Below are 461,373 nucleotides of genomic sequence, written 5' to 3'. Positions count from 1 at the left end.
ACCTTCGACCTTGGCCATGGCGTGCAGCCGCTGGCGGGCGAACCGCTCGGCCAGCAACGGCAGGAAGTTCGGGATCTTCCCACGGACGGCGAACTGGTCATAACTGGAGTGCAGGAACCGCTCGATGGTCTCCTCACCGAACGTTCCGGCGAAATCCTCGCGTAGCCGCCGGGCCGCGGTGGCCAAAGCGAGCTGCTGATCAACGCTCAGGTCGTCGCGCCGGTAGGTCTGAGGCATGTCTCTTACTCCTATGGGGGCGCTGGGGCCAGCCGGCCGATCGGGCCGGCGAGGTGGTGAAAGTCGCTTTCGAGGTGGTGGGCCATAGTGGCCCGCTGGTGCCGGCCGATGCTGCGGGCCCCGTGCTCTTGCGGGCCTAGAGGGCAGCGACCGGAGATCAGTCAACGTGAATTGAGTCAATATTCATTGATTCAAACTTCCGATGTCAAATGACGATCAGGGGAACGCCGCTGGTCGGCCAGGTGAACGCGTGCTCGTCAGCGGTAAGCCGGAATGCTGAAGGTCCTGCCTGTGCAGTAGGCAGGCTGTGTGCGCCACCCTGACCCGCCAGGCCGCGGAGATCGGCGGGGCCCAGCCGCACCACCGATCCGTTTATGAGGTAAGCGCTGCTCGAGTTCCGCGCACGGTGGCCAGAATCCGGATCAGGCTTGCCGGTACGGCTACCGCCATCGGCCACACCGGAGTCGACACCATGATCGCGATCGTGGTGAGTGCGAGCCCGTCGAGAACGATCAACCCCACGGCACTGCCGACCAGCGCCACTCGTGTACGCCTGTAAGCACGCTTCTCCCGAACCACTATGACCAGATCGAACGCAATCGTCCCGAGTGCCATGCCATAAAGGATCTTGACGGGAAGCGGCACCGTCCAGGTCCAGGCATGAGCGGCAAGGAGAGTCGCGCCCCAGGCGGCGGCCATGAACGGCCCGGTGGCGAGCAGGAGGAAGGCGGCGCGCCGCCACGGCGAGTGGTGGAAGAACGCGGCCGTGACCGTGTCCGCGTCACCGAACTCCGCGATGGCCGCCCGCGCGGCCTGCCCGGGATCGCCGCAGGCGTCGAGGTGCATCTCGTAGGCGTCCTGGAGTCCGTCGGCGAGTTCCCGCACCGCCTGGGCGGGGAGGCGGGCCGCCAGGATGTCCAGCTGTGCGGTGATCAGGTCGTGGCCGGCCATTGCCGCGCCCCTAGCGCCGCGGTCACTGTGGTCGCGAACTCCAGCCAGCCGGCGCGCTCACCGCTGAGCGCCGTGCGGCCGGCCTCGGTGAGCTCATAGGTGCGGCGGCGGCGCCCGCCGACGACCGACCAGCTTCCGGCGATCAGTTCGGCCCGCTCCAGCCGGTGCAGCGCCGGATACACCGTGCCGGTGGGCAGGTCGATGCGCCCCTCGGTCGCCTCGCGGAGGGACTCTTTCACCGCGTACCCGTGCAGCGGCCCCTGCTCCAAAGCGGCCAGCAAAAGCCCGTCCAGGTGTCCCTTGAGTGCTTCGGCCCTCATAGGTAGTAACGCTATATCGGGTCTTCTGCCGGAGCAATCCTTGGAGTAGCGTCGCTACATGTAGGGATGCTACGTATGGAGTCGGCATGGATGAGATCGATGTCTTAGGCGTCCCGGTGCCGAATGCGGGGCCGGTGTTCCTGGCGGCGCTGGCCGTCCATGTCACCGCCGGCCTGGTGTGCGTGGCCTGCGGTGCGGTGGCCGCGCTGTCGGCCAAGGGCTCCGCCCGGCACATGAGGTCCGGCCGGATCTACATCTTCGGCCTCGGAGTCGTGTTCGCCACGATGACGATCCTGGCGGTGATCCGCTGGCGGGAAAACGCCCACCTGTTCGCCGTCGGCTCCCTGGCCTTCGCGGCGGGACTGGTCGGCTACCGCAACCGCCGGCGCCGGCCCAACCTCCACATCGCCGGGATGGGGCTGTCCTACATCGCCTTGCTCACCGGGTTCTACATCGACAACAGCAAGAACCTGCCGATCTGGGACAGGCTCCCGACCTGGATCTCGTGGACGTTACCCAGCCTCATCGGCCTTCCGCTGATCGCACGCGCGATCAAGCACCGGCTTCCCGCGAAGAGGGGGACATCATGATCTGGAGCTTGACGAAGACGGATGGGACAGCACCGGGCCTTGATTGGCGGGAAGGCAGCCAACCTGGCCATGCTGGCCACAGGCGGCTTGCCGGTGCCGGACGGATTTATCGTCCCCACCGGCAGCGAGCCCGCAGTGGAGGACATCGGTCACGCCGTGAAGAGACTGGGCGGCGACAGGTGTGCGGTGCGATCCTCCGCCGCTGGTCCGGGCGCCCCGTTCAGATAGGTCTCGCACAAGCTGGCGTAGGAAGCGTCGGCCAAGTCCGCAAGAACTTCCGTTAGTAAATGACCGAGGAAACACCGCTGGTCGGCCGGTCAAACGCGCACCAGTCAGCGGCAGTTACCGCGACGCCGTAGAGGCAGGCCCGGACCCACCAAGCGGGACTACGGCGTCTGGGTCAGGCCGGTGATGGCGTGGCACAAGACCTCGACATCGCAGAGTGCCTGGCGGCACAACTGATCAGTGATGGTCAGCCGCTGGCCCAGTTCGACCGGGGCGCCGGGGTTCTTGTCGAGGTACCGCTGATCGACGATGCCGTCATTGTGGGTGAACAGGTGCCGGGCCGTCCATACCTCAATGAGGCGCTGCCAGACAGCAGGCGCCACGCTGGTACGCAGATCCCGATATCCGGCGTCTGCGAATAGAGCAGCGGTGTCATCAAGCCGCTGAAAGATGTTCCCCTTGCCGCGTAGGTTCTGCTCAGCGTTGGGGACTGCTGCCCGGTACGTCGCACCGGCCAAAGCCTCGACCAGGCCGACGAGGTTTTCCAGAGTGTCCACCCACAACCGCGTGAAAACTCCCTGCTCACGCAACGTCGCCACCACTCCGACCGGCAACTGGGCCAAAGCGTCGAGTCGGGCGGCCTCGGCCTGCAGGACATCTGCAGCAACGACGTCCGCAGACAACAGCCCGCACACCGGGCAGTATCGATGTTCCCCGAACACCGCATAGCGCAGGGCGCAGGAGACGCACTGCCGCACCCGGATCAGCCGCTCCTCGTCGATACCCGGCAGCGGCTCGGGGTAGAACGGCTTGGAGCGGTAGGAGACGCGTATCGACGACCCCCCGCCACGCGACTTCCGGGCCAACCGGCTAAAGGTGTCATCCAGCCCTTGCGCGACAAGTTGTACACCAAGATCATATGCGACTCTGGTCGCGCGATCGACCTGCTGATCAGTGATGAACTCCGAGTGCTCTTCTTCGTGGCCGCAATACACACACCATAACCGGATGTCCTCGGGCAGGGCCTCGTAGTCGTCGGCATTCACACGGAAAAGCTGACAGCAGCTCGGGCACTGGCGGCCGAAGAAACCGTCTGCATCACCAGGCATGTCGACGCGCAGCTGGTATTCATGGCCTTGCTGGCTCACCAGCCGCGAGCCATCAGGAAGACGAAAACTGTTCTGTCCTTGCATGGCACACATTGTGACCCATCCGTACGACAAAACATCCCAAATTTCGGACTGCCCAACGGTTTCTCAGGAGAGAGGCCGCGCTCTCATGGCAAAGTCATCGGATGATCTTTTCATGGATCGCGTCAAGGAGATGACCACGAGCCCATGCATGCCCGGCATAGAGGTCGAACAGATACAGCAGGTCAGCACACAGATTGAGCCACTGCCTCAACCATTGATTATCGATCGACGCTTGTACGGTCGCCCTTCTCATCGTCACGCGGTGTTCGTCTGACTCCCCTGACGCTCGGACACATGACGAGCGGCGGACACCGCGGTGAAATGCAGTGGCCTGAGGACGATCAGCCCGGTTGCAGCACGCCGCGTTACCGGCAGCGGGTTCGGCCGCTTGCGCGCGGTCAACGGCCGACACCTGGCCGCGCTCGTCCGAGCCGGCGCCACCCTCGTCTACGGCAAGCTGGTCAAGCGACCCGACGACTACTAGTGCGGTGGCCACGAACGTTCACCGGGTCGAGTTACGGGGCGTTGTAGGTGCGAGTTGCCGGGGTGATCGGTCACTCTCGATGGCAGGCAAGTTGTCGTCGCAGGGTGAGGTGGACGGGTGGCGGAGCCGGTCAGGGTACGGAGGCTGACTGAGGACGAGGGACGCCGGTTGCAGCACATCGTGCGCCGAGGCAAGCACAGCTCGGTTCGGGTGCGCCGGGCGGTGACAATTATGGCGTCGGCGTCGGGAACACCCGCTCCGGCGATCGCCCGGCTGGTCGCGGCGCATGAAGACACGGTGCGAGATGTGATCCACGCCTTCAACGAGCGAGGGCTGGCCGCGCTGGACCCTCAGTGGGCGGGAGGCCGTCCCCGCCTGATCAGTGATGACGACATCGCATTCGTCATCCAGACGGCCAAAACGCGTCCAGCCAGGCTGGGACGTCCCTTCACCCACTGGAGCGTGCGCAATGGAAGACCTCCAACGATCCGGACTTCGATGCCAAGCTCGACCGGATCGAGGAGGTCACCAGCCGCTTCCCCAACAGGTGCTTCGCCTTCGATCAATTCGGGCCGTTATCGATTCGGCCCTGCCAGGGCACCGGATGGGCCGAGCGCGGCAAGCCGGGCCGGCTGCCGACGACCTACACCCGCACCCACGGCGTTCGCTACTTCCACGGCTGCTACTCCCTGGGCGAGGACACCCTGTGGGGTGTTACCCGGCGCGGTAAGAGCGGCGCCAACACTCTGGCCGCCTTGAAGTCGATCCGCGCCGCACGCCCCGACGGCGCTCCGGTCTACGTCATCTTGGACAACCTGTCGGCCAACAAAACACCGGCGATCCGTGCCTGGGCGGCCAAGAACAAGGTCGAGCTGTGCTTCACCCCCACCTATGCCTCCTGGGCCAACCCGATCGAGCCGCAGTTCGGGCCACTGCGCACCTTCGTGATCGCGGGCTCGGACCATCCCAACCACGTCGTCCTCGCACGTGCACTGCAGGCCTATCTGCGCCGGCGCAACGCCAACGCTCGCCATCCCGACGTGCTGGCCGCCCAACGCCGCGAACGCGCCCGCATCCGCAGCGAACGCCAGCAACGCTGGGGCCGACCCCACCGCAACGCGGCGTGATCAAACCCGGTGAACGTATCTGGTCCTGGTCACCGCACTAGACAAAGGCCGTGACGCCCTCGTATTCCGCTACCGGGGCAGCGCCGACAGTCTCGTACTGGAGCAGCAGCAGGCCGTTCGCCGTCACCTCGTGGCGGAAGAGTTGAAGGCCGACGGGTCCGCTCGGGTGGTCGAGCAGTCGCCGCCCGGAACCGGTCACGGCCGGGGCGACGACGAGCCGGAGCGTGTCGACGAGGCCCGCCGCCAACAGGGCGTTGCCGAGTCGCGCACTCCCGTGGATCTGGAGTTCCCGTCCTGGCTGCGCCTTGAGTTCCCCGACGGTCTGGATCGGGTCACCGCGGAGCACGGTCGTCGGATGCCAACTCCCTTCGGTGAGGGTGTTGGTCACCACGTACTTCGGTAGTGAGTTCATCCGCTCGGTGTACGGGTCGTCCGGGTCGGTGATCTGCGGCCAGTCCCGAGCGAACGCTTCGTAGGTTCGCCGCCCGGGCAGCAGACCGTCGGCGAGGTCCAGCCAGTCGGAGGTACGCCGGACGAAGAGTTCGTCCAGGTGGGGCACGAGCCAGCCGCCCCGGGTGAAGCCGTCGCTCGTATCCTCGGTCGGCGAGCCGGGGCCCTGGCTGACCCCGTCGAGGGTGACGAACTCCGTGAGAGCGATCTTCACCGCGCGGCCTGGCTCTCCGCGACCACGGCGAGTTGCTTGGTGACCGAGCCCCAGCCTTCAAAGAAGCCGAGTTCCTCGTGGCGGGCGCGGGCGGCAGGATCGCCGTGCCGGACGATGATCCGGTAGTCCGTGCCGTCTGGATGATCGCTCAGCGTGATCTCGGCTGTCATGGGCACCGGCGCGGGATTCGCGGGGCGCCAGGCGCTGTCGATCGCGTTCGTGAACACAATCCGCTCGAGCTCGTCGACGACGAGGAAGCTCGCGTTGACGTGCGGGACGAAGTCCACCCCGTCGTCGCTCAGTCGCGTCACGAGCGCGCCGCCGGGCTGGACGTCGAGGCGGTCGACGCGGCACACGGTCGGCGCCGGGACCCACCACTTCTCAAAGCGGGATGGATCGGTCCACGCGCTCCACACGGCGGCGCGGGGGGCGCGGATGACCCGCTGCAGGGTCAGGTCAAGATCGGGGTTCATAGTTGTTTCTCCTTCGGATCGGTGACGAGGCGTTCGAGCCGGTCGGTGCGCTCTTCCCAGATCTGGCGCTGCTCCGCGAGCCAGCCGTCGACGAGAGCGAGCCGGTCGCGGTTGAGCACGCAGGTGCGCACCCGGCCGAGCTTTACCGTGCGGATCAGGCCGTTCGCCTCGAGCGTCCGCACGTGCTTCATAAAGGAGGGAAGGGTCATCGGGAACTCGCGGGCGAGATCGCCCACGCTCGTCGGGCCGCGGCCAAGGCGTCGGATGACGCCGCGCCGCGTCGGGTCGGCGAGGGCGACGAACACGCCGTCGAGCTCCGCCGAATACTGTGCCATGCGGCTAAGCATTGCCCGCCGAAACACTTAGCGCAAGAGCAAAGTATCTAGGTCGTCCCAGGTGCCCGGCCATGGCGGTGGCAGGCCGGGCACGAGGCGGCCAAGACCTTGATCGGCTTCAACAGCAGATCGGGACCCCTCCGGGTCGGTGATCCCCGCAGCGTCCCAGATCTTGATACGGAACGGCGGCACAACCTGCGGCAGCGGCAGATCGGCCGCTCATCCGAATCCTCCACGACAAAGCGACACTTGCCGGCATCACCGCGCCCCTGGTCGATGAGCGGGTGCGGGGAGTCCTCGCCCACACCGGCGAGGACTCACAACACCCACCGGAAACACGGTGCACGTTAAGGGACACCGAACTAGTGCCGGATCGGGCAACGTTTGCCCTGTTGCGGTGTGACGCGCCGTCCGGGTGCTGTGCCGAGCGGCGCGTGGCCGTCACCCTGGCTGGGTGGCGAAACGAGTACATGTACGCGAGATCGACGATGACGAGGGCAGACGGCTGCTACGGATCATCCGCAGGGGCACCGGGTCGGTGGTGACCTGGCGGCGGGCCCAGATGGTGCTGCTGTCCGCGCAGGGCATGCCGATGGCGAAGATCGCCGAGGTGTCGTTCACCAGCGACGACCGGGTCCGGGACGTGGTCCACAACTTCAACGCCGACGGCTTCGAGTCGCTGTATCCGAAGTACAAGGGCGGCCGGCCCAAGACGTTCACGCTGCCCGAGCGGCGCGAGATCAAGAAGATCGCCAAGTCGAAGCCGACCGAGCACGACCTGCCGTTCTCTACCTGGAGCCTGACCAAGCTGGCGGACTTCCTGGTCGCCGAGGGGGTGGTCGACGACATCAGCCACGAGGGCCTGCGCATCCTGCTCCGCGAGGAAGGCGTCTCGTTTCAACGCCTGAAGACCTGGAAGGCCTCCCGCGATCCGGACTACGCGGCCAAGAAGGCCCGCGTCGAACACCTCTACGCGATCGCCGACGGCGAGGTCATACCCGAGGAAGGCGAGCCTGAAGTCATCTTCTGCATGGACGAGTTCGGGCCGCTCAACCTGATGCCCCACCAGGGCCGGCAATGGGCCGAGCGCGGCGGCAGGCACAAGGACCCTGACCGCGAGCCCCGCCGCCGGCGCCGGGCGACCTACAACCGATACGGCGGGGTCCGCCACCTGTTCGCCGCCCTGGACCTCAAGCGTGACAGGCTCTACGGCCACATCAAACCGATCAAGAAGCGGACCCAGTTCCTGGAGTTCTGCCGCTACCTGCGCACCCTCTACCCGCCCGAGGTCCGCATCGCGATCGTGTGCGACAACTTCTCCCCGCACCTGGCCACGAAACGGTGCCAGCGGGTCGGCACCTGGGCGGTGGCCAGCAACGTCGAGATCGCCTACACCCCGACCAACTCCTCCTGGCTCAACCGCATCGAGGCCCAGTTCACCGCCCTGCGCTACTTCGCCCTGGACGGCACCGACCACGCCAGTCATAAAGAGCAGGGCAGCATGATCCGCCGCTACATGATCTGGCGGAACCGCCATGCCGACGATCGCCGCTTCCGAGCCGTCGTCGCCAAGGCAAACGTGGCCTGATACGGCATCAGTCGGCCTGAAGAACGAAGAACAGGAAGCACAGGAAGGCCCCCGAGGGCTTGTCCGCGAAGATGTCGGGGAACAATTCGCGGGCCCCCGGTGCGGGGGACGGTTCGCTGATGACGGCGATCCGGAAGCCGGCTGCGGTGAAGGCGTCGGTCATCGCGTGCAGTGGCCGGCGCCAGAAGCTCATCAGGGCGCTGTGCCCGCCGAGGGTCCATTCCTCGGAGTACTTGCGGGTCGCGAAGTAGCTGGCGCCGGGACCGGCCTGCAGGTAGTCGGCGAAAGGGTGATTAACGGACACGATCAGCCGGCCGCCGGGCGTCAGCACGCGCCGCAGTTCGGCCAGCGGTGCCGTCCAGTCCTCCAGGTAGTGCAGGACCAGGGACGCGACGACATCGTCGAACGCGGCGTCGGGGAACGGCAGCGGGCTGCCCAGATCGGCGAGGTGCAGGGCCGCGCCGTTGCCGAGCCGCTGCCGGGCCAGCTCCAGCATCTTGGTGCTGGAGTCGAAGCCGGTCACGATGGCGCCCCGGTCGCGCAGTGCCGCGGACAGGGGGCCAGAGCCGCAGCCGGCGTCGAGGATCCGCCGGCCGGCCACGTCACCGGCCAGATCCAGGATCGCGGGCCGCTCGTAGTAGGCGTTGATGAGGCTGGCCTCGTTTTCGGCCGAGTACGCCTCGGCGAAGCTGTCGTAGTCGTTGGGCACAGCCCGCTCTGTGGGCCCGGCAGAACCCTCGGGAACAGGACGGATCCACGGCGGCTGCGTGGGGGCTGCGGTGTCTGCTTGCCCGGCAGAACTCTTGCGAGCGACAGTCATACGGTCGATCCTGGCACGCTCGGCCTGTCCGGCATCGGGTGTTTCACGATCGTTCTGCGCCCCATGGGTGCCGATTAGCGCCACACAGGGCAAACGTTCCCTGACGCGGCACTAGCAACCGGAAGCCGCCTGAAAGACCTTCATCCACAGGTCACCGGCGCCCCGGACGCGTCCAAATTCAATGCCGACAAACCGGCTCGGACGCGAGTCCAAGATCGAATACTGACGTTCATGCCCTGCTGTACCGAGGAAAGACCTACCGCTGGGCGGCCAATGCTGTCCCACAGCGCCACCGTTGGTCGATGGTTGCTCCGGGTGTGATGCCGTATCGCCGTAGCCGGTTGGCAGCGTCACCGTGGCCCTTGGCCTGCAGCAACTCGACTGCCGTGGATAGCGCCTCCGGATCTCCCGCTTCGGCAGCACGCAGATAGAAGGTCAGCGCTGCGTCGCTCTCGCCTTCTTCTCCCAGCAGGTCACCGATCGCGGTAAGGGCGAAGTGGCCAGTTGCTGCTAAACGCTCACGCAACCAGTGAAGTACCTGCGGGACAGGAGTTGTGGCCTTCATCAGCTCAGCTGCCCTGGCTACGGCGAACCCTTCGCCGGCTTCGGCGCGAGCGCGTAGCCAATCAAGCGCCTCCTCCTGGCGGCCTTGCCGTTGAAGCATCTCGCTCACTCGATCGAGCGCAATGACGTTCCCGTCTTTGGCCGACCTTTGCAGCCAGGCGATTGCTGCATCGACGCCCTGTGTCTCTTTCAGCAGCCCAACGGCCCATGCCATGGCGAACAGGTCCCCTGACTCACTGAGGGAACTAGCTGTGACCAGTGCCTTCTCCAGCTGCCCGTGTCGGCGGCAAAGATCAACGAGCCGATCGAGGGCCATAGGTTCACCCGCCTGGGCGCACTCCTGCAGCCAGGCGATGGCATCCAGTACACGTCCTTCGTTGAGCAGCAAGGTCAGCCGTCGATGGGATGCAGTGGAATCCGTCGCCGCGGCGTGCCGGTAGACAGTGAGCGCCTCTTCGAGATGGCCCGTCTGTTGCAGAAGCTCGGCCAGTGGTTGTAACGCAAGGCGATCACCGGCCGCGGCAGCATGTTGGAAGTATTCCTGTGCGCTGTGGATATCGCCGGCTTGGCGCAGCAGTTCGCCCGCCAGCCGTGGTGCCAGCGGATCACCCGCTGTCGTACGAGCCTTCAGCCATTCGATGGCCTCATCGGTGCGCTGTTCCTTGCCTAGCAGCACTACGGCCCACTTCAGGGCCCGCACGTTCCCGGATTCAGCGCAGAATTGCAGCCAGCCGATCACCTCATCGTCTCGGCCGCTATCTCGTAGCAATTCAACCGCGTCACCCAATGGATCAGGCAGGATGGGGGCGTCCATGACCGCAAGACGCTGGTAGCAGCCCAGTGCCGTGTCGACGCGGCCCGCGTCCTTGAGCAGCCCAGCCGCCACCCATAACGCGTACACGTCACCGGCCTCTGCGACCCGCTGGTAGTAACCGAATGCCTCATCGATGCGCTCTTGCCGGCGGCACGCGCTGGCCATGAGCCGTAAGGCGAGCAAATCTCCTTCGGTATCCGCATGGATGCGCAGCCACGCCAGCGCATCGTCTCTCAAACATGTGGCCTGCGCAGGGTCGATTGATCGCCAGGGGGCAGCGGCGGGATCGGGCTGGATGGCGTACCGGTAGTAGGCCGCAGCATCGTCGATGCGGCCTGCCCGGCATAGCAGCTCGGCTACCAGCAACGCCGCGCCGGGAGCGCCGGCCTGGGCGCGCATCTGCGCCCATCCGATCGCCTCAGCGCCGTGATCGGCACGCATCAGCCGATCGACCGCAAGCCCTAACGCGACATGATTGCCTGCCTCGGCCAGACGCCGCAGCCAGGCGAGCGCTTCGGTGCCATGACCGTGATCATCCATCAGCTGGGCCGCACGGCCGACCGCGCTGTCATCCCCGGCGGTACTGCGTTCCTGCAGCCAGACGATCGCCTCATCAGTGCGGTCCAGCTTCCTCAGTAGGCTTATCGCCAGATCGAGCCCATCGGCATACCCGGCCTCAGCGGCAGCAACATACAAGCGAAAAGCGCAGTGATACAGGCTCCGTGTCTCCGCCTCTTGTCCGAGCGGTGCCAAGCTCGCACAGTCCGCGTGACCGATCAGCGCATCCCAGACCCCCGCAGGTATCGCGACGGCTTGACGTTCGGTGTACCCCATCTGATGGAGGTAGTCCGACACGGCATACAACACCTGCCCCTCATCGGCTCGCTGTGCAGTACGTCGACGCCGAGGGACAGTCAGCGGAGCCCGCGCTCCCCGGCACGGGTTGTGATCGGTGGCATAGGCGAAAGCGCGCTCCAACCAATGATCGGACAAGGTGTCGAGCTGCTGATCGCTCAGGTAACCTTCCGCTGCTTCTTCCAGCAAAACCCGTGGCAGCAGCCGACCGTGGCCCAAGCGGCGGGCGTCGATCGCGGCATCCAGCAGCGCCCGCTCGCCGACGTCGGCGGCCCTGTAGCGGTCCAGCACTGCCGGGCCGCCGGCCAGGTACTGGGTCAGATGTCCGTCGCCCGTACTGCGCTCGGCAGCCTCGGTCAACCGAGGATCACGGGCGATGATCGCCGGGTCGCGCGCTTCGGGGGTGAACGTCGCAGGCACGTCGATCATGTTGCCTTTCAGCAGCTCCCGAGCCTGCGCGTGCACATCAGCGTTGCCCGGCTCGGGCACCGAGGTCAACTCGTCCCAAAAGCGGGGCCACAACGTGCCCACGATAAGCACCGGGCCACGTTCCCCGGTACGCAATATGTCCCGCAAACCTGCGGCGATCTTCTCACCCGCATCTGCGGCGGTCAGCAGATAACGCTGGGTTTCGTTCAGCCACACCACGGTGTGCGGGCCGATCGCCGCCAGCCCTGCCAGGGCGGCCCGTGGCGGACCCGGATCGGTCGGGTGCCACAGTCGCCATGGCTCACCCAGCCTTTGGATCGCCTCCCAGCAGGCGCGGGTCTTACCCGTGGAGGATCCACCGACCAGTACCGCGATCGCGCTGTTACCGCCACGCACCCCATCGACGATCTCAGCCAGGCGCGCATCATGACGCCGTGGCAGATACAGCGGCAGCTCGCCCACCTCGTGCGCGGCCTCGCCGACCGTGATGGCCGGGTGCACCTCCAGATCCGCCGGTCGTAACTCCGCGATCGGCCATCCAAGCGGAGGAACCTCTTGAACTGGTTCTGGGCCGATCTCGTCTGTGCGTCGGCGAGCTGGTCGGCCACCGCGGTTGGGACGGCGCGCCCGCACGGCGGCCTCCCACCGCTGCTCCCACCACTTCGGCCCGCGCACAACGTAGCCCCGCTTACCAGCTCGAGCTTCCAAGAAGTCCACCAGGAAGCGCACCGCCTCCTGCGAAGAGGGGGCGGTGCGGCCGGCGAGCCAATCACTCAGTGAGGAATGAGTGAGCTTGATGGATGGCTGCTTGAGATTTGCCTGCCGAATAAGGATCTTGTAGAGCGGACGCTCAGCGGCCTCGTAGAGGCTGCGCAAGGCCACGGAAAACTCAAGGGCCGCGCCTGTGGCAGGGCTTGGGGTGTGGTCATCCACCTGTACCTTCCTCCAGCACGCACCATCAATGACTTATCCGGCTACCGGATCCGGATCGGATCCGGGCCGGAATACCCGCCGCCTGGTGCCGACCAGCCTAGACAGCTTCGGCTGACTACGAGGTGATCGCCGGAAAGCCGCCGGAGCGGTGCAGTCCTCCCTGTAGCGCCTCACACCCGATGCCGGGGCTGATCCCAGGGGAGATCTTCATGAACAGCACCAACCGTTCCATCCCATCCCGCCGCGGCCGCCTGGTCCGCCGCCTGGCTCGTACCGCGGCCTTCGCGCTAGTCCGCGGCGTCGCCGCGGCGGCCGGCTCCAGCGCGGTTGCCCTGGCGGTCTGGTGGCTGCAGGCTCGCTGAGCCGGAGACCACCACGACCGCACTGTGCTCGCTTCTCCTAATCGTCCGAGTGGCGAGCACAGCTCATACCCTGCTCCAAGCCAAGAACTCAACCAGCCACAGCCGCCAACACCGCTGAGGAATGCATGACTCCACGCGGAGCAATCCCGCACAAAGGCGCCCAAGTCAAGCAGCGTGAACAACGGGCTCTGCGGGCCAAACACGATGAGAAGTAGGGGCCAACCTGATTGAAAGCCTGCGCAAAGAACGCGGGTCAGCGTGCCGCTCGGGGCCAATCATCGTGAAAGGTCACAAGAGCTGTGACCTTTCACGACAGTTCGCCCTTCGCGTCCAGTCTGCCCGCGGCGCCGCACGGTAGGCCCGCACGGCCGAGGCGGCCCTCTACACGACGTAGTACTACCCGAGGTAGGCTTGTCGCGTGAAGGGTCTCGGCGAGCTTGAACGCAGCATCATGGACATCCTGTGGGCCCACGGGGCCCCCTTGACCGCCAGGGAGGTCGGCCGTCTGATCGCCGATCGCGACCTCGCCCCCACGACGGTCATGACGGTTCTCGACCGGCTGACCCGTAAAGGTTTCCTCAACCGCACCCGTGACGGGCGCGCGTGGCGCTATGAGCCCGGTGCGAGCCGCGACGCATACGTCGCTGAGCTTATGCTGGAAGCTCTCGACATGACCGGTGACCGTTCGGCGGCGCTCACGCGCTTCGCCCAGACGGTCTCGGGCTCCGAGGCCGAAATCCTGCGCAAAGCACTCACGGAGCTGGAAGAAGAGTGATCATGGCCGCTGTCCTTGCCGCGCTCGCCACGGCGTGCGCGGTAGGTGCATGGCGGCTCACGTCCGCCCGGTGGCCGTGGCGCGCCCCCCGGGCGGCCATCCTGCTCTGGCAGTCCCTCGGGGTGACGTGGGGTCTCGCCACCGTCGGCGCGATGCTCGCGTACGCGCTTGAGCCCTACGGCGGAGGCGTGCTCTACGGGCTGCGCTCGTTCGTCGAGTCGGCGATCTCCTTCAGCATGGGGTACGGCCTGATGAAGCCCTACGACCTGCCCCGCGTCGCCGCGCTCGCCGCCGGCCTGACGCTTCTCGCCGTGCTCGTCGTGGTGCTGCTCGCCGCGGGGGCCCAGACCCTGCGCGCCCGGCGCAGGCACCGCGTGCTGCTCTCCCTCATCGCCCGCGACGACCCCGGCGTGCCGGGCGTGCGCGTGGTCGACCATCCGGGCGCGGCGGCGTACTGCCTGCCGGGCCTCAGGTCGGAGGTCGTGGTCAGCGCCGGCACGCTGTCGCTTCTCGACGCCGACGAGCTCACCGCCGTCCTCGCCCACGAGGCCGCGCACGTGCGCGAGCGCCACGACCTGGTCCTGCTGCCGTTCACCGCGCTCAACTGGGCGCTGCCCTGGCTGAGCGTGGTGCGCAACGCCCACTCCTCGGTCGCCCTGCTGGTCGAGATGGCCGCCGACGACCGCGCCCGCCGCTACTGCTCGCCACGCCGCCTGGCGACCGCGCTGCTCCGGTTCGGTACGGCCGGGGCCGTGCCCGCGCCGAACGGGGCGCTGGGCGCGGCCGGCGAGCAGGTGATGGCGCGGGTCAACCGCTTGATCAAGCCCGGCGTCGCACTGCCGAGGCGGTTCAGGTACAGCCTTGTCACGTTCTCGGTGCTTCTGTCGGTCTCCGCGCCCCTTCTGTGGATCTATCCCGGCTGACATCCCCAGTGCTTGCTGGAGTTTGCCACCGTGTTTGCATTTGCAAGCACGGTGATGCAGACTAAAAGCATGGAACTACCGAAGGTCGGCTCAATCGGTGAGTACATCCGCGATCAGCGGAAGCAGGCGAAGATCTCCCTGCGCCAGCTCGCCACCCAGGCGGGGGTCTCGAACCCCTACCTGAGCCAGATTGAGCGCGGCCTGCGCAAGCCGAGCGCGGAGATCCTGAACCAGATCGCCAAAGGCCTGCGGATCTCGTCGCAGGCGCTCTACGTGCAGGCGGGCCTCATCGAGGACCGCGAGCCGGACAGCGACGTGCTGGCCGCAGTGCGGGCCGACGGCACTCTCACCGAGCGGCAACGTCAGGTGCTGATCGATATCTACGAGTCGTTTCGCAAGGAGAACCGAGCCGAGGCTCCGGCCGAGACCGAGCGGACCTCCCAGAACGCCCGGCCCGAGCCGGAGACCCCAGGGGTCGACGCGGTTCTCGCACAGGGGAGTGTGACCTCCTCGCCGAACGGCCGCATCAAACCGGAACCCAAGGAAGGTTAACCCATGCCTCTGAACGCCGAGGTCAAGAAGCTCGCCGAGTCCAAGCCGTTCTACGCCGTCGCCGGCGCGGGCGACTTCGCGGTCGAGAAGCTGCGCGAGCTGCCCGAGCAGCTCCAGCGCCTGCAGTCCCGCCGGGTGGAGTCGGGCGCCACGGCCCGCGACCTGCCGCACATCGCGCGGAAGTACGCCAGCACCGTGCAGGTCAAGGCCGAGGCGGTCGCCAAGGACCTGCCCGAGAAGGCCAAGGAGTACGCCGACACGATCAGCGCCAAGGCCGCGCTGCTGTACGACCAGTTCGCCAACCGTGGACGCAAGGTCGTCAGCAGGGTGACGGGCGAGGCCGCGCTTGAGCTGGAGGAGGTCTCCACCAGCGCCCAGCCGGCGACCGCCACCCGCACCACGCAGGCCCGCAAGAGCACCCGCGGTACCGGCCCCAAGGCCTGAACGCCACCGAACGCCAATGAGCGCGGCCCGTCCCGGAACCCGGGGCGGGCCGCGTCCGTTGTCGGGGTACGGCCCGTGCGCGTTGTGCGGGCACGGGCCGTCCAGCACGTTCAGACCAGGCCGTGACCACCCGTCGCGGGCCCCCGGGAGGTCTCCGTCCGGGCTAGGCTGAACCCGGCCAATCACATGACCCCTTGGAGAGGCGATGTTCGAGATTCACGGCTTCCTGGATCTCATTTTCTGGGTGCTCGCCATCGGGGCGTTCGGCCTGTGCGCATGGGCTCTGGTCCACGCGCTGAGGACCCCGGCCCGGGCCTTCGCCATGGCGGGCAAGCTCAACAAGCGTCTCTGGTTGCTGATCCTCGGCCTCGCGACCCTGTTCTCGTTCGCCGCCGCCGTGCAGTACCTCTCGGTGCTCAGCATCTTCACCGTCGCGTCGGTCATCGGGTCGGGCATCTACCTCGCCGATGTGAAGCCCGCCGTGGGCGAGATCGGCAAGGGCGGAGGGAACAGCGGCCCGTACGGGCCCTGGTAGCGGCACGCCGTCCCATTTGTTGGTGATTGATCAGCTATGAGGGTCTAGTCCCGGGGTCCCACGCCGACCGCTAGGCTGACGCTCCATGGTCAATCTCGTCCATCGGCTCACGCTCGCGCTCGCGCTGGCCGTCCTCATCGCGACCCCGGCCCACGCCTCGGCCGACGGCGTGACCAAAGCGGACGTCACCGCGGAGCTGCGCCCCGGCGGCGTGCTCCACATCAAGGAGCAGATCAGCTACACCGGACAGGTCCGGCGCACACTGCTCACGAGGACCAGGTACGACGACGCCGGCGACCGCGTCTACCGCGTCACGAACTTCAAGGGCGACGGCACCCTCACCGGCGACACCATCACGCTGGGCGGCAAGGGCACCGCGACGATCGAGTACGACGTGGCGGGCGCCGTCACGCCGGTCGGCGGCGGCGAGGAGCTGCGCTGGTACGTCGTCAGCGGCTGGTCGGCGCCCGTCAAGGACGCCGTCGTGAAGCTGAGCGGCCCTGCCCCCCTCCAGAGCCTCTCGTGCTTCGCCGGGGACCTCACCTCCGCCACCGGCTGCACCGCGGCCTCGATGGACGAGAGCGGTACGCGGGCGGAGTTCGAGCAGCAGGGGCTCGGCCCCTCCCAGGCGCTGACCGTCGTCGCCGGCTTCCCCCCGGGCGCCAGCGGCGGCCGGCCGATCCTCGAGCGGCGGTTCGAGCTCGCCAACGCCTTCACCGTCAGCCCGCTCACCGGCGGTGCGCTCGTCGCGCTCCTGGTGCTGCTGCTCGGCGGCGTCGCGCTGCTCTACTGGACCCGCGGCCGTGACGCCCGCATCCTCGACAGCGAGGCGGGCGGCACGGTCAACCCGCTGCTCGACGGCCGGTTCTCCCCGCCCGACGGCGTGCGCCCCGGGCAGATCGGCACGCTGATCGACGAGCAGGCCGACGTGATCGACGTCACGGCGACCATCGTCGACCTCGCGGTCCGCGGCTTCATCCACATCGAGGAGCAGCCCCGAGGCACCTACGACGCCCCCGACTGGCTGCTGGTGAAGGTGGCCAACGCGCCCGTGGAGACCCTTCTCGCCTACGAGCGCGCGCTGCACCTGGCGATCTTCGACGGGCGCGACTCTGTGCTGCTGTCCCAGCTTCACGGCTCCTTCGCGGCCGGGCTCGGCAAGGTGCGCGACGCGCTCTACCGCGACGTCGTCGCCCAGGGCTGGTTCGCCCGCCGTCCCGACTCGGTGCGCACCCGGTGGACCACGATCGGGGTGGTCGTCACCGGCCTCGGCGTGCTCGCCACCGTGCTGCTCGCCTGGCTGACGACGTACGGCCTGCTCGGCCTCGCGCTGATCATCGCGGGGGCCGCCCTGGCCGTCGGCGGGCAGTACATGCCGGCCAAGACCTCAAGGGGCTCCTCGGCCCTCGCCCACACCCTCGGCTTCCGCGACTACCTCGCCGCGGGCGAGATCGGCGAGGTGCCACCGGCCCAGCGCATCGAGCTGTTCTCCCGCTACCTGCCGTACGCCGTGGTCTTCGACAACGTCGACCGCTGGGCCCGCGTGGTGGCCTCGCTGAACGGCAACGGCGAGCAGGCCGACAACCTGTACTGGTACCACGGGCCCGCCGAGTGGGACCTGTCGAAGTTCGCCGACTCCATGCGCACCTTCACGCTGACCACCTCGGGCGCGATCTCCACGTCCCGCCAGTTCCGCCGCTCGATCTGAGCCCGCGAAAGGCGGCGGATCACACCTGGCCGCGTACGCGGACCTCCCCCACGGGACGGCCTCCGCCGAACTGCGGCGGGCTGGCGAGCGCGTCCAGCTCGGGAGCGTCCAGGCCGAGCCCGAGGGCGCGCAGGACGGCCACGGTCACCGGCACCCTGGCCCGCTGGCCGCCGTCCTCGATCTTGACGGTGGCCGCGCGGCCGTCCTCGAAGGCGAGCGCGTCGAAGGCCTCGGCCCCCGACTTGACCATGAGCCCCGGCACGGCGCGCATCAGCGCGGCCTCAGGGCGGGAGGTGCCCGAGGTCCACTCGGGGTGGGCGCGCATGGCGTCGGCGATCCGCCGCTCGTACGTGCCGGGCGCGGCCAGTGTGAGGGCACGGAAGGCCCGCGCGACCCCGGCCATGGAGGCGAAGAACAGCGGTGCGCCGCAGCCGTCGACTCCGGTGGCCGCGACCCGCTCGCCGGTCAGCTCCTCGGCGGTGGCGCGGATCGCCCGCTGCAGGGGGTGCCCCGGGTGCAGGTAGTCGCCGGTGGACCAGCCGTTGACCACGCAGGTGGCGAGCATCGCTGAGTGCTTCCCCGAGCAGTTCATGGTGATGCGGGCCGGTCCACCCCCGGCGCGCAGCACCTGGTGCGCCGTCGCGGTGTCAATGGGAAGGTCCTCGGGGCACATGAGGGCGGTGGGGTCGAGCCCCGCGGTCGCCAGGATCCTGGAGGCCCCCTCGACGTGGAAGTCCTCGCCGGAATGGCTGGCGCAGGCGAGCGCGAGAAGCTCACCGTCCAGGTCGAGCCCCGCGCGGAGCATGCCGAGCGCCTGCAACGGCTTCATCGACGAGCGCGGCGAGGCCGCCGCGGCGACGTCACCGTGCACGGCCATCGGCACCCCCTCGGCATCCAGGGCGAACACCCGGGCACGATGGACGGACTCCACGAACCCGGAACGGACGACTTCCACAATCAATGGCACAGCGGACACTTGGTCTCCTTTCGCCCCTGAGTGTACGGACGGCGCACGCGCGCCGTTCACGCCGTTCGCGCCCGCCGGGTGGCGGTGGAACAATCGTGGACCATGCGTGCCGTTGTTCAGCGGGTGAGCTCCGCGTCCGTGGTCGTCGACGGGCAGACCGTGGGGGCGATAGACGAGCCCGGCCTGCTCGTGCTGGTCGGCGTGACCCACACCGACGGCCCGGCGGAGGCCGCGAAGCTCGCCGCCAAGCTCTGGGGGCTGCGCATCCTGTCCGGAGAGAAGTCCTGCTCCGACATCGGCGCGCCCCTGCTGGTGGTCAGCCAGTTCACGCTCTACGGCGACGCCAGGAAGGGCCGCCGCCCCACCTGGCAGGCGGCGGCGCCCGGCCCGGTCGCCGAGCCCCTCGTGGACGCCGTGGTGGCCGAGCTGCGCTCGGCGGGCGCCCGCGTGGAGACCGGCGTGTTCGGGGCCGACATGAAGGTCGCGCTCGTCAACGACGGCCCCATCACGCTGATCATCGAGACCTGAGCCCCCGCGCCCGTACGACGGGCGGCGAGGTCAGCGGATGCGGCGGCGCAGGCCGGGGTCGATGGTGACGTTGCGCCCTGCGTCCGGCGGCACGATGACCTCCTGGCCGGCGGGGACGCCCCCGGCCAGCAGCGAGATGTCCACAGGAACGGTGCGCTTCACCACGGCCAGGGCGATGGGCCCGAGCTCGTGGTGGCGGGCCGAGGAGCCGACGAAGCCGACCTGGCCGGGCTCGGCACTGCCCTCCACCGCGGCCTCCGGGTCGGCCTCCCTCGGCGACCCCACGCCGAGGGTCACCGGCGCGCCGTGCGGCGGCAGGGTGTCGACGCTGCCGTCGAGGTGCAGGAAGACCAGGCGGCGCGGCGGGTGACCGAGATTGTGCACCCGGGCGACGGTCTCCTGGCCCCGGTAGCAGCCCTTGGTGAGATGGACGGCCGAGCCGATCCAGCCGACCTCGTGGGGGATGGTCTTGTGATCGGTGTCGAACCCCGCCCGGGGCAGGTGCGCCTCGATGCGCAGGGCCTCGTACGCCCACAGGCCGGCCGGGCGCAGGCCGAGCTCCTCGGCGAGCCCGCCGAGCCGCTCGCGCGGGACCAGGAGGTCGCCGCCGATCGCGATCGCACCCTCGGGCACGGGCCGCGCGGCGCCGTCGCCCGCGCCGGGGGCGAGGACGGTCACCACGGCGTAGGCGGCGGTCACGTCGGCGACCTCGACGCGGAGCATGAACCGCATCTTCTCCAGGAAGGCGACCATCGCGGCGGAGGTGCCGGGCTCGACGTGCGCCCAGACGGACTCGCCGTCGTCGACGAGCGTCAGGTGGTGCTCCAGCCTGCCCTGCGCGTCGAGGAGCAGCGTCTGCGTGGGCGTGCCCGGCGCCAGCGTGTCGAGCTTCTGCGAGCTGAGGTCGTTGAGCCACCTGAGCCGGTCGGGCCCGGAGATGCGGACGACCTCGCGGTTGCTCCGGTCGACCAGGGCCTGGCCCTCCGCGAGCGCGCGTTGCTCGGCGTACAGCTCGCCGTAGTGCGCGGCGACGGTGTCATCGGGTGACTCGGCGGCTACGGCTCCGGGCGTGTCCAGCAGAGGGCTTCGCATGCCTCCAGGCTATTGCGCTCAGGCGGATATCCGCGCACTCAGGGGCGGCAGTCGCGGCACCGGCCGAACACGGTCAGGTGGTGAACGTCGGTCTCGAAGCCGAGCTCGCTCTCGAGCTTGGACACCATGCCCGCGACGAGCTCGGGCCTGACCTCGGTGATCTGGTCGCAGCCCCGGCACACCAGGTGGACGTGGTCGGCCTTGCTCGCCAGGTGGTAGGTGGGGGCGCCGTGCCCGAGGTGGGTGTGGGTGACCATGCCCAGCTCTTCGAGGAGCTCCAGCGTGCGGTAGACGGTGGAGATGTTGACGCCTCTGGCGGTCTCCTGCACCTGGCCGCAGATGTCCTCGGGGGTCGCGTGGCCAAGCCGGGTGACCGCCTCCAGCACCAGCTGGCGTTGCGGAGTCACCCGGTATCCACGCGCGCGCAGCTCCTCGTGCCATGTCCCGGTCATGCACCGAGTCTACGAGCCCCGCGCGAGGGGCGAGGGCCGTACGCGGACCCGTGCGGGGACGGCGCGGGGATCACCCCGGCCGGCGCGCCCGGGGCCTGGCGAGACGCCGTTCAGGCAGGTTGGGGCCGGCCGGAAATATTCGCTTGCCTGCCTCGGAGGTGCTCGCATAGCGTACGAGGCACGCAGAAGGGAGGTGGTCCGAACAATGGTTAGTCATTATTGGGCTAGCGAGGTGGCTGTCCGCTAGGGCATCGCCAAGTCAGGACCTTCCGTCCAGACGTCGTGCCCTCCCGGGCACTGGTGGCGTCCAGGCGAATCCACGACAGACACCGGAACCCCGGGCGGCCGGCGGGGGGAGCTCTACTCCTCCCATGGTCCAGCCGGCCCGTCTCATCAGGAGACGGAGCACGCCCGGGGTTCTTTTCGCTTTCCAGGCCCGCTTCTCAGCCGGCCCTTCCAGCCCCGCTTCTCAGCCGGCCTTTCCAGCCCGCTTCTCAGCCGACCTTCTTCAGCTCGGCCGACAGGTGCGAGGTCAGCGGCTGGCCCTCGGCCGCCATGTCGTACGCGTACATGAGGTTGCCCTCGACCAGGCCGTACAGCCGGTGCCCCGCGGTGTACTCCTTGGCGGTGGAGGTGCGGGCGACGACGTCGGTGCGCATTTCGATCTTGTGGAACACCACCTCGCCGAGGTAGATCTCGACGATGCCGGTCGGGTGGGCCAGCACGATCTCCAGCTGCCGCTCGGGGAGCGCCCGCCAGTACCCGGACTCGGTGGCGAGGGGCCTGACCATGTTGCCTTCGTCGTCGAGCAGCCAGGTTCTGCTGGTGTAGCTCAGGAACGGCTTGCCGTTGTGCTCGAAGGTGATCTCCTGGCCGAACCGGAAGCTCTCGATCGTCGGGTAACCGCCCACCCCGGCGCCTTCCCACCTGCCCAGCAGGAAGGCGATCGGCTCAAGGGCGGGATGCAATGACTGGGACTCCATGGCACATGAGCCTAAATGCCCGCCCGCGCGGCTCGCGCCGCGACACCGAACGGGACATTCGCCTGGTGGATCCGCGTCGTCCGCGCATAGGCTCAGATCATGGCACGATCAATGGTGATAAAGGTGACGGCTGGTTCAGATGCCCCCGAGCGGTGCAATCAAGCCTTTACCGTGGCAGCCGCCGCCGTGGCCAGTGGCGTCCCCGTGTCGCTGTGGCTGACCGGGGAGTCGGCGTGGTTCGGCCTGCCCGGCCGGGCGAAGGAGTTCACCCTCGCAGAGGCGACTCCCCTGCAGGACCTGCTCGACATCGTTCTGGCCGCGGGCAAGGTGACCGTGTGCACGCAGTGCGCGGCGCGCCGGAAGATCGGCGTGGCGGACCTGATCGACGGCGTGCGCATCGCGGGCGCCCCGACGTTCGTGGAGGAGGCGCTCGGCGAGGGGGTCCAGGCGCTCGTCTACTGAGACCGGAACCCCCGCCGCGGGCGGCTCAGCGAGGCAGGACGGCCCTGAGCCGCTCCTCGCGCAGCCTGTCGTACCAGCTGTCGTCGATCGGGGTCAGCGGCCCGGTCGCCCAGCCCAGGAAGACGTCGGCGAGCCAGGGGTTGCGTGCGAGCGCCGGGCCGTGGAGGTACGTACCGACGATCTTGCCCGCGTGACACCCCTCGGTGCCGTCGCCGTTGCCCGTGCCGACCACCGTGCGCGACAGCGGGCGTACCCCGGGACCGAGGCGGGTGACGCCCATGTGGTTCTCGAAGCCCGTCAGCATGTGCCCGCCGAGCCCCGTGTCGACCTCGGCGGCCAGCTCGCCCACCGCGCGGGCGGGGCCTCGGGAGCTCTCGATGTCGAGCAGGCCGATGCCCGCCACGGGCTGGCCCTCCTCGCCGCCGAACACCGACCCCATGATCTGGTAGCCCGCGCAGACCGCCAGGAGCGACGCCCCGAGGTCGATCGCCCGCTTAAGGCCGCCGTCGCGCCGGAGCCGCTCGGCCGCGAGGATCTGCGGCCGGTCCTCTCCGCCGCCAATGAGGTAGATGTCGCCCGAGTCGGGCACAGGGTCGGCCGAGCGGACGTAGACGGTCTCGACGGGGATGCCCCGCTTGCGGGCCCGCTGCTCCAGGATCAGGACGTTGCCCTGGTCGCCGTACGTGCTCAGCAGGTCCGGGTAGATCCACACGATGCGCAGGGCGCTGTCAGACGGCACGGCCGAACTCCGCTCGAATCTGCTGGAAGGCTGTGTAGTTGGCGATCACGTCGACCCGGCCGGGCGCCTGGCGGGCGACGGCCTGCTCGAAGGTGTCGCAGAGCTCGAAGGGCACCCCGGCGACGTCGAGCCGCAGCGCCAGGTCGAGCCGCCGCTCGCCCGTCACGAAGACGGGCCGGCCGCTCAGGATGCGGTAGTCGACGTCCCAGAGCCAGGAGGTGTCGCGGCCGTCGGGCCCCTGGGCGTTCACCGACAGGACGATCGGCAGGGACGGGTCGGCGACCTCGAAGGCCTCCAGCCAGCCCGCGGGGTTCTTGGCGAGCAGCAGCCGCAGCGAGCGCCCGTCGCGCTCGACCGTCGTGTAGCGCCCGGCGACCGACCTGACCTCACGGAGCCTCGGAAGCGCGCGGTCGACGGACAGGCCGAACAGCTCGGCGGTCGCCAGCGCGATGACGGCGTTCGCGCGGTTGGCCCGGCCGGGGAGCTGGAGGTCGAGCACCCAGCGCTGCCGCCGGGGGTCGATCACCCCGTCGTCGTCGAGCACCCAGGTGGGCTCGGGACGGCGGAACGTGCACTCGCGGCAGGCCCAGTCGTTGCCCTTGCGGTCGAGAGGACCACCGCACTGGGGACAGCACCAGGAGTCCTCCTTCCAGGGCTGCCCGCAGGAGACCCAGGTGACCCGGGCGGCGGTCGAGGCGCCCCAGGTGACCAGCGGATCGTCGCAGTTGGCGATCACGTGGGTGTCCTTGCCGGCGAGGGCGCGCTGCCACTTCTGGGCGAGCAGCCAGATCTCGGCCGCGCGGTCCATCTGGTCGCGGCTGAGGTTCATCAGGCAGACGACGGTCGCGCCGGTCGTGTCGAGCACCTCGGGGAGGTACTTCTCGTCGACCTCCAGCACGGCGAAGGGCGCCTGCTTGGCCTGGGACAGCGCCGAAACGTGACCGGCCGGCATGTTCGCGCCGAAGGCGTTGGTGGCGACCTCGCCGAGCTCCTGGAGCTCCGAGGTGATCAGCCGGGTGGTGGTCGTCTTGCCGTTCGTGGCGCTGACCAGCACGAGCTTGCGGTCGGCGGCCAGCTTGCGCAGCAGGTCGGGCTCCAGGATCAGCCCGACGCGCCCGCCGATCACCGATCCGTCGCCGCGCCCGGTGACCCGGGAGAGGGTGGCGGCAGTACGCCCGAGGGCACTCGCTAGCTGAGCACGCAGCGGTAGCTGGGTCATGCCCGAGATCCTAGTGCGGGTCGCGCGAACAGTCCCCAACGAGGCTCACGAGCCGGCGCGCTAGTCGAGGAAGGAAAGCTCCGCCTGGTTCTCCGCGCCCCCCTCGAACGGCAGCACGAACCGCCTCGGCCACGCCAGGACGGTCTCCAGCCACCCGGCGCCCATCGTCTGGGCGATGTGACGTACCCGGTCACGCGGCTCGACGCCGATGGCGACGGTCATGAAGTCCCTCTGGATGCCCTCGTGCTCGTCGTCGCCGAGCAGGACCCGCCAGGCGAGCGCCCGGTTGCGGTCCATCTCCATCGACAGCGGGTGGTGGCGCAGGGCCTTGGCGCGGTGCCCGAGCAGCTCGGTGCGCCCCCCGGTGTCCACCGGCCCCGACCCGTTGACCCCGAGATGCGGGTACGGCCGTCCGGAGGGGTCGGTGCCGAACAGGGCGTACTCCATCGCGGGGGCGGGACTGCGGAGGTTCGGCGCCTGGTGGCCGTACGGGAAGAGCCTGTCGACCTCGTGGACCCAGCGGACCTGCGGGATCACCCACGCCGCGCCCGGGCGCTCGCCGGGGGCCGGCTTGGCGTCCCCCGACGGGTCGAGCAGCGCCGCCGCCACCTCGGCCGCCTTCACCGTGAGCAGGCTCGGGTCGTAGAACGTGCGCAGCGACCACGCCCGCCTCGCCACCGCGCGCTCCACGAGCGTGGCGAGCAGGCACTCGCGGCGCCTCGCGGGAAGCTCGGCCCAGATGTCGGCGAGCACGCGCGGGACGCCCGGCAGCGACCGGTTGGTGCAGAAGGCCAGCACCACCGTGTCGGTCCAGATGCGCAGCCACGCCCACTCGGGGGCGTCGGCGAGCAGGTCCGCCTCGCGCAGCTCGAACAGCGTGCAGGCCTTGCCGGTCGTGCACTCGTGCCCGCAGGCGGCGGACCTGCGCCCGCGGATGGGCGGGATCGGGCCGAGGAGGGTGTGCTCGCGGTCCTCTCCTAGCGGTACCTGGATGCGCAGCGGGCGGTCCATGCCGTCGGCGAAGACCGCGGCGGTGCCCGGCTGCAGCGAGACGACCTGGCGGGACTGCTCCTCGCTGAGGTTCATCGCCGCGCCGACGAGCCTGCGGTCGTCCTCGGCGGGGAGCCGGTGCACGACCTTCAGCGCGGTGTTCTTCACCACGTCGGCGATGAGCTTGGTGGGGATCTGCTCGGCCACGACGATGCCCTCGCCGTACGCGCGGATCTCGGCGAGCATCCCCGCCAGCAGCTCCACCGCGTGGGTGCTGGCCCGCTGGGAGCCCCTGTCGCGCAGCAGTCGGTGCGCCTCCTCGATGACGATGACGTGCTGGAGTCCGCGGGCCTTCTCCTCCCGGGCGCGCATCCGCAGGTGCTCGACGATGCGGATGATGAGCGTGCCCATCAGGAACGCCTTGTCCTCGTCGTTCGCGACGTCCTCGATCGCGAACACGACGTTGCGCTGCAGGAGGCCGCCGATGTCGGCGGGGTGGCCGCCCTCGAAGAACCGCCCCGCGGAGCCGACCCGGAGGCTACGCAGCCGCAGGCTGATGAAGCCCTCGACGTCGGCCTGGACCTCCCTGCCGTACCCGATCTCCTGGATGACCTCGAGGGCGTGGGTCTGTAACTGCTCCAGCGTGGGCACCGACGGCTGCACCGCGGCTCCCGGGATGCCGCCGCCGGTGACGACGTCCCAGCCGTTGGCCTCGTACACGCGCTGGAGCGCCAGCGACATGATCTGCGGGAACGGCTCCTCGGCGTCGAAGGCCGCCATGAACAGCGCCCTGACCATGTCGATGTGCGCCTGCACCGGATAGCCGGGCTCGGGGGCGAGCGGGTTGACGCTGAACGGTACGTTGTCCGGCGCCGATGGGTTGATCACCGTGAGCGGCGCCAGATGCTCCATGCGCCCGGCCATCGCGGCGTACTCGGACTTGGCGGGCTCGATCGCGAGCCACGGGATGCCGGCCTCGCTGAGCTGCTCCAGCAGGTGGCGCACGGTCTGCGACTTGCCGGACCCGGTCGCCCCTGTGACGAAGGCGTGCCGGTTGAGCGTCGCCAGCGGCACCCGGAACGACCCGACCGCGCGGTCCTGCCCGTCGATGATCGCGCCGAGGTCGAGCACGGGCTCCCCGGTGTTGCGGACGTCGGCCTCGCTGGTCACGTCGAAGAAGCCCGCGTCGAGCACCCGGACGCCGGGGACCTCGCGGCGGGGCAGCCCGGCGAGGGCGGCGAGCGCTCCCGCGGTGGCCGCGAAGGGCGACGCCGCGCCGTCGGCGGAGTCCTGGAGGGTCACGCCCAGCGCCTCGGCGAAGCCGTACACCGGCTCGACGGCGGTGGCCCGGCCGAAACCGGCGAGGATCGGCAGCGACAGCGCGCTGCGCAGCCGGTAGGGATGGTGGCTCATCTCGACCGAGCCGACGAGGACCGGCGCGATCTGCCGCAGCTCGTCGGGGCCCGCCGCGCCGGCCAGCACCCGGACGTTCCACAGCCCGGCCTCGCGGAAGGCGTCGAGCTCCTGCATCCGCCGCTCGGCCCGCTCGGCGTCGAACCTGCTGCGCTCGGAGGCGTCGCCGTACTGCCGCAGCACATTGAGCTGGGTGCGCAGGTGGGCGACCTCGGCGTCCAGCAGGTCGGTGGGCTCGGCCACGACGAGCCAGGCGAACGGGCGCGACATCAGCGTGACCAGCGTGGACTCGAACAGCGTGGGACGCAGCAGCTCGTCGGGGCTCGGCTCCCTGCGCCCGTTGAGCGGCGGGGCCTGGCGGCCGGGGCAGGGTGTCCAGGCGAGGTCGGCGAGGTCGGCGAGCCAGTCGTCGCCGATCTCCACGCCCCGCGCGCCGCCGGGGAACAGCAGCGGCTGCGGCCCCTGGGGTGCCTCCTCCACGGTGGCGCTGGACGCGCGCCGGGGCGGGCGCGGTGGCGTGAGCGGGCCCGCGTTGGTGATCAGCTCCAGGGGCGCGCCGGATCCGCGGGAGAGCCATCCGATGACGAAGGGCCGGTTGCGCTGGGCGGCGGACAGCACGGCGGGCAGGACGGTGACGAAATCCCACTCGGCCGACGAGCTACGCGAGGGGGCCGTGATCGCCTGGATGCGATACCACGGACCACTCAGCGGGAACGGCGCGCTGGGCGCTGCGGAGGACACGCTTGCCTGCATATCAAGCTCAAATCCCTTATGCCACTGTCGTTTGCCAGGGGATTACCTGTTCAATGCCGTGTCCTCCAGTCCAGCCGCTCGGGCGGCGGGCCCAGATTGGGCGGGAAAGGGTCCTCCTCTGGCACGGGCTCGGGCTCCGGCGGGGTCAGCATGACCCGGCGAACCTCCTCGAACTCCCCCAAAGTGGTCTTGGGGAAGGTGAGGATGGCCGGGTTGGCGTCGGCGAGCCGCACCTGCCGCCCCTCGGCCGTCGCATGGGTGACGATCACCGAGGTCGTGGGGAGTTGCTGGAGCTGGTGCGGCTCGACCAGGAACTCCCTGCTGCGGTGGAGCACGCGCTCCTCCCCCATCGCCTTGGTGGCGCTGCGCCCCCACTCGGTGGACTCGGTGATGCCCTCCTTGAGGTCGCCCTCGCCCTTCTCCTCCTCGCCGGGGCCGGTGCGACCGGCGTCGTCGCCGACCGTGGAGGTGTAGGAGCCGTTCACCCCGTCGACGGCCGGGCTGATGGTCTCGGTGAGCTGGGCCAGCTCCAGGCGGTGCTCGGTGCCCATGTGCTCGCTGGCCACCCGGGCGTCCTCGGCGTTGCCGAGACGCATGAACGCGACGGCCGCGTGCCCCCGGCCGAGGCGCTCCCTGACGGTGGGGGTGAGCGAGCGGTACGTCAGCACGAGGCCCGTCTGCGAGGTCTCGCAGGCGTCCATCAGCCGGTCGAGCACGTCGCCCCTGAGCTTGTCCGCGCCCGCGACGATGATCGTGTGGTACCAGGGACGCTCGGAGGCCGGTGACTGCCGCAGGATGTGCGTCAGCGCGGTGGCGACGTACGTGCCGAGCACGCGGTTGCCGAAGACCCCGGCCTGGCGGTCCATGGAGACCACGCGCAGCCGCGCGGGCGGCAGCTTCACCGCCTCGGAGCCGAGCGTCTCCAGCTTGCGGAGCTGGGACTCAAGGGCCCAGGCGCGCTCGATCACCACGCGGTCGGTCACGCCCCTGCCGAACAGCGTGCCGATGCGTTCGAGCTGGGTGGCGGTGAGCAGGCCGTACCGCAGGTCGTCGCGCGGGTCGCCCACCTGGGCGAGGGCACGCAGCGCGGCCGTGACCTGGTTGATCGTGGCGTTCTCGCCCAGCACCTCGAGCACGCGTTCGAGGATGGCGTTGTCGAAGCTCAGGTCTCGGGTGGTGCGGTGCTCCTCGCTGACGCTGACGACGTGGGCGAGCACGTCGGCGAACGCCTCGGGCGGCAGCGTCGCGCCGAGGTCGAGCCTCGGCAGGTCGACGGGGAGCACCCACACCAAGGGGTCGTCGCCGCCGCGCCTGGCCAGCTCGATGAGATCCTTGGCGATGGCGCCCTCGGACAGGTCGAGCACGGTGAGGTGGCCGCCGCTGTACAGCCGGGTCGCGCCGAGCAGGGTGATCAGCGCGGACCAGCCGGGCAGCGTGCCGCCCGCGACGTCGATGCGGTCGATCTCGTCGGGCACGGCCACGGCGTACCAGGTGAGCTGCCTGTCGTACTGCTCCTTCTTGGCGGCCCACTCGCGGTAGCGCTCCGCGTGCTCCTCCTGGGCGTCGAACAGCTCGCGCTCACGGCGTTCGCGGCGCTCGTCGGCCCGCGACTCCTGCTCCCTGATGCGGGAACGGAGCGCCCGCTCGCCCTGGTGGACGGCGTAGCCGCAGATCGTCGCCACGCCGCCCGTGGCGACCAGCCCGATGACGACGAACGGCCAGCCGATCATCTCGCTGACGCCGAGGCCGAGGATGAGGACCGCGAGGATGCCCATGAAGATGCCGACGATCTTCACGGGGCGGTTGAGCAGGTCTTCCTGGAGGCGCTCCCTGCGGACCCAGGCCGGGTCGACCGGGGCGGGCTCCTCGGAGATCTCTCCGGGCGAGGGGCGCCTCGGCGGCGGGCCCGGATCGGGGTACAGCATCGCGTACTGCCAGCCCAGGTAGATCCGGTCAGCCTGCAACTGCGCATGCTCTGGGTGCACGTCCGCCACCGGACCTCCACCTGTCAATGGTCGCGCTTGCTGGGGAGCTTGCCGGCCCCATGCCCGTGAACTAGCTCTCCGACTGTGACAGCGTATGAGTTGGACCCCCCATTGGGGCAGGGTTCTCGCCATTCGGACCAGATTCCTGGCATCCCGCCCGGCTAACGGGACGAACGAGTCAGATGGGAAACCGTTCACGATTACGATCGTGTGGCATGACGTCCTCCGTCCCCCGCGGCAGCCGTCGCCGGCGACCGGTCCTGGTGCCGGCCGCCGTCCTGCTGGCCGCGGCGAGCATCGGCGCCGTCGCCGCGCTCGGCGGCCTGCGGGAGGCCCCTCCCGAGAAGCCTCCACAGCGGCGGGCGGGCCAGGAGATCGACCAGGACGTGTTCCGTACGAAGATCGAGGACGCGTTAGTGCACCAGGTGACCTTCGACGGCGATGATCCCTCCGCGCCGAGGCACACCGTCCTGGACCTGAGCCTGAGGATCTACAACGACGCGGAGGTGAGCGTGCCTCTGGCGTACCTGGAGAACTCCCTGCTGCGGGTGGTGTCGCGCGACGGCGAGAAGCTGATGGTCCCGGGGAGCATGCCCGGCACCGGGGACACCTGGCTGTACGACACGACCGTGCCAGGCGACGGCGCCCCCAGCAGGCTCCTGCCGCCGAAACGGACCTCGTCGGTGATCATCCGGCTCCGCAAGCGCAGCTCATCGGGAGTCGATTCGGGAAGCGCGAAGTACCCGGACCTCCTGGAAATCGACGTCGGCAAGTACGAGAACCACGAGGATGCTCTGACCGGGCGTCGCATCGCCCAACTGGTCACCGGTGACGACAACAAGCCGATCGTCGCCGCACATGTCACTGTTCCCGTACGGAAGGTGGTGTGATGGCCGAGCACCTTGAAGGCTCCGGAAGGAGCACCAGGGGCAGGCGGTTCTGGCGGAGCATGCGCAACGGCGCCATCGCACTGGCCATCGGTGCCGCGGCCGTGTACGCCCACACGTTCACCATGGACAAGGGCGATCTCGACGCGCCGTTGACCACTCAGGCGGCGGCGGGTGCGGTGGCCGAGACCGGCAGGTTCAGCGCACGGCTCGAAAAGGTGGTCGTCGCCAGATCCTTGAGACTCCTGACTACGGAGACCAGCCCGGACACCCGTAGCACCACGATCAGGAAATCCACCTCCGTGGGCACCAAAGACGTCTTCGTCGTCACCACGATCAGCGCGACCTCACGCGGAGACCCGACATGGCTGAACCAGGCGTGGCTCCGGACGGCGGACGGCGTCGAGTACGCGGCCACCGACCGCGTCGATCCGACGTTCACGCTAGCCCAGCGACCGGTGCAGAACGGCTGGTGGGTCAACCTGGTCTTCGTCTTCGAAGTGCCGCCGAAGGCGCTGCGCGGGGCCTCGGTCGTGGTCTCCGCACCGTCCTCGAACGCGATCTACGACCAGATCTACCCCAACCGCTACAACCAGCTTCTCCCCGAGGCCGCCCTAGCGCTCACCGCCGACGACGCGGCGACCAGGCGCCTGCTCGACAACGTGAAGCCCTCGTGGCAAATGACAGAGGGGCAGTGAGCGCATGAGCGAGAAGCACCGGGGCACGCCCAGGTTGGAGCCGGACTGGGACGCCTTCACCCCGATCGCGCGCCCCACACCCCCTTCAGGCGAGGGCGCGGCTTCCTCCACGGGCTCGTGGACGGCTGCCTCCATCCCCTTTCCGGACGCCTCGTCACGATCTTCCGCTGGTGGTGCTTCGCCGGAGGCTACCGCGGCAGCCTCCACGCCTGCTTCCTCGGACCGGCCAGGGCGGAGGCTTCCTCGGGCCGTACGCGCGGTCCTCCTCCTCGTGGCGGCCGTCGCGGCGGTCACCGTCACGGTCGGGGCGCAGTGGTGGGACCGGTCGGCATGGGTGGCCGACCGGTATCCGGCCGAAGTCATCAAGGATGTCGGGCGCGGGCAGAGCGCCACCCTTCACGGGATGAGCTGGCAGCTCAGCGTGGCGGTCCGCCCACGATCCGCCGGCGACAACCCCAAGGCCACGACCCTCGTCGCGGCCGTCCAGGTGACCCCGGTGTCCGCCGAGGAAATCACCCGCTTCTCCATGCCGACCTTCGAGGCACGCGACCGGGCCGGGCGTACCTGGGACGCCCTGCCGGCCACGACGCTGAGCTCCTTCGACCTCCACGCCGGCAAGGTCGCGCGTCTCACCGTGGTCGCGGCCGTGCCCAACGAGCTCAAGGACACGGCTGAGCTGGTGCTGTCCTACTCGAACCGAGAGATGCTGCGCTTCGCCCGCTGACGCGTCGCCGAGATGTCGAAAGTGGCGGCGAACAGGCACAGCGTCAGCGTCGTGAAGATCAGCTCCCGGCCGAAGTGGACGGGGATCTGGTAGATCTCCCACACGAGCTGGCGGTGCGCCGTGCCGATCAGGTAGTACACCCCTCGCTCCGCGTAGTCCATGCCGATGCTGAGCAGCATGTAGCAGAGGCACATCACGGCGAAAAGCGGGGCGCCGCCCCGGAGGGTGAGCCGCAAGGCGTTGAGCACAGGGGGCCACCTGTCCAGCCCGAGCCTCTTGAGCAGCATGCCCGCGCCGCGCCGCGTCAGCCGGTGGGTTCGTCTTTCGATCGAGTCGGCGGCTTCCTCCAGCGAGGTGCCATTGATAAGCGCGCGGCCGTCCTCCGAGTAGGCCCCGTAGACGAGGATGGCGAGGGTCAGCCAGGTAAGTGGGACCACCACGGCTTCCATGATGTGGGGGCGCACGCCGGCCAGCCACTCCATGGCGGTCCGCCAGCCCGGGACCGACTGTTCGAGCGCGGCCCAGTGGTCGTTCCACCACGCGGTGGCGACCCGCTCCTTTATCCAGGTCGACCGTCCGTCGGCGACGGTCAACACGAGCACCACGCCGTAGAAGGTGTACGCCAGCTCGCAGAACGCGACGCCGAGACCGAGCTTAGCCCCACCTCTGCGCTCGTGGATCGTCGACAGCACGTAGCGTGCGACCACGGCGAGGGCTGTGAAGACGACCGCGACCTTGAGATCAAGCACGAGGTTGGTCCCGGCGTCCGGGGGAACGGGCTTGACCGGAGCCACGCCGTGTGTCGAAGCGACGATGTTGTTCAGAAGTGCGGCCGTGTAGGTGTCGTATTGGTCGGCATAGCGCTCCATGTCCGCGTCGGTGAACTCACGCCAGTCGGCGGTCTGCCAGCCCCACGCCAGGTAGATGGCCACGAAGACGATGGTCGCCCGGCCGAGCCCGGTGAGCAGCGGCTCGTCCTCGCCCCCTTCGGAGCGCCGGGCACGCGTCTCGGTCAGCACGCCGCGCAGGGAGTGCAGCATGCCCACGGTGACGATCATGCCGAGCATCACCATGACGATGAAGACCAGCATGACGCCCGCCAGGCGCCACTGCCGGAAGGAGCCGTGCGACAGCTCGGACCCTGCCACGAGGAGCCCGAAGCGCCCCAGCTCGCCGAGGGTGAACCACAGCACGAGCGGGACCAGGCGGCGTCCCCAGATGGCCAGGGTGTAGAGCGGGAGCCCGTACGGCGAGCGCCTCCACCATCTGACGGCGGAGGACGCCTGCGGTGACCCAGCCCCCAAGGCCAGCGATTCGGACATCCTGGGCATGTTATCGATCACGTCTCGGGGTCCGCAGGGCATCTCCACAACCCGCGGTCAGGTTTCGCCACACCCGGGTTTCCTCGAAGCTGTGCCGGGTTCCTGCATAGTTGCGGACTTGTAGCGCTCATTCCTGGGACGAACGAGGCGGAAGGGGAACAAGCAACGACTACCATCCTGTGGCATGACGTCCACCCCTACTGGCGGCGGTTCACGACGACGGCGACCGGTTCTCCTACCGGTCCTGGCCGTTCTGGCGGCCGCGACCGTGGGTGTGAGCACGGCCTTCGGCGGTCTGGAGGACGCCCCCGACGAGAAGCCCGACCGGTTCGGCAAGGGCGCGGAGGTCAACCAGGGCCGGATGACCACCCTCTTCGAGGACGCCGTCGTCCGCCCAGGCGGCAAGGACGGACTCGGCATCTCCGACAAGCGCTACCTGCAGATCACCATGAAGGTCACCAACACGTCGGCAGAGACGATCTCCGCCCAGACGATGGACCACGCGCTCGTCGCGGTCAGGGCCGACGGGAAGGTCATCAAGGAGGCCGACCCGTCGAGCACGACCGACGGCCCCCGCTTCGTGACGATCGCCGACGGCCAGACGTACTCCCAGCTGCATCCCGGGGTGCCCGCGACCGTGGTCATGGCCTTCGAGCTGCGAGCGGGCGAGCCGGCCCCCAAAAACGTCCAGATCGACGTGGGTGTCTTCGAGTGGCACGAGAACTTCTTCCAGCGGACCCACTACTGGCAGATGACACAGAAGGAAGTGCCGCTGACAGCGGAGGATCGCAAGAAGGGCAGAACCGTCCGTTTCGCCTCCACGGTCGCCGCCCAGGTCGACCTGCCGGTCCGTGTGGAGGAGGTGTGATGGTCACCTCCCGCAGCCTGGTACCGGACGCGCCTCCCGCGGCGCCCGCCCGTCCTGAGCCGCCGCGCCGCCGCGTTCCGCTGTGGCGCAGGACGGTGAGCGCGGTCGTCGGGCTAGCGCTGGTGTGCGCCGCGGTCTACGTCCAGACGCACGTGCTGACGACCGACCAGAGGAGGGAGCCGCTGACCGTGTCGGGCGGCATGCACCAGGAGCTGCGCACCTCGCACTTCTCCGCCCGCCTGGAGCGCGTCGAGTTCGCGCGGTCCGTACGGGTCAAGAAGAAGTACGGGACCGAAGACGCCACGCCCGACGAGGTCTTCCTGATCGCGAAGGTGGGGCTCACCGCACCCCGGCGGCCGCTCCGGCTCACCGCGCACCTGGTCACCGCCGACGGCCTGAGCTTCGAGCCCACGGACCGGGTGGATCTCAGCGCGACGCTCGGGGACAAGGACATCCAGCCGGGATGGTGGCGCTCCGGCTTCTACTTCTTCGACATCCCCGCGGACAAGGTGGCGGGGGCCCGGGTGGTCGTGGCCGAGCCCGCGACGCTGTTCGGCACCGACTTCATGCCGGAAACCGCCATGGATCTCGGGCTAGACCAGGCGAAGGCCCGCCAGATGATCGATGCCGCGAAGGACGTCTACGAGGTGAGCGGCTGATGCGCGACCAGAATCCCGACGACACCGGCGTCTGGAGCCCTCCCGCCGCCGAGCCGTCCTGGTTCACCCCGTCCAAGCGCCTGCCCCGCCCCGACGCAAGGGTCTGGCCACCTCCTGAGCCGGAGCCCAGAGGCAGCTCCACGGTGCCGATCCCCGTGATCCAGGACGGGCCGGCCCCCCGCCGCCAGCCGTGGCCGCCTCCGCCGGCGGCCCCGGCCGCGCCGCCTTATGCGGGCCCGCCGCCCGTCGCGTCCCCCATGCCGCCCGTCCAGGCAGCGGCGCCCGCGCAGCTCTCGCGGCGGCGCAGGCGCCCGATGCCGAAGGGGGCGAAGATCGCGCTGCAGCTCGCCGGAGCCGTCGGGCTGACCGCCGCGTTCCTCGCCGTACGGGGGTACGACGCGCTGAGCCGGTTCGAGAAGAGCGTCCCTCAAGCGCAGGTCCAGCAGGTGGCGCCCGGCCAGGAGGTGTCGCTGGCGGACGCGAAGTGGCGGCTCCTCGGCATCGCCGTCGTGCCGGACCAGCAGCCGGACCTGCCCGACCGCACCGTGCTCCAGATCGACGTGCAGACCACCCCGCTGAACGCCGACGGCACGAAGTACTGGTACAGCCTGCCCGGCTTCTACCTGGCCGACAAGACGGGCCGCAAGTGGACGGCCGAGGCGTGGAAGACGCCCGACACGCTCTCACCCGGCGTGCCCGGACGCTTCACCCTGCTGAGCGTGGTCCCGAAGGAACTGGTCGACCAGGTCGAGCTGATGATGTGGCCGAACGTCTACGCGGGAGAGCAGGAGTCGGGGCAGGCTCTGCGGTTCGCTCGCTGATCGCCGAGGCCCCGCGTCGCCGCCGTTCGGCGGAGGCGGCGACGTCGAAAGTCGCCGCCAGCAGGCAGGTCGTGAGCACGGTGACCGCGAGGTCCACCGCGAAGCTGATCGGCACCGAGACGACGTTCCAGTAGAGCACCGGGAAGTCGTTGCCCGCCAGGTACTCGAGGCCGCGAGCCGCGTACCCCTCGCCGACCTTGATCGCCGCGAAGCAGAGGGCGAACATCCCGAACAGCGGCGCGCCGCCCCGCACGACCAGGCGCAGGGTGTGCGCGAGCGCCACCCAGTGCGCCCAGCGGCCGAAGAACCGCGCCAGCGTCTGGCGGGTGAGCGAGTGGGTCCGCGCGGTGATCGCCTCTCCGGCCTGCGCGGCCGTGGATTCCAGCTTCGTGCCCTTGATCACGGTGCCGGCGTCCTCGGCGTACGCGCCGTACATCAGGATCGCGACGGTCAGCCAGGCGGCGGGCAGCACCAGCGCGTCCCACGCGTACGGCTTGACCGCGCCGACCGCGCTCCAGAACGCCTCCCAGCCGGGGACGTTGAGGGCCAGATCGGCGATGAGGTCGTTCCACCAGGACACGGCGGCCCGGCTGCCCACCCAGTCACCGCGCGAGGCGACGACCTGCAGGCCGTAGTAGAAGAAGGAGAGCTCGCAGAACGCGACGGCGACGGCCGCCGAGCGGCTGCCCCGCCTCTCGTGCCAGATCGTGAAGAGGTAGCGCCCCAGGAAGGCGGCGAGCATGATCGCCAGCGTCACGTTGAAGTTCAGCCCGATGAGCCCGAGGCCCGTGTCCTGGGTCTCTCCGGTGGTGGGGTTGTAGAAGGCGCCGAGATAGCCCTTCTCGCCGCTCTGCCGTGCGATGTCGGTGGTGATGAAGGCCCGCACGTCGTCGAGATTCCAGCCCCAGCTCAGATAGAGGGCGACGAACGGCACGATGACCCTGCTGAGGCTGCCGACGAAGCCCTCGTCCTCCTCGCCGTCCCCCCGCCTGGCGCGCATCTCCGTCAGCGCCCCGCGAAGCGTGTAGAACATCCCCACGCTGACGATCATGTTCGTCAGGACCATGACGATGAAGATCAGCATCGTGAAGACGAGCCGCAGGTCGCGCATGGAGCCGTGCGAGAGGTCGGTACCGGCGGCGAGCAGGCCGAACCGCAGCAACTGCCCCGCCGAGAACCACATGACGAGCGGCAGCAGGCATCGCCCGGCCAGGCTCAGGGTGTGCCATGGCAGCGACCAGGCGGCGGGGGCGCGGGTGGATTCGGACATCCGGTGCATCCTATCGACGGCGCACCACGCGTCGCAGCAGCATCAGGGGAAGAGATCCGCATTTGGGGATTCCTTCACCGGCTCCGGGAACGCGAAAGGGCCGGCGTCCCCGTGATGGGAACGCCGGCCCTTTCGAGATGCACATGTGCGGTCTCGCCGCCTGGGCGGCGAGACTACCTGTCGATCGTCAGACGGCGACCTGGAGCTGGGAGACCTCGCCGAGGCGGGCCTCCACGGCGACGTCCTTGGTGACGCCGCCGCTCGCGATGATGCGGACGGTCCAGGAACCGGGTGCGGCGAAGAAGCGGAAGACGCCCTCGTCGGAGACCACGACCTCACCGGTGAACTCGCCGGAGTGGTCGAGGAGGCGGGCGTATGCCGTGCCGGTGCCGGTGACGACACCCTGGATCACGGACTGGGTGGACAGATCGATGCCTGCCGGAAGCGCGACGGTCTGCTCCGGCGCGGCGCAACCCTGAACGGTCATCAGCGGGCCTCCCCCAACTCGATCGGCACGCCAATCAGCGAGCCGTACTCGGTCCACGAGCCGTCGTAGTTCTTCACGTTCGCCTGGCCGAGGATCTCGTGCAGCACGAACCAGGAGTGGGCGGAACGCTCGCCGATGCGGCAGTAGGCGATCGTGTCCTTGTCGAAGTCGACACCCGCGCCCGCGTAGAGCGTGCGGAGCTCCTCGTCGGACCTGAAGGTGCCGTCGTCGTTGGCCGCCTTGGACCACGGGATGTTGCGGGCGGTCGGGATGTGGCCACCCCGCTGCGCGGCTTCCTGCGGCAGGTGGGCCGGCGCGAGAAGCTTGCCGGTGAACTCGTCGGGCGAGCGGACGTCGACGAGGTTGAGCTTGCCGATCGCGGCGACGACCTCGTCGCGGAAGGCCCGGAGCGAGAGGTCCTGGTCCTTGGCGGCGTACTGCGTCTCGGGACGCGACGGCACCTCGGTGACCAGCTCGCGCGAGTCGAGCTCCCACTTCTTGCGGCCGCCGTCGAGGAGACGGACGTTCTCGTGGCCGTAGAGCTTGAAGTACCAGTACGCGTAGGCGGCGAACCAGTTGTTGTTGCCACCGTAGAGGACCACGGTGTCGTCGTTGCCGATGCCCCGAGCCGACAGGAGGGCCTGGAAGCCCTCACGGTCCACGAAGTCGCGGCGGACCGGGTCCTGCAGATCCTTCTTCCAGTCGATCTTCACGGCACCACGGATGTGGCCCTTGTCAAAGGCGCTGGCGTCCTCGTCGACTTCGACGAGCACGACACCAGGAGAGTCGAGGTTGGCCTCGACCCAGTCGGCGTCCACCAGTACGGCGGAGCGGCTCATTAGGGAACCTCCCGTTATCGGGTTGCGGCGGGCATTAGACGGCGGACGATCAAGTACATTTCGCAGCCCAGGCAGAAGCCGAAGGCGGCGTTCAGGAACGCGGCCAGCAGGGCCGCGGCTGTCGCGCCGAGCGCGAGTGGTGTGATCTGCGCGGTGAACCCGATCACCCCGACGAGCGCGAAGACCAGGCCCACACCCTGCGCGAAGCGGGGTGGGGCGGCGTCCTCCATCTGCGCCGGCGGACCGAGTCTCGGCCGCACCAACCGTCTGAATATCGACCCGTACGGCGAGACTCCGGCGACCCCCAGGGCGAAGACCACACCCTGAGCGAGGAGCAGCCAGGCGTTGCCCGTGAGCAGAACCAGCGCCAGGATGAGCGTCGTGATGGCCGCGGAAAACCGCGTGCTTCTTGGATCGACCTGCATGGCGGAAAGCTCCTGAAGGGATCGTGCCGGAAACGCATGGATCGGGCACTATTCAGAGCGGTGCGGTGGTGAAAACCGCGAGATCGCCCTCAGGCCATACGACAGAGCGCGGTGGCTACGCGGCAGAAGTCAACCGCGCGCCGCTTCGTCAGCAGCTCTGTCGAGGGTGTCATGTCCACGACAGTACTCGCCGTCTTGCCATCTGTCACGTCGCGTCCGATTCATGAGATGCCGCGAACCCGAGGGCCGCGATCACATCCACCTTGCGCGGTTGGCCGGAGGCCTTTTTGATCACTTTTCCGGCCCCGTCCAGCACCAGGACCGTCGGCGTGCGCATCACGTCGAACCGCCGCACCAGGTCGAGCCGGGACTCCGCGTCGATCTCCACGTGCCGCACGCCGGGCACCATGCCGGACACCTCCGACAGGATGCGCCGGGTCGCCCGGCAGGGCTGGCAGAAGGCCGTGGAGAACTGCACCAGCGTGGCGCGCTCGCCCAGCTCCTCGCCGAGGTCACCGGCGGCCACGACGTCCATCTCACTCCTCACGGCGCGAACGGCGCGCACGGCTCCGTCGCGCCGCCTCATCGCCAGCCCGGCGACGAGACCGGCGGCCAGCGTCACGCAGAGCACCACCAGGCCTGTCATCGCCAGCGACAACAGCCGCCGCCCGGCCGCCATTCCCGTGGGCGCCTACGGCTTCTTGACCCACAGCAGTCGCTTGCCCGAGGAGGCGCGGATGTCGACCCCCCGGATCCGGTCCATCGTCAGGTCGGTGTGCCCGGTGAACGTGGCGGGCCCTTTCCGGTAGTCGGCGGCGTCGACCGCCCAACTGCCGGCCGGGGACTGGGTGCCGTCGGTCCCGACCGCGGTCACCCGGCAGGACGTACCGGCCGGGACGCCGGACAGGACGATCTCGACGGTCGTGCCCTCGCCCGCCGGAGTCAGGGTCAGCTCGGCGCGAACCCGGCCGTTGCTGTTCGACGCGACCACGGGGGACCGCGACGGCAGCGGTTCGTCCTTGAGCATGGCCGACGCCTGCGGGTTCGCGGCGAAGGGATCGGTGCGCTGGGAGTCCTCCGCCCGCTGGGCGGCGCTCCCTTGTGCGCTGCTCGCGGCCGGAGCGCCCGCGGCCGTCGTGTCGGCGGCCGGCGAGTGCCCCACCGCCAGCCAGGCAGAACCGCCGAGGACGACCGCCACCAGGGACGCCGCGAGGCCGAACACCACCCTGTTCACCCGGTGGCGCCTGGCCGAAGCCGAGATCAGGCGGTCGAGGACGGCGTGCGGCGGGCCGGCCACCTGCTCGATGTCCTCCTCGGAGACCCGGGCGAGCAGCGCGGTGAGCCCGCTCAGCTCGTCCAGCTCGGCGCGGCATTCCGGACAGGTCGCGAGATGCGCCTCGACCTGGACCGCCTCGTCCGCATCCAGCGCGCCCAGCATGTACGCGCCGAGCGACATCCGTACGTCCTCACAGGCACTCATGGCGCGAGCCCCCGCTCCTCCAGTGCGAGCTTCAGCGCGCGAAGCGCGTAGTACGTGCGCGACTTGACCGTGCCCGCCGGGATGCCCAGCACCTCGGCGGCCTCCTTGACCGACCGGCCGCGGTAGTAGGTCTCCAGTAAGACCGCGCGGTGCTCCGGCCGCAGGTCCGCGATGGCGTCGGCGACCCCCCAGGACTCCACCGCGCGCTCCAGCTCGTCGTCGGCGGGGATCACGGCGAGGGCCTCGTCCGTGGTCTCCTGCGGCCGGGACCTGCGCGCGCGGTGGTGGTCGACGACCAGGTTGCGGGCGACGGTGAACAGCCACGCCCGTACGGGGCGGTCGGCCAGCACGTCGGGGTGCTTCCACGCCCGCAACAGCGTCTCCTGTACCACGTCCTCCGCCTTGCCCGGATCGCCCGTCAGTCGCAACACGTAACCGTAGAGTGACCCCGCGTGCTCGTCGAAGAGGGTGCGTATCAGCTGCTCGTCGGCGGTTCCGGCGGGGCTCACATTCTCATGACGTACGGCGGCGCGGTCCGGTTCAGCCACGCAACGGCACGTCCGTCGCCGTGCCGTCGATGGCCAGGCCCTCGGGGGTGGAACGCACTTTCTCGATCTTGAGGTTGAGCGGCAGGTCCTTGACTGGCACGGTGAAGCTGAGTGCCTGGGTGGCGTTCGGCACCTGGATGCCGTTGACGTTCTCGGGCGTCAGCCGCACGCCGCCCTTGACGACCTCGATCTTCATCTTCGCCGTGACGGGGATGGAGATGCCTGCCACCGTGAGCTTGCCCGTGACGTTCAGGGTGTCGTCGCCGTTGCCCTGCACCTTGAGCCCGCGCGGCGCGCGGGCGTCCAGGGTCTGCCGCGAGATCACCACCGTGCCGGTGACCCGCTCGGCGCGGATGTCGGCCTTGGCGGAGTCCTGGATGAGGTCCATGAGCGGGGCGTTCACGCCGTGCAGGACCGCGTCGATGCGCGAGATCTTCGCACCGTCGGGCGTCGTCATCGGCCCCATCGCGACGGCGATCTCCTCGTAGCGGCCGGAGATCGCCTGGGTGAGGAAGGGGATGCCGCGCACCTCGACCTTGGGGGGCGTGTCGAGGTCGTACTGCGCCGCCACCTGGCGGGAGACCTCGCTCTGCACGCCGGCCACGGCCACGCGGTCGACGACGACCAGAAGGACGCCGAGCAAGATGAGGAACACGATCAGCTTGCGCATCCGACTCCTTCGGGGGGTACGCCTGTGATGACAGTATCCGCGTCGCCCTACTCCCCTGGGCGAAACCCCCGAAACGCGTATCAAGCAGGCATTCCCCCGCAAGCCGGGAAGATCCCGCTCAGCCCCCTGCGAAGGGCGGGAGCACCTCCACGGTGGCGCCCTCCGGTATCTCGACCGTGTGGGGGTCACGGGTGCCCGCCGGATTCCCGTTCACCAGAAATGAAGAACGTCCCAGAACGCGCTCTAGATCGGGATTTTCATATTTTAGTGTGATTTTCGCCACGAGGTCACCAAGCGTGCCCGCCTCGAACGGCTCCTCGGCGACGCCGGCCGCCTCCTTGGCCGCCGCCCAGTAGCGCACCGTACCCCTTGCCATCAGCCGCCTCCGTCGTCTACTCATGAGTACCGCACAAAGTGTCAATCACTCACCGCGAGGGAATGGTTACGGTTATTTCCCGCGTGATGGACCGTTCACCTGAATGACGCGCTATGGACGCGCCTTTCCTGTGGGCTATCCTCACGTACTGACGGGACCTGGGCGACGTAGCCCCCGGGTCCTTTACGTGTTTGTACGGCTGGCGCCGTCACAACGCGGGGAGGAGGCGGATGCGGTGCGTGAGCGATGCTGTGTCGCCTCACCCCCCGGTCAGCCTCTGGATTAGGAGGTGCTGTGAGTAACCTGCTCCTGCTCACCAATGCTCTGGAGCCCTCAGCGGAGGTGCTGCCCGCACTCGGGCTGCTGCTCCACTCGGTTCGGGTCGCTCCCGCGGAGGCGTCCGCGCTTATCGACGCACCACCGGCCGACGCAGTCCTGGTGGACGCGCGAAGGGAGCTCGTGCACGCCAAGAGCCTCTGCCGCCTCCTTCGCACCACGGGCATCGACTGCCCGCTCATGGTGATCGTCACCGAAGGCGGCCTCGCCGCGATGACCGCCGAGTGGGGAGCCGACGACGTTCTCCTCGACACGGCGGGTCCCGCGGAGGTCGAGGCACGGCTCAGGCTCGCCGTCGGCAGGCTCTCGATCGCCGCCACCGAGGAGGTGCCGGACGAGATCCGCAGCGGCGATCTCTCGATCGACGAGGCCACCTACACCGCCCGGCTCCGCACTCGCGCCCTTGACCTGACCTTCAAGGAGTTCGAGCTCCTCAAGTACCTCGCGCAGCACCCGGGACGGGTCTTCACCCGCGCCCAGCTGCTGCAGGAGGTCTGGGGATACGACTACTTCGGCGGCACCCGCACCGTCGACGTGCACGTGCGCCGGCTGCGCGCCAAGCTGGGCGCCGAGTACGAGTCCCTGATCGGCACCGTCCGCAACGTCGGGTACCGCTTCGTGCCCGACCGCGGCGGCGAGCAGGTCGAGGACCGCGAACCGGCACCCGCCCACCACTGAGACCCGGTGAGAAAGGGGCTCGCTCCCCCGACCAGCGCGGAGGAGCGAGCCCTGTTTCTCAGGTGATGACGCCTAGCCGGCGACGGTGATGCGGTTGACGGCCGGCGGGGCGATCGGCGAGTGCGCGCCCAGGTAGGCCACGAACGCGTCGATGTCCAGCGGCCCGCTCCACAGGTCGGTGCCGTCCTTGAAGACGCTGAAGCCGTCTCCGCCGCCGACGAGGAAGTTGTTGGCGGCGACCCTGATCGACTGGGTGTCCGTGACCGCGGTTCCGTTGATCTTGATGTCGGAGACCCGCGAGCCGATCGGCTGCGACAGGTTCACCGTGTAGGTCAGGGACGCCGACGGCTGCAGGATGCGCACGACCGAGCCGCCGCTCTGCCACTGCTGCTCGAGCAGCGCGTCGAGCTTGGCCCCGGTCAGCGTCACGACCTGCATGAGGTTGTTGAACGGCTGCACGGTGAACGCCTCGCCGTACGTCACGACGCCGTCGCCCTCGGAGCCGCTCTGGGCGTAGGACAGGTCGGCGCGGACGCCGCCCGGGTTCATCAGCGCGATCTCGGCGTTGCCGCCGGTCTTCGTGCTCTCGAGCTGCGCGTCGGCGATCAGGTCGCCGAGGGCGGTCTCGCCGGAGGGCCCGGCCGCCCGGCCGATGTCAGCCGTGATCTTGCCGATCGGCTTGTTGGCGACCGTCGAGACCCGGTCCTTCCAGGTCTGGACGAACGTCGTGATCGCCGGGTCGGGCGTGACGTCGCGGGTGACGACGTGGTTGTCGGCGACGACCGAGGAGCGGACGACCTCGCCCGTCTTCTTGTCCACCTGGAAGTCGACCGTCGTCAGCACGCGGCCGAACGACGAGCCCTGGGTGTAGAAGCGGTCCTGGCCGGACGGGTCCTTGGTCTTGCAGATGTAGGCCTGGTGCGAGTGGCCCATGATGACCAGGTCGACGTCCGAGCTGAGGCCCTGGGCGATCCGGCTGCCCGCGCCCGGGGTGACCGGGCAGGCGTCCGGGCTCTGGTTCGGGGTGATCTGGTCACCCTCGTGGACGAGGGCCACGATGGCCTTGACGCCCGCCCGCCGCAGGAGGTTGGCCGCCCGGTTGCCCGAGGCGACCTCCTCGTCGAACTTCAGCCCGGCGATGCCGGCGGCGGTCACGATCGTGGGCGTGGTCTGCGTGACCAGGCCGATGAAGCCGACCTTGACGCCGTTGATCTTCTTGATGGCGACCGGCGGGAGCGCGTACTTGTCGCTCTTCTCCTTGAGGACGTTGGCCGCGAGGTACTCGTACTTGGCGCCCTTCCACTTGCCGGCCGGGGAGCAGCCGTCGGTGGGGTGGCAGCCGCCGTTCTGGATGCGCTTGAGCTCGGTGAGGCCCTCGTCGAACTCGTGGTTGCCGACGGAGGAGACGTCAAGGCCGAGCTTGCCGAGCAGCTCGACGGTCGGCTCGTCGTGGTACGCGGCCGAGATCAGCGGCGAGGCGCCGATCAGGTCGCCTGCCGCCACGACGGCGGAGTTCTTGTTGACCAGCGACTTGAGGTGGGTCGCCAGGTAGGCGGCGCCGCCCGCGAACACGGACGTACCGCTCTCGTTGACGATCGAGCCACTCGAACCGGTCGGGGGCTCCAGGTTGCCGTGGAAGTCGTTGATGGAGACGAGCCGCACGGGCACCGTCACGGGAGGCTTCGGAGATTTCGGGTGCGCGGACGCGGGGCCGGCGGCGATGGCGAGGCCGGTGGCCGCCACTATGCCGGCGACCGCGATCCGCGTGAACGATCGTGAGGTCATAACCATCGAGGTTAGAGACGTAACACCAGCATAAAACGAACCAGAGGTAACGATATGCCCCACGACTTGATGGCGTTTTCTGCCAGATTAGAGTTCGAGCATGACCATCCGTGTGGACATCCGGCAACGACTCGGCGACCAGGAGATGGCGGCGGTCGCCGCGCTGGTCGACGCCGCCACCGTAGCCGACTCGGTGCGGCCCCTCAACGAACATGTCATGCTCACCCTGCGCCACGGCGGCGACCCGGATGCGAAGGCCATCCTGCTCTACGAGGATGACACGCTGGCGGGCCTCGCGCACGTCGACCCGGCCGACGAGGCCGAGGGTCCGAGCGGCGAGCTGGTCGTGCGTCCGTCCCACCGCCGGCGGGGCCTCGGGCGGCGGCTGGCCGAGGCGGCGCTGGCCGAGAGCGGCGGACGGCTGCGCCTGTGGGCGCACGGCGACCACCCGGAGGCCGCCCGGCTGGCCGCCTCCACGGGCTTCACCCGGGTGCGGTCCCTCTGGCGGATGCGCCGCTCGCTGCTCGAACCGCTTCCCGCCGCGAAGCTGCCCGAGGGGGTACGGCTGCGCGCGTTCGAGCCCGGCGCGGACGAGGAGGCGTGGCTGGCGCTGAACGCGCGCGCCTTCGCCCACCATCCGGAGCAGGGCTCATGGACCACGGACGACCTGGCGCTCCGCGAGCGGGAGCCGTGGTTCGACCCGGACGGCTTCTTCCTGGCCGTCCGCCCGGGCGAGCCGCCGAGCGGTCCGAGGCTCGCGGGCTTCCACTGGACCAAGGTGCACGACGGCGACGAAGGGCCCGGCGGGCACGAGGCGATCGGCGAGGTGTACGTCGTGGGGGTCGACCCCGCGGAGCAGGGCAGCGGCCTCGGCCGGGCGCTCACCCTGGCCGGGCTCGAGCACCTGCGGTCACGCGGGCTCGACCAGGTCATGCTCTACGTCGACGAGGACAACCCCTCGGCCATCCGCCTCTACGAGTCCCTCGGCTTCACCCGGTGGGACGTGGACGTGATGTACCGCCACGGGTGAGGCCGCCGTCGTGTGTCAATTGACACAGCCCGCCGCCGAGGGGACCGTCACGCTGTAAGCACGCGCATACCCCGGCGCGTGCCCGCCCCGCCGCCGACAAGCACAGCGAGGCACTACGTGACCAACTTCAACCCCGGCGGACCTGGCACGTTCTGGTCCCTTCTCGGCCACATCGAACGCGAGTCGCTGCACGCCATCGGCTGGGTCAGGGAGTTCGCCGCCCGCGAGACCCTCGGCGACCGCGACGCCCTGCCCGACAGCGTCACCGTCCTGCTCGACGGATACGCCAAGGAGGTGTACGGCTCGGCCGACGGCGACGAGTCCCTCATCGAGATCTTCGGCCCCGGTCACCTGGAGGGCGAGCTCGCCCTCTGGGACTGGCCGCACCGGGGGCGCATCGAGACCATGACCGCCGTGCGGGCCCTGCAGGTGCCCAAGGACAGGTTCGTGAACTTCCTGGCCGAGGAGCTGTCCGCGGGGGCCGCGCTGATGAAGAGCCTCGGCCACCGCCGCGTGCTCGTCGCCCGGCGGCGCGCCCCCGGTCCCGGCGTGCGCGCGCCGGCCAGGATCGCCCTCCATCTGATCGAGCTGGCCCTGCGCTTCGGACGCCCCTCGGGCACCGGCGTGGTGATCGGCCCGCCGCTCACGCAGACCGACCTCGCGAGCTTCGCCGGGGTCGACCGCGTCGCCGTGGCCCGCGCGTTCCACGTGTGGCGGCCCAAGGGGTCCCGCGCCACCTGCGCCCACTCGCACACCGACCTCATCGAGCAGCACGGGTCGACGATCCGGGTGAAGGACATGGACGCCCTCCGCGCGGTCGCCGGGCCGTGGGCGGCCGAATGGGACTCGGCCCCGTTGATCGCCAACGGGACCCTCGGCAGGACGGCCGCCAAGCGGCAGGTTCCCGCGATCAGGATCCCCGCCACCGGCACGGGCCCGGCGCAGCTTCCCCCGGTGGTGCCGTGCTTCACCGGCAGGGGCGCCGCGATCCAGACCCTGGACACCATGGTCACGGCGGCGAACCGTCCGCGCGCGGTGATCGTCGAGGGCATGGCGGGGGTCGGCAAGTCCGCCCTCGCGACGTACTGGGGCCAGTCGGTGAAGGACGAGCACTTCAGCGGCGGCCAGCTCTACCTGGACCTGCACGGCGCCCCCAACCGGCCGCTGACGACCGCCGAGGCCATCGGGCAGCTGCTGCGCGGCCTCGGCGTCAGCGGGCACCAGATGCCGGTGGACGAGCACGAGCTCGTGTCCGCCTACCAGCGCCGGCTCGCCGACCGGCGGCTGCTGATCGTGGTGGAGAACGCGGGCGAGAACCCCGAGCTGATCAGACCGCTCATTCCGCCCTCCAACCGGTGCCTCCTGCTCGTCACCACCCAGGCGAGGCTGGCCGGGCAGCCCGGGCTCACCCGCGCCGACGGCGTCGAGCCGCTGCCGCTGGACGTCATGGCCGAGGAGGAGGCCGTCCAGCTGATGGCCGCCGTCCTCGGCCCCGGCGACTCACGGGTCCGCGAGAACCCGTCGGACGCCACCCGGCTCGTACGGCAGTGCGCCATGCTGCCGCTCGCCCTGCGGATCACCGCCGCCAAGCTGGTGGAGAACCCCGCGGAGCAGATCGCCGACACCGTGCGCGACCTGGACGGCCAGGACCGGCTGTCCAAGCTCGCGCAGGACGACGAGCCACGCGCGGCCGTACGGCCGGCCTTCGAGGTGTCCTACCGGGCGCTGCCCCCGGACCTGCGCCGCACCTTCCGCTACCTCGGCCTGATGACCGGCCCGGACGTCGGCGCCGAGTCCTGCGCGGCGCTGCTTGACGAAGCGGTGCCCGACACCCTGCGCCGCCTGCGGGCCCTCGACCGCCTGCACCTGGTCGCCGGCAAGGAGGATCCGGGCGACGGCAGGGCCGAGCGGTTCATGGTGCACGACCTGCTCCTGGTCTTCGCCAAGGAGCGCGTGCTGCTGGAGGACAGCGAGTCCGAGCGGACGGGGGCCGTCCGGCGCCTGCTGACGCACTACCTCGCCACCGCGATGCGGGCCGGGGACGCGCTCGGACGTCCGAGGCGCGTCCTGCACGACCGCGCCGTCTCGCCGCCCGCCACCTCCGACGCCGAGCGCGAGCGGCACTTCACCTGGTTCGAGAGCGAGCGCAGGAACGTGGTCGCCGCCGCGCACCAGGCGGCCAGGCACGGGCTGCACTCCTACGCCTTCAACCTGGCCGACGCGGTGTACGACTTCATGACCTCGCGCGGCTACATGAGGGACGTCATCGACGTGCACAAGGCCGGGCTGGCGTCGGCACAGGCCGTGGACGAGTGGCCCGCGACCGCCCAGATGCTGCACCACCTCGCGATCGCCCACCGCAGCATCGGCCAGAACGTCAAGGCGCTCAGCTACGGCGAGGACGCGCGATGGGGCTTCCGGCGGCTCGGCGACAGCCTCGGGGAGGCCAACGCCCTGGACAACCTGGCCGACGTGCGCGGCGTGCTCGGCCGCTACCGCCTGGCCATCGAGCACTCGGAGGAGTCGCTGCGCCTGCACCGGCTGGCCGACAACAAGGCGGGCGAGGCCGAGGCGCTCGACACGATCTCGCAGAACCTGCGCAGGCTCGGCGAGTACGTCAGCGCCGAGGACCACGCGCTGCGGGCGCTGAGCATCCGCAGGGCGATCAAGGACGGCGCCGGCGAGGCGGAGACGCTGCTCAACCTGGCACGCCTGCACTACTTCTGGGGCGCGCCCCGCGAGGCCGTCGTCCGGGGGCTGCAGGCGTTGTCGCTCCGCATCGACCTGGCCATGCGCCTCGACCTCGGTGACGAGCCGCAGTCCGCCGACCCGTACCGCGAGCTGGCCCGCATCCACCGGCAGCTCGGGCTGCGCGACCTGGCCCGCCGCGACGCCGAGCACGCCCTGCGCGTCTCCCGGGCCAGCGGCGACCGGCACGGCGAGGGCGAGACCCTCATCATCCTCGGCAAGCTGCTGCGCGACGAGGGCGCGCACGCCGAGGCCCTGTCCCGCCTCTGGCGCGCCGTACGGCTCGCGCACGAGATCGGCCACAAGCGGGGCGAGGCGGAGGCGCGGGCGGCCATCGGCGTCGTGTACTTCAAGCTCGGGCGGTACGCCGAGTCGCGCGAGCACCTCAACCTCGCGCTGGAGATCCGCAGGGAGATCGCCGACCGGGCCGGGGAGGCGCAGGACCTGGAGAACCTCTCCAGGACCCTGCGGCGCCTGGCCCGCTACGAGGACGCCCTCCAGCACGGCTTACAGGCCCTCAAGCTGTGGAGGGAGCTGGACGTGCCGACCGGCGAGGCGCGCACCCTCGGCGGCCTCGCACGCACGTACGCGCGGCTCGGGCTCCAGCAGGACGCGCTCCGGGCCGCCGAGACGTCGCTGTCCATCCGGGAACGGCACGGGGACGGCATGGGCGTCGGCCTGGACACCATGGCGCGCATCATGCTGCGCATGGGCAGGCCCGAGCAGGCCCTGGACAAGGCCGTGCAGGCCATCCGGGCGATCCGCGAGACGGGCGACCGGCAGTACGAGGGGTCCGCCGTCAACAACCTGGCGCGGATCTTCCTCGCCCTCGACCGCCCCGACGAGGCCGAGAAGTACGCGAGGGAAGCGCTGGAGATCGTCAAGGAGGCGGGTGACCTGCGGGAGCAGGCGGCGTGCCGGCACACGCTGGGGTTGATCTCGCAGCACCGCGGCGACCACGCGGGGGCGCTGCGCGACCTGGACGAGAACCTGCGGCTCCACCGCGAGACCGGGAACCACTCAGGCCAGATGGAGGCGCTGCGCGCGCTGCGCCTGTCGCACGAGGCCATCGGCAACGTACGCGAGGTGCAGGAATGCGAGCAGCGCATCCACAACATCGAGCGCTGGCTGGGTGGCTCCTGAGGCTTACCCGTTCGAGGCCGGGGGCTTACTCCACGATCCAGTGGAGGATGAAGTAGGACAGCGCGGCCACGAGCGCCGCCGCCGGGATGGTGAGGACCCACGCCGTGATGATGTTCCCCGCGACGCCCCACCGGACCGCCGACAGGCGCTTGGTCGCGCCGACGCCCATGATGGCGCTGGTGATCGTGTGGGTGGTGGAGATCGGCGCCTTGGCGGCGATGGCCATCGTGTACAGCACGATGGAGGCCGCCGTCTCGGCCGCGAACCCCTGCGCGGGGGTCAGGTGGATGATCCTGCGCCCCAGCGTCCGCATGATGCGCCAGCCGCCCGAGTAGGTGCCCAGCGAGATCGCGGCGGCCGCTGCGAGAATGACCCACTGCGGGATCGGGTCCTTGGCGGCGACGTAGCCGCCGGTGTAGAGCGCGAGGAAGATGACGCCCATCGTCTTCTGGGCGTCCTGGAGGCCGTGGCCGAGCGCCATGGCCGCGGCGGAGACGGTCTGGGCGTACCGGAAGTTCTTGCCCGCCTTGTGGGGGTTCGCCCGCCGGAAGATCCAGAGAATGGCGATCATGATGAGGGCTCCCAGCAGGAAGCCGACGATCGGGGAGAGGACCATCGGGATGACGACCTTCTCCACCACACCGCTCCAGTGGATCGTGCTGGAGGCGGCGAGAGCGGACCCAACCAGGCCGCCGATCAGCCCGTGACTGCTCGACGAGGGCAGTCCGAAGTACCACGTGATGAGGTTCCACGTGATCGCGCCGATCAGACCGGCACCCACGATGACCAGGCCGTGCGAGCCCGTCGGCGGCTCGATGATGCCCGTGCCGACGGTCCTGGCCACCTCAGTGCTGATGTGCGCGCCGACGAAGTTCATGGCGGCGGCCATGAAGAGCGCGGCACGGGGAGTGAGAGCGCGGGTCGAGACCGAGGTCGCGATCGCGTTCGCGGCGTCGTGGAAGCCGTTGGTGTAGTCGAATACCAGGGCTATGACGATGACGCCGATGACAAGTGCGAGCTCCACTTAGCTTTCCTTGACCGCGATCGACTCGATCGTGTTCGCCACGTGCTCGAAGGCGTCGGCGGCCATCTCAAGCTGGTCGATGACCTCCTTCATCTTCATGACGGTGAGAGCGTCGTACTCACCGCCGAAGAGCTTGGCGAGCAGGCGTCGGTAGACCTGGTCGGCCTGGTTCTCCAGGCGGTTGATCTCGATCCAGTACTCGTTGAGGTTGCTCATCGACCGGAGCCGGGGCATGGCCTCGGCGGTCAGCTCCGCCGCCCGCTCCAGCACCTCGACCTGGCGTACGACCTCCTTCGGGAGGTGGTCGATCTGGTAGAGGCCGATGAGATCGGCGGCGGCCTCCATGTAGTCCATGACGTCGTCGAGATTCGACGCGAGACGATAGATGTCCTCGCGGTCGAACGGCGTGATGAAGCTCTCGTTGAGGCGGTTCATGATCGCATGAGTACGCTCGTCGCCCGCGTGCTCGCAGGCACGCATCTTCTCGGCCAGGGCTTCCCTGTCCGAGCCGTCGCTGATGATCTCCACCAGTAGACGGGATGCGGTGACGAGGTTGTTCGCCGAGTCGGCGAACAAGTCGTAATAGCTGTCCTCACGAGGCGTGAGACGCAGGCGCACGTCGTTCTCCAGATGTGCGGGGACGGTCCGCAGAGAAGAGTAAGGGGTACCGGCTGAAATGCGAAGTTCGTAACATGCACTCCCGCTTGTAACCTTCTCTTCTCCTAGGCGCTGCCCTCCGTTCGTACGTTGACACCGAGACATCGCAAAATGCGCGACGCATGTTCCCGGTCTGACGGATGCGCGGCCCGAACCCGGACGGCTTCCGAACCACGCACCTCACATACGAGCACCGGCCGGCCCCTGGCCGGCCCGCGCTCGAACCAAGCATCACCCACAGACGGCACCCGCGACCACCCGGCCACGCCTCTCCCCGAAGACGCACGCGCCACCACAGACCTCAGCATCACCCACTGGGCGCACCGGTGACCACCGAATCGCGGGTCGTCCACCGGACCACGCCCCCGACCAGCGACCCCGCAGAGGCCTTTGGCGCGGCTTGATGCCCTTCTTGCCTTGGGGGCTTTGGGGGCTCTTGGGGCTCTTGCGGGTATCGCTCACCGTACGCCCTCGTCAAAGACCCACCAGCGACAGGGCCCACCCGAGAGCCCGACCGGGCCCGAGGAGCATCCCCAGCGACCGCCCGGCAATGGCGGCGGTCGGCGAGCAGGCGCGTGAAGATGCATGTCGACAAGCGAACTGGCGTGGCGACCGCCGCGGCCGTTCAAGCCAGTAGTACTGAGGCGAACCGCCGGCGATCACATCCGGGTGCGGTGGAAGTTGAGGAAAGACCGGCTCGGGGTCGGCCCACGCTGCCCTTGGTACCGCGACCCGTACTTCAGGCTCCCGTACGGATGCTCGGCCGGAGAGCTGAGCCGGAACATGCACAGCTGCCCGATCTTCATCCCCGGCCACAGCTTGATCGGCAGCGTGGCGACATTGGAGAGCTCAAGGGTGACGTGCCCCTCGAAGCCCGGATCGATGAAGCCGGCCGTCGAGTGCGTGAGCAGCCCGAGCCGCCCGAGGCTCGACTTGCCTTCCAGCCTGCCGGCGATGTCGTCAGGAAGTCCGATCACCTCGTACGTGGAGGCCAGGACGAACTCCCCCGGGTGCAGAATGAACGGCTCGTCCCCATCGGGCTCCACCAGCCGCGTCAGCTCGGGCTGCTCCACCGCCGGATCGATGTGGGGGTACCGGTGGTTCTCGAACACCCGGAAGTACCGATCGAGCCTCACGTCGACGCTCGACGGCTGGATCATCTCTACGTCAAACGGGTCAATCTTGACCCTCTCCAACTCGATCTCGGCGCAGATGTCACGATCGGATAGCAGCACCTAAGCAACCTACCAACGCAACACGAACGACGAAGGGCCTCTCCCTCCAGGCGGCCACCCATCTCCAGGCGGCCACCCGTCTCACCAGGCGGCCACGCATCTCTCCAGACGGCCGCCCACCCCTCCCCTCACCGCCCCGACGCCGATCACACGTGGACTTCACCGGGAGGAGGTGACACGCCCGAAGTTCCGCTAGAGTAGGTGCGTCGTCAGTCACCTGATCGACGCGGGTGTAGTTCAATGGCAGAACATCAGCTTCCCAAGCTGACAGCGCGGGTTCGATTCCCGTCACCCGCTCACAAGCGTCAGGGCCCAGGTAGTACGGAATCCCCGGACCCTGGGCCTTGATCATTTTAGAGCTGATTCTCACTCGCGTGCCAGATTCGTGCCAGATCAGTTGATCTTGGCTCCGACGAGGGGCGGATCTCTGCGGCCTGGGGGCCGGTCGCAGCGCGGGCGCCACGCGGGGCGTCGCCGTAGGTGCACCGCGCCGTGCCGGACCAACTCGCCGACCACCGGCACACCGCCGCCAGATCGCGCAATCGCTGCACGATGCTTCCGGCGTCCTTCGGATTGGCACCGGCCACTCCGCTCCCGCGCATCAGCGGCCCTCGTGCTGGGGCACGGGTTTAAGCTACGACTTCGTCCGCGAGAAAACTGAATACCAGCAGATCGTGCAGACCGTCGTCTTCGCGCTGCGCCTGTCGCAACGTGCCCTCATAGGTGAATCCAGCCTTGGCCGCCACACGCCGCGACGCCTCATTCTCCGGGATGGTGCGTAGTTCCACCCGATGGAGGCCCAGTGAGAAAGCCCAACGTGTAACCGCGCGAACCGCCTCGGGCGCGATGCCCTGTCCGCGAAACATGGGACCCACGCCGTAGCCCACTTCAGTGATCCCGGTTTCCCAATCGGTTCCATGCAGACTGATCCCGCCGACCAGTTCGCCGTCCTTGGTGACGATCGCCAGGTGCACGCCCGCGCCAGAGCGCCGCAATCCGTGAACACCCTCGGTCAGCCACTCCATGACTTCTTCGACAGCAGAGGGACGGCCCGGCGGAAGGGCAGTAGACGCATCCCCGGTCGTAACGAGCGTGGCTACCTGGTCATGATCGACTGGTTCGTGTGGCCGCACTATAAGGCGCTCGGTCTCCAACCGAACGGGAATATCGAAGGTGGTCACGCACACTCCTCACTGGGCAAACGCGCCCTTGTGACGCTTGCCGCGAGACCATACACGGGATCACACCATCGATGGCAAGGCGTTTATCCTGCACCCGCCGCCCCGGTGTCCCCGCTCCAATCTTCAAGGCCCAGGTCAGGGATGGATTTCACGACTCGCGCCTGGGCGGCGCAGGCGCCCCATCGCTCGCTTGCCGTGCCCGATAACTCGCGGGCTGTGCACTTGGCAGGATCACGCCTGCAGCCAACGGTCATCTTCGAACTCGGCGGGAACATCATCTCCTCCTGGTTCGATCCCGCGCCGGTCCAACTCCTCGAACCAACGATCGCGCTGAGAATCAGGCAGCCGGCTTCCGCACCACGGGCAGAAGGCGATGCCGATGACGGAGGTCCCGCCGTCGTGGACGATCAGGCCGTACTCCTGGAATTTGGGAATGAATTCGACGAGGGCGCCCGGGCAGTCGAACGGATCTTCATGAAGATCGCAATGCCAGGTCAAGTGGAACGCCATCGACTCACAGCATTGATCGCTCATGAGGACAGGCTCGCAGAAGGCAACCGGTCAGCGGGTACCCGGGTTCTCGCCCCCTCCTGTGCCGTGACCTGTTTGGCTCGCAGACCGCCCTGCAGGTAGGCGGCCGAGCAATGCGCCGCCGTACCTCTGGGCATAGATACCTTCGGGCCATTAGCGGGCCATTAATTAGGGTGACGAGGGGTCAACCACGGTCACTCAGGACTGCCCCGAGGCCCAGGTCAGCGGTCCTACGTGATGTGATCGATGTACTTCCCAAGCTGACAGCGCGGGTTCGATTCCCGTCACCCGCTCCAATGACGAAGGCCCAGGTCAGAGGATAATTCCTGACCCGGGCCTTGATCTTTTCTAGCGCTAATCGATCTTCCGTGCCCGCTGCGTGCCCGATCCACTCGGATCTTGCTTCTTGAGAGCTTCCTCGGCGAGCTTCCCGAGCGCGTCAGCGATGGCCCGGTCCCGCTCCATCGCGGTGTGCTGATAGATCAAGGCGGCCCTAACCGGGCCGCACGCGCCGCCGTCACGGCGCACGCCGCCGCCTCCCGCTGGCGCTCCCGGCGGACAGCGCGCAAAGAACGCCGGACGGCTGGCGCGGACGAGTGGAAGGGCCGCCAGGCGACAGTACGAGTCCCGCTCACAGGGGTGTCGGGCTGAGCTGGAAGTGCCCGCCAGGCACGCGTGGTGATGCCTCCCACGGTGTGAGTCCAGGGTGGACTGGGGTCTGACAGCAAGGCGTGTGAACTCATCGTTCGGACTCTTGAGCGCAAGGCCAGGCCTGACGCCTCGGCAGGTCGGAGCAGTGCCGATCGCTTGTCCGTCTTACGAACATCGCTGTCCGCTGTGAGACTGTCGCGGCGAGCACCGGCTTCCTAGTGTCGATGTCGACCACGAAGTGTCGATATCGATCACGACAGGAGGACGCGATGACCGTGACCACGATCGATCTGCGAACCCTCGCCGGCCACTACGCCGAGCACGGGTACGTTCTGGTGAAGGGCCTGCTGACCAGGGATGAGGCGGCGGCGTACCGCCGGGTCGCCCATGACCTGCTCGGGCAGCCGGACCGAGACGAGGACCCGACCTGGGGTTCGGCCGCTGAGCTCTCGGCCGGTGTGCCGACGCGGCTGCAGCACCTGCATGACGCGCAGTTCTACGCGGCGGCGTTCTCCCGGTTGCTGGTGGATGAGCGGTTCACCTCCGTCGCCGCGGCCGTGCTGGGGGTGCCGAACGTACAGCTGCACCACACCAAACTGTTCGTGAAACCACCGGAGAACGGCTCGCCGTTCCCGCTGCACCAGGACCACCCGTTCTTCCCCCACACCCATCATCGGGTCGGCGCCGCGATATTCCACCTGGACGACGCGCCGGAGCACAAGGGCTGCGTCCGCGTCGTGCCGGGCAGCCACCTCCAGGGGCCGCGGGAGCACGACCCCGAGGGTGGCCATCACCTCACCGACGTACCGTTCGAGGCTGCGGTGCCACTGCCCGCGGAGGCGGGGGACGTGCTGTTCTTCTCCTACCTGACCGTTCACGGCTCGGGTGTGAACGTCAGCGACGAGGCCAGGACCACCTGGCTGGTGCAGTTCCGCGACCCGGCCGACCCGCTGGCGATCCAGGCGCACGACTCGTCGCTGGGGCAGGGCATGATGCTGTCGGGAGTGGACCCGACAGGCAGGAGACAGGCTTGAGCTTGGCGGACGTGGCCGGTGCCGGTCAGCTGCCCGACCTGACCGGCCTGCTGGACACCTGCCAGGTCGGAGGGTTCAGGGCTGACTTCGTCAGCTGGGGGTTCTACACCAAGCCCGCCTGGCGCAACTACTGGCACCGGCACTCCTTTCACGAGGTTTGCCTGGCCTACACCGGTGCAGGCCGGTTCAGCGTCGGCGGGGAACACCATGACGTCGGAACCGGTGAGGTGTTCCTGGCCAGGCCGGGTGATGTGCACGAGATCGAGTCGAGCCGGGAGGACCCGCTCGGCATCGCCTTCTGGGGCTTCACCCTGCGGGGCGGCCGGGAGGCTCCGGGTCCGGACGAGCGTGGCTGGTGGTCCGGCCTCACCGACCTCGCCGGTCCCGTGGTGTCGCGCCGTACCGGCTCGCTGGCCGAGGTCGTCACCGCACTCGCCGGGTACGCTGACCCGGTGCGGTCCGGGTACGACGCCGGCCTGGCCGGTCTCGGCGCCGCCCTGGTGGTGGACACCGCCAGGGCGTTCGCGAACGAGGACGACCTGCAGGTCGAGCCGCCTCCCAGGGACCGGCCGTCCCAGGTGGTGGTGGCGGCGATGCGGCGGCACCTCGCCGACAACCTGTGCCGGCCGGTCAGGGTCAGGGATGTGGCCGCCACCGTCCACCTGTCCGAACGGCACGCCGAGCGGCTGTTTCGCGAGCAGACAGGCGCGTCCCTGATGGCGACCCTGCGCAGGATGCGGCTCGAGCTGGCCGCCGCCCTGCTGCTGGACACGGGTCCCACGGTGACGGAGGTGGCCAGGGCGTGCGGCTACCCCGACGTCCGCGCCTTCAGCACGGCTTTCCGCCGCCTGCACGGACACTCACCGCTTGAGCACCGCGCCCGCAGCGGAACCCTGCACCTGTAGCGATCTCCAACGCGGGCCAGCGCCTACCCACGGGGTGCCGACGGATCATTGGGGTCGGGGGTGGACCTGCAACGGAACCGGATCGCACGCTAAGCCGGTTCGGGCAGGTCAGTGACGGTGTCCAGAGCCGCTCACGCGGGGACCTTGGCGTGCGTTTCGGTTCCGCCGCAGCCGGGATGGGCACTCTTAATGTCTTCGGGAGATACCAGATCCGGATCGTTGCTATACGCGATGTACACGTGGGGGTCGGTGACCCGGCTCAGACGGAGCTTGAACTTAAGGACGGTCTTCCACTTCTTCTTGTGACCGAGCTTCACCTCTAGACGGACCGTCTGATCACGCAGCTCAGGTGAGGCCCCAGCGAACGGCGCACCGAAGTCTGGAAACACCTCAACGACCGATCGACCGTTGACCGAGAAGACGGCCGGGAGGTCCTTGAAGTCACCCGTGTCGGGGCGGACCTGCAGTTCCATGCGTCGTACCCGACTCTGTCGCTATTGCCGCTTCTGGGATCACGAAGCTTAGGCTTCGGTAAGGACTCGCGCCATCCCGGGTCGCGTGCCAGATTGAACGGCGATCAGCGGGAACTGACAGGGAGTCACGGGGACTCGACCCGCGCTGAGCAGCACCCCCTGTTCCCCAGCTCAGAGGGAGTAGATCAGTAGCCGATTCCCAAGCTGACAGCGCGGGTTCGATTCCCGTCACCCGCTCCACGCGTATTTGACCAGGTCAGCGAAGCACTTCCGGTAGAAGCGTGAACGCTGGCACCAGGTCGACTAGTTCAAACTCCTCGGTCGCCAGATCAAGAAACTGCGCATGGACGCGAGGTCCCATGTGCCTGTTAATGGTCCATCCGGCCTCGATCAAGATAGTCGAAGGCAGCAGGAGCGGCCCCTCCAACTCTTCAAGGAGACGCACGCATGAGGCATGGTGCTTGTCATCTCGATCGACGACAGCGATCAAAGGGCCTGTGTCCAAGAGCGTGGCAGTCACGTTGACCGATTGAACCGCTCCGCCAGCAGATCTTCGACCCGTTCGGACAGATCCCCTTCACCGGAGGCACCGATCCCCGCGATCGACAACCGCCGACGACGAACCGGCTCAGACGATTCCTCCTCCGCCACCTCAGCCAAGTCAGGATCTGTCTTCACCAAACGCAGGAGACGACGCGCCTGGTCCGGCGACAGCCGGTCCACCAGGTGATGAAGCTCCTCATGCGCATGCCCAGCGCTCATGGCCAAGAGTCTACGCAAGCGATTCTGCTTGCGTCAGTGACACGCCCTCTGGTCGGCTGCGCTGTCACTTCGTCGGCAGGAAGCTCTGCATCGAGGTCCGCGCCGTACCCGTCCGCGTGACGGGTGCAAGGGCATGGGCTGATCCTCGGGCCATTAACCAGGGTGACGAGGGGTCAACCGCGGTCACTCAGGACCGGCCTGGGGCCCAGGTCAGCGGCCCTACGTGCGGTGATCGATGTACTTCCCAAGCTGACAGCGCGGGTTCGATTCCCGTCACCCGCTCCAACACCACGGCCCAGCTCAAGAATGCGATCTAGAGCTGGGCCTTCCTCGTTCCCCTAGCGCTGACGACTCCCGAGCAAGCCTGTCGCGGCGGAGGACCGCCAGTGGGTCTTGCGGAAGACCGTCAATACCACGATCACCTTGTTGGATGGCTTCCAGAAGGTCAACCGCCAGGTCGTGCGGTCGAGAGCAACACGCAGCTCGTGCACACCTTCGGCATCCTTCAGCTTCTTCACGTGATCCCCATCAGGGATGCCGCCAGTGACGAGGTAGTCGTCTACGTTCCGCATAACCCGCTGGTAGAGCGGGGGGTCAAGGTCGTTCGTCCGGTGGGGCGCTCCACCTTGACCCCCTGGCCCTGTCCCGCTTCCCCTTCGGGCGGGTCGACGGCAGACGGGATGATCAGACAGGCGAAGTCCAGGCGGTGCGCCCAAGCCCGGCTCCACGGTCTGATCGTCGTGCCATTAGCGTGCCATTAACCCCGGTAACGAGGGGTCGACCACGGTCACTCGGGACCGGCCTACCGCCCAGGTCAGCGGCCCTACGTGGCTGGATCCGTACGATTCCCAAGCTGACAGCGCGGGTTTGATTCCCGCCCCACACCCGAGGCGAGAAGCCGGCCCTCTCCTTCGATCTTCACCGGCGCCAGGGTGCAACAACAAGACTGTTTTTGGCTGCTCAGACCCGTGAGACTGCTGGGCATGACCATCTTCAGCCAGTACGACTCTGCTGATCTCACTCGTCGGCTCGCGCATGTCCGCTGGATCGCTGGCGGCACCGGCGCCGGCAAGAGCACCCTCACCCGGGTCTTGGCCGAACGGCATGGCGCGCTCGTGTATGACGGCGACCACGCCGAACGTGGCTACATCGACCGGTGCACCCCGCAGCAACAGCCCTACCTATGCGCGTTGCTGCGGACATCCCCTGGAACACAGATGGACGGGCCGCACCGCGGAGGAGATCTTCCAGGCCATGCCCAGCCTGCACGGCGAGACATTCGGATTCGTCATCGAAGACTTGCTTACCCTGCCCGCCGACCGTCCCGTGCTCGTTGACGACTTCCGTACCCTGCCCGGCGATGTCGCGCCACTGCTGAAGCGGCGTGAGCAAGCCGCCTTTCTCCTGCCGACACCCGAATTCCGTCGCCGGGCATTGGGCGCCCGATTCGCCGATCCAGCCCGAGCACAAGCCAACTGGGGAAACAGCGACCATGCCATCGCATTGGCGAAGCGACTGGCCCGCGACGAACTGTGGGATGAAGAGGCGCGACGCCAGGCCCTCGAACTCGATCTGCCGGTCCTGAGTGTCGACGGCTCTCGAAACGTCGCCAACTTGGCCGACGAACTGGCCACAATGTTTCACCTGACCGCGGTCTAGCCGAAGCACCGATGAGCGCTGACTGCGTCCGCTGGCAGCCACCCCACGGCGGCACCAGGGCACACGGCTTGATCCAAACACAGAGCCCGGCATGGGTAGCTTTGTTACCGCACCGGAAGACCGATCGCGTATGGCATCACGTGAGGGATCCCCACGTCGTGGCCTGATCATCGTGCAATTGGCGTGCAATTAGACAGGGTGACGAGGGGTCAACCACGGTCACTCACGACCGGCCCGAAGCCCAGCTCAGCGCCCCTACAAGCCGTGATGCATACACTTCCCAAGCCGACAGCGCGGGTTCGATTCCCGTCACCCGCTCCAACCACTGCGCTTAGCGCAGCAGATCAGGGTCATGCTTATGGAGCACGGGCTCAGGATGAGCGCGGCACCAGTCAACAACGCGATACGTAATGCGGTCGAAGGGCTCATCATCGGTGAGCGGCTGCTCAAAGTCGGCCAAGCGATCCAGATCCACGGCCAGCCTCTTCAAGGTCTCCGCACTGAATAACCCTGACCCGATGAGCTTCTCACGCAGGTAGACCACGAGACGCTCGTGGTGCTCGTCCCAGTTCACGTTGCCGTTGCGCTGAGCCTCGTCCCTGAGTTTTTCCACCGCCCGCAGCAACTCGCCCTGGACACTGTCCGCCTGCCCCCGACGCGGTACATGGGTCTTCCAGATGTGTCGAGCATCAACGGCATACTGCGAATCCATGCGGGCGACCATACAACCCACAGCCTCCGGTGGGGCACTCCAACTTCGGATAGTCAGGCGGGCGAGGTGTGCGTGCCGCGCATGAAAGAAGTGGTCACGGGGCCGATCGTCGGGCCATTAGCCAGGCGACGAGGGGTCAATCACGGTCACTCACGGCCAGCCGAACGCCCAGCTCAGCCGCCCCACGTGCCGTGATCGATGCACTTCCCAAGCCGAACAGCGCGGGTTCGATTCCCGTCACCAGCTCCACACACAAAGGCCCAGGTCAGGGACACGATCCCCACCCGGGCCTTGGTCTCTTTTGGAGCTGTTGCTGACTCGCGTGCCAGATTCGTGCCAGATCAGTTGATCTTGGCGCCCGAAGGCTGAGCTGACGGTGAGCGACGAGGAACGCGCGACCCTGCGGAGATGGGCACGTCGAGCGAAGTCCTCGCAGGTCCTGGCGATGCGCTCGCAGATCGTCCTGGCGTGCGCGGAGGGAAAGGACAACAGGGCGCAGGACACTAGGTGATGTGGTGCGCTGGCAGGGCGCGACGGTGCGGTCCGCGGCATGCAGGACGGCGCGCGCCCCGGAGGCGGGGCGCGCGCTATCGCGCGTCGACAGGAGACGTCAGGAGATGGTGAGCGTGCCGTTCGCGTTACGGGCGCACGTGACGATCGTGCGGGGCGCGATGGTGAGGGCGCCGGTCAGGCACTGGCCGAGGACGGCGTGGCCCGCGGCGTTGGGGTGCCACGACTCCTGGCAGGTCTGGAAGTAGGTGACGCAGGTGTTCGCCAGTCGCTGGATACCGATCTTGTCCCAGCCGGACAGGCTGGTGATAGGCGTGCCGGACGGCCCGTCCTGCACCCGGAGCGGCGTGGCGAGCGCGCCCGTCGGGCTGCCGGGGTTCTCGCAGAGCCGGGCTCCGTCGAAAGCCTTCTGGACGTCCAGCACGCGCAGGTCGGCAGTCGGGCGCTCAGCCGCCAGCGTGGTGAAGGCGTTCTTGACCAGGGAGCCGAGGTTCTGGGAGAACACGTGCCCGGGGGCGAGGCTCGCGCGGTGGATCGGGCAGCCGGCGGCGTACCGCTCGGCGCCGAGGGCGCGGAACTTGTCGCGGGTGTCAGTGCGGCCGTCCTCGTCCCGGTACTGCGGGGCGACGTCGAGCGGCAGCGGGTTGGTGTAGGTCTGCAGGACTACAGGGTGGACACCGTCGGCGTCGATTTGGTCGAGGGTGTCGAGGATCTGGCGCAGGGCGGCGGTGGTCTCGGTGGTGGCGGCGGCCACCTCGGCGTCGGAGGCCAGGTCCGAGACGGTGCAGGGCTCCTGCGGCACGGGGCCGCCCAGGTAGGCCCAGAACTCCCACCAGCCCGTCCAGGCGTCGGCGATGAAGCGGTTGGCGCACAGCGTGGCCACGTCGCCGAAGGTGAACTGGGCGTTGTTGGAGCCGAGGCCGATGAGGACGACGTCGATGTCGTGGGTCTGGGCGACGGCACGTAGCTGGTCGAGCTGCGAGGCAACGGAGCGGCCATTGGCGCGGGCGCTGGAGGGGTTGGCGATGTCGGCGGGCTGACCGCCGGAGCACGCGAGGTTGAAGCGGTCCTGAATGCCGGGGAGTGACGCCTTGAACAACGAGGCGTTCGCCGACCGGTGACAGAAGTAGGCGTTGCTGTTGGCCGCCGACCAGCCGGGGAAGGCCTGTGCCGTCCCGGAGGCGTCGACGACGGGCTGGTAGTCCCCCGCGCCCTCCCCGCTGATGAAGCTGTCGCCTAGCGCGACGGCGGCGGTGGGCAGGGCCGCCTGCACCGCTCCGCCCTGGACGACTTGGATGCCGACCGAGCCCACCAGGAGCGCGGCCATCGCGGCGGCACGCCAGAGAAGCCTCACAACTCCCTCATTTCCTACTAAACAAGCATGAAATAACGGATATTTAGATCACAACATGCCGCACCGATAGCGTCAAGATCTCCATGAGGTCCAGCCGCTTCACCTAAGAGATCGCATATCGCCGTGATCGTCAAGCATGCGTTTGCTTGCTCAGGTCGAGCGTTCGGCGACCGGGTTGGCCAAACCAGGTCTGGGACTACTACATTCGCGACTCGATGTGCGGCGTCCCCGGTCGCCAAAGAGAGATAGGCGGTGCTGGGGAAACTCGATGCCCTGATCGGTCATTCTTCGGCCTCTTTCCGGCAAACCTACCGATCAGAAGGGAACTGGTTGGCGATCAGTTCCAGCAAGGCAGCGTGCGTCTCCCGGTCGGCGGCCACGACAAGCCCGCCCACACCGGTGTGCAGTGGTTGACCGTGTAAACCCGTCACCACACATCCGGCGGCCTGGCACAACGCGATCCCGCTGGCGAAGTGCACGCTGTCCTGTAGATGGCCGTCAGTGACGTACGCGGCTCGCCGGCCGGAGGCGACCCAGGCCACTGCCAGGGTGGTGGAGACGACACGCGGGCGAAATTGCTCGATGAACCCTGTGTCGGCAAGCAGACGCACAGCCCGGAAGCTCGGTTCGTTCGGGAACGGTGGATCGAGGTTGACATCCACCAGTCGCGAATCGGGCGATGGTGTGAGTCGCTCGTCCACGCCGTCGTGGCGGAGGTACGCGTGATCGCCGTTCGTCCAGAAAACCTCTTCGGCGAACGGATCGGCTGAGGCCGCCACCCTGATGTCCGAACCCACGCGCAGGGCGACATTCACCGCTACCAGCATGCTCCGCGCGGCGTAGTTCAGCGTGCCGCACAGCGGGTCGACCAGCCACATGCGTTCCGCACCTCCTGAACCCGTGCGTCCGCTCTCCTCGCCCGTCACGGCGTCGTCTGGTCGGGCGGTGCGAATAACGTCAAGAATGGTGTTCTCCGCTGCAATGTCAGCAGCCGTAGCAAAGTCACCCGCAGATTTCGGGAAGCGCGTCAGCGATGTGCCATACATGGCCGCCACGACAGCAGCTCCGGCTTGCGCTGCATTGAGGGCCACTTCCTCGTCTCTGATCAGCATGCGCGAAGGATAGACGGGCGGGGGCGGCGGATCCCATGCGGGGACGTAGTCGGGCTTGTCTGAAAGATCATCAACATTGTCGAGCTGTGGGACGCTCACGTCATGAGCAAGGCTACGGCGGCCGCCTACGATGCTCCAGGACACTGCGGCAACGGTGTCGGCGGCGCGGCATACGGTCGCGGGGCCGTCAGCGCCTTTCCACCCGCCGCACCACCGGCAGCCCCGTGCCAGAGTCGAGCACGAGGCGGTCGCCGAGCGGTCGCGCGAGCGTGACGGTGATCGCGGCTGTCTTGAGTATCGCGTTCTTGGCCTCCAGGTCGTCCATCGTCCACGACATCCAGCGCCGGAACAACGGAGTGTGTCACGATCGCCGGGTGATGACAGCGTTGCGGGTTCTGGCGCTCATGGCCGGATTGGGGCTGGCGCTAACCGGGCCGGGGGTGGCGGAGGGCCGCAGAGTGCTGGACGGATTCGTGATCGGGCACGTCCCCAGCGATGTGGTCCCGAGCACGTCAGATTTCGAATACGAGCCGGAGGACGGGGTCCGCTTCACCTCAAGGGTCTGGGAACGGGAGACAGACGACGGCGGGCATGCCGTCGACCTGATGATCATCGTCATGCGCGCCGACCGTTTCGCCACGCTCGACGGCCTACGCGACTTCATGTCGGCGTACCACGAGCGCGATCCGGCCTCGTGGACGAAGGTCCAGATCGGCACCCGGCCCGGTCTCAAGGCTGCCGGGCAGGTGTTCTGGCTGGTGGAGCCGGGCGTCGCGGTGTCCGTCACGATCGACACCGCCCGGTTCGGCGGCGGCGAACTGATGGCCGTGGCCGAGGGCGTCCGCAAACAGTGAGGCGCTGACGAAGCCAACTCCTGAGCGGACAGGCCCTGTTTCAGACGTCCGATTTCCAAGCTGACAGCTCGGGTTCACCTCTGGGCACCAGATCGCGGCCGGTGCGGCAAACGGCCGCATTGGGGAGGAGGGCACCCCCGTGAGACGCCTCCGTGTTCATCAGCCGGCCGTTAGGAGGAGACCACCGCCTGCTAGCTCGACCCAGAAGTAGAGCCAGGAAGGGTAGAACGCTGAGGGCCGCTCGATGACGTGCGCCGTGAGCCGTCCGAACGCCATGCCCAACAGCGCCACCGCGACGGCCACCACGGCACCGCGCCGAATTCCGCCGACATCGGCGAGCGCCAGGGCCAGCAGTACGGCGATGCCCACGCCGAACCCCCCGTACACGGCGCGGATCTCCGCCCGCGCTTCAGTGGAGTCCGCATTCATCCCGAACGGTCTGATCAGCGCCGCGGGGGCGATGAGTCCGTACACGCCCATCCCCAGAAAGAAGACCGCCACGGCGATGATGACCACGGTGGCCATAGGCTCGCTCCCCATGTCTCGAAAGAGTCGTTCGCGGGAGATGATGCCGCTGTGAGCAGATCACCGCTTTCACAAACCTGTCGTGACCCCGGCGCGGTACTTTGGTTGTGGCCAGGTCAGGCCATCTACAACGGACCAGCGCTGGACCTCAGGGCACACTCCGGCTCCGTCGCCTGCCTGGCGATCGGGCTCGACGACGTCTTCACGGTGCAGACTCAAGGACGGCCCGTACAGGCCGCGCGCAGCGCCCTGATCGCCCCCCGCCTCACACACCGGCTGGTCGCTCAGAGCCGGCGGATGCTCTTCTGTTACCTCGATCCGAGCTCCTCCAGGACTCTGGCCTGCGAACGGCGGATGACCTCAGGCGACTCCGGTCTCGGACTCGCCCACCGCGAGGAACGGCTGCTGATCCGGCACGCCCCTCGGCCAGGCTCGGTCGCCTCCGCGTCGAGCTGGCTGGATCTGGCCGCGCCCCCCGCGCCCGTACAGATCGACGCCCGCATACGGGACGCCGCCGCGCGCCTGCGTGCCGAGGTGCACCGTACCGTCTCGGCTGAGGAACTCGCCGCCGGCTGTGGCCTGTCCACCTCACGGTTCCTGCACCTGTTTCCGGCGCACACCGGTACGAGCTTCCGCCGTTACCGCCTGTGGACCCGGATGCTGCGCGTCGCCGAACTGACAGCCGAACGACGCGACCTCACCACCGCCGCGACCGATGCCGGTTTCGCCAGCCCTTCCCACTTCAGCGAGGCCTTCCACCGCATGTTCGGACTCCAACCCAGCCGCCTGCTTGCCGCCGGAGTCACCATCATCGACGCGACCGCCACGTGACGCGCCCGATGTCAGACAGACGGTGACTCGTTTCCGTGCCAGACGCGCGCCGGAACAGGCGAGGAACCACGGTCGGAATCCCCGAGGCCTTGATTGTTTCCACGACCATCCGATCTTCAGGGCAGTGGTGATCTTCGGCCATCTGGCGGGCGCTCTCCCAGACCGTGTGAAGCGCGTCGCCGGTCAAGACCACTGCGGCGCACGCAAATGACACGTCCTGCGGATGGTGCGGCGCTGGGCGCGGGCGTTGGATTGATGGCGTGCCTGTTCCGAGTTGATGACTCACTCAAATGAAAAGGAAACCTTCCTATTGACAACCAAGGTGACCCCGGTGTTACATCCTCTTAATTTAAGGCGTGAAGGTACTTCCGGAAGGACGGGAAACCTCGGCGTGCGGCTCCGCACGCCGTGCCGGCGTGGGCCGGAAGCCCGTTCCCGGCAAGGACCACAGACCGGAGGTCTCCATGCGCAAACCCCGGCTACTCCTCATGGCCGCAGCCGTGGTCGTCACCCTGACCAGTGGCCTGGTCTCCGTCACGAGCAATGATCGGGCCGAAGCCGCCATCGGCCCTGTCACCTGGTCTGACGAGTTCAACGGCGCCGCAGGAACGTCCATCGACGGTTCCAAGTGGAAATTCGACACAGGCGGCAGCGGCTGGGGCAACAACGAGCTGCAGTACTACACGAACTCGACCAGCAACGTGTACCAGGACGGGCAAGGCCACCTCGCCATCACCGCCCGCAGGGAGAACCCGTCGAACCTGCAGTGCCACTACGGCACCTGCCAGTACACCTCCGGCCGCATCCTGACCGCGGACAAGTTCAGCCAGGCGTACGGCCGCTTCGAGGCCAGCATCAAGATCCCCAAGGGTCAGGGCATCTGGCCGGCGTTCTGGATGCTCGGCGGCGGCAACTGGCCGGCCACCGGCGAGATCGACATCATGGAGAACGTCGGCAAGACGCCGAACACCGTCTACGGCACCGTGCACGGCCCCGGCTACTCCGGCGCCGGCGGCATCGGCGGCAGCCGCACGATCGGCGCGCCGCTCGGCGACGGCTTCCACAACTACCGGGTCGACTGGTCTCCCAACCTCATCATCTGGTACCTGGACGGCTCGGAGTACTTCCGCGTCACGCCGGCCAACATCAACGGCAACCAGTGGGTCTACGACCACCCGTTCTTCATGATCCTGAACGTGGCGGTCGGCGGATACTGGCCGGGCAACCCCGACGGCAGCACCACGTTCCCGCAGACGATGCTGGTCGACTACGTCCGCGTCTCCGGGTGGACCAACGACGGAGGCGGAAGCGGCAACGCGCTGAAGTCGAACCTGAACGGCCGCTGCGTCGACATCCCCGCCGCCAACCCCGTCGACGGCGCCCGGCTGCAGATGTACGACTGCAACGGCACCGCCGCCCAGCAGTGGTCGATCAACGGCGACGGCACGGTTCGCGCGATGGGCAAGTGCATGGACGCCGCGGCGGCCGGCACCGCCAACGGCACGCCGATCCAGCTCTACACGTGCAACGGCACCGCCGCCCAGCGCTTCACGCTCACCTCGGCCGGCGACCTGGTCAACACGACCGCCAACCGATGCGTGGACATCGTCGACCGCAACACCGCCAACGGTGCAAAACTCCAACTCTGGGACTGCAGTGGCGCGTCCAACCAGAAGTGGACCCGCGCCTGACCTCTTCGACCCAACCGATGTGAAAGGCCGGCAGCGCGTGCTGCCGGCCTTTCGCGTACTCGGCAGGTCATGGCCACTGCCTGCGCCATGTCCGTCAGCTTCTCCTCGTACGTATGGGGGCACCAGGGTTCCCAGGCCGATCCTCCGATTCGGGCCGGGCAAAGAGAGCACGTTGGAGGATGTGCGGACGGTACGGGCGAAATACCGTTGTGCGACCTCACCCCACCGGTAGAGCACCCGTGATCCGCGGCTCGATCGCGGTCAGGCTCCGGAACTGGCCTTCGGCCCGCTGAAGCGAGCCGCGCCGGGCCACGCCGAGCCGCGCCGCATCGCCTGAGCGCCCTCGAACCAGCCACACCCCAACACCGGCCCCGTACAGAGGAGTCTGGATGATACCCCTGATCGGCAGCGATATCGCGACCAAGATCGACGACCTCATCGGCAACACCCCCCTGCTCCGGCTCGCCCTCGACGGCCTGCCCTCGAACACCACGCTGCTCGCCAAGCTGGAGTCGGCGAACCCGCTGTCGAGCATCAAGGACCGGGTGGCCCTGCGCATGATCGAGGAGGCCGAGGCGTCCGGCGCCCTGAAGCCCGGCGCGACCGTGATCGAGTCGACCTCGGGCAACACCGGCATCGCCCTGGCGGCGCTGGCGGTCAGCCGCGGTTACCCATGCATCGTCGTCATGCCGGACAACGCGTCGCGGGAGCGCATGCTGACCCTGCGCATGCTGGGCGCCCAGGTGGAGTTCACCGACCACGTCCTCGGTTTCCAGGGATGCGTCGACCGGGCGGAGGAGCTGCACGCCGCCGTCCCCGGGTCGTGGTACGCCTGCCAGCACGAGAACACCGCCAACATCATGGCCCACTACGCGACCACGGGCCCGGAGATCTGGGAGGCCACCGGCGGCAACGTCGACGTGCTGGTGTGCGGGGTCGGGACCGGCGGCACCCTCACCGGAACGGGCCGCTACCTCCGCGAGCGCAACCCAGGGCTGCGCATCGTCGCGGTGGAGCCGGAGGGATCGCCCCTGCTGTCCGGCGGCGACCCCGGACCGCACAGGATTCCCGGGCTCAACGGCGGCTTCATCAGCCCCGTCACCGACGTCACCATCATCGACGACGTCGTCAGCGTCTCGGACGACGACGCGGCCGGCATGACCCGGGCCATCGCCGCCACCACCGGGCTGCTGGTCGGGGTCTCCTCGGGAGCGGCCGCGTACGGCTGCGTCGAGCTCGGCCGCCGCCACGACCTGTCGGGGCGGACGGTCGTAACGATCTTCCCGGACACCGGTGAGCGCTACCTCAGCTGGTGGCCCGCCTGATCAAAGGCCCTGCGGGATCATGTCGCGAGCCCCGCGGAGACGCGGGGCTCGCGACCGGCTTGACCCGGTAACAGGACGCGTCGTTACTTCGCGGCCACCAGCAGATACTCGTGCGACCGGTTGGTGACCATCGGGTCGTCGTCGCTCACCGGCCGGTCGTAGCAGTGGATGCGCTCGTCGCCCAGGGTCAGATGCCGGCCGAGCACCCGGGCGACGTCCCAGGCCAGCGGCACGAACGCCCCGGCCAGCCGGCGGTTCTGCACGGCCAGCACCGCCCGCGCGCCAGGGCGCATGACCTTCGCCACGGCGGCGAAGGCGACGTCGATCGCGCTGAGGTACTCCTCGTAGTCCCGGAGCGCGTAGAACTGACCTTCCACGGTGGAGTCGTTGTCCAGGTTGGTACCGAAGTACGGCAGGTCCGCGAGGACGAAGTCCACCGACTCCGGGGGCAACGGGGGTGTGCGGGCGTCCGCGCACAGCATGGTCTGGCCGGGATAGACCTTCAGGCGCTGACGTGCCTGCTCCGCGCGCTCGGGTGAGACCTCCAGCCCGATTCCCTTGCGGGACTCGACCGCGCACGCGACCAGCGTGGTCCCCCAGCCGGCGAACGGGTCGAGCACGACGTCACCCGGCCGGCTCATCTCGACGATCAACGGCCGCAACTGGCTGACCCAGCCGCACTGGCCGGCGGCCTCCGGCAGCGTAAACGCGGGGTCCTCTCCTTGCAGGACGTGCCAGCTTGATCTGCCCATCAGTTTCACGACACCTTTTCGATCGAATTCGGCGACCACTGAGGATGCCGGGCACCCCCTGTGGCCGTTCACCTTCTTCGCCGCTCACCGGCGTGGTCGCGACCGGCTCAGCCCTCCCCGCGAAGCGGAGCGACGGGCTCGCGGACCTGCTCTTCCGGGGGGTCCGGCACAGCCGGCACGTTCGGATGGACGGCCCGGGCGGGCAGCCGCCGTTCCAGGCGGACCAGCGTGAGGGCCGAGCAGACGACGCCTACCGCGAGCAGGAGCCACATGGAGGTCACCGACCAGCTCAGCAGCGCGGTCAGCACGGCGGGAGCCAGCGCGATCGGGATGGCCCAGGAGAACTGGTAGACCGCCATGTACCTGCCGTGGGTCTCCTCGGGAGCCGCGCTCGACACCAGCGCGGACAGCGGCGCGCCGTGCAGCATCTCCCCCAGCGTGAACAGCGCCGTCGCGGCGAAGACCCCGACCAGCTGGACCGACGGCACGGAGACCCCGGCCAGCACGGCGAACGCCACGAACGACACCGAGAACATGGAGGCGCCGATCGCGGCGGTGCGGGTGCGCCGGTACCGGATCAGGCGGCGCGTCACCGGGATCTGGAACAGCGCGATGCCGACGGTGTTGACCGCGTACAGCACGCCGACGAGCGACGGCGAGGCGCTCAGTTCCTGGGTGACGTAGACGGGCAGCGCCACCGACAGCACCATGTAGCCGAAGGCGGTCGGCACGTTCTGCAGGGTCAGCACGAGGAACGTCCGGTCGCGCAGGATGAGCCGGTAGCCTCCCCCCTTCCGGGGACCGGTCGCCGTCTCCGTCCGCACGCGTGCGCGGGGGACCGGGATCGTGCGGAGGATCAGCGCGGCGCCGACGAACGCGGCCGCGCTGACGAGGACGATCACCTGGTAGGCGGCGTCGCTGCCCAGGCCGAGCGCGGCGCCCGCGATGAGGCCGCCCGCGCCGAGGCCGGCGTTGCGCAGGCTGCGCTGCGCGGCGAGGAGCTTGTCGCGGTCCGAGCCCTGCGCGATCGCGGCGACGAACGACTGGATCGACGGCGGGTACGAGCCGTCGCCCAGCGCCACCAGCGCCACCGCCAGGAACATCGCCAGCGGCGACTCCACCAGCGGGTAGGTCGCGAATCCCACGGCGCGCACCAGGTAGCCGCCCACGACGACGGCTCGCGCGCCGAAGCGGTCGACGAGCGCGCCCGCGATCGGGTTGCTGACCAGGCTGAGCAGCGCCGCCGCGGTCATGATGACGCCGACCCGCTCGATCGGCAGCCCGGTGACATGGTGGAAGAACAGCAGGGACAGGGGCAGGTACATGCCGCTGCCGGTGGCGTCGATCACCATCCCGGCCATGTAACGCACCTGCGTCGAGGGGCGTCTCACGACGGGACCGCCACGACCTGCACCTGCTCCTCCAGCCGCGCGCCGAGCGAGCGCAGCCTGCGCTCGCACTCCGCGCGCGTCGGGGCCGAGGCGATGACGACGGTGAGGAAGTCGGCGGATCCCGCGGCTGGCGGCACCACCTGGCCCGTCCGGGCGTAGAGGTAGAAGTGCTCCACCCAGGGCTCCTGCGGGGCGTCGGGCAGCGAGTGGATCAGCCCTGGCCGCTTCATCATCAGCACCTGACCGGCCATGCGCGCCGGCTTCGGCCGCCGCCCGGAACGCACGACCTGCTCCACCTCGGGCAACGGCAGGCCGAGCTGGGCTCGGATGGAGTTCTCCGCGAGGTTGACCCCGAACAGGGTGTGGAACACCTCGCGGATCTTCCCGCCGCCGGACCGGCAGGCGATCTCGCACAGCACCAGCCGGTCGTCGGGGGTGTGGAAGATCTCCGCGTGGAAGGCGTGGTCGCGCAGGTGGCCGCCGGGCGACCGCAGCCCCGCGAGCGTCCGCTCGGTGAGCTCCAGCAGGCGGTCGGTGAGCGGGTCGTCGGGGTCGAGCGCCAGGTCGACCCGGGAGCCGGGGTCGGTGCCGAACGAGGCTAGCTCGTACTGGTACTGGGAGGGCCAGGCCAGCACGGTCTCGCCGTTCACCACCAGCCCGTCGACGTGGCACATGCGGCCGGGGATGTACGCCTCCAGCAGCAGGTCTTCGCGCGGTGCGCCGTACGCCTCGGCGAGGAAGGCCGTCAGCGCGTCCTGGTCGCGCAGGATGCGCAGGCCGATGGAGTTGAAGCTGGTCCTGTTCTTGAACACCAGGGGGAATCCGTGGACCTCGGCGAAGGCCAGCACGTCCGCCGCGGTGTGCGGGACGGTGTGCGGCGCGACCTCCACGCCGGCCCGTACAGCGTGTTCCTTCATCAGGGCCTTGTCACGGAACGGCAGCACGTCGGCGGTCCGGGGGCCGGGCAACCCGAGTTGCTCGCGCAGGGTGGCCACGCGCAGCACGTCGGCCTCGTGTTCGCCGATCAGGTGCGTGGTGCCGTACTCGGCGGCGAGCTGTACGACCCGCTCGGCCACCCGGTCGTCGTCGTCGAAGGTCTCCAGGTGCGTGTAGCCGAGGTTCCCGACCGGCACCTGCTCGCCGAACGGCTCGAACCTGTCGCGGGCGGCGAGGATCACCACCGGGCCCTCGTAGTCGCGCAGCCAGCGATGGTAGGGGAACGGCTCCAGCGGGCTCCGGTGCACGATGAGGACGCTCATGCCCGCACCCCCGCCGGTGATCCGGCCTCGGCGACGTGCGCGAGCCAGGTGCGCCCGTCCTCGCCCGCCACCCGGATCCTGATGGTGTCCTCGATGACCTCCGCGCCGCGCCGGATCGCCGCGGTCGTGTCCGGGCCGGTCACCGCGACCAGGCCGAGCCGGTCCCAGTTGTCGCGTATCGAGTGCACGGTGTCACCTGGTTTGGCGGTTATGCGCACGTCCAGCACGCCGTCCTGCGCGGCGGCGTCGCCGGCGCCCTCGACCGACTCGACCCGTCCCGGCTCGCTCACCAGGAACCGCACGCTCGCCCCGGCATGCGCCTCGGGCCGGTCGGGCAGCTCGGCGACCAGCCCGAACGGCCAGCCCAGCGCGTACCGGCTCAGGTCGATGCCGTAGGCGCCGCGCACCAGCTCCGGGATCGCGTCACCGGCGATGCGGTTGTGGCTCTCGATGATCACCGGGCCGCGCGCGCCGATGCGCACCTCGGTGTGCGAGACGCCGTCCCTGAGCCCGATCAGGTCCAGGAAGCGGCCCACGCTCGCGCGGATCTGGTCCTGCGCCGACTCCTCCAGCCGGGCGGGCAAGGCGTGGCCCAGCTCCGCGAAGCGCTCGGCGTGCACGAACTTCTCGGTGATCGCCACGACGACGTGGCGGCCCGCGAAGCTGAACGCCTCGACGCTGAACTCAGGTCCCTCGACGTACTCCTCCATGAGGAAGTCCTGCAGGAGGTACATCGTCGAGATGCGGTCGGTCCGGGTGCCGCGCAGGCCCTCCACCGTGGCCCAGACCTGCTCGGCGTCCTCCGGCCCGCCGACCCGGTAGACGCCGATGCTGGCGGTCGCGTCGGTCGGCTTGACGATGAACGGGTAGCCGTGGACGGCTCCGAAGGAGTCAAGGTCCTCGCGCCGCAGGAGCGGCGCGGCGGCCACCGCGGACGGGTCGAGCTCGGCGAGGTGGCGGCGCATGGCCAGTTTGTCGCGCAGTCTCCTGGTGACCTGGTAGCCGGTGCCGCCCAGCCCGAACAGGTCGTTGACCCGTCCCGCGTTCTCCAGCCCGGGCTCGGTGATGGAGACCGCGACGCGGAACCCCGGCTCCTCCCGCAGCTCCCTGGCGACGGGCTCGACGACCGCCCAGTCGGTGTAGTCCACGACGCGCAGGACGTCGGCGAGCTCCTCCTGCTCGGGGCTGACCTTGGTGGGGTGCTGGAGCAACAGGACGGTCAGGCCGAGCTCCTTGGCCTTGCGTACGGTCTCATCGGTGGCGCCGACTATCAGGACCGTGTTGTCCGGATTCATCGATCCATTCCTTTCGTCGGGTGGTCGGGACAGGTGGGCTCGGGCGGGGAACCGATCTCCGTCCCGTGACGGCCGGCGCCGCGTCAGACCGGCCAGGGGACCTTCCACGGACGACGCGGTCCTGCGGCGGGGTGACACGGCCCCCAGCGGGGCGACGGCGCGCGCGCCCGCGGGGACGTCCCCGAGGACGAGCGCCCGCGCCCCGACGATGGCGTCGTCTCCGACGTGCACCGGCCCGAGGACGGTCGCTCCGACGCCCAGCACCACGCGGGCGCCGATCACCGGGTGCCGCCGTTCCCCCTCGGCACGCCGGTTGTCGCGCCACCAGCCGACCGCCCCCAGGGTCACCTGGTGGTAGATGGTCACGTCGTCGCCCACGACGGCGGTCTCCCCGATCACCACGGCCGCGCCGTGGTCGACGAACACCCTGCGCCCGAGCACCGCGCCGGGGTGGATCTCCACCCCGGTGACCCCGCGCGCGAGGAGCATCAGCAACCGGGCCGGCAGCCGCCGGCCGCCCCGGTACAGCAGGTGGGCGACCCTGTGCAGCCACATCGCCGGAAGCACCGGGTGCAGCAACGCCTCCGGCCGGCTGCGGACGGACGGATCGCGCTCGGCGATCGTCCGCAGGTCCTCCGCCAGGAGCCGCAGCAGCCCCAGCGGTCGTTCTCCGCGCGGTGTCAGCGCTTCGCCGTCGGTCATCAGTAGTTCGGCGTCTTACGCAGCAGGTGGCTGCGTCCGACGATCTCCGGCTCGTAGACCAGCCCGTTCCACTCTTCTTCGGCGACCGGTTCGAGGGCGATCGATATGACGCCCTCGTCGCATCCGAGGGCGTTCCGTACGGCTCCGCTGACCTCGGCGACCAGCGCGGACTCCTGTTCCTCGGTCAGCGGCTGCGGAAAGTACTTGATATTCACATGCGGCATATTCGGCTCCTCGGTATCCGCCCCGCGCGGATTGTCGATGAAACTTCACGCGCCGAGCGCGCGACGGGCGGTTCGCAGCAACTCGTGCAGGCCCGGTTCCTTGAGAAGGCTGTAGTGGTCGGCTTTGAGATGGACGACGGCGGGCGGCTCCGAGAAATATCCGCCGCCGTACTCGATGAACGACGGTTCGTCGCCCTGGGCTTTCAGTATCGTGATCGGAGCTTTGAGCCGCGGCTCCGCCGGATCCCCGAGGTGATATTTCATCTGATAGGTCCCGTGCACCGTGCGGACGATTCTTCGCACCAGATCCGGGTCGAGCCCCGGGAAATTCGCGACCACGAACGACACGAAGCCGTCCTCGTCCTCGACGTCCTTCAGACAGTCGTCGAGCAGCGGCACGTCGATGCCGCCGGCGAAGACCGAGAAGAGGATCGTCAGGTACTTCCGGTTGGCGTAGACGGGCGCGTCGTCACCGCCGGGGTCGTCGTCCGCGCGGACCCGCGGCGACCCGGGGGCGATGAGCAGCAGACCCTCGACCTCCTCGCCCATCTGCTCAAGCTGGCAGGCCGCCTCGAAGGCGACGCGCGCGCCGAAGGAGTATCCCCAGAGCATGTACGGGCCCTCCGGCTGGAGCCGCCTCATGGCCCTGATGTCTTCCGCGGCCATCTCCTGGACGGTGGAATACGGAATCTCATCTTCATTGATCCCGTAAGCCTGCACACCATAGAAAGGCCGGTCGACGCCTATCTTTTCCGCCAGCGGCCTCAGGTTCATGGTATAACCGCCGAGGCCGGGCCAACAATAGACGGGATTCTTCGATCCTGCGGTGTTCAGCCCGACCAGACGCGAGGAAGGCTCTCCGGCGTCGGCGTCCACCTCGATCAGGAGTTTCTCCACGGTCGGTGACCCGAACACCACCTGCATCGGGAGCGAGCACCGGAACTCCTCGTTGATTCCGCTGACGAGCGCCATCGCGATCAGCGAGTTTCCCCCGGACACGAAGAAGTCGTCCCGCACCGAGACCTTTTCCCGCTTCAGCACCTTCCGCCATACGCGGGCGATCCGCTCCTCGTCCTTCGTCCGGGGAGCGACGAAAGGCTCGTCGTCGGAGACCCCGTCGGCCAGGTCGAGCGCCTCCAGCGCCTTCGAGTCGATCTTCCCGCTCGCCGTGCGCGGCAGCCTGTCGAGGATCACGACCCTGTTCGGCAGCATGTAGTCCGGCAGGAAACCGATCAGGTCGTCTCTGATCATCTCGGTCGGGCCGCTCATGTGGACGGCGTCCTCCTTCATCCCCGTGCTCAGCAGCTGCTCGTCGCTGACGCGGCCGCCGACGGCGAAGTAGAACGGGCCCGGTTCCCCGCCGCGGGCGCGCAGGATGCTCTCCATCCGCCGCGCCGACGGCAGGTCGTCGCCGGTCCTGGAGCTGTAGCCGGAGGACATGAACCCGAGGCCCATGTCGTTCATCTGCAGGCGGTGGAGCTTCCTGCCGAGGTCGACGTAGCCGAGCCAGTGCGGACCCGTTCTCCCGACCAGCGCGACCCCGAAGCCGGACCGCTGGTAGACCTTCTGGTTGATGGCCACGACGTGCTTTCGCAGGATCATGTCGCCTGAGATCCTGAGCAGATCGCCGGCCGCGTACCGGTAGAGCCCCTCGGCCAGCCCGGTCACCTTCCCGGGATGGGCCTGCACGTAGACGTCGAGCGAGTCCTCCGGCCTCGGCCCGGCATACGGCACCGCCTCGAACGTGCCGAGATACTCGTCCTCGTCCGCGCACTCCAGAAGATCCTTGGTCTCGGGCGCGTAGCCGAGGGCCCTGATGTCGAGACCGTGTTCAGGGAGGATCTCCTCGAACAGGCCGACCATGTGGCCGGCCTCCATTTCGAGGACCTCCCGGACGTTCTTCTTGTAGATCGGCTCGATCGCCCGCCGCTTGCCCACGAAGTGGATCTTCAGCTCTGCGGACGGCTCGGCCGGCTTCTCCCGGATAAGGATCAGTTCATGCCGTACGGGGTGGTAGTAGTGATATCCGGGCCGCACGCCGTCGAGACCGCTGACTTCGAGGTACATCTGCGTCGCGTAGAGGGACCCGGGAGAGGCGTAGCCGTACTTCGGCAGCAGCCGGTCCTCGCTGGAGAACTGCCCGAAATATCGAAGGATCTCCCCGAGTTCCGCGAAGCTCAGCGTGTCCAGGCCACGCGGACGCGCACCCGTGCCGCTCCTCCCCAGCAGCCGCACGATGTCGTCCTTGGTGACGTCGCCGCCCTCGAAGAAGCGGTAGGTCTTGCGGGCGAACACCCGCCTGCGCTGCTCGCGGGTCGGCGTCCCGCCGGGGAGGCCGGTCACCGTCTTGCCCCTGGTCTCCGCCTCGTCCCTGCACCCCCCGTCCGAGAGCTGCGCCATCACCTGGAGCCTGCTCTCCTTCGACAGGTGGTGGGTGCCGTGGTCGCCCTGGTCCATCAGGGCCGCTTCCTTGGGATTCAGCTCGACATAGGCGACGAGGTGCTGGAAGCCGGTGAGGGAGTCGTCCTTGACGACGACCGCCGCGTTCCTGACCCAGTCGTGGCTCTCGATGCCGAGCCTGATCTCGTCCAGCTCGATCCGGAAACCCCGCAGCTTCACCTGGTTGTCGACGCGGCCGACGAACTGGACGGTGCCGTCGGCGTTCCAGTAGGCCAGGTCGCCGGTCCGGTAGAGCCTGGAGGACCCGTGCTCCCCGTGGAACGGGTTGTCGACGAACCTCTCCGCGGTCAGGTCCGGCCGGTGCAGGTACCCCCGCGCGAGCTGGACGCCGCCGATGTACAGCTCGCCGACCTCGCCTGGGGCCAGCGGCGAGCGATCGCCGTCGAGAACGTAGAACTGCGTGTCGTGCGCCGGCGTGCCTATCGAGATCGTCTGGACGCCGTCCGCGACGGAGTCCCTGTCGACGGTGAAGCTGGAGGAGTTGATGGTGCACTCGGTCGGCCCGTACAGGTTGACCAGCTCGCAGCCCGGCAACACGTCCAGGCAGCGCAGCGCGAGGGACCGCGAAAGGGCCTCCCCGCCGCTGAAGAGCTGGGTGAGCGACGTGCACTCCCCCAGCCGCTCGGTGTCCAGCAGCGCCTGCAGCAGGGTCGGGACGCACTGCAACGTGGTCACGCCGTGGGCCACGACGGTGTCGACGAGCCGTTCGGGGTCGCGGTAGACGCCGGGGCCTCCCATGACGACCGTGCTGCCGCACGCGGGTGCGAGGATCTCCCACTGCGCCGCGTCGAAGCTCATGGGGGTCTTCTGCAGAATGATCCGGTCCCGGTCGATCCCGTGGACGGTGTTCAGCCACCGCATCTGGTTGACGATCGCGCGGTGCTCGATCACCACCCCCTTCGGCCTGCCCGTGCTGCCGGAGGTGTAGACGACGTACGCCGCGTCGCCGGGGTGGATGCCGACACCGCTCTCCCAGGCCCCTTCTGGCGATGCGGCGGGCTCGAACGCGTCCGCCGCGTCCAGGACGACTATCTTCGTTCCCCGCGGCGCCAGCTCGGCCAGCCGTGCCACGAGGTCCCGCTGGGTCAGGATGATCCCGGTCCGGGAGTCCTCGATGATGTAGCGCAGCCGCTCCTCGGGATACTCCGGGGAGAGCGGCAGGTAGGCGCCGCCGGAGCACAGGATCCCCCACACGCCCGTCATCAGCTCGATCGACGGCTCGACGAACACCCCGACGCAGTCGTCGGCGCCCACGCCGAGACTCCGCAGGTGGGCGGCCAGGTCCGCGCCGCGCTCCGCGAGCTCGCGATAGGTGAGGCGCTCGTCCCCGTAGACGCACGCCGTACGGCCGGGCTGTGACCGCGCGTGCTCCCGTAGCAGTTCCGGCAGGCATTCGCCGCCGGAGGGCCGGCGTCGTGCCCCGTCGAACTCGACCAGGTTCCGTCTGTTCGGCGTCATCGGGCGAACGGCCTCGCCGCCCGCCGCGATGACGTCCTGCGTTTTCACCTGATGTGTATTGTCAAGGCTCATATGGCCTCCTCGTTCGGACGGCGCGGGGGCGGGTTCCGCCGCTCATGAAGCGCGCGGGCCGTGGTCCACACCACGGTTCACCGGGATGCCGGTACACGCCCGGCCCCCGGCGGGGAGATCGGCGGCTCGCCAGGAGAGCCACCGATGACACGTGGCGTCCGGCGTCCCCGATGCCGGGCCGTTCACGAATGACCTGAGGGTCCGAGAACTCCGCATGCCGGGTCGAACAGGCCCCCCGCCGCCTCATCGTCGGCGGTGTCCGGTTCAGCACGCATCTTCCAGAGTGTGGACATGCCGATCATCGTGGACGGGTCCGGCCGGGCGCGCATCTTCCTAAGTGCGGAGATGCGACCGGTTTTTCCGGGGAACCCCAAGGAGCAGGCGAGCAGCGGGGATATGGAATCCGCCGAGCCCCAGCGCGGCGGCCAGGCAGGCCACGGGGATCGCCGGCAGCACGTAGCGGTGGTCGAAGTCCAGTGCGGCGACGGGCGCGACGAGCAGGAACACGGCCGTCGCCCATGGCAGCAGCGCAGCACGCCGCCTGCCGATCGAGCCGAGGCCGCCCACCAGCAGGATGACGCCGAACAACGGGCCGTGCAGCACGCCGGGAAGGACGTAGGCGGCGAGCAGGTTCCCGTACGGGTCGACGGAGGACATGCCGCGAATGCCACCGTCGTACTCGCCGCGCACCTTGTCGATCAGCGGGAACGCGGGCAGCCGCCACGAACCGTGGGGGAACGTCAGCGCGGGCGAGACGCGCAGGGGGTGGCGCACCGGGGTCCACGCGAAGGCGAGCGAAGTGTCGTGGACGACCGCGCCGAGGTAGTCCAGCGGCTGCGCGGCGATGGCACGCAGCGCGAAGGAACGGGCCAGGTCGTTGTGCGCGAAGCGGCCGCCCGGCAGCCGGTTCAGCGAGGCGCCCGCGGCCCATACGTACTCGGAGGCCGCGTCGACCACGGTGCCGTTCGGGCAGAGCTTCGCCTCCTCGGCCGGGGGTTTGATCACCGAGCAGTCGGCGAACGTCATCGTGCGAGCCCACAGCGCCACGCCGTCCGAGCCGCTGAGCGCGAACCTGCCGTGATGCGCGTGGTACCAGCCCGCGTAGGCGGCGAGGGGCAGCAGCCCGGCTAGGGCGAGCGCGATCACCTGCCGGCGGCCGGCCCGCTGGATGAGCAGCTGGACCAGTACGAGACCGAGCAGCGGCACCGCGACCGTACGGGTGAGCCCGGCCAGCGCCAGCAGCAGGCCCACCGCCGCGCAGGCGCGCACCGACGGCCTGGCCCGCCACAGCAGGACGGTCAGCGCGGCCACGATGAGGAAGGTGACCTGGGTGTCGGACAGCACGGCGTGTTCCAGCCTGAGGAACGCCGGGTTGAACAGCACGGGCAGGGTGGCCAGCGTCGCCCCCCACCCGGGAAGCGACCGGCGGCGGAGCACCCAGTAGATCATCAAGCTCATGCCGAGTCCCATGACGTGCTGCACGCCCGCCACGAGTTCGACGCTGTGGAACGGCAGGAGCAGCCTCAGGAAGAAGGAGTACCCGGCGGGGTGGAACGCCCCGGAGGGCTGGAGGTGGACGGCGGTGTCCAGGTAGGTGAAGGAGTCGTACCAGTAGAGCTGGGCGGTGTCGTAGCCGAGCATGACGAGGCAGCGAAGCGCCGCCGCGAGCACGATCACGATGACGAAGATCCCGTGGCCGGTGACGAGGAGCCGGCGCGGTAAGGACGGACGCTCCACGGTGTGGACGGCCGGGACGCCGGTGGCGGAAACGAGCATGGTGAAGCCCCCGATCGGGCGCCGGGCGGTTCCCGGCGGGGTGAGGGCAGTCCAGCGATTGATCGATAACCTTGGCGTGACCGAATCCGGTTATGTCCGCGTTATGCGGCTTCTGGCACGCTGACGCGATCCGAAGATCCGGGGGAGCCGCCGTGCGGGTACTGGTCGCCGAGGACGAGCGCATGCTCGCCGACTCCATACGCGAGGGGTTGCGTGGCGAGGCGCTCGCCGTCGACGTCGCCTACGACGGCGAGTCGGCGCTGGAGCGGCTCCGCGTCCACGACTACGACGTGCTCATCCTGGACCGCGATCTGCCGGGCGTGCACGGTGACGACGTGTGCAGGGCCCTGGTGGCCGACGGGGCGCTGGTACGCGTCATCATGCTCACCGCGTCAGGCGACGTGCGCTCCCGAGTGGAGGGCCTGTCCCTCGGCGCCGACGACTACCTGCCCAAGCCGTTCGCCTTCGAGGAGCTCGTCGCCCGCGTCCACGCGCTGGGCCGCCGGGTACGTCCGGCCGACCCCCCGATGCTGGAACGGGCCGGCATCCGCCTGGACTGGGCGCACCGGCAGGTGTTCAGGGACGGCCGCTACGTGCCGCTCGCCCGCAAGGAGTTCGGCGTACTGGCCGAGCTGCTGCGCGCCGATGGGGCGGTGGTCTCCGCCGAGACGCTGCTGGAGAAGGTGTGGGACGAGCACATCGACCCGTTCACCAACACCGTGAGGACGACGATGATGAAACTCCGACGCAAGATCGGCGAGCCGGCGGTCATCGAGACCGTCACCGGGGCCGGGTACCGCATCCCATGAAGAACAACGTGCGGCTGCGCTTCGCCCTCGCCTGCGGCGGGGTGTTCCTCCTCGCGGGCGCGGTGCTGCTGGTCGCGGTCTTCTTGGTCGTCCGGCAGAGCCTGGAACCCCGTGACGGGCTGCGCCAGCCCAAGGCCATCACGGTCGCGGGCACGACGTACCGGCCCGCGCCCACCCAGGAGGACGCCTTGAAGGCCTTCTACTCGTCGGGCGGTACCGATGTGTACTACGTGGCCCAGCAGCGGGTCGCGCAGGTCAGGCGGATCTACCAGCGCGACACCATCAAGAACGTGCTCACCGTGGGCGGCCTCGGGGTCGTGGCGGCCGCCGCCATCGCCACCGCGATCGGCTGGCGGGCCGCCGGATGGGTGATCCGCCCCGTCAGGTCGGTGAGTGAGAGCGCACGGCGCATCGCGCAGAGCCACGACCTCGCCGAACGCATCGCCCATGACGGGCCGGAGGACGAGATCAAGGATCTCGCCGACAGCGTCGACGGCATCCTCGGCCGGCTGGCCCGCTCGTACGACGGCCAGCGGCGCTTCATCGCCAACGCCTCGCACGAGCTGCGCACCCCGCTCACCATCAACCGCACCCTCGTGGACGTGGCGGTCCGCCGGCCCGACGCGACCGAGGACGTCAGGCGCCTCGGCGAGTCCCTTCTGGTGGTCAACACCAGGCACGAGCGGCTGATCGACGCGCTGCTCACGCTGTCGGAAGGCGAGCGGACGGTTCTCGACCGGCGCCCCTTCGACCTGGCCGACGTGGTCGAGCACGTGCTGGACCTGGCGGCCAAGGAAGCGGGGGAGAACGAGGTGACCATCCACCGGCTGCTGGATCCCGCGCCGACCGCCGGTGAGGCGGTGCTGGTCGAGCGGCTCGCGCAGAACCTCGTGGAGAACGCCATACGGCACAACCACCCCGGCGGCGAGGTGTGGGTCTCCACCCGGCAGCGGGCCGACCGGGTGGAACTGATGGTGGCGAACAGCGGGCTCCCCGTGCCTTCCTACGAGATCGAGATGATCTTCGAGCCGTTCCGGCGGCTGCACGGCGACCGGCTGCGCTCCGACCGCGGCAGCGGCCTCGGGTTGTCGATCGTCAAGGTCGTGGCGGAGGCCCACAGCGGGACGGTCACCGCCAGTCCTCGCGAGGAGGGCGGCCTCACCATCGCCGTCGAGCTACCGCGCGAGCAACCGTGAGCCCTGCCCGGTCACGGGTTCGGCCTCCCGGAGTCGTGTCGCGCCTGCCTTGACAGCGTTCCCGGGTTCGGGCTTCATATAAACCAGGCCGCCATTCGCGACTACATTGCCCAAGCCGTGAAGCTGGACGGAGCACAGGCATAAACTAAACGATCAACTCCTGCAACCACGCGGTGATAATGCTGAGACGATCGCCGGAAACGATCGGTTCATGAGAAGATCGAAAATTGTACTGACGACAGCCGTCCTTCTGGCGACTGCGGCACACGGTGGAACCGCGCAGGCGGCGTCCGATGGCGAACCTCTCACCTCCGTCATCAGCGCGATCAAACGCCAATTCGCCAAGAAAAGCAGTGTTCACGTGTCCATCAAGACGCGCGAAGATTTTTCCGGCGCCAAGAGCACGGCCGACACGCACGGCGTATATCGTTTCACCCGCTCGGGCGTATTCGCTTCCGACAGCACAGAGATCGACAAGGATCCGGTGTCCCCCGGCCGATTCCGCATGATCAACATAGGCCGGGACAGCTACACGCAGAGCACGGACTACTCGCTGTTGCCCAAGGGTAAGAAATGGACCCATTGGCGGAACGCGGATGGCTTCCTGTGGGCGAAGGACCTGATCGACGGGCTCAACCCGGCCTTTCTCACGCATGTCGCCTCTCGGCAAGTGGTCCGCTCTGCCGGCGGAACCGTCGATGGGGTGAACACGACGCTCTATTCCGGGACCGTGACCGTTCCCGAGCTCGGGACAAGGCAGGCTGGAACCACCTTCGACCTCAAGGAAGGGCGCGCGGCGGGCGGTCAGGTCAAATGGAAACTCTGGGCCGGACCGGACAGCCTGCCGCGACGTTTCCACGCCGCGATATCATTCGAGCCCGTCGGAGAGGAAAAGAAGGGCTGGAGCATAGTAGCGAATATGCTCTACAAGCAGTGGGGGCATTCCGTGAAGATCACCGCTCCGCCCAAGAACCTCACCGTAGAAGCCGGCTGACGACAAGGCCGTCCATTTCGGCGGACGCGGCGGACGACCCACGACGCTTCCAAGCCATGGCTCACCCCGCGTGTTCAGGTTTCGAGAGTGGTGAGGTCTTCGGGGGTCAGGTGGATCCCGCTTGCGGTCGTGTTCTCCTCCAGATGGGCGAGTGAGCCGGTGCCGGGGATGGCGAGCATCGCGGGGGAGGCCGCCAGGAGCCAGGCGAGGGCCACCTGGGCGGCGGTCGCCTGGTGACGAGCGGTCACCTCTGCCATCCGAGCCGGGTCGATCGGACGGTGGCCGCCGCCGAGCGGGAAGAACGGCACGTACGCGATCCCCTCCTTCTCGCACTGCCGCAGCAGCTCGGCGTCACCCCGGTCCTGCACGTGGAAGGTGTTCTGCACGGCCGCCACCGGAGCGATCGCCCGCGCCTCGGCCAACTGGGCGGCATCGACGTTGCTGACACCCAGATGCCGGATCAGCCCCTCGGCGCGCAGCTCGGCCAGGGCCGCGTACCGGTCGGCGATCGACTCGCCGCCGGGGTCCATCATGCCGCCCACCCGCAGGTAGACGAGGTCGAGCCGGTCGACGCCAAGGGTGCGCAGGTTGTCCTCGACCAGGCCCCGCAGCTGGTGCGGGCCGGCCTGGCCGCTCGGGGGTCCGTCGTCGCCCATCAACGGCCCGACCTTCGTCGCGATGACCAGGTCCTCCCCGTACGGGGCGAGCGCCGTCCGGATGAGCTCGTTGGCGACGACTCCGCCTCTTCGGTAGAACCACGCTGTATCGATGTGGTTGACGCCCAGTTCGACCGCGCGGCGGAGCACGGCGATGCCCGTCTCGGGGTCGCGGGCGGGCCCCCGGAAAGTGCCGGTCGGAAGCCGCATGGCTCCGAAACCGAGCCGGTGGACGGGGAGATCTCCGCCGAGGAGGAATCGTCCCGACAGGGCCGCGGGGGTGGCAGAACCTGAATATGTCATGTCGCTCAGCCTTCTCGCATTCGCGCGGCGGCCCAAGGCGATGGCAGCTAGCTGCCACCACCCGCACCATGGCGGTGATAATGAATGAGTGACTACTGAGCAGGTCAGCACCGTCCGCGGTGACGCCGAGCTCGTCGCCCGGGCCGGTCACCTGTTCGCCGGCGCCCAGCACGAGTTCGTGTGCGCGGCGCGCGACCTGAGCACGTGGTCGCAGCCCGCGGCGCGACAGGCGATCCAGGACCGGATGCGCGCGGGCGGCGAAGCCGGCTTCGCGGTGAAGAAGCTCCTCAGCCCGGCCGCCCTGGCCGACGAGGCGGCACGGCGGCACCTTCGCGAGGTCACGGCGAAGGGCGCCCAAGTGCGGATCAGCTCCACACGGCTTCCCCACGAGACGATCGTCATCGACCGGCGGGTGATGATCCTGGCAGGCCGTGACGCGCCGGGCCTGCGCGAGTTCACCGTGACCACCTCGCCCGCACTGGTCGGCGGCGTGTACGCGCTGTTCCAGGCGGCCTGGGAGGCCGCCACCGACTTCGCCGCCTACCTCGGCGGAGACGTGCCGCACCTCGACGCGGACGGCCTGGCCGTCCTGCGCGCCCTCGGCGCGGGGCACACCGACGAGACCGCGGCCAGACTGCTCGGCCTCTCGCTGCGCACGTACCGCAGGCGGGTCGCCGAGCTGATGGCCAAGCTGGAGGCCGACTCCCGATTCCAGGCCGGGCTGCGCGCGGGCGAGCTCGGGCTCACCGGGGAGTCGGCGGTGAGCCGCTGATGTGCCGGCCGATCGCCGCACAGTTGGCTGAGCGGGGGCATGCCGGCGTCCCCTGTGGAGATCGCCCTGTCTCTGCTACCGTGGCGCACATGAAGCGCGCTGCTATGACGACGACGCCGGAGAGTGTCCCGGCGCGCTGACAGATGACTTAGTCCGAAGCCCCGGGGCGAGTGCCCCGGGGCTTCGCCGTGTGGTCACTCGCCTCACATCCGCGAGGAGACCACGATGCACGATCACCGCAAGCTCGGCCGCGAGTTGGGTCTGTTCGATTCCGACCCTCTGATCGGCGCCGGGCTGCCGTACTGGTTGCCCGACGGTGCGACCGTCCGGCACACCCTGGAGGAGTACATCCGCGAGGCCGAGCGCCGGGCGGGCTACCAGCATGTGTACTCGCCCGTGCTGGGCAAGCGGGAGCTGTACGAGATCTCCGGGCACTGGTCCCACTACAGCGACGACATGTTCCCCCCGATGGATCTCGGAGGAGAGCAGGTGGTCCTGCGGCCGAGCCTGTGCCCGCACCACGCGCTGATGTACCGCTCCCGCGCCCACAGCTACCGCGAACTGCCCCTGCGGATGGCCGAACTGGGAGGCATGTACCGCTCCGAGTTGTCAGGGGTGCTAGGCGGGCTGACCCGCGTACGGGCGATCCAGCTCAATGACGCGCACATCTTCTGCACCCTGGACCAGGTGGCCGACGAGACCCGGGCGGCGCTGGAGCTGATCCGCCGGGCGTACGGCGCTCTCGGCATCCGCGCGGCCCGCTACCGGCTCTCCCTGCCGGGACCGGGCGGCAAGTACGTCGCCGCCCCCGAGATGTGGGAGCGGGCCACTGCCCTGCTGACCGACGTCCTCGACCACTCCGGCGTGGCGTACGAGGCCGCGGAAGGGGAGGCGGCGTTCTACGGTCCGAAGATCGACGTGCAGATCGCCGACAGCGCCGGCCGTGAGGCCACCTTGTCCACCGTCCAGGTCGACTTCCACCAGCCCGAGCAGTTCGATCTGCACTACATCGGCCAGGACGGCGCGAAACACCGGCCGGTCATGGTGCACCGCAGCATCATCGGCAGCGTGGAGCGGGCCGTGGCGCACCTCATCGAGCAGCACGGCGGCGCCTTTCCCGCCTGGCTCGCCCCCACCCAGATCGTGGTGCTCCCGATCTCCGAGGCCGAGATGCCGCAGGCCGCCGAGCTCGTACGACGATGCCTCGACCAGGGGCTGCGGGCCGAGATCGCCGGGCCGGAGCACGGCACCCTGGGCGCCCGCATCCGAGCGGCCCGGCTCGTGCCCTACCAGGCCGTGATCGGCGCCAAGGAGGCCGCCGACGACCAGGTCGCCCTGCGTCTGCGTGACGGACGGCGCCTGGACGTCCTGCCCGCCTCCGAGGTCCTGACCCGCATCGGCGCGCTGGTCGGCGCGCACAGTACCGATCTGTGGGACTCCGACGCCCATGCGTAGAACGGCAGGCCGGGAGCCGGTGTCGTAGTCACGGCTGGGCGTGGGTGGAGCGTGCGACGGCTTCGGTGAGGGCCGCGACGTGGGCGGCGAGCGCTTCGACCAGGGCCGGTGGGCTCCTGACGGCGAATCGCCAGGGCAGGCCAGTGAGGATCCGGGCCATCGCCGGCAGGTCCTCTGCCCCGCTGACCAGCGACACCCCGCCCTCTGGGCACGGTCGCAGCTCGCCGAAGGTGGCTGGCAACCGTGCCCGGGCGGAGGCCAGGTCGGTGTCCAGCCAGACTTCGGTGCGGTGGGTCCATGCGCCGAGCGTCAGTGACCGCCGGACGTACGCCACCGGGTCGAACCCGTCAGGTGGGACGAACCGGCGTGGCAGCTCGGCGGCGTCGGTGATGTTGTCCAGGCGGAACATGCGGGTGTCGTCGCGCAGGTGGTCGTGGCCCACCAGGTACCAGCGGCGCGTATGCACGACGAGCCCATATGGGTCCACATCGCGGACGCCCCGGGTGTGCTCGATGCGGACGGTGTGGCGCGCCCGTACGGCCGCGCCCAGCGTCAGCGCCAGTTCCGGCTCTGGTGTCAGCGCGCCCGTGGCGGTCATCGAGGTCGCTGCGACGAGTGCCTTGACGCGTTCACGCAGCGCGACGGGCAGCACGCGGGTGAGCTTGACGAGCGCGCGGTCGGTCGCGGTGGGTTCACCGGCGTCCGCGCGCTCCCCCGCGGCGGCCAGCGCGACCGCCACGGCGACCGCCTCCTCGTTGGCGAGCATCAGCGGGGGCAGCCGGTAGCCGCCGGCGAGCCGGTAACCGCCGTAACGCCCGCGAACCGACTCGACCGGGATGTCCAGATTCTGCAGGGCGGTGATGTAGCGGCGAACCGCTCGTGCGTCCACCTCGAGCCGTCTGGCGAGCTCGTCGGCGGACACCAGCCCGCGGTCCTGCAGGACCTCGAGCAGCGCCAGGATGCGGGTCGCCGGACGAGACATGCATCACATGTTAATCAGGGCAAATAACGTCCACAATCATTCCTAGCCTGGCTTCCATCGAAGCTCGAACGAAGGAAGCCATGTCCACCATTGTTCTTGTCGGCGGCTCGTTTCTCGGCGCCTGGTCGTGGGAGCGGGTCACGCCGGTGCTCACCGCGGCCGGCCACGATGTCCATCCGCTGACGCTCACAGGTTTCGGCGACCGCGCGCACCTCGGCTCGGAGACGACAACGCACGTCCTCGACATCACAGCCGCCATTGAGGTCGCGGGGCTGCGTCACGTCGTGCTCGTCGCGCACTCCTACGGCGGTGCCCCGGCCACGATCGCCGCCGCCGGGATCCCCGACCGCATCGCCCGCATCGTCTACGTCGCCGCCGTCCTCCCGCAGGCGGGCAAGACGCTGTTCGACACCACCCCGCCGGGCGTCGAAGAGGCGATCACGCATACCGTCGAAGACGGGCGGATACCGGTGATGAGCGACGAGGTCCTCGATTTCAACTTCGGCCGCCATGGACTCACCCCCGAGGATCGGGCGTGGCTGCGGGCCCGGGGAGTCGGTCAGCCGATCAACACCTACCGTGACCCGGCACCGGCCGACCTCAGCGCGGTGGAAGGGCTCCCCCGCACCCACATCGTGTGCACGGGAGATCCCGGCGATCCGGCCGTTCCCTCCGGCCATGACCTGGTCACCATCGACACCGGGCACTGGCCGATGATCACCAAGCCGGTGGAGCTGGCCCGGCTGATCGACAAGGCCGCGCGGTCGTGATGCGGCCGTTCCAGGTGGACATCCCGCAATCCCGCCTTCGCCGCTCCGCGCGGAGGCCGTGGTGGTGTGGCTACACGGGAGCGGGGGACGGGACGGTGACCGCCTGGAGAAGCCGGCGAAGGGCCGGCAGGTCGCCCGTAGCGGTGACGCTCCCGTCGGACAGGGCGGCGTCGAGCGTGGACGGGTCGTCGAGCAGGGCGTTCAGCTGCTCGGGGTCGGCGCGAAGGGAGGCGTCCGCCCTGGTGGGTTCGCCGGGCTCGACGTACACCTGACCGGCCGCCGTCCGGACGGTCCATATGCGCTCGTCGAGCTGGACACGGTAGATGGTGTCCGGCGCCTTGGGGTCAGGGTGCGCTGAGCCTCGCAGAAACAGCAGGACCGAGGTGGCGGTGAGCGTGGTCGGCGCGGGCGGGAGCGGGACCTGAAGACCCCAGCCGCCCAGGGCGAGCACTATGGGTTCCAGCTCCCGGCCCCAGTCGGTCAGTTCGTACACCCATGAACCGGCCGGCGGCGCCAGTTTGCGGCGGCGGACCACGCCGCGGCCTTCCAGCTCGCGAAGCCGGTCGGCGACCAGGTTCGAGCTCGCGCCGGACAGGGCGCGGCGCACGTCGGAGAAGCGTTGCGGTCCGAGGAACAGCTCCCGGACGACCAGCAGGGCCCAGCGTTCCCCGACGACGTCGAGGGCCCGGGCGATCCCGCAGGCGTCCCCGTAGCTACGGCTCGTTGGCATGACCATCTCCCTCCTCACAGTGATGCTAACGTACAAGTAGCCAGTTGTTTTTAACAACCAGTATCACTAGGGTGATGGCGTCCAGCCAAAGCACGGCCGGCGCCGGCACTCGCGGCGCGGAAAGGACAGCCATGGGACACCCGGTTGTGCACTTCGAGATCATCGGGAGCGACCCGGCGAAGCTCCGTAGCTACTACGGCGACCTGTTCGGGTGGGAGTTCGACACGAGCGGGCCGGTCTCAGAGGAGGTCTCCCAGCCGGGCGAGTACGGGTTCGTGGAGCCCGGCACGATCGGCGGGGTCGGAATCCCGGGCGGCGTCGGCGGAGGCAAGGGCTACGAGGGTCACGTCGTCTTCTACGTCGGCGTTCCCGATGTAGAGGCCGCGCTCCAGAGGGCCGAGAGCCTCGGGGGCAAGCGTCGGATGGGCCCCGACCGCGCTCCGGGGACGACCCTCGTGGTCGGCCACTTCACCGACCCCGAGGGCCACTTGATCGGCGTCGCCGGTATGGCGTAGCCGTGCTATCCCGCCATCCGCTGGTTGTCGATCAGAAGACGCAGCACAGCCTCAGGGTCTTCAATGTGCGGATCATGGCCGGTCGGCAGCGACGCTTCACGGACCAAGGGCGACTCGCGGACGACCGCCTTGAGCCGCCGCTCTGTCCAGACGCAATAGGCGCGCCAGGCGGGAACGAGGTGCTCGGGGAACATGCCCGCGAAGGACATCGCGTCACCGCTGACGACAAGGAGCGGGCAACGCGCGGCGCGATAGGCGGCGAAGAGGTCCAGGGCGTCAATCGCCCTCATGACCTGAAGGAACGACTCGGGGAGCCCTTGGCCCATCTCGCCCAGGAACGCCGTCATCTCCTGACACGCCCGCGCCGCCGAGACCTCATCCAGGCCGAAGAACTGGTCAGGACGCGTCGGGTTGCCGTGACCATCGAGGTTGACCGCGAGCGGGCACTCCGGATGCTCACCGGCCCACAGCGCGGCGACCATCCCGCCCAGAGAATGTCCGACGACCAGAGGACGGCGAAGTCCGAACCCCTCGACGACGACGGCGACGTCCACCAGCGCTTCCCGCCAGGTCCACGGCGCGTCACCCGACTCTCCATGGCCACGTAGGTCCATCGCCACCGGCCGGAACCCGTTGTCCAGGAGAAGCCCCGCGAAGGCATCCCAATCGCCGCGCGTCCGCCCGCCACCATGCAGGAGGAGAACGTCCTCACCACGCCCACCATGGTCCTCGGCCGAGATCGGAAGATCACCGATCACAAGCTTCCTGGCAGCACCCAATTCACCCACCACCTTCTTTCGCACGGCGCCCCTTCCTAACAGCCAGGCCCAGCAGCCGCTACAGCTTTTCTCGCTGTCGGCGACGTACGTCAACAGCCGTTCAACGGCCCTGATACGTCGACAGCAGAGCAGGGGCCCGGCTGGTACCGAGATTGGGCAGTAATGGCGGAACGGAGCATGACATGGCAGGCGACGACGACATGTCCGGGTGATCCCAGACCTCATCGCCATCGGTGATGCGCCCATCGCGTGACCGCCGACCGCTGGCTGCGACTGTCCGAGGGACGCCTGCTCGAAACGAGCGCCCCCGGTGAAGGCGGGCGCTCATAACCGGCCTTACATCGGGTGCCGGTCAGTCGCGTGAGGATGTGGCGAGCATGCCGAGGGAGGCTTGCCACAGGCGTGTGGCGGCGCCGGGGTCGAGGGCGTGGTCGGCGACGCCGTTGTACGTCCCCGGCACGTGGCGATGCGCTTGGTTACACTCCTCGAAGTACCGGCCGCCTACGCCTTCGAGCAGCGGTGAGGTCGCGAGCAGCACGGACGTGGCCGCGCCCTGTTGAGGCGTCTTGAACACGTAGCCGGAGGCCACCGCCGTGTCCAGTTCCTCCTGGCTCATGTGCCGGGTCAGGTTCGTCAGGATCGCCCCGGGGTGCGCGGCGTTGACGGTGATGCCGTCGCCGGCCCAGCGCCTGTTCGCCTCGACCGCGAACAGGACGTTGGCCGTCTTCGACTGGCTGTAGGCGATCTCGGGGTCGTACGCGCGCACCCGGAAGTGGATGTCGTCGAAGTCCACCGCGACCCGCAGATGCCCGACCGAACTGAGCGATACGACGCGGGCCCGGCCGGCTGCCGCGAGTGCCGGGTGCAGCCCTGTGGCGAGCGCGAAGTGACCGAGGTGGTTGGTGGCGAACTGCAGCTCCCAGCCCTCCGGCGTACGCATCTCGGGCGTCCTCATCACCCCGGCGTTGTTGACGAGGATGTGCAGGGGACCGTCCCACGCGGCGGTGAAGGCCGCGACGGATCTCTGGTCGGCGAGATCCAGCGGCGCGACCAAAACATGCTTGTTGCCGGCGCCCGCGCTGATGTCCCCGGCGACGTGCTCGCCGGCCTGGACGTCGCGTACCGCCAGCGTCACCTCCGCCCCGGCGCCGGCAAGCGCACGGGCGGTCTCGACACCGATGCCGGATGCGGCGCCGGTCACGATGGCACGGCGACCGGTGAGGTCAACGCCGTTCACCACCTCGGCGGCGGTGGACTGAGCGGTGAACGGCGTGGTGATGAGGGTCGGTTCGGTCATGGGTCTGCCCTTCTGTGTCATGCCCCGGCCCGAAGGCCAACGGCGGGGACGGGGACGGGGGGCGGGAGCGCCGAGCGGGCGGGCTGCGACACCGCTTCACACCCGGCCTCCTCGGAGGCTCCAGGTGGCGCTTCTCCAGCTAACCACCGGCACGGCCTCCCCCCGGCACGGTGAAGGAGGCCTGCTCTACCAGGGGTCCGACCGACCGGGGGTCCAGCAGTACCCCTCACGGGCAACGGCGCGCCACCACCTCTCGCTTAGCCTGGAGAGCATGAGCGACCACTCCTCCGGCGCCGGGAGCAACACGGAGCTCCGGGAGTTCCTGCGCTCGCGCCGGGCCAGGATCACCCCCGAGGAAGCGGGCCTCCCCCCGCAGCCGGGCACCCGCCGGGTTCCCGGCCTGCGCCGCGAGGAGGTCGCCCAGCTCGCCGGGGTGAGCGTGGACTATTACGTACGCCTGGAGCGCGGACGCAACGTGAACGCCTCCGAGAGCGTGCTCGACGCGCTCGCCCATGCGCTGCATCTGAACGAGACCGAGCGCGGCCACCTCTTCGCCGTGGCCAAGCCCACCCGCAGGCAGAGCCGCCCGCTGCCGCCTCAGCAGGTGCGGCCAGGTCTGTACCGGGTTCTGGAGACCATGCCCGACGCCCCCGCCATGGTCCTCGGCCGCCGCATGGACGTCCTGGCCAGCAACCCCCTGGCCCGAGCGCTCTTCACCGACTTCGACGCGCTGCCGCACCGTGAGCGGAACATGCTCCGCTACCTCTTCCTCGACGAGGCCGCGCGTGAGCTGTACGTCGACTGGGTGGGGGCTGCCCGCGGTGCCGTCGCCGCCCTGTACCTCTACGCCGGCCGCTACCCCCACGACCCCCGGCTCGCCGAGCTGATCGGTGATCTTTCCCTCAGGGACGAGGACTTCCGCCGCTGGTGGGCCGACCACAACGTTCTCCGCCGCACCCACGGCGTCAAGCGCTACCACCACCCCCTGGTCGGCGACCTCACCCTGGGGTACGAGGCCCTCACCCCCGCCGGCGACCCCGACCAGACCCTCGGCCTCCACACCGCCGCACGCGGTTCCCCGTCCGAACAGGCCCTCCGCCTCCTGGCCAGCTGGACCAGCGAACCACCCCAACCCACCACCATTCCCCCAAACCGACCGGCCGCGTCCGAGGAACGTTAGACGTCGTGCAGGGAGCTGATCCGATCAACCAGGCTTGTGGATATGTCGCATTCGTGGCTTCCTTTGGGAGAATCGCCGGGTGAGGAGCCTTTTTATCCGTCCGAGAGCCGCTGCGGATCTGCCTGGCTGCGTGGACGCTCTCGCCGCGGTGCAGGCCGCTGATCGATACCCGGTCGACTGGCCTGCCGACCCGGTGCGGTGGCTGACGCCCTCTGATCTTGTTCGCGCGTGGGTGGCGGTTGGGGGGTCCGGCGTCGTCGGCCACGCCGGACTCTCACAACTGGACGCGGCCACGCTGGAACCGGCCGTGGCCGCGGCCCTCGGCGAGCCGGTCGGGCCTGTCGGGTCCATCACCCGGCTCTTCGTCACGCCAGAGGGACGGGGCCGTGGATGCGCCGCCCTCCTTCTTGACACGGTTCGCAAGGAGGCGGTCGCACTGGGGTTGCCTCTCATGCTCGACGTGTCCGACGAGGGTCACGCGGCCATCGCCCTGTACGAGCGTGCCGGCTGGCGGCGTGTGGCGAGCGCTCGCGCACGCTGGCTGAACAAAGCGGGCGAACCCGCACTGCTGCACTACTACGTCAGTCCGGACGAGCCGCGCCCGGCGTAGAGAGCAGGCCAGCGGCACGCGTCCGGCGTAGAGAGCAGGCCGGCGGCGTCGCGCCCGGGTCTCAGCGCTTGCGGGCGGCGAGCCAGAGGGCGACGAGGGCGGCCAGCATGCCGACCGCGACGCCGATGGCGAAGTCACCGCCCTTGATGGCGGTCGTCGCGGACAGCATCCCGCCGATGCCGGCCACCGCCAGCGCGCAGACGACGATCAGGAGAACGGCCAGCAGGTAGAAGCGCTTGCTGAAGAACAGGCGCCCGCCCGGTGCCGGAGGCGGGGAGTCGATCTCGGCGGCGGGGCCCACGCTCGCGGCCTTGGGACGCTTGAAGTACTCGTAGTAGAGCCACGTGCCACAGGGCTCCCATCCGTCGGGCGCCAGCCGCTCGACCAGGGCGCGCCTGCCCTTGAGCGTCACGACGTCGCGGCGGTACTCCCAGCGCTGTGGCCGCTCGGGGTCGCGGTGGCTGACGAACATGCCTTTCTTGTCGACCTTCTCGACCTCCCAGCCCTGCTCGCCGAACTCGTTGAGGCGCCGCTCGTCGGCGAAGATGTCGGCCGTCCACACCCAGGTGCCGGCGGTGGGCCCCGACCCGGGCTCGACACCGAGCTGCGGGGCGAAGCCGGCGGCCGGGCCGAACTCCTCCTCGGGGTCCGTCCCGCTTTCCTGGACGTAGGCGGTGAAGTCGTCGATCGTGGCGGTGATCCGCTCCTGCGGGACGCCCCTGGCGCGCAGCAGGGCGGCGAGGTCGTCGAAGTAGTCGCCCATCACGCCTTCCCCTTGGTGAGCACGGCCCGCACCGACTCGTCGAAGGCGAGCCAGAGGGTGCCCTGCTCGGTCAGCGTCGCGCGGCCGTGGTCGGTGAGGCGGTAGTAGCGCCGGCCCGGGCCGCGCTCGGTGACCCGGAACTCGGCGGCCAGCAGGCCCGCCTCCTCCAGCCTGTTGAGCACGGGATAGAGGGTGCCGCCCTTGATCTGGCCGAGCCCGGCGTCCGCGAGGGTCTTGGAGATCTCGTAGCCGTAGCTCTCGCCCTCGGTCAGGCTGGCGAGCACCAGCAGGTCGAGGACCCCCTTGAGCCAGCTCGCGCGTCGGTCAGCAGCCACGACGCTCATTCTTGCACGGTAGCGGTGCTACCTATCCGGTCTGGCCGACTAGTGGGGACGAGGAGAAGCGACCGCGCGTCGACCAGGATGTGCAGCACGATGGGAAGCACCAGGCTGCCGGTCTTCAGGTACAGCACGCTGAGGCCGAAGCCGGCCAGAGTGACCACGAGCATGCCCTGCCAGCCCTGGTAGAGGTGCCCGGCGACGAACACCGCCAGCGCGAGACCGGCGGCGACGGGGACGGGCAGCCCGAGCACGTGCACGCCGAGCGCGATGAGCAGGCCCCGGTAGACGATCTCCTCGCACGCCCCCGCGGTGACGGACATCGCCAGGGCGAGCCGGCGCTCGACGGGCGTGCGCGGCAGCAGCGCCTCGTAGGCCGCCTGGCCGGGCACCCGGGTTCTCGACCTGGTGGCCCGCCTGATCATCAGCACCGCCACCGCCGAGGCGAGGGTGACCCCGGTGAGGGCCCCGGCGGTGGTCGCAGCGTCGGCCGGCAGCACGAACCCCGTGCGCGCCAGGCTGAGATCAGGGGACAGCCCGACGATCAGTAGCGCAACTCCGGTCAGCACCCACAACTCGGACATCCACCACACGAACATGCGGACGTACATCTGTCGGTCGCGCTCCAACCGGGCGTACGAGCGCTTGCCCAGCCATGGGCTCACGAAGGCTAGATAGGCGACCAAGGCCGCGGAGAGCGCCAGAGACATCACGTCTGTCCTTTCAAGTGCTGATGCGATCTAAATGGTAAAGCGAGCTAGTCAGTTATACAACCTATGTAGCTCAACGGCCTGAGAGGGAGTGCCGTGACGGCCCGCCTGCGAGAGCATTGGATGTCCGCGTCGCCTGATCGGAGTGATCATGTACGTCCCTCAGCACTTCGCCGCGCCCGACCTCCAGGCCGTCCACGAGCTTCTGGACCACTCCGGAGCCTCCGATCTGGTCACCTGGACCCCCCGGGGGATCATGGCCACCCTGCTCCCGTTCGTGTTCGACCCGGCCGCCGGGGAACACGGCGCCCTGCTAGGCCACCTGGCCAGGAACAACGAGCAGTGGCGCCACGGCTCGGACGCCGAGGCCCTGGTCATCGTGCGCGGACCCGACGCCTATGTCAGCCCGTCGTGGTACGCCACCAAGCGCGAGCACGGCCGCGCCGTCCCCACCTGGAACTACGTCACCGCGCACGTCTACGGCAGGTTCGTCGCGCACGACGACCCCGCCTGGACCGAGTCGCTGGTGAGGCGCCTCACCGGCAAGCACGAGTCGGACCGGCCGCTGCCGTGGTCGGTGGACGACGCGCCCGAGGCCTTCATCAAGGGACACCTACGCGCGATCGTCGGCGTGGAGGTCGTCATCACGCGCGTCGAGGCGAAGTGGAAGCTCAGCCAGAACCGCGGCCCCGCCGATGTCGAGGGCGTCACCGAGGGGCTGCTCACCGGAACCCCGCAGGACCACCTGGTCGCGGAGGCCATGCGAGACACCCAGCGGCGAACCGCGGGATGAGCACGCCATGCCGCCGTCGCACAGCGGCGTCGCGCGCCTGGACCCACCACCGGCCTAGGTGAGCGGCGTGCCGGCCGACCCGTCGCGGGCCTACGTGAGCGGCGTGCCGGCCGACCCGTCGCGGGCCTGGGTGCGCAGGGCGCGGGCGAGCTCGTCGCGGCCTTCCAGCACGAGCCGGCGCAGCCACCCCGGCGGCTCGGCGCTCGCGAGGTAGTCGTCGGTGCGCGCGATGGTGTCCTGTGACACCGCCCTCGACGGGTACGCCGCCCTGGCGAAGGCCTGGGTCACCTCGCTGGGCCACCGGCCCGCGACCGACTCGAGGACGGTGAAATACCTGTCGACATAGGGCCTGAGCAGCTCGGCGTGTTCGGGCTCGCGGAAGCCGTCGAGGGTCGCGCCGAGGATCGCGGTGGACAGCTCGCCCGAGACGATGCGCTCCCATGCCTCGGCCTTGCCCGCCGCGGTGCCGATCGCCGCCCGGCACGCCGCCGCGCTGCGCCTGCCGCCCGCGGTGGGGTCCTTGACCAACTCGGCGTCGATCTCGGCGTGACCGGCCCGCCCGTTGACGACCAGCCGCCGCAACAGCGCCCAGCGCAGGTCGGTGTCCACCGCCAGCCCCGGCAGCTCACTCGATCCGGAAAGGAGCCCGGCCACCACGGCGAGATGCTCGGCGGAGCCGGCGATCGTGGCGAACGCCTGGACGTAGGCCAGCTGCGCCTCGCCGCCCGGCTCCGCGCCCTCGGCCAGTTCGAGCAGGCCGCCGGCGAGCGCGCGCAGGCAGCTGGTACGTCCGGCCGGGTCGGTGTGCTGCCGGGCCGCCACGCGCGCCTGCTCAAGCAGGGTCCGTACGATCGAGGCGCTGCGCACCGATCGCACGCCGGACAGCACCAGCGAGACGTAGTCGCGGGCGGGGAGTTCGGCGTCGCGCACCATGTCCCAGGCGATCGTCCAGCACACCGCCTGCGCCAGCGGATCGGCGATCTCGCCGATGCCGGACAGCACGGTGCGCAGCGAGTGCGGGTCGAGCCTGACCTTGGCGTAGGTGAGGTCGTCGTCGTTGAGCAGCAGCAGGTCGGGCCGGGTCGCGCCGACGAGCTCTCCGACCTCGGTGCGCTCGCCGGCGATGTCCAGCTCCACGCGCCGCCGCCGTTCAAGGCCGGCGGGCCCCCGCTCGTACAGGCCGATCGCGATGCGGTGGGAGCGCAGCGTCGGGTGGTCGGCGGGCGCGGACTGCAGGACGGCGAACGAGGTGAACCGGTCATCGGCGTCGAGGACGAACGCGGGGCGCAGCGTGTTCGGCCCCTCCGTCTCCAGCCACTGGCTCGACCAGCCGGTCAGGCTGCGGCCGGACTCCTCCTCCAGCGCCTTGAGCAGGTCGGCGAGGGTGGTGCTGCCCCAGGCGTGCCGCTGGAAGTACCGGCGCAGGCCGGCCAGGAAGTCGTCGACGCCGATCGCGGCGACCAGTTGCTTGAGCACCGAGGCGCCCTTCTGGTACGTGATCGCGTCGAAGTTCACCTCCATGGACCTGATGTCGACGATGTCGGCGGCGATCGGATGCGTCGTCGGCATCTGGTCCTGCCGGCAGGCGTGGGCCTTGTAGCTGTCGGCGAAGGTCGCCCACGCCCCGGTCCAGCGGGTGGCCGCGACCTGGGCGAGCGTCGCGGCGTAGGTGGCGAACGACTCGTTCAGCCACAGGTCGTCCCACCAGCGCATGGTCACGAGGTCGCCGAACCACATGTGGGCCATCTCGTGCAGGATCGTGTTGGCCCGGCGCTCGTACGCGGCATCGGTCACCTTGGACCGGAAGAGATATTCCTCCTTGAAGGTCACGCAGCCGGGGTTCTCCATCGCGCCGAAGTTGATCTCCGGCACGAACAGCTGGTCGTACTTGGCGAACGGGTACGGCAGCTGGAAGGCCTGCTGGTAGAAGTCGAGCCCTCGCCTGGTGACGTCGAAGACGGCCTCGGCGTCCAGGTGCTCGGCCAGCGAGGCCCGGCAGAACAACCGCATGGGGATGCGCTGCCCGTCCGGCCCGAGGTACTCGTCCGCCACCCCGTGGTACGGGCCGGCGACCACCGCGCCGATGTAGGTCGGCAGCGGGGGCGTCGGGGGGAAGTGCCAGCGCCGCGCGTCGCCGAGCGGCTCGCACGCGGACTCGGCCATGTTGGACACGACCTCCCAGCCGGCCGGCGCGGTGACGGTGAACCGGAACGTCGCCTTGAGGTCGGGCTGGTCGAAGCAGGCGAACACGCGCTGCGCGTCGGCGGTGGCGAACTGGCTGTGGAGGTACACCTGGCCGTCGACCGGATCGGTGAAGCTGTGCAGTCCCTGCCCGGTGTGCGAGTACGCGCAGTCGGCGACCACGCGTAGCTCGTTCTCCCCCGCGAGGCCGGGCAGCGGGATGCGGCCGGTCGCCGGGTCGTACAGTGCGGGGTCGATGGCGGACCCGTTGAGGACCACCTCGCGCACCTCGGCGTCCACCAGATCGCAGAACACCTCGGCCCCCGGCTCGGCACAGCGGAACCGCACGAGCGTCGTGGAACCGAACCGGTCAGGCCCCGTCGTCAGGTCGAGCTCGACCGCGTAGGACTCGACCGTCAGCAGTCGGGTGCGCGCCAGCGCCTCATCTCGTGTCAGATTCCCAGCCACGCCGCCACCATAGCCGCAGGACGCCTGTCTCCGGCGAGATCACTCAGCCGGCCACAGGTGGGCGCTTGTCAGGCGGACGGCGCCCTCGGCCTGGTGCCTCGCGAAACGCGAGCGGATCCTCGGCCGCGCACCCCGCGCGTTCGCCGACTGGGCGGCACGGAACGCCGCGGCCTTCAGATGATCCACCCGCACGAGACCGGCTATGCGGTGGCCATTTCGCGGAGTCTCAGCACCGACCTCCAGTTGCGAGTGGTCGCCGCGACGCCGAGCTTCTTCTCCACGAAGGCGTTGCTCAGCTTGGTACGGCCGTAGCCGTCGGGGACGTGCACGTACACCTCCCGTCCCACAAGGGCCAGCGATCCGGTCTCCCCCGGCGGCGAGGCCAGCGCCCCGGCCTTGTCCGCGCCGGGGTCGGCGGCCAGGAAGGTGACGAGGAGCTTCGTCAGGTCGTCCTGCTCACCCAGGAACGGGTTCGACGTGAGGACCGCGTCCAGCTCGGCGGCGGTGCGCAGCAGGACGCCGACGTCCTTGCCGAGCCCGTCGGAGATCCCCTTCCTGATCTCGGTGACGAGCCGGTCCTGGTCGCCGGACGGGGCGCCGAACACGATGTTGCCGGTCCGCAGGTAGGTCGTCACATCCTCGTAGCCGAACCCGATGAAGACCTCTCGCAGGTCGGCCATGGCGATCGAGGAGTTCCCGCCGATGTTGATGCCGCGCAGCAGCGCCACGTACCGGGTCATGGGTCAGGATCCTAGAACTCCTGTCCGAGACCGGTCGAGCGGTCTTGAGTCCGCCCCTGCGCGGTGCCCCGGGGTCGACGCGCCGGCCGAGGCGTGCGGCTTACGCCCGGCCAGAGTGACCTAGCCTTCGTGCCGCTCCCGCCACTCGCGCACCACGCGTTCGACGTCGAAGGGCATCAGGTTGAGCGGGGGGCCGGAGAGCCCGGTGCGGATCGCCTCGCGGATCTTCTCGTTGATGTCCGCCACGATCTTCCGTACCTCGGGCTCAGCGGTGGCACGCGAAGCCGCGGCGAGCGCGTCCTCCGCCTCCTTGCGCAGGGCGAGCGTCGGCGGCAGGTAGGAGACGTTCTCGCGGCGCATCTTCTGCTTGACCCACCACATCTCGTCGAGCGGCTTGTCGAGGCCGGGGATCGGCTTGCCGGTGCCGGGCAGGTCGTCGAACTCGCCCCGCTCCATCGCCTCGCGGATCTGCCTGTCGACCCAGGTCTCGAAGCTGACGCCGGGCGGCTTGCGCTCTGTCATGGCTGGCTCTCCCTGAGGTGCCGTTCTCAGACGAGGACTGTCGCTTCTGATCCTTTTCGCGAGCGTTCGATGGTCCCGATGATAGTTATCGCCGAGCGCGCCCCCGGCGCCGGGACTCGCGTTCGGGGGCAGGTCAGCCGTCCGCTCTGCCAGGATGGGCGACCTCAGCAGCGGTGAGCGAGGGTCTTGCGGGGGAACGCGTTGCCACAGGTGCGGGTATCGCCGGAGTAGTCGTTCAGATCATCGGTGCACACGTCGTTCACCGTCGTCGTGCACTTGTTGGTAGCCACGCACTCGCCGTCGATCGTGTGCGTGCAGTACTCATCGTCCTCTTCTACATCCTCGTCCACCGGCGCGTCCGGGTCCTCGTACCCGATGGCGGCGTCGACGCCGTCACCGCCCTTGCTCCGCGCCCGGTAGGTGTCGCCGTACGGAACGCGGAAGCTGCCGTCCTCGGCCTTCCTGCCGACGGGGGCGACATGGCCGTCGATACGGATGTAGTACCAGGCGTAGCCGCGTTCGTCGTCGTCGCACCTGATGTTGGAGACCCGGACGCGCGTGGACTTCTTCACGCATACCCGGACGCGGTCGTCCACATCGGTGATGGCGACCTTGGAACCGATGCCGCCCTTGGCCATGGCCCGAGGCGCCGCCGACTTCGGCCCCTTGAACCCGCCCCCATTCGCTTTCTTCCCGACGGCGGGAATCTTCGCCTCCCACGGCAGGAAATACCAGGTGTATCCCGCTACCACGTCATCACAGGGGCGATAACCGCGCCGAATCCGGCTGCTCTTCTCGACGCAGATCTCGATGACCTGCGCCTCTTCCTCTTCCTCCTGCGCCGTCTCCTGCGTCGCCGGCTGGGTGTCCGCGATCGCGGGCGGATCCGTGACGGGAGGAGACGAACTACAGCCCGCGACCGCGGACGCCAGCAGAACCAGGAACGCGACCCGCATCACCGTCGGCGACAAATAGCACCCGTTTCTCGGCACACAGCAGTTTTCACTGATCAACGTCAGACCCGGCCGCCGGGTTCCGCGATGGAGAGATCATTCGATCACATCGCGACAGATGTCGAAACCACTGTGCCGTGGACATTCGACCTCACCGGCACGAGGGCAGTAGTAGATATCGGAGCAACCACAGTCGAAGAAATGCGGCAAAGGATCAGGAGTAGTCACCTGCCCATGAGCGGGCATTGACCCTCGCCAGCTTATCGAGCAGAGCTTCTGGTTCTGCGCGAGGCCGCGAACCACGCGACAAGGCCGACTCCGCAGAAGACGGCCGGGAACAGCATGAGCGCGCCCACGGCCCACAGGCCGCTGTCATCCGACATCGCGGCGTCGAGGGTCCAGGACGCCCACATGACACCCCCGATGGTGAGCGTGCCGATGACGGGATGGCCACGCCACCCGGCGAGAGCGGCGAGGATCCCGAGCACGATGACCAGCCCGGCTATCTGCCACGCCTGGTAGGGACCGCTGACACTGCCGTCCGGCTTGACGTCCCGTTCCTGACCCCATCCGAGCCACGCGAGGTAGTTCGCCAGAGTCGCCGACGCCAGGAGCACACCAACCGCGGCACTCCTCAGAAGACGATGCCCGCGCGGCACTCCGTCGCTCATTGCGGCTCACTCTCTTCCGGCACCAGGGATCGGGCCGTCAAGGTCATCGGGAGGGACCGTCACAGCCGTGGCCGTCGAAGCAGCTTATAACCGGACCGGCATCGTCAGTTCGGGTATTGGTCACAGCTCCACCGTCGGGTGACCCTGCTCTCTGGCTCTTGACCCCCCGGCCCAAATTCCGCCGATCAGCGGGGTGAAGGTGAGGTCAGCGGTAGCGGAAGCCGTCGAGGAAGCGGCGGAAAAGGCCGCCGGCGCGGGGCAGGGGCGGGCCCGGTGGCGGGGCGACCGGGCGTTGACGGGCGATGGGCTGGTCGTAGTCGGTGCGCGCGATGGCGTCGACGACCTGCTCCTCGTCGAAGTCCTCGGAGCCCTCGATCATGGGGACGAAGCCGACGAGCATCCCGTCGCGCATCACCTGGGCTTCGAGGCCCGCGGTGCCGTCGGTGTCCCATTCGGCCTCACGCCCGCCCGGCAGTGACACCCGTATCCCGAACTGGTCGATGCCGACCCTCGCCAGGTGGCCGTCTATGCCACGCTCGCGCAACGCGTCGACGACCCGCCGTGCCCGGTTCTCTTCCACCTCTCCCAAGATAATGCGACCGTGTCGTGCCCGCTCAGATGGCTACGTGACGGACGCGCCCGACGGCGGCGAGACCGCCGGCCTGCTGATCCGCGGCGCCGCGCCGGTGGCGACCTGCGACGAGGGCGGCCGGGCCCACCGCCCTTCCCGACTTGCCCGAACGAACGGGAAATATGGCTTTTTATCCCTTTTGTTTCTGACATGGGAACGCGCCAAAATGTCCGTCAGCTCGGTAAAAGCATTCTGGAAGAAGACGACGGCATCTCCGGTCGTGCAGGCTTCGATCGACCACGTCGGCGATCTACCGCCTCGGCCGGCACCGCTCCCCCACAACGGATCCGCCCTGTACGCCGATCGCTGATCCGCCCCGAAGTGGAGAAGGAATCATGCCGCTCGAAAGCCGGGTCATCCCGTGGTTCTCTGCTCATGGAAAGGGAATTTCGATATGCCGCACGACGAAACGACCTTGCACACGACCGCGCGACCGGCGAGACGCTTCAGCGCGAGGAGATTGAGGCGAGCCGCCTTCAGCACGGCCGTCGCCCTGGTGGTGGGCCTGATCACCACGACCGCCGGCGCCGGCGCGAGCGCCATGCCCCGCGAGCCCTCCGTTGGACCCGCCAGGTTCGCCCCCGGCTTCACCCACGGCAACGTGACCGTGAACGGCGGCACCCTCCACTACGTCAAGGGCGGGTCGGGCCCGGCCCTCGTGCTCCTGCACGGCTGGCCGTCGACCTGGCTGATGTGGCGCCAGGTGATGCCCGCGCTCGCCGCCCAGCACACGGTGATCGCCTTCGACCTTCCGGGCCTCGGCGACTCCTCCATCCCCACCGGCGGCTTCGACAAGGTCACCACCGCGCAGCGGATCCGCGAGGCCGTCCACAAGCTGGGCTTCACGCAGGTGGAGCTGCTCGGCCACGACCTCGGCACCCTGATCGCCTACCCGTACGCACGCGACTACCCCAACGAGGTCACGCGGTTCGCCGTGATCGAGTCGCCGCTCGCCGGCTTCGGCCTCGAAGACCTCTACGGGCTCAGCTGGCACTTCCGGTTCAACATGTCCCCGGCGCCGATCCCCGAGACGATCATGGACGACGCCGACGTCAGCACCTACCTCAACATGATGTACAACTTCAGCCACAACGGGCAGGGCATCGACCGTGAGGCCTACTACAGGGCCTACGCCAACCCGGCGAGGCGCCACGCGGGGTACGAGTACTACCGGGCGTTCGCCGCGGACGCCGTGAACAACCAGGCGAACGCCTCCAACCGGCTGAGCATGCCGGTGCTGGCGATCGGCGGGCAGTACTCCTTCGGCACCGGCGTGGCCGGCTCGTTCGACCAGGTCGCCGACGACGTCCGCCCCGTCGTGGCCCCCGACGCCGGTCACTTCGTCCCCGAGGAGAACCCGGCCTTCCTCGCCGACTGCGCGAACCTGTTCTTCGGCGCCCAGAACACCCCGCCCCAGCGGCCGGAGCTCGCCGGCTGCGTGCGGTAGCCCGTAACACCCGCTCACATCAGGGCCGTACGGAACCCCCCGTTCCGTACGGCCCTTCGATGCGTTCAGGGGCGCAGATAGTCCCTTTTTCCTAGGGATTCGATAGGTTAGGTGGGTGGATTTCGACTACACAATGGCGATCGGGTCGTTCCTGGTCGCCATCGTCGTCGGGCTGACCGGCATGGGCGGCGGCGCGCTGATGACGCCCATGCTGGTCACGTTCTTCGGCGTGCCGCCGCTCGCCGCGGTCTCCAGCGACCTGGTGGCGGCGGCGGTGATGAAACCGGTGGGCAGCCTGGTCCATCTGCGGCAGGGGACCGTCAACCTCAAGCTGGTCCGCTGGTTGTGCGCGGGATCCATCCCGGCGGCGTTCTGCGGCGTACTGATCGCCAGGGCGTTCGGCGACGGCGCGGAAGTCCAGGAGGTGATCCAGAAGGCCCTGGGCGTCGCCCTCCTGATCGCCGCCACCGGCCTCGCCATACGGGGCTACCTCGCGATGAAGGACCGGGCCGAAGGCCGTACCGCGGCGACCGGCCGCCGTACCGCCGAGCCGGGCGAGCCCGCCTCGACCGGGCTGCCCTCGGTCACCGTGCGCCGGGTCCCGACCGTCCTGATCGGAGTCGTCGGCGGGCTGGTGGTCGGCATGACCTCCGTCGGCTCCGGCTCGCTGATCATCGTGGCGCTCCTCGCCGTGTATCCCCGGCTCAAGGCCAACCAGCTCGTCGGCACCGACCTGGTCCAGGCGGTGCCGCTCGTCATGTCCGCCGCGCTCGGCCACCTGCTGTTCGGCGACTTCAAGCTCTCGGTCACCGCCGCGCTCCTGGTCGGCTCCATCCCCGGCGTCTACATCGGCTCGCGCATCTCCTCCCGGGCGCCGGGCGGGCTCATCCGCCGCGTGCTGGCGTTCGTGCTGCTCGCCTCGGCGCTGAAGATGTTCCAGGTCAGCAACACCGTCACGGTCTGGGTGCTCATCGGCGTCCTGCTCGCGGCCCCGATCTTCTGGATGTTCCTGCGCACCAGGAACGGCCTGCCCGCGCTCCCCTGGGCGCCCGCCACCGCCGGCCGCGAGGACACGGCCGCCGCCAGGAAACCCGACGAATGACCAGGTAGAAGCCTCTCCCGGCGACCGGATCGAAGGAAAGGAGGAAGGTCTCCGCTCCACCGATGAGTCCGCGCCAAGGACGTCGTTCCGCTCAGGCGGCGAGGGCGTCCAGGATCTGCTGGCCGTACTTCGCCAGTTTGTTCTCGCCGACGCCGCTCACCTTGCCCAGCTCGGCCAGGGACGACGGCGACCCGGTCGCGATCTCGCGCAGGGTCGCGTCGTGGAAGATGACGTAGGCGGGCACACCCTGCTCCTTGGCGGTGGCGGCCCGCCAGGCGCGGAGCCGTTCGAAGACCGGCACGGCCTCCTCCGGCAGCTCGGCGGCGGGGGCCGTGCGACGGGTCTTGGCGGCCCCTGGAAGCTTGGCCGGGCGCTCGGGCTCGCGGCGCAGCGGCACCTCGCGCCGCCGGGCCAGCACCTCGCCGCTCGCGTCGGTGAGCACCAGCGTGCCGTAGTCGCCCTCGACCCCGAGGAGGCCCTGGGCCAGGAGCTGGCGCACCACGCCGCGCCACTCGACCTCGCTCAGCTCGGTGCCGATGCCGAACACGGTGAGCGAGTCGTGATCGAACTGGACGACCTTGGGGGTTCTCTTCCCGAGCAGGATGTCGATGATCTGGCCCGCGCCGAACTTCTGGCGCCGCTCGCGCGCGAGGCGGACCACGGTGGACAGGAGCTTCTGGGCGGCGATCGTGCCGTCCCACGACTCCGGCGGCGACAGGCAGGTGTCGCAGTTGCCGCAGGTGGCGCTCTGCTGGCCGAAGTACGCGAGAAGCCGCACGCGGCGGCACTCGACCGTCTCGCAGAGGGCGAGCATGGCGTCGAGGTGGCCGCCGAGGCGGCGGCGGTGGGCGTCGTCCCCCTCGGAGGTGTCGATCATCTTGCGCTGCTGCACGACATCCTGGAGGCCGTAGGCCAGCCAGGCCGTGGAGGGCAGGCCGTCGCGCCCGGCACGGCCGGTCTCCTGGTAGTAGCCCTCGATGGACTTGGGCAGGTCGAGGTGGGCGACGAAGCGCACGTCGGGCTTGTCGATGCCCATGCCGAAGGCGATGGTCGCGACCATGACGATGCCGTCCTCGCGCAGGAAGCGCGCCTGGTTGGCCGCGCGGGTGCGGGCGTCGAGCCCCGCGTGGTACGGCAGCGCGGGGATGCCGTTGCCGACCAGGAACTCGGCGGTCTTGTCGACCGAGGCCCGCGACAGGCAGTAGACGATGCCCGCCTCGCCGGGGTGCTCGTCGCGCAGGAGCTTGATCAGCTGGCGCCTGGGCTCGCTCTTGGGGGCGATGCGGTACTGGATGTTGGGGCGGTCGAAGCTCGCCACGAAATGGCGTGCCTCCCGCAGGTTGAGCCGGGCGGCGATCTCGGCGTGGGTGGCCTCGGTGGCGGTGGCGGTGAGCGCGATGCGGGGGACGTCGGGCCAGCGCTCGTGCAGCATGGAGAGGGCCAGGTAGTCGGGCCGGAAGTCGTGCCCCCACTGGGCCACGCAGTGGGCCTCGTCGATCGCGAACAGGGAGATCGCGCCCCGGTCGAGCAGCCGCAGCGTGGAGTCGACGCGCAGGCGCTCGGGGGCGAGGTAGAGCAGGTCGAGCTCGCCCGCCAGGAAGGCGGACTCGACCCGCCGCCGCTCGTCGCCGTCCTGCGTGGAGTTGAGGAAGCCCGCGCGCACACCGAGGGCCGTGAGGGCGTGGACCTGGTCCTGCATGAGGGCGATCAGGGGTGAGACGACGACGCCCACGCCCTCGCGCACGAGCGCGGGGATCTGGTAGCACAGTGACTTGCCGCCGCCCGTCGGCATGAGCACGAGCGCGTCACGGCCCGAGACGACGTGATCGATGATCTCCTGCTGGCCTTCGCGGAACGACTTGTAGCCGAAGACGCGGTTGAGCACGCGCAGGGCGTCGCTCGCCTCGGGGCCGCTGTCGGGAGAGGTCACCGCGTCAGTCTACGAGGATCCGCCGGCCGTGAAGGGCGGCACGAGACGTCCTGTGGACAAGGGGTCTTCAGGCCTGGAAGACCCTTCCGCTGATGTAGTCGGCGAGCACCAGCGCCGCGCCCTCGGCGTCGGCCACCGGGTGACGCTTCTCGGCGGACTGCCAGGAGTAGTAGGCACCGCCGTACCCCACGAAGACCCACAGCGGCAGGCCCACGTCCGGGCGGTGCACGAGCAGCGCGGGCATGCTCGCCCGAAGGTCGGCGTCCACGCCGAGACCGGTCAGATGGTCACGCAGCCGCAGCAGTTTGGTCCCCTCGTCGGTGACCTCGGAAGTGATGCCGCCGGCCGCCTCCCTAACGATGATCGCGTCCATGTCGTTCCTTCCCCGCGTTTTTCCTAATTCAAGACAAACACCGCATCTCGCTCAGGAAGACCCCACTGCCGCCCCTCACCCGAATCGCACCCTCCCCCTAAGCGGTGATTCATCCGGAAATATCAGCATCCGTTCCTTTAATCGCATTCGTCGCAGACTCCGCCCGGGTCACATGAGCCCGAGCCGAGCAGGGAGATAGGATTCGGCACAACACGACGACGGAGACAATTAGCTCCGGGGTCGCGCGAGTCCAGAGAGCCGCCGGAAGCTGTGAAGGCGGTCTCGCGTCCCGGTGTGAAGACCCTCCCGAGTGCGGGGAGGAACGGCGAAGACCGCCCAATGCCCCGCCGGCCGGCCCCCGTCACCGGGCCGCACGAGGCCGCCGCCGAGGCGGCGGCGAAAGCGCGGTGGCACCGGGAGTTCCCTTCTCCCCCGCGCTCCCAAGGGATCGCTCATATTCCTCAAGGAGTGTGAAATGATCTCCCGAGTTCTCGCCGCCGACCTGCCCGGGCACGTCGGCCGCCGCGTCCGCCTCGCCGGCTGGCTGCACCGCCGCCGCGACCTCAAATCCGTGTCCTTCCTCGTGCTGCGCGACCGCTCCGGGCTCGCGCAGGTGGTTCTGCGCGAACCGCTCGCGCACCTGGCCGAGGAGACCGTCATCGAGGTCACGGGAACCGTCGCCGCGAACGGGCAGGCCCCGGGCGGCGCCGAGCTGGTCGACCCGGTGGTCGAGGTGCTCTCGGCCCCGGTCGAGCCGCCGCCGTTCGACCTGTACAGGCCCGTCGTCGGCGGCACCCTGCCCACGATCCTCGACCACGCCCCGGTGGCGCTGCGGCACCCGCGCCTCCGGGCCCCGTTCGAGATCGCCGCCGCGGGGGTGGCGGGGTTCCGCGCCACGCTCGACGGGCTCGGCTTCGTCGAGACGTCCACGCCCAAGATCGTGGCCTCGGCGACGGAGTCGGGCGCCAACGTGTTCGGCATCGACTACTTCGGCAAGCCGGCCTTCCTCGCCCAGTCGCCGCAGTTCTTCAAGCAGGCGCTGGTCGGGGTGTTCGAGCGGGTGTACGAGGTGGGGCCGGTCTTCCGGGCGGAGCCGCACGACACGGCGAGGCACCTGGCCCAGTACACGAGCCTGGACGCCGAGCTCGGTTTCGTCGAGGACCACCGCGACGTCATGGCCGTGCTCACCAGGGCCATCGCCGGCATGCACGCGGCCGTCGCGGAACGGGCGGCGACGGCCGCCGCCCTGCTGGAGATCGACGTCCCGCACGTGCCGGAGGAGATACCGGCGATCCACTTCGCCGACGCGCAGGAGCTCCTGGCCCGGCACACCGGGGAGGACCCGCGTGGCGAGCCGGACCTCGCCCCCTCCCACGAGCGCTGGCTCGGCGAGTGGGCTCTGCGCGAGCACGGGTCGGAGTTCCTGTTCGTCACGGGATACCCCATGGTCAAGCGCCCGTTCTACACCCATCCCGACCCGGCGAGACCCGAGTACTCCCGCAGCTTCGACCTGCTCTTCCGTGGCCTGGAGCTGGTCACGGGAGGCCAGCGGCTGCACCGTCACGCCGACTATCTCGCCGCGCTGGCCGCCAGGGGCGAGGACCCGAAGGCCTACGAGGGCTACCTGGCGGCCTTCGCACACGGCATGCCGCCCCACGGCGGCTTCGCGATCGGGCTGGAACGCTGGACCTCACGCCTGACGGGCGCCGCGAACGTCCGCCAGACCACCCTGTTCCCGCGCGATCTGCACCGCCTGAGCCCCTGACCGCATGACGACGGCCCCCCGGCACCGTGGCGGTGCCGGGAGCCGTCGGACATAGGGGGCAATGGTGTTCAATTGCCTGGTGACGACCATCGCGCCTACCGGGGCCCAGCACACCATCGAGGCCGGCGGCTTCCAGGCCGTCGTCACCGAGGTCGGAGCGGGCCTGCGGAGCCTGACCCACGAGGGCCGGCCGCTCGTCCTCGGCTACCCCGAGCACCACGCGCCGTTCGGGTCGGCGGGGCTGCCCCTGATCCCGTGGCCGAACCGCATCAAGGACGGCCGGTACGAGTTCGACGGCGAGGAGCGGCAGCTCGCGCTCACCGAGCCGAAGACGGGCAACGCCGCGCACGGCTTCTCGCGGTCGTTCCCGTGGCGGCTGTTGTCACGCGAGGACGGGTCGGTGACGCTCGGGCTGCGGCTGTTCCCGCAGCTCGGCTACCCCCACATCCTCGACCTCACCATTGCCTACACGCTGGGCCCCTCGGGGCTCACGGTCGAGACGACCGCGCGGAACTCCGGGGACACCGCCGCGCCGTACGGCTTCGGCGCCCATCCGTACCTCACGCTCGGGGAGCCCGTCGACGGCGCCGTGCTGGAACTTCCTGCGAGCCGGTGGCTTCCGGTCGACGAGCGCAAGATCCCCGTCGGCAGGCGCGACGTCGAGGGCACCAAGTACGACTTCCGGACCGCGCGCCCGATCGGCGAGACGGTGCTCGACACCGCGTTCACCGGCCTGGCGCGCGGCGCCGACGGGCTCGTCCGCGTCAGGCTCACCACCGGGGACGGCACCCGGGGCGTCGAGCTGTGGGGGGCCGAGGGCATCGGCTGGCTCCAGCTCTACACCGGCGACACCCTCGCCAAGGAGCACCGCCGCGAGGGCCTCGCGGTGGAGCCGATGAGCTGCCCGCCCAACGCCTTCCGCACCGGGGAGGACGTCGTCCGCCTCGCCCCCGGAGACGAGGTCGCCCACCGGTGGGGCATCGGCCCGACCTAGCCTGAGAGCCGGCCCGTACGGCGGGCGGCACGGGCGCCGTCAAGGGGCCGTAGAAATCACGGCATTAAACGTCAAGAACCCGTATGAACCGACAGATACCCGCGAAAGCGGCAGCACGATAGGAGCGTAATCCCATCTAGGGGGACCGATGCCGATGCCTGTCACCCGGACCGTCTCCTCCAGGCGACCCGCGGTCCCGGCCGGGGAAAAGCACCGTCTCAGCGTGATCGGCGGCCTGGCGGCCCTGTCGCTCGATGCCCTGTCGTCTGTGGCGTACGGGCCCGAGGCGATCGTGCTGGTGCTCGCCCTCGCGGGCGCGGGCGGGATCGGCTACACGCTCCCGGTCACGCTGTCGATCGCGACCCTGCTCGCCGTCCTCACCTTCTCGTACCGGCAGGTGATCGCCAGCTTCCCCCAGGGCGGCGGCGCGTACGGCGTCGCCAAGACCTACCTCGGACGCCGGGCGAGCCTGGTGGCGGGCTCCAGCCTGATCATCGACTACGTCCTCAACGTGGCCGTCTCGGTGGCCGCCGGGGTCGCCGCGCTGACCTCCGCCTTCCCCGAGCTCCTGCCGCACACGACCTGGCTGTGCCTGGCCGTGGTCCTGCTGGTCACCCTGGTCAACCTGCGGGGCATCGGCACGAGCGCCCGGGCCTTCATCGGGCCCACGATCATCTACGTCTCCGCCCTCTGCCTGGTCATCGTCGCCGGGCTGATCCGGCGCGAGCCGGCCACGCCCGTCGAGCACGTCGCCCAGGCGCAGGGCCTCGAGACCGTCGGGGCGCTGCTCCTGCTGCGGGCCTTCGCCAACGGGTGCGCCGCGCTGACCGGGGTCGAGGCCATCGCGAACGCCGTTCCGACGTTCAAGAAGCCGAGGGTGTGCCGGGCGCAGCGCGCCGAGGTGGTGCTGGGCGCGCTGCTCGGGGTCATGCTGATCGGCGTCGCCCTGCTGATCCAGAAGTTCTCGATCGGGCCGGTCCACGGGGTCACCGTCCTCGCCCAGGTGACCAGGGCCGCGCTGGGGAACGGCCCGCTGTTCTACGTCGTGCAGTTCTCCACCGTGGTGCTGCTGGCCCTGGCCGCCAACACCTCGTTCGGCGGCCTGCCGGTGCTGGCCCACCTGCTCGCCAGGGACAACAACCTGCCGCACGTGTTCGCCCTGCGGGTCGAGCGGCAGGTCCACCGGTACGGCATCGCCTTCCTGGCCGTCACCGCGACCCTGCTGCTGGTCGCCACGCACGGCAACATGAACAAGCTCGTACCGCTGTTCGCGATCGGGGTCTTCGTCGGCTTCACGCTGTCGCAGTTCGGCATGGTCCGGCACTGGCTGGCGGAGCGGCCCCGGGGGTGGCGGTGGAAGGCCGCGCTCAACGGGTTCGGCGCGCTGCTGACCGGGGTGGCCGCCGTCGTCATCGCCGCGTCGAAGTTCACCGAGGGTGGCTGGCTCATCGTCATCACGCTGCCGCTCATGGTGCTGGGCATGGAATGGGTCAACCGCGCCTACGCCCGGATCGGCGGGAAGCTGGAGCTGGGCCAGGTGCCGACGCCGCCCCGGCCACGAAAGTCCCTCGTCGTGGTACCGGTGCACGCCGTCAACCGGCTCACCCACGACGCGCTGGCCGCCGCGCTGTCCCTGGGGGACCGCGTCGTGGCCGTGCACGTCACCTACCCCGACGACGCGGACGAGGGGGACTCGTTCGTTGAGCAGTGGGAACGATGGCATCCCGACGTCGAGCTGGTGCTGATCCACGACGCCCACCGGCGGCTGGTGCAGCCGCTGGTGACCTTCCTCGCGAGCGTGCCCGAGACCCACGTGTTCGTGCTGATCGCCGAGATCGAGCCGGAGCACGCCTGGCAGCGCTTCCTGCAGAACCAGCGGGGCGCCGTCCTCGCCCGTGGAGTGCGCAAGAAGACCGACGCCGTGGTGTGCCGCATGCGCTTCCGCCTGTCACCTGTGTCCGGGGGCAGGGAACCGTCCGTCAGGATATAGCGATTCAAACCCGTGGGGCTGGGGATGGCTCGGACCGTGTCCCGTGTCGCGCTGACCGTCAATGCCGGGTCCTCCAGCCTGCGGCTCGACCTGGTCCGCGACGGCGAGGTGCTCCACGAGCTGTACGTCGAGCGGCAGGCCCCCGACCCGTCCGCCATCGACGACACCATCGACGGTTTCCTGCGGGAGGCTCCCCCGTGCGAGATCGCCGTGGCGGGCCACCGGCTGGTGCACGGCGGCGACGCCGTGCGCGCGCCCACTGTGGTGGACGACGGCGTGCTCGCGGCGGTGCGGCGGTTCGCCGACCTGGCGCCCCTGCACGTGCCGCCCGCGCTGGCGCTGGTCGAGGCCGCCCGGCGCAGGCTGCCCGGCATCCCGCACGTGCTGTGCCCGGACACCGCCTTCCACGCGGGCATGCCCGAGGTCGCCGCGACGTACGCGCTGCCCGCCGAGTGGCGGAGCAGGTACGGGCTGCGCCGGTACGGCTTCCACGGCCTGTCGTACGCCTGGGCGCTCCAGCGGGCGGCGGGGCTACTCGGGCGCCCGGCCGGGACGTTGCGCCTGGTCCTCGCCCACCTGGGCGGCGGGTCGTCGGTGTGCGCGGCGCGCGACGGCGGCGGCGTGGACACCTCGATGGGCTTCACGCCCTTGGAGGGGGTGCCGATGAGCACCCGGTCCGGGAGCGTCGACCCCGGCATGCTGCTGTGGCTGCTGTCCGGCTCGCGGCTCACGCTGGACGAGCTGAGCGACGGGCTGGAGCACAGGTCGGGGCTGCTCGGGCTGTCGGACGGCAGGTCGGGCGACACGCGCGACCTGGTGGCGTCCGGTGATCCGGCGTCGGCGCTGGCCCTCGCGGTGTTCGCGCACCGGGTGGCCCGCGAGATGGCCGCCGCCGCGACCAGCCTCGACCGGCTGGACGGGCTGGTGTTCACCGGCGAGATCGGCTGGGACCAGCCGGAGGTCCGCCACGACGTGTGCCGGAGGCTGGGGCTGCTCGGCATCGCGCCGCCTGCCCGTGAGCACGTGGACGACGACATGGTCGTCAGCGCGCCGGACGCCGCCGTCCCCGTGCTCGTGATCAGGCCCCGCGAGGAGCTGCAGCTCGCCCGCGAGGCCCTGGCCGTGCTCGCCCTGATCAGGTGACGGTGATCGTGACCGGGCCCCCCTCGGGGTCGACGGCCGTACGCCATCCGGCCGGGATGTAGATCGGGCGGTTCGGTATGAGCGTGCGGCGCGTGACCTGGCGGTGCAGCGTCCGCCCGTCCTGGACGATCTCGACGGCGGGCCGGGGCACGAACCGCGTCGTCCACAGGATGAACCGGTCACGCGGGGGCGGCGGCCCGCCGGGGCCCACCCGTCCAGGAGCGACCCACTTGAGCGGTTCGCGCACGTGGACCGGCACCCCGGCCGCCTCGGGCACGCCCGAGAGGTACGCGATCACCGATGCCGCGACGTGGCGTCCGTCCAGCGCCACCGCGTCGGCGGTCTCGACCGGGTGCAGGAGGTTGCCTGCCGCGAACACTCCGGGCACCGAGGTCCGCAGGGCGGTGTCGACGGACGGCCCCCGGGTGCCCGGGTCGACAGCGAGGCCGCCCCGCCGCGCCAGCTCGTGGTCGGGCACCCAGTCGCCGGTGAACACGATCGTGTCGGCCGCGATCACCTCGGTGCGCCCGTCGGCACGCCGTACCTCGACGCCCTGGAGCCTGCCCCGGCCGATCAGCCGGGTCACCGTGGTCCCGGTGAGCAGGGGGAACCGGTAGCGCACCCCGGCGCCCAGCCTGAACGCCGCGTACGACTGCTGGCGCGGCAGGTCGGTCACCATGGCGGCGACCTCGACCCCGGCGTGGTCCAGGGTCATCACGGCGGAGTAGCTGACGTGCTCCGCACCGACGATCACCGCGCGGCGGCCCACGCTCTGCCCGCGCAGGTAGACCGTCTGCTGGAGCATTCCGGTGGTGTACACGCCGGCCGGGCGGGTGCCGGGGACCAGCCGGGCGCTGCGCGGGCGCTCCCGCGCCCCGGTGGCGAGGACGACGGCGCGGGCGGTGATCGCCTCCAGGCCCGAGGGGCTGGTCGTCTCCAGCGTGAGCGGCCCGGCCCACCCGGTGGCCGTCACGCCCGTCCGCACGGTGGCGCCGGAGGCGGCGGCGAGGCCGGTGTAGTGCCGCGCGTAGGCGGGGCCGGTCATCAGGCGGTGCAGGTCGCGGATGCCGTACCCGGTGTGGTGGGAGTGCTGGGGGATGCCTCCGGCGTGCTCCTCCCTGTCGATCACCTCCACGGGACCGGCGCCGGACCGCGCCAGCTCGGCGGCGGCGGCCAGACCGGCGGGTCCCGCGCCCACGACGAGGACCTCGACGGACCGCTCGCGGCGGGCCGTGGAAGTCGGAACGGGTGTGGTGCCGGGAGTCGTCATGGGCGTGCCCCGCTCGTGTCGGCGTCCGGGCGCGCGTCGCCGGCCGCGCGGGCCTGGGCCCCCGTGGGGCCGGGCCCGGACGGGGGGTGGTCGAACAGCTCCCGCACCTCGGCCCCGCAGTAGAACCCCTGGCACCGGCCGTTCAGCGCGCGGGTCCTGCGGCGCAGGCCGTCCAGCGTTCGCGGCGCGAGGGGGCCCCGCATGGCGTCGCGGATCTCCGCGCGGGTGACCCGCTCGCAGTGGCAGACGATGCGGCCGTACTCGGGGTCGGCGGCGATGAGGTCCGCGCGCTGGTACGGGCGCGGGGACGCCTCGCCGATGTTGGGCATGCGCGGTGGTTCGAGCTCGCGCCGCGGCCCGGCGTCGAGGCCCGCCTCCACCAGCAGGCCCATCACGTGCTCGGCGATGGCCAGGGAGGCGGTCAGCCCGGTGGACCTGATGCCGCCCACGCAGACATAACGCTGCTCGGGGTGGGAGCGGAGCTGGTAGTCACCGTGCTCGGTGGCCGCGCGCAGCCCCGCGTACACCGCGCTGACCTCCTCGTCGAGCAGCGCGGGCATGATCTTCGCGCCCTTGTCCTTGAGGAACGCCAGCCCGTCGGAGGAGGAACCGGTGTCGGTCTTGTCGTTCAGGTCCTCCGCGGTCGGGCCGAGCATGACGTTTCCGTACACGGTGGGGGCGACCAGCACGCCCTTGCCGCGCGAGGTCGGGACGGGGAGCAGGATGTGGTTCACCAGCGGGCGGGCCAGCTTGTCGAACACGATCAGCTCGCCCCTGCGCGGGGTCACGGTGAACCCGTGGTGCCCGAGCCGCCGGTCGAGCTCGTCGGACCACAGGCCGGCGGCGTTCACCAGGTAGCGGGCGCGCACCACGCCCCGGCTGGTGCGGATCTCGTGCGGGACGTCGCCGCCGCCCGCGACCACCTCGCCGACCCGGGTTTCCAGACGCAGGTCGACGCCCGCCTGCACGGCCTCGGTAGCGAACGCCAGGGTGGTGGTCCAGGGGCAGATGATGCTCTCCCCCGGCACGTGCAGCGCGCCCAGGGCGCCCGGACCGAGCCGGGGTTCGCGGCGGTAGACCTCGTCCGCGCCGATGACGCGCGTCCGGTCGTACCCGTTGGCCTCGGCCTTGGCCTTCAGCTTCGGAAGGGCCGCGAGCTGCTCGTCGTCCCAGGCGACGAGCAGGGCCCCCAGCGGCTCCACCGGGATGCCGGTCGCGGCCGCGTAGTCCTCCAGCAGTTCGTAGCCACGGCGCACCAGCCGGGACTCAAGGGTGCCGGGCGTCGCGTCGAAGCCGGTGTGCAGGATGGCGGTGTTGGCCTTGGACGTGCCGTCGCCGACGTCGGCGGCGGCGTCGAGGACGGCGATCCGCAGGTCGTGGTGGGCCAGCTCGCGGGCGATCGCGGTGCCCACGACGCCCGCCCCGACGACCACGACGTCATACGCCGCCTGGTCGCCGGGACCCCCCGGGACGTCGTTCACAGGTTCTCCTCCGTCTCGTCCTTCGCGGGCCCGGCGGTGTTCGCGCCGTCCTTGGTGAGAAGCAGCGCGCGCACGGCCGCCGCGTACGCGCCCAGGCGGTCGGCGGCCTCCCCCGCGCCGGCGCGGGGCTCGTAGACGGCCGAGGGCGCGCCCCGCACCGTCGCGCCGGCCGCCGTCAGGCCGGGGTCCAGGCCCATTCTCGCCGCGGCGGCGACGCCGAGCGCGGTCGCGTCGGGCGAGGCGTACACCTCGACCGGGAGCTGGAGCAGGTCGGCCTGGGTCTGCATGAGCACCTTGCTGCGGGTGAGGCCGCCGTCCACGCGAAGGCTGGTCAGCGGGCGGCCGAGGTCGCTCGCCATGGCCCCGGCCAGCTCGACGACCTGCGCGGCGATCCCGTCGCACAGTGCCCGCACCACGTGGGCCGGGGTGGTGTCCAGGCCCAGCCCGGACACCGACGCCCGTACGTCGCCGCGCCATGAGGGGGCCGCCAGGCCCGCGAAGGCCGGGACGAACGTGACGCCTCCCGAGTCGGGCACGCTGCCGCCCAGCCGGTCGAGGTCCTCGGCCCCGCCGATCACCCCGAGGTCGGTGAGCCAGCGAACCGCGGAGGCGACCGTGTAGACCTGCCCGTCCAGGCAGTACGCCGGCCGTCCCGCGAAGCGCCAGGCCACGCACGCCGCGAGGCCGGCCGAGGAGCGGACGGGGCGCGGGCCCGCGTTGGCGAGCAGGAACGCGCCCGTGCCGTAGGTGCACTTCGCGCTGCCCTCCTCGACGCAGCCCTGGGCGAGCAGTGCCGCCTGCTGGTCGACGAGCAGGCCGGTCAGCGGGACCGACGCGCCGAAGGCATCGGTCTCCCCGAAGACGCCCGCCGCGTCCACGACGTCGGGCAGCCGCTCGCCGCCGAGCCCGAAGATCTCCAGCGCTTCCGGTGACCACTCGGTGCCGTCGAGGTCGAGCAGCATCGTGCGCGACGCCGTGGAGGCGTCGGTGACGAAGGCACCGGTGAGCCGGTGGACCAGCCAGGAGTCGCTCGTCGTGACGACGCCCTCCCGGGTGAGGTGGCGGCGGAGCCAGGCCATCTTCGGCGCGGCGAAGTAGGGATCGAGCGGCAGCCCGCTGAGCCGGGCGAGGCGCCCGGCCTCGCCCGCGAGCTCGTCGCAGACGGACTGAGCGCGCCGGTCCTGCCAGACGATGGCGTCCGTCAGGGCCTCACCGGTCGCCGGATCCCACGCCAGCACGGTCTCGCCCTGGTTGGCCAGGCCGACGGCCGCGACGGGCTCGCCCGCCGCCGCGACGGCCTCCCGTCCCGCGTCCAGCACCGACCGCAGCAGCTCGCCGGGATCCTGCTCGACCAGGCCCCCGGAGCCGTACCGGGGGCGCACGGCGGCCTCGCCCGAGCCGATGACCCCGCGCTCGGGGCAGACCACCAGCGCCTTGGTTCCCGAGGTGCCCTGGTCGATCGCCAGGATGTTCGCCGAGGTCATCGGCCACCCTCACCGGGCAGTCCGGGCTCGCGCCGCAGGGCGTCCGGCGCCTTCCACAGCATGCCGCCGTAGACCAGCGCGCCCACGACGAGAGTGCCTATGGCGTAGTACTGGGCCTGGCGGAAGTCGGCCGGGCCGATCAGGATGACCAGCTCGTACGCCAGCCACAGCAGCGCGAGGGCGACGACCGGCTTCTCCCATCTGCCGAGGACGAAGTCCCCGGGACGGGCGGGGATGCGGTTGCGGGTGAACCAGTAGAGCAGCACCGTACCGGCGTACAGGATCGCGGGCATGAGCGTGGCCGCGCCGAGCAGGTTCGCCAGGGCGTTGGCGTTGAGCCCGAAGCCGATGACGATCGCTGCGCTGAGGCCGCCGGCGAGCAGCGTGGCCCAGATCGGGCCGCCGGTGGCGCGCGGCACCCGGGTCAGCACCTTGGCGGCGGGGAGGCGGCCGTCGCGGGCCATGCTGTAGATCAGGCGGCTGTTGGTGACCATGATGACCAGGCCGCAGGCGAAGATCGACACGCAGACGATGACCAGGGCGATCGCCTTGATCACCGGGCCGAGGTTCTGGCCGATGATCGTCGCCACCGGGGCGCTGTCGCCGGTCAGGGCGGGGATGTCGTGGGCGGTCGCCACCAGCACGATCAGGAACAGCATGCCGAGCCCGCCCGCGACGAGGATCGAGCGCACCATGGCGCGGGGCACCACCTGGCGCGGGTTGTGCGTCTCCTCCGCGAGGTTGGACGCGGACTCCCAGCCGACGATCGTGTAGGCGCCGAGCAGGGTGGCCAGCATGAACGGGCCGAGCCAGCCGTAGTAGCCGGCGCCGGCCACCACGCCGGTGGACCCGAGCTGGGACCAGTCGCCCTTGCCGGCGAACAGCGCGGCGGCGAGCAGGGCCAGGGTGAGCCCGACCATGCCGATGACCTCGGCGCCCACGGCCCAGTTGTTGATCTTCGCGGTGATCGGCGTGGACCAGATGATGAGGATCGCCTGGATCACGATGACGACCAGCGTGACCAGCATCGCCTTGCCTGGGCTGAACTCGATGCCGAACAGCGGCAGCAGCGCGGCCTGGCTGAGCCCGTAGTCCACGGCGACCGTCACGATCGACAGGAACGCGAACGACACCCATCCGAACCACCAGCCCACGCGGGGGTTGGCGAGGCGCGAGGCCCACTGGTACGAGTAGCCGGACAGCGGGATCTTCGAGGCGAGCATGCCGTAGACGAGCGCGACGAAGACCTGCCCGACCACGACGATCGGCCAGGTCCAGATGCCGCGCGGGCCGCCCGCGCCGAGCACGAACCCGAACGTGCTGAACAGGCCCGTCGTGATCGAGATGAACGAGAACGCGACCGCGAACGACTCGAACGAGCGCAGCGTGCGGGCGAACTGCTGGGTGTAGCCGTACGACGAGACCAGCTCGTCGTCGGTCATGTCCGCCTCGTAGGCCCTTTGGGCGTACGCGGCGGTGCCGGGAACCGGGGACGGCTCAGGCGCTGAAGTGGTGGACGTGTGGTCCTCGGACATGAACACTCCTTGGAGCAAGGTGAAGCGGGAGCGTCGCCTCCGTCTTACGGTGGTCGCGCCGGCGGTTCGGGATCAGCGGGATCAGGGCGGCGGGGGTCAACTGGCGTCGGCCTCCGCCCGGCCGGTGTCGTCAGGTCCGACGAGGCGCACACCGGCGGTCGCCAGCGCCTCGGCGAGACCTTCGTCGGGGGTTCCGTCGCTGATCAGGCCGGTGAGCCGATCCAGCGGGCAGACATGCCGCGCCGCGATCACGCCGAGCTTGGTGGCGTCGGCGATCGCGTAGCAGCGGGTGGAGTGGTCGAGCATGACCCGGCGGACGTCCACCTCGTCGGAGTGGTAGTCGGTCAGCCCGGCCGCCGGATGCACCCCGCCCGAGCCGAGGAACGCCAGGTCGGCGTAGTAGTCGGCGAAGAAGGCCACCGTCTGGCCACCGGCCAGCGCGAGGTCTCCCGAGCGGGTGCGCCCGCCGGAGACCAGCACCTCGACGCCGGGCCGGTCGGCCAGCTCCGCGCCCACGGGCAGCGAGTTGGTCAGCACGCGGCCGGTCCAGGTCACCGGGATGGCGCGGGCGATCTCGGCCACGCTGGTCCCGACGTCGAGGATCACGGTGTCGCCCGGGCGGAGCAGGGACACGGCGGCTCTGGCCATGGCCTGCTTGCCCGCGACGTTCAGGGCCCTGCGCTGTGCGTAGCTGTCCTCGACCGCGCGCGGGCGCTCGGCGGGGGTGGCGCCGCCGTGCACGCGCTCCACCAGGCCGTCGCCCTGCAGGCGGAGCAGGTCACGGCGGATGGTCTCTCCGGAGACCGAGAAGAGCTCGGCGAGCTCCTCGGTCTTGACGCTCGGACGAGCGGCCACCTCGGCGGCGATGCGACGACGACGTTCCGCGGGCAGCACCCGGCCTCCTCTTTGTGGAAACATGTGGAATGTTGACTGGAAGTATGGATACACGAGGTAACGCACGTCAAGAGCTGATTTGTCCGGCTTTGGGGCAGGGAAGGCGTCAGCGTGTTCGGTGCGGGGCTGTGGTGGGAAGCCGGGACCGGCGTGTGACCATGGGGACATGGCCGAAACGATGACCGCCTGGGTGGTGCGCCACCCTGGCCCGATGGACACCCGGCCACTACAGCGCGTGCGGATGCCGGTGCCGGAGCCCGGCCCCGGAGAGGTGCTCGTCAGGGTCGAGGTGTGCGCCGTCTGCCGCACCGACCTGCACCTGGCCGAGGGCGACCTCCCGCCGAAGCACCCGGGCACCGTGCCGGGGCACGAGGTGGTCGGCCGGGTCGCGGCCCGGGGCATCGACGCGAACCGTCTGGAGGTCGGCACCAGGGTCGGGGTGGCGTGGCTCCACTTTACCTGCGGCGAGTGCCGCTACTGCCTTCGCGGCGCGGAGAACCTCTGCCCCAACGCCGAGTACACCGGCTGGGACGTCAACGGCGGGTACGCCGAGTACACCACCGCGCTTGAGGACTACGTCTACGAGCTGCCGGAGGACCGCCCCGCCGAGCAGCTCGCGCCACTGCTGTGCGCGGGCATCATCGGATACCGCGCCCTGGCGCGTGCCGAACTGCCGACGCGCGGCCGGTTGGGCATCTACGGCTTCGGGGCCTCGGCCCACCTCATCGCCCAGGTCGCGATCACCCAGGGCGCCACGGTGCACGTGCTGACCCGTTCCGAGAAGGCCCAGGAGCTGGCACTCGACCTGGGAGCGGCCTCGGCGGCCGGCTCGCACGACGCGCCGCCCGAGCCGCTGGACGCCGCCATCCTGTTCGCGCCCGTCGGCGACCTGGTGCCCGTGGCGCTCGGCGCCCTCGACCGGGGCGGGACACTGGCCGTGGCCGGCATCCACCTCACAGACATCCCCGAGCTGAACTACGAAGGTCACCTGTTCTACGAGCGCACCCTGCGGAGCGTCACCGCGAACACCCGCAACGACGGCCGCACGTTCCTGAGCATCGCCACGCTCCACCCGCTGGAGGTCACCACGACTCCGTACCCCTTCGACCAGGCGGACCAGGCGCTGGCCGATCTCGCGGCCGACCGGGTGACCGGCGCGGCCGTACTCCACATCGGCGGCTGACCCGCCGGTCTCAGGTGCGGCGCTCCGCGCGGACCAGCTCCACGATCGCGGTGATGTCGGCCTCGCTCCAGCCGCGCCCGGCCGCCTCCTCGTAGCGTCGCTCGACCAGGCGGGCGATGGGCAGGGAGAGCCCGGTGGACTCCGCCACCCCGTTGAAGAGCCGCACGTCCTTGGCGCCGAGCCGCGTGGCGAACCAGCCCTTGTGGTCGCCGAAGAGGATGTCGTCGAGGCGGTTGCGAAGGCCGGGCGCCACCGTTGGCCACCGGTGCAGGAGCTCGCGCAACAGCTTCTTGTCGAGCCCGGCGCCCTCGGCCGTGGCCACCGCCTCGGCGACGACGGCGACTCCGGACATCATCAGGTAGTTGTTGAGCAGCTTGAAGGCCGACGCGCTCCCGGGGTCCTCACCGCAGTACCAGTAGACGGAGAAGACCCGCGACCAGATCGGCTCCAGCCGGTCCACGAGCCTGCGGTCGCCGCCCTGCAGGCCGGAGGCCATGCCGTCGAGGACGGTCTGCGGGGCCCCGATGATCGGCGAGGCCACGAACCGCCGTCCTGGCGCCGACTCCAGGAGCTTGCGAGAGGTCTCCGGGGAGACGGTGCTCATGTCGACCACGATCGGCCCGTCCGGACCTGACCCCAGCTCGGCCAGCCGGCCCATCACGGTGAGCACGGCCTGGTCGTCGGCCAGCGACATCAGCACGGCCTCGACATCGCGTGCCGCCTCCACCGGCGAGGACGCCTCGGCGGCTCCGGCCTCGACCACCTCGGCGGCCTTCCCCGGCGTGCGGTTCCAGACCCTGACGTCGTAGCCGTGCGAGAGCAGCCTCCTGGCCACCGCCCGGCCCATGTGCCCCATCCCCAGTACGGCTACACGCATCTGCCATCCCCTCCTTACGAGCGGTCGCCGAGTGACTAAGCCGTCGGAGCGCGGTGCGGGAGCATCACCGCGGAGGGCGCCTGGGAGGCGAAGGCCTTCATGGCCTCCCGCAGTGCCCACGCCTCCTGGTTCAGCAGCCGGCGGTCCCGGGGCTCGCAGTCGGCGTCGACGACGACGTTGTCCCCCTCGAAACGCGGGAACACGTGCATGTGGGTGTGGAGGACCTCCTGGAGCGCGGCCTCCCCGTCGCCGAGCAGCACGTTGACGCCTTCACACCGCAGGCCGGAACGGCGGAGCCCCAGCGCCACCCGCTGGGCCACCCGCCACATGTGGGCCCCGATCTGCTCGTCGAGGTCTTCGAGCCCGGTGGCGTGGACCCGCGGTATGACGACCGCGTGCCCCGGGTTCACCGGGTTGCCGTCCATGACCACGATCGTGACGTCGTCCTCGAAGGCCAGGCTGGCTTCGGCCCGGCCCGCGAGGATCTCGCAGTACACGCAAGGGTCGCCTGTGTCCATCCCTCAATGATTCTCTCTCCGTACCGGATCATCCCTGCCGGGGTGGCACAACGCGGTCAGTCCACGTACCGGCGCGCGACCGAGGTCCGCTGCGGTTCCTCCAGCAGGCGCAGTCCCCGTTCGACGTCCATGGGCACGACCCGGCGCTCGCGAAGGACCCACGGGAGCCCGGCCACGGCCGCCGCCACGGCCGATGCGCTGGCGCGGTCCTTCGGCACCGAGCGGAGCACCGCCGCGGTCCTGCGCAGGGCGTCGGGGGCCGGGCGGCGCAGCCAGGCCGTCCACAGGGTGTTGCGTATCCCCAGCCTCCGGCGCAGCCGCCGATCGCGGATCTTGGACGCGGCGTGGTGGACGACGACGCCCTCGGCCCAGCACAGCCACCAACCACGAGAGACGAGGTCCAGGCTGAGGAGCTCCTCCTCGCCGCCGAGCCAGATGCGCGGCGAGAACCCCCCGGTCTCGCGGAACGCCACCACCCGCAGCATCGAGGCTCCCGCCAGGATGCTCAGCAGCGCCGGGCCCGGCATCCAGCCCGGCCCCTGGATGGGCGAGTACCGCAGCTCGGGCGTGATCGGGTCCTCGCGCAGGTCCGGTTCGACCAGGATGCGCCCGGTGACCGACGCCAGCTCGGGGTGGCCGTCCAGGAGGTCGGCGGCCTCGGACAGGGCGCCAGGCTCCCACCAGGTGTCGTCGTCGCAGAAGGCGACGTACGGGGTGCTCACCTCCTCCACGGCGACATTGCGGGCGACCGCGCCGAGATTGCGCGGGCTGCGGATCAGCCGTACGCCCGGGTAGTCCCGCGCCACCGCGTCCGCGCTGCCGTCGTGGGAGCCGTTGTCGACCACGATGACGCGCGGCCGCTCGGGCAGCGCCGTCATGTGCCCGAGGGTGCGTAGCAGCTCGGCCCGCCGGTCCATCGTGATGATCACCACGGTCATCCGGCCGTCGGGCCCGATGGCGGGCGCTGTGGCGGGCTCGGGCCCGGTCATGGGCACGGTCATGGGCGGGTCTCCATCAGCCGGGCGTCCGCCTCGACGGACGCCGGGAGACGGCGGCGGCCGTTCACGGCGTATGGCATCCGGCGCAGGGCTCCGAGCATGGCGGCGCGGGAGTCCGGGTCCTGGAAGGTCCGCACGGCCATCCGTACGGTCTCGCGCAGCGCGACCCGTGCGGACCTGCGCAGCCAGACGGTCAGAAGCGCGTTCCGCAGCTCGGCCTGGCGCCTGGCCGGCGCGGCGCCCCGCGTGCGGGACGGGTGGTGGACGGCCACCACGCCGGGCACGTAGCACCGGTCCCAGCCAAGGGCGGCGAGATCGTAGGCGAGCAGCTGCTCCTCCCCCGGGAAGAACAGCACGGCGCTGAACCCCCCGGCGTCCAGGAACGCCCGGCGGCGCACCACGGACGCGCAGGCCAGGAAGCCGAGGACGGACGGCCCCGGCTGGGCGGCGTCCTCGGGCAGCGGGGTGGCGGCGAGCGCCGCGTTGATCGGGTCGGGCACGCGTTCGGATCCCACCAGCACGTGCGCCGCGAGCAGGCCGAGACGCGGGTACTCGGCGAAGGTACGGGCGGCCAGCCGCAGCGCCCCCGGCTCCCACCAGGAGTCGTCGTCGCTGAAGGCGACATACGGCGTCCTCGCCGCCTGCACTCCCACATTGCGGGCGGGCGCTCCGAGGTTGCGGGACAGGCGGATCACGCGGGCCTCGGGAAAGCGGTCGCGCACCGCGCCCGGCGTTCCGTCGGACGAGGCGTTGTCGACCACGATCACGGCGGGGCGCTCGGGCAGGGATCGCAGGCGTCCCAGGGTGTGGAGGAGCTCCTCGCGGCGGTTCCTCGTGGCGATCACGACGGTGACCGGGACCTCGCCGGTCTCCGCCCCGTCTCCGGTACGCGCGATCACTCGCCCTCACCCCCCGGAAGGGCGAAAGCCCCCCGTGGCGACCCATAACCCCATCTGAGGTGGGCAAACATCGGCGTGCCGCCCGTGACGGGCTACTTGTCCCTGCGGATCTTCCCGAACTCGACGCGGGATCCGGGGTTCAGGCCGACGTCGCGGACGCGCTCGGACTTCCCGGTCCGCACGTCGACCGCGTAGAACCCGAAGGACTCGTGTCCCACCTCCGTCACGGCGTTGACGAGGTACTCGCGGTCGCCGAGCCACTCGCGCGCGAAGGAGTAACTCGGCTCCGACAGGGGCTTCAGCGGGAACCGCTCGTTGACGCGTCCTGTCACGGGGTCGGTGGTCACGAAGTACTGCTCGTCCCCATGGTCGAAGTCGGTGAGCACCCCGGCGAGCGTGCGCCCGTCCGGGGACAGCCCGTCGACGCCGGTCGCGGTGAACTCCTTGGTCACCTTGCGGTTCCGGTCGATCATGACCACGGTCTTGGGGGTCTCGGTCAACTCGTCGGCGAACTCGGGGCACTCCCGTCTCAGGGCCATGGTGGCGCCCTCTCTGGCCATGCCGATCACCCCGCAGTAGCCGGGCATCGCCGAGGTCGTCCCCGTGGTGAAGTCGGTGATCAGCACCCGGGGTCCGGTACCGCCGAAGGCGACCGCGAACACGCGGCCGTCGGGAGACATGTCGAGTCCCGCTACGTCCAACAGAGTCGACCACGGGACGGGCGGGGAGATGTCCACCATGCGCGCCGAGGGCAGGTCCCAGGCGACGAAGCGCGACCGGGCCTTGCTGAAGTACGCGATGCGGTGCCCGTCGGGGCTCACCCGCAAGGGCACCGAGCTTCCCCGCTCGCGGGTGTGCACGCTGTTCACCGCGTCGACCAGGTCGATGTCCGCACTGCAGCCGTCGTCCCCGCAGCCCTCTCCGAACCAGGTGCCCAGCTCCATCCGCCCGCTCTGCCCCTGCTTGTACGCCGTGAAGACCTTCCACTCGGTGCAATGGATCGCTGACTGCTCCTCGGAAGGGGGGACGGAATCCGCGCACGCCGTGGTCTGCGGCACATACGCGTACTGGACGGGCGGATCGAACGGTCCCGGCTTCCACACGTACTCGGGATCCGGCTTGTCGCGGTTGAGGTAGAGGGCTCCGGCGGCGATCACCGCCACCACGACGACCAGGATGGCGGCACGTCCGGCACGGCCCTTCCTGACGGACGCCAGCGCCCCCTCGGCCAGGTCCGCCACCTCCGGGGCCCGATCGGCGTGCTCCGCCAGCGCTTCGGCGACGGAACGGCCTTCGAGACGCAGCTCCAGCACGGCCTCCGCCGCCGCGAGCCGTTCCCGGGCCGGCTCCGTCGCCATGCCGAGCACCCACGCGGTGCTCTCCAGCGGAACGCCCTCGTGGTGGGACGCCACCAGGAGCACCCGGTCTTCGAGCGGCAGCCCGGAGAGCGGCCCGGCCTCGCCGCCCGCGTCGCCTCCCGCCCCGGCGCCCGCCGCGAGCACGCGCCGGTAGAGGACGCCCCTGGCCGCCGCCACCGGATCCTGCCACCGGAGCCTCGCCCAGTCGGCGCCGATGGACCCGTACACCGACCGGACCAGCGACTCGGCCTCCGCGCCTGACCCGGTCAGCAGACAGGCCGTGCCGAGGAGGCCCTGCTGGGTGTCGGAGACGAACTGCCGGAACCCCAGATATCGCCTCACCACGCCCGTCCCCCGGCCGCCTCCGGCCCACTGCGTGGAAACGAGACCACCGTCGATAATTCCGGCAAAGCCCGCTCACCCGACCCCGCAAATGCCGCGCGATCCGCCTGCTTTCCGGCGCGGCGCCCAGCTGGAAAAGATATGTCCGCGCGATCACTTTCGCATCACGGAGCCGGATGTCACTCGCACGGAATTCACGAGACCCTTTTCCAGCCCGGCGAGCACGAAGGACGGACACCATCGGCGTCTCGTCCCCGTCATTTCCGCCCCCGTGGAACTCCGGCTTCAGCACGGGCAGGGCCCCGCCCCCCGCCCTCGTCCCCGTAGACGTCTCACCAGCTATACGCCCTCACCATGACAAAAGTTCCTAGAACGCGAGTTCTACGTCCAGCGGCGCTCGGCGCGGTCACCGTACACGGCGGGGGTTCGTGGTTTGATCGTCTCGGTGGAGTTCGGCTGTCCGGCTCGGGAGGGGACCCGTGAAGGCGATCAGCTACAGGCGGTACGGCGGGCCCGAGGTCCTGGAGTTCCGCGAGGCGCCCGAGCCCAAGCTCGGCCCGGAGTCGGTGCTCATCGAGGTCAGGGCGGCGGCGGTCAACCCCGTCGACTGGCAGATCGCCGCGGGCCACCTGGACGGCCGGTTCGACGTGCACTTCCCCGTCATCCCCGGGTGGGACGTCGCGGGCGTGGTCTCGGCCGTCGGCCCGACGGTGACGGAGTTCGCGCCCGGTGACGAGGTGGTCGGGTACCTCCGCACAGACACCATCGGCCGAGGGACGTACGCCGAGCGGGTCGCCGCGCCCACCCGCACGATCGCGCGCAAGCCGGCCAACCTCGGGTGGGAGCAGGCCGCGGCCGTGCCCATCGCGGGCCTCACGGCGTACCAGACGCTGGTCCACGCCCTTGACGTCGGCCCTGGCGACACCGTGCTCGTCCAGGCGGCGGCCGGCGGCGTCGGGTCGTTCGCCGTGCAGATCGCCGTCGCCCTCGGAGCCCAGGTCATCGGCACGGCCTCCGAGCGCAACCACGACCACCTCATGAGGCTCGGCGCGCGGCCCGTCACGTACGGCCCGGGGCTCGCGGACCGGGTCCGCGCCCTGGCGCCCGAGGGGGTGACCGCGATCCTCGACATGTACGGCGGCGGCGAGCTGACCTCGTCGGTGGCCCTGCTGGCGAGCGGCGCAGGGAAGCGCGTGGTGTCCCTGGCCGACGACGGGGTGCGGGACCTCGGCGGCACGTTCGTCTTCGCCCGGCCCAGCCGGGACGACCTGGACCAGCTCACGCGGCTGATCGAGGCCGAACGCCTGGTGCCGGAGGTGGCCACCGTCCTCGACCTCTCCGACGCCGCCGAAGCCTTCCGCCTGAGCCAGACGGGCCACACCCGAGGCAAGATCGTCCTGAGGGTCAGCACCGGCTGACCCGTCCCTGCGCGAGAGCATCTCCTGCCGGGCCTCCGGCATGGATCGGCCGGCGGCGTACCGATGCTCGGTACGCCGCCGGTCTTTTGTCAGCGGAGGATCTTGTAGAGGGCCGAGGTGAGGGAGGCCTTGGTGTCATCCTGGTCGATGGACCACATCATCGAGCCGCCGAGCCCCTTCAGCCTGATGTAGGCGGCCTTCTCCAGCAGCGACGCCGGGTCGTCGTACGACCAGAACTCGTTGCCGTCGTACAGCCACAGCGTGCCGGTGAGCAGGTCGCGGTACCGCTTGCCGGGCTTGTTGACGAGGATCTTGTAGTCCTCGGTGCCCGGTGCCCACGTCGCGGGCGCGGGGCCCGTGGCCTGGGCGTACAGGCCGTTGCCCGTGGACTTCACGCCGGTCCAGCCCTGGCCGTACGCGGGGACGCCGACCACGATCTTCTTGGCAGGGGCGCCGCGCGACAGGTAGTCGCGGACGGTGGCGTCCACGCTGTACTTGACCGGGTTCGGGTCCTTGCGGTCGGTGAACAGGTTGCCGTTGTGGCCGGTCCTGTTCTCCCACGAGCCGTGCAGGTCGTACCCCTGGATCGTGGCGAAGTCCAGGCTGCTGAACACCTCGCGGACCTCGAAGCCGGCGTCGATCTTGGCTGCGGCGGCGGGCAGGAAGGCGGTGAGCTCGCTCTTCGCGTCGTACGCCTTCATCTGCCGGCGCAGCTCCGCGGCGAACAGCGTGAAGTTGTGCTTGTCCTCGGGCCTGATGACGTTGCCGGCGTTGCCCTCCGAGCCCGGCCACTCCCAGTCCAGGTCGATGCCGTCGAAGACGCCCGCGCCGGCGCCCGCGGCCAGACCCGGCAGGTCGCCCTTGAGCCAGAGGCCGACGCACGAGGCGGCGAGCGCGCTGCGGGCCTGCGGGGTGCTGACGGCGTCGGAGAAGTACTTCGACCCGGTCCAGCCGCCGAGGGAGATCAGCGTCTTGAGGCCGGGGTTCCTGGCCTTGAGCTTCTTGAGCTGGTTCAGGTTGCCGTTGAGCGCCTGGCCCGGCTGGTCGGCGACGCCGTCCACGCTCTCCTCGGCGGAGACCGGCCGCTGCCAGTCGGCCCAGGCGTCGGCCGAGACGCAGGTGCCGTCGGCGCCGACGTTCCCGAAGGCGTAGTTGATGTGGGTCAGCTTGGCCGCGGCACCGCTGGTGTCCACGTCCTTGACGTGGTAGTCGCGGCCGTAGATGCCCCACTGGATGAAGTAGGCGACCCGCTTGAACCGGTCACCGCCGTCCGGATGCGCTTGGGCTCGCGCGGGTACGGCTGTCGCCGCCAGGGCCTCGGCGGGCACGGCCACCGCGGCGAGGCCGACGGCGATCGCCGCCGCGAGTAGGTGCTGGAAAGGACGTCGCACGGCCATCTCCACTTGCTGCTCGGAGGAGCTTATTTATAGGAAAGTTTCCTATGAGTTTTCACGGATCGTAGAGTCCCCCGTGCGACGCGTCAATGCCTTCTCCCCGCCCGTTCCGATCAACGGGTGGTACGAATCCGGCCAAGTTCCCCAAGGCGGCATTTCGCCGGTTCGGGAACGGGTGATCAGGCGAGGCGCGCGGGGAAGCCGCCCGTGGCGACCGGGCCCCATCTCACCGGAGTGATGCGCAGCAGCGACTTGCCCTGGCGCTCCATGGCCGCGCGGTAGTCGTCCCAGTCGGGGTGCTCGCCCGAGATGGACCGGTAGTACTCGACCAGCGGTTCGAGCGCCTCGGGCATGTCGAGGACCTCGCAGGCCCCGTCGACCTGGACCCACGGCCCGTCGAAGTCGTCGGACAGGATGACGACGCTCACCTTGGGGTCGCGCCGGGCGTTCCTGGTCTTGGCGCGTTCGGGATACGTGGACACCACGATGCGGCCGAGCTCGTCCACACCGCAGGTCACCGGGGACGCCTGCGGCCCGCCGTCACCCCGCGTCGTGATCACGAGCGCCCTGTGGCGCTCACGGATGAAGTCGAGCAGCTGCTCACGGGTGACGGTGTCCGCGGTCGCGATCCTCGGGCTCATGGCCTCACTGTACGACGACGCGGCCCACCGTTCACTCCGCCACCACCGGCACCACCGCGATCTTGCCCGTCTGGGGAAATGTCAGAGGCGGCTGGCATTCTTGTGGGCGTGACGGCCCATACGGTGAGCCCCCTGTTCGTCGGGCGCGCGGACGAGCTCGGCCTCCTCCGCGACGCGCTCGCCCGGGTGCGCGCCGGAGCCGCCACCACCGTGTTCGTCGGCGGCGAGGCCGGTGTGGGCAAGACCCGCCTGATCCGCGAGTTCGTCCAGCGGGCCGGCTCCGCCCGGGTCCTCGTCGGCGGCTGTCTGGAGCTGGGCACCGACGGCCTGCCCTTCGCCCCCTTCACCGCCGTGCTGCGCACGCTCGCGCGCGACCTCGGCCGCGAGGGCATCGCCGCGCTGGTCCCAGGCGGGCGCACGCGGGGGCTGGCCCGCCTGCTCCCGGAGTTCGGCGAGCCCGACGACGACGGCGCCGAGGCCCGTGCCCGGCTGTTCGAGCAGGTCCTCGGCCTGATGGAGCGGCTCGCCGAGCTGGAGCCCACCGTCTTGGTCATCGAGGACGCCCACTGGGCCGATCGCTCCACCCGCGACCTGCTGTCGTTCCTCACCCGCTACCAGCGGCCGGACACCCGCCTGCTGACCCTCGTCACCTACCGCTCCGACGAGCTCCACCGCACCCATCCCCTGCGCCCCCTGCTGACCGAGCTCAGCCGCATCGACTGGGTGGCCCGGCTGGAGCTGGGCAGGCTGAGCCGGCGCGAGGTGGTCGAGCAGGCCGCCGGCATCCTCGAGAGGGAGCCCCTGGAGCTCGACGTCGATGTGATCTACGCCCGCAGCGAGGGCAACCCGCTGTTCGTGGAGGCGCTGCTCAGCGGCGGCGAGGGCGAGGCTCTGCCCGAGTCGCTGCGCGATCTGCTCCTGGCCGGCGTCGAGCGCCTACCCGAGGACACCCAGGAGCTGCTCAGGGTGGCCAGCGCGGGCGGCGCCCGCATCGAGCACGCCCTGCTCGCCGCGGTCGCGGGTCTCGACGACGGCGCGCTGTCGCGCGCGCTGCGCCCCGCCGTCACCGGCAACGTGCTGATGGTCGACGGCGAGGGGTACGCCTTCAGGCACGCGCTCATCCGCGAGGCCGTGCACGACGACCTGCTCCCCGGTGAGCGCACCCGCCTGCACACCCGTTTCGCCCAGACCCTGGAGCGCGACCCCGCCATCCTTCCCGCCCTGCGCGGAGCCGTCGAGCTGGCCCACCACTGGCACGCCGCGCACGACGCCCCCTCGGCGCTCGTCAGCGCGTGGCGCGCGGCCATCGCCGCCAGGAGGTCGGCCGCCTACGACGAGCAGCTGCGCATGCTCACCCGGGTCCTGGAGCTGTGGGACACCGTGCCCGGCGCGGCCGAGAAGACCGGGCACGACTACGTCGACATGATCAGGCAGACCATCACCGTGGCTCATCTGGCCGGTGAGTTCGAGCGCGGCATCTCGCTGGCCAAGGCGGCCCTGCGCGAGATCGACAGCGACGCCGACCCCGTCCGGGCGGCCCGGGTGCTGCGACAGCGCGGGCTCGTGCGGTACGACCTGGGCCGGGTGGGGTTCCTCGAAGACCTGCGCACGGCCGCCCGGCTCGTACCCGCCGACCCTCCCACCGAGCTGCGCGCCAAGGTGCTGGAGAACCTCGCGCGCACGCTCCACGGGCCCGACGCCTGGGCCGAGAGAGAAGCGCTGGCAGAGGAGGCCATGCGCATAGCCCGCCTCGTGGGCGACGCCGACATCGAGGCGCATGCCCTCATCACGCTCACCTGGTCCAAGTGGCGTTACTCGGAGTCGGAGACCCAGGACGCCGCGTACACGCGGGCACGCGAGATCGCCGGCCGGGCGCCCACCTACCACGGGCTCATGCGGGCCGCCATCTCCGAGTCCGACTCGCTGGAGGGGGCCGGCCGGCACGAGGAGGCCGCCAAGGTCGCCCGCAGGGGCATGGCCGACGCCGAGGCGTACGGCATGGCCCGCACCTCGGGCGCCTTCCTGGCGATCAATCTCGCCGAGCCGCTGCTCTCGCTGGGGCAGTGGGACGAGGCGCTGAGCGTCATCCAGCGCGCCCTCGACGTCATGCCGCCCCCGCCCTACCGCGCGAGCCTGCAGGGCTTCGCCACCGACATCGCCCTGGCCCGGGGCGAGCTCGATCGAGCAGGCGCGCTCTTCCAGTCGTCGAGGAGCATCATGGCCTTCGGCACCTACCGCGACCAGACGATCCTGCCGCACCTCCGCAGGGAGATCGAGCTGCTGATCGCGCACGGTCGCGGCGACGAGGCCTTCACGCTGGTCGAGAAATATCTGGGCGACCACGACCCGGGTGCGGCTTCGCGCTACGTCTGGCCGGTGCTCGTGACGTGCGTCCAGGTGGCCGGGCCCCTGCTCGGCAAGCTGCGCGCGCTGGCCGCCGAGCAGGAGGTCGACGGAGATCTTCAGCAGGCCCACCGTCTCACCTTCCAGGCCGAGGTGGCCCGGGCGTCCGGCTCGGCCGACCTCCCCGCGTGGGACAGGGCCGTGGCCGCCTGGGCCGCGCTGAGCCAGCCGTACGCCGAGGCCCGTGCCCTGCTCGGCGCCGCTCACGCCGCCGTCGCCGAGGGCGAGCGCGACGAGGCGGCCAGGCGGCTGTCGCGGGCGGCCCTCCTCGCCGGCGGGCTCGGCGCCGTGCCCCTGGCCGACGAGATCGGCTCCCTGGCCAGGAGGGCGCGCCTGCCGATCGCCGACGAGTCCGCCGCCCCTGATCCCCCGGCGGCCTCCGAGGGCACCGAGCTGAGGCTGACGGCCCGCGAGCACGAGGTGCTGCGTCTGGTGACGACCGGTCGCAGCAACCGCGAGATCGCCGCCGAGCTGTTCATCTCGGCGAAGACCGTGAGCGTGCACGTCTCCAACATCCTCGCCAAGCTCGGCGTCGCCTCCCGGGGCGAGGCGTCGGCGACGGCCCACCGGCTCCGCCTGTTCGACAGCTAGCCCGACGGCCCTCGGGGCGTCCCCACCGTCATACAGCCGGGAAGAACCACTCACCCGGCGTGCCGCCGACGCGACCGCTCACCCGACGTGCCGCCGGAGCCACCGATCATGAGTCGCACCGCCGACGCGACCGCTCACCCGTCGCGCCGCCGGAGCCACCGATCACGCGTCGCGGCGCCGGAGCAGGAGGCCGCCGGCGGTGAGCGCCGCCGCGGACCAGGTGGCGAGCACGCCCAGCCCGGCCCATGGGCTGAGGGGCAGGCTGGAGAGATGGGTGGTGGCCTGGATGGCGAGCCCGGCGTTCATCGGCGAGATCTGCCAGAGGAACCGCTGCCAGTCCTGATCGGAGACCATGAGGATGATGATCGGGAAGAGATAGAGCAGGCCGAGCACGACCCCGATGGCCGCCGCGGAGTCCCGCACGGCGGCCGCGACGCCGAGGCTGAGCAGAGCGATCAGCGCGAGGTAGAGGACCGATCCGGCGGCCGCCCGGAGCGTGGAGCCGTCGGCCAGGGACATCAGCGGTTGACCGTGGGCGGGGGTGAAGCCGTTGCCGGGCAGGATGAGCCGCCCGGCCAGCACGGACGCGAGCACGGCGAGGGTGCCCGCGGCGAGCGTCAGGCCGGTGAGGACGGCCGCCTTGGCGGCCAGGACGGCGGCCCGGCGCGGCATCGCGGTCAGGGTGGTGCGGATCATGCCGGTGCCGTACTCGCCGGTGATCGCCACCACGGCCAGGACGGCGACGATCGCCTGGCCCACCTGGACTCCGAAGAGGCTGATCCTGGTGGCGTCGTAGGCGCAGCCCGCCTGCGGGCAGGACACGGTGGCGGCCGCCGCGGCACTTACGGCGAGGGTCAGCGTGATGATCCCGAGAAGCAGCCCGCCAGTGCCTCTCGTGGTGCGCAGTTTGGTCCACTCCGCGTGCAGTTCTCGTCTCATGCGTCTCTCCGGCGAAACTGGAAGACGGCCAGGCCGAGGATGAGTGCGGTGTAGCCGCACAGCACGGCGAAGCCGGCCCACGGCGGCAGCGGGTAGTAGCCCGCCTGCGGGACATAGTGGCCGGTCACGTGCGCGTACTGCGGGATGCTCTGCTGGATGGCGAAGCCGGCGGCCGGGGTCAGCCGAAGCAGCCACTGCACCGCGCCGTCGGGCAGGACGGAGGTGGTCGCGAGGACGTGGGGCAGGATGATCAGCACGATGGCGGTGATGACGGCCGCGACGCTGCGCCGGAACAAGGCGCCAAGGGCGAGGGCGAAGACCGCCGCGACGGCGAGCAGCGCTGCGACGCCCACGATGACGCGAACCTCGGTGAACAGGGAAACCGGGAGGATGTAGTTGCCGTTGGCACGCAGGATCCGCGTGCCGAACGTGACCGTGACCATGACTGCGGCCAGCCCGGCGATGAAGGTGACCGTTCCGATCACGACGGCCTTCGCCATCAACACCCGGCCGCGCCGCGGGGTGGCGAGCAGGGTGGTACGAATCAGGCCGCGCCGGTATTCGGCGGTTATGAACATCACCGCCAGGACGATCACCAGGGTCAGCGCGATGATCACGCCGGTGAGGGTGAACTCGATCTTTCCGTCCTCTCCGAGCGGCCCGATGTCGCCGTTCCCGGTCACGGTGAACGTGCCGCCGGACTCGACGGCGCCGCCCGGGTGGTGGGGGGTGACCTCATCGAGCTCGAAGCTGACTCCCACATCGTCACGGCTCCAAGCGCCGCGAGACACCGTGCCCTGCAGGCTGACATTGTCCAAGACGGCGGTGGCCTCGCTGAAGCGTGCTTGCACGATGCTGCCGGCGATGACGTCCTGCTTCACCGTCACATCGCCCGGGGACGCGGCAAAGAGCCCGATCCGCACCGTGGTCGGCAGCCCGGCCAGCCGAGCCGTACCGACCTTGGACCAGTTCGTGCCGTCGGTCGAGTCGTAGCCGGTGATCGTGTCACCGGAGCGGACGAGCCGTAGCCAGCGCGGCGATTTCCCCGATACCGAACCCGGACGGCCCGCCATATCCTGCGTGAAGTTGTACTGCATCCGCACGCCGTGGGCAGGGGTGACCATCACCGCCGCGTAGGGCGCGCCCTGCTTCGTGCTCTCCTTGATCATGATGCCGGCCTTCGCCCACGGCACGAGGCCGGGGACGGGCTCGGGACCGGGACCGATAGTGCCGGGAGGCGGGGGCTGTTTGATCCGGCCGGTCATCGAGGTCGTGCGGACGGTGATGCTGCCGTTCCCGGTCAGCGACTGGTGCACGAAGTAGAACTGGTCCTTCACCGCTTCGCCGTCCGGTCCCACCGGAGGAGTGGGGCAGGCGACCTCGACAGGGCCCTTGCTGCAAGACGAGTGGTTGCCTGCCGCGCTGAACAGCCCGAGCAGCACGGTGACCAGCGCCGCGACCACCATGCCGATCATCCAGCCGCGGACCGTCCGGAACTTCGTCCACTCCGCGCGCAGCAGTTGCGTGAACCCGTCGCGCCCGGTCCGCAGGCCCGAACGGTACGGCGTGACTGTGCCGGTGGTCATCGCGCCGCCTCCCGTCCCGCGGCGGCCCCCGTGGCGGCGCGGAACTCGACCGCGTCCCGGGTGAGGTCCATGTAGGCCTCCTCAAGCGTCGCGCGATGCGCCGATACCTCGGAGAACGGCACCGCATTTTCGCTGAGGACGGCCACGATGCGCTCAGCCGCCAGGCCGGAGACGGTGAGAGTGTCACGACCGGTGGCGGCCACGTCCGCACCGGCGTGCGCCAGCGCGGTCATGGCCTCCGACTCCGCCGAGGTGCGCAGCGTGACCCGGTCGCGGGACGCGGCCTCGATCAGATCGGCCACGCTGGTGTCCGCGACGACCCGGCCCCGGCCCACCACCACCAGATGACCGGCGGTGTCCTCGAGCTCGCTCATCAGGTGGCTGGACACCAGGACGGCGCGGCCCTCCGCGGCCAGCGACCGCAGGAAGCCGCGCATCCACACGATGCCCTCGGGATCGAGGCCGTTGGACGGCTCATCCAGCATGAGCACCGGCGGGTCGCCGAGCAGCGCCGCGGCGATCCCGAGCCGCTGCCGCATGCCCAGGGAGTAGCCGCCCGCCTTCCGCCGGATCACCTCCCGCAGCCCGACCTGCTCGGCCACCTCGTCGACCCGCTTGACGCCGAGTCCCTGCGAGTGGGCCAGCCACAGCAGATGGTCGCGGGCGGTGCGGCTCGGCTGCAGCGCCGCGGCGTCCAGCAGCGCGCCGACGTGGCGCAGCGGGAAACGCAGGCTCCGGTACGGCCGCCCGCCGACCAGCGCGCTGCCCTCGTCGGCCGCGTCCAGGCCGAGGATCACCCGCAACGTGGTGGATTTGCCGGCGCCGTTAGGGCCGACAAAGCCGGTGACATGCCCGGGCCTCACGGTGAAGGACATCCCGTCCAGTGCCACGGTCGGCCCGAAGCGTTTGCGCAGGCCGTCGACTTCGATGATCGCATCCATGCGTTCGGTTCTACGGACACGGCCATAACGTGGGCCGAACGGAGGCCGTCATGTCGTTGTTAGGTCAGGGGCGGCATCCTGGGGGTCCGCACGGAACTGGAGATGGCTGATGAGGAATCCGCGACGCCTGGCGCTGCCGGGCCGCACCGTACGGCTGCGCTTCACCGCCCTGTACGGCGCCCTGTTCCTCCTGTCCGGCGTCGGGCTGCTGGCCGTGACCAACCTCCTGGCCCTCGGGTCGTCGAGGGTCACAGTTGGCGCCCCGAACCAGCCGGTCCAGCAGTCCACGCTCGCGGCAGCCCAGGAGCACATCCGCCTGCTCCAGGCTCAGCTGTCGGAGGTGCACACGGACCAGTCGCGCCAGCTCCTGATCGGCTCGGTGCTGGCGCTCGCCCTGATGGCCGTGGTGTCGGTCGTGCTGGGCCGGGTCGTCGCGGGCCGGGTGCTGCGCCCGTTGCGGACGATCACCGCGGCCACGCGGCGGATCTCCGCCGACAACCTGCACGAGCGGCTGGCCGTGCCGGGTCCCGCCGACGAGGTGAAGGACCTCGCCGACACCATCGACGGCCTGCTGGAACGGTTGGAGGGCTCCTTCGCCGCGCAGCGCCGGTTCGTCGCCAACGCCTCCCACGAGCTGCGCACCCCGCTGGCGACCATGCGGGCGTCGCTGGACGTGGCCGTCGCCAAGCCCGATCCCGTACCGGCGCAGACGCTCGCGCTCGCGGACCGGCTCCGCACCGAGCTGGACCAGGTCGACCGGCTTCTGGAAGGTTTCCTCACGCTCGCCCGCACCCAGCACGGCGCCCTGTCCGACCGCGCGACGATCTCGCTCGGCCGCGTGGTGTCCGCCGCCCTGGACGCCCGGGCCGCCGACATCACAGACAGGAACCTGACCGTCGACGACGGCGAGGTCCATGACGCCGCCTGGACGCAGGGAAGCCGCACGCTCCTGTCCCGTCTGGTCGACAACGTGATCGACAACGCGATCACCCACAACCACGACGGCGGCTGGATCCGGGTAGCCGCCACGGCCGACGACGCGACGGCGCGGCTCATCGTGGAGACGGGCGGGGAAGTCCTCGACCAGGAGCAGCTCGCGCGGCTGGCCCAGCCGTTCCAGCGGCTCGGCGCCGACCGCACCGGCTCCGACACCGGCTCGGGGCTGGGCCTTTCGATCGTCGCGGCCATCGCCACAGCGCACGGCGGCAGCCTCGATCTAGATGCCCGGCGCGAGGGCGGCCTCCGGGTCGCCATCTCCCTGCCTCTGGCGGCCGTGCAGGCAGGTGTCCCGGCGTGAGGGTGCTGGTGGTCGAGGACGCCCGCGCCCTGGCCGCCGTCCTGGCCGAGGGTCTACGCGACCAGGGCATGGCCGTGGACGTGGCGCATGACGGCCTGGAGGCCGCGGCCAAGCTCGACCTCAACGCCTACGACGTGGTCGTCCTCGATCGCGACCTGCCGGGAATCCACGGCGACACCCTCTGCCAGATGATCATCGATCGGGACGACCGCGTCATGGTCCTGATGCTGACCGCGGCCGGCTCGCCCGGCGACCGGGTCAGCGGCCTGACCCTTGGGGCCGACGACTACCTCGCCAAGCCCTTCCACTTCCCCGAGCTGGTCGTGCGCATCAGGTCCCTGGCCCGCCGCCGGCCCTTCGCCCGCCCCCGCACCCTGCGCGCGGCGGGCATCGAGCTCGACCCCCTGCGCCGCACCGCCACCCGCGACGGCCTCGGGCTCGACCTGTCGGTCAAGGAGTTCGCCCTCCTCGAAGCCCTCCTGCGCGCCGCCCCCGCCTTCCTCAGCACCGAGGACCTGCTCGAACAGGTGTGGGACGAGCACGCCGACCCGTTCACCAACACCGTCGCCGTCACCATCGGCCGCCTGCGTCGCAAGCTCGGCGACCCGCCGGTCATCACGACCACGCCCGGCGTGGGCTACCGCGTCACCGGGCCGCCCGGCTAGGCCACCTCACCCCGGCTCGTGGTCGTCGAGCAGGCCCGCGTCGTGCACGAGGAGCGCGATCTGGACGCGGTTGTTCAGGTCGAGCTTGGTGAGAATGCTGGAGACGTGCGTCTTCACCGTGGGGACGCTGAGGTGCAGCACGGCCCCGATCTGGGCGTTCGACCGGCCATGGCCGACGGCGACGGCGACCTCGCGCTCGCGGCCGTTCAACAGCGCGATGCGGCCCCTGGCGTGGGCGCGGCGCCGGTCCTGACCCGACTCGGCGACCCGGGCGATGAGGCGCCGGGTCACCGCCGGGGACAGCACCGGGTTGCCCCGCGCCACCCGGCGCACCGCGTCCACGATCTCGTCCGGCGGGGTGTCCTTGAGGAGGAAACCGGCGGCCCCCGCGCGCAGGGCACGCAGGACGTGCTCGTCGGCGTCGAAGGTCGTCAGCACGATGACCTCGGGCGCGTGGCGGCGGGCCCGCAGGGCCTCGGTCGCGGCCAGCCCGTCCATCACGGGCATCCGGACGTCCATCAGGACCACCTCAGGGCCGTGCCGGTCGACCAGGGGAATCACCTCGGTGCCGTCACCGGCCTCGGCGACCACGCGGAGGTCCGGGGCCCCGCCCAGCATCATCGCCAGCCCGGCGCGCACGAGCGGATCGTCGTCGACGATGAGCACGCCGACCGTCGAGGCCTCCGATGGGGTCATGCCGGCCAGGGTAACCAGGCCGACAGCGACCAGCCACCCGCGGCGGTGGGCCCGTGCTCCAGGCGCCCGCTCGCCAGGGCGACGCGCTCCGCCAGCCCGACCAGCCCTTGCCCGGACCAGGCGTTCGCCGTGGACGCGGGTCCGGAGTCCGGAACGGGGTCCGGGGCGGGCGCGATGGCAGGGGTGCCGGCGGGGGGCGGAGTGGGGTTGGTGTTGCGGACCTCGACGGTCAGGCCCCGGCCCGGCTCCCCTGTCACCCGCACGCTGACCTCGGCCCCCGGGGCGTGCTTGCGTGCGTTGGTGAGAGCCTCCTGCACGATGCGGTACGCGGTGCGGCCCACCCCGTCGGGGACGGTGCCGCCGGTCTCCTCGCGCAGGTCCACCCGCATCCCGGCCCGTACGGACTCGGCGGCGAGCTGCCTGATGTCGGCGAGGGTGGGCTGGGGAAGCTCGCCGACCGGCGCGCGCAGGACGCCGATGACCTCACGCAGATCCTGCAACGCCTGGTGGGCGCTCTCGCGGATCACCTTGGCGGCGCGGGCGATGTCCTCGGCGGGGGCGTCGGGGCGGAACTCCAGCGCGCCGGCGTGCACGCTGAGCAACGACAGCCGGTGACCGAGCACGTCGTGCATCTCCCTGGCGATCGCCTCGCGGGCATGGTGCTGGGCCTGCTCCGCGCGCAGCCGGGCCTCGGTCTCGGCGCGGACGGCCCGGTCGCGCAGCGACAGCACGAGCCTGCGCCGGTTGTGGATGAACAGGCCCCAGCCGACCGCGGCACCGTAGATGGCGATGCCCAGCGTGAACAGCAGCAGCGCGGATGTGTCCGGCTCGGGGCGCACCACGACGTAGGCGACCGTGGCCAGGACGCTCAGAACGGAGACGGCCGCCGTGGTCCGCGGGCGCCGGTGCACCGCGACGGTGAACAGCGCCACCACCGTCGCACCGGCCACCAGCTCCGAGAACGCCGATACGGCCGCCAGCGCGACGGCGAGCCCGACCGGGTGGCGGCGGCGCAGCCACAGCGCGGCGCAGCCCAGCACCCCGGAGAGCTGGTCGAGATTGAACAGCCACTTCGGGACCGGCAGCGAGGACGCGTCCAGACGCGTGGCGGACGTCACGACCCCGTAGGCGACCGCGAGCAGGAACAGGACGGTGTCGACGACCCAGTCGCGGCGGCTGCGCCGGTACGGACTGCTCGCGGGGGGATCCACTCTCCCGAGGCTACCGATCCGGCGGCCGGGACTCACGGGCCTGAACGGCGAGCGATACCTAAGTCGCGGCGGCCGATGCTTCGGTCGGCCGTGACATCCGAACGGCGATCCTTCGGTCGGTCGTGACGTCCGAACATCGATGCTTCGGTCGGCCGTGACGTGCGAACGGCGATGCTTCGGTCGGTCCTGGCGCTCCGGGGCCTTACGTCGGTCGGGCGGGGACATACCTGTGGCCGATCCGCCGCGGCGGCCCCGATCCCTAGCGTTGGACCATGCGCCAGCCCCTCCAGCTCCTGGGCCTGTTCCTGGTCCTCGAAGGCATCAGCGGAACGATCGACCACCTCGCCGTCCAGCCCTTCTTCGGCGTGATCCTCAACTTCTTCAACCGCGTCGTGATCCCCCGCGTGGACCTCCTGACGGGGTACGAGCTCTACGCGAACCTGAGCCTGGCGGTCCTGGGCCTGGTCCTGGTCATCGCCGCGGAACGCGCCCAGCCGTGACGAACGAGCCGTCCGGCGCATCCACCACCCCCGCGCGCCGCCGGTGTCGGTGACCTCGATCTCCAGCAAGTCGCCGAGCGAGCCCGGACCTTTCCGACCACAGCACTAACTCTCTTTCAGGCTTCGGTAGCGCCGGATCAGCGCGTTGGTGGAGGAGTCGTGGGCAAGCTCGGGCTCGGCGTCGCTCACCAGCTCCGGGGCGATCTGGCCCGCGAGCACCTTGCCCAGCTCGACTCCCCACTGGTCGAAGGAGTCGATGCCCCAGATCGTGCCCTGGGTGAACACGCTGTGCTCGTACAGGGCCACGAGCACGCCGAGCAGGTGTGGCGTGAGCCGCTCGGCGAGCAGCACGTTCGTGGGACGGTTGCCCTGCATGACCCGGTGGGGGGCGACGTCGGGGGCGGTGCCCTCGGCGCGGATCTCCTCCTCGGTCCTGCCGAAGGCCAGGGCCTGCGCCTGGGCGAAGACGTTGGCCGACAGCAGGTCGTGGTGGTCGCGCAGCGGGTTGAGGCTCTTGCCGAACCCGATCAGGTCGACGGGGATCAGCCTCGTGCCCTGGTGGATGAGCTGGTAGAAGCTGTGCTGGCCGTTGGTGCCCGGCTCGCCCCAGTAGACCGGCCCGGTGTCGTAGTCGACCTCGTGACCGTCGCGGGTCACGTGCTTGCCGTTCGACTCCATCGTGAGCTGCTGGAGGTAGGCGGGGAAGCGCTTCAGATACTGCTCGTACGGCATGACGCCGATGCTCTGCGCGTTGAAGAAGTTGACGTACCACACGGCGAGCAGGCCCATGATCACCGGCAGGTTCTCGGCGAGCGGCGCCGTGCGGAAGTGCTCGTCCATCTCGTGGAAGCCCGCCAGCATCTCGCGGAAGTGCTCGGGGCCGATGGCGAGCATGGTCGACAACCCGATGGCGGAGTCCATCGAGTAGCGGCCGCCCACCCAGTCCCAGAAGCCGAACATGTTGGCCGTGTCGATGCCGAACTCCGCGACGCGGTCGGCGTTGGTGGACACCGCGACGAAGTGCCGGGCGATCGCCTCGTCGGTGCCCAGCTGGCCGATCACCCAGTCGCGTGCCGAGTGGGCGTTGGCGAGGGTCTCCAGCGTGCCGAAGGTCTTGGAGGAGACGATGAACAGCGTCTCGTCGGCGAACAGGTCGTGGGTCGCCTCCACGAAGTCGGTGGAGTCGACGTTCGACACGAAACGGAACGTCAGGTCACGCCTGCCGTAGTGGCGCAGCGCCTCGTACGCCATGACCGGCCCAAGGTCCGAGCCGCCGATGCCGATGTTGACGATGTTCTTGATGGGTTTGCCCGTGTAGCCCTTCCACTGGCCCGAGCGGACGCGCCCGGCGAAGTCGGCCATCCGGTCGAGGACCTCGTGCACCTCGGCGACGACGTCCGTGCCGTCCACGACCAGAGAGGAGCCCTTCGGCATCCGCAGCGCGACGTGGAGCACCGACCTGCCCTCGGAGGTGTTGATCGGCTCGCCCCGGAACATCATGTCCCTGCGCTCCTCCAGACCGGACTCCCGGGCGAGCTCCACGAGCAGGCGCAGCGTCTCGTCGGTGACGCGGTTCTTCGAGTAGTCGAGATACAGCCCGGCCGCTTCCGCGCACATGCGCTCACCACGCTCCGGGTCCTCGGCGAACAGCTCGCGCAGGTGGCGACCGCCGGTCTCGGCGTGGTGCTGCTCAAGGGCCTTCCACGAGGCACGGTCACGAAGTGGGACGGTGGGCATCGGTGGTTCCTCCGGTCACTGGCACGGTCTTGTAGGTAGATTCTTCACGCAATCGTCCCGGGCGGGCGCGGCTTTCGGCCCGGACGGCGGAGGGCGGGCTCACGGCCTGGCGGCTGGTGGATCGTCAGCTCGGGCACCGGGACCTCGGGGATCCGACGGGTGACCGCCCGCCCGTCGACCGAGAGCTCCTTGCCGTAGTGGGTCAGCGTCAGCGGCGGACCTTCCAGGAGCCGGTAGGTCGCCGAGCGGGGCGTGATGCCGACCCGCAGCAGGCGGCCGTGGTAGCGCAGCCGGAAGGCCAGCCGCGTGATGCCCGAGGGCAGCTTCGGGGCGAAGCACATCCGCCCCTGGCCCGAGCGCATCCCGCCGAAGCCGGCCACCAGGGCGATCCACGCCCCGGCCAGCGCGGCCAGGTGGATCCCGTCGACGGTGTTCTTCTCCAGGTCGTCCAAGTCCATCAGCGCCGCCTCGCCGAGGTAGCGGTAGGCGAGCTGGATGTGCCCCACCTCGGCGGCGACCACCGCCTGGGTGCAGGCGGAAAGCGACGAGTCGCGGACGGTCAGCGCCTCGTAGTACGCGAAGTCGCGGGCCTTCTGCTCGGGCGTGAACGCGTCGCCGCGCAGCTGTATCGCCAGCACCAGGTCGGCCTGCTTGACCACCTGCTTGCGGTAGAGGTCGAAATAGGGGAAGTGCAGCATCAGGGGGTACTGATCCGGCCTGATGGCGGCGAAGTCCCAGACCGCGTGGCTGGTGAAGCCCTCGCTCTGGGGATGCACACCGAGCCGCTCGTCATAGGGCACGTACATCGCGATGGCCGCGTCCCGCCACGTGGCCGCCTCCTCCAGGGTGACCCCGAGCTCCTGCGCCCGGTCGAGGTGACGGGTGGCCGTCTCGGCCGCCTCGCGCAGGTTCTGCTGGGCCAGCAGGTTGGTGTACACGTTGTTGTCGGCGACGGCGCTGTACTCGTCGGGGCCGGTGACGCCGTCGATGCGGAACCGCCCGTCGGCGTCGTGGTGGCCGAGGGCGCACCACAGCCGGGCCGTCTCGACAAGCAGCGGCAGGCCGGTGTCGCGCTCGAACCGCGTGTCCTCGGTGGCGTCGACGTACCGTACGACCGCGTAGGCGATGTCGGCGTTGATGTGGAACGCGGCGGTTCCGGCCGGCCAGTAGCCGGAACACTCCTCGCCGTTGATCGTCCGCCAGGGGAAGGCCGCTCCGCCCAGCCCGAGCTGGACGGCGCGATCCCTCGCCTTCGGGAGGATCGACTTCCGCCACGACAGCGCGTCGGCGGCGGCCCGGGGGTGAGTGTAGGTGAGCACCGGCAACACGAACATCTCGGTGTCCCAGAAGGCGTGACCGTCGTAGCCGTTCCCGGTCAGCCCCTTGCCGGGAATGGGGCGGTTCTCCAGACGCGCGGAGGCCTGCACCAGGTGGAACAGCCCGAAGCGGACGGCCTGCTGCACCTCGGGGTCCCCCTCGACCTCCACGTCGGCGCCGTCCCAGAACTTGTCGAGGAACCGCCGCTGGTCGGCCAGCAGGCCGTCCCAGCCGACCAGCCGGGCGGCGGCCAGCGCGGCGACGACCTGGTCGTGCATGGCGGGCCGGGAGCGCTTGGCCGACCAGCCGTACGCGAAGTACTTGACCAGCCGCAGCCGCTCGCCCGGCTTCAGCCGCGTGGCGACCGTCACGCGGCTGACGTCGCCGCTGCCCTGGGCCTCGATCAGCGTGCCCTCGGGACCGTCGACGTCGTGGCACATGGCGGCGGCCACCCGGAGGCGGCTGGCGCGGGTGGAGTGGACCATGATCGCCACTCCGGCGCTCGCCGGGAAGTTCTCCTCCAGGACCAGCGGCGACGTAAGGGCCGCGGCGGCGCGCGGGTCGCCGCCCGTGTACTCCACGGTCTCGTTGGCCACCAGCTCCGACTGCACGACCACACCGAGCGACCGGTCGACGGGCTCGACCTCGTACAGGATCGCGGCCACCGCCCGATGGGTGAACGACACCAGTCGCGTGGAGGTGACGCGCACCTCGGCCCCGGTCGGGGAGCTCCAGTGGACCTTGCGGGTCAGGGTGCCCGCGCGCAGGTCGAGGACCCGCTCATGCTCGTGCAGCGTGCCGTAGCGCACGTCGAACGGCTCGTCGTCGACCAGCAGCCGGATCAGCTTGCCGTTGGTGACGTTCACCACCGTCTGCCCGGACTCGGGGTCCCCGTACCCCGCCTCGGCGTGCGGCAGGGGCCTCAGCTCGTACACCGAGTTGAGGTAGGTGCCGGGCTGCCCGTACGGCTCGCCCTCGTCGAGGTTGGCGCGCAGGCCGATATGCCCGTTGGACAGCGCGAACACCGACTCGGTCTGCGCCAGAAGATCCAGATCGAGGCTGCACTCCCGCACCGCCCAGGGCTCGACCGTGAACGCCGGATGCTGGATCATCCAGGTTCCAGCAGCTCGGCGAGGTCGGTGACCACGATGTCGGCGCCGTGCTCGCGCAGCGCGTCCGCCTGCCCCACCCGGTCGACGCCGACGACGAACGCGAACCTCCCCGCGCGGCCGGCCGCCACGCCCGCCAGCGCGTCCTCGAACACCGCCGCCTCCGAGGGCTTGAGCCCGAGCGCCTCCGCGCCCGCGAGATACATGTCCGGCGCGGGCTTGCCGGCGAGGTGCCGCTCATGGGCCACCACGCCGTCGACGCGCGCCTCGAACAGGTCGGCGATGCCGGCGGCGGCCAGCACCCTCGCCGTGTTGGCGCTCGACGACACGACCGCTCTGTGCAACCCCGCGTCCCGCACGGCCTTCACGTACCGCACGGACCCCGGGTACACCTGCACGCCGTCCCTGTCCATGATGGCTTTCACCAGCGCGTTCTTGCGGTTGCTCAGCCCGTACACGGTCGGCGCGCCGGGCTCGTCCTCCGGCGACCCCTCGGGCAGGGTGATGCCCCGCGAGGCCAGGAAGCTCCTCGTCCCGTCCAGGCGCTGTTTCCCGTCGACGTAGCGGTCGTAGTCGGCCGTCGCGTCGAACGGCACGAACGGCTCCCCCGTGCGCTCGGCCCTTGCCCGCAGGAACTCGTCGAACGTGGACTTCCACGCGGCGGCGTGCACCGTCGCGGTGCGCGTGAGCACACCGTCCATGTCGAACAGACACCCCCGCACCCCATCAGGCAACCCGAGCATCGACCCCCCCGACCATGATCTCCTCCCGTACGTACCCACCTACGGCTTCGCCATCTCGGGCCGTCGCGGTCGAGTGGGCTGCTCCGGGGCGCCCGGGGTGGTCAGCCTGGTGAGCGGCGCAGGCCGAGTGCCGCGGTCTCGATGCGGTCGCGGGCCTCAAGGAGGCGGGCGGCGATGTCCTTCTCCCGCTCGGCGGTCAGCCGTGAGATGGGCACCGAGCAGCTGATGGCGTCCCTGGGCGGGTCGGTGATGCGCACGGCGACGCCGAAGCAGCGCAGCCCTTCGGTGTTCTCCTCGCGGTCGACGGCGTACCCGCGCTTGCGCACTCGGCGAAGGTCGGCGAGGAGCCCGCCGAGATCGACGATCGTGTGCCGGGTCAGGGAGGGAAGCTCGGCGGGAAGCAGGGCGCACACCTCGTCCTCCTCGCGGGCCGCCAGGATCGCCTTGCCGAGCGAGGTGGTGCCGGCAGGCAGGCGCCGGCCGACCCGGGAGTACGGGCGGAGGTAGTGGCGGGACGCGCGGGTGGCGAGATAGACGATGTCGAAGTGGTCGAGCCGCCCCAGGTGGACCGTCTCGCCGGTGGACTCCGCCAGCCAGTCGAGGGCATCGTGGGCGAGCCGCACCACGGGGTCGCCGTCGATGTACGTCGCTCCGACGAGCAGGGCCCGCATGCCGATGCGGTAGAGCGTGCCGGTGGCGTCGGTCTCGATCCAGCCGAGGTGGACCAGCGTCCGCAGGAGCGCGTGCAGGCTGCTCTTCGGATAGCCGAGCTTGCCCTGGAGGTCGGTGAGGCTGTGCAGGCCCGGATACTGCGCGAAGAAGTCGAGCAGCTCCACCGTCCGGAGCGCCGATTTCACGTGGGGTACTGGTTCAGCCATTTGAGCCTTCCTGACGCGCCTGTCCGCGTTCTATTGTCAGCCCACCCGGCCTGTCCGGCCGCCGGTCATCTCTGGTGAAACGGGTACGGCTCGCGCCCCCGCGCTGGGCGCGAGCCGTACACCTGGCGGAAGGTCGCCCCCGTCAGGGGGTGACGGGGATGTTCGTCAGGCCCTTGCCTCCGGTGGAGGTGTTGGAGGCGTAGACCACGTTCTTGGCCGCGCAGGACGACTGGTTGTTGACGAAGATCGCGTACCCGGGCGCGCCACCGATGGTGAAGTCGTTCGACCGGAACACGTTGCCGCAGCCGTAGGGCGAGTAGACGGTCTGGACGCGGACGCCCTCGGTGTAGGGGTTCACTCCCGTGTTGGACTCGATGGTGTACCCGTCGCCCTTGACGTCGAGCCAGCTGTCACCGGAGTTGACGTTCTGCTCGCCGGTGCCGTCGAAGTGGTTGCCCTTGATGACGCCGCCGCTCGTCCCCTCCTTGATGTCGATGGCCTCGGCCGCGACGTTGGGGCCGATCGTGTTGTTCAGCACCTGCACGTTGTTCGTGCGGTCGATGCCGTCGGAGCCGCCGAAGCACGACCAGTTGCTGTTGGCCGAGCCGAGGTAGACGCCCTCGCCGTATCCGGGCTGGACCAGGCCGGTGTCGGTCACGGTCGAGTTCTTGATGACGCCGTCCGAGCTGCCCTTGCGGAAGTGGACGCCCTCGTCCTGGGTGTGGTGGACGTAGAGCCCGTCGATCACCGTGCTCTTGGCGCCGTCCATGACGACGCCCTTCTTGGAGTCGCGCACCGTGAAGCCGGTGAGGTTCCAGAAGCTCGCGCCGTTGAGGTAGAGCCCGTACTGCAGGTGGCCGTTGGGGCAGCCGCTCCCGGCGCCCGGCAGGTCGTTCTCGATGATCGCGTTGCGGGAGCCCGCGAGGGTGATGCGCTTGCTCGACGTGCCGGACGCCGTGATCACGAACTCGTCGTGGTAGACGCCGTCGGCCAGCTTGATGGTGTCTCCCGGCTGGGCGTCCGCGATGGCGGCCTTGAGCTGGGCGGGGGTGGCGACGTTGACGGTACGGCCGCCGGCGGGAGGCGTCACAGTGGGAGTGGGGGTCGGGGTCACGGTGGGAGTGGGGGTCGCGCTCGGGCCGCCGCCGGGGCCGTACAACTCCAGCTCGTTCACGGTGAAGCCGCTGCTGCCCGCGTACTGGCTCAGGTAGAGCTGGAGGTAGCGGGTGGTGACGTCCACGGCGACCTCGTCGGTGCCGCCGTCGAGTCCGGTGCCGTCCTGGAAGGTGGACCAGCCGGAGCCGTCGCTGGACTTGCGGAACTTGTACGACGTCCCGTAGCCGCTGCCCCACTTCACCGCGATCTTGGTGATGCGCTGCGCCGTACCGAGGTCGACGGAGAGCGTGGCGGGCTTGGCGGTCGTGGACTGCCAAGCCGTGGCCGGGTCGCAGTCGGCGGCCCTGGCGGCGGTGGAGGTGTTGGAGGAGGCGGTGACCGTCTTGCCGCACGCCAGGTTCCCGCCGCCCGGCGGCGTCACGGTTGGCGTGGGCGTCGGGGTCACCGTCGGCGTCACCGTGGGCGTGGGCGTGGGCGTGGTGGTGGCGGACTTCAGGAAGAGCGAGCCGGTCGTGTCGGTCTTGGACGCGTTGACGCCCGCGTCGGGCGCCGTGGAGTAGTCCGCCGTCTCACGCGAGGCCCAGTCGGGGATCGTCGTCCCGCCGATCGCCAGGTGCTGGAACGCCGAGGCGTCCGTCGAGCCGCTGCCGAACTGGTAGATCCGCTGCCTGTCGGCGTAGTAGTCGGTGTACGTCCCGCCGGCGGTGAGCTGCTTGCGCATGGCGTTGCCGTAGAAGACGTTCTGGGGGCCGGACGAGCCCGACCACTTGACCGCCTTCGGCCCGGCGGCCCACCAGATCGGGTACCACGTGGAGTTGTCCGGCACGCCGGTTCCCGTGTCGCCCTCCTCGCCGCAGTTGGACCGGCAGTTCTTGGAGGCGTGCTCGAACGGCACGCTCACGGTGTTGCCCTCGAACAGGTTGCGGTGCTCCCAGCCACCATGCAGGTTGAGGTCGGAGTCGAAGTCGTTGCCGAGCGCCACGTTGTCCGACGCCGACCACTGGAAGGTGAAGTGCCGCAGGTTCCGGGTGGTGTTGTACGCGTACAGCGAGTCCCAGACGCGGGAGCCTTGGAAGTAGCCGTTGCCGCCCTTGCCCTTGTTCCAGGCGCCGTCGAGGGAGCTTTCCTGGACCTGGACGTTCTTGGCGTTCTCGGTGACGATCGGATGGGAGCCGGTCATGTGCGTGTTGACGTGCCGGATCCACGAGTTGACCGCCCACTTGAGCACGATGCCGTGCATCTCGTACTCGGGTGCCATGTTGCCGTAGTTGTGCACGGCGTCGGCCTCGTTCAGCGCGTAGGTGCCGCCGACCAGCTTCGGCAGCCCGGCCATGTCCTGGGTGATCCCCAGGTCCTCGATGCCGACGCCCTGGACCACCTTGAGCGGGGTGACGCGGCTCGGGTAGACCGTCCCGCCGATCGCCGCCGAGCCGTCTGAGGTGGAGTCGACGGGCAGATCCCACTCCAGGGGCTTGTCGATCGTGACGGTCCTGTTCGCCGTGTCCACCGCCGTGATCTGGAAGATCTGCTGCCGCATGTGCATGTTGAGGTACTGCGAGGAGTCGGTGATCGTCTGCTGCTGGTAGAACTTGGCCGAGTTCGCCGCCCCGACCCACAGGTAGCCGCCGGCCTTGAAGGGGGTCATGGTCGCGTTCGACGCCAGCGAGATGACCTTGCTCCCCGCCGCGGACGCCTGCCTGAGCGCGACCCCGCCCGCCCAGTGCTGGTTGACGCTGCCCTCGAACAGGTCCTTCCTGTTGGCGGGGGCGGCGGCGTAGTCGCTCGCGTACTTGGCGGAGACCTCACGGGTCTGCACGCGGAACAGGCCACGGCCGGGCCAGATCCAGCCGCCCTTGCCGGCACCGGAGGTCATGCCGTCCTCGTCCCAGTCGCCGCCGTCCGGCGTGAGGGCGTCGTACCGGGTGTCGAGGCCGGGCCGGAAGACGAGCGTCGTCTGGTCGGCCCCGGCTCCCTTGATCAGCAGGTAGTCGGCGTCGAGACCGAGCTGGCGGGTGACGTCGAGCCGCCCGGCGGGCAGGGTGATCAGCGACAGCTTGGTGTAGCCGGCCGAGGGTGAGCAGGTGGTCCTCACGAAGTCGATCGCCTGCTGCAGGCCCGCGGAGTCGTCGGCTCCGTCACCGGGTTTCACGCCGTACGTTGAGGCGAGCTCGGCGGGGGTGATCTGGCAGGTGGCGTCCGGGTTGATGTCGGCGGAGCCTGGGAGCGCTGCGCCGCCCCGGTACCCGGCCTTGCTCCAGTCGGGCAGCCCGGCGATCGGGGCGCGCCGGTTGGCGCTGGTCAGGTCAGGGACCTGGGCGGCGGCCTGTAGGGCTGCCGCGTTCGTCGCCGGGAAGGCGAGGACCGCGGAGGCCGCGGCCAGGGCGGCGGCCGCCAACGCGGCCGTCAATCGGTACGTGTGCATGGTGTCGCGGTCCTTGGGGGATGGCCCGGCCCGGAGCGACGCCATCGATCGCTCCGGGACTCGGGCGGCGGGGGGCAGGAGGTTCCGCGCGGTGCCGTGAAAGGTAACCCTCCTAACGAACTCTGGTCAAGATGGTGAACGGAGTTCATATACGTGAATGGCTGTCATCCCCTTGGGACACCCGACGACCTCTCAGGCGCGCGGGCGGCCGTCCACCCGCTGGGGTACGCCGAGCGGGTTGCCGTCCCGCAGTTCGCAGGGGAGCAACCCGGGGGGCCAGTCCTGGTAGGCCACCGGGGCCAGCCACCGCCTGATGGAGGCCGCTCCGACCGAGGTGTGGGCCGGAGTGGTCGACGCGGGCCAGGGGCCACCGTGGTGCATGGCCCAGCAGACCGCGACCCCGGTCGGCCAGCCGTTCCAGATCAGCCTTCCGGCGAGCCGCTGGAGGACCGGGACGATGCCGCGGGCCTCCTCTGGGTCCGCCGCGTGGACGGTCGCGGTCAGCGATCCCGGCAGCCGCCGCAACACCGCCGGAAGATCGGACGAATCCTGATATTTCACAATTATTGCGGCAGGACCGAAACACTCCTCCGCCAGCTCAGGCAACCCGTCCGCGAACGCCTCCAGGTCCGCGGCGAAGACCCGGGGCGTCACCGCGTCCTGACCGGCCCCGGGACCGCCACTCGCGAGCACGGCCACCCCCGTGCCCGGCCCGGCCCGCTTCGCCAGCCGCTCGACACCGTGCAGGTAGCCGTCGCGGATCTTGGCGGTGAGCATCACGCCGCCGGTGGTCGCGGCAACGGCCGCGCCGATGGCCTGCTCGAACCCGCTTCCCTCGGGGACGAAGACCAGGCCGGGGTTGGTGCAGAACTGACCGACGCCGAGCGTCAGCGAGGCCGCGAACCCGGAGGCCACCGCGGAGGGATCGGCCGATGGCAGCACGACGACCGGGTTGACGCTGCCCAGCTCGCCGTAGAACGGGATCGGGTCCGGCCGGTCGTTGATCAGGGCCTGGACGGCCCTGCCGCCCGCTTGCGAACCGGTGAAGCCGACCGCCGTCACGAGCGGGTGCCGCACGAGCGGGGCTCCGGCGTCGAAGCCGTGCACGAGCCCGAGGAGATCCGGGTCCGGCAGGGCCTGCCGTACGACGGCGGCGGTCAGGTCCGAGGTACGCGGATGACCCTCGTGGGCCTTGACCACCACCGGGCAGCCCGCCGCGAGCGCCGAGACTGTGTCGCCGCCCGCCACGGAGAACGCGAACGGGAAGTTGCTCGCGGAGAACACCGCGACGACCCCGATCGGATGGTTCATCCGGCGCACGTCGGGCCGCGGAGGGGTCGCCCGCGGATCGGCGTGGTCGATCACCGCCTCGACGTGACCACCGTCCCTGAGCACCCCGGCGAAGAGCCTGAACTGCGACGCCGTACGGGCGATCTCGCCGCGCAGGCGCACCTCGCCGAGGTGGGTCTCCGCGTCGGCCGCCGGCCAGAGCTCGCCGGCATGCTCCAGCAGCGCGTCCGCGACACGCTCCAGCACCAGCGCACGCTCCGAGGCCGGGGTCGCGCGCCACGCCACCCCTGCCGCCGCCGCCCGTTCCACCGCCGCGTTCACGGTCTGAGCCATGGTCACCGCTTCCGTGTTGTGAGATTGTCGACATGGAGCTCGGGGCGGCAGAACGAGCCGCCCAGCAGCGAATGGGCGAGGTCGCCGGGGTCCGGCTCTCCGTGCTCGGCGATGATCTCCTCCGCGTAGACCTCGGCGTCGTCCTTGGGCTCGTAGCCGATGGCGCGGCCCTCCACGAGGGACCACCGGCGACGGGTGTTGGCGGAGACGCCCCAGACCACGTGGAACCCCTCGGCGGCCAGCGCGGCCTCGACCAGGCGGGCGCAGTCGTCGGGAGACAGCCAGGTGGAGAGCATGCGCGGCTCCTTCGGCCTCGGGAAGCACGAGCCGATGCGCAGGCACGTCACGGCCAGCCCGTACCGGTCGTGGTAGAGCGAGCCGAGCGCCTCCAGTGCGACCTTGCCGACGCCGTAGAAGGTGTCGGGTCGCGGGAACAGGTAGTCGGGCGCCTCGGCCGTCACCCGGTGGAACCCGGCGGCATGGTTGCTGCTCGCCAGGACGACGTGCCGGATCCCGGCCCCGCGGGCGGCCTCGAGCACCACGTAGGTGCCGTTGATGTTGACCTCCAGGATGTCCGCCCACGGCTGTTCGAGGCTGTGGCCGCCCAGGTGGAGCACGGCGTCGACGCCGTCCATGGCCTTGGCCATCGCGTCCGGATCGGTGATGTCGGCCGTCATCGCCTCCTCCCCCGGCCCGGGTTCGACGGGGACGATGTCGAGCAGGCGCAGCACCCGGCCCTCCTGGGCCAGCCTCGGCCGGAGCTGGGTGCCGACGCCGCCCGCGGCGCCGGTCATGAGAATTCGCATGTGCCTCCTGTCAGGCGTGTACTTCGGCCAGTGGTGTGCTTGCGATCAGGTCAGTGCGGACGGGACGATTCGGCCGGGGGGCTTCATCCTCGGCAGAGACCACGCGTGTCGCCGAGGCCTCTGGATGTGTCCGTGACGTGTCCGTGTCTTTTCCGGCATGTCGCGAAAGCTTGACACCACCGGGGCCGATTCTTACAGTTGCCGCAATTCGTTCACAAATCTGACCTGAATTCACATACATGAATCGAGTGGTCGAATGCCCCCCTTCGCCCGCCTCGCCGGTGGACTGATCGTCCTGGTCGCCGCCACCGCCTGCGGTTCCTCGGGATCCTCCTCCGACAACGCCCTTGAGATCTGGACCCGCTCGACCAAGGACTCGGCCAAGGTCTACGAGAAGGTCCAGGCCGCGTTCACCAAGAAGACCGGGATAACGATCAAGTACGTCCCGGTGTACGAGAACTTCGAGCAGAAGATCCAGCAGGCGGCCGCCGCCAGGAAGCTTCCGGACGTCGTCATCACCGACTCCGGCCTGCTCGGGCCGGCCGTCTCGCAGGGCATCGTCGGCACCGTCGACAAGGCGTCGATCGCGGGGACCGACCAGATCGTCGACCGGGCGTGGAGCCAGGCCACCGGCGCGGACGGCAAGCTGCACGCCATCCCGTTCTCCACGCAGGCGATGGCGCTGTTCATCCGCAAGGACTGGCGCGAGAAGCTCGGCAAGCCCGTGCCCAAGAGCTGGGACGACCTGGTCGCGCTGGCCAAGGACTTCCAGACGAAGGACCCGGACGGCAACGGCCAGGCCGACACCTACGGCATGCTGGCGCCCGCCTCGACCCAGCGCGGGTACACCGCGTGGTGGGCCTCGTCGTTCATCTGGGAACAGGGCGGCGACTTCCTCACCCAGGCAGGGCCCGGCAAGTTCACCTCCGCCGTCGACTCGCCGCAGACGGTCGAGGCGGTCACCAAGCTGCAGGACCTGTTCTGCAAGGACAAGGTGGTGGTGCCCGGCGCGCTCACGCTGATCACCGACGACGCCCACCCGTTCTTCGAGAAGGGCCAGGCGGGCATCTACCTCACCGGCCCGTACATGATGGGCCGCTTCGACAAGAACCTCGGCAAGGACAAGTACGAGGTCGTGCCCCTGCCACAGGGCCCCGGCGGGGCCACCGTCCTCGGCGAGGGCGAGAACATCTACCTGATGGCGGGCTCCAAGCACGCCGACGTCCAGAAGAAGCTCGCCGAGTTCCTCGTCTCCGCCGAGGGACAGCGCATCGGCATGAACGGCACGCTGCCCAACCCGGTCGTGCGCATCCCGGTCAACAAGACCGTCGACCTCATGGCCGAGCGCAAGGACGAGAGATGGTCGCTGATCTCCAAGGTCTACCAGGACTCCGGCCGGACGTTCCCGCAGGTGCCCAACTGGCAGCCGTTCCGCCAGAAGACCTCCGAGACGCTCAACTCGGTCTTCGCCACCTGCACGGGTGACGTGCGGGGCGCGCTGACCAAGCTGGCGGGCGAGTACCGGACCGAGCTCGCCAACCAGAAGGTCGCCGGATGATGAGCGCCCTCCGCACGGCACGCGCCGAGGGCGGGAGCCGTACGGGAACCGGGGCGGCGGGCCATGCGCGGCCGCCCCGGCGGAACCTCGGGCGCGGCCTGATCCCCTGGCTGTTCCTGGCTCCCGCGCTCGTGATCTTCATCTACTTCAAGTACATCCCGATGGCGCGCGGCCTCTGGATGAGCTTCTTCAAGGTCCAGCCGTTCCTCGGCGACGAGTGGCTCGGGCTGGACAACTACCGGCGCGTCTTCACCGAGGACTCGTTCCGCGCGGCCATGGGGCACACGATCGTCCTGGCCGTGTGCCAGACCGTCGGGGCGATGCTCGTCGGGTTCGTGCTGGCGCTGCTGCTCGAAGGCAAGGCGCGCACGCTGTGGTTCGTCAGGTCGGCGGCGTTCCTCCCTGTCGTGTCGGCCATCGCGGTCGTCGGCGAGGTCTGGCGGCTGCTGTACTTCCCCGGCGACCACGGCATGCTCAACACGCTGCTCGGCGTACTCGGCTTCGGCCCTGAGAGGTTTCTCGACGACCCGGACACGGCGCTGTGGTGGGTGATCGTCGTCGGCATCTGGAAGAACGCGCCGTACGACATGATGATCATCCTTGCCGGGCTGGCGGGCATCGACAGACAGTACTACGAGGCCGCCGCGCTGGACGGGGCGAACCTGCGCCAGCGCATCCGCAACGTCACGATCCCGGCGCTGCGGCCGGTCATCACGATCCTCGTCACCCTGGCCTGCATCCGGGGACTCCGCGTCTTCACCGAGGTCTTCGTGCTCACCGGCGGAGGTCCGGCGGGCTCCACCGACGTCGTGATGACGCGGATCTACTCGCTCGGCTTCGAGGCGAACGACCTCGGCTTCGCGTCGGCGGGCTCGGTGCTGCTGTTCCTCACCACGCTGATCCTGACCGTGACCATCACGCTCTACCGAAGGCGGAGGGAGACGTAGGTGTTCGACACCGCACTCGGCTGGGGCTGGGGCCGGAAGCACCCGGTCGCCTCGGTCACCCGGCTGCTGCTGTACACGGCCGTCGTCATCGTGTTCTGCGGGCCGCTGCTGGCCGTCTTCTCCGGGGCCTTCGACGACGCGTCCGACCCGAGCAGGATGTCGCTGTTCCCGCGCAAGCCCACCCTGGACAACTTCACCGCCGCCACCGACCAGGGCCTGTGGCACTTCTTCGCCAACTCGGTGTTCATCGCCGGGGGCGCGCTGCTGCTCCAGGTCACGGTCAGCGTCTTCGCGGCCTACGCCCTGGCGCGCAAGCGCTTCCGCGGGCAGGCGTTCGTGCTGCTGGCGATCCTCGCCACGATGATGCTGCCCGAGGAGGTCATCGCCATCCCGCTCTCGCTGGTCCTCGGCGATCTGCCGCTCCTCGGGGTCGACCTGCGAGGCACGCTGCTCGGCGTGATCCTCCCGCTCGGCGGCTGGGGTTTCTCCATTTTCGTGCTCAGCGAGTTCATGAAGGAGATCCCCGCGGAGCTGGAGGAGGCCGCGCGCGTGGACGGTGCGAGCGAGATGCGGATCTTCGGGCAGATCATCCTGCCGCTGTGCCGCCCGGCGCTCGGGGTGATAGTCATCTTCGGCTTCAACATGATCTGGGACCAGTACCTGTTGCCTCTGATCGTGGCGGAGACCCCGGACGACTACACGCTCACCGTGGCTCTCGCCTCGCTGCGCTCGGACCCCAGCGTCGGGCCGGGCGCGCTGCTCGCCGGATCACTGCTCGCCCTGCTGCCCAGCCTCGCCGTCTACCTCGCCTTCCAGCGCACCTTCCTGTCGGGCCTGGTGGCCGGCGCCGTGAAGGGATGACCCCCGAACCGGCATGAGGTCGCATCCGTACGGCGATCTCAGACGTCGGCATGAGATCGCACCGGTACAGCGATCCCATGACGTCGGCATTCGCACGAACACGACCCGCGATAACAAAGATTGAGTGAATAAATGCGTCTTGATGGTGTTCTGTTCTTCCCGATCACCCCGTTCGCCTCGGACGGCCGCCTCGACGAGGAGGCCCTGCGGCAGCATGTCGAGCGGGGCGTCAGCCATGGCGCGGGCGGGGTCTTCGCCGCGTGCGGCACGGGAGAGTTCAACGCCCTCGGCCTTGACGAGTACGAGCGGGTGGTGCGGATCTCGGTGGAGGCGACGGCCGGGCGGGTCCCGGTGTTCTCCGGCGCGGGCGGCTCACTGCCGTTCGCCCGGTCGTGCGCCGAGGCGGCCTCCCGGGCGGGGGCGGACGGCCTGCTCCTGCTCCCGCCGTACCTGGTGAGCGCCCCGGCGGAGGGCCTCGTGAACTACTTCCACGAGGTGACCACGGCGACGGACCTGCCGGCCATCGTCTACCAGCGCGGCAACGCCCGGTTCACCCCGGCGTCCGCCGTCGAGCTCGCCCGGCTGCCGAACGTCATGGGTTTCAAGGACGGACTCGGGGATCTCGACCTGCTCCAGCGGATCATCCTGGCCGTGCGGCAGGCCACGGATCGCGAGTTCACCTTCTTCAACGGGCTGCCCACCGCCGAGATGACGGTCCTCGCCTACCGTGGCATGGGCGTCAGCCTGTACTCCTCGGCTGTCTTCTGTTTCGTGCCGGAGGTCGCGCTGGGCTTCCACAAGGCGGTCACGGCCGGCGACGACGAGCTGGTCCGGCGCCTGCTGGGCGAGTTCTACCGTCCGCTCGTGGAGCTTCGCGACCTCATGCCGGGCTACGCGGTCGCGCTCGTCAAGGCGGGCGTCACGCTACGCGGGCTGGCCGCGGGCCCGGTCCGCCCGCCGCTGCTCGACGCGGCCCCCGAGCACGTCGCCCGGCTCGAACGGCTTATCGCCCGGGGATTGGAGATCGTCGGATGCTGATCCGCGAGATCCGCGTCACCCCGGTGGCCTTCCGGGACCCGCCGCTCCTCAACGCCGCCGGCGTGCACGGGCCGTGGGCGCTGCGCACGATCGTCGAGGTCGTGACCGACGAGGGCATCACCGGGCTCGGCGAGACCTATGGCGGCCTCGCCCACCTGGAGAAGGTGCGCGCGGCAGCCCGCCTGCTCACAGGTCTCGACGTGTACCACCACAACGCGATCTACACGGCGGTGGCCGCGTCCGTCGGCGTGGAGGTCCTCACCGAGCAGCACGGGATGACCAGCGCGTCCACGCACGAGAAGACCGTGGACCGCGTGTTCTCCCCGTTCGAGGTGGCGTGCCTCGACATCAGGGGCAAGGCGGAAGGACGTCCCGTCGTCGACCTCCTCGGCGGCAAGGTCAGGGACGCCGTGCCGTACAGCGCCTATCTGTTCTACAAGTGGCCCGGCCATCCCGGCGCGCCGGCGGACTCCTTCGGCGCCGCGCTCGACGCCGCCGGGCTGGTCGAGCAGACGCGCCTGCTCATCGACCGGTACGGCTTCCGCTCCATCAAGCTCAAGGGCGGCGTTCGTCCACCGGATGAGGAGGCCGAGGCGATCCTCGCGCTGCGGGAGGCGTTCCCGGAACACCCCCTGCGGCTCGACCCCAACGCCGCCTGGACCGTGGAGACCTCGGTCGAGGTGGGCCGGATGCTGGACGGCGTCCTTGAGTACCTGGAGGACCCGACCCCCGGCATCGAGGGCATGGCGAGCGTCGCACGCCGCGTTCCCATGCCGCTGGCCACGAACATGTGCGTGGTCACCCCCGAGCACCTCCCCTCGGCCATCCGGCAGGGTGCGATCGGCGTACTGCTGCTCGACCACCACTTCTGGGGCGGGCTGCTCCGCTCGTCGCACATCGCGACGATGTGCTCCACGTTCGGCATCGAGCTGTCGATGCACTCCAACTCCCACCTCGGCATCAGCCTGGCCGCGATGACGCACCTGGCGGCGGCCACCCCCGCGATCAGCCACGCCTGCGACACCCACACGCCGTGGCAGGACGGCCAGGACGTGGTCGCGCCGGGCGCGCTGCGCTTCGTCGACGGGGCCGTCCCCGTGCCCGGCGGCCCGGGGCTGGGCGTCGAGCTCGACCGCGACGCCCTAGCCGTCATGAACGAGCGGTACGAGACGTGCGGGGTCCGCTCGCGCGACGACACGGCCTACATGAAGACCTTCGACCCGTCCTTCTCCTCCCGGAGGCCACGCTGGTGAACGTCGTCTACGCCTACCCCTGGGACCTCGTCGGCGACGCTCGGGCGGCCGGGCGGCTCAAGGCGCTCGGCGCCGACTCCGTGGCGCTCGCCGCGTCCTACCACACGACCCGGGCGGCGACCCCTCTTCATCCCGCGCATCGGCTGGTCGACGCCCGGCACGCCGCCTGTTACGTGCCGATCCGGAAGGAGGCGTGGAAGGGAAGCCGTCTGGTTCCCGGCACGCCATCCTGGATGGCGTCGGGCGACCCGTTCGGCGAGGCCCGTGACGCGCTGCGCGCCGAAGGGCTGCCCGTCCACGCATGGACGGTCCTCACCCACAACACGCTGCTCGGCTCGGCCAACCTCGACCTGGTCGTCAGGAACGCCTTCGGCGAGCCGTACCCTTACGCGTTGTGCCCGGCGTCGGCGGATGTGCGCGACTACTGCCGGACGCTCGTCCAGGAGGTGGTCGAGCTCGGGGAGCCGGACGCGCTGATCCTGGAGGCCTGCGGGCCGCTCGGGTTCCGCCACGGCGGCCACCACGAGAAGACGGACGGCACCGACTGGTCCGCCGTCCAGATGGCGCTGCTGTCCCTCTGCTTCTGCACGGCGTGCGCCTCCCGCTACGAGCGGGCCGGGCTCGACGTGGCCGAGCTTCGCTCCCGTGTCCGTGCGGGCGTCGACGGCTCCCCCGCGTCGGTGGAGGACGCCCTGCGCGACCTGACGGAAGCCGTACGGGATCTGCGAACCGGACTGGCCGGTGAGTTGCGCGACCTGCTCGTCACGCGGGCCCGGTCGATGCGGCCCGGCATCCCGATCGCCCTGCACGCCAGCGCCGACCTCTGGGCCACGGGTCCCTTCGCGACCGTTCCCGAGGGTGTGGACGTGGACCTGCTCATCGGCAACTGCTGGAACGCCCCCGAGGTGGACGAGGCCGGACTGCGTGCGCTCGGGCGGCTGGGCCCGAGGGTGGGCGCGTACGTCCTCGCCCTCCCCCCGAGGCCCGCGGACGGTGCGGCCCTCTCCAGGCTGGCCGAGAGGTACACCGCCGCGGGCGCGCAGGAGATCCACTGGTACCACGGCGGCCTCGCCTCGGCCGCCCGCCTGGAGGCGATCACCGAAGCCATCCGCTGACGACCGCCCGTTCAGTCAGCGGAGGTAGGACTCCACCGCGTCCGCGGCGCGGTGGACACCTCCGTGCGCACGTACCGACGTACGGATCTCGGCCAGCCGTGCGCCCACCTCAGCCGAGCCCGCGACCGACTCGACCGCGGCACGCAGCGTCGCCGCGGTGACCTCCTCGGCGGGCAGGTGACGTCCGACGCCGAGTTCCTCAAGCGTCGCCGCGTTGCCGAACTGGTCCACGGCCTGGGGAATCGCCACGGTCGGGACGCCGAACCACAGCGACTCGGCGCACCCGCCCATCCCCGCGTGCGTGACGAAGGCCGAAGCCTCCGCGAGCACGGCCAGCTGTGGCACCGTGCGATGCACCTCGATGCCCTGCGGGATCGGGCCCAGATCCGCCAGGTCGACACGCTTGCCCACGGCCAGCACCACGTGCCAGTCCGAATCCGCGAAGCCCTCGATACACGCCCGGTAGACGTCGAGCTGGTCGGTGTAGGCGGTGCCGAACGACACGAGCAGCACCCGCTCGCCCTTCTCCGGCGGCGTCCAGCTCGCGTCGGCCAGCCGGTCCGGATCCAGGCAGGGCCCCACGAACCGTACGTTCGGCGGCACCCGGCCGGCGTTGGGCTGCATCGCCCGGGGGATCAGGCAGAGGATGTGCTCGGGGTTCGTCAGCCAGTCCCACGTGTCCCGCTCGATGCCGTTCTGCCGCAGCCACGCGTTGTACGCCGCGTGGTAGCTCCTGCCGGAGTCCGACGTCCGGATGGCGTGGAGGGTCTCGGCCAGGTCGTCCTCGTAGCCGTCCCAGGCGACGTACGTGGGAGAGAGTTGCACTGCGGGGATGCCGTACCGCACGGCCAGCACGGGCGCGGGCAGCCCGCCGATGTCGTAGAGCAGGAGGCCGGGCCGGTCGTCGTCGTAGCGTTCTACGAGGCGCGGCAGCACCGCGATCGCCTCGTCGAGGAAGACCCGCATGGCCGACGCCGGGTCGTCCGGCCAGCTCTCGTCGCCGGTCGGGAGCAGCGAGGGGTGGGGAACGACTTCGGCGCCGGTGGGCTCGACCAGCCCCGCCAGGTTCTCACCGACCGCGTAGCTCACCCGGTGTCCCCTGGAGACGAGCTCCCTGATGACCCCCAGCGAGGGGTAGATGTGGCTCGGCGCAGTGCAGCCGATCATGGCGATGTGTTCGCGCGTACGCATGATGTCCTGTCGGATTCTCGAAGGAGCGTGTTCCGACGGCGCGCAGGAGCGGATCCCGTACGAGGGGATGACTCAGAAGGGGCCGCCCGACGGCGAGCAGGCCCGGCGGTCGCGCCGCCTCAGGCGCGGCGCATGCGAATCGAGTCGATCATGCGCCCAACCCTAGCCCACCCCACCGGCGACGGCCACCCCACGCATGGCGCCCCCGGATCCCTGCCAAGCGGTCTAATTGACAGATAGAGCTCGCATCCTTGGTGGGCTTTCAGACCGTCAGAAATATGCGTGCACTACCGCACCGGAATGCCCAAGCGGCGCTTCCGCCGAGTCCGCCGATAGGATCCGTACACAACGGCACAAAAGACCGAAACACCCTGGGGGTCGCCTCCGTGGACCTGAACTACTACCAGACCCTCATAGCGGTGGCCGACGACTCCCCCGTCACCGAGAGCGTGGTCCCCCAGAGCCGAGGCGCCGGAAAGACCATCGCCGTGGTGCAGTACGAGCTGCTGGCCGGCAGCCCGTACGTCTACACGCAGGAAGACGTGCTGTTCGAGTCCTGGTTCCGGCGCCAGAACCTGCCGGACGCTTCGGAGCAAGAGGTCGCCAGGCTGCGCGACGAGTTCTTCTCCAGGTCACAGGCCTGCCTGCGGGCCTCGCCGCTGCCGAAGAAGTACGGCTGGGGCCTGGCCTTCGACACCGAGGGCAGGGTGGCGCTCTGCCCGATGGACTCCACGGAGTACCAGGCCCTGCTGGCCGACGACGGCACGAAGGTGCTCAAGGCCATGCGCTCCAGCCGCCTCTGACCCGCCATCCAGCATGATGGTTCCGTGATCACCCTCACCGTGCTCGGCGGTTGCGGCGCCTGGCCGGCCGCGGGGCAGGCATGCAGCGGCTACCTGATCGAACACGACGGCTTCCGGCTGCTGGTCGACCCCGGGTACGCCACGCTGCCCCGGTTGCTGGAGCTCGTACCCGCCGCCGGTCTGGACGCCGTGCTGGTCAGCCACGGCCACCCCGACCACTGCGCCGACCTGAACCCGCTTCTGCGCGCCCGCGCGCTGGCCGACGACCCGCCGCCCGCGCTGCCCGTCCACACGTTGCCCGGCGCGCTCGACGCGGTCCTCGCCCTGGACCGCCCCGGCATGCTGGCCGGCTCGTACGAGCTGCGCGAGTTCGCGGCCGGTTCACCGTTGGAGGTGGGGCCCTTCCACGTGGACACCTGGCTGCTGCCCCATCATGTCCCCAACGCGGGCCTGCGAGTGACCGCCGGGCGGACGTCCATCGCCTACACGGGAGACACCGGCCCCAGCCCTCACCTGTACGAGCTGGCGCGGAACGCCGACCTCTATCTGGCCGAGGCCACCTACCCCGAGACCGTTCCGGTCGAGGACGCCCCCTACCTGTCGAGCGCGCTCCAGGCCGCCCAGGTCGCCACCGCCGCGGGAGCCGGGCACCTCATGCTCACCCACCTGTGGCCGGACACCCCGCCGGCGGAGGCGCTGGCCGCGGCCCTGACGGCTTTCGACGCCGAGATCTCCGTAGCCCGGCAGGGGATGGTCGTACACCTGTGACACCGAAAGCCACAGCCGTCTCACACAGGGAAAGAGGCCCGGACGGGCAACCGTCAGAAGGTCACGGCTGCGCCAGGCAGGGGGCGTTCGCGATTCCTACGGACAGTTCCTTGCCGGGCCGGGGTGGCGATTGGTCAGGCGTGGTCCGCCGGCACGTTCGGAAGTTCGTCGGTCCAGCCGGAGTCCAGAACGGCGCTCCAACCGGCCGGTCGAAGCTCCGCGCAGCCCTGCTTGCCGACCGATGTGCCGACCGACAGCAGGCGGCCGGTGTTCCTGTCGAACAGGACCTGCGACTCGGTGCCGTAGCCGGGCTCGCAGATCCGGAGCGCGACCCCCACCGCGTCACGGCCCAGCGGGTCGCGTACGCCGCCGAGGGAACGGACCTCGGGAAGGTCGGCCATCAGCCGGAACAGCGCCGCCCTGACGCCGGAGGGGGCGGGCAGTTCGAGCAGCAGTTCGGCCGCCTGCCCGAAGAGGATCTCGTTCCGTCTCTTGTCGCTGATCGTGCCAGGACCCTGCCACTGGACCAGAACCTCTCTCAGCGCCGCCGGCTCGGTCGGCAGCCGCTCGATGTCAGCGACGGACACCGCCTTGCCGTTGACATTGGGCCAGCTCGACCCCGGCTCGGCGAAGTGGTTCAACCGCCCGACGTAAGGTGTCTTTCCTGTTTGATCGTCTATCGCTCGATTGCCGCGGGCGCAGGTGAAATGAGCCTGGTCCGAGCTGAACTCGCCCTTCTTGGGCGGTGGGGCGCCCTCGACGGCGTCCACGCGGGTCCAGGAGTTGACCATCCACCAGCTGGGATCGTTGGGCGACCTCGCCACCCACGTCTCGTCTCGGCAGACGCCATGGGAGGTTCGCCCGTCCGGCAGCAGACCGCCCGAGTTCACACCCCGGGTATGCCAGTACCGGCCGGCGGTGGCCGGCGCGTCCATGGTCTGCTCCGCGGCGGCGAGCAACAGGCCCCGCGCGGCGGGCTCGGCCGACCGGTCGCCGGCGCTGCCGGACACCAGGGTCACGGCCACCGCGAGCCCCGCCGCCACCACTCCCGCGCCCCACGCCAGATTGACGCGGCGGCGACGAGGGACGACCGGGACCGTGGACGGCCGCGTGCTCGCGGCGGCGATGATCCGGTCGAGCCTTTCCGGGTCGCCCGCCGGGTCGAGCGAGGCGGGGCGGACATCGGCGAGCGACTTCAGCACATCCGTCTTCTTCACCGGACTGACTCCTTTGTTGATGCCAGCGATGCGGAGGGCAAGGTGATGGTGTCGGGCTCCGCGGCCATCGCACGCTCCAGCCTGCGCCGGGCGCGGTGCAGGCGGACGAAGAACGTGGCGGTGGAGCAGCCGACGACCTTCGCCGCGTCCGCGGCCCGCAGCCCGTGCCAGGCGACCAGCGTGAGCAGTTCACGATCACCATCCGAGAGCGCGGCGAGCCCCCGCAGGACGGCTGCCCTTTCGGTGACCGACTCGGCGACGTCGCCCGTCGTCAGCTCCTCCGCCGAGACCCAGGCCGACAGCTCGTTCTCCAGCGACCGCCGCCGAGCCTCCGCGCGATACGACTCGCGCAGCACGTTGCGGGCGACGCCGAGCAACCACGGGAGCGCATCATCAGGCACGTCGTCGATCCGCCGCCACGCGACGCAGAACGTCTCACTCGCCACTTCCTCCGCGAGCTGCCGTCCCGCACAGCTCACCGCGTACGCGTGAACGCGCGAATAGCAGGAGCTGTACAACACGGTGAACCGGTCCCGAGGACCAGGTTCGCTCATGCGCCCTCCCTTCCCTAAGTGCACTATCACCAAGGAAGTGGGCGAATCGCCCGAGTTCTTACAGGGGCACGGGAGATCACCGAAGGTATCCGGGGCGGCGCGGCCACAGGCGCGCATCAAGCGAACAGCGATGAGCTCGAGCCCGGGAGTGGTTCCGCTCGCTGACCCTGCCGGTCCGTCGACGGAAGCCGGGCCGCCCGTTGGTCAGATGCTGTCGACGAAGAGCTGGGCCTCCCGGGGGCCCATGCCGGTCTCGCCGCGCACCAGATGGACCGCCTGCTCCTCGCGGCCGGCGAGCTTGAGTTCGCGTACGCGGGTGGCCAGGTCGGAACCGGCGGCGCGCGGCGGGGCCGCGTCCTCGATGGGCCTGAACCGCGCCATGGCGGGATGACTCCACATGTCCTGACCCATGGCCACGGCATCGACGACGGCCTTGGCGCTCCGCAGGTCGAGCCCGGTGTACTGGCGCAGCTCCTTGATCGCCTCGATCTTGCGCCTCTGGAGCGTCAACTGTGTGACGACGCGGTGCAGATCCTGGGGCGTTGCCGGCCTCATCGGCGGGACGGACGGTGCGCGTCCCTTTCGGCTGATCATGATCACGCCCACCACGATCGCCACGATCGCCGCCACGAGAATGATCAGGATCAACAGCTCCACGGGCCCCACATTCGGCATGAACCGCATCGTATGACGCTTCGCACGAGTCCGTACAGGCAGCGGCCGACCCCGGGACTCCGGCGGCCGTACATCCGGCGCTTGAGCGTTTGACACGCCGACGTGACCTTCCCCATGACCTCAGACATCGGATGTCTTATCAGAGTAGGGCTACCTTCCAAGTTCACACCCTCAGGCCGTACGGTCATCCGATCGGTAGAGATGATAGCTCCGTGATTGCCGCTTTTGTCCTCCAACGTACGCGCACTTGGCGCTCGATGCATCGGATCTTCACGGGACGAAGATGATGGCACCACCTCGCCCTACAGCCAGCGAGCGGCTGGATCTTCACAGTAGGCATCGATAACAACCGCGCAAACATCGGATGAGTAGACCTTGTTACGCAGGGATTTCGGTGTTATTCCGTTGATCTGTACGGTTCCCGTGAACGGAGGTCTCTTGACCCGCCCCCCGAGAAAGCGCTTCGGCGCCGCTGTCGTTTCCGCATTGATGCTGGCCACGACGTTGGCCATCCAAGGTTCCGCGCTCGCCGACCCGGACACGCCATCAGCTTCTCCGACGACATCCGATGACCTGACTCTCTGGTACGACAAGCCGGCGACCGACTGGGAGACACAGGCGCTTCCGATCGGCAACGGCGTGCTCGGTGCGATGATCTTTGGTGGAGTCGGCACAGAGCAGATCCAGTTCAACGAGAAGTCGCTGTGGACCGGTGGCCCCGGATCCCGCGGCGGCTACAACTCCGGCAACTGGACGAGCCCGCGGCCGAACGCGATAGCCGACGTACAGGCCCAGATCGACCGCGACGGCAAGGTGTCGCCGGAAGCGGTGGCCGCCAAGCTCGGCCAGCCCAAGAGCGGGTTCGGCTCCTACCAGACCTTCGGCGACCTGTGGCTGGACGTCCCAGGCGCGCCTGCCAACCCGACCGGATACCGCAGGGAGCTCGACCTGCGCGACGCCACCGCCCGGGTGCGCTACACGGCGGACGGGGTGACCTACAACCGGGAGTACTTCGCCAGCGATCCCGGCGGCGTCATCGTCGGCAAGGTCTCGGCCGACCAGGGCGGCAAGGTCTCCTTCACCCTGCGGACCTCCTCGCCGCGCTCGGACAAGCAGGTCTCGGTCGCGAACGGCCGGCTCACCATCCGGGGCGCGCTCGCCGACAACGGCATGAAGTTCGAGTCGCAGATCCAGGTGATCACCGACGGCGGCAGCCGTACCGACGGGACCGACCGGATCACCGTCACCGACGCCGACAGCGCGACGTTCGTGCTCTCGGCGGGCACCGACTACGCCGACACCTATCCCGCCTACCGGGGCTCCGACCCGCACGACAAGGTGACCCGGGCCGTGGACCAGGCGGCCGGGAAGAGCTTCGACGAGCTCAAGCGGGCGCACGTCGCCGACTACCGGCAACTGTTCGACCGCGTGCGGCTGGACCTGGGCCAGAGCACCCCGCAGGTGCCCACCGACCGGCTACTGCGCGCCTACACCGGCGGGTCGTCCACCGATGACCGGGCGCTGGAGGCGCTGTTCTTCGCCTACGGCCGCTACCTGCTGATCGCCTCCTCGCGTGACGGCTCGCTGCCGGCCAACCTGCAGGGCGTGTGGAACAACTCCACGAACCCACCCTGGTCGGCCGACTACCACGTCAACATCAACCTGCAGATGAACTACTGGCTGGCCGAACAGACCAACCTGGCCGAGACCACCGCCCCCTACGACGACTACGTCAAGGCCATGGTCGCCCCAGGCGCCAAGACCGCGAAGGACATCTACGGGGCGCGCGGCTGGGTGGTCAACAACGAGACCAACCCCTTCGGGTTCACCGGTCTGCACGACTGGGCCAGCTCCTTCTGGTTCCCCGAGGCCGCGGCGTGGCTCACCCAGCAGATGTACGACCACTACCGCTTCAGCGGCGACGTCGCCTACTTGCGCGACACCGCCTACCCGGTGCTCAAGGGGGCGGCCGAGTTCTGGCTGGACTTCCTGCACACCGACCCCCGCGACGGCAAGCTCGTGGTCTCCCCCAGCTACTCCCCCGAGCACGGCGACTTCTCCGCGGGCGCGTCGATGTCCCAGCAGATCGTCTTCGACGTCTTCACCAACGCGGTGGAGGCGGCCAAGAAGCTCGGCGTCGACAAGGCGTTCCAGGCGGAGGTAGGCGCCGCGCTGGCGAAGCTCGACCCCGGCCTGCGGATCGGCTCGTGGGGGCAGTTGCAGGAGTGGAAGAACGACTGGGACTCCAAGACCGACGACCACCGGCACGTCTCGCACCTGTTCGCGTTGCATCCGGGCAGGCAGATCGTCGCGGGCAGCCCGGAGGCCGAGGCCGCCAAGGTCTCGCTGACCGCGCGCGGCGACGGCGGCACCGGCTGGAGCAAGGCCTGGAAGATCAACTTCTGGGCGCGGCTGCTCGACGGCGACCACGCTCACAAGATGCTCAGTGAGCAGCTGAAGACGTCCACGCTGCAGAACCTGTGGGACACCCACCCGCCGTTCCAGATCGATGGGAACTTCGGCGCCACATCCGGTATCGCGGAGATGCTGCTCCAGAGCCAGCACGACACCATCGACGTGCTTCCCGCACTGCCCGCGGTGTGGAAGTCCGGCTCGGTCACCGGCCTGCGCGCCCGCGGCGACGTGACCGTGGACGTGGCGTGGTCCGGTGGCGCGGCCCGCACGATCACCCTGCACCCCGGGAAGACCGGCCAGATCAAAGTACGCTCCGCCGCCATCGCCGGCCGCTACCGCGTCTACGACGAGCAGGGACACGAGGTCGGCCCGCACCGGGACGGCGACACACTCTCCTGGAACGCCCGGGCGGGCAAGACGTACACCATCTACAACGAGGTCGAGGTCGCGGTCGCGGCGCCCGCCGAGATCGGCTTCGGCGCCACCGTGCCGGTCGAGGTGACCGTCGCGGCGACGCGGAAGCGCGCCGTCCCCGCCGCGACCCTGGCGCTCCGGTTGCCCAAGGGCTGGACCGCCGACCCGGCCTCGGTGAAGCTGCCCGCGGTACCGCCGGGCCAGACCCGCACCGTGTCCTTCGACGTCACCGCCGGACAGGGTGACGGTGTCACCCGGTCGGCCCGGATCGACGCCGTACTCAGCGCGAACAACTGGTCCGCCTCGGGTTCGGCCGCGGCGGCCGTCACCCCGTGCGCGGTGCCGCCCGCCGATCGGGCACTGGTCGCCTGGGACCCGGCGTCCGGTACGGCCGTCGCCGACCGCTCCGGCAGCGGCCGGGACGCCACGGTCGTCGGAACCGCGGAGTACGACGCTTCGGCGCCCAGCGGCAGCGGCCTGGTGCTGAACGGGTCGAACTACCTGAGGAGCGCCCCGACGATGCTGGGCTACCTCAGGGAGGCCACCTTCGCGGCGGAGGTCAAGGTGGCCGGGAGCGGCTACCGGCGGCTGTTCGACTCCCAGCCCTCGGGCAACCCCGGCAACGACGGTGTGCTCATCGACCTCACTCCGGGCAACCAGGTGCGGTTCATCGGCGCGGACATGAACGTCACCACGGATGCCACCCTCCCCACCGGGCGCTACCTCGACCTGGTGATCACGCTCGCCAAGGACGGGAAGATCACCGTGTACGTCGACGGCGCCCGGATCGGCGGCGGCCAGGTGTCGTCCAACGGCATCACCGGATGCGCCACCCGGCCGCTCCAGTTCGCCGCCGACCAGGGCGGTGGCCAGCGGCTGTCCGGTGCGGTGGACCGGATCGCCATCCTCCCCAGGGCCCTGACCGCGGCGGAGGTCCCCACCTGGCGGGAGATCGCGTTCTAGCCACTCACTGAAACAGCTCCAGGGAACCAGAGAACAGGGCGGCCCGGTCTCCAGGAGACCGGGCCGCCGTCGGGTGTCATGCGCCGGCGGTCAGGACCGTCCGCGCGCGTGCGTAGGAGTGGCGGGTGGCGACGGGGACGGCCGGACCGTCCCCGTGCCGGGTGTCATCACTTCTTCTTGTTGTTCGCGGGTCCCGAGAGCTTGGCGATCACCGTGTCGGTGTCGCGGACGAGGACGTCGCGGATCTCGGCGGCCGGCACGATCTTCGGGTCGGTGGCGAGGGTCTTGAACTTCTCCAGTTCCTTGATGGTCTTGGCGTCGTTGTTCTTCGCCTCCTCCTTGCGGGCCTTGGTCAGCTGCGCCTGGAGCTTGTTGCCGCTGGCCTGGCTGAGCCTGCTGGTAGCCACGAACCTGTCGATCAACAGGCTCAGGTCCCTGGTGGAGGTGGTGATCCCGAAGGTGACCTTCGTGGTGGTGGCGTTGCCCGCGTAGTCGGTCGCGGTGACCGACAGCGCGTGCGTGCCCAGCGCCAGCTCGTACAGCGCCTGCAGCCTGCCCGAGGAGTAGGCCCCCGCGTCCAGTGTGCCGGTCAGGGTCTTCACCCCCGAGGTGCCGTCCACGGCCTGCCAGGTGATGCGCAGGTCCTGGCTGTCGCCGTAGATCTGGGTGTCGGCGATGCCGGACACCAGGACGGTGGGCTTGGTGCCGTCGATCTTGAGGGCCGCGGCCTTCTCGGTCTCGACGTTGCCGGCCTTGTCCTTGGCCCGGTAGGCCAGGGTGTGGCTGCCGTCGCCGGTGATGTTGACCGGCTCGGTGTACGACTTCCAGGCACCCTTGTCGAGCGAGTACTCGATGCCTGCGAGCCCGGAGCCGCCGTCGGAAGCGGTGAGCGTAACCGGCACGGTGGCTCCGTGCCAGCCGTCGTCGTTCGCCGGAGCGAACTGGGCGGTGGTCAGCGGCGCCGTGGTGTCCTTCTTCACCTGGATGGTGCCGTCGGCGGTGTTGCCGGCCTTGTCGGCGGCCCGGTAGGCCACGCTGTGCACGCCGTCGGAGGACACGCTCACCGGGTCGGTGTACGGCGCCCACGGGCCGCCGTCCACGCTGACCTCGGTGGAGGCCAGCCCCGATCCGCTGTCGGAGGCGGTCACCGTGACCGCCACGCTGGAGACGAACCAGCCGTTGCCGCCGTCGGGCGCCGCCGGGGTGGTCGTCGCCGAGATCTTCGGCGGCGTGGTGTCGGCCGGCTGCCCCCACGAGGCGTGGAAGAAGTCGAACTTCGCCGTCTTGGACGCCGCCGCGTTGACCCCGAAGGCGAACACGCCGACCTTGGCGCTGCTCACCGCGGCGTTGACCAAGCCGGTGCCGATCTCGGTCCAGGCCTTGCCGTCGGAGGAGGCGAACCCGCGGTAGGTGGTGCCCGCCTTGGTCAGCCGCAGCCACCACACGCCCTGGGTGAGGTCGCTGATCTGCGGCTGCGGGTTCTGTACGGCGTCGCCTATCTCACTGCGGAACTCCACCCTGCGCGAGGTGGCGCTGTCGGCGAGGTAGTCGAGCTTCACGTAGTTGGCGTCGTTGAGGTAGGCGATCAGGCCGCCCTGCTGGTACGCCTCGTTGAACGCCGAGCCGTCGATCTTCGTCTCCACGCTCCAGTCCCCGGACGGCGGGGTCTGCAGGATGAAGTTCTTCGCTCCGCTGTTGTCGGTGCCGTAGATGTCACCCTTGCTCGTGTCGATCTCCAGGTTGCCGCCGGTCACCCGGGTGGCCGCCGCGTCCGGGCGGACGATGGTGGACCACCGGCAGGCGTCCAGGGAGTCGCCGTCGAACTCGTCGTCCGGCGTCACCGGGCCCGCGCTGGCGTCCGGCGTGAGCTGGAACCAGTCGAACGCGGCGTCGATGACGGGCCTGTTGCCGGTGCTGGCGAAGGACGCCAGTCCGATGCGCGGGTTGACGATGCCGGCCATGGCCTTGTCGGTCTGCGGCATCGCCGTCCAGGTCAGCCCGTCGGCCGAGTAGGAGGCGGTGAGAGTCGTGCCGTTGCTGGCCAGCCGGACGTAGGCGGTGTTGGGGAAGCCCGCGCCGAGGTTGGCGGTGTTGGACGCGGCCACCTCGTTCGGCACGCCCGCCTCTTCCCTGATGAACTGGAAGATGCGAGCGGCCGGGTCATTGGTGTTACGCCCCTGGATCACCATCTTGGCGTAGTTGTCGTCGTCGCCGTAGAGGATGAGGCCCGCCTGCTGATAGGCGTCCTTCGCGGCGATCGTCAGCTTCGCCGTGGCCTGCCAGGCTCCGTTGGGCGTGGGCTGCAGCACCAGGTTGGGGATCGGGGTGTTGTTGGTGCCGTAGATGTCCGCGAGGGCCGTGGGGATGTGCAGAGCACCGCCGGCCACCCGCAGGTCCTGGTTCTCGCCCAGCACGGTCCACCGCGAGCGGTCGAGCGCGACGCCGTCGAAGCCGTCGGACTTGCCGGTGAGGCAGGTGGTGCCGGGACTGTCCACGGTGATGCGGACATGCTCGGTGCGCGAGGCGCCCTTGGCGTCGGTCACGGTGACGGACGCGTCGTAGCTGCCGGGCGCCTGGTAGGTGTAGGAGGCGTCGGGCGTGGTGGGAGCCGGGGCACCGGCCACGCCGAGGTTCCACTTGTAGGTCAGCGGCGTGTCGCCGTCAGGGTCGCTCGCCTCGGCGTGCAGGCTGACCTGCAACGGCGCCGGGCCCTTGTCGGGGGTCGCGTTGATGACGACGGCGGGGCGCTGGTTGTCGGTGACGCCCTTGCCGATGAAGTCGGTCCAGTTGACGTTGATGAGCCCGCCGGTGTTGTCGCTGCCCGCGGGCCTGCGGACGACGAAGTACAGCGGTCCGCTGGACGTCGGCGGGTCGGTCAGCGTCAGCCGGAAGTCACCGTAGGTCTGCCAGCCGCCGGTGTTGGTCACGTCGACCTTGCCCACCAACGGCCCGTCGGCCTTGCCCGCGTGGACCTCGATCGTGCCGCCGGTGGAGGCGGAGGCCGCGCGGAAGCTCAGGGCGCCGATCCCCGTCAGGTTGACCGGGTCGTGGCTCCAGTAGTCGCCGTCCTCGATGAACCCGATGTTGTTGAAGCCGCCCTGCGTGTCGGAGGTGGTCTCCACCTTCACACCGGGGTCGCCGGTGCCGGCGGCGCCGGGGATGCGGCCCGTCTCGGTGAAGAACTCGGCCTGCTTGTGCTTGGGCTGCAGGAGCGCCTGGGCCCTGCCGGTCAGCGGACCCGAGGAGCCCGCGCCGCCCTTGTCGGTGTAGCTGGCCTCAAGCACGTAGAAGACGTTGTCGCCGTCGCTGTGCCCGGAGGACAGGGTGGTCTGCAGGGTGCCCGAGCAGCCGGTGTACTGGTCGAGCGGGTGGCCGTGGGTGTCGTGACCCAGGATGGCCTGCACCTTCACGTTCGCGCAGTCGATCGTGCCGTCCTCGGGGTCGGTGACCGTGATGGTGAACTTCACCTGGTCGCCGAACTCGAACAGGCCGCCGTCCGGCGGAAGGTTGATCTTCACGGTCGGCGCCGTGTTGCCGACCACGATCGGGACGTTCGCGGTGGCGGTCTTGCCGCCCTCGTCCTTCACGGTCAGTACGGCCGTGAAGTTGCCCGTCTCGGTGTAGGTGTACGTGGGGTTGGCCTCGGTCGAGTCGACGGTGCCGTTGCCGTCGAAGTCCCAGGCGAAGGTCAGCGGAGTCCCGTCGGGGTCGGCCGAGCCCGCGCTGGAGAACTTCACGGTCAGCGGCGCGGGACCCGAGGCCTTGTCGGCCTTGGCCTTGGCGATGGGCGCCCGGTTGCCCTGGACGTAGTCGATCCGGTAGACGCCGGAGTCGGTGTTGTCACCGCCGAAGCCCGAGCCCCACTCGATGAGGTAGAGGGCACCGTCGGGCCCGTACTTCATGTCCATCGGCTTCTTGAAGCTCATCGAGGCCAGCATCGGGTTGATGTCGACCAGCTGCGAGCCGTCGGCGCTGAGCTGGAACGAGTACAGGTGGTCCTGGTTCCACTCGCCGAAGACCGCCTTGCCGTCCCAGTAGGCCGGCCACTTGCGGTCGGACACCAGCTCGGGGTCGAAGCGGTACGTGGGGCCCGCCATCGGCGCGCCGCCGCCGCCCAGCTCGGGGAAGGCGGGGTCGGGCGAGTAGTGGTAGTAGACGGTGGCCGGCAGCGCCTTGGGCAGGTCGGTGATGCCGGTGTTGTTGGGCGAGTCGTTCTTCGGCGCCGCGCAGTCGAACGCCTGCTTGGAGGTGTTCGTCGCGAAGTCGAAGTCGATGTAGGGCTTGTTGTTGCCCACGCAGTACGGCCAGCCGTAGAACCCGGGGGCGTTGAGGATGTCCCACTCGACGGTGTTCTCCGGGCCGCGCGTGGCGCTGGGGTTGCCCGCGTCCGGACCGTAGTTGGCGACCAGCAGCTTGTGCGTCTTGGAGTCGATGCCGATGCGGAAGGGGTTGCGGAAGCCCATCCCGTAGATCTCCGGACGGGTCTTCGCCGTGCCCGGCGGGAACATGTTGCCCGCGGGGATGGTGTAGGTGCCGTCCGGCTCGGGGTGGATGCGCAGCACCTTGCCGCGCAGGTCGTTGGAGTTGGCCGAGGTGCCCTGGGCGTCCCAGGCGGACCGCCCGGCGCGCTCGTCGATCGGGGTGTACCCGTCAGAGGCGAACGGGTTGGTGTTGTCGCCGTTGGCCAGCCACAGGTCGCCGGTGGCCTTGTCGAACACCATGCCGCCGCCGTGGTGGCAGCACTCGGCCCGCTGTACGGGCACCTCCAGCACGATCTTCTCGCTGGTGAGGTCGAGCGTCAGGTCCGGCCTGATGGTGAAGCGCGAGAGCCGGTCCACGACCTTGGACTGCGGCGAGTAGTACAGGTACGCCCAGCGGTTCGTGGCGAACGCCGGGTCGAGGGCCAGGCCGAGCAGTCCGCTCTCGTTGGCGGTGAAGACGGCCAGGTGGCCCGAGGTGACGACGCCGCCGTCCGGCTTGACCGCCTTCATGTCGCCGAGCCGGTCGATGTAGAAGACGGTGCCATCAGCGGCGACGTCCAGCATCATCGGGTTGGAGGTGTTGTCGTCGAGAGTGACCTTCTCGAAGGCCGAGTCCAGGCTCGCCGTGCAGTCGGCCGGCACCACGCCGGCGGCGGTCTGCAGGCCGCCCAGCAGCATCTTCAGGAAGTTCGGCTCGGCGAAGGACTCGTCGGTGTGGCCCAGCGCGGTGTACCAGGAACGACCGCCGTCGTAGTTCTGGCACCAGCTGTTGGGGTGGTCGGCGCCCATCGTGCCGCCGCTGTAGCTGGTCTCGTCCATGGAGGTCAGGACGTGGACCGTGCCACGCGGGTCGGTGCGGAAGTCGTACCACTCGTCGTTGCGGGACCAGCGGTCGGGAAGGCCCGCGGTGGAGGGGTGCGCGGGGTCCTCGACCTTGACGACGGCCTGCTGCGGCGCGGGGTGCTGCTTGAAGTACGCGCCGACCAGCTTGCCGTACCAGGGCCAGTCGTACTCGGTGTCGGAGGCCGCGTGAATGCCGGCGAACCCGCCGCCGCCCTCGATGTAGTGCTCGAAGGCGGTCTGCTGGGCGGCGTCCAGGACGTCGCCCGTGGTCGACAGGAAGACCACCACGGCGTACTTGGCGAGGTTGTCCTCGGTGAAGGCTCCGGAGTCCTCGGTGGCGTCGACGGTGAAGCCGTGCTCCTGGCCGAGCTTCTTGATGGCCGCGACACCCGCGGGGATGGAGCTGTGCCGGAAGCCCGCGGTCTTGGAGAAGACCAGCGCGGAGAACGGCGGATCAGCGGCCGCCGCCTTGCCGGGAGCGGCCGATGCCTTGCCCGGGACGGTCGACGCGTTGGCGGCCGACGCCGCGGTGGCCGGAACCAGGAGGGTGGAGGCGAGCAGGACGAGGGCGGTCAGCAGCCTTCTCATGCCACACCCCGCACGCTGTCGTGGGGTTGCTCATGGACGGCGCCGGGAGGCGTAGGGAAGTACGGGTGCGTTATGCGCATCAAGGATTCCTCGAAGTGGGGGGCGGCGATGAGATGCGAGGAAGGTCGCGCCCGTCCTGCGGGCGCTGGGGGGCATGGTCGTCGTCCGATGGCCGTCGTGGCCACCGGATCTCGGGCAGGGGCCAGCCAGGAATGGTGAGGAATGTGCATGTCGTCCTGACCTCATGACTCAATCAGGCAAGGCGCGCGCCGCCGCGCTGCCGGGGGGTGTGGCCGGAGGAGTGCCGTCTCCGCCGCGCTGGTTGCCGGGGTGATGCGGGGGGGTGTAGCCGGAGAGGTGCCGTCTCCGTCGTGCCGTCACATGGTGAGGTCGGTCCGGGTGAGGGTCTGATCGTTGATGCGCCGGCCGGACACCACGCCGGCCAGGCTCGTCACGCCCCGTGAGAGGACGCCGAAACCTGGCCGCGCGCGGGCACCGCCCGGCGCACAGGAGGGGTGCCGTCGTCGTCGTCCACGCCGTCACACCCGCTTTTTATTTCTTAGAGATCAATTAACGAGGTTTTAACACAGCTCCTTCGTGCCTGTATAGACCCAAATGACCGAAGGGATCGTTCCCTGGGCACCGCGACACCGGGGGCCTCTCGGGTCCCCCAAAAGGTCCATCGACGCGGGCAGGTCGCCTGGCCTGGACATACCAACCGCCCCCTTACCACGACCGCGACGCCGCCGCCCCGGTACGCCCGGCCAACCGGCGGACGGTCACGAACGTGCATCGCTCACAGCCGGCACCCGTACGCCCGCGCAGGGTGCCGACCATCCGCGCCGAAGACGTCTCGAACGCACTCCAGGCCGGCGAGGGTCCCGGGAGCCGGAGCATCTGGGGCGGGCCATCCAAGCCCGCGTGATCCATATCCGTCGCTTAGCTTGAGATGGCAGGTCGCATTCGGGGGCATACACGGGGAGATCAGCTTGAATCATCACGTCCGCTCGGGGATCGCGCTCACCCTCGTCGTCACGGTGGGCTTATGCGGCAGTACGGCCGCCGCCACCGCCGATGCCGGAAGCATCAAGGACAAGACCGCTGAGGCCTCAAGCGTCACGGCAAGGAAGGTGAGGATCGGGGTCGCCTACGACATCGGAGGCCGCGGCGACCAGGCACTGAACGACAGCGTCGCGGCGGGTATCGACCGAGCGGTCGCGAAGCTGGGCCTTGGCCCCGTCGAGGAAGTGGAGACGGGAGCCGGCGACACCGACGAGAAGAGGGAGAAGCTGCTCAGCCGTCTCGCCTCGGAGGGTCACAACCCCGTCATCGCGGTCGGCCTGACCTACGCGCTGCCGCTGGCGCAGATCGCCGTCAAATATCCGCGCACGAAGTTCGCGATCGTGGACGACGCGACCTTCAAGGGCCCCAACATCTCCAACCTCCTTTTCGCCGAGAACGAGGCCGGTTTCCTCGCCGGCGCGGCCGCGGCGCTGAAATCGCGCGCCCACCATGTCGGATTCGTGGGCGGAGTCAAGGACCCGTACAACCAGAAATACCAGGCGGGTTTCCAGGCCGGTGCCAGAGCGGTACGGCCGCGCGTCAAACTGGATACCAGCTTCATCACCGTCTCCCCTGACTTCGGCGGCTTCACCGACCCGCAAAGAGGAAAGGCCAAGGCTCGGGCGTTGTACAAGAAGGGCGCCGACGTGGTGTTCCACGCGGCGGGCGCCTCAGGCTCCGGCGTGTTCGCCGCCGCCAAGGCCGCGGGCGGCCTCGCCATCGGCTCCGATGTGGACGAGGCGCTGAGCGCCGACGCCACCGTCCGCGACGCCATCCTCACCTCGGTGCTGAAGCGGGCCGACGCCGCGGTGTACGACTTCATCAAACGATTCACCACCAAGAAGACGAAGCCCGGCATCAAGATCTACGGCATGAAGTCCGGAGGCATCGACTACGCCACCACAGGCGGCAAGGTGCACGACATCAGGATCAAGCTGGACGCGTACAAACGAAAGATCGCCACCGGCGCCATCAAGGTCCCGACCCGACTCTCCCGACCTCGCGGCCCCTTGTCGCATTCGTCAGCGCAGAGTGCTGCCGACGCCGCCGAGCCCGTGGCGCCTTCCGTCTCGATGCCTGCGGTCGGCGCCTGCTCGCGGCGGTGACCAGGGTGCGGCCGGGAGGCCGTCTCGTAAGCGCGCATCGGGATGGTCACCTTGCGTAACGACCACCCGGCCCCCATTACGGACGGTGCGTATCATGCCAATCCGGTCGAACATCGATATTGAATCTTGGCATTGCTGGCTTGTAGCACTTCTGCCCTGATGGGCATAGTTGTCCAGATCACAGGCGTATCAGTCGCGACGTGAGTTCTCGGGGCAGACCATGGACCGCGGCTGCCTACGGCGCGCCAGCACGCGCGGAATTGGACACGATGGATGAGCTCGCCCCCACCGATCCGCTCGAAGCTTCTCAGGATCCTCCTGATTCCGCTCATTTCCATGATCGCCCTGTGGGGGTTCATCGCTTACTCCAGTGTCGAAGATATCGCGACCATCTCCCGCACCCAGAACCGCTGGGAGGCCATCGGTTCGCCGGTGCTGCAGCTGATCGTCGAGTTCCAGCGGGAGCGACAGCTCTCCGCCGAGGCGGTCGGCGGCACCGGCACTGACCGGCCGCTGGCTGAGCAGCGGCGGGTCACCGACGGCAAGGTGCGGCACCTGCGCCAGGTGATCGGGTCGGTCGGCCTCCAGGACGGAACCGCCGAAACCCCCGCCGAGGTGCGGGCCCTGGTGAAGGCGCTGGACGGGCTGGAGAAGCTTCGGGCGTCCGCCGACAGCGGCATGCTGTCCCCGCCACTCAAGATCCTCGACGCCTACAACGATCTGATCAGCGCCGCCAACCGGCAGTTCAGCGACAGCGACGCGCTGAGCGACGTGTCCTCCTACCGCGCGGTGCGTGGCATGTCCGCCTTCAGCGCCACCGCCGAGTACCTGGGCAGGGAACACGCCGTTCTCACCAGCACGATCGTGCACCGCAAGATGACCCCCACCGATCGCGCCGCCTTCGTCGCCGCGATGACCAACCGCAGGCTCGTCCTTACCAACGCCGAGCGGGACATGGGTCCCGAGCTGCGGACGCACTACGAGGAGCTCGTGAAGAGCGCCCCCTACGAGCGGCTGCTGGCGGTGGAGGACGCGCTCTTCGTGTGGGACACCAACGGCGCGCCTCCGGTGCAACCCGCCGTGTGGAAGAGCGACGCCGGGGCCCTCATCGGCAAGATCAGCCGGGACACCCAGTACGAGCTGGTCCGCGCCGCGACCGAAGCCCAGCAGCTCAAGGCCGGCGCGTACTGGCGGATCGGACTGGTCCTCGGTCTCGGCCTGCTCGCGGTGATCGTATCCGTCGTGCTGTCCTACCGGTTCGGGCGTTCCATGATCACCGAGCTGAGGCGGCTCCAGGCGTCGGCCGTGGAGCTGGCCGAGGAGCGGCTGCCGCGACTGGTCGAGCGGCTGCGCAGAGGCGATGACGTGGACCCCGCCACCGAGGCCCCCGGCCTGGGCTCCGCGGGCACCGCCGAGGTCGACCGGGTCGTGCACGCGTTCTCCGCCGTACAGCGCACCGCGGTGGAGGCCGCGGTCGGCCAGGCGACACTCCGCAAGGGCGTCGCCCAGGTCTTCCTCAACCTCGCCTGGCGCAACCAGGCACTGCTCCACCGCCAGCTCACGCTGCTCGACACCATGGAACGTCGCGTCGAGGAACCGGAGATCCTGGAGGACCTCTTCAAGCTCGACCACCTGACCACCCGCATGCGGCGGCACGCGGAGAACCTGATCATCCTGTCCGACTCGGCTCCCGCCCGCAGGTGGCGCGACCCGGTGCCCGTCTTCGATGTGGTGCGCAGCGCCGTGCTGGAGGTCGAGGAGTACACCCGCGTCACCGTGCCCCCCATGCCGCACGCCCCGCTGCTGGTGGGCGCCGCGGTCGCCGACGTGATCCACCTGATCGCCGAGCTGGTGGAGAACGCCACCGTCTTCTCGCCGCCCAACACCGCGGTCCAGATCCGGGGCATGACGGCGGCCAACGGCTTCGCGGTGGAGGTCGAGGACCGGGGCCTCGGACTGAACCGCGTCACCCTCGACGAGCTCAACGCCAAGCTCGCCGATCCCCCGGAGTTCGACCTGGTCGACAGCGACCGGATGGGCCTGTTCGTCGTGGCCAAGCTCGCGGCCCGGCACGGCATCAAGATCATGCTGCGACCCTCGCCCTACGACGGCACCACCGCGATCGCCCTGCTGCCGTCGAGCCTGCTCGCCCCCTCGGAGGCGCCGGACGCCGACGCCGCGCAGCGCGGGCCCAGGCAGGGCGGGGCCGGGAAGGGCGGGGCCACCCGCCCGGACGGGCCCGTACGGGCGCTGGGCCAGGCATCGGAGTCCCGGCCAAGAGCGCTCTCCAGCGCGCAGGACCAGGCGGGCCGCATCCCAGAGCCCCCGTCGGGCTGGTTCCTGTCCGAGCACGAGCACTCCGCCTCCTCGGCGCCCGCGCGGCGGGCCGTGTCCGTTCCCGACGCCGACGCCGACGCCGACGACCTGGACGGGCTACCGATGCGGGTACGGCAGGCCAACCTGGCCCCCCAGCTCCGCGTGGCGCGTTCCCCGGAGCAGCACGACGTCTCCATGCGATCTCCCGAGGAGCTCATGAAGCTCATGTCGTCCATGCAGCGGGGCTGGCAGCAGGGCCGAGGCGAGTCCGAGCAGGAACAAGAGATGTGGAACCGAAAGGAGGGCCATTCCGATGCCCGACCCCAGGCCTGAACTGAGCTGGCTGCTCGACGACCTGACCCAGCGTGTGCCCGGTGTCCGGCACGCCATCGTGCTGTCCGCCGACGGACTGGCCATGGGTGGCTCCCGGGAGCTGACCCGGGAGGACGCCGAGCACCTGTCCGCCATCTCCGCCGGCAGCCACAGCCTCGCGCTGGGCGCGGGACGGCACTTCGGCCTCGGCGGCGTGCGCCAGACCATCATCGAGATGGAGGACGGCTTCCTGTTCGTCACCGCGGCGGGGCAGGGCGCCCGGCTGGCCGTGCTGGCCGCGGGCGACGCCGAGCTCGGCATGATCACCTACGAGATGGCGCTCATGGTCAAGCGCGTCGGCGAGCACCTGTCCGCACAGCCGAGGGGGGCGGCTCCGGCGCCCGCCTGGAACGGTGCGAGATCGTGACGGGAGAGGATCCCGGGCCGCTGGTCAGGCTCTTCGGGCTGACCGGCGGCCGTGCGCGCCCACTGGGCGAGACCTTCGACCTGGTGGCCATCGTCACGACCGTCAGCACCTCCTTCGAGCCGGCAGAGCTGACCCCGGAGTATCTCACCGTGCTGTCGGCGTGCCACCGGCCCACGCCGGTGGCGGACGTCGCGGCGTACCTGAAGCTGCCGCTCAACATCACCCGTGTGATCCTCGGCGACCTCCGGCGTGAGGGCCTTGTGACCATCGACCGACCGCAGCCCGCGGCGCGGGCCATCGACGAACGCATCTACAGGGAAGTACTGCATGGGCTCCGCAGCCTCTGATCCGGGACCGACCGACGTCACCCCGGCGATGGCCATCAAGATCCTCATCGCCGGCGGCTTCGGAGTCGGCAAGACGACCATGGTCGGCACGATCAGCGAGATCCGGCCGCTGCACACCGAGGAGTTGCTGAGCGAACAAGGTGTCGGCGTGGACGACACCTCGGGTGTGGAGTTGAAGACCACCACGACCGTCGCACTGGACTTCGGCCGCATCACCATCCGCGAAGGACTGTGGCTCTACCTGTTCGGTACCCCGGGCCAGGACCGGTTCTGGTTCATGTGGGATGAGCTGGCCCTTGGCGCGCTCGGTGCCGTCGTCCTCGCCGACACCCGCCGCCTGCAGGAGTGCTTCCCGGCCGTGGACTACTTCGAGCAGCGCGGGCTCCCCTTCGTGGTCGCGGTCAACTGCTTCGACGGGGCCCGGCGCCACGATCCGGTCAAGGTACGCCGGGCCCTGGGCCTGGACGGGGTGGCGCCGATCGTGCTGTGCGACGTGCGCGACCGCGAGTCGGTCAAGGACGTGCTGACCACCCTGGTCACTTACGCGGTGGGGGGCGCCTTCGAGAACCCCCACCACGTCTGAGAGGAACGCCCCAATGATGTCGCGCTGGTGGCTGCGAACGGCCCCGGTGTTCCCGCCGGGGCCGCCCCTTCCGGGACATTGCACGTGAGAGTGCGCTGACCCACCTTCAATGTTACCGCTGCCGAACTTCCCGTTGCCGACAAGGCAGTGACCTGTCTGCCATGATCAGCGCCCGCCGTACTTTTCCGTCGTCGCTGCGCTTGTCGTCCTGTGCCTGTACGGGGGCGATGGGTACGAAAGGTGCTGGTGGATCATCACCCACGCGCCGTCTCTCCGTTGGAACACGCGGGTTCCTCGTGACCGGCTCTCGGTCGTCTCGCCATCGGCTTGCTCGGCGAGGATGTGGTCCAGTCCCCACGCGACGGCGAAGTCCCCCTGGGTCAGGATTCTCAGGTCTGGAATGTCCCAGCTGACGGCTCCGGAGGCCGCATCGAGGCCGCGCTCGCAGACCGCCCGTACGGCCTCCAGGCCGAGGTGCTGAAGGGGCTCCTCGTGCTCATAGGAGACGACGTCCTCGGCGATGGCGGCCATCAGGCCGTCCAGATCCTTCGCGGCGGTGCGGTCGAACCACTGCTCGTGCAGCCGGCGCACCTCCCGCTCCGCCACGACGTCCCCGTCCTCGCCCCCGGTGCTGGTGTAGGGGAACGAGTGGTGCTCGTGTGCGACGACCCAACGGCCGTTCTCCTTGCGAAGGCCGAGCGTCAGCCGCAGGCGGTTCTCAGGCTGGTCGGCGAGCTGTCGCCGCGTCCCGCACCGCAGCAGGGCGTGAGCGAAGGCGACGTCCTCACCAGCGGTGACGTCCAGAGACTCGATCTCGAACGAGGCGCCCTGCCGCTGCCACGCGAAGAAGGGCGGCCACGCCTCACGGTAGGCATCGATACCGCGTAGCCCCTCGTACGGTGGCGGCACGTCGAACATCACGATGTCCTCGGAGTGGTCCGCGAGGACGCCGCCCATGTCGCCGCTGTGGACGGCCTCGGCCCAGCGCTCGATCAAAGTCCTGATCTGTTCGGAGTCGGCAGGCATTCTTCAGCCCAGTCCCTTCTCGGTTGACGCTCCGGTCAGGACTACAACCCGCGCGGGCACGAGAAATCATCGCGAGCCGCCGCTTTCAGTCAGCCAGCTCCGCCGGAAGGCCGAACGCCGGAAACTCCGCCTCCAGGAACGAGACCACCTCGGCCACCCTCGTGCCGCGCAGGATGAGCAGGTCCAGGCCCGCCGGGACGTACACGGCCCTGTCCTTGTCCCACAGGTACGTGCCGAACGCGAGCTGCCCGTTCGCTCGGGCCGGCAGGAAGCGCCACCGCCTGCTCAGCATCGCGTCGGCGAGGAACGCCCGGATGCCGTCGTGGCCCTCGTACCAGGCGGTCAACGGTGGCATCGAGTACTTCGCGTCCTCTGTCAGCATCGCCACAATGGCCTCGACGTCCCCGGCCTCCCACGCGGCCATGTACCGCCGCGCCACCTCCCGCCGCGTCGCCTCGCCCATCGCGTCCAGGGTCGCCTGCTGACTGGCCTCGGGAAGCAGGCCGTCGAGGACCTTCCGGGCCCGCTGCAGCGCGCTGTTGACCGCCGCGACCGAGGTCTCCAGCAGATCGGCGACCTCACGGGCCGCGAACCCGAGGACGTCGCGCAGCAGCAGGACGGCTCGCTGCAGAGCCGACAGATGCTGCAACGAGGCGACGAACGCCAGCTCCACGCTCTCCAGGACCACGACGCGAGCCTCCGGGCTCAACTCCGCCGTCCAGCTCAGCCGGTGATCGGGGTACGGCTCAAGCCACACCGCCTCGGCCAGAGGCGCACCTTCCGGGCTCAGGTCAGTGGGGAGCTCGCGACGCCCCCTGCGCTCGATCAGCGTCAGGCACCTGTTGGTCGCGATCTTGTACAGCCACGGCCGCACCGAACCGCGGTCCTCGAACCGCTCCAGATGGCGCCAGGCCCGTACCAGAGTCTCTTGTACGGCGTCCTCGGCGTCATGAACGGACCCCAGCATGCGATAGCAGTGCGCGTGCAACTCGTCCCGCAGCGGCCCGACCAGCCGCCCGAAGGCCTCGTCGTCACCAGCCCGGGCGGCGGCCAACAGCTCCGCCGCGGCGCCCTCCTCGACCCGCACCGACAGCCCATCCTCACCCACCGAAGCCACGCTACGGCAACCCACCGACACCCCTCGAAACCGCTGACAGCCGCCTGCCACAGTGTCAGCCCGTCCGCGCCCGGAACAGGTCTACTCGCTCTCGCGCCAGACCTTCAGCCGGCCCGCTTTCCGCAGCCGCCGCTGCTGGACGCTCATGTAGGCGGCGCTCATGAGAAAGGCGAGCAGAGCGGCCGGAAACCAATAGGGACCTAACGCGTTCAGGTCATCCTCGGGAACCCCGGCGATCAGCGCCCCGGCGAATGCCCCGATCACGCCGTAAGCCGCGAGCATCTGCAAGGCGAGAAGACGGCTGAGCCGAAAGGCCCTTGCCACCGTACGGGTGCCGACCAAGCCGGAGACCCAGCACATGACTGTCCAGGAGACCGCGAACGTCCAGACGGCGATGAGCCATCCGCCTGCGGGATTCATCCCTGCCAGAGCGGTCGGCGCCAGGGCGAACATCAGCGCGAAGGGCAGGAACACGGCCACCGTTCCCGCGTACATGCGGATGTTGTCGTCGTCCAGCTCTGCCGCGAAGCTTCGGACGCGGGCACGTCGGCGCGACCGTTCACCTCGCACGCCGCGCCCTGTGCGCACGGCCTTGATCCCCCACCACATCAGCGACAGCAGGCCCAGCATCGCGGTCACGATGAGCAGGCCAGGCATCGAGTGGCCGTCCACACGGCTGTTCCAGACTAATTCGCACTCAGGGCACCGCCGATGCTGGGCTGGGGCCGCGCCGGCTCCGTCACACCTACGCCACCCGGCTCCGCGAAGGCGGCGCCGACCCCGCCCGGCGGGGAGCGACCGACTCCGTCGAACGACGCTCAGCACACCCAACGGCGTCAGCTGCAGCGCCCGAGCATTTGCACGTAGGTCACGGCCGGGGTGATGGACCCGGCAGCCGGATCTGCGCTTCCCAAGGCTGCTTGGGTGTACATCTCGGCGAAAGTCGGGTTGAGGAGGTTGTCGCGGTGTGGCTTGCTGTTCATCCACCACGTGACAGCCGCCCGCGGCGTGACATAAGAGCCTCCCCACCCCACGTAGGTGTTCTCGCCGACGGAGAACGAGGTGCAGCGGCGACCGTAGCCCACTGCCTGGGCACGGCTCAGCGGGGTCGAGCCGGTCTGCGGATTGATGTGCGGGTCGCACTTGCCAGGGTCGCCGTTCACGGGGCGGCAGTTCTTACCCGGCTCCACCTTTCCCCACCAGCGCAGCTTGACGGCATCCGCAGCGTGCCTGGCCGCGGCGGCGCCGAGTGTGAGGGCACCGCCTTTGCCCAGCGAGAGGTATCTCTTCAGCGGTTGCAGGTTGGTCCGTTCGGCGTTGACGAGACACAAAACCGCTATCTCGATGGTGGTCGCCTGCGCCCTGAAGGCGACACGTCCCCGGCTGGTGTCGGGAAACGCGGATTGGGGCTGGTAGACGAAGTCGATGTTCGCGCAGGTTCCAGCGCCTTTCAACGGTGGGGCCGCGGCAGCCGCCGGCTGCGCCAGCGAAACGGCGCCGGTCAGGCTCAACAGGAGGGCGCCGGTCACGGCGACGGCAGCCTGCCGGCGGCGTGACACAGGGCTGTCGGGCACGAGTCGCTGCTGCTTGCGGGAGAGCTGTATGAGGCTGCTCATGGGGGACTCCTCGGCGTCTGGTGTCCTTCAGTGATAAGCCAGGGGCCTTACAGGTACCTTGCGGCGCCCTTGAAGGCCCTGCGGCCCCTTTCGGCCCTCCACTCGGATCCACGCCACCGGCCGCTTCCCCCGTGTGAGTCGCGGACCGAACGGACCGCTCCCACGGCCCTGATGTCACACCCGCGGCGCCGGGGGCCTCTTGGGTAGCGAGCCGGGTTCACCGGGTCGGAACGGGTCGCCGAACGGGTCGGCCGAGGCCGCGCAGGTCGTCGACCGGGCCGCCGCGCGTCCGAACCGACCGGTGTGACCCCGCCCATCCATCACGAACCGGTTCGATCTTCACAAGGAGTGTCGTCATGACCGTTCTGGTCACCGGAGCCACGGGAACCGTCGGCGGCCACACCGTCCAGCACCTGCTGCGCGCGGGCCAGAAGGTGCGCGCGCTGACCCGTGACCCGGCCAGGGCCCGCCTGCCGGAAGGCGTGGAGGTCGTCGCCGGCGACCTCACCGACGCGGCCACCTTGACGCGGGCCTTCGACGGCGTCACCGCCGCCCACCTGATCAACTTCGGCAAGGACTACAAGCCACTGCGCAACGGGGAAGAGATCGTGGAACTACTTGTACGAGCGGGAGTTCGCAGGGTCACCGTTCTCGGCGGCTGGGAGGAAGGCACCCTGGAACCCGCCGTCCGGTCCAGCACGCTGGAGTGGACCGACCTGAAGCCGATCGAGTTCATGGGCAACACCCTGGCCGACTGGGGCGAGCGGCTCCGCACCGACGGCGTCATCCGCGAGCCGTACGGGGACCGCAGGAGCGCCCCGGTCCACGAGTCCGACATCGGCGCCGTGGCCGCGGTGGCCCTGACCGAGGACGGCCACGCCGGCAAGGCCTACACCATCACCGGGCCCGAGGTGCTGACCCCCCGAGACAAGATCCGCATCCTCGGCGAGGCCACCGGACGGGATCTGAGGTTCGAGGAACTCACACCCGACCAGACCCGGAAGGAGTGGGTCGAAGAGGGCACGCCGCCGGACCTGCTCCTCTTCAAGGTCTTCGGCGACACCCCCGGGATCGGCCACCGGGAAATGGTCGAGTTCCTCCTCCGGCTCTACGGCACGAACCACGAACTCGGCTCAACCGTAACCGGCACCGTGGAAAAGGTGACCGGCCGCAAGGCCCGCACCTTCACCCAGTGGGCCTCCGAACACGCCAACGCCTTCCGGGGCCAAGCGAGCATCGCCTGAGCGCCCGTCCGAGAAAATCAACCGCCGCGCGGACATAGCGCTGGACCGATTCACACGGTAGAAACATTCCAACAACATCCATCTTCCGCGGCTGGATGCACGCCCCGTAATGAGAGAGCGCTCTCCCACCTCTGGGCGTGGCGTCCGGCCGCCCACCCCCCAGTAGACAGGTCGATGACCACTGTGAACGCCCTACACGCGAGAGCGCTTCCGCGGCCCTCGAAGCACCCCATTCGCCCGGTCCTCATGCCCGCCATCCCCCCGACGTCTTCTGTCCACGTAGCGCCGCACGCCGAGCGGAAGGGACGAACCGTATGACGATCCAGCTTCCTGGCAACGGAGGTTCCGCGAGGCGGCGCCCCGGCCGCAGGCACCTCGGACGGGCGTTCGCGCTCGGCCTCGTGCTGACGACCGCCGTCCTGACGACGGGAACGGCCGCCACCGCCGCCACGCCGGAACCCCGCACCCCGGACTTCGGGCCGAACGTCACCGTCTTCGATCCGAGCATGCCGGTCAGCGAGATCCAGGCGACCCTCGACGCGGCGCACGCCACGCAGGTCGACAACGAGATGGGCACCACCCGCCACGCCTACGTGTTCAAGCCGGGCACGTACGGCACCACGGAGCACCCGCTCCAGATCAAGGTCGGCTACTACACCGAGATCGCCGGCCTGGGCGCCTCGCCCACCGACGTCGTCATCAACGGCAAGGTCGAGGTCTACAACCGCTGCCTGGAGAACGGCGGCACGAGCAACTGCCTCGCGCTCGTCAACTTCTGGCGCACCCTGTCCAACCTGTCGATCAACGTCAACGCGGCCGGCCAGGACGGCTGCAGGGCATCGGCGAACTTCTGGGCCGTCTCCCAGGCCGTGTCCATGCGCCGCCTCAACGTCAGCGGTGGCAACCTGTCGCTGATGGACTACTGCACCGCCGGCCCGCAGTACGCCAGCGGCGGCTTCATCGCCGACTCCAAGCTGCCGTCCGTCACCAACGGGTCGCAGCAGCAGTGGCTGACCCGCAACAGCGAGGTCGCCGGTTGGTCCAACGGTGTGTGGAACCAGGTCTTCTCGGGTGTCGTCGGCGCTCCGAGCGACGCTGCTTTCCCGAACCCGCCGTACACCACGCTCGACACCACTCCGGTCAGCCGTGAGAAGCCGTACCTGTTCGTCGACGCGAAGGGCAAGTACAACGTCCGCGTGCCCTCCGCCCAGAAGAACACGCGTGGCATCACGTGGGCCAACGGCATGACGCCGGGCCGTACGCTGCCGATCGCCGACTTCTTCGTCGCGAAGCCGTCCGACTCGGTGCAGGTCATCAACAGCCAGCTCGCGCGGGGCAAGCACCTGCTGCTCACGCCCGGCGTGTACGACATCGCGAAGAGCATCGAGGTCAAGCGCCCCGACGCGGTGGTCCTCGGTCTCGGACACGCCACGCTCACCGCCGTCAACGGCTCGACCCCGCTCGACGTCGCCGACGTCCCCGGCGCCGTCATCGCCGGCGTCACGATCGACGCGGGTCTCGTGAAATCGCCGGTTCTGCTGCGAGTGGGCAAGAACCACGGCAAGGACGACCACGGCAGACGCCCGGGTTCGTCGGACAACCCGACGACCCTGTCCGACGTGTACTTCCGCGTCGGCGGACCGCACGTCGGCAAGGCCGACACCGCGCTCGAAGTCAACAGCGACAACGTGCTCATCGACCACACCTGGGTGTGGCGTGGCGACCACGGCGTCGAGGGCTTCACCGACACCCAACGGTGGAACACCAACATCGGCCGGTACGGCGCCGTCATCAACGGTGACCACGTGACGGCCACGGGTCTGTTCGTCGAGCACTTCCAGCGGTACAACACCGTCTGGAACGGCGACGACGGCACGACAATCCTGTACCAGAACGAGCTGCCGTACGACCCGCCGACCCAGGCCGACTGGATGAACGGCGCCGTCGAGGGCTTCGCCGGCTACAAGGTCGGCAACCGCGTGAAGACCCACAACCTCTACGGCGGTGGCGTCTACGTCTTCAACCAGAACAACCCGGCGATCCACACCGAGAACGGCTTCGAGGTCCCCCAGACCCCGGGCGTGAAGCTGCACCACATCATGACGGTCAACCTGAGCGCCGGAATCATCGACCACGTCGTCAACGGCGTGGGCGACCCGGCCGACACGACCAGAGTCGGTTCGCCGGTGTACGTCACGGAGTACCCGGCCCCGTAGAACACCCGCGCAACCCAACGGCACCATCGCCGCCCTGGTGGGCCGGAGTTCCCCAACTCCGGCCCACCAGCCCGGTGTGAGCCCCGCATCCGCCGACGGGCAGCCGCGCCTGACCGGCCTGTCCCTGCTGGTTATGGCGAGAACGCGTATGCGGTGGGTGCGTCGACATGGTCAATAACGCGATCGTTTCTCGAACGCCAGTATGATGCCACGGTCCAGACAGAAGGTGACCCACCCGGAAAGGGCTGCAAGTGGCGCAGAAGGTGATACTGGTTGACGACCTCGACTCCTCCGAGGGCGATGATGTAGTGAGACGGGAGTTCCCGCTGCTGAACCGGACCTTCGCCATCGACCTGTCGGATGCCAACCAGCAGCGGCTGAGCGACGCTCTCGCGTTCATCGAAGAGGTCCTGGAGAGCTCTCGCGAAGTGAAGCAGGCGTCGCGGTCGAAGAAGGCCCCCGACCTCTCGCCCCGATTGCAGGGCTACACCCTCACCGACGTCCGCAAATGGGCACGCGAGCAAGAACTGGACGTACCCGCCCGCGGAAAGGTCCCCGACGAGCTCATCGAGCAGTTCGTAGCCGCCCACCCCGACGCGACCTCCACGCAGTCGGTGCCGGAGGAGCAAGCAGAGGACGGCACGAAGCCGAGCACCGGCACCTGATCCGCCGGCCGTCCCGCATGGCGGCCTCCGACTCCTCGGCCGGCGGCCCGCCCAGCGAGCGTGACGGCCTACGATTCGTGCATGGTGCAGAGCAAGGCGGGAGACGTCGACGCCTACCTCGGCGAGGTACCCGGCGAACGCCGGGAGACATTGACCAGGCTGCGCGAGCTGTGCCGCACCGAGCTCACGGGCTTCACCGAGGCCATGGCGTACGGGATGCCCACGTACGAGCGGAACGGCACCGCGGAGATCGCCTTCGCGAGCCAGAAGCAGTACATCTCCTTCTATCTCATGCGCAGCGACATCCGCGAGGCTTTCGAGCAGCGCCTGGCCGGTCAGAACATGGGCAAGGGCTGCCTGCGCTTCCGCAAGCCGGAGCAGATCGATTTCGAGCTCGTAAGGGACCTGCTCGCAGCCACCGCAGCCGAGCCGGGCACGATCTGCTGACCGGTCGCCGGCATCTCCCACGGCCGCCGGACGATGACGAGGACGACCATCGCCGCCTCCCGACGTGGTGCCGCTCCTGCGGTTTCGTCGCCGGAGTGGCACCACGGGTACGCGCATGGGTTTCACGTCGTCACGGCCTCGCGCGTCCGGCCTGGGCCTGCGCGTGGAGAGGCCGACGGTAGTCGGAACCTATCGGGGTCGTCAGGCCCGGGGGTCGAAGGGGATGCCACTTGGCTTGGCGCCCGAGAGCAGGTCCCCGAACCGCCCGTCATTGATCTTGATGGTCGCGGCGCCGAAGTCCGCGTTCATCAGCCTGTCGCGCAGCGAGGTGCTGGGCCAGCCGTTCCAGTCCACGAGCGGGGGATAGCGCCAGTTGTGGTAGTGGTTCTCCGGCGGCTCGTCATTGCCGTTGGCGAGCCGGAAGAAGTGCGTGGACGCCCCGTCCTTGTGGTAGACGACCTTGGGGTGGGACCCGTCGAAGCGCACCTGCGAGCGCGTGTAGGTCACGACGCTGCTGTGCTGCGTGGTCGACACGTACTCCACCTGGTTGGACGCCTGGTTGACCCAGGAGATGACGTGCTCCCAGTCGTGACGGTGGCCGCCGAGGCTGCTGCCGGGCAGCGCCTGGTCCTTCTCGAAGTAGCTGGCGTACACGACCGCGCACCAGCCGTTGTTGCACTTGGACCGGGCGTAGGTCTGCGAGTTGTCCAGGTCCGACTGGTCCCGGCAGTTGCCGTTGACCGCCCCGGTCGGGTTCAGCCCCGGGGCGAGGGTCCCGTCCGGCCCGATGGCGGGGGTGGCGTAGCAGCCGTCGCCGTCGTAGTCGTAGGCCGGCGAGAACGACGCCTCGTACCCTCCGGCCGACTGGGGAAGGTTGTGCGGCGGATCGGCGTAGGCCGCCGACGCGGGGATCACGACCCCCAGAGCGGTGGCGCCGAGCACGATCCCGAGCCGGGAACGCTTGCGCCTGAAGAACGTTGCGGACCTCCTCTCTGACACGGTCGCTGACTTCGATGCCCTCGCGGTTGACGTGAATGACGACAGTTTTCGCATTCTTCCGCTTTCTCGAAGGACTGGCTCCATGACCTGCGTCGCGTCGGCGTGGTGGGGGTGGTAGGAGCAATCGGCGACGTTGTCCGCGCCGAAGTGAGCACGCCTCGCACTTTCACGGCACCACGGGACCGACGCATGATCAAGGTCCCCAAACCAGATGACACCGACATGTATCAGCGACGGCCGAAAGGTGGCCCACGAGCGAACCTCATGAACCGCCAGATCCAGATGCGCTACCCCACGATCTTGTCGTAGGCGCAGACGCTGTTGCGGAACTGGGCGTGCCCAACGGCCTCGTAGTCGAGCACGACCGACCGCACCGATGCAGTGACCAAGGGCTACCGGGTCAAGTGCACCATGGTCACCAAACTGGTCAACGAACTCGTCGAGGCCGCCGACGACAAGCGAACTGGCCAAGAGTCGGACGCGTCGACCTGCCCTGTATCGACTCAGCGGGACGTGACCTGCAGGTGCGGGCGCGGGGTGGATCTGGCTCAGTGGATGAGGTTCAGGCCGGTCAGGTCGGCCGAAAGCGCCCAGAGACGGGCTGCCTCACCGCTGTCTGTCGGGCCGCCTTCGGTGATGTGGCAGTCGGCACAGTAGTCGCCGCCGTGCGCGTCGAGCTCGGGTGATGTGGCGGCCCAGACCAGGGTCGCCGCGCCCTGCTCGGGTGTCTTGAACAGACCCGGCGCCGGGTTACCGTCGGCGTCGATCCAGCCGGCGGCGACCATCTCGTCGACAGAAAGGTGTCGCTGCAGCGGAGTGAGGATCCAGCCGGGGTTCACCGAGAATGCGTGGACCCCATGCGGTCCGCCGAGCCGATCGAGGTGGCGGGCGAACAGGATGTTCGCGAGCTTGGACTGGGCGTAGGCGGCCCACTTGTCGTAGCCACGGGCAAACTGTACGTCTTCCCAGCGGATACGCGAGTCCGGGTTGTACCCGGAGGAGACCGAGACGACACGGGCCCTACCGGTTGCCGTGAGGGCGGGCCACAGCAGGTTCGTCAGCGCGTAGTGGCCGAGGTGGTTGGTGGCGAACTGCGCCTCCCAGCCGGGCCCCACCCGCGTTTCGGGGCAGGCCATGATCCCGGCGTTGGCGATCAGGATGTCGAGGGTGGCGTGGCTGCGCCGGAACCGTTCGGCGAACGCCCGGACGGAGGCGAGGTCGGCGAGGTCGAGCTGGTCGACCTCGACCCTTTCCATGCCGGCGAGTGCCTGCTGCGCCTGCTCGGGCCGGCGAGCCGGGACGACGACCCTGGCTCCGGCGCCGACAAGGGCACGGGTGGACGCGAGACCCAGGCCGGAGAAGCCGCCCGTGACTACCGCGGTCCTGCCGGTGAGGTCGAGCCCGGCCAGAACATCGCCGGCGGTGCTGGCCGCGCCCAATGCGCTGCGGTTTGTGCCATTGGTCGTGTGGCTGGTCATGCCGCGAACGCTAGGTGCTAGACCCAGGTCTAGGTCAACCGCCTAAGATCGGCATGGTGGAGGACGCGAGTCTGAGTATCGGCGAGGTGGCGCAGCGCACCGGGCTGAGCGTGCACACCCTGCGGCTGTACGAGCGTGAGGGGTTGCTGGCCGGCGAGGTCCGGCGTGACCAGAGCGGCCGCGACGACAAGGCCGTCCACATGCTCGGCGATCGCCTTCAGGATGTCGCCGTCGTCGCCGAGGGTCGCAGTGACGAGCGCGACCCGGCGAAAGCTCGCCTCCGATGCCAGCCGCACGGTGACCCGCTCGGATGGAGGCGACAGGAAGTGTGTCCGGCCTTCGACCAGGTAGCCGAGCGCCGCGCCGTTGGGGGAGGCGAATGTGGCGACGCTGGTGCTGTGCATCTTGCGCACGCCAGCCGCCGCGTGGATCTCGTCGGCGAAGACGACCAGGCAGCCGCGTCCCCAAGAGGCGGGGTGGGCCGCGACCTGGATCGCGGCGAGCAGGTTGGCCGGGCCGTCCGCACCGGCCACGGCGGGGTTACGCATTGCACCGGTCATCACGAGCGGGGTGGGCTCGGTGTGGAGCAGATCAAGAAGGTATGCCGTCTCCTCGATGCGATAGATGGGGAGTTACCGCCTGTGTCCCCTGATCCTCTGGGAGATATTGCAGACGCGATACCTCTTCCTGCAGATAGCGGCCTGTATATTAGTTTTTCCGCTGGAGCTGATCGATATCTGCTGCATGCCATGCATGACGGTGGGGCTGTTCACCGCCGAGTAGACCTTGTTTTGCTTGCCGTTCCCGCTGTCCATGTGGAGCCTAACGGGGCCGTTATCGTCGAAGACGACGGTCCCGCGGGTGCCCTGTCGGACAGTCACTGTGTTGGCGCTTGCCTGCGTCGAGGCGGTGAGCCCCCAAATAAGGATGACCAGCGCGGCTAGCGTCAATCGCCTCACGTTGATGAGCAGGCTCGCAAGATTATTCACTGCACAGTAACGAAGCATTTCGTTCCCCGTCCGCGCTTTGAGGCCATCTCGTGGTGGGTACTTCCGTTTGTTCGGACATGACTGACGTTAGCCCCCATACCCGCGACCGGGACTCGGTCCCGTTCCGAGTGATCCACGATGCAGATCATTACTCCCTCATGTCATCACAACGACAAGAGCTGACCTCGCTTGTATCGGGTGGCCAGTGACTGATCAAACAATCTTTCATGATCTTGATCCGTGAGCCTGCCGACTCCTGTTGATGTTCGGTTGAGGGTGGTGGGCATGCCGAAGGCCCGGCGGGGTGCGTCGGGGCGGCCCGTGGTCCCCCACGGTCGGTCGCGAATGACGTAGGTGAGGGTCTTCCGCTGCCGGCGCTCGCGCCGGCAGCGGGTCTGCCCGATCGTCCCGGTCGCCGGTCAGGGCTGGATGTTCTCCAGGTCCTCCAGAAGGTGCGGGTGCTTCGGCTCCCAGCCGAGCGCCTGCCGGGTGTGGGTGCTGGACGAGGGCTGGTCGTTCGCGAAGATCGGGCCGAGAGGGCCGTAGGTCTCCGATGGCACCGACTCGACCGGCAGGCCCAGCCGTCGGCCGATGACCGCGGCGATGTCACGCACCTTGTCTCCCTCGTCGGCCACGGCGTGCCAGGAGCTACCGGCCGGCGCCTGCTCCAGGGCGAGCCGGAAGAGGACGGCCGCGTCGAGCGCATGCACGGCCGGCCAACGCTGTGCGCCGTCGCTCGGGTAGCCGGATACGCCGGTCTGGCGTGCGATGCCGGTCAGCATTCCGGCGAACCCGCCCGTGCCCTGGTTGTGAACCGTGCGCGGCATGCGTACGGCCGTGCTCCGGACTCCGCGCGAGGCCAAGCCCAGGACCGCCGTGACCGCGCGGCCACGACCACCGACCGGCCCGTCGGTCGGCAGCGGGTCGGCCTCGGTGGAGGCGCGGCCCGGCACATAGGGCGTACCCGAGACGGTGACGAAGGGGCGGTCGCTGCCGACGAGTTCCTCGCCGAGGGTCGCGAGGGCGGCACTTTCCTCGGCGACCGCCTTTGCGAGGGCGTCGGGGCTGCTGAAGTCGTTGCTGAATGCCAGGTGGATCACCCCGTCGGCCTGAGCAACGCCGGCGCGAAGGATGTCCAGGTCGGCGAGAGCTCCCCGGAGCGGCTCGGCGCCGGCGGCCTCGGCGGCCAGCGCGGACGCGTCGGACCGGGCGAGGGCGAGGACGGTGTGGTCGTTGCCGAGCAGTTCGGCGACGACGGCGGACCCGATCAGACCGGTGCCACCGGTAACAAAGACGCGCATGGAACCCTCCCGCAAGTGATGGGACTCTTGTCCCGTCACCCTAGCAGGGTGACGGGACAAGAGTCCCATCGCGTATGATGGACGCCATGGGTCGGTGGGAACCAGGGGCGCGCGGACGCCTCATCGTGGCTGCCGTCGACCTGTTCACCGAGCAGGGGTACGACGCCACGACGGTCGCGCAGATCGCCGAGCGCGCCGGGGTCACCAAAAGCACTTTCTTCCGGCACTTCTCCGATAAGCGCGAGCTGCTGGTGGCCAAACAGGAGACGCTGAGTCGGCTGCTGGCCGAGGGGATCGGCGAGGCGCCCGGTAACGCCAGCCCGCTCGAGGCGGTCGCTGCCGGTCTCGAGCGCGCATCGAGCGCGATGGGCCCCATGAATCGGGAGCTCGCCCCTCGCCTGAAGGCGGCCGTTGCCGCCAGCGCCGAGCTTCAAGAGCGTGACGCCCTCAAGAGCGTCAGCCTCGCGGCCGCGATGACAACCGCTCTGGTCGCCCGCGGCGTACCCGATCCGACCGCGGCTCTCGCGGGTGAGCTGGGCGTCCTCGCCTTCAAACGGGGGTACGCCGAATGGTCCGAGGGCGACCGTGGCGCCAAGGACGAGCTCGCCGGGTACGTCCTGGCGGCCCTGGACGAGCTGCGTGCGGCGAGCGCATCGCTGGGCTGACCGGGCAAACCTCACCCGCTCATCGGCTGCTTGCGCATCGACCTATCGCTCGTCAGGCTCGCCTATGGACGCTCACGGGCTCGAACCGCTTGCTACTGTCCGCGTGGCGGCAGCGGCCAACAACCGTCGACGCCCAACCCCGGGTGCCCGAGCAGGTGAGATTCGCGACCAAACCCGAGCTGGACCGGCAGATCCTGGCCGACCTGCACGCCGAGGGCCGGCTACCGGCATGGGTGACCGGCGACGAGGTATACGGTCCTCACCCGGGCCTGCGCGCCTGGCTGGAAACCCCCGAGGTGAACACCGGTTACATGCTGGGCATCTCCAAGTCGACCCCGATCGCCCTCACCAGCGGCACCAAGGCCAGAGCCGACTCGGCGCCGAAGATGCTCACCGCCCGCGACTGGGTCATCGACTCGTGCGGGGCCGGCTCCAAGGGAGAACGCCGCTACGCCTGGGTCTGGATCGGCACGGCCGATCCCAGCCGCCACCTGCTGATCCGACGCAGCGTGGTCCCCAACGAAAAGGCATCCGTGAGGTGGCGTTCTACCTGCGCTTCGTCGCCCAAGGGCGTCCAGTCACGCTGCGAACCCTCATCATGATCGCCGGACGCAGGTGGCCGGTAGAGGAAGATTTCCAAACCGGAAAGGATGCCTTCGGCCTGGACCATTCCCAGGTTGTCGGCGATCACGAATTATTACGTGCTCGTCCACACTCGAAGGAGGCGTACACAGCGACGCGCCTGACGCGGGTCAGGCAGTCGTCGCGATCGCAGACGAACCGGATGTGATCACCTGCCGCGAGCGTGCGCAGGCTGGGGTATTGGACGCGGACCTCGATGGTCTTGCGGCCAGCGGCGACCAGATCGAAGTAGCGGCGGTAGAGGTTCATCTCGCGGGCGCGCACACCAATGGTCATCGCGGGCCTGCTGCTCATGATCCGGTCCAGTTCTTGTGGTGTAGCTCGTCTGGCTCGTCGGCAAGATGCTCGCCGACCCCAAGCATTTTCTACCGCCAGCGGACATCAACATAGGAGTCGAGGTCACCGTCCCAGGAGGTGACGTCCAGCATCCAGGGTCTGGTCCCGGGCCGCGCCGGTACCTTCCCGCCTCTGATCAGCGACTTCGACACGCAGCTGACCTGCCTTCAGGTCGGCGCCAGCCCGCTCCCGCGCATCGGATCCTTCTCACCTCGCTCAGACAGGCAGGTTCCAGCTTGGCCCGTCGGGTTCGCCCAGCCAGACATACTGACGGTCTCCGGTGACGGTGAGCCCGTACGCGGACTGGTGCGGAGAGCCGGCGCTCTGCCAGACCAAGATGGCGTCCTCAACCGCGTCCCACAGCCGCAGCGGCCCGCGCTGGCGGACCGTCCAGCCGCCAGCCGGATCGGGCCCGATGACGGCCTGCGAACCAGTGGCCACATCCCACAGGGTGACCTCGTCACCCCCGCCCAGCCGCATCGCCGACGGCGCGGCAAGCTGTGCCACGAACAGCCCGGCCGGAGTGTCCAGGACCCGCGGATCCACCCGGCTCTCCCTCACCTCCCCGCTCGCCAGGTAAGGAGAGGCCACCGGCGGCGGGCCGTGGGGGCGGGCGGTCATGAAGTAGATGTCGTCCTTAAGGAACCGCCCGCTCGCCGTACCGTCGTCACCGAGCGTGAGATGCGCGAACGCGGCTCCGCGCATCCACCCGGTCAGCGGAGCGGTGATCGTGCCACCGTCGCGGACCTGCCATATCCACGGCATCGGAATGTAGCGCACCGAGCAGGTGGCGATCAGCCGGTCGTACTCGGCGTTCTTGTCATAGCCCGCGAGACCGTCACCGGTCACGAGCATGGGCGTGTACTCGGCCGCGTTGAGCGCGTCACGGGCCCGGTCGGCCACGGCCGGGTCGAACTCGACCGAGGTCACGGCCCTGTCGCCGAGCCGATGACACATCAGCGCAGTCGAGTAGCCGGTGCCAGTGCCGACCTCCAGCACCTTGTCTCCGTCGGAGATCTGAGCGGCCTCCAGCATCAGCACCACCAGGCCGGGGAGCGTCGACGAGGACGTGGGCGTTCCCGCGATGGTGCCGCGCGCACCCTCGACCGAGTTCCCGTCGATCTGCGTCACCCAGGTCTCGTTCCGGTACGCCAGCTCCAGCCACTCGTCTTCGGTGACCTCATCGCGGTGGATCACCTTCCACCGATCGCCGTACTCGGTGGCCCCGGCGATCGCCGAGCCGAGAAAGCGTTCCCGCGGCACGGACTCGACCGCATCCCGCCAGCCCGGGCCGCGGAGGGATCCGGCCTGGGCGAGCTGGTCGGCGAGGGCACTGCGGAGCCGTACGGCTTCTTGAACAGTCACGTCGGCTCCTCCAGGAGCAGGTCGGCGATGGCGGCGGCGATGGGCAACCCGGTGGCGTCCTCCAGCCAGGCCCACTGCCCGTTGGGATTGCACTCCAGGAATACCGGAACACCGTCGCCGGTGAGCGCGAAATCGAAGGCGCCGAAGCGCAGACCGAGCGCACCGACGTAGGCGAGACAGCCCTCGGCGAGACCGGGCGGAGGCTCGATGACCGTGTACGAGAGCCGGTCGTAGTCCTGCCGCCAGTCAAGCAGGTCGGAATCGAGCCGGACACAGAACACCCGCTCCCCCACAACGGTCACCCGAAGGTCGGCTGCCTTGTCGACACGGGTCTGGAACAGGTGCGCGGCGCCACCGATGCTGTCGTCCAGGTCACCGGACTGGACCTGAGCCGTCCAGATGGTGCTGGGCTCGCCGTTGGGACCGATGTACGGGGTGGCTCGCAGTGGCTTGTAGACGATGGGACCGTGCTCGGCCGCGAACGCGCGGGCGTCCTCTACCCGGTTGGTGATCAAAGTGGCAGGCACCTCGAATCCGATCCGGCGCGCGGTGGCGAGCTGGAGGGGCTTGTGCTCGGCCGCCGTGATCGCCCACGGGTGACTGACGTATGAACACGGCAGGGCCGCGAGGATTCCACCGACCCCGAAGCGGGACTGTGTCCCGACGAACCGCTCGACCTGCGACGGGCGGTCGGGCAGGTAAGGCGTCGGCCGCCGGTAGTAAACGGCCCGGACCTGCTCCAGGACGATCCGCCGTGATCGTGTGGTCAGGACACCGCGCGGGAGGACTTCTCCGAACCATGCCGACAGCTCGGCGTCGGCGGGGAAGTCAGCGCCAGGATCGAACCGCGCAACGTGTGCTTCACGCTCGTTCAGGTGCTTGATGACCATGTCCGCTGTCGGGTCGTCCAGGCAGGTGAGCACCAGGATCACAGGAACGGCCGTCAGTCGTTGTCGTAGTCGGTGACCGTGGTCTGGTCCGAAGGCTGAGGGTCCTTTCCATCGCCGCTGCCGCCCGTCCGCTGCGTCTTGCTGGTCTGCTTGTTGGTGCCGTGCTTGCCAGCCTCGACGAGCCGGCCGGTCATCGCGTCGCGGTAGAGCCCGGTCTGGGTGACTGGGTCAAGTTCGACCCTGTACGGCGCGGCGGTCGGAGACGCGAACGGGGCCGATCGGGTGAGGCCCCACGGTTGCCCGGACGGGTTGTTCATGGCTGTGTCCTTTCTCCGGTACGTCTCAGGAGTTGGGAGTTTCGTATTCGCCCGAACCCACGCGCTCCCTCCGATTTCGTAGTCACGGCGGCCGTTGTCCTGGCCGCCGAGCAGAAAGTCATGGTGAGTTGAGGCGTGTTACGGGCAGTGAGGTGCAAAGCGTCCGGACAGGTGGAGGGATAGGAGCGCCTGTCCTGACGTTAGGAAGGCATCTACCTGCGGCTCAACAAGTTTGAGCGTCTTTGCGGAACAGCCCATGCAGCGAGCAACCGCCCCGGCACGCCGCGCAAACTCGCGCAAACTCCTTGAGGCGGTAACGCACAGCACACAAACTCGGTGGCGTAGTCATCCGCTCCCCGATCGGAGGAGAAGCCCCATGGCGCTACGTTTCCTCGGCAAGGACACCATTGACGGCGGTTCGCCGACGCTGTTCGAGGACGGCGACAGATACGTGCTCCAAGGTTGGATCGTGACCGATCCGACCGTGCTGGGCCAGCTCACGCACGCTGACCACGAGACCCTCGTCGAGGTGCCGAAGGAACTGATGACGTTCTTGCCGGAGGGCGTGGCCGTCCCTACGGGATCGCCCCTGGTGCTTGATCGCGATGAAACGTACGTGTTCCGGGGGCCGCTCATCACCAACCCGGCCGTGCTCGCCCAGCTGGACATGCCCAGCCATGAGACAGTGATCGAGATCCCGAAGACCGCGCTGGAGGTGACCAGTGGGCTGGAGCGCCGAAGCGCCGACGTTTGACCAGTGGACCGCGCTGTTCCGTTCCTGCGAGCGGTCGGCGGTCCACCTGGAGATGCGTGACCTGTACGCCGTGTCCGCCGAGGACCCTATGTTCTCGGCATGGAAGGCGGGCCACCGCTACGACCCAGCCGACGAGGCGTCGTGGTGGCGGCCGTGGCTGAGCCTGATGCGGGAAACGACCGGCAGAGGTGTGGAGGTCAAGCGGGCCCGGATCGTGTCAGAGCCGGTGACCGAGTACATCCGCTTCGAGTACGACATTTCCTTCACCAACCTCATGGCGGGCGAACAGGGACGGTGGCTTCCTCGGCGTCTGGCGTCCGGGATCGCGCTGCCCGGCAACGACTTCTGGTTACTGGACGGAGATCGGGTGCAGTTCAACCACTTCACCGGGGACGGCGACTGGGCTGGAGTGGAATGGTGCGAAGAGCCCGACGTGGTGAAATTGTGCGCGGCGGCGTTCGACGCGGTGTGGGCGGCCGGTATCGACCACGGCGACTACACGCCCACCTGATCCCCCCGCCCTGTTTGCACACCAGGTAAGCAGCACCATGCCATCGCCTTCACACGCCGTCGTTCAGGCCAAACAGGCCCTGGGTGCCCGCCTGCGCGAGATCCGCCTCGTCGCGCGGCTTACCGGGCGGGATCTCGGCGACCTAGCGGGATGGCACTCCTCGAAGGTGTCGAGGATCGAGCACGGCCGGCAGACGCCGTCTGAGAATGACATCAGCACCTGGTGCCGACACTGCGGAGCCGATGACCAGGCCGGTGACCTGGTCGCATCGCTCCGCACCATCGACGAGATGTACGTCGAATGGCGGCGAATGCAGCGCACTGGCCTGCAGCGACTCCAGCAGGCCGCGGTTCCGCTGTACGAACGGACTGCCTGCTTCCGCATCTACGAGCCGTCGCTGATCCCCGGTCTGTTCCAGACGGCTGAGTACGCGCTTGCTCTCATGCGCGCCGTCGTCGCGTTCCGGGAGATCCCCGACGACAGCGCCCAGGCGGTCGAGGCCCGGCTGCAGCGGCAGAAGGTCCTTGACTCCAGCGGCCGACGCTGCATGGTCATCCTGGAGGAAGCGGCGTTACGGACTCGGATCGGCGACGCCGAAGTGATGGCCGGCCAACTCGGTCGCTTGCTCACCGTGGCGTCCCGCTCCAACATCAGCCTGGGGATCATCCCGATCCGTGACCGTGCCATGTGGCCTACCAACGGATTCTGGATCTTCGATGAGGAACGGGTCCTGGTGGAGACCCTGTCCGCGGAACTGACCGTGACCCAACCCCGTGAGGTCGCCCTGTATGCAAGGGCATTCACCGAGCTTGCAGAGTTGGCGGTGTACGGCGCATCAGCGCGAACGTTGATCGCCTCAGTCATCGCCGCCCTGGACACGTGACAGCTTGCGTGTTCGGCTACGAGTCCTGCTCAGTCAGCCCAAGTAAACTCGCTCATGGTCCGGCAGGGAGCGCGATCCGCCCTTCAGAGCGCGCCGAGCGAGCTTGGTCCGAAGCCGAACAATCACCAGACCCTGAGATGAAGCGCGGGCGGTGAGCGCGGCCATGAGGGCCTCTGTCGCATCGTCAGACCGGCGATATGAAGGCCGCCCTCGGGCGCGTATCGGGTTGTGATCAATCTGCGGGTTTCGCTCTCGTGGCAGGGACTGATCCGGTAGATCCTCGTGCGTGGCGCGAGTGCAACTGACGGACGTGGAGTGGGAGTTCATCAGGCCGTACCTGCCGATCGGCTGCTACGGCCCGTACCCCGAGTGGCTGCGGCAGCAGTTCGAGGGCGTGATCTGGCGGTTCAGGACGGGCGGGAAGTGGCGGGAGATGCCGAAGGAGTTCGGCGCCTGGTCGACCGTCCACAACCGCTTCCGGCAGTGGAGGGACGCCGGCATCTTCGAGGCCCTGCTGGAGGGCCTGGTCACGGAAGCCGCGAGGAGGGGCGAGGTGGACTTGTCCCTGGTCAGCGTGGACTCCACCACTGCCCGGGCTCACCACGACGCTGTCGGGATGCACCTGGACCCCGACGTTGTCGCGGCCCTGGAGAAAGCCGCATCCCAACAGGACGGGGCCCGGCAAAAGGGGGCAGTTTTGAGGAACCAGACGGGCGAGACGCCGGAGAGGACCCGGAGCGGGAAGAATGGCGACGTGTCCGTCGCCGCCGCAAGCTCCGATTGAGAGCCGCCCTGCTCGGACGCTCGAGGGGCGGGCAGACCAGCAAGGTTCACCTGGCAGCCGACCGGAAGTGCCGCCCGCTGGCGTTCGTCCTTACTGCGGGACAGGCTGCCGACAGCCCGCAGTTCATTCCCGTGCTGGAGAAAGTACGGGTTCGCGGGCCGGTCGGCCGTCCCCGCACCCGACCCGAAGCGGTCGCCGGGGACAAGGCCTACTCGTCCCGCGGCAACCGCACCTACCTACGGAAACGCCACATCAAGGCAGTCATCCCGGAGAAGAGGGACCAGGCTGCCAACCGGAAGAACAAGGGCAGCAAGGGAGGCCGGCCCGTCAGCCACGACGCCGACCTCTCCAAGGAACGGAACACCGTCGAGCGCCTGATCAACAAGCTCAAGGCCTGGCGAGGCATCGCCACCCGCTACGACAAGACCCCCGCGAGCTACCTCGCCGGTCTCCACCTTCGCGCCGCGATGATCTGGATCAAAGACCTCACCCGGACCACCCCTTGATCACAACCCGATACGCGCCCTAAGGCCGCTTCCGGTGAAGTAAGCCAAATACGACCACATGAAGCATAGAAGGGATTGTTCTTGTCTGAAGTGACCGCCGACTCAACCCGTGCCGATGAGCTGCGAGGGATGCTCGCGGACGAGCTGGTGACCGAGGGACTGATCGTGTCGAAGGAGGTCGAGACTGCGTTCCGTACGGTGCCTCGGCACCTCTTCGCTCCCGAGGCGGCGCTGGAGGAGGCGTACGCCCGGGACATCGTGGTCGCCAAGCGGGACGAGCATGGCATCACCATCAGCTCGATATCGGCACCGCAGATTTAGGCCATGATGCTGGAGCAAGCAAGGAGGTTATGGCGAATGTGCATGCACTGGGACGACCTCCCGGGCGAGACCACGGCTGCCCTCGCGAAACACACGGGCTCCGTCTGGTCATCGCAGACGGTGCCGGAGGGACTCAACGACTTGGCGGATTAACGTCAGTGGTCAGGGTCTGCTGCGGCTACCCGTTCGATCTCGATGGCCAGGACGCCGAGGGCTTCCTTCTCGGGTCCGTAGATGCGGCGGATGCTGGCGAGCTGTTGTTCGCGCGGGCTGTCGGGGTTGACGTTGATCGGTCCTTCGGTGTCGAGCATCTCCTCGAAGGAGGTGTACACAGCGACGCGCCTGACGCGGGTCAGGCAGTCGTCGCGACCGCAGACGAACCGGATGTGATCACCTGCCGAGAGGGTGCGCAAGTTCGGGTATTGGACGCGGACCTCGATGGTCTTGCGGCCGGCGGCGACCAGATCAAAGTAGCGGCGGTAGAGGTTCATCTCGCGCGCGCGAACACCCGTGGACATCGCGGGCCTCCTGGTCATGATTCGGTCGCGTTCTGGTGGTGTAGCTACGATAGAAGCGCTCGGGGTCGGCGAGCACCTGGCCGACCAGACACACGAGCAGGTCGACGTAGGAGCCGACGTCACCGTCCCAGGCGGTGACGTTACCCGCTCGTGGAGGGGTCAGCGGGATATCTCTATCGCAGGTCCCACTGATGGCGTCCCACAGCGCATGCGTGGCGTGACCCGCTCGATCACCTTCGTACGGGCGGGAGACCACCTGGTCAGCCGGTCGGCGAAGATCCGCGGCTTCGTCAAGATGCAGGGAGCCAGAGCACACGCCGAACGCCTACTGCTGCTGCGTGGCAGGGAGATCGGCCTTCGGTTCGACGACTCGTGGCCGGTCGACGCCGACCTGCTGAATGATGCGCTCGACACCACGCGGGTGGAGGCATGGTCGGGGGTGACGGCCGGCCGTAAGGAACCGTTCGACACGCTTCAGCTATGGCTGGCGACCGCTTTGGAAGGGTTCTGCCTGATCGCGGTGGACCGCACCCTCGACACCGGCCTCGTCGCCCCGGTCAACCCCATCGCCACCCCCTCCGTGGTCGACGAGGACAGCTTCGCCTACCTCGCCCTGCGGCAGGTGGACGAGGCCACGGTCGAGTTCGGCGCGCATGCCTTCGGGCCGAATGCCGCTGTACTCGCCGAGGCCCTGGCGGACCAGATACGTATCTGGGACCGCGACCACCGCGGCGGACCCTGGCCCACGTATCTCCGCCTACCCGGCGGATACCAGTGAGGCGCGGATGGTCAGGCGGCTGTGAATGCCTCGGCGAATTCGCGGACTTTGGGCTGGTTAGGCCATCTCTGGGTGAGCAGGGTATGCAACGGGTGGAGTTCGGCGACGACGTGCTGTGATCCGGCGCGGTGGGCTTCGGCGAGGGCGGCGGCGTCGGGGGTGTTGGTAGCGGCGTGAGCGCTGCCGATGCGGGCCAGGTGCAGGGCGCGGTCGCGATGGTGGGTGGTCGGGAGGCGGGTCAGACGGGCATTGAGGATGGTGATGGCGTTGGCGGGTTGGCCGCCGACCATGTAACAGGTGGCGCGTTGCAGGTCTGCCCAGCCGGGGCCGTAGAAGCGTAGGTAGGCCGGCTCGTCGGGAGAGGTGGGCTGGGCGAACAGTTCGTCGGCGGCATCGAGTCTGGCGGTGTCGATGATGCCGGTGGCGGCGCTGCTGCGTGCTTGGTAGAGGTGTGCGACAGCGTCCAGCGCAGGGGGGATTGTCCACAGTGTGCGGGCGCGTTCGGCCAAATTGTTCGCGCCTTGGTGATCTCCGGCGTCCAGGGCGACGGAGGCGTTGCGGAGCACCATGTAGGCGGCCATGGCCGTGTCGCCACCTGCGATCGCCCAGCTGGTGGCCCGCTCGGACCAGCGGCGGCACAGGGTGAGGTCGCCGCGTTCGCGGTGAAGCCAGCTGATGTGTTCGGCGAACTCGGCTTTGACCAGGCGCAGTTTCGTCTGGGTGGCCGGGTCGGCGGTGTCGAGGATGGCGTCGATGTCGCGGAGGGTCTCGACCAGAGTGGTGATGTGCTGGTTGGGGGCCATGAGGTGGTGGCCGGCCTGGTGCGCGGCGAGCGTCGCGCGGAACCGGCCGGCGGGGCCGGTTTCTGCTGCTGCGGGAATGGCGAGGGAGGCGGGCAGGAGCGCGGCCAGCCCGCCGGTGGCGATGAGGGCGGCGAAGTCCCGCCGGGTTAGTCTCAAGATCAGAATCCCTTCGCCGATTCCGGTACGGAGTGGCACAACGGCGTCGACGTCTTCAGGGTACGGGCCGGTGGGCGGGATGGGCAGTTCGGAGAGCAGGTCGGTGAGGACAGGGTAGGCAGCATTCATTAAATGAATAGGCATGTTCAATTAATATATTTAGGTCTCAATTTCAGCAAGCCACTTCCTATAATCCTCCTCCGCATAACGACCTGTTTCTACTAACAGTTCCACCGTCTCAGCGATCAAACGCTCCCGCGTGATTTCATCACTTGCCAGGACTTCGTCAAGGTCAGTTGCTCCAGCGACAGCCTCCGGTATCCGGGCAGCCCACTTGCACTCATCCACCGCAATAGCTCTGCCAATGGGCAGGCCCCGATCCTGTGATACTGCGCGTACTTGCGGCACGAATTTGAGAACGAGAGATGCCATGTCGGGATCCCCACCTGAATTCACAACCCGATAAATTGAGAGGGCCGGGAATAGGACATCAAATTCGTATGAGACCCCAATCTTAAGTAACCATTTACAGAGGCCCACCACCGGCAGAACATGTGGACGCGACAAACTCCCATCTGAGCCAGGCAGGGCTCCGGGCGTATATTGCATCAATGCTTTAACAAAATCTGGGCATGTGCGGAAATTGTCGACGATTAGGCTCATCATTTCGGCCCTGGCAAATGGCGCCACGTTGTCAGCATCAACTCTCGTGGTGAGGAACAAAAGCCATGGGCGCGACCTCCGATTTTGCAACGCAAAGATCGCTTTGACTGCACTGTACATACCGTGGTCCGAAAACGGAGAAACCCCGGCAATACCATCACACAAATCCAAATTGATGACATCGAAAGGTCCGTTGTTACGGAACTCCTCACCAGCTAAGGAACCCACATTTCCCAGATCCTCAAGCTGCTGTCGAAAAACGGCTGAGCGAGAGTGAACCAATTCGTGCCTGCGTAGAGAAGCCAGGCCGCCGGGATCATCCTCTATGCTCTCTTCGGCCCCCTTGTCAAATCCGAGGAACCGGATCTGACGCCCTTTTTCCGCACAACAGGCCCGTACGAAGTAGCGTATGTCGAGAAAATCGCGTCCCGGTAAACCAAAATAACGCAAGGGTGCATCATCATCCAGTTCATCAAACAGCCTGGTTATTTCAGCACCCCAGTGCTCGGCTCTTACATATTGCTTACGAGGGCGGTGCCACTTCTTGAAATCCGCACTCGGAGGCGACGCGAACTGAAATCTCTTCAGCGCGTAGTCGTCGTCATCCATGACGCTCTCATCGCTCATGAGACAAGTACCTCCGCAATCTCACGAATGGCGACAAGGAGATCTTCTTGATCTTCAGGGTCTAGAGCGTCTAGAAGATTATATGCCGCAAGGACTTGGGTGATCGCAGTTACGAGTTGAGAGGCCTTCTCCTTGCGCTGCTGCATATTAGGACCTACAACTTCACCAACCACACGGTCAGTGAAGATATAGCCACCCGAATCTGACGTACGTGGCTGATTGCGGCCAATGATGGTGACTGGCGGAGGATCCGCGACAAGGACATCCGCGCGGTCACCCCAAACGCGATCGACGATAGCCGCCGCTTGCTCCGCAGCGTTAGCCACCTCCGTCTGACGACGAGAACGCCTCGCGCGCTCACCAAGGCGCTTCTCCTCTGCAATGACTTTCCTCAGCGCTAGGTGAAGCCACTTAGTCAGCGCTCGCACATGAGCGTGGGAGTAGTTGAACGATTCACGATCTATGTTGAGAGCCCCATCAAAGCCCTCGGTTACGAAAATCTCACATGTAATCTGCGCAAGCCTACGCCCTTCTGCTACAGGGAAATCCATGAACTTGCTATCGAATGGCAGCCCACTCGCGTCATTGACACGTATCTTCACTCCGCGGTGCTCGACGGGTACGATCTTCGGGGACACCAGGAAGTACGCTTGAAATTCGAGCGGACCTCCACTCATCTCCACGTCATAGGCAGGGAACTCTTCGCGATGACGGCCAACAAAGAGTAGAGAATCCTGGAGGGTGGCGCCAGTGGTCGCAAACCTAGTGAAGCTAATCGGTCGCAGCAGCGAGACTTCATCAATCTGTACTTCAAAGTCCTGGCATTCCTTGACCTTACTTCCTAGCCCAGCCACCTCGCGAAGCGCTATCGACCCATCTAGAGCAATGGGCTTGGGTTCGGCTCCCCTCCGTGCGTCGATAGAGTATATCTTTAGATCTCTAGTGGACTTCAGGTCGAAAGGGTGGCCATTCAAGTATGGCAAAGGTGCAGCAAGACTGAGCGACCAGATCATCTGAAGGTAGTCGTCAAAGAGCCCTTCAATACTGGGGTTCGGAATGCCTTCATTCAGTGCTCTCCAAACTGAACCAACCACCTCCCGCATTGCAGAAGGCCCCTCATCCCCAAGCTTCCATGGTAGCTCCGTGTATTCGCCTCTACCCAGATCCTTTAAATAATTAGGACGGGCCTCGTCAACGATACCCACGTGGTATCGTGGTGGCTTCATTCGCTTGGTGATCTCGTCTTCACTCGCGAAGACAGACGACCATTTCTGGATGCTTCTAAGCGTTTCGCGCGTTTGAGGACGGATTGCCGTTAGGACTATAGACGTTCCCTGTTTCTCAGTATCCGGCACAGGTTCACGCCACACTCGAACCTTTCCGGCCTCATAAGTGGAGTCCTCGAGCTCCCTCAGTCCCTCGGTGTATTGCCTGAGGAGAACACTTGCGACCGTCTGATGATCGTCCCCTCTGGTTTTAGTCACAATCTGGAATGTTTGCGTTAGCTGCGCTACCGAGAAAAGGCCAATCCCGATTTTGCCGATTAACGGCCTGCCGCCTGGGCTTACATCGGGGTTAGTTATGTCAGTGACACCAAAGTCCGCTCCCATACTGGTGCGCTTTGTACTGCCACCAATATGATGTAGCAGGCGTACCAAGGTTTTCGGACTCATGCCGTTGCCATTATCGTCCACGCTCATGCGTCGGAACTCTGGCCGCTCTGTTCGGATGGTGACCCGTGTCGCATCTGCATCATATGCGTTGGAAATAAGTTCGCGAAGAGCGGCGGCCGGCTGACGATAGATACCGTCTGTCACGCGCGCGAGAACTCGCTGATCCGTCCTGAGACTGGTCTCCACAGGAGCGCCTTCTGTCGCCCCAGAGACGAGGAGCTCCACCAGCTCCTCCTCAGATGCTGCCTTACCTACGCCCGCTTCCATGCTCAGACATTACTTCTCTACTGCGGTGTGGCCAATGGGCACGTACTGAGACTGGCCGAGCGAGCTCACGAATCAGCTGCATTGTCCAGTATGTACGGTTTAAGCTGCTAGTAATTGCGATGACTGATATGTCGGCTTTTGGCAACCGGCTACTCTGCCCGTCCGCATGATGCACCGCTGCTAGAGAGGCTTAATGGCTGGGGTTAGGGTGGGTGGAAGTCCAGGCCGGTCTTGGCGGTGAAGCCTGTGATGAGGGCGGGGCGGTACAGCATGCGTTTGAGCCGGTTCTTCACCGCCGCGATCAGCTGGTCGACGGTGCGCATGGCGAGGTTGGCCAGGCTCTTCTTCAGGTGCGCCTACACAGCCTCGACCGGGTTCAGCTCCGGAGCGTAGGCGGGCAGATAGAAGACCGTCGCCACGGCCGTGCCTGGATCAGAGCTCGCATCGCGGCCGAGGTGTGGGTGTTGAGGTTGTCCCACACCACTACCAGCGGCCCGCCGAGCTGCTGGTGAGCGGCATCGAACAACGCCGCGTAATCGGCCTCGGAGAAACCCCTGCGTTCGGCTTTACGGCCACGGTGCTGCCGCATCCGGTAGATCAGCCGCGGCCGGTGACCCGGCAGGGTGGCGATCAGCCCGGCGACAGACACCCTGCCGGTGCCCTTGACCGGTAACGACACGATCGGGGTCTGTCCCTTGCAGCCCCAGGTGCGGCCCTTGTGCGACCTCAGGGTCTGCCCGGCCTCGTCTTCGAAGCAGAGCCATGCCCCTTGCTGCGCCGCCAGCCTTTTATGATCGGCCACTGCTCGTCCTTCCAGCCGGCGATGGCCTGCTCATCGCGTTCGGCGGTGCGCCGGGCGGGTGCCTGCCAGCTCCAGCCCAGCCGGTGCAGCAGGTAACACACCCCGCCCAGGGTGTAGCCCACCTTGAAGACCTTCTCGATCACCTCGGCGATCCGGGCCAAGGTCCTGCACTGGTCCGGCCAGCCGTAGGTCATCGGCCCCGCCTCCAGGACCTGCTCCAGGTGCGCCAGCTGGGCATCATCCAGCTTGCACACCGCCCCGCCGGCTCCTTTGGACACCAACGCCTGGCGTCCGCCGTTCTCCAGCGCCCGCCGCCACCGGCCGGCCGACATCAGCGAGACCCGGAACTCGGCCGCCACCTGCACGTCAGTGGCACCCTCGGCGAACCGGTCCGCCGCCCGCATCCGCACCTGCTCCCGGCGTAATCGCTGCTCTGCGGTCAACCCACCACCATCGGGATACCTCATGACCCGGGCGTAACACCTCAACAACCGGCTGCCAGCTCACCCACAGGTGAGGACACCTAACCCTCACCTTTGAAGCTCTCTAGTGGGAGAAGATCCGTTCTAGAGAGATCTTTCCGGGCCAACCATTCCATGGCACCGAGATTGCACTGACGGATGGGCGCGGTTGCGTCCACGGAGGTGGTGTACGAGTTTCCGCTGGAAGACAGTGTGGCGTCGTGAAATGAGGAAGGCCATCGCGTGATCCTTTCGATGTTCCAAGATCGAAGGAGAACAAGGCGATGGCCGTGAACGACAGTGTGGACCCCGCAACCTGGCTGGCGAAGCAGCTTCAGACCCAGGATCCGGATCTGTTGCGATCCATGGTGCAGACCATGGCCGAGACGTTGATGTGTCGGCCGAGGCCGACGGGCTGTGCGGTGCCGGGTACGGCGAGCGCGGTTCGCCCGTCCGGTGGTCTTGCTAACGCGCCTGCTAACAGCATCCATGGATGCCCGTAGACGTCTGTGGAAGTTGGTCTAGAGACGCTTCGGGTTGAGCTGGGGGTATGGACAGCCGTAGATGTCAGGAGGCGATCTTCGTCCGGCTTCTAATCCTAGGTTCAGGGTTCGAGTCCCTGGCGGCCCACCTGCAAAAACACCCCCGGGCCGGTCTGCCTCCGAGGGTGTTTGCTAACACTTGCTAGCAGCGGCCTACGGGGCCGGTCTCAACGCCTGGGCGAAGATGTCGGCCGCCGACGCTTCGGCCGATCGGATCTTTTGAATCTTCATCCCGATCGGCATGGTTGATGTCCGGCTCGATCGGGAGCAGCGGCTCGCCCCAGCCGAGCCGCTGCTCGCGGGCGGGTGCCCGCGCTTGTCTGACACCAGGCTCATGCCGGAGCACAGCGGCCACTCGTGACTCCAACCCAGGATCAGGGTCAGCTCCGGGATCGTGACGGCGTGTCGGTATGAGAAGAGCCCCTAGCGGGGTCGAGCAGATCGAAGCCGATGTATCGGCTGGACGCGGGGTGCTAACGGGTGGCGGGGCTTTCCGGCTGGGCATCCGGGTTGTCAGCCCGCGCTGGCACTTAGGGATGAACGATCACTTGGAGGACACTGTTGGCGGTGTCCATCGCGTACATCTCGGCGCAGGCCAGCAGGTGAAGCTGATCTTCGGATACGCGTGCCTTGGAGACGCCTGGTTGGACGATGGTGATGGTGAACTTCGGTTGAAGGAGCGGGGCACGCTGGGCGAGCTCGTAGAGCGTCTGGTCGGTGCCCTTCACCAGTCCCGACTTGCCGCCGGTTCGGCGGTGGCCTTCACGGCGGATCAGGTTTTCGAAGAGCCGAGTCGGGCGGTGCCTCCACTTGGTGGATTTGTGGACCTGTCCGCACACCTCGTACAGATCGTCGATACGGGCGCTGGGGACGCCGGCATGGGCGTATTTACAGTGGACGAGGTTCACATGGAGCTGCTTGCCCTCGATACGGGCGGCGACGATGTCGGCGACTTCGTTTGGGCCGTCATCGTCGATGACGAGGTCCCAGTCGGCCACGCTAAGAAGGTGCTGGATGGCCCGAGCCTGAATGGAGGTGGTGTCACGCTCGACACCCTGAGATTCCTTTCTCAGGTCGATGCCGGTCCAGTCGATGATCTGGAGCCGTTCGGGGCTGAAGGGTGCCACGCCTCCTGTCGGGCGGATGAGGAGCATGTCCGGTTCGAGGATCGCTTCGTCCTCGAAGACGACCCGCATGCCGTGCTGATTGATGTATTCGCTGAACGGCTGGGCTTTGCGGCTCGTGACGACTGTGGGTTCGGGCCCGTCGCAGGTGAAGCTGGCGCGGCCGTCGGTGATGGTGATCTGGTAGTCGGCGCTCCAGTGTGGCGTTTGCAGGGTGAAGCCGATTGGGCCTTCACGGGTGAAGGTGGTGACGGCGAGGCCGGCGTCGATCAGTGGCCAACTGAAGTTTCCGCGCTTGATTTCGACGGCTTCGGTCGTGTCGAAGAAGAATTTGGTCGGCCATTCCAGGGCCAGCGGCACGAGCTCGGGACGGTCGGTGACCTCGGTGGGGATGATGAATCCCTTGAGGACGTCTGAAGGATCGACGGTCTCGTCGGTGAGTTTCGCGCCGACGTCGTCGCACCAGTCGACCCAGCTTTTGAGCGTGGGGGCCGCGCCGTAGTTCCAGACGCGCCCTTTCAGAGAAGCGCCCACGTTGGCGCGTTCTCCGCCCTCGTAGCCGCTGACGAATATGTTGGTCTGGCTTTTGTTGCGCCTTTCCGCCTCGGGGTAGTCGAGCAAGACGTCGGCGCCAACCGCGAGCTGGAAGCGGCGGCTGCGGTTTCGGGCGTCGAGGGTCCCGACGTTGGTCGGCACACATCGCCGGATCTTCGCCATGATCCGGTAGACGGCTGGCCCTTTGATGATGGTGGCGTCCTGGCCGCCGATCGCCTCGGCGAGTTCTTTGTGAACGCTGTCGGTGTTGGAGCTGTTGATGTAGAGCAGTCCGTGCGTACTGTCCCAGTACACGATGTAGAGATCGTGAGTGATGTCCTCCAGGCTCTTCACCGTGCCCCAGGCGACAGGCGTTCGCTCGCGTGCCACGAGCCAGGCGACCCGGTCTCGTTCGTTGATCGCAACTGGGTAGGTGAGGAGCCGGTCGCCGAAGAAGGGTGCGAGTACCTCAGGCTTCCAGCGCAGAGTGCTGGTGCGGTAGGCGACGGTGCTCATCCGCGGTGCGATGTTCCGGAGTGAGACCTCGTCGGGCAGGCTGGAGAAGGCTTCTTCGAACTCGCTGAGTTCTTCCTGCTCGCCGACTGCGTGTGCGGAGAGGATCTCGATGACGTCGTTCCAGTCGGCGTCCTCGGCGTACAGCTTCTTCAAGTTCTCGTCGAACTGGGGCTCGGTGCGGTTGACGACGACGGTCGCCGTCCCGATCGCATCGCCTGCCACGCGGGCGAACCGGCCGACGAACTGCAAGGTGATGCCGAGGCTCTTGTGCTGGTCGTGGATCGCGGCGACCTTGAGCGCAGGCAGGTCGAAGCCCTCACCGAGCATGTCGACGCACACCACGATCTTGCTGGTCCTGGCGTTCAGCGCGTCCAGCGCAGCTCTGAGATCTGTCTTGCGGCCTTTGCTGTGCAGAATGACCGGGTTCAGGTCGGGCGCGAGCTCCTGGTAGAGCGGCATGACTTCCTCGGCGCGCCCGATCCGGTTGACCCGGGCCATAAGCAGGTGGTCATAGCCGGCGGCCAAATCCTCGCGAAGCAGTTCGATGGCCCGTTCCGCGATGGCGTGGTCGGGCTCGTACAGATTGATCACGGGAGCATATTTGATCTTCGAGAAGTAACGCTGCTGATGTGCGTCCTTCAGGGAGAAGCTGAACACGAATCGGCCGCCGAGGTCAGCGCCGTCACTGCGAAACGGGGTTGCCGTGAATTGAACAACCCGCTTTCCGCTGAATTGATCACGAATCTCGCGCCACGTCTGCGCGGCTACATGATGCGCCTCGTCAATGAACAGATGGGTGCAAGCCTCGATCAGGGCATCTCTCGCCTCTGGGGAAAAGTGCTGCAAAGCGGATGGCGTCGCCACGATCACGTTGCAATGCGCCGCGAACTCGCGAGCCAGGGCAGGATCCTGCACGCCCCGTTTCACCCGTCCGACGATCGGCCGCAGGGCTGATCCGGCGACCACGCCGAGATCTTTCAGCAGCCCAAGTCGCTCGAACTTGGTCGCGATCTGATCCCGCAAGGCGTCGGAAGGAACGATCACCAGAAGACGCTCGACTCGCCCGGCCACCAGCAGGGCCACCATGGTCTCGGTCTTGCCTGTCCCTGTGGGCATGACGACCGTTGCAGGCTGAGACCGTCTTGACGCCCAATGCCCCAGCACCGCGTATACAGCTCCAAGCTGGGGCTCGCGCAGGCCGACCACGCTCCGTTCCGGATCCTCCTGGCGGAACCGGAAGGCTTCATCGAAGGAGGCGAGGACCTGGCCGTGGTCTACGTCTTCGTCGGCCCCATCCGCAGCCATGAGGCGCCAGGCGATGTTGCCGCCGATGTCGCACTGTTTGGACCGCCGGCCGGGGACATCCAATCCCATAACGCCTCACATGAACTGATGACTCAAGAAGCTAATTCAAAAACATGCACTGACAACTTTACCAACAGCCCAAGCCTTACCATGAAGATCGTTTCCTCGACGGGTTCAGGGGGACCCGAATCTCAGCAAGAGGCTCCTTGATTCCTATATGCGGCTTTTGTCTCATTTGGATCGAGGCGACGACCAACGGACGCTGAGGGCTGCCTCGCCGATGGAGGCACCACGGTCGGCCTGTGTTCGGTTCAGTAGTGAGGGGAACTGGCGGCGCCCCGCGTCGATCGGTACGCGAGACGTCGCCAGGGGAGAGGGACAATGTGCCCCATGTAGAAGGCTGGAGTTGGCCCGGTTTGGTGGACACCTGATCTCTGAGGAACCCTGGTTTCCGGAAGAAGGAGTCTGCTGTGCCGAACAACTATCCGCCGGAGTTCCGCCGGAGTTCCGCCGGCAGATGGTGGAACTGGTGCGCGCGGGGCGGACGCCGGAGGAACTGGCCAAAGAGTTCCAGCCCTCCGCGCAGTCGATCCGTACCTGGGTGCGCCAGGCCGACAGCCCTGCCGAATACGAACGCCGACACGCGCTCAAGAACACCCAAACCCTCGACTATGCTGCCGCGTAGTCGCAAGCCATGACGTGTCTATCGAACCGGGGCAACTCCACACCGGAGTTCCGCCGGCAGATGGTGGAACTGGTGCGCGCGGGACGATCGCCGGAGGAACTCGCCAAGGAGTTCGAGCCCTCTGCGCAGTCGATTCGTACCTGGGTGCGCCAGGCAGATCTCGATGATGGCCGCCGCCAGGACGGTCTGACCAGCGCCGAGAAGGACGAGCTGGCCAGGCTGCGGCGGGAGAACAAGATCCTCCGCGAGGAGAAGGAGATCTTGCGCAAGGCCGCGGCTTTCTTCGCGCGGGAGACGGATCTGCCGAGATGAGGTTCCGGCTGATCCATGCGGAGAAGGACCACCACGATGTCTCCCTGCTGGCTCGGGTGCTGGGTGTGTCGCGCCAGGGCTACTACGCCTGGACCAAGCGCCTGCAGCGCGGTCCGTCGGCTCGTGCCCGTCGTGATGCGAAGCTGGCCGAAAAGATCCGTGCGCACCACACGGCGTCCGATGAGATCTACGGCGCGCCGAGCATCCATGCCGACCTGCGCGAGATCGACGGCATCCACATCGGCCGCAAGCGGGTGGCCCGGCTCATGCGCACGGCCGGGCTGACCGGTGTGACCCGCCGCAAGGGCTGCCGGACGACGATCCCCAGCAGGCAGGCCGCCGCGGCCGACCTGGTCAGGCGGAAGTTCACCACCGATCAGCCGAACCGCGTCTGGACCGCGGACATAACCTACGTGCCGACCTGGCAGGGCTTCCTCTACCTCGCGGTGGTCCTGGACGTCTTCTCACGCCGGATCGTCGGGTGGGCGATGGCCGACCACATGCGCACCGAGTTGGTGACCGACGCGCTGGCGATGGCGATTCACCAGCGCCGCCCCGACCCCGGAGTGATCCATCACAGCGACAAGGGCAGCCAGCCCAGTACACCTCGATCGCCTTCGGTCAGCGATGCCAGCAGGCCGGCATCCGCCCATCGACGGGCAGGACCGGGACGTGCTTCGACAACGCGATCACCGAGAGCTTCTTCGCCTCCATGGAATGCGAGCTGATCGACCGGCGAACGTTCCGGACCAGATCAGAGGCTGAACGAGCAGTGTTCGCCTATATCGAGGGCTTCTATAACCCCCGCCGCCGTCACTCCGCCAACGGACAGATCAGCCCCGCCCAGTACGAGCGGAGACACGCACTCAAGAACCACCAAGAAGGCGACTATGCTGCCGCATAGCCGCAAGCCCTGACGTGTCTACCAAACCGGGGCAAATCCACTGCAAGCCGTCGCCAACCTTGTCCGAGTGCCGGGCTAGTACCAATTTCCCGCGATCGCCGAGCTTGGTCATGCATTGTCCTTTTCGCCTGGACTGTCGGGTAGATTCGCCAGGTGATCAGCGACATGTTGCCTGGCATGGGGCCATCCGACCCAGAGCTAGTGAAGGTCTACGACCAACTGATCCGTAACGACCATGACGGCGAACGTATGGCGAGGGCCATCCGCAGGACCTTCGACATGCTGCTCGACGGTCAGCACACTGGCCGCTTCCGGTGGGACCAGCTGCACAAGACCGAGAAGACGCACTGCGGCACACTGGTCGAGATCAACTTGCAGCGCGAGTTCGACTTCGATGACGGAAGCCTGCTCGACTACTCGATCAGTGGTGTCGAGGTCGACTGCAAGTACTCACAGAATCTTGCTGAGTGGATGATCCCGCCTGAAGCACGCGGGAGACTTCTCCTTGGTCTATGGGCAAGCGATCAAGCCAGCCGCTGGAGCGCCGGGCTCGTCCGTGCTAGCGAAGAGCATCTCAACCCTGGCGCCAATCGAGATGCAAAGCGAACCCTGAACAGAATCGGCCGCGAAGCGATTCGTTGGCTACATAAGGATGCCCGGCTTCAAGAGAACATCCTGCTCCGCCTTCCTAACAGGGACATCGAAGCGATCTTCAATCCGAAGAGCGGACAGCAGCGGATCAACGAGCTTTTCCGTCGAGTGCAGCAGCGCCTGATCAGCCGCGCTGTGGTGGCCACCGTTGCCACCCAGGAGGACTACATGGCCCGGGTACGCGGTAGTAAGAACGGCGCCAGGGTGCACCTGCGTCCTGAGGGCATCGTGATCTTCGGGCAGTACCAGAGCCATGTCCAAGCTGCTGTCAAGTTGGGGCTGCCGGCACCGGGACCGGGCGAGTTCGTGGCCGCAAGGCTTGCGCGTCGCCGACTTCGTCACCAAGATTTGCCATACATGGAACTCGACGGCGCGCAGTGGGTTGTCGCCACAGCCGATGATCCGGTTGAGCACGCCCCACTGCTACCCAAAACCTGACTGCCACGAAGCACGACGCCCGTAGTTCATAGACCACCAGCAGTGACGCCACACGTCTCCGCCAGACTCTGGCTAGCGGAAACGGCAGATAGATATTGCGAGCAAGCATCCCTCCAGGCCGTCGCCAGAAGGACCGCTGCCAACTTCAGCAGCGAGGCCAGGTACCGATGGGGTACGCAAGTCTGCAAGGCCAAGGATCCGGCCTGCTCCCCCGCGAGCCCACCGGGGTGCAGTTCCGCACCCGTCACCATGTCACACTTCAACAGACATGCCTGCAAGCCCGACGCCCGCCCAGTCATCATGAACCATGACCTCGACACCATGGATGTCTCTCGCTTGCGCAGGTACAAGCGAGTCCTTCAAGGTCGGCGCCAGTGGCATAAAGCCACCCTCTACCACTGGCGCGCTGCTTCCCTGCGCATCACTGGCGCCAGAAGGCAGCGATTTTGCCGGGACAACCGCATCATCTGGCTGCCCCACTCACTCTTGTGCACTAACGTCGCACGTGTGTTCGGACCCAGGGCTCAGTGCAGTGACCACTGCATCCACGGCGGCCAGCAGAGGCACATGCTCCCAGAGACGTACGACCTGCCAGCCTGCGACCTCCAGCGCATCGTTGACGACTCTGTCACGCTGCATGTTCCTTTGCAGCTTTGGTGTCCAATACCACTCGTTCGTAGTGGGCTGGCGCCCATGCTGCGGGCAGACATGCCAGAAGCAGCCGTCAACGAACACTGCCACCTTTCGAGCCGTGAAGACGATGTCCGGCCGGACCTTCACACCATCAAGGTCCAAACGGAAGTCCTTGCGGTAGCGGTAGCCGAGCCGATGAAGTGCGCTACGCAGAGCTACCTCCGGCTTGGTGTTCGTCCGGCGGTTGGCCTGCATGTTCCGCGATCGGCCGTCGTTCATCGGCGCCGGATACAAACCCCTCGCGTGGGCCTGCTTCCGGGCTTGATTTCTGCTGCTTCCCTCCACACAACCACCAGTCGCCGCACGATCCACTGTCTCCTTCAAAAAGATACAACTACTGACGCGCACGTGCCGTGCCCAGACCCCAAAAGGAGTGCCCTACATGACTCTTGAGGTCATCGAGATCTGTGCCGGCGCCGGCGGCCAAGCGCTTGGACTTCACCTGGCTGGCTTCACCCACCGGCTAGCATTCGAGCTAGATCCACACGCATGCAACACTCTGCGTGAGAACGCACTCCAAGGAAGAGTCGCGGTCACCGATCCAGAAAAAGCCAAAGATGGCACGTGGGTTGTTTCTGGAGACGTCGCAGACCCCGACAACTGGAAGCCAACAGAATTCCGAGGGGTTGACCTTCTAGCAGGTGGTGTACCATGCCCTCCATTCACCATTGCAGGCAAACAGCTCGGCGCCACGGACGAACGCGACCTTTTCGCCTGGGCAGTAGAACAGGTTAATCTCGTTCAGCCTCGGGCACTCCTTCTGGAAAATGTCCGAGGAATGAGCATGCCACGGTTTGCGGGGTACCGGCAACATGTAATGGACAGGCTCCGCGAATTCGGATATGCCGCTGAATGGCGCTTGCTTAATGCTTCAGAATATGGCATTCCCCAGCTCCGGCCCCGATTCGTGCTTATCGCTATGAAACCCGATGACTTCGCTTACTTCCATTGGCCCGAGAAGTCAGAGAAGCCTGCCCCCACCGTTGGCGAAACACTACTAGAGCTGATGAAGGCCAACGGGTGGAAGGGGGCGGAAGAGTGGGCTGCGAAGGCCGACGCTATTGCACCCACCATCGTCGGTGGCTCTAAGAAACACGGCGGAGCCGATCTCGGTCCTACCCGAGCCAAGCGCGCTTGGGCAGAACTGGGTGTTGATGCCTATGGTGTACATGACATGGCGCCTCCTTATCCCCCGAAGAGGCCAATGACGGCTTTTGGGCCAAAGCTCACCTGCGAGATGGTAGCCCTCCTTCAAGGGTGGGATGACGGTGAGTTCAAATGGACGTTCACCGGACCAAAGACTGCGAGATACCGGCAGATCGGAAACGCTTTCCCACCTCCCATTGCCAAAGCCCTTGGTGTCGCCATTGCTTCCGCGCTGAATCGCGAGACGGAAAAGCACGACGTTGACCCAGACCCTGAGCATGACTTCGTCTACCGCGCGCTCCGGGACACGGGTGAGTTCATGACAGCAGCTCAGATCGTTAGGCACGTCGGCCTTGAGATCGACGATCCAGAGATAGACAAGCGTATCAGCCTCCTCAGTCGTGATTTTGAACTTCTTAAGGAAGAGAAAAGCACCGGCATGCTCGCCTACAAGCTTGGCGGCTTCAAAGCCTTCGTTGGCCAACGCGATCACGTCCGGCACGAGTACCTGCGAGACAGCATTTCCAAGATCAGTTAAGGCGCGAAGAGCAGATCCCCTCCCTCAAGATCATTATCGGGATCAGCAGAGAACTGCATACTCGCCATCTGCACGGATGCGAACGCACACCAGGTCGCCAATATGCGGCCGTTTGAGCCCCGGGTGGACAGGGGCGACTACGTCCGATGGGCCTGCCCATGCCGCATCGGTATTGCTTATACCATCACCGATGCGGCATTAATGATGATCAACGGGCAACGGCAGCATCGATGTGGCCGAGTAGCGCACGAACATCGGCCATATCCATGCCTCCGGCAACCGATGGCTCCTCCTGCAAATCGGCCAGCTGCTGAACGTCAGGGTCGTCCAAGATCCGCCCCATGAACTCCAGCTTCTGCCCAAGCCTGAGGGCGACGACCTCGTCGACTGTCTTTCTGGCGGCGAGGATCGTCACTCGCGTCTCCGCGTCCGGTGACAGACCGAGACGGTGAATACGATCGAGGCTCTGCAGAAAGCGGCCGGCCATAAAGTCTCGGTCGATGTAAACCGCGTCGTGGCACACCTGGTGGAGACTGATGCCCTCGCCGAGGGTCGCAGGGTTGGAGATCAGCACCATGCAGTCTGGGTCTTCACGGAAGCGCCGAATTTGCTCTGCACGATCGGGAGTACCACCGTGCACAGCAGCCGGATTGTAGGGCACAAGCATTCGCTCAAGGGTTGTCAAACTCCGTACGAACGTTGACCACACCAAGGTCTTGCGGCCGGCGGACACGTTAGAAGCGACGATGTCACGTGCCTCTTGATACTTGGGCGACAGCTCGTAACTCGGCAAGTTTCGAAGCAAGTCATACAGTGAATCACCCGGCAAGGGCTGGAGAGGCGGTACCTGGTACAACAACGGCTCGTAACGACTGGTGCCCTCCACCAGCAGTGCCGGAGTGGTCGCCGCCATGAGCAGCCGGAGCATGGCTCTGCCGAGGGCGTCGAAGTCGTCTCGAGATGCCTCGGCACGCGCCGAATAGCTACCGACGAGAGCGTCGTAGATCTCCTGATGCAGAGGCGGGAGGTCAACGTACTTGATCTTGGGCTCGAACGGAGGCAGTCCCAGCTCTTGTTTGGTGGTCCGCGTGAACAGGGGACGTAGTACAGCACTGGCGTAGGCGAGATCTCCACCTCGGACAGCTTCGGTGACGACGCGCCGGCCATGGCCTGGCCATACGAAAGACAGCAAATTCTCAAGATCACGTGCGCCGTTGGGCGCTGGGGTACCGGTCAGGATCAGCCGACGCCGGGCAAGCGGGCCTAGTGCAAGGCAGGCAGAACCATAGGCGCCTCGGGCTCCTAGCTTCATGCGGTGAGCTTCGTCCAGGAGGATGACCGATGGGACCGCCCTGAGCCAGGCCGCCAGGCTCGCCAGTGACTTGTCCAGCCGTTCATAGTTCACGATCAGCAGTTCGGCACCGGGGTCGGGTGCTTTATCCATGACCTGCGCCCGGAGCGGCTCCTTGAAGCAGGCTGTGCTCTCGTACTGCCAGGCTTCGTAGGCGGACTTGGGGCTCACCACGAGCAGGCGCTGAACCTCGCCTCGCTCACGCAAAGCCGCGAAGACAGCTAGAGCCACCCGAGTCTTCCCCGCGCCGGGCACGCTGAAGTTCGCGCCGTGCCGGAGAGAAAGCAGGCGAGCGATGTCCCGGCATTGAAAGGCAGTCAGGTCGGCGGTCCAGTCCGTGCCAAGGGATTGGACAACCTCATCCGGCTCGACCTCGCCAATCCCTTCGGCAGCTCTGCCGTCCTGAATGCGCCGCTCGGCTGCCTCAGCGTCGTCGAGTACACCATTGACTAGCTCGATGAGCGCTTCTTCCCATTCAACGCTCTCCGCAGCGGACCATATTGCGAGCTCGCTGATGCTGACAAGGAAATCTTCGAGCTCGATCTCGGCGATCAGAGGGCCGCGTTGGCTTCCTGCTGCGAACCGGGTGGCCAACTGTGCAAGATCAGCTTGATACGCCGGCACAGTGCGTAGGACCACCTTCGTCCTGGTTACATCAAATCTGATCGTGAGGGAGGGCTGGTCCGTACTCATCAAGCATCCATGCCGACTGCGTCAAGCAGCCAGGAGACACCGTCACCGCGGACCTTGATGCTGCGCGCGGACTCGACCGCTAGCTTGCCCAGCACGTCCCGCAACTTCACGATGGCTTCGTCGAATGCCTCCTGATCCAGGCTGTTGGACGCGCGAGCCATTACTACATCGGTGATGCATTGCTCGATGTCGTCACATGCATCGTTAATCCGGTCGGGAGCAGCCTGTCGGCGCTTACGGAGCCGCGCATCCTTTCCGGCGGTGGCCATCGCTTCGTTAAAGGCATTCCTGGCCTCAGCGATGGTCCGAGACGCCTCGGCCAGCCTCTCATGAGGGGCCCGCTCGCCGGATGTCTCGACAGCCCTAGCTCTCAAGAGCAGGTCGGTGAGAGCCCGAGCCTCTGCTACTTGTGAGCCCGAGGACCTAACGACCCGATTCAGCCCGGGGATCACCGTCGAAGTTGGGGCAGCCGGAGTCTCGCTTTTGAGAGAGTCTGGCAAGCGGCGATCGAGGTATCTCGCCCTGAAATCGAACTCAACGAGCCGGACATCGGTCTTGGAAAAGTTCAGCACGATCGCGGCCAGTCTGCTCTCCTTCAACAGGTCCGCGTTCTCCTTATTGACTGCAGCCTCGCTCACGTAGCGCCGATGTAGCTCCCGGAGCTTCTCCTGGTGGTCCTCGAAGTCCATTAGTCGTAGCTGCACACTGAGGTCGCGGCTGCGGCCAATCAAATCGCGCAAGGTGTTCAGGATCCAGATGTCCTGCTCACACGTCGCGGTCTTGATACGAAACTCTCGAGCGATTTCGCTAACTGGGCGACCAAGTGCCAGTTGCTCGTCGATCGCCAGCAGGCGGTTGATGTATGAGTACTCTCGCCGATGGTCCTTTCGCAGTTGCAAGGACAGTTCCACAGCACTTACATCGGCCCAGGTACACGACTCAGGGAGTACGCCCACGCGGATGTACCCGAAGCCGAGCTCCTTGAGTGCTGCGCACCGTGTGTTGCCGTTGACGAGCACGCCCTCGTGAGTGATGAGGCCGGGGTCGTTCTGCCTGAACTCGCGGAGACTGTTCTTCAAGACATCGAAGTCGGGATCACGCTTGGCTGGATCCGACGGCAGGGACTTCAACAGGTAGCCGAGATACTCCTGGGTGGCGTCGCTCCACGGGTTCTCGTCCAGCGCCTCATCGCGGACTGGATCAAAGCTACGCTGAGCCCGGATGCGGTGCGTGCCAGGGTTGAAGTACAACGCGTTGACTGGCATGTCGATGACCTCGGCATGCAGGGGCTGGCCGCGAAACTCTACCGTCAGAGTCTCTTGGACACCACCGGCCTGCCCGGCCTCCTTGAGCCGCTGTGCGACGAGCGCACGATTCTCCTCTGCGCGAGGCGGGGTGCCGAAATCCACTCGCATGGCTTCCTCAATCGTCGGATAGAGCTTGGTCATATCGGTGTTGCGGAAAGGGTGGCAGACTCGCGGGACCACTGTCCGTAATGTCTGCTGAGACTGGCCTAGCCCAGACCGCCCCGGACTTCGTCCCGCGACTCCGCCGGCAGCGTACGGTACGCCGCCCAGAGACTCTCCAACTCGCTGAACTCTCGCTTGTCCGCAGCGATCCAGCCTGCAATGATCTTGCGCTCCAGCGCTGAGAGCCGGTGAATACGTCCCATTACCTCATTGAGGTCGACGGTAAGCTCGCGCCCACCAACTCGGCAGCGGTTGCACTCGATAACCAACTGGACCGCCCCGGTCCCGTCCGTCAGGGTGAGCTGGCGCCGCGCCACATCTAGCTGTGCGGTCTCGTAAGTGTCGCTGCTGTAGGCCTCGCCGGCCGCGATGCCGCAGGATCGGCACTTGTAGCCGTCCCTCGCGAGGAGCTCACGACGCTGCGCCGCGGTTATCGAGGACGAGACCTTCTTGGTGGCCTTGCCAGGCTCCCAGACTGGCTCGCCCATGGTCACGAACCTCTGCTCGTTCGCCTCAAGGGTCACGTCTTCGCGGTTGGTGTCGATCTTCCAACCAAAGTCCCGCAGGTCACGCATGCGGCGATCGACCTGTGCCACTCCCCGGAACGCATCCCGTAGCTGCTCCTTCGTAAAGCTGTTGCCCTCACCGACGACCTGGACTAGCCAGAGGGCTGCCCGCTTCATCGTTCCTAGGTTCGGGGTCTGCCAGGACGGAAGCTGCATGGCGTACCGGCCTCCTTTTGTGTTGATTGGGCAGCGCACCACTCGTCATGCCGGTCCGATACAGACCAAGCACCGGTGACTTGGTGACCTCCATTGGAGCCTGTGGACGTCCGCTAAGGAAGTGTTTTTAGATCATTGCGGCAAGTGTCAACACCTTCACCACACCCAATCCAGCCCCTTCCATCACACTTGGAGACACACGCGACACATGCGACCAATATCTGCGGAGGAGTCAGGCCTTGCCCGCACGAGGACAGATCACAGGAGAGCCCGTCCAAGGTCGAACCCCTGACCAATACAAGCTCGCCCGGATGCTAGGCGAGCTTTGCAGCCTCCTCAGTAAGGACACGTCTCACGCGATGATCGCGAGACAGGAGCTTCGGGTTGACCCGTCAACTCTCTCCGGCTACCTCCATGCCCGGCGTGTACCTGAGTGGAAGATCGTAGAGAGGCTCTATAAAGCCGCCATCGGGCAGGCCGATGGGACCAGTGGTAGGCCGTTCAGCAGAGAAGCGCTGGTGGCCGTACACAAGGCTGCGCAGCTCCGGCCCCAGGCCTCTAACGACTATGCCGAGGAGCCTACGACGCTGAGCCTGCCCGCTGAGCCGGCTACCGAGACCGTTCGCACCGAGGAAATGCAGCCATTGGCTGCCCCTGCCACGCTGGACGCCGACCCCTCCGTCGCCAAGCTTGGTGTGCCGGTCCCCCCATCAGAGGGGGACCGGCGCCACTCCGCGCCAGAATGGGCCGCCGCCACCGAGCTTGCCCGCTATGCAGAAGAAGGGAAGATGAACGACGTTCGAGTGATCCTTCACCACGCCGGCATGACAGTCGCGATCACCGAGATTCCCCTGATCGTCGACTCCTGCCGGGCAGTTGGTCTCAACGACGCTGCGGACACCTTCTTGCATTTCGTAGGACTTCGCCCTGTTGAGGAGGTGCTGCGGATCGTGCGTTACCTGCTCTCCCTCAAGCGCTATACCGACGCCGACGCAGTAGCGCAGACCGCTGTACCTGCTGCTTGACGGCCGATGGCATCGTAAGCATCACCGAAGGGTCACCGCCTTTTAATCACAACTGTCCGGCACACACGCCCTGGCGGAAGACGGCCCAGCTTGAGGAGGTGAACCTGAGGGGTTCGCGATCGGGGTCTTTCGAATCTCGTACTGCTTTGGCGCCGCCGGGGAGGTCGGTGATTTCAACGCAGTCGTTCTCCGCCGCACTGGCGGAGGACTTGCGCCACCTGGCGGCGGAGAGGTCGTAGGCGTACAGGTCCACCACGAGCTCGTTCACGGCTTAGTGCCTTCTTCCATGCGGGCGATCAGGGCCACGGAGTCGTCCACCGACAATGCGGTGGCGACGATCCGGTTGAACGCGTCGGCGAAGGTCTTTACCTCGTCGACAGCTTCAACATAAGAGGCACCGATGAGGTTCTCCAACAAGACGACGTCAGGCATTGCGTCCGGAAAGCCGACCAGGCTGAAGCCGCCGGCGCTGCCAGGGTGCGGGGTGGCGTCCAGAGGCATGATCTGCAAGGTGATGTTGGGCAGGTCCGAGACTTCTCGTAGCCTGCGGAGTTGATCCCGCATGGTGTCCGGCCTGACCGCGAAGCGCTGGTGCAGGACCGCTTCTGAGATCACCGCCCATACCTTCAGCGGACCGCTTGGTCGTGTGAGAACGGCCTGACGTGCGAGTCGAATCTCGGCGAGGGCCGCGATCTCCTCGGGAGTACGCGTCATGGTGATGCCGGCGATGGTCTCCCGGGCGTACGCGGCGGTCTGCATAAGACCCGGGACCAGCAATGGAGCGAAGATGCGGATGCTGTCGCTATCGGATTCGAGGGAGATGTAGTCCGCGTACGCCGGTGCGACGATCCCGCCATAGGTCTGCCACCATCCCCGCTTGCCCGCGTCCTTAGCCAGCTCCTCTAGCGCACTGAACACCTTGGGATCGGTCACGGCATACGCCTTGAGCAGGGCTGTTACCTCGGCTGGGCGGATGTGGGCGTTGGCGTTCTCGATGCGCGACAGCTTCGGGGCTTTCCACCCAACGGCTGCGGCGGCGTCGTCGAGGTTCAGGCCGGCGGCGTTGCGGAACCGGCGGAGGGACTCCCCCAGCCGACGTCGGCGAACGGTAGGGACTGGGCGCGCGTTCGGCATACGCGCAGTGTTCCATCACGGCGAGTAGCAAGCCCGGTACTCATGAAAATCATGAACGAGTTTGGGTGACAACCTTGCGACTGTGGGTGCTAGAGGTCCATGCTCTGCCGTAGCGCTTGTCACCGAGAGTCATCAACTGCACTCAATGTGTGATATAGGCGCAGTCTTCCCGGAGCTGGGGTCATATGACAGAGGGGCCGACGACCATGACGGAAGATCAAGTGACAGCTGCCCTGGGGTTCTATCTGGCCACCAGGCCGGGTGGGTTCGTTGTGCACATGAATGTGTGCGAGGAGAACCTGCGGGCCGTGCGGGAGGTGACGCTCAAGGTCTTGGCTGCTGCCGGGGTCGACTGCGAGACGGCCGAGTCCACCCGGCTGGTCGCGTCTGAGCTGATCGGGAACGCCGTACGGGCCTGCGGGAACTGGGCGCCGGTCGTGGTCGAGGTGGAGCAGGATCCCAAGGGGATCTGGGTCAAGGTCCACGACCCCAACCCGGCTCGCCTGCCCGTCCGTTCAAGCACGGCTCCCGATGACGACCAGGCCGAGTCGGGGCGCGGCCTGTGGCTGCTGGATGCGCTCGCTCCCGGATGGGACGTCGCACTCACCCCGATCGGTAAGCAGGTCCGCTGCCTCCTTCCCGCCCCCGAGGCCGTACGAATCAAAATCATCGGAGGCGATCACGACAACTCTCGCCCTCATTGCGAGCCGCCCTGCGCGAGAGCCGAACCGTTCAGGCTCGGCCGAGCCGACGAATGAGCGCTTCAGCGGCAACGTGCCAACTGCGTAGGCTGGCGACGTGATCGTGTCTGTGGTGTTCGACGTCGGTGAGACGTTGCTGGACGACAGCCGGGAGTTCGGTGCGTGGGCTGACTGGATCGGCGCGCCCAGGCATACCTTCTCGGCGGTCCTCGGAGCGGTCACGGCCGAGGGAAGGGACAACGCCGAGACCTTCCAGTACTTCCGCCCCGGGTTCGACCTGCACCGTGAGCGCAGTCTTCGCGAGGAGGCAGGGCTGGGCGAACAGATCGAGGAGGAGGATCTCTATCCGGATACGCGCCCCGCGTTGTCCACACTGCGCCGGGCCGGGCTGTGGATAAGGATCGCGGGAAATCAGACTGCGCGGGCGGCCAAGCTGCTACGAGACCTTGAGCTGCCCGTCGACCAGATCGCCACCTCCGCGGAGTGGGGAGTCGCGAAGCCGGATCCGGGATTCTTCGCCCGCGTCATCGAGATGGCTCCGGGCGAGCCACACGAGATCGTGTACGTGGGTGATCACCGTGACAACGACATCATCCCTGCGAAGGCAGCCGGCCTGCGGACCGCCTTCATCCGCCGAGGCCCCTGGGGACACCTGTGGGCCGAGGACCCCACGATCCTTCGCACAGCCGACTGGAAAGTCCACTCGCTCACTGAACTCGCCGCGCTTCTCCCCCAGGTGCGCTGAGTCCCCCTTCGAAAGACACATCGAGGGGTACCGTTCTGACCGAGGTTACGGAGCGCGGCCGACATGTCCCTCCCCGGGTACGGCAAGCTGGTAGCGGCCCGGACGTGCCGGTAGCCGGATGTCAACATCCTGGGTGCCGTGCCAGCATCGTGGCCAGTGAGCGACGAAGCTTTGGCAACGCTCGGTTGGTTCCTGGAGTATCGAGCACCTGCTGTGGCGCATCGTCTTCGAGCGCTGGGCTGAAGGGAGTGTGTAATCCAGTGAGCAGATACATCTACTCGATCGTTCGCTGTCTCCCTGATCCGCGAACTGGGGAGTTTGTGAACGTCGGTGCTATTGCCGGTGACCCGAACACGGGCGACTGGGCCGTACGGCGCTTGAGTAACACTGAACGGATCAAAAGGTTCGCGCTACCCACGGCCATCGACGTTACAGACCGATTCCTGGTCCGGTTGAGTAGTGAAGTGGCTGAGGCCCGCGAGGTGCTGGAAACGGAGGGTAGCCACCCTTTCGCCGATGACTGGCTACTTAAGCTCCATCATGATCATCGGAACATCGTGCAGCTTAGCCCACCGGCCTCCATCGTCGCCGGTCACGCGGAAGCGGCCCTGGATATCATCTTCGACCGAATGATCATCGATCCGGCGACGCAACCACGACAGGTTACTGTCGGCAAAGAGCAGTGCAGGATCTCCGAAAGGCCTACCAGCCTCTTGGCGCCAGAAGCGTCCCTTTAGTTTCTCCGCAGGGCTCCCAGGGTCTTCTGGGCCTCGAGCAAGCGGTCCAAATGGCCCTGGACGACCGGCTTGCTGGATTCGGCGACCGCCTTGACGTCCGTCGAGGAGCCGTTCTGGATCTCTTGCTTGATCTTCTCGAGAGCCGTGCGATGGTCTTCTATCAGCGCGGCGAGCCAGGCTCGGTCGAACGCCGAACCTGACAGGGCGGTGAGCTTCTCCAGTCCGGCCTTCTGCTCCGCCGACGGCTCCGAGGGCAGCGAAACCCCCAGGCGCCGCGCGGTCTCTTTGACCGAGGTGTCGAGCTTGGCGTGGTCTGCAGCGATTGTGGCTCCGATCGAGCGGACGACCTCGGCCTTCCCCTTGTCTTCAGCGGCCTTTCCGGCGGCGATCCCAGCGAGGTTGTCCTGATGCGCGTGCTTCAGGAACTGCCTGTCCTGTTTCGATATCTCGATCCTGGCCCAGGCCGGCGAGCCGCTCACCAGCATCAGCAGGACAACCGTGGCGGCCGTCGCGATCGCCGCGAATGGAATGCGCAGTGCCATCACTGCCCCCTAAAGATGTTTCAGCCTCTCCAGGCTCTTCCCTCCCAATGGGTGACATATGTGGATCATGTCCTACAAGTTGACGTATTGTGATGATTTAGTTACGAAACGCAGCCAGTCTCACCACGGCGTACACGAGCCGCTGATACGACTGGTCGTCACGGGAGGCGGGCACCTCACTGCCACAGCCGGCGTCGATTTGGTAACCATACGACTACACCAAGTGATGGTGAGCGAAGCTGGACGGGAGAGCCGCGCGATCCCCCGACCATGGAGTCTCGTATGGAGCGAACTGTTCTTGCTGCTGTCACGGAGCGGTCCGATGCCGATACGGCGCTCGCCGAGCAGCTTCGCCGCGTGTGCGCGTCGATGGACGAGGTCGGGCTGCAGGTGCGCTGGACCCATCGCGCCGAGGACGCTCTGGCGGTGATCGGCTCGGACGCGTCGCTGACGGCGGTGCTCGCGGCGTGGGAGGCGCCGGGTGCCGAGGATCTCCTGGGGGCGGTGGCCAAGCGGTTCCGCGGCCTGCCGGTCTTTCTGATGACCTCGGAGCAGGAGCTTCCGCTGTGGGTGTACGAGGTGATCCACGGCTACGTCTTCCCGCTGGAGGACACTCCGCGCTTCATCGCCGGGCGGATCGCCCACGCGGCCGAGCAGTACGCCGAGAAGATCCTTCCGCCGTTCTTCGGCGCACTGCGGCGCCTGGAGGACCACCATCAGTACTCATGGCACACCCCGGCACATGCTGGAGGAGTGGCGTTCCTGAAGTCGCCGGTAGGGCGGGCGTTCTTCGACTTCTACGGTGAGCGGCTGCTGCGCACCGACCTGTCCATCTCCGTCACCGAGCTGGGCTCGCCCCTGGAGCACACGGGCCCGATCGGGGACGCCGAGCGCAACGCCGCCCGCGTTTTCGGCGCCGACCGCACGTTCTTCGTGGTCAACGGCAACTCCACCGCGAACCGCGTCGTCGGGCACCACGCGATCGCCCACGACGACACGGTGCTGGTCGACCGCAACTGCCACAAGTCGATCCAGCACGCGCTCACCATCACCGGTGCCCGTCCGGTCTACCTGGTGCCCGAGCGCAACGGGCTCGGGCTGGCGGGGCCGATCCCGCCGGCCGCCCTGGAAGCCGGTGCGGTGCGCGAGCGCCTGTCCGGCCATCCCCTCGCCGTGGGCGAGCCCACCTATGCGGTGATCACCAACTCGACGTATGACGGGCTGTGCTACGACGCGGTGCGGGTCGGCGAGTTGCTGAGCGGCAGCGTCCCCCGGCTGCACTTCGACGAGGCGTGGTTCGCCTACGGCCGGTTCCATCCGCTTTACGCCCGCCGGTACGGCATGGCGATCGACGAGCGGACGCTGCCGGGTCCGGACCGTCCGACCGTGTTCGCCACCCAGTCCACCCACAAGCTCCTGGCGGCGCTTTCACAGTCGGCGATGCTGCACGTCCGCCCCGCCGAGCGGGCGCCTGTGGACTACGACCGGCTCAACGAGACGTACCTGATGCACGCCTCCACGTCGCCGCTCTACCCGGTGATCGCCTCGCTGGACGTGGCGGCGGCGATGATGGACGGCCCGTCCGGGCAGTTCCTGACCGGGGAGGCGATCATCGAGGCCGTCCGCTTCCGGCAGGCGATGGTGCGACTGGCCGCCCGCATCCGCGACGACGGCCGGCGACCGGACTGGTTCTTCGGCGTCTGGCAACCTCCCTCGGTCACCGACCCGCACACCGGCCAGACCGTCCCGTTCGCCGAGGCGGACCCGGCCCTGCTGTGCGCGGAGCCCGCGTGCTGGACGCTGGAGCCCGGTGCCGCCTGGCACGGGTTCGACGGGCTCGCCGAGGGTTACTGCCTGCTGGACCCGGTCAAGGTGACGATCACCTGTCCTGGCGCGGACGCCGCCGCCGGGACCCTCGATTGGGGCATTCCAGCCCGGATCGTGGCCGCCTACCTGGAGCGGCGCGGCATCGTGGTCGAGAAGACCGGCGACCACACCTTGCTGGTGCTGTTCTCGATGGGCATCACCAAGGGCAAATGGGGCACTCTGCTCGACGCGCTGACCGACTTCAAAAACGCCTACGACGACGACCTGCCCCTCGCCGAGGTGCTGCCCGGCTTCGGACCGCCCGCGACCTCGCTGCGGCGGTTCTGCGCGCGAGCCCACGACAAGCTGCGCGACTCCGGTGTCGGCAGGCTGCTCGACCAGGTCTTCACCAGTCTTCCCGAGCCCGTCCTGGCCCCGGCCGACTGCTACCAGGCGATGATCCGATCACGCACCGAACGCGTCCCGCTTGTCGACCTGCCCGGCCGGATCGCCGCCACCACGGTCGTGGTCACGCCGCCCGGGATCCCGATGCTGATGCCAGGGGAAGCGACCGGGCCCGCTGACGGAGCCCTGATGACGTACTTGCGAGCACTGGAGGACTTCGACCGGGCGTTCCCCGACCTTGCCACCGACATTCACGGGGCCCATCGGGACCCCACCGGCCGCTACTGGATAGAAGTCATGTCGGCCTGATCCAGCGGTCGCTGTGCCCGATCACGAACCGGGGACGACGATCTGGCCATCGGCGATCTTTTGTTCCATCTCGTCCAGACGTGCCTTGATGCCGTCGATCTGGTTGCCGGTTGTCGTGTAGTCGAAGCCGTGGTCCTTGATGTCGTAAACGATGGGACCGGACTTGGCAGAGCCGGTGGAGAAGTCTTTGAGGTAGTCGAAGACCACCGTGTCGACTCGCTTGATGATCGAGGTCAGGACGACGTCACGCAATGTGGCGTCTGCGGTGCGGGCCTCGTCGCCTTCGGCGCCGATGACCCGCCCGCCGGCCGCCTTGGCGGCCTGCATGACACCGAGGTTGGAGCCGCCCGCCGCCTGGAAGAGAACATCGGCGCCCGCGCCGAACATGCCGGTTGCGACAAGCTTGCCCTTGGCGGGGTCGTCGAAACCGCTGAAGTCCGGATAGCGGCTCACGTACTTGACGTCGATCCTGATGTCCGGCTTGACCGACCTGGCACCCGCGACGAATCCCGTGGCGGCTCTTTCGATGGGGCCCCCGTCATTGACCGCGCCGACGAAGCCCACGCGCCCCTTGTTCGACTTCAGTGCTGCCGCCACACCGGCGAGGAACCCGCCTTCCTGCTCGGCGAAGACGAGGTTCGAAACGTTGTTTCCGGCCGCCTCCCCGCCGTCGACGATCGCGAACTTGGTGCCCGGGAACTCGGCCGCGACGCTCCTGACCGCTTCGGAGTACGGAAACCCGATCGCGATGATCGGGTTGTGTCCGCCCTGGGCGAGCCCTCGCAGCCGTTGTACCTTTTGCTCTTCCGTCTCACCAGCGCCCGCCGCCAACTCCTTGACCTCGCGTATGCCGAGCTCCTTCTTCGCACGTTCGAGGCCCTGCGCGGCCGAGTCGTTGAACCACAGATCGCCCCGGCCGCCGACATCCCAGGCGATACCGACCTTGTCCAGCTTGTTGACGACGACGGAGGAAGAGGTGCCTCGGCTGGAAGGAGTGGTGGGGGAAGCGGCAGGGGTGGAGGTGTGGTTGACAGGCGATTTCCAAAGCCAGATGCCGGCCGTGACCGCGAGGGCGAGCAGCACGCTCAGCAGGGGGGCTGTCGCTCGCGACACGCCGCGCCGGGAGCGGCCGGTCTCGGATGAACTGCCGGTCGTCCCCGCAGTGGTGACGGCCGCCGCCGCGTGCGGCGCGGTCTCGTGCGCCGAAACCGGCAAGGCGGAGGCGGCGGAGGGCGATGCACGGGCCGGCTCGGCGGTTGCCGCCCCAGGCGGCCGGGCGGCGCCGTGGCCCACCAACTGGAGCATGATCTCGGCGGCGGTCGGCCTGACCTGCGGAGTCTTGACCAGGCATTGGCCGAGCAGTGAACGCAGCGACTCAGGCACCTCGCTGAGGTCGGGTTCTGTGATGAGGACGGCGTGCAGAACGGCCGGAACGCTCGCGCCGCCGAAGGCGAGACGGCCGGTGGCCGCGAAGACCATGGTCACCGCCCAGCTGAACACGTCGGCCGGTGGGCCGACCTGCTCGTTGGCGATCTGTTCGGGCGCCATGTACGCCGGGGTGCCGGCCACGCCGCTGCTGGTGACCGTGAAGGAGTCGAGGGCGCGAGCGATACCGAAGTCGATCACGCGCGGCCCATCGGAGCCGAGCAGCACGTTGCTCGGTTTGAAGTCGCGATGCACGACGCCCGCTTGATGGATCGCGGCCAGTGCGCCGGCCGTGCCCAGTGCCAGTCGTACCAACTCGTCGCCTGTGAGCGGCCCCCGTTCCCGGACCCGTTGCTCCAGCGAGACCCCCTCGACGTACTCGCTGACGATATAGGGCTGCTGATCCGCCGTACCGACCTCGATGACCCGTGCCGTGGAAAAGGTCGCCACCCGCCGCGCGGTGGCGACCTCGCGCAGAAACCTGCGCTGCGCGTTCTGGTCCATCGCCTGGTGTGCGTGCAGGACCTTGATGGCGACCCGGTCCCCCGCGGGCGACTCGGCGAGGTACACCGTTCCCTGACCGCCCTGACCAATGCGGCCGAGCACTCTGTAGTCGCCGAACTGGTCGGGCTCACCGGAGCGTAATGGCGGTAGGTCGGGCATATACGCCTCCAGCGTCTCGATCCGACGATAGAGGATCCCGTGAACGTCGCGCGAGGAGGTGTGGTGGCGGCTGCGGATGGTCGAACCCCGGCTGACCATCCGGGCCGATGAGCTCGGCATCAACGGCGTCCTGGAGCGGCTGTGGCTGCTCGGCTTCCTGGGCCGCACCATCCACGTCCGCCCGGGCAAGACCGACCGCACGCATCGAGACGCTGCGCATCGGAGGCGCGGCGGGTTCGATTCCCGTCCGCCTCCGCCACCCTGCGTCCCCGCCCCCCGTGCGGGTCGCGGGGCGTGGCTTCGGCGCGATCGCTTCTAAGCTCCCATGCATGGCAAAGTACTTCGACGTGCATCCGGACAACCCGCAACCTCGGGTGCTCCGTCAGGTGGCAGACATCGTCCGTACGGACGGGCTGATCGTGTACCCGACCGACTCGTGCTTCGCACTCGGCTGCCGGGTGGGCAACAAGGACGGCATCGACCGGATCAGGGAGATCCGCCATCTCGACAGTCACCACCACTTCACTCTGGTGTGCAAGGACTTCGCTCAGCTCGGCCAGTTCGTCCATGTCAGCAACGCGCTGTTCCGCTCGATCAAGGCGGCGACTCCCGGCAGCTACACGTTCATATTGCCGGCGACGAAGGAGGTGCCGCGCCGGTTGATGCACCCCAGAAAGCAGACCGTCGGCGTCCGGATCCCCGATCACGTCGTCGCGCAGGCGTTGCTGACCGAACTCGGCGAACCGTTGCTGTCCAGCACCCTGCTCCTTCCCGGCGAGACCGAGGCCATGACACAAGGCTGGGAGATCAAGGAAAGGCTCGACCACGTGGTGGACGCCGTGATCGACGCCGGTGAGTGCGGTGCCGTGCCCACGACGGTCATCGACTTCTCGCAGGACGAACCGGAGATCCTCCGCAGAGGTGCAGGGGACCCGTCCCGTTTCGAGTAAAACAATCGTTCTCCTTTCGAGGGTGCGATGGGTCCGGGGCCGCCGATGAAACTTTGTCATCGTCGTAGCGGGCTGCGGCGGCCCGCGACACGACGCGCCAGGTCAGGACGTTGTCCCATGGTCAAGCCTGTGAGAGCCTCGTAGCGCAACGGTTCCTCCGAGTCATTTCGTGCTTGCGGCGAAAACCCTCGGCAGGAGCCGTTTACGTTTCTGGACACGAACTCCGGGCCTGACCCCAATGGGGATGATTCACGCCCGGATTCGGCGAGCCGCGCCCCTGATCCCGGGTCGTGGAATCAGAGACGCATTTCGAATAAGTCCTCCGGCATTAGGAGAAGATCATGAATCGCGTGGCTCTCGGAATGGCCGTGATCGCGACCGCCGGACTCACCGTCTCCCTCTCGCCCGCCTCCCCCGCCACCGCGAGCACGGTCGGCACGGCCGCAGCGAGCACAGCCGGCACGGCCGCCGGTGGCGCCTACGACCCCGACACCTGCCGTCAAGGGTTCGTCTGGCGTGAGGCACGCCCCTTCGACCACGTCTGCGTCGCCCCGGAAGCCCGGGACCAGGCCGCGCAGGACAACAGGGTGAAGGCCGGCCGCTGGGTCTCCGGCCCGTACGGCCCGCACACCTGCGTCCAGGGGTACGTGTGGCGCGAGGCGTTCTCCGGGGATGACGTCTGTGTCACTCCCGAAGTTCGTACGCAGACGCGGGCCGACAACGCCGCGGCGGCCGGCCGCCGGGCCTCGACCTCGACCGCCTTGCCTTCGCCGATCACCCTCAACCGCAACGTCACCTTCAGCGGAGGAGTCCCCGTGGGGGGCTGGACATCGCTGACTCTGTACGACAACGGGACCTACCAGTGGTCCGGGCACATACACGACTCGGGTGCCACGAGCTACAACTTCACTGGTGTCTGCGTCGTCCGGCTCTCGTCGGGTTCGGCCTTCGTGTTCGAGACCGCCGGGCGGCTCCACGGGACGTTCGATTCTGGGTCCCGCGACCATAACTGGAGCAAGTCGAGCTCCATCCCCGCTCTCTCCACGGCCTGGCGCGCGTCCGCGAGCTACAACGCGACCTGCAAGAACAGCGTCTCACTCAACCTCACCGGCACCATCGACTCGGCACTCCAGGCCGTCGGCTACGCCTCCAAGGTCATCGCGATCCTCGCCTGACAGAACCCGCTCGGCCGCGTCGGGAGATTCGGCGGTCAGTGCGCCTGCGTCTCGCGGAGTGCCTGCTCGACGGCGTCCCGTACGCGGGCTTCCTCACGCAGCTTGCGCCGTACGCGGCGGCGGCGCGCGAGAAGGAACGCCCCGACGATGACGGCGATCAGGACGACGACCAGCAGCAACAGCGTCCACGGGACGGCCCAGGCGTCCGTCGTGGCTCGGACCGGGTCGAGCGAGGTGGTGGAGCCGGACGCGTCGGTGAGCAGGGGCATGAGGGTCGTGGTCGCGGCCAGCCTGACTCCGGGTGCCACACCGTGGACGGGCACCTTCACCTTCCAGCTCTCACCCGGGAGCAGCTCCGGCGGCGAGGCGATCTTGCCCGCTTCGGCCCCCAGCCACCCGAACGGGCCCGAGACCGACACCGTCTGCTGGGCCGACAGGATGGCGTTGCCGGTGTTGTGGATGCTGTAGGTGACGGTGGCGTCGCCCTTGGCGAACGGGTTGCCCGAGCCGGCGTAGTCCACGTGGAGGTCCTCGATCGCGAGGATCGGCTTGAGCTCGCCGCTGACCCGCAGCTTGACCCGGATACCGAGGCGCCGATCCACGCTGACGCTCTCGGCTCCGCTGGGCTGCGTCAGGGAGGTGAGGATGCCGCCCACGTAGTCGCCGGGTGTGGCGTTGTCCGGAATGGTGACCGTGAAGGGGACCTTGACGGTCTGCCCGGGCGGGATCGTGACGCTGTCGCGGTCGGCGTGGACCCAGGCGCCAATTCCGACGGACTTCTTGTCCTTGAGGACTAGGTCGAGCTGGCCCGTGTCGGTCGTGAAGCCGTCGGCGGCGTAGACGGCGAGTTTGAGCGGAGCCTTGCCGCGGTTGGCGACGACCATGGCGTCCTTGACCAGTCCACCGGGGTTGACGGCATGGCTGAAGCTGGACCGGTCGGCGCCGTAGCTGTTCGAGTCCGTCCTGACCGTCCAGGTGACGTTGCCGTCCTCCGCCAGAGCGGGGCCGGCACACACGCCGGCGACCGCGAAGGCGGCGAGCAGGGTCAGGGCGGCGGTACGAACGAGGGCGGCGACGGTGGTCTTCCGGCGCGTTACGGGCGCGTGCATCTCAGGGTCCTCGGGCGCTCTGGGGCGGGTCTGGCACAAGCGGCGGGGTGGGCACCAGAAGGTGCCTACCCCGCCAGGTAAATCAGGTCCGGTCAGCTGCTCAGCGCAGTGATCGTGAGGGTGGTGCGGTAAGCACCCTTCTCGACGCTGCCCGGCATCTTCAGGTCCAGGTCGGCGCCCAGCTTGGCCGTGCCCTTGGCGTGGCCCTGCTCGGCCCAGCCGAGGCCGCGCGAGACGGACAGGCCCTGGCCGCGGTCGTCGTAGGCGGAAGCCACCGCCCCGCTGGCCTGAGCACCGGCGCCGTCCTGGAGCACGTGCGGTGTCCAGCCGAGGTAGGCGCCGGAGAACTTCTTGCCGGCGTCCTGGAAGTCACCCACGCTGGCCGAGATCGACCACGGAGCGAGCGAGCGGCGGTTGTCCGACACGACGAGCGGGTTGATCTGGCCCGTCGCCCCGAAGTATTCGCCGTTGTTGTCCTTCGCGGTGCCGAGGTCCACCAGGCCGTTCTGGCCGTCGATCGTCCAGCCGAACTCACCCGGAGCGGCGTCGGGCACGTTGACCTGGAGGGTCTGACCGTCACCGTGGTACGGGTGCACGGTCACCTTGTCGACGACCGAGCCGACCGGCTGACCGCCGGGGGTGTTGGTGCAGGAGAGGCCCTTCTCCACCGCCGCGTTCGGAGCCGCGCAGGTGCCGCTGCGGACGTTCTCGACGACGAGTTTGTCCTTGCGCACCTGGACCTTGACGTAGGAGCGGACGTGCTCCTGGTTCTGGACCGAGTTGTACCAGTAGCTGGTCGGGTTCAGCGGGTCGGCACCGTTGCCGGCGCCACTCGTGCCGCTGTTGTCGGGGGCCGTGATGTCGTAGTACTTCGAGCCCGAGGCCGAGTTCGCCGTCACGTAGAGCACGCCGCCAGGACCGGCGTACACGTCGGCGGCGCCGGGCTGCTCGTCCGGGTTCGCCTTCTGGCTGTTCTTGATCAGGTAGCTGCGGGTGTAGACGTGGTCGTGGCCCTGCAGCACCAGGTCGACGCCGAGCTTGGAGAAGGTGGTCGGGAGGTCGACACGGCGCACCTTGGCGTCGGAGTCCTTGGCATGGCTGGCCCCCGAGTAGATCGCGTGGTGGAAGACGAGCACCTTCCACTTGGCCTCGCCACCGTGCTGGTTGATGACGTCGGTCACGTAGGCGAGGTGCGCCGCGTCACCGCCACCACCCTGGGAGGTGGCGTAGCTGTTGCTGTTGATGTCGATGTACAGGACATCTTTGTAGATGTACCAGTAGTTGCCACCGGACGTGTTCGAAGCCGGGTTTCCGTTGGCGTACAGCGGAGCCGAGTTGTCGGTGTTCGGGGTGAACAGGTGCTGCTCGTAGGCCTTGCCGCCGACGTCGTGGTTGCCGATGGTGGCGGCCCACGGGTACTGACGCAGCTTGTCGGGTGCGAGGAAGGCGTTCCACTGCGACTCGGTGTTGGCGGTCTCGACCTGGTCACCGCCCGACACCAGCAGCTCGGAGTCCGGGTTCGCCGCGAGGGCGACGTCCAGGGTGTCCTGCCAACCGGCCTGGTCCTTCGGCACGTCGCCGGACGAGCCGATCTGCGGGTCGCCGAAGAACAGGAAGTCGTAGTCGCCCTCGAAGTCCTGGGTCTTGAAGGAGTACGTCGGGGACCAGTTGTCCTCGGTGCCGACGCGGTAGGAGTACGTCGTGTGCTCCTTCAGGCTGGTGATCGTCGCGTGGCGGTTGAAGCCGCCGCTGGTGGCGATGTTCGCCTTGCCGATGGCGTCGAAGGTGGCCGCGCCGGCGGGGAACTCGCCGTTGACGAGCCCTGCGGTCGGCGCGAGCTGGACCTTCTGTGCGGTGTCGGCCGAGGAGTACCAGGTCACGGTGCGCTGGGACTCGTTGGCGCCCACGCCGAGGATGATGCCGGTAAGTGTGGCGGTATCGGCAGCGCTGGCGGGGGATGCCACGCCGCTACCGACGATCGCGGCCAAGCCCAGGAATGCCGCTACGGCCCCCGCAGCCACGCGGCGCCGCACGGGGCCGGGGGACTGCGTCGAGGTGCCCAATGTCATGTTTACGTCCTTTTTCGCACAAGATGCGGAGAAGCGGCACTCAACGTTTCGTCACTCGATGAAGCGAACGTGAATGCGGCCCGGCGGATTGGTGGAAATTCCCAGAAGATCTGCGGTTTCAGCTCCCGAACACCCGTTGCACGAACCAGACCAGCCCCATAACGGACACGCCCACAGAAATCACACCCGTCGCCCAGAGGCCGGCCGTCGGCGCACGGTGACGCAGCACGGCCAGCAGTGGGAAGACGACGGCGATGATCGCCAGCTGCACGACCTCGATGCCGACGTTGAACACCAGCAGGGACCACAGCAGGGTCCACGACCACGCCTCGTCGATCCCCAGCGCGCCCGCGAAACCCAGGCCGTGCACGAGGCCGAAGCAGAACACGACCCCGAGGCGGGTCCAGCCCGCACGGTCCAGGCTGAAGTGACCGTGTCCCACCGTCTTGAGGTCGGCGGCGTGGCCGCCGCGCCGCCAGATCCGCCACAGGTGCCAGCCGGCGACCGCGGCGATCGACAGCGCGATGACGGGCTCCACGACCCTCGCGGGCACATGGACCAGACCGAGGGCGGCGAGCATGAACGTCACCGAGTGCGCCAGGGTGAAACTCGTGGCCGCGAGCACGATCTCGCGCAGGCGCCGTGACCCGGCGATGAGCGCCAGCAGGAACAGGACGTGGTCGATCCCGGTCACCAGGTGCTCGGCGCCCAGGCGGAAGAACTCCCAGAACCGCTCGTACCACGACTGACCGGTCGAGAAGGACGGGTGATCGGCGTCGAGCGCGGCACTGCCCGAGCGGTCGTCGATCTTGTAGGTGACGATCGTCTTGGTGCCTTTGACGTACTTCTCGGCGTCGGGGAACAGCTCGCTGCGCACCTCGTGACCGTCGCCCGGCTCAGGACAGGCCCAGTCGAGCGGCAGATCGGCGTACGGTACGCCCTCCCGCTCGCTCATCGTGAAGTCGCCGACCTGTGTCGGCGTGCAGGCCTTGCCGTCCGAGGTGACCGAGAAGCGCTCGGTGACATACTTGACGGCCGACTCCGCATGGGTGTTGAGCGCCGCGGCCTGTCCGTCGGTGTCACCGGCTTCGAACGCGGCGGTCCCCGCCTTGAAGAGGGGATCGTCGTCCTCGAAATCGGCGGTGGACACGATGAAGAGGTCGTACTCGAGCTCCAGCATCGTTCGTACGTGACCCCCGTCGCCCGCGGTGACGTGGACGTACACGGTCGACGTGAACCCGTGGGCGAGCGCCGGCCCGGCGCTCAGCAAGACGATCACCGCCGCAGTGATCACGGCGACGGTACGGCGGACCCGTTTTGACATGTGGCTCCTTCGGTTAGCCAGAGCACGTTGCACGCCACGGGTGAACACGAGCCGACTCACCGGCGAACCGCAGAACAAATAACCCCAGAACCACCCTCACGGCTTGAAAACGGCAGGAACTGGGATAGGAGGATGTACGCGCACCATCCGCCACCACTCGGAGGACGATCGCCTTGCGACCCCCGCTTCGGGCCGTTGCCACGCTGGCCGTGGCCGCCGCGCTGGTCACCGGCTGCAGCTCTGGCGACGACTGGTCGCGGCCGCACCCCAAGCCCACCGCCGTCGGCACTCTCGGCCCGGGGTTCACTGACCCCTCCGCCCCGCCCAACCCGGAGGCGACCGTCACGCCGCGGCCCGGCACCTGGACCGGGGTCCACCCGTCGAAGGGCTACCGCGTGGTACTGCTCACCGCGGGTGACGACCGCCCGACCAAAGCCCTCGTGACGGCGGTCAAGGACTGGGCCGAGGAGGAGCGCGTCGACCTCAGAACGGTGGTCGCCGACGACCCGTCCGACCTCGTTCCCAGCATCACCAGGGCCCTCGAGATGGGCCCGGACCTCATCGTCAGCGCGGGCAACGACCTCGTCGACTCCCTCGCGCTGGTCACCCCGAGCCACCTGTCACAGCAGTTCCTCGTCGTGGGCGCGGAGCTGGCCGAGCCCACCCACAACGTCACGGCGGTCGACTGGTCCGGCGCGTCGTTCCGTGGCGAAGGGCTCGGCATGTCCTCGACGTACGACCCCGACTCGTTCACCACCGTGCGCTGCGCGGCCGCCATCAGGGCGGGCGTCGCGGCCGTGCTCAACGACCTGACCGGGATCGTGATCTGGCTCGACTAGCTCTAGCCTCAGTCTTTTTCCGATGGCGGTGGGCAGCGTAGCTTCGCGGCCAAGGGTTGTCGCTCCGGGGAGGCGTGCTTCGTGGATCTGGCCCCGCTCCACCACGGTGCCGAGGTGCCACAGGCCATGATCGCCGCGCTGGTCCTGCGCGAGTCCAGGTTGCTGCCGCCGGCGCCGTCATGAACTGGCCGTAGGCGTGAGGCGGCGTGGCGGGCGTCGACCGTTGCCGTCACTCAGTGGGGAACGACTTGTGCCCGCACGCCGGGGAGATCGTCGAATGCGGCGGACGCGTCCAACGTGATCACAGTTCTCGCGGTGGTCGCGGCGGTGGCGGCGATCAGCAGATCGTAGGCTCCGCGCGACTTTCCTGTTCGTCGAACATGCGCCATCAGACGAGCGTGCACCCGGGCGACGTCCGTGGTGTACTCCTCGACCGGGATCAACGCAAGGACTTCGTCCACGAACGCCTGACGGTTGGGGCGACGTGTCGTATCGGCCATCTCCACACCAACGAGCAGCTCGGCCACGGTGATCGCGGCAATGGCCACGTCGTCGGCATCCCCGATCACCTCGTCCACAGCGGCCTTGCCTCGCTCTGCGGCGATGAGTACTCCCGTGTCCAGGATCAGGCGTCGGGCCACGTGCTCCTCATCTCGTCGTTGACCGTTTCCCGGGCCGTTGCTACGTCAGCCTCGAAATCGTCGTCCAGCGTCCCCGCGCTTCTGGCCAGAAACGCCTTGACCATACGCCCGGGTGCCGTCGGCGCGGGGCCGATCACCGCGATTCGCTTTCCCCCTCGAGTGACCATGATCGTCTCTCCCCGCTCGGCCTCGTCCAGCACGGTCGCGAAACTTCGAGATGCCTCAGTGGCGGTCATCACCTTCACACAATCAGATTATCTGAGATCGCTTGCATGTCGCTGGTGTACTCAGCGGGTCGCGACGACTGGGCGAGGACATGGAAGCCCCCAGGAGCAGCGCGTGCCAGACGATCCTGCAGCTGAGCCGGTCACCGGAGAGGAGGGGCGCCCAAGCAGCGGACCTTGTCCGAAGGCTGCTCTGAGTCCGCCGCCGCCCCCTCACTGACGGCGACGGATGGTCGCCGTACGGCGACATCGGCGGAGACCTCCACGCTGCGACCCAAGTCCCAGACGCCGGGTCAGGTGGCCGGTTGGCCCGCGGGCTGTGGGACGTCGCCGGTGTCTCGTCGCGCCGGTGGTGTTTCAGGTCCGCCGGGCCGGTGACGGGTAGGACGACGCAGGCCCGCCGGCGCCGGCGATGCGGTCGCCGAGAACCGCCGAGACCAGGATCACGCCGGTGACGACCTGCTGCCAGAAGCTCGGTACGCCGGCGATACGGTGCTGAGCTCCACCGCCGCGGTCACCGTTCACATGCAATGGCGCGGCGACGTACGCGGTGGCGACTGGGTTGGGTTGCAGACCCCGCCCGGCAAGATGCCCGCGCCCCGCTTCGCTGAGCTGGACACCCAGGAGTTCGACACCGAAGGCTGGACGGCGATCCGGCCCGGCGGGTGAGCCGGCAGCCAAGCACGAGGGCGTCGGCCAGGCGGCAGGCCGCCGTACAACTGCGGTCCGCGGACCGGCCGGGCGAACGCGCCCTCGTCGGCGAGGGTCTGCAGCATGGCGCGCAGGTGCCGGGGCTCGATCGCGACGCTCTCCCCGAAGTCGCGCAGGAACGTGCCGTCAGTGTGACAGCTGGCACCGACACCTACCGCCCCCTTGCGGCTACACGGCCACCGAACTTCCCGATGCCGTCACGATCGTCACCCCTGCATGTCGCAGAGCGGTCATCACCCTGCCGTCGACGCGATTCGACCTGAGGTATGTCGCCCCCAGGAGCGCGCGAGCGCGCAAGCGGCGATCGCGCTGATGTCTGAGGACAGCCAACCCCCATCTGTGCGAGTGCGGCCGCAGTCCGCCGAATTGGATGCGCTGGCCAAAGAGCGTGCTCGCTACGACAGGACGCTCGGCGATGCGGTGCGCAGTCTGCGCGAGGACGGCGTGTCCTGGGCCGACATCGCTTTGGTGTGCCGAGTGCGGATCGCTGATGCGCGAACCGCGGTGGACCAGCGTTCTCGCGCGCGGTGACGGTGCTCTCCGGGCCTCCCAGTACGAGTGCCCGTACAGGATGTCCACGAGCCGAAGCCGCTCAGGCGGGGCGGCGTCCACCGCAGCGCTCTGCTGGTAGCCCGGCGATCGTCCGCTCACTGGCCGTTCGGGGACTCGTAGTCGGCCATTCACCTTCCCCCTTGTGCGCGTTCGCGGAGAGCCACGAGGCGCTGATCGGAGAGCCCGGCGGCCCCCGCAGAACAGGAGAATGCGGCACATGTGCCGTCCGCAGCAGCGTACGGTAGCCCTCCGCAGTCGGCCCGCTCACCTCGGTCTCGTCGAGCTGGGCGGTCAGTAGCTCCACCTGGTGCCGAAGCGCATGCACGCAGAGAAACACGGACCTCGTCCAAGGACGGCGCCCCCATGGTGCACGCCCTGGGGCCCGCGTGCCGGCGGTGTGGCCAGGACCGCCTCGGCGTCCACGAGCGAGGCCTACACCGAAGGGATCCACACCCGGACGGCGCCGGGCTCACACACCGCGCGGTAGTCGGCACCGCTCAGGACGCTGACACTGCCAGGTGCACCGCTGCGCGGATCCCCGGATAGTGATCGGCCACCTCGACGATCGTCGCGGCGTCGTGAGAAGCGGGATTCCAGGCCACCTCTACTCCGCCGCTGGGTCAGGGCATACGCGAAGTCCTCAGACGTCACCCGCCACGGTGGGGTGCGCGTCGATGAATCCGGCCTCAGCGAGCAGGATGTGCACGTGCGCAGCTACGGCGATATCGCGGTGGGCAGCAGAAGGGTCAAGGGTGTCCACGAACCTCACGGTAGCGGCTGGTCTGCAACTGGATTTCCAAGCTGAGCTTCTACGACTCCACCGCCCTGGGGATAGTGGCCCACACCCGCCAACGCGTTCACGCCACCGCCACCGCCACCGGCCGGATGGTGTTCGTGGGCCTGCCGGCCGGGGTGCGGCATCTGCTGCAACGCACCGGCCTGTTATCCCACTTTGCGCTGCGCGACAGCGTCGAACAAGCCGTCACCGACCTGCTCCCGGTGAGGTGAAGGCTCAGCCCTTGCTTCCCCGGAACCGAAAATCTGTAGTGGCCGAAGTAGACATCCGTGGCCGGTGGGGGTAGTGTTCCTGACATCGCAAGGAACGGATCCACCAGGGCAGAGCAGGACGTAGGCATCACGACGAACTGCCCGGACGAGTGTGGATAGCAAAGACGACGCAGAAAGACGGGCAGAAGGTCGGACGTGCCAGGACCGAAGCGGTTGAAGGGTCCCGGCCGTGGACGCGCTGCCACAGCAACAGCAGTGAACGACAGACAACGTCGGACGTGCCGGGGCCAGCAGTAGGTGAAGGGTCCCGGCCGTGGACAAAGCAGCTGCGGCAAGTGGTGAATGGGCAGAAGGTCGGACGTGCCAGGACCGAAGCGGTTGAAGGGTCCCGGCCGTGGACGCGCTGCCACAGCAGTCAGGCAGTGAACGAGTAACGAGTACCAACGTCGGACGTGCCAGGACCAGCAGTAGGTGAAGGGTCCCGGCCGTGGACGCGCAGCTGCGGTAGTGATGCATGAGGTCGAAGAAGCAGAGATAGCGAAAGGAGTGTTGAACGCCATCAGGATCGCCCGTTGTCGGCTGATGTTCGCCGCACGGGTACCGCGGCTCCACGGATTGGACGGTGGTCTACGGTCACGCATGCGCGATCCCCGCATCCCCGCCCGCATCGGGCGGCCAATGCGGAAGAACAGGTTGGCCCCAGGGCCGGTAGATGGTGTTGAACCTCGTGGGCCCCGGCGCATCATGGCGCCGGGGCCCCTGTTGGCATTGTGGGAAGGTTGTATGGATCAAGCACCGATGGCGTCGGCCGTCCGCTCAGAGCCCAGGCTCCGCGACACCGCCGATAAGGCTGAAACGGCCGGCAAGGCCGACACCGCGGGGAGGGCCGATGGGCTCCCCGCCACGCCGAGTGACCTCTCCGGTCACCGGTTCGACGATGAGGACTACCCCGCCTACAGCATGGGCCGGGCCGCCGAGATCCTCGGTGTCACCCCGGCGTTCCTGCGCAATCTGGGCGCCGCCAAACTGATCGAGCCGCAGCGCTCCGAGGGCGGCCACCGCCGCTTCTCGCGCTACCAGCTGCGCCTGGCCGCCCGCGCCCGCGAACTGGTCGACCAGGGCACCGCCCTGGAGGCCGCCTGCCGCATCATCATCCTGGAAGACCAGCTCGCCGAAGCCCTGCGCATCAACACCGAACTCCAGCAGAGCCGCGACCACAACCAGCCCGACAACGCGAGCCGCCGCTCGGCATGAATGCCGGCGACCTCGCCCCCGGCATTGTCGACACATTGGGAAACGGGAAACATCTCAGCCGCCGCACGCGGAGACCTCATCCGAGTGCGGCGGCCAGTGCGCCTCGTGTCAATGGGGGCTCTCCGGTGCCGCTCTTGCCGCGGCGGTTGAACTTGTGCCATGCCCGCCGCAGCTCTCCCAATGGCCCCACAAGGGCCTGCCGGCGGTTCTTGGTGCCCGCTGTCGGCGTACAGGTCAATGTACAGAGGCATGTACGGGCTGACGTGCAGAGCTCCGGGGCGTGGAAAGCCGGCTGGCTGAGGACGTCTCGGGGCAGGAAGACCTGGCTGAGGGACCGCGCAACTCGCCGTGGCCCCTGACGGTCGGGCGCCAGTGTCCGGGAAGTGTGTGACTGAACCTGCGGTGGCTGATCTCCACCGCGGGGACCTGTACGGCGGACACTGCACGTCGACCCGTACGCGGTGTTGCAGATGAAGTCGTACGCCGACACCCGCGGGCCTCGCTGGCGGTCGTCCCGGTCAGATGCCGTCTCGCCAGCCGTTGCGTCCCCTCACCCCGTAGGTGGGCTCCACCCACCCGACCCGTTCACCGGCCACGATCACCTGATAGTCGGCGTCGTGGGGATCCCACTTCACCAGCTGGTAGCCCTCCAGCTCCTTGTCGGTGTACCAGCGGGGATCGGCGCAGCGGGTCGACGGTGCGGGCATCCGACAGGCGGGCATCGTTCCCAGCCGCCACGCTGCCGGCGACCGTGCCGACGCTACGGGTCGCCGCGGTGCCGAGCCCCATGTTGGCCCGCGCCGCGGACGCGTCGGTCAGGTCGGAAAGGTTGTTGGCTTTCTGCATGGCGCCGACGATCCGCGAGTCGTTCCCAGCCGCGATCGTGGACACCCCGGTTCCCACCGGGAGCCGGGCGACGCCGAGCGTGCCCGAGGTGATGTCCGCCCCGGAGTGGGTGTGGGCGGTGTTGGCCTTCCCGGAGGCCACCTGGTCGGTGTACGCGCGGTCGCCGTGAGCGTCAGGTGCGCCCACATGCGCGGCCTCGATCGTCGCAGCCGTACCGGCCGGGTCGGCGGCGACGTCCTCGACGCCCAGGACCACGACGCCGTCCTGCCCGTTGACCGAGGTGACCGCACCACCCCGCCGCCGTACCGGGCGTCACCCTCGGCGGGCGTAGGTACTGCGGGTGCGGGTCGGGCGGCGCTTCGTGCGCGGCCATCGCCGCGGCGCCTGCCTTCGTTTCCAGCAGAGCCAAGGGCTCACCCCTGCCCAGATGCGCTGGCTCGTTCAGGCCCTGGTGCTCCTAGCGGTATTCACCGAGGTGGGCGCATGGACGCTGCGTCACCCCGATGCTGCGGGGATCGTGGTGCTCTTGACCGCCTCCTCTGCTCTGACCATGGCGCAAGATGCCGCCAACTTGATCGGCCGGGCCTTCGACAAGCTGTACCCGCCGGAGTAATCGCCCGGGGGGTGCCACGTTTCCGCAGGTGGCATATTTGGGGGTTTTCTCCCGAACGCGCCCCAGCCGCCATGTAGGCCTAGCACTCCCGAAAACTACGACGAGCCGCAAAGCGCTTCAGCATGGCTACCCGGTCATGCAGGTCAGGATGCGGCGTCCCCGCTCTTCAAGTCCGGATGCTGGGTGCCGCGCGGCGGTTTCCTCGGCTTGTGGGTCACGTCGGGCAGGTCAAGCCGGATCTCCTCAAGACCGGCCATCCGAGCCCGGGTCGACATGCCGATGTCGCCGGTCAGCAGCTTCACCTTCCGGCCGGCGAGCGCTTGGAACGCCACCGCCCGCGCGATGATCTCATCGTCAGTGCGGGGCAGACGCACGTGGCCGGGTGGGTCGGGCCACAGGTCGATTGTGATCGCGCCTCGTGGGAAGGCTGGGTTCTCCGGGGCGAAGCCCGACCCGTTCACCCTCCCTCGGCGACCACCACCCGCTTCGCCCTGCTGATCGGTCTGACGACCACCACGGCGATGCATCTCGCGGACGGGATGCAAGTCTGGGGAAGGGTCCAGTGGGTGTGCGCCACCTGGGCCGACCGTCCGTCGCCAGAAGTTGCTGCCCCTGCCGGCCGGGACCTATCCCGAGGCGTCGGCCGAGACACCGAGGAAGGGCCTCGGCGTCGGCCGAGGATCCTCCTTGTCTCCTGGTGGGTCTTCCTCGCCATCGCGGTCGCCGCGGCGATTCAGTCTGATCGCCGATCTGCTCCTGCCGGCCGGGTTGCTACCCATGGTTCAGTCCCTCGGCCTCGGCCTCTTTCCCGATCTTCAGGCACAGTCCCAAGGAAGGGTGTGGGTGAGCGTGACGCTGGTCGCGATGGTGGCTGCCGTCACCGCCCTGGTGCCCACGGTGCTGAGCGACCGTCCAGGTAGCGCGGGCCTGGGCCCGATCTATGGGCTGCTGACGGCGTACCTCAGCGGGAGCATCCTCGTTCTGGTCTTCTTGGGCCGCGCGCTGATTCGCGCGTGCCGGGAAGGCAACGGGATATGCGCGCCCTTACCGATCGCCGACGCGCTGGGGGTGCACTTTCTCACGCACGTGTCGATGGCGCTGTTCGGAGGGCTGGTCGGCGTCGGCGTCGGTACCGCGACAGGTCCGGGCAGCTCCAGCGCGACAGCGGCAGGCCGGTCTCGGCTGGGAGCTGGCAGGCCAGCGCCTTGACCTCGGCCACCTGGACCGGGGTGAAGCGCGGGGGCCGTAGGTGCCGGTCAGTTTCGCCAGACCTTCGCGTCGCAGACCTGAGTGCGCAGGGACGGCCGGGTCAGCCGGTGGCCGCGCAGGTTGACCGACAGCTGGTCGGGCGCGATGTCGAGCGTGTGCAGCACGGAGCCGTCGGACGTGGGGAGGAACACCAGTCCCTCACCCTCGCTGTGCGAGGGCGTCGGCACGGAGTAGACGCGCACGACATGACCGGTATCCGGGTTGATCTTGTCGAGCGGCTTGGCGTCGCCCTTGTCGGCGAAGGCGTACAGCATGCCGCCGTACATCTTGGCGCCCTGGATCCGGTCCAACGTCCGGGACAGTGGGACCGTCTTGACCAGGTGGAAGTCCTTCAGCGAGAAGACGTTGAGGACCTTGGTGTTGGACCACTCGGCGGTGTAGAGGTAGCCCCGGCGAGCGTCCACCGCCACCCACGGCACGCCCTCGACGTGCAGGTCGCGCGGAAGCAGGGCGTAACGACCGGTGAACCGCAGCGTCTTGGCGTCATAGACCGCGATGTGCGGGTAGGAGTACTCGGGCGTCCCGTCGGTGCGGTCTCCGTCCTCGATCGGGGCGTAGATCTTGCCCTGGTAGTAGTCGATGTCGCCGATGTGGTTACCGCCCAGTTTGGCGATCTGGGCGGGGATCGCGGGGGTGTTGTACGCCTGGGGCGTCTGCTCGGGGTCGGTCTTGGTCCGGGTCAGCCCGTACTGCCAGGAGTAGAACAACGAGTGGCCGTCGGTCGCTACGCCCTGCGAGCGCAGCAGCCCCGGGACCTTGTCGAGTTCGGCCGTGGAGGGCGTCGTGCCGCTCTCCATGTCGCCCAGGACCTTGAACATGCCGGCGGGGTCACCGCCGAAGGACCGGCTCGACTGCTGCGCCCAGGTCTCGGAGTCCATCTGGTCGTAGAAACGGTCGAGCACCTGCGCCCGGGGGGCCAGGGACGTACGGCCGGTGAGCCTGCCGACCAGCGAGGTCATCGCGGCCTCGGACAGATCCTTGACGCGGACCCGGTCCGTGGCGCGACTCCGGGTCTGCGCGGAGATCTGGATGCCGTTGTCCGGGTTGGCGTCGTCATCGACGCTCTGCAGGAAGACCAGCGTCCGCGCGACGCTTTCGGTGGTGGCGCATTCCCGGTCACCGGCGAGGGCGAACGGGGTCACCACGGGCTCCGGCCGCACGCTGCCGATTTCGATGGAGCCGATGGAAAAACGGACCGTCCCATCACCCCGGAACTGGAACCGGCCCGCCGCGTCGGTGACGCCGCGGACGCCGTGGCTCTCGTAGTTGACGCCTCCGATAACGCCGGGGTAGACGCCCGGCCCACCGGCGAGCACGCCTTCGCGCGGGGCCGACGCCGCCGCCGCACCGGGGGCGCCGCCGGCGACCGCCGCCACCAGCATCCCGCCGAGCACCGCCGAGGCGGCGACCGACCCGCGTATTCCTGTTCTCACCTGGCACTCCTTCATGATCAAGCTTGATTAATGTGGTCCTGGGGGAACCCTGGCGGGCACGGGTCAACCAACAGGCAATGGTGGAAGGACGACAGGTGAAGATTAGAAGCGGTCGATCATCGTCCGGAGATCCTTTCCGCGAACCGGGCGAGTGACCCCATGGCCGGTGTAGCCGCCGGCGTGACCGCCCCGCTCGCAGGTCCCGCCGGACGGACGATCATGTCCTCCATGGTCCAGGAGCGCGCGTCCCCGTTCCGGAAAGGGTCGCAGGCTGGCGGCCCGGTGGCGGTCGCCAGTGTGCGGTCAGCGCTTGACGGCTCGCAGTACGACGAACCTGGGGTCGCTCGCGGCGACCTCGCAATTGCCGAAGAGTCGGCGCAGCTTCGCGTGGTAGCCGAGATGCCGGTTGCCGACCACCCACAACTCGCCGCCGCGGCGTAGTGCGGCGCGGGACCCGTTGAACATGCGCCAGGCCGTCGCGTCGGTGGTCGCGCGCTGCGCGTGGAACGGCGGGTTGTTCAGCACCAGGTCCACCGTCCCCGCGGGTACGCCTGACATGCCGTCGGCCGCCAGGAACGCGGCGGTGCTGCTCGCAGCCACGTTCGCCCGGAACGTGGCCTCCGCGGAAGCCAGCGCTTGATAGGACTCGTCGATGAACGTCACCTGGGCTTCACTGTTGGTCAGTGCCGCGGCGAGCCCGGTCACCCCGTTGCCGCAGCCCAGGTCCACGACGTGTTCGCGTCCACGGCGCGACGGCAGGTTCCCCAGCAAGAAACGGGTGCCGACATCAAGGCGGTCGGCGCAGAAGATGCCCGCGTGGTTGGTGACGGTCAGACCAGAGACGGCTCCGATGCCGGTGGGCAGCGCGTAGCTCAGCGGCCACGGGTTGCCGCTCCGGGGGAGCCGGGGGTCCGGTGAGCAGAAGATCAGCCGTGCCTTCTTCACCGCCAGTGACGTCCTGGTCGGCCCGAGGATCCGTTCGAACAGCTTCAGCGTCGAGGTGTGGATCTCGGTGACCATCCCCGCGCCGATGACCACGGTGCCCGAGTGCACGTGGGGTGCGAGGCGGTGCAGTTGGTCCTCAAGGAGCGCGAGGCTCTTGGGCACTCGGATGAGCAGCACGTCGATCAGGTCCGGAGGCGCGTCCCTGGTCGTGCGGAGCCGCACCGCGTCGGAGGCTACCCCGTTGCGCTCCAGGTTCGAGCGGGTCGCCTCCTGGCCGAGGAAGGAGTCGCTGATCTGCACGGGGCGGTGATCGGCGATCGCGGTGACCAGAGCACCCCACCGGTCGCCCAGCACGACCACGGTGCCCGACAGGTCCGTGGGCTCGCCGTCGATTCCGTCGAGCGCCCGCAGCAGATATTCGTCGGCGGCGTCCCAGGCGCGAAGTGGGTCGCGGGGGTCCTCGGGGAAGCGGGTGAGGTCGAACTCACCTCTCGACGTCGTCAAACGGTTCATCGCGCCTTAGGTTAGCGAGTCGCACGATGCGCCGGTCACATGCCGCCTTGCCTCTCCGCTCAAGCGAGCGGATCAGCGCTTTCGCCGGGATCGGCTGATCCCTGGCCACCGGCCTTCTGCGGACCATCAGGCCCCTTCAAATCAGAGTGCGCACCATGCGGTTCCTCCGCGGCTACCGTCCCCTCAGTGGTCTCCTCTGAAGCAGGAGTCTCCTCAGGAACAGGTTGGGTGGACGCGGTCTGGTTCGCCGTCCAACGATGCCAGAGCACCTCGCCGAGACCCTCCCGGCGCATTCGCAGATCCAGGTAGAGGAGAACGACGACCGCGACCCACCAGGCGGAAATCGAGCCGTAGATCCCGGTGGAGAGCCAGGAGAACAGGTGTCCGAACAGAGATTGCCCCCAGAACTCAGGACCCGCGATCGCCGGGGGTGCCGCCAGGAGGAGCACGCCGAAGAGAGCGGAAAAGAGAAGGGCGGCGAACAGGTACACGAGCAAGCCGATCAGCAGCAGCGCGCAGATGGTCAGCAGCACACCGATCACGCGCCAGAATCCGTTTCCGGCCAGGGAGAGGGAACGACGCAGGGCGCGCCCCGTTCCCACCGGCTCCAACGCGGCGGCCGCGGGCGCGAACACTGTGAAGAATGCCATGAGAAGCGTGCCCGGAACGGCGGCGAGAAGCCATATCACAACGGGCACGACCTCGAATCCCGCTACCCCAAGGCTCACGCGCTCCTGAGCGCCAGAGCTCAACACGCCCTGATAGATCAGCCCCGCCAACTGCCCGAAGGACAAGAACGCCGTCACGCCCAGCAGGATCAGCCACACGAACTCCCCGAGCATCAGAAACGCTGTCACGCCCACCACTGTTCTGACCCGGCGACGAAGCAATCCCAGGGCCTTCCGGATCGTCACAGACTCCCCGGTCATCGCCTGCACGACGAGAACGGCCTGTACAGCCCCCTGCAAAGCGAAGGACGCCAGGTAGAGCGCGGCGATCCCGAAGAGCCCCGTTAATCCTGCCTGCACATTTTCCGGCACTTCCGCCTTGGGATCTGCCAGTGCCGTGATGACAAGCCATGTCCAGGCCTGCGCGAGTAGGTCGGTCACGATGGTCAGGATCAGGGCTGATCCCACGAAGGGCCAAGGGTGATACCTGATCAGCCGTACGGCCCCCGACAGGATCTCGCTCACCTCGAGTGGGCGGAGCGGAATGATGGGCTGCCTGCGTAATGGAGGAAACATCATTCAACGGTCTCCTTGGACTGCCTGTCGCGAAGATAATCGGACTGCTCCAAGAACTGGACAACGGCGAGCGCGGAGTTCACCGCCAACACCGGAATCAGGAAACCCCACTTGAGAATGGCCACAACCATCCATCCACCAAAGCCGAGATCGCTCGCACTGAAGTCGATCAGGCCTGAGGACCCGTTCACCACCGCCGCACCGATCACGCCCCCGAACGATTCGAGTAGTACCTGCGTGACGAGACGCAGCGCGAGAATGCGGAAGAACAGCCCGCGAGTCAGTCGACGGGACTCTCGCAACGCGACTGTCGCCGACGCTCCACGAAGCGTCACCCCAGGAGCCGCGAAAGCGAACCTGATTCCCACCGCGGCGACCACCGCGAAGCCTCCGAGATAGAACAGAACAGAGAAGAGCAGCGAATGCCACCAGTCGTCCATGTTCTGGAATCGGGGGATCAGAAGACACAACGCCAAGCCGAGGCCACCGAGTAAGCACGTCAGGGCGAACAGTCGGAGCAACGCACGGAACGACCCGCCCTCCGATGTCCTCTCGGTCAGCAAAGGCGCCAGCAGGCCACTCAGCACGACGATCGCGGCACTGTTCACCGCGATCAATGCCAGCCCGGACAGGATGTCCGCGAACTTCTCAATGGTGAACGGATATCCGAGCCAGACCAGCGGCCTGTCGAAGAGCCGTGCCAAAGACAGCTGCGCGACCAGCGTGGGCACCGCGACCGCCGCCGTCATGAACAGGATGGCGAACGGCCGATTTCGCGCCCTCCGCGCCGCCTCCAGGAGCTGATCTTCGGGCGGTCGCTGCCGAGGTGGTTTGGCCGGCTGCTCTCCCGGCCCCCCGGGGAGACTCGACGCCGAGTTCTCCCTGCCATCGGCCACCAGTCCATTAGACAGGTATGCCTCACTGGACATCAATAGACATGTCCACTTATCTCGATCTTCGCAGTCTTCGAGCGTTTAAAGGCAAGCGCAAACGGCTCATCAGCTGTCGTTTTCCCAACAGCCAATGTCCTCGCAGCTGGGCCACCATGCAGGCATCAGAACTTGTCGAAGTCGCAGAGGTTCACCGTCAGAGTTCTCTGGATGCTCACCGGAGTGATCACGCGGAAGACGACCCGGTGCGGGCCGGATGTCTTGAGCGATCCGGCCGGTAGCACGGTCTTGGCCGGCGTGGTGCTCACGGTCCTGCCCAGATCCTGGCCGTCGACCAGCCACCGGTAGGTGAATTCCGTGCGCGCGCCGGTTCTCCCGACGATGCCGTAGAGGATCACGTCCTGACGCCAGCAATCTCCCAGCTTCACGCCCTCCGGACGCACGCTCACCGAACCCACGCCGCCGCCGGCCGTGGCCCGCTTGGCACTGGGGCTGGGTGCGGCCTTGGCGTTGGGGGCAGATGTGGGCTTGGCGCTGGGGCTGGGTGCCGATGTCGCGCCGGGGCTGCGCGTCGGCCTGGCACCGGTTTCGTCCCGCCCGCGAGCCGGCCGGCTTGGCGTGCGCGTTGGTTTCCCGGACTGCTTCACCTTCGTCTTGGTCGTGATGGGCTCGTCAGTCGTGATGGGGGTGGGACCGCTGGAGGGAAGGGCGGCCGGGCGGCCGGTGATCCCCGGCTGGAACGTGGAAGGCAGCCAGACGACGGCTGCCGCGACCACCGCCCCACCGGTGACCAGGAGCACGGCTCCACGGCGGCTTCGGGGCGTCGCCGTCCTTCTCGGAGGCGATGCCGGGGGCGCGTGCCTTCTCGGAGCCAATGGTGGTGGTGCGTGCCTTCTCGGAGGTGATGGTGGTGGTGCGTGGCCGCCGATGAGCTGGAAGAGAACGTCCTGCATGGCCGGGCGGAGAGCGGGGTCCTTGGCCAGGCAGTTGTACACGATGGAGCGAAGCGGCTGCGGCAGGTCGCCCAGCTGCGGCTCGTCGTGCAGGACTCTCCTGAGCACCGCGGGCATCGAGTCATTGCCGAATGGCGGGGTGCCGGTGGCGGCGGACACGATCACGGATGCCCAGGCGAACACGTCGGCGGCCGGGCCGACGTGTTGCCCCGCGATCTGCTCGGGAGCCATATAGGCGGGGGTGCCGACGATGCTGCTGGTGACGGTGAGCGCGGCGTCGATGGTGCGGGCGATGCCGAAGTCGATGACCCTCGGCCCATCGCGGCCCAGCAGCACGTTGGCGGGCTTGAAGTCCCGGTGCACGACGCCCGCCCGGTGGATGGCGGCCAGCGCCGTGGCGGTGGCGACGGCGAGCCGCTGCAGGTCGGCCCCGGTGTGCCGGCCGGCCTGCTGCAGGGAGGGTCCCTCGACGTACTCGGTCACGATGTACGGCCGGCCGCCCAGCGACGCGTCGAGCACCTGGGCGATACAGAACGGCTCCACCCTGCGCGCGGCGGCGATCTCCTTGGCGAACTCCTTGGCGAAGCGGTCGTCACCGGCCACGTCCTCACGCAGCACCTTGACCGCGACAGGCCTGCCGTCAGGCGCGGTGCCGAGATAGACCACGCCCTGGCCGCCTTCCCCGACCTTGCGGACGATCCGGTAGGGGCCGATCAGGGAAGGCTCCCCTGGCTCCCCTGGCTCCTGCGTCATTCGGAGTCCAGGGGACAGACGGTGAAAGAGACGGCTTTGGCTTTGACGACCGGCGAGGTGATCCGAAAGGTCACTGCGTGCGGGCCGGGCCCCAGGTCGTACTGCAGGGAAGGCACGAACGCGGTGTAGTCGGTGACCCACAATGAGCCGCGCTCCACGTTCTTCCCGTCCACCACCAACGTGTAGGAGAACTCCACCGACCGTCTGTCCGACTCCACCCTTGTGGAGAAGTTCGCCGGCCCCTCGACGCAGTCGGCCGACCCTACCTTCCCCTGTGGGCGGATGGAGAGAATTCTGAGCGCGGCGCTCGAGACGGGCTTCTTGGTGGTGCGGCTGGGGGTGGGCGTCGGCCGCGTGGTCGTTCGCTCGGACGAGGGCGTGGACTTCGGCGTCGATATCGGGGTCTGGGTCGGTGTCGGCTTCGGTGATCTCTTCGGTCGTTGGGGGGCGCGCGTGGACGGAGTCGCGGAGCCCGTGGTGGGACCGGCGATTGTCGGGGTGCCGGAGTCGGCTCCGCGCTGGGCGGCCAGGTTCTCCTGTGAGGGCGCGAGCCACGTCGAGGGCAGCAGCCACGTTGAGGGCACGAGCCACACGACGGTGGCGACCAGGGTCAACGCCATCGCAGCGGCGACCCCCGCGATCAGCGGGACGTTGACAGGACGGCGGGAGGGGGCGTGCCTCGGCCCCATCGGCGCCTGCCTCGGCCCCACGGGCATCTGCCCCGGCCCCGTCGGCGCCTGCCTCGGCCCCACAAGTGCCTGTTTCGGCGGCGTGGGCCCCTGCCCGCCGAGGAGCCGCAGGAGTACATCGCGCATGGTCGGACGCTCGCGTGGATCCTTGGCCAGGCAGCTGTACACGACCGAGCGGAGCGGCTGCGGCAGGTCGCCGAGTTGAGGCTCGTTGTGCAGGATGCGGTTCATGATCGCGGGCACCGTGTCGTTGCCGAAGGGCGGCGTCCCCGTCGCCGCGTACACGACGACCGACGCCCATGCGAACACGTCGGTGGCCGGGCCGACCTGCTGCCCGGCGATCTGCTCAGGCGCCATGTAGGCAGGAGTGCCGATGACCGCGCTGGTGACCGTGGCCGCGGCGTCGGTGGTGCGGGCGATGCCGAAGTCGATGACGCGCGGCCCGCCGGCCCCCAGCAGGACATTCGCCGGTTTGAAGTCCCGGTGCACCACGCCCGCCGCGTGGATGGCGGCCAGTGCCGTCGCGGTGGCGACCGCGAGCCGCTGCAGGTCCGCGCCGGCGTGCCGCGACGCCTGTTGCAGAGACGGTCCCTCGATGTACTCGGTGACGATGTACGGCCTGCCGGTCAGCGACGCGTCGAGCACTTGGGCGATGCAGAACGGCTCCACCCTGCGGGCGGCGGCGATCTCCTTCGCGAACCGGTCGTCGCCGGCCACGTCCTCGCGCAGCACCTTGACCGCGACGGGCCTGCCGTCGCCGGCCTCGCCGAGGTACACGACGCCCTGGCCGCCCGCGCCCAACCGCCCGACGAGCCGGTACGGCCCTACCGCCGCCGGGTCGCCTTCACGAAGTGGTTCGACTTGCGGCATCGGGGGGAGTGACTCCTGAGGCGGACGCGAGTGGATCTTAAGCACCCTAGCTGGATAAGTGGTGATTTGTTCGGCGGTCAGCCCCACAGCCAGCCGGCCTTCGGCCGGTCTTAGTGGCGAATTGTCCAGCCAGCCGTCATCGGCGGCTTCCTCCTCATCGCGGGCACCGGGCCCGCCCTGGATCCGTACCTCCCGGCCCACGCCACCGTACGAGTCGCCGATCTGGCGGTGGTCGAGAAGATCCTGGCCGACCAGGGAGGGGAGATCCTGGACGGGCCGAACCGGGTGCCCACCGGTCGCAACCTGACCGTCAGGCACACCGGTGGGCCGATCATCGAGTATGTGGAGCCGGACCCTGAGCGGCTCCGGACGCTGGCCCCCTGGTCACCGGTGAGGTCGGTCGAGAGCGTCGAAGAAGGCGCGCACGTCGCCGGCGAACAGTTCGGGCTGCTCAAGGGAGAGGAAGTTGCCGCCGCGCTCGAACTCCGTCCAGCGGGTGACGTTGAGGTCGCGCTCGGCGAAGCGGCGGATGGCGACGTCGGTGGGCAGCGCGACGGCCACCGCGGCCGGGACGGTGCCGCGCTCCTTGGGGGCCCAGGCAGCGGGGTCGTGCGACATCTCGTAGTAGAGGTTGGCCGAGGATCCGGCGGTGCCGGTGAACCAGTAGACGCTGACGTTGGTAAGCAGGTGGTCACGGCCGACGGCGTCCTCGGGCAGGTCCGCGGCGCTGTCGGTCCATTCCTTGAACTTCTCGGTGATCCAGGCCAACTGGCCCACAGGCGAGTCGTGCAGGCCGTACGCGAGGGTCTGCGGCCGGGTCGACTGGATGACGTTGAAGCCCATCATGTCGTCGCGGAAGTTCTGCAGTCGGGCCAGGCGCACCTGCTCGCCCTCGGTGAGGCCTGCGAAGTCGGCGGGGTCGTCGGAGGGGAAGGTGACCAGGCCGTTGAGGTGGATGCCGATGACCCGCTCGGGTGCCTGGCGGCTCATCTCCGCCGCGATCCACGCGCCACCGCCGCCACCCTGCACGCCGTACCGGTCGTAGCCGAGGCGGGCCATCAGCTCGACGAACGCACCCGCGATCTTGCCGGTGTTCCAGCCGGGGCCGCTCAGCGGGCCGGAGAACCCGACGCCGGGCGTGGAGGTGACGATCACGTGGAAGTCCCGCGACAGCGTTTCGACGACCTCGGTGAACTGGGTGAACGAGCCCGGCCAGTCGTGCAGGAGCAGCAGCGGGGTGGCGTCCGCCCTGACGGATCGGACGTGTACGAAGTGGATGTTCTGCCCGTCGATCTCGGTGGTGAACTGTGGGAACTCGTTCAGCCGGGCCTCGGCCTCCCGCCAGTCGTACTTGTCGGCCCAGTAGTCGGCCAGGCCCTTCAGGTACTCCCCCGGCACCCCCCGGCTCCAGCCGGTGCCGGGGATCTCACCACTCCAGCGGGTGCGGGCCAGGCGGTCACGCAGATCGTCGACCTCGGCCTGGGGAATCTCGATGCGGAACGGGTGGATCACGCCTGCGGACGGGGTGAGGGTCATCGAAGTCTCCCTTTCGAGGAGGTCAAGGCCACGCGGGCCGTACGAAGCGATCTCGGGAACGGACGTGCCGCCCCTGGGAGTTCGTCCGGGGCGGTGGATGCGGCCCGGCGCGTTTTCCCGTGCTTCACACGTTAGAAGCCCATTAGGAACGATCGATTCCTAATGGGCTTCCTGATAGCCAGAACCCGCGGTACGGCCTGCCCGGCGGGCCGCCGGGCAGGCCGTACGGGCTTGGCCTCAAGGGGTGGCGAGGGCCTCGGTCGGGGGCATGCGGGCGGCGCGGACCGCCGGGTAGAAGCCGGCGATGCCGCCGATGATCAGCGTCGCGACCACGCCGCCGACCATCGCCCAGGCGGGGATGATCGACGGCCAGCCCTGGGAGGTGGCGTAGGCGATGGTCACGCCGATGCCCAGGACCACTCCCCCGATGCCGCCCAGGGCCGACAGCAGTTGCGACTCGGCCAGGAACTGCAGCCGGATCTGCCCCCGGGTGGCGCCCAGGGAGCGGCGGAGGCCGATCTCGGCGCGCCGCTCCAGTACGGAGATGACCATGGTGTTGGCCACGCCGACCCCGCCGACCAGGAGCGCGACGCCGCCCAGGCCCAGCAGCAGCGCGTTGAGCGTCGCGTCGGTGGCCTGCTTGGCGGCGAGCACGTCGGAAGGACGGGAGACGTCGACCTCGTCGGGGTGCTCGGGGTTGGCGGAGGCGGCCAGCACGTCCCGCACCTCGACCACGTGCTCCTCCTCGGCCCGGGTGTAGACGGTCGTCGGGTAGCCGTCGAAGTCGAGCCTTTCCTCGGCCACCGGCCAGCCGACGAGGGCGGAGGTGTCGAGCTCGGGGGCCAGGGGCGCCGGGGCGAGCACGCCGACCACGGTGAACCACTGGCCGCCGAGCCAGACACGCTGCTCCGGCCCCGCCTGGGCGACGCCGAGCCGGTCGGCTGTCCTTGATCCGAGGACCACCGCGGGGTAGCGGTGGGTGGCCGCGTTCAGCCAGGTGCCGCTGACGACCGTCGCCCCGACGTCCTTGAGCAGGTTGAGGCGGGCGGCCTGGACCGAGATGCCGCCGGACTGGGACTCCGGTATGTGGTCGTTGCGGTAGACCTTGGCGCTGGTGGCTCCGGTCGCGGTCACCGATGTCACCGGGCCGATCTGGCCGATCATGCTCTCCGACTCGGTGGGCAGGTGGGACCCCTCACCGAACATGGTGTTGCCAGGTGAGACCGTGAGCAGGTTGGTGCCGAGCGCGGAGAGCTGCCGGTTGAGGTCCTCCTGGCTGGAGGTGGAGATGCCGACCACGCCCAGCATCGCGGCGATGCCGATCGCGATGCCGAGGGCGGACAGGAACACCCGCAGCGGCCGTGACCGCAGTCCCGCCCCGCCGACCCTGAGCACGTCGCGCGGGCTGAGGCGGGAGGGCGTCAGCCGCGTACCGCGCCGCTCTTCGGAGATGGTCACCATGCCGTCCCTCGCCTGGTCTGAGAGATGACGGGCACCGGCCCGGCCTGGAATGGGACGGTCACCATGTCGCCACCCGATCGGCCCGGGAGTCGTGGACGACGCGGCCGTCCAGCATCTCGATCTGCCTGGGCAGGGCCGCGGCGATGTCCCGGTCGTGCGTGATGATCAGGACGGTGGTGCCGGCCTGGTGGAGGTCGCGCAGCAGGGTCATCACGGCGCCACCGGATTTTGAGTCGAGGTTGCCGGTGGGTTCGTCGGCGAGGAGCAGCTCGGGGTCGCCGACCACGGCGCGGGCGATGGCCACCCGCTGCCGCTCGCCACCGGACAGCTCGTGCGGCCGGTGGTCGAGGCGGTGCCCGAGGCCCACCCTGTGCAGCACCTCCGTCGCCTTCCTTCGCCGCCGCCTGAGGGGAACGCCGGAGTAGAGCAACCCGTCGGCGACGTTGTCCAGCACCGGCACCCCGGCGGCCAGGTGGAACTGCTGGAAGACGAAGCCGATCGTGCTCGCGCGCAGTGCCGACAGCTCCCGGTCGGTGAGCGCCGCGACGTCATGGCCCGCGATGCGCACGGTGCCGCCCGATGGCCGGTCCAGGGTGCCGATCATGTTCAGCATCGTGGACTTGCCGGAGCCGGACGGACCCACGATGCCGACCAGCTCGCCGTACCCGATCTCCATCGTGGCCCCGCGCAGGGCGGCCACCTCCCCGGCGTAGAGCTTGCTGACCTCGCTGAGTGAGACGATCACTTGGGCACCACCACGGTCGCGCCCTCGTCGACCCCGGTGACCTCCACCTTGCCGTCGGCGAACATGCCCGTCTTCACCGCCGCGTAGCGGGTGGCCGGGCCCTCCACCACCTGCACGCCGTACCCGCCCTCTGCCAGCGCGAGCAACGCGTTGACCGGCACGACGAGCACGTTCTTACGCTGCGCCGAGACGATCGTGACGTTCACGGGGGCGGTGTCGTACGTATTGAGCTTCTTGCCGGCGCGGATGGAGACGACCACCTCGATCGTGGTCGTGGTCTCGTCCTGGCTGGTGCTCTCGGTGGCCACCTTGCCGATGTCCTTGATGGTGCCCGGCACGGTGGAGCCGTCCGGCAGTTCCACGGTCGCCTTCATGCCCTTCTTGACCAGATGCCGGTCGGCGACGTCCAGCGGGACGGTGACCTGACGGGTCGTACCGGTGTAGGTCAGCACGGGGCCGCCGGCGGTGGCGCCGAGTGTGGTCTTGAGCTCGGCGACCCGGAACGCGCCGTCGTGGACGACGACGGCGCCGGGTTCGACCCGGCCGGTGACCGGGACGCCGATGTCCTCCTGCCACTGCTTCACAGCTTCGCGGGTGCTCCAGGTGAACTCGTCGTCCACGGTGAAGCCGTCGTAGCCGAGTTTGGCCAGGTTGGTCTCCAGCAGCTTGACGTCCTTGCCCTCCACCCCGTTCTCCAGGGTGCGGTAGAGGGGCGTGCTCCCGTACAGGAGCGGAACCCGGTCGGCGTCGACGCTGTAGACGGCCCGGCCCCGGGTGACGACGGCGCCGGCAGCCGGTAACCAGGTGATCGTGCCCTGGCGGGAGGTGACCGAGACGGTGGCGGTGTCGCCGTAGCCCAGGGTGCCGTCGACGGTCTCGGTCTCGGTCAGCGTGGTGCGGGTGACCTGGGCCGTCGCCGGGGGCGTCCGCTGGGCGACGGGCGTGCCGGTGTCGCCCCCCACGCCGATCGCGGCCGCCACCGAGGCGGCGAGCACCACTGCGCAACCTGCGGCCACCGCGACCGTCTTGCCCCGCCTGCGCCGCCGCCGCGGGGGCGCCTCCGGTTCGTCCGTAGCGCTCATGGGCCGCTCCGTTCGCGTGTCGCTCACCCTCCGGACCCCTTGGCGGGCCCGCCGAGGCCGCCCAGCTTGTCGCGGCAGGCCTCCTCGGCCTTCTTGAACGTCGGGTCGTCCGGCTTGATCTTGCTGTTGGGGCCGCCGATCCTGATGCCGCCGCCCTTGGAGAAGTCCGGATCGGGCATGTCGACGCCGTTGTCCCGCATGCACTGGGCGAAGGCGCGAACCTTCTCCTGCTCCTCCGGTGATATCGTGCCGCCCTTCTCGCCCATCGGGCTCAGGCTGCGGCAGGCTTCCATGGCCTTGTCCATGGTGGCCCGGTCGGCGCCCTTGGGAATCTTGATGGCGATCCTGCCGCCGTCGGCCTGGGGATCGGGCATGTCGACGCCGTTGTCCCGCATGCACTGGGCGAACTTCCTGCCCTGCTCCTCGCGGTCGACCGAGGCGGTCGGGGAGGCGCCGGTCGGGGAGGCGGTCTTCGTGCCTTGCACCGAAGCCACCCCGCCGGACGTCGCCGGCTGTCCGCATCCGGCGGCCAGCGCTAGGAACGCCACCGCCACAAGTGTTCTTCTCATGCCCCGAATGCTGCCGAGCGCGGATCGGAACGACCCCCGAGCAACCTCGGAGGAACCTCGGAATACTGAGCGGGAATCTCACAACGCCGACGAGCAGCCGCGCAATCCTCGGCCGGTATCCCGCGATCCTGGGCAGGAACCTCGCAACGCCGAGTCACGCAGTTCTGGAAGGCGTCTCACAGGCGTGAGGTATCTCGTAGTCCTGAGAAGGTGTCTCGCAGTCCTGAGGTATCTCGCAGTCCTGAGGTGTCTCGCAGTCCTGAAGCGGGAGCAGCACCCGGAAGGCGGCGCCCTTTCCTGGCGAGGTCGCGAGCTCGACCCGCCCGCCGTGCGCCCTGACGATGCCCGCCACGATGGCGAGCCCGAGCCCCGCCCCGCCCTCCGCGCGCGAGCGGCTCTGGCTGATCCGGTAGAGCCGCTCGAAGACGCGCGGGGCGTGATCCTCCGGGATTCCGGGGCCGGTGTCGCACACCTCCAGCACCCCCATGACCAGGTGCGCCCCGTCACCGACGGCGGCGGCCGGTGCGAGGGCGGCCCTGCCGGTGCCCACCCGGACGATGATCTCCGCGTCCGGCGGGGTGTGGACGAGCGCGTTGGTCACCAGGTTGGCGGCCACCTGCCGCAACCGGGCGTCGTCGCCCAGCACCATGACCGGGCTCAGCGCCGGACCGAGCCCGGTGAGCCGTACCCGCCGCTCGGGGAGCCGGGCCCGCGCGTCGCGTACCGTCTCGACCGCGATCTCCAGCAGGTCCACGGGGTGGCTGTCGAGGGCGCGTTCCTCGTCCAGATGGGCCAGCACGAGCAGGTCGTTGACCAGCAGGCCCATGCGGGTGGCCTCGTCCTCGATCCTGCGCATGGTCTCGTCCATAGGGGGACCCGGCGGGGTGCCGCCCCTGCGGTAGAGCTCGGCGAAGCCCTGCACCGAGGTCAGCGGGGTGCGCAGCTCATGGGAGGCGTCGGCGAGAAACCGTCGCATCCGCGCCTCGGACTCGATCCGCGCGGCGATCTCCGACTCCACCCGGTCGAGCATCACGTTCATCGCGACCCCGAGACGGCCCGGCTCGGTGTGCGGGGCGGTCTCCGGCACCCGGCGGCTGAAGTCGCCGGCGGTGATCTGCGCGGCGGTCTCCTCCATCCTGGTCAGGGGGCGCATGCCGAGCCGTACCAGGGCGGCGGCGACCAGGCCGAGCAGCAGCAGCACCACCGCCATGACCCCGGCGTCGATGGCCATCAGCCACCGCTGCGTCGCCTCGATCTCGGCCAGCGACGCCGTCATCACCACGATGCCGCCGTCGGGGAGATCCATCGCCTTCACCCGCCAGGACGGCCCGTCGGTGCCGGGCACCGTGTACGGCGCGCCCTTCTGGATCTGGTCGACGGGACCGAGCTCCGGCCTGTTGGGGAGTGCCCCGGGGATCTCGGCGGCCATCTTCCCGTCCGGCGCGAAGACATAGAACCTCCTGTCGCCGATCATCCGTTGGACGATCGCCCTCTCGGACACCTGGATCTGGATGCGCGGCTTGTCGGGCTGTGCGGGCACGCGGAACGGCAGGCCTTTGTTGGGCATCATCACCGCACCCGTCACGGCCGTCGTGGCGGTGGCGTCGAGCTGGTCGTCCAGCCGGTCGACCAGGTAGTTCCGCAGCAGCGTCAGGCCCACCGCGTTGGCCAGCACCAGCGCGACGGCGGTCAGCGCCACCGCCGCCACCACCAGCCGCGCCCGCAACGTCCAACGCCCCGGCGACCCAAGCCCCCGTCCGAACCCGTCCGCGAACGGCCTCACGCGTCCTCCAAGCATCGGACCTCCCGCGGACGAACCTACGCGTCCCCCCACCTTCTTCGGAGCTCCCGTGGACGGGCTCACGCGTCGCCCTTTCGCGGCAGCTTTAGCGTGTAGCCGACCCCTCGTACGGTGTGGATCAGCGGCGGATCCCAGCGGTCGATCTTCTTGCGCAGGTAGTAGACGTAGGACTCCACAATGCTGGCGTCCCCGCCGAAGTCGTAGCGCCAGACGCTGTCGAGGATCTGCGTCTTGCTCACCACCCGTCCTGCGTTGGTGAGCAGGTAGGCCAGCAGGTTGAACTCGGTCGGCGACAGGTCCACAGGAACGCCGCCGCGCCGCACCTCGTGGGCGTCCGCGTCCAGCTCCACGTCGGCGTACCTCAGCAGGTGGTCCGTGGACGGCCCGGCCACCCGGCTCCGGCGGAGGATGGCCTTGATCCGCAGGACCACCTCCTCCAGGCTGAACGGCTTGGTGACGTAGTCGTCCGCGCCGAGGCTCAACCCCTGGACGCGGTCCTCCACGGTGTCCCGCGCGGTCAGGAACAGCACGGGCACCTCACCGAGCCGGCGCGCCACCTCGAAGCCATCCAGATCTGGCAGCATCACATCGAGAACCACGATGTCCGGATCGAACGCCGCCGCGGCCCTCAACGCGTCCAGCCCGCACTCCGCCGTCTTCACCTCGAACGACACCAGGCGCAGTGTCTGCGAAAGCAGAGCGAGGATGTTCGGCTCATCGTCAACGACGAGAACCTTGTCGGCCCGTTCCATAACCCCTACCTCTACCTGACGCACCTCAACGCCAGCTCAAAGCAAGAAGATCCACCCGCCTCGACCACCATCCGAGTCGCGGGAAGAGACCGCTCGGCCCATCGCACGAGCACACTCCGCTGCCACCTTCATACCTTCCGCGACCGGGAATTCGATGCGCCACAGCCGCCGGAACGAACTCAAAAAGCGGTTACGGCCTGCTATATATGAGCGATTATTCAATAATATTGACGCGAATTACGGTCCATGTGACGCTATACCTGCAAAGGTGCCCATAATGGGACGCGCGACGCACATGGGAAGCGGAGACGGCGACGGAATTCCTGCGTAGAATCGGCAAGTCGATGCGCGAGCTGGGAAGCACGGCCAACACCGACGGCTGCCCCGACATCTGGGAGATGGAGAACATAGCCGTGGTCGGACGTGACGTTACAGCGAGCTATGCGGACAGGCTTCCCAGTGATGTGACCATTCGCGCGGACGAGCGTCTCGTCATGATCCCGCGACACCTTCCCACCAGCGCAAAAGCGGATATCCCAGATGCTTGACCAGCTCAGCCGCCTTCCAGCGCAGCATCTCGATCTCGCCGCGCTGGCCGCTATCACTGTTTCCTTAGTCCTGCAGGCCCGTGAAGCCAAGCTGGCCAGAGAACAAGCGTCAAGGGCCACCCATAATGAATTGATCACGATGGCTCTGGAAATCCGATTTATCGGGAATGCTGGGGAGTGTTCAGCACCGAGACGGACGAGAGATCCCTCAGGCAGCCGTTGTACACCAACTTGATCTTGTCTTACTGGCAGACCCGGTTCGAGCTGGGCACCTTTTCTGAGACGCATCTACGCCACGGCGCGACGACCATCTTCTCCGCCAGACCTGGGCGAACTTTCTGGAACGAGGCAAGAGAAGCACGTATCAGAACCTCGCAGACAAGAAAGGCCCGGAGGTTCCACGCGATTCTCGATGAGGAGTACGAGAGGTCGGTCGCGGCTACCCCCACGCTCGACCGTCCCTCAGAGGCGCGCGCCACGCGAGTAGCCGCGCTCATGCGCCGGATCGCTGATCGGCGGACAGATAGGCGCAACTGTTCACAGGTGGCCGGGGGTGGGGCCTGGGATGTGGACGTCGCGTTCGAAGAAGGGTGTTCGACGTGCATGATGACGCAACCCTGTCGGGCGGCAGGGTGCTGGCCGAGTGCACGGCGGGCTCCTTCGACGGCATCAGGCTCGACGACACCGGCCGCATCTGGGCCGCCACGCATGAGGGCGTGCACTGCTTCGCCCCGGACGGCACGCTGATCGGCAAGCTGAAACTTCCGGAGAAGACCTCCAACCTGGTCTTCGGCGGACTCAAGCGCAACTGGCTGTTCATGACCGCCTCGACCTCCGTCTACGCGATCATGCTCAACGTGCGCGGGGCCAGGTCCGTCTACAAGGGCGTCTCCACGGCGGAAGGCGGCCACCCTGGATGATGACCGCCTTCCTTGAGGAGGGGTTAGTTGGTGAGCACTCGGGTGTGAAGGTCGGTGACGGTCTTGCGGGCCGATTCGAGGGCGCCTGCCTGCCAGGCGATCATGTAGCTGAGCCAGTCGCCGGCGAAGTGAACATGGCCGGCCGGCTTGTTCAGGAGCTGGTAGCCGCCCGTGCGGGAGGGCCAGCCGACCCAGGCGCCCTCGATGTGCGGCTGGAGCCTCCAGGAGACCGACACGGAGGCGGCCAGCTCGTCGCGGTACTTCGCGCCGTGGATCTTCATGCCCTGCTCGATCGCGCGCTTCTCCCGCTGTGCATGCGGGAGCGCGGCGTAGGCGTCCTGGTTTGAGCCGTTGTTGTAGTACCCGATGATGAGCCCGCGCCGCGCGCCGTACCCGTAGGACGGGTACCACATGACGGACAGGTCGAGGTCGGTGTTGGTGATGCCGCCGTAGATGTTCTCGTCGGTCTCCCACCACCGGCGCCGGTACTCCAGGCCGATCTTGCCGGAGGAGGTGACGGTCGGCGTCGACAGGGCGGCCTGTACGTCGGGGCCGAGGTTGTGCGGGGTCTTGGCCAGGATGTGCGGCGGCATCGCGGCCACGCAGAAGTCCGCCTTGATCTTCCGGGTCTTGCCGTTCTTGTCCTGGTACTCGACCTCGACCCCGTCGGGCAGGTCGGTGATCTTCGTGACCTTCGACCTCAGCGAGATCTTGTGCTTGCCGATGGCGTCGGCGAACGCCTTGGGGATGGAGTCCATGCCGCCCACCGGCTGGAACATCAGCATTGCCTGGTCGTAGCCGAACTCGAAGGAGAACCGCTGCCCGACGCCGCTCCCGAGCACCTCCGAGAGCGACGGCACGGGGCCGAGGATGGTGCCCGGCTGCTCGCCCGCGCCCGGGTCGGTGCTGTAGCCCCGGTGCTCGTTGCCGGTGTAGGCGAAGCCGCTCGCCCTGTTGCCGATTGAGCCGAACCCGCGCAGGAAGGAGATGAGCTTCTCCTTGTCCTGCGCGGTCAGCTTGGCGTCGAGCGCGCCGCTGTCGGTGGCCGTGGAAAGCAGTTCGGAGATGTAGCCGTAGACGTCGGCCTTCGCGGTGCGCCATCTGACCGGCGCGGTCATGCCTGCGGCCTCGTTGTAGATGTAGGACTGCGCGTTGGAGTTGGTGAAGACCTCCAGTGCCACGCCAAGCTCGCGGCAGTAGTCCATGGTGACCATCCACTGCGCGAGCCTGGCCGGCCCGGCGTTCATGTAGATGCCGTCGGAGAAGCGAGCGGTCTGGGTCGAACCGTCCAGCTCAGTGATCCGGTCGCCTCCCCTGATGGTCCAGTTGCGCCCGCCGACCCGGTCCAGCGCTTCGAGGATGGTGCAGTCGTAGCCCGCCTTGCCCAGCTCGTACGCCGTGGCGAGGCCCGCGACGCCCGCGCCGAGCACGACCACCTTCTTCGCGCCCCTGCCGGTCAGGGTGAAATCGGACGGTTGCGGCGGCACGAACGCCGTACGGGTCGCCGCCTCCGCACTGGGCGCGAGACCCAGCGCGCCCATCGTCGCCAGGAGTGCGCCGGCGCCACCGGTCGCGCCGACAGCTGTCAGGAAACCACGTCTGCTGTAGTCCACAGCCACCTCCAAGATCTACTGGAGGCCAGTGTGAGCGCGATCTGTTGCCCCAGATCGACGATCATGTTCCAGGCATATTTCCGTAAAAGTCACACCATGTAGTGAAATTTCGGTGTTTGGGGGTTGGTGCGGAGAGTCGGAGTATTGATCTCTGTGGGGATGACGTGCAGTGTGTGATGCGTCGGCGTGCCGTACGGGGCGACCGCGGCAGGACCTCGCGGAGCGTCCCGCGTACGAGAAGGAAAGCATCTTGAGCTCAGAGTCAGCGGGTCGCTTCGGCCTGGTCGGCAGCGGGTGGCGTTCGCAGTTCTTCCTGCGGCTGGCCAGGCAACTACCCGAGCGGCTGTCGGTGACCGGCGTGGTGACCAGATCGGCCGAGCGCGGCGCCGAGGTCGAGTCGCGCTGGGGGGTGCCGGCATTCCGCTCCGTCGGCGAGATGCTCGCGGCCGGACGTCCGGAGTTCGTCATCCCCTCGGTGCCGTGGCCGGTCACCCCGGAGGTGACCAAGGAGCTCGTCGAGCTCGGCGTCCCGGTGCTGGCCGAGACTCCCCCGGCGGCCGACCTGGACGGGCTGCGCGACTTGTGGACCGCCGTCGGGTCCAGCGGCCTGGTGCAGGTGGCGGAGCAGTACCTGCACATGCCCGGCCACGCGGCGAGGCTCGCGCTCATCAGGGAAGGCGTCATCGGGCAGGTGACCTCCGTGCAGGTCTCCTCGACGCACCTCTACCACGCCGTGTCGATGATCCGTCACATGCTCGGCGCCGGCTTCGAGGAGGCCACGGTGAGCGCCCGATCGTTCACCGCCCCGCTGGCCGACCCGCTGACCCCGGACGGCTGGACGGGTGACGCGTCGCCGAAGATGGCGGCCACCACGATCGCGACCATCGGGTTCGCGAGCGGGATGGGACTCTACGACTTCACCGACAACCAGTGGTGGAACCCGCTGCGCACCCGGCGCATCGTCATCCGAGGATCGCTGGGCGAGTTGGTGGACGACCGCGCCGTGCGCCTGGCCGACCCGTCCACCCCGGTGGAGTCGCACCTCATCCGGCGCCAGACCGGGATCGACCTGAACCTCGAAGGCTTCGAGCTGGACCACATCGGCTTCGACGGGCGCATCGTCTACCGCAACGAGTACAAGGGGGCGCGGTTCTCGGAGGACGACCTCGCCGTCGTCTCGCTGCTGTGCCAGATGACGGCGTGGGTGCGGGGCGAGGCCCCCGAGCCCTACTCGCTGGCCGACGGCTGCCAGGACCACCTGATCAGCCTGGCGATCGGCGAGTCGCTGCGCACCTCGGCCGACGTCACCACCACCCGCGAGGCCTGGGCACGCTGACCGCCCCGTGCGGGTTCAGGGAGTGCCGAGGTAGGCGAGGACGGCGGCCACCCGGCGATGGGTGTCGGGGCTGTTCTCCAGGCTCAGCTTCATGAAGATGGAGTTGACGTTCTTCTCTACCGCCGACACCGACAATTGCAGAGCCCTGGAGATGCCACCGTTGGACTTCCCGTGCGCCATCTCGCGGAGCACGTCGCGCTCGCGTGACGTCAGTGCCTCCGTGCCGCCTCGTACGGCCCGGCGGGCGAGCAGCCCCTCGACGACCTTCGGATCGATGACCGAGCCGCCGGTCACGACGGCGCGAATGGCACCGAGCAACTCGTCCAGGTCGCCGACACGGTCCTTGAGCAGGTACGCGAAGCCCTCGGTGCCGTGCTTGAACAGCTCGACGGCGTACAGCGAGTCGGCGAACTGGGAGAGCACGACGATGCCGACCGTGGGGTGGCCGGCCCGGATGTGGTGCGCGGCGTCGATGCCCTCGAAGCCGGGGCGCCAGTCGCCACCCGGCATGCGAATGTCGGTGATCACGACGTCGGGGGTGAGCCGGCGTACGGCGTCCACCATCTCGTCGGCCGTGCCGACCGCGCCCACGACCACGAGCTCGCCGGACATCTCCAGCAGCTGCCTCGTCCCCTCGCGAACCAGGTAATGGTCATCCGCGACAACGGCCCGCATCCGCTGTTCAGCCATATACGGCCCCTAACCCACACACAGGCCGTTCAGACATGAATGACACCCACGCACACAAACGCTGCTCGGACACGAACGATCGCCCACGCACACGCGGGCCGTTCAGACATGAACGGCCTCGCAGACGCACAGCAGCTGTTCAGGAATCGGCTGCCCCCAGTGGCACGAAGACTGTCGCGAAAGGTCCGCCCCCAGCCAACCACAGGCTGCTTACCCATGGACCGCCACCCAGGCGTGCAGCCGAGTGCCCTCTCCCGGGGCGCTGGTGATATCGAGGCCCCCGCCCAGCGCGCTCAGCCGGTCGGCGAGCATCGCGAGGCCCGTACGGGAGACGGTTTCCGGCTCGAAACCCTTGCCGTTGTCGGCCACGGACGCGAGCACCCGGCCTTCGGTGTGGGACAGCCGGACCTGGATGACTGTGGCGGAGGCGTGCTTGAGGGCGTTGGCGACCGCCTCGCTGACCGTGAAGTACACGGCGCCCTCCACCTCGTCGGAGAACCGTTTCTCCCGCAGACCGGGATCTGCCGTCACGGTGGTCGCCACCGGCAGGCGCGAGCAGCGTTCCTCCACGGCCTCCACGATGCCGCCCTGGCTGAGCACGGCCGGATGGATGCCCGCCGCCAGCTCGCGCAGGTCGGAGAGGGTCTGCCGGGCCTGCTCGCGAAGCAGGGTCATCGTCCGGGCCTCGCCTCCGGTGGCCCGGGCCAGCTCCAGCCCGGCGATGAGGGCCACGAGTTGCTGCTGCACGCCGTCGTGGATGTTGCGCTCGATGCGCCGCCGCTCTGCCTCCTGCGCGTTCACCAGCCGGGTGGCGAGCCCGGCGCTCTGCACGGCCAGCGCCACCGGAACGGCGAGTGCCGTGAGCAGCCGCCGATCCTCGGCGTTGAACCGCCCCGCGATCTTGGGCCCACAGGCGATGTGCCCGAGCCCGGCCGGCACGGTGAGCAGGGGCGGCCCCTCCTCCCGCCCGGCCACGACCCGGGTGCCATCGGAGAGCGCGACGGCCGCCCACCGGGTGTCCAGGCCCGACCGTACGGCTGCCGCCAGCCGGCCGAGTTGCTCCACCGGCTCCATCTCCTTGAGCGTCGGACCGAGGTCCGACAGCAGCTCGTCGACCGTCGGCCGGACGTCGAAGACCAGGTAGAGCCGGGAGCCCCGCAGCCCGACCCGGATGTCCAGGAGGTTGTACCGCAGGACCGCCACCGCGATCGTGGCCGGCAGCGCTCCGACCACGCTCATTGCCCCGATCAGCATCGCGACCACCGGGCCGGCGCTCGCTGTCAGGACCAGCAGGACGGCACCCGCCAGGTTGACCACCATGCCGGCGATCAGCCAGCCGAGCTGCCGCCGCTCGGACGCCCTGCTTCGCCGCCAGCGCGCGATGACCGAGCCGAGCACGACCAGGGCTACGACGGAGACGACCGCCTGGCCCACTCCCGCCGCGAACAGCGCGAACGGATCGGACGTCGGGGTCCTCCCGAGGGTCAGCTGGGGGACGCGCACCACTCCGAGCCAGTGAAGGCCGATCGCCCCGGCGGCGATCCAGACGGCCGGCCGCCAGCGTGCGGACGGCAGCCGCCCGTCGGGGAAGAGCAACGGGACGAAGACCCACGTCAGGCCGTAGTAGATGGTGTACATCGAGGTCATCACAGCGGCTAGCGGGAGCGGCACGCCCGCGTCGCCGTCGGCCCTGAGGAGCAGGCCGGTGCCGGCGGCGCCAAGCGCCAGGCAGTCGGCGGTGGCCAGCAGCAGCCATCCATAGGCATTGTCAGGACGGCGGACGGCGATGAGCCAGCCCAGCGCGGGAAAGACGAGATACGGCACTACGTACGCCCATTCCACGGGCGACGCGGCGGACTCGGGCTGCAGCAGCAGCCCCGCGACGGCGCCCGCCACGGCCACCGCCGCCAAGGAGGCGGCTACCGCGGCGGAATGCTTCATGAACGGCATCGTGGCGTGTGCCGGTGACCGGCGTCTATGAGGTTGTCCTCACATTCCATGTGGATCCCCGCACTTCAGAGACGGAGGACTGCCAGGTACCGCCGGCGGCGCCGCCATTTCTACTGTGGTGATCACCCGAGAGAAGGAGGAGCCATGTCCCTCACGACGAGGTCGACGAGATCCACGCGTGTCCTGTCCGCGACGCTCGCCATTGCGGCCCTCGCTCTGACCGCGTGCGCGCCCGGCGAGCAGAGCACTGCCACGTCCGCTCTCACCCCGGCGCCCTCTGGCTCCGCCCTCACCCCGGCGCCTTCCGGTAGCCCGGCCAAGACGGTCGACATACCCGGCACTCCCGTGGGCGGGCAGCTCCGCTGGTTCCTCGACGTCGTGGGCAGGCCGCCGATCGCCGACGACGAGCTGGCCGAGCACCTGAGCGCCGAGTTTCTCAAGGAGGTTCCCCCGGCGCAGTTCAACAAGACCCTCGAAGGCTTGGCGGGGCTCAAGCTCGACGAGCTGACCGGCGTCCAGCCCACGGCGATCGTCGGTCTCATCTCGTTGCCAAGCGGGCGGCTCAAGCTCTCGATCTCCGTCGACGCGTCCGGGAAGATCAACGTTCTGCGGCTCTCGCCGGTGGCCTCCCCCTCGCCGACGCCTGCGAGCTGGTCCGACATCGACAAACGGCTGCGAGCGGTGGCGCCACAGTCCGGCTTCCTGGCCGCCGAGGTGACCCCCGGCGGCGGCTGCCGGCCCGTTCATGCGCTGGCTCCGGGCGAGCCGCGGCCGCTGGGCTCGATGTTCAAGACGTACGTGCTGGGCGCCGTCGCGCAAAGGGTGCGCGAGGGCAAGCTGTCCTGGGACGACAAGCTCACGATCACACCGGAGCTGAAGAGCCTGCCCGGCGGCGAGCTGCAGGACCGGCCGGACGGCAGCACCGTCTCCGTCCGGGAGGCCGCCAAGCTGATGATCTCCATCAGCGACAACACCGGTGCTGACCTGCTCCTCGACAAGGTCGGACGGCGGGCGGTCGAGGCCACGAACGCGGCGTGGTCCGATCACGCGAAGCGGAACGTGCCGTTCCTGACCACACGCGAGCTCTTCGTGCTGAAGGGCGCCGACTACCCGCGGCTCACGAAGGAATACCTTGCCCTCGATTCCAAGGGGCGGCGCGCCTACCTCGATCGGACGGTGGCGAAGGTGCCGCTTTCACGGGTCACCTCGTGGCAGGCTCCCCGGGAGCTCGACACGGTGGAGTGGCTCGGCTCCCCGTCCGACATGTGCCGCGCCTTCGCCGGGCTGAGCGGGTTCGGTGACCGGGAAGTGAGCGAGGTGATGTCCGGCGACGCCGGGCTCGGGCTACCCCGCGAAGACTGGCCGCTCGTCTGGTACAAGGGCGGCTCGGAGCCGGGGGTGCTCACCATGGGCTTCCTCGCCCGCTCGGCTAAAGGCAAGACCTACGTCGTCACGACGCTGACCAGCGACCCTTCCGCCCCCTTCAACGAAGACGCCATCACCCAGGAGTCGCTGGCCCTGATCCGCGGCGCCTTCGCGCTCCTGTGACCCATCCCCTTCGCCGCCCAGACCATCCGACACCTCACCACCCGCTTCACCACCACGCCATCCGACCCCTAAGTGGTCGACTGAAGATCCAGGACTGGTACTGCCAGGGCTTGAGCTGGCTGTCTTCCGATGTTTCTCGGAGTCGCGTGCTCGTCGCAGCGCCGGAGGGAACGGGACGACCTCGTCGCCGAGTTCGACTGGTGGCGTTTCAGCGTGAGGGCTTCGCCGTAGCGGTATCGGGCGGGGCCTGGCCCATCATTGCCAGCATCGCCTGCCATGGTGTTCCGTCGAAGATCAGCATGATCGATGTGATTCCGGCGCCGTCGAGGCGGAAGTGTTCGGCGGTGCGCTGAGTGCCAGCCGGGGTGGCGGTGTGCACGTCGTAGACGAGTGTCGCCTCGGACTCGCCGTACAGTTCGCTGATCATGTCGACGCCGGTGACCACCTGGAGGAAGCCGGGGAGCCCGGCCAGGTGGCCGGCGGGGTCCGCAGAGCTCATGAGCGGGCTTTGGAAGGTGAACGGCTCGGCGAGATGCGCGACGGCTGCGGGCATGTCCCCACTGAACCTGGCGTCGTGATAGCCCCGCACGATCTGCCGGGTCCGGGTCTCGGTTGTCATCGCGGTTCGGTCCTTTGATCGTTTCTTCGGGTGGTGGATGTCCGGTTCACGGCTGGGTGTTCGTGCCGTCGGCCTGGCTCAGGTATTGGTCGAGTCGATGCTGGTTCTCGACGAGGCGCAGGCAAAGATGCCGCAGCTGGGTCATCTCGGCGGGCGTGAATCCGCGGAAGACCGCCGCCATGGCGGCCTGGGTGGGCCGACGGAAGGACTCCAACCAGGCCAGCCCGGCGGGTGTGATCCTGGCCAGGACCGAACGGCGGTCACGCTGATCGGCGACCCGCTCAGCCAGTCCGTCGCGTTCGAGGGTGTCGACCAGTCCGGTGACATTGCGCGAGCTCACTCCAGCCGCCTGGGCCAACTCGCCGATGCTGATCCCATCATCGGATGCGGCGCTCAGACGGATCAGGAGATCGAGCGCACCCGCGCTCAGCCCGCGGCCCTCGGCCCCGCGGGAGCGCATGCGCTCGGTGGCGTGGAACGCGCTGCGGACCGCAGCTGCGCCTTCGAGGGCGAGGGTGTCCTCTCCTGCGGTGAACTGGGCCATGGCAGACCTCACCCGGGGGTCGAAAAAGCTACCGTCTGGGTCACGATCGAGGCCGTACGGGGAGTTATGTACATGCTTCATGATGAAGCAATACTTTAATACCAACTTCGCTAACTTGCCAAGCAGCCCCGGCGCGCCCGAGGATGCCCCTCGGCTGCGCCAGCGCGCTCCATCTCACCGCCCCCGACATCCGACCAACCCTCGGGCGCAACACGCGTCGCTGTGTCAACCCCCGAAGGACTTCCAGACTCGACCACTAAGCACTCCTCCTCGCGCCCAGACCAGCCGACACCTGACCACACGTTCTCGCTGCTCATGTCATCCGGTGCTTGACCACGTCTGTTCTCCCACGCCATTTGACGCCTACCCAGGTCTTTGCGCGGCGTAGTGGAGAGCAAACTTACCGTGATATCTGGCGTGTCCGGTTGAGGGTAAGTACGAAGATCATCATGCTCGACGGGAAGCCGTGTGGTTCGTCACGGTGTGGTGACTCATCGGTCTGGCAGTCGACATGAGGTGTGCCATGCGTGAGCAGGGGCGGGTGCGGTGGAAACGCTTCGCTTTGATCTTCATACCCGCGGCGGCAGTGGCGTCAGTGCTGGTCGGTGCCGTGGCCCGGGGTGCCGTCGGCGCCTCGTTCGTGGTCGCCGGGGAAAAGATCAAGGTCACCGCCGACCTGATCCGCGCGTGGGACGTCGCCGAGTTCCCCGGCGTGGTGGAGACAAAAGGAGGCAAGCAGATCCCCGTATACCTCACCATGAACCGGCATTTGGAAGCCTTCAATCTCTGCCAGAGCTACTTGGTCGACACGCCCATGGGCACGGTGACCATCAAGGTCACCGGGGGCACGGGCAAGGACCCGGTGACCGCCGACAACCAGGTCATCTACGCGCGCCGACTGGCCGGTGACAATTACTCCACCAACGTCCAGATCGGCCGCGACGCCAGCACCGCGAGCACCCTGCCGGGGATCACCGGGCAGCCCGGGGTCGCCGGTCAGGTGTCCTCCACGGTCGTCGTCAAGAACTCCCGGCAGATCATCCTGGGCACGAGTGCCGAGAGACTCGGCTTCCCCGAGTCCCTGCTGCGCGTGCTGCCCGGCATACAGGAGTGCTTCTAGCTTGAGGTCCGTCTAGTGCTCGTGGTGCCGCATAAGTGACCGGCCTTACTTCCTGGGGGCAGGAGATCGTGAAGTCGTGGCGGCGTTCTCGCCCGTTCTGGGGTGGTCTGATCACCCTCATGGCCGGGCTGGAGATGCTCAGCATCCCCTTCGCCGTCAACGCGCTTCCGCTGGTGATCCACTCAGCCCAGGCGGGACTGATCTACCTGATCTCCATCACGATGATCATCCTGGGCGTGCTGATCTGGCTGCAGCCGGCGCAGCGCATCTTCCTCGGCATCATGGCCAGCCTGCTGTCCATCACGTCCATCCTGTACGCCAACATCGGCGGCTTCCTGATCGGCATGATCCTGGGCCTGATCGGCGGCGCCCTGGCGGCCGCGTGGACTCCCAACCCGCACGCGGGCGGCTTCGGCGGGGGTTCACCTTCGCGTGACGGCAACGAAGAATCCCGCCCAGAGGCCTCAGGAGGACATCGCGGATGAGCTTACTCCGACGTAACGTCAGCAAGGAGCCTGGAGCGCCGGCACCGCCGCCTCGGGTCTCTCAGCGCTGGCGTCGCACGTCACCGGGCGCTCACGCCGGAGGCTCCGCGACCTGGCGGAGCTCCACGTCGCCCACCGCTTCCGCCAGGCGGGCCGCCCATTCGACCGCCTCCTCCCTCGATCTCACCTCGATCAGCGCGAAGCCGCTGACCAGCTCCTTTGTCCCGGTGAACGGGCCGCCGGTCACGGTCCGCGTCCCTCCGGAGACCGAGACGCGCGCGCCCGCCGAGCTGGGCAGGAGGTCTTCGGCGGCGAGCAGCACGCCGGCCCGTACCATCTCGTCGATCAGCCTTCCCGTGCCGTCATGCGGCTCGGCGCCCGCTTCCGCCTGCTCGGTGGCCTTGTGCATCACCATGAACCGCACCATCGTTCCTCCTGTCGGACATCCACCTCTATCTAGGTGTCGATCGACTGGCGGCGACTTCGACACGGCACTAGGACGGCTTTCCGGCGCGTGCGCCCCTGAGCCGTAGTGCATTGGGTGCGGTATGGCCGGAGTGTGGGTACGAAACGGCAATGTCGGCCGACAAGCTGGACGCCTACCGGAGCAAGCGCGACGCCACCCGCACGCCGGAGCCCGTGCCGGAGCCGGGGCCTCTCCCCACAGGCCAGGACGACACCTTCGTGATCCACGAGCACCACGCCCGCCGCCTGCACTGGGACCTCCGACTCGAACGCGACGGCGTGCTGGCCTCCTGGGCGATCCCCAAGGGCCTCCCCCTCGACCCCAAGACCAACCACCTGGCCGTGCACACCGAGGACCACCCCATCGAGTACGCCACGTTCGAGGGGGAGATCGCCCAGGGCGAGTACGGCGGGGGCCTGATGCTCGTCTGGGACCGGGGCACCTACGAGACCGAGAAGTGGACGGACCGCGAGGTCAAGATCGTGATGCACGGGGCGCGGGCCACCGGCCGGTACGTGCTGTTCCAGACCGACGGCAAGAACTGGATGATCCACCGGATGGACCCGCCGCCGAACCCGGGTCCGCCGACCGCCGCGGACCTGCGGCCCATGCTGCCAGAGGAGCGCAGGCGCCTCCCCCGCGACCAGGACGCCTACGGGTTCGAGTTCGACCTCGGGGGAACGCGCGCGCTCGCCGGCGTCGAGAACGGCGAGGCCAGGCTCTTCGCCGAGGACGGCACGCCTCTGGACCACCCCGACCTCGCCGGCCTGGGCAAGAACCTCCTCGGGCTTCCCGCCGTGCTCGACGGCCAGATCGTCGAGATGGAGGGCACCCCGGTCTACATGATCTTCGACGTGCTCCGCCTCAACGGTGGAGTCCTGCTCGACCGCGTCTACCGGGACCGGCGCCGCACGCTCGACCACCTGTCCCTGCGCGGCCCGCACTGGCAGACGACTCCGTGGTTCCCCGGCGATGGCAAGCCCGTGCTGAAGGTGGCGAGAGACCAGGGGCTTCCGGCCGTCCTCGCCAAGCGCCTCGACAGCCCGTACGTCCCCGGCGCGCGCTCCCCGTACTGGCTGCGCGTGCCCGTCGGCGACTGACGCCTCGGGGGGCCAGAGAATTTTTTTCCGAGTGCCCGGCCCGGCAGGAGAACGGCCAGCTCAGCGAGGTTGTGCGGCGCGAAATACGGCCTTGTGGAAACGCGTCGAAGAAATGCGTTCCCGCAGGTCAGCCGGAAACGTGAACGTCACGTTCACGTTTGCCAGATCCAGAATTCGTGCGCAAAGATAAATCATCACCCATTTCGGCCCCTGACCAGGGGTTTCTTCGCCATGTCCGGCAACCTTCCACTCCAACCCCCAAGGAGGGGACGATGATCCATGCCCGAGGGCTGACCCGGCGGTTCACGGTGAAGCGGGAGACCGTCGACGCCGTGCGCGGTATCGACCTCGATGTGGAACCCGGCCAGCTGGTGGCCTTCCTCGGTCCGAACGGCGCGGGAAAGTCCACCAGCCTTCGCATGCTGACCTCTCTGCTGCCGCCGACGTCGGGGACCGCCGTCGTGGCCGGCCACGATGTGGTCGCCGATCCGGCCGGGGTGCGCGCCCGTATCGGTTATGTCGGGCAGAAGAGCAGCGCGGGCGAGAACTTCCGCGTACGCGACGAGCTGGTGACCCAGGGACGCTGCTACGGCCTCGGCGTGGCCCAGGCGCGCCGGAGGGCCGACGAGGTCCTCAGCCTGCTCGATCTGGAGCCCCTGGCCAGGCGCAAGCCCGGCACCCTTTCGGGGGGCCAGCGCCGCAGGCTCGACATCGCCATGGGGCTCGTCCACCGGCCCGAGCTGCTGTTCCTGGACGAGCCGACGACCGGCCTCGACCCGCAGAGCCGCGCCAACATCTGGGAGCACATCCTGCGGCTGCGCACCGAACACGGCACGACCCTGTTCCTGACCACGCACTACCTGGAGGAGGCCGACAGCATGGCCGAGCGGGTAGTGATCATCGACCACGGCCTGATCATCGCCGACGGCACGGCCCAGGGGCTCAAGAGCGATCTGGCCGGTGACCGCGTCACGGTCACGACGCACGACCTGGCGGAGGCGACGAGGGCGGCCGAGATCGCCGCACGGATCGCCTCGCCTGACGAGGTCACCACCGACGGGACGACCGTGCGGCTGCGCGTCTCCCGTGCGGAGGCGGTGCTGCCGGAGTACCTGCGGTCGCTGGAGGCGGCGGGCGTGAAGGTCGCCACGGCCGAGACCGCTCGCCCGACGCTCGACGACGTGTTCCTGGCGCTCACCGGCCGCAGCCTGCGCGAGACCGACGGCGCGTGACCTCATCCCATGTAGGAAAGGCGAGTTCGTTGAGCACTCATTTCATCCGTGACACCCGTACCGTGTTCTCCCGCGAGTTCGCTCCCGTGGTGCGCGAACCCCTCGCCCTGGTGTTCACCATGGGGCAGCCGCTGCTCTTCCTGTTCCTGTTCGGGCCGATGCTGGCCGGAACGGGGAGCCTCGGAGAGGGGGGCTCGCCATGGCAGTGGTTCGTGCCCGGCATCCTGATCATGATGTGCCTGTCCGGGCCGATGATGGCCGGATACTCCATGCTCATCGAGCTGATGGGCGGCTCGATGGAGCGGATGCTGGTCACGCCGCTGAACCGCACGGCGATGCTCGTCGGCCGCACCCTCAAGGAGTTCGTGATCCTGCTGTTCCAGGCCGTGCTGATCATCGGCCTCGCGGTGCCGCTGGGCTTCGAGCTCCGTCCTGTGGGCGTGCTGGCCGGGCTCGCGCTGCTGATCGTGTTCGGCGTCGGGCTCGGCTCGCTGTCCTTCGTGCTCGCGATCGCGTCCCGGCCGGGTGGTGAGCTGTTCTGGGGAGTCACCCAGATGGTGCTGTTCCCGCTGATGCTGCTGTCGGGCGTGCTGTTGCCGGTGGAGTCCGGCCCGGCGTGGCTGCGGGCCACCGCCGCGCTGAACCCGGTCTCGTACATCGTGCGGGCGGAGCGGGCGCTGTTCAGCGACAGGTTCGCGGACATCTCGGTGCTGTACGGCCTGCTCGCGGCCTGCGCCGTCGCGGCGGTGGGCCTGGCCCTCGGCACGCGGGCGATGCGGCGCGGCATCTGACGCCAAGCCGGCGCACTCGTGCTCCTGGACCACCGTGGACTCCGGCGCGAAGGCGCTTGCGACGGTCGACGGCCGGGTGGTCAGCGGAAGTCGTCCGCGTGGTCGGCGGCCCACTGCGCGAACGTACGGGCGGGACGGCCGGTCACCTTCTCGACGGTGTCGGTCACGAAGGCCTCGCGGCCGACGGACTTGGCCTGGAGGTCCATGATCGTGTCGACGATGTGCTCGGGGACGTGCTGGATCATCGCCTGCCTGGCGGCCTCCGGGGACACCTCCTCAAGGCGGAGCGGGCGGCCGATGGCCTCGCCCACGGCCTGGACCTGGGCACTCAGGGTCAGCGCCTGCGGGCCGGTCAGCTGGTACCGCGCGCCGGCGTGGCCGTCCGACGTCAGCGCCTGGACGGCCACGGCGGCGATGTCGGCCTCGTGGATCGGCGCCGTGACCGCCTCGCCGAACGGGAGGCGCACGACGTCGCCCGCCTTGACCTGGCCCAGCCACTGGTAGGCGTTGGTGTCGAAGGCGCCGGGCCGCACGAAGGTCCACTCGATCCCGGACTCCTCGATCGCGTCCTCGATGACGGCGTGGAACGCGGCGATGAAGTTCGGCTGCACCTCGGCGTCGTCGTCCACCGCGAGGGACGAGAGCAGGACGACCCTGCGGACCCCGGCGTCCTTGGCGGCCTTGAGGAACGCGGGGGCCGTGCCGGGTACGGCGTACAGGAAGGCGGCCGTGACGCCTTCGAGCGCGGGCGGGAGGGTCTCGGGCTCGGAGAGGTCCCCGCGGATCACCTCGGCCCCGGCCGGAAGGTGCGCTCTGTCCGGGTTTCGGGTGAGGGCCCTGACCTCCTGGCCCGCCGCGAGAAGCTGCTCGGCCACGCCGCGGCCGACGTTACCTGTGGCTCCGGTTACCAGGATCATGAGCTTCCTCCAGCATGAGGCGACCGAGTCGCTCGGTCTCGGCTTCGATCTCCGTACCAGCCTACGGGCGGTGATCCTCGATGGGGCGTGCCGATGATTCACAAGGTCGGTCCGGACACCCGGACCAGGTACCTGACCAGGCATGATGTGTGAGCAACGACACGCCGAGCTCGTGCACGATTTCACATGGCGTTCATAAATGAGCAACAGCTCCGAAACGGCCGGTTGACAACCTCGGCGTTGCGGACACGTGTGGGATCCGCCTTGCTGAAGGGATCATCGTGACCTACAAGGCCGAGTACATCTGGATTGACGGCACCCAGCCGACCGCGCGGCTCCGGTCGAAGACCAGGATTCTTGCCGATGGCGCGGAGCTGCCGATCTGGGGCTTCGACGGATCGAGCACCAACCAGGCGCCTGGAAAGGCCTCCGACTGCGTGCTCAAGCCGGTGTTCACCTGTCCGGACCCCATCAGGGGCGGTGACAACGTGCTGGTGCTGTGCGAGGTGCTGCTCACCGACATGACGCCGCACCCGACCAACACGCGTGCGATGCTCTCGCCGGTGGCCGAGCGCTTCGCCGACCAGGACTCGTGGTTCGGCATCGAGCAGGAGTACACCTTCTTCAAGGACGGCCGCCCGCTCGGCTTCCCGGTCGGCGGCTTCCCCGCCCCGCAGGGCTTCTACTACTGCGGCGTCGGCGCCGACGAGGTGTACGGCCGCGAGGTCGTCGAGGCGCACCTCGACGCCTGCCTCGAGGCCGGCCTCGCGATCTCCGGCATCAACGCCGAGGTCATGCCCGGCCAGTGGGAGTTCCAGGTTGGCCCCGCCGGCCCGCTCGCGGTCTCCGACCACCTGTGGATCGCGCGCTGGCTGCTCTACCGCATCGCCGAGGACTTCGGCATCTCGGCCACCCTGGACCCCAAGCCGGTGAAGGGCGACTGGAACGGCGCGGGCGCGCACACCAACTTCTCCACCCAGGCCATGCGCTCCGGGTACGACCCGATCATCACCGCCTGCGAGGCCCTCGGCGAGAAGGCCGAGGAGCACATCGCCGGATACGGCGCCGAGATCGAGAACCGCCTCACCGGCATGCACGAGACCGCCCCGTGGAGTGAGTACAACTACGGCGTGTCCAACCGCGGCGCGTCGGTGCGCATCCCTTGGCAGGTCGAGGTCGACAAGCAGGGTTACATCGAGGACCGCCGCCCCAACGCCAACTGCGACCCGTACGTCGTGACGCGGCTCATCGTGGGCACCTGCTGCGCCGCGCTGGAGAAGGCCGGACAGGTCTGACCGGGCCCGGCCCACACGGCCGGTCTCCGTCTCGTTCTCGTGGTGGGTGGCGCCGCTTCCGGCTATTCGCCGGCGGCGCCACCCGCACGTCATTTCACCGACGACTTCACCAGGGTGGGCTTCCGCTTCCTGCTGGTGAAGATGTCGTCCACGATGCCGTAGGCCTTGGCCTCCTCGGCGGTGAAGATCTTGTCGCGCTCGATGTCCTTGCGGACGCTCTCGACCGAGCGGCCCGAGTGATCGGCGATGAGGCTTTCGAGGAGCGCGCGCATCCGCATGATCTCGCGCGCCTGGACCTCCATGTCGCTCGTCGGCCCGAAGGAGCCCTCGGTGGAGGGCTGGTGGAGCAGGACGCGCGACTGCGCGAGCGCCGCCCGCTTGCCCGGCGTGCCGGCCGCGAGGAGCACGGCCGCGGCGGACGCGGCCTGGCCGATGCACACCGTCTGGATCTCGGGACGGACGAACTGCATCGTGTCATAGATCGCCGCCATCGCCGTGAACGAGCCCCCCGGCGAGTTGATGTAGATGCTGATGTCACGGTCGGGGTCGAGTGACTCCAGGGTCAGCAACTGGGCCATCACGTCGTTGGCCGAGGTGTCGTCGATCTGCACCCCGAGGAAGATGATGCGATCCTCGAAGAGCTTGTTGTAGGGACTCATCTCCTTGACGCCGTACGTCGTGCGCTCGGTGAACGTGGGCATGATGTACCGGTTGTCGATGGGGACGACCCCGGCGGGCATCCCCGGCCGGCTCAGATCACTCATAGTGCCTCCACTCGTGCTTCGAGGTCATGCTGTGCGCCGCCGGTCAGGAGACCGGGCCGGCGGAGGGGACGAGATTGGCACTCCCCACCACGTGGTCGACGAAGCCGTAACGCCTGGCCTCCTCGGCCGTGAACCACCGGTCGTGGTCGGAGTCGCGCTCGATCTGCTCCACGGTCTGGCCGGTGTGGAAGGCGATGCGCTCGGCGAACATCTTCTTCGTGTAGAGCATCTGCTCGGCCTGGATCTTGATATCGGAGGCCGTGCCGCCGATGCCGCCCAGTGGCTGGTGCATCAGAATGCGGGTGTGCGGCAGGCTGTAGCGCTTGCCGCTCGTGCCGGCGCAGAGAAGGAACTGCCCCATCGAGGCGGCCAGGCCCATCGCCACCGTGGAGATATCGTTTGGGATGTATTGCATGATGTCGTAAATAGCCATGCCAGCCGTGACAGAACCGCCGGGCGAGTTGATGTAGAGGAAAATGTCCCGCTTGGAGTCCTCGGCCGACAGCAGCAACAGCTCGCCGCAGATCCGGTTGGAGATCTCGTCGTCGACCTCCTGACCGAGGAAGATGATGCGCTCGCGCAGCAGCCGCTGGCTGATCGGGTCGATCATCGAGGGTGAGGGCACCTCGACGGGATGCGAGCTGGAGTCGAAGGTCGCCGCGAACGGGTCACGGGAAGAACGCCTCGGGGTCACCGTTGCCACCTGCTCCCAGGTTAGTCGCTGGTAATCACGGCTTTTACATGCCGCGAATTCTGAGTTTAACGCTGCCAGAAATCACATCGGCCGGACAGCTTTTTCACTGTCGGCACATTTTCACTACAGGCGGATTCCGCTTTAAACGTATTCCGCTCAGAACGTATTTCACTTGACAGAGTTTCGCCGATACCGCATGGAGAGCCACCGCCGGGGAGCATTTCGGATGAAACCTACGACGAACGGCTAGGGGGCAGGGGCGGGTTCGCGCGTCCTACGGAGCAGGGCGGCGTTCGCGCGTCCTACCGAGCAGGGCGGCGTTCGCGCGTCCTACCGAGCAGGGCGGCGTTCTCGCGTCCTACGGAGCAGGGGCGGCCTTCGCGCGTTCCGGAGGCGTGAGGCGGGTGAGGGGCGTCTCAGACGTCGGCGAGGCCGCGGCGGTAGGTCGTAGGCGACGGCCTGGGCGCGGTCGCGAACGCCGATCTTGGCGAAGAGTACGTCGTGAGGACGATGACCTGGGTATCCGGATACGGCCCGCGACGTTCCGGCATCGGACCAGGTGTCCGGCCGGATTAATCGATTGCGGGCGTCCCGAGGTGGTTCCTAGGGTCTAGGACATGCTCGACTTCTCACTCTACATGGCTGACCGGCCGGTTCATCGTGAACCGTGCCTGGTGAAGCGTCCTCGTCTCCGACGGGCTCTGGCTCGTCGGGAACACGACATCTAGACAGACAAGGCGTACGCCGCACCCGCGCTGCTCGGCAGCCGGGGTCTGTGGACGCGATCCGGTATGCCAACTTCATGAACACCCGTGGTTCATGAACACCCGTGGCCGCCTGGTCGCCGGCGTGTTGCCCCTACGTGCCCAGGGCCTCCGAGACCTGTTCATCTCGGACCCGAAAGGGCATCGGCAGTGGCGCGATCATTCTCTCATCGTGACTATTCGCATACGCAGCAGCGGGGTCGGAAAGACCCTCAAAACCAGGGCAAGGGGCGCGGCGGCCGTACCGAGCGCGACCAGGCCAGGCGGGAGCTGTCGCAGAACTTCCTGATCGACCAGGGCGCGATCGCCCGCGTGGTCGCGGCCGCGAGGCTCGGGCCGGACGACGTGATCCTCGAACCGGGCGCCGGAGAGGGCGCCCTGACGCGTGCCCTGGCCGAGCACGCGGGAAGGGTCGTGGCTTACGAGATCGACCCGCTGCCGGCGGGCAAGCTGGTCGCAAGGACCCGTGACGACGCCAGGATCGAGGTGGTCCGGGGCGACTTCCTGGCCGCCCGCCCGCCTCGCCACCGTTTCGCCGTAGTCGGCAACATTCCTTACTCGGCCACGTCGCGGATCGTGGACTGGTGCCTGCGCGCACCGGCCCTCTCGTCGGCCACGCTGGTCACCCAACTGGAGTACGCCCGCAAGCGGGCGGGTGACTTCGGGCGCTGGAGCCTGCTGACCGTACGGACGTGGCCGTGGTTCTCGTGGAGCCTGGCCGGCCGCATCGGTCGCGAGGTGTTCCGTCCGGTACCCGCCGTGGACTCGGCCATCCTCCGGATCGAGCGACGGCCGGCTCCGCTGCTCCCGCCGGGGGCGATGGACGGCTACCGCGACCTCGCCGAGCTGGGTTTCGGGGGCGTGGGTGGCTCACTCCGCGCCTCCTTGCTCGCGCGCTACGGCGCCAGGAGGTTGGACGCGGCCTTGGAACGGGCGGCGATCCAACCCGGCACGGTGGTGGCATTCGTCCACCCGGATCAGTGGATCACTCTGTGGCAAGGCCTCGACGACCTCGCCACCCGATGATGTGAACGACGAGATGTCGCGACCGGTGGAGCGGGCAGACGCGGTGGCCAGCTCCACCTGGTTGGCCGCTCCACCGCGACCGGCCCGTCAGCGGGACCGGAGATGTGTCGCCGTCCGAGAGTTGGGCTGCCTGGAGGCAGAGGGGGTGTCCTGGAGGGGTTCGGCCGGGGACATTCGGTGAGGGCGGGGAACAGGTGACCTGGTTCTTCGCCCACCCGTCAAGCGGTTGACGGGTCATACGTGTGCTGCCCACCCAAGAGTCGACCTCACCGGAGAGCAAGGCCGGTCTGGGTCTGTGTAGCTTCGGGAGCGGACATGGCCACTAAGCAGGGGTCCGGCCGTGGGCATTCGACAGGGGCGGGGAATGGGCGATCTTTGGTATGCGCCCACCCGTCAAGCGATTGACGGGTGATCCGTGTGCTGCCCACCCAGGTGTTGAACTCACCGGACGGCGGTGAAACACCCCGGCCGGTCAAGGTCTGTACCTTCGGGCGCGCCCCAAGATCTGTACCTTCGGCCGCGCCCCAAGATCTGCACCTTCGGGCCCGCCCCAAAGATCTGCACCTTCGGGCCCGCCCCAAGATCTGCACCTTCGGGCGCGCCCCAAGATCTGTACCTTCGGGCGCGCCCAGTGGTGACGCGGGGCGCCATGGGTTGGGGACATACGGACGGAAGGAATCCAGAGACGAGCGAGTCCCGCCCACCGGTGGAGGCCACGGCCTGGGTGGGCAGCCTACGGACCACCCGTCAAGCGGGTCACGGGCGGGCACAAAACCCCCAATGCCACCAACCCGCACCTCACACCATCCGAACGTCGACCCCTGGCACGGCAGGCAAAACACCACGACCGGTCCGGATCTACGACGTCCCCGAATTCCCGGTCGTGACACGCAGTCGCACAGGTTGGGGCGACATACGAACGCTCAGACGGGAGGGAGGCCCCCCGTTTCCAGGTGTTCGTGGATGAGGCGGATGGCCATGGAGCCCTCGCCGACGGCCGAGGCCACCCGTTTGATGGAACCGCTCCGTACGTCGCCCACGGCGAACACGCCCATCCGGCTGGTCTCCAGGGGGAACGGCCTTCCGGGCTTCTCCCACCGTTCGCCGTCGCCCCCGGCGTGTACGGCGTCGGGACCGGTGAGGACGAACCCCTTATCGTCCAGCGCGACCTCGTCGGCGAGCCACTGCGTGTGAGGGTCGGCCCCGATGAAGACGAAGACCGCCCTCGCCTCGATCTCGCGCCGCTCCCCGGTGCGGTTGTTCTCGGCGACGACGCCCTGGAGCGCCCTGTCGCCGATCAGTTCGCGCACCTCGGTGTTGAGGAGCACCTGGACTCCCCGGTTGCGCTCGATCTCGTCGACGAGGTACCGGGACATGTCCTTGCCGAGGTCACCCGACCGCACCAGGAGCCGTACGCGCCCGGCGTGCTGGGCGAGGAAGATGGCCGCCTGGCCCGCCGAGTTCCCTCCCCCCACGACGATCACGGGGTCGCGCAGGCAGAGCTGCGCCTCGAACAAAGTGGCGGCGTAGTAGACGCCCTCCCCTTCGAACTCCTCAAGGCCCGGCACGTCGAGCTTGCGGTACCGCGCGCCCGTGGCGATCACGACCGCGTGGGCGTTGGCCACCTTGCCCTCGTCGAGGCCGATCACGTAGAACCCGTCCCGCTGGCCGAGCGAGACCGCCTCGACCGGCACCGAGAACTTGGCGCCGAACCTCTCCGCCTGGATGACCGCCCGTTCGGCCAGCTCTCCCCCGGAGATCCCCGAGGGGAAGCCGAGGTAGTTCTCGATGCGCGAGGACGTCGCCGCCTGCCCGCCGGTCGCCACGGCGTCGATCACGAAGGTCGCGAGCCCCTCCGACGCCCCGTACACCGCGGCGGCCAGGCCGGCCGGTCCCGCGCCGACGACCACGAGGTCGCCGACGATCTCGCGGGCCAGCGGGACGGGCAGGCCGATCGCCCGCGCCAGCTCGGCGTTGGACGGGTTGCGCAGCACCCGCTCCCCGCGCAGGATGACGACCGGGGTGTCCTCGGGCGTGAAGCCGAGGTGGTGGAGCAGCTCGTCGGCCTCCGTGTCCTCCTCCAGGTCGATCCACTTGTGCGGTATGCGGTTGCGCGCGGCGAACTCGCGGAGCCGCCGGGCGTCCGGCGAGTAGCGCGACCCGATGATGCGGAAACCGGCGCCGAGCTCGATCAGGATGGTGCGCCGGATGAGGTAGGCGCGCAGGATCAGGTCGCCCAGCGCGGGCTCCTTGCCGACCATGGCGCGCAGGTCGGTCACCGGCACCGCGAGCACCTCGCCGGCCTCCCTGACGACGGCCCGCAGGAACCCCGCCTGGCCGGTGAGCAGCCCGAGCTCCCCCAGGAACCGGCCGTGCCCGTGGACGCCGAGCACGTGCTCCTCGTCGTCGTAGCGCTCGACGATCGCGACCTTGCCGGACAGGACGACGTAGAAGGTCGGGCACGGCTCCCCTTCCTGGAAGAGGACGTCTCCCACCCGCGTGGGCCGCCGCTCGCCGTACCTGGCGAGGGTGGCGATCGCCTCGTCGCCCAGACGGGGGTAGGCCCCGTAGAGATCGGGCGTCTCCGGTATCTGCTCGCTCATGCCGTTCCTCGGGTCGTAGGTCGCCTACCCCCGCTCTGGACGGATCCGTACGGTCGCGAGCGTTCAGCTCGTGCCGAGGGCCTCCTCTGTCCACGCGCGCAGCACGGGGCCGGGTGCGGCGCCCGCGCGCTGGGCCACGATCTGACCCTTGTTCATGATCATCAGCATGGGGATGGCCTGGATGGAGAACCGCTCGGCCAGCTTCGGAGACCGGTCGACGTTCACCTTCACGAGTTTGACCTTGCCCGCGAGGTCACCCGCGAGCTGTTCCAGCACCGGGGTGACCATCCGGCACGGGCCGCACCACTCGGCCCAGAAGTCCACGACGACCGGGATGGACGCGGCCTCGACGACCTCGCCGAAGTCGTCGTCCCCGGCCTCGGCGATCCACGGCAGAGGCTCGTGGCATTCGCCGCAGCGCGGGATCCCGTCGGCCGCCGCGGGCACGCGGTTCTTGTGCCCGCAGTTCCGGCATTTCACGATTGTCGAGGTTGACATCCCCACGACCTCCTCACGTCGGACGGCTGAAGGACGACTACGCCGCTTCCTGGCCGGCCGGGTTCTCGTACGAGACCGTGAGGTGGTCACCGACCAGGTCGACGTGGATGACGGCCCCGTCGCGGACGTCCCCCGCGATCAGCGCGCGCCCGATCCGCGTCTCGACCTCGCGGGCGATGAACCGCCGCAGCGGGCGGGCGCCGTAGACCGGGTCGAAGCCCTGCTCGGCGATGAAGCGGAGCGCGGGCTCGCTGACCTCGAGGGTCATCTGGCGGTCGGCGAGCCGGGCCCTGATGTCGTTGAACATCAGCGACACGACCTGCTCGATCTCGGGCAGGGTGAGCGGCTTGAACAGCACCGTGTCGTCGATCCTGTTGAGGAACTCCGGGCGGAAGCGCGAGCGCAGCTCCGCCATGACCAGCTCGCGCGCCTCCGGCTCGATCTCCCCCGCGGGCGTCACGCTGTCGAGCAGGTAGTGCGACCCGATGTTCGACGTCATGATGATCACGGTGTTGCGGAAGTCGACCGTACGGCCCTGCGCGTCGGTCAGGCGCCCGTCGTCGAGCACCTGGAGCAGGACGTTGAAGACGTCCGCGTGCGCCTTCTCGATCTCGTCGAACAGCACCACGGAGTACGGCTTGCGCCGCACCGCCTCGGTGAGCTGGCCGCCCTCCTCGAAGCCGACGTATCCGGGAGGCGCGCCGACCAGCCGGCTGACCGTGTGGCGCTCCTGGTACTCGCTCATGTCGACGCGGACCATGTTCTCCTCGGTGTCGAAGAGCGCCTCGGCCAGGGCCTTGGCCAGCTCCGTCTTGCCGACGCCCGTCGGGCCCAGGAAGATGAACGAGCCGATCGGCCGGCGGGGGTCCTTGATGCCCGAGCGGGCGCGGATGATCGCGTCCGCCACCGCCTGCACCGCCTCGTCCTGGCCGATGACCCGCTCGTGCAGGATCTCGTCCAGTCGCAGCAGCTTCTCGCGCTCGCCCTCCTTGAGGCGGCTGACGGGGATGCCCGTCCACCTGGACACGATCGACGCGATCTCGTCCTCGGTGACGACCTCGCGGAGCAGGCGGTGGCCGCCCTGCTTGGACTCGAGCTGCTCCTCGGCGGCGTGCAGCTTCCGCTCCAGCTCGGGGAGCTTGCCGTGCATCAGCTCGGCGGCGCGGTTCAGGTCGTACATGCGCTCGGCCTGCTCGGCCTCGCGCCGCACCGCCTCGATCTCCTGGCGGAGCTGCTGCACCTTCTTCAGCGCGTGCCGCTCGGCCTCCCACTGGGCGCGCATGGCGTCGGCCTCGGCCCGCAGGTCGGCCAGCTCCTTCCGGAGCGCTTCGAGCCGCTGCCGGCTCGCCGGATCGTCCTCCTTGGCCAGGGCGGCCTCCTCGATCTCCAGCCGCATCACCCGGCGCGTCAGCTCGTCCAGCTCGGCGGGCATCGAGTCGATCTCGGTGCGCAGCATGGCGCAGGCCTCGTCCACGAGGTCGATCGCCTTGTCGGGCAGGAACCGGTCGGAGATGTACCGGTGGCTGAGGACCACGGCGGCGACGATCGCGCTGTCCTGGATCTTCACGCCGTGGAACACCTCCAGGCGCTCGCGCAGGCCACGCAGGATCGAGACGGCGTCCTCGACGGACGGCTCGTCCACGAACACCGGCTGGAAGCGGCGTTCGAGTGCCGCGTCCTTCTCGATGTACTTGCGGTACTCGGCGACCGTGGTCGCGCCGATCAGGTGCAGCTCGCCGCGCGCCAGCATCGGCTTGAGCATGTTGCCCGCGTCCATGGCGCCCTCGGTGGCGCCCGCGCCGACGACGTTGTGCACCTCGTCGATGAACAACAGGATCCGTCCCTCAGAGGCCTTCACCTCGGTGAGCACGGCCTTCAGCCGCTCCTCGAACTCGCCCCTGTACTTCGCGCCCGCGATCAGTGCGCCCATGTCGAGGCTGAAGATGGTCTTGTCCTTCAGCCCCTCGGGGACGTCTCCCCTGGTGATGCGCTGGGCGAGGCCCTCGACGATCGCGGTCTTGCCGACACCGGGGTCGCCGATGAGCACGGGGTTGTTCTTGGACTTGCGTGACAGGATCTGGATGACCCTGCGGATCTCGGCGTCGCGTCCGATGACCGGGTCGAGCTTGTCCGCCTGGGCTTCGGCCACCAGGTCGCGCCCGTACTTCTCCAGGGCCTCGTAGGCGACCTCGGGGTTGGCGGAGGTCACGCGCTGGTTGCCGCGGATCTGGGTGAGCACCTCCAGCAGCCGCTCATGGGTCATCCCGTGGCCCTGGAGCAGACGGCCCGCCGCGGTCTCCGCGCCCTCGTCCACGAGCGCGAGCAGCAGGTGCTCGACGGAGACGTATTCGTCCTTCAGCCGCTTGGCCTCCTGCTCGGCGAGGTCGAGCACGCGGGAAAGGCGCTGGGTGACGTAGACCTGCCCGGGAGAGGCGCCGGGGCCGCTTACCCTGGGACGCCGTTCCAGCTCGTTCTCCAGCTCCAGGCGTAGCTTGTCCGGGTCGCCGCCGGCCGCGGACAGCAGGCGGGGTACGAGCCCTTCGGGCTGTTCGAGCAGCGCGAGCAGCAGATGCTCGCCGTCTACCTCGGTGTGCCCGTACCGGATGGCCTTGGTCTGCGCGTCGTGCAGGGCTTCCTGCGATCTCTGGGTCAGTCGGTTCGGGTCCACGATGGCACTCCCGTAGGTCGTGAGCGGGTCCGCAGAGCCGACTCCAGCTCCGCGATGCGGTCGAGCAGGTCGATCACCACGCCGAGCGACGCGTAGTTGAGGGCGAGGCCGGCGTGCAGCCGCTCGATCCGGCCGAGCAGGATTAGCTGCGACGGCGGGAACCTCAGGTCGTCCCCGGTGCCGGCCACCGGGTCGAGGAGCCCGAGGGTGACCAGCCGGCGCACCTGGTCGGGGTGGAGCCCTCCTGCGCGCGCGAACGCCTCCAGGCCGATACCCGGCATCCGCACCAGAGCCGTCGTAATCGACGCGCTCTCACCGCGCCGTTCCGCTCGCGCGGACTCCTCTCGCGCTCGCGGGAACAGCCGGGCGGACTCGCCGCGTGATCGCGGGAACGGCCGCGCGGACTCGCCGCGTCCTCCTGATCTGCGGGAGCTCATCGCCTCGTCCTCCTCGGGTTGAAGTCGGAGACCGCCGCCAGCCGCTCGAACAGGCTCCGCTCCTCGTCGCTCAGCGTGGGCGGCACCATGATCTGCGCCTCGGCGTACAGGTCGCCGGGCGTGCCCTTCGGGTTCGGCAGCCCCCGCCCGCGCAGGCGCAGCCGGCGTCCTGTGGAGGTCCCCGGCGGCACCTTCAGCTTGGCCTCGCCGCCGGGGGTGTCGAAGGCGACGGTCGCGCCGAGCGCCCCCTCCCAGGGGGCCAGCGGCAGCGGTACGTAGATGTCGCGCCCCTCGACGCGGTAGCGGGGATCGGAGATCCGGACGACCAGGTACAGGTCTCCGGTCCGGCCGCCGTCGGCGCCGTGACCGCCCTGGCCGGCGAGCCTGATGCGCTGGCCGTCCGTCACCCCGGGCGGGATCGTGACCTGGAGGGTGCGCGGCCCCCCCGGCCCCTGGACGGTGATCGTGCGGCGCCCGCCGTGGTAGGCGTCGTCGACCGTGAGAGTGATCTCGGCCTCCTGGTCGGCGCCGGGGACCGGCCCCCAGCGGCGCCCGCCTCCCCGGGCCCCTCCCCCGAACATGCCGCCGAAGAGGTCCTCGAAGTCGATGTCCATGCCTTCGTCGGAGGTGAACCTGAACCCCTGGCCCTGCCCGGCCGTACTGCGGCCGCCAGCGCGTCCCCAGCCTCCGCCGCCGCCCCAGCCCGCTCCTGCGCCCGCACCGGCCCGGGCCCTCGCCCTGGACCAGGCCTCCGGATCGACGTCCTCCGGCACCGAACGCCAGTCGGGCCCGAACGCGTCGTACCGCCGCCGCTTGTCGGGGTCGGACAGCACGTCATAGGCCTCGGAGACGTCCTTGAACCTCTCCTCGGCCTCGGGATCCTTGTTCACGTCGGGGTGGTAGGTGCGGGCGAGCTTGCGGTAGGAGCGCTGGATCTCGTCCTGGCTCGCCGTCCTCGGCACCCCCAGGACTTCGTAGTAGTCGCGCGCCGCCATCGCTCCGCCTCACTCCGGCTTCGTGGAGACGACCGCCGCCGCCGGGCGTAGCTGCCGGTCGGCGTCCCCGTAGCCGGGCCGTACCACCTCGACCACCGTCCCCGGCGCGATGTCGGGGTCCGCCACCGTGCTGACGGCCTCGTGGCGGCTCGGGTCGAACGGCACTCCGACGTCGTCGTGGCGTCGGAACCCGAGCCGGGCGAGCAGCGCCACGGCCTGGTCCCGCACCGCCCGCACACCCTGGATGACGGCGTTCGGGTCGGCGTCGGCGTGCCGGAGGGCGAGGTCCAGGTTGTCGACGATCGGCAGCCATTCGCGCACCACGCGGGCCCGCTCCTCCACGCGGATGCGCTCGGCGTCCCTGGCTATGCGCTTGCGGAGGTTGTCCAGCTCGGCGGCGGACCTCAGCCAGCGGTCCTCCAGCTCGGCGATCTTCTCGTCCATGTCGGCGACGGCCGAGCGGTCGGAGTCGTCCGGTTCGGCGGCGGGCGCCTCCGTGTCGGGCTCGACGCCGAGGTCGGCGGCGGAGGGGCCTGCCGGTGTCCAGCCCTCGCCGGGAGGACCCGTGCCCGGAGGCGTCTCGCCGTGGTGGCCTTTCATGTCAGTCCGATGTCGTGAACTCGGCGTCGATGACGTCGTCGTCACCGCCGGCGGACGGACCCTGCTGTGCGGACGCCCCGGCGGTCCCGGCCCCTGCCCCCGCGGGCTCGCCCTGCGGCGCCTGGACGGCGCTGAGGCTGTGGTAGACCTGCTGGAGCTCCGAGCTGAGGTCGCGCAGCCGCTCGACGGGCGCCTCCTCCTTGATCGCCTGGCGTGCGTCGGCGATGAGCTGTTCCGCGCGCGCCTTCTCGTGCACGGGCACCGCGTCGCCGAGCTCGGTGAGCCGGCGTTCGACCTGGTAGGCCACCGAGTCCAGCTCGTTCCTCGCGTCGATCGCCTCGCGGACCCTCGCGTCCTCGCTGCGGTGCCGCTCGGCGTCCTGGACCATGCGGTCGATCTCGCCCTTGTCGAGGTTGGAGCTCTCGCTGATCGTGATGCGCTGCTCGGCGCTGGTGTCCTTGTCCTTGGCGGTGACGTTGAGGATGCCGTTGGCGTCGACGTCGAAGGTCACCTCGACCTGGGGCACTCCACGGGGCGCCGGGCGGATGTTCTCCAGCCGGAACCGGCCGAGTGCCCGGTTGTCCGCCGCGCGCTCGCGCTCGCCCTGGAGGACCACGACGTCCACGGCGTTCTGGTTGTCCTCCGCGGTGCTGAACGTCTCCGTACGGCGTGCGGGGATGGTCGTGTTCCGGTCGAGGACCTTGGTCATCACGCCGCCGAGCGTCTCGATGCCGAGCGACAGGGGCGTGACGTCGAGCAGGAGGACGTCCTTGACCTCGCCCTTCAGGACTCCGGCCTGGATGGCGGCGCCATCGGCGACGACCTCGTCCGGGTTGACCGTCATGTTCGGTTCCTTGCCGCCGGTGAGGCGGCGCACCAGGGCCTGCACGGCCGGGATGCGGGTGGAGCCGCCGACCAGGATGACCTCGTCGAGGTCGTCGGCCGTCAGCTTGGCGTCCTCCATGGCCTGCTTGACCGGCCCCATGGTGCGCTCGATGAGGTCGTGGGTGATCTCCTCGAACGTGGAGCGCATGAGGGTGGTGTTGAGGTGCTTCGGGCCGTTGGCGTCCGCGGTGATGAACGGCAGGCTGATGGTGGTCTGGGTGACGGAAGAGAGCTCGACCTTGGCCTTCTCGGCGGCCTCGAACAGCCGCTGGAGCGCCTGGGGGTCGCGCCGCAGGTCGATGCCCTCCTGCCGCTGGAACTCGTCGGCCAGGTAGTCGACGATCCGGCGGTCGAAGTCGTCGCCGCCCAGGTGGGTGTCGCCCGCGGTGGAGCGCACCTCGATCACGCCCTCGCCGATGTCCAGGATGCTGACGTCGAAGGTGCCGCCGCCGAGGTCGAAGACCAGGACCGTCTCGCTGCCCTTCTTGTCCAGCCCGTACGCGAGCGCGGCCGCGGTCGGCTCGTTGATGATGCGCATGACCTCCAGGCCCGCGATCTTGCCGGCGTCCCTGGTGGCGTGGCGCTGGGCGTCGTTGAAGTAGGCGGGCACCGTGATGACCGCCTCGGTGATCTTCTCTCCCAGGAACTTCGCCGCGTCGCCGACGAGCTTGCGCAGGATCAGGGCGGATATCTCCTCCGGCGCGTACAGCTTGTCCTTGACCTTGAACCGGACCGCGTCGTCGGGCCCCGGCACGACGTCGAAGGAGACGGCGTTTATCTCGCTCTGCACCTCGTCGAAGCGGCGCCCGATGAACCGCTTGACGGAGTAGATCGTGCCCTTGGGGTTGAGGATGGCCTGGCGCCGGGCGAGCTGGCCCACCAGGCGTTCACCGGTGTCCGTGAAGGCGACCACCGAGGGCGTGGTCCGCTGCCCTTCCGCGTTGGGGATGACGACCGGCTGCCCATCTTCTGTTGTCGCGATGACGGAGTTGGTCGTGCCGAGATCGATCCCGACTGCCTTCGCCATTTCTACCTCCCCTGGCGGCGTGCACGCTGGCACGGCGACGCGCACGCCCGCCCCGGCACCCGCGTGCCTCGGCGCGTACGCCCACACCCTCGACCCTTGTCAGCGGAGAGGAACCCCACATCCTCCAACCTGCTAGTCGTTCGCGTGCCCCGCCTCCGCCGCCCGGGCCAGGCGAGGGCGGGGAAGCGGCGAGATCCCGATCGCGGGGGAAGCGGGCGGCCCCGGACGGCCCGGTGTCTATCCGAATTGAGGATGCCGCCCTGTTCGAGAGGCCTTTCCCCGGCCATGTGTACTGTGGTTGGAGGCAGGTGAGCCGGAGTGGAGCGCGGCCGCCACCGGCTGAGCGGGGCCGCCCATCCGGCAGGTCGAAGACCCCCGCCGAGGACGAAACCCCGTCACGGGGGGACACATGCGTGGACGCGAGCCCGAATGGCACACCTTCATCCATCTCCTGAGGGCGGCCGGGGACGGCCTGGGGGGAACCCTGCTCGTCGAGGGCGAGCCCGGCACGGGCAAGAGCCTGCTGCTCGCCGAGGCCGCCTCCCACGCCTCCCGGCAGGGGTTTCTTCCTGTGACCGGCGGGGCGGAGGAGCTGGAGGAGTTCATCCCGCTGGCCCCGCTGTTCATGGCCCTGGACGAGCCGCCCGCCCACGCCCGCCGCAATGAGGAGCTGGACCCCCGTATCCAGCTGGTGGAACAGCTGCGGGTGCGGCTGAAGAGCTGCACCGCCACCCGTCCCGTGCTGGTCGGCCTGGACGATCTCCAGTGGGCCGACCCCGCGACGCTCGCGGCGCTGCGGACGCTGCACTGGGAGCTGAGCTCGGAACCGGTCGTCTGGCTGCTCGCCCGCTGCACCGTGACGGGCCCCCCGTCCGCCCTGAGCCTTCCCGGAGGTGCCCCGTCGCCGTCCAGGACCTCCACGGGCTCGTGGACGCCGGGAGCCCGCAGCGCGCCCGGGTCGCGCAAGGGGCGCAACGTCGAGGCGGAACGCCTTTTCCGCTGCCTCGAAAAGCAAGGAGCGGTCCGCGTCGAGCTGGGGCCGCTGCCCGACGACGTGGTGGCCGAGGTGGCCGCCGACGTGCTAGGCGCCGTGCCCCAGCCGGACCTGCTCGCCCTCGCCGCGGGCGCGGGCGGCAACCCTTTCCTGCTCACCGAGCTTCTCTCCGGCATGCGCGAGGAGGGCACCGTCGAGGTCGCGGGAGGCCGGGCCCGCCTGCTCTCCGCGAAGGCCCCCGAGCGGGTGCACGCCCTCGTACGGCACCTGCTGGACGGCCTGGGCCGTGACACGCGGCAGCTCGTCGAGGCGGCGGCCGTCCTCGGCCGGTCCTTCTCGCCGGAGGACGCCGCCGAGCTGGTCGGCACGCCTCCCGCCGCGCTGCTTCCGGCCTTCGAGGAGGCCATGGACGCCGGCATACTCGTGACGACGCAGGAGGCGCTGGAGTTCCGGCACGAGCTGGTCTGGCAGGCCGTCGTCGCCGCGCTGCCCCCTCCCGTGCGCCACGCGCTGCACCACCAGATCGGCAAGATCCTCCTGGACCGGGGCGGTTCGCCGATGCGCGCCGCGGGCCACCTGATCGAGGGCACCCGGCCCGGCGACGCGCGTACGCTGACCGGCCTCGACCAGGCCGTCATCGAGGTCCTGGCCTGCTCGCCGCGCGCCGCCGCGGACCTCGCCGTGCAGGCCGTCGAGCTCAGCGACCTGTCCGACCCTGGCAGGTTCGCCCGGGTCGTCACCGCCGTCGAGGCCACCACGGAGGCGGGGCGCCTCGACGAGGCGGGAAGGCTCGTGCGTTCGGCGCTGGCCCGGCCGGTGTCGCCTCCGGCCGCCGCCGAGCTGCGCTGCGCGCTGTCGGGCATCCTGTTCATGGGCGGCCAGGCGGCCGAGGCCGTCGCGGAGGCGGATGCCGCGCTCACCGAGCCGGGCCTGTCCGGCCATCTGCGCGACCGCGCCACCCTCGCCCTGCTGTACGGCCTCGCCGGCCTGCCCGGCACGCGGCGCGCCGCGAAGGAGGCCGAGGCGGTGCTGGCGGCGGCCGAGCGCCACGGGGACGCGGTGGTCGCCGGCGCGATGGTGGTCCTCGCGATGACCCGGTGGAACTCCGGCCGGCTCGCGGACGGACTACGGCTGGCCCGCGAGGCCGTGCGCCGGGCGCAGGGCGGCTCGGTCGCGGTACGCCGCACCCACCCGCGCCTGGCCCTGGCGTCGATGCTGACCGACATCCGCAGGCTCGACGAAGCGGAGATCGTCGTCAGGGAGGCCAGGGAGGAGGTCGAGGCGCTCGGCCACAGTGCCTGGGCCTCCACTCCCGCCGTGCTCCGCGCGCGGGTCGAGCTGGTGGCCGGACGGCTGGACGACGCCGTGGCGGAGGCCCAGGTCGGCCTCGACCTGGCGGGAAGCCTCGGCACTCACCTGTTCAGCTCGACGGCGGCGTCCGTGCTCGGCACCGTGGCCCTGCGGCGGGGCGACCTGCGTACGGCCGCCCAGCATCTTTCGGCCGACCGCGACCGGCTGTCCCGCCACGCCGACGCCACCGTTCCCGCGCGGTGCTCGATGCTCGCCGCCCAGGTCGCCGAGGCCCGCGACGGCCCCGTGGAGGCGATGAAGCTGGTCGGGCACCTTTATCCCGAGCTCAGGGAGCAGTGCCAGGTGCTCGTGGGCGACCCCGCCTGCGCGCCCTGGCTGGTCCGCGTCGCCCTCGCCGCGGGCGACCGCGCCCGCGCGGAGCTGGCGGTCACGGCCGCGGAGAACCTCGCGGGCGGCAACCCGGGCTTCCGTACGGTGCGCGCCGCAGCCACGCACGCCCGGGGGCTGCTCGAAGGGGACGCCGAGGCGCTGGGCCTCGCCGCCAAGGAGGGGACGGACGCGTGGGCGCGCGCCTCGGCCGCCGAGGACCTCGGCGTGGTGCTGGCCGGGTCCGGCGATCACCAGGAGGCCGTGCGGAGCCTCGACGAGGCGCTGGCAGGCTACGAGGAGACCGGGTCGGCCAGGGACGCCGCCCGCCTGCGCCGCAGGCTGCGCAGGATGGGGGTAAGGCACCGGCACTGGGCGACCGCCGAGCGGCCGGTCTCCGGCTGGGCCAGCCTGACCGACACCGAGTGCGCGGTCTCGCTCCTGGTCACCCAGGGATGGACCAACCGGCAGGTCGCCGACCAGATGTTCATCAGCGTGCACACGGTGGCGTTCCACCTGCGCCAGATCTTCCGCAAGCTGGGCATCGCCTCCCGCGTCGAGCTGACCCGCCTCGCCGTCGAGCAGGGGCGCGACCTGGAACGTCCCGGCGGGCTCGACCACCGCTGACCCGCGCCGCGGAGCGGGCTCACGGGTAGAGGCGGAGCAGGTCCTCCTCGGTCTCGCGGCGTACGATCACGCGGGCCGACCCCTCGCTGACCGCGATCACCGGCGGGCGGGTGACGTGGTTGTAGTTGCTCGCCATGGCCCGCTGGTAGGCCCCGGACGCCGGCACCGCGAGCAGGTCGCCGGGCCGCAGGTCCGAGGGCAGCGCGATGTCGCGGATCAGCACGTCACCGCTCTCGCAGTGCTTGCCGACCACCGTGACCACGCGGGGCGGGGCGTCGGAGCGGCGGGAGGCCAGGGCGGCGGTGTAGGCCGCGCCGTACATCGCCGGGCGCGGGTTGTCGCTCATCCCGCCGTCCACGCTGACGTAGGTCCGCACGCCCGGGATCTCCTTGACCGTGCCGACCTCGTACAGCGCGACCGTGGTCGGCCCGGCGATCGAGCGGCCGGGCTCCACCGCCGGACGTACGTGGTCGGGCAGCACCGCGCGCAGCGCCGCCACCACCTCGGCGGGCCGGGGCGGCACCGGGTCGCCGGGACGGTAGGCGATGCCGAGGCCACCGCCGAAGTCGAGCTTGGGAATCGTGATGCCGTGCTCCAGCTCGCGGGTCAGCAGGAAGCTCGCCATCCGGCGGGCGGCGAGCGCGAACCCGTCCAGGTCGGTGATCTGCGAGCCGATGTGGGAGTGCAGCCCGGTGAGCTCCAGCGAGGGCTCCGCCAGCACCCGCCTGACCGCCTCGGCGGCGAGGCCCGCGTTGAGCGAGAAGCCGAACTTCGAGTCGTCGCCGCCGGTGGCGATGAACTCGTGGGTGTGGGCGTTCACGCCGGGGGTGACGCGTACCATCACGCTCTGCCGCACGCCCGCGGCGGTGGCGACGGCGGCCAGCCGCTCGATCTCGGTGAACGAGTCGACCACGACGCACCCGACGCCCCAGGCCACGGCGGCGCGCAGTTCGGCGGCCGACTTGTTGTTGCCGTGGAACACCACCCGCCCGGGCGCGATGCCGCCGGCCCGCGCCACGGCCAGCTCCCCGCCTGTGCACACGTCCAGGCAGAGGCCGAGCCGGTCGAGCCAGCGGACGATCTCTGGGCACAGGAACGCCTTGCCGCCGTAGTGGACCTCGCCGCCGGGGAGCGCGTCCCGCCATTCGGCGCACCGGGCTTCGAACTCGGCCTGGTCGACGACGTAGGCGGGGGTGCCGAACTCGGCGGCCAGCTCGCGCGCGCCGACCCCGCCGATGGTCAGTCGCTCGCCGGCCCAGGCCGCCGTACGGGGCCACACATCGTCGATCACCAGTGTCATGGGCTCCGAGGCTAGGACTCCGGACCGCTCACCCGGGGAGAGCATCGAAGACTTCGATGCTGAGGCTCGCAAGCATTCATGACCGTTGGGACCGAGACCTGCCGTCGCCAGCATATGGTCAGGTACCAGCAAAATAGGAGATTCCATGACAAAGCGCCTATATGTGGCTATTGCCGCCACGCTGGCTCTCACGGCGGTCGCCGGCGGCTGCGGGCGTTCGTCGTCGGGGGCCGAGACGGGCAGGAGCACCGCCGCCGCCCAGGCCAAGACGGCCAAGGACCTGGTGCCGGAGGCGCTGCGCACGGCCGGGGAGCTCCGGGTCGCCACCTCCGAGGGGTACCCGCCGATGGAGATGTACAAGAAGGGCACCCAGGAGCTGACCGGCGTCGACCCCGACCTCGCCGCGGCGATCGCCGCCAAGCTCGGGCTGAAGGTCAAGATCACGAACGCCGCCTTCGACGGCCTGATCCCCGGACTGCAGGGCAAGCGCTGGGACCTGGTGATGTCCTCGCTGAGCGACACCGAGCAGCGCCGCGCGGCCGTGAACTTCGTCGACTACTTCAACGCCGGCGGCGCGATCATGGTGAAGAAGGGCAACCCGGAGGGCGTCAAGACCCTCGACGACCTCTGCGGGAAGACCGTCGTGCTGGCCAAGGGCAGCTCGAACCTCGCCATCGGCCAGCGGCAGAACGACAAGTGCGCCGAGAAGATGCGGATCATGCAGAGCGAGGACGCCCCGACCGGGCTGCTCAGCATCGACTCCGGGCGCGCGGTCGCCACGATCGTCGACTCCCCCGTCGCGGCGATGTACGCCAAGGAGACCGGCAAGTACGACGTGCTCTCCGAGCAGTACGACGCGGGGCCGTGGGGCATCGCGATCGACAAGCGCGACGAGGGCCTGCGGGACGCCGTGGCCAAGGCCATGGAGGAACTGCTGGCCGACGGCGGCTACCAGGCGATCCTCGACCAGTACGGGGTGAGCGCCAACGCCGTTCCCCAGGTGCTCGTGAACACCAAGCCATGGCAGTGAGCCGTTCACCCGGCATGGTCCGGGAGCCCGTGCCGCACGAGCTCCCGATCAAGGCGGTGCGCCCGCCCCGCCCCGGGCGGTGGGTCACGGCGGCGCTGGCCGCGCTGTTCCTGGTCTGGCTGGCCTACACGATCATCGTCAACGAGAACCTGCACTGGGACGTCATCGCGTCCTTCCTCGTGGACGGCAGGATCCTCGGCGGCCTGTGGGTGACGATCCAGCTCACCGTGCTGTCGATGGCCATCGGCCTGGCGCTCGGCGTGCTCGCCGCCGTGATGCAGCTCTCCGGCAGCCCGGTGCTGCGCGGGGCCTCCGCGCTCTACACCTGGTTCTTCCGCGGCACGCCGCTGCTGGTCCAGCTGATCTTCTGGTTCAACATCGGGCTGGTCTTCCCTGCGTTCAGCATCGGCATCCCCTTCGGCGGTCCCAAGCTGGTCGAGTGGCAGGCCAACGAGCTGATCACCCCGTTCACCGCCGCGCTGCTCGGCCTGGCGATCAACGAGGGCGCGTACATGGCCGAGATCGTGCGGGCGGGCATCCGCTCGGTGGACCCCGGCCAGCGCGAGGCGGCCGAGTCGCTCGGCATGTCCCACCGCCAGGTGCTCCGCCGGGTCGTGCTCCCCCAGGCCATGCGCGTGATCATCCCGCCGACCGGCAACCAGTTCATCTCGATGCTCAAGACGACCTCGATGGTGTCGGTCATCGCGGGCGCCGAGCTGCTGACCGTTGCCCAGCGCATCTACCTCGGCAACTTCGAGGTCATCGCGATGCTCGTGGTCGCCTCGATCTGGTACGTGGTGCTCACCACGCTGGCCAGCATCGGCCAGCACTTCGTCGAGAAGCGGTTCGAGCGCGGGCACCACGCGGTGTCCGCGCGGGTCCGCCGCAACCTGCGGCCGTTCGCGAGGGGAGGGGCGTCGTGACCGAACCCATGGTGCGGATCCGCTCGGTACGCAAGAGCTTCGGACCGGTGGAGGTGCTGAAGGGCATCAGCCTGGACGTGCCGGCCGGCGGGGTCGTGTGCGTCGTCGGGCCCTCGGGCTCCGGCAAGTCGACCCTGCTGCGCTGCGTGAACCGCCTGGAGACGATCGACGCGGGCCGCGTCTGGGTCGACGGCGAGCTGATCGGCTACCACGAGCAGGGAGAGCGGCTCCACCTGCTCCGCCCGGCCGAGCTGTGCCGGCAGCGGCAGGGCATCGGCATGGTGTTCCAGCGCTTCCACCTCTTCCCGCACCGCACGGCGCTGGAGAACGTCATGGAGGGCCCGGTCACGGTCAAGGGCGCCAAGAAGGCGGAGGCGCGGCGGCGGGCCGTCGAGCTGCTGGAGCGGGTGGGGCTCGCCGACCGGGCGCACCACTACCCCGCGCAGCTCTCCGGGGGCCAGCAGCAGCGGGTGGCCATCGCGCGCAGCCTGGCCATGGACCCGAAGCTGATGCTGTTCGACGAGCCGACCAGCGCGCTCGACCCCGAGCTGGTCCAGGAGGTGCTGGCGGTGATGCGCGACCTCGCCCGCAGCGGCATGACCATGATGGTGGTCACCCACGAGATGGGGTTCGCCCGCGAGGTCGGCGACCACCTGGTGTTCATCGACGACGGTGCGATCGTCGAGCAGGGCGACCCTCGCGAGGTACTCGCCGACCCGCGCCACGAGCGCTTCCGCGCCTTCCTCGGCCAGGTCCTGTGAACCGCGCGGCGTCCGGCGCCGGTCCGGAGCGCTTCGACCTGCTGGTGCGCGGTGGTCTCGTGGTCGACGGCACGGCGGGCCCGGCGCGGGCCGCCGACGTCGGCGTGGCCGGGGGGCGCGTCACACTTCTGCCGCCGGGACGTCCCGCCGAGGCGCGGCAGGTGCTCGACGCGGAGGGGATGGCCGTCGCGCCCGGCTTCATCGACGTCCACACCCACTCGGACGGCGTGGTCCTGATCGGCACGGACGGTGACCACCCGCTCGTCTGGGCGTCGGTGCTCCAGGGGGTGACCACCGAGATCTGCGGGAACTGCGGCTCCAGCCTCTTCCCCGCCCTCCCCGAGCGGCTGGAGGAGCTGCGCGGCGAGACCCGGATCACCTTCGGCGGCGAGGTCGGGATATTTCGGGACTTCGCGGGGTTCGCCGCGACGCACTCCGCGCTGCCCCGGGCCAACCACCTCGCCTCCCTCGTCGGCCACGGCACGCTCCGCGCGGGCGTGATGGGCCATGTCGACCGCCCCGCGACCCCGCGGGAGCTCGGCGCCATGCGCTCGCTGCTCGACCTGTCGCTCTCCCAGGGGGCCGCGGGCCTGTCGACCGGGCTCATCTACACCCCCGGCACGTACGCGGGCACCGACGAGGTGGTCGCGCTCGCCGCCGTCGCCGCCCGCCACGGCAAGCCGTACGTCACGCACCTGCGCGACGAGATGTCCCGGGTGGAGGAGGCACTGGAGGAGGCCGTCGAGATCGCCCGCCGGAGCGGCGCGGCGCTGCACGTCTCCCACCACAAGACCGCGGGCAGGTACGCCTGGGGCCGTACCTCGCGCACCCTGCCCCGCATCGCCGAACTGCGCGACGGGGGCATGGACATCACCTGCGACGTCTACCCGTACACGGCGGGCAGCACGTCCCTCGCCGCGATGCTCCCGCCGTGGGCCAACGACGGCGGCTACGCGGTGCTGGCGGCGCGGCTGGCCGACCCCGCCCAGCGCGAGCGCATGCGGAGGGCCATCGCCGAGGGCGTCCCCGGCTGGGAGAACACCGTCGGCAACGGCGGCTGGGACCGCGTCTCGATCGCCTGCGCGCCGCGCCACCCCGAGATCGAGGGCCGTACGGTCGCGGAGCTGGCCGCGTCCAGGGACGCCGACCCGGTCGACGTCGCCGCCGAGCTGCTGATCGCCGAGGACGGCGAGGTGACGATCATCAGCCACTCCATGGTGGAGGAGGACGTGCGGCGGGTGCTGGCCTCGCCGTACGCGATGATCGGCTCCGACGGGGTGCCCAAGCCGGGCGGGCGCCCGCATCCCCGCTGGGCGGGCACCTACCCGAGGGTCCTCGGGCACTACGGCCGCGACCTCGGCCTGCTCACGCTGGAGGCGGCGGTGCACAAGATGACCGGCATGGCCGCCGCCCGCTTCGGGCTCGCCGGTCGCGGGGTGATCCGTGACGGCGCCCACGCCGACCTCGTAGTATTCGACCCCGCCACCGTGGCCGACCGCGCCACGTTCGGCGAGCCGCTCCTGCCTCCCGCCGGGATCGGCGCCGTGGTCGTCGGCGGGCAGATCGTGGTCAGGGACGGCACCCCGACCGCCGCCCGCCCGGGAACGGTGCTCGCCACATGATCGACCTGGAATCCCTGGGAGACGAGTGCCCGGGGACGCTGGCCGTCTCGGTGCCCGGCCTGCTCGCCCTGAACGAGGACGTGGAGCTGCCGCTGGCGAGCGCGGGCAAGCTCCTGCTGCTCGCCGAGGTCGCGCGCGGCGTCGCCTCGGGGTCCCTCGACCCCGCCGAGCGGGTGACGCTGCTGGACGACGACTACCGGGGCGGGTCGGGCCTGCTGCGCGGCCTTACCGCCCGCCAGTGGACCGTGGGTGACCTGGCCCTGCTCACGGCGGCGGTGAGCGACAACACCGCGACCAACGCGCTGCTGCGGCGGCTCGGGCTCGACCGGGTCAACGAGAGGGCGGGCGACCTCGGGTTCGCCCGCACCCGCGTCCTCGACCTGATCCGCGAGCCCCGCCTGCCGGAGCACCCGCCCACCTTCGCCGTGGGCACGGCCGCCGAGCTGGCCCGGTTCGCCACCCTGCTGATCACGTACGGCCCGGACGAGGACGCGCCGTGGAAGGCCATGCTGCTGGGCTGGATGGCGCACAACACCGACAGGAGCCTCGTGCCCGCCCTTCTCCCCCACGAGCCGGAGGACCGCGACGTCCCCTCGGTGGTGCCGCCCGGCACCGTGTGGGCGGCGAACAAGACCGGCACCGACACCGGTGTGCGCACCGATGTGGGCGTGCTGGCCGGGGCGCGCCGCATCGGCTACGCCGTGCTGGCCAGTGGACCGGCGGGCCGGGAGCACGACCTGGTCAAGGCCGTACGGCAGGCCGGGCTGCGGATCGGCGCCCTGGCCCTGCGGCGCGACTGACCGGTTGGGGGCGGCCGGTCAGCGCTGGGCGACGCGCAGCTGGGCCGAGGCGTCGCGCAGGTAGTCGATGAAGGAGCGCAGCGCGGGGTTCGGGTTGGTGGGCCGGATGGCCGCGCCGATGCGGCGGAAGAGCTTCGGCCCCTCGACCCGGCAGACGTGGATCCCCGTGGCGCCCTGCGCGCCGAGGCTCGGCACCAGCGCCACGCCCAGCCCGGCGCGTACGAGCCCGAGCGTGACCTCGTAGTGGTCGCTCCGGCAGCGGATCGCCGGGCTGAAGCCCTCCAGCGCGCTCGCCCGCTCCAGCACCGAGACCGGCGTGTCGGTGCCGTAGGTGGTGATCCAGGGCTCGTCGGCCAGGTCGGCGAGCCGCACCCGGGGACGCTGCCCTGCGGGATGGCCCACCGGCACGACCAGGAGCTGCGGCTCGTCGAACAGGTGGATCACCTCGACGCCGTCGGGGGCCTTCCAGGGGTCGAGGGCGTTCTCGAACACCACGAGCACGTCGAGCGCGCCGCGTTCGAGGTCGGGAAGCAGCTCGTGCGGCTGGCCCAGCACCAGGTCGAGCTCCACGCCGGGGTGCCGCGCGCTGAACGTCGACAGCGCCAGGGGCAACAGGCGGTAGCCGGCGGAGGCGAAGAAGCCGATGCTGAGCTGCCCGGCGTCCGCACGCGCCTGGGCGAGCAGGTCCTTCTCCGCGGCCTCGATGATGTCGAGCACCTCCTGCGCCCGGGTGGCGAGCCGGCGCCCGGCCGCGGTGAGCCGCAGGCTGTGCGCGTCGCGCTCGACCAGCCCGATGCCCGCCTCGTCCTCAAGGCGGGAGAGCTGGTGGGACACGGCCGAGGGCGAGAGCCGCAGGCTCCGCGCGGCCCCGGCGATGCTCCCGGTACGGAAGACCTCAAGGAGCACCCTGAGGCGGTGACTGCTCAGCACCTCCCCAGTATCAGCGCAGGCCAGGGCAGATCGGACCTCAGGCGGAGGTGCGGCCGCGGCCGAGCGCCAAGGGGGCGGTGAAGGCGGCCCAGACCAGCTTCCCGCGGCCCTCCTGGAGCCGCCAGCCCCAGGAGCGGCTCAGGCTCTCGACCAGCCACAGGCCCCGGCCGCTCTCGGCGAGGTGGTCGGCCTCGGTGACGACCGGCGGCCGGTCCTCGGGGTCGAAGACCGCGCACACCACGTGGGAGGCACGGTGGAGCAGGCGGAGCCGGGTGGGCTCCCCGGCGTGCCGCACGGCGTTGCTGACCAGCTCGGAGACGACCAGGCGGGCGTCGCAGATCAGCTCGTCGAGACCCCAGTTGTTCAGGGTCGTCACCGTGAAGTCCCGTGCCACCTTGACGGACGCGCCCGTACGGCCGAGGGCCCGCAGCTCGGCGACCGGCTCCCAGAGGTTGTCCTCCATCGCGGGTAGCAGCCACCAGGGAGCCTCGCCCCGTACAACGGATTGCCGGCGTGCCAGGTGTGCGGTCATCAAGGTCCTCACTACGTTGGGCCGTTCACGCGGTCGGGACATGACGTGGGAGAGTCAATCTTTCCTTCACGTGCCGTACAGATGCAAGAACAGATGCACGTGCAGATTGCTCTTTTCCCACGGAACTGTGACATTCACTCCTACAACCTGGATTCTTCTGGGCAGACCGGAAAGGCCGAGGGGCCGTATACGACGGGGCCCCGGGGATGAGACACTGACGGCTCATTCATCCGAGGCTCCAGGGAGCTCGCATGATCTCGGCGCTGGGCTCTGACGAAACTGGTGACGGGCGCGTCGCCGCCCACTCCCGGGGCGGCCCCACCGCCCTGCGCATCCTCCTGGGCGCCCAGCTGCGCCGGCTGCGCACGGCCAACGGCATCACGCGCGAGCAGGCGGGCGAGGCCATCCGCGCCTCCCACGCCAAGATCAGCCGTCTGGAGCTCGGCCGGGTCGGCTTCAAGTCCCGCGACGTCGCCGACCTGCTCACCATGTACGGCGTGGGCGAGACCGACGAGCGCGCCACGTTCCTCGCGCTGGCCGAGCAGGCGAACGCGCCGGGCTGGTGGCACAAGTACAGCGACCTGCTCCCCACGTGGTTCGAGCTCTACGTCGGGCTGGAGGAGGCCGCCTCGGTCATCCGCACGTACGAGATCCAGTTCGTCCCGGGTCTCACCCAGACCGAGGACTACGCCCGCTCGGTGATCATCCTCGGCCACGCGGACGCGTCCGCCGAGGAGATCGACCGCCGCATCTCGCTGAGGATGGCCAGGCAGCGGCGCGTCACCTCCCCCGACGGGCCGAGGTTCTGGGCCCTGGTGGACGAGGCGGCGCTCCGGCGCCCGCTCGGCGGCCCGAAGGTCATGCGCGCGCAGGTCGAGCGCCTTCTGGAGCTGACCGCCTCGCCGAACATCACCCTGCAGATCGTCCCGTTCGGCCACGGCGGGCACGCGGCGGCCGGTGGGCCGTTCACCATCCTGCGGTTCGACGAGCGCGAGATCCCCGACGTCGTCTACATGGAGCAGCTCACCAGCGCCCTGTACCTCGACAAGCGCGAGGAGACCGACCCGTACATGAAGGTCATGGACCGCCTGTGCGTCGAGGCCTCCACCGTGGCCGAGTCGAGGCGGTTCCTCGAAACGTTCCTCAAGGAGATGTGAGGCGGAACCACCGGCCATGCCGCATGGGATGCCGAAGTCGTCATGTCATTGTGAGTGACATTGGTCTCTGCCATGCTTTCGGCCATCAGCGGCAGATGGGCGTTTCGCATGGCACGAAAGATCCTGATATGACCGAGGTCTTCACGCTTGGAGAGGCGCTCGGTGTCATCTCCGCCGACCGTCTCCGCCACGACACCGACGTACGTCTCGACGTCGCCGGCGCCGAGCTCACCGCCGCCGTCGGACTCGCCCGGCTGGGGCACTCCGTGACCTGGCTGGGGCGGGTCGGCGGCGACGAGCTGGGCGCCAGGGTCGTAACGGTGCTGCGCGGCGAGGGGGTCGACGTCTCCCACGTGCAGTCCGACCCCGGCGCGCCCACCGGTCTGGTCATCAGGCAGCGGCGCATCGGCCGGGTCGGCCACGTCGTCCACTACCGCGGCGGGTCCGCCGGGTCCCGGCTCGGGCCGGGCGACGTCCCGGCGCGAGCCCTGCAGTCGGCCAAGGTGCTGCACGTCACCGGCATCACCCCGGCGCTGAGCGGCACCGCCTGGAGCGCGGCGCACCACGCGATCAAGCTCGCCAGGGACTCCGGCACGGCCGTCTCCGTGGACGTGAACTACCGGCCGCAGCTCTGGATCGACCGCCAGGAGGCCGTCGAGGCGCTCAACGAGCTGGCGACGGGAGCCGACGTGCTCTTCGCCAACCAGGACGAGCTCCAGCTCATCGAGCCGGTCATTGGAACGATCCGCGAGCTGGTGGTCACCCGGGGCGCCAAGGGCGCGAGCGCCACGGTGAACGGTATGCGGTACGACGCGCAGGCCGCGCCCGTGACGGTCGTCGACCCGGTTGGAGCCGGGGGCGCCTTCGCCGCCGGGTATCTCAGCGGCCTCCTGGAGGAGTTGCACCCGACCGACCGCCTGCGCCGCGGGTGCGCGCTCGCCGCCTTCGCGGTGGCGAGCGGAAGCCCCTGGCAGGGCCTCCCCACCCGCACCGAGCTTCCCCCGCTCACCTTCTGAGGACACCGCCCTTCTGAGGACACCGACCCGAAAGCGCTCGCGGCCGGGACGTACCGGCCCGGCCTGAGGCGGCGGCCGGCCGGGCCGTACTGGACGACGCGAACCACGCATGGCGCGACCGGATCCCTCGCCGATCCGGTTGGGCGACGGCTCGCCGGGCGGGTCAGAGTTTCAGCGGCAGCCGGGCCAGCCGCCAGGAACCCGGCATCGGCTGGCGTTCGAGCTCGGACGGGTCGACGGCCAGCGCCAGGTCGGGGAAGCGCCGGAGCAGCGCCTCGAACGCGACCTCGCCCTCCTGGCGGGCCAGCGCGGCGCCCAGGCAGTAGTGCAGGCCGTGCCCGAACCCCACGTGGTTCTCCCGGCGCCCGTCCGGCTCGCGGGTGATGTCGAGCCTTTCCGGATGGTCGAACTCCCGGGGGTCGTAGTTGGCTCCGACCAGCACCGCCATCACCGCCTCGCCCTTGCGCACCGGCATACCGCCGATCTCGACGTCCTCGGCGGCGTAGCGCAGGCGGGTGGCCTGGACGGGGCCGCACCAGCGCATGAGCTCGTGGACGGCCCGCGGCATGAGCCCCGGGTCCTTCCTGAGCAGGTCGAGCTGCTCGCGATGGGTGAGCAGGGCGGCGGTCCCGTTGCCGATGAGATGGGCCGTGGTCTCGTGCCCCGCCAGCACGAGGGTGAGGACCAGCGTGACCATCTCGGTGTCGCTGAGCCGGTCGCCGTCCTCGTCGTGCGTGCGGATGAGGCCGCTCAGCAGGTCGCCGGTGGGGGCCGCGCGGCGCCGCTCGATCAGCTCGTGGATGTGCGTGATCATGTCCCGCAGGGCGGTCGCCATGCCTCCCGCCTGCAGTGTGACGAGCGCCTTTCCCCACTCCCGCCACTGCGCGCGGTCCTCCTCCGGGATGCCCACCAGCTCGCAGATGACGGTGATCGGCAGGGGGTAGGAGAAGTGCTCCATCAGCTCCACGACACCGCCCTCTGCCGTGCCGGCGAGCCTGTCGAGCAGGTCCTCCGTGATCTCCTCGACGCGGGGCCTCAGCTCCGCGACCCTGCGGGCGGTGAACGTGCGCGACACCAGCTTGCGCAGCCTGATGTGGTCGGCGCCGTCGGCGTCCAGGACGCTGTCCAGCACGTACTGCGCGTACTCCTTGGGGATGCCCCGGGCCTCCATCTCCTTCTCGCGGATGTTCTCGATGTCCAGCCCCGGCACGTTGGCCGGGTTGTTCACGAACCGCGGGTCTCCGAGCACCATCTTGACGTCGTCGTACCTGGTGACCAGCCAGATCCCCGTGCCGCGTCCGAAGAAGGAGCCCCGTGCGAGCGGTGCCTGCTCGCGCATCCGGGAGTACCCGCCGAAGGGGTCCCTCATCAGCTCCAGGTCCATCATGTTGACCGTGGCGGCCATGGTGGAGGCGCCCGCGCTACGGGGTGCGCCTGTGGTGCTCGCCGTGCCTGTGGTGCTGGCCGGGCTGTGATCGGCCGAAGTTCCCATGCTTGCCCTCCTCGGGCTCGGGTGCTGTTCCGCCTGACGATTTCCCTCCTGGTTCCGGCTCCGCGGTGCTCGACTCCCCCGTGGAGGTGCCCCAGGCAGTCAAGAGGACCGCGTAGTTCTATGCGCGTTCAAGGCACGTCTCAACCCTGCTTCACCGGAACTGTCGAACCGGTGTAAGCCCAGCCGGGGACCGCCGTCCGCGCCCCTGGATGCCCCTAGGAGCCGGGGAGGCGGCGGACCCGCTTGTTGCTCGGGTCGTAGAGCGGCTCGCCGGCGATCTCGGCGGCGACCCACCCGCCGTTGACGCCGACCTCCACCCGGCCCGTGAACTCGGCGCTCTCACTTCCGGCACTTCCGGGCTCGCCGACCGGCAGGTACGCATAGGCGATCGAGCGGTCGACGCGGTGCCCGTACCCTCCGCTGGTCACCCGGGACGCGGGGACGCCTCCGACCCGCACGGGCTCCCCGCCGAGGCAGATCTGCCGGGGGTCGGCGAGCACCAGGCAGCGCAGCGCGTACCGCGGCGCGCCCAGCGCGTCACGGCCGAGGAACTCCTTGTCCCCGTGGACGGCGAAGCCCAGGCCCGCCTCGATGGGCGTCGTCTCCGGGGTGATGTCGAGCCCCCAGACCCGGTAGCCCTTCTCCAGCCGCAGCGAGTCCAGCGCCCGGTAGCCCGCGGGGCGCATGCCGAACGGCAGGCCGGCCTCCATCAGGGTGTCCCACAAGGTGAGCCCGTACTCGGAGGGACAGTAGAGCTCCCACCCGAACTCCCCGGCGAAGGTGACACGCTGGGCGAGCACCGGCACGAGCCCGGCGCTGATCTCCCGCGCCCGCATGTAGCCGAAGGTCAGGTCGTCGCCGGTCAGCTCGCCGAGGATGTCGAGCGCCTTGGGTCCCCACAGGCAGTAGCACGCGTACGCCGAGGTGACGTCCCGCACGTCGAGCCCGTGGCGGCGCAGCCAGGCGGCGTCGTGCACGCCGAAGGCCGTCCCCGTGACCATGCGGAACCGGTCGCCGTCCAGCCGGGTCACGGTCACGTCCGCCTCGATGCCCCCGCGCTCGTTCAGCATCTGGGTGTAGACCACCGAGCCGACGGGACGGTCGAGGTCGTTGGCGCAGAGGCGCTGGAGGCCGGCCAGCCCGGTGATCTCCAGCTTGGAGAACGACGTCTGGTCGAACAGCCCGGCGGCGTCGCGGGTCGCCAGGCACTCGGCCCGGATCGCGGGCGACCAGAACCTCCCGGCCCATCCGGCGGGCCGGAACTCCTCCCCCGATTCCCCGGAGGCGTCCGGGGCGAACCAGTTGACCCGCTCCCAGCCCGCCTTCTCGCCGAACTCGGCGCCCAGCTCGACGTGCCGTGCCCAGGCGGGCGATCGGCGCAGCGGGCGAGCGGCCGTACGCTCCTCGCCCGGGTACACCACGTCGTAGTACTTGCTGTAGGAGTCCAGTGCCTTGGCACGCGCCCACCGGGAGCCCCGCGCGTGAGAACCGAACCTGCGGATGTCCATGCCGAAGACGTCGTACTCCGGCGAGCCGTCGACGATCCACTCGGCCATGACCTTGCCGACGCCGCCCGCGGCGGCGAGCCCGTGGACGCAGAACCCGGCCGCGACCCACAGCCCGGCGACCGCGGTCTCCCCGAGCAGGAACTCCCCGTCGGGGGTGAACGCCTCGGGCCCGTGGACGACCTTGGCGAAGGCGGCGGCGTCCTGGCCGTCGCCGGTCTCCATGCGGGCGAGGTCGGGAAGCCGCCGGCCCGCCGACTCCCACGATTCACGAAATTTCGGCATATTGGGCTCGAAGAGCGTGCGCGGCTCGGCCAGCGGAGTCGCCGCCTCCCAGACCTCCGGGGTCCGGATGTAGCCGCCGACGAGGATGCCGCCGCCCTCCTCGCGGAAGTACACGATGTTGTCGGGGTCGCGCACGGTCGGCGTCGTGGCCGGCACCCCGAACGGCCGCGTCACGACGTACTGGTGCTTGATCGGCACGATGGGGACGTCGACCCCCGCCATCCGCCCGACCTTCCCCGCCGCCGCGCCCGCCGCGTTGACCACGGTCTCGGTGGCGATGACCTGCTCGCCGACCTGGACGCCGCGCACCCGCCCGTCCCGGACGTCCAGCCCGGTCACCTGGACGCCGGTCACGATGCGCACGCCGAGCTTCTCCGCGCCGGCCGCGAGGGCCCGCGCGAGGCTCGCCGGGTCGAGCCAGCCGTCGCCCGGCAGCCACAGGGCCGCGCGCACGTCGCCGACCTCCATCAGTGGCAGCAGGTCGCGCGCTTCGGCCGCCGACAGGATGTCCATGTCGAGCCCGTACGTCTCGGCGGCGCCGGCCTGGCGGAGCAGTTCCTCCTGCCGCTCGGCGGTGGTGGCGAGCCGCAGGCCGCCCGCGCCGTGCCAGCCGGGGTCGAGGCCCGTCAGGTCCCTGAGCTCGGGATACAGCCCGGCCGAGTACATGATCATGCGGGTCTGGGTGACGGTGGACCTGAGCTGGCCGACGAACCCGGCCGAGTGCCAGGTGGTGCCCTCCGTCAGCTCGTGCTGTTCGAGCAGGATGACGTCGGTCCAGCCGAGCCGTGCCAGGTGGTAGGCGACACTGCAGCCGGCGACGCCGCCACCGACCACCACGGCCTGCGCCTCGGCGGGAAGTTTCACCATCGGTACCCCCGTGTAACACCCAACCCGCAGAATCGGATCAATGGTCTGAAGGTAGACCAAAGGAGGCCCGCGTGCCAGATGTCCTCAGCTCGGCACTCGAACTCGTCACGGCCTGGGCCGGCCGACCGGTCACCCATACCCAGATCAAGGGCGGTCTGAGCCACCGAATCGTCCGGCTGGACACCGAGGCGGGCGATCGCTGGCTGCTGCGGATCCTCGACCCCGGCGTCTCGGCCGCCGGGCTGGGCATCCCCCTCGACCTGGAGATCGTCAACACCGTCAGGGCCGCCCAGGCGGGCGTCGGCGCCGAGGTGCTGCTCCGCCTCCCCGGCGCGGTGCTGCTCGAGTACATCGACGGGCCGACGCTCGACGCCGCGGCCGTACGGGACCCCGCGATGACCGCCGGCATCGCCGAGGCCTGCCGCCGCCTGCACGCGGGGCCGCGCTTCGCGACCGACTTCTCGATCTTCCGCAAGCTGGACGAACTGCTGGCGCTCTGCCGCGCCCACGCGCTGAAGATCCCCGCCGGTTTCGAGGACTGGCTGCCGGTCGTGGCCGAGATCGAGGCCGCCCTCGCCGTACGCCGGCCGCCGGCCGTGCCCTGCCACAACGACCTGCTGCCGGAGAACTTCATCTTCGACGGCTCGGCTGTGCGCATCGTCGACTACCAGCTCTCGGGCAACAACGACCCGGCGTTCGAACTGGGGGACATCGCGGCCGAGGCCGATTATGACCAAGAAATGGTCAAGCGGTTGACGCGCGCCTACTTCGGGGACGAGGATCCCGCGGCAAGAGTCCAGCTTTATCTGATCATGTCCAACTTCACCTGGACGTTGTGGTTCAGCGTCCACCACGGCCTGCTCGCCGAGCAGGCCGCTGCCGCCGACTTCGACTACGACGCCGAAGCGGCCGACAAGTTCGCGCAGGCCGTACGGGACCTCAACGATCCCGGGCTCGGGCTGCTCATCGACGACGTCCGAGGCCGGCGACGGCCCCGTGACCCCGATCCGCGCATCCCCTCACCTCCGACCGCGCCGTCTCCGCCGTTCCCACCGGCCTGACGCGCAGCCACCCCCGCACCACCCGCGGAACCGCACCACCCGCGCCACGCAAGGAGGCCTGATGGCCCAGCAGTCCTACCTCGACGACGATGCCGAACGCCTGGCCGAACTCGGATACAAGCAAGAACTCTCACGAAGCTGGAGCGGCTTCTCCAACTTCGCGATCTCGTTCTCGATCATCTCGATCCTCGCCGGCTGCTTCACGACGTTCGGCCAGGCCTGGAACAACGGCGGGCCCATCGCCATCTCCATCGGCTGGCCGCTGATCTCGGTATTCATCCTCATCATCGGCTTGTGCATGTCCGAGCTGGTGTCCGCCTACCCGACGGCGGGCGGCATCTACTGGTGGGCGGCCAAGCTGGGCAAGCCCATCCACGGATGGTTCACCGGCTGGCTCAACCTCATCGGGCTCATCGCGGTCACCGCCTCCGTGGACTACGGCTGCGCGACCTTCCTCAACATCACCATCGGCAGGTTCAGCGACGGCTGGGCACAGGGCGACCCGCTGCGGCAGACGTTCCTGCTGTTCGCGATCGTGCTGGTGCTCCACGCGCTGATCAACATCTTCAGCCACCGGCTGATCTCGATCCTGCAGAACATCTCGGTGTGGTGGCACGTGTTCGGCGCGGCGGCGGTCGTGCTGATCCTGATCTTCGGCCCGTCGAAGCACCAGAACGTGGGCTTCCTGTTCGAGCAGTTCAACAACTCCGGCTTCGGCTCCAGCTCGTCAGGCCCGACGTTCTGGCTGTATGTGCTGCCGCTCGGCTTCCTGCTCACGCAGTACACGATCACCGGCTTCGACGCCTGCGCGCACGTGTCGGAGGAGACCCAGGGCGCGGCCATGAGCGCGGCCAAGGGGCTCTGGAAGTCGATCTTCTACTCGGCGATCGGCGGCTGGGTGCTGCTCCTGGCCTTCCTGTTCGCGGCGACCGACGTCGACGCCGTCAACAAGGAGGGCGGCTTCGTCGGCGCGATCTTCACCTCGTCGCTGACGCCCGGCCTGGCCACCGTGATCTTCGGCATCTCCACGATCGGGCAGTTCTTCTGCGGCATGAGCTGCGTGACGTCGATGTCCCGCATGACCTACGCGTTCTCCCGTGACGGTGCCGTCCCCGGCTGGCGGCTCTGGTCGCGCGTGGACAAGAACAAGACCCCGGTCAACGCGATCATCGCCGGCTGCGTCGCGGCCCTGCTGATCACGGTCCCCGCCCTGTACGCCCCGGAGGGCACCACGACTCCCGTGGCGTTCCTCGCCGTCGTCTCGATCGCGGTGATCGGACTCTACCTGGCGTTCCTCATTCCGATCTGGCTGCGCCTGCGCATGGGCGCCGCGTTCCGTCCGGGGCCGTGGACGCTGGGCGGCAAGTACAAGGTGATGGGCCGGATCGCGGTGATCGAGATCGTCGTCATCTCGATCTACTTCATCCTGCCCGTCGTCCCGGCCGGCGCGCCGTGGAGCAAGGACTTCACCTGGACCTCGGTGAACTACGCGCCGCTCGCGGTGGGCGCCGTGCTGATCGGCATCGCCCTGTGGTGGGTGCTGTCCGCCCGGCACTGGTTCACCGGGCCCCGCCGCAACGTCGAGGAGGTCCCGCTGGGCGACTCCGAGCCCGCCGCCTGAGCTACTGCCGTACGGCTCGCGCCTCGCGGGCGCGAGCCGTACTCGGCGCCTCAGGACGCCTCGAACACCTCGGAGACCACCCGGCGGACCTGCTCGGAGGACGGCGGCTCGGCCAGCTCGCGCGCCAGCGAGGTCATGTCGACCTCCGGCATGCCGCACGGCACGGCGTGGTGCCAGGGGTCGAGGTCGCCGTCGACGTTGAGCGCGAAGCCGTGGCTGGTGACGCCCCGGCCGGCCCGCATGCCGATCGAGACGATCTTCCGGCCCGTGTCGCGCGTCCAGACCCCCGTGAGCAGCTCGGAGCCCTGCGGGGTCTCGCGGCGCTCGGCCGGGAGTCCGAGCTTCTCCAGCGCCTCGACCAGCCGGAGCTCCACCTCGCGGACGTAGTCGACGACCCCCTCGTCGGCGCGCAGCTGGACGATCAGGTATCCCACGAGCTGCCCCGGCCCGTGGTAGGTCAGCTGGCCCCCTCGGCCCGTGGGGACGACGGGGATGCCGTACGAGGGGTCGGGAAGGTGCTCTGCGGCGGTTCTCTTCCCCACCGTGAAGACCTGCGGGTGGCTGAGCAGCCACAATGTGTCCGGCTGGTCGTCACGCTGTCGCGCGCCGACCAGCTCGGTCATGCGGTCCATGGCCTTCTCGTAGTCGACCAGGTCGTCCTGGATCAGGGTTAGTGGCCGTGCACGTACGGTTCGCTCGCTCACATCTCCGAGCATACGTCCTACGAATAGACGTTTACGGCACGGCCGGAGCGGATCACCACTGGCCGGCGCGGGCGGGAGCCTTCGGGATCAAGGCCCACATGATCAGATAGATGATGAACTGCGGTCCAGGAAGGATGCAGGAGAGAACGAACAGCAGGCGCACCATGGTGGGCGCCCAGCCCCACTTCTCCGCGATGCCACCACAGACACCCGCGATCATCTTGTGCTCTCTTGACCGGTACATAGCGACTCCTCCCCCGTTTCGATTCACTCTGCCCAACGATCGTGTCCCCTGCCCCGTTCCTGGAAAGTCATTCGTCGCCCATTCCGCGGTATGGAGCACGCATTCAACCGGTCCCCAAAACCTTTAGGGTGGCAATCCCCTGACCATGGAGAGCAAAGTGGATTTCCCGACCCTGCAGGCACAGCGGCGCCTGCTCGTGCGCCAGAAGATCACCATGATGGTGAACCGTTATGTGGTCCATCTGGAGCAGCCCGACGGGTCGGAAGGTCCGATGGTCGCCTTCGCCGAGCAGAAGCGGATGGCGTTCAAGGAGCAGGTCACGCTCTACACCGACGACTCCAGGCAGTTCGTGCTGGCCGGGTTCAAGGCGCGCAAGGTGCTCGACCTGGGCAGTGGATACGACGTCCTGGACCACGCCGGCCAGCCGATCGGCTTCTTCAAGAAGGAGTTCGCCGCGTCGCTGATCCGGTCGACGTGGCACTTCCAGCAGCCCGGCATGCCGACCTTCACGGGCCAGGAGCGCAACGTCTTCGTCAGCCTGCTGCGCCGGTTCGTCGACTCGCTGTCGTGGCTGCCCTACCACTTCGACTTCGGCGTGGGCGCCCAGATCGCCTTCTCGGTCGACCGCAAGTGGGGGCTGCGCGACCGCTACATCGTGGACATCCAGGACCCGCGACTCGACCGGCGCCTGATCATCGCGATGGCGGTCGCTCTCGACGCCCTCCAGTCGCGATGACGTTGAGCAGCAGCCAGGCGCTCCATCCGACGATGAGCACGGCCCAGTAGGAGATCAGGCGGTAGATCGCCACAACGGCGGCCGCGGCCACCCCCGTCATCCCCGCGCTGACGAAGGTCGCGGCCATCCCGATCTCGGCGATGCCGAGCCCGCCCGGCACGAGCGCCAGCACCCCCGCCGCCTTGGCCGCGACGTAGCCGAGCAGCACCGTGTGCGGGCCGACGGAGACCCCCGTGGCGGCGCACACGGCCGCCAGGCAGGCCAGGTCGAGCAGCCAGTTCAGCAGCGCGAGGCCGGGCAGCACCAGGCGATCGCGCCGGGTGAGCGTGATGGCCGCCCGCGCGCCGCGCAGCTGGGCCAGCACAGCGCCCGTACGGCCGCCGCGGCGGGAGAGCCACCGGGTCGGCGTCCTCGGCCGGAACCACAGCAGCGCACCGAGGCCGAGACCCGCCGCGACGAAGACCCACAGCGCCGTGATCCGCGTAGCGGGCTCGGCCAGCAGCGCCACGGCGCCGAGCGCGACGAAGGTCATCGTGGAGAACACCGCGCTGAGCAGCAGGGTCGCGGCGATCAGCGGGGTGGTCGCCCCGAGACGGCGGAGCTGTCGTGTCGTGTACGCCACGCTGAGCACCTGGCCGCCGGGCAGGGAGTTCGACACGGCGTTGCGCGCGTAGGTGACCGCGACGGCGCGCGGCAGCGTGAGCTGGGCGCCGCCCGCGACCAGCAGGTGCCGGATCAGCCGGGCGAAGGCCCGCATGGAGGACGCCTCGGCCACGACGGCGACGATCAGCCAGCCGGGGTGCGCGGAGGCGATGAGCTTCCAGACCTCGGCCGGGCTCGGCAGCCGGTCGCGGAACAGGACGACCACGCAGACCACGGCCGCGACGACGAGCAGCCGTACGACCGCCCGGCGGCCCGCGCCGGGTTTGCCGTCACTGGACGGGGTGGGCACCGCCGGGATCTGGGCCGGTGCCACCGTACTCTGACACGCCATCATCGCCTCCTCGTGAGGATCATGACGTTGATCAGCGGGCCGGACGATTGCCAGATCGCGACAGATGCCCGGCCCGTTGTTGCCGGTTTCCCGCAACGGCACAGCGGTCGGCCGGCCGGTGCCCGGGAAAGGTGCGGTCAACTCGACAGCAGCTATCAGATGGTAGCGGCTGCCGTTTGGCGTGGTGCGACCGGCTCGGCGGAACCGCGCCGTACGGGCACGGCGAGCAGGCCGAGGACGGCCTCCGATGATGCATCTTATTTCACCACCTGTTGACTTCATCGGCGTTGAGTTCAACATAGATGAATTCACCTGCCATGCTGAAGGAGTTCATGACCGAGGAGGTGCTCCGCCCCATCGCCAAGGACCTGGGCATGGACAACGCCGAGACCCGCGCCATCCTCGCCGGCTCCCACCTGATCGGCATCGGGCTGACCCGATATGTGCTCAGGGTCGAGGCGATCGCCTCACTCCCGGCGGACACGGTCGTCGCCGCCGTCGGGCCCACGCTCCAGCACTACTTCACCGGCGATCTCCAGCTCGGCTGAGCCATGCCGCACACCGAAAAGGACGGGCACGAGGTGCGATCCACGACCCCGGCAGGCGATGACCATGCCTGTGGATGACGCGCGGGCGGGCGCGCTTCCCGTACGGCACGCCCTGCCGGAGCTCCGCGCGGCGCTGGACAAGGGCGGCGCCGCCGTCCTCACCGCCCCTCCCGGCACGGGCAAGACCACCCTCGTCCCGCTCGTCCTGGCAGGCCTGGACTCGGGCGGCCCCGCACGGCGCGTGATCGTGGCCGAGCCCCGGCGCATCGCCACCCGCGCGGCGGCCAGGCGCATGGCGTGGATGCTCAGGTCCGAGGTCGGCGAGGAGGTCGGCTTCACCATCAGGGGCGAGCACAGGGCCGGACGCCACGTTCAGGTCATGACGACCGGCGTGCTGCTCCAGCGACTCCAGCGCGATCCCGAGCTGGAAGGGGTCGACGCCGTGCTGCTCGACGAGTGCCACGAGCGGCACCTGGACGCCGACACCGCGCTCGCATTCCTGCTGGACGTCCGCGCGACCCTCCGGCCCGACCTGCGGCTCGTCGCCACCTCGGCCACCGCGGACGCCGCCCCCTGGGCCCGGCTCCTCGGAGACGCCCCCGTGGTGCACGCCTCCGGCACCACCCACCCGGTCGAGATCGTGTGGGCGCCTCCCGCCCGGCCCGTCGCCCCGCCGCACGGCATGCGCGTCGACCCCGCGCTGCTCGCCCACGTCGCCGGGGTCGTACGCCGCGCCCTGGCCGAGCGGGCCGGTGACGTGCTGTGCTTCCTGCCGGGCGTGGGGGAGATCGCCCGAGTGGCCGGCTCGCTGGCCGACCTGCCGGAGGCCGACGTCCTGCAGGTCCACGGCAGGGCCGACACGCTCGACGCGGTGCTGTCGCCCGGCCCGCGCAGGCGGGTGATCCTCGCGACCTCGGTGGCCGAGTCGAGCCTCACCGTCCCCGGGGTGCGGGTGGTGGTCGACGCCGGGCTGGCGCGCGAGCCGCGCACCGACCAGGGCCGGGGGCTCGGGTCGCTGACGACCGTGCGGGTGTCGAGGGCGTCCGCCGGCCAGCGGGCCGGGCGCGCGGGGCGCGAGGCCCCCGGCACCGTCTACCGGTGCTGGACGGCCGCCGAACACGAGCGACTGCCCGACCACGCCCAGCCCGAGATCGCCCTTGCCGACCTCACGGGCTTCGCCCTCCAGGCCGCCTGCTGGGGTACGCCCGACGCCTCCGCGCTCGCGCTGCTCGACCGGCCACCCGCCGCCTCCATGGCCGTGGCCGGCCGCACGCTGCACGCGCTCGGCGCACTGGAGAACGGCCGCGTGACCGAGCGCGGACGCCGCATGGCCGGCATCGGCGTCCACCCCCGGCTCGCCCGGGCGCTGCTCGACGGCCCCCCGGCGGCGGCCGAGGTGGTCGCCCTGCTGTCGGAGGAGCTTCCCCGCTCCGCCCCCGACGACCTCGTGGCGGTGTGGCGCGAGGCCCGCCGCGGTGGCTCGCGCGACTGGCGAAAGGAGACCCGCCGCCTCACCCAGGCCGTACGCGCGGACGCCCCCGGCGGGAGCGGCACCTCTCCGGCACGTCCCGGTGGGGACGGCACGTCTCAGGCACGGCCAGGCGGGGGCGGTACGTCTCAGGCACGTCCAGGCGGCACCGACGACGCGGTGGCCGGGCTGGTCGTGGCGCTGGCCTACCCCGAGCGGGTGGCGCGCCGCCGTTCCGGCGGCTACCTCATGGTCTCGGGCACGGCGGCGACGCTGCCCCGCGACTCGCGGCTGGCCTCGGCCGAGTGGCTGGCCATCGCGGTCGCCGACCGGCCGGCCGGCGCCGCCTCCGCCCGGGTGCGCCAGGCCGTGGTGATCGACCAGGACGTCGCCATGGCGGCCGCCGGGCCGTTCCACCAGGTGGAGGACGAGATCGGCTGGGAGGGCGACGTCGTCGCACGGCGGGTCGAACGCCTCGGAGCGGTCGAGCTGTCCTCGGTACCGCTGCGGGACGCCGACGTCAGTGACGCGATCGTGTCCGGCCTGCGCAAGGAGGGGCTGTCCCTGCTCCGCTGGACGCCGGAGGCCGTGGCCGTGCGCGAGCGCATGGCGTTCTGCCACCGGGTGCTGGGCGAGCCCTGGCCGGACGTCTCGGACGAGGGCCTGCTCGCCGCCGCCGGCACGTGGCTCGACCTGTCCCGCCTGCGCCGCCGCTCCGACCTGGCCAGGGTGGACGTCGCCTCGGCCCTCAGGCGGCTCCTGACGTGGCGGCTCAGGCTGGACGAGGTGGCCCCTGAGCGGGTCACGGTGCCCACCGGGTCACGGATCAGGGTGGACTACTCCGGCGACCAGCCGGTCCTGGCGGCCAAGCTCCAGGAGCTGTTCGGCTGGGAGGCGACGCCCCGCGTCGCCGGGGTGCCGCTGGTGATCCACCTGCTGTCCCCCGCGGGAAGGCCCGCGGCCGTCACCGCCGACCTGGCGTCCTTCTGGCGTGAGGGCTACCGCGCGGTGCGCGCCGAGCTGCGCGGCAGGTACCCGAAGCATCCCTGGCCGGAGGACCCCCTCGCCGCGGCCCCCACCCGCGGGACCAACCGGCGCAAGCCAGGGTGATCCCGCGAGCGGGCGCGGTCAGATGCCGATCGGGTGCCAGACCGTCTTGGTCTCCAGGAAGGCGGTCATCCGGCCGGTGCCGGGGTCGGCGAGCCAGTCGGTCTTCCCCGACGGGCGCAGGACGCGCTTGAGGTTCTCGGCGGCGTCCTGCTCGCAGGCCACGGCCAGCTCCCCGGTGCAGCCCGTCAGGTCGACGGCGTTGACGTCCATGTGGGACGACAGCCACGGCGCGAGCTCGGCGGCCCTGCCCGTGAGCAGGTTCACGACGCCGCCCGGCAGGTCGGAGGTGGCCAGCACCTCGGCCAGGGTGATCGACGGAAGCGGCGCGCGCTCCGAGGCCACCACCACGCAGGTGTTGCCCGTGACGATCACCGGGGCGATCACCGAGACCAGGCCGAGCAGCGGCGCCTCCGGCGGAGCCACGACGGCCACGACGCCGGTCGGTTCCGGGGTCGACAGGTTGAAGTACGGCCCGGCGACCGGGTTCGCCGCTCCCCGGACCGCTCCGATCTTGTCGGACCAGCCCGCGTACCAGACCAGCCGGTCGACGGCCGCGTCCACCAGCTCGCCGGCCTTGCGCGCCGACACCCCGTCGGCGTCGACCAGCTCGGACACGAACTGCGCCCGGCGCCCCTCCAGCATCTCGGCGACGCGGTAGAGGATCTGCCCGCGGTTGTACGCCGTGGCGCCCGACCAGCCGGGGAACGCCTTGCGCGCGGCCGACACCGCGTCACGGGCGTCCTTGCGCGAGGCCTTGGAGGCGTTGGCGAGGAAGTCGCCCTTGGAGGAGGTCACCACGTAGGACCTTCCGCTCTCCGAACGCGGGAACGCCCCGCCGATGTACAGCTTGTACGTCTTGCGTACGGCGAGCCTGCTGGGCTCAGTCATCGCCTCTCCAGGTCATCTCTTCAGGTGAGAGCCGTACCGGCACGAACACCTGGCAGCAGCGGCTCACCCCGCAGCGGTGGGCGAACCAGCCCTGGCGGGCGGTCGAGTTCGTACGGCCGGCCCGCCCGTAGGCGTGCCCGCGGGTGATCTGCGCGCGCCGGGACCGGCGGCGCCTCAGGCGGTGCTCGCAGGGCTCAGACATCGAGATACGCCTCCAGTCCATGCCGGCCGCCCTCACGGCCGTATCCGGACTCCTTGTAGCCGCCGAACGGCGACGTGGGGTCGAAGCGGTTGAAGGTGTTGGCCCAGACGACCCCGGCGCGGAGCTTGTCGGCCATCCACAAGATCCTGGACCCCTTCTCGGTCCACACCCCCGCCGACAGACCGAACGGGCTGTTGTTGGCCTTCTCCACGGCCTCGGCCGGAGTACGGAACGTCAGAACCGACAACACCGGGCCGAAGATCTCCTCACGGGCGATCCGGTGCGACTGCGCCACCCCGGTGAACACCGTCGGCGGGAACCAGAAACCCTTGTCCGGAATCGGACACGAAGGAGACCAGCGCTCGGCACCCTCCCGCTCCCCCGCCTCGCTCAACGACCTGATCTTCGCCAGCTGCGCAGCCGAGTTGATCGCCCCGATATCGGTGTTCTTGTCCAGCGGGTCACCGAGGCGCAGCGTCGACAGACGCCGCTTGAGGGCCTCCAGCAGCTCGGCCTCGATCGACTCCTGCACCAGCAACCGCGAACCCGCGCAGCAGACGTGGCCCTGGTTGAAGAAGATGCCCGTGACGATGCCCTCCACCGCCTGGTCGAGCGCGGCGTCGTCGAACACGATGTTCGCGGCCTTGCCACCCAGCTCCAAGGTCAGCTTCTTGCCCGACCCGGCCACCGAACGAGCGATCATCCGCCCGACCTCGGTCGAGCCGGTGAAGGCCACCTTGTTCACATCCGGGTGGTTCACCAGCGCCTGACCGGTGGCCCCCGCGCCCGTCACGATGTTCACCACACCCGGCGGCAGGTCGGCCTGCCGGCAGATCTCAGCGAACGCCAGCGCGGTCAGCGGCGTGGTCTCGGCCGGCTTGAGCACCACGGTGTTCCCACACGCCAAAGCAGGAGCGATCTTCCAGGCCAGCATCAGCAGCGGGAAGTTCCACGGGATGACCTGGGCGGCCACGCCGAGCGGCCGGGGATCGGCCCCGAGGCCGGCGTGGCCGAGCTTGTCGGCCCACCCGGCGTAGTAGAAGAAGTGCGCCGCGACCAGGGGAAGGTCGACGTCGCGGGACTCGCGGATCGGCTTGCCGTTGTCGAGGGACTCCAGCACGGCCAGCTCGCGTGACCGCTCCTGGATGATGCGGGCGATGCGGAACAGGTACTTGGCGCGCTCGCGGCCGGGGAGTTGGCTCCAGACCGACTCGTACGCCTTGCGCGCCGCCGAGACGGCCCTGTCGACGTCGGCCTCACTCGCGAGGGAGAACTCCGAGAGCACTTCTTCGCTCGCCGGGTTGATGGTCTTCTCGCGCTCATCGCCCAGGGAGTCGACCCACTCGCCGTTGACGAACAGCCCATACGAGGGCCGGATGTCGACAACGTCGCGTGACTCGGGCGCCGGTGCGTATTCGAACATGGGGCCCGCCTCAGTCAAGGGTGAAGTAGTCAGGACCGGCATAACGCCCGGTGGCCATCTTCTGGCGCTGCATCAGCAGATCGTTCAGCACACTGGAGGCGCCCAGCCTGAACCAGTCGGGGTCCAGCCAGTCGGGCCCGGCGGTCTCGTTGACCAGCACCAGATACTTGATGGCGTCCTTGGTCGTGCGGATCCCTCCGGCGGGCTTGACGCCCACCATGCGCCCGGTCTGGGCGCGGAAGTCCCGCACGGCCTCCAGCATCACCAGCGTCACCGGCAACGTGGCCGCCGGGGACACCTTGCCGGTGGAGGTCTTGATGAAGTCGGCCCCCGCCAGCATCGCCAGCCAGGACGCCCGCCGCACGTTGTCGTACGTCGCCAGCTCACCGGTCTCCAAAATGACCTTCAGGTGAGCATCCCCCTTACCCGCGCTGTCGCTGCGGGCGCAGGCGGCCTTGATGGCGACGATCTCCTCGAAGATCTTCCGGTAGTCACCCGACAGGAACGCGCCGCGGTCGATCACCATGTCGATCTCGTCGGCGCCCGCCTCGACCGCGAGCGCCGTGTCCTCCACCTTGACCGCGAGGGAGGATCTGCCGCTGGGGAAGGCGGTCGCGACGCTCGCCACCCGCACCCCCGAGCGCCCGAGCGCCCGCACCGCCTCGGCGACCAGATCGGGATACACGCACACGGCCGCCACCCTCGGAACCGAAGGATCACCCGGGTCGGGCCGGACCGCCTTGGCGCACATCGCCCGCACCTTGCCCGGGGTGTCCGCCCCCTCCAGGGTGGTGAGGTCGACCATGGAGATGGCCAGGTCAATGGCCTGCGCCTTGGCGGTCGTCTTGATGGAACGGGTGCCCAGCATCGCGGCGCGCTGGTCGGCACCCACCCGATCGACACCCGGCAGGCCATGCAGAAATGCCCGCAGGGTCGCGTTCGATGACGCGATCTCCGCGAGCGAAGTCGTCAGTGTTGACACCTCACCAGCATCGCCGACCAGCGTGATTGTTCCAAACCGGGCCATCGCACAGACTGTCTACGATATTTCAGCAAATGTCGCCACAGCCACCTGCCCGGTCCTGCGCCGGGATGTGGCTCGTCCGCTGAGGCGCGCCTCACCAGGCCACGGGCAGGGACTCCACGCCGTAGACCACCGAGAACGACCGGAAGGGAACCTCCTCGACCGGCACGGCGAGCCGCAGCCCGGGGAACCGGCGAAGGAGCGCGGGGAAGGCGATGCGCATCTCCATGCGGGCCAGGGGCGCTCCCAGGCAGTGGTGGATGCCGTGCCCGAAGGCGAGGTGGGGGCCCGCGTCGCGGGAGGGGTCGAACCGGTCGAGATCGTCCCCGAGCGAGGGGTCGCGGTTGGCCGCGGGAATCGAGCAGACCAGCGTCTCGCCCGCCTTGATCTGCTGCCCGGACAGCACGACGTCCTCCTTGGCGGTGCGCGGGACCACGGTGTGCACGATCGACAGGAAGCGCAGCAGCTCCTCCACCATCTGGTCGACCTCTTCACCGTCGCGCATCGCGGCGAGCTGGTCGGGGTTGAGGAGCAGCAGCAGGGTGCCGAGGCCCAGCATGTTGGAGGTGGTCTCGTGGCCGGCGAGCAGCAGCAGGTCGGACACGCCGACCAGCTCGGCGTCGCTGATCGCGTCGCCGTGCTCGCGCACCAGCATGCCGATCATGTCGTCGCCGGGGTTCGCCCGCTGCCGCGCCACGAGCTCGCCCATGTAGGCCTGGGACTCCGCCAGCGCCGCCGCCCTGGCCGAAAGGTCGAGGAAGACGTTCAGCCGGGCGTTGCTGCGGCGCTGGAACCCCTCCCGGTCGGCGTACGGCACGCCGAGCAGCTCGCAGATCACCAGCGAGGGGATCGGCAGCGCGAACGACTGCACGAGGTCGCCCGGGGAGCCGGCGTCCTCCATCGCCTGGAGGTGCTCGGCCACGATGGCCTCGATGCGCGGCTGGAGCCTGCGCATGCGCCGCATGGTGAACTCCGGCGTGAGAAGGCGGCGGAGCCTGGTGTGGTCGGGCGGGTCGTAGCCGATGAGCACCCCCGAGACCACCCGCGGGGTCTCCGGCGTGTGACCCTCGGTGTCCGGCGCGGGCACGCCGAAGGGGGCCCGCATCCTGTTGCTGAACCGCGTGGCGTCTCCGAGCACCTCGCGCACGTCCTCGTACCGCGTGAGGAGCCAGGCGCTCTGGCCGAAGAAGAGCTCGACGCGGCTGACCGGCTCGTCGGCGCGCAGCCGGGCCAGCTCGGGAATGGGATCGAAGCGGTCTCGCCTGATGTGGGTCGGCGCGAGCGGAGTCTCGGTCATCGCCCGGTTCCTTCCATGAGAGTGGGTGCTGGCGGCCGTGCCTGAACGCGTGTTTCACTCTGGGTAACCGTGGCCATGACTCTAGCACAAGTGATAGTTGACTATCACCTGTTAGGCTTTCCTGGATGAGCCCTGCCAGCAGGCCGCCCCTCCGAGCCGACGCGGCGCGCAACGCCGAGCGGCTCGTGCGCGCGGCCCGCCGAGCCTTCGCCGAGTCGGGCATCGACGTCCCGCTGGACGAGGTGGCCAGGCAGGCGGGCGTGGGCGTCGCCACCCTCTACCGGCGCTTCCCCAGCAAGGAAGAGCTCATCCAGGCCGTGCTGGAGTCCTGCTACGCCGAGCGGGTCGAGCCCGCGATCAGCAGGGCCCTCTCCGATGAGGACCCCTGGCGCGGCATGGTCACCGTGCTCGAAGCGGCCCTCGGGCTGGCCGCCGAGGAGTTCGGCATCCTGCAGGCCGCCCGCGACCCCGCGGCGCTCACCTCCGGCCTCGAATCCCGGTTCTTCGCCGCCCTCGCCACCCTGGTCGAGCGCGCCCAGGAGGCCGGGCTCGTACGTGCCGACCTGCATCGCGACGACCTGCCCCGGCTGGTCTTCATGCTGGTGAGCACGCTGAGGGTGGCCGAGCGCCCCGCCACCGGCTGGTGGCGCTACCTGGCGCTCCTGCTCGACTCCCTGCGCCCCGGTGCGGCCCACCCCCTACCCCCCGACACCGGCCTGAGGCGGCGATCCACACGGGCGTCTAGGGCACAATGCGGGGGTCCTAGGGAGTCCTAGGCCGCAGGACCACCGGGAGATAAGGCATCCGCCCGATGTGGGGATGGGCGCCTTAGCCGGATTCTTGAGGTATCAGAAAAAGCGACCTCAAGGAGATGCCGAAAATGGCTCCCGAGATTCACTACCAGCTCATCGCCAGCCGAGTGGCCGAACTACACGAGGAGGCCAGCAACCACCGCCGCGCCCGCGAGGCCGTGGACGGCAGGAAGGTACGGGAGAGCAGCCCGCAGCGGCGCCTGCGCGCGGCCTTCGGCAAGCTCCGCACCTCGTGATCGCCCAGATCACGGTTCGCGCCGCCGGCCGCAATCGCGGTACCGAACGCGCGAACCCCTGGAGCCCCGGACGACCCCGGTCCTGGCGGGCGACTCCCCGGATCACGGGGAACGCCCGGGCCAGGCGGGGAAGCCCAGGACACGCCCATCCAGGACACGAGAAACCCAGGGTGGTGATGCCCGGCCGGATCCTCCCTCCCGGCCGGGCTTCTCAGCCCCCGTAGCCGGAACCCGCCCGGACGTACCGGAGTCCCGCGCCGCAGACCAGAGCACTTCCTGAGCGGCCGCACAACCCGCTTCAGCCGACGGATAAATAAGGCGAACGATGCCATAGGTCGTGACATGCTTGCTGACATGGTGGGTCGGATGGTGAGTCCCGTTTTCGTGGGACGGGAAGCCGAGCTGGGAACACTGTCCGAGGCTTTCGAGCAGGCACGCAAGCAGGCCGCGGCCGCCGTGCTGCTCGGAGGCGAGGCCGGCGGCGGCAAGACCCGCCTGGTCACCCGCTTCGCCGAGGATGCCGCTTGTACGGGGGCGCACATCCTCGTCGGCGGCTGCGTGGAGCTCTCCACCGAAGGCCTCGCCTACGCGCCGTTCACCGCCGCCCTCCGCCAGCTCGTCAAGGAGATGGGCGCCGGCGAGGTCGCCGCGCTGCTGCCCGACGGCGCCGCCCGCGACCTGGCGAGGCTGCTGCCGGAGTTCGGCGAGCCGAGCGGCGACAAGGAGACCGAGACGGGCAGGGCCCGGCTCTTCGAGCAGTTCCTCACGCTGCTCGAACGCCTCGCCGAGCGCCGGTCGGTGATCCTCGTCATCGAGGACGTCCACTGGGCCGACCGCTCCAGCCGCGACCTGATCGCCTTCCTCAGCCGGAACCTCAGGACCGCGCCGGTCCTCATGATCATGACTTACCGCTCGGACGAGCTGCACCGCCAGCACCCCCTGCGCCCGGTGCTCGCCGAGCTCGGCCGGGTCGACGGCGTGGTACGGCTCGACCTCCCCCGGCTCAGCGAGAGCGAGGTCGCCGCGCAGATCGCCGGGATACGGGGAGACGTCCCCGAGTTCGCGCTGGTCAAGAAGGTCTACCAGCGGAGCGAGGGCATCCCGCTGTTCGTCGAGGCGCTGATGGAGCGCGACGACGACTGCAGCGTCCCCGAATCCCTTCAGGACCTCATCATCGGCTCGGTGGAGCGGCTGCCCGAGGAGACGCAGCGCGTGCTCCGCATCGCGGCGGCCGGCGGCAACCGCGTCGGCCACGAGCTCCTCGCCGCGGTCACCGACCTGTCCGACGTCGACCTGGAGAACGCCCTGCGCCCCGCCATCGCCGGCAACGTCATCCAGGTGGCCGACGGGCGGGCGTACGCCTTCCGCCACTCGCTGATCCGCGAGGCCGTGCACGAGGAGATGCTCCCCGGCGAGCACAACCGCATCCACGCGCGGTTCGCCGAGGCGATCGACCGCGACCGAAGGCTCGTGCCGCACGGGCGTGCCGCCATCGAGATCGCCCATCACTGGTTCTCCGCGCGCGACCACCTCTGGGCGCTCATCTCCGCGTGGGAGGCCTCGGCCAAGGCCGCCAACGCCTTCGCCTACACCGAGCAGATACAGCTGCTCGAACGCGTGCTCTCGCTCTGGGACAGGGTTCCGGACGCCGCCGAGCGCATCGGCGTGGACCACACCACGGTGCTGGAGCTGGCGTCGGAGGCCGCCGTCATCAGCGGCGACACCGACCGCGGCCTGAAGTTCGTCAAGGGCGCCCTGGCCGAGCTGGACGAGACCGCCCAGCCAGAGCGCGTCGCCCAGCTCCTCGTCCGCCGCTCCCAGCTCAAGAGCGACAAGGGCAAGCGAGGCGGCCTCGACGACCTCCGGTACGCCGAGCGGCTGGTCCCCGTCCCCGGCGCCGCCCGTGTTCAGGTGCTCACCAGGCTCAGCTCGTGGCTGATGTTCATCAACGAGACGGTCGAGGGCACCGCGCTCACCCGGGAGGCCCTGCGCATCGCCCGCGAGATCGGCGACCCGTGCCAGGAGGCCGAGCTGCTGACCAACCTCGCCCTCGGCCAGTCGCTGGCGGGCGACCTGGAGGCGACGCTGCTCACCAACGAGCGCGCCATGGAGATCGGCGAGAGCCTCGGCTCGGGCCGCATCGTGCTGCGCGCCATGGCCAACAACGTCGACGCCCTCAACAACCTCGGCCGCTCCGAGCAGGCCGTGAAGCTCGCGCTGGACGGCGAGACGACGTCCCGCAAGTACGGCCGCTACCGGGTCAGCGGCGCGTTCCTCGCCAACAACCGGGCGGAGGCGCTCGAAGCACTCGGCCGCTGGGACGAAGCGGTCGGGGCGATCGACCAGGCCCTCGCCAGTGGCCCCATCCCGAGGATCCGGGGGCACCTGCTGCGGGTCCGGGGCGACGTCGCCGCGGGAAGGGGCGAGGTCGACCTCCTGGAGCGGGTCCTCATCGAGGTCGGCGCCCTGCACGGCGGCGAGATGAGCGAGTTCGCCCAGGAGTGGATGACCAACACCCGCCTCGTGATCGAGTTCCACCTGCTGCGCGGCAAGCCGCTCGAAGCCCTCAAGGCCACCGAGCACATCCTGTCGATCTCCAGCACACCGCACTCCAGCAAGCCCATGCTCGGATGGCGGGCCCTCGCGCAGAGCCGGCTGGTCTGCGAGACCGCCGCGGTCGCCGCTCCCGAGCTCGCGGAGGCGGTACGGGCCAGGGCGGACGCGCTGGCGCCGAGCATGACCTCGGACGGCCCGATCGCCGACGCCTACCGGCTGATGAGCCGAGGCGACTTCGACGAGGCCGCCGCCGCCTGGGAGCGCCTCGGGCGGCCCCACCCCCGTGCCAGGTCCCTCACGCAGGCGGCCGCCGCGGTGGCCAGGGCCGGTGACCGGGAAGGGGCGTCCGCGCGGCTGCGCGAGGCGTATCCGATCGCGCACGCGCTCGGCGCCCGCCCGCTCCTCACCGAGATCGAGGCACTGGCCCGCCGCGTCGGCACCGTCCTGAGCACGGCTCCCTCGGCGGACGGCCAGAACGGCCAGGCCGGGGCGGGGCACAACGTCCCGGCGGGGCAGCAGGGCCTGGCCGTGGCCGATCTGACGCCACGCGAGCTGGAGGTGCTCCGGCTGGTGGCCCAGGGCCGCTCGAACCGCGACATCGCCGGCGAGCTGTTCATCTCGGCCAAGACGGTGAGCGTGCACGTCTCCAACATCCTGGGCAAGCTCGGCGTCTCCACCCGCGGCGAGGCCGCCGCCGCGGCCCACCGCCTATCGATGCTCGCCTGACCTGTCGATGCTCGCCTGACTTGTCGATGGTCGCCTGACCCCTCGATGGTCGCCTGACCCCGAGGCCGTGAGCCGGGGCTCCGACATTTTTACCCGGGCGAGCCGCCCGCCGGGTACGGGGTTTCCCGCACCTCGGTCTTGCAAGAGCGCGCTTTGCGGGGCCTTGCCGGAATGCCGCCCCAGGGGCATCCGTTAGGGTTGGGTGGAAACACCGAAGGGGAGTAGTCCCAATCGCGTGATCGACATGCTGGCGTAAGCCCGGTCGCGCGGGCCTCGTTCACGAGGCGGACGAGACCTTCGGCTTGGCAGCCATGCACGAACACGCTGCCGGGCCGAGGTCGACGTGCCCCGAGACTCCCCGTGGTGCTCGCTCCCAGCCCGGTCGCGCTACAAGGAAGGGCGACCCCCCTGTGGAAGCGTTCTGGATCAGTCTCGGCGTGATCTTCGTGGCCGAGCTGGGCGACAAGAGCCAGCTCATGGCCATGACCTTCGCCACGAGGTTCAAGCCGTGGCCGGTGCTCGCCGGCATCACCATCGCGACGGCGGTGGTGCACCTCTTCAGCGTCGGGCTCGGCGGCCTCATCGGCGACGCGCTCCCGAAGACCGCCATCGCCGTCGTCGCGGGCATCGCGTTCCTGTTCTTCGCCCTGTGGACCCTTCGCGGCGACGAGCTGAGCGACGAGGAGTCGAGCAAGGCCGAGCGCACCACACGCAGCGCCGTGATCGCGGTGACCGTGGCGTTCTTCCTCAGCGAGCTGGGCGACAAGACGATGCTCGCGACGATCACCCTCGCCACCCAGCACGGCTGGCTCGGCACGTGGATCGGCTCCACCGTGGGCATGGTCGCCGCCGACGCCCTGGCCATCGTCGTCGGCCGGATGCTCGGCAAGCACCTGCCCGAGAGGGTCATCAAGTACGGCGCCGCCGCCGCCTTCGCCGTCTTCGGCATCGTCCTCATCGCCGAGGCCCTCATCTAAGAGCTGTCACGTATTATGACAGTCCGGTGTGTGATCATGTCTTTCCGGCGTGGTCGGCGGCCTGGGGAGGTCGTCGTCTCATCCGGGGTCGGCATGTCACCGGGGCCGGAACTTCGCCGAGCAGAGGCCGCCCCCCGCCCGCGCTGCCGGGTGCGGCGGTGCGGGCGGGGGGCGGCTGCCGTATCGCCCGTTCCCGCTCCATCGGATGGGGCGGTGGCGGGGCTTATCACGGTTGACTCGGTCAGGGCTTCTTGCAGCCCTTGGGTGGTGCGGAGCTGACGGGCGCGGGTGTAGTCCACGCGCGCGGTCTGTGGGTCGGCTGGGTCGCTCAAGGTGACGCAGGCGGCCAGCGCGGCGGAGACCAGATCCCGGTCGGCGGTCAGGCCGCAGGCCGGGCAGTGATGGGTCCGGGCGGCCAGGGATTTGGTGACGCGGGCGCCGCACAGGCAGTGCTGGGACATCGCGGTTTTGGTGGTGGAGGCGCGCAGCAGTGCGCCGCCGGTGGCGGCGCATTCACGGGCCAGGGCGGTGATGAGCAGGCCGGGGGTGAACGCGGCGCAGGCCCGGCCCCAGAGCCGGTGCCAGGTGGAGATGTCGCAGTCTTCCACGGTCAGGTTGGCGCCGTGCACGCTGGTCAGGGCGGCGGCGGTGGCGTAGGTGCGGGCGCGGCGGGCTTCGGCGCGGCGGGCGGCGTCGGCGGCGACCGCGGTGCGGAGCTTGCGGTAGCCGCGGGTCAGGGTGTCTTTGCGGTAGGCCTGCCGGGGTGTCCCGGCGGCGCCTGCCAGGCGCGGCCCGGATCGGACGCTGGGCTGCTTGGCGGGCAGGCCCGCTCGCGCGCGGCGCTGGTCCCGGGCCTGCTGACGGGCCGAGGGCTGGTACTGGGCGGGGTTGGCGGCGCGCCGGGAGCGATCCAGCGCCCGCTTACGGCCCTTGGCCTTCTTACGGTCACGGGCCAGCGCGGCCTGCTGGCCGACGGTGAGGATGAGCCGGGTGGAACGGACCAGCCCAGCACCGCTTCCGCTTCCGCGTGGGGCGTCACCGTTTCGGGCGTCACCGGTCCCAAGGCCTTGGCCAGAGCCCATCATGACGGCATCGTGCGATCCGCCGACCGGCCAAGATCGGTGCCCCGGGACAGGCCCGGCCATGGCGGAGCCTGCTGGGATGAGCCCTGCTGGGATGAGCCCTGCTGGGATGAGCCCTGCCGGGACGGGCCCTGCCGGGGTGGGGCTCAGGTCGGCGGGGACGGAGACGATGGCCAGGTTGGAGACGTTCCCGTCCACTCCACCGGCGCGGGCCAGGCCGGCCATGGTGGCGCGGCGGGCCCGGGTGGCCGGGCCGGCATACCCCACACCCAAGATCATCAGGTGGGCTTCGTACCGCCAGCCGCCGCGCACGCCGGGATCGGGCCGCCGCACCAGGTCAATCTTGTGCCAATACTGCGGCCGGGCCAGGTAATGCGCCAGATAGGGCCAGCGGCCCGCGCCCTGGGGCAGCCGCACCGGCAGCACCAGATCCCCGGCCGCAGCGGCGGCACCCCCACTGAACACGACCATCAACGGCCCGTCATGGTCCCACCAGGAGAACCGCCCACCCGAACCCGAACCTGGGCTTGTGGTGCTGGGGCTGGGGGGAGGCATCCGGCGTGGCTGCGCCAGCACGGGCATGCCCGTGGGCAGCAGCCCGGCATCGGCCATGCCCAGCCCCGCCGGCAAGCCCGGCGCCCGGTACGCGGCCAGATGCCCGGCCAGGCTGCCGTGCAGCCGGAACGTCTCCCACTTACGGCCGGCCGTGTGGGAGCGGGCCCGGCCCGGGATCCGGGTATACCGGTGATACCGGCCGATCTTCGGCGCTCCGGCATAACGACCGGCGGCGTCGGGGAACAGATGCCGCGCCACCCCGTTCCACACCTCATCGGCCTGATGCAGCGCCAGCGCCTTGGTCAGATGATGCAACAGATGCCCAGAGCGGTCCAGATGCGCCCGGGCGGCGGCCTCCAGCCCCGCCCGCGACAACCCCAGCTCCTTACGCCACCCGCCAGGATCCTGCGCCCGGCGGTGTTCCCCCGCCCAATACGCCGCCACCCGATCAGCGGCATCGTGCTGCAACGCCCGCTTCAACCGCCACGACGCCCCGAACAGAGCCTCCAACCGGGCCCGGACCTGCGGATCACTGCTATCCAGCGCCAACCGGATCACCGACACCGGCTGATCCTCAGCACGACGCCAGCCCCGACCCTTGTTCTTCCCCCGAAACCGCCGAACCGACGAGGACGAGGACGACGAAGACGAAGACGAGGAGCGGTGGCCATCACCGCTCGCGATCACCCCAGGCGTCCCTCTCGCCACAGCCATGACATCACCGTGCCAGACAGCACTGACAATTTCCTCCGCTCTCCGCTCTCCGCTCTCCGCTCTCCGCTCTCCGCTCTCCGCTCTCCGCTCTCCGCTCTCCGCTCTCCGCTCTCCGCTCTCCGGACGGAAGACGGAGGGCACCGCCAGGGCATATCGCTCTATGTAACCAGCGGACACGGTCGGTGGTATGCGGATGCGGCTGGCGCGGTGCACCTCAGCGGACCTCAAAGCCTGGACCGGACTGTCCGGCGCCCAGTTCCTGACCCTTATCCGGCGGCTGTGGGACCGCCGCCCCGACAAGGGCATCGGGCACCCGTGGGCGCCGGCCTACCCCGACCGGGTCCTGCTCATCGTCTTGGCCTACCGCACCAACCTGACCTTCGCCCAACTCGGCTCCCTGTTCGGCATCTCCCACGCCGCCGCGCACCGCGTCGTCCACGACTTCGCGCCGCACCTGGCCGCCCTGCTCGGCCCGCCCCCGGCCGACAAGCGGGAACTGTGGGTCGTCGACGGCACCCTCATCCCCGTCCACGACCACACCAAGACCGCCAAGTCCAAGAACTACCGGCGCAGCGTCAACGTGCAGATCATCACCCGCGCCCGGGACCGCCGCGTCGTCGCGGTCGGCACGTCCTGGCCCGGCAACCGCAATGACATCGTCGTCTACCGCAACACCCTGGGACGAGATCCCGCCCTGACCGCGCACCCTCGCCTGTCGCAAGATGGCGCCTATCGCGGCGCGGCCGGGGTCCGCAACCCTGCCCGCGGGCCCGACGGCAAGATAATCAAGGACCGCACCTACCGGCGGTTCGGTAAACGCCGGGCAGTGGTCGAGCACACCCTGGCCCGGCTGAAAGACCATCAGATCCTGCGCCAATGCCGCCGCAAAGCAGACGCCATCAATCATGCCGTCGCGGGCGTCGCCGCGCTCCACAACCTGAAGCTGGAGGTGGCAGCCTGACGATCAACCAGATCGCCAGATCAGGGGAAACCGTCTCGATCAGCGAAACGTGATAGGTCCTAGGGTCCGGCGGCGGGCCGGGGACGGCTCGGCGGCGGGGCTCAGGATGACTCAGAGCCGGAGGCCGACCATCACGGGCTCGTTCACCAGGGTGACCCCGAACTTCGCCTCGACGCCTTCCTTGACCTCCCTGGCCAGCGCCAGCAGATCGGCCGCCGTCGCCGGGCCGCCGTCCGAGGCCGGGGAAGGCCCGGACGGCGCCGGACCGGCGCCGGCCGCGAGGCCCTCGGGGTCGCTCGGGAAACCGGTGACCCGGAGCCCGCCCGGGTTGGTCAGCGCCAGCGTGTGCTTGGTGGAGATGCGCGCCGGGCCGCGGCGGTATCCCTTGGGGAAGCCCGCGTGCTCGATGAGCCAGGCGGCGGGCACCTTGACCGCGCCTCCTGGCATGTCCCACCGGGGGAACCCCGGAGCCCTGCGCTCCAGCTCTGCCGTCTCCGGCCCGTCCAGTATCGGGTTGGTGAAGAACGAGCCGGCGCTGCACGTGTCGGGATCGGAGGCGTCGAGGACCATGCCCTTGCCCCGGCGCAGGTCGAGCACGGCCGTACGGGCCTCGTGCAGGGCGACCCTGCCGCCGATCTCCACGCCGAGCCTCGCCGCCAGCTCCTTGTACGCGACGGGCCCGGACTTCTCGGACCTCTCCAGCGCGTAAGTCACGGACAGCACGACATAACGGGCGAGATCCTCCTTGAAGGCGCTGTGCCGGTAGGCGAACCCGCACTGCCCGGCGTCGAGGCCGAGCACCTCGCCCGTCCGCCGGTCGTAGGCGCGGACGCCGACGACGGTCTGCGAGACGTCCTGCCCGTACGCGCCGACGTTCTGGATCGGGGTCGACCCGACCAGGCCGGGAACGCCCGACAGGCACTCGATCCCGGACCAGCCCTCGGCCACGGCGCGGGCCACCAGGGCGTCCCAGTCCTCCCCCGCCTGCGCGGTCACCACGACACGGCTTCCCTCGTCGCGCACGTCGACCCCGCGCGAGGAGACCCGGACCACCAGCCCGTCGAAGCCGTCGTCGGAGACCACCAGGTTGCTGCCGCCCCCGAGCACGAGCACCGGCTCGCCGGCCCGGTCGGCCTCCGCGACCAGCTCGACGAGCTCCTCGCCCGTACGGGCCTCCACGAAGGCGCGCGCCGCCCCGCCCACTCTCAACGTGGTGTACGGCGCGAGCCGCACACCTGCCACACGGTCAGCCATGCACCTTCCCCAGCACGTACGAAGCGGCGTGCGGGCACCGCGCGCCGGCACTCAGCCTAGACGAGCGGCCCCCGGCCCCGGCCCGCGTCCCACGCGGCGCTCAATGGTTGAGGTGGGGACGGCGTAGCTCCTGAGCGCGCTCCTGGGTCCGGCGGGGCACCTTCTCGCCGTGCTCCGGGCCCCCTTTGTGGTGGTCCTGGTGGCCGGGTGGGTCTCCCTGGGGCACGGACCGCTCCTGGTCATCGTCCCGCGCGGCGGCGCTGATCGCCTCGTCCAGCCTCGAAGCCGCCAGGCTGGAATCCCACAGCACCTGTGAGGCGATCATGTCCTCGGTCCCGGACTCCGTCTCGATGCCGTGATCCGCCGTAGGCGCGAGCTTCTGGTCATCGCGTTCGTCTGTGTGCTTCGGTGCTTCGTTCACGCTGCCCCCAGTACCCACCGGGGAGGGAAGCATTCAGGCCCGGCGGTCCATGGGTGGACCACCGGGCCCGGGAGCACGATGCGGGTGAGACCGGAGTCAGGCGAGGCGTACGGTCGCGCGGGCCTTGGAGAGCACCCGGGAGTCTCCCGACCTCGCCGTCAGCGCGACGACCACGCGGTTGTCGTCCAGCTTGGCCTCGACGACGCCGCTCACCGTGATCACGGCGCCCTCGTCGTTGTCGGGGACGACCACCATGGACGAGAACCGGACGCCGTAGTCGACCACCGCTCCGGGGTCGCCGGCCCAGTCGGTGACGAACCGCCCGGCCTCGGCCATCGTGAACATGCCGTGCGCGATCACGTCCGGCAGGCCGACGGCCTTGGCGTGCCGCTCGTTCCAGTGGATCGGGTTGAAGTCACCGGAGGCTCCGGCGTACATCACGAGGTTGACGCGGTGGACGGGGTAGTCGACGGCCGGGATCTGGTGGCCGACCTCGACCTCGTCGTACTTCACGGTCGCGGTCATGGGTTACGCCGCCCCTCCGCGCTCGATGATGGTGTTGTAGGTCCTGCAGACCGGCTCGCCCTGGACGGTCGAGACCTCGCTCGTCATCGTCAGGACCTCGTTGCGGCCGACGCTGCGGATCTCGGAGATGGTGGAGGTGCACAGCAGCTCGTCACCGGCGTAGATCGGGCGGTCGTACTCGAACCGCTGCTCGCCGTGGACGACCATGGCGAAGTCGAGGCCGAGCTCGGGGTCGGCGAGCGCCTCGCCGGCGCCCGAGAGGCTGAACACGATGGGGAAGGTCGGCGGAGCGACGACGTCGGGATGACCCGCTTCCCTCGCGGCCTCGGGGTCGCGGTAGATCGGGTTGTGGTCGCCGATCGCGGCCGCGAACTCCCTGATCTTGACGCGGCACACCTCGTAGGAGGTGGACGCCGGATAGGTCCGTCCGACGAAATCACGGTTCAAAGCCATCGTGCCGGTGCCCTTTCGGAACGCAGAGCTGCGGAGCCCCGACGGTAACAGAACAAGGTTCGGCCGTCGCGGATGGATCGAGGATCCGGTCCGCGCGGCTCGCGCCCTCCGCCGGTAGGGAGAACGCTAGCCCGCCCCGCCGCGGTATCGGCGCAGGCCGGTCGCCATCGCGCCCAGGCGGGCCTGTTTCCGAACGCGGCAAACCGGCGCTCTCTAGGGAGAACGCCGGTCGCGCGAAAATGCCGAAGTGCTGCTGAGGGTGCCCCGGTGCCCGGGGATCACCATGCCCTGGCGCGGCTAGCGCGTCTCGCGGTGTGCACGGTGGCACTTGCAGTTGGGGCAGTACTTCTTCAGCTCAAGCCTGTCCGGGTCGTTGCGCCGGTTCTTCCGCGTGATGTAGTTGCGGTGCTTGCACTCCTGGCAGGCCAGCGTGATCTTCGGCCTAACGTCGGTGGCAGCCACGTGGGAGTGCCTTTCTACGTTTGGGACACATGGACAACCCGAACCTGGTCTCCCTTTGCAGGGGGACCCGGCAGGGTAGTAGCGGAGGCCGGACTTGAACCGGCGACACAGCGATTATGAGCCGCTTGCTCTGCCTGACTGAGCTACTCCGCCTCAGGCCGGCGAACTCGACCGGCCTCGAAAGGATACCTGACCTGTAAGACGATCGCGCACGCGCATTGGCGTGCCCGATCTGGGCTAGGTGCTCCAAGTATGCCTGATCGCTGGGCCCCTACACTTCCCCTTATTTACAGGCGGACTAGTGAGCACGGTCGGATACCCACAAGCGAAAAGCCCCACCCCGGAATCCGGGAGAGGGCATTTGCGCTGTCGAGCCCCTTTACGGAATCGAACCGTAGACCTTCTCCTTACCATGGAGACGCTCTGCCGACTGAGCTAAAGGGGCCGGTCTCGCTCGCGTTTCGCGTTACCGCGCCGCGCTGCGGACAGGTGTAACCATACACGGACCCCGCGGCCGATGCGAATCAGAACGCCCACCCGGAGCTCTCCCGGACGCCACCCCAACGAGCACCGGATCCCCGCCCCCAGCGTGCCTGTGCGAGCGCGGCCGACCGGGCGCCGCCGCCCCCACACCTTCAGCGGCGTCGAGGTTCGTCCACGAGGGCGAGGGCGCCTCTCCGTGCGAGGTCGAGGCATGCCAGACGCCGCCCGGACACCGATCCTCCGGGCGGCGGCGTACGCCACGAGACAGGCACCGGATCACACGTCACCTTGCCCGGAAGGCACGGCCTGAGACGCCAGAGTGATCTCAGTTCCTCCTCCCACGCCTCACGATCTTCGCCTCGGTGCGGTCCTTGAGTGCTCCATCTACCAATGAGTTCGCCGACTCCACATCTCCTTCCTCACGCCTCCTACGCGCACTCGACGTCTTTCGATCCGCCATTTCGTCAAGCATCTTCGCCTCGCGTTCAGCCAGGCGAACATCTTGCTCCACCAGGTTCTCTGCCGCTTTCATCGCTTTGTCGCTGGCTCTGGGAGTCCCGCCACCGGGAGAGAACCAGCCCTTCCGGCCCATCCGCAGAGTGTGGCCGCCGCGTGGGCCGGCCTGCTCCATGAACCTGCCGCCACTGACCGGGACGTCGATGCGGCCTCCGGCTCCGACGGCATTCGGCATCGGGCCACGGGGACCCTTCATGTTGCGGAGAAGCCCCTGAAGGGGCCCAAGGATCTTTTCTCTGATGGCGCGTGCCAGCACCTTGCCGGTGCCTTCACGCAGCTCGTGGACGATCAAGTTCGACTTGTGGCGACCCAGAAGCAGCTGCACGGACGCCCTGGCGGGCCCGGTGGGACCACCTATCAGCAACTCCCTGCCGGCCCTGTAGGTGGCGTACAGGGCCTCGGCCCCCAGGGCCAGTTCGGTGATCTTGGCCACCCCGGAGAGGCCGTCGAGCGCTGCCGGGATTCGGTTGGCCACAGCGCCGGCCTGACTGAGGTGCCCTCCGCTGTTGCCGGTCCGCTGCCAGTCGTCGGCCATGGCGGCGCCGGACTCACCGCGGTAGAGCTGCTGGGCCTGCCGCATCGTGCCTTCGGCATCGCCGGCGGCTCGGTCGGCGCCGGCGGCCACGGTCCGCAGTTGGGAGGCCTGTTCGTCCATCCCGTCGGTGTTGGGGAGGATGGCAGGGTCCAGGCCGATGACCTGCATCGCCAGGGCGGCCTGCGGCGGCAGCGTCACATCGATCCCAGGTCGTGCAGTCTGTGGGCTTCACGCTGAACGGCGGTGTCCGCCTCGCCGAGGCATGTTGACGCGACGCGCAGACGCTCACCGGTCTGGTCCATCGTCAGGCCGAGATCGCTGAGCAGTTCGTGCAGGTGGCGACCGCTCTCGCTGAAGGCGGCGGCGCACTCGGCGATCAGCCCGGTCTCGCCCCAGGTGCTCTCGGCCGCCCGTCGCGCCCAGCACGACGCCGAGCGCAGGACCCGGGAACTGATACGAGAGTCCATGGACGGCCTCGACCCCGCCGAGGCACAGACCCGGCTCGATCTCCTGATGCGCCCCCCGCGCTGACCCGGATCAGCGCGGTGTGGCACTAGCGGTGCGCTTCCTGCCGCCTGCGGCGGGGACGGCCGCCGAAGGGGAAAGCGATCACCTCGCACAGATCGGCGAGGTCCACGAAACGGCGCAGCTCGTCCACGGAGAAGCAGTCGGCGACGAGCTCACCGTGCCGCCGGAGCCGGAGGACCTGGTGATCGCCGCGCGTCGCGGCCGTGATCTCGTAGCCGTCCGGACCCACCCAGCGCGTCTCCATAGCGGCACAGAGTATGCCCAACCAACATCCGTTTCTCGAAATACCAACGATCGCTATGGCACCAGCGGCCTCACCTGTGCCCTCGCGACCACGTACTTGCGCACCACGGGCACGCGGCCGGCGACTTGCCTACCACCCGGATCCGCGGGCCTTGCTAAGTCGGTTCCAAGAAAGCTCTAAGTGCTCCCGAGCACGCTGGCGGTCGACAGGAACACGACTCAGGCAAGGAAGAGCATCATGCCGCACAGCACCGACACTCCCGACACTCTGGGATTCCGCATCACCCATCGCGCCATGCGAGGCGACACCCGCCGCCTGGCCGCCGTGACCGGCGAGATCGCCGCGGGGCGGCAGTCGTGCGACCGGGCCAGGGCCACCGCGATCTCCGCGTTCATCGCCAAGCTGTGCGACGGCATCCACCACCACCACTCGATGGAGGACAAGGTCCTCTGGCCGGTGCTCGAACGCTCCGCCGGCGCCGCCGTCGACCTCTCCGACCTGTCCGACGACCACTCGGAGCTCGATCCGCTGCTGGACGAGCTGCGCTCCTCCGCCGCCGCGTTCGTGAGCGACCGTACGGCGGCCGGGCGGCTCGCCACCCTGTTCGGAACCCTCGCCGACCTCCTCGACGAGCACATCGAGGAGGAGGAGCGGACCATCTTCCCGATCATCGAGAAGTACGTCTCGGTGCCCGACTGGCTCACCGTCGAGACCGCGGTGCGCAAGGGCGGGGACGCCGCCTTCGACCTGCCGCGCATTGCCCAGTACGCCAGGCCGGAGGAGCTCGCGCGGCTCCGGAAGATCGCGGGTCCGGTGCTGTCGATCATGCTGGCGCTGACCCGGGGGCCGCACCGCCGCCGCCAGCGCCTGATCTTCGGCCCTCTCGCCACAGTGTGATCCAGGAGAGCGGGGTCACACCAGCCGGTCCGTACGCGCCGAGGCCCGCCGCGCGCGTGCGGCCCAGTGCGGTGAGCCCACCCGCTCCGCGACCCGCACCGCCCGCGCGTAGTGCCCGGCCGACTCCCCGGTACGGCCCAGGAGCGCGGCGAGGTCGCCCAGCATGTGGGCGACCGGCCCGAGCGTCACCGAGCCGCAGTGCAGCCCGCCCAGCTCCCCCGCCCACGGCAGCAGCGCCTCGTAGCACTCCTTCGCGACCGCCGCGTCGCCGAGGGCGACGGCGTTCTCCGCGCGCAGGCTCATCCGGAACAGCCAGTAGTAGTCCTCCGGCACGTCCCAGTGGGGCAGCCAGACCTCGCGGGCCTCGCCCAGCCGGTTCCCCGCGACCAGAGCCCTGGTCAGGAGCTCGGACACCTCCTCGGGCAGGTACGCGTGCAGCTCCCGCAGCTCGGCGACGGAGTCCCCGGCGTCGCCCCTGGCGAGCCGGATGACGAACCGCCCGGCGACGCCGAGGATCAGCGCGTTGGCTCCCCCGGACTCGTACATCCGGCGCGTGACGGCGTCGTACAGCCGCTCCGCCTCGTCGAACTCGCCCCGCACCAGCAGGGCGATCGCGTCGAAGAACGACAGGACGGCCAGCGCGAGCCCGAGCTGGCCGCTGGTGGAGTACTCCACGGCGCGGTCGGCGTGGTGCCGCGCGGTCGCAAGGTCGCCCTGGCCGAGTGCCACCATGAACAGGGCGTGGTGGCCCTGCATCTGGTAGCCGAGCAGCCCGTGGCGGGCGCCCGTGTCCAGCAGCTCGCGGCCCAGCTCCTCCAGCTCCGCGCGGCGTCCCGGGTGCAGCACCATGAAGTAGCGGGCGTTGAGCGCCAGGCACAGCAGCTCGGGGTCACCGGTCCGCCGGGCGATCTCGACCGCCTCGGCCGACGCCGCCTCGGTACGGGCGGCGTCGTGTCCCTCCAGCTCGAAGGTGAGGGCCGCCAGCAGCCGGCACCGCGCCTTCTCGCCGGCCCGCGAGATGGCCTCCTCGATCACGGCGACCATCTCATGGTCGGCGCGGCGGTCGAGCTGGATGGTCCACGGCACCGGCGCGTCGTACGCCGTGAGGGCGCGCGCGACCGCCTCGGGGTCGGTCCCCCGGCGGGCCACCGCCAGGGCCTCCGCCCTGCTCTCCAGCGCCCCCACCACGTTCCCCGCGTGCGCCCGCGCGGAGATGAGCCGGCAGAGCAGGTCCAGGCGCAGGGCGTCGTCGTCCAGCGGCAGGTCGAGCGCCCCCTGAAGGAGCCGCGCCGCCTCCGCGTGGGCGTGCAGGCCGGCCGCCCGCCCGGCCGCCGCGGCGGCGTACCGCGCCGCCCCGTGGGCCGTGCGGCTGGTCGCGGCGGCCAGCGCGTGGTGCCCGAGCCCGGCGACGTCGTCCGGGCGTACCTGCTCAAGGGCGTCGAGCACGCGCCCGTGCAGGCGGGCACGGCGGATTCTCGGGGTGTCCTCGTACAGCGTCTCGCGGACCAGGACGTGCGTGAAGCGCACCTGCCCGGGACACGGCTCGGCCAGCAGGCCGGTGAGCACCCCCGCCTCCAGGCCCGCCAGCACGGTCTCCTCGCCGTCGCCGTGCATGGCGATCAGTACGTCGACGTCGACATCCCTGCCGATGACGGCCGCGTCGCGCAACGTGGTCTGCGCGGTGGCCGGCAGCCTCGCGATCCGGCGGCGGATCAGGTCGCGTACGCCGGGCGGCAGGGCGTGGGCGGCGGCCGGACCGTCGGTGGCCAGCAGCCGGGCCGTCTCGCAGACGAAGAGCGGGTTGCCCCCGGTCCGCTCGGTGACGGTGCGCGCGGTGGCGGCGTCGACCCGGAGGCCGGAACGATCAGAAAGCAGGCGCGCGACCTCGTCCTCGGTGAGTCCCGGCAGGTCGAGATGCGCGGCGGTGCGGGCGGCCAGGGCCGCGCGGGTGGCGGCGAGGTCGGCCTCGGCCTCCGCGGGCCGGTAGGTCGCGACGACCAGCACCGGCGTCGAGGGCACCGCGAGGTACCTGAGCAGGTGCAGCGTCTCGCCGTCGGCCCGGTGCGCGTCCTCGATGACCACGAGCGTGGGAGCCACCGCCGCGACGCCCGCGAGGTACTCGCCGAGGGCCCGTGCCAGCAGGAACTGCCCGGTGGACGCCCCGTCGTCGGTCAGGAGCGGCGCCAGCCGTGCGGCGAGGCCGCCGGCGGGAGGGTGCTCGGCGGTGAGCCGGCGCAGGACCTCGCTCCACGCCCACGCGGGAGGCGCGCCGCCGCCCGTCTCCGGGCAGCGGCCGAACGCCACCAGGCCGCCCTTCCGCTCCACGCGCGCCGCCAGGGCCTCGACCAGGGTGCTCTTGCCCGCCCCCGCGTCACCGGCCACCCAGACCATCTGGAAGCCCGCCGGTCGTCCGGCGATCTCCTCCAGCCTGGCCAGCTCACCCGCGCGCCCGATCATGGCGGTGGCCTGTGCGCGGGGCTCGGATATGAGCGCGGCGGGCCGCGCCGGAGGCGTCGGAATGACCGGCTGGAGCTCCAGGGAGGCGGCCTGGGCCAGGACGTCGGCTTCGAGCGCGCGCAGCGCAGGGCCGGGGTCGACCCCCAGCTCGGCCGCGAGGGTCTCCCTGGCCCTGCGGAGCGCGGCCAGGGCCTCCCCCTGCCTGCCCGAACGGTAGTAGGCGAGGGCGAGCAGCCGGACGGCGTTCTCCCGCAGCGGGTGCGCCCGTACATGGCCTTCGAGGTCGGGAACGGTCTCCGCCTGGCGCCCCAGCCCGAGCTGCGCCTCGGCGCGGTACTCGACGGCGACCAGGTGGAGCTCCTCCAGCCGCCCCACCTCGGGCGCGGCCCACTCCTCGTCGGCGAACTCGCCGTAGGGCCGTCCCTTCCACAGGCCGAGCGCCTCGTCGATCAGCGTGGCCGCCTCACCGTACGCGCCGGCGGCGAGGCGGGTGGAGCCGGCGTCGAGAAGGCGGGAGAACCGCCAGGCGTCCACGTCGTCGGCACCGAGGTCGAGGCGGTAGCCGGGCGCGGCGCTGACCAGCACGGACGGCGGGGTCCTCGGACGCCGCCCGGGTTCGAGCACGCGGCGCAGGTTGGAGACGTAGACCTGCAGGGCGCCGAGCGCCTTGGGAGGCGGCTGCCCCTGCCACAGGTCCTCGATGAACCGGTCGGTGGACACGACGCGGCCGCCCTCGCAGACGAGCCGTGCGACCACCGCGCGCTGCCTCGCCGTGCCGAGGTAGACCGCGCGGCTGTCGACGCTCGCGTGTAGGGGGCCGAGCACCCGGATCCGCACCATGACCCAAGAATTATGTCCTGAAATAAACCGCAAAAGGGGAGGTCCGGGAATCGATTGACGAGTCAAGTATCTTCTGGTTTCCTGGATGCTTGAATGTTCAACCAAGGAGCCCGCGATGAGCGACGTCACGTCCAGCGGCGGCACGGCCCGGATGCCGGCCCTCTACCTCAGCCACGGCGCCCCACCGCTGGTCGACGACACGCTGTGGACGGCGCAGCTCTCGGCATGGTCGCGCGACCTGCCCCGGCCCACCGCCATCCTGATCGTCTCGGCGCACTGGGAGTCCGCCCCGCTGATGCTCGGCGCCACCGACGACGGCGTCCCGCTGGTCTACGACTTCGGCGGCTTCCCCGCGCGCTACTACTCGGTGCGCTACGGCGCGCCGGGCGCGCCCGAGCTCGCCGCCAAGGTGGCCGCGCTCATGCCGGCCGGCGAGACCGTGAGCCGCCGGCCGAACCGCGGTCTCGACCACGGCGCCTACGTGCCGCTGACGGTGATGTACCCCGAGGCCGACATCCCGGTCCTGCAGATGTCGCTGCCCACCCTGGACCCCGACCGGCTGCTCCGGCTCGGCAGCAGGCTGCGCCCGCTGCGCGACGAGGGGGTGCTCATCATCGGCTCGGGGTTCACCACCCACGGGCTGCCGTTCCTGCGCGACTTCAGCCCAGAGGCCGTCGCCCCGTGCTGGTCACAGGAGTTCGACGCGTGGGCCGCCGAGACGCTGGCCCGCGGCGCGGTCGACGAGCTGGCGGACTTCCGCCACCGCGCGCCCGGCATGCCGTACGCGCACCCGACCGCCGAGCACTTCGCGCCGCTGTTCGTCACGCTCGGCGCCGCCACCGACCCCGAGGCGCCCCCGCGGCAGACCATCGACGGCTACTGGATGGGCCTCGCCAAGCGATCGTTCCAGGTCGCCTGACGAGCGAGGGCCGGGGTCGTCCGAGGGGACCCGAGGTCAGCCAGGGATCACGTCCGGCCGGCGCTATTCCAGGTTGTCGGCCAGGGCGTTGAACCGGGCGAGCATCTGGCCCAGCAGCCGCACGTCATCCTGCGGCCAGGTGCCGAGCAGGGCGTAGAAGCGCTGTTGCCGCGCCGAGCGCGCGCGGTCGAGCCGCTCGCGCCCCTCTTCTGTGAGATCGAGCAGGTGGGCGCGGCCGTCCAGCGGGTCGGGCTGGCGCCCGATGAGCCGCAGCTCCTCCAGCACCTTCAGCTGGCGGCTGATCGTCGCCTTGCCGACGCCGAAGTAGGCGGCCAGCTCGCTGGAGCGCGCCGGGGCGACGTCCCCGATGCGCACGAGGATCCCGTACGCCCCCGGCTCCAGCTCTGGGTGCACCGCGCGCCCCATCTCGGCGGACAGCGCGCGGGAACGCCGGAAGAGGACGCCGAGCTGGTGCTCGAGCGCGCAGTACGCTTCGTACTCCTCGGCTGGCACCGCCTCCTGGACGGCTGCCGCCGCTCGTGTCTCGGGCATCGTGCCTCCTCCTCCCTTCAGTGTCGGAGTCGCTCGAACGACAAGGGTTCGCGCCCCTCGGCGTAGCCTCAACGATCAGGCCTGAGCCGAGGGTTCCCCCTGCACCGCCTGGATGTCCAGCTCCACCTTCAGAGTCGCGCCGATGAGCGAGATCCCCGCCTGGACGATCTGGTTGTAGTTCATCGCGAAGTCCTCCCGGCGCAGCTCGGTGACCGCGCGGAACGCCGCGCGCAGTCCGCCCCACGGGTCGGGGCTCGTGCCGAGGTAGGCCAGGTCCAGGTCCACCTCGCGGGTGATCCCGCTCAGCGTCAGGACGCCGTGCAGCGTCCACCGATCAGGGCCCGCGGGCGACAGCCCGGTGCTGCGGAACGAGATCACCGGATGCGGCCCGACGTCGAGGAAGTCCGCCGAGCGCAGGTGGTCGTCGCGCGTCTTGTTGCCGGTGTCGATCGACGTCGCGTCGATCTCGGCGACGACGGCGGACGCCTCGGCGGTCGTGCCGATGTCGATCCGCCCGGCGAACTCCGAGAACCGTCCCTGGACGCTGGACAGCCCCAGGTGCTGCGCGGTCGCCGCGACCTTCGAGTGCGCCGGGTCGATGGTCCACACGCCGGGCGGCGGCAGCTCGACACCACCCTGCCGCGCGAGCACCAGCACGCCCAGCTCGGCGCTGCCGGAGGCCGTCGCGATCGCCGTGGACGCGATGGGGGCGTACCCCACCGCGGTGACCACGACGGTGTAGACGCCGGGGCTGAGCGGCTCGGTCAGGACCGTGCCTTCGGCGTCCGCGTCCATCCGTACGACCTGGTGGCCGGACATGTCGGTCACCGTGACCACGGCGTGCGGCACCGCCCAGCCGTCCTTGGTGCGGACAACGGCGTGCAGGCCGTACCTTCCCGCGAGCGTGCTGCTCATTCGGGGTGCCCCAGCCACAGGTCGTACGCGTCGTCGCCCTGGCCCGCCAGGTTGAGCGCGCTCGCCACGGGCGGGTAGCCGGTGGCGATGACGGTGTACTGGCCGCCCGTCAGGTCGGCGAAGGCGTACTCCCCGTCCGCCCCCGTGGTGGCGGAGCCGACGACGTTGCCCGCGGCGTCGAGCAGCGTGACGCGGGCGTCGGCCACCGGCCCGCCGTCCTTGACGCGGACCGTACCCCTGACGCGGACGCCGGGCAGCAGCTCGACGTCCTGCCTGGTCTGGCCGGTGCCGACCTCCACGGGCACCGCGGCGGGACGGTGACCCGCGGCGCTGACGGCGAGGGTGTAGCTGCCCGCGACGACGCCCGCGAAGCCGAAGACGCCATCCGAGGCGGTCACGCCCGTGGTGATGACCTCCCCGCGCACGTCCGTCACGATGACCATCGCCTGGACGACCGGCTTGCCGTCCGGGTCGCGGACGGTGCCGACGAGCTTGCCCGAGCCGGCGAGCACGAGGTCGAAGTCCAGCGGCTGGTCGCCGACCGCCAGGGTCGCCACCTGCGGGTCGTGGTCGCTGGCGGAGGCGATGAGTACGTACGTGCCGCTGCCCGGCGTCCACAGGCTGTACCCGCCGTCCGCCTGCGTGACCGCGCGGCCGAGCTGGTGGCCTCGTACGTCGATCAGGGTGAGGGTGGCGTGGGGCACCGGCGTGCCGTCGGCGCCCTTGATGAACCCGCGGATCCCGCTGCCGCCCTCGGGATGGGGCGCGCCCGCGGACGCGTACACCGTCTGCTGGACCGGCGCCTCGCCGGAGAGCTGGGCCGGCGCCTGCGCCGAGGCGCGGGTGGCGGCGAACCCGTTGAACGCGGCCGGGGCCTCGGCGCCCACGGACACCAGCTCCTGGGTGTCCCGCTGCTGGGCGTGACGGCCGGGGCCCGTGCCGTTGCGCACCGGCTGGTTCTCGTCCACGCCTGAGCACATCTGCTCGGCGCTGGCCGTGCGCAGCGGGATCTCCTTGATGAACAGGATGGCGATCAGGGCCAGCAGAGCGCTCGGCGCCGCGTACAGGAACACGTCACCGACGCCGTGGCCGTACGCGCCCGTGACGACCTCGCGGACGGGGCCGGGCAGGTCCGCCAGGCGGGGAATCGAGCCGTTGCTCAGGTCGCTGTGCACGCCGATCTTGGACAGGCCCTCCTCCAGGTACTGGATGACCCGGTGGCCCAGCACGGCGCCGAGCGCGCCGACGCCGATGGCGCCGCCGAGCGTGCGGAAGAACGCGACGACCGAGCTGGCCGCTCCGAGCTCCTCCGGCCTGACCTGGTTCTGGACGGACAGGACGAGGTTCTGCATGGTCAGGCCCACGCCGACGCCCATGGCGAACATGTAGATCGCCAGGAGCCAGTAGGCGGTGTCGAACCGCATCGAGCCCATGAGCCCGAATCCGGCGGTGAGGAGCACGCCGCCGATGACGAGGAAGATCTTCCAGCGTCCGGTGCGGGTGATGATCTGACCGGCGACGGTCGACGAGATCGCCAGGCCGAGGATCATCGGCAGGGTCATGACACCCGCCATGGTGGGCGTCTCGCCCCGGGCGAGCTGGAAGTACTGGCTCAGGAACGTCGTCGCGCCGAACATGGCGACACCGACCAGCATGCTGGCGACCACCGCGAGGCTGATCGCGCTGTTGCGGAACAGGTGCAGCGGGACGATCGGCTCGCCGGCCCTCGACTCGACGAACAGGAAGATCAGCGCCAGTACCAGCGCGCCGCCCACCATGGCGGCGGTCTGCCACGACAGCCAGTCGTACTTGTGGCCCGCGAACGAGACCCACACCAGCAGCAGGGAGACCGCGGCGCTGATGAGCACCGCGCCGGCCCAGTCGATGTTGACCTTGCGCTTGTACACGGGGACGTGGAGCGTCTTCTGCAGGACGATCAGGGCGATGACGGCGAACGGCACGCCCACGTAGAAGCACCAGCGCCAGCCGAGCCAGGAGGTGTCCACGATGACGCCGCCGATGAGCGGCCCGCCGATGGTCGCGAGGGCGAAGATCGCGCCGAGGTAGCCGGAGTAACGGCCGCGCTCGCGGGGCGAGATGATCGCCGCCATGATGACCTGGGCCAGCGCGGTCAGGCCGCCGGCTCCGAGACCCTGGATCACCCGGGCCCCGATGAGCATGCCCGGGTTCTGCGACACGCCCGCGATGGCCGAGCCGATGACGAAGATGATGAGACCGAGCTGCACCAGGACCTTCTTGCTCACCAGGTCGGCGAGCTTGCCCCAGATGGGCGTGGAGATCGTGGTGGCCAGCAGGGTCGAGGTGATCACCCAGGTGTAGGTGTTCTCATCGGCGTGCAGGTCGGCGATGATCGTGGGCAGGGCGTTCGACACGACGGTCGACGACAGGATCGCCACGAACATGCCGAGGAGCAGTCCCGACAGCGCTTCCAGGATCTCCCGATGCGACATCGGAGCGGCCGGTTCGGGTGCGGCCTCCTGCACCCCGGCCGGTACTGCGGTTGCCATCAATGTCCTTTCACTGTCTGCGCCGTGCGGGAAGCGTGGATGGTGTGGGCCCGGCGGGCGTCGAAGCTCGTACGGAGCCGGGCCAGAAGGCCGGCGAGCTCGGCGATCTCCTCGTCGGTCCAGTCGCCGAGGGTGTCGGCGAGAAGGTGGCGGACATGGTCGAGCAGTTCCTCGGTGACCTGCCGCCCGTCCGGGGCGAGCCGGACGTACCAGGAGCGCCCGTCGCGGGGGTTGGGGATGCGCTCGACCCAGCCGCGTTCCTGGAGGTCGGCCACGTGCCGGCTGATCACCGACTGGTCGACCTCGAACATCTCCGCCAGCTCGCCCATACGGACCTCGCCACAACGGCTGAGCGCCACGAGCAGGGCGAGCCCGGCGCGGGAGCCGGCGAACGGCAGATCCCTCTTGACCGCCTTCATCACCGCACCCATGTCACTCAGCCGGACAAGCAGCTCACCGCAGCTGTCCTCCGATGCCATGACCGCCTCCATCTAGTTGCCTTAGGCAAATATATATCATTGCCCTAGGCAACCTTCAGGGGGGTATGTCCAGATTTTTTGGGGCCAACGCCAGTGAGGCGTCGCTCCCAGCGGGAGCGACGCCTCGCTGGCGTACTGCCCCGCCGCCGCCCTCGCTCCCGCTTCCCCGCGCTCTCCCCACCCGCCACCAGCGTCGCGCTCGCAGGTCGCCCCCCGTGACCAGCGCCATGCGAGAGATCTGCCAATCGGACAGCAATAGTTAGGAAACTTTACACCTTTTACATAGGTCCGAACGAAGGTTAGTTACTTGCTGGAGTAGACGCATTTGACGGAAAGGAGGCTTTCCGTGCTATCTGGCGCCGCGGCTCTCGCGGGGCCATCCGGCACCGCGGCTCTCACGGGACCGTCCGGCCTATGGGCTGGAGCCAACGGACGCCCGCCGCGATCTCTCGGCTGTTCCTCGAGAAAACCCCCCACTCGGAGGACCACGTGGCAAGCAACAACCGCCTTCCCCTGACAGCGCTCGCCGTCGCCGCCCTGACCTGTGTAACGGTCACACTGGGCACTCTCCCCGCATCCGCCGCCCCGGCCGACCCCGCCCCCGCGACGGAGGCCGCCGCCAACCCCGTCACCCACCCCGAAAGGGACTGGATGGGTTCGCAGGTGGCCAAGCACGAACCCGCCACCGGCAACGTGACCATCACCCCACTTGTCGCCCAGACTCGCGGCCTTGACGTCAGCAGCTGGCAGGGCAACGTCAACTGGGCATCCGTCGCCGCGAACGGCGCAAGGTTCGCCTACGTCAAGGCGACGGAGTCCACCAACTACACCAACCCGTACTTCAGCCAGCAGTACACGGGCTCGTACAACGCGGGCCTCATCCGCGGCGCGTACCACTTCGCCACCCCGAACACCTCCTCCGGCGCGGCCCAGGCCGACTACTTCGTCAACCACGGCGGCGGCTGGTCCAAGGACGGCAAGACGCTCCCCGGCCTGCTGGACATGGAGTGGAACCCGTACGGCGCGGCTTGCTACGGGCTGTCGGCCTCCGCCATGGTCAACTGGATCACCGCGTTCAGCAACCAGTACCACGCCAGGACCAGCCGCTGGCCGGTCATCTACACGGCGACAAGCTGGTGGAGCCAGTGCACCGGCAACCTCCGCTCCTTCGCCGCCAACAACCCGTTGATGATCGCCAACTACAACGGCTCACCCGGGCCGATGCCGTACAACTGGGGCTACCAGACCATCTGGCAGTACGCCGACAGCGGCACCTTCCCCGGCGACCAGGACTACTTCAACGGCGACTTCTCCCGCGTCCAGGCCCTCGCCAACGGCTGATCCCCTGATCGACCCATGAGTCCAAGAGGCCCCTGACCGCGCTTCGCCGGCACAGGGGCCTTCTTGGGTCCAGCCTTTCGGTGCATGCAGGAGAGCGTCATCGCAGGCCACCAGGGTGCCCGTCAGAGTCGGCGGCAAGATCCGCCAAGCGCGCCTTGACACGTAGGCAACAATCAACCTTTCCCAGCTTGTCAAGAATTGTCACTCTCCATCTATCTCGCCGCCCCCTCCGCGACCAGGACACCCACTCCGGCCGGAGCCCCGAGAAAGAAGGAGAAGGCTCGTGACCCGAGTCCGCATGGCCACCCTCGCCACAGTGGCCGCACTCGCCCTGACGACCGGTACCGCCCAAGCCGCCCCGACCGCCACGTCCCTCTCCTCCGCGGGGCCCACCGCGACGACGGAACCCGCCGCCGGAACAGAGAAGTCCAGCAAGGTCTTCGCCATCACCGACCGCCTCGCCGGCCAGGTCGCCAGCGCCTTGGCCGACCGGACCGTCCGAGACCGCATCGCCTCGGCGACCACGTCCGGGGCCGCGGACCTACTCAAGCTGGAGCGCGAAACCAGCCTCGGCCCGGCCGCGCGCGCCGCCAACCTGTCCGTGCTCGCGGCGAAGGGCTTACCCGCGAACGGCGGATCAGTACTTCAGGTGCGGCTCGCGGACCCCGGCATGCGCGCGGCTCTGGCGCGCGGCGAGGTGCCGCTGGTCGCGGCGGTGCCCACCGATGACGCGCCCACCGCGGTGACCGCGTACGACCCGCTCGGCGGGAAGGTCCTCCTGGACCCGGTCAGAGCACCCCAGCGACCCGTTCTCGTGATCGACGTGGACGTGGCGAAGTCGCTGACCATGGGCCTGCAGCTGATGCGGGACGCCCTGGCCGCGCGCGGCATCGTGGCCGCCAGACCGGCCGCGGCGGCCTCGGCCGGCGGGTACTGGGCGACCAAGGTCAACGCGATCCAGCTCAGCGACGACCAGGAGCCCTGGATCAAGGGCGCCGCCGAGATCTACAGCATCGTCGGCGGGTTCGGGCTCGACGGCAAACCCACCGTCAACATCGTCCAGATGCCCTACCTCGACTATGACGGCACGACCTATTACCCGAACCAACTGCTCGTGCACTTCTCGGCGTACAAGTACAACCTGGCCGACGTCGTGATGATGGAAGACGACGGCGACACCAACTACCAGCAGCTCGCCCAGGCCATCGCCGCCGCCCTGCTCACGATCGCGGACGGCGGCGCCTACATCCCGCTGGTCAGCGCGATCCTCTCCGCGATCCCGACCTCGTGGTGGACCGACGACCCGGACTACGTCGACTCCTGGTACACGCTGTCCACCACCAGCAGCGGCCGCCTCCACGGCGCCGCCGCCCACGGCTGGATGGACGTGTCCCCCTACTGGGTCTCCCAACTCTGACCCCCAGGCTCCACCTCGGTACCGGACGCATGCGGTGACCAGATCACGTCTCTCCCGGCACTCCCGGGAGAGACGCATGCGCTCAGATTCTCACCTGGCCGCCTGCACCTGCGCGTTCCGCGAACGTTCACGACCCCAACACGCCATGGCCGCAAGGGGGTATCGGCCAGCGATCTAGCGTCGCTGAGGTCCGATAGACCTAATGAAGCGGAGCCCCCGATGTACCTTCGTCATGTCCTGGTGAGCCTGGCCGTTGTGCCCGCGCTCGCCGTGCCAGTAGCCGCCCACGCGTCAACGGCGAATGGTCCCGGTGTGCTGCCCCAGAAGACCCACTTCGACCTGCAGGCCCACCGCGGCGGCATCGGCATGACGACCGAGGAGTCGCTGGAGGGGTTCGGTAAGGCACTGCGCCTCGGGGTCAGCACCCTGGAGCTGGACACCCACGTCACCAAGGATGAGAAGGTAGTCGTCAACCACGACCGGCAGATCAGCGCGCAGAAGTGCCGCGACACCGCACCGGTCGCGCCCGGTGACCCGATGTACCCGTACGTCGGGAAGTACATCAAGGACCTGACCCTGGCGCAGATCAAGACCATGGACTGCGGCTACCAGCAGTTGCCCGGTTTCCCCGAGCAGGAGCAGATCAAGGGCTTCCGGATGGTCGAGCTCAAGGACGTCCTGAACCTCGTCAAGAGCTACCACGCCAACCAGGTCAAGCTCAACATCGAGACCAAGGTCGAGGCCGGCGCGCCCGAGCAGACGGCGCCGCGCGAGCTGTTCGTCCGCCGGGTCTTCGAGGAGATCCACGCCTCGGGGATCGAGGACCAGGTCACCATCCAGTCCTTCGACTGGGGCGCATTGAAGGAAATGCACCGGCTTGCGCCGAGGTGGCCGCTGGTGGCGCTGACGAACTACGACTTCCTCCAGGTCGGCAAGCCCGGCGCCTCCCCGTGGCTCGGCGGGCTCGACGCCGACGACTTCGGCGGCGACTTCGTGAAGGCCGCCGCCGCCATCCCCGGTGTCACGGCGCTGTCTCCGGTGTACGGCTTCCCGCAGAACGGGAAGATCAGCGACCCGGGCTTCCGCTTCTACGTCGATCAGACGATGGTGTCGGAGGCGCACGCGCGTGGCCTGAAGGTCATCCCGTGGACCTGCGACGACCTCCCCACCATCGAGGCCCTCATGGACATGGGCATCGACGGCATCATCACTGACTACCCGAACCGCGTCCGGCAGATCATGGCCGACCGCGGCATGCGACTGCCGAAGGCCTACGCACCGCGCTGACCCAACCTCGTCGGCGTACGCCGGCCCGGACGCCCCTGTGCACATTTGGCGCCCGCTCACATGATCGGAACCGTACCGCGCCCGCTCCCGTGCTGCCAGGATGGAGGAACGCGTTGAATCACGGGGCAGGCGAGGAGACACGGTGGACGAGATGCGGTTACAGGTCGATGCGGGGCCCGGCTGCACCGCGGAACAGCTCGACCGCATGGTAGGGAGCCTCTACAAGGACCTGCGTGTGCTCGGTCTGTTCAACGTCAAGCGCGAACAGGCACCGCCGCCGACCGGAGCGATGGCAGGAGCCGGCTACCAGCTCGGGACGCTCGTGCTCAGCGGCATATTCTCCGCGGCGACGATGGGGGCGCTCGGCAAGGTCCTGACGGCGTACGTCGACCGGGCAAAGGCCCGCTCGGTGGAGTGGGAATTCGACGGCCACAAGGGATTGTTCACCGCCCTTTCCCGTGATGACCAGCGCCTTCTCGTCGAGGCGGTGGCCGCCAGGATCGCCGTCGCCCCCGCTGCGGCCGGTGACGAGGGCGTCCTGGAAGAGGCTGGAGCCTCCGCTGTGGCGGGTGACGAAGAGGGTGGGCGGGAGCCGGAGGGCGGCGATGGCGGGACGCCGGATCGCACTACTGGTCGCGACTGACGGTTACGTGGACCCGGGGCTGCACCAGCTCAGGGTCCCGGCACGTGGCGCGAGCCAGCTCGCGCAGCTTCTCAAGGACCCGGCCATCGGACGCTTCGACTTCGTGCGGGAGTTGTCCAACCGCCCCAAGGAGGAGCTGGAAGAGGCGATCGAGGAGTCCCTGTCCGACCGGTCGCCCGACGATCTCGTGCTGCTCTATCTCTCCTGCCACGGGATCCGGAACGACGCGGGCCGCCTCTTCTTCGCGACGATGGGCACTCAGCTGCGCCGCCCTCATACGACCGCGATCCCCGCCGCCTTCCTTCACCACCTGCTCGACGAGTGCGAAGCGCGTACCAAGATCGTGCTGCTGGACTGCTGCTACAGCGGCCTCTTCCATCGCGGCGGCGCGCCGATGTCCGCCGCGCCCGTGGATCTGGAGGAGGCACTGGCCGGGCGGGGGACGTTCATCATCACCGCGTCCACAGCCCTGGAATATGCCTACGAGGGCGATCAGCTCGCCTTCGACAACAGCCGCTCCGCCTCGCGTTTCACCGCCGCCGTGATCGAAGGGCTGAGCACGGGGCTCGCGGATGAGGACCGTGACGGAGTCATCACTCCGGAGAATCTCTACACCTACGTTCACCAGGTGGTGACCAGCCAGGGCGGCCCTGAGCAGACCCCCACCAAGTCGGGGCGGTGTGAGGGAAGCACGCCCCTGGCGTACGCGCCGAGGCCGGACGCCACGCGCCGAGGACCGTTCGGCCGCGTCACCGAAGTCGACGAGCTCATCCTCGGATCGCTTCTCCCGCCGCCTGTGCACACCCCGGAACGCGGCTTCATCTGCGACGCCTGGGAAGGCACGTCCCGGTTCGTGATCCCGATCGGCCGGCTCGAAGCGGGAGCCGGCGGTGACGCCATGCATGCGGACCTCTCCGGCCGGGACGGAAACGCGGCGGTCATCGGCCGGGTGGGCAGCGGCAAGACCACCATGCTGCGCACGCTGGTCACGGCACTCGCCCTGACGCACACCCCGCACGAGGCGGAGTTCCACCTCCTTGAGGGCGCGGTCAACCGGCTCGGCGTGCTGCGCGACATGCCGCACGTGAAGACGGTCGCCGCTCCACACGAGACGGACGCCGTCAACGGGACGTTCTCCGCGGTGTGGCAGGCCATCTCCGAACGCCGTGACCTCTTCCGCAGGTACGACATCGACTCGGTGGAGGAGTTCCGCCAGCTCCGTGCGGCGGACGGGCTGCCGGGCGGGGCGGCCGGAGATGTCTTCCTCGTGATCGACGGATGGCTGGACTTCCAGTGGGAGAGGGAAGGATTCGCCGCCGAGATCCACCGGCTGGCCAACACCGGGCTCAACTACGGAGTCCACCTGATCGTCTCGGCCCGGCGATGGAGCGACCTCGGTACCGGGCTCCCCGGACTGCTGGGCACCCGCATCGAACTGGCGCTGGAGGATCCGGCGGAGTCCCAGATCGACCCCACCCTCGCGGCCACCGTGGGGACCGGCTGGGGCCTGTGCCGGCGAAGGCGCTTCCGCTCGGCCGTCCCCCAGGTCGAGCAGTCCTCCGACCCCGCGACGGCCAAGCAGTCGCTGGCCGCGCTGTCCCTCCAGATGCGGGAGATGTGGGCCGGGGCGGAGCGGCGAGGCGCGGCGGCGTCCTCCCCGCTCCTCACCCCTGTCAGCCTCACCCAGCTACTGGAGCTGGGCGACGCATGGCGGGAACGCACGCTCCAGGAGCACCTCCGCGTCCCGATCGGCGTCGGCGCCGACGGCCGTTCCGTACTGCTCGATCTCAAGGGAGGGGCGCACGGGGGCATGGGCCCGCACGGCCTGTGCGTCGGCGCGGCCGGCTCGGGCAAGTCCGAGCTGCTGCGCACCCTGGTGCTGGCTCTCGCGGTCACGCATTCGTCCGAGACGGTCAACTTCGTGCTCTTCGACTTCCAAGGCGCCTTCGGAGACCTGTCTTCGCTGCCGCACGTCTCCGCCGTGATCGCCAACCTCGAGTCCGACCCGGCGATCGTGGACCGGATGCGCGAATCGATCACCGGCGAGCTGCTGCGGCGGCAGGACTTACTGCGGTCCGCGGGCAACTACCCGAACGCCCACGAGTACGAAAAGGCGCGAGCTGAAGGCGCGCCCCTGGAGCCGTTGCCCTCGCTGCTCGTCGTGATCGACGAGTTCAGCGAGCTCCTCACCGTCAAACCGGACTTCATGGACCTGCTACTCGAGATCGGCCGGGTCGGCAGGGCGCTGGGCGTGCACATGCTGCTGGCCACGCAGCGCCTGGAGGAGAGCCACCTGCGCGGGTTGAACACCCACCTGTCGTACCGCATCGGCCTGCGGACCTTCACGGCGGCGGAGTCACGGGCCGCACTGGGCGTGCCGGACGCCTACCAGCTGCCGTCCATACCGGGCTCCGGTCTTCTCCGGTCAGGCGCTGACGCCCCGGTCCGCTTCCGTACCGCGTACACCTCCGCGCCCGTCGGCTCGCCCGACGAGACGGCCCTCACCGCCATCACCAGGCTGCTGGAGGGCCGGGGGCCGGCCGCACGACAGGTGTGGCTGCCACCGCTCGACGCGCCACCCTCCCTGGACCAGTTGCTGCCCCCGCCGTCCGTCCAGCCGGATCGCGGCCTCATGGCCCGCCAGGCCGCCGTGCCACCGTTCAACCGGCTGACCGTCCCGCTGGGGATCATCGACAAGCCGGCCGAAGCACGCCGTGATCTCCTCCTCCAGGATTTCTCCGGCCCCTCCGCGAACCTGCTCGTCGTGGGTGCCCCCCGGTCCGGTAAGTCAGTGCTGCTGCGCACCCTCATCACGTCCTTCGCGGTCACGCACACACCTGACGAGGCGCGGTTCTACTGCCTGGACCTGGACCGCGGAGCACTCTCCCTGGTGGCGGACCTGCCGCACGTCGGCGGAGTGGCGAGCCGTCGCGATCCCGAGATGGTGCGCCGTACCGTGGCCGAGGTCGCCCGTGTGCTCAACGACCGGGCGGCTTCCCTGGAGCCCCACCCCGATGCGGCGGACAGTGGCGATCCGTGGGCCGACGTCTTCCTGGTCGTCCACGGCTGGAGCGTGCTGCGGCAGGAGTTCGAGCAGCTCGAACCGGTCATCACCGACATCGCCGCGCGCGGTCCCGACTATGGCGTGCACGTGGTCATCTCCGCGATCCGCAACTCCGAACTGCGGACCGCGCTTCTGGACTACCTGCCCGCCCGCCTGGAGCTGCGCCTCACCGACCCGAACGACTCCGCGATCGACCCCCGGGCCGCGGCGGACGTACCCCCGAGATCACCCGGGCGCGGCCTGACCCCGCAGAAACTGCACTTCCTCGCCGCACTGCCCCGCATTGACGGCTCCTCGGAATTCCAAGGACTGTCCGAAGCCACAACGGCCCTGGTCGCGGCGGTCAAGGAAGCATGGCAGGGCGCCCCTGCCCCGGAGGTGCGCTCGCTACCCAAGCTGCTTCCCGCCGAGGTCCTTCCGGCGGCATCCGATTCCGGTGTCGGCATCGGAATCGACGAGGCGAACTTCGCGCCGGTCTACGTGAACTTCGACACGGATCCGTTCTTCGTGGTGTTCGGCGAGTCCGAGTCCGGCAAGACTTCCCTGCTGCGGCTGATCTACGACCGCCTCGCGCGACGCTACCCGCCGGACCGGCTCCAGATCCTCTTCGGTGACTACCGCCGCTCGCACCTGGGAACGCTGCCCGAGAAGCACGTGCTCAGCCATGCGCTTTCGGCCGTGGACCTGACCGAATCCCTCCAGTCCGTCGGCACCGCCCTGGCCAAGCGCCTTCCGGGCCCCGACGTAACCCCGCGGCAGCTGGAGGAGCGGAGCTGGTGGACCGGACCGGACGTGCTGGTCGTCATCGACGACTACGAGCTGGTGGCATCGATGTCGGGCAATCCGCTCAGCGCGCTGATGGACTATCTCCCGGTCGCCCGTGACGTGGGACTGCGGATGGTCATCGCCCGTACGACGGCCGGGGCCGGCAGGTCCCTGTACGAGCCGGTCCTCCAGCGCCTGCGCGAGCTCGCGCAGGGTGTCGTACTGTCCGGCGACCGCTCCGAGGGCCAACTCCTCGGTCAGGTGGTCCCATCACCTCAGCCACCCGGCCGCGGCACCCTGATCACCCGCCGCCGCCCCGCCCAGCTCGTACAGCTCGGCTACTTGCCACGCTGACACCGGCGCGTTGAATGATCAATGCCGCGCGGCGCGGCGCGGGCGGGGTGCGGTGCGGGCGGCGGGATCCTCCGGCGCGAGGTCGGTGACGATCTGACAGGTGTCGGCGACCGGGTCCAGGCTCTGGGCACGGACGGCCAGCCGCTGAAGCAGCTCCCGGAACACCGCGCGGTCGGCCGGGTCCAGCGGGGCCAGGATGTGCTCCTCGGCGTGATCGAGCCTGACCTGGGTCCCCTCCCAGGTCGTACGGCCGCGCTCGGTGGCGACGATGCGCTTGTTGCGCCGGTCGGCGGGGTCGGGGCGGCGCTGGACCAGCCCCGCGTCTTCTAGATCGTCGACGAGGTAGGTCATGACGGTCTTGTCGATGCCGAGCCGCTGGGCAAGGGCGCCCTGACCGCCGGGCAGCTCCTGAGCGGCGGCGGCGAGCACCTGGTAGCCCCGCGGCCCGCCCGGCAGGTCGCGGAAGAGGGCGTTGGCGGACTTGACGTACGCCCGGAAGACCACCCCGAGGGTCCAGCCCAGGTCGGTGTCGAGGGCGTCCGGCGGCTCTGATCCAGCCGCCGGCGACGGCGGACGCACAGCGGACGAGGTCTCGGACATGACGCCAGCATAGCCGATCAGTGCGCGAATAGACCTTCTGTTTGACTATTCTTCTGCTTGACATACTATCTGCTCTGCATCGAAACCACTTTGATCGAGACCGCGGGACGTGACATGGCCGATTACGGGCATGAGTTGCTGTTCGGAACGTTCATCACCCCACAGGCGGACCAGGCGGATCGGGTCGTCGCCCTCGCCCAGCTCACCGAGCAGGTGGGCCTGGACCTGGTCACCATCCAGGACCATCCCTACCAGGCCCGGTTCCTGGACACCTGGACGCTGCTGTCGGTCATCGCCGCCAGCACCTCGACCCTGCGCGTCTCACCGAACGTGGCCAACCTGCCGTTGCGGCCGCCGGCCGTACTCGCCCGCAGCGTCGCCACACTCGACATCCTCAGCGGTGGAAGGGTCGAACTGGGCCTCGGCGCGGGAGCGTTCTGGGACGCCATCGCCGCGATGGGCGGACGCCGGCTCTCCCCGGCAGAGGGCGTCGATGCCCTGGAGGAGGCCATCCAGATCATCCGCGCGATCTGGTCGACCGACAGCAGGGCGGTCCGGGTGGACGGCAAGCACTACCGCGTGTGGGGCGCCCACCCCGGCCCCGCACCCGCGCACGATGTCGGCATCTGGGTGGGTTCGTATAAGAAGCGGATGCTGGGGCTCACCGGACGGCTCGCCGACGGATGGCTGCCCAGCAGCTCGTACGCCGGGCCCGACGCGCTGCCCGCGATGAACGCGGCGATCGACGAGGCCGCGCTGGAGGCGGGGCGTCAGCCGGCCGATGTGCGGCGGCTGTACAACATCGGCGGATCCTTCGCCGAGCGCGGGACCGGTTTCCTCAACGGGCCGGCGCACATGTGGGCCGAGCAGCTCGCCGAGCTCACCCTCACGCAGGGCATGAGCGGCTACATCGTGATGGGCGACGACCCGGACGTGATCCGCCGCTTCGCGGCGGAGGTCGCCCCGGCCGTACAGGAACTGGTGGCGGCCGAGCGTGCAGGGCGGACGAACCCGCAACCGGGCGACACCAATGACGATCAGCATCATGCCTCGCGGGGCGACACTCATGACGACCGAGAGCACGTCGCATCGGGCGACGCGCAGGGTGACCGGGACCACGGCGCTCGTAGTGATCGGGAACCTGCCCCACCGACCACCGCCTCGCCGACCTCGGGCACGCCCGTCCGGCCCGTCGTCCGCACCTCGGCGTTGGCCGCCGTGCCGACACCCGACGACGGCACCCGGCTCAGCGATGTGCAGGTCTGGGACGAGACGACCCGCCCGACCGGCCCGGCGCCCGATCCGAACCGCCAATACACCGCGCACGAACAGGCCTCAGGCGGGCACCTCATCGAGGTACATGATCATCTGCGGCAGGAGCTGCACAACGTCCGCCAGCTCGTCGAGCAGGTCGCGGCCGGCACGATGGATCCTGGGACCGCGCGATCCCAGATCAACGAGATGACCATGCGGCAGAACAACTGGACGCTCGGCGTCTACTGCCAGTCGTACTGCCGGGTGGTCACCACCCACCACACCCTCGAGGACATCAGCGTCTTCCCGCACCTACGCCACGCCATGCCCGAGCTCGCGCCGGTGGTCGACCGTCTTGAGCAGGAACATCACGCCATCCACGACGTTCTCGAAGGCGTCGACCGGGCGCTGGTCGCCCTGGTGACCGAGCCGGACGGGCTGAAGTCCCTCCGGGCCGCGGTGGACCTGCTCACCGACTCGCTGCTGTCCCACCTGTCGTACGAGGAACGTGAACTGGTCGAGCCACTCGCCCGCCTCGGCTTCTCCTGACCGCCCCCTGGCACAGGCTGGAGCAAGCGCCACAACCGCCCAGCTTCATGGTGCACGGGTGATCGGTGGTGGCGCCGTGGAGGAGGTCGTGCCAAGTTTCTCCGCCTCAGCGGGTGCGGACAGGACGAACCAGAGGACGCACTGGGGTCTCTCCTCGGTGAACCCCCAGCGGGAGGACAGCGCCCGGATCAGCCGGATCCCGCGTCCGGAAGACGCAAGGTCGCCGTCGGGGTTCGGGGGCATGCTCGGCACGGTCTCCGCGCCCTCGTCGGCGACATCGATTCGCACGTCGTCGCTCTCCTCGATCACCACCGTGACGCCGATCACCGAGGAATCGGTGTGCACGAGGGCGTTGGTGGCCGCCTCCGACAGCAGCAACGCCGCGTCGTCACAGCAGGGATGGCCGTCGAGGATCTTGCTCAGCCAGCGCCGGGCCTCGCCAACAGATGCCTCGGTGGCGGGGAAGGCAGCGGTCTCCGTCCGCCGGGTACGGGTGCTCATCGGGTCGGTCGTCCTTCGTATGAGGGAAGTCGAGGTCATGGCGTACGGCCCAACGGAACTGCCGGCCAGGGCGTCACTCGGTATCGGCATCCAGTCCGGGCGATGCCCGGCGGGGCGACCGCGGGCGGGTGGGTCACGCGGCCGGCGCGGCTGCGGTGTGCGGCCAGTGGTCGATCAGGGTGTCCTGCTCGGCCTGGCGCATCTGCTCTTTGAGCTCCTGCGCGGTGAAGGCCTCCACGATCAACGGGGCCGGGGTGGCGAACAGCGCCAGGGCGTAGAAGCGGCGGCTCCACGGTCCATAAAGGATCGTCCAGGCCGGTTCGAGCCGGTCGAGCAGTACGGCGGTGGCGCGGGCGCGCGGATCGGCGTGACCAGGCTCGACCCGTACATAGGGTCGCCCGATGGTGTGGCGGCCGGTCCGCTTGGCGCTACGGCGCCCGAACAGGCGCCACCCGCGTTTAAGCTGCGTCACGGGTCAGGATCACCTTCCTGATCAAGGGACCCGTACGGCGCTGCTTTCGCCTGCGGGTTCCCGCCATTTGGGGGGGTGCTACGGGCTGTAGCAGTGCCATCATGGACAGTGATCGAAGGTGGTAAAAGGGCAACGGCGTGGTCGGGAGTGGCCGCGCCGGACCACGATCACTAGGGGTGTCATGGCCGCAGACTCGATCGACCCGCACGCCTCCGCATGGCATCTGTTCGGCGCGGTCATGCGCCGCTGCCGGGAGGGGGAGCCCAAGATCGCTCTGCGCCGCGCGGCGGCCGACCTCTACATCGACTATTCCAACCTGGCCAAATGGGAACGCGGCGAGCGCACGCCGCCGGCTGAGATGGTTTCTCGCCTGGACGAGGTATACGGCGCGCGCGGGATTCTGACCGCCTTGTACGGCACCTTGATGCGCTTCAACGCCGCTGCCGAATCAGATCGGCTGCGCGCGGGTATGTGTTTGGAAAACCCCGCATATCGCAATGGAGATGACGATATGGAACGCCGGGCCGCCCTCCAGTTCCTCGGCACACTCGGCACGCTCGGCACACTCGGCAACCTTGGTACCTCCGGGGAACCTCTCCGCCAGCTCCTCGATCTGTCCCTGGGCCAGGCCCACCGCGCCCTCGAAGAGTGGGAACTGACCTGCGCCGACCACCTGCACGCCCTGCGCACCCGACCCCCCGCGCAGGTCGCCACCGACCTGCTCATCGACCTGCTCGCGGTACGGCGACAGCTGGACGCCGCCGCCCCCGCCGACGCGATCGAACTACAGCGGATCATGGCGGCGCTCTCTTCCGTCCACGCCAACGCGCTGACCCGCCTGGCTGATCACGGAGCCGCCATCCGCTGGTGGCGTACGGCACGCCAGGCCGCCGACGCCTCCGGTGACCTGGCACTGCGGCTGATGGTCCGGGGAGAGGAGGCGGGGCATGGCCTGTACGGCCAGCGCGACCCGGCGACCATCCTGCGCCTGGTAAACGGCGCCCAGCAGCTCGCTGGGGAGCCCACCGTCGACCTGCTGACCACCGAGGTGAAGGCCCTGTCAATGCTCGGCAGGCACGACGAGGCCCTCAAGACGCTAAACACTCTTCGCAAGACCGCGGACAAGGGCGTCACCGGGGACCGGTACGGCTTCTGGAGCCCATCGCAGATCCATTTCGCCGAAAGCTGGGTCTACGCCGCTACGGGCTATGAGGCGGCGGCCGACACCGCCCGGGAGAACGTACTGAAGATCACCCGGGACTACCAATACCGCGTCAACGTCCGGCTCCACGGGGCACTGTGCGCAGTCGTTCAAGGCGGCGTCGATGAAGGACTGCGCCAAGCGGCGACGGCGATCGACGCGCTCACACCCGCCTTCCGCAGCCAGCACATCATCGAAACCGGGCACATTGTGCTCCGCGCCGTACCCCGCGACGAGCAGGCTTGTCCCTCCGCCACCGAGTTCCGCAAGGTGCTGGCCCTCGAGCCCGCCAAAAGCGCCTGACGATAGGCGATTTACCAGGCCAGCCGATGTACCGCCGCACACAGGCAGGGGTCTCGTTCTGGGACGTCCGCCCGCCCTTGCTTCCGCTCCCCCTCCCTGAATTCCATTACTGCCGCAACGCCATCCCCAGGCGCTGGATGTCATCGTCGAGCGATCCCGGCCAGTGGCACCCCGAGATGGCGCAGGGCGAGAACGCGGTACAGCCGCCGTACGTCGCCCGCCATGTAGAGCAGGTGCCCGGCAGCCGAGCGCTCGGCGGGCCGTAATGTGACCCGCATCTCTCAGAATGCGGCGTTGTGCCGAGAAACGAGAAAGTGGTCGGCAACCGACTTGTAAGTGGTCTCTAAAGAATGGCGGACATGACGAACTTCTCCGCATTGCGCCTGCTCGCACCGGTCCGGCACGGTGCCGTCGCCTTCGCACTTGTCACGATCGCCGGATGTGGCCTCGCCGGTGGTGGGGCCAGGGGCGGTGACGTCGCTCCTCCTGCGCAGGTGACCAGCAGCGTGACCCCTGAGGCCAGCGCTGGGCCTGTCAGCACTCCCGTCCAGAGCCAAAGCACGGCCGTTCAGAGCGAAAGCACGCCCGCCCAGACCGAGACCGGCGAGAACGTCCAGGCCGCGGCGGCCGTCGAACCGGGTGGCGTCCTGGTCGACGGCAGCACGGCCTCGTCCGAGCTGACCCGTGCGGGACAGAAGGATAAGTTCACCCTGGACCTGGGCGACGCCAGGGAGTTCTACGTCACCGACATGCAAGGCGACGGTATCCAGTTACAGGTCTTCTCCGACATCGACGGCCAGCCGCTGGGCCCCTCCAGCGTCAGCCTCACCTTCGGCACCTCGATATTCAAACTGACCAAGGCGGGAAGCCACCGGCTGGAGGTCTGGGGCGACACGAACGTCGTGGGGCCGTACAGCTTCCGGATCGCGACCGTGAAGGTCCGCACCTTCCCGGCGGCGATCGGCCTGAAGATCGGTGAGGGCGCCCCCGCTGGGGCGGGGCGGTTGGACCCGCCCGGGCGGATCGACCGCTTCGAGTTCGACTCGGACGGCGCCACCGCCATCAAGGTCATCGGGGGTACGTGCACCGACCTCGAGGTGGAACTCTTCGACGCCGCCCAGAAGAGCGTCGCCAACGCCCGGCAGCCTTACCCGCTGTGCGGCAACGAGTTCGACCTAGCCCTATCAGGCGGAAACGGGCGCTACGCGCTGGTCGTCAGATCGCCTGCGGCGAAGACCGGGACGTATTCGTTCCAGATCGCGCGCGCTGGCTGAACGGTCAGGAGCGGTGCAAGCTCCCGCGATATTCCAGCGAGCTTGCGCCCTCCTGCCCCACGTACTCCAAGGTCTCGGGATCCTTCAGCGTGAGGGTCACGTCTCCGCCAGCGCACAGATCCCGCTGCTCCACCCTCAGCTGGAGCACGGAGCCGCTCGTGATCCTGGTCAGCGTGGCCTCCTGCCGGCAATCACTGCGCGCCCACATCGCGGTGGGCTGTCCTTCCTTCAAGATGATCGTCAGGCTCGCCTGGTCCTTGCGGCCGTCCTGCGATTCGACCTGTCCCGCCCAGGTTCCCGCGAAGCCCGCGGGGATTCCGCCGGCCCGGGCGGGAGGCGGAGTCGACGTCGGTCCAGACGTCGGTCCAGACGTCGGTCCAGACGTCGGTCCAGACGTCGGTTCCCGGCCGGCGGTCGTATCAGATGCCGCCTGACTGGGCACCTGCGACCCTCCTGCGGTCGCCGCCGGAGCCGAGGACGATCCGGACGTCGGTCCCCGGCCAAGGGTCGTACCAGATGCCGCCTGACCGGGAGCCTGCCCTCCCTCGGTCGAGTGGCCGAGCGTCCCCGTCGCGTACAGCACGCCGACCGTGGCGACCGCCACCAGGGCCGCGGCCGCGACGGCGATCACCGGCATGGCGGGGCGGCGCCTCACCCTCCGAGGGCCCTCCTCGCGGTACGGCGTCGCCGGATATGCCGCATCACGTCCTGAGGACACCGTGTCACGTACGGTGGTACCGGCGCCGCCGGTAGCCCCCCCTGCGGGGTAGGGTGCCGTGAGCCCAAGCGCGGGGGCCGCGCCACGTGCGGGTTCAGGCGGCGCACCGGACGGGTAGAGCGGCGAGGGATGCGTTCTGGTGGGGTCGGCCGGGAGCAACTTGGTCGTGCCAGATCCTGGTGCGACCGTGACCTGACCGGCCGGGCTGCGGCCGGGCCAGTCAGGAGGGACGTACGCGCTGGGGACCGGGCCGACCTCAGGGACTGAGACGGTCGAGGCTCCGGGGTCGACCAAGCGGACCAGAAGCGACCGGGCGGAAGGGCGTACTTGGGGATCCTTGGACAGGCAGGTGGCCAGGGTCGCGAACAGGCTCTCGGGAACGCCGGAGAGGTCGGGGTCCTGGCTGAGGATGCGGTTGAAGACCGCGGCGACCGTGTCGCTGCCGAACGGTGCCCGCCCGGTCGCCGCGTAGACGATGGTCGCGGCCCAGGCGAACACATCGGCCGCGGGAGACGCGTGCACTCCCTTGAGCTGCTCGGGCGCCATGTAGGGCGGGGTGCCTGACAGCGCCGAAGGCGCCGTATTGGCGTCGAGCGGCCGGGCGATGCCGAAATCGACCACCCGCGGCCCGTCCGGGCCGAGCAGCACGTTGGCCGGCTTGAAGTCCCGATGGACGACCCCGGCGCCATGAATGGCCGCGAGGGCGGAAGCCGTGCCGACTGCCAGCCGCTCAAGGTCGCCGTCCCGCAGGGGACCGCCGAAACGCACCCGCTCCTGCAGCGAGGGGCCCGCGACGAACTCGCTCACCACATAGGGGTCCGCCCGGTCGAGCTCGGCTGCCAGCACTCGGGCTGTGCAGAAGGGAGCCACCCGGCGAGCGGACTCCAGCTCCCTGGCCAGCCGGCGGCGGGTATCGGGATCCGTGCCGCCCTTGAGGACCTTGATGGCCACACGGTCGCCGGACGCGCTCAGTCCCTCGTAGACGATCCCCTGCCCGCCCTCGCCCAGGCGCCCCACGACCTGGAACACTCCCAACGCGCGGGGGTCTCCCGGCTCCAGTGGGCCAGCGGCCATGAGCTCCTCCATGCACATTGGCGCGAGCTCCAAGCGTAGCGACGCGAAGCCCGGGCCACTACGGTCCTTCGTCGCGACGTGAGGTCGAGGAGCTCGCGAGAACGCCCGTTGGCGAGCCCCTCTGTATATCCATGATCGACCTCATGGCCCGTCGCCTCACCGGCGAATCCACCCCAACCTGGCGAGGCGCCTGAACCCGAACCAGACGGACCTCACGGAATCTAACGCCCCTCTCATCAGAAGACGCTCGCGCCGACCCGTTCCGCCAGTGCTCGCAGGCCCATCTCCGTCGCCGATCCTTTCGGGGCCGTGTACGTGCACAGGTGCTGGCCCGGATCGGTCGGCAACGCGAACGCCTCGTACGTCAGCACCAGCTCGCCCACTTCCGGGTTGAGGATGCGCTTCGTACCGCGACTCCGTTCCCGCACCGCCTGCGCGTCCCAGTAGTGCCGGAACTCCTCGCTCTCCTCCCGCAGATCACAGACGACACGCCGCACCCGGGACTCGTCCTCGCGGCGCCCGATCTGCGCGCGGACGCTGGCCACGGTCGCTTCCGCCTCCCGCTCCCATTCGGGATGCAGCGCCTTGGCCTCGGGATGCAGGAAGATCAGCCGGGCGGAGTTCAGCTCCGCCTCCGGGAGAGCGTCGAAGTCGAACGAGATCCGGCCGGCGATCCGGTTCCAGGCCAGCATGTCCATGCCCGGGCCGTAGACGATGGCGGGGACCGTGTCCTCCATCGCGTCCAGCAGCTCCTGGATCTGCGGCCGCACTCGCGGCCGGGGGCCCCTGCCCGCATCGCAGACGTCGGCGTCGGCACCGGGCCGCCGCCGAGCCTGCGTGATGTTGCGCAGGTACGTGTGCTCATCGGGTGTCAGCCGCAACGCCCGCGCGATCGCGTCGACCACCGCGTCGGAGACGGCGTGCGCGCGGCCCTGCTCGATGCGGGTGTAGTAGTCGACGCTCACCCCGGCAAGCTGGGCGACCTCCTCGCGGCGCAGGCCGCGTACCCGACGCCGGGCGAGCCCGTTCGGCAGGCCCAGCGCGGCGGCGTCCAGCGCGGCCCGCCGCGCCTTCAGGAATGGCGTGATCTCGTCCTCGGCATGGCCCATGCCCGCCATTATGCGTCGGCGGGCAATTTAGGGGGTTCTGCCAGACCCAGGTTAGGCCGGGCCTGGTACCGGACCCGCTCGGAGCGGAGGCTGGGTCCGTATCCACGAAATGATCCGCAGGAGGCAGTACCTCATGAAGCGCAGGATCCTCGGCGGGACCGGCATCTCGGTCAGCCAGTACGCGCTCGGCGCGATGATGTTCGGCGCCATCGCCAACAAGAACGACGACGAGTGCGTACGTATCATCCACCGCGCCCTCGACGCTGGTATCAACTTCGTCGACACCGCCGACATCTATTCCCAGGGAGAGTCGGAGGAGATCGTCGGCAAGGCGCTCAAGGGCCGCCGTGACGACGTCGTCCTGGCGACCAAGGCCCATGGTTCGATGGGCCCGGACGCCAACCACAGCGGGAACTCCCGGCGCTGGCTCGTCCGCGAGGTCGAGAACAGCCTGCGCCGCCTCGGCACCGACCACATCGACCTGTACCAGATCCACCGCCCCGACCCGGCCACGGACATCGACGAGACCCTCTCCGCCCTCACCGACCTGGTACGGGCCGGCAAGGTCCGGGCCGTGGGCAGCTCCACCTTCCCGGCGGAGCAGATCGTCGAGGCGCAGTGGGTCTCCGAGCGGCGCGGCCACGTCCGCTTCCGCACCGAGCAGCCGCCGTACTCGATCCTGGCGCGCGGTGTGGAGGCGGCGGTGCTGCCCACCACGCAGAAGTACGGGATGGGCGTGCTGACCTGGGGCCCGCTGTCGGCCGGCTGGCTGTCCGGCCGCTACACGCAGGCGGCCGACATCGACCTGACGGGCACCGGTCGCGCGGCCTTCGAGCGGCACAAGTTCGACCCGTCGCTGCCCGAGAACGCGCGCAAGCTCCAGGCCGTCGGCGAGCTGACGAAGCTCGCGGCGGAGGCCGGCCTGTCACTGCCGCACCTGGCCGTCGGATTCGTCCTGGCCCACCCCGCCATCACCTCGGTGATCATCGGGCCACGCACCATGGACCAGCTCGACGACCTGCTGGCCGGCGCGGACACGGTACTGAGCGAGGACGTACTGGACCGCATCGACGAGATCGTCCCCCCGGGCACCGACCTCAACCGAGCGGACAGCTACTACGTACCACCGGCCCTGGCGGACAAGACACTGCGCCGGCGGGCCGGGAGCAGATAACGCGGGCACCTCCCGTCACAGCGACAAGGAAATTCGTCTTGACGAAATTTATTGTCGGTGAAAGAGTAGGGGTACACGAGCAGAGAGAGGCGCGGACCAGTCATGAGGAAGATCGTTGCGGGGCTGTTCATCTCGCTGGACGGCGTGGTAGAGGCGCCCGCTGAGTGGCACTTCCCGTACTTCAGCGACGACATGGGCGAGGTGGTCGGCGGCCAGATGGCAGAGTCGGACACGATGCTGCTGGGCCGTCGCACGTACCAGGAGTTCGCTGAATACTGGCCGCACCAGAGCAGTGACGAGCCGCCGGCCGACTACATGAACGGGGCGCAGAAGGTCGTCGTCTCCACCACGCTCGACAAGGGGACGTGGGAACCCACCACGATCATCAGTGGGGACGTGAACGCTCAGCTCACCGCGCTCAAGGCACAGCCCGGCAAGGACATCTCCATCACGGGCAGCCCGACCCTGGTGCGCACGCTCCTGCGCGACGGCGTGCTCGACGAACTGCGGCTGCTGCTGCACCCGATCGTGGTCGGCAAGGGTCAACGGCTGTTCGACGGAGCGGCCGAAACGACCGGGCTCACACTGGTGAGTTCGCGCACCATCGCCAACGGCGTGCTGTACCTGGTGTACGCGCCGGCACCGACCCCGGCACCGTAGCCCCCCGGGACCTGGCGCGAGGGGCACCCGGAGTAGTCGCCGACGCGCTCAACCATGCGCGAGACGATCCAGGGCGCCCCGCCAGCGCTGGTCACAACGGCATCAGCGCAGCCGCAGGCCGAGCCACCACCAGCCGCGGCCCGGCAGATGGATCACCAACACAGGGCACCGCGTCTTCCAAGCTGGTTGCGCCTCTGTGGCCAAATGAGGTCTGCTATAGCCATTCAGGCAAAGATCATCCCCGCACGGCCGATTTGGTACTTTGGCACGGTGCCGACCGGTGAACGTCCTCTAGCAGCCGAGGAACGAGCCGTGATCCTGGCCCTCCTTGGGCAGGATTTCCCTGGTGTAGACGAACTTCGGGCTCAGGTCTCTTCGGCAGTCGTGACCGGACAGTGCAAATGCGGATGCGCGACGGTGGACCTTGACGTGGGAAGCAGACCCCACGCGGTCGCCGACCCGGTACAAGACAGGGTTCTGATCTCCGCCAACGTGCGCGGGCGCAATGACGGCGTCCTGCTCTTCGTCGCGGGCGGTCGTCTTTCCTGCTTGGAGGTCTACTCCGTCGAGGACGAGCCGGCCCCGCTCCCACATCCTGAAGATCTTGTCGTCGACCCGCCGAACTCATGGACGTAATCTCCGCCAATTCGAGATGACCTTTAGGTAATCGTCGAACGCCATCCACGAGGCCGGAGGATGCGACCGGTCCTCGTATCGGCGGGGCACTCGTTTTCGGCCATGTCATTATCAGCTTTTCGAACGTTCGGCCACTGTATCGGCTGTGGCTAGCATAGTAGTTTTCTTCAATGCTTAAATCATGTAATGCGGGCTGGGCAGCCGTCCTACGGCGCAAGGCCGTTTGGTCAGCCGTCGCCGGAGTCATCGCTGCCGGGTCGCCGGTCGCACTCGGTTCGTCATTCGCGTACGCGTCGGATTCGCGAACGCCCGCCAATGCCGTCATTGTCTGGGACAGCAACGCCCAGACAGCGATCTGGGACATTGCCGGTCAGCAGCCGCAGGTCCAGGCGCGCAGCTTCGCGATGGTGCACGGAGCAATTTACGACGCGGTGAACGCGATCGCCCGCACTCCCTACCAGCCGTACCTGATCGCACCGGCCGCCAATGGAACCGAGTCGACGAACGCCGCCGTCGCGACCGCGGGCTTCCGTGTGCTGAACGCGCTGTTCCCGGATCAGCAGGTGAGGTTGAAGACGCAGTACGACGAGTCGCTGGCCGCGATTCCCGACGGTACCGCCAAGCAGCGCGGGATCACCGTGGGCACTCAGGCGGCCGATGCGATGATCGCCGCGCGGCAGGACGACGGAGCGTTCGGAAGCCAGACCTGGACCGTCGGCACCCAGCCTGGTCAGTGGCGACCGACGCCTCCCACTTTCACCTTCGACGGGGCATGGGTCGGGTACCTCAAACCGTTCCTCATCCCCAGCGCGTCCATGTTCCGCACGTCCGGCCCGCCATCGCTCACCAGCGACCGGTACACCCGGGACTTCAACGAGGTCAAGGCGATCGGTTCGGCAACCAGCACGATCAGGACGGCCGACCAGACGCAAGCCGCGATCTGGTGGCATGATCGGCATCTGGCCGAGTGGGAGATCAAGCGCCAGCTTGCGACGACGCAGCGACTGAGCACACTCCAGACGGCGCGGATGTTCGCCATGGTCGATCTGGCCGAAGCCGATGCCACGACCGCCTGCTACAACGAGAAGGCAGCGTGGAGCTTCTGGCGGCCGATCACGGCGATCCAGCTGGCCGACACCGACGGCAACCCGAAGACGGTCGGCGACCCCGACTGGATGCCGTTGCTCGTTACGCCGCCGCACCCCGACTTCACGTCCGGACATACCTGTTTCACCGCGGCGAGCATGTCGGCGTTGGCGTACTTCTTCGGTCGGGACGACATCTCCTTCAGCGGGTACAGCGCCGCCTCGGGCACCACCAGGTACTTCCGCGGCTTTTCGCAGGCGCTCGCCGAGGTCATCAACGCCCGCGTCTGGGGCGGCATCCATACCCGCACGGCCGACCTGCAGGGCGCGAAGATCGGCGGACAGGTCACCGCCTACATGGTCGCGCACTACTTCAAGCCGAAGAGGTAACGACCCGGCACCGCATCACCGGCCGAGCGTCGACCAGACGCTCGGGCCGAATTTTGTCACACGTAGGCGGACAGAACCGGGCCGTTCGCACGGGCCTGTACTACCGCAGACGCGCCGTACTACTGCGGCTCGACAGGCTTCCGCGTGTCGGGAACCGTGGAGGTGATGCGCGACGCGCCGAGGGCGAAGGCCATGGCGGCCCACTGACCGCGCATGCGAGCGATGACCGCTGAGACGATGGCCTTGGCGCACGCCCCCGTCTTCACTTCTGCCCTCCGCGGGAGGGCGGGGCGGCCACCACCTGGCGGCAACGCCTCGGAAACTCGGTCCGCCACCTGTGAGGCGTGGAGCTCTCGTCGCAGCGCCGGAAGCTGTGCCATGGTGATCAGCGCGTCCATCAGCCCTCCTCTGCTGAGGACTGGAAGCTATAAGATCCACCGCATCGCCGCAGGTCGGATGGCACAAACATGAACCGCCCTTACCAGGACCGGGACGGGCGGGAGATCTCCCCCTGGCCCGCATTGCGATCTGCTGGTGAGAGCCACAAGCTCTGCTACGAGGCTGCGCTGAGGATCGACGACCCCCTGGATGCGTGGCACCTCGAGCGTTGCCCCGCGTCCGCTCAGTAGATCCACGCACGCTGGCCGAAGGGATCCCATTTGACAGCGATGAGTCGGCCATAATGTCTGGCCAACCTGCGGCGGAGATCCTGGTCGAACCCGTTCATTTCCAGAACAACCCGGTTGAGCTCCGGCTCGAGCCCCATGCCTAGACTTTCGGTCTCTTCCATGGGCCCGTCTTCCATCTCCATCAGCGCCGTCAGCTCGGCTTGGCTGTTCTCCGCCCATTCCACCTGGGGCACGATCATGTATGGGCTGACAGTCGTATCCGACCGGTACACGCCAGAGATCGGCGGGGCCGCCAACTCGCGTCCCCGTGCGGTGACACAGGGGGCGACCAGCCGGTACGGCTCGTGCAGGATGTACGGCGGGGCAAGATCGTGCGGGTGGGCCTCGGCCCGTACTTGGGCGGCCTCCAAGGCGCGATGGAACGGCCCGATGCCTTCGTATGACCTGAGCATCACAGGAGAGATCGGTTGGTAGTACACCTCAACCGCGTCATCGGTCGCAGGCTGCACGATCACCCGCCACTCCCCCGGCAGGAACGCGGGCGCTGCCGTGATGGCGTAGAGGGCGAAAAGCGTGAAGATCAACCTCAATCGCATGCGCGATGAGTGTAAGGCGCTCAGTCCAGGTGTGCGTGCGCTCCACGACCTGCTGGGTGGCCGCCTGCCCTTCGCTCCATTCCGCGCACCGCCAGGACCTGGGCAGTACGGGACATAGCGAGCGAAGCATGAGCCACTCCAGTCCGGCCACCTGGCAAGCCCGAGCAACAGGCGGGCCCGGCCACACGGCCGGTCGGTGTTCGGGCAGCTGGTTTGCTGGACGGGCATCATCGTGGACGCTCACCTCGCCGCGCGTAAGCCCTCTCCAGCCGCCCTCTCCCGTCTACGATGAGTGACATGCACGCGGAACTCCTCGCTGCGCTGGAACCGGTATGCCGGGACCTGGAGACGAACTGCGCCGTGCCTCCCGACATCCGCGAGGCTCCCGCTGACCCCGGCCGTTGGGAAGGGCTGGCGTGCGCCACGTTTTATGCCCCTGATGGCAGGGTCACGTCCAGCGGAGTGGTGTATGAGTTGATCTCTGCGTGATCCTGTTTCTGCAGGTTAAGCGGTTAGTGTCTGCGGCTTCGGGTTTTGCTGGGGTGTGTCGCCAGGGATGAGTCGGAGTCTGGTCTTGGCCAGCACGTCCAGGCCCATGTAGCGGCGGGCTTCGGTCCATTCGTCGGTCTGCTCGGCCAGTACCGCGCCGATCAGGCGGATGATCGAGGTGCGGTCGGGGAAGATGCCGACGACGTCGGTGCGGCGGCGGATCTCTTTGTTCAGCCGTTCCTGGGGATTATTCGACCAGATCTGCTTCCAGATTTCGCGGGGAAAGGCGGCGAAGGCGAGCAGTTCGTCGCGAGCGGAGTCCAGGTGATCGCACGCGGCGGGGTATTTGGCCGACAGGGCGTCGATCACCCAGCCGTGCTGGGTGCGGACCGCCTCAGCGGTGGGCTGGTCGAAGACGGTGCGCACCAAGGTGGCCACCCAGGGCTGGGCGGACTTCGGGACGCAGGTCAACAGGTTGCGCAGGTAATGGGTCCGGCACCTTTGCCAGCACGCACCCGGCAACGCGGCGGCGACCGCGGCCACCAGCCCGGTGTGCGCATCGGAGATCACCAGCTGCACGCCGGAAAGGCCGCGGGCGACCAGGCTGCGAAGAAACCCCAGCCAGCCGGCGCCGTCTTCAGCCGAGGTGACCTCCACGCCAAGAATCTCGCGGCGTCCGTCGGCGTTGACCGCCGTGGCGACCAGCACGTGCACGTTAATGATCCGCCCGCCCTCGCGGACCTTCTGGGTGAGGGCGTCCAGCCACAGGAACGCATACGGGCCGGCGTCCAAGGCCCGGGTACGGAACGCCTCCACCTGATCGTCCAGCACCTTGGCCATCTCCGAGACCTGGCTTTTGGAGATGTGCTTGACGCCCAGTTGCTCCACCAGCTTGTCCACCCGCCGGGTGGAGACGCCCAGCAGATAGGAGGTGGCTACCACGCTGACCAGCGCCTGCTCGGCCCGGCGCCGCCGCTCCAGCAGCCAGTCAGGAAAGTAGGAGCCCGAGCGCAGCTTGGGAATGGCAAGCTCCACGGTCCCCGCGCGGGTGTCCCACTCGCGGGTGCGGTAGCCGTTGCGCCGGTTGGTCCGCTCGCTGCTGCGTTCGCCGTATCCAGCACCGCACAACCCGTCGGCCTCGGCCGACATCAACGTCTCGGCCATGCTCTGCACCATGGATCGCAACAGATCCGGATCCTGGGTCTCCATCTGCTTCGCCAGCCAGCTCACAGGGTCCACACTGTCGTTCACGGCCATCACCTGTTCTCCTTCGATCTTGGTGTAGCAACCTGAAGGATCACGTGATGGCCGTCTTCATTTCACGACGCCACGCTGACTACCAGCGGAAACTCGTACACCACCCCCGTGGACGCAACCGATGGCAGCGGACAGGGCGTCTCCGTAGTGCTCGGCCAGGACCCGATGGAACAACTAGCCCAGCTCGCAGATCAGGTACAGGAGTGGGCGGTAGAAGCCTTATGGACGGCGGGTCTGTCCGCGGTGTGGCCACACTGTCCGGCGCACCCCGATTCGCACCCCTTGGCTGCCAGAGTTGTACACAACGAGGCAGCGTGGTTCTGTCCGGACACTGGTCACCTGGTTGCTCCCATCGGGCAACTGCCCACCATCGCGCTTTCAAAAGGCGACTCGCGCAGGAATCCGTAGCGCAGTCCGCAAGTCGGCCAGCCCGAACCCACAGCTATCGAGTATCTCGGCGGGTGGGATCTGCAATCATCGGGCGGCGATAAGCCTGCGGCCAAGCGTGCCGCGTACGTCCTCATCGCCATCCGGGACCCTTCGCGTTCCTGCGGCATGATCCACGCAAGAATCACCAACCCATCAAGCGCTGACGCCACCATGCCGCCGCATGCCATGCGCTTGTGGCCGCGGCTCTCGAGTCGGTCAAGGTTCGGGTACGGAACTGCTCATCCAATCGCTCCACTACCAGGCGTAGCTCGGAGCGAGCAGCGGCGGGGAGGGCTCGCAGGGCCTCTTCCAAGAGATCACGAGCCTCGACGGGATCACAGAAAGGCCATTCCTGGTTCACATAGAGGTACCGGCCCGGATGTCGCAGAAAGCTTGCGTATTGATCCAACGCGTCGGCAATGGCGTTCGGCCACAGGTGTTGATCTTCCAGTCGCTGTACGGCCCCGTGGACTTTGACTGAGACTCCGTGGATGTGTTCTGCAGCGTCGGCTCGAGTGATTGCCTCTGCGGAGACCGCAGAGCTCCGGGCGGCTTACGCGGCATGGTCCTTTCGGGTCAGCATGCAACACATCGTGCCACGTCATCACGCACAGCACGAGGGCCGTTTCCGTACCACGGCCGCCCGCCCGGGGCGTGCCTCTGATGGGGCTGGCCGGCTGCCTGCTGCTGGCCTTCAGGCAGCCGGCCAATCGCTCAGAACAGCCAGTCGAGCAGGCCGCCGCCCTGGGTCTTCGTCGGGCTCGGAGCCGGCTGGGGCGCCTGCGTGGTTGGCGGAGGCGTCGGGGACGGCTTGGGCTTGTCCTCGGGCGGCGGGTTCTCCGTCTGCTGCGGGTGGCTGCTGGACCTCGGCGACGGCTTGGGTGAGTGGACCCGTGTGCGCGTCGGTGTCGGCCGGGATGTGGGCTGGTGGGTCACCTGCGCCTGGGAGGTCGTCGGCATGGGCGTAGGCGTTTCGCTGGGTGACACCGTCGTCTCGTCAGGCCCGGCGGTGGACTCGGTGGCCGGGTCGGTGATGCTGGGGAGGGCCGTTGGGCCGTCGGTCGGCAGGGAGTCCTGCTGCCCGGCCGGGGCGCAGTTCCCGGGGGTTGAGCACGCCGCCTCCGGCTTGGAGCCGACAGAGGACGACACGATCCAGCCGCCGGCGACCGCGAGCACGACGATCGCGGTCAGGGCGAGGATGAGCCGCTTGTTTTTGCTGCCCTTCTCCTCCTCCAGGTCGTTCTCGTCGGTCCAGCCCAAACTGAGGTAGCCGGGACGCCCTTCCCCGTCGGGGTCCCAGTTCTCGTCGTCCGGCGGCGCATAGCCCTCGGGCCGCCCGTAGTCCTGGGACGCCTCGTCACCCTTAGGGCGGTAGAGATAGTCGTAGACTTCGGGGTTTTCGAGGCCTTCGGACTGTTCATAGTCCTCGGCCTGCTCGTAGTCCGCCCGGGCAAGGTCCGATGAGTCGTCGCTCTGGGCGTGAGGGGGTTCGTGTCCGGGCGTCCAACCGTCGGACAGTACGTCGCCGCCCGGGTGCTCCGGTTCGTTGTTCCCGTGGATACCCATGGGACCCACATGCTGGAGAGGATCCTCGTCCTGGGAACTCGGGGGGCCGTCGGGGTCCATGCCGAACCTCTCTGCTCTAAATCCTGGCCGCGCAACTTCTTAGCAGTTCCGACAGCACCTTGTCCGGAAACTTCACACATTTCCCAAGAGTGGCAATGCTCCCATGCGTCACTTGCGTCACAGGCCCATGCGTGACCGCGAAACCGCAACGATTGGGTGACTGGCCCAGCCGAACCCGAGACGCGATGGGAGCCTGACGTGATTCTGCGGCGCTCCAGTGGCCTGATCCCGGGAAATGACGCCGGGCCCCCGGCAGGCCGGCCACCCGGGAAAGTGTCGGGCCCTGCCCCTACCGTTGGCCGCAGCGGCAGCCGCATGTCGCTCGCTTCCGACCGCCCGGCGCCCACGCCGCCGCGAGGGGCGAGGACAAGATGTGTTCCGCCTTCCACACCGAACGATCACCCAACCGTCTCCACGAATTGAGGCAGGATCTTGAGCACAGTGACCTCGCTGGACGGCACGGTCATCGACTACGACCGCTATGGGGACGGGCCTGCCGTGATCTTCATCGGCGGGGCCACTCAGTACCGCGCCATCGACCAGAGCACCAGGCAGGTCGCGCAGCGGCTCGCGGCCGAGGGGTTCACGGCGATCGACTACGACCGGCGCGGACGCGGACGATCCGGCGACACCGCGCCGTGGGCACTGGAACGAGAGGTCGAGGACCTCGCCTCTTTGATCAAGGCGGCCGGAGGGGCCGCGACTCTCTACAGCAGCTCATCAGGAGCAACCGTGGCTCTGACAGCCGCAGACGCCGGCATCGGTGTCACCGCGCTGGCGCTCTATGAGCCACCGCTGTTCGCTGGTGCTGACCATTCTGAGCACCTGGCCACGCTGCACTCCTTGTTGGCCGCCGGCAAGAACGACGAAGCGATGCGCTACAACCTGAACGCGGTGATCGGGATCCCGTCCGATGCCGTCGATGGGATGGCTCAAGCACCCGGATGGGCCGAAATGGTCGCAGTCGCCCCAACGCTCGTCTACGACCTCACAGCCGTCCATGAGATCAACATCGATCCCGACTGGGCGGGGCGTTGGGCCTCGATCACCGCATCTACGATCGTGTACTCGGGTGACCAAACCTTCCCCGGCCTGCCCGAGGCCGCCGACATGGTGGCGACAGCCCTGCCCAACGCAACCCGCCGCATCCTGCCAGGCCAGGGCCACGGGCCCACACCCGAAGCCATAGTGCCAGTGCTCCTTGAGTTCCTCCGCTGAGCCGACTGCCCGGGGACAGGCGCGTCGGATCAGGCGGGATCTTCAAGAGATCGTCGTTTCTTGGCTTCCGCGGTCACCGTCTCCGGCACCCTTGAGGGCCTGGCCGCCGCGCGCCCGCGGCAGGGTCGGCGGCCGCCCCACCGTCGCCGCCGTCGACGTCATCCGTGATCCTTCGCGTTCTCGGGCTACGATGGCGGGGCTGCGGTTTCATCCCGCAGCCATCCCGTACATGGGGCCTGACCTCGGAAAAGGTCTCAAGATTCTTCCCGCGTATATCACCTGAGCGGCTACAAACGGCCGCTCGGGGCGGCCTGCGGCCGCAGGTCCCTGGAAAGCAAAAGAGGCCCCGGAGTGCCTCTGAGCTGGGAACATTCCCGGCGGCAGGGACAAGGTTCGAACTTGCGTAGGCTGAGCCGACGGCTTTACAGTGCGTGACCGTTCCCGCCTGCTCGTAACTCCTGACCTGCGGCGTGGCCATGCCGTACGGCCCCGACCACTAAGATCATTCCGCGTATATTCCGCAGGCTACGGGCACTTGAGCCACGCGACCAAGGGATAAGATCCACCGCTCGGCATCTCCATCCACCGATAACCGGCCTCAACCCGGGACCACTTGTTCTCATTGCCCTTGTCCTTCTCGTCCCAAAGACACGAGGGACGACCTCCGACATGATCGCCACCGCTGCTGTCAGTCCACCACACGTCAGCCGGAAGTAAGGCCAACACTCCATCATCCGGCTGGAACGAACCCGACCCGTCAATGGTGAGCTGAGCATGCCCCTCAGCGACGATCAGCGGGACTTTGCCCAGCGGCAGGAAGCTCGCCACCACGCCACCCACAACCGCCGAGACAAGAATGATCGACGCCATGAACACCTTACTGACGGTTACATGGCCCGCCTTGGCGGTGGCCGGGCTTCCGAAGACAGACATAGGCGAACTGTAGGCGCATTCCGCATTAGCAACTCGGATCTTGCCCGTCCCGATCAGTCCCACCTGGACCAATACCGCTCCGCGGTCCTCTTTGAACGGCGTGGTACGGCGAGGAACTGCAACCCCTTGGAGCACACTCGTGCCCCATCGCGCGATCGTAGTACGCGGTCACGGCAAGCTATGTCGGGGCCGCGCCAGGGACTCGGCTCCTGAACCTACGGATTAATAGCTCGGACGAGCATAGTTCCGAACTGCAACTGGCGACGACAGCGCACCGTCCGTTATCAACGCGGTGAACGCTTCCCTAGGGCCGCCAGCAGAATGCCGACTGGCGTAGTGACGGCCATCAGCGCCAGGCAGGGCAGAATCATCGCCGAACACCCGGTCGTCGGGCCACACGGGTCGAAGGCGACGACCATGCGCCCATCGCGGGCGTACTTGAACCAGGCGTTGCCGCTGATGTCCATGCTGGGGCTGAGGGCTTGCCGACCGTCGGCGGTGAGGGATTGCATGAATTCGTCGTCGGAACGTGCGGGCACGACGCCGATCCAGCTTCCTACCTCGGCTACCCAGACGGAACCGTCGTCGATGCTGTGATCAACATGGCCCAGCTCATCCCACCCAGCACCTGACCAGCCACACCCGAACCGCGATCATTGCCGAATTGTGCTTTAGGTATCAAGGCGACGGTCCCGAACGCCGGGGGGACTCAGGGCCGCCCGCCGTACGCAGCGCCCGCCGTACCAAGCCTTCCCCGCCGACCAGGGGCGCGCCGCCGCCGGCCTATCGGCGCCGTAGGACACGCACCACCAGGACAACAGCGACGACGAAGAGCACCACCAACGCTAGAAACAGAACCTCGGGCCAGCCCAAGCCGAACACCTATGCGCCCCCTTCCGGTCGTGAACCGAACCTAACCGGCTACGGCGCCACAGCGATAGCCACGATTAGGGAACCGGCTCGTAGGTGGCTGAGCCATCGGCGGGCCGTCGCACTCATACAGGTCGACGATCGTGCTGTGGTTCATCACCACACGGGGTTGAAGGCGATCGAAGGTCCGGGCTTCGTGCCTAATGGCGGTGCGGGCGCGTTTCCCGATCCGGTGGGGGCGGCGGATGTCTCAGCCCGGCCCACCGGGGTGCCATGGTTGCGGTAGGTGCCACCGCCCGGGACCGGGTGACGGAGCTTGATCGCGTGCCACATCCGTGCCAGATCCCACGGGAAACAGCGGGGAATCAGGGCCACTCAAGGAGCCCGAACCAAAGAAGCCCCCGACCGCATCTCTGCTGGTCAGGGGCCTCTTTACGCTGGTGTGGCAGGTGCAAGGTTCGAACTTGCGTAGGCTGAGCCGACGGTTTTACAGAGCCCTATCTGGCGAATGGATGCATGGCATTTGACCTGCAAAGACATCATCCCGAAGGTCTATCATGTATATGCGACGACGCGTATACGACGCAAGCACTCAATGGCGGCATGGCACGAAGGTGCCCGCTGGGCCGATTCACAGACTGAGGCTAGGACTGTGCACGCGCCCGCCCCACCACACGCTGACTCCTTCGATGCGAACCCTAGTGAAGCCTGCTGGACTGCACGAGCCAGCTCCGATGGGTACCGTCACGCAGTTCATCTCCTCGTCAGGCAGGCGTGCGGGTCGGCTCGCGACTGCCGCCGTACCCTCCTCCACCGACACTTGTCCAGCGAGTGTCAGTGGATCGCTCTATCGTTCTGGCATGGGCAAAGGTGTGATCAGCGCCGGGTCTGTTCTCAAGACGGTCGCCGAGTACGACGAGCTGGGGCAGGCGGAGTTCCTCGCCCGGTACGGGTACCGTCCAGCCCGCTCCTACCTTCTCGTCTATGACGGCCGTGAGTATGACTCCAAGGCCATCGCTGGAGTAGCTCACAAGTACGAGTACGGGCAGGCACTCACCTGGCAAGAATTCAGTGGCGGTCGGGAAGGGGCTGCCCGCTGGCTCCAAGACCTCGGTTTCACCGTCAAGGTCATCCGCAATCCCGACTGGGCGTGGGATGAACTTGTCTTAGCCTGCGACTTGGTCGTCAAGAATGACTGGAAAGGCCTTGACGCCACCAACCTGGAAGTGATCGAGCTTTCCCGGTTGCTGAATCTGGCTCCCATCCACAGTCCCGAGGTCCGAGGCGACACCTTCCGCAACCCCAATGGCGTCGCTCGCAAGACCTTCGACCTCGCTACCCACCATCCCGACTACACCGGCCGCCCTACCAACGGCGGGGCACTCGATCTAAAAATCATCGACGCCTTTTTGACGCAGCCCTTCCAGATGGCCCAGTCCGCAGCTCTACTCCGGGAGGGACTCGCCTCAGGCGACCTGGCTGGCGGCAGTCTGCCTGACGAAGACGCCGAAGCCGAAGACTTCAGTGCTCCCGAAGGGCGTCTTCTCCTGCGCCGCCATCTCGCCCGCGAACGCAGCCGCAAACTCCGCCAGCGCAAGATTGACAGCGTTCTCAAGAACGGTGGCACGCTCGCCTGCGAAGCCTGCGGCTTCGACTTCGAAAAGCAGTATGGCCCCCGCGGCGCCGGCTATATCGAATGCCATCACGTCATCCCCCTCCACCAAGCCGGAGAAGGCACCACCAAACTCAGCGACCTCGCCCTCATCTGTGCCAACTGCCACCGCGTGATCCACCGCACAGCACCCTGGCCGACCCCAATCGAGCTCAAGGAACTGATCGAGAAGAACCGTGCACGTGCAATCTCGTTGGAGACGTATGCTAATAGGTCTTTTTAGCATGCAGCTAAGAAGAAGCTTCGAAGTCAAGCTTGAGCAGTTCAGGGAGCCTGCTTACGAAGCGATCTCCTTCGAGATACAAACCATAAACTTCGTCGAGCGTCTTCTCTAAGATGAAGCTTGCATAGTTGTTGTGCACCATCTGATTCCTTAGAAATCCAAGCTCCAGGAAGGCGCGAATTTGGGCAGACAGTGACGGATCCTTCTGACAGTAGGCATTCATGCCCGATTTATAATTAGCGCCAAAAAGGGCCCAGAAATGACCGGCATTTCTAGCTTCCCACTTGAAAAGTGCATGATACTGCCTGCGAATCGCTTTCTGTTCCACTAACTCCAAGATCTTCAGGTCTGTTGTCTGCTCGCGCACATGCTCCCTAAGAGCCTCACAAATTCTCTCTTCGAATTCGCTTGCTGCTGCCAGAAGAAGAACCTTGGGGAGTGTCGTCTGGAGCGTTGCATGATAGGAGACCTGCTGCTGGTCGCTGAGGTAATCTAAGACACTCTTGTGGTCTTCGTACATCCGCTCTATCGGCCTCATGAGTCACTGCCGACCAACTCGGAGAGCAGCGTGCGAGCCTCCTTGAGCCTCTCTGTCAAGTTGAGCGTCTTGGTTGATCCCTCATGCGTCCAGCGAGTGAAATTCTTGGTTTTTCCGATACGCTCGACCCACTGCGGCTTTATCACAGTAAGGCTGTGTCCGTTGTCTCGGAGAGCAAGGGCGGCAACATAGATCGCCTCAAATAGGAGCGGACTGAAGCGGGCTGATCCTGCTTGATACGTGGTTCGAGTGCAGGCCGAGTTCAATCCCATGAACCATTCCCACTCAGAGGAAATATCGGCAACCTTGGTTTCACCGAAAGATTTTGAGGTTTTGCAGAACCGATTAACGAAAGCCGTCATCGAGCCTGCGTATTTCTCGGTACCTTCTCGGAGGGCAAGACTGCGAAGGATAACCTCAATATCCTTCATTCGCGAGTCCGGGTCCGGAGATCCAAGAAGTTCACGCCACTTGGGTTCCTGATTCAAGTGAAAGAGGGCGTCGAAGAACTTCGAATGATAGAGACTCGCCCGGATCTCCTGAGGATTTAGGTTAACTCCTCCGGTGTTCAGACGGTTGAACATTTCGAACATTGACGAATCGTCATTATTGGGGCTTACTTGCTTAACGATAATGTTTCTAATCGTCCGCAGATCGAATCGTCGTTTGTACTGGCCCAGAGTACTGTACGTTAGGCCCGAGAATTTGTTAGCTTTCTGCCCTGGACCGCTGGGGAGGCTCAGCTTGAATGTCTCGAAATACTCATCGTTGTCGAGAATGTCAGGCGAAATCCCTCCTTCTGAATTGAAGAACTGGCGCAGGATGCTGCGCTTTTCCTTTCGCGGAAACCTCTCTTTCGCAAAGAAGAAGACGGTCATAAGCCTTTGCTGGCCGTCGATAACGAGGAAGTCGTTTTCGCCTTCTTCGTAGAGAAACACCTGAGGGACCGGCAGGCCCAAGATGAGTGACTCAATAAGCCTAGAGGCACGCCGACGATCCCATACGTAATTCCGCTGAAACGGCGGAATCTTAATAGCCCCCTGTTCGATGAAGCTATTCATCGTGAGCGTATTGAAATCGTTCGGAGACGCTACGATAGAGTACTCATCGATTTGTCCCGAGCCTTCCTCCTCCTCTAGCTCGCCGAGGTCAACATTCGTGAGATCAGTCTCTTGCTCTGACACTTGGTGGCTCCTTCCTGATGGTTGCGTGGGTGACACTCTAGCTCCGCTACTTCGATCTGGCTGAGGATGTGTCAAATGCGCCATCCTGCCATCGCTACACGCTCACCTCATCCCCCAACTCTCAGTGGGAGGGGTTAAGAGGCCCCCAACGGCGAAGAGGCCCGGAGAAAGACTCGGGCCTCTTCGGACGATGACTAGCTCAGCCTTGCAGGTAGTGGAAGGTGGGCTTCGGATGCATCAAAAAGTCGTGGTGAGAGATGTTCCAGGCGTATGCGCCAGCCATGAGGAACTCGACCACGTCTCCAGTCTTCAGGCTTACCGGGACGTGGCGCGCCATGATGTCTTTGGGCGTGCAGAGCTGACCGACGATCGTAGTCGGCTCCCCTGACTCTTCAATAACCATGGGCTGGCTGTGTCCCTTGGTCGCGGGCGTCCGGATGTGGTGTGTTCCGCCTGCCACCACGGCGAACAGCTCGCCGTGGACGCGCTTGACGTCGATGACCCGTGTGACGTACCGGCCGCAGTAGACCGTCAGGGACCGGCCCGGCTCGATGCGCAAGGTCTCGCCCGGACGCCGGAGAGCGGCTAGCCCTTCGCCGTAGGTCTTCCAGTCGAAGCGGGCGTCAGGGTCGGCGTAGGACACGCCCATGCCGCCCCCGAGGTTGATCTCGGTGACTCCCAGCCCGCGGGCGTAGTCCAGAATCCCGGACGCCAGTTTGAGCATCGCCGGCGCGTCCAGTCCGCTGGCGAGGTGGGCGTGGATGCCGCGCAGTCGTACGGCGTCCTGACCGGCGAGCATGTCGAGGCACTCGGAGATGCCCGCGGGGTCCATGCCGAACGGCGTGGCGCCGCCGCCCATGGCCAGGGACGCGCCGCTGATGGGGATGTCGAGATTGACCCTGAGCAACACCTCGGCGGACCAGCCGGCCGCGAACAGCCGGCGAATCTCGCTGGGGCTTTCGATGTGCAGCCTGGTCACGTCGGCGAAGAGTTCGGCGTCGGTCTTGCCGGGGCCCCCCAGCGCGATCGGCGTGTCCGGGAAGTGCGCGCGCACGTGGGCGAGTTCTCCCCCCGAAGCCACCTCGAAGCCATCGACGTACGGCGCGATCACTTGCATCAACTGCGGGTCGGGGTTGGCCTTTACGGCGTAGTAGATCTCAATGTCCCCGAGAGCGGCCCGCACGGTGGCCATGTGGGCGTCAAGGTCGGCGAGGTCGTACACGTACGCGGGTAGCTCGCCCGCGTCGGCCAGTTCCAAGGCCCGCGTGTGCATCGGCAGTGTGGCTGTCATTGCATCGTCTCCGATCGGGTCGTGTCTGGCTGTACGTCAGGTGAGAGGGAAGCTGTTCTCAATCACCAGATAGTGAGCTGGCGTAACGGTCGTGGTCACTTCCACGGCCCGCTGATCTGCCGTCTTGCCGACGTGGAAGATGTCGATAACGGTGCGCTCCGGGCTGATCTCCAGGGCCTCAGCTTCGCCGTCTGTGGGAGGTCGAACGATGATGCGCTCGGACGCTTCCGTCTGGGGATAGCCGAGTTCGGCGAGTGCTGACTTGACGCCACCGATGATGACCGGCCCCGCCTCTTCCAAGACTGTCCCTTCAGCGATGGACAGCGGGAACCACGACGCGTTCAAGCGCACCGGGATACCGGATGCGAGTAGGCGCCGGCGACGGACAAGGGCGTTCTCCTCACCCCGGGGCAGTCCGAGGGCATCGGCGACATCATCCGGCGGTACGACCTTCTCGGTTGTGATCTCGTGCTGAGGTTCGAGCCCAAGTGCCCGCACCTCTGCGTCAAAGGCTCCACGAGCCTGCCCGCCCTCGCGGGTCTCTCGGGAGTAGCGCGCTGGCGAATGCAGCATCGGCGGAATGTAGGTGACCAAGGTTCCCCTCCCTTGACGAGGGCGGATCATGCCCTCTGCGGCTAGTACCTGCATTGCCCTGTTGACCAGGCTTCGCGATGCGCCGTACCGCTCGCCCAGCACCGGCTCAGCCGGGAGGACTGTGGCAGGCGGATAGACGCCCTTCACGATCTCTTGCCGGATCTGCGACGCGATCTGACGGAAGCCCAACTTGCCCGGCTGACCCATACATACCTCTCTAGTGCAACTAGTCCGATTTCCGGCACCGCTCGCGGCAATTCGGAAACGACAAACGTTTGGCGTTTATTGACAGCACGCCGGGAACGGGTCCATCATCGGGCTATCGACAAACGTTTGGCGTTTGCACCAGGCAGCATACCTGCCCCGTCATGCCGGAGTCGAACAGCCCATCAAAGAGCCATGGTGCGTTACCTGCACCGTCACCCGGAGGGACTTCCCGCGATGATGCCGATGCCCAAGCGCACGCGCTTCCTGCCCTTCTTGCTGCTGGCCTGCGCGCTGTACTTCATCGTCCGGGAACCGGTCAAGGCCGCGGCTACCGCCACCAGTGCAATGCACGGCCTGGGTGTGGTGGCGGACGCGCTGATCGCCTTCGCCTCCAACCTCGGCTAGCCGACCGCAAAAAGGGACGGCCCCGATCCGCCAAGACACAGAGCCGCCCCCCTCCCGTAACCCATCCGAGTCACCAGGAGTGCCCCCATCATGACGAATCCCGTCCCGATCAGCACGGCCAACCCCGCCCCGGCCGGCCGCGCCTACGGTTGGCACACGGTCGGTGTGGAGCCCGTCACTGACGAGCTTCACCGGCATACCTACATCACCGGCACCCCGGTATGGGCGGCCGTCGAGCGGTATGAGGGTCGCCTCGTTGAAGTCTGCGGAACCGGTGAGGACCCCGCCGACATGGTCACGCTGGCCCGTGCCGCCGCATCGACCTACGGCGCCACCTATATCCCCGTCCACCCCTCGACGCTGGCCGCCCTCGGCGCGCCCGGCGCGCTCGCCGAGAACGCCCAGTGCGTCTATGACCCCGCCTTGCACCTCGGCCCCGCGTGCAGCGAGTCCCCCAGCGAGAAGGCCGCGCGGGAGGACGTGGCGCGTGAGGTCTGCGCCACCTGCCCGGCACGCCAGGTCTGCGGCATCTACGCCCTCAAGGCTTGCCCAGCGTCGGGGGTGTGGGCCGGCATGACGGCCGCCGAGATCGACGCCCAGGCCACCCGGACCGATTGGCTGGAGGCTGCCTGATGAGCCGCTTCCGTGGCACGTTCTTCGACCCCACCGGCGCCCGGTACGGCATCCCCACCTGGCCATGGCGGATGGCGCCGCCACATCTGTTCACCCTGCGCCAACTCACCGCACGAGGGCTACGGCCCGGCGGTCAGTACGTGCAGGGGCAGGTCTTATGGCGGTCGTCCCGGTACCGCGCCCGCGGTGGGGTGCGCGCCGCTTTCCTGTACGACGAGCGGTTGGCCCTGCCCAAGCGCGCCGCGACCGCGGCCCAGCTTGGCGCGCTGGCCAAGGCGAACGCCGCCCGCCGCACCTGCCCGACCTGCAAGACCGACGCCGGTTACGTGCTGCCCCGCCATCTCGGCGTCTGCCTGGCCTGCGCCGAAGCCCAGGAAAGGAGGGCCGCGTGATGGCCGCTGGATCGGCTCTCTGGCACCCGGTTGCCACGGGCACGGTCGCGCCGCGTGGTAGCTCCAAGAAGGCCGCCAAGCTGGCCACCGCCGCCCGCGAGGCCGCCGACGTGCGCGCCTTCCAGGTGGACCCCGACGTGGTCGCGCTGCGCATCGAACGGCTACGCGGCTGGGTCTACCGGCTGTCGTGGGTCGCGATCGTGATGGGGCTGGCCTTCACCGCGGTCAACGTCCAGCACTTCGCCGCCGGCGACACCACCCGCAACGACCCGGGGTGGTGGTCGGCGTGGCTGCTGGACCCGATGGTGTCGCTCATCCTGATCGCCACCCTGATCGGGGAACAGGTCATCGCCCGCTACCAGGTCAAGCCGGGCGGATGGATCCGGCGCACCAAGTGGACCGCGCTGGCCGCCACTTACGCCATGAACACCTGGTCAGCGTGGGAAGTCCTGGACCCGGCCTCGATCCTGTTGCACTCGGTGCCGCCGGTCATGGTGCTGTGCGCCACCGAGGCTGTCACGTTGCTGGGCCACCAGATCACCCAGGCCGTGCAGACCGCATGCCGCCAAGCAGCCGCGCAACTGATCGACACAGAACCGGCCGAACCGCCCGCGCCGCCGATCGATCGTGACGCGCTGGTGGCCGAGGTTCGCGAGGAGTTCGCGGGTGCGCTGGCCACCGTGAAGGCCGACCTTCGTGAGGCCGTACGGGCGCTGTCCGTACGCCCCGAGCCCCGTACGGAGGAACCCCGTACGGACGGCCGCACGGACCCGCCCCGTACGGACCGTACGGACGACCCCACCCGTACGGAGACCGACCAGCCGCCCACCCCGATGGACCGCGAGGTATTCATCGCCGAGGTCCGCGAACAAATCCTTTCGGCCGCCGGGCGCCGTGACCGGTGGGAACCCAACTATCCCGCCCTTATGGGACACGCCGGCCGTAGCCGGTCCTGGGTGGAAAAGGCCGTCCGGGAAGCCCGGCTCAGCGTGATCGGCGACCAACCCCGTACGGCCATCACCGCCCGTACACCCGACCCGGAGCCCCGTACGGACGCCGACCCGGCCCGTACGCAGACCGAAGGAGGTGACCACCAGTGACCGCAGACGCCACCGTCGAAGACCAGACGCCGACCACTCCCGCACCCGAGCAACCGCCCCAGCACGACGCGCCGACCATCCCGACCCCTGCGTCCGCCGACACGACCACCGAGACGCCGCACGCCGACCCGGACAACCGCGACGACTCCGACGAGGGCCGCGAGGGGATGCCAGCGGCGCATCTGGCCGTGGGCGGGTTGTCGGCTACCGCCGCCCTGCTCGCCGGCCTGTACCAGGTGGGCGGGGTGTGGGGGCTGGCCGCCGGCGCGACCACCATCACCGCCGGGGGTGGGGCAATGGCCTACGCCCGATGGCGCCGCCGCCGCGACGACCAGCCCATGCGCGCCGCCCGGCCCCGCCGAGAGCGACGGGCGCCGCGCGAGGCCGCGACTGCATCGACCGGCCGCACCGGCGCGCGGACCGGCGGACGGTCCGCCGACCGGTCCGGCCCGTGGTTCGGCGCACCGGCCCGACGCTCGCACCGCACCGACCGCGGTACATCGGCCGCGCTCCGGTCCTTCGGCCGCAGCGGGCGCGCCGGACGCGCGGCCGACCCGGCATCCGGTCCCGGCACGCCGCGCGGCACGTCGGCTGCGGGTGGGCACCGCCGGACCGGCCGCCGCGGTGCGGCCGGTGGCGGGCACGGTGCGCGGCATGCCGCTGGCACCGCGACCGGCCGCGCAATGCACGCCACCCGGCAAGGTGCCCGCCGCCTGCGGGACGTCGGTCGTGCGGTTGGACGTGGGGCGCGCCGCTGGGATGCCGAGATGACCGCCGGTACCCGCGAACTGGTGAACGGCGCGTGGCGCCGTCGCGCCCGCCGGGCATCCGCCGACGGCGCCCGGTCCGCTGGTGCCGCGGGCGGACGGGTGCACCGGGCCGGTGGTACCCGCGGTGCGCGGCGTGCCGGGGCGTGGGCCGACCGGCGGACGGGCCGCCGGGTCTCGACCGCATGGGCCGCCGCCCGCACCGCCACCGGATTCCGGCACGCCCGCCGCGCCGCGCTGGCCGCCCGCGCCGGCGCTCGCCGCTGGGATGCCCAGATCACCGCGGGCGTGGTCGCGCTGGTGGCGTGGCTGACCGCCTGGTGGCACCGCCACCGTAAGCCCGCGAAGGCCGACGCCGGCACCGGCCAGACCGCCGCCCAGAACACCGAGACCGCGCCCGAAACCACATCTGCCGACACGACCGAGAGCACAACGACCGCTGAGGAGGACACCGGCCCTGCCACCACCACAACCGACGCCGCACCCGTCGCCGAACCTGTCCGTCCTGCTTATGCCCGTCATCGCGTCTATCACAGGAGAACGCCCAGCATGAGCACGTTCCCCCTGGCCGCCGCTGCGGCCGACATGAACGCCGCCGCCGCCCGCTACGCCCCCGCCGACATGTTCGTGGTGGCCCGCGAACTGGACCAGCTCCCTGAGGTCCCGGCGTACGTGGCGCTGGCCATCCGCACGTACACCCAGCGCCTTCAGGCCGAGTACCCGATCAACAGCGTGGTCGTGGACATGATTCACCAGCTCTACCAGGCCCAAGCCCACGTGATGAAGCTCGCCGAGGAGATCGGGCCGATGTTCCGCCAGGTCCACGCCGACGACCTTCGCCGCGAGGAAGCCCCGCGCACCAACGAACCGCTGTGGAACGTCTGACCACCCTTCACGACCGGCGCCGGGCCGGTGACCGGCCCGGCTGACCGTTGATCGAAAGGAGAGATCCGAAGTGGGCACCACCACGACCGCCAAGCCCCGCCCGCGAGCGGATTGGTCGCTCGCCCCGCGCGGCCCGATCAGCGCCACCACCACCGGCGCGCTCGCCCTGGCCGCCCTGGCAACGGTCGGAGACACAACCGCCCTGGAACCGATGTGGGGCGGCGCGGTCACCGCGGCCGGCGTGCTGGGCACGGTCGTCGTGGCCGCCCACACCGGCACCGCCCCCGCCGCCCTCATCTACCGCCTGACCTGCTGGATCGGAGGCGGCGGCTGGCTCACCTACACCCTGGCCGCCACCCCATGGACGCTCAACACCTTCGCCGCCCTCGGCGTCGGCGCGATCACCGCCGCGATCCTGGCCCCGCTGGGACGCGCCACCACCCGCGCCCGCCGCCCCGGTACCGCCCTCGTGCTACGCCAGAGCGCGCGCATCGGCACCGAATGGGAAGCCCGTATCGCGCGGGTCTGCCGCGTCCGCGTCACCGTGACCGACGTGGTGACCTGGCCGACCGGCACCGGCTATGACGTGCATGTGGACCTGCCCGGCGGCGGGGTGACCCGCAAGCAGATCGAAGGGTTCGCCGAAGCACTGGCCACCGACGCCCGCCTTCCCGAAGGGTGTGGCGTGGAGATCGTAGGCGGTGCCAACCGCGGCGCGCTGGTGCTGCGGGTGTCCACGGTCAACCGGATGGCCAAGGCCATCACCTACCCCGCCGACTACACCCCGCGTTCCATCTTGGAGCCCATGGAGTTCGGCGAGCACGCCAACTCCGACGCCGCCGCCGCCCTAGTCCGCGAAGAGTCGGTCCTGATCGCGGGCAAGCGCGGAAGCGGCAAGACCACCCTGTTGCAGGACATGTCCATTGCGCTGGGCCGGTGCGGCGACAACATCGTCTGGCACCTGGACCTCAACGGCGGTGGACTCACCCAACCGTGGATTGACGTGTGGCTGGACGGGCGGGTCCGGCGTTGCCCGATCGACTGGGCCGCGCCCAACCTGCGGGAGGGCAAGCTCATGCTCACCGCCGCTATCGCCATCGCCAAGCACCGCAAGGCCAGTTACCGGCGGCTCAAGCGCGCCCACAACACCAACCTTCTCCCGGTCAGCCCCGAGCTTCCACAGATCACCATCGTGGTGGACGAGGGCGCGCAAGCCGTCAAAGACCGCGCCCTGGAAGGACTGCTCAGCGACCTCCAGGAGATCGGCCGCAATGAGGCGGTCAACCTCGTGGTCTCAGCCCTGCGCCCGACCTCGGACCTGATCCCGGTCAACATGCGCAAGCAAACCGGCGTGCGCATCCAGATGTACGGCCCCGACGAGGAGGAGTTGGGACACATGTTCGGCTGGAAAACCGGCGTGTCCATGGACCAGCTCGCCGGCAAGGGCACCGGTTTCGTCAGCCTCGACGGCGCCACGCCGCGCCCGTTCCGCGCCTACAACGTGCTGCCCGCCCAGATCGAGCAAGCCGCCATCGCCATCGCCACCACCCGCCCCGACCTCGACACCGCATCCGCTCACGCCGCCGGCGAGGCATACGCCACCCGCTACCAGCGCATGCGCGCCGCCTTCACCGACCTCGAAGCCAACCACGACGACGAGCCGACCGGCGGCTACGAACCGGACCTATCCCCCGCGATTCCCGCCGACCCCACGGCGCCATCGGCGCACGGCCGCCGATTCACCGTGCTGCCCGGCGGGGCCGACACCTGGGCCGACCCTCACACCATCGCCCACATCCCCACCCGGCCCGCCGCAGCCGCGTCGGCCGCCGACTGGCCCGACCCCCGCCCCCTTCCCGCCGCGCGACCGGTCCCGGCCGTGCCCGCCAGCCCGCCGCCCGCCACGCCCGGCGCAGCGGTACCCGGCTGGCCGCTGCCGGAGATCCTTCGCCGAGCCCTGCAAACCTTCACCGACGCCGACGACGACCGCATGCACAGCGAAGACCTGGCCTCCACGCTGGGACTGACCAAGCACGAGCTAGCCGCGCTGCTGCGCCCGCTGGGCATCGCCCCGCTGGACAACGCCTTCAACCGAAACGGCGCCTCCCGCCGCGGCTACGCCCGAGACGACCTCATCGCGGTCGCACAGCGTATCCACCGCAGCGAGATCGACATCCCCGAACACGTCGCCAACTGGCCCGCCGCCTAGGGTGTGGGACTCCCACGTGGGACTCCCACACCCCAACCCCTCCCACGTGGGACTCCCACACCCACAGCCACCAGCGAAAACAGACCTTCTGTGGGAGGTGTGGGAGTCCCACTGAACACCCTGGTTTTCCCCTCCTGAAGCCCCGTCACCCCCTCCCATCCGCCCCCCACGTGGGAGGCCCACACTCCCCGCTGGTGCCAGCCCCGCACCCGCCCGGCACACCCCGCCGTACATCACTGAAAGTGACCAAAGCCGTCTAGGTCGCACGCTCTCCCGTCCCCTCTACCTGCCGAAGGTTGTGCTTCGCCATGCCAAAAATCGCCAGCATCACCCTGCTCGCCGCCTTAGCCCTCGTCGGCGCCCTGCACATTCCACCCGGCCTCGCCCTGCTCGCACTCCCCCCGGCCGCCGCCCTCGCCCTAATCGGCTACCGGCACGCGCTGACCCGCCGCCCCGAGACCCGCTGCCGCCCCTGCCGCGGCACCGGCTACCGCTACAGCCTGCTTTTCGCCCACACCCGCGGCTACTGCCCCACCTGCAACGGCACCGGCCACCGGCCCCGCGCCGGCGCCCGCCTGCTCAACGTCCGCTGACCGATCACCAAACGGAAGGAACCCGCTCATGTCCGGCGAGACCACGATCACCATCATCGGCAACCTGACCGGCGACCCCGAACTTCGCTTCACCCAGAACGGCACCGCCGTTGCCGGGTTCACCATCGCGTCCAGTTCCCGGACCTACAACAAGCGGCTGGAGCAGTGGGAGGACGGCGAGCCGCTGTTCCTGCGCTGCTCGGCATGGCGGGAGATGGCCGAGCACGTCTGCGAGTCGCTCACCCGCGGCACCCGCGTCATTGCTTCCGGTCGGCTGCGCATGCGCACCTACGACACCAAAGAGGGCGAGCGCCGCACCGTCTACGAGATAACCGTGGACGAGGTCGGCCCGTCCCTGCGCTTCGCGACCGCCCAGGTCAAGAAGACCGGCCGCAGCCGCACCGGCACCGGCGCTCCCGAGGGTGACCCCTGGCACACCGCCACCCCCGCCGGGGCCGACGCGGGCGCGTCCGGCGGCTGGGAGGGTGACGAGCCGCCGTTCTAGCGAAGGGCGTGAGCGATGGACCCCGAGGGCATCGTGACCTACCGCGGCCGGCGCTACCGGATGTGGAACGGCCGACTGCTGTTGAACTGGGCCAAGCCCACCCCCCGGCCCGTGCTGCATCACCGGGTCGGCTGTGTCCTGTGTTGCCAGGTGCGCGTTGTCGCCGGCCCCGGCTCACCGCCCCGGCACCCGCCCACTTGCGACAACTGCATGACCTACACCGGCCCCCGCCCCGACCCGTGCCAGTACTGCGGCAAGACCGCCCACTTCGGCGACGACGACGGCCACCCCGTGCACAAGGCATGCCTAGAGCAGACCATCACCGCCGCGATCCTCTCTGACTCCGAAAGGCACATCGCTGCATGACCACCCCTGCCACCTCCCCGCCGACCGGTGCCCTGCGCGTCCTGGACACCTACTGCTGCCAGGGCGGCGCCACCCGCGGCTACCAGCTCGCCGGCTTCCACGTCACCGGCGTGGACATCGCCCCCCAGCCCCGTTACTGCGGACAGGGGTTTCACCGGGCCGACGCGGTGAGCTTCCTGCGCGGCAACCGCGACTGGATACGCGCGACCTTCGCCCTGGTTCACGCCTCGCCGCCCTGCCAGGCCCACACCCTTGCCCAGCGCATCCGCGGACGCGCCCACCCCGACCTGATTGCCTCCACCCGCGACGCGCTGGAAGAGATCGGCCTGCCGTACGTAATCGAGAATGTGCCCGGCGCCCCGCTGCGTGACCCGGTGCTGTTGTGCGGGGCCATGGCTGGCATGGGGCTGCGCACCTACCGGCACCGGCTGTTTGAGACCGGCGGCGGGATGGTGCTGCCCCAGCCCGAACACCCCGCGCATGTGGCGCCGCTGGCCAAGATGGGCCGCCCGGCCCGTCCGCACGAGTTCCGGCACTATGTCGGCAACTTCTCCGGCGTTCAGCAAGCCCGCGACGACATGGGCATGCCCTGGGCCACCCGTGACGGGCTGCGCGAGGCCATCCCGCCCGCCTACACCCGCCACATCGGCCATGCCATCGCCGCAGCCCTCGACCCCGGCGGCACCACCTGCCACGGCGACAGGGACGCTATCGCCGCCTGACCAACTCACCCCCCCCAACTGGTGGCACTACCGGCGCACCGGCAAGGCCACCAGTTGGGGGATAGTCCGCCCCCGCTGATCTCCCCCCCGCCCTCTCACCTGCCCGCATGCCCACCGAAGGGAAGGAACGCATGACTCGTGAACTGACCGCCGCGGCGCTGGACTGCGCCGGCCGCGGCTGGCACGTCTTCCCCCTCACCCCCCGCGGCAAATACCCGCTACGCGGCTTCACCGCCTGGGAACAGCACGCCACCACCGACCCCGACCGAATCACCCGCATGTGGACCCGCGCTCCCTGCAACGTCGGCGTCGCGTGCGGCCCGTCCCGCCTGCTGGTCGTGGACCTCGACACCCCCAAACCCGGCCAGCACCTACCCGCCGAGTACGCCGAACGTGGCTTAACCACCGGGCAGGAGGTCTTCCGGGATCTGTGCGACCAGCACGGCCATCCCTACCCCGCCGACACCTTCACCGTGACCACCCGCCGCGGCGGAACTCACCTGTATTTCACCGTGCCGGACGGCACCACCCTGGGCAACACCAGCGGGAACAGGGGCAAAGGGCTGGGCTGGCTGATCGACACCCGCGCCCGCGGCGGCTACGTCGTTGGCCCCGGCAGCTACGTCGCGCAACTGGACGGCACCGGCACCTACCGCGTCACCAACCCGGCCCCACCGGCCCCGCTCCCTGCATGGCTCGCCGCACGCCTCACCCCGCCGCCCACCACGCCGGCGAGTACCGCGCCGCGGCCGACCGCCCTCGACCACGCCCGGCTGTCTCGCTACAGCCACGCCGCTCTGTCCGGCGAGGTCGAACGCGTCGTCAACGCCCCCGATGGCGGGCGCAACCGCGCGCTCAACCTCGCCGGCTGGAAACTCGGCAAGCTGATCGCCCGCGGCGTACTCCCCCGCGGCGTGGTCGAGCAAGCCCTACAGCAGGCTGCCGAGACCGCCAACACCCACAGCCGCGACCCCCGGCCTGCGCATGTGCTGGCCGCCGTCATCGGTCACGGCATCGACGCCGGCATGCGCAGTCCATGACCCGCATGCGACCACACCCCTGCGCGCCCACACCCGCCATCGGAGGACCACCATGAATCACGCACAGCCCACCGAGCAAACCGCCGGCGCCGCGCTGCTGGACATGCTGCACGCGGCCATGACGCGGTACGTCATCCTGCCCACGCCCGAGGCCGCCCACGCCGTCACCTTGTGGATCGCCGCCACCCACGCCCAACCCGCATGGGCGCACGCCCCTCGGCTGGTTATCCGTGGCCCGGAAAAGCGGTGCGGCAAGTCCCGGCTGTTGGACATCGTGGAGGCCACCTGTCACGAGCCGTTCATCACCGTCAACAGCAGCAGCGCCGCGGTCTACCGGTCCATCACCGAGGACCCGCCGACCATGCTCGTGGACGAGGCCGACACCATCTTCGGCCCCAAGGCGGACGGCAATGAAGACCTGCGCGGCCTGCTCAATGCCGGACACCAGCGCAACCGTCCCGCCAAACGCTACGACGCCGCCACCAACCGCGTGGAGAGCATCCCGACCTTCGCCATGGCCGCGCTCGCTGGCATCGGCGCCATGCCCGACACCATCGAAGACCGCGCCGTGGTGGTGCGGATGCGCCGCCGCGGCCCCGGCGAAACCGTCGCCCCCTACCGGCACAAGCGCGACCGCTCGCCGTTGCGCAACCTGGCCGCCGACCTGTCGGCCTGGTTGCGCGCCAACCTGCCCACCCTGGAAAAAGCCGAACCACCCATGCCGCTGGAAGACCGCGCCGCCGACACATGGGAACCCCTCGTGGCCGTCGCTGACCATGCCGGCATCCATTGGCCCGACCGCGCCCGCGCCGCCGCCGTCGCCCTGACCGCTGAAGCCGATGACAACGACCAGTCCTCAGCACGTATCCGACTCCTGGCCGACTGCCGCAGCGCGTTCGGCGCCGATACCGCGCTGCCCACCGCGGTTCTGCTAGAACGGCTCAAGGCCGACCCCGAGGGCGAATGGGCCGACCACGGGGTCGCCGGCCTGACCGCCATGAAGCTCGGCGCGATGCTGCGCGAGTACGACATCCGTTCGGCCAACATCCGATTCCCCAACGGCACTCAAGCCAAGGGGTACCAGCGGGCCGATTTCCTCGATGCCTGGGCGCGCTACTGCCCTGCCACCGAGCCCCCTCCTGAAGGCGAGTTGGTCCCGTTCGGCAGGGGTGGCCGTCCCAGCCGTCCCAGCCTCGTCATCGCAGGTCAGCCCGGGACGGCTCCGATTCCTGGGACGGCTTGAGCCGTCCCACCGAAAAAGCCGTCCCAGCTTTGACCTGCACAAATGAGGCTGGGACGGCTGGGACGGCTACCCCCTCCAAAACTCGCACCCTCCCCTAGACGCACCCCTTGCCGATCACCCGGAAGGACGTACGCGAGCCATGGCCACCGCCGGATCCAAGCCCCTGACCGTGCCCCAGGTCTGCGCCGAACTCGGCATCTCCCGCTCGACCTTCTACGACTGGCGCGCCAAGCGCCGCGCTCCGAAGTGCATCACCCTGCCGAACGGCAGCCTGCGTATCCGTCGCGCCGAGTTGGAACGCTGGCTCGCCGCCCACGAGGACGCCGCTTGATGAACACCACTTATGACGTGCGCGTGTGGCGCGTACTGACCAACAAGAACAAGCGCGGAAACACCTACACCGTGCGCTGGCTCACCGCCGACAAGCCATGGCGGGAGACCTTCACGACGCGGGCACTCGCCGATAGCTTCCGCGCCGAACTGCTCACCGCCATCCGGCAGGGGAAGCCGTTCGACATGGCCACCGGCCGCCCCGCTGAACACTCCGGACAGCGCGCTCACTCGGTGAGCTGGTGGTCGCTCATGTGTGACTACGTCGATCACCGTTGGGACGACGCCGCCCCTAACTCGCGCCGTTCCATCGCCGATGCTCTGGCAACCGCCACGCTGTCCTTGCTGGCCAACGCTGCCGGTCAGCCCTCCAAGAAAGAGATCCGTCAAGCGGTGTCCAAGTGGGCCGCTCACAAACCGCGGCGCGCGGCCGGTGCGGTGCCCGACGACATCGCCCGTGCGGTTTCATGGCTGGAAAAGAACACCCTTCCCGTGGCCTCCCTCGCGGATGAGGCCGTGGTGGTGGAGACACTGAAGGGCATTTCCAGAACCCTCACCGGAAAGACCGCGGCCGGAACCACGATCGCTCGAAAGCGCGCGGTGTTCTACAACGTTCTCGACTACGCGGTGAGTCCGGCCAAGCTCTTGACCAGTAATCCCCTGGTCAGCGTGAAATGGAAGACGCCCAAGGTTGCCGAGGAAGTCTCTCCCCGCCGCGTGGTCAACCCACAACAGGCCGAGGCGCTGTTGGCCGAGGTCGAAAACACCATGGCGCCACTGACGGCATTCTTCGCGGTCATGTACTACTCGGCTCTACGACCGGCGGAAGCCGCGGACCTGACCGCCGATGAGATCGACCTTCCCGACGCCGAAAACGGCGATGAATGGGGATGGTTCTGTCTCGGCGACTCGGCGCCGGCGGTCGGCGCCGACTGGACAGGGAACGGAAAGCGCCGGGAGTCGCGAGAGCTCAAGCACCGGGCACGTACGGCAGTCCGGCCGGTGCCGATCCCGCCGCCCCTGGTGGCCATTCTCCGGAGTCACCTCACGGATCACGGCGTGAGCCCCGATGGTCACCTGTTCGTCGGAGAGCGTGGCGGCCCCCTGTCGGAGAGCGTCTATGGCCGCGTCTGGCAGAAGGCCCGCACGGGGGCGCTGAGCAAGGCTGAGGCCGCCTCACCGCTCGCGGCGCGGCCGTACGACCTACGGCATGCCTGCGTCTCGACGTGGCTCAACGCGGGGGTGCCAGCGCCACAAGTTGCCGAGTGGGCAGGGCACAGCGTGAACGTGCTTCTGCGGGTCTACGCCAAGTGCATCGTGGGCCAGGACGCCACCGCCCGGAAGCTCATCAGCGAGGCCCTGAAGGCGCCCCAAGGGGCCGACTGATACCGACGCGCATACGACGCGAGCCCCCGTAGATCGCCGTTGACGACCATGAACAGCCGGACACACAGCAAGAGGCCCTTGACCATGTACGTGCTGGTCAAGGGCCTCTTTACGCTGGTGTGGCAGGTGCAAGGTTCGAACTTGCGTAGGCTGAGCCGACGGTTTTACAGACCGCTCCCTTTGGCCACTCGGGCAACCTGCCGTGTCTTCGCTCTCGCGGCGACAGCAAGAAGAATAGCGGACTTCCGGGGTGCCTGTGACACCGGTTTGACCGCGCCCTGATCCACACGGCACCCGCCTCGGGTCGCTAGGGTCGGAGGGACGAGAGAGGACACCTATACCGATGGCCGACAGCAGTTTCGACGTGGTGAGCAAGATCGACCGGCAGGAGGTCGACAACGCGCTGAACCAGACGGTCAAGGAGGTCGGGCACCGCTTCGACTTCAAGGGCACGGGCGCGGGCATCGCTTGGTCGGGTCAGAACAACATCGAGATCAAGGCGAACAGCGAGGAACGCGCGAACGCCGTCCTTGACGTGTTCAAGGAAAAGATCATCAAGCGGGGGCTGTCCCTGAAGGTACTGGAAGCCGGCGAGCCCAAGCTGTCCGGCAAGGAGTACCACCTGGTCGTGGAGCTCAAGGAGGGCATCGACCAGGAGCACGCCAAGAAGATCTCCAAGATCATCAGGGACGAGGGCCCCAAGGGTGTGAAGGCGCAGATCCAGGGGGAAGAGCTTCGGGTCAGCTCCAAGAAAAAGGACGAGCTTCAGGATGTCATCACCCTGCTGAAGGGCAAGGATCTCGACATCGCCCTGCAGTTCACGAACTACCGCTAGCCAGCCGGTTCTCAAGGCTCTGACCTAGTGGTTCATCAAGCCAGAGTCTCCCGAGGGCACATCCGGGGCACACGGCCGAGCGCGCCGTCCACCAGGGCACGCGTCTTCTCCTGTGCCTCGGGCCACTCCCCCACGTACGTGTTGAGCGTGACCACGGGCGTGCTGTGGCCGAGGGCGTGCTGTACCGTCTTCACGCTCGCGCCCTTGTGGATCAGCAGCGTGGCGAAGTGCCGCCTTCTGTCCGCACTCAACGTGTGCGGTGGTGTTCGTGTGGTGATTGGGCTTGCCGATCAGCGAAGGCCTGTGGGGGACGTTCATCGCGGCTTGTGTTGCGTTTCAGGTGGCCGGCTGTGATGGGATTCACTCGGTTCGAGCCGACGGCTGATCCGTGTCAAATCTTGTGTACCGATCGGTGCGGTCTGACTTCCCAGGCGGGCCGCTGGAGCTCGTCGTTGTTCACGATGATGTCGGCGTGGTCGGTCGGGCGGGCCTGAGCGAAGTAGAGCTGCTGGGAGGGGATGTAGCGGTAGCGCCAGGACCGCTCGATCTCGGTTGTGTCGGCGGTGGGTCCGGCCAGTGCTGTGCCTCGGGCCTGGGCGCGATCCAACGTCCGATCGAACGTGACGGCCATGAAGATGCTCAGGTCCCACCGGTCGAGCAACTCTGGGCGTAGGAGGAAGACACCGTCGAAGAGCAGCACAGCGTCCGCGGGGGCCGTGGTGATCGGGAGGGACAGTGTGGTGTCCGTTTCCCGGTGGTAGACCGCTGTCTGGAACCTTCGGTCTCCGTCCGGGCCCAGCGGGTCGAGCAGCACCCGGCGTATCGCGTCGCGGTCGTGGGCGTCGAAGTAGCAGCTTTCGGGCGAGTACTGGCCGCGTCGATAGCGCTGTGCCCGGGGGAACAGGAAGTCATCGATCGTCGCGCGGATGACTTCGCGGCCCTGCGCACGGAGAACGACGGCGAGTTCGTCGGCCAGCGTGGTCTTGCCCGCGGCGGGCGGCCCGTCGATGGCGACCCTTAGGGGGTGCGTGGTCGTGGCGGATCCGATCTCCGCGGTCAGCCGGCCGAGGAGATCGTCGCGGGTGCCGTGTTGCATCATCTGTCCCCATCCGTGCGTCTGACGCATTGCCCTCGCTGCATCGAATCGATATATCGAGACGATATGGGGAGTTGATGCTCCTGCGTAAGGTCAACACCCTCGGATCCGGAGATGGATGTCCCTGCGGGCGCCGAGGTCAGCTGCATGACCCGACGATGTCGAAGGCCACGATCGGCATGGCTGAACTTCATTAACGCGACCCGCCGACGGCTCGTCGGAGGAGCACAGGCCCTCTCAATTCGTGGCGCGACCTCCCCTCCCACCGTCTCAAACGACCGTCAACCAGGGCGCAGCCGAGGAGGAACAGGGCACTATGAGGGCACACAGCACCGAAAACAGCCGGAAACGATGACAGACCACGAGATACAGATCAGCAGCTCAGAGGCATGATATCGGTATTGCCGCAGGTCACTCCGTGACGGAGTTCGGTTCACGAACTACCGCTAGCGGGTGAGCGACAGAGTTCTCAGTCTGGTGCCGCTGGCAACGCCGCGATCCTGCCGATGCTCTTCCTCGCGTACGGCAAGTTGCTGGTCGCGACGGACACCGTGCGGTTCTACCAGTGGGGGCACCGCCGCTCATTCTGGGCACGGTACTGGTGCTGCCGGCCTGGGCACTGGGGCTGGCGCTCGTCCCGCACCTGGTCATTCCATGGGCTGAAGCACGCGGCCGATTCCTCCGCGCGGCCGAGGTCCATCAACACGTCGCCGAGCCCGTGCAGGGAGTGCGCCTCCCAATAGCGCTCGCCGGATGAATGGCGAGCGTGGTTTTCCCCACGCCTCCCTGGCCGGCGATCGCGGAGAATCCCGGGTCAGGGGATTGGGTCGATCATTATTCGGGGGTCGAGGAGGGTCAGTTGGTCGCCTCGGTCGGTGAGGATGGGCCAGTGGGTGTTGCGGGCGCACCAGACCACGTGGCCGGCGACCACGTCGTTGGCGCCGTCCAGCAGCTCGCCGATGTCGGGCGCCTTGCCCGCCGTCAGGTCGTCGATGGTGACTCCAGGCCCCATGATCAGGTCGAACAGCTCGGCCTGGGTGTCGAGCGGCGCGATGGAGTACACGGCGGCCAGCGCGGTCGACGGCACGCACAGGCCGCCTCCCCGGTAGAGGCACATCGCCACGACATGGCGCGAGTAGCGCGTCTTGGCGACCGCGATGTCCACCAGCGCGCTGACGTCGAGAACGCGTCCAGGGATCATGACACCCGGGTCCGGGTCATGGGCGGGCGGTTGGCCTGCGACCACTCTTCGTCGGTCAGGGGTGCGACGTCGAGCGCGACGGCCGCGGCCTCGAGGTCCTCGCGGTCCAGGCACCAGCGGGACATGAGCGTGATGGCCGCCTGCCTGGCTTCTATGTGCCGTTGCACCGCGCTGCGAATGATGTCCTCGACCCTGCGCCCCTCAAGGTGCGCCTGGCGCATCAGAGCCTCGGTCTGGACGTCGTTCAGTCTGATGGTGAAGGAGGAGTGCCCCATACCGTGACGGTAGACGCCGAAGGCCCGGCAGGCATCCCTTTCACCGTCGGCGTCTGCCATGAATTCCGCCCACTTCGGTCGTACGAACGGGCGAGGCGGTGACGCCGAATCGTGACTCAACCTTTCACGCGTTCATGGCATCTATTGAAAGTGACGAAAGGATCGCGCCATGAAGCACGCGCGCACGTTCACCCTCCTCGCGATGGCCGCCGCGGCCACCATAGCGAGCCCGGCGGAGGCGCAAACGGGATCCACCTCCGCCAAAAGCACCATAAATAGTACTAAAGCGGTACGTTATGCCTCGTTGAACGGTTGCCCGAAGAAGGATTACCTCGTACCGTGTGGCACCTGGGAGTTGACCCTTCGAAGCGGGAAGACCGTCAAGCTCGCCGATGCCACCGTCTCGCCGAGGGACGCCAAGGGCAAGGTCGACAAGGAGAACATCGCGCCGATCGCGGTCAGCGGGGACGGTACGCGGGTCGTGTACTTCCGCAAGTCCGACCGCAAGCTGGTCTGGAAGGACATGCTGAGCGGCAAGGTGCGCAGCCTGCCCGGCACGACCGCGAAGGTCCCCAAGGGTCTCGGCATGACCGACGTCGACCCCACCCTGTCCCCCAGCGGTGACGTGGTGGTCCTCGACTACGCCGACGACTCCGGCCAGCGGCCCACGCTCGCCGTCCACCTGGGAAGCGGCGACGTCGCGAAGCTGCCCGGCGGGGACAGCGTGCAGGGCTTCAGCCCCGATGGCCGTCGGATCCTCGTCTCGCGGTACACCGGCGACAACACGACCGAGTTCGTGGTCTACGGCACCGACGGCGAGCAGGGGGAGAGCCGCGAGGTGCCGCAGGTCGTGTCGAACAACTCGCCGGTCGCGCTGGCGGACGACGGAGTGACCGTCGGCGTCGTGATCACCCCAACCTCCGGCAAGCCCCGCCTGAGGCAGTACGACCTGTCGACGGACTCGGTCTCTCCGGCCATCGATCTCGGGATCAGCTCGAAGGAAAGCGCGTACCGGATCTCTTGGGATGACTCCGGCAAGCTGGCGCTCTGGCACCTGCGGACCACGGACGACGGTACGATCACGCGGGCGACGATCAGCACCGTGGACCCGTCCACGGGTGACCTCGCCAAGGTCGACTCGTTCAAGGTACGGAGCGGCCTGTGGAGCTGGTGGCTGCCCGGGGAGTGACCAGCGGCTCAGAAAGCCCTCCGCTTGGCTCGGAAAGCCCTCCGAGTAAAGTCCCATATAGCGGGGCTAGGAGGGAAAATGGGCAAGGTCCATGAGAAGTTGAACGACCGGCTGCGCGCGTTCATCTCCAAGCAGCCGGTCTACTTCGTCGCGACGGCTCCCGAGCACGGCGGGCACGTCAACGTCTCCCCCAAGGGGTACGCCGACACGTTCGCCGTACTGGACGACACCACGGTCGCCTACCTCGACCTCGACGGCAGCGGTGTGGAGACCATCGCCCACATCCGCGACAACGGCCGCGTGACCATCATGTTCGCCGCGTTCGCCGGCCCGCCCAACATCGTGCGCCTGTACGGGCGGGGCCGGGTCGTCACCCCGCACGACGACGGCTTCGACGATCTCGTCAAGCTCTTCGGCCCGCACCCGGGCGTGCGATCCGTGATCGTCGTGGAGTGCGACCGCATCTCCGACTCGTGCGGCTTCTCCGTACCGTTCATGACGTACGACGAGGACCGCTCGCTGCTCGACGAGTGGGCGCAGCGCAAGGACGTCCAGCAGAAGCGCGCCTACCGCGCCAAGAACAACAGGCAGAGCATCGACGGCCTCCCGGGGCTGACCGCCGACGAGACCGACCCGGTCAACGAGCACTCCTGAGCCGCGACCGGGCTTCGCGGGGACGGGTGGGTCAGCTTGCGCGGGATTGCACGATCAGCAGGATGGCGACCGCCAGCACCGCCGTCGCGACGGCGACCGCCATGGCGATCTTGATGGCGCTGTACGGTCTCTGCCCGATGACCTCGCCGGTACGACCGTTGATGAGCACCTGCCAGGTCCGCCCGCCGTGCAGGTAGCAGGCGATCCACACCGGAAGCAGAACCAGTTTGAAGGTGATGTCGGAGTAGCGGGTGTCGACCGAGGTGACCCGCTGCTCATCACCTCCTATGTCGTGGCGGCAGTCCTGCTCGATCACCTCGGCCATCACGGTCTTCGCCGTGGCGAGCCCCGCCTCCGGCTCGGTGTCGTAGCGCAGGGTCTGATATCCGGCCAGGTAGTCCGGCTGGTACGGCACCACGTGCTCCAGCGGCCATGGCTCCAGCTTGCCCAGCTGTGCTTCCGCCAGGTGCCGGGTGGCGGCGACCAGGACGTCGTCGAAGTCGCGCCGCACGGTGCCACTGGCGGAACGCCAGCGGGTCTTCCTGACCTGCCGTGTCCGGGTCTGTTGCTCACCGTTCACGGTCTCGGTGTAGGTCTCGGTCTCCCAGTAGTGGTCCCCGCGCCGGCCGTCGTAGTCCGAGACCGTCCTGGCGTCGAAGGTCCAGTGCGGCAGGTAGGTGCCCTTGAGCGACTCTGCCTCCGTCACCCTCTTCAGGCTCGTCGGGGCGAACCATCGCGACGACACCCAGCGGCGCAGAGCTGTCCGTACACCGTCATGATCCACCTCGAACGGCAGCACCGCCTCGGGCGCGATCTGGTCGCCCGCAGTGACGTCGGCGACCAGCGGGGCCCCGCAGAACTGGCACATCTCCGACAGAGCACTGCTCTGAGTCCGCGCTCCGCATCTCTCGCAGCCCAGGACATGGCCGTCCACGCCGGCCAGCGGCTTTCGGGGCAGTAGCCCCGCCAGCTCGGCGTATGGATGCTCCCGGACCTGCCTGCCCGCCGCGGCGAGTTGCCGCTGGTGCCCGCAGTACGGGCAGCGCAGGACGGTCGTCCCGGGGACGTACTCGACACGGGCGCCGCATCCCGCGCACGCATACGAGGAAGGCGACCCGGCCGCCGCCGTCTGATCAGTCATGCGCGGGCTCTCTTCTCGGTTCTCGATGCGGCGCCCTCGGCCGTCAGGGGAGGAACGGGAGTCAGGGCTGTGGGAGCGGCGGCGGGGTGCCGGTGAGCAGGTGGGCGATCTCCGGCGCCTGCTGTGCGGGGGCCCATTGGGGCATTCCCGCCTTCCACACCAGCGTGGTCGCGGTGAGGGCGCCGCTACGGACCTGAGCGGCCAACCCTGCCAGGTCGAAGGGGCCCTGTTGCTGACCGCCTATCCCGAGGTACCACTGGTCCCGCACCGGCAGCGGGGGCGGCCCCGCTGAGCCGGCCTGCGCGCCCTGCGTCACCGTCGCGGACGTCGGCTGGGGCGATGCCTGTCCGAGGCCGGCCGCAAGCTGCTGCCCGGCCGCGATGCCCATCCCGAGACCGAGGCCTTCGCCGGCTCCCCCACCGGGGTTGTTCGCGGCGTCCTCCAGCGCGTTGGCCGCCTGGAACCGGGTGTACTGCTGGAGGTCTCCCACGATGCCCATCTGGGTGCGCTTGTCGAGCGCCTGTTCCACCTCGGGCGGGACGGAGATGTTCTCGATGATGAACGTGGGGACGTCGATCCCGACCGAGGAAAGATCCTCGCTGAGTACGCCCGCCAGGCGCACCCCCATGGCGTCCTGGTGGGCCGCCAGGTCGAGCATGGGCACCTGGGCGGTGGCCAGGGCGGTGCCCAGACGGCCGACGATCATCTGTCGCAGGTAGTCGCGCACCTCGTCGGTACGGAACTGCGGGTCGGTGCCGACCAGCTCCTTGAGCAGCTTGGGCGCGTCGACGACGCGGGCGGTGAAGGCGCCGAACGCGCGCAGCCGGACCATGCCGAACTCGGCGTCCCTGACGATGACGGGATTCTGGGTTCCCCACTTCATGTCGGTGAACTGCCGGGTGTTGACGAAGTAGACCTCCGCCTTGAACGGGGAATGGAAGCCGTACTTCCAGCCCTTCAGGGTCGACAGGAGCGGCAGGTTCTGGGTCTCGAGCGTGTACGTGCCTGGAGAGAAGACGTCGGCGATCTGACCCTCGTTGACGAAGACCGCGGTCTGCGATTCCCGCACGACGAGGCGGGCGCCCATCTTGATCTCGTTGTCGTACCGTGGGAAGCGCCAGACGATCGTGTCGCGGCTGTCGTCGAGCCATTCGACGATGTCGATGAACTCGCCTCGGAGTTTGTCGATCAGTCCCACAAGATCTCCCCCAGCCCGCACGGTGCTTTCGACCATGACCCCCGAAAGACCCTAGCAAAGGGCGACTTTTACCACCCTCATTTAATAAGGGTGGAAATACGCCGCTCTCACTGCAAGACGATGGGTCAGCGGCGGTAGCCGGCCATGCTTTCGAGGCGGGCGACGCGGGCGGCCGTGGAGGGGTGGGTCGAGAAGAGCCTTCCGACGCCCGCTCCGCGAAAGGGGTTGGCGATCATCAGGTGGGACGCCGAGGTCAGGCGGCTCTCCTCGGGGAGCGGGAGCCTGCGCGTCCCCAGCTCGATCTTGCGCAGCGCCGAGGCGAGCCCCAGCGGGTCACCGGTGAGCATGGCGCCCGACTCGTCGGCGTGGAACTCCCTGGACCGGGAGATCGCCATCTGGATCATGCCGGCGGCGACCGGCCCGAGGATCATCATCAGCAGGGCGCCGATGTAGCCGGGCCCCTCGTCGTCGTCGGAGCCGCCGAAGAAGACGGCGATGTAGCTGCAGTACGTGATGATCGTGGCGAGCGCCGCCGCGACCGAGGAGATCAGGATGTCGCGGTTGTAGACGTGCGACAGCTCGTGGGCGATCACTCCTCTGAGCTCGCGCTCGTTCAGCATCTGCAGGATGCCGTACGTGACGCAGATCGACGCCCTGCGCGGGTTGCGCCCGGTGGCGAAGGCGTTGGGCTGCATGGTGGGAGAGATGTAGAGCCGCGGCATCGGCTGGCGCGCGTCCGTCGAGAGCTCTCGGACGATGCGGTACAACGCGGGCTGCTCGACCTCGCTGACCGGCCGCGCCCGCATGGCCGACAGGGCGATGCGGTCGGAGAAGAAGTAGGCGATGCCGTTGGTCAGCAGAGCGATGAGGACGGCCAGCTGCACACCGCGGCCGCCTCCCAGCCACGCCCCCGCCGTCAGGATCAACGCGGACAGGGCGCCCAGAAGGACGGCGGTACGCAGGCCGTTGTTGTGCACGCTTCCCCCTCTCGGATGCTGCGCTCTTCCCTGGCAACGTTCGCGGCCTGCTCAAACGTTCCCATCCCTGGTCAGGCTAGGGGTGGGCGCACGTCAGCCGACGGCGGACAGAACCAGCTGCGGCGCGACGGAGAACGCCAGGGAAACGAGGAGCGCCACCGCGACGGCGATCGTCACGGGCCGCACAGGGGTACGCCGCCCCGGCGCGGGGACCGGCTCGGGGGCGAACAGGCGGCCGGTCCAGGCGATGTAGTAGTAGAGCCCGATGACCGTGTTGACCGCCATGACCACGGCCAGCCAGCCCACGCCACCGTGGACGATCTCCCGGAACACGACGATCTTGGCGAACAGCCCGGCGAGTCCCGGAGGCAGCCCGGCCAGGCAGATCAGGAAGAACGCGAGCGCGAGCGCCGCGGCGGGGCTACGGAACGCCAGCCCCCGATAGTCGTCCAGCTCGTTGCGCTGCCTGGTACGGCTCACCAGCATCACGACGGCGAAGGCACCGGCGTTCATCGCCGCGTAGATCGCCAGGTACGCGATGGAGGCCGAGGCGGCCGACCTCCCCGCCACGCCGAGCGGCGCGAGGATGTACCCGGACTGCGCGACCGACGACCACGCCAGCAGCCGTACGGCATGGCGTTGCCGCAGGGCCAGCAGGTTGCCGACGGTCATGGTCAGCGCGGCGAGCACCGCCACGATCGGCGCCCAGAGCCGCGCCTGGCCCGCCAGCGCGATCGTCAGCACGACGATCAGACCGGCGAACCCCGCGGCCTTGGAGATCACGGACAGCAGCGCCGCGACCGGGACGGGCGCGCCCTGGTAGACGTCTCCGGCCCAGAAGTGGAAGGGGACGGCGGCGACCTTGAACGCGAACCCGGCGAGCACGAGCACGACGGCGACCGTCAGCACCCCGCTGGGCACACCGGCCGGCACGTCTCCAGCCACGGGGGGCGAGCCGCTGAGACCGGCGGCTATGCGGTCGAGATGGACGGAACCGGTCAGGCCGTACAAGAGCGAGACGCCGAAGAGCATGACCGCCGTGGAGATGACCGAGACGAGGAACAGCTTCAGCGCCGCCTCGGACCCACGCGCGTCGTACCGCTTCAGGGCCGTCAGGGCGAAGACCGGAAGTGAGACGAGCTCCAGCGCGACGACCAGCATGATCAGGTCGCGGGACGCGGGGAGCGTGACGGCGCCGGTCAGCGCGCACAGCAGCAGGAAGTACCACTCACCTGCGGGGATGCCGCCTTCGGCGAGCTGCGTCCACGACAGGAGGACCACCACCACGGCGGTCGCCAGCACGACGGCGCCGAAGACGAGGGTCAGGTCGTCGACGACGAACGAGCACGACGGCTGCCCACCGGCGAGGCCGGCGGGAACGCAGAACGTACGCGGCCGGGCGCCCTGGACGGCCTGCGCGAGGACGGTCGCCAGCGCGGCCAGCACGCCGGCCAGCGTGACCAGGCCCAGCGTGGGGAGGGTGCGCGGCGTGCGCGGCAGGAACGCGTCGAGCAGGAGCACCAGCCCGGCCACCACCGCCAGGATCAGCGGTGGCGCGATCGCCGCGTAGTCGATGGACTGCGTCATGGCGCTCCCAGGAAGGCCCGGACGGCCGGATCTGTCACGGCGAGGAGTGCCTTCGGCCAGAGCCCCAGCGCCACCGTGAGGACGATCAAGGGGGTCCAGGCGGCCAGCTCGTACGGCGTCACATCCCGCAGCCGCACGGGGTGGACGGACTCGGCCGTCTCGACGAGCGGCTCCTCCGGCGGGCCCACGGCCGGACGGGCGGGTTCGTCGGGCCTGCCGTGGGTGACGCGGGAGAGCATGAGGAGGAAGTACGCGGCGGTGAGCACGGTGCCGACGCCGCCGATGGCCATGAAGACCAGGAAGAGCGGACGGGACAGGCCGGGAGCCGGGCGGAAGGCGCCGAGCAGCGCGAGCATCTCCCCCCAGAACCCCGCGAGTCCGGGCAGTCCCAGCGAGGCGACGCAGGCGAACGTCAGGAGCGACCCGAGGTAGGGCAGGCGGGCGAGCATGCCGCCTCCCAGGCGGGACATCTCCGCCGTGCCGTACCGCTCCTTGATCGCCCCGGCGATGAAGAACAGCAGACCAGTGATCAGACCGTGGGCGACATTTCCGAATAAAGCGGCATTCATCCCGACAGGCGTCAGCGTCGCCAGGCCCAGCAGCACGAACCCCATGTGGCCGACGGACGAGTAGGCGATCATGCGCTTGAGGTCGCGCTGCGCCAGGCACGCCAGCGAGCCGTACACGATGCCGACGACGGCGAAGGCCCCGAGCCAGGGGGCGAGCACCGCGGCCCCCTCGGGAAGGACGGGAATCGCGATGCGCGCGAACCCGTACGTTCCCATCTTGAGCAGCACGCCCGCGAGCAGCACCGATCCGACCGTCGGGGCCTCGGTGTGGGCGGCGGGGAGCCAGGTGTGCAGCGGCCACATCGGCGCCTTTACGGCCAGGCCCACGCCCACCGCGAGGAATGCGAGGATCTGCGCCGCCCTCGGTATGCCGGCGCCGTGCGCGCCCGCCAGCCTGACCATGTCCAGCGTGCCGGTGTGGGCCCAGATCAGGAGCAGTCCGAGGAGCAGTACGGCCGAGCCGAGCAGCGTGTACAGGATGAACTTGACCGCCGCCGCCCTGCGCTCCTTGCCGCCCCAGACCGCGATCACGAAGTACATCGGGATCAGCACGATCTCGAAGAAGACGAAGAACAGCAGCAGGTCGAGCGCGAGGAACGTCCCGATCATGCCGACTTCGAGCACCAGCAGCGTGAACGCCAGCGCGTGGGACCTGCCGCCTTCCGGCTGGTGCCGTACGAGGTAGAGGAAGCAGAGGAACGTAAGCAGCGCGGTGAGCACCACGAGCGGGAGCGATATCCCGTCCACTCCCAGGTGGAACCGGAGGTCCAGGCCGGGGATCCACGCCCGGTCGATCTCGAACTGTGGCCGCGCGGCCCGCCCGTAGTCGAACGACACGGCCATCACGAGGGCCAGCACCAGCGTGACCCCGGACACCACAGGCCCGTACCACCGCAAGAACGCCCCGGAAAGCCGGGCGTCCTCCGGAGAAGCGGGAGGCTGCGCGGGCCGGGTGAGCAGCATGAGGAGGGCCGCACCGGCGAGGGGGACGGCCAGGAGTCCGACGAGGATCACGCTCATCCGAGCACCACCGCCCCGACCGCGATGATCAGCACGCCGGCGAGGACGCCCGTCAGGTAGAGCTGGGCGTTGCCCGTCTGCAGCCGCCGCAGAAGCCCCGCAGCGCCGACCGCGACGCCGCCGGACCCGCGTACCGCGCCGTCCACGACCGTGTCATCCGTACGGGCCACCAGGCGGGCCAGCCACAGGACAGGGACGACGAAGACCCGGTGGTACACCGAGTCCACGTAGAACGCCCGCTCACACGGCACCCGCAGCGGCCCCAGCAGGCGGGCGGGATCGGTCGCCGGATCGGCGCGCCAGGCCGCGTAGACGGCGCCCGCGCCGAGCAGCGCGACGAGCAGGCTGATCACCGCGGACGACCAGTCGACCAGGCCCACCCCGGTGAACCCGAGCAGCAGCGCGGGAACGGCCAGCACGCCGATCGGCCACAGCATCGACGCCGGAGCCTCACGACCGTCCCAGACGTGCGCGACCCCCGGCTCCGGCTCGGGTAGCGCGACGCTCTCGACGCGGCTCCGGCCGAAGAAGGTGCGCAACCAGGCGCGGGTCGCGTAAGCGCCGGTCACGGCGACGGTCAGCAGCGCGCAGCCGTACAGCAGCCAGGCGGCGGCGTCGGTCAGCGGCGCTCCCTCGGCCGCCGCGTGCTCGATGGCGGCCAGCACGGCGTCCTTGCTGAAGAACCCGCTGGCGGGGGGCAGTCCCATCAGGGCGGCGAACCCGACGGTCATGGCGGGGAAGGTCACCGTCATGGAACGCCGGAGGCCGCCCATGTCGGTCATGAGATTCGAGCCGACGGCGTGGATCACCGCTCCCGCGCAGAGGAACAGCAGCGCCTTGAACGCCCCGTGCGTGACCAGGTGGAAGATCGCCGCCTGGTCGGAACCTGCGGCCAGGGCCCCGGCCATGTACGCGAGCTGGCTGATCGTCGAGTACGCGAGCACCCGTTTCAGGTCGTCCTGGGCCAGGGCCGCCAGCGCGGCGCCGAGCATCCCGGCGGACGCCAGCACCGCGAGCAGGTCGAGGGTCGGCCCGGCGCCCAGGAAGGCCGGGTAGAGCAGGGCGACGACGAAGATGCCGGCCGCGACCATGGTGGCGGCGTGGATGAGCGCGCTGATCGGCGTGGGGCCGGCCATCGCGTCCGGCAGCCAGGTGTGCAGCGGCGCCTGGGCGCTCTTGCCCGCGACTCCGAGGAGGAGCAGCATCGTCGCGGTCACCAGCGTGCCGGTGGACATGTCGGGCACTTTCGCGATCACGTCGTCGATCCGGAAGCTGCCGGCGGCGACGCCGAGTGTGAAGATGCCGAACAGGAACCCGACGTCGCCGATGCGCGTGACGAGGAACGCCTTCACCGCCGCCCGCGAGTTCGCCCGGTCCTCCCACCAGTGGCCGATCAGAAGGTACGAGCACAGCCCCATGATCTCCCAGCCCACGTACAGGACCAGCAGGTCGCCGGCGTAGACGACGAGCAGCATCGCGCTGGTGAACACGCTGATGAAGGCGCTGAAGGAGGGGTAGCGCGGCTCGTGGCGCATGTATCCGATCGAGTACACCTGCACGGCCAGCGCCACCACGGTCACCAGGACGGCGATGAGGGCGGCCAGGCCGTCCACCCTGAGCCCGGCGGTGATGGGGATCGCTCCCGTGTCGATCACCGAGAGCGTGCCCTGGACGGCACCGGGAAGCCCGTCACTCCAGAGCGCCGGGCCTTCTCCGTAGGACGCCGCGCCGCGAGGCAGGGCGTCGCCCGCCCAGAGGTACGCCAGAAGCCAGATCGCCAGCGCGGTGGAGATCGCGGTGGGCAGGACGGCGATCCACGCCGCCCTCCTGTAGACGGCGGGCCCGATCGAACCGGGCGGGCCACCACCCCACAGCCGCCGCGTTCCGAGCAGCCCCGCCACCGCCGCCAGGAACGGCAGCAGCACGACGGCGCCGGCCACCCCGATCACGGCGCACCGTCCCTCACCGGTACGGCTCCGCCCTCAGCGGGATCGCCCGTCGCGGGATCGCCTGTCGCCGGATCGCCGGGTTCGGCGAGGTCGCGGACATGGTCGATCTCGACGGTCCGCCGGTTGCGGAACACCGCGAGGACGATCGCCAGGCCCAGCCCGAGCTCCGCGGCGGCGATCACGATGACGAACAGGGTCAGCACCTGGCCCCCGTGGAGCGCGTCCCTGAGCCATACGTCGAAGGCGACGAGGTTCAGGTTGACCGCGTTGAGCATCAACTCCACCGACATCAGCACGAGGATCGTGTTACGCCTGGCGAGCACGCCGTACACGCCGATCGAGAACAGCAGCGCGGCGAGCACGGCGGGATAGACGACGTGCACGTCAGTCCTTTCCGCCGATGTCGGTACGGGAGAGCACGATCGCGCCGATCAGCGCGGCGAGCAGCAGCACCGAGAGCGCTTCGAAGGGCAGCACCCAGTTCCTGAAGATGCTCGCCCCGAGCGACGCGGCGGCGCCACCACCCGGCTCCAACTGGGCGTAGGCGGTGTGGAAGCCCTCGACCACGGTGGTGACGAGTACGGCCGCCGTCGCCACCGAGACCACCAGGGCGGCGACCTTGTTGCCCGAGTTCAGGTCGGTGGACGGGCCGATGGGAGCGCGGGTCAGCATGATGCCGAAGAGCAGCAGCACCACGACCGCCCCGACGTAGATCAGTACCTGGACCCAGGCCACGAACTCGGCGGTGAGCACCAGGTAGCACCCGGCGAGCGCGCCGAACGAGACGACCAGCCACAGGGCCGCGTGCACGATCTGCCGGGTGGTGACGACCAGCAGCGCCGTCCCCGCCGCCACCACACCGAGCAGCAGGAAGACGACCTCCTGCGCGGTGGGCGGCCAGAAGCCCGGTGCCATGGACGTCACGACTCCTCCTGCGCCGTCGGCGGCCAGAAGCCCGGCGCCACCGATATCACGACTCCTCCACCGCCCCGGACGACTCCGGCGGCTCCTCCCCCGTCCCCGATTCCTTGGCCGAGCCGGGGGACTCCTCAGCCCGTGGGGGCGAGGGGGGCTCGGTTGGGGCCGGCTTCTTCGGCAGCGCGCCGGGGGGCCGGATCGCGCGCACGGCGGCGTGGCCTCCGAGGGCGCCACGGCGAGGAGCCGACGGGCCACCGCCAGGCGTGCCCGGTGCCCGCTTCGCGCGGTCCGGCGCCGCATCACCGCTCTGACCTGGCTGGGCCTGTGCCGTGCCGGGGTGGTCGGCGGGGGTGGGGCCCGCGTCACCGGTCTCTGCCGTCGTCGGCCGGTCCGGCTGCGCCGTAGACGGCTGGACGGCTGCCGCACCGCCTCGCTGGAGCGTCTCCGGACGATCGGACTCGGCAGTGTCCGGGCCTCCAGAGGCAGCCGTGTCCGGACGTCCAGAGGTGGCGGGGCGGGTGGGCTTGGTCGTGACGCGTTCGGGGTCCGGGCGGTCGCGGGTGGGACGGGCGGCGCCGCGGGAGGCGGCGGCGACCTCCTTGGGCGGCTCGGCGTTCGGCTCGTGCGGGGGCGGAATGGGGATCGTCTGTACCCATTCGCCGAGCTTGTCCTTCTCGTGCAGGAGGTTGCGGATGTCGTACTCGGCGTACTCGAACTCCGGCGACCAGAAGAGCGCGTCGAACGGGCACACCTCGATGCATATGCCGCAGTACATGCACAGCGAGAAGTCGATCGCGAACCGGTCGAGCACATTGTGGGCGCGCGGACGCCCGCCCTCGGGGGCCGGTGCCGTCTCCTTGTGGGAGTCGATGTAGATGCACCAGTCGGGACACTCCCTGGCGCACAGCATGCAAACCGTGCAGTTCTCTTCGACTAGGGCGATGACGCCGCGACTGCGAGGGGGCAGATCGGGGCGAACCTCCGGGTATTGCTGGGTGTCCGCCCTGCTCAGCATGTGGCGAAAGGTGACGGCCAGACCCTTCGCAAGCCCTTCTCCTGGTATAGGTGCCACGGTTCAACATCATGGCCTACATGGGCGTCCCCGTGAATGCGCAGGGCTCCGTCGTCTCCCGGTTTTCCAGAATCATCACGATTTTGGGGGACTTATCCGGCATGACATGTGGTCCCTCTGGCCGATGCGGGAGGCAAGGGAAGGCCGTATTCTTCGCGTTATGCACCCGACCAACGGCCACGGGGGCCCGGGATCGGGGCCGCCGGGAGGCCCTCCCCCTGAGCCCGGTGATCCGAACGGTCCGACCGCTCCACGGCCCCGCCAACCCGGCCGGCCGTTGCCGGGCCCCACCTCCAGCCCTCAGGCAAGATCCCACCAGGACCAGGGACACGCCCCGTACACGAACCCCCATCCCGACCAGGCGGGGGCCGGGCCGTCATCCCGCCCGAGCCTCGGCCCGCAGCAGGACCGTCCCTCACGGAGCGGTCCCGAGCCAGGCCGCCCGCCGAAGGACCAACGTGACCCCGCGCCGGGGAGCTCGTCCCACGGCCAGCGCGGCACCGGGCCGGGGAGCTCGTCCCACGGCCAGCGCGGCACCGGGTCAGGCGACCCGTCGTACGGTCAGCGCGGCACCGGGCCCGATCGTTCGCCGTACGGGCGGCCGGGGGCCGGTCAAGGACGTTCTCCATACGGACGGCCGGGCCCGGAGCAGGGCCGTCCCCCTTACGCGCCGCCGGACCCCAGGCAGGGCAATGGGCCGTTCCTTCCCCCGCATCCCGGCCAGCACGGTCTCGCGCCGTACAACCGGCCGGCTCCCGGGCCGTACGACACGCGCCGGCCAGGTGACCCCAACGGGCACCTCCCCCAGCCGCCGTTCCCGCCGCACATTCCTCCGCCTCAGCCGCCGAACGGCACCAGCGCGGCGAGCGTCCTCTGGGCTCTCGCGCCGCTCCTCTCGTGCGGGGTCGCGACGCCTTTCACCATCGGGTACGCGGCGGCGAAACTCCGGAGCACGATGCTCGGCCTGTCGGCGGCGATCTACGCCATCGGCATGATCGCTCTCATGGTGGCCGTGGTGACGGACGGCCCCGGCCCCTCACCCGTGTGGCTGACGCTTCTGTCGCTCCTCGGCTCGGGCGGTAGCTGGCTCGGGGGGACGGTCCAGTCGCTGATCATCCGCAAGCGGGTCTTCGACAACTCGGAATCGCCCAACGACCATGCCGTGGCCTTCGCCCAGCATCGTCGCGAGCTCAGACAGCAGGCACGCGACCTGGTCGAACGCGACCCCGCGCTGGCCCGCGAGCTGCGCATCGGCCGCCCCGACCTCCCGCGCCAGTACGACGACGGAGGCCTGGTAGACGTCAACCACGCACCCGCCGAGGTGATCGCGAGCCTGCCGGGGATGACCACCGAGCTGGCGCAACGCGTGGTCCAGGCCAGGGCGGACGTCGGAGGCTTCATCTCCGCCGAGGACGTGTCGATCGCCGTGGACCTCCCTCCCCACCTCACCGCCGACCTGGTGGAACTCACCATCTACCTTCCCTGAGACCAAGCCTCGACCTCAGGACCTGCGGCCCTCAAGCCCTTGACCCCGAGTCCTGGACCCGACCTCTCACGGCTGCTGCCGGCGGTCGGGTCCTGGGAGCCTTGAACTCCGACCACTGCGGGGATCTCCAGCCAGGAACACCTGCCGGCACGGGCCGTCTCTGGCCGGGACCTGTCCGAAAATGCCGGCTGCGATCCTGATTCCTGGCATTCCGCCCTGAACCCCCGGCGGAGACGGACAGCCACCCGGTCACGACCCGGCCCGGAACACCGGCCGGTGCGGACGGTCTCGGGTCGTCGGACCAGATGTGGAAGCACCGGCCTCCCCGACCGGTCTTGAGTCCGGGGATCGTGGGCAGAGGCGGGCGTTCTCGGGAGGTGAGATGCGGCCAGGAAGACCGACCGCGGCGGGCGGTTCTCGGTCATGGGACACGACCTCGGATCCTGGCCCGGCCGGCGGTCTCGGCGAAGTCACCGTGCCAGCAAAAACATGCGTAACACCGGCTATCTCCGTATTCTTCGCGATATGCAGCTAGCCAGGCCCTCCCAGTCCACGACCGCGATCAGCATCGTCTGGGCACTGGCTCCGTTGTTCACCTGCGGGCTCGCCACGCCGTTCACCATCGGTTACGCGGCCTACCGCAAGCGCGCGCCGATGGTCGCGGTCGCCGCGCTGCTGTACTTCCTCAGCCTCTTCGTGCTCTGCGTGATCATTTTCGCCTACAACGACTCGTCGACCTTCCCGGACTGGGCCAGCATCCTCATCGTCCTCGGGCTGTTCACGAACTGGATCGGCGGGCTCATCCACTCCCTGGCCATCCGCTCGGCGATCTTCGCACCGAACGCTCACGGTCACGGCGCCTTCCCGCCGCCCCCGCCGCACGCCTACCGCCCGGCGTCGTACCCGCCGGCACCGTACCCGCCTCACCAGCCACCGCGCCCGTACGCGAACCAGCAGCACCCTGGTACGGCCCCTGGCCAGCACCGCCCCGGCACCGCGCCGAACCAGCAGAGGCCCGGTGCGGCACCGAACCAGCAGCGGCCGAGCGGGGTTCCGAACCAGCAGCGGCCCGGCGCGGCTCCGCAGCGGCATCCGCACCCGGCACCGCAGCCTCCGACACAGCCTCGCCCGCCGCAGGATCAATACGGCCGGCGCTCGCCCCAGGACCAGCACGGCCCGCACACGCCCCAGGACCGGCCCGGTCAGCGCTCGCCGCAGGATCAGGAGCGGTACCAGCAGCGCCCTACGCAGGATCACCGCCAGGTGCCGAACCCGATCACCACGAACCCTCCCGTATCCAGCCAGGCGACGGCCCCCGGCTCAGCCTCGGGAAGCACGCCGGGCGGCGTGCACGGCGCCTCGACACTTCCCACCCAAGCGCCTGGACCACTGCCCGCCGGGGAATCCGACCACATCGGCCGCTACCGGCTGATCGGGAGCCTCGGACAGGGCGGTCAGGGCGCGGTCTACCTGGGCGAGACGCCCGACGGCACGCGAGTCGCGATCAAGGTGCTGCACGCTCGGCTGGCCTCGGAGACCGGCGCCCAGCAGCGGTTCCTGCGCGAGGTCGAGGCGGCCAGGCGAGTCGCGCCGTTCTCCACCGCCCGGGTGATCGACGCCGACATCGCCGATGAGCGTCTCTTCATCGTGAGCGAGTACGTCGAGGGCTCGTCGCTCGAACAGCTCGTACGGGAGCGGGGGCCGCGCGGCCACGACGGACTGGTACGGCTCGCGCTCGGAACGGTCGGGGCCCTCGCCGCGATCCACCGCGCCGGGATCGTGCACCGCGACTTCAAGCCGAGCAACGTCCTGATCGGCGCCGACGGACCCCGAGTGGTGGACTTCGGCATCGCCCGCGTGCTCGACAACGCCACCGCGACCTCCAGCGGCGTGCTGGGCACCCCCGCCTACATGTCCCCCGAGCAGGTCTCGGGAGAGCGCGTCGGACCGGAGTCCGACGTGTTCAGCTGGGCCGCGACGATGATCTTCGCCGCGACGGGCCGTCCGGCCTTTGGAGAGGACAACATCGCGGCCGTGTTCAACCGCATCTTCACCAAACAGCCTGATCTGTCCGCGCTGCCGGACCCGCTGGCCCAGGTGGTCGGAAGATGCCTCGAAAAGCGCCCGGAGAACCGCCCCAGCGCCTCCGACGTCATGCTCGCCATCGTCCACTGACCGTCGCCGCCGCTGTCCTGGTGGAACGCGCCGCTGCCCATAGCGAGCGGGAAATCCCGGGCGTGCACTTTCGCGATGGCCGGTATACCGGAGACGGAACCGTCCGTTATCCATTTCCGCTGGTCAGCGCCAAGTGCCGTTTTCACGGCATATATCGCGGCATGGTCGCAGACGCCGGAACCCACGAGAACCGCAACGAACGTGTGTCGAGTGGTAATTCCGATTTTCACAACCCGGAAGCCTGGTGAGCCGATACGCGCTTCGCTTAGGTTTACAGGCGGTGTCAGCCGTAGAGCGGCGCCGTCGAGGCGGGGAGGAGTTCGCATGGCACCATCCGAGGCCGCGCAGTGCCAGGCGGACATGATCGCGGCCGCCAAGGTGGTGAACGACATCCTCCAGGCGCTCGGCACCGTGCCCCCGTTGTTCGGCGACCACACCTGGCAGGGGCTCTCGGCCGACCAGTGGGCCTCCGGCTGGAACGCTCGAAGAGCCCAGCTCGTCACCTTGCTCAACGCCGTGCTCGCCGAGCAGCCCCAGCTGATCGCCCGGCTCGAAGAGGCGGAGCGCCGGAAGCTCGCGTCGTAGGCCACGGCTGAGAGGGACTAGATGGGCGAGTTCGTAGGGGTCGATCCTGCCAACCTGCGTGAGCTGGCGAGCCGTCTCCAGCGGCTGCACACCCTTCTGGCCGAGCACGGCCCGCTGATCCAGCAGAAGATGCAGAAGTGGGACAGCGAGGTCAGCTTCGCCGCGCTGCCCCGCCTGATCGACGAGGCCCTCAACGACGCCCGTGACATGGACGCGCGCACCACGAAGGCGTACGAACTGGCACGCGAGAAGGGCTGGAGCCCCTTCCAGAACGGCCCCGCCGACGGCCTGGGAGGCACCGCCGGGGGCCTGGGAGGCACGGCCGGCAACCAGAGCGGCGGCCCCGTCGACAGCCTGCTCGCCCTCGACCGCACTCCGCCGCCCATGGTGCGTCTCGACTGGACGACGACCGGGCAGGGCGGCTACCAGGCGAAGCAGGATGCCAAGGCACTCGCCGAAGCCCTCACCACCAAGGACCCCGCACAGGCCCGCAACCGCATCGCCCTCCTGCCGGACAGCCTCGCGCGGCACGCCAACGACAAGGCGTACCTCGCCACGTTCTGGACGGAGGCCTGCCCCCTCGCGCTCCAGGCGGCCAGGGCCCTGTACAACCGGGCGGGCGCGGCGCTGTTCAGCACGGAGAGCGCGAGCCTCCTCCGGGCGCTCGGCGCGTCGCTGGCCTCGGCGACCCAGATGCGCGTCGGCACCGGCAAGGACAGACGGCCCCTGCTGTCCGAAGCGACCCGAGCGGCGATCACCAAGAACGCCGACCCCTGGTCCGTCGGCATGCTCTTCAAGTACGGCCCCGACGGCAAAACCTGGGACTCCCACTTCCTCGCCGACATAACCCGCTCCATGCTCGACGCCCGAGCAAGCGGCAAGATCGAGGTGCCGCTCCCGACCTTCACCGCCAAGGATCCGTACGACGCTGGGAACCGCAATTTCGGCGATCCGAAGCTCCAGGCGGAGTTCGACCCGGTCGTCGCCGTCCTTGATCGGGCGGCCGAGAACGGGCAGGCCGCGCGACACGTGCTCGGCGATCCCTCCTCGGGCTTCAAATACGCCAAGATGCTGGTCAACGACCAGTGGCACACGCAAGGGAGCACCACGGACGCGTTCGCCAAGTTCGCCCGCGGTCCCGTGCCCACTCAGCTCAACAACCAGGTCGACCTCAGCTCGCACGCCGCCGAATTTCTCAAGGCGGCCGTATCAGCCGGCCGGGGCGCCTCCGATGACGCAAAGGAATCGGCCTGGTCCGTCGTCAACATCGTCAAGGCGACCTCCGAGTTCTCCAAACTCCACCCCGACACCACCCTCCCCAACGAAATCCGCAAATCCCTCATCTTCACCGCCGACCGCTACCTCCCGGACTTCGCCACAGGGGTGAGCCGTCCCTACGGATCGGGTGCGGTTCCTCTTGGAGAAGTCAAAGGAAATCCCTGGATCTCCATCATCGATGGTTCCGAGCTGACGGCCTTCTTCGACCAGGCACTACACGACCCAAAGGAGTTCGGGGCGTTCAAGGGCATGTTGGACGCACGGATCTCCACCGCTGTTGCCGCGACCGTCAAGGATCCATCGGACGCGAACTATGTCGGCGAGATGGCAGGGATCTATGGCTTGATCGAGCGCATCCAGAGCGATCGCAAGTTCGCGGACGCCCAGTTGAAGGACGAGCAGGCAACGCGGAACCAGACCGCGCTCGCGGCGCTCACCAGTGGATTCGGAGCGCTCAGCTTCAGCAATCCGTGGGGACCTGGGGTCATCGCACAGTTCCTCACCGGGGTCACGACTCCGTCGTTGAGTGAGACCTTCGACAGCGGCCACGCGTTGCAAGCCATCAAAGACAATGCCGACGGCTTCAGGAAGCAGGTTTTCCACGTCGAAATCCCGGTGGTTCAGGGATTGATCAATGCCGGCGTCCTGCACCCACCGAAAGACGCCACATGGGTGAGCGACGGCCACCTGTCTCCCAACCCGTCTTTCACCGCCTGGCTCAGCCGGCACGCACAGACGAGATATGGCGAGAAGACTCTCGAGGCGTGGGTCAAGGAGGCGCAAGAGGCGATGAGGTTGCAGCAGTGAGCCCAGGCCGGAAGACATGGATGACGCTGCCGGCCTTCGCCCTGCTTCTCACGGCCTGCGGCCCAGAGAAGCAGCAGCCGGCGGACAGCGACCTTGCTCGTCGTGGTCCAGCCCTGGTAGCGGTGACACAGTGTTTCATTGACCACCACTTGGTGCCCGCGAGTGAGCTTCAAGGACGCTCGTGGCTGGACAAGGGGAAGATCAAACCGGACCCCGGCTTCACCGCTTGGGTCAGCACCCACGCGGACACTGTTTACCGGGGTAAGACACTGCACACCTGGGAAGATGAAGCCACCGCCGCCTGGCCCAACTGGCAGTGCCCGCTCTGAAGGTCGCTCATAGAGTGCCCCAAGAAGGCGGCCATCGAGGACGTGAGTGCCGCCTGCGCCCCGGAGCGCTCCAGGTGGGCAAGGCCGGTCGGCCTGCCGCTGCGCCGCTTCCCGTTCGAACGTACGGCCGACGGGCACGAGGCGGTGGAGTCCGGCACGGTCGGCAAGGCTCTCATCGACCTCGTCTGAGGTGCGGCCTGATCCGCGCCGCACGAGCACAGGAGGTCCGCCTTCGTCCCCGGTCGTCGCCCGTCGATGATGGGATCGACCAGCAGCCCTGCCGCGCGCGGCTATGCCGGGGTCCTGAGGCCTTCGTTGCGGGCTAGCCAGGACGCGTAGTGGGGTCGTTCGCCGATGGCGTCGCGGTGTGCCTGGGTGGCGAACTCGGCCAGTTCCTCGGCGCGGTCGGCCAGCGGGCCGTCGCGGCGCCAAGCCACCAGGTGCCGCAGCCACAGCGGGGTGCCGGCGATCGGGCGCACCACGATCCCCGGACCGTCCGGCACCGTGGCCTGGCAGGGTGACACCGCGTGCCCGCCGGCGACGAGCTGCCGGATCATCGCCTGCTCGGTCATGCTGTGCGGCACGCGGGGTGAGAAGCCCGCGTCCTGGCAGGCGGCGTACACGCACTCGGGCCAGCCCACCCCGTCCGGCGGGGAGAGCACCCAGTCGTCGTCCGCGAGATCGGCCAGCCGCACCTCCTCCTCGCCCGCGAGCGGGTGTGCGCTGCTCATGAGGATGAAGACCGGCTCGGTGACCACCAGCCGCATGCCGATCGACGGCGGGGCGGACAGCTCGTTCCCGGGGTAGTCGACGAGGGTCGCCGCGTCCAGCCGGCGGGAGATCAGCAGGTCGAGGAGGAGCCTCGGGGAGTACTCGGTGTGCACGGTGATCGACACGCCGGGGACCTCGAAGAGCCGGCTGAGCAGGCCGGACAGCAGGGGCGTCACATATCCGCCGATGCGGGCGACGTCCGACCGGCGCGCGTCGGCGCCTGATCCGGTGACCAGTTCGTCCACGGTGAGCAGGATGGACCTGGCCCGGGTGAGCACGAACTGGCCGAACGGCGTCGGGGTGATGCCGAGGCGGCCCCGGCGGAAGAGCTGCCCGCCGAGCGCACCCTCGACCCGCTGAAGCTGCGCCGTGAGCGCGGGCTGTGACACGCCGATGGTGCCGGCCGCCCTGCTCAGACTTCCGGCGTCGGCGATGGCACAGATCACGCGCAGGTGGCGGAGCTCAAGCTGCACTTCCGCCCCTCCTTTCACCGCTATAACCCGCGGACTATATCTCTTTGGGATTAGCGGGATATCTCGCGGTCGCGCATGGTGGGAGGCCGTGTCATCGCCACCAGGGGATCTTCGTGCCAGAGACCTGCCGCCACTCCGGATACGCCTTCACCGACCACCTGATCACCGTCCCGCTCGACCATGCCGACCCCACGGGCATGACGATCGAGCTGTTCGCCCGTGAGCTGGTCGCCGTTGAGCGGGAGGAGGCCGACCTGCCGTTCCTGCTGTATCTCGAAGGGGGTCCCGGGCACCGGGCCCCGCGCGCGATCCCCGGCTGGCTGGAGCGGGCGAGCCGCGAGTACCGGGTGGTCCTGCTCGACCAGCGGGGCACGGGACGGAGCACGCCCGCCACGCGGCAGACCCTGACCGATCTACCCGACCCGGCGGGCTACCTGCGGCACTTCCGGGCCGACAGCATCGTGCGCGACGCCGAGCTGCTGCGCGCGCACCTCGCGGGAGACCGGCCGTGGAGCGTGCTCGGCCAGAGCTTCGGCGGGTTCTGCGCGCTCACCTACCTGTCCCTGGCGCCCGAGGGGCTGCGCGAGGTGCTGATCGCGGGCGGGCTGCCGTCGCTGACCGCCTCGCCGTACGAGGTGTACCTGGCGGCGTACCCCAGGGTCCTGGCCCACAACGAGCGCTTCTTCGCCCGCTACCCCCGAGACCAGGAGGTCGCCCGCAGGGTCGTGGACCATCTTCTGGAGAACGAGGTGGCGCTTCCCAACGGCGATCGGCTCACCCCGCGGCGTTTCCAGACGGTGGGCCTGGTCCTTGGGCAGGAGAACCGCTTCGACTCCCTCCACCACCTGCTTGAGGAGCCGTTCATCGGCAAGGGCGAGCTCTCCGATGCCTTTTTGAGGGGGGTCGACTCCCTGGTCTCGTTCGCCGGGCATCCCCTCTATGCCCTGTTGCACGAGGCCATCTACTGCCAGGGCGAGGCGTCCGCGTGGGCGGCGGAGCGGGCGCTGGCCGGCTTCCCGGAGTTCGGCCTGGAGCCGGGCGCACCCGTCCGGTTCACCGGTGAGATGATCTTCCCGTGGTTGTTCGAGGAGGACGCCGCGCTCGCCCCGCTGCGATCCTGCGCGCGGGACCTGGCCGCGCACGCCTCCTGGCCGAGCCTGTACGACCCCGACCGGCTGGCCCGCAACACCGTGCCGGTCGCGGCGGCGATCTACTACGACGACATGTACGTCCACCGCGAGCACTCCCTTCGCACGGCGGGCATGGTCGGCGGCCTGACATTCTGGATCACGAACGAGCACGCCCACGACGGCCTGAGCCGCGGCGGCGCCGTACTCGACCGGCTCATCAGGATGACCCGGCGATAACGGGTGCTTTGCCCCCATAAATCCAAAGTTATGCCCACCTGGGATGTGTGCTACGAGGGCAAAGCCCCGGATAGTGCAGGCAGCTCCTCACTTTGCCCTCCGGAGGCTCTCCTCTATGCGCATCCCCCGACCTCTCACGGCCCTGGCGGCCGCCTCCACGGCCGCCATCCTCCTGTCCGCGCCCATCTCCCCCGCCCAGGCCGCCGACGAGCCCGGCAGCGCCACCGTGGTGCCGGTGCAGGTCACCGGCGACCCGGCGCACCGGTTCAACCTGATCATCATGGGCGACGGCTACACCAAGGGCGAGCAGTCCTCGTTCGCCGCCGACGCCGAGCTGCAGCTCAACGTGCTGTGGTCGATCGAGCCGTACAAGTCCTACCGGAACTACTTCAACGTCTACCGGGTGGACATCGTCTCCGGTGAGTCGGGCGTCGGCTGCGACCCCGACCTGGCCGCCGGGAAGAAGAACACCCCGCTGAGCATGGGCTTCTACGCCAACTGCAACCCCACCAGCCTGCAGCGGCTGATCACCGTGAACAACACGGCCGCCAACAGGTACGCCAACATGGTGGCGGGAAGCAACACCGGCAACCGGCAGATCGTGGCGCTGGCCAACAGCGGGACGTACGGCGGAGCGGGCGGCGCCTACGCCACCGCCTCGGGCCACAACTCGATGTCCGCCCTGATCGCCCCGCACGAGATCGGCCACTCGCTCGGCGGGCTGCAGGACGAGTACCCCTACTACAGTCGCGGCGTGGACGGCGGTCCGTACACCGGTACCGAGCCCGGCTCGGCGCACCACACGCTGCTGACCGAACAGCAGATGAAGGACCAGCAGCGGAAGTGGTGGCGCTGGCTCGGCGAGCCCGGCGAGGCGGGCGGCACCATCGGCAGGTACGAGGGCGGTCTCTACTACAGCAGCGGGGTCTGGCGGCCCAGCCAGCACTCGATCATGAAGACGCTCGGCTACTACTACGACCAGGTCAGCCGCGAGATCATGACGCAGAAGATCTCCGCCAAGGTCGGCCTCATCCAGGACGGCACGCCCACCACGTCACCGGTCGGCGCCGACCGGGTGCTCTGGGTCGAACCGCTGCACCCGAACGACCACGCCCTGACGACCACGTGGCAGGTGGACGGCGCCAAGCTGCCGGGTCAGGGCACCGAGGTCGACCTGCGCACCCTGGACCTGTCACCGGGCAGGCACACGGTGACCGCGACCGTGGTCGACCCGACGAGCTTCGTACGGGACCCGGCCATCCGCGCGACCGGCCTCACCGCGACCCGCACGTGGACGGTGGACACCACCGTGACCACGGTCCCGGGAGCGACCAGCCCCGGTTTCCTGTCCTCCACGCCGACCAACCGCGGCGTGGGACGTAATGAGATCGTCTACGTCGACAGCGCCCACCCCGACGACGCCGTCCCCGCCGTCGCCTGGGCCCTGGACGGCAAGCCGCTCACCGAGACCGACGACGACCTCGATCTCGGCGCCCTCACCCTCACGCCGGGCGCCCACACCGTCACCGCCACCGCCGGCGGGCAGACGCTCACCTGGACCGTGGACGACAAGCCCACCACCGGCTACGAGCTCTCCGAGCCGATCGTCAGGTCCGGCGAGACCTACGTCTACAACGGCCCCTTCACCATGAAGCTCACCGGGCACGACGACGAGCCCGGGTACGTCGTGCGCGAGTCGCGGGTGGACGGCGACGGCTGGTTCAACTACTTCGGCTGGCCGACCTCCGCCGACCTGCCGTGGACGTTCAGCGAGAGCGGCACCACCATCGACAGCCTCACCTACGGCACGCTGGCCCGGGGCGCGCACACCATCGAGTACCGCTCCATTGACGCCAGCGGCAACTACGGCGACGCGAAGAGCTTCAGGGTGACGACCCTCCCGGCACCTCCGGCCTGCACCACCACCATCACCGGCTCGAAGAAGGGGGCGCTCTCGATCCGTTCCGGTGTCACCTGCCTGAACGACGCCGAGGTCAGCGGAGTGGTGACGGTGGGCTCCGGCGCGTCCCTCGTGGTCAACGGCGGCACGATCAAGGGAGGGATCACCGCGGCCGGCGCCGGCGAGGTGCACCTGATCAAGGCGCGGATCGAGGGGGCGGCCGCCATCTCCGGCACCACCGGCAAGCTGGTCATCGCCGGCGCGGACATCAGAGGCGCGATGACGATGAGCGGCAACGCCACGACCGAAGCCCTCGTCCTGACGGGCACACGCGTCCAGGGCTCCCTGTCCTGCGCGGCCAACACGCCGCAGCCCTCCGACGCCGGGGTGCCCAACGACGTCACCGGCGCCGCCCAGTGCACCGGCCTCACCGGCTCCAAGACGGCGAACCGGGCCAAGGCCTACGAGGCGGTGGTGCCCGACCACCGCTGAGCGGCGTCTCGCACGACGAACCGGGCGACGGCCACACGGCCGTCGCCCGGTTTTCATTCGGGGGTGCCGGCGACCGCGCGCAGGGCGGCGATCAGGTCGCCGCCCGAGGGAGCCGTTTCGGGGTCCACGAGCCATTGGGCCGCCATGCCGATCAGCAGCACCTGGTAGAGCGCGCCGACCTTCTCCGCCTGCTCCTCGTTCTCGGCCGAGCCGAGCCGCCCGAACAGCTCGACCAGCGCGAGGCGCGCCTGCCGGCTCGTGTCGGCGAGGTTCCCGCGCATGTCCGGCATCTTCTGGATGTTCGCGATGAGCTCGAACTGGATGGCCCACAGCGCCCGGTGGGTCGCGAAGGACCCGATCACCGCCGCCCACGTCGCCTCGAACCGCTCGTCCGGGGTGGCGCCGGGGTCTCCCTCGGAGGCGAGGATGCGGCCGAGGTCGTCGCCCCACTCCTCCATCGCCTGCTGGAGCGCGGCGTTGAGCAGCGCCTCCTTGGACCCGTAGTGGTAGCCGATGGCGGCCAGGCTGACGACGCCCGAGGCCGCCGCGATGTCGCGCGCCGTGGTGCGCGCGTACCCCTTCTCGTACAGGCAGCGCTTGGCTCCGGCGAGCAGGTCTTCGCGATTTCCCATGCCAGGAGTCTAACCAACGTCTCATACATTTGTCTTGTACGAGCGTATTGCACAGTTGACTGATACATATGTACTGTTCTCTCAGAGCAGGCCGCAGAGCCCGACCGAGCAGGGAGCCCCCCATGAAGAACCGAACCGTCCTCATCTCAGGTGCGAGCATCGCGGGCACGACGCTGGCGTACTGGCTGCGCCGTCACGGCTTCACCCCCACGGTGGTCGAGCGGGCCCCCTCCGTGCGGGAGGGGGGCTACAAGATCGACATCCGCGGCGCCGCGCTCGACGTGGTGACGCGCATGGGCGTCCTCGCGGAGATCCGCCGTGAGCGGACCGGCGTGCTGGGCGGGTCGATCGTCGACGCCGCGGGCAAGCGCGTGGCGAGCATGGACGGCGACACGTTCGGCGGGCGGGAGGGCGACGACGCCGAGATCCTCCGCGGCGACCTGAACCGCATCCTCTACGACCTCACCAAGGGCGAGGTGGAGTACCTCTTCGAGGACTCCATCGCCACCCTCGCCGACACCGCCCACGGCGTGGAGGTCACGTTCGAGAGCGGCGGGAGGCGCACGTTCGACCTGGTGGTGGGGGCCGACGGGCTGCACTCCACCACCCGCGCGCTGGCCTTCGGCCCAGAAGAGCGGTTCGTCCGCGACCTCGGGTACTGCGTCTCGATCTTCAGCGTCCCCAACCACCTCGGCCTCGACCGCTGGGAGCTGACCTACGTCTCCCCGGGCAGGACGGCGCTGGCGTACAGCACCGCCAAGGACACCGGCGCCAAGGCCATGTTCCTGTTCGCCTCCGAGCCGCTGGCGTACGACCACCGCGACCGCGACGAGCAGCGCGAGCTCCTGGCCCGCGCCTACGCCGGGGAGGGCTGGGAGGTTCCCCGGCTGCTCACGGGCATGGAGCACGCGGACGACTTCTACTTCGACTCGCTCAGCCAGGTCCACATGGACCGCTGGTCGAGGGGCCGGGTCGCGCTGGTCGGGGACGCCGCCTACTGCGCCTCCCCCGCGTCGGGCCAGGGCACGAGCCTGGCCCTGGTCGGCGCGTACGTCCTGGCGGGCGAGCTCGCCGCGGCCGGCGGCGAGCACGAGGCCGGGTTCGACGGCTACGAGAGAGAGATGCGAGGCTTCGCCGAGCGGAACCAGAGCCTCGGACCGGCGAACATCAAGCGCATGGTGATGCGGAGCAAGGCACAGGTCCGCATCTCGATGACGATGCTCTCGCTGCTGAAGTACCTGCCGGGCAAGGACCGCATGATGGCCAAGGTCCTCGAACCCATCCACAAGGCGGCGAACGCCATCGAGCTCAAGGACTACTGAGCGCACGGCACGTGTTTGGAAGGCGACCACCCGGGGACCCGGCACTCACGGGTGTCACGACAAGAGGGGCGGCAGGCATGGAGCAGAGACGCGTAGTGGTGTCAGGCGGAGGCACCGGCATCGGGCTGGCGACGGCGGAGGCCTTCGCCGGGGAGGGCGCCCAGGTCACCATCCTCGGCCGCCGGGCCGAGGTGCTCAGCGAGGCCGCCGCGAAGCTGAACACCGCCTACGACGCCGACCTGGTCGGCTGGACCACGGCCGACCTGTCCGACCCCCGCCAGACCCAGGCGGCCGTGGAGGCGATCGCGCTGAAGGGCCCGGTCGACGTGATCGTCACGAACGCGGGCGGGAACGTCGCCTTCGGCGACGACGGCACGCTGACCGGCATCGCCGACTCCTACCGGCGCAACTTCGAGGCCAACGTGCTGACCGCGGTGCTGCTCACCGAGGGCCTCCTGCCCTACCTGCGCCGCCCAGGCGGCCGCATCGTGCACCTGTCGTCGATCGCGGCGGTCCGCGGCCCCGGCTCGTACGGCGGTGCGAAGGCGGCCCTCCACGCCTACACCTACGAGCTGGCGCAGCGGCTCGGGCCCGAAGGGGTCACGGTGAACGCCGTGGCCCCCGGCTACGTCGCCGGCACCGAGTTCTTCGGCGACCGGGCGACGCCGGAGTTCGTCAGGTCGCGCGTCGACCAGACCCTGGTCGGCAAGCCGGGCACGCCGGGCGAGGTCGCGGCGGCCATCAGGTATCTCGCCTCTCCCGAGGCCGGATACGTGACCGGCCAGATACTCCACATCAACGGCGGGACGATGTTGGGCCGATGACGCCGGGCCGCCCGGCGGGTCCCCTCAGCCGGCGAGCACCCTGACCACCCCGGTGAGCGCGAGCTGCAAGAGCGCGGCCGGCACCAGGCCGATCCAGGCGAGCTTCTGCAGCTGGTCAGCGCGGAGCCGGGGGAAGCTGACCCTGACCCAGATCACCACGAACGCCAGCACGAAGATCTTGATCAACGTCCAGACGGGCCCGGGCAGCAGCGGCCCGTGCCACCCTCCGAGGAACAGCACGGTGGTCAGCGCCGAGAGCACGACGATGCCGGCGTACTCCGACAGCATGAACAGCGCGAACCTGATGCCGGTGTACTCCGTCATCGGGCCCATGATGATCTCGGACTCGGCGATCGGCATGTCGAAGGGCGGCCTGCGCAGCTCGGCGAGGCCGGCGACGAAGAACACCACGGCGCCGACGGCCTGCCACGGCAGCCACCACCAGCGCCACGCCTCCACGATGCCCGGCAGCGACAGCGTGCCCGCCGCCATCGCGACCGACGACGCCGCGAGGACGAGCGGCAGCTCGTACGACATGAGCTGGGCCGCCGCGCGCATGCCGCCGAGCACGGAGTACTTGTTGGCCGACGACCAGCCGGCCATGATCGAGCCGAGCACGCCGACGCCCATCACCGCGAGCACGAAGAACAGCCCGGCGTCCAGATCCGTGCCGAACAGGCCGGGGCCGACCGGGATGACGACCAGCACGACGAAGTACGGCACCAGCGCCACGGCGGGCGCGAGGGAGAACACCCGCCGGTCGGCCGCCAGCGGGATGACGTCCTCCTTCTGGGCGAACTTCACACCGTCGGCGATGAGCTGGGCCCAGCCGTGGAACCCTCCGGCGTACATGGGGCCGAGGCGCGACTGCATGTGGGCCATGGCCTTGTGCTCGGTCTGCCCGACGATCAGCGGCAGCGTCAGGAACGCGATGACGATCACCACGAGGCGGACGGCGACATCGAGCACCTCAGCCATCGCCGTCCTCCGGGCCCGCCGGCCGCGAGGGCTGCTCGGGCTGAGGGCCGCGCACGGCGCGGGGGCCTCGCACCGGTGGCGGCGTGGTGGCCGACGGCCCCCAGTCGGCGGGGACGCCGGGCGGGAGCGTCTTGCGGCGGCTGGGCGAGCCCTGGCCCGACTCGCCGGGCTCCTTGGCTCCCGGCCACGGCTTGGCGACCCGCGAGGCGAGGATGAAGTCCTTGCGGAGCGGGAAGCCCTCGAACCCGTCGGGCAGCAGCAGGGGCACCAGGTGGGGATGGCCCTCGAAGATCACCCCGAACATCTCGAAGGTCTCGCGCTCGTGCCAGTCGGCGCCCCGGTAGACGCCCGTGGCGCTCGGCAGCCGGGGGTCCTCGCGCGGCACCCGCGTGCGGAGCAGCAGGTGGGCGTGCTCGACGGGGTCGAAGACGTGGGCGACGACCGAGAAGCCGCCGGGCGGGTCGTCGACCCCGGTCAGCCAGTCGAAGAACACGCACCCGAGGTGGTCGCGGGCGAAGGTCAGCACGTCGATCCAGTCGCCGGCGCCGACGTCCACGGTGGTCTCCCCGAAGGACTCGGAGACCTCGGCGCGCGGGCCGTACCGCTCCTCGATCGCGGCTCTCATCGGTTCACGCCCGGCCGGTGCTCAGGGGCGGCGTAACGCTCGCCGAGCGACTCGCCCGCGATCTTCTCCTGGAGCTTCATGATGCCGTACAGCAGCGCCTCCGGCCGTGGCGGGCAGCCGGGGACGTAGACGTCGACCGGGATGATCTGGTCGACCCCCTTGGTCACGCAGTAGGAGTCCCAGTAAGGGCCGCCGCAGTTGGAGCAGGCGCCGAACGAGATGACGTACTTGGGGTCGGGCATCTGCTCGTACAGGCGCTTGACGGCGGGGGCCATCTTGTCCGTGACGGTGCCCGAGACGATCATGAGGTCGGCCTGCCTCGGGCCGTTGGCGAAGGGGATCACCCCGAAGCGGATGAAGTCGTGACGGCTCATCGAGGTGGCGATGAACTCGATCGCGCAGCAGGCCAGCCCGAAGTTGAACACCCACAGCGAATAGCGCCGCCCCCAGTTGAGGACGAAGCGCATCGGCTTGGGGGCGAGCCGGGACGCCGGCCCCACGGTGGGCATCGGGAGATCGCTGGCGGCCATGAGGCCATTCTCCCCTCTTCGTCAGGTCCAGGCGAGTACGCGTTTGCGCCAGGCATACAGGATGCCGATGGCGATGAAGGCCAGGAACACGAACATCTCGACCAGCGTGGCCATGCCGAAGCCCGGCGCGGCGAACACCGTCGCCCACGGGAACAGGAACACGGCGTCGACGGCGAAGACGACATAGAGGTAGGTGAAGACGTAGTACCTGATCTGGGACTGCGCCCAGCCCTCGCCGACGGGGTCGACACCGCACTCGTAGGTCGTGAGCTTCTCGCGGGTGGGGTGGCTCGGGCGGAGCAGCCGGTTGACGAGCAGGGCTCCGCTGAAGATCGCGACCCCGATGCCCAGCATCACGGCGACGACAGCGTAAGAACCGAAATATCCGTTCATACACCCTCCCACCTGGCGGACCTCACGGCGCGAGCCTTTCGGCTCCCCGGGGCCTTGACACTAGCCCCCCGAGCGAGGTCCACCGGCCCGGAAATCGCTTTCCGTCACCCCAGGACTACCCATCGCGGTCAAAAGCCAGTCTCTCATCCCGCAAAATACAAGTAAATACGTATATAGCGTGCTTAGTCTGGCAGCCATGGCCCGCCTGCTGCGCTCCGGAGGGATCGCGCTACTGGTCGCGATCACCGCCGGCTGCGGAGTCACCTTCCCCTTCACCTTCGAGGACGAGCCCACCACGCTCCCCGCGCAGCCGACCACGATCAACTTCGTCACCCCGTCCACGGTCGGCGGGCTGTCGGTGCAAACGGTCTCGGACGACTCCGCCGACCACCACGTCTTCGTCAGCTATCCCTCCCTCGCCTCGGCCCCCGAACTGGCCGGGAAGCTCCGCCAGACGACCTCGGCCGCCGTACGCCGCTTCTCCCACGGCGCGCGCCCGCAGCCGCACGCCCCCGCGCCCCCCGAGCTGAACATGGCGTGGCAGCTGACGGCGGCCTCCGGCGGCGTGTTCGGGGTACGGATGCGCACCGGGCTGTTCACCGGCACCCAGTGGCGCAACTCCCTCAGCACCCTCTGGTACGACCAGAACGCCCGGCGCGTCCACGAGTCCGCCGACCTGCTGAAGGACGGCCAGGCCCTCGCCACGCTGGCCGCGATCGTGCGGAACCGCCTCTGGAGCCTCGGCCAGGGGATGAAGGTGGACGCGGTCAAGCCCGACCGGGCGATGTTCGACTCGCTCAACTTCAACCCGCACGGCGACCTCGTGGCGGAGTTCGACGACGGCCAGGTGGCCCCGGCGCGGATGGGCCGGATAGCGGTCGCCGTGCCCAAGCAGGAGGCGACGCCGCTGCTGTCGGACTTCGGCCGGCGGACCATGGACGTCGTGGACTCCGCCACCCCGGAGACCATGCCGAACACCCCGCCGCCGCAGGCGATCCCCGCTCCGGGCGACCAGGGCACGGGGGGCGGCTCTGTGGACTGCGCCGCCGCCAGGTGCGTGGCGCTGACCTTCGACGACGGCCCCGGCCGGCAGACCGATCGGCTGCTGTCCATCCTCGCCGAGTACGGCGCCCGCGCCACCTTCTTCACCGTGGGCGCGAACGCCGAGGCGCAGCCGGCCCTGCTGCGGCGCATCGCCGACGCGGGACACCTGATCGCGAACCACTCCTGGTCCCACCGCGACCTGGCGACCCTCGACATCCGCAAGATCTCCGACGAGCTGAGCCGCACCCAGATGACGATCGGCACGGTCGGCCCCGCCCCCGCGCTGCTCCGGGCCCCGTACGGCGGCCTCACCGCCCAGGTCGTGACCGCGGCCCGCGCGCTCAAGCTCTCGATCGTCGGGTGGAGCGTCGACACGGCGGACGCGAGGGACCCCAACCCGGCCGCCGTCGCCCGGCGGGCGATCGACGGGGCGCGGCCCGGATCGGTCATCCTGATGCACGACGGCGGCCCGGCGACCCTCAAGGCCCTGCCGAAGATGCTCAAGGCGCTGGCGGCCCGCGGCTACTCCTTCGTGACCGTCCCCGAGTTGTACGGCGCGCACAGGATGGAGCCGGGTCAGGTCTACGGCACACGGGCACACTGACGGGATCCCTGAGTGAGGCACTCGGAATCCATCCGCCCGAGGGACATATAGTTAGTCACCGTGACCCGAAACGTGCTCTACTCCCGCTTGCACGTTGACCTGTGCAGGCTCGCCGCGGGGCTGTGTACGCGGAGCCGTCTCCGGTCGTGACCACGCCTCGGGCGCTGGTCTCAGACCACGTCCCCACCTGAGCCTCCCCGGCCTCAGGAAGCACCGCGTGCCGCCGCATCACCCCCGATGCCCACCGGACGCGGCCGACGAACACATCGTTGCCGTCGCAGGGAGATGGGTCACACCCCTTCGACGCGCATGCGTAAAGAAGCCCGCGCAGCCCCAAGGGATCTAGCATGGAAATGAATACGTGCCACGAGCGACGGCGCCCCTGCGCGTCGAGGAGGACCGAGCTGTGACCAAGCAGGTTCAGCAACTCGACCGCGTGATCATTCGCTTCGCGGGTGACTCCGGCGACGGCATGCAGTTGACCGGTGATCGTTTCACGGCGGAGACCGCGCAGTTCGGGAACGACCTTTCCACCCTGCCCAACTTCCCCGCCGAGATCCGCGCCCCCGCAGGCACACTCCCCGGCGTGTCGAGTTTCCAGCTCCACTTCGCCGACCACGACATCCTGACCCCGGGTGACGCCCCCAACGTCCTCGTCGCCATGAACCCCGCGGCGCTGAAGGCCAACCTCGGCGACCTGCCGCGCGGGGCCGACATCATCGTCAACACCGACGAGTTCACCAAGCGCAACCTCCAGAAGGTCGGCTACTCCGAGAGCCCGGTGGACGACGACTCCCTCGGCGAGTGGCGCGTGCACGCCGTCCCCCTCACCTCGCTGACGGTGAAGGCCCTCGAAGGCTTCTCCATCTCCAAGAAGGACGCCGAGCGGGCGAAGAACATGTTCGCGCTCGGCCTGCTGTCCTGGCTGTACCACCGGCCCACCGAGGCGACCGTCAAGTTCCTCGAGACCAAGTTCGCGAAGAAGCCCGACATCGCGAAGGCCAACGTCGCGGCCTTCCAGGCCGGGTGGAACTACGGCGAGACCACCGAGTCCTTCTCGGTGTCGTACGAGATCAAGCCGGCCAAGCTGACCGCGGGCCTCTACCGCAACATCTCCGGCAACCAGGCCCTGGCCTACGGGCTGATCGCCGCCTCGGTGCAGTCGAAGCTGCCGCTGTTCCTCGGCTCCTACCCCATCACCCCGGCGTCCGACATCCTGCACGAGCTGTCCAAGCACAAGCGGTTCGGCATCCGCACCTTCCAGGCGGAGGACGAGATCGCGGGCGTCGGCGCGGCGCTCGGCGCGGCGTTCGGCGGCGCGCTCGGCGTCACCACGACGTCGGGTCCCGGCGTGGCGCTCAAGGCCGAGACCGTGGGCCTCGCGGTCACCACCGAGCTCCCGCTGCTGGTGGTCGACGTCCAGCGGGCCGGCCCCTCGACGGGCATGCCCACCAAGACCGAGCAGACCGACCTGCTCATGGCGATGTACGGCCGCAACGGCGAGTCACCGGTGCCGATCGTGGCGCCCGCGACACCGTCCGACTGCTTCGACGCGGCGCTGGAGGCGGCGCGCATCGCCGTGAAGTACCGCACGCCGGTCATGCTGCTCTCCGACGGCTACCTCGCGAACGGTTCCGAGCCGTGGCGGCTGCCCGAGATCGAGGACCTGCCCGACCTGTCGGTCGAGTTCACGGTCGAGCCGAACGGCGACGACGGCGAGACGTACCTGCCGTTCAAGCGCGACACGCAGACCCTGGCGCGGCCGTGGGCGGTCCCCGGCACCCCGGGTCTCGAGCACCGCATCGGCGGCATCGAGAAGGCCGACGGCACGGGCAACATCTCCTACGACCCCAACAACCACGACCTGATGGTCCGGCTCCGCCAGGCCAAGATCGACGGCATCGCGCAGGACATCCCGCCGCTTTCCGTCGACGACCCCGAGGGCGACGCCCGCGTGCTCGTCCTCGGCTGGGGCTCGACGTACGGGCCGATCGCGGCCGCCGTGCGACGGGTCAGGAAGGCCGGCGCGAAGGTCGCGCAGGCCCACATCCGCCACCTCAACCCGCTGCCAGCGAACACCGGCGAGGTGCTGCGCTCGTACGACAAGGTGCTGCTGCCGGAGATCAACCTCGGCCAGCTCGCGCTCCTGCTCCGCGCGCGGTTCCTGGTCGACATCATCAGCTACAACCGTGTGCGCGGTCTTCCCTTCAAGGCCGAGGAGCTGGCCGGAGTGATCCAGGAAGTGATCGACAGTGAGTGATATCGCGACGAACGGGCACGTCACGGGCCCGGTCGCAGGCACGGGGCTCGCCCTCATCCCCCGGGCAACCGAGAAGCAGACCCTGAAGGACTTCAAGAGCGACCAGGAGGTGCGCTGGTGCCCCGGCTGCGGTGACTACGCCATCCTCGCCGCGGTCCAGAGCTTCCTGCCCGAGCTGGGGCTCAAGCGCGAGAACATCGTGTTCGTCTCGGGCATCGGCTGCTCCTCCCGGTTCCCGTACTACCTGAACACCTACGGGTTCCACTCCATCCACGGCCGGGCCCCGGCGATCGCGACCGGCCTGGCCGCGTCCCGCCCCGACCTGTCGGTGTGGGTGATCACCGGAGACGGCGACGCGCTGTCGATCGGCGGCAACCACCTGATCCACGCGCTGCGCCGCAACGTCAACCTGAACATCCTGCTGTTCAACAACCGCATCTACGGGCTGACCAAGGGCCAGTACTCGCCGACCTCCGAGGTCGGCAAGATCACGAAGTCCACGCCGATGGGCTCGCTGGACAAGCCCTTCAACCCGATCTCGCTCGCCCTCGGCGCCGAGGCGGGCTTCGTGGCCCGCACGCTCGACTCCGACCGCAAGCACCTCCAGTCGGTGCTGCGCGAGGCGGCGGCCCACCGGGGCACGAGCCTGGTCGAGATCTACCAGAACTGCAACATCTTCAACGACAACGCGTTCGAGCCGCTGAAGGACCCTGAGCTGCGTGACGACATCACGCTGCGCCTTGAGCACGGCCTGCCGATCGTGTCCGCCTCCAAGGCGGTGCGCCGGGCGGCCAACGGCGGCATCGAGGTCGTCGACCGGGCGAGCGTGCCCGAGGGCGAGATCCTCGTCCACGACGCCCACAACCCCGACCCGTCGCTGGCGTTCGCGCTGTCGCGGCTGGACGAGCCCGCGTTCGAGCACGTGCCGATCGGCATCTTCCGGTCCGTCGACCGCCCGGCCTACGACACGCTGATGGCCGAGCAGCTCGACGAGGCCGTGGCGGAGCGCGGCCCCGGTCAGCTGAGCGACCTGCTGCGCGGCGGCGACACCTGGCGCGTCGGCTGAGAGCCTGAACGCCTGAACTCCGCCCGATGAGGAGGCCCTCCACGGACATCCGTGGAGGGCCTCCTTCTTTACGAAAAGTCGCTGATCAACGCACTCCGGGAGTGCCCCTCGTTCGTCCTATTCCTGGCGGCGTCGAGGGCGTGCTCCGACGCCGCCGCCGCGCGGCGGTGAGCCGGGCCGGGCCAGTGTCGATCTCCGCGAAGGGACTCACCTTTGGATCTGTACCGCGACAGTTCTCAGACCGCGCTGCGCTATCTGGGTCATGCCGGTTTCGTCGCCGAGCACAACGGTGTGCGGCTGCTCGTGGATCCCTGGTTCTACCCGGCGTTCCTGCACTCGTGGTTCCCCTATCCCGACAACCGGGATCTGGTCGACGTGGTGCGCGGCGAGCGTTTCGACTACCTGTACGTGTCGCACGCCCACGAGGACCACTACGACGAACGCCTGCTCAGCACCCTGGACAAGTCGATCACCGTGATCGTCCCGAGGTACCGCTCGAAGATCATGGTCAGGCGCTTCACGGCGCTGGGTTTCGAGAACATCGTGGCGCTCGACCACAAGGAGTCCCTGGACCTCGCGCCCGGCTTCACCGTCACGATGTACCTCGACACCAGCCACAAGGAGGACAGCGGGCTCCTGCTCGACCTCGGCGGCTTCCGCTTCCTCGACCTGAACGACTGCAACACCCCGATGTCGGAGCTGCCCGGCGACATCGACCTGCTCGCCGCGCAGTACTCCGGGGCGATGTGGTACCCCAACTGCTACGACTATCCGCCTGACGTGATGCGCAAGAAGGTGGACGCCGTCCGCGGCGACCTGCTCGACACGCTTTACCGCAAGGTGCGGATCACCGGGGCCACGGCCTACCTGCCCTCCGCGGGACCGGCCTGCTTCCTCGACCCCGTCCTCGCGCCGTACAACGACCGCGACGCGACGATCTTCCCGCAGTGGGAGGACGTCGCCGGCCAGTTCGCCGAGGCATGTCCCGGCGTCGAGGTGCTACGACTGTTCCCCGGCGACACCGTCCGGCTCGACGGGTCACGAGCGGTGGAACGCGCGCCCGGCGCGCGGACCTCCGAGGACCTCGCCGCCTACCGCGAGCGGCGCCGTGACGAGTGGAGCGCGTTCTACGACGAGCCCGCGGAGCCGGTGACCGCCGAGGAGATCGAGTCCTACTTCGCCAAGCTGCAGAGCTGGAACAAGCGCTTCCTGGGCGACTTCGCGAAGGACATCCGCCTTGTCGCCGACGGTCGCATGTGGGACGTACGGCTGGGGCGCCTGGCCGAGCGGTTCGTCATCGAGGGCGAGGAGCCGTACGACCCGGAGTACACCCTCCTCCTGTGCCCCCGGACGATGCGGGCGATCATCGAGGAGCGCACCGGCTGGGAGGAGGCCCTCCTGTCGATGCGCGTGGGGCTCCACCGGGAGCCGGACGTGTTCGACCTGACCTTCATGAGCCTGCTGCGCTACGGCCAGCAGCCCGTGCAGACCATGCAGATGCTCCGGGAGCGGCAGAACACCGAGACCATCGAGCGCGACGGGCTTCGCATGCAGCGGTTCTGCCCGCACGCCGGTGAGGACCTCACCCACGCCATCGTCTGCGACGGCGTCATCGAATGCCCCCGGCACCACTGGAAGTGGGAGGCCACGACCGGGAAGTGCGTCGAGGGGGGAACGCTGCCGCTGCGGGTCGAGCCGCTGGAGGCGTGAGAATCCCCGGCCGCGCACAACGTAGGAGTTCTGGAATTGCGTTTTCACAATGCGCCTAACGCGTCATCTCATGATTTCAGTGCGCTATCGAATGAAGTCACTGCACCGCACGATCACATGGCGTCTGCCATAGTTGGGCGGTCTCGTTGGAACGTGCCGAGAAGCGGGAGAACAATGGTCACCAGGTGTCGCACCCACTCCGAAACGGTCGAGGTGGGACGATGAGCCGTCTCAGCGCGTTACGCGGCCGCTTCGTCGACTCGCCCGACTCCCTCGGCGCCAAGGCACGGGCCCGCCGCTGGAACTGGTTCGCGCAGAGCTTTCCCGGCCTGGAGAACATGTCGGTGATCGACCTCGGCGGCACGGCCAGTGCCTGGCTCCGGGCTCCGGTACGGCCCGCCCACGTGCAGATCGTCAACCTCGAAAAGCCCCCGACCGACCTCCCGGGGTGGCTGAAGGCCGACGTGGCCGACGCCTGCGAGCTTCCGGCGGGCATCCTCGCCACCAAGTACGACCTGGTGTTCTCGAACGCGGTGATCGAGCACGTCGGGGGGCATCTGCGCCGTCAGATGTTCGCCGACGCCGTCCACGGTCTGGCGGAGCGTCACTGGGTGCAGACGCCCTACCGCTACTTCCCCGTGGAACCGCACTTCCTGTTCCCCGGGTTCCAGTACCTCCCGATCGCCGCGCGCACCGCTCTGCTCCGCCGCTGGCCTCTCGTGCACACGCCCACGTCCGACCGCGAGGCGGCGCGCAACATCGTCATGGAGGTGGAGTTGCTCAGCATCACCGAGATGCGGCACTACTTCTCCTCCTCGGAAATCCGCTTCGAGCGGCTCGGCGGCCTGGTGAAATCCGTCATCGCCGTCAGCGCCTAATAGCGAAAGGCGCCGGGGTTTCCGGCGCCTTTCCCTTTTCCCGCGATCTCTGTTTCAGATCGCCTTCAGCTCGTCTCGCCGGTCGGGCCTCAGCCGCCCTCGGGGACGGCCTTGCCGTCGTCCCAGACGTTGCCCTTCCACTCGTTGCCCGACCCGCCCTTGTCCCAGTAGGCCACCGGGCCGTTCTGCCCGCCCTTGGCCCAGACCTTGCGGCTGAAGACGTTGTTGACGACCTTGATGTTGGACGAGGTGCCCTTGGCGCCGGCCCCGCCGTAGAGCGCGTACCCGCCACCGGCCAGGAAGTTGGCCTCGACCGTCACGTTGCGCACCACGCCGAAGTCCTGGAACAGCGCGATGGCGCCGGTCTGGTCGAGTGTGTTGATCACCGTGTTGCCGCGGATCACCAGCTTGGCACCGGACGGCGGACCGCTGGTGCACATGATCATGTCCGTGTGGTCGCCGGAGTAGTAGACCGGATCGTGGATGTAGGAGTCCTCGATGAGGCCCTGCTCGGTCAGGATGCCGTTGCTGATGGTGTGGATGTCGACCCGCCGGACGGTCAGGTCGCCACCCTGGTTGAGGATGCCGAACTGCGTCCGCTGCTTGCCGTTGCCGAAGACCTCGCTGTTCTCGACGGTGAGACCGCTGCGACCCTGCCGCTGGATGATGCCCCAGTCGCCGGGAGCGGCGGCGAGGCGGGTGTTGCGGATGGTCACGTTGTCGGCGTCGACGTTGATCTCACCCTGCACCTCCATGCCGTCGATGACCGTGCCGTCCTTGGTGACGGTGATCGACTTGCTCTGGGTGAGCTTCACCCCGGAGGGCACCCCGGTGTTGGAACCGTTCGGCCAGGAACCGCCGGGGGCGGTCGGCTGGGACGTGGGGGCCACCGTCGGCTGCCTCGTCGGGTCGAGGGTGAGCGACGGCTTCGGGGTCGTCGGCGAGGGCTTGGCGGTCGGCGTCTCGGTGGGAGGCTTCGGAGTCGGGGTGTGCGTCGTCGTGCGAGTCGGCGTCGGGCTCGGAGCGGTGCTCTCGGTCGGCGTCGGGGTGACCTCCACGCCGCCGGACGGCTGCCCCGGCGCGGTCGGGGTCGGGGTGAGGGAGGTCTCGGGCCCGGTCGACACCGTGGGCACCACGCTGGGCGAAGGCGCGGAACCGCCCTCCGGCCCGTTCGTCGGATCGGGCAGGCTCCGGCGTTCGCGGTGCCGGAAGATCACGTCTACGTAGTAGTTGATCCTCGCGCGGTGCCGGCGGGACGGGAAGGCGGCCTTCTCGGTAGCGGAGAAGACCCCTTCCTCCGCGGTCAGCGGGCCCACGCTGACCGGCTTGGCGAAGGCACCCCGCTGGGCGACGTAACCGCCGTTGCCCGTGTGGTAGGACACGGTGTAGACCCGCCCGGCGACGATGGGCACCGGGCTCGAGAACAGAGCCTCCTGCCAGCCGCTGCGGGTCTCGCCGGTGAAGGTCACGTGGGCCAGCAGCTTCTTGTCGGAGTCCCACAGGCTGCCACGATGCGTGCCGCGCTCGGAAGCCGGCTTGTAGAAGCGCACGCCCGCGACCTCGCCGTTGCGGCTCGCCGTGAAGCGCGTGCCGAGCTCCAGGGGGGTCTTCTCGGACTGCGTCTTGCCCTTGACCACCTTCTGCGACTTCCAGAGGCTGGACTCCAGCGTGACCTCGGCCGCCACGGGGGTGGATTTCGGGGCCGCGACCGGCGCCTCGTCCCGGTTGATGACCACGACCGTCACGGTCGCCCCTATGACCGCGGCCGCGGCCAGAAGCGACAGCCGTCCCAGCAGGGGTAGCCGAGGGGATCGGGCACGTCGAGCCGCGGCGGATGCGGACCTGCGCTGCGCGCGCGGTCCACCCGCATGCCGTCGATTGCTCACTGGCACAAGCCTCCACCTCCGGCGCGGGCGCCGGACTCCGATCATGTTTCAGTGCGAGGCTATTGTTGCGGTTGGGAAACGATGAGACAACCTGAATGCCATTTTTTAGCTGTTAATGCCGACCATTCGGCATTGAAACAGAGATTCTGCCAACAGAATCGACGTTTCATAGCATCCAAAACGCGTGGTATAGGGCGGACTTATGGTCACCCCTGCCGGCTCGCCGGAGGCTCCACCCGTTCGCGCAGGTGCGCGTAGTAGGCGAGGCAGTCGTCGTAATGGGGCAGCAGTCGCTTGTCCAGCGCCTCGGCCAGGGTGGGGGCCGCGGCGTCTTTCGGGGAGAGCAGTGGCTCGATATCCGCGGGCCAGGCGATGCCGAGATCGGGGTCGAGCGGATGGATGCCGTGTTCCCTGGCCGGGGTGTACGGCTCGGAACACAGGTAGACCACCGTGGCCTCCTCGCTGAGCGCCATGAACGCGTGGCCGAGACCCTCGCCGACATAGATCCCTTTACGGCTCCGGTCGTCGAGCTCGACGGCCTCCCATTGACCGAACGTCGGCGAACCGGCGCGTATGTCCACCACCACGTCCAGCACCGAGCCGCTCACGCACGTGACGTACTTCGCCTGGCCGGGCGGCACGTCCGCGAAATGGACCCCGCGCACGGTGCCCTTGCGGGAGATCGAGCAGTTGGCCTGCGCGAGCCGGAAGGGGTGCCCGGCCGCGCCGGCCAGGTGGTCCTCGCGGAACCACTCCAGGAACGTTCCCCTCTCGTCCCCGTGGATGGCCGGCGTGAACACGTAAGTGCCTGAGATGCCCATGGGATTCACGGGCCACAGCGTGCCACAAACCGGCGGCATCCCGCCCGGGCGGCGGGTCGGCCGCCAGGAGCGCGGCTTTGGTGCCCCCGTCACGTAAACCACATGCGCCCCAACCGCGTCTTTTGGATGGTTCCACGCTTCAGCGTGACCTCTCGGGGTTTCTAGAACGTCCTTCTCCACGTTGGAGCGTCAGTGATCTGGCACAGAGCCGTGCGCTCATCGAAGTACGCCGTCGCCACGGCGATGGCCTGCCTGGCAGCCCTTCTGTCAGCGCCAACGAACCCAGCCGCAGCCGCGGGCCCCTGCGACTCGGGGGGAAACGCGATCACATGTGAGAACAGCCTCGCCGGTAACCCCCAGACGGAGTGGGACACCACCCCGCACGGGACCGTCGAGGGCTACGGCGACCAGATGAGCGTCAATCTCGGCCAGACGGTGAACTTCAAGGTGCGGTCCACCGCGCTGAACCTGCAGGTGGACATCTACCGGATGGGCTACTACCAGGGCAACGGCGCCCGGAAGATCATCTCGGTTCCGGCGACCACCTCGGTGTCCCGCAACCAGCCGAGCTGCCCGGAGAACACCACCACCGGCGAGGTGGCCTGCAACTGGGGCACTGTCGCGAGCTGGACCGTTCCCACCACCGCGGTCTCGGGCATCTACTTCGCGCACGTCATCCGCACGGACACCGACGACGACACCCACATCATCTTCGTCGTCCGCAACGACGCCGGCACCTCCGACGTGCTGTTCAGGACCTCCGACACCACCTGGCAGGCGTACAACTCCTGGGGTGACATCCCGGCCACCGAGAACAACCCCACCAAGATGCTGAACAGCCTCTATCGCGGCGACAGCGTCGTCGCGCCGGGGCGGGCGGCCAAGGTGAGCTACAACCGGCCGTTCAACACCCGGGAGACGACGCCCTGGGGCCGCGACTTCGTGTTCGCCAACGAGTACCCCATGGTCCGCTGGCTCGAGGCCAACGGCTACAACGTCTCGTACATGTCGTCACTGGACGCGGCGCGGGCGCCGTCCACGCTTCTCGCCCACAAGGCGGTGCTGTCGGTGGGCCACGACGAGTACTGGTCCGCCGAAGAGCGCTCCGCCTTCGAGAACGCCCGCGACAACGGCGTCAACCTCGCCTTCTTCAGCGGCAACGAGGTGTACTGGAAGACCCGGTGGGAGAACAGCTACCGCACGCTGGTCTCGTACAAAGAGACCCACGCGAACGCCAAGATCGACCCGACGCCGAACGTCTGGACGGGCACCTGGCGCGACCCGCGCTTCAGCCCGCCCGCGGACGGCGGCCGGCCGGAGAACGCCCTCACCGGCACCCTGTTCACGGTCAACTGCACGACGTCGAACGACGGTTGCGCGGCCACCTCGCTGACCGTGCCCGCCGCCGACGGCAAGATGCGCTTCTGGCGCGGCACCTCGGTGGCGAGCCAGTTCTCCGGATCGGTCAGCATCCCCGGGCTCGTCGGCTACGAGTGGGATGAGGACGTCGACAACGGCTTCCGGCCGAAGGGCCTCGTGCCGCTCTCCACGACCACGGCCACGGCCGAGCAGGTGCTCGTCGACTACGGCACGAACGTCGCCCAGAAGAGCGCGACCCACCGCATGACCCTGTACCGCGCGCCGAGCGGCGCCCTGGTGTTCGGCGCGGGCACGGTGCAGTGGACCTGGGGTCTCGACGGCGAGCACGACAGCTACAACGAGACGGACTACAGCGACACCCGCATCAAGCAGGCGACGGTGAACCTGTTCGCCGACATGGCCGTGCAGCCCAAGTCCCTGCAGTCGGGGCTGAGCGCCGCCACCAAGTCGACCGACACCACCGCGCCGACGGTCACGATCGGCGCTCCCGCCGTGAACGCCACCGTCACCAACGGCTCGACCGTCACCATCAGCGGCACGGCCGCGGACAGCGGCGGGCAGGTCGGCGCGGTGGAGGTCTCGACCGACGGCGGCACGACCTGGCACCCGGCCAGTGGCCGGGCGAGCTGGACGTACTCGTGGAAGGTCTCCGGCGTCGGCGCGACGACGATCAAGGCCCGCGCGGCCGACGACAGCGGCAACGTCGGCGCGGAGGCGTCGAGGAACGTCACCGTCGAATGCCCGTGCAGCCTGTTCGGCCCGTCCGTCGTCCCGAGCAACCCGTCCGAGAACGACTCGAGCGCGGTGGAGCTCGGGGTCCGCTTCCGCTCCTCCGTGAGCGGCTACGTGACCGGGGTGAAGTTCTACAAGGGCACGGGCAACACCGGCACGCACACCGGCACGCTGTGGACGACCAGCGGCACCCAGCTGGCCACCGGCACCTTCTCCGGCGAGACGGCCGCCGGGAACTGGCAGACGCTGAACTTCAGCTCCCCGGTGCACATCTCGGCCAACACCGACTACATCGCCTCCTATTACGCGCCGAACGGCCACTACGCCGGCGACGCGAACTACTTCCGCTACCAGTCCAAGGTCAACGCGCCGCTGACCGCGCCGATGGCCACCGACACCGCGGGCAACGGCGTCTACCGGGTGGGCGCGGGCTTCCCCAACCAGACCTACTCCGGCGGCAACTACTACGTGGACGTCGTCTTCACGATCAACGACGTCTACCCGCCGGCCGTGACGTCGGCGGTGCCGGTGCCCGGCTCCGCCAGCGTGCCCAAGACCGTCCAGCCCCAGGTGATCTTCGGTGAGCCCGTCCAGGCCGGCACCGCGACGTTCACCGTGCAGGACTCCACGAACGCGACCGTGGCCGGCACGGCGTCCCTGGACGCCGGACGCACGACGCTCACCTTCGCGCCGTCCGCGCCGCTCGCGGCGGGTGAGCCGTTCACCGTCACGGTCTCGGGGGCCAAGGACGACGCGGGCAACACCATGGCCCAGCCGTACACCTACACCTTCACCACGGCCAAGGCCTCGACGCCCGGCGTGTGCCCGTGCGGCCTGTGGCCGGACGGCACCGTCCCCGCCGTGCCGAGCGCCAACGACACCGGCTCGGTCGAGCTGGGCGTGAAGTTCCAGACCGACGTGGACGGCTTCGTCAACGGCATCCGGTTCTACAAGGGGCCCGGCAACACCGGGACGCACACCGGCACGCTGTGGTCGTCGTCCGGCCAGGAGCTGGCCACGGCGACCTTCACCGGCGAGTACAGCCTGGGCTGGCAGGAGGTGCTGTTCTCCAACCCGGTGCCCGTCACCAAGAACACCACCTACGTCGCGTCCTACCACGCGCCGAACGGCCACTACGGGTCCACCCCGCAGGGGCTCGCCTCGGCCGTGGTCGCCTCCCCGCTGCGCACGCTGGCGAGCGGGACGAGCGGCGGCAACGGCCTCTACAAGTACGGCGCGCGGGCGTTCCCCACGGACTCGTGGGACTCGACCAACTACTGGGTGGACGTGTCGTTCACCAAGGTCGCCGACTCCACGGCGCCGTCGATCACTGCCAAGTCCCCCGATCACGGCGGCGTCGGCGTGGCCACCGGCACCGCGGTCACGGCGACGTTCAGCGAGCCGATCCAGGAGAACTCGGCCGTGGTCACCGTGAAGAACCAGGCGAACCAGACGGTGGCCGGCAGCGTGTCGCTCAACCAGGCGCGCACGCTGCTCACCTTCACGCCGGACAACCCGCTGGCGCAGAGCACCACGTACAACGTCTCGGTGAGCGGCGGCAAGGACGACGCCGACAACGTCATGACGACGACCACGTGGTCGTTCACCACCGGCGGCGCGGCGAGTTGCCCCTGCTCGATCTGGGCGAGCAACTCGGCACCGGTCAACGCCTCGAACAACGACTCCAGCTCGGTCGAGCTGGGTGTGAAGTTCACCGCCGAGATGGACGGCACGATCACCGGCATCCGGTTCTACAAGAGCGCCCAGAACACCGGCACCCACGTCGGCAACCTCTGGAGCTCCACCGGTACCCTGCTGGCGACCGGCACGTTCACCAACGAGACGGCCGTCGGCTGGCAGGATCTGACGTTCGCCACCCCCGTCAGCGTCACCGCCGGCCAGGTGTACGTGGCGTCGTACCTCGCGCCCAACGGGCACTACGCGGGCGACACCGGCTACTTCAACTCCGGCTCCTACGACAACTCCCCGCTGCACGCCGTGGCCAACGGCGGCCCGGCGGGCGGCAACGGAGTGTACCGGTACGGTTCATCGTCCGGCTTTCCGACCGCCAGCTACAACGGCGACAACTACTGGGTGGACGTGCGGTTCACCCCGTCCAGCTGACGCCCTGATCCGGGTGCGCTGACCACCCGGCAGACGAAAGGAAATCCGAGTGTCGTCGATCGGCCTTGCCGTGATCGGTGCGGGCTACTGGGGTCCCAACCTCGTGCGCAACGCGATGGCCACCCCGGAGCTTCGCCTGGAATGGCTGTGCGATCTGGATGAGGACCGGGCGAAAGCGGTGCTGGGCCGTTACACCACGGTAAGGCCGACGACCTCATTCGATCAGGTGCTGGAGGACCCGGCGGTGGACGCGGTGGCCATCGCCACTCCGGCCCGCACCCACTTCGACCTGGTCCACGCCGCCCTCTCCGCCGGCAAGCACGTGCTGGTGGAGAAGCCGCTCACTCCCACCTACGCGGAGGGCGCCAAGCTCGTCGCCCTGGCGGAGGAGAAGGAGCGGGTGCTCATGCTCGACCACACCTTCTGCTACACGCCCGTCGTCCGCCGCATCAGGGACCTCATCGCGTCGGGCGAGCTCGGCGACGTGCAGTTCGTCGACTCGGTCCGCATCAACCTCGGCCTGGTCCAGCCGGACGTGGACGTGCTGTGGGACCTCGCGCCGCACGACCTGTCGATCCTCGACTTCGTGCTGCCCGAGGGCGTAACCCCGGTCGCGGTCGCCGCGCACACCTCCGACCCGATCGGGGCGGGGCGCCCGTGCCTGGCGTACCTGACCCTGTGGCTGTCGTCGGGCGCCATCGCGCACGTCCACGTGAACTGGCTCAGCCCCACCAAGATCCGCACGACCGTGATCGGCGGCTCGCGCCGCACGATCGTGTGGGACGACGTCAACCCGGCCCAGCGCCTCGCGGTGTACGACCGGGGGGTCGACCTGTCGACGGCCGGGGAGGACGTGCGCCGGGCGGCCCTCATCTCCTATCGGACAGGTGACGTCGTCGTACCCGCCCTTCCGGAGCGCGAGGCCCTTCGCGGCGTGATGGGCGAGTTCGCCGCCGCGATCGGAGAGAAGCGCGCCCCGCTGACCGACGGCCGCTCGGGGCTGCGTGTGCTCGCTCTCCTGGAAGCGGCGGGGGAAAGCATCCAAAATGACGGCAGAAGAATCGACCTTGGGGGATCCACTCGATGATCAATGACAGTCGCTGCCTGGTGACCGGGGGAGCCGGCACGATCGGCTCGACCATCGTGGACCAGTTGCTCGCCGCGGGCGCGGGCGAGGTGGTGGTGCTGGACAACTTCGTCCGAGGCCGGCGCGAGAACCTCGCCAAGGCCGAGGAGGCGGCCGGCGGGCGCCTGCGCGTGGTGGAGGGCGACATCCGTGACACCGCCCTCGTGCGGTCGGTCACCCAGGGCATGGACCTGGTGTTCCACCAGGCCGCCATCCGCATCACCCAGTGCGCCGAGGAGCCACGTCTCGCCCTCGAAGTGCTGGTGGACGGCACCTACGAGGTCGTTGAGGCCGCGGCGGACGCCGGCGTGCGCAAGGTGGTCGCGGCGTCGTCCGCCTCGGTGTACGGCCTGGCCACGGAGTTCCCCACGCGTGAGGACCACCACCCGTACGACAACGACACCCTGTACGGCGCGGCCAAGACGTTCAACGAGGGTCTGCTGCGCAGCTTCCACGCCATGCGCGGGCTCGACTACGTGGCGCTGCGCTACTTCAACGTGTACGGCCCCCGCATGGACATCCACGGCCTCTACACCGAGGTGCTGATCCGCTGGATGGAGCGCATCCAGTCGGGGCAGCCTCCCCTGATCCTGGGCGACGGCCTGCAGACCATGGACTTCGTCTACACCGAGGACATCGCCCGCGCCAACCTGCTGGCGGCGGCGAGCGACGCCACCGACGAGGTCTTCAACATCGCCAGCGCCACCGAGACCAGCCTGGTGGGGCTGGCCGAAGCCCTGATGTCGGTCATGGGCGCGAGCGACCTCGGCGTGGAGTACGGCCCGGCCCGCGCGGGGGTCAAGGGCGTGACCCGCCGCCTGGCCGACGTCGGCGCCGCGGCCGAGCGGCTCGGCTGGAAGGCTGAGGTCGACCTGGAGGAGGGCCTGCGCCGCCTGGTGACCTGGTGGCGCGCCGAGAGGGACCGGTGAACGGGCTGCTCGTCTACGCGGGCGGAACGGCCTACGACGGCGTCAAGGGCACCGACCAGCAGATGGCGGACCGGCTCAGCGGCCTTGTGGACGTGCTGTACGTCGATCCGCCCCGGTCGATGCTCAGCGGCGCCCGGCGCGGCGAGCTGTCCACGGTCCGCAAGGGGCTGTGGAGGCTCACCCCGGCGGCCCCTCCCGGCGGCTACCGGCCCGGCATGGACCGGATCACGGCGGCGCTGGCCCGCCGGGCCGTACGCCGGGCCGCCCGCGCGCTCGGACGCCGGGTCACCGCCGTGATCGCGTCGGGCAGCATCGACATCCTCGGGGCCGCCCCTGGCGCCCGCACGCTTCGCTACATCACCGACGACCTGACCGCCGGGGCGTCGCTCATCGGCATGGCCCCCGGGCAGCTCGCCCGCACCGAGGCGCGGATGGCCGCGCGGGCCGACCGCATCGCGGTGGTCTCGCCCGGCCTCGTGTCCCGGGCCGGGTCGATGGGCCGTGAGGCCACGCTGGTGCCGAACGGCTGCGACAGCGGCGCCTACGCCGACCTGGACGCCGCCACCTGGCCCGAGGACCTGCCCGCCGAGCTCGCCGGGACCCCGGTGGCGGGGTTCGTGGGCCACATCAACGGGCGGATCGACATCGCCCTGCTCGAAGCGGTCGCCGACGCCGGCCACCCGCTGGTGCTGGTCGGCCCGAGGTCCGAACGATACGAACCCGAGCGTTTCCCCGCATTGGTGAACCGCCCCGGGGTGTACTGGGTGGGTCGCAAGCCGTACGAGAGCCTGCGGTCCTACCTGCGGGTGATCGACGTGGGGCTCACGCCGTACACCGACAGCGCCTTCAACCGGGCGAGCTTCCCGCTGAAGACGCTGGAATACCTCGCGGCCGGACGCGGGGTGGTCTCGACGGACCTGCCCGCCACCCACTGGCTGGACGCCGGAGACCTGATCAGGACGACCTCCACCGAGGGCGGCCCGGAGGCGTTCGCCGGAGCCGTGACGGCCGAGCTGGCGACGGCGCGCACCGCCGCGCTCGTGGGCCGTCGCAGGGCGTTCGCCGCACTGCACGACTGGAACGAGCGGGTCCGCCTCATCGCGGAGCTGCTCGGCATCGACTCGACGTCACAGGCGTCAAAGGAGGTGGCCGGGCGATGATCCCGGTAATGCGGCCATGGCTCGGACCCGAGGAGCAGGCGGCGGTGTCCGAGGTGATCTCTTCGGGCTGGGTCGCGCAGGGGCCCCGGGTCGCGGAGTTCGAGCGGGGCTTCGCCGAGCACGTCCAGGCGGGACACGGCGTCGCCGTCTCCTCCTGCACGACGGCGCTGCACCTCTCGCTGGTGCTGGCCGGCATCGGCCCCGGTGACGAGGTGGTGGTGCCGTCGCTGTCGTTCATCGCCACGGCGAACGTCGTGCGGCACGCGGGCGCCGACCCGGTGTTCGCCGACATCGACCCGGCGACCGGCAATCTCACCGCCAAGACCATCGAGGCCGTCCTCACTCCCCGCACCCGCGCGGTGATCCTCGTCCACCAGGCGGGCGTGCCCGCCGACGTCGACGAGGTCCGTACGGCGCACCCCGGGCTGATCATCGTCGAGGACGCCGCCTGCGCCGCGGGATCGGTCTACAAGGACCGGCCGGTCGGCGCGGGGTCACCGCTCTCCGCCTGGTCGTTCCACCCGCGCAAGCTGCTGACCACCGGCGAGGGCGGCATGATCACGATGGAAGACGCCGATCTGGCCGCCCGCGCCCGCCGGCTGCGCGAGCACGGCATGAGCGTCAGCGCCGCCGAGCGCCACGCCAAGGGCGTCACCACCCCCGAGCAGTACCTCGAGGTGGGGTTCAACTACCGCATGACCGACCTGCAGGCGGCGGTCGGGCTGGTCCAGCTCGGCCGGCTCGGCGAGCTGATCGAGCGGCGGCGCGCGCTGGCGGCCCGTTACCACGAGCTGCTCGGCGACATCCCCGGACTGCGCATGGTCACCGACCCCGAGCACGGCAGGACGAACTACCAGTCCTTCTGGATGGCGCTGCCGGACGACTTCCCGCTCGGCCGCGACGAGCTGATGACCTTCCTGGCCGAGCGCGGCGTGTCGGCGCGGCGCGGGATCATGGCCGCCCACCTGGAGCCGGCCTACGCGGGCATGTCCAACGCCGAGCTGCCCGCCACCGAGTGGCTGACCGCCAGGTCGCTCATCCTGCCGCTGTTCCACACCATGACCGAGGCCGAGCAGAACCAGGTGGCCGACGCGGTGCACGCGGCCGCGGCGGGGAGCCCGGTGCGATCCTGATGACACGTCGCATCCTGGTCTACCCCCACTCGATGGAGGTCGGCGGCAGCCAGCTCAACGCCGTGGAGCTGGCCTCGGCGGTCCAGCGGCTCGGCCACGAGGTCATCGTTGTCAGCGAGCCAGGCCCGCTCGTGAGCCACGTCAAGGCGGCCGGCCTGGAGCACCACGAGCTGGACCTGCACCGGCGCCGCCCGTCGCGGACCACCGTCCGCCTGCTGCGGTCCATGGTGGAGTCCCGTGGGATCGACGTGGTCCACGGCTACGAGTGGCCGCCCGGCGTCGAGGCGTACTACACGGCCCTGCGCGGGTCCGCGGCGGACGGCCGTCCGGTCACGGCCGTCTGCACGATCATGTCCCTGGTGGTCGCGCCCTTCCTGCCGCCGTCACTCACCCTGGTGGTCGGCACGCGGGAGATCCAGGAACGCACCTCGCCCCATTACCGCCGCGTCCACCTGATCGAGCCCCCCGTGGACGTCTCCGCCAACGCGCCCGACCACCCGGTGGGCGAGTTCAGGGAGAAGTACGGCCTGGCGCCCGGCCCGCTGGACATCGTGGTGGTCTGCAGGCTGGTGCCCGAGCTGAAGCTGGAAGGCATACTCACCGCCATCGACACCGTGGGCCGGCTCGCCGCCGACCTCGACCTGCGGCTGATCGTGGTGGGCGACGGCACGGCCCGCGCGCAGGTCGAGGAGCACGCCGCGGCGGCCAACGCGGCGGCGGGCCGCCGGGTGGTGGTGCTCACCGGTGAGCTGGCCGACCCGCGCCCCGCCTACGCCGCCGCCACGGTCTGCCTCGGCATGGGCGGCTCGGCGCTGCGCTCCCTGGCGTTCGCCAAACCGCTGATCGTCCAGGGCGAGCACGGCTTCTTCGAGCTGCTCACCCCGGACACCGAGCCGTTCTTCCTCGACCAGGGCTGGTACGGCCTCGGCGCCGGGCGGCAGGAGGGACCGGCCCGGTTCGAGGCGGCCGTGCGGAAGCTGTACGACGACCCCGGACTCCGCGGCAAGCTGGGCCGGCACGGCAGGGACCTCGTGGTCGAGCGGTTCAGCCTGGAGGGCGCCGCGCGGGTCCAGGTGGACATCTACGAACAGGCGCTCACGGAGCTCCCCTCCGCCCGTGACGCGCTCGGCACCGCCCAAGGCGTGGCGGCCTACAAGCTGCGCCGCCGTTACCAGCGGCTGCGCGGCACGCACTCACGTGACGACTTCAACGCGGTCGCCAAGGAGCGCGGGTGACCGGTTCCCCGCCCACGTCCACCGAACCGGGAGATCCCTCGCTGAAGGCGCGGGCGGGCCGGGCCGTGGGATGGAGCGTGCTCAGCACCATCAGCGCCCGGTTCGGCACGATGGCCATCGGCATCGTGCTCGCCCGGGTGCTCGGGCCCCTCGAGTTCGGCACCTACGCCGTCGCCCTCGTGGCGTTGCTCGCCATGCTCAGCATGAACGAGCTGGGGGTCAGCCTCGCCGTGGTGCGCTGGCCGGACGACCCCCGGCGCATCGTCCCCACGGTGACCACGATGGCCACGGCGTCCAGCCTCGTCGCCTGCGTCGCCGTGATGCTCGCCGCTCCCGCGTTCGCCGAGGCCATGGGCAACCCGGCGGCGACCGGGCCGGTACGGGTGCTCGGGCTGAGCGTGCTCGTCAACGGCATCGTCTCGACCTCGGCCGCGCTCATGCAACGGGAGTTCATGCAGGGCCGCAAGGCGATCGTGGACCAGGTCGACAACTGGCTCGGCGCGGTGGTGTCCCTCGTGCTGGCACTGCTCGGCTTGGGTGCCATGAGCCTGGCGGTGGGCCGCGTCTGCGGATCGCTGGCGGGCGGCCTGCTCTGCGTGGTGTTCGCTCCCCACCGGCTTCGCTTCGGTTTCGACCGGGAGGTGGCCCGGCGGCTGCTGCGGTTCGGGATACCGCTGGCCGGGTCCTCGCTGGTCGTCTTCGCCGCGGGGTACGTCGACCAGATCCTGGTGGGGCACCTGCTCGGCCCGGTCGCCCTCGGCTTCTACGGCATCGCGTTCAACCTGTCCGGGTGGCCGATCACGGTGTTCTCCCAGCCGGTGCGGGCCGTGGCCCCGGCCGCGTTCGCCCGGCTCCAGCACGACAGGCCGGCCCTGAACCGTGCCTTCCTCACCACGGCGGGCCTGCTGGTGGGGCTCACCGCGCCCGTGTGCCTGCTGCTCAGCGGCAGCGCTCCCGCGCTGATCCGGTTCGTGTACGGCGCGCAGTGGGAGCCGGCGGCGGAGGTGCTGGTCTGGCTTGGCGTGTTCGCGAGCCTGCGCATCCTGTCGGAGCTCATGTACGACTACCTGGTGGTGCTGGAGCGCTCGCGGGCCGTCTTCGGCATCCAGGTCCTGTGGCTCTGCGCCGTGGCCCCGGCGGTCTACACCGGCATCCAGGTGGGCGGGCTGCCGGGAGCGCCGATCGCGCTCGTCGCGGTCTCGGTCCTTGTGGTGATCCCGGCCTACGTCTACCAGGTGGGCCGCACGGGCGTCGGCTCGCTGGCCCTGCTCGGCAGGTTCCTGCCGGGCGCGCTCACCGCGCTCGCGGTGTTCGGAGCCAGCACGCTGGCCGTACGCGTGATACCGGTCGACCTGCTCGCCCTGGCCGTCGCCGGACTGGCGGGCGTCGGGGCGGCGGCGCTGTACGGCTACCGCAACCGGCATGTCCTGCGAAGCGTGAAGGAGGCGACATGACCCCCCTGCTGATCGTGGGAGCCGGCGGTTTCGCCCGCGAGACCGCCCAGCTCGTCCACGCGATCAACGACGTCTCCCCCACCTGGGAGCCGCTCGGCTTTCTGGACGACGATCCGGCCAAGCACGGCACCGTCGTGGACGGCATGCCCGTACTGGGAGGGTCCGACGAGGCGGTGAAGCGCGACGCGCGGATCGTGGTCTGCACGGGGAACTCCCGCGACTACGCCAGCCGCGCGCGCATCGTCGCCCGTCTCGGCCTGCCGCCGGAGCGGTACGCGACCCTGGTGCACCCCACCGCGAGCGTGTCCCGGTCCTCCACGATCGGCCCCGGATCGATCGTGCTGGCCCAGGTGGTGCTGACCGCCTCGGTCACGGTGGGGGCCCACGTGAGCGTGATGCCCCACGTGACGCTCACCCACGACGACGTGGTCGGCGACTTCGCCACACTGACCGCGGGCGCCCGGCTGGCCGGGGGCGTCCACGTCGGGCGCGGGGCCTACATCGGCTCAGGCGCCCTCGTGCGCGAGACCCTCACCATCGGCTCCTACGCCCTCGTCGGCATGGGCTCCGTGGTCATCCGGGACATCCCGGCCCGTCAGGTCTGGGCCGGCGTCCCCGCCCGTTTTATCCGTTCAAGCACCGTTGATGATGGAGCACTGGCATGATCCCGTTCGTCGATCTGAAGGCCGCCCATGCCGAGGTGGCCGAGGAGGTGCTCCAGGGCTTCGACCGGGTGCTCCAGAACACCGCCTTCGTCCAGGGCCCGGACGTCGCCGCCTTCGAGGAGGAGTTCGCCGCCTTCTCGGGCGTGCCGCACTGCGTGGGCGCGGGCAACGGCACCGACGCCATCGAACTGGCCCTGCGCGCGCTCGACCTGCCACCCGGCTCGGGGGCCGTGCTCCCCGCGAACACGTTCGTCGCCACCGCCGAGGCCGTCGTACGAGCCGGCCTGCGGCCGGTGCTGGCCGACTGCGACGACGACCACCTCCTGCTGGACCCCGAGTCCGCGGCCACCGCCGCGGGGCCCGGCACGGCGGCGATCCTCCCGGTCCACCTGTACGGCCAGCAGGCCCCCATGGCCGCCGTGCACCGGCTCGCCGAGCGGCACGGCCTCGCCGTCGTCGAGGACGCCGCGCAGTCGCAGGGCTCAGGCCAGGAGGGGCGCCCGCCGGTCGGCCTCGCCGCGACCAGCTTCTACCCTGGCAAGAACCTCGGCGCGTACGGCGAGGCGGGGGCCGTGCTCACCTCCTCACCTGGGCTGGCCCGCGCGGTGCGGCTGCTGACCAGCCACGGCAGCGAGGTCAAGTACCAGCACGAGACGCTCGGCTTCAACTCCCGGCTGGACACCCTCCAGGCGGTGGTGCTGCGGGCCAAGCTCAAGCGCCTGGCCCGCTGGAACGAGCTGCGCCGCGCGGCGGCCAACCGCTACGAGGCGCTCCTGTCCGACATCGACGGGGTACGGCTGCCGCGCACGGCGCCGGGCAACGTCCATGTCTGGCACCTTTACGTGATCCGGGTGCCCGAGCGCGACAAGGTGCTGGCCGGTCTGCAGGAGGCGGGAGTGCAGGCCCAGATCCACTACCCGGTGCCGGTCCACCTCCAGCCGGCGTTCCGCCACCTCGGCCACGGCCCCGGCGACTTCCCGGTGACGGAGAGGGCGGCGGGCGAGATCCTCTCGCTCCCCATGCACCCCCACCTGACCCCCACCCAACAGGAACAGGTCGCCGAGACGCTGGACAAGGTCCTCCGCCAACTCTGACCGGGCACCAGAGGAGGGCCGGAGGTCGTACGGCCAGCGCGGAAAGCGGTTGTCGCGTGCGCAGCGGGATGTCAGCGGGATGTCAACCGTTCCAGCAACACCGCCGCACCGGCCCGTACACCGCCGGTCGGCATCACCTGCTTGAGCAGGCGCGACAGTGTCTGACCGTGGTGCTGCCGGTAGTTCGGGACGAAGAGGCCGTGGGTTCAAATCCCGCCCCGACCCAGAAGTACCAGCTAGAGGGCCACTTCCGATCTTCGGAGGTGGCCTTTCTCGTTGGGCGAGTGAGTGACTATCCCTCCCTGGGTCTCGGCTCCTCTGTTCTGATGGTGAATCCCCGATCGGTTGACGGCGGTACGGAGCACCTGTTCTCCGAGCAGGTGAACCGGGCCGGTCCAGCGCCGCCGCCTGCCGCTGAACCCCTGACCGTCCTGGCGGGGCCGTTGCGTTTCTTGGATCTCCCATGTGCTGCTCAGCAAGTGACAAACCCGCTCTGTTGATCTTTCAGGCCACGCGTGATCTTGACCTCGGTTCCGTCCGGGTGGGGCAATCAGCCGCCACGTCACGATCTCGTCGCCACTCCTGTCCTGGAAATTGGTCGCGGCAAGTCAACTGGTTCCGATCTCAACTTGACCGGTGCGACCAATCCAGCCTCAAGGAGCGCCCATGGGCCTCGAACATTCGCGAGCCGGCCGGGGGCCGCTTCTCCTCCTGCTGGCCTGCGCCCTCGCATTCGCCGTGCCGAGCGCGGCGCTGTCAGACTCCCGCGCAGGGGCACGGACCACGGCGGATTGCATTTCCACACCGCTCGAGTACAGAACCGCGTGGGAACAGCGGGAGGTTCGGTGCGTCTCGCCTTCCTTGTTCGGTACCACGCACACCCGCGGCAGTACTTCGCTGTATCCCAGCGGCTTCTGGTACGCGTGGGCGGGCTCCAGCACCAACCTTGAGCGTTACCTGGCGTTGCGCAATGCCTACGGCGACGAGCCTCCGAAGGTCGGAATCGGAACCCTCTCGTACGCCGGGTATCCCGGCCTCAACGACTGGTCCATCCCGACGAACCTCGCCGTCTACACCCTCCCGGTCGGCGTCCAGGCCCGGGTGCCGAGCTTTGAGACGTGGTTCCGTCTGCTCGATGAGGAATTCGGCACCTCCGCGGCGTACCCGCTCTCGGCCCAGACCGACCTTGTTCTCGCATACTCCCGTCTCGGCCCGCACGAGGATGTCGTCGGAGCATTCCAGGCCGTGACCGGCTGCAAGCGGGCCGCGCTGCTCAAGGGGAAGGATCCGTCGGCGGGAATCGGCTGCAACGCCTCCTTCCTTGGCGCGCTGGCGGCCGCCGGGCCCTCTCCTTACGCCACCGGTGAGTCGAAGTCGTGCTTTCAGAACTTCGCCTCGGGATACAACGGCCCCAGGAACGCCGCCGCGATGCGGGCCGTGCTGTACCAATGTCAGGACGTGGGGTTTCTCAACACCGGCGTCGCGCTCGGCTACAACACCTATGCGAATCCGTTCGTCTGTAAACCCGCCTTCAAGCAGTCGGTACGGCAGAAGTACACGGGCAGGGAGTTCGTCGTGCCGAACATGAACTTCGACGCGCTCCCGAGCCAGATCGACATCGAATTGGAGCTCGGCGAGCCCTCAGAACGAGGCTTCCTGCAGACCGGTTACTGCTCGACCGGGTGCAGACACCTCGGGCCTCCCAAGAGAGAAGCGGTACACCGTACTGGATCTCTCCCATCTCCCCGATGAACCGTGCGCAGGCTGAAGTTGCTTCTTCCCCAGCTCAAGATGGACGTACCGCAAGCCGACCGGCATGCGGGAAGGCCGGCGATAGTCCACAAGGCGATTTCTCCAGCTCGCATTGGGCCACCTGAGCCAGGGTCCCGGCGGCTTGCCTGTGGCCGAGAAGTCGGCCACAGGGATCCACTCGCTCCGCATGCACTCCACCTGGCCCCACCTACCGGGAACCGGTGGTCGAAGCTTTCGACAAGGTTCTTCGCGAGCGTCTAGCGGGGGCGGGCGGAGGCGAGGCCGGGTGGGGCTGCGGCGAGGGCCTTCTGGATGGCTTCTACCAGGGCGAGGGCCGACTCCTCGGTGAGTTCGACCGCCACCCGAGCCGAGGGGCCCTCGGCCGGGTTGGTGAAGTCGATGTTCACCGTGTGCTCGTGGCAGGCGTGGAAAGGGTGGTCGACGTAGACCAAGCCCTCGCTGACCGTGAACCAGCCGGTGCTTCCCTTGCCGGCGCCGTCGAGCTCGATCTTCTCGGTGAGATACGTGCACATGATGGGCTCTCCTGTCAGGCGCCGAGGTGACGGCCGTAGAAGTCGAAGATCTTCTTCCAGCCCTCCGTCGCGGCGGCCGGGCGGTAGGCGGGCCGGTCGACGGAGAAGAACCCGTGCCCCGCGTCCGCGAAGGTGTGGAACTCGTGGTCCTTGCCGAGCTTCTCCAGCTCGGCGGCCAGCACCGCGACCTCCTCCGGCCCCGGATAGGAGTCCTGCTCGCCGAACAGCCCGAGCAGCGGGCAGGACAGGTCGGGCGCCTTGGAGATCAGCGGCGTGGCCTTGAGCGGGAACTCCGCGGGCGGGTTGTTCACCACGAAGGCGCCGTAACAGTCCACCGCCGCGTCGATCTGAAGCGAGCAGGCCACCAGGAACGCCTGCCGCCCGCCCGAGCAGTAGCCGATCACGCCGATCTTGCCGTTGGCGTGGTCGAGCGAGTTGAGGTACGCGGCGGCCCCTGCGACGTCGCCGACGAGCTGCTCGTCCGGGACGCCGCCCTTCGCCCGCGCGGCGGCGGCCTGGTCGTCGGGGCTGACCCCGGCGCCCTCCCGCGAGTACAGGTTCGGGCAGATCGCCGCGTAGCCGTTCGCCGCGAACTTCCGGACGATGTCCTTGGTCGCCTCGTCGTATCCCGGGAGGTGGTGGATCACCACCACGCCGCCGCGCGGGTCGTCGCCGAGCGGCCGGGCCAGGTAGGCCTCCAGCTCGGCCTGGTCGTGGCCCGTGACAGAGACCGTGCCGGCCCACATCGCGTCGTTCAAATCCGTGCCTCCTTGTGCTCCACGGGAGCCTGTTCTGTATAGGTGTAGCGGCCGCCGCGCAGGGCGGAGGCCGCGGCGGCGATGGTGGCCATCACCGCGGCGCTGATGAATACCGTTACCAGCCCATGGTGGAACGGACCGGAGATCAGCTCAGGGAAGAACTGCTTCCCGGTGAGGACCGCCACGTCGTGTGCCGGCAGCGTGCCCATCACGCCGGTCGAGGAGAGCAGGTGGCCGATCGGGTTGTCGCCGAGGAAGGCCGCGAACAGCGTGCTCACCGGCGGCAGGCTCGCCACGTGGGCGGCGGCCGAGGCGGGCACGCCGTGGCTCTCCAGGCCCGAGGTGAGGGCCCCCGGCAGCGTGCCGGCCAGCCCGGCGATCATGAGGGAGAAGAAGACGCCGATGGAAAGGGCGCTGCCGGAGTTCTGGAAGGTGGCCCGCATGCCCGACGCGACCCCCCGCTGGCCGGGCGGCACACTGCTCATGATGGAGGAGGTGTTGGGCGCCGAGAACATCCCCATGCCGATGCCGCACGCCAGCAGCAACAGGGCGAACGGCGGGTAGGCGAAGCGCACGGGCAGCAGCATGAACCCGACGAAGGACAGCGCGGTGATCACCAGCCCGCCGGTGGCGAAGGCCCGCGAGCCGTACCGGTCGGACAGGTGGCCCGAAAGGGGGCCCGCGATCAGGAAGCCCACGGTGAGCGGGAGGATGTAGATGCCCGCCCAGAGCGGGGTGTCCTCGAAGTCATATCCGCGCAGCGGCAGCCAGATGCCCTGCAGCCAGATGATGAGCATGAACTGCAGCCCGCCCCGCGAGATCGAGGTCAGCAGCGTGGCGAGGTTGCCGGCCATGAACGACCTGATCCGCAGCAGCCGCAGGTCGAGCATCGGCGCGGCGACCCTGGTCTCGACCACGCAGAAGGCGACGAGCGTCAGGACTCCCACACCCAGCCCGCCGAGGACCAGCGGGTTGCCCCAGCCGGTCGGGCTCCCTCCGTACGGCTGGATGCCGTAGGTGATGGCGGCGAGGATCGCGGTGGTGCCCACGACGAACGTCAGGTTCCCTGCCCAGTCGACCCGGGCCCTCTTCGGGCTGCCCACCTCGCGCAGGCTGCGGTACGACCAGATGGTGCCGAGGACGCCGAAGGGCACACTGACCCAGAACACCGCCCGCCAGTCGATCACGGCCAGCAGCCCGCCCGCGACCAGCCCGAGGAACTGCCCGGCCAGCGCGGTCACCTGGTTGATGCCGAGCGCCATGCCCCGCTGAGAGGCCGGGAACGCGTCGGTGAGGATGGCCGCGGAGTTGGCGGTGAGCATCGCGCCCCCGAAGGCCTGGACGAACCGCCAGCCGATCAGCCAGAGCGCTCCGCCGCTCTTGGTGAAGGGGTCCACCGAGAGCGCGAGCGAGGCGACACTGAAGATCGCGAAGCCGAGGTTGTACAGGCGGACCCTGCCGAACATGTCACCCAGCCGGCCGAGCGCCACGACCAGCACCGCCTGCACCAGCAGGTAGCCGAGGATCATCCACAGCAGGTAGCCGATGTTCCCCGGATCCAGCGGGTCGAGGCCGATGCCCCGGAAGATCGCCGGAAGCGAGATGATCACGATGGACGCGTCCAGCGTAGCCATGAGCACGCCCAAAGTGGTGTTCGACAGCGCGATCCACTTGTAGCGGTCGCCGCTCACCTCAGGCCGCGGGTGCGTACGGTCTCGCTCCGGCGGCCCTCCGCCGGGGCCTGGAGCTCGGAGCCGGATCGTTCAGTCGCCACTTGCCTCACTCCTGTCCATGATGTCGTTCAGCAGGCCGGCCGCCTCGCGCAACCGAGACGTGTCCTCGTCGGTGAGCTCCTCGATGGCGGTGACCAGCCACCGGGCCCGCCGGGCGCGCTGCTCGGCGATGACCGCCTGCCCGCGCGGAGTGACCGACCAGAGGATCTGGCGCCGGTCGTCCGGATCGGGCGCGCGGTCGATGAGCCCCTGCTCGTGCAGGGCGGCCAGGGTGACCGCCATCGACTGCGGGGTGATGTGCTCGGCGGCCGCGAGAGCGCTCGCCGTCATGGGCCCGCAGCGCCGGAGCCATCCCAGCGCCGTCGCGTGCTGGTACGGCATGCCCGACTCGCGCCGCAGACGGCGCACCACCCGGCCGAGCGCCGTACGCAGCTCCTCGGCCACCATCTCCGCATGCGCCAGTTCAACCACGCCTGCCAGAGTACACAGTTCAACTGAACAGTTAAACTGTCTATATCTGGGCCAGGCGGGAGCCCCTGGTCATTCCGCAGATTTCGGTCTCGCTAGATACCCGGCTCGTACGGCTCGCGCGCCGGCTGGGTCTGGAGGCGCCACAGGGCGCCGCAGCAGCCGAGGATCAGGAACATCACGTTGGTGATCATGGGGAAGCTGAAGGCGTCGAAGGTGCCGAAGCCGAAGATGGCGACCGCCATGGAGGCGGCCAGGCACTGGGCGAGGTGGCGGGTCTCCTCGTCGGCGGCGGCCTTCCTCGCCTGCCGGGCGAGGACCCATCCGGTCAGCAGGAACACGATGAGCGCCAGCAGTCCGACGAGCCCGGTCTCCAGTGCCGACATGAGGTACTGGTTGTCGATCACGCGATAGATGCGCGGGAGGTAGGTCGCGAAGCCCTGGCCGAACAGCGGGCGCTGCGTCACCGCCTGGACGACCGCGTCGTAGTCGCCGGTGCGCGTGGTGGAGTTCTCGTCCGAGCCGATCACCGAGACGAGGTTCAGCACGGTGCCGATGAGCCCGGGGATCACCAGGCGCATCACGATCGAGGCGACACCGAAGATCAGGATCGCCCGCAGCCGCCACTCGGACGGCCAGGTCGGCAGCAGCACCACCATCACGACGAACAGGCCGAGGATGGCCGAGCGCGACACGCTCATCGGCAGCGCGCTCGCGATCAGCGCGACCATCAGCCACCGCTTGCGGCGCTGCTCGGGGATGCGGCAGTAGATCGCTCCATGCAGCGCGAGCGGCAGCACGGCGGCGAGGACGACGCCGAGCTCGATGGGGTGGGTGGCGGTGCCGGCCGGGCGGAAGAAGCCCTCGCGCTCGAACAGCACGGCCGACCCCTTCTCGACGAGGCCGGGCAGGGCCAGGTAGCGGGTGACCTCGATGCCGGTGAAGAACTGGATCATCGCGACGAAGGCGGGGAACGACGCCCCCATCACGATGCGCTGCCGCAGCGTCTCCAGCCGCTCCATGCTGTTGACGCCGTCGGCGGTGACCAGGGCGATGCCCGCCCAGCCTCCGACGAGCACGAGGCCGAGGTCGGCGGCGTTCACCTCGTCGGCCGAGAGTGGCCGGGTGGCCGCCGCGACGTAGCTGGCGAGGACCGCCATGGCGAAGAAGATGATGACCGCACGCACCGGCTGCCGGCCGTGGATCGGGGTCCACCGCGGCGAGAGCGTGGACAGCAGGTACCAGACCAGCAGCAGCACGGCCACCATCGAGGAGGGCGAGCCCGCTCCGCCGAGGGGGCCGACCACGTACCGGGCCGGCATCACGAACAGGACGATCAGGAAGAACGTCATGATCGTTACTGGGTCGACGCGTGCCTTGGTCAGCTTGGGCCGACGTTCAGCCGGCCGGCGGGTGGGGGGGTGAACCCGCGCGGCCTCCGACGTGCTGGTCACCGACCTGGCCTGGTGGGGTCGAACACGACGTACGGCTCGTCGTCGGAGTCACCCCCGCCGTTGGAGCGCGCCCCTGGGGCGGCCGGCCGTGAACGCCGCCCGGGATTGGCCTCGGGCTCCTGCCCGGACGGGCGCATCGGCTGGCCCTGCCGCGCGCCGTTGCCCGAGTCCCTCGACGGGGGCATGGAGCCCGACGGAGGGGCGCCCCTCGGACGGTCCTTGTCGTCGGACCAGACATAGAGGTCGTCCTCGACCTTCACGGCCGGGAGCGAGGCGGTGTAGCCGTCTTCAGGGCGCGGCGGGTTCGCCCAGGGGTCGCGGGGCTCGGGAGGCGCACCGTGCTTGGAGGAGCCCGTGCGCCGGTCGTAGAGGCGCGGCTCGGGCGGCTCGATGGGCCTCGGAGCCCGCGCGGGCGGCCTGCTGCGCGGCGCGGCGCCGTTCGGACGCGGAGGGCCGCCCGCGGAACGTTGCATTCGCTGTGGGTAGGGGGGACCCGCCGGGGGCTGCCCCGCCCGCGCGGTCACCAGGTCGGGCTGGGACGCCCGGCGGCGCTTCTGCGCCACCGACTCCAGGAACAGCGGCACGCCGATGGTCAGCAGCATGCCGCCCGCGAAGACGATCACCAGCATGCGGATCTTCTTCTCGGGGGTCAGCTCGGCCTTGTCGCTGGAGGTCACCAGTTCGGCCCTGATCGTCGCGTCGGGGAGGATGGAGGACTTCTGCTGCATCTCGGTCAGCCGCTCCTGGCTGAGCGTCGCGAGCGTCTCCATCGTGGCCTGGGCGACCTTGGGGTCGGCCCCGGTAGCCGTGATGTCGAGCAACGGCCCCCGCGAGTCCTGCGCGAGGCCCACGGTGAAGTCGGCCGTCTTGCCCTCGTCCTTGAGCTTCTGCAGAGTGCGCTCGTCGCTCATGCCACGCGAGATGACCTCGGCCGTGATGGTCAGCGAGCCGTCGAACGCCAGCCAGGGGTTTCCTCCCACCGGCTGCGAGCCCTTCCTCGACGACAGGAAGACCACGGTGGCCTTCGACTCGTACTGCCAGGGAATCGCTATGAGCGCCCCGACCGTCGCCGCGATCGTGACCGCCAGCAATGCCAGCGTCACAGGCCACCGCCGGAGCAGCGCGCGCAGCGAATCAAGCAGGTCCATGGTTTCCCTTCACCCCCGCCCGGCCGGCCACATCTGTGATTCCCACCCCGCCGAGCCGCCGAGATAGGACGCCCGAGCACCTCGGCGCGTTGTCATCGCCCTCAAGTGTTTCCTCTGAGTGCTTTCTTTACCAGGCCCGTCCCAAAACTCCATACGCCTGTGCCACGATGTGTCGGTGCGAAGGCGAGTGGTTGTGCGGTGCTGCTGCCTGGCGCTGATCTTCCTGGTCGCCGCCTGTGCGGTGCTGTGGGTCAGATATAGGTCACCTCTTTACCAGAGTTCGGTCACGGTCGCGTTCGTAACCAAGACGAACCACTTTCAGGGCGAGGTCTACGGCCACTTCACCGACAACCACATCTATATGGCCCTGGCCACGGCCCGCTTCTTCGACAACCCCGGCACCCAGGAGCGCCTCCGCTCGATGGGAGGCACCGCGACCTTCCACTACGCGGTGGCCCACTGGGGCAACGAGGAGCTCCCGGTGTACGGCCAGCCGTACGCCTCCATGCAGGCCCTCTCCGACGACCCCAAAGAGTCGATCGACACGCTCAATCTGGCGCTCCAACTTCTCACCCAGAAACTCCAGCACCTGCAGACCTCCGCGGGGGCCAGCGGCCGGGTGATGATCAAGTACGAGCCCATCGGCGGCATCATGGGGCCGGAGCGTCAGGGCCTGCAGAAGAGCCGCGCCACGGTGGGCATCGGCCTCCTCGCCGTGCTCGCCTCGGTCGTGGCCATGTCCGCCACCCGTGACCGCAGCGGCGGCGAGCCAGGCAGGTCACCCGCACCACGCCAGGCGGCCTCCCCAGGCCCCGTCCGGCGAGCACGGCCGCCCCGCTTCGGGGTCGGCGCCAATCTGTAGTTGAGATCCACGACAGGTGCCAGCGCTTACGGCGAGCCCGCTGTGGAGCGTTCCGAAGACTTATGACCTGGAGCTTTCGGTGTCCTCATCGCTGCCGCGCCGCTGTGCCCTGCTCGTCGCCTCCCTCGCGTTCAGCGGCACGGCCGCGGCCGGCTGCGGTGGGAGCGGCGGCGCGGACGACGGGCGCGGGCCCGTCCCCGGGCACACTCCCCAGGCCGAGGCCCGTCCCTCTCCGGACACGTCTCCGGACGAGCACGCCTTCCCCTCCGCAGAGACCACGGGAGTGCGCGCCACCGGCCCGCTGAAGAAGGTCGGCGAGGTGACCGTGCTGAAGCCGGGAGCCGTGGTCGAGAACCTCGAGGTCCACGGCAAGCTCAACATCAAGGCCGACGACGTGACGGTTCGCAACGTGCGGGTGATCGGCGAGGGCGACTGGTCGATCATCCAGGCCGAGGGCGCGTCAGGCGCCGTCATCGAGGACTGCGAGATCTCCGGCGACGGCGTCGTCAAGGCCCAGTGGGGCGTGCTGAACCAGGGGGGCGACATCACGGTGCGGCGGGCGAACATCCACACCGTCTCCAACTCCGTCGGCACCGACCACGGCCTCATCGAGGACTCCTACATGCACGACTTCAAGGAGTACCCCGGCGACCACGTGACCGGGCCGCAGATCAACGGGTCTCCCCAGAAGGGCCTGACCCTGACGATCCGCCACAACACCATCCTGAACCAGATCGCCCAGACCTCCGCCATCTCGATCTATCAGGACTTCAGCAGGGCGCATGACGTGCTCATCGAGCGCAACCTGCTCGGCGGCGGAGGGTACGCCATCTACGGCGGGGCGGGGAAGTTCGGCACCCCCACGAACATCCGGATCATCGGCAACGTCTTCACGCGGCGGCTGTTCCCGAAGGGCGGCTTCTGGGGGCCGCTGACCTACTTCGACACCAAGGGCAAGGGCAACCGCTTCGAGGGCAACACCTGGGAGACCACCGGCGAGCCCGTCGCCTCCTGAGCGGGCTCAGGTCGCGGCGGGAGAGTACGCGTCGCGCAGGAGGAGCTGAGGCCGTCCCGAGCCGTCCGCGGGCACCGTCCACACGTCCGAGCTGTCGGCCCGCAGCCTGCTGTACATCACCGTGCGGGCGTCGAGCCAGGCCACCTGGTCGTCCACGTTCGCGGGCTCGGCGAGGGCCGTCTCGCGCCCTGACCGCAGGTCCAGCGCGTACAGCCGCCACGGGTCGCTGGTGCCGCCCATCCGCTTCTTGTACGCGACCCGGGTGCCGTCCGGAGAGAGCGACGGGCACTCGGCGTTCTCGCGGAGCACCCGCATCCGGCGCGCGGCGAAGTCGCCCTGCACCAGGTACGTCCTGCCCTCGCTCGACACCGTGGCGTAGAAGCGGTTGTCGTCGTCCGCGAAGGTGACACCCCAGTAGTTCAGGTCGGGTGCCCTGAAGACGCGCCCGTCCTTCTCGAGCGTCAGCTCCTCCAGGCTCTTGACGAGCGTGCCCGTACGGGTGTCGAGGATGCCCGCGCGGGTGGAGAACCCGACGCTCAGGTAGGAGTCGCCCGCCACGAAGAAGGTCCAGGCCGCCATCCGCCCGCTCGCGGAGACCCGCGCCCTGCTCGGAACGCCCGACAGCGACACGCGCCGCACCTCGCGGAGGTGGTCGTCGACCACGATGGCCTCCGACCCGGTGACCACGCCGTTGGTGACGCGCAGGCACAGGCCGGTGCCCGCCGCCGCGTAGAAGCGCTTGCAGCGCAGGCCGGTGGAACGGGGCTGCCCTTCTCCGCTCGCCGGCACCGCGAGGACCGTACCGCTGTCCTGCGAGGCCCCCGCGCCCACCACGAGGAGGTCGCCCGCCTCCAGAGCGGTCTCGCGCGGCGCCGGGCTGGAACCGGCCGCCAGCCGCGCGGGAGCCGGCGCCTCCGGCCTCGCCCGCAGGACGTAGACCACCCCGACCGCGCCGAAGAGCAGGACCGCGACCACCAGGATCACGACCCGGGTGCGCCCGGGCAGCGCCGAGACGTTCACGCGGGCCCGCCCGCCCGGCCACCATCGGCCACCGGCCCGCCGGTCCCAGCCCCACCCACCGGGCCGTCCGGCGTTCCGGCCTCGTCGGTCGGGCCGCTCAGGTGGCCGTCGTGCTCGGTGTAGATCTCGCCCGTCTCGGGGCAGCGCCACCGGCCGGGACCGTCCTCCCGCAACGTCACGCCCGCGCGCCCGACCCAGCCCATGCGGCGCGCCGGGACGCCCGCCACCAGCGCGAAGTCGGGGACATCCCGGGTGACCACGGCCCCGGCGGCCACCAGGGCGTGCCGCCCGACCGTGCGACCCGCGACGACCACGGCCCGCGCCCCGATGGAGGCGCCCGCCCGTACGACCACGCCCTCGGCGGTCCAGTCGCCGTCGCGCTTCAGCCCGCCGTCGACGTCGGTCGAGCGAGGGTAGACGTCGTTGGTCAGCACGGCGGCGGGCCCGACGAACACGCCGTCCTCAAGCACCGCCGGCTCGTACACCAGGGAGTAGTTCTGCAGCTTGACCCGGTCGCCCACCCTGACGCCGGGCCCGACGTACGCGCCCCGCCCGAGGATGCACCCCTCGCCCAGCACGGCCTGCTCGCGGACCTGGGCGAGATGCCAGATCTGGCTCCCCGCGCCGATCTTGGCGCTCGGGTCGACGTCGGCGGTGGCCGCTATTCGCGGTTCGGTCATCGGGAACTCCCATTGAGGGTGAATACTTCGGAACTATGCCAAGCGCGAGCGTCATCATCCCGGCCCACAATGAGGCCCGGGTAATCGGCCGGCTCCTTGCGCGCCTCCTCGCGGAGGCGGGCCCGGACGAGTTCGACGTGGTGGTCGTGGCCAACGGCTGTGACGACGACACCGCCTCGGTCGCCCGCGGCTTCGGCGTCACCGTGATCGAGACACCGGTGCCCTCCAAGCGCGAGGCCCTGCGGCTCGGCGACGAGGCGGCTGTCAGCCATCCCCGCGTCTACGTGGACGGCGACGTCGAAGTGGGCACCGCCGACGTCCGCGCTCTGCGCGACGCCCTCCTGGGCGGCCGGCTCGCCGCCGCCCCCGAGCGGGCCCTGGTCCTGCGCGACCGCCCGTGGACGGTGCGCGCCTACTACGCCGTGTGGAGCAGGCTTCCCGCCGTCCGCGAGGGGCTGTTCGGCCGGGGCGTGATCGCG

At 69.1% G+C, this 461,373-nt stretch carries 414 protein-coding genes, 4 tRNA genes and 7 pseudogenes (2 of these 425 only partly in view); 190 read left to right on the top strand and 235 right to left on the bottom strand.

The features are described 5' to 3' along the window. The 4 genes and pseudogenes from OG589_RS41805 to OG589_RS41790 all read right to left on the bottom strand — a co-directional run. Positions 1-18, bottom strand: partial view of an arsenate reductase ArsC gene (locus OG589_RS41805; RefSeq protein WP_405152225.1) — the beginning only. 414 nt of this gene lie to the left of the window's left edge; only the first 18 of its 432 coding nucleotides appear in the window; the start codon lies at positions 16-18; its stop codon lies beyond the left edge, outside the window. Between the two features lie 6 nt (positions 19-24). Further along, a pseudogene (locus tag OG589_RS41800) lies at positions 25-237 on the bottom strand (three-helix bundle dimerization domain-containing protein); the annotation flags it as partial. Between the two features lie 372 nt (positions 238-609). Next, a complete protein-coding gene (locus OG589_RS41795; RefSeq protein WP_405144349.1) occupies positions 610-1,188 on the bottom strand; it encodes a hypothetical protein in 579 nt (192 codons plus the stop codon). Further along, complete coding sequence (locus tag OG589_RS41790) at positions 1,170-1,508, bottom strand: PadR family transcriptional regulator (RefSeq protein WP_405144347.1); 339 nt, start codon at positions 1,506-1,508, stop codon at positions 1,170-1,172. The genes OG589_RS41795 and OG589_RS41790 overlap by 19 nt, the downstream gene beginning before the upstream one ends. A gap of 86 nt (positions 1,509-1,594) precedes the next feature. Here OG589_RS41790 and OG589_RS41785 point away from each other — a divergent pair, with 86 nt between their 5' ends. Further along, positions 1,595-2,098 carry a hypothetical protein gene (locus OG589_RS41785; protein WP_405144346.1) on the top strand — a complete coding sequence of 168 codons (504 nt, stop codon included), beginning with the start codon at positions 1,595-1,597 and terminating at the stop codon, positions 2,096-2,098. A gap of 386 nt (positions 2,099-2,484) precedes the next feature. Here the strand turns inward: OG589_RS41785 and OG589_RS41780 are convergent, their stop codons facing one another. Continuing rightward, on the bottom strand, positions 2,485-3,516 hold the full coding sequence (locus OG589_RS41780) for a hypothetical protein (protein WP_405144344.1): 1,032 nt from the start codon (positions 3,514-3,516) through the stop codon (positions 2,485-2,487). 601 nt (positions 3,517-4,117) lie between these two features. On the opposite strand from OG589_RS41780, the pseudogene OG589_RS41775 reads away from it, so the two are divergent. Continuing rightward, positions 4,118-5,127, top strand: a pseudogene (locus OG589_RS41775) (transposase). 37 nt (positions 5,128-5,164) lie between these two features. Here OG589_RS41775 and OG589_RS41770 read toward each other — a convergent pair. Genes OG589_RS41770 through OG589_RS41760 form a run of 3 tightly spaced genes read right to left on the bottom strand, consistent with a single transcriptional unit; the run spans position 5,165 to position 6,599 of the window. Beyond that, complete coding sequence (locus OG589_RS41770; RefSeq protein ID WP_405144342.1) at positions 5,165-5,791, bottom strand: dihydrofolate reductase family protein; 627 nt, start codon at positions 5,789-5,791, stop codon at positions 5,165-5,167. Continuing rightward, entirely contained in the window at positions 5,788-6,264 is a 477-nt protein-coding gene (locus OG589_RS41765; RefSeq protein WP_405144340.1) for an SRPBCC domain-containing protein, read from the bottom strand. Before OG589_RS41765 ends, OG589_RS41770 begins: the two co-directional genes overlap by 4 nt. Further along, on the bottom strand, positions 6,261-6,599 hold the full coding sequence (locus OG589_RS41760) for an ArsR/SmtB family transcription factor (protein WP_405144338.1): 339 nt from the start codon (positions 6,597-6,599) through the stop codon (positions 6,261-6,263). The genes OG589_RS41765 and OG589_RS41760 overlap by 4 nt, the downstream gene beginning before the upstream one ends. 454 nt (positions 6,600-7,053) lie before the next feature. Between OG589_RS41760 and OG589_RS41755 the strand changes: the two genes are divergently transcribed. Then, entirely contained in the window at positions 7,054-8,187 is a 1,134-nt protein-coding gene (locus tag OG589_RS41755; RefSeq protein ID WP_405144336.1) for an IS630 family transposase, read from the top strand. Positions 8,188-8,194: 7 nt separating this feature from the next. Here OG589_RS41755 and OG589_RS41750 read toward each other — a convergent pair whose 3' ends face one another. Together OG589_RS41750 and OG589_RS41745 are read right to left on the bottom strand one after the other, a co-directional pair. After that, positions 8,195-8,896, bottom strand: coding sequence for a methyltransferase domain-containing protein (locus tag OG589_RS41750; protein WP_405144335.1), 702 nt, complete (start codon positions 8,894-8,896; stop codon positions 8,195-8,197). A 367-nt stretch (positions 8,897-9,263) separates the two neighbouring features. After that, positions 9,264-12,602, bottom strand: a complete 3,339-nt coding sequence (locus OG589_RS41745) for a hypothetical protein (RefSeq protein ID WP_405144334.1) — start codon at positions 12,600-12,602, stop codon at positions 9,264-9,266. A 209-nt stretch (positions 12,603-12,811) separates the two neighbouring features. Here OG589_RS41745 and OG589_RS41740 point away from each other — a divergent pair, with 209 nt between their 5' ends. The 7 genes from OG589_RS41740 (at position 12,812) to OG589_RS41710 (ending at position 17,901) form a co-directional block, all read left to right on the top strand. Then, entirely contained in the window at positions 12,812-12,964 is a 153-nt protein-coding gene (locus tag OG589_RS41740) for a hypothetical protein (RefSeq protein WP_405144333.1), read from the top strand. 418 nt (positions 12,965-13,382) lie between these two features. Beyond that, on the top strand, positions 13,383-13,739 hold the full coding sequence (locus OG589_RS41735) for a BlaI/MecI/CopY family transcriptional regulator (RefSeq protein WP_405144332.1): 357 nt from the start codon (positions 13,383-13,385) through the stop codon (positions 13,737-13,739). Further along, positions 13,736-14,662, top strand: a complete 927-nt coding sequence (locus OG589_RS41730) for a M56 family metallopeptidase (RefSeq protein WP_405144331.1) — start codon at positions 13,736-13,738, stop codon at positions 14,660-14,662. The genes OG589_RS41735 and OG589_RS41730 overlap by 4 nt, the downstream gene beginning before the upstream one ends. Before the next feature lie 12 nt (positions 14,663-14,674). Continuing rightward, complete coding sequence (locus tag OG589_RS41725; protein ID WP_405144329.1) at positions 14,675-15,214, top strand: helix-turn-helix domain-containing protein; 540 nt, start codon at positions 14,675-14,677, stop codon at positions 15,212-15,214. 3 nt (positions 15,215-15,217) lie between these two features. Further along, a complete protein-coding gene (locus OG589_RS41720) occupies positions 15,218-15,658 on the top strand; it encodes a hypothetical protein (protein ID WP_405144327.1) in 441 nt (146 codons plus the stop codon). A gap of 205 nt (positions 15,659-15,863) precedes the next feature. Continuing rightward, positions 15,864-16,193: a DUF2516 family protein gene (locus OG589_RS41715; RefSeq protein ID WP_405144325.1), complete on the top strand. Its 330-nt coding sequence runs from the start codon at positions 15,864-15,866 to the stop codon at positions 16,191-16,193. Positions 16,194-16,278: 85 nt separating this feature from the next. Continuing rightward, positions 16,279-17,901, top strand: a complete 1,623-nt coding sequence (locus OG589_RS41710; RefSeq protein ID WP_405144323.1) for a DUF2207 domain-containing protein — start codon at positions 16,279-16,281, stop codon at positions 17,899-17,901. Positions 17,902-17,920: 19 nt separating this feature from the next. Here the strand turns inward: OG589_RS41710 and OG589_RS41705 are convergent, their stop codons facing one another. Next, a complete protein-coding gene (locus OG589_RS41705) occupies positions 17,921-18,868 on the bottom strand; it encodes an asparaginase (protein WP_405144321.1) in 948 nt (315 codons plus the stop codon). A 102-nt stretch (positions 18,869-18,970) separates the two neighbouring features. On the opposite strand from OG589_RS41705, the gene dtd reads away from it, so the two are divergent. Beyond that, complete coding sequence (gene dtd, locus OG589_RS41700; RefSeq protein WP_405144319.1) at positions 18,971-19,396, top strand: D-aminoacyl-tRNA deacylase; 426 nt, start codon at positions 18,971-18,973, stop codon at positions 19,394-19,396. Positions 19,397-19,426: 30 nt separating this feature from the next. Here the strand turns inward: dtd and OG589_RS41695 are convergent, their stop codons facing one another. The 3 genes from OG589_RS41695 to OG589_RS41685 all read right to left on the bottom strand — a co-directional run bounded on the left by OG589_RS41695 (position 19,427) and on the right by OG589_RS41685 (position 21,923). Then, the gene (locus OG589_RS41695; RefSeq protein ID WP_405144317.1) at positions 19,427-20,488 is read right to left on the bottom strand and encodes a YgfZ/GcvT domain-containing protein; all 1,062 of its coding nucleotides are present in this window, start codon (positions 20,486-20,488) and stop codon (positions 19,427-19,429) included. Positions 20,489-20,526: 38 nt separating this feature from the next. Further along, positions 20,527-20,940, bottom strand: coding sequence for a Fur family transcriptional regulator (locus OG589_RS41690; protein ID WP_363915189.1), 414 nt, complete (start codon positions 20,938-20,940; stop codon positions 20,527-20,529). A 494-nt stretch (positions 20,941-21,434) separates the two neighbouring features. Continuing rightward, positions 21,435-21,923, bottom strand: coding sequence for an FABP family protein (locus OG589_RS41685; protein ID WP_405144315.1), 489 nt, complete (start codon positions 21,921-21,923; stop codon positions 21,435-21,437). Between the two features lie 99 nt (positions 21,924-22,022). Between OG589_RS41685 and OG589_RS41680 the strand changes: the two genes are divergently transcribed. Then, positions 22,023-22,385, top strand: a complete 363-nt coding sequence (locus OG589_RS41680) for a DsrE family protein (RefSeq protein ID WP_405144313.1) — start codon at positions 22,023-22,025, stop codon at positions 22,383-22,385. A 25-nt stretch (positions 22,386-22,410) separates the two neighbouring features. Here the strand turns inward: OG589_RS41680 and OG589_RS41675 are convergent, their stop codons facing one another. From OG589_RS41675 to OG589_RS41660, 4 genes are all read right to left on the bottom strand, one after another. Next, the gene (locus OG589_RS41675) at positions 22,411-23,124 is read right to left on the bottom strand and encodes a type 1 glutamine amidotransferase (protein WP_405144312.1); all 714 of its coding nucleotides are present in this window, start codon (positions 23,122-23,124) and stop codon (positions 22,411-22,413) included. Then, positions 23,114-24,343, bottom strand: a complete 1,230-nt coding sequence (locus OG589_RS41670) for a MurT ligase domain-containing protein (protein ID WP_405144310.1) — start codon at positions 24,341-24,343, stop codon at positions 23,114-23,116. The genes OG589_RS41675 and OG589_RS41670 overlap by 11 nt, the downstream gene beginning before the upstream one ends. A gap of 60 nt (positions 24,344-24,403) precedes the next feature. Continuing rightward, positions 24,404-27,487, bottom strand: coding sequence for an ATP-binding protein (locus OG589_RS41665; protein WP_405144308.1), 3,084 nt, complete (start codon positions 27,485-27,487; stop codon positions 24,404-24,406). Between the two features lie 62 nt (positions 27,488-27,549). Beyond that, entirely contained in the window at positions 27,550-29,493 is a 1,944-nt protein-coding gene (locus OG589_RS41660; RefSeq protein ID WP_405144306.1) for a hypothetical protein, read from the bottom strand. Between the two features lie 206 nt (positions 29,494-29,699). Here OG589_RS41660 and OG589_RS41655 point away from each other — a divergent pair, with 206 nt between their 5' ends. The 3 genes from OG589_RS41655 to OG589_RS41645 all read left to right on the top strand — a co-directional run bounded on the left by OG589_RS41655 (position 29,700) and on the right by OG589_RS41645 (position 31,793). Then, positions 29,700-30,374, top strand: coding sequence for a hypothetical protein (locus tag OG589_RS41655; RefSeq protein ID WP_405144304.1), 675 nt, complete (start codon positions 29,700-29,702; stop codon positions 30,372-30,374). Then, a complete protein-coding gene (locus OG589_RS41650; protein ID WP_405144303.1) occupies positions 30,374-31,069 on the top strand; it encodes a hypothetical protein in 696 nt (231 codons plus the stop codon). The genes OG589_RS41655 and OG589_RS41650 overlap by 1 nt, the downstream gene beginning before the upstream one ends. Before the next feature lie 271 nt (positions 31,070-31,340). Then, the gene (locus tag OG589_RS41645) at positions 31,341-31,793 is read left to right on the top strand and encodes a hypothetical protein (RefSeq protein ID WP_405144301.1); all 453 of its coding nucleotides are present in this window, start codon (positions 31,341-31,343) and stop codon (positions 31,791-31,793) included. Here OG589_RS41645 and OG589_RS41640 read toward each other — a convergent pair. After that, positions 31,757-33,115 (bottom strand): hypothetical protein, encoded by a 1,359-nt coding sequence (locus OG589_RS41640; RefSeq protein WP_405144299.1) that lies wholly within the window; start codon positions 33,113-33,115, stop codon positions 31,757-31,759. The two genes, OG589_RS41645 and OG589_RS41640, sit on opposite strands and share 37 nt — an antisense overlap. A gap of 184 nt (positions 33,116-33,299) precedes the next feature. Here OG589_RS41640 and OG589_RS41635 point away from each other — a divergent pair, with 184 nt between their 5' ends. Genes OG589_RS41635 through OG589_RS41625 form a run of 3 tightly spaced genes read left to right on the top strand, consistent with a single transcriptional unit; the run spans position 33,300 to position 35,463 of the window. Then, positions 33,300-33,983, top strand: coding sequence for a DUF5067 domain-containing protein (locus OG589_RS41635; protein ID WP_405144297.1), 684 nt, complete (start codon positions 33,300-33,302; stop codon positions 33,981-33,983). Then, complete coding sequence (locus OG589_RS41630; protein WP_405144295.1) at positions 33,983-34,642, top strand: hypothetical protein; 660 nt, start codon at positions 33,983-33,985, stop codon at positions 34,640-34,642. Before OG589_RS41635 ends, OG589_RS41630 begins: the two co-directional genes overlap by 1 nt. After that, a complete protein-coding gene (locus OG589_RS41625) occupies positions 34,642-35,463 on the top strand; it encodes a hypothetical protein (RefSeq protein ID WP_405144293.1) in 822 nt (273 codons plus the stop codon). The genes OG589_RS41630 and OG589_RS41625 overlap by 1 nt, the downstream gene beginning before the upstream one ends. Here the strand turns inward: OG589_RS41625 and OG589_RS41620 are convergent. The 10 genes from OG589_RS41620 to OG589_RS41575 form a co-directional block, all read right to left on the bottom strand. Next, complete coding sequence (locus OG589_RS41620) at positions 35,348-36,733, bottom strand: hypothetical protein (RefSeq protein ID WP_405144292.1); 1,386 nt, start codon at positions 36,731-36,733, stop codon at positions 35,348-35,350. The two genes, OG589_RS41625 and OG589_RS41620, sit on opposite strands and share 116 nt — an antisense overlap. A gap of 187 nt (positions 36,734-36,920) precedes the next feature. Beyond that, positions 36,921-37,220: a DUF1416 domain-containing protein gene (locus OG589_RS41615; protein WP_405144290.1), complete on the bottom strand. Its 300-nt coding sequence runs from the start codon at positions 37,218-37,220 to the stop codon at positions 36,921-36,923. Beyond that, complete coding sequence (locus tag OG589_RS41610; protein ID WP_405144289.1) at positions 37,220-38,059, bottom strand: sulfurtransferase; 840 nt, start codon at positions 38,057-38,059, stop codon at positions 37,220-37,222. Before OG589_RS41610 ends, OG589_RS41615 begins: the two co-directional genes overlap by 1 nt. 14 nt (positions 38,060-38,073) lie before the next feature. Further along, positions 38,074-38,484 (bottom strand): DUF4395 domain-containing protein, encoded by a 411-nt coding sequence (locus OG589_RS41605; RefSeq protein WP_405144288.1) that lies wholly within the window; start codon positions 38,482-38,484, stop codon positions 38,074-38,076. A gap of 89 nt (positions 38,485-38,573) precedes the next feature. Further along, on the bottom strand, positions 38,574-38,657 hold the full coding sequence (locus tag OG589_RS41600; RefSeq protein WP_358546035.1) for a putative leader peptide: 84 nt from the start codon (positions 38,655-38,657) through the stop codon (positions 38,574-38,576). 32 nt (positions 38,658-38,689) lie between these two features. Next, a complete protein-coding gene (locus OG589_RS41595) occupies positions 38,690-39,130 on the bottom strand; it encodes a thioredoxin family protein (RefSeq protein WP_405144287.1) in 441 nt (146 codons plus the stop codon). Between the two features lie 45 nt (positions 39,131-39,175). Further along, the gene (locus OG589_RS41590) at positions 39,176-39,964 is read right to left on the bottom strand and encodes a zf-HC2 domain-containing protein (RefSeq protein ID WP_405144286.1); all 789 of its coding nucleotides are present in this window, start codon (positions 39,962-39,964) and stop codon (positions 39,176-39,178) included. Next, the gene (locus OG589_RS41585; RefSeq protein ID WP_405144285.1) at positions 39,961-40,473 is read right to left on the bottom strand and encodes a sigma-70 family RNA polymerase sigma factor; all 513 of its coding nucleotides are present in this window, start codon (positions 40,471-40,473) and stop codon (positions 39,961-39,963) included. Before OG589_RS41585 ends, OG589_RS41590 begins: the two co-directional genes overlap by 4 nt. 31 nt (positions 40,474-40,504) lie before the next feature. Then, entirely contained in the window at positions 40,505-41,182 is a 678-nt protein-coding gene (locus OG589_RS41580) for a DUF2993 domain-containing protein (protein WP_405144284.1), read from the bottom strand. Between the two features lie 118 nt (positions 41,183-41,300). Then, positions 41,301-41,558, bottom strand: a complete 258-nt coding sequence (locus OG589_RS41575; RefSeq protein WP_405144283.1) for a MoaD/ThiS family protein — start codon at positions 41,556-41,558, stop codon at positions 41,301-41,303. A 294-nt stretch (positions 41,559-41,852) separates the two neighbouring features. Between OG589_RS41575 and OG589_RS41570 the strand changes: the two genes are divergently transcribed. After that, on the top strand, positions 41,853-42,572 hold the full coding sequence (locus tag OG589_RS41570; protein WP_363915147.1) for a response regulator transcription factor: 720 nt from the start codon (positions 41,853-41,855) through the stop codon (positions 42,570-42,572). Between the two features lie 72 nt (positions 42,573-42,644). Here the strand turns inward: OG589_RS41570 and OG589_RS41565 are convergent, their stop codons facing one another. Continuing rightward, the gene (locus tag OG589_RS41565; protein ID WP_405144282.1) at positions 42,645-44,357 is read right to left on the bottom strand and encodes a bifunctional metallophosphatase/5'-nucleotidase; all 1,713 of its coding nucleotides are present in this window, start codon (positions 44,355-44,357) and stop codon (positions 42,645-42,647) included. A 100-nt stretch (positions 44,358-44,457) separates the two neighbouring features. Between OG589_RS41565 and mshD the strand changes: the two genes are divergently transcribed. Together mshD and OG589_RS41555 are read left to right on the top strand one after the other, a co-directional pair. Next, positions 44,458-45,387: a mycothiol synthase gene (gene mshD, locus OG589_RS41560; RefSeq protein WP_405144281.1), complete on the top strand. Its 930-nt coding sequence runs from the start codon at positions 44,458-44,460 to the stop codon at positions 45,385-45,387. Between the two features lie 117 nt (positions 45,388-45,504). Continuing rightward, the gene (locus tag OG589_RS41555) at positions 45,505-49,278 is read left to right on the top strand and encodes a tetratricopeptide repeat protein (protein ID WP_405144279.1); all 3,774 of its coding nucleotides are present in this window, start codon (positions 45,505-45,507) and stop codon (positions 49,276-49,278) included. A gap of 25 nt (positions 49,279-49,303) precedes the next feature. Here OG589_RS41555 and OG589_RS41550 read toward each other — a convergent pair whose 3' ends face one another. From OG589_RS41550 to dcd, 3 genes are all read right to left on the bottom strand, one after another. Continuing rightward, on the bottom strand, positions 49,304-50,302 hold the full coding sequence (locus OG589_RS41550) for an anion permease (protein WP_405144278.1): 999 nt from the start codon (positions 50,300-50,302) through the stop codon (positions 49,304-49,306). After that, positions 50,303-50,920, bottom strand: coding sequence for a DUF47 domain-containing protein (locus OG589_RS41545; protein WP_405144277.1), 618 nt, complete (start codon positions 50,918-50,920; stop codon positions 50,303-50,305). Between the two features lie 698 nt (positions 50,921-51,618). Next, positions 51,619-52,194 carry a dCTP deaminase gene (dcd, locus tag OG589_RS41540; protein ID WP_405144276.1) on the bottom strand — a complete coding sequence of 192 codons (576 nt, stop codon included), beginning with the start codon at positions 52,192-52,194 and terminating at the stop codon, positions 51,619-51,621. Between the two features lie 226 nt (positions 52,195-52,420). Here dcd and OG589_RS41535 point away from each other — a divergent pair. Beyond that, positions 52,421-52,491 (top strand) — tRNA-Gly (locus OG589_RS41535). A 332-nt stretch (positions 52,492-52,823) separates the two neighbouring features. On the opposite strand, the gene OG589_RS41530 is transcribed toward OG589_RS41535, so the two are convergent. Together OG589_RS41530 and OG589_RS41525 are read right to left on the bottom strand one after the other, a co-directional pair. Further along, positions 52,824-53,375, bottom strand: coding sequence for a GNAT family N-acetyltransferase (locus OG589_RS41530; protein WP_405144275.1), 552 nt, complete (start codon positions 53,373-53,375; stop codon positions 52,824-52,826). 231 nt (positions 53,376-53,606) lie between these two features. Further along, entirely contained in the window at positions 53,607-53,909 is a 303-nt protein-coding gene (locus OG589_RS41525) for a DUF6980 family protein (RefSeq protein WP_405144274.1), read from the bottom strand. 917 nt (positions 53,910-54,826) lie between these two features. On the opposite strand from OG589_RS41525, the gene OG589_RS41520 reads away from it, so the two are divergent. Both OG589_RS41520 and OG589_RS41515 read left to right on the top strand, forming a co-directional pair. Then, positions 54,827-55,591 (top strand): phytanoyl-CoA dioxygenase family protein, encoded by a 765-nt coding sequence (locus tag OG589_RS41520; protein ID WP_405144273.1) that lies wholly within the window; start codon positions 54,827-54,829, stop codon positions 55,589-55,591. Further along, positions 55,588-56,496: a helix-turn-helix domain-containing protein gene (locus OG589_RS41515; RefSeq protein WP_405144271.1), complete on the top strand. Its 909-nt coding sequence runs from the start codon at positions 55,588-55,590 to the stop codon at positions 56,494-56,496. Before OG589_RS41520 ends, OG589_RS41515 begins: the two co-directional genes overlap by 4 nt. 131 nt (positions 56,497-56,627) lie before the next feature. On the opposite strand, the gene OG589_RS41510 is transcribed toward OG589_RS41515, so the two are convergent. From OG589_RS41510 to OG589_RS41495, 4 genes are all read right to left on the bottom strand, one after another. Continuing rightward, on the bottom strand, positions 56,628-56,969 hold the full coding sequence (locus tag OG589_RS41510; protein WP_405144269.1) for a hypothetical protein: 342 nt from the start codon (positions 56,967-56,969) through the stop codon (positions 56,628-56,630). A 256-nt stretch (positions 56,970-57,225) separates the two neighbouring features. Continuing rightward, complete coding sequence (locus OG589_RS41505; protein ID WP_405144267.1) at positions 57,226-57,489, bottom strand: PIN domain-containing protein; 264 nt, start codon at positions 57,487-57,489, stop codon at positions 57,226-57,228. Next, on the bottom strand, positions 57,486-57,731 hold the full coding sequence (locus tag OG589_RS41500) for a hypothetical protein (RefSeq protein WP_358552672.1): 246 nt from the start codon (positions 57,729-57,731) through the stop codon (positions 57,486-57,488). Before OG589_RS41500 ends, OG589_RS41505 begins: the two co-directional genes overlap by 4 nt. Positions 57,732-58,069: 338 nt before the next feature. Further along, complete coding sequence (locus OG589_RS41495) at positions 58,070-58,249, bottom strand: hypothetical protein (protein ID WP_405144265.1); 180 nt, start codon at positions 58,247-58,249, stop codon at positions 58,070-58,072. Positions 58,250-58,985: 736 nt separating this feature from the next. On the opposite strand from OG589_RS41495, the gene OG589_RS41490 reads away from it, so the two are divergent. Beyond that, a complete protein-coding gene (locus OG589_RS41490) occupies positions 58,986-59,390 on the top strand; it encodes a hypothetical protein (protein ID WP_405144263.1) in 405 nt (134 codons plus the stop codon). Positions 59,391-59,721: 331 nt separating this feature from the next. Here the strand turns inward: OG589_RS41490 and OG589_RS41485 are convergent, their stop codons facing one another. The 4 genes from OG589_RS41485 to OG589_RS41470 all read right to left on the bottom strand — a co-directional run bounded on the left by OG589_RS41485 (position 59,722) and on the right by OG589_RS41470 (position 63,403). Beyond that, the gene (locus tag OG589_RS41485) at positions 59,722-60,102 is read right to left on the bottom strand and encodes a hypothetical protein (protein WP_405144261.1); all 381 of its coding nucleotides are present in this window, start codon (positions 60,100-60,102) and stop codon (positions 59,722-59,724) included. A 610-nt stretch (positions 60,103-60,712) separates the two neighbouring features. Continuing rightward, a complete protein-coding gene (locus OG589_RS41480; RefSeq protein ID WP_405144259.1) occupies positions 60,713-61,966 on the bottom strand; it encodes a hypothetical protein in 1,254 nt (417 codons plus the stop codon). A 308-nt stretch (positions 61,967-62,274) separates the two neighbouring features. Continuing rightward, complete coding sequence (locus OG589_RS41475; RefSeq protein WP_405144257.1) at positions 62,275-63,078, bottom strand: inositol monophosphatase family protein; 804 nt, start codon at positions 63,076-63,078, stop codon at positions 62,275-62,277. Positions 63,079-63,265: 187 nt separating this feature from the next. Beyond that, a complete protein-coding gene (locus OG589_RS41470) occupies positions 63,266-63,403 on the bottom strand; it encodes a hypothetical protein (RefSeq protein ID WP_405144255.1) in 138 nt (45 codons plus the stop codon). A 49-nt stretch (positions 63,404-63,452) separates the two neighbouring features. Here OG589_RS41470 and OG589_RS41465 point away from each other — a divergent pair, with 49 nt between their 5' ends. Continuing rightward, on the top strand, positions 63,453-63,932 hold the full coding sequence (locus OG589_RS41465; protein WP_405144253.1) for a hypothetical protein: 480 nt from the start codon (positions 63,453-63,455) through the stop codon (positions 63,930-63,932). Positions 63,933-64,091: 159 nt separating this feature from the next. Here OG589_RS41465 and OG589_RS41460 read toward each other — a convergent pair whose 3' ends face one another. Then, entirely contained in the window at positions 64,092-64,457 is a 366-nt protein-coding gene (locus tag OG589_RS41460) for a DUF4345 family protein (protein WP_405144251.1), read from the bottom strand. Positions 64,458-64,562: 105 nt separating this feature from the next. On the opposite strand from OG589_RS41460, the gene OG589_RS41455 reads away from it, so the two are divergent. The 3 genes from OG589_RS41455 to OG589_RS41445 all read left to right on the top strand — a co-directional run bounded on the left by OG589_RS41455 (position 64,563) and on the right by OG589_RS41445 (position 68,304). Then, positions 64,563-65,288 carry a helix-turn-helix domain-containing protein gene (locus OG589_RS41455; protein WP_405144249.1) on the top strand — a complete coding sequence of 242 codons (726 nt, stop codon included), beginning with the start codon at positions 64,563-64,565 and terminating at the stop codon, positions 65,286-65,288. 464 nt (positions 65,289-65,752) lie between these two features. Beyond that, entirely contained in the window at positions 65,753-66,979 is a 1,227-nt protein-coding gene (locus OG589_RS41450) for a family 16 glycosylhydrolase (protein ID WP_405144247.1), read from the top strand. A 389-nt stretch (positions 66,980-67,368) separates the two neighbouring features. Next, positions 67,369-68,304 carry a PLP-dependent cysteine synthase family protein gene (locus OG589_RS41445; protein WP_405144245.1) on the top strand — a complete coding sequence of 312 codons (936 nt, stop codon included), beginning with the start codon at positions 67,369-67,371 and terminating at the stop codon, positions 68,302-68,304. Positions 68,305-68,387: 83 nt separating this feature from the next. On the opposite strand, the gene OG589_RS41440 is transcribed toward OG589_RS41445, so the two are convergent. The 7 genes from OG589_RS41440 to OG589_RS41410 all read right to left on the bottom strand — a co-directional run bounded on the left by OG589_RS41440 (position 68,388) and on the right by OG589_RS41410 (position 79,693). After that, on the bottom strand, positions 68,388-69,056 hold the full coding sequence (locus OG589_RS41440) for a TRM11 family SAM-dependent methyltransferase (protein WP_405144243.1): 669 nt from the start codon (positions 69,054-69,056) through the stop codon (positions 68,388-68,390). Between the two features lie 107 nt (positions 69,057-69,163). Then, a complete protein-coding gene (locus tag OG589_RS41435) occupies positions 69,164-70,417 on the bottom strand; it encodes an MFS transporter (RefSeq protein ID WP_405144241.1) in 1,254 nt (417 codons plus the stop codon). A 26-nt stretch (positions 70,418-70,443) separates the two neighbouring features. Continuing rightward, complete coding sequence (locus OG589_RS41430; protein WP_405144239.1) at positions 70,444-71,706, bottom strand: hypothetical protein; 1,263 nt, start codon at positions 71,704-71,706, stop codon at positions 70,444-70,446. Beyond that, positions 71,703-73,703 (bottom strand): serine O-acetyltransferase EpsC, encoded by a 2,001-nt coding sequence (epsC, locus tag OG589_RS41425; protein ID WP_405144237.1) that lies wholly within the window; start codon positions 73,701-73,703, stop codon positions 71,703-71,705. Before epsC ends, OG589_RS41430 begins: the two co-directional genes overlap by 4 nt. Further along, complete coding sequence (locus OG589_RS41420) at positions 73,703-73,927, bottom strand: tautomerase family protein (RefSeq protein WP_405144235.1); 225 nt, start codon at positions 73,925-73,927, stop codon at positions 73,703-73,705. The genes epsC and OG589_RS41420 overlap by 1 nt, the downstream gene beginning before the upstream one ends. A 45-nt stretch (positions 73,928-73,972) precedes the next feature. Continuing rightward, positions 73,973-77,917, bottom strand: coding sequence for an amino acid adenylation domain-containing protein (locus OG589_RS41415; protein WP_405144233.1), 3,945 nt, complete (start codon positions 77,915-77,917; stop codon positions 73,973-73,975). Between the two features lie 333 nt (positions 77,918-78,250). Continuing rightward, positions 78,251-79,693: a hypothetical protein gene (locus tag OG589_RS41410; RefSeq protein WP_405144232.1), complete on the bottom strand. Its 1,443-nt coding sequence runs from the start codon at positions 79,691-79,693 to the stop codon at positions 78,251-78,253. A gap of 152 nt (positions 79,694-79,845) precedes the next feature. On the opposite strand from OG589_RS41410, the gene OG589_RS41405 reads away from it, so the two are divergent. From OG589_RS41405 to OG589_RS41395, 3 genes are all read left to right on the top strand, one after another. Next, a complete protein-coding gene (locus tag OG589_RS41405; RefSeq protein WP_405144230.1) occupies positions 79,846-80,502 on the top strand; it encodes a response regulator transcription factor in 657 nt (218 codons plus the stop codon). Beyond that, positions 80,499-81,698, top strand: coding sequence for a sensor histidine kinase (locus OG589_RS41400; protein ID WP_405144228.1), 1,200 nt, complete (start codon positions 80,499-80,501; stop codon positions 81,696-81,698). Before OG589_RS41405 ends, OG589_RS41400 begins: the two co-directional genes overlap by 4 nt. 211 nt (positions 81,699-81,909) lie before the next feature. Then, positions 81,910-82,692, top strand: a complete 783-nt coding sequence (locus OG589_RS41395) for a hypothetical protein (RefSeq protein WP_405144226.1) — start codon at positions 81,910-81,912, stop codon at positions 82,690-82,692. A 74-nt stretch (positions 82,693-82,766) separates the two neighbouring features. Here the strand turns inward: OG589_RS41395 and OG589_RS41390 are convergent, their stop codons facing one another. Then, positions 82,767-83,651, bottom strand: a complete 885-nt coding sequence (locus OG589_RS41390; protein WP_405144224.1) for an oxidoreductase — start codon at positions 83,649-83,651, stop codon at positions 82,767-82,769. A gap of 88 nt (positions 83,652-83,739) precedes the next feature. Here OG589_RS41390 and OG589_RS41385 point away from each other — a divergent pair, with 88 nt between their 5' ends. After that, positions 83,740-84,423 carry a DNA-binding response regulator gene (locus OG589_RS41385; RefSeq protein ID WP_405144222.1) on the top strand — a complete coding sequence of 228 codons (684 nt, stop codon included), beginning with the start codon at positions 83,740-83,742 and terminating at the stop codon, positions 84,421-84,423. 207 nt (positions 84,424-84,630) lie between these two features. Beyond that, positions 84,631-85,878, top strand: a complete 1,248-nt coding sequence (gene thrS / locus OG589_RS41380) for a threonine--tRNA ligase (protein WP_405152224.1) — start codon at positions 84,631-84,633, stop codon at positions 85,876-85,878. A 28-nt stretch (positions 85,879-85,906) separates the two neighbouring features. Here the strand turns inward: thrS and OG589_RS41375 are convergent, their stop codons facing one another. After that, a complete protein-coding gene (locus OG589_RS41375) occupies positions 85,907-86,860 on the bottom strand; it encodes a helix-turn-helix transcriptional regulator (RefSeq protein WP_405144221.1) in 954 nt (317 codons plus the stop codon). 80 nt (positions 86,861-86,940) lie between these two features. Between OG589_RS41375 and OG589_RS41370 the strand changes: the two genes are divergently transcribed. Next, the gene (locus OG589_RS41370; protein WP_405144219.1) at positions 86,941-87,630 is read left to right on the top strand and encodes an alpha/beta fold hydrolase; all 690 of its coding nucleotides are present in this window, start codon (positions 86,941-86,943) and stop codon (positions 87,628-87,630) included. 70 nt (positions 87,631-87,700) lie between these two features. Here the strand turns inward: OG589_RS41370 and OG589_RS41365 are convergent, their stop codons facing one another. Continuing rightward, positions 87,701-88,360, bottom strand: a complete 660-nt coding sequence (locus OG589_RS41365; RefSeq protein ID WP_405144218.1) for a winged helix-turn-helix transcriptional regulator — start codon at positions 88,358-88,360, stop codon at positions 87,701-87,703. A gap of 131 nt (positions 88,361-88,491) precedes the next feature. On the opposite strand from OG589_RS41365, the gene OG589_RS41360 reads away from it, so the two are divergent. After that, positions 88,492-88,875, top strand: a complete 384-nt coding sequence (locus OG589_RS41360; protein WP_405144217.1) for a VOC family protein — start codon at positions 88,492-88,494, stop codon at positions 88,873-88,875. 5 nt (positions 88,876-88,880) lie between these two features. Here OG589_RS41360 and OG589_RS41355 read toward each other — a convergent pair whose 3' ends face one another. Continuing rightward, on the bottom strand, positions 88,881-89,678 hold the full coding sequence (locus OG589_RS41355; protein ID WP_405144216.1) for an alpha/beta fold hydrolase: 798 nt from the start codon (positions 89,676-89,678) through the stop codon (positions 88,881-88,883). A 328-nt stretch (positions 89,679-90,006) separates the two neighbouring features. Beyond that, a complete protein-coding gene (locus OG589_RS41350) occupies positions 90,007-90,951 on the bottom strand; it encodes an SDR family NAD(P)-dependent oxidoreductase (RefSeq protein ID WP_405144215.1) in 945 nt (314 codons plus the stop codon). Positions 90,952-91,222: 271 nt separating this feature from the next. Here OG589_RS41350 and OG589_RS41345 point away from each other — a divergent pair, with 271 nt between their 5' ends. Then, on the top strand, positions 91,223-92,131 hold the full coding sequence (locus tag OG589_RS41345; RefSeq protein WP_405144213.1) for a helix-turn-helix transcriptional regulator: 909 nt from the start codon (positions 91,223-91,225) through the stop codon (positions 92,129-92,131). 130 nt (positions 92,132-92,261) lie between these two features. Further along, complete coding sequence (locus tag OG589_RS41340) at positions 92,262-92,741, top strand: GNAT family N-acetyltransferase (protein ID WP_405144211.1); 480 nt, start codon at positions 92,262-92,264, stop codon at positions 92,739-92,741. Positions 92,742-92,802: 61 nt separating this feature from the next. Here the strand turns inward: OG589_RS41340 and OG589_RS41335 are convergent, their stop codons facing one another. The 3 genes from OG589_RS41335 to OG589_RS41325 are packed head-to-tail and all read right to left on the bottom strand — an operon-like array spanning position 92,803 to position 94,552. Further along, the gene (locus OG589_RS41335; RefSeq protein WP_405144209.1) at positions 92,803-93,504 is read right to left on the bottom strand and encodes a hypothetical protein; all 702 of its coding nucleotides are present in this window, start codon (positions 93,502-93,504) and stop codon (positions 92,803-92,805) included. Next, positions 93,504-93,839 carry a PadR family transcriptional regulator gene (locus OG589_RS41330; RefSeq protein WP_405144208.1) on the bottom strand — a complete coding sequence of 112 codons (336 nt, stop codon included), beginning with the start codon at positions 93,837-93,839 and terminating at the stop codon, positions 93,504-93,506. Before OG589_RS41330 ends, OG589_RS41335 begins: the two co-directional genes overlap by 1 nt. Before the next feature lie 5 nt (positions 93,840-93,844). Then, positions 93,845-94,552 (bottom strand): CPBP family intramembrane glutamic endopeptidase, encoded by a 708-nt coding sequence (locus OG589_RS41325; protein WP_405144207.1) that lies wholly within the window; start codon positions 94,550-94,552, stop codon positions 93,845-93,847. Between the two features lie 151 nt (positions 94,553-94,703). Here OG589_RS41325 and OG589_RS41320 point away from each other — a divergent pair, with 151 nt between their 5' ends. Beyond that, positions 94,704-95,345: an FMN-binding negative transcriptional regulator gene (locus OG589_RS41320; RefSeq protein ID WP_405144206.1), complete on the top strand. Its 642-nt coding sequence runs from the start codon at positions 94,704-94,706 to the stop codon at positions 95,343-95,345. Between the two features lie 90 nt (positions 95,346-95,435). On the opposite strand, the gene pepN is transcribed toward OG589_RS41320, so the two are convergent. The 6 genes from pepN to OG589_RS41290 form a co-directional block, all read right to left on the bottom strand. Further along, on the bottom strand, positions 95,436-97,994 hold the full coding sequence (gene pepN, locus OG589_RS41315; RefSeq protein ID WP_405144205.1) for an aminopeptidase N: 2,559 nt from the start codon (positions 97,992-97,994) through the stop codon (positions 95,436-95,438). A 200-nt stretch (positions 97,995-98,194) separates the two neighbouring features. Then, on the bottom strand, positions 98,195-98,734 hold the full coding sequence (locus OG589_RS41310; protein WP_405144203.1) for a DUF1697 domain-containing protein: 540 nt from the start codon (positions 98,732-98,734) through the stop codon (positions 98,195-98,197). A 120-nt stretch (positions 98,735-98,854) separates the two neighbouring features. After that, positions 98,855-99,256, bottom strand: coding sequence for a DUF1992 domain-containing protein (locus tag OG589_RS41305; protein WP_405144201.1), 402 nt, complete (start codon positions 99,254-99,256; stop codon positions 98,855-98,857). Positions 99,257-99,420: 164 nt separating this feature from the next. Next, positions 99,421-100,212: a hypothetical protein gene (locus tag OG589_RS41300; protein WP_405144200.1), complete on the bottom strand. Its 792-nt coding sequence runs from the start codon at positions 100,210-100,212 to the stop codon at positions 99,421-99,423. Positions 100,213-100,469: 257 nt separating this feature from the next. Beyond that, entirely contained in the window at positions 100,470-100,826 is a 357-nt protein-coding gene (locus tag OG589_RS41295; RefSeq protein ID WP_405144198.1) for a hypothetical protein, read from the bottom strand. 259 nt (positions 100,827-101,085) lie between these two features. Continuing rightward, entirely contained in the window at positions 101,086-101,460 is a 375-nt protein-coding gene (locus OG589_RS41290) for a hypothetical protein (protein ID WP_405144196.1), read from the bottom strand. A gap of 46 nt (positions 101,461-101,506) precedes the next feature. On the opposite strand from OG589_RS41290, the gene OG589_RS41285 reads away from it, so the two are divergent. From OG589_RS41285 to OG589_RS41275, 3 genes are all read left to right on the top strand, one after another. Then, on the top strand, positions 101,507-101,821 hold the full coding sequence (locus OG589_RS41285; RefSeq protein WP_405144194.1) for a hypothetical protein: 315 nt from the start codon (positions 101,507-101,509) through the stop codon (positions 101,819-101,821). A 150-nt stretch (positions 101,822-101,971) separates the two neighbouring features. Next, positions 101,972-102,958, top strand: a complete 987-nt coding sequence (locus tag OG589_RS41280; protein WP_405144192.1) for an alpha/beta fold hydrolase — start codon at positions 101,972-101,974, stop codon at positions 102,956-102,958. 115 nt (positions 102,959-103,073) lie between these two features. Continuing rightward, complete coding sequence (locus OG589_RS41275) at positions 103,074-104,060, top strand: sulfite exporter TauE/SafE family protein (RefSeq protein ID WP_405144190.1); 987 nt, start codon at positions 103,074-103,076, stop codon at positions 104,058-104,060. A gap of 91 nt (positions 104,061-104,151) precedes the next feature. Here the strand turns inward: OG589_RS41275 and recQ are convergent, their stop codons facing one another. Then, positions 104,152-105,990 (bottom strand): DNA helicase RecQ, encoded by a 1,839-nt coding sequence (recQ, locus tag OG589_RS41270; RefSeq protein ID WP_405144189.1) that lies wholly within the window; start codon positions 105,988-105,990, stop codon positions 104,152-104,154. A 67-nt stretch (positions 105,991-106,057) separates the two neighbouring features. Then, complete coding sequence (locus OG589_RS41265) at positions 106,058-106,363, bottom strand: hypothetical protein (RefSeq protein ID WP_405144188.1); 306 nt, start codon at positions 106,361-106,363, stop codon at positions 106,058-106,060. A gap of 475 nt (positions 106,364-106,838) precedes the next feature. Here OG589_RS41265 and aspS point away from each other — a divergent pair, with 475 nt between their 5' ends. The 4 genes from aspS (at position 106,839) to OG589_RS41245 (ending at position 112,255) form a co-directional block, all read left to right on the top strand. Continuing rightward, positions 106,839-108,128, top strand: a complete 1,290-nt coding sequence (aspS, locus tag OG589_RS41260; RefSeq protein WP_405144186.1) for an aspartate--tRNA(Asn) ligase — start codon at positions 106,839-106,841, stop codon at positions 108,126-108,128. A 79-nt stretch (positions 108,129-108,207) separates the two neighbouring features. Continuing rightward, positions 108,208-109,122, top strand: a complete 915-nt coding sequence (locus OG589_RS41255) for an aldose 1-epimerase family protein (protein ID WP_405144185.1) — start codon at positions 108,208-108,210, stop codon at positions 109,120-109,122. A 148-nt stretch (positions 109,123-109,270) separates the two neighbouring features. Beyond that, positions 109,271-111,112, top strand: coding sequence for an APC family permease (locus tag OG589_RS41250; protein ID WP_405144183.1), 1,842 nt, complete (start codon positions 109,271-109,273; stop codon positions 111,110-111,112). A gap of 24 nt (positions 111,113-111,136) precedes the next feature. Continuing rightward, a complete protein-coding gene (locus OG589_RS41245; RefSeq protein ID WP_405144181.1) occupies positions 111,137-112,255 on the top strand; it encodes an acetate/propionate family kinase in 1,119 nt (372 codons plus the stop codon). Here OG589_RS41245 and OG589_RS41240 read toward each other — a convergent pair. From OG589_RS41240 to OG589_RS41220, 5 genes are all read right to left on the bottom strand, one after another. Continuing rightward, entirely contained in the window at positions 112,248-113,525 is a 1,278-nt protein-coding gene (locus OG589_RS41240) for an NAD(P)/FAD-dependent oxidoreductase (RefSeq protein ID WP_405144180.1), read from the bottom strand. The genes OG589_RS41245 and OG589_RS41240 overlap by 8 nt on opposite strands. After that, on the bottom strand, positions 113,522-115,006 hold the full coding sequence (locus OG589_RS41235; RefSeq protein WP_405144178.1) for an NAD(P)/FAD-dependent oxidoreductase: 1,485 nt from the start codon (positions 115,004-115,006) through the stop codon (positions 113,522-113,524). Before OG589_RS41235 ends, OG589_RS41240 begins: the two co-directional genes overlap by 4 nt. After that, positions 115,003-116,490, bottom strand: coding sequence for an FGGY family carbohydrate kinase (locus tag OG589_RS41230; protein WP_405144177.1), 1,488 nt, complete (start codon positions 116,488-116,490; stop codon positions 115,003-115,005). Before OG589_RS41230 ends, OG589_RS41235 begins: the two co-directional genes overlap by 4 nt. Beyond that, positions 116,487-118,025, bottom strand: coding sequence for an amino acid permease (locus OG589_RS41225; protein ID WP_405144176.1), 1,539 nt, complete (start codon positions 118,023-118,025; stop codon positions 116,487-116,489). The genes OG589_RS41230 and OG589_RS41225 overlap by 4 nt, the downstream gene beginning before the upstream one ends. 96 nt (positions 118,026-118,121) lie before the next feature. Then, complete coding sequence (locus OG589_RS41220; RefSeq protein ID WP_405144175.1) at positions 118,122-118,919, bottom strand: DeoR/GlpR family DNA-binding transcription regulator; 798 nt, start codon at positions 118,917-118,919, stop codon at positions 118,122-118,124. A 166-nt stretch (positions 118,920-119,085) separates the two neighbouring features. Between OG589_RS41220 and OG589_RS41215 the strand changes: the two genes are divergently transcribed. After that, positions 119,086-120,102, top strand: a complete 1,017-nt coding sequence (locus OG589_RS41215) for a zinc-dependent alcohol dehydrogenase family protein (protein WP_405144174.1) — start codon at positions 119,086-119,088, stop codon at positions 120,100-120,102. 10 nt (positions 120,103-120,112) lie between these two features. On the opposite strand, the gene OG589_RS41210 is transcribed toward OG589_RS41215, so the two are convergent. The 5 genes from OG589_RS41210 to OG589_RS41190 all read right to left on the bottom strand — a co-directional run bounded on the left by OG589_RS41210 (position 120,113) and on the right by OG589_RS41190 (position 125,094). Then, complete coding sequence (locus OG589_RS41210) at positions 120,113-120,979, bottom strand: NAD(P)-dependent oxidoreductase (protein WP_405144172.1); 867 nt, start codon at positions 120,977-120,979, stop codon at positions 120,113-120,115. A gap of 35 nt (positions 120,980-121,014) precedes the next feature. Continuing rightward, entirely contained in the window at positions 121,015-121,497 is a 483-nt protein-coding gene (locus OG589_RS41205) for an HIT family protein (protein WP_405144171.1), read from the bottom strand. A gap of 56 nt (positions 121,498-121,553) precedes the next feature. Next, positions 121,554-122,435, bottom strand: a complete 882-nt coding sequence (locus OG589_RS41200) for a glycosyltransferase family 2 protein (protein WP_405152223.1) — start codon at positions 122,433-122,435, stop codon at positions 121,554-121,556. A 59-nt stretch (positions 122,436-122,494) separates the two neighbouring features. After that, positions 122,495-123,394 carry a glycosyltransferase family 2 protein gene (locus tag OG589_RS41195; protein ID WP_405144170.1) on the bottom strand — a complete coding sequence of 300 codons (900 nt, stop codon included), beginning with the start codon at positions 123,392-123,394 and terminating at the stop codon, positions 122,495-122,497. 92 nt (positions 123,395-123,486) lie between these two features. Then, positions 123,487-125,094: a hypothetical protein gene (locus tag OG589_RS41190; protein ID WP_405144169.1), complete on the bottom strand. Its 1,608-nt coding sequence runs from the start codon at positions 125,092-125,094 to the stop codon at positions 123,487-123,489. Between the two features lie 479 nt (positions 125,095-125,573). Here OG589_RS41190 and OG589_RS41185 point away from each other — a divergent pair, with 479 nt between their 5' ends. Then, positions 125,574-126,512 carry an NADP-dependent oxidoreductase gene (locus OG589_RS41185; RefSeq protein WP_405144168.1) on the top strand — a complete coding sequence of 313 codons (939 nt, stop codon included), beginning with the start codon at positions 125,574-125,576 and terminating at the stop codon, positions 126,510-126,512. Positions 126,513-126,601: 89 nt separating this feature from the next. Here the strand turns inward: OG589_RS41185 and OG589_RS41180 are convergent, their stop codons facing one another. Together OG589_RS41180 and OG589_RS41175 are read right to left on the bottom strand one after the other, a co-directional pair. Further along, positions 126,602-127,903, bottom strand: a complete 1,302-nt coding sequence (locus OG589_RS41180) for a glycoside hydrolase family 18 protein (protein WP_405144166.1) — start codon at positions 127,901-127,903, stop codon at positions 126,602-126,604. A 182-nt stretch (positions 127,904-128,085) separates the two neighbouring features. Beyond that, positions 128,086-128,547, bottom strand: coding sequence for a PPOX class F420-dependent oxidoreductase (locus tag OG589_RS41175; protein ID WP_405144165.1), 462 nt, complete (start codon positions 128,545-128,547; stop codon positions 128,086-128,088). Positions 128,548-128,655: 108 nt separating this feature from the next. On the opposite strand from OG589_RS41175, the gene OG589_RS41170 reads away from it, so the two are divergent. Beyond that, positions 128,656-131,541, top strand: a complete 2,886-nt coding sequence (locus tag OG589_RS41170) for an AAA family ATPase (RefSeq protein WP_405144164.1) — start codon at positions 128,656-128,658, stop codon at positions 131,539-131,541. 162 nt (positions 131,542-131,703) lie between these two features. Here the strand turns inward: OG589_RS41170 and OG589_RS41165 are convergent, their stop codons facing one another. Genes OG589_RS41165 through OG589_RS41155 form a run of 3 tightly spaced genes read right to left on the bottom strand, consistent with a single transcriptional unit; the run spans position 131,704 to position 135,007 of the window. Next, on the bottom strand, positions 131,704-132,480 hold the full coding sequence (locus OG589_RS41165; RefSeq protein ID WP_405144163.1) for an ABC transporter permease: 777 nt from the start codon (positions 132,478-132,480) through the stop codon (positions 131,704-131,706). After that, a complete protein-coding gene (locus OG589_RS41160) occupies positions 132,477-134,066 on the bottom strand; it encodes an ABC transporter permease subunit (RefSeq protein ID WP_405144162.1) in 1,590 nt (529 codons plus the stop codon). The genes OG589_RS41165 and OG589_RS41160 overlap by 4 nt, the downstream gene beginning before the upstream one ends. Continuing rightward, positions 134,063-135,007: an ATP-binding cassette domain-containing protein gene (locus OG589_RS41155; protein WP_405144161.1), complete on the bottom strand. Its 945-nt coding sequence runs from the start codon at positions 135,005-135,007 to the stop codon at positions 134,063-134,065. The genes OG589_RS41160 and OG589_RS41155 overlap by 4 nt, the downstream gene beginning before the upstream one ends. A 109-nt stretch (positions 135,008-135,116) precedes the next feature. On the opposite strand from OG589_RS41155, the gene OG589_RS41150 reads away from it, so the two are divergent. Both OG589_RS41150 and OG589_RS41145 read left to right on the top strand, forming a co-directional pair. Further along, positions 135,117-136,304, top strand: a complete 1,188-nt coding sequence (locus OG589_RS41150; RefSeq protein ID WP_405144160.1) for a sensor histidine kinase — start codon at positions 135,117-135,119, stop codon at positions 136,302-136,304. Further along, positions 136,301-136,969, top strand: coding sequence for a response regulator transcription factor (locus tag OG589_RS41145; RefSeq protein WP_405144159.1), 669 nt, complete (start codon positions 136,301-136,303; stop codon positions 136,967-136,969). Before OG589_RS41150 ends, OG589_RS41145 begins: the two co-directional genes overlap by 4 nt. 6 nt (positions 136,970-136,975) lie before the next feature. Here OG589_RS41145 and OG589_RS41140 read toward each other — a convergent pair whose 3' ends face one another. Then, a complete protein-coding gene (locus OG589_RS41140; protein WP_405144157.1) occupies positions 136,976-137,665 on the bottom strand; it encodes a response regulator in 690 nt (229 codons plus the stop codon). After that, complete coding sequence (locus OG589_RS41135) at positions 137,662-138,876, bottom strand: histidine kinase (RefSeq protein ID WP_405144155.1); 1,215 nt, start codon at positions 138,874-138,876, stop codon at positions 137,662-137,664. Before OG589_RS41135 ends, OG589_RS41140 begins: the two co-directional genes overlap by 4 nt. 272 nt (positions 138,877-139,148) lie before the next feature. Here OG589_RS41135 and OG589_RS41130 point away from each other — a divergent pair, with 272 nt between their 5' ends. After that, positions 139,149-139,376 (top strand): hypothetical protein, encoded by a 228-nt coding sequence (locus tag OG589_RS41130; RefSeq protein ID WP_405144153.1) that lies wholly within the window; start codon positions 139,149-139,151, stop codon positions 139,374-139,376. Positions 139,377-139,481: 105 nt separating this feature from the next. On the opposite strand, the gene pgi is transcribed toward OG589_RS41130, so the two are convergent. The 7 genes from pgi to OG589_RS41095 all read right to left on the bottom strand — a co-directional run bounded on the left by pgi (position 139,482) and on the right by OG589_RS41095 (position 151,127). Continuing rightward, positions 139,482-141,113: a glucose-6-phosphate isomerase gene (pgi, locus tag OG589_RS41125; protein WP_405144151.1), complete on the bottom strand. Its 1,632-nt coding sequence runs from the start codon at positions 141,111-141,113 to the stop codon at positions 139,482-139,484. 44 nt (positions 141,114-141,157) lie between these two features. Beyond that, entirely contained in the window at positions 141,158-143,542 is a 2,385-nt protein-coding gene (locus OG589_RS41120; RefSeq protein WP_405144149.1) for a glycoside hydrolase family 65 protein, read from the bottom strand. Beyond that, positions 143,539-144,282, bottom strand: coding sequence for an HAD family hydrolase (locus OG589_RS41115; RefSeq protein ID WP_405144147.1), 744 nt, complete (start codon positions 144,280-144,282; stop codon positions 143,539-143,541). The genes OG589_RS41120 and OG589_RS41115 overlap by 4 nt, the downstream gene beginning before the upstream one ends. Before the next feature lie 101 nt (positions 144,283-144,383). Continuing rightward, positions 144,384-145,160, bottom strand: coding sequence for an IclR family transcriptional regulator (locus tag OG589_RS41110; protein ID WP_405144145.1), 777 nt, complete (start codon positions 145,158-145,160; stop codon positions 144,384-144,386). Positions 145,161-145,302: 142 nt separating this feature from the next. Beyond that, positions 145,303-148,743, bottom strand: coding sequence for a discoidin domain-containing protein (locus tag OG589_RS41105; RefSeq protein WP_405144143.1), 3,441 nt, complete (start codon positions 148,741-148,743; stop codon positions 145,303-145,305). Positions 148,744-148,890: 147 nt separating this feature from the next. Further along, on the bottom strand, positions 148,891-150,321 hold the full coding sequence (locus OG589_RS41100) for an aldehyde dehydrogenase (NADP(+)) (protein WP_405144141.1): 1,431 nt from the start codon (positions 150,319-150,321) through the stop codon (positions 148,891-148,893). 2 nt (positions 150,322-150,323) lie between these two features. Further along, complete coding sequence (locus OG589_RS41095; RefSeq protein ID WP_405144140.1) at positions 150,324-151,127, bottom strand: NAD-dependent epimerase/dehydratase family protein; 804 nt, start codon at positions 151,125-151,127, stop codon at positions 150,324-150,326. 256 nt (positions 151,128-151,383) lie between these two features. Between OG589_RS41095 and OG589_RS41090 the strand changes: the two genes are divergently transcribed. From OG589_RS41090 to OG589_RS41065, 6 genes are all read left to right on the top strand, one after another. After that, positions 151,384-152,685, top strand: a complete 1,302-nt coding sequence (locus OG589_RS41090; RefSeq protein ID WP_405144138.1) for an ABC transporter substrate-binding protein — start codon at positions 151,384-151,386, stop codon at positions 152,683-152,685. After that, positions 152,682-153,632 carry a carbohydrate ABC transporter permease gene (locus tag OG589_RS41085; protein ID WP_405144136.1) on the top strand — a complete coding sequence of 317 codons (951 nt, stop codon included), beginning with the start codon at positions 152,682-152,684 and terminating at the stop codon, positions 153,630-153,632. Before OG589_RS41090 ends, OG589_RS41085 begins: the two co-directional genes overlap by 4 nt. Continuing rightward, on the top strand, positions 153,633-154,493 hold the full coding sequence (locus OG589_RS41080) for a carbohydrate ABC transporter permease (protein WP_405144134.1): 861 nt from the start codon (positions 153,633-153,635) through the stop codon (positions 154,491-154,493). It abuts the gene before it with no gap. Between the two features lie 132 nt (positions 154,494-154,625). Beyond that, positions 154,626-155,531 carry a 5-dehydro-4-deoxyglucarate dehydratase gene (locus tag OG589_RS41075; RefSeq protein ID WP_405144132.1) on the top strand — a complete coding sequence of 302 codons (906 nt, stop codon included), beginning with the start codon at positions 154,626-154,628 and terminating at the stop codon, positions 155,529-155,531. After that, positions 155,525-156,784: a glucarate dehydratase family protein gene (locus OG589_RS41070; RefSeq protein ID WP_405144130.1), complete on the top strand. Its 1,260-nt coding sequence runs from the start codon at positions 155,525-155,527 to the stop codon at positions 156,782-156,784. The genes OG589_RS41075 and OG589_RS41070 overlap by 7 nt, the downstream gene beginning before the upstream one ends. Beyond that, positions 156,781-157,899, top strand: a complete 1,119-nt coding sequence (locus OG589_RS41065) for a hypothetical protein (RefSeq protein ID WP_405144128.1) — start codon at positions 156,781-156,783, stop codon at positions 157,897-157,899. Before OG589_RS41070 ends, OG589_RS41065 begins: the two co-directional genes overlap by 4 nt. Positions 157,900-157,914: 15 nt before the next feature. Here the strand turns inward: OG589_RS41065 and OG589_RS41060 are convergent, their stop codons facing one another. Continuing rightward, positions 157,915-159,090, bottom strand: a complete 1,176-nt coding sequence (locus OG589_RS41060) for a macrolide family glycosyltransferase (protein WP_405144126.1) — start codon at positions 159,088-159,090, stop codon at positions 157,915-157,917. A gap of 386 nt (positions 159,091-159,476) precedes the next feature. Between OG589_RS41060 and OG589_RS41055 the strand changes: the two genes are divergently transcribed. After that, a complete protein-coding gene (locus OG589_RS41055) occupies positions 159,477-159,893 on the top strand; it encodes a DUF6157 family protein (protein WP_405144124.1) in 417 nt (138 codons plus the stop codon). A 24-nt stretch (positions 159,894-159,917) separates the two neighbouring features. Further along, positions 159,918-160,661, top strand: a complete 744-nt coding sequence (locus OG589_RS41050; RefSeq protein WP_405144123.1) for an MBL fold metallo-hydrolase — start codon at positions 159,918-159,920, stop codon at positions 160,659-160,661. A gap of 134 nt (positions 160,662-160,795) precedes the next feature. Here OG589_RS41050 and OG589_RS41045 read toward each other — a convergent pair whose 3' ends face one another. The 3 genes from OG589_RS41045 to OG589_RS41035 form a co-directional block, all read right to left on the bottom strand. Beyond that, a complete protein-coding gene (locus OG589_RS41045; RefSeq protein ID WP_405144122.1) occupies positions 160,796-161,878 on the bottom strand; it encodes a CU044_5270 family protein in 1,083 nt (360 codons plus the stop codon). Further along, positions 161,875-162,432, bottom strand: a complete 558-nt coding sequence (locus tag OG589_RS41040) for an RNA polymerase sigma factor (RefSeq protein ID WP_405144121.1) — start codon at positions 162,430-162,432, stop codon at positions 161,875-161,877. The genes OG589_RS41045 and OG589_RS41040 overlap by 4 nt, the downstream gene beginning before the upstream one ends. Before the next feature lie 204 nt (positions 162,433-162,636). Next, positions 162,637-163,107 (bottom strand): hypothetical protein, encoded by a 471-nt coding sequence (locus tag OG589_RS41035; RefSeq protein WP_405144120.1) that lies wholly within the window; start codon positions 163,105-163,107, stop codon positions 162,637-162,639. A gap of 438 nt (positions 163,108-163,545) precedes the next feature. Here OG589_RS41035 and OG589_RS41030 point away from each other — a divergent pair, with 438 nt between their 5' ends. Further along, on the top strand, positions 163,546-166,899 hold the full coding sequence (locus OG589_RS41030; RefSeq protein ID WP_405144118.1) for a glycosyl hydrolase family 95 catalytic domain-containing protein: 3,354 nt from the start codon (positions 163,546-163,548) through the stop codon (positions 166,897-166,899). Positions 166,900-167,066: 167 nt separating this feature from the next. Here OG589_RS41030 and OG589_RS41025 read toward each other — a convergent pair whose 3' ends face one another. Further along, positions 167,067-172,811, bottom strand: a complete 5,745-nt coding sequence (locus OG589_RS41025) for a ThuA domain-containing protein (RefSeq protein ID WP_405144117.1) — start codon at positions 172,809-172,811, stop codon at positions 167,067-167,069. A gap of 989 nt (positions 172,812-173,800) precedes the next feature. On the opposite strand from OG589_RS41025, the gene OG589_RS41020 reads away from it, so the two are divergent. From OG589_RS41020 to OG589_RS41000, 5 genes are all read left to right on the top strand, one after another. Next, positions 173,801-174,979, top strand: a complete 1,179-nt coding sequence (locus OG589_RS41020) for a BMP family protein (protein ID WP_405144116.1) — start codon at positions 173,801-173,803, stop codon at positions 174,977-174,979. Between the two features lie 336 nt (positions 174,980-175,315). Continuing rightward, on the top strand, positions 175,316-177,628 hold the full coding sequence (locus OG589_RS41015) for a nitrate- and nitrite sensing domain-containing protein (protein ID WP_405144115.1): 2,313 nt from the start codon (positions 175,316-175,318) through the stop codon (positions 177,626-177,628). Then, complete coding sequence (locus tag OG589_RS41010) at positions 177,609-178,034, top strand: roadblock/LC7 domain-containing protein (RefSeq protein WP_405144114.1); 426 nt, start codon at positions 177,609-177,611, stop codon at positions 178,032-178,034. The genes OG589_RS41015 and OG589_RS41010 overlap by 20 nt, the downstream gene beginning before the upstream one ends. Then, complete coding sequence (locus OG589_RS41005) at positions 178,031-178,381, top strand: DUF742 domain-containing protein (RefSeq protein ID WP_405144113.1); 351 nt, start codon at positions 178,031-178,033, stop codon at positions 178,379-178,381. Before OG589_RS41010 ends, OG589_RS41005 begins: the two co-directional genes overlap by 4 nt. Next, entirely contained in the window at positions 178,362-178,964 is a 603-nt protein-coding gene (locus tag OG589_RS41000) for a GTP-binding protein (protein WP_405144112.1), read from the top strand. Before OG589_RS41005 ends, OG589_RS41000 begins: the two co-directional genes overlap by 20 nt. Positions 178,965-179,129: 165 nt before the next feature. Here the strand turns inward: OG589_RS41000 and OG589_RS40995 are convergent, their stop codons facing one another. The 4 genes from OG589_RS40995 to OG589_RS40980 form a co-directional block, all read right to left on the bottom strand. Further along, positions 179,130-179,990 (bottom strand): YybH family protein, encoded by an 861-nt coding sequence (locus OG589_RS40995; protein ID WP_405144111.1) that lies wholly within the window; start codon positions 179,988-179,990, stop codon positions 179,130-179,132. Between the two features lie 85 nt (positions 179,991-180,075). Beyond that, entirely contained in the window at positions 180,076-181,098 is a 1,023-nt protein-coding gene (locus OG589_RS40990) for a sigma-70 family RNA polymerase sigma factor (protein WP_405144109.1), read from the bottom strand. 90 nt (positions 181,099-181,188) lie between these two features. After that, positions 181,189-181,737: a hypothetical protein gene (locus OG589_RS40985; protein ID WP_405144107.1), complete on the bottom strand. Its 549-nt coding sequence runs from the start codon at positions 181,735-181,737 to the stop codon at positions 181,189-181,191. Between the two features lie 206 nt (positions 181,738-181,943). Continuing rightward, on the bottom strand, positions 181,944-182,723 hold the full coding sequence (locus OG589_RS40980; RefSeq protein WP_405144105.1) for a CAP domain-containing protein: 780 nt from the start codon (positions 182,721-182,723) through the stop codon (positions 181,944-181,946). Between the two features lie 356 nt (positions 182,724-183,079). Between OG589_RS40980 and OG589_RS40975 the strand changes: the two genes are divergently transcribed. The 4 genes from OG589_RS40975 to OG589_RS40960 all read left to right on the top strand — a co-directional run bounded on the left by OG589_RS40975 (position 183,080) and on the right by OG589_RS40960 (position 187,295). Then, on the top strand, positions 183,080-183,967 hold the full coding sequence (locus OG589_RS40975) for an SDR family oxidoreductase (RefSeq protein ID WP_405144104.1): 888 nt from the start codon (positions 183,080-183,082) through the stop codon (positions 183,965-183,967). 314 nt (positions 183,968-184,281) lie between these two features. Then, positions 184,282-186,183, top strand: a complete 1,902-nt coding sequence (locus OG589_RS40970) for an adenylyl cyclase (protein WP_405144103.1) — start codon at positions 184,282-184,284, stop codon at positions 186,181-186,183. A 263-nt stretch (positions 186,184-186,446) separates the two neighbouring features. Then, positions 186,447-186,848 carry a histone-like nucleoid-structuring protein Lsr2 gene (locus tag OG589_RS40965; RefSeq protein ID WP_405144101.1) on the top strand — a complete coding sequence of 134 codons (402 nt, stop codon included), beginning with the start codon at positions 186,447-186,449 and terminating at the stop codon, positions 186,846-186,848. An 81-nt stretch (positions 186,849-186,929) separates the two neighbouring features. Continuing rightward, positions 186,930-187,295, top strand: a complete 366-nt coding sequence (locus OG589_RS40960; RefSeq protein ID WP_405144099.1) for an iron chaperone — start codon at positions 186,930-186,932, stop codon at positions 187,293-187,295. 201 nt (positions 187,296-187,496) lie between these two features. Here the strand turns inward: OG589_RS40960 and OG589_RS40955 are convergent, their stop codons facing one another. Further along, positions 187,497-188,294: an NPP1 family protein gene (locus OG589_RS40955; protein ID WP_405144097.1), complete on the bottom strand. Its 798-nt coding sequence runs from the start codon at positions 188,292-188,294 to the stop codon at positions 187,497-187,499. 548 nt (positions 188,295-188,842) lie between these two features. After that, on the bottom strand, positions 188,843-189,772 hold the full coding sequence (locus OG589_RS40950) for an oxidoreductase (RefSeq protein ID WP_405144095.1): 930 nt from the start codon (positions 189,770-189,772) through the stop codon (positions 188,843-188,845). Positions 189,773-189,825: 53 nt separating this feature from the next. Between OG589_RS40950 and OG589_RS40945 the strand changes: the two are divergent. Further along, positions 189,826-189,903, top strand: a pseudogene (locus OG589_RS40945) (MerR family DNA-binding transcriptional regulator); the annotation flags it as partial. Between the two features lie 195 nt (positions 189,904-190,098). Here the strand turns inward: OG589_RS40945 and OG589_RS40940 are convergent. Beyond that, positions 190,099-190,389: pseudogene (locus OG589_RS40940) on the bottom strand (asparaginase domain-containing protein); the annotation flags it as partial. Positions 190,390-191,180: 791 nt separating this feature from the next. Then, positions 191,181-192,062, bottom strand: coding sequence for an SDR family oxidoreductase (locus OG589_RS40935; protein ID WP_405144093.1), 882 nt, complete (start codon positions 192,060-192,062; stop codon positions 191,181-191,183). Between the two features lie 125 nt (positions 192,063-192,187). Between OG589_RS40935 and OG589_RS40930 the strand changes: the two genes are divergently transcribed. Beyond that, positions 192,188-192,727 (top strand): TetR/AcrR family transcriptional regulator, encoded by a 540-nt coding sequence (locus tag OG589_RS40930; protein WP_405144091.1) that lies wholly within the window; start codon positions 192,188-192,190, stop codon positions 192,725-192,727. A 155-nt stretch (positions 192,728-192,882) separates the two neighbouring features. Beyond that, on the top strand, positions 192,883-193,329 hold the full coding sequence (locus tag OG589_RS40925; protein ID WP_405144089.1) for a hypothetical protein: 447 nt from the start codon (positions 192,883-192,885) through the stop codon (positions 193,327-193,329). Between the two features lie 85 nt (positions 193,330-193,414). Here the strand turns inward: OG589_RS40925 and OG589_RS40920 are convergent, their stop codons facing one another. From OG589_RS40920 to tgmA, 4 genes are all read right to left on the bottom strand, one after another. Further along, the gene (locus OG589_RS40920) at positions 193,415-193,663 is read right to left on the bottom strand and encodes an ASCH domain-containing protein (protein ID WP_405144087.1); all 249 of its coding nucleotides are present in this window, start codon (positions 193,661-193,663) and stop codon (positions 193,415-193,417) included. Positions 193,664-193,921: 258 nt separating this feature from the next. Continuing rightward, positions 193,922-195,070 carry an ATP-grasp peptide maturase system methyltransferase gene (gene tgmC, locus OG589_RS40915; RefSeq protein ID WP_405144086.1) on the bottom strand — a complete coding sequence of 383 codons (1,149 nt, stop codon included), beginning with the start codon at positions 195,068-195,070 and terminating at the stop codon, positions 193,922-193,924. Continuing rightward, the gene (gene tgmB, locus OG589_RS40910; RefSeq protein ID WP_405144084.1) at positions 195,067-196,002 is read right to left on the bottom strand and encodes an ATP-grasp ribosomal peptide maturase; all 936 of its coding nucleotides are present in this window, start codon (positions 196,000-196,002) and stop codon (positions 195,067-195,069) included. The genes tgmC and tgmB overlap by 4 nt, the downstream gene beginning before the upstream one ends. Before the next feature lie 11 nt (positions 196,003-196,013). Further along, positions 196,014-196,277 (bottom strand): putative ATP-grasp-modified RiPP, encoded by a 264-nt coding sequence (tgmA, locus tag OG589_RS40905; RefSeq protein WP_405144083.1) that lies wholly within the window; start codon positions 196,275-196,277, stop codon positions 196,014-196,016. 376 nt (positions 196,278-196,653) lie between these two features. Between tgmA and OG589_RS40900 the strand changes: the two genes are divergently transcribed. The 5 genes and pseudogenes from OG589_RS40900 (at position 196,654) to OG589_RS40880 (ending at position 200,036) form a co-directional block, all read left to right on the top strand. Continuing rightward, on the top strand, positions 196,654-197,031 hold the full coding sequence (locus OG589_RS40900) for a hypothetical protein (RefSeq protein ID WP_405144081.1): 378 nt from the start codon (positions 196,654-196,656) through the stop codon (positions 197,029-197,031). Beyond that, positions 197,000-197,542 carry a DUF6879 family protein gene (locus OG589_RS40895; RefSeq protein WP_405144079.1) on the top strand — a complete coding sequence of 181 codons (543 nt, stop codon included), beginning with the start codon at positions 197,000-197,002 and terminating at the stop codon, positions 197,540-197,542. The genes OG589_RS40900 and OG589_RS40895 overlap by 32 nt, the downstream gene beginning before the upstream one ends. Before the next feature lie 37 nt (positions 197,543-197,579). Beyond that, positions 197,580-198,425, top strand: a complete 846-nt coding sequence (locus tag OG589_RS40890) for a helix-turn-helix domain-containing protein (RefSeq protein ID WP_405144077.1) — start codon at positions 197,580-197,582, stop codon at positions 198,423-198,425. A 286-nt stretch (positions 198,426-198,711) separates the two neighbouring features. Further along, positions 198,712-199,715, top strand: a pseudogene (locus OG589_RS40885) (IS5 family transposase). Between the two features lie 81 nt (positions 199,716-199,796). Beyond that, a complete protein-coding gene (locus tag OG589_RS40880) occupies positions 199,797-200,036 on the top strand; it encodes a hypothetical protein (protein WP_405144075.1) in 240 nt (79 codons plus the stop codon). Positions 200,037-200,191: 155 nt separating this feature from the next. Here OG589_RS40880 and OG589_RS40875 read toward each other — a convergent pair whose 3' ends face one another. After that, positions 200,192-200,554, bottom strand: coding sequence for an ASCH domain-containing protein (locus tag OG589_RS40875; RefSeq protein ID WP_405144073.1), 363 nt, complete (start codon positions 200,552-200,554; stop codon positions 200,192-200,194). A gap of 217 nt (positions 200,555-200,771) precedes the next feature. Here OG589_RS40875 and OG589_RS40870 point away from each other — a divergent pair, with 217 nt between their 5' ends. After that, complete coding sequence (locus OG589_RS40870; protein WP_405144071.1) at positions 200,772-201,332, top strand: hypothetical protein; 561 nt, start codon at positions 200,772-200,774, stop codon at positions 201,330-201,332. 11 nt (positions 201,333-201,343) lie between these two features. Here the strand turns inward: OG589_RS40870 and OG589_RS40865 are convergent, their stop codons facing one another. The 6 genes from OG589_RS40865 to OG589_RS40840 form a co-directional block, all read right to left on the bottom strand. Beyond that, positions 201,344-202,435 (bottom strand): hypothetical protein, encoded by a 1,092-nt coding sequence (locus OG589_RS40865; protein WP_405144069.1) that lies wholly within the window; start codon positions 202,433-202,435, stop codon positions 201,344-201,346. Positions 202,436-202,450: 15 nt separating this feature from the next. Next, positions 202,451-203,563, bottom strand: a complete 1,113-nt coding sequence (locus OG589_RS40860) for a PP_RS20740 family protein (RefSeq protein WP_405144067.1) — start codon at positions 203,561-203,563, stop codon at positions 202,451-202,453. Positions 203,564-203,577: 14 nt separating this feature from the next. After that, the gene (locus OG589_RS40855; protein ID WP_405144065.1) at positions 203,578-205,521 is read right to left on the bottom strand and encodes an ATP-binding protein; all 1,944 of its coding nucleotides are present in this window, start codon (positions 205,519-205,521) and stop codon (positions 203,578-203,580) included. Positions 205,522-205,897: 376 nt separating this feature from the next. Beyond that, the gene (locus tag OG589_RS40850; RefSeq protein ID WP_405144063.1) at positions 205,898-206,200 is read right to left on the bottom strand and encodes a hypothetical protein; all 303 of its coding nucleotides are present in this window, start codon (positions 206,198-206,200) and stop codon (positions 205,898-205,900) included. A gap of 47 nt (positions 206,201-206,247) precedes the next feature. Next, the gene (locus OG589_RS40845; RefSeq protein WP_405144061.1) at positions 206,248-206,766 is read right to left on the bottom strand and encodes a winged helix-turn-helix domain-containing protein; all 519 of its coding nucleotides are present in this window, start codon (positions 206,764-206,766) and stop codon (positions 206,248-206,250) included. A 1,090-nt stretch (positions 206,767-207,856) separates the two neighbouring features. Beyond that, positions 207,857-210,874, bottom strand: a complete 3,018-nt coding sequence (locus OG589_RS40840; protein WP_405144059.1) for a DEAD/DEAH box helicase — start codon at positions 210,872-210,874, stop codon at positions 207,857-207,859. A gap of 448 nt (positions 210,875-211,322) precedes the next feature. Between OG589_RS40840 and OG589_RS40835 the strand changes: the two genes are divergently transcribed. From OG589_RS40835 to OG589_RS40825, 3 genes and pseudogenes are all read left to right on the top strand, one after another. Then, positions 211,323-211,490: a hypothetical protein gene (locus tag OG589_RS40835; RefSeq protein ID WP_405144057.1), complete on the top strand. Its 168-nt coding sequence runs from the start codon at positions 211,323-211,325 to the stop codon at positions 211,488-211,490. Positions 211,491-211,499: 9 nt separating this feature from the next. Next, a pseudogene (locus tag OG589_RS40830) lies at positions 211,500-212,706 on the top strand (IS3 family transposase). A gap of 153 nt (positions 212,707-212,859) precedes the next feature. Then, entirely contained in the window at positions 212,860-213,795 is a 936-nt protein-coding gene (locus OG589_RS40825; RefSeq protein ID WP_405144055.1) for a NaeI family type II restriction endonuclease, read from the top strand. 480 nt (positions 213,796-214,275) lie between these two features. On the opposite strand, the gene OG589_RS40820 is transcribed toward OG589_RS40825, so the two are convergent. Continuing rightward, entirely contained in the window at positions 214,276-214,707 is a 432-nt protein-coding gene (locus OG589_RS40820) for a very short patch repair endonuclease (RefSeq protein WP_405144053.1), read from the bottom strand. Positions 214,708-214,870: 163 nt separating this feature from the next. On the opposite strand from OG589_RS40820, the gene OG589_RS40815 reads away from it, so the two are divergent. Next, complete coding sequence (locus OG589_RS40815) at positions 214,871-216,172, top strand: DNA cytosine methyltransferase (RefSeq protein WP_405144051.1); 1,302 nt, start codon at positions 214,871-214,873, stop codon at positions 216,170-216,172. A 208-nt stretch (positions 216,173-216,380) separates the two neighbouring features. Here OG589_RS40815 and OG589_RS40810 read toward each other — a convergent pair whose 3' ends face one another. From OG589_RS40810 to OG589_RS40800, 3 genes are all read right to left on the bottom strand, one after another. Further along, a complete protein-coding gene (locus OG589_RS40810) occupies positions 216,381-218,117 on the bottom strand; it encodes a DEAD/DEAH box helicase (protein WP_405144049.1) in 1,737 nt (578 codons plus the stop codon). 98 nt (positions 218,118-218,215) lie between these two features. Continuing rightward, on the bottom strand, positions 218,216-219,664 hold the full coding sequence (locus tag OG589_RS40805; protein ID WP_405144047.1) for a transcriptional regulator: 1,449 nt from the start codon (positions 219,662-219,664) through the stop codon (positions 218,216-218,218). A gap of 65 nt (positions 219,665-219,729) precedes the next feature. Further along, the gene (locus OG589_RS40800) at positions 219,730-220,407 is read right to left on the bottom strand and encodes a hypothetical protein (protein ID WP_405144046.1); all 678 of its coding nucleotides are present in this window, start codon (positions 220,405-220,407) and stop codon (positions 219,730-219,732) included. 518 nt (positions 220,408-220,925) lie between these two features. On the opposite strand from OG589_RS40800, the gene OG589_RS40795 reads away from it, so the two are divergent. Further along, complete coding sequence (locus OG589_RS40795; protein WP_405144044.1) at positions 220,926-221,432, top strand: hypothetical protein; 507 nt, start codon at positions 220,926-220,928, stop codon at positions 221,430-221,432. A 46-nt stretch (positions 221,433-221,478) separates the two neighbouring features. Here the strand turns inward: OG589_RS40795 and OG589_RS40790 are convergent, their stop codons facing one another. Together OG589_RS40790 and OG589_RS40785 are read right to left on the bottom strand one after the other, a co-directional pair. Continuing rightward, entirely contained in the window at positions 221,479-221,700 is a 222-nt protein-coding gene (locus OG589_RS40790; RefSeq protein WP_405144043.1) for a DUF397 domain-containing protein, read from the bottom strand. Then, complete coding sequence (locus OG589_RS40785) at positions 221,697-222,566, bottom strand: helix-turn-helix domain-containing protein (protein WP_405144041.1); 870 nt, start codon at positions 222,564-222,566, stop codon at positions 221,697-221,699. The genes OG589_RS40790 and OG589_RS40785 overlap by 4 nt, the downstream gene beginning before the upstream one ends. Before the next feature lie 221 nt (positions 222,567-222,787). On the opposite strand from OG589_RS40785, the gene OG589_RS40780 reads away from it, so the two are divergent. The 3 genes from OG589_RS40780 to OG589_RS40770 all read left to right on the top strand — a co-directional run bounded on the left by OG589_RS40780 (position 222,788) and on the right by OG589_RS40770 (position 224,749). Then, entirely contained in the window at positions 222,788-223,324 is a 537-nt protein-coding gene (locus OG589_RS40780; protein ID WP_405144040.1) for an ATP-binding protein, read from the top strand. 40 nt (positions 223,325-223,364) lie between these two features. Next, positions 223,365-224,012: an HAD family hydrolase gene (locus OG589_RS40775; RefSeq protein ID WP_405144039.1), complete on the top strand. Its 648-nt coding sequence runs from the start codon at positions 223,365-223,367 to the stop codon at positions 224,010-224,012. Between the two features lie 260 nt (positions 224,013-224,272). Further along, positions 224,273-224,749, top strand: coding sequence for a DUF3037 domain-containing protein (locus tag OG589_RS40770; RefSeq protein ID WP_405144038.1), 477 nt, complete (start codon positions 224,273-224,275; stop codon positions 224,747-224,749). Here OG589_RS40770 and OG589_RS40765 read toward each other — a convergent pair. After that, positions 224,746-225,291, bottom strand: coding sequence for a DUF4142 domain-containing protein (locus OG589_RS40765; protein WP_405144036.1), 546 nt, complete (start codon positions 225,289-225,291; stop codon positions 224,746-224,748). The two genes, OG589_RS40770 and OG589_RS40765, sit on opposite strands and share 4 nt — an antisense overlap. Positions 225,292-225,573: 282 nt before the next feature. Here OG589_RS40765 and OG589_RS40760 point away from each other — a divergent pair, with 282 nt between their 5' ends. Then, positions 225,574-227,811 carry an Orn/Lys/Arg decarboxylase N-terminal domain-containing protein gene (locus tag OG589_RS40760; protein ID WP_405144035.1) on the top strand — a complete coding sequence of 746 codons (2,238 nt, stop codon included), beginning with the start codon at positions 225,574-225,576 and terminating at the stop codon, positions 227,809-227,811. 21 nt (positions 227,812-227,832) lie between these two features. Here OG589_RS40760 and OG589_RS40755 read toward each other — a convergent pair whose 3' ends face one another. Next, positions 227,833-230,019 carry a BMP family ABC transporter substrate-binding protein gene (locus OG589_RS40755; RefSeq protein ID WP_405144033.1) on the bottom strand — a complete coding sequence of 729 codons (2,187 nt, stop codon included), beginning with the start codon at positions 230,017-230,019 and terminating at the stop codon, positions 227,833-227,835. Between the two features lie 209 nt (positions 230,020-230,228). Between OG589_RS40755 and OG589_RS40750 the strand changes: the two genes are divergently transcribed. Continuing rightward, positions 230,229-230,849 (top strand): L-threonylcarbamoyladenylate synthase, encoded by a 621-nt coding sequence (locus OG589_RS40750; protein WP_405144032.1) that lies wholly within the window; start codon positions 230,229-230,231, stop codon positions 230,847-230,849. 341 nt (positions 230,850-231,190) lie between these two features. Further along, on the top strand, positions 231,191-232,024 hold the full coding sequence (locus tag OG589_RS40745; RefSeq protein ID WP_405144030.1) for a hypothetical protein: 834 nt from the start codon (positions 231,191-231,193) through the stop codon (positions 232,022-232,024). A 35-nt stretch (positions 232,025-232,059) separates the two neighbouring features. Here OG589_RS40745 and OG589_RS40740 read toward each other — a convergent pair whose 3' ends face one another. From OG589_RS40740 to OG589_RS40730, 3 genes are all read right to left on the bottom strand, one after another. Continuing rightward, the gene (locus tag OG589_RS40740) at positions 232,060-233,133 is read right to left on the bottom strand and encodes a WxL protein peptidoglycan domain-containing protein (RefSeq protein WP_405144028.1); all 1,074 of its coding nucleotides are present in this window, start codon (positions 233,131-233,133) and stop codon (positions 232,060-232,062) included. Between the two features lie 92 nt (positions 233,134-233,225). Beyond that, a complete protein-coding gene (locus OG589_RS40735; RefSeq protein WP_405144026.1) occupies positions 233,226-235,202 on the bottom strand; it encodes a fibronectin type III domain-containing protein in 1,977 nt (658 codons plus the stop codon). Between the two features lie 118 nt (positions 235,203-235,320). Beyond that, entirely contained in the window at positions 235,321-236,526 is a 1,206-nt protein-coding gene (locus tag OG589_RS40730; protein WP_405144025.1) for a HupE/UreJ family protein, read from the bottom strand. A 173-nt stretch (positions 236,527-236,699) separates the two neighbouring features. Between OG589_RS40730 and OG589_RS40725 the strand changes: the two genes are divergently transcribed. Next, complete coding sequence (locus tag OG589_RS40725) at positions 236,700-237,365, top strand: hypothetical protein (RefSeq protein ID WP_405144023.1); 666 nt, start codon at positions 236,700-236,702, stop codon at positions 237,363-237,365. Positions 237,366-237,598: 233 nt separating this feature from the next. On the opposite strand, the gene OG589_RS40720 is transcribed toward OG589_RS40725, so the two are convergent. Next, entirely contained in the window at positions 237,599-238,006 is a 408-nt protein-coding gene (locus OG589_RS40720; RefSeq protein ID WP_405144021.1) for a PIN domain-containing protein, read from the bottom strand. After that, positions 237,991-238,242 carry a type II toxin-antitoxin system Phd/YefM family antitoxin gene (locus OG589_RS40715; protein ID WP_405152222.1) on the bottom strand — a complete coding sequence of 84 codons (252 nt, stop codon included), beginning with the start codon at positions 238,240-238,242 and terminating at the stop codon, positions 237,991-237,993. The genes OG589_RS40720 and OG589_RS40715 overlap by 16 nt, the downstream gene beginning before the upstream one ends. 480 nt (positions 238,243-238,722) lie before the next feature. Here OG589_RS40715 and OG589_RS40710 point away from each other — a divergent pair, with 480 nt between their 5' ends. From OG589_RS40710 to OG589_RS40695, 4 genes are all read left to right on the top strand, one after another. After that, positions 238,723-238,899 carry a hypothetical protein gene (locus tag OG589_RS40710; RefSeq protein ID WP_405144019.1) on the top strand — a complete coding sequence of 59 codons (177 nt, stop codon included), beginning with the start codon at positions 238,723-238,725 and terminating at the stop codon, positions 238,897-238,899. Between the two features lie 387 nt (positions 238,900-239,286). Next, a complete protein-coding gene (locus OG589_RS40705; protein WP_405144017.1) occupies positions 239,287-239,472 on the top strand; it encodes a hypothetical protein in 186 nt (61 codons plus the stop codon). Between the two features lie 798 nt (positions 239,473-240,270). Continuing rightward, positions 240,271-240,501, top strand: coding sequence for an STAS domain-containing protein (locus OG589_RS40700; RefSeq protein WP_405152221.1), 231 nt, complete (start codon positions 240,271-240,273; stop codon positions 240,499-240,501). 960 nt (positions 240,502-241,461) lie between these two features. Beyond that, positions 241,462-241,755, top strand: coding sequence for a MerR family transcriptional regulator (locus tag OG589_RS40695; protein ID WP_405152220.1), 294 nt, complete (start codon positions 241,462-241,464; stop codon positions 241,753-241,755). A gap of 518 nt (positions 241,756-242,273) precedes the next feature. Here the strand turns inward: OG589_RS40695 and OG589_RS40690 are convergent. Beyond that, positions 242,274-242,462, bottom strand: coding sequence for a hypothetical protein (locus OG589_RS40690; RefSeq protein ID WP_405144015.1), 189 nt, complete (start codon positions 242,460-242,462; stop codon positions 242,274-242,276). Positions 242,463-242,599: 137 nt separating this feature from the next. Between OG589_RS40690 and OG589_RS40685 the strand changes: the two genes are divergently transcribed. Both OG589_RS40685 and OG589_RS40680 read left to right on the top strand, forming a co-directional pair. Then, positions 242,600-242,770, top strand: coding sequence for a hypothetical protein (locus OG589_RS40685; protein WP_405144014.1), 171 nt, complete (start codon positions 242,600-242,602; stop codon positions 242,768-242,770). 171 nt (positions 242,771-242,941) lie between these two features. Further along, entirely contained in the window at positions 242,942-243,214 is a 273-nt protein-coding gene (locus OG589_RS40680; RefSeq protein ID WP_405144013.1) for a hypothetical protein, read from the top strand. A gap of 143 nt (positions 243,215-243,357) precedes the next feature. Here the strand turns inward: OG589_RS40680 and OG589_RS40675 are convergent, their stop codons facing one another. Beyond that, entirely contained in the window at positions 243,358-243,741 is a 384-nt protein-coding gene (locus OG589_RS40675; protein ID WP_405144012.1) for a hypothetical protein, read from the bottom strand. 316 nt (positions 243,742-244,057) lie between these two features. Here OG589_RS40675 and OG589_RS40670 point away from each other — a divergent pair, with 316 nt between their 5' ends. Continuing rightward, positions 244,058-244,423 (top strand): hypothetical protein, encoded by a 366-nt coding sequence (locus OG589_RS40670; RefSeq protein WP_405144010.1) that lies wholly within the window; start codon positions 244,058-244,060, stop codon positions 244,421-244,423. A gap of 47 nt (positions 244,424-244,470) precedes the next feature. On the opposite strand, the gene OG589_RS40665 is transcribed toward OG589_RS40670, so the two are convergent. The 13 genes from OG589_RS40665 to OG589_RS40605 form a co-directional block, all read right to left on the bottom strand. Further along, positions 244,471-245,916 carry a hypothetical protein gene (locus OG589_RS40665; protein ID WP_405144009.1) on the bottom strand — a complete coding sequence of 482 codons (1,446 nt, stop codon included), beginning with the start codon at positions 245,914-245,916 and terminating at the stop codon, positions 244,471-244,473. A gap of 303 nt (positions 245,917-246,219) precedes the next feature. Next, complete coding sequence (locus OG589_RS40660; RefSeq protein ID WP_405144008.1) at positions 246,220-247,374, bottom strand: methyltransferase; 1,155 nt, start codon at positions 247,372-247,374, stop codon at positions 246,220-246,222. A gap of 59 nt (positions 247,375-247,433) precedes the next feature. Continuing rightward, complete coding sequence (locus OG589_RS40655) at positions 247,434-248,567, bottom strand: hypothetical protein (protein ID WP_405144006.1); 1,134 nt, start codon at positions 248,565-248,567, stop codon at positions 247,434-247,436. A 50-nt stretch (positions 248,568-248,617) separates the two neighbouring features. Further along, a complete protein-coding gene (locus OG589_RS40650; protein WP_405144004.1) occupies positions 248,618-249,514 on the bottom strand; it encodes a glycerophosphoryl diester phosphodiesterase membrane domain-containing protein in 897 nt (298 codons plus the stop codon). A gap of 158 nt (positions 249,515-249,672) precedes the next feature. Then, entirely contained in the window at positions 249,673-251,214 is a 1,542-nt protein-coding gene (locus tag OG589_RS40645; RefSeq protein ID WP_405144002.1) for a serine/threonine protein kinase, read from the bottom strand. Beyond that, positions 251,211-252,773, bottom strand: coding sequence for a protein kinase domain-containing protein (locus OG589_RS40640; RefSeq protein WP_405144000.1), 1,563 nt, complete (start codon positions 252,771-252,773; stop codon positions 251,211-251,213). Before OG589_RS40640 ends, OG589_RS40645 begins: the two co-directional genes overlap by 4 nt. Positions 252,774-253,157: 384 nt before the next feature. Continuing rightward, entirely contained in the window at positions 253,158-254,309 is a 1,152-nt protein-coding gene (locus tag OG589_RS40635; protein ID WP_405143999.1) for an epoxide hydrolase family protein, read from the bottom strand. 237 nt (positions 254,310-254,546) lie between these two features. Beyond that, on the bottom strand, positions 254,547-255,770 hold the full coding sequence (locus tag OG589_RS40630) for an ABC transporter permease (protein ID WP_405143998.1): 1,224 nt from the start codon (positions 255,768-255,770) through the stop codon (positions 254,547-254,549). A gap of 58 nt (positions 255,771-255,828) precedes the next feature. After that, entirely contained in the window at positions 255,829-256,515 is a 687-nt protein-coding gene (locus OG589_RS40625; RefSeq protein ID WP_405143997.1) for an ABC transporter ATP-binding protein, read from the bottom strand. Further along, on the bottom strand, positions 256,512-257,597 hold the full coding sequence (locus OG589_RS40620) for a peptidoglycan-binding protein (RefSeq protein WP_405143996.1): 1,086 nt from the start codon (positions 257,595-257,597) through the stop codon (positions 256,512-256,514). Before OG589_RS40620 ends, OG589_RS40625 begins: the two co-directional genes overlap by 4 nt. A gap of 23 nt (positions 257,598-257,620) precedes the next feature. Beyond that, the gene (locus OG589_RS40615; RefSeq protein WP_405143994.1) at positions 257,621-258,166 is read right to left on the bottom strand and encodes a hypothetical protein; all 546 of its coding nucleotides are present in this window, start codon (positions 258,164-258,166) and stop codon (positions 257,621-257,623) included. A 154-nt stretch (positions 258,167-258,320) separates the two neighbouring features. Beyond that, on the bottom strand, positions 258,321-259,949 hold the full coding sequence (locus OG589_RS40610) for a sensor histidine kinase (protein WP_405143993.1): 1,629 nt from the start codon (positions 259,947-259,949) through the stop codon (positions 258,321-258,323). Between the two features lie 77 nt (positions 259,950-260,026). Beyond that, positions 260,027-260,719 (bottom strand): response regulator transcription factor, encoded by a 693-nt coding sequence (locus OG589_RS40605; protein WP_405143992.1) that lies wholly within the window; start codon positions 260,717-260,719, stop codon positions 260,027-260,029. 344 nt (positions 260,720-261,063) lie between these two features. Here OG589_RS40605 and OG589_RS40600 point away from each other — a divergent pair, with 344 nt between their 5' ends. The 3 genes and pseudogenes from OG589_RS40600 to OG589_RS40590 all read left to right on the top strand — a co-directional run bounded on the left by OG589_RS40600 (position 261,064) and on the right by OG589_RS40590 (position 262,187). Next, complete coding sequence (locus OG589_RS40600) at positions 261,064-261,267, top strand: hypothetical protein (protein WP_405143990.1); 204 nt, start codon at positions 261,064-261,066, stop codon at positions 261,265-261,267. Then, a pseudogene (locus tag OG589_RS40595) lies at positions 261,260-261,717 on the top strand (DUF6082 family protein); the annotation flags it as partial. The gene OG589_RS40600 and the pseudogene OG589_RS40595, both read left to right, overlap by 8 nt. 149 nt (positions 261,718-261,866) lie before the next feature. After that, positions 261,867-262,187: an SMP-30/gluconolactonase/LRE family protein gene (locus tag OG589_RS40590; protein WP_405143989.1), complete on the top strand. Its 321-nt coding sequence runs from the start codon at positions 261,867-261,869 to the stop codon at positions 262,185-262,187. A gap of 23 nt (positions 262,188-262,210) precedes the next feature. Here the strand turns inward: OG589_RS40590 and OG589_RS40585 are convergent, their stop codons facing one another. Further along, positions 262,211-263,800 carry a flavin monoamine oxidase family protein gene (locus tag OG589_RS40585; protein WP_405143988.1) on the bottom strand — a complete coding sequence of 530 codons (1,590 nt, stop codon included), beginning with the start codon at positions 263,798-263,800 and terminating at the stop codon, positions 262,211-262,213. A gap of 250 nt (positions 263,801-264,050) precedes the next feature. On the opposite strand from OG589_RS40585, the gene OG589_RS40580 reads away from it, so the two are divergent. Beyond that, positions 264,051-265,136 (top strand): Gfo/Idh/MocA family protein, encoded by a 1,086-nt coding sequence (locus OG589_RS40580; protein ID WP_405143987.1) that lies wholly within the window; start codon positions 264,051-264,053, stop codon positions 265,134-265,136. Positions 265,137-265,151: 15 nt separating this feature from the next. Here the strand turns inward: OG589_RS40580 and OG589_RS40575 are convergent, their stop codons facing one another. Together OG589_RS40575 and OG589_RS40570 are read right to left on the bottom strand one after the other, a co-directional pair. Continuing rightward, positions 265,152-265,826: a response regulator gene (locus OG589_RS40575; protein WP_405143986.1), complete on the bottom strand. Its 675-nt coding sequence runs from the start codon at positions 265,824-265,826 to the stop codon at positions 265,152-265,154. Between the two features lie 210 nt (positions 265,827-266,036). Continuing rightward, the gene (locus OG589_RS40570) at positions 266,037-267,767 is read right to left on the bottom strand and encodes an ATP-binding protein (protein WP_405143985.1); all 1,731 of its coding nucleotides are present in this window, start codon (positions 267,765-267,767) and stop codon (positions 266,037-266,039) included. Between the two features lie 153 nt (positions 267,768-267,920). Between OG589_RS40570 and OG589_RS40565 the strand changes: the two genes are divergently transcribed. Then, entirely contained in the window at positions 267,921-269,324 is a 1,404-nt protein-coding gene (locus OG589_RS40565; RefSeq protein ID WP_405143983.1) for a serine hydrolase, read from the top strand. Between the two features lie 208 nt (positions 269,325-269,532). Here the strand turns inward: OG589_RS40565 and OG589_RS40560 are convergent, their stop codons facing one another. Next, positions 269,533-269,943 carry a hypothetical protein gene (locus OG589_RS40560; protein WP_405143981.1) on the bottom strand — a complete coding sequence of 137 codons (411 nt, stop codon included), beginning with the start codon at positions 269,941-269,943 and terminating at the stop codon, positions 269,533-269,535. A 46-nt stretch (positions 269,944-269,989) separates the two neighbouring features. Further along, entirely contained in the window at positions 269,990-270,487 is a 498-nt protein-coding gene (locus tag OG589_RS40555) for a MarR family winged helix-turn-helix transcriptional regulator (RefSeq protein WP_405143979.1), read from the bottom strand. 523 nt (positions 270,488-271,010) lie between these two features. Between OG589_RS40555 and OG589_RS40550 the strand changes: the two genes are divergently transcribed. Beyond that, the gene (locus OG589_RS40550; RefSeq protein ID WP_405143977.1) at positions 271,011-271,607 is read left to right on the top strand and encodes a DUF6230 family protein; all 597 of its coding nucleotides are present in this window, start codon (positions 271,011-271,013) and stop codon (positions 271,605-271,607) included. Positions 271,608-271,642: 35 nt separating this feature from the next. Next, positions 271,643-272,092, top strand: a complete 450-nt coding sequence (locus tag OG589_RS40545; protein WP_405143976.1) for a DUF6114 domain-containing protein — start codon at positions 271,643-271,645, stop codon at positions 272,090-272,092. 91 nt (positions 272,093-272,183) lie between these two features. Here the strand turns inward: OG589_RS40545 and OG589_RS40540 are convergent, their stop codons facing one another. After that, positions 272,184-272,519, bottom strand: a complete 336-nt coding sequence (locus tag OG589_RS40540) for a YciI family protein (protein WP_405143974.1) — start codon at positions 272,517-272,519, stop codon at positions 272,184-272,186. Positions 272,520-272,668: 149 nt separating this feature from the next. Between OG589_RS40540 and OG589_RS40535 the strand changes: the two genes are divergently transcribed. Beyond that, on the top strand, positions 272,669-273,658 hold the full coding sequence (locus OG589_RS40535; protein WP_405143973.1) for a DNA polymerase ligase N-terminal domain-containing protein: 990 nt from the start codon (positions 272,669-272,671) through the stop codon (positions 273,656-273,658). Positions 273,659-273,718: 60 nt separating this feature from the next. Here the strand turns inward: OG589_RS40535 and OG589_RS40530 are convergent, their stop codons facing one another. Continuing rightward, positions 273,719-273,913: a hypothetical protein gene (locus OG589_RS40530; protein WP_405143972.1), complete on the bottom strand. Its 195-nt coding sequence runs from the start codon at positions 273,911-273,913 to the stop codon at positions 273,719-273,721. Positions 273,914-273,930: 17 nt separating this feature from the next. On the opposite strand from OG589_RS40530, the gene OG589_RS40525 reads away from it, so the two are divergent. Next, entirely contained in the window at positions 273,931-274,890 is a 960-nt protein-coding gene (locus OG589_RS40525; RefSeq protein ID WP_405143971.1) for an ATP-binding cassette domain-containing protein, read from the top strand. 29 nt (positions 274,891-274,919) lie between these two features. Beyond that, positions 274,920-275,681, top strand: coding sequence for an ABC transporter permease (locus OG589_RS40520; protein ID WP_405143969.1), 762 nt, complete (start codon positions 274,920-274,922; stop codon positions 275,679-275,681). Positions 275,682-275,761: 80 nt separating this feature from the next. Here OG589_RS40520 and OG589_RS40515 read toward each other — a convergent pair whose 3' ends face one another. Further along, a complete protein-coding gene (locus tag OG589_RS40515; RefSeq protein ID WP_405143968.1) occupies positions 275,762-276,598 on the bottom strand; it encodes an NAD(P)H-binding protein in 837 nt (278 codons plus the stop codon). A gap of 281 nt (positions 276,599-276,879) precedes the next feature. On the opposite strand from OG589_RS40515, the gene glnII reads away from it, so the two are divergent. Further along, on the top strand, positions 276,880-277,893 hold the full coding sequence (glnII, locus tag OG589_RS40510) for a glutamine synthetase (protein WP_405143967.1): 1,014 nt from the start codon (positions 276,880-276,882) through the stop codon (positions 277,891-277,893). A gap of 89 nt (positions 277,894-277,982) precedes the next feature. On the opposite strand, the gene OG589_RS40505 is transcribed toward glnII, so the two are convergent. Both OG589_RS40505 and OG589_RS40500 read right to left on the bottom strand, forming a co-directional pair. Continuing rightward, a complete protein-coding gene (locus OG589_RS40505; RefSeq protein WP_405143966.1) occupies positions 277,983-278,657 on the bottom strand; it encodes an ATP-dependent Clp protease proteolytic subunit in 675 nt (224 codons plus the stop codon). Positions 278,658-278,700: 43 nt separating this feature from the next. After that, positions 278,701-279,267, bottom strand: a complete 567-nt coding sequence (locus OG589_RS40500; protein ID WP_405143965.1) for an ATP-dependent Clp protease proteolytic subunit — start codon at positions 279,265-279,267, stop codon at positions 278,701-278,703. Between the two features lie 998 nt (positions 279,268-280,265). Here OG589_RS40500 and erm point away from each other — a divergent pair. After that, positions 280,266-281,141 carry an ErmE/ErmH/ErmO/ErmR family 23S rRNA (adenine(2058)-N(6))-methyltransferase gene (erm, locus tag OG589_RS40495; protein ID WP_405143964.1) on the top strand — a complete coding sequence of 292 codons (876 nt, stop codon included), beginning with the start codon at positions 280,266-280,268 and terminating at the stop codon, positions 281,139-281,141. Positions 281,142-282,064: 923 nt separating this feature from the next. Here erm and OG589_RS40490 read toward each other — a convergent pair. The 7 genes from OG589_RS40490 to dnaK all read right to left on the bottom strand — a co-directional run bounded on the left by OG589_RS40490 (position 282,065) and on the right by dnaK (position 290,854). After that, positions 282,065-283,744 (bottom strand): FAD-dependent oxidoreductase, encoded by a 1,680-nt coding sequence (locus OG589_RS40490; protein ID WP_405143963.1) that lies wholly within the window; start codon positions 283,742-283,744, stop codon positions 282,065-282,067. Positions 283,745-283,807: 63 nt separating this feature from the next. Further along, entirely contained in the window at positions 283,808-284,242 is a 435-nt protein-coding gene (gene trxA, locus OG589_RS40485; protein WP_405143962.1) for a thioredoxin, read from the bottom strand. Positions 284,243-284,279: 37 nt separating this feature from the next. After that, positions 284,280-286,910 carry an ATP-dependent chaperone ClpB gene (gene clpB, locus OG589_RS40480; protein WP_405143961.1) on the bottom strand — a complete coding sequence of 877 codons (2,631 nt, stop codon included), beginning with the start codon at positions 286,908-286,910 and terminating at the stop codon, positions 284,280-284,282. Beyond that, on the bottom strand, positions 286,892-287,347 hold the full coding sequence (locus tag OG589_RS40475; RefSeq protein ID WP_405143960.1) for a chaperone modulator CbpM: 456 nt from the start codon (positions 287,345-287,347) through the stop codon (positions 286,892-286,894). The genes clpB and OG589_RS40475 overlap by 19 nt, the downstream gene beginning before the upstream one ends. Next, positions 287,344-288,342: a DnaJ C-terminal domain-containing protein gene (locus OG589_RS40470; protein ID WP_405143959.1), complete on the bottom strand. Its 999-nt coding sequence runs from the start codon at positions 288,340-288,342 to the stop codon at positions 287,344-287,346. Before OG589_RS40470 ends, OG589_RS40475 begins: the two co-directional genes overlap by 4 nt. A 9-nt stretch (positions 288,343-288,351) precedes the next feature. Continuing rightward, on the bottom strand, positions 288,352-288,942 hold the full coding sequence (locus OG589_RS40465) for a nucleotide exchange factor GrpE (protein ID WP_405143958.1): 591 nt from the start codon (positions 288,940-288,942) through the stop codon (positions 288,352-288,354). A 1-nt stretch (position 288,943) separates the two neighbouring features. Further along, positions 288,944-290,854 (bottom strand): molecular chaperone DnaK, encoded by a 1,911-nt coding sequence (dnaK, locus tag OG589_RS40460; RefSeq protein WP_405143957.1) that lies wholly within the window; start codon positions 290,852-290,854, stop codon positions 288,944-288,946. A gap of 409 nt (positions 290,855-291,263) precedes the next feature. On the opposite strand from dnaK, the gene OG589_RS40455 reads away from it, so the two are divergent. Beyond that, positions 291,264-294,152 carry an AAA family ATPase gene (locus OG589_RS40455; RefSeq protein ID WP_405143956.1) on the top strand — a complete coding sequence of 963 codons (2,889 nt, stop codon included), beginning with the start codon at positions 291,264-291,266 and terminating at the stop codon, positions 294,150-294,152. A gap of 19 nt (positions 294,153-294,171) precedes the next feature. Here the strand turns inward: OG589_RS40455 and lysA are convergent, their stop codons facing one another. After that, complete coding sequence (gene lysA, locus OG589_RS40450; protein WP_405143955.1) at positions 294,172-295,452, bottom strand: diaminopimelate decarboxylase; 1,281 nt, start codon at positions 295,450-295,452, stop codon at positions 294,172-294,174. A gap of 145 nt (positions 295,453-295,597) precedes the next feature. Between lysA and OG589_RS40445 the strand changes: the two genes are divergently transcribed. The 5 genes from OG589_RS40445 to OG589_RS40425 are packed head-to-tail and all read left to right on the top strand — an operon-like array spanning position 295,598 to position 300,588. Continuing rightward, complete coding sequence (locus OG589_RS40445) at positions 295,598-296,482, top strand: ABC transporter substrate-binding protein (RefSeq protein ID WP_405143954.1); 885 nt, start codon at positions 295,598-295,600, stop codon at positions 296,480-296,482. After that, positions 296,473-297,405 (top strand): amino acid ABC transporter permease, encoded by a 933-nt coding sequence (locus OG589_RS40440; protein WP_405143952.1) that lies wholly within the window; start codon positions 296,473-296,475, stop codon positions 297,403-297,405. The genes OG589_RS40445 and OG589_RS40440 overlap by 10 nt, the downstream gene beginning before the upstream one ends. Positions 297,406-297,413: 8 nt before the next feature. Next, the gene (locus OG589_RS40435; protein ID WP_405152219.1) at positions 297,414-298,166 is read left to right on the top strand and encodes an amino acid ABC transporter ATP-binding protein; all 753 of its coding nucleotides are present in this window, start codon (positions 297,414-297,416) and stop codon (positions 298,164-298,166) included. Further along, positions 298,163-299,788 carry an amidohydrolase family protein gene (locus OG589_RS40430; RefSeq protein ID WP_405143950.1) on the top strand — a complete coding sequence of 542 codons (1,626 nt, stop codon included), beginning with the start codon at positions 298,163-298,165 and terminating at the stop codon, positions 299,786-299,788. The genes OG589_RS40435 and OG589_RS40430 overlap by 4 nt, the downstream gene beginning before the upstream one ends. Continuing rightward, the gene (locus OG589_RS40425; RefSeq protein ID WP_405143948.1) at positions 299,785-300,588 is read left to right on the top strand and encodes a serine hydrolase; all 804 of its coding nucleotides are present in this window, start codon (positions 299,785-299,787) and stop codon (positions 300,586-300,588) included. The genes OG589_RS40430 and OG589_RS40425 overlap by 4 nt, the downstream gene beginning before the upstream one ends. Positions 300,589-300,606: 18 nt before the next feature. Here the strand turns inward: OG589_RS40425 and OG589_RS40420 are convergent, their stop codons facing one another. Next, the gene (locus tag OG589_RS40420; protein ID WP_405143946.1) at positions 300,607-301,518 is read right to left on the bottom strand and encodes a LysR family transcriptional regulator; all 912 of its coding nucleotides are present in this window, start codon (positions 301,516-301,518) and stop codon (positions 300,607-300,609) included. 37 nt (positions 301,519-301,555) lie between these two features. Next, entirely contained in the window at positions 301,556-302,050 is a 495-nt protein-coding gene (locus tag OG589_RS40415) for an ATP-binding protein (protein WP_405143945.1), read from the bottom strand. Between the two features lie 251 nt (positions 302,051-302,301). Between OG589_RS40415 and OG589_RS40410 the strand changes: the two genes are divergently transcribed. Together OG589_RS40410 and OG589_RS40405 are read left to right on the top strand one after the other, a co-directional pair. Further along, positions 302,302-303,207 (top strand): helix-turn-helix domain-containing protein, encoded by a 906-nt coding sequence (locus OG589_RS40410; RefSeq protein ID WP_405143944.1) that lies wholly within the window; start codon positions 302,302-302,304, stop codon positions 303,205-303,207. A 128-nt stretch (positions 303,208-303,335) separates the two neighbouring features. Next, positions 303,336-304,223, top strand: a complete 888-nt coding sequence (locus OG589_RS40405; protein WP_405143942.1) for a sugar kinase — start codon at positions 303,336-303,338, stop codon at positions 304,221-304,223. Positions 304,224-304,386: 163 nt separating this feature from the next. Here the strand turns inward: OG589_RS40405 and OG589_RS40400 are convergent, their stop codons facing one another. Further along, positions 304,387-305,715: a cytochrome P450 gene (locus OG589_RS40400; protein ID WP_405143941.1), complete on the bottom strand. Its 1,329-nt coding sequence runs from the start codon at positions 305,713-305,715 to the stop codon at positions 304,387-304,389. 215 nt (positions 305,716-305,930) lie between these two features. Next, positions 305,931-308,372 (bottom strand): FAD-dependent oxidoreductase, encoded by a 2,442-nt coding sequence (locus OG589_RS40395; protein ID WP_405143939.1) that lies wholly within the window; start codon positions 308,370-308,372, stop codon positions 305,931-305,933. Positions 308,373-308,443: 71 nt separating this feature from the next. On the opposite strand from OG589_RS40395, the gene OG589_RS40390 reads away from it, so the two are divergent. Then, entirely contained in the window at positions 308,444-309,433 is a 990-nt protein-coding gene (locus OG589_RS40390) for a phosphotransferase (protein ID WP_405143938.1), read from the top strand. A gap of 61 nt (positions 309,434-309,494) precedes the next feature. After that, positions 309,495-311,054: an amino acid permease gene (locus OG589_RS40385; RefSeq protein ID WP_405143937.1), complete on the top strand. Its 1,560-nt coding sequence runs from the start codon at positions 309,495-309,497 to the stop codon at positions 311,052-311,054. Positions 311,055-311,104: 50 nt separating this feature from the next. Here the strand turns inward: OG589_RS40385 and lipB are convergent, their stop codons facing one another. Together lipB and OG589_RS40375 are read right to left on the bottom strand one after the other, a co-directional pair. Next, positions 311,105-311,758 (bottom strand): lipoyl(octanoyl) transferase LipB, encoded by a 654-nt coding sequence (gene lipB / locus OG589_RS40380; protein ID WP_405143936.1) that lies wholly within the window; start codon positions 311,756-311,758, stop codon positions 311,105-311,107. A 52-nt stretch (positions 311,759-311,810) separates the two neighbouring features. Then, the gene (locus tag OG589_RS40375; protein WP_405143935.1) at positions 311,811-312,002 is read right to left on the bottom strand and encodes a PspC domain-containing protein; all 192 of its coding nucleotides are present in this window, start codon (positions 312,000-312,002) and stop codon (positions 311,811-311,813) included. A 157-nt stretch (positions 312,003-312,159) separates the two neighbouring features. Here OG589_RS40375 and OG589_RS40370 point away from each other — a divergent pair, with 157 nt between their 5' ends. Continuing rightward, positions 312,160-312,738, top strand: coding sequence for a hypothetical protein (locus tag OG589_RS40370; protein WP_405143934.1), 579 nt, complete (start codon positions 312,160-312,162; stop codon positions 312,736-312,738). On the opposite strand, the gene OG589_RS40365 is transcribed toward OG589_RS40370, so the two are convergent. Further along, positions 312,695-313,732 carry a YbhN family protein gene (locus OG589_RS40365; protein WP_405143933.1) on the bottom strand — a complete coding sequence of 346 codons (1,038 nt, stop codon included), beginning with the start codon at positions 313,730-313,732 and terminating at the stop codon, positions 312,695-312,697. The two genes, OG589_RS40370 and OG589_RS40365, sit on opposite strands and share 44 nt — an antisense overlap. A 317-nt stretch (positions 313,733-314,049) precedes the next feature. Here OG589_RS40365 and OG589_RS40360 point away from each other — a divergent pair, with 317 nt between their 5' ends. Both OG589_RS40360 and hrpB read left to right on the top strand, forming a co-directional pair. Beyond that, complete coding sequence (locus OG589_RS40360) at positions 314,050-314,280, top strand: hypothetical protein (RefSeq protein WP_405143931.1); 231 nt, start codon at positions 314,050-314,052, stop codon at positions 314,278-314,280. 64 nt (positions 314,281-314,344) lie between these two features. Beyond that, positions 314,345-316,858 carry an ATP-dependent helicase HrpB gene (hrpB, locus tag OG589_RS40355; RefSeq protein ID WP_405143930.1) on the top strand — a complete coding sequence of 838 codons (2,514 nt, stop codon included), beginning with the start codon at positions 314,345-314,347 and terminating at the stop codon, positions 316,856-316,858. Positions 316,859-316,876: 18 nt separating this feature from the next. On the opposite strand, the gene OG589_RS40350 is transcribed toward hrpB, so the two are convergent. The 5 genes from OG589_RS40350 to OG589_RS40330 all read right to left on the bottom strand — a co-directional run bounded on the left by OG589_RS40350 (position 316,877) and on the right by OG589_RS40330 (position 321,692). After that, positions 316,877-317,746 (bottom strand): aldehyde dehydrogenase family protein, encoded by an 870-nt coding sequence (locus OG589_RS40350; RefSeq protein ID WP_405143929.1) that lies wholly within the window; start codon positions 317,744-317,746, stop codon positions 316,877-316,879. Beyond that, positions 317,739-317,948: a hypothetical protein gene (locus OG589_RS40345; protein WP_405143928.1), complete on the bottom strand. Its 210-nt coding sequence runs from the start codon at positions 317,946-317,948 to the stop codon at positions 317,739-317,741. Before OG589_RS40345 ends, OG589_RS40350 begins: the two co-directional genes overlap by 8 nt. Beyond that, on the bottom strand, positions 317,941-319,371 hold the full coding sequence (locus tag OG589_RS40340; protein WP_405143926.1) for an aldehyde dehydrogenase family protein: 1,431 nt from the start codon (positions 319,369-319,371) through the stop codon (positions 317,941-317,943). The genes OG589_RS40345 and OG589_RS40340 overlap by 8 nt, the downstream gene beginning before the upstream one ends. Before the next feature lie 10 nt (positions 319,372-319,381). After that, positions 319,382-320,398: a deoxyribose-phosphate aldolase gene (gene deoC / locus OG589_RS40335; RefSeq protein ID WP_405143925.1), complete on the bottom strand. Its 1,017-nt coding sequence runs from the start codon at positions 320,396-320,398 to the stop codon at positions 319,382-319,384. 91 nt (positions 320,399-320,489) lie between these two features. Beyond that, on the bottom strand, positions 320,490-321,692 hold the full coding sequence (locus tag OG589_RS40330; protein WP_405143924.1) for a cytochrome P450: 1,203 nt from the start codon (positions 321,690-321,692) through the stop codon (positions 320,490-320,492). A 125-nt stretch (positions 321,693-321,817) separates the two neighbouring features. Here OG589_RS40330 and OG589_RS40325 point away from each other — a divergent pair, with 125 nt between their 5' ends. The 4 genes from OG589_RS40325 (at position 321,818) to OG589_RS40310 (ending at position 326,999) form a co-directional block, all read left to right on the top strand. Then, positions 321,818-322,468: a TetR/AcrR family transcriptional regulator gene (locus OG589_RS40325; protein ID WP_405143922.1), complete on the top strand. Its 651-nt coding sequence runs from the start codon at positions 321,818-321,820 to the stop codon at positions 322,466-322,468. A 104-nt stretch (positions 322,469-322,572) separates the two neighbouring features. Then, positions 322,573-322,740, top strand: a complete 168-nt coding sequence (locus OG589_RS40320) for a hypothetical protein (protein ID WP_405143921.1) — start codon at positions 322,573-322,575, stop codon at positions 322,738-322,740. A gap of 366 nt (positions 322,741-323,106) precedes the next feature. Further along, a complete protein-coding gene (locus tag OG589_RS40315) occupies positions 323,107-326,022 on the top strand; it encodes an ATP-binding protein (protein WP_405143920.1) in 2,916 nt (971 codons plus the stop codon). 410 nt (positions 326,023-326,432) lie between these two features. After that, positions 326,433-326,999 carry a TMEM165/GDT1 family protein gene (locus OG589_RS40310; RefSeq protein WP_405143919.1) on the top strand — a complete coding sequence of 189 codons (567 nt, stop codon included), beginning with the start codon at positions 326,433-326,435 and terminating at the stop codon, positions 326,997-326,999. Here the strand turns inward: OG589_RS40310 and OG589_RS40305 are convergent. Beyond that, positions 326,996-329,011, bottom strand: coding sequence for a zinc ribbon domain-containing protein (locus tag OG589_RS40305; RefSeq protein WP_405143918.1), 2,016 nt, complete (start codon positions 329,009-329,011; stop codon positions 326,996-326,998). The genes OG589_RS40310 and OG589_RS40305 overlap by 4 nt on opposite strands. A gap of 526 nt (positions 329,012-329,537) precedes the next feature. Between OG589_RS40305 and OG589_RS40300 the strand changes: the two genes are divergently transcribed. After that, entirely contained in the window at positions 329,538-330,311 is a 774-nt protein-coding gene (locus OG589_RS40300) for a transposase (RefSeq protein ID WP_405143917.1), read from the top strand. Positions 330,312-330,422: 111 nt separating this feature from the next. On the opposite strand, the gene OG589_RS40295 is transcribed toward OG589_RS40300, so the two are convergent. The 10 genes from OG589_RS40295 to OG589_RS40250 all read right to left on the bottom strand — a co-directional run bounded on the left by OG589_RS40295 (position 330,423) and on the right by OG589_RS40250 (position 335,732). Then, positions 330,423-331,565: a UDP-N-acetylmuramate dehydrogenase gene (locus tag OG589_RS40295; protein ID WP_405143916.1), complete on the bottom strand. Its 1,143-nt coding sequence runs from the start codon at positions 331,563-331,565 to the stop codon at positions 330,423-330,425. Positions 331,566-331,665: 100 nt separating this feature from the next. Next, positions 331,666-331,986, bottom strand: coding sequence for a hypothetical protein (locus OG589_RS40290; RefSeq protein ID WP_405143915.1), 321 nt, complete (start codon positions 331,984-331,986; stop codon positions 331,666-331,668). Positions 331,987-332,082: 96 nt separating this feature from the next. Further along, complete coding sequence (locus tag OG589_RS40285; protein WP_405143914.1) at positions 332,083-332,511, bottom strand: MaoC family dehydratase; 429 nt, start codon at positions 332,509-332,511, stop codon at positions 332,083-332,085. Between the two features lie 3 nt (positions 332,512-332,514). Next, positions 332,515-332,964, bottom strand: a complete 450-nt coding sequence (locus OG589_RS40280) for a MaoC family dehydratase N-terminal domain-containing protein (RefSeq protein ID WP_405143912.1) — start codon at positions 332,962-332,964, stop codon at positions 332,515-332,517. A gap of 297 nt (positions 332,965-333,261) precedes the next feature. Continuing rightward, complete coding sequence (gene rpmG / locus OG589_RS40275; RefSeq protein WP_184608557.1) at positions 333,262-333,426, bottom strand: 50S ribosomal protein L33; 165 nt, start codon at positions 333,424-333,426, stop codon at positions 333,262-333,264. A gap of 79 nt (positions 333,427-333,505) precedes the next feature. After that, positions 333,506-333,579: transfer RNA gene (locus OG589_RS40270), tRNA-Met, on the bottom strand. A 219-nt stretch (positions 333,580-333,798) separates the two neighbouring features. Beyond that, positions 333,799-333,871: transfer RNA gene (locus OG589_RS40265), tRNA-Thr, on the bottom strand. 363 nt (positions 333,872-334,234) lie between these two features. Beyond that, the gene (locus OG589_RS40260) at positions 334,235-335,158 is read right to left on the bottom strand and encodes a hypothetical protein (RefSeq protein WP_405143909.1); all 924 of its coding nucleotides are present in this window, start codon (positions 335,156-335,158) and stop codon (positions 334,235-334,237) included. Then, positions 335,155-335,427 (bottom strand): hypothetical protein, encoded by a 273-nt coding sequence (locus OG589_RS40255; RefSeq protein ID WP_405143908.1) that lies wholly within the window; start codon positions 335,425-335,427, stop codon positions 335,155-335,157. The genes OG589_RS40260 and OG589_RS40255 overlap by 4 nt, the downstream gene beginning before the upstream one ends. Positions 335,428-335,513: 86 nt before the next feature. After that, a complete protein-coding gene (locus tag OG589_RS40250; RefSeq protein WP_405143906.1) occupies positions 335,514-335,732 on the bottom strand; it encodes a transposase in 219 nt (72 codons plus the stop codon). Between the two features lie 237 nt (positions 335,733-335,969). Here OG589_RS40250 and OG589_RS40245 point away from each other — a divergent pair, with 237 nt between their 5' ends. Continuing rightward, the gene (locus OG589_RS40245) at positions 335,970-336,629 is read left to right on the top strand and encodes a hemerythrin domain-containing protein (protein WP_405143905.1); all 660 of its coding nucleotides are present in this window, start codon (positions 335,970-335,972) and stop codon (positions 336,627-336,629) included. Positions 336,630-336,644: 15 nt separating this feature from the next. Here OG589_RS40245 and OG589_RS40240 read toward each other — a convergent pair whose 3' ends face one another. After that, positions 336,645-339,926, bottom strand: coding sequence for a BTAD domain-containing putative transcriptional regulator (locus OG589_RS40240; RefSeq protein WP_405143904.1), 3,282 nt, complete (start codon positions 339,924-339,926; stop codon positions 336,645-336,647). 115 nt (positions 339,927-340,041) lie between these two features. Between OG589_RS40240 and OG589_RS40235 the strand changes: the two genes are divergently transcribed. Continuing rightward, a complete protein-coding gene (locus OG589_RS40235; RefSeq protein ID WP_405143903.1) occupies positions 340,042-340,845 on the top strand; it encodes a dioxygenase in 804 nt (267 codons plus the stop codon). Positions 340,846-340,908: 63 nt separating this feature from the next. Here the strand turns inward: OG589_RS40235 and OG589_RS40230 are convergent, their stop codons facing one another. The 4 genes from OG589_RS40230 to OG589_RS40215 all read right to left on the bottom strand — a co-directional run bounded on the left by OG589_RS40230 (position 340,909) and on the right by OG589_RS40215 (position 345,319). Then, complete coding sequence (locus OG589_RS40230; protein ID WP_405143902.1) at positions 340,909-341,397, bottom strand: MarR family winged helix-turn-helix transcriptional regulator; 489 nt, start codon at positions 341,395-341,397, stop codon at positions 340,909-340,911. Between the two features lie 75 nt (positions 341,398-341,472). Beyond that, complete coding sequence (locus OG589_RS40225) at positions 341,473-342,312, bottom strand: YceI family protein (RefSeq protein ID WP_405143900.1); 840 nt, start codon at positions 342,310-342,312, stop codon at positions 341,473-341,475. Further along, complete coding sequence (locus OG589_RS40220; RefSeq protein ID WP_405143899.1) at positions 342,309-344,840, bottom strand: MFS transporter; 2,532 nt, start codon at positions 344,838-344,840, stop codon at positions 342,309-342,311. The genes OG589_RS40225 and OG589_RS40220 overlap by 4 nt, the downstream gene beginning before the upstream one ends. Continuing rightward, positions 344,840-345,319, bottom strand: coding sequence for a MarR family winged helix-turn-helix transcriptional regulator (locus tag OG589_RS40215; RefSeq protein WP_405143897.1), 480 nt, complete (start codon positions 345,317-345,319; stop codon positions 344,840-344,842). Before OG589_RS40215 ends, OG589_RS40220 begins: the two co-directional genes overlap by 1 nt. Positions 345,320-345,808: 489 nt before the next feature. Between OG589_RS40215 and OG589_RS40210 the strand changes: the two genes are divergently transcribed. From OG589_RS40210 to eccCb, 5 genes are all read left to right on the top strand, one after another. Next, positions 345,809-346,660, top strand: a complete 852-nt coding sequence (locus OG589_RS40210; RefSeq protein WP_405143895.1) for a lysozyme — start codon at positions 345,809-345,811, stop codon at positions 346,658-346,660. Positions 346,661-346,943: 283 nt separating this feature from the next. Then, the gene (locus OG589_RS40205) at positions 346,944-348,077 is read left to right on the top strand and encodes a DUF3103 family protein (RefSeq protein ID WP_405143894.1); all 1,134 of its coding nucleotides are present in this window, start codon (positions 346,944-346,946) and stop codon (positions 348,075-348,077) included. Positions 348,078-348,296: 219 nt separating this feature from the next. Then, the gene (locus OG589_RS40200) at positions 348,297-349,364 is read left to right on the top strand and encodes a glycerophosphodiester phosphodiesterase family protein (protein ID WP_405143893.1); all 1,068 of its coding nucleotides are present in this window, start codon (positions 348,297-348,299) and stop codon (positions 349,362-349,364) included. A 142-nt stretch (positions 349,365-349,506) separates the two neighbouring features. Further along, the gene (locus OG589_RS40195) at positions 349,507-350,007 is read left to right on the top strand and encodes a hypothetical protein (protein ID WP_405143892.1); all 501 of its coding nucleotides are present in this window, start codon (positions 349,507-349,509) and stop codon (positions 350,005-350,007) included. After that, positions 349,970-354,190 (top strand): type VII secretion protein EccCb, encoded by a 4,221-nt coding sequence (gene eccCb, locus OG589_RS40190; protein WP_405143891.1) that lies wholly within the window; start codon positions 349,970-349,972, stop codon positions 354,188-354,190. Before OG589_RS40195 ends, eccCb begins: the two co-directional genes overlap by 38 nt. A gap of 18 nt (positions 354,191-354,208) precedes the next feature. Here eccCb and OG589_RS40185 read toward each other — a convergent pair whose 3' ends face one another. Next, positions 354,209-354,790 carry a MarR family winged helix-turn-helix transcriptional regulator gene (locus OG589_RS40185; protein ID WP_405143890.1) on the bottom strand — a complete coding sequence of 194 codons (582 nt, stop codon included), beginning with the start codon at positions 354,788-354,790 and terminating at the stop codon, positions 354,209-354,211. A gap of 57 nt (positions 354,791-354,847) precedes the next feature. On the opposite strand from OG589_RS40185, the gene OG589_RS40180 reads away from it, so the two are divergent. Further along, positions 354,848-356,593 (top strand): LLM class flavin-dependent oxidoreductase, encoded by a 1,746-nt coding sequence (locus OG589_RS40180; RefSeq protein ID WP_405143888.1) that lies wholly within the window; start codon positions 354,848-354,850, stop codon positions 356,591-356,593. Between the two features lie 45 nt (positions 356,594-356,638). Here OG589_RS40180 and OG589_RS40175 read toward each other — a convergent pair whose 3' ends face one another. Next, a complete protein-coding gene (locus OG589_RS40175; protein WP_405143887.1) occupies positions 356,639-357,094 on the bottom strand; it encodes an ATP-binding protein in 456 nt (151 codons plus the stop codon). A gap of 133 nt (positions 357,095-357,227) precedes the next feature. Beyond that, a complete protein-coding gene (locus OG589_RS40170; protein WP_405143885.1) occupies positions 357,228-357,566 on the bottom strand; it encodes a hypothetical protein in 339 nt (112 codons plus the stop codon). 181 nt (positions 357,567-357,747) lie between these two features. On the opposite strand from OG589_RS40170, the gene OG589_RS40165 reads away from it, so the two are divergent. Next, complete coding sequence (locus OG589_RS40165; RefSeq protein ID WP_405143884.1) at positions 357,748-359,070, top strand: hypothetical protein; 1,323 nt, start codon at positions 357,748-357,750, stop codon at positions 359,068-359,070. Between the two features lie 140 nt (positions 359,071-359,210). Here the strand turns inward: OG589_RS40165 and OG589_RS40160 are convergent, their stop codons facing one another. After that, the gene (locus tag OG589_RS40160; protein ID WP_405143882.1) at positions 359,211-359,348 is read right to left on the bottom strand and encodes a MerR family transcriptional regulator; all 138 of its coding nucleotides are present in this window, start codon (positions 359,346-359,348) and stop codon (positions 359,211-359,213) included. Positions 359,349-359,429: 81 nt separating this feature from the next. Between OG589_RS40160 and OG589_RS40155 the strand changes: the two genes are divergently transcribed. Further along, on the top strand, positions 359,430-360,344 hold the full coding sequence (locus OG589_RS40155; RefSeq protein ID WP_405143880.1) for a hypothetical protein: 915 nt from the start codon (positions 359,430-359,432) through the stop codon (positions 360,342-360,344). A 4-nt stretch (positions 360,345-360,348) separates the two neighbouring features. On the opposite strand, the gene OG589_RS40150 is transcribed toward OG589_RS40155, so the two are convergent. Next, a complete protein-coding gene (locus OG589_RS40150) occupies positions 360,349-362,136 on the bottom strand; it encodes a protein kinase domain-containing protein (protein ID WP_405143879.1) in 1,788 nt (595 codons plus the stop codon). Positions 362,137-362,372: 236 nt separating this feature from the next. Then, a complete protein-coding gene (locus OG589_RS40145; RefSeq protein ID WP_405143878.1) occupies positions 362,373-363,245 on the bottom strand; it encodes a helix-turn-helix transcriptional regulator in 873 nt (290 codons plus the stop codon). Between the two features lie 133 nt (positions 363,246-363,378). On the opposite strand from OG589_RS40145, the gene OG589_RS40140 reads away from it, so the two are divergent. The 4 genes from OG589_RS40140 to OG589_RS40125 all read left to right on the top strand — a co-directional run bounded on the left by OG589_RS40140 (position 363,379) and on the right by OG589_RS40125 (position 367,190). Continuing rightward, positions 363,379-364,419: an aldo/keto reductase gene (locus OG589_RS40140; protein ID WP_405143876.1), complete on the top strand. Its 1,041-nt coding sequence runs from the start codon at positions 363,379-363,381 to the stop codon at positions 364,417-364,419. Between the two features lie 102 nt (positions 364,420-364,521). Then, positions 364,522-365,079 (top strand): dihydrofolate reductase family protein, encoded by a 558-nt coding sequence (locus OG589_RS40135; RefSeq protein WP_405143874.1) that lies wholly within the window; start codon positions 364,522-364,524, stop codon positions 365,077-365,079. 429 nt (positions 365,080-365,508) lie between these two features. Further along, positions 365,509-365,715 carry a hypothetical protein gene (locus tag OG589_RS40130; protein WP_405143873.1) on the top strand — a complete coding sequence of 69 codons (207 nt, stop codon included), beginning with the start codon at positions 365,509-365,511 and terminating at the stop codon, positions 365,713-365,715. Between the two features lie 170 nt (positions 365,716-365,885). Then, positions 365,886-367,190 (top strand): phosphatase PAP2 family protein, encoded by a 1,305-nt coding sequence (locus OG589_RS40125; protein WP_405143871.1) that lies wholly within the window; start codon positions 365,886-365,888, stop codon positions 367,188-367,190. A 119-nt stretch (positions 367,191-367,309) separates the two neighbouring features. Here the strand turns inward: OG589_RS40125 and OG589_RS40120 are convergent, their stop codons facing one another. The 4 genes from OG589_RS40120 to OG589_RS40105 form a co-directional block, all read right to left on the bottom strand. Further along, entirely contained in the window at positions 367,310-367,588 is a 279-nt protein-coding gene (locus tag OG589_RS40120; protein WP_405143869.1) for a hypothetical protein, read from the bottom strand. Positions 367,589-367,812: 224 nt separating this feature from the next. Continuing rightward, positions 367,813-368,415 carry a hypothetical protein gene (locus OG589_RS40115; RefSeq protein WP_405143867.1) on the bottom strand — a complete coding sequence of 201 codons (603 nt, stop codon included), beginning with the start codon at positions 368,413-368,415 and terminating at the stop codon, positions 367,813-367,815. A 504-nt stretch (positions 368,416-368,919) separates the two neighbouring features. Beyond that, complete coding sequence (locus tag OG589_RS40110) at positions 368,920-370,161, bottom strand: IS256 family transposase (protein ID WP_405143865.1); 1,242 nt, start codon at positions 370,159-370,161, stop codon at positions 368,920-368,922. A 1,143-nt stretch (positions 370,162-371,304) separates the two neighbouring features. Continuing rightward, positions 371,305-372,156 carry a hypothetical protein gene (locus tag OG589_RS40105; RefSeq protein ID WP_405143864.1) on the bottom strand — a complete coding sequence of 284 codons (852 nt, stop codon included), beginning with the start codon at positions 372,154-372,156 and terminating at the stop codon, positions 371,305-371,307. Positions 372,157-372,657: 501 nt separating this feature from the next. Between OG589_RS40105 and OG589_RS40100 the strand changes: the two genes are divergently transcribed. Continuing rightward, positions 372,658-373,434, top strand: coding sequence for an alpha/beta fold hydrolase (locus tag OG589_RS40100; RefSeq protein ID WP_405143862.1), 777 nt, complete (start codon positions 372,658-372,660; stop codon positions 373,432-373,434). Between the two features lie 525 nt (positions 373,435-373,959). On the opposite strand, the gene OG589_RS40095 is transcribed toward OG589_RS40100, so the two are convergent. Together OG589_RS40095 and OG589_RS40090 are read right to left on the bottom strand one after the other, a co-directional pair. Continuing rightward, positions 373,960-374,367 carry a hypothetical protein gene (locus OG589_RS40095; protein WP_405143860.1) on the bottom strand — a complete coding sequence of 136 codons (408 nt, stop codon included), beginning with the start codon at positions 374,365-374,367 and terminating at the stop codon, positions 373,960-373,962. A 284-nt stretch (positions 374,368-374,651) separates the two neighbouring features. Then, on the bottom strand, positions 374,652-374,906 hold the full coding sequence (locus OG589_RS40090) for a hypothetical protein (RefSeq protein WP_405143859.1): 255 nt from the start codon (positions 374,904-374,906) through the stop codon (positions 374,652-374,654). A 1,191-nt stretch (positions 374,907-376,097) separates the two neighbouring features. On the opposite strand from OG589_RS40090, the gene OG589_RS40085 reads away from it, so the two are divergent. Next, positions 376,098-377,132, top strand: coding sequence for an HNH endonuclease (locus OG589_RS40085; protein WP_405143857.1), 1,035 nt, complete (start codon positions 376,098-376,100; stop codon positions 377,130-377,132). Positions 377,133-377,139: 7 nt separating this feature from the next. Here OG589_RS40085 and OG589_RS40080 read toward each other — a convergent pair whose 3' ends face one another. The 4 genes from OG589_RS40080 to OG589_RS40065 all read right to left on the bottom strand — a co-directional run bounded on the left by OG589_RS40080 (position 377,140) and on the right by OG589_RS40065 (position 380,946). Then, positions 377,140-377,652, bottom strand: coding sequence for a HEPN domain-containing protein (locus OG589_RS40080; protein ID WP_405143855.1), 513 nt, complete (start codon positions 377,650-377,652; stop codon positions 377,140-377,142). A 14-nt stretch (positions 377,653-377,666) separates the two neighbouring features. After that, positions 377,667-378,854 (bottom strand): DUF262 domain-containing protein, encoded by a 1,188-nt coding sequence (locus OG589_RS40075; protein WP_405143853.1) that lies wholly within the window; start codon positions 378,852-378,854, stop codon positions 377,667-377,669. A gap of 199 nt (positions 378,855-379,053) precedes the next feature. Beyond that, positions 379,054-380,145, bottom strand: a complete 1,092-nt coding sequence (locus OG589_RS40070) for an alanine racemase (protein WP_405143851.1) — start codon at positions 380,143-380,145, stop codon at positions 379,054-379,056. 36 nt (positions 380,146-380,181) lie between these two features. Beyond that, a complete protein-coding gene (locus tag OG589_RS40065) occupies positions 380,182-380,946 on the bottom strand; it encodes a GntR family transcriptional regulator (protein ID WP_405143849.1) in 765 nt (254 codons plus the stop codon). Between the two features lie 192 nt (positions 380,947-381,138). Here OG589_RS40065 and OG589_RS40060 point away from each other — a divergent pair, with 192 nt between their 5' ends. The 14 genes from OG589_RS40060 to OG589_RS39995 all read left to right on the top strand — a co-directional run bounded on the left by OG589_RS40060 (position 381,139) and on the right by OG589_RS39995 (position 393,522). After that, on the top strand, positions 381,139-381,351 hold the full coding sequence (locus tag OG589_RS40060) for a hypothetical protein (protein WP_405143848.1): 213 nt from the start codon (positions 381,139-381,141) through the stop codon (positions 381,349-381,351). Positions 381,352-381,441: 90 nt separating this feature from the next. Next, positions 381,442-381,984, top strand: a complete 543-nt coding sequence (locus OG589_RS40055) for a WhiB family transcriptional regulator (RefSeq protein WP_405143846.1) — start codon at positions 381,442-381,444, stop codon at positions 381,982-381,984. Next, the gene (locus OG589_RS40050) at positions 381,984-382,376 is read left to right on the top strand and encodes an RRQRL motif-containing zinc-binding protein (protein ID WP_405143844.1); all 393 of its coding nucleotides are present in this window, start codon (positions 381,984-381,986) and stop codon (positions 382,374-382,376) included. The genes OG589_RS40055 and OG589_RS40050 overlap by 1 nt, the downstream gene beginning before the upstream one ends. Beyond that, the gene (locus OG589_RS40045; RefSeq protein ID WP_405143843.1) at positions 382,376-383,476 is read left to right on the top strand and encodes a hypothetical protein; all 1,101 of its coding nucleotides are present in this window, start codon (positions 382,376-382,378) and stop codon (positions 383,474-383,476) included. The genes OG589_RS40050 and OG589_RS40045 overlap by 1 nt, the downstream gene beginning before the upstream one ends. Next, positions 383,473-385,128: a hypothetical protein gene (locus tag OG589_RS40040; protein WP_405143841.1), complete on the top strand. Its 1,656-nt coding sequence runs from the start codon at positions 383,473-383,475 to the stop codon at positions 385,126-385,128. Before OG589_RS40045 ends, OG589_RS40040 begins: the two co-directional genes overlap by 4 nt. A gap of 70 nt (positions 385,129-385,198) precedes the next feature. Continuing rightward, positions 385,199-387,337, top strand: coding sequence for a hypothetical protein (locus OG589_RS40035; RefSeq protein WP_405143839.1), 2,139 nt, complete (start codon positions 385,199-385,201; stop codon positions 387,335-387,337). A gap of 308 nt (positions 387,338-387,645) precedes the next feature. Next, positions 387,646-387,930, top strand: coding sequence for a hypothetical protein (locus OG589_RS40030; RefSeq protein ID WP_405143837.1), 285 nt, complete (start codon positions 387,646-387,648; stop codon positions 387,928-387,930). A 28-nt stretch (positions 387,931-387,958) separates the two neighbouring features. Next, complete coding sequence (locus OG589_RS40025) at positions 387,959-388,435, top strand: single-stranded DNA-binding protein (RefSeq protein ID WP_405143836.1); 477 nt, start codon at positions 387,959-387,961, stop codon at positions 388,433-388,435. Positions 388,436-388,450: 15 nt separating this feature from the next. After that, the gene (locus tag OG589_RS40020) at positions 388,451-388,801 is read left to right on the top strand and encodes a hypothetical protein (protein WP_405143835.1); all 351 of its coding nucleotides are present in this window, start codon (positions 388,451-388,453) and stop codon (positions 388,799-388,801) included. Continuing rightward, the gene (locus tag OG589_RS40015) at positions 388,798-389,523 is read left to right on the top strand and encodes a hypothetical protein (RefSeq protein WP_405143833.1); all 726 of its coding nucleotides are present in this window, start codon (positions 388,798-388,800) and stop codon (positions 389,521-389,523) included. The genes OG589_RS40020 and OG589_RS40015 overlap by 4 nt, the downstream gene beginning before the upstream one ends. Before the next feature lie 131 nt (positions 389,524-389,654). Then, positions 389,655-390,563: a bifunctional DNA primase/polymerase gene (locus OG589_RS40010; protein WP_405143832.1), complete on the top strand. Its 909-nt coding sequence runs from the start codon at positions 389,655-389,657 to the stop codon at positions 390,561-390,563. A 52-nt stretch (positions 390,564-390,615) separates the two neighbouring features. Further along, a complete protein-coding gene (locus tag OG589_RS40005) occupies positions 390,616-391,806 on the top strand; it encodes a DUF3631 domain-containing protein (RefSeq protein ID WP_405143830.1) in 1,191 nt (396 codons plus the stop codon). A 139-nt stretch (positions 391,807-391,945) separates the two neighbouring features. Beyond that, positions 391,946-392,137 (top strand): helix-turn-helix transcriptional regulator, encoded by a 192-nt coding sequence (locus OG589_RS40000; protein WP_405143828.1) that lies wholly within the window; start codon positions 391,946-391,948, stop codon positions 392,135-392,137. Continuing rightward, entirely contained in the window at positions 392,137-393,522 is a 1,386-nt protein-coding gene (locus tag OG589_RS39995; protein ID WP_405143827.1) for a tyrosine-type recombinase/integrase, read from the top strand. The genes OG589_RS40000 and OG589_RS39995 overlap by 1 nt, the downstream gene beginning before the upstream one ends. Positions 393,523-393,642: 120 nt before the next feature. On the opposite strand, the gene OG589_RS39990 is transcribed toward OG589_RS39995, so the two are convergent. Beyond that, positions 393,643-393,724, bottom strand: a tRNA-Tyr gene (locus OG589_RS39990). A 141-nt stretch (positions 393,725-393,865) separates the two neighbouring features. On the opposite strand from OG589_RS39990, the gene OG589_RS39985 reads away from it, so the two are divergent. Then, positions 393,866-394,357 (top strand): YajQ family cyclic di-GMP-binding protein, encoded by a 492-nt coding sequence (locus tag OG589_RS39985; RefSeq protein WP_405143826.1) that lies wholly within the window; start codon positions 393,866-393,868, stop codon positions 394,355-394,357. Between the two features lie 35 nt (positions 394,358-394,392). Here the strand turns inward: OG589_RS39985 and OG589_RS39980 are convergent, their stop codons facing one another. From OG589_RS39980 to OG589_RS39965, 4 genes are all read right to left on the bottom strand, one after another. Then, complete coding sequence (locus tag OG589_RS39980) at positions 394,393-394,608, bottom strand: hypothetical protein (RefSeq protein ID WP_405143825.1); 216 nt, start codon at positions 394,606-394,608, stop codon at positions 394,393-394,395. Positions 394,609-394,748: 140 nt separating this feature from the next. Beyond that, entirely contained in the window at positions 394,749-395,456 is a 708-nt protein-coding gene (locus tag OG589_RS39975) for a cytidylate kinase family protein (RefSeq protein ID WP_405143824.1), read from the bottom strand. 811 nt (positions 395,457-396,267) lie between these two features. Next, complete coding sequence (locus OG589_RS39970; protein ID WP_344934913.1) at positions 396,268-396,654, bottom strand: hypothetical protein; 387 nt, start codon at positions 396,652-396,654, stop codon at positions 396,268-396,270. Continuing rightward, positions 396,651-396,929, bottom strand: coding sequence for a hypothetical protein (locus OG589_RS39965; RefSeq protein ID WP_405143823.1), 279 nt, complete (start codon positions 396,927-396,929; stop codon positions 396,651-396,653). The genes OG589_RS39970 and OG589_RS39965 overlap by 4 nt, the downstream gene beginning before the upstream one ends. A gap of 355 nt (positions 396,930-397,284) precedes the next feature. Between OG589_RS39965 and OG589_RS39960 the strand changes: the two genes are divergently transcribed. Together OG589_RS39960 and OG589_RS39955 are read left to right on the top strand one after the other, a co-directional pair. Beyond that, positions 397,285-398,118 (top strand): hypothetical protein, encoded by an 834-nt coding sequence (locus OG589_RS39960; RefSeq protein ID WP_405143821.1) that lies wholly within the window; start codon positions 397,285-397,287, stop codon positions 398,116-398,118. Between the two features lie 78 nt (positions 398,119-398,196). Beyond that, positions 398,197-398,772, top strand: coding sequence for a pyridoxamine 5'-phosphate oxidase family protein (locus OG589_RS39955; RefSeq protein WP_405143820.1), 576 nt, complete (start codon positions 398,197-398,199; stop codon positions 398,770-398,772). A 31-nt stretch (positions 398,773-398,803) separates the two neighbouring features. On the opposite strand, the gene OG589_RS39950 is transcribed toward OG589_RS39955, so the two are convergent. The 9 genes from OG589_RS39950 to OG589_RS39910 form a co-directional block, all read right to left on the bottom strand. After that, entirely contained in the window at positions 398,804-399,913 is a 1,110-nt protein-coding gene (locus tag OG589_RS39950) for a hypothetical protein (protein ID WP_405143819.1), read from the bottom strand. Positions 399,914-399,974: 61 nt separating this feature from the next. Next, the gene (locus OG589_RS39945) at positions 399,975-401,111 is read right to left on the bottom strand and encodes an SPFH domain-containing protein (RefSeq protein WP_405143818.1); all 1,137 of its coding nucleotides are present in this window, start codon (positions 401,109-401,111) and stop codon (positions 399,975-399,977) included. Positions 401,112-401,236: 125 nt separating this feature from the next. Next, positions 401,237-402,088 carry a zinc metalloprotease HtpX gene (gene htpX, locus OG589_RS39940; RefSeq protein WP_405143817.1) on the bottom strand — a complete coding sequence of 284 codons (852 nt, stop codon included), beginning with the start codon at positions 402,086-402,088 and terminating at the stop codon, positions 401,237-401,239. Between the two features lie 93 nt (positions 402,089-402,181). Then, the gene (locus OG589_RS39935) at positions 402,182-403,675 is read right to left on the bottom strand and encodes an NADH-quinone oxidoreductase subunit N (protein ID WP_405143816.1); all 1,494 of its coding nucleotides are present in this window, start codon (positions 403,673-403,675) and stop codon (positions 402,182-402,184) included. After that, a complete protein-coding gene (locus OG589_RS39930; RefSeq protein WP_405143815.1) occupies positions 403,672-405,264 on the bottom strand; it encodes a NuoM family protein in 1,593 nt (530 codons plus the stop codon). The genes OG589_RS39935 and OG589_RS39930 overlap by 4 nt, the downstream gene beginning before the upstream one ends. Continuing rightward, a complete protein-coding gene (locus tag OG589_RS39925) occupies positions 405,261-407,213 on the bottom strand; it encodes an NADH-quinone oxidoreductase subunit L (RefSeq protein WP_405143813.1) in 1,953 nt (650 codons plus the stop codon). The genes OG589_RS39930 and OG589_RS39925 overlap by 4 nt, the downstream gene beginning before the upstream one ends. Then, positions 407,210-407,596, bottom strand: coding sequence for an NADH-quinone oxidoreductase subunit NuoK (gene nuoK, locus OG589_RS39920; protein ID WP_405143812.1), 387 nt, complete (start codon positions 407,594-407,596; stop codon positions 407,210-407,212). Before nuoK ends, OG589_RS39925 begins: the two co-directional genes overlap by 4 nt. Position 407,597: 1 nt before the next feature. Next, complete coding sequence (locus OG589_RS39915) at positions 407,598-408,128, bottom strand: NADH-quinone oxidoreductase subunit J (protein WP_405152218.1); 531 nt, start codon at positions 408,126-408,128, stop codon at positions 407,598-407,600. A gap of 55 nt (positions 408,129-408,183) precedes the next feature. After that, on the bottom strand, positions 408,184-409,146 hold the full coding sequence (locus OG589_RS39910; protein ID WP_405143810.1) for a 4Fe-4S binding protein: 963 nt from the start codon (positions 409,144-409,146) through the stop codon (positions 408,184-408,186). A 334-nt stretch (positions 409,147-409,480) separates the two neighbouring features. On the opposite strand from OG589_RS39910, the gene OG589_RS39905 reads away from it, so the two are divergent. The 6 genes from OG589_RS39905 to OG589_RS39880 all read left to right on the top strand — a co-directional run bounded on the left by OG589_RS39905 (position 409,481) and on the right by OG589_RS39880 (position 416,052). Next, positions 409,481-410,689 (top strand): helix-hairpin-helix domain-containing protein, encoded by a 1,209-nt coding sequence (locus OG589_RS39905; protein WP_405143809.1) that lies wholly within the window; start codon positions 409,481-409,483, stop codon positions 410,687-410,689. A 525-nt stretch (positions 410,690-411,214) separates the two neighbouring features. Beyond that, positions 411,215-412,864 carry a protein kinase domain-containing protein gene (locus OG589_RS39900; protein ID WP_405143808.1) on the top strand — a complete coding sequence of 550 codons (1,650 nt, stop codon included), beginning with the start codon at positions 411,215-411,217 and terminating at the stop codon, positions 412,862-412,864. A gap of 324 nt (positions 412,865-413,188) precedes the next feature. Then, on the top strand, positions 413,189-413,449 hold the full coding sequence (locus OG589_RS39895) for a hypothetical protein (RefSeq protein ID WP_405143807.1): 261 nt from the start codon (positions 413,189-413,191) through the stop codon (positions 413,447-413,449). A gap of 21 nt (positions 413,450-413,470) precedes the next feature. Further along, positions 413,471-415,534, top strand: a complete 2,064-nt coding sequence (locus OG589_RS39890) for a hypothetical protein (protein ID WP_405143806.1) — start codon at positions 413,471-413,473, stop codon at positions 415,532-415,534. Positions 415,535-415,554: 20 nt separating this feature from the next. Then, positions 415,555-415,863 (top strand): hypothetical protein, encoded by a 309-nt coding sequence (locus tag OG589_RS39885; protein ID WP_405143805.1) that lies wholly within the window; start codon positions 415,555-415,557, stop codon positions 415,861-415,863. A gap of 42 nt (positions 415,864-415,905) precedes the next feature. Then, complete coding sequence (locus OG589_RS39880) at positions 415,906-416,052, top strand: hypothetical protein (protein ID WP_405143804.1); 147 nt, start codon at positions 415,906-415,908, stop codon at positions 416,050-416,052. A gap of 101 nt (positions 416,053-416,153) precedes the next feature. Here the strand turns inward: OG589_RS39880 and OG589_RS39875 are convergent, their stop codons facing one another. Continuing rightward, on the bottom strand, positions 416,154-417,107 hold the full coding sequence (locus tag OG589_RS39875; protein ID WP_405143803.1) for a LysR family transcriptional regulator: 954 nt from the start codon (positions 417,105-417,107) through the stop codon (positions 416,154-416,156). 113 nt (positions 417,108-417,220) lie between these two features. Between OG589_RS39875 and OG589_RS39870 the strand changes: the two genes are divergently transcribed. Both OG589_RS39870 and OG589_RS39865 read left to right on the top strand, forming a co-directional pair. Beyond that, complete coding sequence (locus OG589_RS39870; protein WP_405143802.1) at positions 417,221-418,474, top strand: alpha/beta fold hydrolase; 1,254 nt, start codon at positions 417,221-417,223, stop codon at positions 418,472-418,474. Between the two features lie 115 nt (positions 418,475-418,589). Further along, entirely contained in the window at positions 418,590-420,866 is a 2,277-nt protein-coding gene (locus tag OG589_RS39865) for a M64 family metallopeptidase (RefSeq protein ID WP_405143801.1), read from the top strand. Between the two features lie 53 nt (positions 420,867-420,919). Here the strand turns inward: OG589_RS39865 and OG589_RS39860 are convergent, their stop codons facing one another. After that, positions 420,920-421,498: a TetR/AcrR family transcriptional regulator gene (locus tag OG589_RS39860; protein WP_405143800.1), complete on the bottom strand. Its 579-nt coding sequence runs from the start codon at positions 421,496-421,498 to the stop codon at positions 420,920-420,922. A 122-nt stretch (positions 421,499-421,620) separates the two neighbouring features. On the opposite strand from OG589_RS39860, the gene OG589_RS39855 reads away from it, so the two are divergent. Further along, positions 421,621-422,820, top strand: a complete 1,200-nt coding sequence (locus OG589_RS39855; RefSeq protein ID WP_405143799.1) for an FAD-dependent monooxygenase — start codon at positions 421,621-421,623, stop codon at positions 422,818-422,820. A 77-nt stretch (positions 422,821-422,897) separates the two neighbouring features. Next, positions 422,898-423,644 (top strand): SDR family NAD(P)-dependent oxidoreductase, encoded by a 747-nt coding sequence (locus OG589_RS39850; protein ID WP_405143798.1) that lies wholly within the window; start codon positions 422,898-422,900, stop codon positions 423,642-423,644. A 24-nt stretch (positions 423,645-423,668) separates the two neighbouring features. On the opposite strand, the gene OG589_RS39845 is transcribed toward OG589_RS39850, so the two are convergent. The 4 genes from OG589_RS39845 to OG589_RS39830 are packed head-to-tail and all read right to left on the bottom strand — an operon-like array spanning position 423,669 to position 426,170. Then, positions 423,669-424,622, bottom strand: coding sequence for an NADH-quinone oxidoreductase subunit H (locus OG589_RS39845; RefSeq protein ID WP_405143796.1), 954 nt, complete (start codon positions 424,620-424,622; stop codon positions 423,669-423,671). Then, complete coding sequence (locus OG589_RS39840) at positions 424,615-425,247, bottom strand: NADH-quinone oxidoreductase subunit C (RefSeq protein WP_405143795.1); 633 nt, start codon at positions 425,245-425,247, stop codon at positions 424,615-424,617. Before OG589_RS39840 ends, OG589_RS39845 begins: the two co-directional genes overlap by 8 nt. Next, a complete protein-coding gene (locus OG589_RS39835; protein ID WP_405152217.1) occupies positions 425,244-425,756 on the bottom strand; it encodes an NADH-quinone oxidoreductase subunit B in 513 nt (170 codons plus the stop codon). Before OG589_RS39835 ends, OG589_RS39840 begins: the two co-directional genes overlap by 4 nt. 42 nt (positions 425,757-425,798) lie before the next feature. After that, positions 425,799-426,170: an NADH-quinone oxidoreductase subunit A gene (locus OG589_RS39830; protein WP_405143793.1), complete on the bottom strand. Its 372-nt coding sequence runs from the start codon at positions 426,168-426,170 to the stop codon at positions 425,799-425,801. Between the two features lie 178 nt (positions 426,171-426,348). Here OG589_RS39830 and OG589_RS39825 point away from each other — a divergent pair, with 178 nt between their 5' ends. From OG589_RS39825 to OG589_RS39800, 6 genes are all read left to right on the top strand, one after another. Then, the gene (locus OG589_RS39825) at positions 426,349-427,818 is read left to right on the top strand and encodes a polysaccharide deacetylase family protein (protein WP_405143792.1); all 1,470 of its coding nucleotides are present in this window, start codon (positions 426,349-426,351) and stop codon (positions 427,816-427,818) included. A gap of 60 nt (positions 427,819-427,878) precedes the next feature. Further along, on the top strand, positions 427,879-427,968 hold the full coding sequence (locus tag OG589_RS39820) for a putative leader peptide (protein WP_363918166.1): 90 nt from the start codon (positions 427,879-427,881) through the stop codon (positions 427,966-427,968). A gap of 256 nt (positions 427,969-428,224) precedes the next feature. Beyond that, complete coding sequence (locus tag OG589_RS39815) at positions 428,225-430,078, top strand: 2-oxoacid:acceptor oxidoreductase subunit alpha (protein WP_405143790.1); 1,854 nt, start codon at positions 428,225-428,227, stop codon at positions 430,076-430,078. Then, entirely contained in the window at positions 430,071-431,144 is a 1,074-nt protein-coding gene (locus OG589_RS39810; protein ID WP_405143788.1) for a 2-oxoacid:ferredoxin oxidoreductase subunit beta, read from the top strand. Before OG589_RS39815 ends, OG589_RS39810 begins: the two co-directional genes overlap by 8 nt. A 213-nt stretch (positions 431,145-431,357) precedes the next feature. Continuing rightward, positions 431,358-432,854: an MBL fold metallo-hydrolase gene (locus OG589_RS39805; RefSeq protein ID WP_405143787.1), complete on the top strand. Its 1,497-nt coding sequence runs from the start codon at positions 431,358-431,360 to the stop codon at positions 432,852-432,854. Between the two features lie 221 nt (positions 432,855-433,075). Continuing rightward, positions 433,076-433,732 carry a hypothetical protein gene (locus OG589_RS39800; RefSeq protein ID WP_405143785.1) on the top strand — a complete coding sequence of 219 codons (657 nt, stop codon included), beginning with the start codon at positions 433,076-433,078 and terminating at the stop codon, positions 433,730-433,732. An 89-nt stretch (positions 433,733-433,821) separates the two neighbouring features. On the opposite strand, the gene OG589_RS39795 is transcribed toward OG589_RS39800, so the two are convergent. Further along, positions 433,822-435,477 (bottom strand): DUF4082 domain-containing protein, encoded by a 1,656-nt coding sequence (locus tag OG589_RS39795; protein WP_405143783.1) that lies wholly within the window; start codon positions 435,475-435,477, stop codon positions 433,822-433,824. 347 nt (positions 435,478-435,824) lie between these two features. Continuing rightward, on the bottom strand, positions 435,825-436,439 hold the full coding sequence (rfbC, locus tag OG589_RS39790; RefSeq protein ID WP_405152216.1) for a dTDP-4-dehydrorhamnose 3,5-epimerase: 615 nt from the start codon (positions 436,437-436,439) through the stop codon (positions 435,825-435,827). A gap of 411 nt (positions 436,440-436,850) precedes the next feature. On the opposite strand from rfbC, the gene OG589_RS39785 reads away from it, so the two are divergent. The 10 genes from OG589_RS39785 (at position 436,851) to OG589_RS39740 (ending at position 451,223) form a co-directional block, all read left to right on the top strand. Next, positions 436,851-440,675: a DUF4082 domain-containing protein gene (locus OG589_RS39785; RefSeq protein WP_405143782.1), complete on the top strand. Its 3,825-nt coding sequence runs from the start codon at positions 436,851-436,853 to the stop codon at positions 440,673-440,675. A gap of 49 nt (positions 440,676-440,724) precedes the next feature. Continuing rightward, positions 440,725-441,762: a Gfo/Idh/MocA family protein gene (locus tag OG589_RS39780; RefSeq protein ID WP_405143781.1), complete on the top strand. Its 1,038-nt coding sequence runs from the start codon at positions 440,725-440,727 to the stop codon at positions 441,760-441,762. Then, complete coding sequence (locus OG589_RS39775; protein WP_405143780.1) at positions 441,759-442,730, top strand: NAD-dependent epimerase/dehydratase family protein; 972 nt, start codon at positions 441,759-441,761, stop codon at positions 442,728-442,730. The genes OG589_RS39780 and OG589_RS39775 overlap by 4 nt, the downstream gene beginning before the upstream one ends. Then, complete coding sequence (locus OG589_RS39770; protein WP_405143779.1) at positions 442,706-443,890, top strand: glycosyltransferase; 1,185 nt, start codon at positions 442,706-442,708, stop codon at positions 443,888-443,890. Before OG589_RS39775 ends, OG589_RS39770 begins: the two co-directional genes overlap by 25 nt. Further along, entirely contained in the window at positions 443,887-445,023 is a 1,137-nt protein-coding gene (locus OG589_RS39765) for a DegT/DnrJ/EryC1/StrS family aminotransferase (protein WP_405143778.1), read from the top strand. Before OG589_RS39770 ends, OG589_RS39765 begins: the two co-directional genes overlap by 4 nt. Beyond that, entirely contained in the window at positions 445,023-446,258 is a 1,236-nt protein-coding gene (locus OG589_RS39760; protein ID WP_405143776.1) for a glycosyltransferase family 4 protein, read from the top strand. Before OG589_RS39765 ends, OG589_RS39760 begins: the two co-directional genes overlap by 1 nt. Continuing rightward, positions 446,255-447,712: an oligosaccharide flippase family protein gene (locus OG589_RS39755; protein ID WP_405143774.1), complete on the top strand. Its 1,458-nt coding sequence runs from the start codon at positions 446,255-446,257 to the stop codon at positions 447,710-447,712. Before OG589_RS39760 ends, OG589_RS39755 begins: the two co-directional genes overlap by 4 nt. Further along, positions 447,709-448,377 (top strand): acetyltransferase, encoded by a 669-nt coding sequence (locus tag OG589_RS39750; protein ID WP_405143771.1) that lies wholly within the window; start codon positions 447,709-447,711, stop codon positions 448,375-448,377. Before OG589_RS39755 ends, OG589_RS39750 begins: the two co-directional genes overlap by 4 nt. After that, complete coding sequence (locus tag OG589_RS39745; RefSeq protein ID WP_405143769.1) at positions 448,374-449,471, top strand: DegT/DnrJ/EryC1/StrS family aminotransferase; 1,098 nt, start codon at positions 448,374-448,376, stop codon at positions 449,469-449,471. The genes OG589_RS39750 and OG589_RS39745 overlap by 4 nt, the downstream gene beginning before the upstream one ends. Before the next feature lie 861 nt (positions 449,472-450,332). Further along, on the top strand, positions 450,333-451,223 hold the full coding sequence (locus tag OG589_RS39740) for a hypothetical protein (RefSeq protein WP_405143767.1): 891 nt from the start codon (positions 450,333-450,335) through the stop codon (positions 451,221-451,223). Positions 451,224-451,480: 257 nt separating this feature from the next. Here OG589_RS39740 and OG589_RS39735 read toward each other — a convergent pair whose 3' ends face one another. The 6 genes from OG589_RS39735 to OG589_RS39710 form a co-directional block, all read right to left on the bottom strand. After that, positions 451,481-451,756 (bottom strand): DUF6295 family protein, encoded by a 276-nt coding sequence (locus tag OG589_RS39735; protein WP_405143766.1) that lies wholly within the window; start codon positions 451,754-451,756, stop codon positions 451,481-451,483. A gap of 14 nt (positions 451,757-451,770) precedes the next feature. Beyond that, positions 451,771-452,514 carry a dienelactone hydrolase family protein gene (locus OG589_RS39730; protein WP_405143764.1) on the bottom strand — a complete coding sequence of 248 codons (744 nt, stop codon included), beginning with the start codon at positions 452,512-452,514 and terminating at the stop codon, positions 451,771-451,773. Beyond that, on the bottom strand, positions 452,511-454,205 hold the full coding sequence (locus OG589_RS39725) for an MFS transporter (protein ID WP_405143762.1): 1,695 nt from the start codon (positions 454,203-454,205) through the stop codon (positions 452,511-452,513). Before OG589_RS39725 ends, OG589_RS39730 begins: the two co-directional genes overlap by 4 nt. A 72-nt stretch (positions 454,206-454,277) precedes the next feature. Further along, a complete protein-coding gene (locus OG589_RS39720) occupies positions 454,278-454,718 on the bottom strand; it encodes a MarR family winged helix-turn-helix transcriptional regulator (protein ID WP_405143761.1) in 441 nt (146 codons plus the stop codon). A 92-nt stretch (positions 454,719-454,810) separates the two neighbouring features. Next, positions 454,811-456,067 (bottom strand): O-antigen ligase family protein, encoded by a 1,257-nt coding sequence (locus OG589_RS39715; RefSeq protein ID WP_405143759.1) that lies wholly within the window; start codon positions 456,065-456,067, stop codon positions 454,811-454,813. Positions 456,068-456,165: 98 nt separating this feature from the next. Beyond that, positions 456,166-457,317: a hypothetical protein gene (locus OG589_RS39710; RefSeq protein WP_405143757.1), complete on the bottom strand. Its 1,152-nt coding sequence runs from the start codon at positions 457,315-457,317 to the stop codon at positions 456,166-456,168. Between the two features lie 175 nt (positions 457,318-457,492). On the opposite strand from OG589_RS39710, the gene OG589_RS39705 reads away from it, so the two are divergent. After that, positions 457,493-458,179 carry a hypothetical protein gene (locus OG589_RS39705; RefSeq protein WP_405143756.1) on the top strand — a complete coding sequence of 229 codons (687 nt, stop codon included), beginning with the start codon at positions 457,493-457,495 and terminating at the stop codon, positions 458,177-458,179. Positions 458,180-458,258: 79 nt separating this feature from the next. Continuing rightward, the gene (locus tag OG589_RS39700; protein WP_405143754.1) at positions 458,259-459,194 is read left to right on the top strand and encodes a hypothetical protein; all 936 of its coding nucleotides are present in this window, start codon (positions 458,259-458,261) and stop codon (positions 459,192-459,194) included. A 6-nt stretch (positions 459,195-459,200) separates the two neighbouring features. Here the strand turns inward: OG589_RS39700 and OG589_RS39695 are convergent, their stop codons facing one another. Further along, positions 459,201-460,214 (bottom strand): hypothetical protein, encoded by a 1,014-nt coding sequence (locus OG589_RS39695; RefSeq protein WP_405143753.1) that lies wholly within the window; start codon positions 460,212-460,214, stop codon positions 459,201-459,203. After that, positions 460,211-460,894, bottom strand: a complete 684-nt coding sequence (locus tag OG589_RS39690) for an acyltransferase (RefSeq protein ID WP_405143752.1) — start codon at positions 460,892-460,894, stop codon at positions 460,211-460,213. The genes OG589_RS39695 and OG589_RS39690 overlap by 4 nt, the downstream gene beginning before the upstream one ends. Positions 460,895-460,929: 35 nt before the next feature. Here OG589_RS39690 and OG589_RS39685 point away from each other — a divergent pair, with 35 nt between their 5' ends. Further along, positions 460,930-461,373, top strand: the 5' portion of a protein-coding gene (locus OG589_RS39685; RefSeq protein ID WP_405143751.1) for a glycosyltransferase. It continues 390 nt past the right edge of the window; the window shows 444 of its 834 coding nt (coding positions 1-444); it begins with the start codon at positions 460,930-460,932; its stop codon lies beyond the right edge, outside the window.

This window comes from Sphaerisporangium sp. NBC_01403, from assembly GCF_045040145.1.
Lineage (GTDB): Bacteria > Actinomycetota > Actinomycetes > Streptosporangiales > Streptosporangiaceae > Sphaerisporangium > Sphaerisporangium viridialbum.
The sequence above is the reverse complement of the archived record's forward strand: the minus strand, read 5'-3'. Positions and strand labels throughout refer to the sequence as shown.

Bases quoted from the DNA above. Each gene is read 5' to 3' on its own strand.
- OG589_RS41795 (WP_405144349.1), bottom strand. From the start codon at position 1,188: ATGGCCGGCCACGACCTGATCACCGCACAGCTGGACATCCTGGCGGCC.
- OG589_RS41790 (WP_405144347.1), bottom strand. From the start codon at position 1,508: ATGAGGGCCGAAGCACTCAAGGGACACCTGGACGGGCTTTTGCTGGCC.
- OG589_RS41785 (WP_405144346.1), top strand. From the start codon at position 1,595: ATGGATGAGATCGATGTCTTAGGCGTCCCGGTGCCGAATGCGGGGCCG.
- OG589_RS41780 (WP_405144344.1), bottom strand. From the start codon at position 3,516: ATGCAAGGACAGAACAGTTTTCGTCTTCCTGATGGCTCGCGGCTGGTG.
- OG589_RS41765 (WP_405144340.1), bottom strand. From the start codon at position 6,264: ATGAACCCCGATCTTGACCTGACCCTGCAGCGGGTCATCCGCGCCCCC.
- OG589_RS41760 (WP_405144338.1), bottom strand. From the start codon at position 6,599: ATGGCACAGTATTCGGCGGAGCTCGACGGCGTGTTCGTCGCCCTCGCC.
- OG589_RS41740 (WP_405144333.1), top strand. From the start codon at position 12,812: ATGAACAGCACCAACCGTTCCATCCCATCCCGCCGCGGCCGCCTGGTC.
- OG589_RS41720 (WP_405144327.1), top strand. From the start codon at position 15,218: ATGCCTCTGAACGCCGAGGTCAAGAAGCTCGCCGAGTCCAAGCCGTTC.
- OG589_RS41715 (WP_405144325.1), top strand. From the start codon at position 15,864: ATGTTCGAGATTCACGGCTTCCTGGATCTCATTTTCTGGGTGCTCGCC.
- OG589_RS41710 (WP_405144323.1), top strand. From the start codon at position 16,279: ATGGTCAATCTCGTCCATCGGCTCACGCTCGCGCTCGCGCTGGCCGTC.
- dtd (WP_405144319.1), top strand. From the start codon at position 18,971: ATGCGTGCCGTTGTTCAGCGGGTGAGCTCCGCGTCCGTGGTCGTCGAC.
- OG589_RS41695 (WP_405144317.1), bottom strand. From the start codon at position 20,488: ATGCGAAGCCCTCTGCTGGACACGCCCGGAGCCGTAGCCGCCGAGTCA.
- OG589_RS41690 (WP_363915189.1), bottom strand. From the start codon at position 20,940: ATGACCGGGACATGGCACGAGGAGCTGCGCGCGCGTGGATACCGGGTG.
- OG589_RS41685 (WP_405144315.1), bottom strand. From the start codon at position 21,923: ATGGAGTCCCAGTCATTGCATCCCGCCCTTGAGCCGATCGCCTTCCTG.
- OG589_RS41680 (WP_405144313.1), top strand. From the start codon at position 22,023: ATGGCACGATCAATGGTGATAAAGGTGACGGCTGGTTCAGATGCCCCC.
- OG589_RS41670 (WP_405144310.1), bottom strand. From the start codon at position 24,343: ATGACCCAGCTACCGCTGCGTGCTCAGCTAGCGAGTGCCCTCGGGCGT.
- OG589_RS41655 (WP_405144304.1), top strand. From the start codon at position 29,700: ATGACGTCCTCCGTCCCCCGCGGCAGCCGTCGCCGGCGACCGGTCCTG.
- OG589_RS41650 (WP_405144303.1), top strand. From the start codon at position 30,374: ATGGCCGAGCACCTTGAAGGCTCCGGAAGGAGCACCAGGGGCAGGCGG.
- OG589_RS41640 (WP_405144299.1), bottom strand. From the start codon at position 33,115: ATGTCCGAATCGCTGGCCTTGGGGGCTGGGTCACCGCAGGCGTCCTCC.
- OG589_RS41635 (WP_405144297.1), top strand. From the start codon at position 33,300: ATGACGTCCACCCCTACTGGCGGCGGTTCACGACGACGGCGACCGGTT.
- OG589_RS41630 (WP_405144295.1), top strand. From the start codon at position 33,983: ATGGTCACCTCCCGCAGCCTGGTACCGGACGCGCCTCCCGCGGCGCCC.
- OG589_RS41625 (WP_405144293.1), top strand. From the start codon at position 34,642: ATGCGCGACCAGAATCCCGACGACACCGGCGTCTGGAGCCCTCCCGCC.
- OG589_RS41620 (WP_405144292.1), bottom strand. From the start codon at position 36,733: ATGTCCGAATCCACCCGCGCCCCCGCCGCCTGGTCGCTGCCATGGCAC.
- OG589_RS41615 (WP_405144290.1), bottom strand. From the start codon at position 37,220: ATGACCGTTCAGGGTTGCGCCGCGCCGGAGCAGACCGTCGCGCTTCCG.
- OG589_RS41610 (WP_405144289.1), bottom strand. From the start codon at position 38,059: ATGAGCCGCTCCGCCGTACTGGTGGACGCCGACTGGGTCGAGGCCAAC.
- OG589_RS41605 (WP_405144288.1), bottom strand. From the start codon at position 38,484: ATGCAGGTCGATCCAAGAAGCACGCGGTTTTCCGCGGCCATCACGACG.
- OG589_RS41600 (WP_358546035.1), bottom strand. From the start codon at position 38,657: ATGACACCCTCGACAGAGCTGCTGACGAAGCGGCGCGCGGTTGACTTC.
- OG589_RS41595 (WP_405144287.1), bottom strand. From the start codon at position 39,130: ATGACAGGCCTGGTGGTGCTCTGCGTGACGCTGGCCGCCGGTCTCGTC.
- OG589_RS41590 (WP_405144286.1), bottom strand. From the start codon at position 39,964: ATGAGTGCCTGTGAGGACGTACGGATGTCGCTCGGCGCGTACATGCTG.
- OG589_RS41580 (WP_405144284.1), bottom strand. From the start codon at position 41,182: ATGCGCAAGCTGATCGTGTTCCTCATCTTGCTCGGCGTCCTTCTGGTC.
- OG589_RS41575 (WP_405144283.1), bottom strand. From the start codon at position 41,558: ATGGCAAGGGGTACGGTGCGCTACTGGGCGGCGGCCAAGGAGGCGGCC.
- OG589_RS41565 (WP_405144282.1), bottom strand. From the start codon at position 44,357: ATGACCTCACGATCGTTCACGCGGATCGCGGTCGCCGGCATAGTGGCG.
- mshD (WP_405144281.1), top strand. From the start codon at position 44,458: ATGACCATCCGTGTGGACATCCGGCAACGACTCGGCGACCAGGAGATG.
- OG589_RS41525 (WP_405144274.1), bottom strand. From the start codon at position 53,909: ATGAGCGATCAATGCTGTGAGTCGATGGCGTTCCACTTGACCTGGCAT.
- OG589_RS41520 (WP_405144273.1), top strand. From the start codon at position 54,827: ATGACCGTGACCACGATCGATCTGCGAACCCTCGCCGGCCACTACGCC.
- OG589_RS41510 (WP_405144269.1), bottom strand. From the start codon at position 56,969: ATGGAACTGCAGGTCCGCCCCGACACGGGTGACTTCAAGGACCTCCCG.
- OG589_RS41500 (WP_358552672.1), bottom strand. From the start codon at position 57,731: ATGAGCGCTGGGCATGCGCATGAGGAGCTTCATCACCTGGTGGACCGG.
- OG589_RS41490 (WP_405144263.1), top strand. From the start codon at position 58,986: ATGCCCAGCCTGCACGGCGAGACATTCGGATTCGTCATCGAAGACTTG.
- OG589_RS41485 (WP_405144261.1), bottom strand. From the start codon at position 60,102: ATGGATTCGCAGTATGCCGTTGATGCTCGACACATCTGGAAGACCCAT.
- OG589_RS41475 (WP_405144257.1), bottom strand. From the start codon at position 63,078: ATGCTGATCAGAGACGAGGAAGTGGCCCTCAATGCAGCGCAAGCCGGA.
- OG589_RS41470 (WP_405144255.1), bottom strand. From the start codon at position 63,403: ATGGACGACCTGGAGGCCAAGAACGCGATACTCAAGACAGCCGCGATC.
- OG589_RS41460 (WP_405144251.1), bottom strand. From the start codon at position 64,457: ATGGCCACCGTGGTCATCATCGCCGTGGCGGTCTTCTTTCTGGGGATG.
- OG589_RS41450 (WP_405144247.1), top strand. From the start codon at position 65,753: ATGCGCAAACCCCGGCTACTCCTCATGGCCGCAGCCGTGGTCGTCACC.
- OG589_RS41445 (WP_405144245.1), top strand. From the start codon at position 67,369: ATGATACCCCTGATCGGCAGCGATATCGCGACCAAGATCGACGACCTC.
- OG589_RS41440 (WP_405144243.1), bottom strand. From the start codon at position 69,056: ATGGGCAGATCAAGCTGGCACGTCCTGCAAGGAGAGGACCCCGCGTTT.
- OG589_RS41435 (WP_405144241.1), bottom strand. From the start codon at position 70,417: ATGGCCGGGATGGTGATCGACGCCACCGGCAGCGGCATGTACCTGCCC.
- OG589_RS41430 (WP_405144239.1), bottom strand. From the start codon at position 71,706: ATGAGCGTCCTCATCGTGCACCGGAGCCCGCTGGAGCCGTTCCCCTAC.
- epsC (WP_405144237.1), bottom strand. From the start codon at position 73,703: ATGACCGACGGCGAAGCGCTGACACCGCGCGGAGAACGACCGCTGGGG.
- OG589_RS41420 (WP_405144235.1), bottom strand. From the start codon at position 73,927: ATGCCGCATGTGAATATCAAGTACTTTCCGCAGCCGCTGACCGAGGAA.
- OG589_RS41415 (WP_405144233.1), bottom strand. From the start codon at position 77,917: ATGAGCCTTGACAATACACATCAGGTGAAAACGCAGGACGTCATCGCG.
- OG589_RS41410 (WP_405144232.1), bottom strand. From the start codon at position 79,693: ATGCTCGTTTCCGCCACCGGCGTCCCGGCCGTCCACACCGTGGAGCGT.
- OG589_RS41400 (WP_405144228.1), top strand. From the start codon at position 80,499: ATGAAGAACAACGTGCGGCTGCGCTTCGCCCTCGCCTGCGGCGGGGTG.
- OG589_RS41395 (WP_405144226.1), top strand. From the start codon at position 81,910: ATGAGAAGATCGAAAATTGTACTGACGACAGCCGTCCTTCTGGCGACT.
- OG589_RS41390 (WP_405144224.1), bottom strand. From the start codon at position 83,651: ATGACATATTCAGGTTCTGCCACCCCCGCGGCCCTGTCGGGACGATTC.
- OG589_RS41375 (WP_405144221.1), bottom strand. From the start codon at position 86,860: ATGTCTCGTCCGGCGACCCGCATCCTGGCGCTGCTCGAGGTCCTGCAG.
- OG589_RS41370 (WP_405144219.1), top strand. From the start codon at position 86,941: ATGTCCACCATTGTTCTTGTCGGCGGCTCGTTTCTCGGCGCCTGGTCG.
- OG589_RS41365 (WP_405144218.1), bottom strand. From the start codon at position 88,360: ATGCCAACGAGCCGTAGCTACGGGGACGCCTGCGGGATCGCCCGGGCC.
- OG589_RS41360 (WP_405144217.1), top strand. From the start codon at position 88,492: ATGGGACACCCGGTTGTGCACTTCGAGATCATCGGGAGCGACCCGGCG.
- OG589_RS41350 (WP_405144215.1), bottom strand. From the start codon at position 90,951: ATGACCGAACCGACCCTCATCACCACGCCGTTCACCGCTCAGTCCACC.
- OG589_RS41345 (WP_405144213.1), top strand. From the start codon at position 91,223: ATGAGCGACCACTCCTCCGGCGCCGGGAGCAACACGGAGCTCCGGGAG.
- OG589_RS41335 (WP_405144209.1), bottom strand. From the start codon at position 93,504: ATGGGCGACTACTTCGACGACCTCGCCGCCCTGCTGCGCGCCAGGGGC.
- OG589_RS41325 (WP_405144207.1), bottom strand. From the start codon at position 94,552: ATGTCTCTGGCGCTCTCCGCGGCCTTGGTCGCCTATCTAGCCTTCGTG.
- OG589_RS41320 (WP_405144206.1), top strand. From the start codon at position 94,704: ATGTACGTCCCTCAGCACTTCGCCGCGCCCGACCTCCAGGCCGTCCAC.
- OG589_RS41310 (WP_405144203.1), bottom strand. From the start codon at position 98,734: ATGACCCGGTACGTGGCGCTGCTGCGCGGCATCAACATCGGCGGGAAC.
- OG589_RS41305 (WP_405144201.1), bottom strand. From the start codon at position 99,256: ATGACAGAGCGCAAGCCGCCCGGCGTCAGCTTCGAGACCTGGGTCGAC.
- OG589_RS41300 (WP_405144200.1), bottom strand. From the start codon at position 100,212: ATGCGGGTCGCGTTCCTGGTTCTGCTGGCGTCCGCGGTCGCGGGCTGT.
- OG589_RS41265 (WP_405144188.1), bottom strand. From the start codon at position 106,363: ATGGACGCGATCATCGTTAGGGAGGCGGCCGGCGGCATCACTTCCGAG.
- aspS (WP_405144186.1), top strand. From the start codon at position 106,839: ATGATCTCCCGAGTTCTCGCCGCCGACCTGCCCGGGCACGTCGGCCGC.
- OG589_RS41250 (WP_405144183.1), top strand. From the start codon at position 109,271: ATGCCGATGCCTGTCACCCGGACCGTCTCCTCCAGGCGACCCGCGGTC.
- OG589_RS41245 (WP_405144181.1), top strand. From the start codon at position 111,137: ATGGCTCGGACCGTGTCCCGTGTCGCGCTGACCGTCAATGCCGGGTCC.
- OG589_RS41240 (WP_405144180.1), bottom strand. From the start codon at position 113,525: ATGACGACTCCCGGCACCACACCCGTTCCGACTTCCACGGCCCGCCGC.
- OG589_RS41230 (WP_405144177.1), bottom strand. From the start codon at position 116,490: ATGACCTCGGCGAACATCCTGGCGATCGACCAGGGCACCTCGGGAACC.
- OG589_RS41225 (WP_405144176.1), bottom strand. From the start codon at position 118,025: ATGTCCGAGGACCACACGTCCACCACTTCAGCGCCTGAGCCGTCCCCG.
- OG589_RS41215 (WP_405144174.1), top strand. From the start codon at position 119,086: ATGGCCGAAACGATGACCGCCTGGGTGGTGCGCCACCCTGGCCCGATG.
- OG589_RS41210 (WP_405144172.1), bottom strand. From the start codon at position 120,979: ATGCGTGTAGCCGTACTGGGGATGGGGCACATGGGCCGGGCGGTGGCC.
- OG589_RS41205 (WP_405144171.1), bottom strand. From the start codon at position 121,497: ATGGACACAGGCGACCCTTGCGTGTACTGCGAGATCCTCGCGGGCCGG.
- OG589_RS41200 (WP_405152223.1), bottom strand. From the start codon at position 122,435: ATGACCGTGGTGATCATCACGATGGACCGGCGGGCCGAGCTGCTACGC.
- OG589_RS41175 (WP_405144165.1), bottom strand. From the start codon at position 128,547: ATGAGCCCGAGGATCGCGACCGCGGACACCGTCACCCGTGAGCAGCTG.
- OG589_RS41165 (WP_405144163.1), bottom strand. From the start codon at position 132,480: ATGAGACGAGAACTGCACGCGGAGTGGACCAAACTGCGCACCACGAGA.
- OG589_RS41160 (WP_405144162.1), bottom strand. From the start codon at position 134,066: ATGACCACCGGCACAGTCACGCCGTACCGTTCGGGCCTGCGGACCGGG.
- OG589_RS41155 (WP_405144161.1), bottom strand. From the start codon at position 135,007: ATGGATGCGATCATCGAAGTCGACGGCCTGCGCAAACGCTTCGGGCCG.
- OG589_RS41150 (WP_405144160.1), top strand. From the start codon at position 135,117: ATGAGGAATCCGCGACGCCTGGCGCTGCCGGGCCGCACCGTACGGCTG.
- OG589_RS41140 (WP_405144157.1), bottom strand. From the start codon at position 137,665: ATGACCCCATCGGAGGCCTCGACGGTCGGCGTGCTCATCGTCGACGAC.
- OG589_RS41130 (WP_405144153.1), top strand. From the start codon at position 139,149: ATGCGCCAGCCCCTCCAGCTCCTGGGCCTGTTCCTGGTCCTCGAAGGC.
- pgi (WP_405144151.1), bottom strand. From the start codon at position 141,113: ATGCCCACCGTCCCACTTCGTGACCGTGCCTCGTGGAAGGCCCTTGAG.
- OG589_RS41120 (WP_405144149.1), bottom strand. From the start codon at position 143,542: ATGATCCAGCATCCGGCGTTCACGGTCGAGCCCTGGGCGGTGCGGGAG.
- OG589_RS41115 (WP_405144147.1), bottom strand. From the start codon at position 144,282: ATGCTCGGGTTGCCTGATGGGGTGCGGGGGTGTCTGTTCGACATGGAC.
- OG589_RS41110 (WP_405144145.1), bottom strand. From the start codon at position 145,160: ATGGCTGAACCAGTACCCCACGTGAAATCGGCGCTCCGGACGGTGGAG.
- OG589_RS41105 (WP_405144143.1), bottom strand. From the start codon at position 148,743: ATGGCGTCGCTCCGGGCCGGGCCATCCCCCAAGGACCGCGACACCATG.
- OG589_RS41100 (WP_405144141.1), bottom strand. From the start codon at position 150,321: ATGGCTCAGACCGTGAACGCGGCGGTGGAACGGGCGGCGGCGGCAGGG.
- OG589_RS41095 (WP_405144140.1), bottom strand. From the start codon at position 151,127: ATGCGAATTCTCATGACCGGCGCCGCGGGCGGCGTCGGCACCCAGCTC.
- OG589_RS41090 (WP_405144138.1), top strand. From the start codon at position 151,384: ATGCCCCCCTTCGCCCGCCTCGCCGGTGGACTGATCGTCCTGGTCGCC.
- OG589_RS41085 (WP_405144136.1), top strand. From the start codon at position 152,682: ATGATGAGCGCCCTCCGCACGGCACGCGCCGAGGGCGGGAGCCGTACG.
- OG589_RS41075 (WP_405144132.1), top strand. From the start codon at position 154,626: ATGCGTCTTGATGGTGTTCTGTTCTTCCCGATCACCCCGTTCGCCTCG.
- OG589_RS41070 (WP_405144130.1), top strand. From the start codon at position 155,525: ATGCTGATCCGCGAGATCCGCGTCACCCCGGTGGCCTTCCGGGACCCG.
- OG589_RS41060 (WP_405144126.1), bottom strand. From the start codon at position 159,090: ATGCGTACGCGCGAACACATCGCCATGATCGGCTGCACTGCGCCGAGC.
- OG589_RS41040 (WP_405144121.1), bottom strand. From the start codon at position 162,432: ATGAGCGAACCTGGTCCTCGGGACCGGTTCACCGTGTTGTACAGCTCC.
- OG589_RS41035 (WP_405144120.1), bottom strand. From the start codon at position 163,107: ATGCCGAATGTGGGGCCCGTGGAGCTGTTGATCCTGATCATTCTCGTG.
- OG589_RS41025 (WP_405144117.1), bottom strand. From the start codon at position 172,811: ATGAGAAGGCTGCTGACCGCCCTCGTCCTGCTCGCCTCCACCCTCCTG.
- OG589_RS41015 (WP_405144115.1), top strand. From the start codon at position 175,316: ATGATCGCCCTGTGGGGGTTCATCGCTTACTCCAGTGTCGAAGATATC.
- OG589_RS41010 (WP_405144114.1), top strand. From the start codon at position 177,609: ATGCCCGACCCCAGGCCTGAACTGAGCTGGCTGCTCGACGACCTGACC.
- OG589_RS41000 (WP_405144112.1), top strand. From the start codon at position 178,362: ATGGGCTCCGCAGCCTCTGATCCGGGACCGACCGACGTCACCCCGGCG.
- OG589_RS40995 (WP_405144111.1), bottom strand. From the start codon at position 179,990: ATGCCTGCCGACTCCGAACAGATCAGGACTTTGATCGAGCGCTGGGCC.
- OG589_RS40985 (WP_405144107.1), bottom strand. From the start codon at position 181,737: ATGCTGGGCCTGCTGTCGCTGATGTGGTGGGGGATCAAGGCCGTGCGC.
- OG589_RS40980 (WP_405144105.1), bottom strand. From the start codon at position 182,723: ATGAGCAGCCTCATACAGCTCTCCCGCAAGCAGCAGCGACTCGTGCCC.
- OG589_RS40975 (WP_405144104.1), top strand. From the start codon at position 183,080: ATGACCGTTCTGGTCACCGGAGCCACGGGAACCGTCGGCGGCCACACC.
- OG589_RS40970 (WP_405144103.1), top strand. From the start codon at position 184,282: ATGACGATCCAGCTTCCTGGCAACGGAGGTTCCGCGAGGCGGCGCCCC.
- OG589_RS40960 (WP_405144099.1), top strand. From the start codon at position 186,930: ATGGTGCAGAGCAAGGCGGGAGACGTCGACGCCTACCTCGGCGAGGTA.
- OG589_RS40950 (WP_405144095.1), bottom strand. From the start codon at position 189,772: ATGACCAGCCACACGACCAATGGCACAAACCGCAGCGCATTGGGCGCG.
- OG589_RS40935 (WP_405144093.1), bottom strand. From the start codon at position 192,062: ATGCGCGTCTTTGTTACCGGTGGCACCGGTCTGATCGGGTCCGCCGTC.
- OG589_RS40920 (WP_405144087.1), bottom strand. From the start codon at position 193,663: ATGAGCAGCAGGCCCGCGATGACCATTGGTGTGCGCGCCCGCGAGATG.
- tgmA (WP_405144083.1), bottom strand. From the start codon at position 196,277: ATGAACAACCCGTCCGGGCAACCGTGGGGCCTCACCCGATCGGCCCCG.
- OG589_RS40900 (WP_405144081.1), top strand. From the start codon at position 196,654: ATGGCGCTACGTTTCCTCGGCAAGGACACCATTGACGGCGGTTCGCCG.
- OG589_RS40890 (WP_405144077.1), top strand. From the start codon at position 197,580: ATGCCATCGCCTTCACACGCCGTCGTTCAGGCCAAACAGGCCCTGGGT.
- OG589_RS40875 (WP_405144073.1), bottom strand. From the start codon at position 200,554: ATGTCCACGGGTGTTCGCGCGCGCGAGATGAACCTCTACCGCCGCTAC.
- OG589_RS40865 (WP_405144069.1), bottom strand. From the start codon at position 202,435: ATGCCTATTCATTTAATGAATGCTGCCTACCCTGTCCTCACCGACCTG.
- OG589_RS40860 (WP_405144067.1), bottom strand. From the start codon at position 203,563: ATGGATGACGACGACTACGCGCTGAAGAGATTTCAGTTCGCGTCGCCT.
- OG589_RS40855 (WP_405144065.1), bottom strand. From the start codon at position 205,521: ATGGAAGCGGGCGTAGGTAAGGCAGCATCTGAGGAGGAGCTGGTGGAG.
- OG589_RS40840 (WP_405144059.1), bottom strand. From the start codon at position 210,874: ATGGGATTGGATGTCCCCGGCCGGCGGTCCAAACAGTGCGACATCGGC.
- OG589_RS40835 (WP_405144057.1), top strand. From the start codon at position 211,323: ATGGTGGAACTGGTGCGCGCGGGGCGGACGCCGGAGGAACTGGCCAAA.
- OG589_RS40820 (WP_405144053.1), bottom strand. From the start codon at position 214,707: ATGAACGACGGCCGATCGCGGAACATGCAGGCCAACCGCCGGACGAAC.
- OG589_RS40815 (WP_405144051.1), top strand. From the start codon at position 214,871: ATGACTCTTGAGGTCATCGAGATCTGTGCCGGCGCCGGCGGCCAAGCG.
- OG589_RS40805 (WP_405144047.1), bottom strand. From the start codon at position 219,664: ATGACCAAGCTCTATCCGACGATTGAGGAAGCCATGCGAGTGGATTTC.
- OG589_RS40800 (WP_405144046.1), bottom strand. From the start codon at position 220,407: ATGCAGCTTCCGTCCTGGCAGACCCCGAACCTAGGAACGATGAAGCGG.
- OG589_RS40785 (WP_405144041.1), bottom strand. From the start codon at position 222,566: ATGCCGAACGCGCGCCCAGTCCCTACCGTTCGCCGACGTCGGCTGGGG.
- OG589_RS40765 (WP_405144036.1), bottom strand. From the start codon at position 225,291: ATGGCACTGCGCATTCCATTCGCGGCGATCGCGACGGCCGCCACGGTT.
- OG589_RS40760 (WP_405144035.1), top strand. From the start codon at position 225,574: ATGGAGCGAACTGTTCTTGCTGCTGTCACGGAGCGGTCCGATGCCGAT.
- OG589_RS40755 (WP_405144033.1), bottom strand. From the start codon at position 230,019: ATGCCGAGCTCATCGGCCCGGATGGTCAGCCGGGGTTCGACCATCCGC.
- OG589_RS40750 (WP_405144032.1), top strand. From the start codon at position 230,229: ATGGCAAAGTACTTCGACGTGCATCCGGACAACCCGCAACCTCGGGTG.
- OG589_RS40745 (WP_405144030.1), top strand. From the start codon at position 231,191: ATGAATCGCGTGGCTCTCGGAATGGCCGTGATCGCGACCGCCGGACTC.
- OG589_RS40740 (WP_405144028.1), bottom strand. From the start codon at position 233,133: ATGCACGCGCCCGTAACGCGCCGGAAGACCACCGTCGCCGCCCTCGTT.
- OG589_RS40735 (WP_405144026.1), bottom strand. From the start codon at position 235,202: ATGACATTGGGCACCTCGACGCAGTCCCCCGGCCCCGTGCGGCGCCGC.
- OG589_RS40730 (WP_405144025.1), bottom strand. From the start codon at position 236,526: ATGTCAAAACGGGTCCGCCGTACCGTCGCCGTGATCACTGCGGCGGTG.
- OG589_RS40715 (WP_405152222.1), bottom strand. From the start codon at position 238,242: ATGACCGCCACTGAGGCATCTCGAAGTTTCGCGACCGTGCTGGACGAG.
- OG589_RS40695 (WP_405152220.1), top strand. From the start codon at position 241,462: ATGGGCCGGGCCGCCGAGATCCTCGGTGTCACCCCGGCGTTCCTGCGC.
- OG589_RS40690 (WP_405144015.1), bottom strand. From the start codon at position 242,462: ATGCCCGCACCGTCGACCCGCTGCGCCGATCCCCGCTGGTACACCGAC.
- OG589_RS40685 (WP_405144014.1), top strand. From the start codon at position 242,600: ATGGCGCCGACGATCCGCGAGTCGTTCCCAGCCGCGATCGTGGACACC.
- OG589_RS40675 (WP_405144012.1), bottom strand. From the start codon at position 243,741: ATGCATCGCCGTGGTGGTCGTCAGACCGATCAGCAGGGCGAAGCGGGT.
- OG589_RS40660 (WP_405144008.1), bottom strand. From the start codon at position 247,374: ATGAACCGTTTGACGACGTCGAGAGGTGAGTTCGACCTCACCCGCTTC.
- OG589_RS40645 (WP_405144002.1), bottom strand. From the start codon at position 251,214: ATGACGCAGGAGCCAGGGGAGCCAGGGGAGCCTTCCCTGATCGGCCCC.
- OG589_RS40640 (WP_405144000.1), bottom strand. From the start codon at position 252,773: ATGCCGCAAGTCGAACCACTTCGTGAAGGCGACCCGGCGGCGGTAGGG.
- OG589_RS40635 (WP_405143999.1), bottom strand. From the start codon at position 254,309: ATGACCCTCACCCCGTCCGCAGGCGTGATCCACCCGTTCCGCATCGAG.
- OG589_RS40630 (WP_405143998.1), bottom strand. From the start codon at position 255,770: ATGGTGACCATCTCCGAAGAGCGGCGCGGTACGCGGCTGACGCCCTCC.
- OG589_RS40620 (WP_405143996.1), bottom strand. From the start codon at position 257,597: ATGAGCGCTACGGACGAACCGGAGGCGCCCCCGCGGCGGCGGCGCAGG.
- OG589_RS40615 (WP_405143994.1), bottom strand. From the start codon at position 258,166: ATGAGAAGAACACTTGTGGCGGTGGCGTTCCTAGCGCTGGCCGCCGGA.
- OG589_RS40605 (WP_405143992.1), bottom strand. From the start codon at position 260,719: ATGGAACGGGCCGACAAGGTTCTCGTCGTTGACGATGAGCCGAACATC.
- OG589_RS40600 (WP_405143990.1), top strand. From the start codon at position 261,064: ATGCGCGAGCTGGGAAGCACGGCCAACACCGACGGCTGCCCCGACATC.
- OG589_RS40575 (WP_405143986.1), bottom strand. From the start codon at position 265,826: ATGGCTGAACAGCGGATGCGGGCCGTTGTCGCGGATGACCATTACCTG.
- OG589_RS40570 (WP_405143985.1), bottom strand. From the start codon at position 267,767: ATGAAGCATTCCGCCGCGGTAGCCGCCTCCTTGGCGGCGGTGGCCGTG.
- OG589_RS40565 (WP_405143983.1), top strand. From the start codon at position 267,921: ATGTCCCTCACGACGAGGTCGACGAGATCCACGCGTGTCCTGTCCGCG.
- OG589_RS40560 (WP_405143981.1), bottom strand. From the start codon at position 269,943: ATGACAACCGAGACCCGGACCCGGCAGATCGTGCGGGGCTATCACGAC.
- OG589_RS40555 (WP_405143979.1), bottom strand. From the start codon at position 270,487: ATGGCCCAGTTCACCGCAGGAGAGGACACCCTCGCCCTCGAAGGCGCA.
- OG589_RS40550 (WP_405143977.1), top strand. From the start codon at position 271,011: ATGCGTGAGCAGGGGCGGGTGCGGTGGAAACGCTTCGCTTTGATCTTC.
- OG589_RS40540 (WP_405143974.1), bottom strand. From the start codon at position 272,519: ATGGTGCGGTTCATGGTGATGCACAAGGCCACCGAGCAGGCGGAAGCG.
- OG589_RS40535 (WP_405143973.1), top strand. From the start codon at position 272,669: ATGTCGGCCGACAAGCTGGACGCCTACCGGAGCAAGCGCGACGCCACC.
- OG589_RS40525 (WP_405143971.1), top strand. From the start codon at position 273,931: ATGATCCATGCCCGAGGGCTGACCCGGCGGTTCACGGTGAAGCGGGAG.
- OG589_RS40515 (WP_405143968.1), bottom strand. From the start codon at position 276,598: ATGATCCTGGTAACCGGAGCCACAGGTAACGTCGGCCGCGGCGTGGCC.
- OG589_RS40505 (WP_405143966.1), bottom strand. From the start codon at position 278,657: ATGAGTGATCTGAGCCGGCCGGGGATGCCCGCCGGGGTCGTCCCCATC.
- OG589_RS40500 (WP_405143965.1), bottom strand. From the start codon at position 279,267: ATGATCGACCCGATCAGCCAGCGGCTGCTGCGCGAGCGCATCATCTTC.
- OG589_RS40490 (WP_405143963.1), bottom strand. From the start codon at position 283,744: ATGAGCGAGCAGATACCGGAGACGCCCGATCTCTACGGGGCCTACCCC.
- trxA (WP_405143962.1), bottom strand. From the start codon at position 284,242: ATGTCAACCTCGACAATCGTGAAATGCCGGAACTGCGGGCACAAGAAC.
- OG589_RS40475 (WP_405143960.1), bottom strand. From the start codon at position 287,347: ATGAGCTCCCGCAGATCAGGAGGACGCGGCGAGTCCGCGCGGCCGTTC.
- OG589_RS40470 (WP_405143959.1), bottom strand. From the start codon at position 288,342: ATGGCGGCGCGCGACTACTACGAAGTCCTGGGGGTGCCGAGGACGGCG.
- OG589_RS40465 (WP_405143958.1), bottom strand. From the start codon at position 288,942: ATGAAAGGCCACCACGGCGAGACGCCTCCGGGCACGGGTCCTCCCGGC.
- dnaK (WP_405143957.1), bottom strand. From the start codon at position 290,854: ATGGCGAAGGCAGTCGGGATCGATCTCGGCACGACCAACTCCGTCATC.
- OG589_RS40455 (WP_405143956.1), top strand. From the start codon at position 291,264: ATGCGTGGACGCGAGCCCGAATGGCACACCTTCATCCATCTCCTGAGG.
- lysA (WP_405143955.1), bottom strand. From the start codon at position 295,452: ATGACACTGGTGATCGACGATGTGTGGCCCCGTACGGCGGCCTGGGCC.
- OG589_RS40445 (WP_405143954.1), top strand. From the start codon at position 295,598: ATGACAAAGCGCCTATATGTGGCTATTGCCGCCACGCTGGCTCTCACG.
- OG589_RS40440 (WP_405143952.1), top strand. From the start codon at position 296,473: ATGGCAGTGAGCCGTTCACCCGGCATGGTCCGGGAGCCCGTGCCGCAC.
- OG589_RS40435 (WP_405152219.1), top strand. From the start codon at position 297,414: ATGGTGCGGATCCGCTCGGTACGCAAGAGCTTCGGACCGGTGGAGGTG.
- OG589_RS40425 (WP_405143948.1), top strand. From the start codon at position 299,785: ATGATCGACCTGGAATCCCTGGGAGACGAGTGCCCGGGGACGCTGGCC.
- OG589_RS40415 (WP_405143945.1), bottom strand. From the start codon at position 302,050: ATGACCGCACACCTGGCACGCCGGCAATCCGTTGTACGGGGCGAGGCT.
- OG589_RS40410 (WP_405143944.1), top strand. From the start codon at position 302,302: ATGATCTCGGCGCTGGGCTCTGACGAAACTGGTGACGGGCGCGTCGCC.
- OG589_RS40405 (WP_405143942.1), top strand. From the start codon at position 303,336: ATGACCGAGGTCTTCACGCTTGGAGAGGCGCTCGGTGTCATCTCCGCC.
- OG589_RS40400 (WP_405143941.1), bottom strand. From the start codon at position 305,715: ATGGGAACTTCGGCCGATCACAGCCCGGCCAGCACCACAGGCACGGCG.
- OG589_RS40395 (WP_405143939.1), bottom strand. From the start codon at position 308,372: ATGGTGAAACTTCCCGCCGAGGCGCAGGCCGTGGTGGTCGGTGGCGGC.
- OG589_RS40385 (WP_405143937.1), top strand. From the start codon at position 309,495: ATGGCCCAGCAGTCCTACCTCGACGACGATGCCGAACGCCTGGCCGAA.
- OG589_RS40375 (WP_405143935.1), bottom strand. From the start codon at position 312,002: ATGTACCGGTCAAGAGAGCACAAGATGATCGCGGGTGTCTGTGGTGGC.
- OG589_RS40365 (WP_405143933.1), bottom strand. From the start codon at position 313,732: ATGGCGTGTCAGAGTACGGTGGCACCGGCCCAGATCCCGGCGGTGCCC.
- OG589_RS40360 (WP_405143931.1), top strand. From the start codon at position 314,050: ATGCTGAAGGAGTTCATGACCGAGGAGGTGCTCCGCCCCATCGCCAAG.
- hrpB (WP_405143930.1), top strand. From the start codon at position 314,345: ATGCCTGTGGATGACGCGCGGGCGGGCGCGCTTCCCGTACGGCACGCC.
- OG589_RS40350 (WP_405143929.1), bottom strand. From the start codon at position 317,746: ATGACTGAGCCCAGCAGGCTCGCCGTACGCAAGACGTACAAGCTGTAC.
- OG589_RS40345 (WP_405143928.1), bottom strand. From the start codon at position 317,948: ATGTCTGAGCCCTGCGAGCACCGCCTGAGGCGCCGCCGGTCCCGGCGC.
- OG589_RS40340 (WP_405143926.1), bottom strand. From the start codon at position 319,371: ATGTTCGAATACGCACCGGCGCCCGAGTCACGCGACGTTGTCGACATC.
- deoC (WP_405143925.1), bottom strand. From the start codon at position 320,398: ATGGCCCGGTTTGGAACAATCACGCTGGTCGGCGATGCTGGTGAGGTG.
- OG589_RS40330 (WP_405143924.1), bottom strand. From the start codon at position 321,692: ATGACCGAGACTCCGCTCGCGCCGACCCACATCAGGCGAGACCGCTTC.
- OG589_RS40325 (WP_405143922.1), top strand. From the start codon at position 321,818: ATGAGCCCTGCCAGCAGGCCGCCCCTCCGAGCCGACGCGGCGCGCAAC.
- OG589_RS40320 (WP_405143921.1), top strand. From the start codon at position 322,573: ATGGCTCCCGAGATTCACTACCAGCTCATCGCCAGCCGAGTGGCCGAA.
- OG589_RS40315 (WP_405143920.1), top strand. From the start codon at position 323,107: ATGGTGAGTCCCGTTTTCGTGGGACGGGAAGCCGAGCTGGGAACACTG.
- OG589_RS40300 (WP_405143917.1), top strand. From the start codon at position 329,538: ATGCGGATGCGGCTGGCGCGGTGCACCTCAGCGGACCTCAAAGCCTGG.
- OG589_RS40295 (WP_405143916.1), bottom strand. From the start codon at position 331,565: ATGGCTGACCGTGTGGCAGGTGTGCGGCTCGCGCCGTACACCACGTTG.
- OG589_RS40285 (WP_405143914.1), bottom strand. From the start codon at position 332,511: ATGACCGCGACCGTGAAGTACGACGAGGTCGAGGTCGGCCACCAGATC.
- OG589_RS40280 (WP_405143912.1), bottom strand. From the start codon at position 332,964: ATGGCTTTGAACCGTGATTTCGTCGGACGGACCTATCCGGCGTCCACC.
- OG589_RS40255 (WP_405143908.1), bottom strand. From the start codon at position 335,427: ATGGACTCTCGTATCAGTTCCCGGGTCCTGCGCTCGGCGTCGTGCTGG.
- OG589_RS40250 (WP_405143906.1), bottom strand. From the start codon at position 335,732: ATGGAGACGCGCTGGGTGGGTCCGGACGGCTACGAGATCACGGCCGCG.
- OG589_RS40245 (WP_405143905.1), top strand. From the start codon at position 335,970: ATGCCGCACAGCACCGACACTCCCGACACTCTGGGATTCCGCATCACC.
- OG589_RS40240 (WP_405143904.1), bottom strand. From the start codon at position 339,926: ATGGTGCGGATCCGGGTGCTCGGCCCCCTACACGCGAGCGTCGACAGC.
- OG589_RS40235 (WP_405143903.1), top strand. From the start codon at position 340,042: ATGAGCGACGTCACGTCCAGCGGCGGCACGGCCCGGATGCCGGCCCTC.
- OG589_RS40230 (WP_405143902.1), bottom strand. From the start codon at position 341,397: ATGCCCGAGACACGAGCGGCGGCAGCCGTCCAGGAGGCGGTGCCAGCC.
- OG589_RS40225 (WP_405143900.1), bottom strand. From the start codon at position 342,312: ATGAGCAGCACGCTCGCGGGAAGGTACGGCCTGCACGCCGTTGTCCGC.
- OG589_RS40220 (WP_405143899.1), bottom strand. From the start codon at position 344,840: ATGGCAACCGCAGTACCGGCCGGGGTGCAGGAGGCCGCACCCGAACCG.
- OG589_RS40215 (WP_405143897.1), bottom strand. From the start codon at position 345,319: ATGGCATCGGAGGACAGCTGCGGTGAGCTGCTTGTCCGGCTGAGTGAC.
- OG589_RS40200 (WP_405143893.1), top strand. From the start codon at position 348,297: ATGTACCTTCGTCATGTCCTGGTGAGCCTGGCCGTTGTGCCCGCGCTC.
- eccCb (WP_405143891.1), top strand. From the start codon at position 349,970: ATGGCGGGACGCCGGATCGCACTACTGGTCGCGACTGACGGTTACGTG.
- OG589_RS40185 (WP_405143890.1), bottom strand. From the start codon at position 354,790: ATGTCCGAGACCTCGTCCGCTGTGCGTCCGCCGTCGCCGGCGGCTGGA.
- OG589_RS40175 (WP_405143887.1), bottom strand. From the start codon at position 357,094: ATGAGCACCCGTACCCGGCGGACGGAGACCGCTGCCTTCCCCGCCACC.
- OG589_RS40165 (WP_405143884.1), top strand. From the start codon at position 357,748: ATGGCCGCAGACTCGATCGACCCGCACGCCTCCGCATGGCATCTGTTC.
- OG589_RS40160 (WP_405143882.1), bottom strand. From the start codon at position 359,348: ATGCGGGTCACATTACGGCCCGCCGAGCGCTCGGCTGCCGGGCACCTG.
- OG589_RS40155 (WP_405143880.1), top strand. From the start codon at position 359,430: ATGACGAACTTCTCCGCATTGCGCCTGCTCGCACCGGTCCGGCACGGT.
- OG589_RS40150 (WP_405143879.1), bottom strand. From the start codon at position 362,136: ATGGCCGCTGGCCCACTGGAGCCGGGAGACCCCCGCGCGTTGGGAGTG.
- OG589_RS40145 (WP_405143878.1), bottom strand. From the start codon at position 363,245: ATGGGCCATGCCGAGGACGAGATCACGCCATTCCTGAAGGCGCGGCGG.
- OG589_RS40140 (WP_405143876.1), top strand. From the start codon at position 363,379: ATGAAGCGCAGGATCCTCGGCGGGACCGGCATCTCGGTCAGCCAGTAC.
- OG589_RS40135 (WP_405143874.1), top strand. From the start codon at position 364,522: ATGAGGAAGATCGTTGCGGGGCTGTTCATCTCGCTGGACGGCGTGGTA.
- OG589_RS40125 (WP_405143871.1), top strand. From the start codon at position 365,886: ATGCTTAAATCATGTAATGCGGGCTGGGCAGCCGTCCTACGGCGCAAG.
- OG589_RS40120 (WP_405143869.1), bottom strand. From the start codon at position 367,588: ATGGACGCGCTGATCACCATGGCACAGCTTCCGGCGCTGCGACGAGAG.
- OG589_RS40115 (WP_405143867.1), bottom strand. From the start codon at position 368,415: ATGCGATTGAGGTTGATCTTCACGCTTTTCGCCCTCTACGCCATCACG.
- OG589_RS40110 (WP_405143865.1), bottom strand. From the start codon at position 370,161: ATGGCCGTGAACGACAGTGTGGACCCTGTGAGCTGGCTGGCGAAGCAG.
- OG589_RS40105 (WP_405143864.1), bottom strand. From the start codon at position 372,156: ATGGGTATCCACGGGAACAACGAACCGGAGCACCCGGGCGGCGACGTA.
- OG589_RS40095 (WP_405143860.1), bottom strand. From the start codon at position 374,367: ATGTCTGTCTTCGGAAGCCCGGCCACCGCCAAGGCGGGCCATGTAACC.
- OG589_RS40085 (WP_405143857.1), top strand. From the start codon at position 376,098: ATGGGCAAAGGTGTGATCAGCGCCGGGTCTGTTCTCAAGACGGTCGCC.
- OG589_RS40080 (WP_405143855.1), bottom strand. From the start codon at position 377,652: ATGTACGAAGACCACAAGAGTGTCTTAGATTACCTCAGCGACCAGCAG.
- OG589_RS40070 (WP_405143851.1), bottom strand. From the start codon at position 380,145: ATGACAGCCACACTGCCGATGCACACGCGGGCCTTGGAACTGGCCGAC.
- OG589_RS40065 (WP_405143849.1), bottom strand. From the start codon at position 380,946: ATGGGTCAGCCGGGCAAGTTGGGCTTCCGTCAGATCGCGTCGCAGATC.
- OG589_RS40060 (WP_405143848.1), top strand. From the start codon at position 381,139: ATGGTGCGTTACCTGCACCGTCACCCGGAGGGACTTCCCGCGATGATG.
- OG589_RS40055 (WP_405143846.1), top strand. From the start codon at position 381,442: ATGACGAATCCCGTCCCGATCAGCACGGCCAACCCCGCCCCGGCCGGC.
- OG589_RS40050 (WP_405143844.1), top strand. From the start codon at position 381,984: ATGAGCCGCTTCCGTGGCACGTTCTTCGACCCCACCGGCGCCCGGTAC.
- OG589_RS40045 (WP_405143843.1), top strand. From the start codon at position 382,376: ATGGCCGCTGGATCGGCTCTCTGGCACCCGGTTGCCACGGGCACGGTC.
- OG589_RS40030 (WP_405143837.1), top strand. From the start codon at position 387,646: ATGCCAAAAATCGCCAGCATCACCCTGCTCGCCGCCTTAGCCCTCGTC.
- OG589_RS40025 (WP_405143836.1), top strand. From the start codon at position 387,959: ATGTCCGGCGAGACCACGATCACCATCATCGGCAACCTGACCGGCGAC.
- OG589_RS40020 (WP_405143835.1), top strand. From the start codon at position 388,451: ATGGACCCCGAGGGCATCGTGACCTACCGCGGCCGGCGCTACCGGATG.
- OG589_RS40015 (WP_405143833.1), top strand. From the start codon at position 388,798: ATGACCACCCCTGCCACCTCCCCGCCGACCGGTGCCCTGCGCGTCCTG.
- OG589_RS40010 (WP_405143832.1), top strand. From the start codon at position 389,655: ATGACTCGTGAACTGACCGCCGCGGCGCTGGACTGCGCCGGCCGCGGC.
- OG589_RS40005 (WP_405143830.1), top strand. From the start codon at position 390,616: ATGAATCACGCACAGCCCACCGAGCAAACCGCCGGCGCCGCGCTGCTG.
- OG589_RS40000 (WP_405143828.1), top strand. From the start codon at position 391,946: ATGGCCACCGCCGGATCCAAGCCCCTGACCGTGCCCCAGGTCTGCGCC.
- OG589_RS39995 (WP_405143827.1), top strand. From the start codon at position 392,137: ATGAACACCACTTATGACGTGCGCGTGTGGCGCGTACTGACCAACAAG.
- OG589_RS39985 (WP_405143826.1), top strand. From the start codon at position 393,866: ATGGCCGACAGCAGTTTCGACGTGGTGAGCAAGATCGACCGGCAGGAG.
- OG589_RS39975 (WP_405143824.1), bottom strand. From the start codon at position 395,456: ATGATGCAACACGGCACCCGCGACGATCTCCTCGGCCGGCTGACCGCG.
- OG589_RS39970 (WP_344934913.1), bottom strand. From the start codon at position 396,654: ATGATCCCTGGACGCGTTCTCGACGTCAGCGCGCTGGTGGACATCGCG.
- OG589_RS39965 (WP_405143823.1), bottom strand. From the start codon at position 396,929: ATGGGGCACTCCTCCTTCACCATCAGACTGAACGACGTCCAGACCGAG.
- OG589_RS39955 (WP_405143820.1), top strand. From the start codon at position 398,197: ATGGGCAAGGTCCATGAGAAGTTGAACGACCGGCTGCGCGCGTTCATC.
- OG589_RS39950 (WP_405143819.1), bottom strand. From the start codon at position 399,913: ATGACTGATCAGACGGCGGCGGCCGGGTCGCCTTCCTCGTATGCGTGC.
- OG589_RS39935 (WP_405143816.1), bottom strand. From the start codon at position 403,675: ATGACGCAGTCCATCGACTACGCGGCGATCGCGCCACCGCTGATCCTG.
- OG589_RS39930 (WP_405143815.1), bottom strand. From the start codon at position 405,264: ATGAGCGTGATCCTCGTCGGACTCCTGGCCGTCCCCCTCGCCGGTGCG.
- OG589_RS39915 (WP_405152218.1), bottom strand. From the start codon at position 408,128: ATGGCACCGGGCTTCTGGCCGCCCACCGCGCAGGAGGTCGTCTTCCTG.
- OG589_RS39910 (WP_405143810.1), bottom strand. From the start codon at position 409,146: ATGCTGAGCAGGGCGGACACCCAGCAATACCCGGAGGTTCGCCCCGAT.
- OG589_RS39900 (WP_405143808.1), top strand. From the start codon at position 411,215: ATGCAGCTAGCCAGGCCCTCCCAGTCCACGACCGCGATCAGCATCGTC.
- OG589_RS39895 (WP_405143807.1), top strand. From the start codon at position 413,189: ATGGCACCATCCGAGGCCGCGCAGTGCCAGGCGGACATGATCGCGGCC.
- OG589_RS39890 (WP_405143806.1), top strand. From the start codon at position 413,471: ATGGGCGAGTTCGTAGGGGTCGATCCTGCCAACCTGCGTGAGCTGGCG.
- OG589_RS39885 (WP_405143805.1), top strand. From the start codon at position 415,555: ATGACGCTGCCGGCCTTCGCCCTGCTTCTCACGGCCTGCGGCCCAGAG.
- OG589_RS39865 (WP_405143801.1), top strand. From the start codon at position 418,590: ATGCGCATCCCCCGACCTCTCACGGCCCTGGCGGCCGCCTCCACGGCC.
- OG589_RS39860 (WP_405143800.1), bottom strand. From the start codon at position 421,498: ATGGGAAATCGCGAAGACCTGCTCGCCGGAGCCAAGCGCTGCCTGTAC.
- OG589_RS39855 (WP_405143799.1), top strand. From the start codon at position 421,621: ATGAAGAACCGAACCGTCCTCATCTCAGGTGCGAGCATCGCGGGCACG.
- OG589_RS39850 (WP_405143798.1), top strand. From the start codon at position 422,898: ATGGAGCAGAGACGCGTAGTGGTGTCAGGCGGAGGCACCGGCATCGGG.
- OG589_RS39845 (WP_405143796.1), bottom strand. From the start codon at position 424,622: ATGGCTGAGGTGCTCGATGTCGCCGTCCGCCTCGTGGTGATCGTCATC.
- OG589_RS39840 (WP_405143795.1), bottom strand. From the start codon at position 425,247: ATGAGAGCCGCGATCGAGGAGCGGTACGGCCCGCGCGCCGAGGTCTCC.
- OG589_RS39835 (WP_405152217.1), bottom strand. From the start codon at position 425,756: ATGCCCACCGTGGGGCCGGCGTCCCGGCTCGCCCCCAAGCCGATGCGC.
- OG589_RS39830 (WP_405143793.1), bottom strand. From the start codon at position 426,170: ATGAACGGATATTTCGGTTCTTACGCTGTCGTCGCCGTGATGCTGGGC.
- OG589_RS39800 (WP_405143785.1), top strand. From the start codon at position 433,076: ATGAGCCGTCTCAGCGCGTTACGCGGCCGCTTCGTCGACTCGCCCGAC.
- rfbC (WP_405152216.1), bottom strand. From the start codon at position 436,439: ATGGGCATCTCAGGCACTTACGTGTTCACGCCGGCCATCCACGGGGAC.
- OG589_RS39785 (WP_405143782.1), top strand. From the start codon at position 436,851: ATGAGCGTCAATCTCGGCCAGACGGTGAACTTCAAGGTGCGGTCCACC.
- OG589_RS39775 (WP_405143780.1), top strand. From the start codon at position 441,759: ATGATCAATGACAGTCGCTGCCTGGTGACCGGGGGAGCCGGCACGATC.
- OG589_RS39765 (WP_405143778.1), top strand. From the start codon at position 443,887: ATGATCCCGGTAATGCGGCCATGGCTCGGACCCGAGGAGCAGGCGGCG.
- OG589_RS39760 (WP_405143776.1), top strand. From the start codon at position 445,023: ATGACACGTCGCATCCTGGTCTACCCCCACTCGATGGAGGTCGGCGGC.
- OG589_RS39750 (WP_405143771.1), top strand. From the start codon at position 447,709: ATGACCCCCCTGCTGATCGTGGGAGCCGGCGGTTTCGCCCGCGAGACC.
- OG589_RS39745 (WP_405143769.1), top strand. From the start codon at position 448,374: ATGATCCCGTTCGTCGATCTGAAGGCCGCCCATGCCGAGGTGGCCGAG.
- OG589_RS39735 (WP_405143766.1), bottom strand. From the start codon at position 451,756: ATGTGCACGTATCTCACCGAGAAGATCGAGCTCGACGGCGCCGGCAAG.
- OG589_RS39715 (WP_405143759.1), bottom strand. From the start codon at position 456,067: ATGACGTTCTTCCTGATCGTCCTGTTCGTGATGCCGGCCCGGTACGTG.
- OG589_RS39710 (WP_405143757.1), bottom strand. From the start codon at position 457,317: ATGGACCTGCTTGATTCGCTGCGCGCGCTGCTCCGGCGGTGGCCTGTG.
- OG589_RS39690 (WP_405143752.1), bottom strand. From the start codon at position 460,894: ATGACCGAACCGCGAATAGCGGCCACCGCCGACGTCGACCCGAGCGCC.